This window comes from Actinomadura luteofluorescens, from assembly GCF_013409365.1.
GTDB classification, from domain to species: Bacteria; Actinomycetota; Actinomycetes; order Streptosporangiales; family Streptosporangiaceae; genus Spirillospora; species Spirillospora luteofluorescens.
Genome location: NZ_JACCBA010000001.1, coordinates 113671 through 575043 on the forward strand (window position 1 = coordinate 113671; position 461373 = coordinate 575043).

Annotated in this window: 391 protein-coding genes, 1 tRNA gene, 3 rRNA genes, 4 pseudogenes and 1 riboswitch (2 of these 400 cut by a window edge); of the genes and pseudogenes, 156 read left to right on the forward strand and 243 right to left on the reverse strand. The window is 73.5% G+C overall.

The features are described from left to right. Window positions 1-69, reverse strand: the beginning of a protein-coding gene (gene fabI, locus BJY14_RS00520) for an enoyl-ACP reductase FabI (protein ID WP_179841752.1). The gene continues 720 nt to the left of window position 1, outside the view; the window shows 69 of its 789 coding nt (coding positions 1-69); its start codon is at window positions 67-69; the stop codon falls past the left edge of the window. A gap of 5 nt (window positions 70-74) precedes the next feature. Then, window positions 75-779: a beta-ketoacyl-ACP reductase gene (locus BJY14_RS00525; RefSeq protein WP_179841753.1), complete on the reverse strand. Its 705-nt coding sequence runs from the start codon at window positions 777-779 to the stop codon at window positions 75-77. Window positions 780-938: 159 nt separating this feature from the next. Between BJY14_RS00525 and BJY14_RS00530 the strand changes: the two genes are divergently transcribed. Together BJY14_RS00530 and BJY14_RS00535 are read left to right on the forward strand one after the other, a co-directional pair. After that, window positions 939-2438 (forward strand): TldD/PmbA family protein, encoded by a 1500-nt coding sequence (locus BJY14_RS00530; RefSeq protein ID WP_179841754.1) that lies wholly within the window; start codon window positions 939-941, stop codon window positions 2436-2438. Between the two features lie 5 nt (window positions 2439-2443). After that, window positions 2444-3826 (forward strand): metallopeptidase TldD-related protein, encoded by a 1383-nt coding sequence (locus tag BJY14_RS00535; RefSeq protein ID WP_179849083.1) that lies wholly within the window; start codon window positions 2444-2446, stop codon window positions 3824-3826. Window positions 3827-3914: 88 nt separating this feature from the next. Here the strand turns inward: BJY14_RS00535 and BJY14_RS00540 are convergent, their stop codons facing one another. After that, a complete protein-coding gene (locus tag BJY14_RS00540; protein WP_179849084.1) occupies window positions 3915-4127 on the reverse strand; it encodes a dodecin in 213 nt (70 codons plus the stop codon). A 65-nt stretch (window positions 4128-4192) separates the two neighbouring features. Here BJY14_RS00540 and BJY14_RS00545 point away from each other — a divergent pair, with 65 nt between their 5' ends. Then, window positions 4193-4531: a DUF3099 domain-containing protein gene (locus tag BJY14_RS00545; protein WP_218904981.1), complete on the forward strand. Its 339-nt coding sequence runs from the start codon at window positions 4193-4195 to the stop codon at window positions 4529-4531. A gap of 369 nt (window positions 4532-4900) precedes the next feature. Here the strand turns inward: BJY14_RS00545 and BJY14_RS00550 are convergent, their stop codons facing one another. Beyond that, on the reverse strand, window positions 4901-5137 hold the full coding sequence (locus BJY14_RS00550; RefSeq protein WP_179841756.1) for a hypothetical protein: 237 nt from the start codon (window positions 5135-5137) through the stop codon (window positions 4901-4903). A gap of 106 nt (window positions 5138-5243) precedes the next feature. Between BJY14_RS00550 and BJY14_RS00555 the strand changes: the two genes are divergently transcribed. The 4 genes from BJY14_RS00555 (at window position 5244) to BJY14_RS00570 (ending at window position 9856) form a co-directional block, all read left to right on the forward strand. Further along, window positions 5244-7262, forward strand: coding sequence for a VWA domain-containing protein (locus BJY14_RS00555; protein ID WP_179841757.1), 2019 nt, complete (start codon window positions 5244-5246; stop codon window positions 7260-7262). 96 nt (window positions 7263-7358) lie between these two features. Further along, window positions 7359-8510: an acyl-CoA dehydrogenase family protein gene (locus tag BJY14_RS00560; protein ID WP_179841758.1), complete on the forward strand. Its 1152-nt coding sequence runs from the start codon at window positions 7359-7361 to the stop codon at window positions 8508-8510. A 16-nt stretch (window positions 8511-8526) separates the two neighbouring features. Then, entirely contained in the window at window positions 8527-9282 is a 756-nt protein-coding gene (fabG, locus tag BJY14_RS00565; RefSeq protein WP_179841759.1) for a 3-oxoacyl-ACP reductase FabG, read from the forward strand. Beyond that, a complete protein-coding gene (locus BJY14_RS00570) occupies window positions 9266-9856 on the forward strand; it encodes a TetR/AcrR family transcriptional regulator (protein ID WP_179841760.1) in 591 nt (196 codons plus the stop codon). The genes fabG and BJY14_RS00570 overlap by 17 nt, the downstream gene beginning before the upstream one ends. Here the strand turns inward: BJY14_RS00570 and BJY14_RS00575 are convergent. Continuing rightward, entirely contained in the window at window positions 9853-10623 is a 771-nt protein-coding gene (locus BJY14_RS00575) for a helical backbone metal receptor (protein ID WP_179841761.1), read from the reverse strand. The two genes, BJY14_RS00570 and BJY14_RS00575, sit on opposite strands and share 4 nt — an antisense overlap. 12 nt (window positions 10624-10635) lie before the next feature. Beyond that, window positions 10636-13854 carry a fused isobutyryl-CoA mutase/GTPase IcmF gene (gene icmF / locus BJY14_RS00580; protein WP_179849085.1) on the reverse strand — a complete coding sequence of 1073 codons (3219 nt, stop codon included), beginning with the start codon at window positions 13852-13854 and terminating at the stop codon, window positions 10636-10638. Window positions 13855-13952: 98 nt separating this feature from the next. Here icmF and BJY14_RS00585 point away from each other — a divergent pair, with 98 nt between their 5' ends. Further along, on the forward strand, window positions 13953-14441 hold the full coding sequence (locus BJY14_RS00585) for a MarR family winged helix-turn-helix transcriptional regulator (protein ID WP_179849086.1): 489 nt from the start codon (window positions 13953-13955) through the stop codon (window positions 14439-14441). A 48-nt stretch (window positions 14442-14489) separates the two neighbouring features. On the opposite strand, the gene BJY14_RS00590 is transcribed toward BJY14_RS00585, so the two are convergent. After that, window positions 14490-15593, reverse strand: a complete 1104-nt coding sequence (locus BJY14_RS00590) for an alpha/beta hydrolase (protein WP_179841762.1) — start codon at window positions 15591-15593, stop codon at window positions 14490-14492. 137 nt (window positions 15594-15730) lie between these two features. Here BJY14_RS00590 and BJY14_RS00595 point away from each other — a divergent pair, with 137 nt between their 5' ends. Together BJY14_RS00595 and BJY14_RS00600 are read left to right on the forward strand one after the other, a co-directional pair. Continuing rightward, a complete protein-coding gene (locus BJY14_RS00595; RefSeq protein ID WP_179841763.1) occupies window positions 15731-16531 on the forward strand; it encodes a tryptophan 2,3-dioxygenase in 801 nt (266 codons plus the stop codon). Next, complete coding sequence (locus BJY14_RS00600) at window positions 16521-17831, forward strand: FAD-dependent oxidoreductase (RefSeq protein WP_179841764.1); 1311 nt, start codon at window positions 16521-16523, stop codon at window positions 17829-17831. Before BJY14_RS00595 ends, BJY14_RS00600 begins: the two co-directional genes overlap by 11 nt. On the opposite strand, the gene BJY14_RS00605 is transcribed toward BJY14_RS00600, so the two are convergent. Further along, on the reverse strand, window positions 17760-19208 hold the full coding sequence (locus BJY14_RS00605; protein WP_179841765.1) for a DHA2 family efflux MFS transporter permease subunit: 1449 nt from the start codon (window positions 19206-19208) through the stop codon (window positions 17760-17762). The two genes, BJY14_RS00600 and BJY14_RS00605, sit on opposite strands and share 72 nt — an antisense overlap. A 237-nt stretch (window positions 19209-19445) precedes the next feature. Here BJY14_RS00605 and BJY14_RS00610 point away from each other — a divergent pair, with 237 nt between their 5' ends. Next, window positions 19446-19685 (forward strand): hypothetical protein, encoded by a 240-nt coding sequence (locus BJY14_RS00610; protein ID WP_179841766.1) that lies wholly within the window; start codon window positions 19446-19448, stop codon window positions 19683-19685. Window positions 19686-19894: 209 nt separating this feature from the next. Here the strand turns inward: BJY14_RS00610 and BJY14_RS00615 are convergent, their stop codons facing one another. The 3 genes from BJY14_RS00615 to moaA are packed head-to-tail and all read right to left on the reverse strand — an operon-like array spanning window position 19895 to window position 21778. Continuing rightward, window positions 19895-20167: a DUF6457 domain-containing protein gene (locus tag BJY14_RS00615; RefSeq protein WP_179841767.1), complete on the reverse strand. Its 273-nt coding sequence runs from the start codon at window positions 20165-20167 to the stop codon at window positions 19895-19897. Window positions 20168-20216: 49 nt separating this feature from the next. Then, window positions 20217-20783 (reverse strand): molybdenum cofactor guanylyltransferase, encoded by a 567-nt coding sequence (gene mobA, locus BJY14_RS00620; RefSeq protein ID WP_179841768.1) that lies wholly within the window; start codon window positions 20781-20783, stop codon window positions 20217-20219. Between the two features lie 5 nt (window positions 20784-20788). Further along, window positions 20789-21778, reverse strand: coding sequence for a GTP 3',8-cyclase MoaA (gene moaA, locus BJY14_RS00625; RefSeq protein ID WP_312878888.1), 990 nt, complete (start codon window positions 21776-21778; stop codon window positions 20789-20791). 107 nt (window positions 21779-21885) lie between these two features. On the opposite strand from moaA, the gene BJY14_RS00630 reads away from it, so the two are divergent. Next, the gene (locus BJY14_RS00630; RefSeq protein ID WP_179841770.1) at window positions 21886-22713 is read left to right on the forward strand and encodes an alpha/beta hydrolase; all 828 of its coding nucleotides are present in this window, start codon (window positions 21886-21888) and stop codon (window positions 22711-22713) included. Between the two features lie 22 nt (window positions 22714-22735). Here BJY14_RS00630 and BJY14_RS00635 read toward each other — a convergent pair whose 3' ends face one another. Both BJY14_RS00635 and BJY14_RS00640 read right to left on the reverse strand, forming a co-directional pair. After that, window positions 22736-23929: an RtcB family protein gene (locus tag BJY14_RS00635; RefSeq protein ID WP_179841771.1), complete on the reverse strand. Its 1194-nt coding sequence runs from the start codon at window positions 23927-23929 to the stop codon at window positions 22736-22738. A 48-nt stretch (window positions 23930-23977) separates the two neighbouring features. After that, window positions 23978-25741 (reverse strand): selenocysteine-specific translation elongation factor, encoded by a 1764-nt coding sequence (locus tag BJY14_RS00640; RefSeq protein WP_179841772.1) that lies wholly within the window; start codon window positions 25739-25741, stop codon window positions 23978-23980. A 275-nt stretch (window positions 25742-26016) separates the two neighbouring features. Between BJY14_RS00640 and BJY14_RS00645 the strand changes: the two genes are divergently transcribed. After that, the gene (locus BJY14_RS00645) at window positions 26017-27480 is read left to right on the forward strand and encodes an MFS transporter (RefSeq protein ID WP_179841773.1); all 1464 of its coding nucleotides are present in this window, start codon (window positions 26017-26019) and stop codon (window positions 27478-27480) included. A gap of 44 nt (window positions 27481-27524) precedes the next feature. Next, window positions 27525-29495: a propionyl-CoA synthetase gene (locus BJY14_RS00650; protein ID WP_179849087.1), complete on the forward strand. Its 1971-nt coding sequence runs from the start codon at window positions 27525-27527 to the stop codon at window positions 29493-29495. A 29-nt stretch (window positions 29496-29524) separates the two neighbouring features. On the opposite strand, the gene BJY14_RS00655 is transcribed toward BJY14_RS00650, so the two are convergent. Both BJY14_RS00655 and selD read right to left on the reverse strand, forming a co-directional pair. Next, complete coding sequence (locus BJY14_RS00655; protein WP_179841774.1) at window positions 29525-29800, reverse strand: GlsB/YeaQ/YmgE family stress response membrane protein; 276 nt, start codon at window positions 29798-29800, stop codon at window positions 29525-29527. 78 nt (window positions 29801-29878) lie between these two features. Continuing rightward, window positions 29879-30868, reverse strand: coding sequence for a selenide, water dikinase SelD (gene selD, locus BJY14_RS00660; protein ID WP_312878889.1), 990 nt, complete (start codon window positions 30866-30868; stop codon window positions 29879-29881). A 189-nt stretch (window positions 30869-31057) separates the two neighbouring features. On the opposite strand from selD, the gene BJY14_RS00665 reads away from it, so the two are divergent. The 9 genes from BJY14_RS00665 to BJY14_RS00705 all read left to right on the forward strand — a co-directional run bounded on the left by BJY14_RS00665 (window position 31058) and on the right by BJY14_RS00705 (window position 40474). Next, a complete protein-coding gene (locus BJY14_RS00665; RefSeq protein ID WP_179841775.1) occupies window positions 31058-32899 on the forward strand; it encodes an AMP-dependent synthetase/ligase in 1842 nt (613 codons plus the stop codon). A gap of 10 nt (window positions 32900-32909) precedes the next feature. Continuing rightward, a tRNA-Sec gene (locus BJY14_RS00670) sits at window positions 32910-33005 on the forward strand. 47 nt (window positions 33006-33052) lie between these two features. Beyond that, entirely contained in the window at window positions 33053-33244 is a 192-nt protein-coding gene (locus BJY14_RS00675; protein ID WP_179841776.1) for a DUF3099 domain-containing protein, read from the forward strand. After that, window positions 33241-33867: a trimeric intracellular cation channel family protein gene (locus BJY14_RS00680; protein WP_179841777.1), complete on the forward strand. Its 627-nt coding sequence runs from the start codon at window positions 33241-33243 to the stop codon at window positions 33865-33867. The genes BJY14_RS00675 and BJY14_RS00680 overlap by 4 nt, the downstream gene beginning before the upstream one ends. A 320-nt stretch (window positions 33868-34187) precedes the next feature. Next, complete coding sequence (gene fdhD, locus BJY14_RS00685; RefSeq protein ID WP_179841778.1) at window positions 34188-35000, forward strand: formate dehydrogenase accessory sulfurtransferase FdhD; 813 nt, start codon at window positions 34188-34190, stop codon at window positions 34998-35000. A gap of 160 nt (window positions 35001-35160) precedes the next feature. Then, window positions 35161-36093 (forward strand): metal-dependent hydrolase, encoded by a 933-nt coding sequence (locus tag BJY14_RS00690; protein WP_179841779.1) that lies wholly within the window; start codon window positions 35161-35163, stop codon window positions 36091-36093. Between the two features lie 104 nt (window positions 36094-36197). Further along, window positions 36198-37043: a M24 family metallopeptidase gene (locus BJY14_RS00695; RefSeq protein WP_376769989.1), complete on the forward strand. Its 846-nt coding sequence runs from the start codon at window positions 36198-36200 to the stop codon at window positions 37041-37043. Continuing rightward, window positions 37040-38809, forward strand: a complete 1770-nt coding sequence (locus BJY14_RS00700) for an SDR family oxidoreductase (RefSeq protein WP_179841780.1) — start codon at window positions 37040-37042, stop codon at window positions 38807-38809. The genes BJY14_RS00695 and BJY14_RS00700 overlap by 4 nt, the downstream gene beginning before the upstream one ends. 51 nt (window positions 38810-38860) lie before the next feature. After that, on the forward strand, window positions 38861-40474 hold the full coding sequence (locus BJY14_RS00705; protein ID WP_179841781.1) for a phytoene desaturase family protein: 1614 nt from the start codon (window positions 38861-38863) through the stop codon (window positions 40472-40474). Here BJY14_RS00705 and BJY14_RS00710 read toward each other — a convergent pair. Next, a complete protein-coding gene (locus BJY14_RS00710; protein ID WP_179841782.1) occupies window positions 40459-41964 on the reverse strand; it encodes an MFS transporter in 1506 nt (501 codons plus the stop codon). The two genes, BJY14_RS00705 and BJY14_RS00710, sit on opposite strands and share 16 nt — an antisense overlap. 193 nt (window positions 41965-42157) lie before the next feature. Here BJY14_RS00710 and BJY14_RS00715 point away from each other — a divergent pair, with 193 nt between their 5' ends. After that, window positions 42158-42592, forward strand: a complete 435-nt coding sequence (locus tag BJY14_RS00715; RefSeq protein WP_179841783.1) for a CBS domain-containing protein — start codon at window positions 42158-42160, stop codon at window positions 42590-42592. Window positions 42593-42656: 64 nt separating this feature from the next. Here the strand turns inward: BJY14_RS00715 and yczR are convergent, their stop codons facing one another. Then, window positions 42657-44150, reverse strand: coding sequence for a MocR-like transcription factor YczR (gene yczR, locus BJY14_RS00720; RefSeq protein WP_179841784.1), 1494 nt, complete (start codon window positions 44148-44150; stop codon window positions 42657-42659). A gap of 93 nt (window positions 44151-44243) precedes the next feature. Between yczR and yczE the strand changes: the two genes are divergently transcribed. Then, window positions 44244-44870: a membrane protein YczE gene (yczE, locus tag BJY14_RS00725; protein WP_179841785.1), complete on the forward strand. Its 627-nt coding sequence runs from the start codon at window positions 44244-44246 to the stop codon at window positions 44868-44870. On the opposite strand, the gene BJY14_RS00730 is transcribed toward yczE, so the two are convergent. The 4 genes from BJY14_RS00730 to BJY14_RS00745 form a co-directional block, all read right to left on the reverse strand. Further along, window positions 44867-45994 (reverse strand): glycerate kinase, encoded by a 1128-nt coding sequence (locus tag BJY14_RS00730; protein WP_179841786.1) that lies wholly within the window; start codon window positions 45992-45994, stop codon window positions 44867-44869. The two genes, yczE and BJY14_RS00730, sit on opposite strands and share 4 nt — an antisense overlap. Beyond that, the gene (locus BJY14_RS00735; RefSeq protein ID WP_179841787.1) at window positions 45994-46884 is read right to left on the reverse strand and encodes a hypothetical protein; all 891 of its coding nucleotides are present in this window, start codon (window positions 46882-46884) and stop codon (window positions 45994-45996) included. The genes BJY14_RS00730 and BJY14_RS00735 overlap by 1 nt, the downstream gene beginning before the upstream one ends. Beyond that, window positions 46881-48011: a S66 peptidase family protein gene (locus tag BJY14_RS00740; RefSeq protein ID WP_246395744.1), complete on the reverse strand. Its 1131-nt coding sequence runs from the start codon at window positions 48009-48011 to the stop codon at window positions 46881-46883. The genes BJY14_RS00735 and BJY14_RS00740 overlap by 4 nt, the downstream gene beginning before the upstream one ends. An 88-nt stretch (window positions 48012-48099) precedes the next feature. Beyond that, window positions 48100-48867 (reverse strand): SIR2 family NAD-dependent protein deacylase, encoded by a 768-nt coding sequence (locus tag BJY14_RS00745; protein ID WP_179841788.1) that lies wholly within the window; start codon window positions 48865-48867, stop codon window positions 48100-48102. 142 nt (window positions 48868-49009) lie between these two features. Here BJY14_RS00745 and BJY14_RS00750 point away from each other — a divergent pair, with 142 nt between their 5' ends. Beyond that, window positions 49010-49975, forward strand: coding sequence for a sulfotransferase (locus BJY14_RS00750; RefSeq protein ID WP_179841789.1), 966 nt, complete (start codon window positions 49010-49012; stop codon window positions 49973-49975). Window positions 49976-49982: 7 nt separating this feature from the next. On the opposite strand, the gene BJY14_RS00755 is transcribed toward BJY14_RS00750, so the two are convergent. Next, window positions 49983-51956, reverse strand: a complete 1974-nt coding sequence (locus BJY14_RS00755) for an ABC transporter ATP-binding protein (RefSeq protein ID WP_376770034.1) — start codon at window positions 51954-51956, stop codon at window positions 49983-49985. Between the two features lie 198 nt (window positions 51957-52154). Here BJY14_RS00755 and BJY14_RS00760 point away from each other — a divergent pair, with 198 nt between their 5' ends. Continuing rightward, entirely contained in the window at window positions 52155-54083 is a 1929-nt protein-coding gene (locus tag BJY14_RS00760; protein WP_179841790.1) for a Xaa-Pro dipeptidyl-peptidase, read from the forward strand. A gap of 51 nt (window positions 54084-54134) precedes the next feature. Here the strand turns inward: BJY14_RS00760 and BJY14_RS00765 are convergent, their stop codons facing one another. The 3 genes from BJY14_RS00765 to BJY14_RS00775 form a co-directional block, all read right to left on the reverse strand. Beyond that, on the reverse strand, window positions 54135-54962 hold the full coding sequence (locus BJY14_RS00765) for an enoyl-CoA hydratase/isomerase family protein (protein WP_179841791.1): 828 nt from the start codon (window positions 54960-54962) through the stop codon (window positions 54135-54137). A gap of 146 nt (window positions 54963-55108) precedes the next feature. Beyond that, window positions 55109-55321 carry a helix-turn-helix domain-containing protein gene (locus BJY14_RS00770; protein ID WP_021596738.1) on the reverse strand — a complete coding sequence of 71 codons (213 nt, stop codon included), beginning with the start codon at window positions 55319-55321 and terminating at the stop codon, window positions 55109-55111. Between the two features lie 116 nt (window positions 55322-55437). Further along, on the reverse strand, window positions 55438-57036 hold the full coding sequence (locus BJY14_RS00775; protein WP_179841792.1) for an ABC-F family ATP-binding cassette domain-containing protein: 1599 nt from the start codon (window positions 57034-57036) through the stop codon (window positions 55438-55440). Between the two features lie 271 nt (window positions 57037-57307). On the opposite strand from BJY14_RS00775, the gene BJY14_RS00780 reads away from it, so the two are divergent. Beyond that, window positions 57308-58105 carry a VOC family protein gene (locus BJY14_RS00780; RefSeq protein WP_179841793.1) on the forward strand — a complete coding sequence of 266 codons (798 nt, stop codon included), beginning with the start codon at window positions 57308-57310 and terminating at the stop codon, window positions 58103-58105. A 45-nt stretch (window positions 58106-58150) separates the two neighbouring features. On the opposite strand, the gene BJY14_RS00785 is transcribed toward BJY14_RS00780, so the two are convergent. Genes BJY14_RS00785 through BJY14_RS00795 form a run of 3 tightly spaced genes read right to left on the reverse strand, consistent with a single transcriptional unit; the run spans window position 58151 to window position 60206 of the window. Further along, window positions 58151-58912: an AIM24 family protein gene (locus tag BJY14_RS00785; RefSeq protein ID WP_179841794.1), complete on the reverse strand. Its 762-nt coding sequence runs from the start codon at window positions 58910-58912 to the stop codon at window positions 58151-58153. Between the two features lie 2 nt (window positions 58913-58914). After that, a complete protein-coding gene (locus BJY14_RS00790; RefSeq protein ID WP_179841795.1) occupies window positions 58915-59568 on the reverse strand; it encodes an AIM24 family protein in 654 nt (217 codons plus the stop codon). Next, complete coding sequence (locus BJY14_RS00795) at window positions 59568-60206, reverse strand: AIM24 family protein (protein ID WP_312878891.1); 639 nt, start codon at window positions 60204-60206, stop codon at window positions 59568-59570. Before BJY14_RS00795 ends, BJY14_RS00790 begins: the two co-directional genes overlap by 1 nt. A 67-nt stretch (window positions 60207-60273) precedes the next feature. On the opposite strand from BJY14_RS00795, the gene BJY14_RS00800 reads away from it, so the two are divergent. Together BJY14_RS00800 and BJY14_RS00805 are read left to right on the forward strand one after the other, a co-directional pair. Further along, the gene (locus BJY14_RS00800) at window positions 60274-60669 is read left to right on the forward strand and encodes an ABC transporter permease (RefSeq protein ID WP_179841796.1); all 396 of its coding nucleotides are present in this window, start codon (window positions 60274-60276) and stop codon (window positions 60667-60669) included. A gap of 95 nt (window positions 60670-60764) precedes the next feature. Further along, window positions 60765-61913, forward strand: a complete 1149-nt coding sequence (locus BJY14_RS00805; RefSeq protein ID WP_312878892.1) for an EAL domain-containing protein — start codon at window positions 60765-60767, stop codon at window positions 61911-61913. A 16-nt stretch (window positions 61914-61929) separates the two neighbouring features. Here BJY14_RS00805 and BJY14_RS00810 read toward each other — a convergent pair whose 3' ends face one another. Further along, window positions 61930-62607 (reverse strand): response regulator, encoded by a 678-nt coding sequence (locus tag BJY14_RS00810; protein WP_179849094.1) that lies wholly within the window; start codon window positions 62605-62607, stop codon window positions 61930-61932. Window positions 62608-62624: 17 nt separating this feature from the next. Continuing rightward, window positions 62625-63821 (reverse strand): sensor histidine kinase, encoded by a 1197-nt coding sequence (locus tag BJY14_RS00815; protein WP_179841797.1) that lies wholly within the window; start codon window positions 63819-63821, stop codon window positions 62625-62627. A 155-nt stretch (window positions 63822-63976) separates the two neighbouring features. On the opposite strand from BJY14_RS00815, the gene BJY14_RS00820 reads away from it, so the two are divergent. Together BJY14_RS00820 and BJY14_RS00825 are read left to right on the forward strand one after the other, a co-directional pair. Continuing rightward, window positions 63977-64552: a hypothetical protein gene (locus BJY14_RS00820; RefSeq protein WP_179841798.1), complete on the forward strand. Its 576-nt coding sequence runs from the start codon at window positions 63977-63979 to the stop codon at window positions 64550-64552. Between the two features lie 110 nt (window positions 64553-64662). After that, window positions 64663-65076, forward strand: a complete 414-nt coding sequence (locus BJY14_RS00825; RefSeq protein ID WP_179841799.1) for a hypothetical protein — start codon at window positions 64663-64665, stop codon at window positions 65074-65076. 72 nt (window positions 65077-65148) lie between these two features. On the opposite strand, the gene BJY14_RS00830 is transcribed toward BJY14_RS00825, so the two are convergent. From BJY14_RS00830 to BJY14_RS00890, 13 genes are all read right to left on the reverse strand, one after another. Beyond that, window positions 65149-65529: a metal-sulfur cluster assembly factor gene (locus BJY14_RS00830; RefSeq protein ID WP_179841800.1), complete on the reverse strand. Its 381-nt coding sequence runs from the start codon at window positions 65527-65529 to the stop codon at window positions 65149-65151. Next, window positions 65526-65984 carry a Fe-S cluster assembly sulfur transfer protein SufU gene (gene sufU / locus BJY14_RS00835; protein WP_179841801.1) on the reverse strand — a complete coding sequence of 153 codons (459 nt, stop codon included), beginning with the start codon at window positions 65982-65984 and terminating at the stop codon, window positions 65526-65528. Before sufU ends, BJY14_RS00830 begins: the two co-directional genes overlap by 4 nt. A 54-nt stretch (window positions 65985-66038) precedes the next feature. Then, the gene (locus BJY14_RS00840; protein WP_179841802.1) at window positions 66039-67313 is read right to left on the reverse strand and encodes a cysteine desulfurase; all 1275 of its coding nucleotides are present in this window, start codon (window positions 67311-67313) and stop codon (window positions 66039-66041) included. Beyond that, on the reverse strand, window positions 67310-68074 hold the full coding sequence (gene sufC, locus BJY14_RS00845) for a Fe-S cluster assembly ATPase SufC (RefSeq protein ID WP_179841803.1): 765 nt from the start codon (window positions 68072-68074) through the stop codon (window positions 67310-67312). The genes BJY14_RS00840 and sufC overlap by 4 nt, the downstream gene beginning before the upstream one ends. Before the next feature lie 24 nt (window positions 68075-68098). Next, window positions 68099-68416 carry a non-heme iron oxygenase ferredoxin subunit gene (locus BJY14_RS00850; RefSeq protein ID WP_179841804.1) on the reverse strand — a complete coding sequence of 106 codons (318 nt, stop codon included), beginning with the start codon at window positions 68414-68416 and terminating at the stop codon, window positions 68099-68101. After that, window positions 68413-69549: a Fe-S cluster assembly protein SufD gene (gene sufD, locus BJY14_RS00855; RefSeq protein ID WP_179841805.1), complete on the reverse strand. Its 1137-nt coding sequence runs from the start codon at window positions 69547-69549 to the stop codon at window positions 68413-68415. The genes BJY14_RS00850 and sufD overlap by 4 nt, the downstream gene beginning before the upstream one ends. After that, entirely contained in the window at window positions 69549-70961 is a 1413-nt protein-coding gene (gene sufB / locus BJY14_RS00860) for a Fe-S cluster assembly protein SufB (RefSeq protein WP_179841806.1), read from the reverse strand. Before sufB ends, sufD begins: the two co-directional genes overlap by 1 nt. Further along, complete coding sequence (locus BJY14_RS00865; protein ID WP_376769990.1) at window positions 70958-71800, reverse strand: helix-turn-helix transcriptional regulator; 843 nt, start codon at window positions 71798-71800, stop codon at window positions 70958-70960. Before BJY14_RS00865 ends, sufB begins: the two co-directional genes overlap by 4 nt. 80 nt (window positions 71801-71880) lie before the next feature. Further along, a complete protein-coding gene (locus tag BJY14_RS00870) occupies window positions 71881-72933 on the reverse strand; it encodes a universal stress protein (protein ID WP_179841808.1) in 1053 nt (350 codons plus the stop codon). Next, a complete protein-coding gene (locus BJY14_RS00875; protein ID WP_312878893.1) occupies window positions 72926-74392 on the reverse strand; it encodes an amino acid permease in 1467 nt (488 codons plus the stop codon). Before BJY14_RS00875 ends, BJY14_RS00870 begins: the two co-directional genes overlap by 8 nt. After that, complete coding sequence (gene arcC, locus BJY14_RS00880; protein ID WP_179841809.1) at window positions 74389-75324, reverse strand: carbamate kinase; 936 nt, start codon at window positions 75322-75324, stop codon at window positions 74389-74391. Before arcC ends, BJY14_RS00875 begins: the two co-directional genes overlap by 4 nt. A gap of 29 nt (window positions 75325-75353) precedes the next feature. Next, window positions 75354-76355 carry an ornithine carbamoyltransferase gene (argF, locus tag BJY14_RS00885; protein WP_179841810.1) on the reverse strand — a complete coding sequence of 334 codons (1002 nt, stop codon included), beginning with the start codon at window positions 76353-76355 and terminating at the stop codon, window positions 75354-75356. Continuing rightward, a complete protein-coding gene (locus BJY14_RS00890; RefSeq protein ID WP_179841811.1) occupies window positions 76355-77596 on the reverse strand; it encodes an arginine deiminase in 1242 nt (413 codons plus the stop codon). Before BJY14_RS00890 ends, argF begins: the two co-directional genes overlap by 1 nt. 175 nt (window positions 77597-77771) lie before the next feature. On the opposite strand from BJY14_RS00890, the gene BJY14_RS00895 reads away from it, so the two are divergent. From BJY14_RS00895 to polX, 5 genes are all read left to right on the forward strand, one after another. After that, window positions 77772-78698, forward strand: coding sequence for an ABC transporter ATP-binding protein (locus tag BJY14_RS00895; RefSeq protein ID WP_179841812.1), 927 nt, complete (start codon window positions 77772-77774; stop codon window positions 78696-78698). 50 nt (window positions 78699-78748) lie between these two features. Then, the gene (locus BJY14_RS00900; protein ID WP_179849096.1) at window positions 78749-79465 is read left to right on the forward strand and encodes an ABC transporter permease; all 717 of its coding nucleotides are present in this window, start codon (window positions 78749-78751) and stop codon (window positions 79463-79465) included. A 3-nt stretch (window positions 79466-79468) separates the two neighbouring features. Further along, entirely contained in the window at window positions 79469-80419 is a 951-nt protein-coding gene (locus BJY14_RS00905; protein ID WP_179841813.1) for an EamA family transporter, read from the forward strand. Window positions 80420-80490: 71 nt separating this feature from the next. Next, window positions 80491-81327 (forward strand): proteasome subunit beta, encoded by an 837-nt coding sequence (prcB, locus tag BJY14_RS00910; protein ID WP_179841814.1) that lies wholly within the window; start codon window positions 80491-80493, stop codon window positions 81325-81327. A 38-nt stretch (window positions 81328-81365) separates the two neighbouring features. After that, window positions 81366-83084 carry a DNA polymerase/3'-5' exonuclease PolX gene (gene polX, locus BJY14_RS00915; RefSeq protein ID WP_179841815.1) on the forward strand — a complete coding sequence of 573 codons (1719 nt, stop codon included), beginning with the start codon at window positions 81366-81368 and terminating at the stop codon, window positions 83082-83084. Window positions 83085-83091: 7 nt separating this feature from the next. On the opposite strand, the gene BJY14_RS00920 is transcribed toward polX, so the two are convergent. From BJY14_RS00920 to BJY14_RS00930, 3 genes are all read right to left on the reverse strand, one after another. Next, entirely contained in the window at window positions 83092-84090 is a 999-nt protein-coding gene (locus BJY14_RS00920) for a COX15/CtaA family protein (RefSeq protein WP_179841816.1), read from the reverse strand. A gap of 81 nt (window positions 84091-84171) precedes the next feature. Next, window positions 84172-85395: a PrsW family intramembrane metalloprotease gene (locus BJY14_RS00925; protein WP_179841817.1), complete on the reverse strand. Its 1224-nt coding sequence runs from the start codon at window positions 85393-85395 to the stop codon at window positions 84172-84174. A gap of 88 nt (window positions 85396-85483) precedes the next feature. Then, complete coding sequence (locus BJY14_RS00930) at window positions 85484-86473, reverse strand: heme o synthase (RefSeq protein WP_179841818.1); 990 nt, start codon at window positions 86471-86473, stop codon at window positions 85484-85486. Between the two features lie 552 nt (window positions 86474-87025). Between BJY14_RS00930 and tkt the strand changes: the two genes are divergently transcribed. The 10 genes from tkt to BJY14_RS00980 all read left to right on the forward strand — a co-directional run bounded on the left by tkt (window position 87026) and on the right by BJY14_RS00980 (window position 100649). Beyond that, a complete protein-coding gene (gene tkt / locus BJY14_RS00935) occupies window positions 87026-89152 on the forward strand; it encodes a transketolase (protein WP_179841819.1) in 2127 nt (708 codons plus the stop codon). A gap of 88 nt (window positions 89153-89240) precedes the next feature. Then, the gene (gene tal / locus BJY14_RS00940) at window positions 89241-90356 is read left to right on the forward strand and encodes a transaldolase (RefSeq protein WP_179841820.1); all 1116 of its coding nucleotides are present in this window, start codon (window positions 89241-89243) and stop codon (window positions 90354-90356) included. Continuing rightward, window positions 90353-92008: a glucose-6-phosphate isomerase gene (locus tag BJY14_RS00945; protein WP_179841821.1), complete on the forward strand. Its 1656-nt coding sequence runs from the start codon at window positions 90353-90355 to the stop codon at window positions 92006-92008. Before tal ends, BJY14_RS00945 begins: the two co-directional genes overlap by 4 nt. A gap of 125 nt (window positions 92009-92133) precedes the next feature. After that, window positions 92134-93816, forward strand: a complete 1683-nt coding sequence (locus BJY14_RS00950; RefSeq protein ID WP_179841822.1) for a phosphoheptose isomerase — start codon at window positions 92134-92136, stop codon at window positions 93814-93816. Next, window positions 93813-95423: a hypothetical protein gene (locus BJY14_RS00955; RefSeq protein WP_179841823.1), complete on the forward strand. Its 1611-nt coding sequence runs from the start codon at window positions 93813-93815 to the stop codon at window positions 95421-95423. The genes BJY14_RS00950 and BJY14_RS00955 overlap by 4 nt, the downstream gene beginning before the upstream one ends. 135 nt (window positions 95424-95558) lie before the next feature. Next, window positions 95559-97085: a glucose-6-phosphate dehydrogenase gene (zwf, locus tag BJY14_RS00960; protein ID WP_179841824.1), complete on the forward strand. Its 1527-nt coding sequence runs from the start codon at window positions 95559-95561 to the stop codon at window positions 97083-97085. After that, complete coding sequence (opcA, locus tag BJY14_RS00965; protein ID WP_179841825.1) at window positions 97086-98162, forward strand: glucose-6-phosphate dehydrogenase assembly protein OpcA; 1077 nt, start codon at window positions 97086-97088, stop codon at window positions 98160-98162. Beyond that, window positions 98159-98938 carry a 6-phosphogluconolactonase gene (pgl, locus tag BJY14_RS00970; protein ID WP_179841826.1) on the forward strand — a complete coding sequence of 260 codons (780 nt, stop codon included), beginning with the start codon at window positions 98159-98161 and terminating at the stop codon, window positions 98936-98938. Before opcA ends, pgl begins: the two co-directional genes overlap by 4 nt. 129 nt (window positions 98939-99067) lie before the next feature. Further along, window positions 99068-100273: a L,D-transpeptidase gene (locus tag BJY14_RS00975; RefSeq protein WP_312878895.1), complete on the forward strand. Its 1206-nt coding sequence runs from the start codon at window positions 99068-99070 to the stop codon at window positions 100271-100273. Between the two features lie 43 nt (window positions 100274-100316). After that, window positions 100317-100649 carry a cupin domain-containing protein gene (locus BJY14_RS00980; protein WP_179841827.1) on the forward strand — a complete coding sequence of 111 codons (333 nt, stop codon included), beginning with the start codon at window positions 100317-100319 and terminating at the stop codon, window positions 100647-100649. 68 nt (window positions 100650-100717) lie between these two features. Here BJY14_RS00980 and BJY14_RS00985 read toward each other — a convergent pair whose 3' ends face one another. Next, window positions 100718-103384: an alpha/beta fold hydrolase gene (locus BJY14_RS00985; protein ID WP_179841828.1), complete on the reverse strand. Its 2667-nt coding sequence runs from the start codon at window positions 103382-103384 to the stop codon at window positions 100718-100720. A 157-nt stretch (window positions 103385-103541) separates the two neighbouring features. Between BJY14_RS00985 and BJY14_RS00990 the strand changes: the two genes are divergently transcribed. Genes BJY14_RS00990 through BJY14_RS01000 form a run of 3 tightly spaced genes read left to right on the forward strand, consistent with a single transcriptional unit; the run spans window position 103542 to window position 105839 of the window. Further along, entirely contained in the window at window positions 103542-104744 is a 1203-nt protein-coding gene (locus BJY14_RS00990; RefSeq protein WP_312878896.1) for a sensor histidine kinase, read from the forward strand. Next, window positions 104725-105153, forward strand: coding sequence for a pyridoxamine 5'-phosphate oxidase family protein (locus tag BJY14_RS00995; RefSeq protein WP_179841830.1), 429 nt, complete (start codon window positions 104725-104727; stop codon window positions 105151-105153). The genes BJY14_RS00990 and BJY14_RS00995 overlap by 20 nt, the downstream gene beginning before the upstream one ends. A 20-nt stretch (window positions 105154-105173) precedes the next feature. After that, window positions 105174-105839 carry a response regulator transcription factor gene (locus BJY14_RS01000; RefSeq protein WP_179841831.1) on the forward strand — a complete coding sequence of 222 codons (666 nt, stop codon included), beginning with the start codon at window positions 105174-105176 and terminating at the stop codon, window positions 105837-105839. 174 nt (window positions 105840-106013) lie between these two features. On the opposite strand, the gene BJY14_RS01005 is transcribed toward BJY14_RS01000, so the two are convergent. Continuing rightward, entirely contained in the window at window positions 106014-107519 is a 1506-nt protein-coding gene (locus tag BJY14_RS01005) for an MDR family MFS transporter (RefSeq protein ID WP_179841832.1), read from the reverse strand. 82 nt (window positions 107520-107601) lie between these two features. Between BJY14_RS01005 and BJY14_RS01010 the strand changes: the two genes are divergently transcribed. The 4 genes from BJY14_RS01010 (at window position 107602) to BJY14_RS01025 (ending at window position 110312) form a co-directional block, all read left to right on the forward strand. Further along, a complete protein-coding gene (locus BJY14_RS01010; RefSeq protein WP_179841833.1) occupies window positions 107602-108057 on the forward strand; it encodes a MarR family winged helix-turn-helix transcriptional regulator in 456 nt (151 codons plus the stop codon). 147 nt (window positions 108058-108204) lie between these two features. Next, complete coding sequence (locus BJY14_RS01015) at window positions 108205-109338, forward strand: sensor histidine kinase (protein ID WP_179841834.1); 1134 nt, start codon at window positions 108205-108207, stop codon at window positions 109336-109338. Beyond that, window positions 109335-110009: a response regulator transcription factor gene (locus BJY14_RS01020; protein ID WP_179841835.1), complete on the forward strand. Its 675-nt coding sequence runs from the start codon at window positions 109335-109337 to the stop codon at window positions 110007-110009. The genes BJY14_RS01015 and BJY14_RS01020 overlap by 4 nt, the downstream gene beginning before the upstream one ends. Window positions 110010-110099: 90 nt before the next feature. Then, complete coding sequence (locus BJY14_RS01025; RefSeq protein WP_179841836.1) at window positions 110100-110312, forward strand: hypothetical protein; 213 nt, start codon at window positions 110100-110102, stop codon at window positions 110310-110312. Window positions 110313-110327: 15 nt separating this feature from the next. Here BJY14_RS01025 and BJY14_RS01030 read toward each other — a convergent pair whose 3' ends face one another. Together BJY14_RS01030 and BJY14_RS01035 are read right to left on the reverse strand one after the other, a co-directional pair. After that, window positions 110328-110699 carry a VOC family protein gene (locus BJY14_RS01030; protein WP_179841837.1) on the reverse strand — a complete coding sequence of 124 codons (372 nt, stop codon included), beginning with the start codon at window positions 110697-110699 and terminating at the stop codon, window positions 110328-110330. Between the two features lie 111 nt (window positions 110700-110810). Then, window positions 110811-111356: an AAA family ATPase gene (locus BJY14_RS01035; RefSeq protein WP_179841838.1), complete on the reverse strand. Its 546-nt coding sequence runs from the start codon at window positions 111354-111356 to the stop codon at window positions 110811-110813. Between the two features lie 161 nt (window positions 111357-111517). Here BJY14_RS01035 and BJY14_RS01040 point away from each other — a divergent pair, with 161 nt between their 5' ends. After that, on the forward strand, window positions 111518-112129 hold the full coding sequence (locus BJY14_RS01040; protein ID WP_179841839.1) for a hypothetical protein: 612 nt from the start codon (window positions 111518-111520) through the stop codon (window positions 112127-112129). A 10-nt stretch (window positions 112130-112139) separates the two neighbouring features. Here the strand turns inward: BJY14_RS01040 and pdxR are convergent, their stop codons facing one another. Then, window positions 112140-113528, reverse strand: coding sequence for a MocR-like pyridoxine biosynthesis transcription factor PdxR (gene pdxR, locus BJY14_RS01045; protein ID WP_179841840.1), 1389 nt, complete (start codon window positions 113526-113528; stop codon window positions 112140-112142). Window positions 113529-113574: 46 nt separating this feature from the next. On the opposite strand from pdxR, the gene BJY14_RS01050 reads away from it, so the two are divergent. Beyond that, complete coding sequence (locus BJY14_RS01050; RefSeq protein ID WP_179841841.1) at window positions 113575-114303, forward strand: phosphodiesterase; 729 nt, start codon at window positions 113575-113577, stop codon at window positions 114301-114303. Here the strand turns inward: BJY14_RS01050 and BJY14_RS47055 are convergent. From BJY14_RS47055 to BJY14_RS01100, 10 genes are read right to left on the reverse strand one after another with little or no spacing between them, the layout of a single operon-like run. Then, window positions 114300-115076 (reverse strand): IclR family transcriptional regulator, encoded by a 777-nt coding sequence (locus BJY14_RS47055; RefSeq protein ID WP_179841842.1) that lies wholly within the window; start codon window positions 115074-115076, stop codon window positions 114300-114302. The two genes, BJY14_RS01050 and BJY14_RS47055, sit on opposite strands and share 4 nt — an antisense overlap. Window positions 115077-115098: 22 nt before the next feature. Beyond that, window positions 115099-116568: a dihydroorotase gene (locus BJY14_RS01060; protein WP_179841843.1), complete on the reverse strand. Its 1470-nt coding sequence runs from the start codon at window positions 116566-116568 to the stop codon at window positions 115099-115101. Window positions 116569-116578: 10 nt separating this feature from the next. After that, entirely contained in the window at window positions 116579-117970 is a 1392-nt protein-coding gene (locus BJY14_RS01065; RefSeq protein ID WP_179841844.1) for an FAD-dependent oxidoreductase, read from the reverse strand. Then, window positions 117967-118605 (reverse strand): aspartate/glutamate racemase family protein, encoded by a 639-nt coding sequence (locus BJY14_RS01070; protein WP_179841845.1) that lies wholly within the window; start codon window positions 118603-118605, stop codon window positions 117967-117969. Before BJY14_RS01070 ends, BJY14_RS01065 begins: the two co-directional genes overlap by 4 nt. Then, window positions 118605-119951: an MmgE/PrpD family protein gene (locus BJY14_RS01075; protein ID WP_218904988.1), complete on the reverse strand. Its 1347-nt coding sequence runs from the start codon at window positions 119949-119951 to the stop codon at window positions 118605-118607. Before BJY14_RS01075 ends, BJY14_RS01070 begins: the two co-directional genes overlap by 1 nt. Further along, complete coding sequence (locus tag BJY14_RS01080) at window positions 119948-120649, reverse strand: ABC transporter ATP-binding protein (protein ID WP_179841846.1); 702 nt, start codon at window positions 120647-120649, stop codon at window positions 119948-119950. Before BJY14_RS01080 ends, BJY14_RS01075 begins: the two co-directional genes overlap by 4 nt. Beyond that, window positions 120636-121385 carry an ABC transporter ATP-binding protein gene (locus tag BJY14_RS01085; RefSeq protein ID WP_179841847.1) on the reverse strand — a complete coding sequence of 250 codons (750 nt, stop codon included), beginning with the start codon at window positions 121383-121385 and terminating at the stop codon, window positions 120636-120638. The genes BJY14_RS01080 and BJY14_RS01085 overlap by 14 nt, the downstream gene beginning before the upstream one ends. Continuing rightward, window positions 121382-122443, reverse strand: a complete 1062-nt coding sequence (locus BJY14_RS01090) for a branched-chain amino acid ABC transporter permease (RefSeq protein WP_179841848.1) — start codon at window positions 122441-122443, stop codon at window positions 121382-121384. The genes BJY14_RS01085 and BJY14_RS01090 overlap by 4 nt, the downstream gene beginning before the upstream one ends. Continuing rightward, complete coding sequence (locus BJY14_RS01095) at window positions 122440-123456, reverse strand: branched-chain amino acid ABC transporter permease (RefSeq protein WP_179841849.1); 1017 nt, start codon at window positions 123454-123456, stop codon at window positions 122440-122442. The genes BJY14_RS01090 and BJY14_RS01095 overlap by 4 nt, the downstream gene beginning before the upstream one ends. Continuing rightward, complete coding sequence (locus BJY14_RS01100; RefSeq protein ID WP_179841850.1) at window positions 123453-124703, reverse strand: ABC transporter substrate-binding protein; 1251 nt, start codon at window positions 124701-124703, stop codon at window positions 123453-123455. Before BJY14_RS01100 ends, BJY14_RS01095 begins: the two co-directional genes overlap by 4 nt. A gap of 233 nt (window positions 124704-124936) precedes the next feature. On the opposite strand from BJY14_RS01100, the gene BJY14_RS01105 reads away from it, so the two are divergent. Genes BJY14_RS01105 through BJY14_RS47060 form a run of 4 tightly spaced genes read left to right on the forward strand, consistent with a single transcriptional unit; the run spans window position 124937 to window position 129169 of the window. Next, window positions 124937-126124, forward strand: coding sequence for a CaiB/BaiF CoA transferase family protein (locus BJY14_RS01105; RefSeq protein WP_179841851.1), 1188 nt, complete (start codon window positions 124937-124939; stop codon window positions 126122-126124). Then, window positions 126121-126963: an HpcH/HpaI aldolase/citrate lyase family protein gene (locus tag BJY14_RS01110; RefSeq protein WP_179841852.1), complete on the forward strand. Its 843-nt coding sequence runs from the start codon at window positions 126121-126123 to the stop codon at window positions 126961-126963. Before BJY14_RS01105 ends, BJY14_RS01110 begins: the two co-directional genes overlap by 4 nt. Continuing rightward, window positions 126960-127778 carry a cyclase family protein gene (locus BJY14_RS01115; protein WP_179841853.1) on the forward strand — a complete coding sequence of 273 codons (819 nt, stop codon included), beginning with the start codon at window positions 126960-126962 and terminating at the stop codon, window positions 127776-127778. Before BJY14_RS01110 ends, BJY14_RS01115 begins: the two co-directional genes overlap by 4 nt. After that, window positions 127775-129169: an MmgE/PrpD family protein gene (locus tag BJY14_RS47060; RefSeq protein ID WP_179841854.1), complete on the forward strand. Its 1395-nt coding sequence runs from the start codon at window positions 127775-127777 to the stop codon at window positions 129167-129169. Before BJY14_RS01115 ends, BJY14_RS47060 begins: the two co-directional genes overlap by 4 nt. Before the next feature lie 2 nt (window positions 129170-129171). On the opposite strand, the gene relB is transcribed toward BJY14_RS47060, so the two are convergent. Next, window positions 129172-129717 carry a type II toxin-antitoxin system RelB family anti-toxin gene (gene relB, locus BJY14_RS01125; protein ID WP_179841855.1) on the reverse strand — a complete coding sequence of 182 codons (546 nt, stop codon included), beginning with the start codon at window positions 129715-129717 and terminating at the stop codon, window positions 129172-129174. Window positions 129718-129792: 75 nt separating this feature from the next. On the opposite strand from relB, the gene BJY14_RS01130 reads away from it, so the two are divergent. Then, window positions 129793-130524, forward strand: a complete 732-nt coding sequence (locus BJY14_RS01130) for an aspartate/glutamate racemase family protein (protein WP_179841856.1) — start codon at window positions 129793-129795, stop codon at window positions 130522-130524. A 26-nt stretch (window positions 130525-130550) separates the two neighbouring features. Next, window positions 130551-131345: an isocitrate lyase/PEP mutase family protein gene (locus BJY14_RS01135; RefSeq protein WP_179841857.1), complete on the forward strand. Its 795-nt coding sequence runs from the start codon at window positions 130551-130553 to the stop codon at window positions 131343-131345. On the opposite strand, the gene BJY14_RS01140 is transcribed toward BJY14_RS01135, so the two are convergent. Genes BJY14_RS01140 through BJY14_RS01150 form a run of 3 tightly spaced genes read right to left on the reverse strand, consistent with a single transcriptional unit; the run spans window position 131332 to window position 134070 of the window. Further along, complete coding sequence (locus BJY14_RS01140; RefSeq protein ID WP_179841858.1) at window positions 131332-132768, reverse strand: NAD(P)/FAD-dependent oxidoreductase; 1437 nt, start codon at window positions 132766-132768, stop codon at window positions 131332-131334. The genes BJY14_RS01135 and BJY14_RS01140 overlap by 14 nt on opposite strands. Before the next feature lie 50 nt (window positions 132769-132818). Beyond that, on the reverse strand, window positions 132819-133406 hold the full coding sequence (locus BJY14_RS01145) for a GNAT family N-acetyltransferase (RefSeq protein ID WP_179841859.1): 588 nt from the start codon (window positions 133404-133406) through the stop codon (window positions 132819-132821). Continuing rightward, complete coding sequence (locus tag BJY14_RS01150) at window positions 133399-134070, reverse strand: carboxymuconolactone decarboxylase family protein (protein ID WP_179841860.1); 672 nt, start codon at window positions 134068-134070, stop codon at window positions 133399-133401. The genes BJY14_RS01145 and BJY14_RS01150 overlap by 8 nt, the downstream gene beginning before the upstream one ends. A gap of 162 nt (window positions 134071-134232) precedes the next feature. Here BJY14_RS01150 and BJY14_RS01155 point away from each other — a divergent pair, with 162 nt between their 5' ends. Further along, window positions 134233-135297, forward strand: coding sequence for a GNAT family N-acetyltransferase (locus BJY14_RS01155; RefSeq protein WP_179841861.1), 1065 nt, complete (start codon window positions 134233-134235; stop codon window positions 135295-135297). Beyond that, the gene (locus BJY14_RS01160) at window positions 135281-136066 is read left to right on the forward strand and encodes a class I SAM-dependent methyltransferase (RefSeq protein ID WP_179841862.1); all 786 of its coding nucleotides are present in this window, start codon (window positions 135281-135283) and stop codon (window positions 136064-136066) included. The genes BJY14_RS01155 and BJY14_RS01160 overlap by 17 nt, the downstream gene beginning before the upstream one ends. Before the next feature lie 31 nt (window positions 136067-136097). Here the strand turns inward: BJY14_RS01160 and glyA are convergent, their stop codons facing one another. The 10 genes and pseudogenes from glyA to gap all read right to left on the reverse strand — a co-directional run bounded on the left by glyA (window position 136098) and on the right by gap (window position 145423). After that, complete coding sequence (glyA, locus tag BJY14_RS01165) at window positions 136098-137369, reverse strand: serine hydroxymethyltransferase (RefSeq protein WP_179849099.1); 1272 nt, start codon at window positions 137367-137369, stop codon at window positions 136098-136100. A gap of 53 nt (window positions 137370-137422) precedes the next feature. Beyond that, a riboswitch (ZMP/ZTP riboswitch) is annotated at window positions 137423-137509 on the reverse strand. Window positions 137510-137565: 56 nt separating this feature from the next. Beyond that, window positions 137566-138429 (reverse strand): annotated as a pseudogene (locus BJY14_RS47610) (DMT family transporter); the annotation flags it as partial. A gap of 110 nt (window positions 138430-138539) precedes the next feature. Further along, window positions 138540-139031, reverse strand: coding sequence for an Lrp/AsnC family transcriptional regulator (locus tag BJY14_RS01175; protein WP_179841864.1), 492 nt, complete (start codon window positions 139029-139031; stop codon window positions 138540-138542). A 77-nt stretch (window positions 139032-139108) separates the two neighbouring features. After that, on the reverse strand, window positions 139109-140350 hold the full coding sequence (locus BJY14_RS01180) for an MFS transporter (RefSeq protein WP_179841865.1): 1242 nt from the start codon (window positions 140348-140350) through the stop codon (window positions 139109-139111). Then, complete coding sequence (gene bla / locus BJY14_RS01185; protein ID WP_179841866.1) at window positions 140347-141279, reverse strand: class A beta-lactamase; 933 nt, start codon at window positions 141277-141279, stop codon at window positions 140347-140349. Before bla ends, BJY14_RS01180 begins: the two co-directional genes overlap by 4 nt. A 227-nt stretch (window positions 141280-141506) precedes the next feature. Next, window positions 141507-141878, reverse strand: coding sequence for an RNA polymerase-binding protein RbpA (locus tag BJY14_RS01190; protein WP_149258133.1), 372 nt, complete (start codon window positions 141876-141878; stop codon window positions 141507-141509). Window positions 141879-141960: 82 nt separating this feature from the next. After that, a complete protein-coding gene (secG, locus tag BJY14_RS01195) occupies window positions 141961-142203 on the reverse strand; it encodes a preprotein translocase subunit SecG (RefSeq protein ID WP_089313386.1) in 243 nt (80 codons plus the stop codon). Between the two features lie 139 nt (window positions 142204-142342). After that, window positions 142343-143152 carry a triose-phosphate isomerase gene (gene tpiA / locus BJY14_RS01200; protein ID WP_179841867.1) on the reverse strand — a complete coding sequence of 270 codons (810 nt, stop codon included), beginning with the start codon at window positions 143150-143152 and terminating at the stop codon, window positions 142343-142345. 3 nt (window positions 143153-143155) lie between these two features. After that, a complete protein-coding gene (locus BJY14_RS01205) occupies window positions 143156-144343 on the reverse strand; it encodes a phosphoglycerate kinase (RefSeq protein WP_179841868.1) in 1188 nt (395 codons plus the stop codon). A gap of 75 nt (window positions 144344-144418) precedes the next feature. Beyond that, window positions 144419-145423 (reverse strand): type I glyceraldehyde-3-phosphate dehydrogenase, encoded by a 1005-nt coding sequence (gap, locus tag BJY14_RS01210; protein WP_179841869.1) that lies wholly within the window; start codon window positions 145421-145423, stop codon window positions 144419-144421. A gap of 246 nt (window positions 145424-145669) precedes the next feature. Here gap and BJY14_RS01215 point away from each other — a divergent pair, with 246 nt between their 5' ends. From BJY14_RS01215 to BJY14_RS47065, 4 genes are all read left to right on the forward strand, one after another. Next, window positions 145670-146389, forward strand: coding sequence for a hypothetical protein (locus BJY14_RS01215; protein WP_179841870.1), 720 nt, complete (start codon window positions 145670-145672; stop codon window positions 146387-146389). Then, entirely contained in the window at window positions 146386-147702 is a 1317-nt protein-coding gene (locus BJY14_RS01220; RefSeq protein ID WP_179841871.1) for a hypothetical protein, read from the forward strand. Before BJY14_RS01215 ends, BJY14_RS01220 begins: the two co-directional genes overlap by 4 nt. Beyond that, complete coding sequence (locus BJY14_RS01225) at window positions 147692-148903, forward strand: hypothetical protein (RefSeq protein ID WP_179841872.1); 1212 nt, start codon at window positions 147692-147694, stop codon at window positions 148901-148903. Before BJY14_RS01220 ends, BJY14_RS01225 begins: the two co-directional genes overlap by 11 nt. Before the next feature lie 78 nt (window positions 148904-148981). Further along, entirely contained in the window at window positions 148982-150832 is a 1851-nt protein-coding gene (locus BJY14_RS47065; RefSeq protein ID WP_179841873.1) for a heparinase II/III domain-containing protein, read from the forward strand. A gap of 416 nt (window positions 150833-151248) precedes the next feature. On the opposite strand, the gene whiA is transcribed toward BJY14_RS47065, so the two are convergent. The 4 genes from whiA to uvrC form a co-directional block, all read right to left on the reverse strand. After that, window positions 151249-152229, reverse strand: a complete 981-nt coding sequence (gene whiA / locus BJY14_RS01235; protein ID WP_179841874.1) for a DNA-binding protein WhiA — start codon at window positions 152227-152229, stop codon at window positions 151249-151251. Between the two features lie 61 nt (window positions 152230-152290). Then, window positions 152291-153259: a gluconeogenesis factor YvcK family protein gene (locus BJY14_RS01240; RefSeq protein WP_179849100.1), complete on the reverse strand. Its 969-nt coding sequence runs from the start codon at window positions 153257-153259 to the stop codon at window positions 152291-152293. A 52-nt stretch (window positions 153260-153311) separates the two neighbouring features. Next, a complete protein-coding gene (rapZ, locus tag BJY14_RS01245) occupies window positions 153312-154190 on the reverse strand; it encodes an RNase adapter RapZ (protein WP_179841875.1) in 879 nt (292 codons plus the stop codon). Continuing rightward, a complete protein-coding gene (uvrC, locus tag BJY14_RS01250; RefSeq protein WP_179841876.1) occupies window positions 154187-156175 on the reverse strand; it encodes an excinuclease ABC subunit UvrC in 1989 nt (662 codons plus the stop codon). Before uvrC ends, rapZ begins: the two co-directional genes overlap by 4 nt. A gap of 168 nt (window positions 156176-156343) precedes the next feature. On the opposite strand from uvrC, the gene BJY14_RS01255 reads away from it, so the two are divergent. Then, entirely contained in the window at window positions 156344-157513 is a 1170-nt protein-coding gene (locus tag BJY14_RS01255) for a mechanosensitive ion channel family protein (protein ID WP_179841877.1), read from the forward strand. Here BJY14_RS01255 and BJY14_RS01260 read toward each other — a convergent pair. The 3 genes from BJY14_RS01260 to uvrA all read right to left on the reverse strand — a co-directional run bounded on the left by BJY14_RS01260 (window position 157500) and on the right by uvrA (window position 161417). After that, on the reverse strand, window positions 157500-157994 hold the full coding sequence (locus BJY14_RS01260; protein ID WP_179841878.1) for a Rieske (2Fe-2S) protein: 495 nt from the start codon (window positions 157992-157994) through the stop codon (window positions 157500-157502). The two genes, BJY14_RS01255 and BJY14_RS01260, sit on opposite strands and share 14 nt — an antisense overlap. Before the next feature lie 93 nt (window positions 157995-158087). Next, complete coding sequence (locus tag BJY14_RS01265) at window positions 158088-158528, reverse strand: Rieske (2Fe-2S) protein (RefSeq protein ID WP_179841879.1); 441 nt, start codon at window positions 158526-158528, stop codon at window positions 158088-158090. A gap of 51 nt (window positions 158529-158579) precedes the next feature. Next, complete coding sequence (gene uvrA, locus BJY14_RS01270; RefSeq protein ID WP_179841880.1) at window positions 158580-161417, reverse strand: excinuclease ABC subunit UvrA; 2838 nt, start codon at window positions 161415-161417, stop codon at window positions 158580-158582. 375 nt (window positions 161418-161792) lie between these two features. On the opposite strand from uvrA, the gene BJY14_RS01275 reads away from it, so the two are divergent. After that, window positions 161793-162554, forward strand: a complete 762-nt coding sequence (locus BJY14_RS01275; protein ID WP_179841881.1) for a maleylpyruvate isomerase family mycothiol-dependent enzyme — start codon at window positions 161793-161795, stop codon at window positions 162552-162554. A 247-nt stretch (window positions 162555-162801) separates the two neighbouring features. Here the strand turns inward: BJY14_RS01275 and BJY14_RS01280 are convergent, their stop codons facing one another. Continuing rightward, window positions 162802-163500: a Crp/Fnr family transcriptional regulator gene (locus BJY14_RS01280; protein ID WP_179841882.1), complete on the reverse strand. Its 699-nt coding sequence runs from the start codon at window positions 163498-163500 to the stop codon at window positions 162802-162804. A 108-nt stretch (window positions 163501-163608) separates the two neighbouring features. Then, window positions 163609-167421 carry a tetratricopeptide repeat protein gene (locus BJY14_RS01285; RefSeq protein ID WP_179841883.1) on the reverse strand — a complete coding sequence of 1271 codons (3813 nt, stop codon included), beginning with the start codon at window positions 167419-167421 and terminating at the stop codon, window positions 163609-163611. A 209-nt stretch (window positions 167422-167630) separates the two neighbouring features. Here BJY14_RS01285 and BJY14_RS01290 point away from each other — a divergent pair, with 209 nt between their 5' ends. Then, window positions 167631-168296 (forward strand): MBL fold metallo-hydrolase, encoded by a 666-nt coding sequence (locus BJY14_RS01290; RefSeq protein WP_179841884.1) that lies wholly within the window; start codon window positions 167631-167633, stop codon window positions 168294-168296. Between the two features lie 146 nt (window positions 168297-168442). Next, entirely contained in the window at window positions 168443-168970 is a 528-nt protein-coding gene (locus BJY14_RS01295) for an ATP-binding protein (protein WP_312878897.1), read from the forward strand. Here BJY14_RS01295 and BJY14_RS01300 read toward each other — a convergent pair. Further along, window positions 168963-170234, reverse strand: a complete 1272-nt coding sequence (locus BJY14_RS01300) for a hypothetical protein (RefSeq protein ID WP_218904989.1) — start codon at window positions 170232-170234, stop codon at window positions 168963-168965. The two genes, BJY14_RS01295 and BJY14_RS01300, sit on opposite strands and share 8 nt — an antisense overlap. Before the next feature lie 156 nt (window positions 170235-170390). On the opposite strand from BJY14_RS01300, the gene BJY14_RS01305 reads away from it, so the two are divergent. From BJY14_RS01305 to BJY14_RS01315, 3 genes are read left to right on the forward strand one after another with little or no spacing between them, the layout of a single operon-like run. After that, window positions 170391-171476: an S-(hydroxymethyl)mycothiol dehydrogenase gene (locus tag BJY14_RS01305; RefSeq protein ID WP_179841885.1), complete on the forward strand. Its 1086-nt coding sequence runs from the start codon at window positions 170391-170393 to the stop codon at window positions 171474-171476. Beyond that, window positions 171473-172105 (forward strand): MBL fold metallo-hydrolase, encoded by a 633-nt coding sequence (locus BJY14_RS01310; protein ID WP_218905924.1) that lies wholly within the window; start codon window positions 171473-171475, stop codon window positions 172103-172105. Before BJY14_RS01305 ends, BJY14_RS01310 begins: the two co-directional genes overlap by 4 nt. A 51-nt stretch (window positions 172106-172156) precedes the next feature. Beyond that, window positions 172157-172897, forward strand: a complete 741-nt coding sequence (locus tag BJY14_RS01315) for a hypothetical protein (RefSeq protein WP_246395746.1) — start codon at window positions 172157-172159, stop codon at window positions 172895-172897. Window positions 172898-173114: 217 nt separating this feature from the next. On the opposite strand, the gene BJY14_RS01320 is transcribed toward BJY14_RS01315, so the two are convergent. Together BJY14_RS01320 and BJY14_RS01325 are read right to left on the reverse strand one after the other, a co-directional pair. Then, window positions 173115-174716, reverse strand: coding sequence for an adenylate/guanylate cyclase domain-containing protein (locus BJY14_RS01320; protein WP_179841887.1), 1602 nt, complete (start codon window positions 174714-174716; stop codon window positions 173115-173117). Between the two features lie 74 nt (window positions 174717-174790). Continuing rightward, complete coding sequence (locus BJY14_RS01325) at window positions 174791-175285, reverse strand: winged helix-turn-helix transcriptional regulator (RefSeq protein WP_179841888.1); 495 nt, start codon at window positions 175283-175285, stop codon at window positions 174791-174793. Window positions 175286-175376: 91 nt separating this feature from the next. Here BJY14_RS01325 and BJY14_RS01330 point away from each other — a divergent pair, with 91 nt between their 5' ends. Beyond that, window positions 175377-176771 (forward strand): MFS transporter, encoded by a 1395-nt coding sequence (locus BJY14_RS01330; protein WP_179841889.1) that lies wholly within the window; start codon window positions 175377-175379, stop codon window positions 176769-176771. 6 nt (window positions 176772-176777) lie between these two features. Here BJY14_RS01330 and BJY14_RS01335 read toward each other — a convergent pair whose 3' ends face one another. Genes BJY14_RS01335 through BJY14_RS01345 form a run of 3 tightly spaced genes read right to left on the reverse strand, consistent with a single transcriptional unit; the run spans window position 176778 to window position 179477 of the window. Continuing rightward, window positions 176778-178175, reverse strand: a complete 1398-nt coding sequence (locus BJY14_RS01335; protein WP_179841890.1) for a VWA domain-containing protein — start codon at window positions 178173-178175, stop codon at window positions 176778-176780. Between the two features lies 1 nt (window position 178176). Further along, complete coding sequence (locus BJY14_RS01340) at window positions 178177-179046, reverse strand: AAA family ATPase (protein ID WP_179841891.1); 870 nt, start codon at window positions 179044-179046, stop codon at window positions 178177-178179. After that, a complete protein-coding gene (locus BJY14_RS01345; protein WP_312878898.1) occupies window positions 179043-179477 on the reverse strand; it encodes a hypothetical protein in 435 nt (144 codons plus the stop codon). The genes BJY14_RS01340 and BJY14_RS01345 overlap by 4 nt, the downstream gene beginning before the upstream one ends. A 128-nt stretch (window positions 179478-179605) precedes the next feature. On the opposite strand from BJY14_RS01345, the gene BJY14_RS01350 reads away from it, so the two are divergent. Beyond that, window positions 179606-179944, forward strand: coding sequence for a hypothetical protein (locus BJY14_RS01350; protein WP_179841892.1), 339 nt, complete (start codon window positions 179606-179608; stop codon window positions 179942-179944). Between the two features lie 318 nt (window positions 179945-180262). Here the strand turns inward: BJY14_RS01350 and BJY14_RS01355 are convergent, their stop codons facing one another. The 11 genes and pseudogenes from BJY14_RS01355 to BJY14_RS01405 form a co-directional block, all read right to left on the reverse strand. Beyond that, window positions 180263-182458: an acyl-CoA dehydrogenase family protein gene (locus BJY14_RS01355; RefSeq protein WP_179841893.1), complete on the reverse strand. Its 2196-nt coding sequence runs from the start codon at window positions 182456-182458 to the stop codon at window positions 180263-180265. A gap of 76 nt (window positions 182459-182534) precedes the next feature. Next, a complete protein-coding gene (locus BJY14_RS01360; RefSeq protein ID WP_179841894.1) occupies window positions 182535-183539 on the reverse strand; it encodes a TerC family protein in 1005 nt (334 codons plus the stop codon). Window positions 183540-183766: 227 nt separating this feature from the next. After that, window positions 183767-184960: a glycosyltransferase family 4 protein gene (locus BJY14_RS01365; protein WP_179841895.1), complete on the reverse strand. Its 1194-nt coding sequence runs from the start codon at window positions 184958-184960 to the stop codon at window positions 183767-183769. Further along, window positions 184953-186614 carry a murein biosynthesis integral membrane protein MurJ gene (gene murJ / locus BJY14_RS01370; RefSeq protein ID WP_312878899.1) on the reverse strand — a complete coding sequence of 554 codons (1662 nt, stop codon included), beginning with the start codon at window positions 186612-186614 and terminating at the stop codon, window positions 184953-184955. Before murJ ends, BJY14_RS01365 begins: the two co-directional genes overlap by 8 nt. A gap of 48 nt (window positions 186615-186662) precedes the next feature. Beyond that, a complete protein-coding gene (locus BJY14_RS01375; RefSeq protein ID WP_246395748.1) occupies window positions 186663-187655 on the reverse strand; it encodes a hypothetical protein in 993 nt (330 codons plus the stop codon). Window positions 187656-187659: 4 nt separating this feature from the next. After that, entirely contained in the window at window positions 187660-188613 is a 954-nt protein-coding gene (locus tag BJY14_RS01380) for a copper transporter (protein ID WP_179841896.1), read from the reverse strand. Beyond that, window positions 188610-189848 (reverse strand): putative cytokinetic ring protein SteA, encoded by a 1239-nt coding sequence (gene steA / locus BJY14_RS01385; protein ID WP_179841897.1) that lies wholly within the window; start codon window positions 189846-189848, stop codon window positions 188610-188612. The genes BJY14_RS01380 and steA overlap by 4 nt, the downstream gene beginning before the upstream one ends. A gap of 141 nt (window positions 189849-189989) precedes the next feature. Next, window positions 189990-191696 carry a DNA repair protein RecN gene (gene recN / locus BJY14_RS01390; RefSeq protein WP_179841898.1) on the reverse strand — a complete coding sequence of 569 codons (1707 nt, stop codon included), beginning with the start codon at window positions 191694-191696 and terminating at the stop codon, window positions 189990-189992. Window positions 191697-191904: 208 nt separating this feature from the next. Continuing rightward, a pseudogene (locus BJY14_RS01395) lies at window positions 191905-192795 on the reverse strand (NAD kinase); the annotation flags it as partial. A 112-nt stretch (window positions 192796-192907) separates the two neighbouring features. Continuing rightward, window positions 192908-193711 carry a TlyA family RNA methyltransferase gene (locus BJY14_RS01400; protein WP_179841900.1) on the reverse strand — a complete coding sequence of 268 codons (804 nt, stop codon included), beginning with the start codon at window positions 193709-193711 and terminating at the stop codon, window positions 192908-192910. After that, window positions 193704-193955, reverse strand: coding sequence for a hypothetical protein (locus tag BJY14_RS01405; protein WP_179841901.1), 252 nt, complete (start codon window positions 193953-193955; stop codon window positions 193704-193706). The genes BJY14_RS01400 and BJY14_RS01405 overlap by 8 nt, the downstream gene beginning before the upstream one ends. 111 nt (window positions 193956-194066) lie before the next feature. Between BJY14_RS01405 and BJY14_RS01410 the strand changes: the two genes are divergently transcribed. Continuing rightward, window positions 194067-194408: an SCP2 sterol-binding domain-containing protein gene (locus BJY14_RS01410; protein WP_179841902.1), complete on the forward strand. Its 342-nt coding sequence runs from the start codon at window positions 194067-194069 to the stop codon at window positions 194406-194408. Between the two features lie 8 nt (window positions 194409-194416). Here the strand turns inward: BJY14_RS01410 and BJY14_RS01415 are convergent, their stop codons facing one another. Together BJY14_RS01415 and BJY14_RS01420 are read right to left on the reverse strand one after the other, a co-directional pair. Then, window positions 194417-195418 carry an HAD-IIA family hydrolase gene (locus BJY14_RS01415; protein ID WP_179849106.1) on the reverse strand — a complete coding sequence of 334 codons (1002 nt, stop codon included), beginning with the start codon at window positions 195416-195418 and terminating at the stop codon, window positions 194417-194419. Between the two features lie 56 nt (window positions 195419-195474). Continuing rightward, window positions 195475-195918 carry a tetratricopeptide repeat protein gene (locus BJY14_RS01420; protein WP_179841903.1) on the reverse strand — a complete coding sequence of 148 codons (444 nt, stop codon included), beginning with the start codon at window positions 195916-195918 and terminating at the stop codon, window positions 195475-195477. Between the two features lie 72 nt (window positions 195919-195990). On the opposite strand from BJY14_RS01420, the gene BJY14_RS01425 reads away from it, so the two are divergent. Then, window positions 195991-197340, forward strand: coding sequence for a DUF1015 family protein (locus BJY14_RS01425; RefSeq protein ID WP_179841904.1), 1350 nt, complete (start codon window positions 195991-195993; stop codon window positions 197338-197340). 18 nt (window positions 197341-197358) lie between these two features. Next, window positions 197359-198297 carry an MBL fold metallo-hydrolase gene (locus BJY14_RS01430; protein WP_179841905.1) on the forward strand — a complete coding sequence of 313 codons (939 nt, stop codon included), beginning with the start codon at window positions 197359-197361 and terminating at the stop codon, window positions 198295-198297. A gap of 7 nt (window positions 198298-198304) precedes the next feature. On the opposite strand, the gene BJY14_RS01435 is transcribed toward BJY14_RS01430, so the two are convergent. Both BJY14_RS01435 and BJY14_RS01440 read right to left on the reverse strand, forming a co-directional pair. Then, window positions 198305-199471: an alkaline phosphatase PhoX gene (locus tag BJY14_RS01435; protein WP_179841906.1), complete on the reverse strand. Its 1167-nt coding sequence runs from the start codon at window positions 199469-199471 to the stop codon at window positions 198305-198307. A gap of 105 nt (window positions 199472-199576) precedes the next feature. Then, complete coding sequence (locus BJY14_RS01440; protein WP_312878900.1) at window positions 199577-200473, reverse strand: hypothetical protein; 897 nt, start codon at window positions 200471-200473, stop codon at window positions 199577-199579. Between BJY14_RS01440 and BJY14_RS01445 the strand changes: the two genes are divergently transcribed. Further along, complete coding sequence (locus BJY14_RS01445; RefSeq protein ID WP_179841648.1) at window positions 200411-201703, forward strand: hypothetical protein; 1293 nt, start codon at window positions 200411-200413, stop codon at window positions 201701-201703. The genes BJY14_RS01440 and BJY14_RS01445 overlap by 63 nt on opposite strands. 96 nt (window positions 201704-201799) lie before the next feature. On the opposite strand, the gene rrf is transcribed toward BJY14_RS01445, so the two are convergent. The 3 genes from rrf to BJY14_RS01460 all read right to left on the reverse strand — a co-directional run bounded on the left by rrf (window position 201800) and on the right by BJY14_RS01460 (window position 207150). After that, a 5S ribosomal RNA gene (rrf, locus tag BJY14_RS01450) occupies window positions 201800-201916 on the reverse strand. A 157-nt stretch (window positions 201917-202073) separates the two neighbouring features. Further along, a 23S ribosomal RNA gene (locus BJY14_RS01455) occupies window positions 202074-205186 on the reverse strand. Window positions 205187-205630: 444 nt separating this feature from the next. Continuing rightward, window positions 205631-207150 (reverse strand): 16S ribosomal RNA (locus tag BJY14_RS01460). Together the 16S, 23S and 5S rRNA genes form the textbook arrangement of a ribosomal RNA operon. A 660-nt stretch (window positions 207151-207810) precedes the next feature. Between BJY14_RS01460 and BJY14_RS01465 the strand changes: the two genes are divergently transcribed. The 4 genes from BJY14_RS01465 to BJY14_RS01480 all read left to right on the forward strand — a co-directional run bounded on the left by BJY14_RS01465 (window position 207811) and on the right by BJY14_RS01480 (window position 210115). Beyond that, complete coding sequence (locus BJY14_RS01465) at window positions 207811-208098, forward strand: CD225/dispanin family protein (protein ID WP_179841907.1); 288 nt, start codon at window positions 207811-207813, stop codon at window positions 208096-208098. A gap of 2 nt (window positions 208099-208100) precedes the next feature. Further along, a complete protein-coding gene (locus BJY14_RS01470; RefSeq protein WP_246395750.1) occupies window positions 208101-208574 on the forward strand; it encodes a DUF2752 domain-containing protein in 474 nt (157 codons plus the stop codon). Window positions 208575-208739: 165 nt separating this feature from the next. Next, window positions 208740-209195 (forward strand): GNAT family N-acetyltransferase, encoded by a 456-nt coding sequence (locus BJY14_RS01475; RefSeq protein WP_218904991.1) that lies wholly within the window; start codon window positions 208740-208742, stop codon window positions 209193-209195. A 605-nt stretch (window positions 209196-209800) separates the two neighbouring features. Beyond that, the gene (locus BJY14_RS01480; protein ID WP_179841908.1) at window positions 209801-210115 is read left to right on the forward strand and encodes a hypothetical protein; all 315 of its coding nucleotides are present in this window, start codon (window positions 209801-209803) and stop codon (window positions 210113-210115) included. A gap of 96 nt (window positions 210116-210211) precedes the next feature. On the opposite strand, the gene BJY14_RS01485 is transcribed toward BJY14_RS01480, so the two are convergent. Continuing rightward, complete coding sequence (locus BJY14_RS01485) at window positions 210212-210910, reverse strand: crotonase/enoyl-CoA hydratase family protein (RefSeq protein WP_179849109.1); 699 nt, start codon at window positions 210908-210910, stop codon at window positions 210212-210214. Beyond that, the gene (locus BJY14_RS01490; protein ID WP_179841909.1) at window positions 210907-211398 is read right to left on the reverse strand and encodes a metallophosphoesterase family protein; all 492 of its coding nucleotides are present in this window, start codon (window positions 211396-211398) and stop codon (window positions 210907-210909) included. Before BJY14_RS01490 ends, BJY14_RS01485 begins: the two co-directional genes overlap by 4 nt. 36 nt (window positions 211399-211434) lie before the next feature. Between BJY14_RS01490 and BJY14_RS01495 the strand changes: the two genes are divergently transcribed. Further along, window positions 211435-212301, forward strand: coding sequence for an alpha/beta fold hydrolase (locus tag BJY14_RS01495; protein WP_179841910.1), 867 nt, complete (start codon window positions 211435-211437; stop codon window positions 212299-212301). A 255-nt stretch (window positions 212302-212556) separates the two neighbouring features. Here the strand turns inward: BJY14_RS01495 and BJY14_RS01500 are convergent, their stop codons facing one another. The 18 genes from BJY14_RS01500 to BJY14_RS01585 form a co-directional block, all read right to left on the reverse strand. Next, window positions 212557-213264: a hypothetical protein gene (locus BJY14_RS01500; RefSeq protein ID WP_179841911.1), complete on the reverse strand. Its 708-nt coding sequence runs from the start codon at window positions 213262-213264 to the stop codon at window positions 212557-212559. A gap of 234 nt (window positions 213265-213498) precedes the next feature. Further along, window positions 213499-214305, reverse strand: a complete 807-nt coding sequence (locus tag BJY14_RS01505; RefSeq protein ID WP_179841912.1) for a hypothetical protein — start codon at window positions 214303-214305, stop codon at window positions 213499-213501. Between the two features lie 36 nt (window positions 214306-214341). Beyond that, window positions 214342-215400 carry a 2-hydroxyacid dehydrogenase gene (locus tag BJY14_RS01510; RefSeq protein WP_179841913.1) on the reverse strand — a complete coding sequence of 353 codons (1059 nt, stop codon included), beginning with the start codon at window positions 215398-215400 and terminating at the stop codon, window positions 214342-214344. Next, complete coding sequence (locus BJY14_RS01515; RefSeq protein ID WP_179841914.1) at window positions 215401-216009, reverse strand: histidine phosphatase family protein; 609 nt, start codon at window positions 216007-216009, stop codon at window positions 215401-215403. Next, entirely contained in the window at window positions 216006-217481 is a 1476-nt protein-coding gene (locus BJY14_RS01520) for an FGGY-family carbohydrate kinase (protein WP_179841915.1), read from the reverse strand. Before BJY14_RS01520 ends, BJY14_RS01515 begins: the two co-directional genes overlap by 4 nt. Next, window positions 217478-218989, reverse strand: coding sequence for an FGGY-family carbohydrate kinase (locus BJY14_RS01525; protein WP_179841916.1), 1512 nt, complete (start codon window positions 218987-218989; stop codon window positions 217478-217480). Before BJY14_RS01525 ends, BJY14_RS01520 begins: the two co-directional genes overlap by 4 nt. Before the next feature lie 46 nt (window positions 218990-219035). After that, a complete protein-coding gene (locus BJY14_RS01530; protein WP_218904994.1) occupies window positions 219036-220280 on the reverse strand; it encodes a sugar ABC transporter permease in 1245 nt (414 codons plus the stop codon). After that, a complete protein-coding gene (locus BJY14_RS01535; protein ID WP_179841917.1) occupies window positions 220273-221211 on the reverse strand; it encodes an ATP-binding cassette domain-containing protein in 939 nt (312 codons plus the stop codon). The genes BJY14_RS01530 and BJY14_RS01535 overlap by 8 nt, the downstream gene beginning before the upstream one ends. Before the next feature lie 19 nt (window positions 221212-221230). Then, window positions 221231-222307: a substrate-binding domain-containing protein gene (locus BJY14_RS01540; RefSeq protein WP_179841918.1), complete on the reverse strand. Its 1077-nt coding sequence runs from the start codon at window positions 222305-222307 to the stop codon at window positions 221231-221233. Between the two features lie 267 nt (window positions 222308-222574). Beyond that, window positions 222575-223366: a DeoR/GlpR family DNA-binding transcription regulator gene (locus tag BJY14_RS01545; protein ID WP_179841919.1), complete on the reverse strand. Its 792-nt coding sequence runs from the start codon at window positions 223364-223366 to the stop codon at window positions 222575-222577. Window positions 223367-223436: 70 nt separating this feature from the next. Next, a complete protein-coding gene (locus BJY14_RS01550; protein WP_179841920.1) occupies window positions 223437-223829 on the reverse strand; it encodes a rhodanese-like domain-containing protein in 393 nt (130 codons plus the stop codon). A gap of 21 nt (window positions 223830-223850) precedes the next feature. Next, entirely contained in the window at window positions 223851-224723 is an 873-nt protein-coding gene (locus BJY14_RS01555) for a Gfo/Idh/MocA family protein (RefSeq protein WP_179841921.1), read from the reverse strand. Between the two features lie 58 nt (window positions 224724-224781). Beyond that, window positions 224782-225171, reverse strand: coding sequence for a hypothetical protein (locus BJY14_RS01560; RefSeq protein WP_179841922.1), 390 nt, complete (start codon window positions 225169-225171; stop codon window positions 224782-224784). A 105-nt stretch (window positions 225172-225276) separates the two neighbouring features. After that, complete coding sequence (gene narI / locus BJY14_RS01565) at window positions 225277-226050, reverse strand: respiratory nitrate reductase subunit gamma (RefSeq protein WP_179841923.1); 774 nt, start codon at window positions 226048-226050, stop codon at window positions 225277-225279. Next, on the reverse strand, window positions 226047-226733 hold the full coding sequence (gene narJ, locus BJY14_RS01570; RefSeq protein ID WP_312878901.1) for a nitrate reductase molybdenum cofactor assembly chaperone: 687 nt from the start codon (window positions 226731-226733) through the stop codon (window positions 226047-226049). Before narJ ends, narI begins: the two co-directional genes overlap by 4 nt. Continuing rightward, window positions 226730-228460: a nitrate reductase subunit beta gene (gene narH, locus BJY14_RS01575; protein ID WP_218905930.1), complete on the reverse strand. Its 1731-nt coding sequence runs from the start codon at window positions 228458-228460 to the stop codon at window positions 226730-226732. The genes narJ and narH overlap by 4 nt, the downstream gene beginning before the upstream one ends. 8 nt (window positions 228461-228468) lie before the next feature. Then, a complete protein-coding gene (locus tag BJY14_RS01580) occupies window positions 228469-232161 on the reverse strand; it encodes a nitrate reductase subunit alpha (RefSeq protein WP_179841925.1) in 3693 nt (1230 codons plus the stop codon). A 15-nt stretch (window positions 232162-232176) separates the two neighbouring features. Further along, entirely contained in the window at window positions 232177-233415 is a 1239-nt protein-coding gene (locus BJY14_RS01585; protein WP_312878902.1) for a nitrate/nitrite transporter, read from the reverse strand. 174 nt (window positions 233416-233589) lie between these two features. Here BJY14_RS01585 and BJY14_RS01590 point away from each other — a divergent pair, with 174 nt between their 5' ends. After that, window positions 233590-236442 (forward strand): FAD-binding and (Fe-S)-binding domain-containing protein, encoded by a 2853-nt coding sequence (locus tag BJY14_RS01590; protein ID WP_179841926.1) that lies wholly within the window; start codon window positions 233590-233592, stop codon window positions 236440-236442. A 13-nt stretch (window positions 236443-236455) separates the two neighbouring features. On the opposite strand, the gene BJY14_RS01595 is transcribed toward BJY14_RS01590, so the two are convergent. Further along, the gene (locus tag BJY14_RS01595) at window positions 236456-237202 is read right to left on the reverse strand and encodes an IclR family transcriptional regulator (protein WP_179841927.1); all 747 of its coding nucleotides are present in this window, start codon (window positions 237200-237202) and stop codon (window positions 236456-236458) included. Between the two features lie 95 nt (window positions 237203-237297). Here BJY14_RS01595 and BJY14_RS01600 point away from each other — a divergent pair, with 95 nt between their 5' ends. Genes BJY14_RS01600 through dmpG form a run of 3 tightly spaced genes read left to right on the forward strand, consistent with a single transcriptional unit; the run spans window position 237298 to window position 240016 of the window. Further along, a complete protein-coding gene (locus tag BJY14_RS01600) occupies window positions 237298-238095 on the forward strand; it encodes a 2-keto-4-pentenoate hydratase (protein ID WP_179841928.1) in 798 nt (265 codons plus the stop codon). Then, the gene (locus tag BJY14_RS01605; RefSeq protein WP_179841929.1) at window positions 238092-238988 is read left to right on the forward strand and encodes an acetaldehyde dehydrogenase (acetylating); all 897 of its coding nucleotides are present in this window, start codon (window positions 238092-238094) and stop codon (window positions 238986-238988) included. Before BJY14_RS01600 ends, BJY14_RS01605 begins: the two co-directional genes overlap by 4 nt. Further along, window positions 238985-240016 (forward strand): 4-hydroxy-2-oxovalerate aldolase, encoded by a 1032-nt coding sequence (gene dmpG, locus BJY14_RS01610; RefSeq protein WP_179841930.1) that lies wholly within the window; start codon window positions 238985-238987, stop codon window positions 240014-240016. The genes BJY14_RS01605 and dmpG overlap by 4 nt, the downstream gene beginning before the upstream one ends. On the opposite strand, the gene BJY14_RS01615 is transcribed toward dmpG, so the two are convergent. After that, window positions 240011-240670, reverse strand: a complete 660-nt coding sequence (locus BJY14_RS01615; RefSeq protein WP_179841931.1) for an HAD family hydrolase — start codon at window positions 240668-240670, stop codon at window positions 240011-240013. The genes dmpG and BJY14_RS01615 overlap by 6 nt on opposite strands. 92 nt (window positions 240671-240762) lie before the next feature. Between BJY14_RS01615 and BJY14_RS01620 the strand changes: the two genes are divergently transcribed. After that, complete coding sequence (locus tag BJY14_RS01620; protein ID WP_218904995.1) at window positions 240763-241353, forward strand: TetR/AcrR family transcriptional regulator; 591 nt, start codon at window positions 240763-240765, stop codon at window positions 241351-241353. Between the two features lie 7 nt (window positions 241354-241360). Here BJY14_RS01620 and BJY14_RS01625 read toward each other — a convergent pair whose 3' ends face one another. After that, entirely contained in the window at window positions 241361-242218 is an 858-nt protein-coding gene (locus BJY14_RS01625) for a universal stress protein (protein WP_246395752.1), read from the reverse strand. 110 nt (window positions 242219-242328) lie between these two features. On the opposite strand from BJY14_RS01625, the gene BJY14_RS01630 reads away from it, so the two are divergent. Both BJY14_RS01630 and BJY14_RS01635 read left to right on the forward strand, forming a co-directional pair. After that, a complete protein-coding gene (locus BJY14_RS01630; protein WP_179841932.1) occupies window positions 242329-242883 on the forward strand; it encodes an Rv1733c family protein in 555 nt (184 codons plus the stop codon). Window positions 242884-242994: 111 nt separating this feature from the next. Then, window positions 242995-243741 carry an aquaporin gene (locus tag BJY14_RS01635; RefSeq protein ID WP_179841933.1) on the forward strand — a complete coding sequence of 249 codons (747 nt, stop codon included), beginning with the start codon at window positions 242995-242997 and terminating at the stop codon, window positions 243739-243741. Between the two features lie 189 nt (window positions 243742-243930). On the opposite strand, the gene argG is transcribed toward BJY14_RS01635, so the two are convergent. Next, window positions 243931-245379 carry an argininosuccinate synthase gene (gene argG, locus BJY14_RS01640; protein WP_179841934.1) on the reverse strand — a complete coding sequence of 483 codons (1449 nt, stop codon included), beginning with the start codon at window positions 245377-245379 and terminating at the stop codon, window positions 243931-243933. A gap of 1276 nt (window positions 245380-246655) precedes the next feature. Here argG and BJY14_RS01645 point away from each other — a divergent pair. Then, window positions 246656-247222 carry a hypothetical protein gene (locus BJY14_RS01645; RefSeq protein WP_179841935.1) on the forward strand — a complete coding sequence of 189 codons (567 nt, stop codon included), beginning with the start codon at window positions 246656-246658 and terminating at the stop codon, window positions 247220-247222. A gap of 38 nt (window positions 247223-247260) precedes the next feature. On the opposite strand, the gene BJY14_RS01650 is transcribed toward BJY14_RS01645, so the two are convergent. Together BJY14_RS01650 and BJY14_RS01655 are read right to left on the reverse strand one after the other, a co-directional pair. Beyond that, the gene (locus BJY14_RS01650) at window positions 247261-248787 is read right to left on the reverse strand and encodes a class I adenylate-forming enzyme family protein (RefSeq protein ID WP_179841936.1); all 1527 of its coding nucleotides are present in this window, start codon (window positions 248785-248787) and stop codon (window positions 247261-247263) included. A gap of 55 nt (window positions 248788-248842) precedes the next feature. Continuing rightward, on the reverse strand, window positions 248843-249679 hold the full coding sequence (locus tag BJY14_RS01655) for an SAM-dependent methyltransferase (protein WP_307809873.1): 837 nt from the start codon (window positions 249677-249679) through the stop codon (window positions 248843-248845). A 310-nt stretch (window positions 249680-249989) separates the two neighbouring features. Between BJY14_RS01655 and BJY14_RS01660 the strand changes: the two genes are divergently transcribed. Further along, window positions 249990-250811 (forward strand): SAM-dependent methyltransferase, encoded by an 822-nt coding sequence (locus BJY14_RS01660; RefSeq protein WP_179841937.1) that lies wholly within the window; start codon window positions 249990-249992, stop codon window positions 250809-250811. 8 nt (window positions 250812-250819) lie between these two features. Here the strand turns inward: BJY14_RS01660 and BJY14_RS01665 are convergent, their stop codons facing one another. Further along, a complete protein-coding gene (locus BJY14_RS01665) occupies window positions 250820-254311 on the reverse strand; it encodes an alpha-N-acetylglucosaminidase TIM-barrel domain-containing protein (protein WP_179841938.1) in 3492 nt (1163 codons plus the stop codon). A gap of 150 nt (window positions 254312-254461) precedes the next feature. On the opposite strand from BJY14_RS01665, the gene BJY14_RS01670 reads away from it, so the two are divergent. Then, a complete protein-coding gene (locus BJY14_RS01670) occupies window positions 254462-255640 on the forward strand; it encodes an ROK family transcriptional regulator (protein WP_179841939.1) in 1179 nt (392 codons plus the stop codon). On the opposite strand, the gene BJY14_RS01675 is transcribed toward BJY14_RS01670, so the two are convergent. Next, window positions 255637-256326: an NAD(P)/FAD-dependent oxidoreductase gene (locus BJY14_RS01675; protein WP_179841940.1), complete on the reverse strand. Its 690-nt coding sequence runs from the start codon at window positions 256324-256326 to the stop codon at window positions 255637-255639. The two genes, BJY14_RS01670 and BJY14_RS01675, sit on opposite strands and share 4 nt — an antisense overlap. A gap of 578 nt (window positions 256327-256904) precedes the next feature. Between BJY14_RS01675 and BJY14_RS01680 the strand changes: the two genes are divergently transcribed. From BJY14_RS01680 to BJY14_RS01690, 3 genes are all read left to right on the forward strand, one after another. After that, window positions 256905-257567 carry a TetR/AcrR family transcriptional regulator gene (locus BJY14_RS01680; RefSeq protein ID WP_179841941.1) on the forward strand — a complete coding sequence of 221 codons (663 nt, stop codon included), beginning with the start codon at window positions 256905-256907 and terminating at the stop codon, window positions 257565-257567. A gap of 317 nt (window positions 257568-257884) precedes the next feature. After that, on the forward strand, window positions 257885-259747 hold the full coding sequence (locus BJY14_RS01685; RefSeq protein WP_312879772.1) for an FAD/NAD(P)-binding protein: 1863 nt from the start codon (window positions 257885-257887) through the stop codon (window positions 259745-259747). Between the two features lie 158 nt (window positions 259748-259905). Beyond that, a complete protein-coding gene (locus BJY14_RS01690) occupies window positions 259906-261123 on the forward strand; it encodes a putative PEP-binding protein (protein WP_179841942.1) in 1218 nt (405 codons plus the stop codon). A 4-nt stretch (window positions 261124-261127) separates the two neighbouring features. Here the strand turns inward: BJY14_RS01690 and BJY14_RS01695 are convergent, their stop codons facing one another. Further along, complete coding sequence (locus BJY14_RS01695) at window positions 261128-261469, reverse strand: VOC family protein (protein ID WP_179841943.1); 342 nt, start codon at window positions 261467-261469, stop codon at window positions 261128-261130. 181 nt (window positions 261470-261650) lie between these two features. On the opposite strand from BJY14_RS01695, the gene BJY14_RS01700 reads away from it, so the two are divergent. Then, window positions 261651-262883: an acetyl-CoA hydrolase/transferase family protein gene (locus tag BJY14_RS01700; protein WP_179841944.1), complete on the forward strand. Its 1233-nt coding sequence runs from the start codon at window positions 261651-261653 to the stop codon at window positions 262881-262883. A 345-nt stretch (window positions 262884-263228) separates the two neighbouring features. Further along, on the forward strand, window positions 263229-264470 hold the full coding sequence (locus BJY14_RS01705; RefSeq protein WP_179841945.1) for an oxygenase MpaB family protein: 1242 nt from the start codon (window positions 263229-263231) through the stop codon (window positions 264468-264470). 52 nt (window positions 264471-264522) lie between these two features. Here the strand turns inward: BJY14_RS01705 and BJY14_RS47070 are convergent, their stop codons facing one another. The 3 genes from BJY14_RS47070 to BJY14_RS01720 form a co-directional block, all read right to left on the reverse strand. Next, the gene (locus BJY14_RS47070) at window positions 264523-267078 is read right to left on the reverse strand and encodes a DUF4132 domain-containing protein (protein WP_512771081.1); all 2556 of its coding nucleotides are present in this window, start codon (window positions 267076-267078) and stop codon (window positions 264523-264525) included. 128 nt (window positions 267079-267206) lie between these two features. Beyond that, window positions 267207-268145: a DUF5996 family protein gene (locus BJY14_RS01715; RefSeq protein WP_312878903.1), complete on the reverse strand. Its 939-nt coding sequence runs from the start codon at window positions 268143-268145 to the stop codon at window positions 267207-267209. A gap of 30 nt (window positions 268146-268175) precedes the next feature. Further along, window positions 268176-270671, reverse strand: a complete 2496-nt coding sequence (locus BJY14_RS01720; protein ID WP_312878904.1) for a helix-turn-helix domain-containing protein — start codon at window positions 270669-270671, stop codon at window positions 268176-268178. A gap of 182 nt (window positions 270672-270853) precedes the next feature. On the opposite strand from BJY14_RS01720, the gene BJY14_RS01725 reads away from it, so the two are divergent. The 4 genes from BJY14_RS01725 (at window position 270854) to BJY14_RS01740 (ending at window position 273148) form a co-directional block, all read left to right on the forward strand. Continuing rightward, on the forward strand, window positions 270854-271309 hold the full coding sequence (locus BJY14_RS01725) for a carboxymuconolactone decarboxylase family protein (protein ID WP_179841948.1): 456 nt from the start codon (window positions 270854-270856) through the stop codon (window positions 271307-271309). A 48-nt stretch (window positions 271310-271357) separates the two neighbouring features. After that, entirely contained in the window at window positions 271358-271834 is a 477-nt protein-coding gene (locus tag BJY14_RS01730; RefSeq protein ID WP_179841949.1) for an iron chaperone, read from the forward strand. Window positions 271835-271905: 71 nt separating this feature from the next. Then, window positions 271906-272628 (forward strand): SDR family NAD(P)-dependent oxidoreductase, encoded by a 723-nt coding sequence (locus BJY14_RS01735; protein WP_179841950.1) that lies wholly within the window; start codon window positions 271906-271908, stop codon window positions 272626-272628. Further along, complete coding sequence (locus tag BJY14_RS01740) at window positions 272618-273148, forward strand: MarR family winged helix-turn-helix transcriptional regulator (RefSeq protein WP_179841951.1); 531 nt, start codon at window positions 272618-272620, stop codon at window positions 273146-273148. Before BJY14_RS01735 ends, BJY14_RS01740 begins: the two co-directional genes overlap by 11 nt. Window positions 273149-273166: 18 nt before the next feature. Here the strand turns inward: BJY14_RS01740 and helR are convergent, their stop codons facing one another. From helR to BJY14_RS01755, 3 genes are all read right to left on the reverse strand, one after another. After that, window positions 273167-275320 carry an RNA polymerase recycling motor ATPase HelR gene (helR, locus tag BJY14_RS01745; protein WP_179841952.1) on the reverse strand — a complete coding sequence of 718 codons (2154 nt, stop codon included), beginning with the start codon at window positions 275318-275320 and terminating at the stop codon, window positions 273167-273169. A 164-nt stretch (window positions 275321-275484) separates the two neighbouring features. After that, window positions 275485-275871 (reverse strand): cupin domain-containing protein, encoded by a 387-nt coding sequence (locus BJY14_RS01750; RefSeq protein WP_312878905.1) that lies wholly within the window; start codon window positions 275869-275871, stop codon window positions 275485-275487. 257 nt (window positions 275872-276128) lie between these two features. Further along, on the reverse strand, window positions 276129-276614 hold the full coding sequence (locus tag BJY14_RS01755) for a carboxymuconolactone decarboxylase family protein (protein WP_179841953.1): 486 nt from the start codon (window positions 276612-276614) through the stop codon (window positions 276129-276131). A gap of 242 nt (window positions 276615-276856) precedes the next feature. On the opposite strand from BJY14_RS01755, the gene BJY14_RS01760 reads away from it, so the two are divergent. Together BJY14_RS01760 and BJY14_RS01765 are read left to right on the forward strand one after the other, a co-directional pair. Continuing rightward, entirely contained in the window at window positions 276857-277021 is a 165-nt protein-coding gene (locus tag BJY14_RS01760; RefSeq protein WP_179841954.1) for a hypothetical protein, read from the forward strand. 40 nt (window positions 277022-277061) lie between these two features. After that, entirely contained in the window at window positions 277062-277460 is a 399-nt protein-coding gene (locus BJY14_RS01765) for an ester cyclase (protein ID WP_312878906.1), read from the forward strand. A gap of 16 nt (window positions 277461-277476) precedes the next feature. Here BJY14_RS01765 and BJY14_RS01770 read toward each other — a convergent pair whose 3' ends face one another. Together BJY14_RS01770 and BJY14_RS01775 are read right to left on the reverse strand one after the other, a co-directional pair. Further along, entirely contained in the window at window positions 277477-277626 is a 150-nt protein-coding gene (locus tag BJY14_RS01770; protein WP_179841956.1) for a hypothetical protein, read from the reverse strand. 6 nt (window positions 277627-277632) lie between these two features. Next, window positions 277633-279756, reverse strand: a complete 2124-nt coding sequence (locus BJY14_RS01775; RefSeq protein ID WP_179841957.1) for an MMPL family transporter — start codon at window positions 279754-279756, stop codon at window positions 277633-277635. A gap of 96 nt (window positions 279757-279852) precedes the next feature. Between BJY14_RS01775 and BJY14_RS01780 the strand changes: the two genes are divergently transcribed. Continuing rightward, window positions 279853-280347: a MarR family winged helix-turn-helix transcriptional regulator gene (locus BJY14_RS01780; protein WP_179841958.1), complete on the forward strand. Its 495-nt coding sequence runs from the start codon at window positions 279853-279855 to the stop codon at window positions 280345-280347. A gap of 12 nt (window positions 280348-280359) precedes the next feature. Here BJY14_RS01780 and BJY14_RS01785 read toward each other — a convergent pair whose 3' ends face one another. Next, window positions 280360-280758 (reverse strand): VOC family protein, encoded by a 399-nt coding sequence (locus BJY14_RS01785; RefSeq protein ID WP_218904997.1) that lies wholly within the window; start codon window positions 280756-280758, stop codon window positions 280360-280362. A gap of 52 nt (window positions 280759-280810) precedes the next feature. Between BJY14_RS01785 and BJY14_RS01790 the strand changes: the two genes are divergently transcribed. Further along, a complete protein-coding gene (locus tag BJY14_RS01790; protein WP_179841959.1) occupies window positions 280811-281692 on the forward strand; it encodes a class I SAM-dependent methyltransferase in 882 nt (293 codons plus the stop codon). Between the two features lie 114 nt (window positions 281693-281806). On the opposite strand, the gene BJY14_RS01795 is transcribed toward BJY14_RS01790, so the two are convergent. Then, window positions 281807-282556 (reverse strand): ZIP family metal transporter, encoded by a 750-nt coding sequence (locus BJY14_RS01795; protein WP_179841960.1) that lies wholly within the window; start codon window positions 282554-282556, stop codon window positions 281807-281809. A gap of 235 nt (window positions 282557-282791) precedes the next feature. Here BJY14_RS01795 and BJY14_RS01800 point away from each other — a divergent pair, with 235 nt between their 5' ends. Beyond that, entirely contained in the window at window positions 282792-283466 is a 675-nt protein-coding gene (locus BJY14_RS01800) for a pentapeptide repeat-containing protein (protein WP_179841961.1), read from the forward strand. Between the two features lie 36 nt (window positions 283467-283502). On the opposite strand, the gene BJY14_RS01805 is transcribed toward BJY14_RS01800, so the two are convergent. Then, complete coding sequence (locus tag BJY14_RS01805) at window positions 283503-283775, reverse strand: metal-sensitive transcriptional regulator (protein WP_179841962.1); 273 nt, start codon at window positions 283773-283775, stop codon at window positions 283503-283505. A gap of 11 nt (window positions 283776-283786) precedes the next feature. Beyond that, window positions 283787-284155, reverse strand: coding sequence for a thioredoxin family protein (locus tag BJY14_RS01810; protein ID WP_179841963.1), 369 nt, complete (start codon window positions 284153-284155; stop codon window positions 283787-283789). Window positions 284156-284323: 168 nt separating this feature from the next. Here BJY14_RS01810 and BJY14_RS01815 point away from each other — a divergent pair, with 168 nt between their 5' ends. Beyond that, window positions 284324-284713, forward strand: a complete 390-nt coding sequence (locus tag BJY14_RS01815) for a DUF302 domain-containing protein (RefSeq protein ID WP_179841964.1) — start codon at window positions 284324-284326, stop codon at window positions 284711-284713. Between the two features lie 14 nt (window positions 284714-284727). Here BJY14_RS01815 and BJY14_RS01820 read toward each other — a convergent pair whose 3' ends face one another. From BJY14_RS01820 to BJY14_RS01830, 3 genes are all read right to left on the reverse strand, one after another. Next, entirely contained in the window at window positions 284728-285471 is a 744-nt protein-coding gene (locus BJY14_RS01820; protein ID WP_179841965.1) for a cupin domain-containing protein, read from the reverse strand. Window positions 285472-285487: 16 nt separating this feature from the next. Continuing rightward, window positions 285488-286054 carry a TetR/AcrR family transcriptional regulator gene (locus tag BJY14_RS01825; protein WP_179841966.1) on the reverse strand — a complete coding sequence of 189 codons (567 nt, stop codon included), beginning with the start codon at window positions 286052-286054 and terminating at the stop codon, window positions 285488-285490. A gap of 81 nt (window positions 286055-286135) precedes the next feature. Beyond that, complete coding sequence (locus BJY14_RS01830) at window positions 286136-286378, reverse strand: globin domain-containing protein (protein ID WP_179841967.1); 243 nt, start codon at window positions 286376-286378, stop codon at window positions 286136-286138. A gap of 135 nt (window positions 286379-286513) precedes the next feature. On the opposite strand from BJY14_RS01830, the gene BJY14_RS01835 reads away from it, so the two are divergent. Next, entirely contained in the window at window positions 286514-287764 is a 1251-nt protein-coding gene (locus BJY14_RS01835) for an MFS transporter (protein WP_179841968.1), read from the forward strand. A gap of 3 nt (window positions 287765-287767) precedes the next feature. Here BJY14_RS01835 and BJY14_RS01840 read toward each other — a convergent pair whose 3' ends face one another. From BJY14_RS01840 to BJY14_RS44795, 19 genes are all read right to left on the reverse strand, one after another. Next, a complete protein-coding gene (locus BJY14_RS01840) occupies window positions 287768-287977 on the reverse strand; it encodes a hypothetical protein (RefSeq protein ID WP_179841969.1) in 210 nt (69 codons plus the stop codon). 143 nt (window positions 287978-288120) lie between these two features. Continuing rightward, window positions 288121-290832, reverse strand: a complete 2712-nt coding sequence (locus BJY14_RS01845) for a sensor histidine kinase (RefSeq protein ID WP_179841970.1) — start codon at window positions 290830-290832, stop codon at window positions 288121-288123. A 19-nt stretch (window positions 290833-290851) separates the two neighbouring features. Next, entirely contained in the window at window positions 290852-291760 is a 909-nt protein-coding gene (locus tag BJY14_RS01850; protein ID WP_179841971.1) for a potassium-transporting ATPase subunit C, read from the reverse strand. A 1-nt stretch (window position 291761) separates the two neighbouring features. Continuing rightward, window positions 291762-293876, reverse strand: a complete 2115-nt coding sequence (gene kdpB, locus BJY14_RS01855) for a potassium-transporting ATPase subunit KdpB (RefSeq protein WP_179841972.1) — start codon at window positions 293874-293876, stop codon at window positions 291762-291764. Then, window positions 293873-295543 (reverse strand): potassium-transporting ATPase subunit KdpA, encoded by a 1671-nt coding sequence (kdpA, locus tag BJY14_RS01860; protein ID WP_179841973.1) that lies wholly within the window; start codon window positions 295541-295543, stop codon window positions 293873-293875. The genes kdpB (BJY14_RS01855) and kdpA (BJY14_RS01860) overlap by 4 nt, the downstream gene beginning before the upstream one ends. Beyond that, window positions 295544-295633 (reverse strand): K(+)-transporting ATPase subunit F, encoded by a 90-nt coding sequence (gene kdpF, locus BJY14_RS44785; protein WP_246395755.1) that lies wholly within the window; start codon window positions 295631-295633, stop codon window positions 295544-295546. A gap of 170 nt (window positions 295634-295803) precedes the next feature. After that, window positions 295804-296409 (reverse strand): V-type ATP synthase subunit D, encoded by a 606-nt coding sequence (locus tag BJY14_RS01870; protein ID WP_179841975.1) that lies wholly within the window; start codon window positions 296407-296409, stop codon window positions 295804-295806. Then, on the reverse strand, window positions 296406-297833 hold the full coding sequence (locus tag BJY14_RS01875) for a V-type ATP synthase subunit B (protein ID WP_179841976.1): 1428 nt from the start codon (window positions 297831-297833) through the stop codon (window positions 296406-296408). Before BJY14_RS01875 ends, BJY14_RS01870 begins: the two co-directional genes overlap by 4 nt. Further along, window positions 297830-299338 (reverse strand): V-type ATP synthase subunit A, encoded by a 1509-nt coding sequence (locus BJY14_RS01880; RefSeq protein ID WP_218904998.1) that lies wholly within the window; start codon window positions 299336-299338, stop codon window positions 297830-297832. The genes BJY14_RS01875 and BJY14_RS01880 overlap by 4 nt, the downstream gene beginning before the upstream one ends. Next, window positions 299323-299841 carry a V-type ATP synthase subunit E family protein gene (locus BJY14_RS01885; RefSeq protein ID WP_179841977.1) on the reverse strand — a complete coding sequence of 173 codons (519 nt, stop codon included), beginning with the start codon at window positions 299839-299841 and terminating at the stop codon, window positions 299323-299325. The genes BJY14_RS01880 and BJY14_RS01885 overlap by 16 nt, the downstream gene beginning before the upstream one ends. Continuing rightward, entirely contained in the window at window positions 299838-300068 is a 231-nt protein-coding gene (locus tag BJY14_RS01890) for a hypothetical protein (protein WP_179841978.1), read from the reverse strand. Before BJY14_RS01890 ends, BJY14_RS01885 begins: the two co-directional genes overlap by 4 nt. Further along, entirely contained in the window at window positions 300065-300331 is a 267-nt protein-coding gene (locus BJY14_RS01895; protein ID WP_179841979.1) for an ATP synthase subunit C, read from the reverse strand. Before BJY14_RS01895 ends, BJY14_RS01890 begins: the two co-directional genes overlap by 4 nt. Beyond that, window positions 300316-301716: a V-type ATPase 116kDa subunit family protein gene (locus tag BJY14_RS01900; protein ID WP_179841980.1), complete on the reverse strand. Its 1401-nt coding sequence runs from the start codon at window positions 301714-301716 to the stop codon at window positions 300316-300318. The genes BJY14_RS01895 and BJY14_RS01900 overlap by 16 nt, the downstream gene beginning before the upstream one ends. After that, on the reverse strand, window positions 301703-302626 hold the full coding sequence (locus BJY14_RS01905; protein ID WP_179841981.1) for a hypothetical protein: 924 nt from the start codon (window positions 302624-302626) through the stop codon (window positions 301703-301705). The genes BJY14_RS01900 and BJY14_RS01905 overlap by 14 nt, the downstream gene beginning before the upstream one ends. Next, window positions 302623-303057 (reverse strand): hypothetical protein, encoded by a 435-nt coding sequence (locus BJY14_RS01910; protein WP_179841982.1) that lies wholly within the window; start codon window positions 303055-303057, stop codon window positions 302623-302625. Before BJY14_RS01910 ends, BJY14_RS01905 begins: the two co-directional genes overlap by 4 nt. Window positions 303058-303277: 220 nt before the next feature. Next, window positions 303278-303589, reverse strand: a complete 312-nt coding sequence (locus BJY14_RS01915) for a hypothetical protein (RefSeq protein ID WP_179841983.1) — start codon at window positions 303587-303589, stop codon at window positions 303278-303280. 301 nt (window positions 303590-303890) lie between these two features. After that, a complete protein-coding gene (locus BJY14_RS01920; protein ID WP_179841984.1) occupies window positions 303891-304412 on the reverse strand; it encodes a DoxX family membrane protein in 522 nt (173 codons plus the stop codon). A gap of 139 nt (window positions 304413-304551) precedes the next feature. Beyond that, window positions 304552-305058, reverse strand: a complete 507-nt coding sequence (locus BJY14_RS44790; protein WP_179841649.1) for a hypothetical protein — start codon at window positions 305056-305058, stop codon at window positions 304552-304554. Between the two features lie 109 nt (window positions 305059-305167). Next, window positions 305168-305632: an RrF2 family transcriptional regulator gene (locus BJY14_RS44795; RefSeq protein ID WP_179841985.1), complete on the reverse strand. Its 465-nt coding sequence runs from the start codon at window positions 305630-305632 to the stop codon at window positions 305168-305170. 231 nt (window positions 305633-305863) lie between these two features. Here BJY14_RS44795 and BJY14_RS01935 point away from each other — a divergent pair, with 231 nt between their 5' ends. Then, complete coding sequence (locus tag BJY14_RS01935; protein ID WP_179841986.1) at window positions 305864-306751, forward strand: DMT family transporter; 888 nt, start codon at window positions 305864-305866, stop codon at window positions 306749-306751. Next, window positions 306748-307617 (forward strand): DMT family transporter, encoded by an 870-nt coding sequence (locus BJY14_RS01940; RefSeq protein WP_179841987.1) that lies wholly within the window; start codon window positions 306748-306750, stop codon window positions 307615-307617. Before BJY14_RS01935 ends, BJY14_RS01940 begins: the two co-directional genes overlap by 4 nt. Here the strand turns inward: BJY14_RS01940 and BJY14_RS01945 are convergent. Further along, window positions 307595-308668 (reverse strand): MGDG synthase family glycosyltransferase, encoded by a 1074-nt coding sequence (locus tag BJY14_RS01945; protein WP_179841988.1) that lies wholly within the window; start codon window positions 308666-308668, stop codon window positions 307595-307597. The two genes, BJY14_RS01940 and BJY14_RS01945, sit on opposite strands and share 23 nt — an antisense overlap. Before the next feature lie 29 nt (window positions 308669-308697). Here BJY14_RS01945 and BJY14_RS01950 point away from each other — a divergent pair, with 29 nt between their 5' ends. Further along, complete coding sequence (locus tag BJY14_RS01950; protein WP_179841989.1) at window positions 308698-309429, forward strand: polysaccharide deacetylase family protein; 732 nt, start codon at window positions 308698-308700, stop codon at window positions 309427-309429. Here BJY14_RS01950 and BJY14_RS01955 read toward each other — a convergent pair. Both BJY14_RS01955 and BJY14_RS47615 read right to left on the reverse strand, forming a co-directional pair. Beyond that, window positions 309420-310541: an MFS transporter gene (locus BJY14_RS01955; RefSeq protein ID WP_218905941.1), complete on the reverse strand. Its 1122-nt coding sequence runs from the start codon at window positions 310539-310541 to the stop codon at window positions 309420-309422. The two genes, BJY14_RS01950 and BJY14_RS01955, sit on opposite strands and share 10 nt — an antisense overlap. Window positions 310542-310566: 25 nt before the next feature. Further along, window positions 310567-310929: pseudogene (locus BJY14_RS47615) on the reverse strand (MFS transporter); the annotation flags it as partial. A 150-nt stretch (window positions 310930-311079) separates the two neighbouring features. Here BJY14_RS47615 and sigJ point away from each other — a divergent pair. The 4 genes from sigJ to BJY14_RS01975 all read left to right on the forward strand — a co-directional run bounded on the left by sigJ (window position 311080) and on the right by BJY14_RS01975 (window position 314510). Next, a complete protein-coding gene (gene sigJ / locus BJY14_RS01960; RefSeq protein WP_179841990.1) occupies window positions 311080-312015 on the forward strand; it encodes an RNA polymerase sigma factor SigJ in 936 nt (311 codons plus the stop codon). A gap of 132 nt (window positions 312016-312147) precedes the next feature. Further along, a complete protein-coding gene (locus tag BJY14_RS01965) occupies window positions 312148-312387 on the forward strand; it encodes a hypothetical protein (RefSeq protein ID WP_179841991.1) in 240 nt (79 codons plus the stop codon). Then, window positions 312380-313363 carry a polyprenyl synthetase family protein gene (locus tag BJY14_RS01970; RefSeq protein ID WP_179841992.1) on the forward strand — a complete coding sequence of 328 codons (984 nt, stop codon included), beginning with the start codon at window positions 312380-312382 and terminating at the stop codon, window positions 313361-313363. Before BJY14_RS01965 ends, BJY14_RS01970 begins: the two co-directional genes overlap by 8 nt. Further along, entirely contained in the window at window positions 313356-314510 is a 1155-nt protein-coding gene (locus BJY14_RS01975) for an oxygenase MpaB family protein (RefSeq protein ID WP_179841993.1), read from the forward strand. The genes BJY14_RS01970 and BJY14_RS01975 overlap by 8 nt, the downstream gene beginning before the upstream one ends. Before the next feature lie 25 nt (window positions 314511-314535). On the opposite strand, the gene BJY14_RS01980 is transcribed toward BJY14_RS01975, so the two are convergent. From BJY14_RS01980 to BJY14_RS47085, 10 genes are all read right to left on the reverse strand, one after another. Then, window positions 314536-315213, reverse strand: a complete 678-nt coding sequence (locus BJY14_RS01980; protein WP_179841994.1) for a response regulator — start codon at window positions 315211-315213, stop codon at window positions 314536-314538. Further along, the gene (locus BJY14_RS01985) at window positions 315210-317783 is read right to left on the reverse strand and encodes a sensor histidine kinase (protein WP_179841995.1); all 2574 of its coding nucleotides are present in this window, start codon (window positions 317781-317783) and stop codon (window positions 315210-315212) included. The genes BJY14_RS01980 and BJY14_RS01985 overlap by 4 nt, the downstream gene beginning before the upstream one ends. Window positions 317784-317901: 118 nt before the next feature. Continuing rightward, on the reverse strand, window positions 317902-320493 hold the full coding sequence (locus BJY14_RS01990) for an ATP-binding protein (protein ID WP_179841996.1): 2592 nt from the start codon (window positions 320491-320493) through the stop codon (window positions 317902-317904). After that, window positions 320490-321395 carry a potassium-transporting ATPase subunit C gene (locus tag BJY14_RS01995; protein ID WP_218905943.1) on the reverse strand — a complete coding sequence of 302 codons (906 nt, stop codon included), beginning with the start codon at window positions 321393-321395 and terminating at the stop codon, window positions 320490-320492. Before BJY14_RS01995 ends, BJY14_RS01990 begins: the two co-directional genes overlap by 4 nt. 7 nt (window positions 321396-321402) lie before the next feature. After that, window positions 321403-323562: a potassium-transporting ATPase subunit KdpB gene (kdpB, locus tag BJY14_RS02000; protein WP_179841998.1), complete on the reverse strand. Its 2160-nt coding sequence runs from the start codon at window positions 323560-323562 to the stop codon at window positions 321403-321405. Continuing rightward, window positions 323562-325229, reverse strand: a complete 1668-nt coding sequence (gene kdpA / locus BJY14_RS02005; protein ID WP_179841999.1) for a potassium-transporting ATPase subunit KdpA — start codon at window positions 325227-325229, stop codon at window positions 323562-323564. The genes kdpB (BJY14_RS02000) and kdpA (BJY14_RS02005) overlap by 1 nt, the downstream gene beginning before the upstream one ends. Further along, entirely contained in the window at window positions 325229-325318 is a 90-nt protein-coding gene (gene kdpF, locus BJY14_RS47075) for a K(+)-transporting ATPase subunit F (RefSeq protein ID WP_258945708.1), read from the reverse strand. The genes kdpA (BJY14_RS02005) and kdpF (BJY14_RS47075) overlap by 1 nt, the downstream gene beginning before the upstream one ends. Further along, on the reverse strand, window positions 325315-325455 hold the full coding sequence (locus tag BJY14_RS47080; RefSeq protein ID WP_312878910.1) for a hypothetical protein: 141 nt from the start codon (window positions 325453-325455) through the stop codon (window positions 325315-325317). Before BJY14_RS47080 ends, kdpF (BJY14_RS47075) begins: the two co-directional genes overlap by 4 nt. A 164-nt stretch (window positions 325456-325619) precedes the next feature. Beyond that, complete coding sequence (locus BJY14_RS02015) at window positions 325620-325910, reverse strand: hypothetical protein (RefSeq protein ID WP_179842001.1); 291 nt, start codon at window positions 325908-325910, stop codon at window positions 325620-325622. Beyond that, the gene (locus BJY14_RS47085; protein WP_179842002.1) at window positions 325889-326293 is read right to left on the reverse strand and encodes a hypothetical protein; all 405 of its coding nucleotides are present in this window, start codon (window positions 326291-326293) and stop codon (window positions 325889-325891) included. The genes BJY14_RS02015 and BJY14_RS47085 overlap by 22 nt, the downstream gene beginning before the upstream one ends. Window positions 326294-326325: 32 nt before the next feature. On the opposite strand from BJY14_RS47085, the gene BJY14_RS47620 reads away from it, so the two are divergent. Further along, window positions 326326-327126: an ABC transporter permease subunit gene (locus BJY14_RS47620; RefSeq protein WP_376769991.1), complete on the forward strand. Its 801-nt coding sequence runs from the start codon at window positions 326326-326328 to the stop codon at window positions 327124-327126. A gap of 862 nt (window positions 327127-327988) precedes the next feature. Here BJY14_RS47620 and BJY14_RS47625 read toward each other — a convergent pair. The 3 genes and pseudogenes from BJY14_RS47625 to BJY14_RS46295 form a co-directional block, all read right to left on the reverse strand. Beyond that, window positions 327989-329710, reverse strand: a pseudogene (locus BJY14_RS47625) (protein-arginine deiminase family protein); the annotation flags it as partial. Next, complete coding sequence (locus BJY14_RS02030; protein ID WP_179842004.1) at window positions 329707-332595, reverse strand: hypothetical protein; 2889 nt, start codon at window positions 332593-332595, stop codon at window positions 329707-329709. The pseudogene BJY14_RS47625 and the gene BJY14_RS02030, both read right to left, overlap by 4 nt. A 206-nt stretch (window positions 332596-332801) precedes the next feature. Beyond that, window positions 332802-335657: an ATP-binding protein gene (locus BJY14_RS46295; protein WP_179842005.1), complete on the reverse strand. Its 2856-nt coding sequence runs from the start codon at window positions 335655-335657 to the stop codon at window positions 332802-332804. A gap of 125 nt (window positions 335658-335782) precedes the next feature. On the opposite strand from BJY14_RS46295, the gene BJY14_RS02040 reads away from it, so the two are divergent. Both BJY14_RS02040 and BJY14_RS02045 read left to right on the forward strand, forming a co-directional pair. Beyond that, on the forward strand, window positions 335783-336322 hold the full coding sequence (locus BJY14_RS02040; RefSeq protein WP_179842006.1) for a dihydrofolate reductase family protein: 540 nt from the start codon (window positions 335783-335785) through the stop codon (window positions 336320-336322). 159 nt (window positions 336323-336481) lie between these two features. Further along, window positions 336482-338116, forward strand: a complete 1635-nt coding sequence (locus tag BJY14_RS02045) for an AMP-binding protein (RefSeq protein ID WP_179842007.1) — start codon at window positions 336482-336484, stop codon at window positions 338114-338116. 33 nt (window positions 338117-338149) lie between these two features. Here the strand turns inward: BJY14_RS02045 and asnB are convergent, their stop codons facing one another. The 4 genes from asnB to BJY14_RS02065 are packed head-to-tail and all read right to left on the reverse strand — an operon-like array spanning window position 338150 to window position 343542. After that, window positions 338150-339973 (reverse strand): asparagine synthase (glutamine-hydrolyzing), encoded by a 1824-nt coding sequence (gene asnB, locus BJY14_RS02050; RefSeq protein ID WP_179842008.1) that lies wholly within the window; start codon window positions 339971-339973, stop codon window positions 338150-338152. 37 nt (window positions 339974-340010) lie between these two features. Then, window positions 340011-340808, reverse strand: coding sequence for an alpha/beta hydrolase (locus BJY14_RS02055; protein WP_179842009.1), 798 nt, complete (start codon window positions 340806-340808; stop codon window positions 340011-340013). Next, the gene (locus BJY14_RS02060; RefSeq protein ID WP_179842010.1) at window positions 340805-342367 is read right to left on the reverse strand and encodes an amino acid adenylation domain-containing protein; all 1563 of its coding nucleotides are present in this window, start codon (window positions 342365-342367) and stop codon (window positions 340805-340807) included. Before BJY14_RS02060 ends, BJY14_RS02055 begins: the two co-directional genes overlap by 4 nt. After that, window positions 342364-343542 carry an acyl-CoA dehydrogenase family protein gene (locus BJY14_RS02065; protein ID WP_179842011.1) on the reverse strand — a complete coding sequence of 393 codons (1179 nt, stop codon included), beginning with the start codon at window positions 343540-343542 and terminating at the stop codon, window positions 342364-342366. Before BJY14_RS02065 ends, BJY14_RS02060 begins: the two co-directional genes overlap by 4 nt. A gap of 468 nt (window positions 343543-344010) precedes the next feature. On the opposite strand from BJY14_RS02065, the gene BJY14_RS02070 reads away from it, so the two are divergent. Next, the gene (locus BJY14_RS02070) at window positions 344011-344295 is read left to right on the forward strand and encodes an acyl carrier protein (protein WP_179842012.1); all 285 of its coding nucleotides are present in this window, start codon (window positions 344011-344013) and stop codon (window positions 344293-344295) included. 1 nt (window position 344296) lies between these two features. Then, on the forward strand, window positions 344297-345646 hold the full coding sequence (locus BJY14_RS02075) for a TrpB-like pyridoxal phosphate-dependent enzyme (protein ID WP_179842013.1): 1350 nt from the start codon (window positions 344297-344299) through the stop codon (window positions 345644-345646). 58 nt (window positions 345647-345704) lie between these two features. Here the strand turns inward: BJY14_RS02075 and BJY14_RS02080 are convergent, their stop codons facing one another. The 14 genes from BJY14_RS02080 to BJY14_RS02145 form a co-directional block, all read right to left on the reverse strand. Beyond that, complete coding sequence (locus BJY14_RS02080) at window positions 345705-347297, reverse strand: sialidase family protein (RefSeq protein WP_179842014.1); 1593 nt, start codon at window positions 347295-347297, stop codon at window positions 345705-345707. Between the two features lie 57 nt (window positions 347298-347354). After that, complete coding sequence (locus tag BJY14_RS02085) at window positions 347355-348479, reverse strand: alanine racemase (RefSeq protein WP_179842015.1); 1125 nt, start codon at window positions 348477-348479, stop codon at window positions 347355-347357. Then, window positions 348476-349303, reverse strand: a complete 828-nt coding sequence (locus BJY14_RS02090; protein WP_179842016.1) for an amidohydrolase family protein — start codon at window positions 349301-349303, stop codon at window positions 348476-348478. The genes BJY14_RS02085 and BJY14_RS02090 overlap by 4 nt, the downstream gene beginning before the upstream one ends. Continuing rightward, window positions 349300-350202 (reverse strand): IclR family transcriptional regulator, encoded by a 903-nt coding sequence (locus BJY14_RS02095; RefSeq protein ID WP_179842017.1) that lies wholly within the window; start codon window positions 350200-350202, stop codon window positions 349300-349302. Before BJY14_RS02095 ends, BJY14_RS02090 begins: the two co-directional genes overlap by 4 nt. A 33-nt stretch (window positions 350203-350235) precedes the next feature. Then, window positions 350236-351783: an N-acyl-D-amino-acid deacylase family protein gene (locus BJY14_RS02100; protein WP_179842018.1), complete on the reverse strand. Its 1548-nt coding sequence runs from the start codon at window positions 351781-351783 to the stop codon at window positions 350236-350238. Then, window positions 351780-352268 (reverse strand): RidA family protein, encoded by a 489-nt coding sequence (locus BJY14_RS02105; protein WP_179842019.1) that lies wholly within the window; start codon window positions 352266-352268, stop codon window positions 351780-351782. Before BJY14_RS02105 ends, BJY14_RS02100 begins: the two co-directional genes overlap by 4 nt. A 22-nt stretch (window positions 352269-352290) precedes the next feature. Continuing rightward, window positions 352291-353292, reverse strand: a complete 1002-nt coding sequence (locus BJY14_RS02110) for an ABC transporter ATP-binding protein (protein ID WP_179842020.1) — start codon at window positions 353290-353292, stop codon at window positions 352291-352293. After that, a complete protein-coding gene (locus tag BJY14_RS02115) occupies window positions 353289-354317 on the reverse strand; it encodes an ABC transporter ATP-binding protein (RefSeq protein ID WP_179842021.1) in 1029 nt (342 codons plus the stop codon). Before BJY14_RS02115 ends, BJY14_RS02110 begins: the two co-directional genes overlap by 4 nt. Beyond that, window positions 354314-355261, reverse strand: coding sequence for an ABC transporter permease (locus BJY14_RS02120; protein WP_179842022.1), 948 nt, complete (start codon window positions 355259-355261; stop codon window positions 354314-354316). The genes BJY14_RS02115 and BJY14_RS02120 overlap by 4 nt, the downstream gene beginning before the upstream one ends. Continuing rightward, window positions 355258-356217 (reverse strand): ABC transporter permease, encoded by a 960-nt coding sequence (locus BJY14_RS02125; RefSeq protein ID WP_179842023.1) that lies wholly within the window; start codon window positions 356215-356217, stop codon window positions 355258-355260. Before BJY14_RS02125 ends, BJY14_RS02120 begins: the two co-directional genes overlap by 4 nt. 68 nt (window positions 356218-356285) lie before the next feature. Further along, window positions 356286-357923 carry an ABC transporter substrate-binding protein gene (locus tag BJY14_RS02130; protein WP_179842024.1) on the reverse strand — a complete coding sequence of 546 codons (1638 nt, stop codon included), beginning with the start codon at window positions 357921-357923 and terminating at the stop codon, window positions 356286-356288. A gap of 52 nt (window positions 357924-357975) precedes the next feature. Next, a complete protein-coding gene (locus tag BJY14_RS02135; RefSeq protein ID WP_179842025.1) occupies window positions 357976-358842 on the reverse strand; it encodes a fumarylacetoacetate hydrolase family protein in 867 nt (288 codons plus the stop codon). 3 nt (window positions 358843-358845) lie between these two features. Next, window positions 358846-359769, reverse strand: coding sequence for a Gfo/Idh/MocA family protein (locus BJY14_RS02140; RefSeq protein WP_179842026.1), 924 nt, complete (start codon window positions 359767-359769; stop codon window positions 358846-358848). After that, on the reverse strand, window positions 359769-360791 hold the full coding sequence (locus tag BJY14_RS02145) for a Gfo/Idh/MocA family protein (RefSeq protein ID WP_179842027.1): 1023 nt from the start codon (window positions 360789-360791) through the stop codon (window positions 359769-359771). Before BJY14_RS02145 ends, BJY14_RS02140 begins: the two co-directional genes overlap by 1 nt. Window positions 360792-360969: 178 nt before the next feature. Between BJY14_RS02145 and BJY14_RS02150 the strand changes: the two genes are divergently transcribed. Then, entirely contained in the window at window positions 360970-362307 is a 1338-nt protein-coding gene (locus tag BJY14_RS02150; RefSeq protein WP_179842028.1) for an aspartate aminotransferase family protein, read from the forward strand. 90 nt (window positions 362308-362397) lie between these two features. Here BJY14_RS02150 and BJY14_RS02155 read toward each other — a convergent pair whose 3' ends face one another. Then, on the reverse strand, window positions 362398-363294 hold the full coding sequence (locus tag BJY14_RS02155; protein WP_179842029.1) for a hydroxymethylglutaryl-CoA lyase: 897 nt from the start codon (window positions 363292-363294) through the stop codon (window positions 362398-362400). 106 nt (window positions 363295-363400) lie between these two features. Between BJY14_RS02155 and BJY14_RS02160 the strand changes: the two genes are divergently transcribed. From BJY14_RS02160 to BJY14_RS02180, 5 genes are read left to right on the forward strand one after another with little or no spacing between them, the layout of a single operon-like run. Next, window positions 363401-364093 (forward strand): GntR family transcriptional regulator, encoded by a 693-nt coding sequence (locus BJY14_RS02160; RefSeq protein ID WP_179842030.1) that lies wholly within the window; start codon window positions 363401-363403, stop codon window positions 364091-364093. After that, window positions 364094-365317 carry a CaiB/BaiF CoA transferase family protein gene (locus BJY14_RS02165; protein WP_179842031.1) on the forward strand — a complete coding sequence of 408 codons (1224 nt, stop codon included), beginning with the start codon at window positions 364094-364096 and terminating at the stop codon, window positions 365315-365317. A 20-nt stretch (window positions 365318-365337) separates the two neighbouring features. Then, window positions 365338-367401 (forward strand): hydantoinase/oxoprolinase family protein, encoded by a 2064-nt coding sequence (locus BJY14_RS02170; RefSeq protein ID WP_179842032.1) that lies wholly within the window; start codon window positions 365338-365340, stop codon window positions 367399-367401. Further along, the gene (locus BJY14_RS02175; protein WP_179842033.1) at window positions 367401-369302 is read left to right on the forward strand and encodes a hydantoinase B/oxoprolinase family protein; all 1902 of its coding nucleotides are present in this window, start codon (window positions 367401-367403) and stop codon (window positions 369300-369302) included. Before BJY14_RS02170 ends, BJY14_RS02175 begins: the two co-directional genes overlap by 1 nt. Next, window positions 369299-369949: an isochorismatase family protein gene (locus tag BJY14_RS02180; protein WP_179842034.1), complete on the forward strand. Its 651-nt coding sequence runs from the start codon at window positions 369299-369301 to the stop codon at window positions 369947-369949. Before BJY14_RS02175 ends, BJY14_RS02180 begins: the two co-directional genes overlap by 4 nt. Here the strand turns inward: BJY14_RS02180 and BJY14_RS02185 are convergent. From BJY14_RS02185 to BJY14_RS02205, 5 genes are all read right to left on the reverse strand, one after another. Beyond that, window positions 369923-371419 (reverse strand): CoA-acylating methylmalonate-semialdehyde dehydrogenase, encoded by a 1497-nt coding sequence (locus BJY14_RS02185; RefSeq protein WP_179842035.1) that lies wholly within the window; start codon window positions 371417-371419, stop codon window positions 369923-369925. The genes BJY14_RS02180 and BJY14_RS02185 overlap by 27 nt on opposite strands. Window positions 371420-371429: 10 nt before the next feature. Beyond that, window positions 371430-373280: a 3D-(3,5/4)-trihydroxycyclohexane-1,2-dione acylhydrolase (decyclizing) gene (iolD, locus tag BJY14_RS02190; protein WP_179842036.1), complete on the reverse strand. Its 1851-nt coding sequence runs from the start codon at window positions 373278-373280 to the stop codon at window positions 371430-371432. A 142-nt stretch (window positions 373281-373422) separates the two neighbouring features. Continuing rightward, window positions 373423-374331 (reverse strand): Cgl0159 family (beta/alpha)8-fold protein, encoded by a 909-nt coding sequence (locus BJY14_RS02195; RefSeq protein WP_312878912.1) that lies wholly within the window; start codon window positions 374329-374331, stop codon window positions 373423-373425. After that, a complete protein-coding gene (gene iolC / locus BJY14_RS02200; protein ID WP_179842037.1) occupies window positions 374328-375287 on the reverse strand; it encodes a 5-dehydro-2-deoxygluconokinase in 960 nt (319 codons plus the stop codon). Before iolC ends, BJY14_RS02195 begins: the two co-directional genes overlap by 4 nt. Next, window positions 375284-376165: a TIM barrel protein gene (locus BJY14_RS02205; RefSeq protein ID WP_179842038.1), complete on the reverse strand. Its 882-nt coding sequence runs from the start codon at window positions 376163-376165 to the stop codon at window positions 375284-375286. Before BJY14_RS02205 ends, iolC begins: the two co-directional genes overlap by 4 nt. Before the next feature lie 164 nt (window positions 376166-376329). Between BJY14_RS02205 and BJY14_RS02210 the strand changes: the two genes are divergently transcribed. The 13 genes from BJY14_RS02210 to BJY14_RS02270 all read left to right on the forward strand — a co-directional run bounded on the left by BJY14_RS02210 (window position 376330) and on the right by BJY14_RS02270 (window position 389993). Beyond that, window positions 376330-377067, forward strand: a complete 738-nt coding sequence (locus tag BJY14_RS02210) for a GntR family transcriptional regulator (protein ID WP_312878913.1) — start codon at window positions 376330-376332, stop codon at window positions 377065-377067. A gap of 125 nt (window positions 377068-377192) precedes the next feature. Then, window positions 377193-378545, forward strand: a complete 1353-nt coding sequence (locus tag BJY14_RS02215) for a phytase (protein WP_179842039.1) — start codon at window positions 377193-377195, stop codon at window positions 378543-378545. A 73-nt stretch (window positions 378546-378618) separates the two neighbouring features. After that, on the forward strand, window positions 378619-379533 hold the full coding sequence (locus tag BJY14_RS02220) for a LacI family DNA-binding transcriptional regulator (protein ID WP_179842040.1): 915 nt from the start codon (window positions 378619-378621) through the stop codon (window positions 379531-379533). Between the two features lie 397 nt (window positions 379534-379930). Further along, window positions 379931-380926, forward strand: coding sequence for a Gfo/Idh/MocA family protein (locus BJY14_RS02225; RefSeq protein ID WP_179842041.1), 996 nt, complete (start codon window positions 379931-379933; stop codon window positions 380924-380926). Next, window positions 380923-381903, forward strand: coding sequence for an inorganic phosphate transporter (locus tag BJY14_RS02230; RefSeq protein WP_179842042.1), 981 nt, complete (start codon window positions 380923-380925; stop codon window positions 381901-381903). The genes BJY14_RS02225 and BJY14_RS02230 overlap by 4 nt, the downstream gene beginning before the upstream one ends. Continuing rightward, the gene (locus tag BJY14_RS02235) at window positions 381900-382559 is read left to right on the forward strand and encodes a DUF47 domain-containing protein (protein WP_218905003.1); all 660 of its coding nucleotides are present in this window, start codon (window positions 381900-381902) and stop codon (window positions 382557-382559) included. The genes BJY14_RS02230 and BJY14_RS02235 overlap by 4 nt, the downstream gene beginning before the upstream one ends. A 66-nt stretch (window positions 382560-382625) precedes the next feature. After that, window positions 382626-383813 (forward strand): ABC transporter substrate-binding protein, encoded by a 1188-nt coding sequence (locus BJY14_RS02240; protein WP_179842043.1) that lies wholly within the window; start codon window positions 382626-382628, stop codon window positions 383811-383813. Window positions 383814-383878: 65 nt separating this feature from the next. Further along, a complete protein-coding gene (locus BJY14_RS02245) occupies window positions 383879-385702 on the forward strand; it encodes an ABC transporter permease (RefSeq protein WP_179842044.1) in 1824 nt (607 codons plus the stop codon). A 2-nt stretch (window positions 385703-385704) separates the two neighbouring features. Beyond that, window positions 385705-386838, forward strand: a complete 1134-nt coding sequence (locus BJY14_RS02250) for an ABC transporter ATP-binding protein (protein ID WP_179842045.1) — start codon at window positions 385705-385707, stop codon at window positions 386836-386838. Continuing rightward, entirely contained in the window at window positions 386835-387620 is a 786-nt protein-coding gene (locus tag BJY14_RS02255) for an HAD family hydrolase (RefSeq protein WP_312878914.1), read from the forward strand. The genes BJY14_RS02250 and BJY14_RS02255 overlap by 4 nt, the downstream gene beginning before the upstream one ends. After that, window positions 387617-388459 carry an inositol monophosphatase family protein gene (locus BJY14_RS02260; protein WP_179842046.1) on the forward strand — a complete coding sequence of 281 codons (843 nt, stop codon included), beginning with the start codon at window positions 387617-387619 and terminating at the stop codon, window positions 388457-388459. The genes BJY14_RS02255 and BJY14_RS02260 overlap by 4 nt, the downstream gene beginning before the upstream one ends. Next, window positions 388456-389274, forward strand: coding sequence for a Cof-type HAD-IIB family hydrolase (locus BJY14_RS02265; protein ID WP_179842047.1), 819 nt, complete (start codon window positions 388456-388458; stop codon window positions 389272-389274). Before BJY14_RS02260 ends, BJY14_RS02265 begins: the two co-directional genes overlap by 4 nt. Next, on the forward strand, window positions 389271-389993 hold the full coding sequence (locus BJY14_RS02270; protein WP_179842048.1) for an MBL fold metallo-hydrolase: 723 nt from the start codon (window positions 389271-389273) through the stop codon (window positions 389991-389993). Before BJY14_RS02265 ends, BJY14_RS02270 begins: the two co-directional genes overlap by 4 nt. Before the next feature lie 59 nt (window positions 389994-390052). Here the strand turns inward: BJY14_RS02270 and BJY14_RS02275 are convergent, their stop codons facing one another. Further along, window positions 390053-391693, reverse strand: a complete 1641-nt coding sequence (locus tag BJY14_RS02275) for a carboxylesterase/lipase family protein (protein ID WP_179842049.1) — start codon at window positions 391691-391693, stop codon at window positions 390053-390055. A gap of 186 nt (window positions 391694-391879) precedes the next feature. On the opposite strand from BJY14_RS02275, the gene BJY14_RS44820 reads away from it, so the two are divergent. After that, complete coding sequence (locus tag BJY14_RS44820; protein WP_246395759.1) at window positions 391880-393955, forward strand: sensor histidine kinase; 2076 nt, start codon at window positions 391880-391882, stop codon at window positions 393953-393955. Window positions 393956-394001: 46 nt separating this feature from the next. Next, on the forward strand, window positions 394002-394661 hold the full coding sequence (locus tag BJY14_RS02285; protein WP_258940824.1) for a response regulator: 660 nt from the start codon (window positions 394002-394004) through the stop codon (window positions 394659-394661). 31 nt (window positions 394662-394692) lie between these two features. On the opposite strand, the gene BJY14_RS02290 is transcribed toward BJY14_RS02285, so the two are convergent. Then, window positions 394693-395658, reverse strand: coding sequence for a TetR/AcrR family transcriptional regulator C-terminal domain-containing protein (locus BJY14_RS02290; protein ID WP_179842051.1), 966 nt, complete (start codon window positions 395656-395658; stop codon window positions 394693-394695). Window positions 395659-395867: 209 nt separating this feature from the next. Continuing rightward, a complete protein-coding gene (locus BJY14_RS02295; RefSeq protein ID WP_281382050.1) occupies window positions 395868-397412 on the reverse strand; it encodes a serine/threonine-protein kinase in 1545 nt (514 codons plus the stop codon). A 285-nt stretch (window positions 397413-397697) separates the two neighbouring features. Between BJY14_RS02295 and BJY14_RS02300 the strand changes: the two genes are divergently transcribed. The 5 genes from BJY14_RS02300 to BJY14_RS02320 all read left to right on the forward strand — a co-directional run bounded on the left by BJY14_RS02300 (window position 397698) and on the right by BJY14_RS02320 (window position 406097). Further along, window positions 397698-398627, forward strand: coding sequence for a helix-turn-helix domain-containing protein (locus tag BJY14_RS02300; RefSeq protein WP_179849124.1), 930 nt, complete (start codon window positions 397698-397700; stop codon window positions 398625-398627). A gap of 67 nt (window positions 398628-398694) precedes the next feature. Next, on the forward strand, window positions 398695-403116 hold the full coding sequence (locus BJY14_RS02305) for a cation-translocating P-type ATPase (protein ID WP_179842053.1): 4422 nt from the start codon (window positions 398695-398697) through the stop codon (window positions 403114-403116). 167 nt (window positions 403117-403283) lie between these two features. After that, window positions 403284-404183 (forward strand): alpha/beta fold hydrolase, encoded by a 900-nt coding sequence (locus tag BJY14_RS02310; RefSeq protein ID WP_179842054.1) that lies wholly within the window; start codon window positions 403284-403286, stop codon window positions 404181-404183. A gap of 94 nt (window positions 404184-404277) precedes the next feature. Next, window positions 404278-405441, forward strand: coding sequence for a sensor histidine kinase (locus tag BJY14_RS02315; RefSeq protein WP_179849125.1), 1164 nt, complete (start codon window positions 404278-404280; stop codon window positions 405439-405441). Continuing rightward, on the forward strand, window positions 405438-406097 hold the full coding sequence (locus BJY14_RS02320) for a response regulator (RefSeq protein WP_179842055.1): 660 nt from the start codon (window positions 405438-405440) through the stop codon (window positions 406095-406097). Before BJY14_RS02315 ends, BJY14_RS02320 begins: the two co-directional genes overlap by 4 nt. 85 nt (window positions 406098-406182) lie before the next feature. Here BJY14_RS02320 and BJY14_RS02325 read toward each other — a convergent pair whose 3' ends face one another. Then, on the reverse strand, window positions 406183-407274 hold the full coding sequence (locus tag BJY14_RS02325; RefSeq protein WP_179842056.1) for a hypothetical protein: 1092 nt from the start codon (window positions 407272-407274) through the stop codon (window positions 406183-406185). A 117-nt stretch (window positions 407275-407391) separates the two neighbouring features. Beyond that, entirely contained in the window at window positions 407392-408087 is a 696-nt protein-coding gene (locus tag BJY14_RS02330) for a cysteine hydrolase family protein (RefSeq protein WP_179842057.1), read from the reverse strand. Window positions 408088-408233: 146 nt separating this feature from the next. Between BJY14_RS02330 and BJY14_RS02335 the strand changes: the two genes are divergently transcribed. Continuing rightward, entirely contained in the window at window positions 408234-408695 is a 462-nt protein-coding gene (locus BJY14_RS02335) for a hypothetical protein (protein WP_179842058.1), read from the forward strand. On the opposite strand, the gene BJY14_RS02340 is transcribed toward BJY14_RS02335, so the two are convergent. Beyond that, a complete protein-coding gene (locus BJY14_RS02340; protein WP_258940833.1) occupies window positions 408692-409102 on the reverse strand; it encodes a VOC family protein in 411 nt (136 codons plus the stop codon). The two genes, BJY14_RS02335 and BJY14_RS02340, sit on opposite strands and share 4 nt — an antisense overlap. 326 nt (window positions 409103-409428) lie before the next feature. Between BJY14_RS02340 and BJY14_RS02345 the strand changes: the two genes are divergently transcribed. Then, the gene (locus BJY14_RS02345; RefSeq protein ID WP_218905011.1) at window positions 409429-410283 is read left to right on the forward strand and encodes a DUF3592 domain-containing protein; all 855 of its coding nucleotides are present in this window, start codon (window positions 409429-409431) and stop codon (window positions 410281-410283) included. A gap of 34 nt (window positions 410284-410317) precedes the next feature. Here the strand turns inward: BJY14_RS02345 and BJY14_RS02350 are convergent, their stop codons facing one another. After that, complete coding sequence (locus BJY14_RS02350; RefSeq protein ID WP_179842061.1) at window positions 410318-410764, reverse strand: hypothetical protein; 447 nt, start codon at window positions 410762-410764, stop codon at window positions 410318-410320. After that, on the reverse strand, window positions 410761-411141 hold the full coding sequence (locus tag BJY14_RS02355) for a hypothetical protein (protein WP_179842062.1): 381 nt from the start codon (window positions 411139-411141) through the stop codon (window positions 410761-410763). Before BJY14_RS02355 ends, BJY14_RS02350 begins: the two co-directional genes overlap by 4 nt. Between BJY14_RS02355 and BJY14_RS02360 the strand changes: the two genes are divergently transcribed. Then, window positions 411103-411933, forward strand: coding sequence for a hypothetical protein (locus tag BJY14_RS02360; protein ID WP_179842063.1), 831 nt, complete (start codon window positions 411103-411105; stop codon window positions 411931-411933). The two genes, BJY14_RS02355 and BJY14_RS02360, sit on opposite strands and share 39 nt — an antisense overlap. A gap of 19 nt (window positions 411934-411952) precedes the next feature. Here the strand turns inward: BJY14_RS02360 and BJY14_RS02365 are convergent, their stop codons facing one another. Beyond that, complete coding sequence (locus tag BJY14_RS02365; protein ID WP_179842064.1) at window positions 411953-412330, reverse strand: COG4315 family predicted lipoprotein; 378 nt, start codon at window positions 412328-412330, stop codon at window positions 411953-411955. Between the two features lie 494 nt (window positions 412331-412824). Here BJY14_RS02365 and BJY14_RS02370 point away from each other — a divergent pair, with 494 nt between their 5' ends. Together BJY14_RS02370 and BJY14_RS02375 are read left to right on the forward strand one after the other, a co-directional pair. After that, window positions 412825-414699 carry a glycoside hydrolase family 15 protein gene (locus BJY14_RS02370; RefSeq protein WP_179842065.1) on the forward strand — a complete coding sequence of 625 codons (1875 nt, stop codon included), beginning with the start codon at window positions 412825-412827 and terminating at the stop codon, window positions 414697-414699. Then, complete coding sequence (locus BJY14_RS02375) at window positions 414696-415181, forward strand: hypothetical protein (RefSeq protein WP_179842066.1); 486 nt, start codon at window positions 414696-414698, stop codon at window positions 415179-415181. The genes BJY14_RS02370 and BJY14_RS02375 overlap by 4 nt, the downstream gene beginning before the upstream one ends. A gap of 16 nt (window positions 415182-415197) precedes the next feature. Here the strand turns inward: BJY14_RS02375 and BJY14_RS02380 are convergent, their stop codons facing one another. From BJY14_RS02380 to BJY14_RS02390, 3 genes are all read right to left on the reverse strand, one after another. Beyond that, entirely contained in the window at window positions 415198-415680 is a 483-nt protein-coding gene (locus BJY14_RS02380) for a hypothetical protein (protein ID WP_179842067.1), read from the reverse strand. Beyond that, window positions 415661-416173 carry a COG4315 family predicted lipoprotein gene (locus BJY14_RS02385; RefSeq protein WP_179842068.1) on the reverse strand — a complete coding sequence of 171 codons (513 nt, stop codon included), beginning with the start codon at window positions 416171-416173 and terminating at the stop codon, window positions 415661-415663. The genes BJY14_RS02380 and BJY14_RS02385 overlap by 20 nt, the downstream gene beginning before the upstream one ends. 81 nt (window positions 416174-416254) lie before the next feature. Next, window positions 416255-417469: a CapA family protein gene (locus BJY14_RS02390; RefSeq protein ID WP_312878918.1), complete on the reverse strand. Its 1215-nt coding sequence runs from the start codon at window positions 417467-417469 to the stop codon at window positions 416255-416257. A gap of 305 nt (window positions 417470-417774) precedes the next feature. Here BJY14_RS02390 and BJY14_RS02395 point away from each other — a divergent pair, with 305 nt between their 5' ends. Continuing rightward, window positions 417775-418164 carry a YkvA family protein gene (locus BJY14_RS02395; protein ID WP_179842070.1) on the forward strand — a complete coding sequence of 130 codons (390 nt, stop codon included), beginning with the start codon at window positions 417775-417777 and terminating at the stop codon, window positions 418162-418164. Window positions 418165-418223: 59 nt separating this feature from the next. Here the strand turns inward: BJY14_RS02395 and BJY14_RS02400 are convergent, their stop codons facing one another. The 20 genes from BJY14_RS02400 to BJY14_RS02495 all read right to left on the reverse strand — a co-directional run. Then, entirely contained in the window at window positions 418224-418850 is a 627-nt protein-coding gene (locus BJY14_RS02400) for a response regulator transcription factor (RefSeq protein ID WP_179842071.1), read from the reverse strand. 300 nt (window positions 418851-419150) lie between these two features. Beyond that, on the reverse strand, window positions 419151-420503 hold the full coding sequence (locus BJY14_RS02405) for an acyltransferase domain-containing protein (protein ID WP_179842072.1): 1353 nt from the start codon (window positions 420501-420503) through the stop codon (window positions 419151-419153). A 78-nt stretch (window positions 420504-420581) separates the two neighbouring features. Beyond that, window positions 420582-420806, reverse strand: a complete 225-nt coding sequence (locus BJY14_RS02410; RefSeq protein ID WP_179842073.1) for an MbtH family protein — start codon at window positions 420804-420806, stop codon at window positions 420582-420584. Window positions 420807-420844: 38 nt separating this feature from the next. Next, window positions 420845-422695, reverse strand: a complete 1851-nt coding sequence (locus tag BJY14_RS02415) for an ABC transporter ATP-binding protein (protein WP_179842074.1) — start codon at window positions 422693-422695, stop codon at window positions 420845-420847. Then, entirely contained in the window at window positions 422692-424470 is a 1779-nt protein-coding gene (locus tag BJY14_RS02420) for an ABC transporter ATP-binding protein (RefSeq protein ID WP_179842075.1), read from the reverse strand. The genes BJY14_RS02415 and BJY14_RS02420 overlap by 4 nt, the downstream gene beginning before the upstream one ends. 92 nt (window positions 424471-424562) lie before the next feature. Continuing rightward, window positions 424563-429242 (reverse strand): non-ribosomal peptide synthetase, encoded by a 4680-nt coding sequence (locus tag BJY14_RS02425; protein WP_179842076.1) that lies wholly within the window; start codon window positions 429240-429242, stop codon window positions 424563-424565. After that, window positions 429239-435100 (reverse strand): non-ribosomal peptide synthetase, encoded by a 5862-nt coding sequence (locus BJY14_RS02430; RefSeq protein ID WP_179842077.1) that lies wholly within the window; start codon window positions 435098-435100, stop codon window positions 429239-429241. Before BJY14_RS02430 ends, BJY14_RS02425 begins: the two co-directional genes overlap by 4 nt. A 59-nt stretch (window positions 435101-435159) precedes the next feature. Beyond that, entirely contained in the window at window positions 435160-436140 is a 981-nt protein-coding gene (gene sbnA / locus BJY14_RS02435; protein ID WP_312878920.1) for a 2,3-diaminopropionate biosynthesis protein SbnA, read from the reverse strand. Beyond that, window positions 436137-438758 (reverse strand): condensation domain-containing protein, encoded by a 2622-nt coding sequence (locus BJY14_RS02440; protein ID WP_179842079.1) that lies wholly within the window; start codon window positions 438756-438758, stop codon window positions 436137-436139. Before BJY14_RS02440 ends, sbnA begins: the two co-directional genes overlap by 4 nt. Next, window positions 438751-442083, reverse strand: coding sequence for a non-ribosomal peptide synthetase (locus BJY14_RS02445; protein ID WP_179842080.1), 3333 nt, complete (start codon window positions 442081-442083; stop codon window positions 438751-438753). The genes BJY14_RS02440 and BJY14_RS02445 overlap by 8 nt, the downstream gene beginning before the upstream one ends. Further along, a complete protein-coding gene (locus BJY14_RS02450) occupies window positions 442076-446770 on the reverse strand; it encodes a non-ribosomal peptide synthetase (protein WP_179842081.1) in 4695 nt (1564 codons plus the stop codon). Before BJY14_RS02450 ends, BJY14_RS02445 begins: the two co-directional genes overlap by 8 nt. A 143-nt stretch (window positions 446771-446913) precedes the next feature. Further along, window positions 446914-448245 (reverse strand): threonine synthase, encoded by a 1332-nt coding sequence (gene thrC / locus BJY14_RS02455; protein ID WP_179842082.1) that lies wholly within the window; start codon window positions 448243-448245, stop codon window positions 446914-446916. 10 nt (window positions 448246-448255) lie between these two features. Continuing rightward, entirely contained in the window at window positions 448256-449509 is a 1254-nt protein-coding gene (locus BJY14_RS02460) for a pyridoxal phosphate-dependent aminotransferase (protein ID WP_179842083.1), read from the reverse strand. A 40-nt stretch (window positions 449510-449549) separates the two neighbouring features. Further along, a complete protein-coding gene (locus BJY14_RS02465; RefSeq protein WP_179842084.1) occupies window positions 449550-452720 on the reverse strand; it encodes a non-ribosomal peptide synthetase in 3171 nt (1056 codons plus the stop codon). 28 nt (window positions 452721-452748) lie between these two features. Next, complete coding sequence (locus tag BJY14_RS02470; protein WP_179842085.1) at window positions 452749-457167, reverse strand: condensation domain-containing protein; 4419 nt, start codon at window positions 457165-457167, stop codon at window positions 452749-452751. Window positions 457168-457239: 72 nt separating this feature from the next. Further along, window positions 457240-458274, reverse strand: a complete 1035-nt coding sequence (locus tag BJY14_RS02475; RefSeq protein WP_246395763.1) for a TauD/TfdA family dioxygenase — start codon at window positions 458272-458274, stop codon at window positions 457240-457242. Further along, window positions 458274-459317, reverse strand: coding sequence for a TauD/TfdA family dioxygenase (locus BJY14_RS02480; RefSeq protein ID WP_179842086.1), 1044 nt, complete (start codon window positions 459315-459317; stop codon window positions 458274-458276). The genes BJY14_RS02475 and BJY14_RS02480 overlap by 1 nt, the downstream gene beginning before the upstream one ends. Before the next feature lie 3 nt (window positions 459318-459320). Beyond that, complete coding sequence (locus tag BJY14_RS02485; protein WP_179842087.1) at window positions 459321-459623, reverse strand: phosphopantetheine-binding protein; 303 nt, start codon at window positions 459621-459623, stop codon at window positions 459321-459323. 37 nt (window positions 459624-459660) lie between these two features. Beyond that, window positions 459661-460518, reverse strand: coding sequence for a 3-hydroxyacyl-CoA dehydrogenase family protein (locus BJY14_RS02490; protein ID WP_179842088.1), 858 nt, complete (start codon window positions 460516-460518; stop codon window positions 459661-459663). Then, window positions 460515-461373 carry the 3' portion of a class-II aminoacyl-tRNA synthetase family protein gene (locus BJY14_RS02495; protein WP_179842089.1) on the reverse strand. It continues 401 nt past the right edge of the window, so 859 of the gene's 1260 nt are visible here — the last part of the coding sequence; its start codon lies beyond the right edge, outside the window — the gene reads right to left on this strand; its stop codon occupies window positions 460515-460517. The genes BJY14_RS02490 and BJY14_RS02495 overlap by 4 nt, the downstream gene beginning before the upstream one ends.

Genomic DNA, 461373 nt, shown 5'->3' on the forward strand with positions numbered 1-461373 from the left:
GTGGAAGCCGATGGAGGCGTCGGTGAGGACGCCGGTGACCAGGATGCGCTTGCCTTCGAGGATTCCCATGTCCGTCAGTGCCCCATTCCCAGGCCGCCGTCGACCGGGATCACGGCCCCGGTGATGTAGGCGGCGTCCTCACTGGCCACGAACCGCACGGCCTTGGCGACCTCCTCCGGCTTCGCGATGCGCCCGAGCGGCACCGCGGCGGTGATGGCCTTCTGCTGGTCCTCGGTCAGGACCGACGTCATGTCGGTGTCGACGAACCCGGGCGCCACGACGTTGACGGTGATGCCCCGGGACCCGAGCTCGCGGGCGAGCGAGCGCGCGAACCCGACCATGCCGGCCTTGGACGCGGCGTAGTTGGACTGCCCCGGCGAGCCCAGCAGCCCCACGACCGAGGAGACCAGCACGATCCGTCCCGCGCGCTTGCGCATCATGCCCTTCACCGCGCGCTTGGCCACCCGGAACGACCCGGTCAGGTTGGTGTCCAGGACCGAGGTGAACGACTCCTCGCTCATGATCGCCAGGAGCGTGTCCTTGGTGATCCCCGCGTTGGCGACGACCACCTCGACGGGCCCCTGCTCCGCCTCCACCTTGCCGAAGGCCGCGTCGACGTCCTCGGCGCTCGTCACGTCGCACCGGACGCCGAACAGCCCCTCGGGCGGCTCTCCGGACCGGTAGGTGACCGCGACCGCGTCGCCCGCCGCGGCCAGCTCGCGGGCGATGGCGAGGCCGATGCCCCGGTTACCGCCGGTCACGAGGACAGAGCGACTCATCAGGACCCTCTCGTTGTGCTGCTCGTTGGCTGGTGCCCGACACTAGCGGCCCGCGCGCCCGCTGCGGATGTGCCGAACCGACAAGATCCGCTCACCTCCCTTTGTTCGGGCGGCGCGCGGGCCCCCGGCGGGACGGGCGCGGACGGTAGGTTGCGGAGGGTGCATGACATCGATCCCGCCTTCACCGCGCTGCCGCTCCGCGCGCTGGCCGACGCGGCCCTGTCCCGCGCCAGGGAGCTGGGCGCGGAGCACGCCGACTTCCGCCTGGAACGCATCCGCAGCCAGACGCTCCGCCTCCACGACGCCGCCCTGGAGACCGCCCTGGACGCCGACGACGTCGGGCTGTCCGTCCGGGTCGTCAAGGACGGCACCTGGGGCTTCGCCGCCGGCATCGACCTGACCCCCGAGGGCGCCGCCCGCGTCGCCGCGCAGGCGGTCGAGGTCGCCGCCGTCGCCAGGGCCGTCAACCGCGAGCCCATCGAGCTGGCGCCCGAGCCCGTCCACGGGGAGCGCACCTGGGTCTCGGCCTACGAGACCGACCCGTTCGAGGTGCCGACCGCCGACAAGGTCGCGCTGCTGGCGGGCTGGAGCCGCCGGCTGCTCGGCGACGACCGCGTCGACCACGTCGACGCGACCCTGCTGCAGGTCAAGGAGAACAAGTTCTTCGCCGACCTCGCCGGCACGGTCACCACCCAGCAGCGCGTCCGGCTGCACCCCGTCGTCAACGCCGTGGGCATCGCCGGCGGCCTGTTCGACACCATGCGCACCCTGGCGCCGCCCGCCGGGTACGGGTGGGAGTGGCTGTCGGGCGAGCACTGGGACTGGGACGCCGAGCTGGCCCGCGTCCCCGAACTGCTCGCCGAGAAGCTCGCCGCGCCGTCGGTGGAGCCGGGCGTGTACGACGTCGTCGTCGACCCGTCCAACCTGTGGCTGACGATCCACGAGTCGATCGGGCACGCCACCGAGCTGGACCGGGCGCTCGGCTACGAGGCCGCCTACGCGGGCACCTCGTTCGCCACGCCCGACAAGCTCGGGACGCTGCAGTACGGCTCCAAGGTCATGAACATCACCGGGGACCGGACGGCCGAGCACGGCCTCGCCACCATCGGCTACGACGACGAGGGCGTGCAGGCCCAGGCGTTCGACATCGTCACCGAGGGCCTGTTCACCGGGTACCAGACCGACCGGCGCATCGCCCGCCTCACCGGCGCCGGGCGCTCCAACGGCTGCGCGTTCGCCGACGCCGCGTCCAGCATGCCGATCCAGCGGATGGCGAACGTCTCGCTCAAGCCCGCCGAGGGCGGCCCGTCCACCGACGAGCTGATCTCGGGGGTCGAGCGCGGCATCTACATCGTCGGCGACAAGAGCTGGTCGATCGACATGCAGCGCCACAACTTCCAGTTCACCGGGCAGCGGTTCTTCCGCATCGAGAACGGGCGCCTGGCCGGGCAGCTCCGCGACGTCGCCTACCAGGCGACCACCACCGACTTCTGGAACTCGATGGAGGCCGTCGGCGGGCCGCAGACCTACGTGCTCGGCGGCGCGTTCAACTGCGGCAAGGGCCAGCCGGGGCAGGTCGCGCCGGTCAGCCACGGCTGCCCCTCGGCGCTGTTCCGCGGCGTCAACATCCTCAACGCGCTGAAGGAGGCCGGCCAGTGAGCACGATCAGGCCGCAGGAGGCCGTCGAGCGGGCCCTGTCGCTGTCGCGCGCCGACGACTGCGTCGTCATCGCCGACGAGGCGAGCACCGCCAACCTGCGGTGGGCGGGCAACACCCTCACCACCAACGGCGTGACCCGCTCCAGCCGCCTCACCGTCATCGCGCTGCGCGACACGGCGGACGGCGTGGCGGCGGGCGTGGTGTCGCGGTCGGCCGTCGACGCCGACGGCATCGAGGAGCTGGTGCGCGCCGCCGAGGCCGACGCCGCGGGCAACGAGGCCGCCGAGGACGCCCGGCCGCTGGTCGCCGAGGGGCCGCCCGCCGGTGCCGCCGGTTGGGACGACGAACCCGCCGAGACCGGGATCGGGGTGTTCGAGGGCTTCGCTCCCGCGCTGGGCGAGGCGTTCGCCGCCGCGCAGGCCGGCGACCGGCGCCTGTACGGGTTCGCCAACCACGTCCTCACCTCGACGTTCCTCGGCTCCTCGGCGGGGCTGCGGCTGCGGCACGACCAGCCCACCGGGCTGCTGGAGCTGAACGCCAAGGGCGCGGGCGGCTCGGCGTGGGCGGGCGTCGGCACCCGCGACTTCACCGACGTCGACGTCCCCGCCCTCACCGGCGACCTCGCCCGGCGGCTGGAGTGGGGCGAGCGGCGCGTGGACCTGCCGGCCGGCCGGTACGAGACGATCCTGCCGCCGTCCGCCGTCGCCGACCTGATGATCTACCTGTACTGGTCGGCGGGCGCCCAGGACGCGCAGGACGGCCGTACGGTGTTCAGCGCCCCCGGCGGCGGCACCCGCGTCGGGGAGCGGCTCGCGGACCTGCCGATCACCCTGTCCAGCGACCCGGCCGCCCCGGGCATGCAGTGCGCCCCGTTCGTCGTCGCGCACGCCTCCAGCCGCGAGGCGTCGGTGTTCGACAACGGCCTCGCGCTCGGCGCCACCGACTGGATCAGCGACGGGACCCTCACGTCCCTGGCCCAGACCCGGCACTCCGCCGAGCGCACCGGGCTGCCGCTCACCCCCGCCGTCGACAACCTGGCGATGCGGGGGCCGGACGGCGGCGCGACCCTGGAGGAGATGGTCGCCCGCACCGAGCGCGGTCTGCTGCTGACGTGCCTGTGGTACATCCGGGAGGTCGACCCGCAGAGCCTGCTGCTGACCGGCCTCACCCGCGACGGCGTCTACCTCGTCGAGGACGGCGAGGTCGTCGGGGCGGTGAACAACTTCCGGTTCAACGAGAGCCCCGTCGACCTGCTGTCGCGGATCTCCGAGGTCGGCGAGACCGGGCCGACACTGCCGCGCGAGTGGTCGGACTACTTCACCCGCACCGCCATGCCGGCGGTCCGGGTGCCCGACTTCCACATGTCGACGGTGAGCCAGGCCACCTGAGCCGTCACGGGCCGGGGACGGCGGGAGGGCGCCGGGGGCCCGGGACCGGGCCCGCCCGCGCGGACCCGCCGTCCCCGGCCCCGCGCGGTCAGGCGTCCTCCAGGCGGAAGCCGACCTTCATGGTGACCTGGAAGTGGCCCACCTCGCCGTCCTCGATGTGGCCGCGGACCTCGGTCACCTCGAACCAGTCCAGGTGCCGCAGGGTCTGCGAGGCCCGCCGGACGCCGTTGCGTATCGCGGCGTCGACGGACTCCGGCGACGTCCCCACGATCTCGGTCACGCGGTACGTGCGATCGGTCATCGACTCCTCCAGATGTTTTGCCCAGTGCCGCCGGTGCAGGTCGGACTCCATGGGCTTACCGTGGAATGGTGAAGGTCAATCCCCGCCACCACCGCGAGCCGGCGGTCTACACGGTCACCGACGCTCCCCGCCCCATGTCGGAGGACATCGGGCACCGCCAGCGGCGTTACCTGATCTCCATGGGCGTCCGCACGATCTGCTTCGTGGGGGCGGTGGTGGCCGCCGTGGCGGGCGCGCCGTGGTGGCTCGCGCTGCTCATGGTGGTCGGCGCCGCGCTGCTCCCCTACGTCGCGGTGATCTTCGCCAACGGGGGGCGCGAACCGACCGCCCCGGCGGCCTTCGACGACCGCCTCCGCAAGGAACAGAAGCCGGTTTCCGGACAGCGTCCGGAAATCCGGTCGTGACATTCTCTTGACTAACCGCGGGGGGTTTCGGTGTACGATTTGTACCGGCGCTCTGGTCCCCCGTCGGGGCGCCCGTGCCGGTGTTCCGGGCCCCCGTCGGAACACCGATGATGCGGCGCCGGGTGGATTGCCCCCGTATCCACCCGGCGCCGCTTTTCTCTCTCCGGGGTTCCCGCTGAAACTTCGCGGGCGCGCAGATGACCTTCTTCGCACCTTCACTTGACCGCCCGCTCGGGCCGACGCACATTTGCGCGATTACGCAAGCCTTCCGCGCTGTCCTGCTCCGGCCATGAACCGGAACCCCGTCCTCGCGAACCCCGCGCACCGGTATCCGCAGGGAGCGGGGCGTTCCCGCGCGGGCACCCTCCGTCAGGAGGGGCCGGCGGCGGACCGATCCTTCCCGGCGCCCGCCGCGTACTGCTGAGCGGCACCACCGTCCCCGCGCCCCAGGGGAGGTCCCGTGGACCCGGACTCCGGCCGGACGACCGCCGCGGCGCGGAAGGCCGCGCTCCGCAGGGCGAGGCGCCCGGCCAGCCGTCCTGACCGGCGCGCCCCCGTCCCGGGCCTCCCGCCCCCCTTGACGGCGACGGCCGATGAGACGAACATCACAGCTGCTTCACCTGAGACATATCGACCATGTGTCTCAGAACGCGGGCCGTCCACCCACGGCGCGACGCGGCCCGCGGCCCCGCCCGGGAAACGGAGATCGGCCATGAGCGCATTCGACGACGTGCCCGAGTGGGCGCCCCGGAACCCGCCGGAGCCGGGCGGCCCCGAGTCCCCCTACACCTTCCTCGGCGCCTCGCACCCGGCCGGGCTCCCGCCCCGCGGCGCGGCGGGCGGGCCCGAGAGCGAGCCCTTCGACGCCTTCAGCAGACCCGGCCGCACGCCCCGTCCCCCGGGCCCGGCGCACGCCGCCGCCAAGCAGCCGCGGGGGCCGTGGGCCCTCGGCGGAGGCCGCCCGCCGCGGCGGGTCGGCGGCGTCCTGCTCGGGCCGCTGGCGGGCGCGGTCGGCCTGGTGCTGCTCACCGGGTTCGGCGCGTACGCGATCGCCTCGGCGGGCGAGGGCTGCGCCGGCGGCGGCGCGGTGACGCTCGACGTGGCCGCGGCGCCGGACGTCGCGCCCGCGGTCGCGCGGGCGGCGGGGCGCTTCAACGACGCGGGGCACGAGGTGGACGGGCGGTGCGCCCGCGCGCGGGTGCGCGCCGCCGACCCCGCCGCGGTGGCGACGCTGCTGTCCGGCAAGGGCGTGGCCGGCGTCGCCCGCAGGCCGGACGTCTGGATCCCCGACTCCTCGCTGTGGACCAAGCTCGCCGGCGGCTCCGGGGCGGCCCCGGCCGCGGACGCCTCGGGGCGGCCCGACGGGATCGCCTCGACCCCGATCGTCCCCGCGGTCCCGCGCGGGCTTGCGACGCAGCTGCGCAACCTCGGCGCCCCGGAGCGGCCGTCCTGGAAGGACCTGCTCGCCGCGGCCGGGACGGCCTCCGGCGCCGAGCCTGACCCCGCCGGGGGCCGCACCGGGGTGCTACCGCCGCGGCTGTTCCGACTCCAGGTCCCCGATCCGTCCCGGAGCGCGACCGGCATGGGCTCGCTGATCCTGGCCGGTGCGCTGCTGGGGGACGCCCCCGGCGGCGAGGCGTCGTTCACCGGTGTGGTCCGCACGATCCGGGAGGGCGTCGCCGTCTCCGTGGACGCCGAGTTCGCCGCGTTCGCCTCGTCCGCCTCGTCCGGCCAGGGCGAGGCCGACCGTTACCCGGTCGCGATGGCGCCCGAGCAGGCGGTGTTCGCCTACAACGCGCGGCGTCCGGCCGAGCCGGCGGTCGCGCTGTATCCGGCGGAGGGGACGATCTACCTCGACTACCCGGTCACCGTCCTGGCGGAGGACCGGGCCAGGGCGGGCGCGGCGCGGTTACTGCGGACGGCGCTCGCGGACAGGGCGACCCGGGACGACCTCCGGCGGCTGGGCTTCCGGGCGCCCGGCGGAGCCGCGCCCGCGTCGTTCTCGCCGCGGACCGGCCTGGACCCGCGCCCCCCGCGGGCGCTCCCCGAGACGCCCGCCGCGGACGTGCGGCGCACCATGCAGTCGTGGGCGCAGCTGTCGCTGAGCATCCGGATGCTCAGCATCATCGACGTGTCGGGGTCCATGGACGAGCGGGTCGCGCCGGGCGTGACGCGGCTGCAGTCCACGGTGCGCACGGCCCAGGGCGGACTCGCGCTGCTGCCGGACGACAGCGAGCTCGGCCAGTGGATCTTCTCCACGGACCTGCGGGGCGACCGGGACTGGCGGGAGCTGGTCGGCGTGGGACCGCTCAACGAGCGGCTGGGGTCGGCGACCCGGCGGCAGCTCGTGCTGAGCGCGTTCGCGCGGATCCGGGTGAAGCCGCACGGCGACACCGGCCTGTACGACACGGTCATGGCGGCGTTCGACTACATGAAGCGGACCTACAAGCCGGAGTACGTGAACTCGGTCCTGCTGTGGACGGACGGGAGGAACGAGGACCCGCACGGCCCGTCCCTGGAGGAGACCCTCGACCACATGCGGCGCGAGTACGACCCGGAGCGCCCCGTCCAGGTCAACATGCTGGGCTACGGGTCGGACGTGGACGTCAACGAGCTGCGGCGGATCGCGCAGGTGACGCACGGCGACGCCTACGTGGCCGAGACGCCCGGGCAGATCCAGGCGATCTTCCTCGAGGCCGTCTCGCGCCGGGTCTGCGAACCCGGCTGCTGACCCGCCCCGGCGGCCGACCCCTCTCGTATTTGATTCTAGAACTGGATTCGAGATAACTTAGCGTTCTGTTAGTAACGCTGGCGAGAGGGGCACGGCGTGCGCCGCACCGTTTTCAACGAGGACCACGAGGCCTTCCGGGACACGATCCGGGCGTTCATCGAGGCCGAGGTGGTCCCGGTCTACGAGGAGTGGGAGAACGCCGGCCACCCGCCGCGCGACTTCTACACCAAGCTCGGCGAGCTGGGCGTGTTCGGCATCCAGGTGCCCGAGGAGTACGGCGGCGCGGGCGAGACGAGCTTCAAGTACCAGGCCGTGGTGTCCGAGGAGTGCGCCCGCGCCGGGGTGAGCTTCGGCGGCTACGGCGTGCACGTCAACCTCGTCCTGCCGTACCTGCTGAAGTACGGGTCGCAGGAGCAGAAGAAGCGCTGGCTGCCGCCGTTCGTGTCCGGCGAGATGATGACGGCGATCGCGATGACCGAGCCCGGCACCGGCTCCGACCTCGCGGGCATGCAGACCACGGCGAAGCTGGACGGCGACCACTACGTCCTGAACGGCGCCAAGACGTTCATCACCGGCGGCGTCCTCGCCGACCGGGTGCTCGTCGTCGCGCGGACGTCCCCGGCGACGCCGGAGAACCGCCGGGCGGGCCTGTCGATCCTCGCCGTGGACACCCGGAGCGAGGGCTACGCGGTCGGCCGCAAGCTGGAGAAGATCGGGCTGCGCAGCTCCGACACCGCCGAACTGTCGTTCACCGACGTCCGGGTGCCCGTGGAGGACCTGCTCGGCGAGGAGGGCCGCGGGTTCGAGTACCTGACGCACAACCTCGCCGAGGAGCGCCTCGGCATCGCGACCAGTTCCTACGCGTCGGCGGCCGCCGCCGTGGAGTTCGCCCGCAGGTACGTCCAGGAGCGCACCGTCTTCGGCAAGACCGTGTCGTCGTTCCAGAACACCAAGTTCGTGCTGGCCGAGTGCGCCACCGAGGTCGAGGCGGCCCGCTCGCTCGTCGACCGCTGCATCGAGGCGCTGGACGCCGGAGAGCTCACCCCCGCCGACGCCGCCGTCTGCAAGCTGTTCTGCACCGAGGTGCAGGCCCGCGTCGTCGACAAGTGCCTCCAGCTGCACGGCGGCTACGGCTACATCCTGGAGTACCCGATCGCGCGCCTGTACGCCGACGCCCGGGTCGCCCGGATCTACGGCGGCACCAGCGAGGTGCTCAAGACCATCATCGCCAAGGACATCCAGGTCTGACGGAAGGGCTGCGCACATGACCGACACCCGGGTGGCCATCGTCACCGGCGCCGCGCGCGGCATCGGCGCCGCCACCGCCGTCCGCCTCGCCAGGGAGGGCTTCGCCGTCGCGGTCTGCGACCTCGACGAGGCCGCCTGCGCCGGCACGGTCGAGACGATCACCAAGGACGGCGGCACCGCGCTCGCCGTCGGCGTGGACGTCGCCGACACCGCGCGGGCGAACGCCGCCGTCGCGCGCGTCGCCGCCGAGCTCGGCCCGCCCGTCGTCCTGGTGAACAACGCCGGCATCACCCGCGACAACCTCCTGTTCAAGATGTCCGACGACGACTGGGACTCGGTCCTGTCGGTGCACCTGCGCGGCTCGTTCGTGATGACCCGCGCGGCGCAGGAGCACATGACGAAGGCCGGATGGGGCCGGATCGTGAACCTGTCGTCGGTGTCGGCCCTCGGCAACCGCGGCCAGGTCAACTACTCGGCGGCCAAGGCGGGCCTGCAGGGGTTCACCAAGACGCTGGCGATCGAGCTGGGCAGGTTCGGGGTGACGGCCAACGCGATCGCGCCGGGGTTCATCGCCACCGAGATGACCGCCGCGACCGCCGCCCGCGTCGGCGTCGACTTCGAGGACTTCAAGGCCGCCGCCGCCAAGGAGATCCCGGTCCGGCGCGTCGGCGTCCCCGAGGACATCGCCGGGACCGTCGCGTTCCTGGTCGGCGACGACGCGTCGTTCGTGTCCGGGCAGGTCATCTATGTGGCCGGTGGTCCCCGCGCGTGACGGGGCGGCCCGGGTGCGCGACCGGGACGGGACGGAGGAGTCGCTGCGCGCGGCGGCGGTCGCGCTGCTGCGGCGCGGCGGCGTCCTCGCCGGGCTGAACCTGCGCCAGGTCGCCGACGAGGCGGGGGTCAACCGCGGGCTGGTCTACCAGTACTTCGGGTCGCGGCGGGCGCTGCTGCGCTCGGCGCTGTTCCACCGGTCGCGCCCGAACGCCGAGGACGCCGTGGACGCGGCCGGGCTGCCGCTGCGCGAGCGGCTGGCGCGGCTGTTCTGGACGAGCCTGCGCGACCCCGAGCCGGTCCGGCTGGCGACGCTGCTGGTGCTGGACGGCGACGACCGGCCCCGGGTCCTGCTCAACCGGGGCGCGGGCCGGGAGGACCTCGCGGCGGAGGCGGAGCGCGGCGACCTGCCGGTCGAGGACGTGGCCGCCGTGCAGGCCGCCATCGCCTCCACCGTCTACGGGTACACGCTGCTGCGCGAGCACCTGGCACGGGAGATCGGCGTGCCCGCCGAGGAACTCGACGAGCGCATGGCCCGCTGCGTGGAGGCCATGTTCGTGCGCCGCCCCGGCTAGCGGGGGCGGGCCTCGGCGAGCCGTTCCGCGAGGACGGCCGGGGCCTCGACCAGGGACGGGCCGTACCAGGTGAGGAGCCGGCCGCTGACGAGCGCGGCGTCGAGCCCGGGGAAGGACTCCGGGCCGTCGTCCTCGGTGAAGCGGTACGGCTCGTCCGGCAGGACCACCAGGTCCGCGCCGGCCGCGTTCAGCTCGTCCAGCGGGATCTTCGGGTAGCGCTCGGGATGCCCGGCGTAGACGTTGGACACGCCGAGGCGGGCCAGGACGTCGCCGGTGAAGGTGTCGCGCCCGACGACCATCCACGGCCGCCGCCAGATCGGGATCACCGCCGCCCGGGGCTCGCCGGGCGCGACGCCGGCCCAGACGCGGGACGCCTCCTCCAGCCAGCCGGGCGCCGGCACCCGGCACGCCTCGGTGAGCATGCGCCGCAGCGACGCCAGCGCCTCCTCGACCGTGCGGATCCGCGTCATCCACACCGGCACGCCGGCCGCGCGCAGCGCCTCGACGTCGGCGGGCCGGTTCTCCTCGGTGTTGCCGACGACGACGTCGGGCCGCAGCCCGATGATCCGCTCCAGGTCGGGGTTCTTGGTGCCCCGCACGCGCGGCACGTCCAGGCCCTCGGGGTGGGTGCACCAGTCGGTGGCGCCGGCGAGCAGCCCCGGCGCGGTCGCCGCGACCGTCTCGGTCAGGGACGGGACGATCGACACGACTCGGCGCACCCGGTCCGGGACACCGGCCGGGGCGCCGGTGTCGTCGTGGACGGCCATCGGCGGGGCGCCTCAGACGTTGCGGCGGTACTGGCCGCCGACCTCGAAGAACGCGTCGGTGATCTGCTGGAGGCTGCACACGCGCGCCGCGTCCATCAGCACCGCGAACACGTTCTCGCCGGACCGGGCCGCGTCCTTGAGCGCGGCGAGGGCGGCCCGCGCCCCGTCCCGGTGCGCCTCCTGGTAGCCGTGGACGCGGTCGAGCTGGGAGCGCTTCTCGCCCTCGGTGGCGCGGGCGAGCTCGATCGTCTTCGGGGTCCCGTCGCCGGCCTCGGGGCCGCGGAACGTGTTGACGCCGATGATCGGCAGCGAGCCGTCGTGCTTGCGCTGCTCGTACAGCATCGACTCGTCCTGGATGCGGCCGCGCTGGTAGCCGGTCTCCATCGCGCCGAGGACGCCGCCGCGCTCGCTGATGCGGTCGAACTCGGCCAGCACCGCCTCCTCGACCAGATCGGTCAGCTCGTCGATGACGAACGACCCCTGCAGCGGGTTCTCGTTCATCGCCAGCCCCCACTCGCGGTTGATGATGAGCTGGATCGCCAGGGCCCGCCGCACCGACTCGGCCGTCGGCGTGGTGACCGCCTCGTCGTAGGCGTTGGTGTGCAGGCTGTTGCAGTTGTCGTAGATCGCGATGAGCGCCTGCAGCGTCGTGCGGATGTCGTTGAAGTGCATCTCCTGCGCGTGCAGGGAGCGCCCGGACGTCTGCACGTGGTACTTGAGCTTCTGGCTGCGCTCGTTCGCGCCGTACCGGTCGCGCATGGCCACGGCCCAGATGCGGCGGGCCACCCGTCCGAGCACGTTGTACTCGGGGTCCATGCCGTTGGAGAAGAAGAACGACAGGTTGGGCGCGAAGTCGTCGATGTCCATGCCCCGCGCCAGGTAGGACTCGACGTAGGTGAAGCCGTTGGCGAGGGTGAACGCGAGCTGGCTGATGGGGTTCGCCCCGGCCTCGGCGATGTGGTAGCCGGAGATCGACACCGAGTAGAAGTTGCGGACCTTGTTGGCGATGAACCACTCCTGGATGTCGCCCATCATCCGCAGGGAGAACTCGGTGGAGAAGATGCAGGTGTTCTGCCCCTGGTCCTCCTTGAGGATGTCGGCCTGCACGGTGCCGCGCACGGTGGACAGCACGCGCGCGCGGATCTGCGCGGCCTCCTCCTCGGACGGCTCGCGGCCGTTCTCCTCGTAGAAGGCGTCCAGCCCCTGGTCGATGGCCGTGTTGAGGAAGAACGCCAGGATCGTCGGCGCGGGACCGTTGATGGTCATCGACACCGACGTGGTCGGGGACGACAGGTCGAACCCGTCGTAGAGCGCCTTCATGTCGTCCAGCGTGGCGATCGAGACACCGGACGTGCCGACCTTGCCGTACACGTCGGGGCGCTCGTCGGGGTCGCGCCCGTACAGGGTGACCGAGTCGAAAGCGGTGGACAGGCGCGTCGCGGGCTGGCCCTCCGACAGCAGCTTGAACCGGCGGTTGGTGCGGAAGGGGTCGCCCTCCCCCGCGAACATGCGGGCGGGGTCCTCGTTGTCGCGCTTGAAGGGGAACACCCCGGCGGTGAACGGGAACCGGCCGGGCAGGTTCTCGTTGCGCAGGAAGCGCAGCAGCTCGCCGTGGTCGGTGTAGCGCGGCAGCGCGACGCGGGGGATCCTGCTGCCCGACAGGGACTCGCGCGTGAGCGTGGTGCGCAGCTCCCTGTCGCGGATCTTCACGACCTGCTCGTCGCCGGAGTAGGACTCCACGACGGCGGGCCAGCCCTCGACGAGTTCGGCGTTCCCGGGCTCCACGTCCCGGCGCGCGCCCTCCAGCAGGCTCTCCACCTCGGAGGCGTCCGTCAGCTCGGCGCGCACCTCGTCCAGCCGCTGGACGCGCCGCACCGCCTCCATCTGCCGCAACGTGTCGGCGTGGTAGCCGCGGACGGTCTCGGCGATGTCGGACAGGTACCGCACGCGGTTCGGCGGGATGACGTTCGCGGCGCCGGTCGACACCTTGGTCGCGACCTCGGGCAGGGCACCGTCCTCCAGGCGCAGGCCGTGCTCGCCCAGCAGCCCGCCCAGGTGCTGGTAGAGCGCCGTGACGCCGTCGTCGTCGAACGTGGCGGCGCTCGTGCCGAACACCGGCATGTCCTCCGGCCGCTGTCCGAACGCCTCCCGGTTGCGCACGAGCTGGCGGCCGACGTCCCGCAGCGCGTCGACCGCGCCGCGCCGCTCGAACTTGTTGATCGCGACCACGTCCGCGAAGTCGAGCATGTCGATCTTCTCCAGCTGGGACGCGGCGCCGAACTCCGGCGTCATCACGTAGAGCGACACGTCCACCAGCGGCACGATCGCGGCGTCGCCCTGCCCGATGCCGGGCGTCTCCAGGATCACCAGGTCGTAGCCGGCGGCCTTGCAGGCGGTGACGATGTCCTCGGCGTTCTCCGGCAGCTCCCGCGCGCCCCGGGTGGCCAGCGAGCGGAAGAACACCCGGTCGCCGTCGAGGGAGTTCATCCTGATCCGGTCGCCGAGCAGCGCGCCGCCGCCGCGCCGCCGCGTCGGGTCCACCGCGAGCACCGCGACGCGCAGCCGGTCGCCCTGATCGACGCGCAGGCGCCGCACCAGCTCGTCGGTGAGGGAGGACTTCCCGGACCCGCCCGTCCCGGTGATGCCCAGCACCGGGACCCGCCGCCCGGCCGCGGCCTCGGCGAGCCGCGCGCGGGCGTCCGCGGGCAGGGCGCCGGCCTGGAGGCAGGTGATCGTCCGGGCGAGCGCGCGCCGGTCGCCGGCCAGCACGTCGCCGGCCGGCACGGGCTCGGCGGCCAGGTCGACGTCGCAGTCGCGGACCAGCTCGTTGATCATCCCGGGCAGGCCGAGGCGCTGCCCGTCCTCCGGGGAGAAGATCCGCACCCCCGCCCCCGACAGCCGCGCGATCTCCTCGTGCACGATGACGCCGCCGCCCCCGCCGAACACCTTCACGTGCTCGGCGCCGGCCTCCTTCAGGCTGCGCGACAGGTACTCGAAGTACTCGACATGGCCGCCCTGGTAGGAGCTGATCGCCACGCCCTGAGCGTCCTCCTCCAGGACGGCGTCGACGACCTCGCGGACGGAGCGGTCGTGGCCGAGGTGCACCACCTCGGCGCCCTGGGACTGCAGGATGCGCCGCATGATGTTGATGGCCGCGTCGTGGCCGTCGAACAGCGCCGCGGCCGTCACGAAGCGCACCGGGTGCACCGGCGAGTGCAGCTCCCCCGTCACCGTCCCCACCCCAAACCTTGGACATCCAATATTTGGAAGTTAAAGTAGTTTCCGTGCGCGACGCAGTCAAGACCGCATACGGTGGGCCGGTGCCCGACATGCCCGATCCCATCGCCGAGGCCCACCGCCAGTGGAGCGGCCGCTGGCCCGAGCACGCCGACCGCATGGCGGCCGTCACCTCCGTGATGCGGGCCCAGCAGCTCCTGCTGAGCCGGATCGAGGCCGTCCTCAAGCCCCACGGGCTGACGTTCGCCGCCTACGAGGCCCTGCGCCTGCTCGCCTTCGCCCGCACCGGGACCCTTCCCATGGGCAAGATGGGCAACCGCCTCATGGTGCACCCCGCGTCCGTGACCAACGTGATCGGCCGCCTGGAGCGGCGGGGCCTGGTCGGCCGCCGCCCCTCCCCCGACGACCGCCGCGTCGTCCTCGCCACCATCACCCCCGCGGGCCGCGACCTCGCCGAGGAGGCCACGCTCGCCCTCAACGAGTCCGGCTTCGGCATCGCCGGCCTCCCTGCCGCCGAGGCCGCCGACGTCACCACGGCCCTGCGGCGCGTCCGCCTCGCCACCGGCGATCTGGAGCGGTGACGGATCGGCCGGGCCCCCGGCCGATCCGCACATGGTCGCCGCGGCGGCTCAGCGGTCGCGGACCCAGGCGTCGACCAGGTCGGCGACCTCGGGCCGGGAGCGCGGCAGGTAGTGGGTGTCCCTGATGCGGTGGAGGGTCCGGTCGGACGCGGCGAGGGCACCGAGGATCGCGCGGGCGTCGCCGTCGTAGACGCACTCGTCCGCCGTGGCGTGCACCACCAGGGACGGGACGGTGACGCGCGCCAGGTGCGGGGCGGCGGTGCACTGCGAGGTGCGCAGGCTCCACATCGACAGCCAGGACCGCAGCGTGCACAGCGAGCCGATGCCGAACACGCCGTAGTTGGCCCTGGCGGGGTCGCCGAGGTAACAGCGGTTGGGCTCCCGGTCGGACGGTTCGATGGCGGGGTCGATCATGCGCAGGTCGGCCCAGGTCCGGTGCACGGTGAACAGGGCGTCGCGGGCGCGCGTTCCCTTCAGGGCGTCCAGGCGGGCGAGGACCCGGTCGGTGATTCGCTCGTTGCGGGCGCGCTGGGCGGCGCGGTAGCGGGACTGGAACTCCGCGCTGAACGGGGGCCCGTTGCCGGGGTCGAAGGGGTCGAGGGACGGGTCGGCCGAGAGCGGGTCGGTCTCGTCGGCGACCGAGGGGTCCATCCAGGCGGTGAGGACCTCGGGGCGGCCGGAGTGGGCGGCGAGCGCGACGAACAGGTCCCCGGCGGGCAGGTCCTCGATGGCGGCGACCGGGCGCATCCCGGCGACCGGCGTGACATTGGGGTCGACGGCCTGCGACTGGTAGGCGGCCATCAGCGAGCCGCCGCCGGAGTTGCCGAGCAGGACGATCCGCTCGGCGCCCGCCCGCTCGCGGAGCCAGCGCACGCCCACGCCGATCTCGGCGAGGGCGTGGTCGAGCAGGAAGTACGCCTCGTTGCCGCGGAAGCGGGTGTTCCAGCCGAGGAAGCCGTACCCGCGGGCCGCTAGGTGCTCGGCGAGGTAGTGCTCGGAGAAGTCGACGTTGTAGTGGGTCGCGATGAACGCGGTCCTCGGGGCGGCCCCGGCCGGGCGGTGGTAGATCCCCTGGCACGGGTGGCCGCCCGCGCCGGCCCGGCCGGCCAGGGGCGACGGCAGCCCCACGAACTCCCTGACGATCTCGCCCATCCGGCGCCTCCCGGCTCGATACCGAATCGAGTTCTGATCGTAGGGGGATATGGACGCGGCACGGCCACCCACCGCCTGGACGTGCCCGTCCATCCCATATGCTGCGGATCACATCCGTTGTGTCGCAAGGAGGCGTGATGGCGGATTCGCCGACGATGACGTACGGCGGCTATCTGAGGCTCGACGACCTGCTGTCGTGCCAGGAGCCGAAGACGCGTGCGCACGACGAGCTGCTCTTCGTGATCATCCATCAGGTCTACGAGCTGTGGTTCAAGCAGATCCTGCACGAGGCCGCGCTGCTGCAGAGCCGGATGGAGGAGGGCAACAGCGGCGGGTCGCTGCACACCGCCCGCCGCATCGCCAAGATCCTCAAGACCGTCGTCGGGCAGCTGGACGTGCTGGAGACGATGACGCCCCGGCAGTTCGCCTCGTTCCGCGACGCGCTCGGCAACTCCAGCGGCTTCCAGAGCGAGCAGTTCCGCGAGATCGAGGCCGTCCTCGGGCGGCGCTCCTTCCCCGCCTCCGACCTGCGCGGCGACGAGCGCCTCCGGGCGGCCGTGTCCCGCCCGTCGGTGTTCGACTCGCTGCTGCGCTACCTCGCCGGGCGCGGCCACCCCGTCCCGCGCGAGGCGCTGGAGCGTGACTTCTCCCTGCCGTGGGAGCCCGACCCCGGGGTGCAGAAGGTCCTGCTCGCCGTCTACGCGGACGAGTCCGGGCCCGCCGCCGAGGTCTGCGAGGCGCTCGTCGACGTGGACGAGGGCATCCAGGAGTGGCGCTACCGGCATCTGAAGATGGTCGAGCGCACGATCGGCGCGAAGATCGGCACGGGCGGCTCGGCCGGCGCCGACTACCTGCGCAGCACCCTGTTCGCCCCCGCCTTCCCCGACCTGTGGGAGGTCCGCTCCCAGACCGAGGAGGTCCCCGTCCATGGCGGCTGAGGGCGGCGAGCGGGTCGCGATCGTCGGCGCGGGCCTGGCGGGCTGCCTGCTCGCGGTGCTGCTCGGACGCCGCGGCATCGCGGTGACGGTGTACGAGCGGCGGCCCGACCCGCGCGTCGCGGGCGCCGAGCGGGGCCGCTCGATCAACCTGGCGGTCTCGGCTCGCGGCCTGGCCGCGCTGGAGCAGGTCGGCCTGCGCGACCAGTCGCTCAAGCAGGCGCTGCCCATGCACGGGCGGATGGTGCATCCCCTGGCGGGCGCGCAGAACTTCCAGCCCTACAGCGCCGGCGGCGAGCGCGCCATCAACTCCATCAGCCGCGCCGAGCTGAACCGGTCGCTGCTCGACACCGCCGAGAGCACGCCGGGGGTCACGCTGCGGTTCTCCCAGCGCGTCACCGGCGTGGACGTCGAGGCCGGCGCCCTCCTGCTGGAGGACGCGGACCCCGAACCCGCCGACGTCGTCCTGGCCGGGGACGGCGCCTACAGCGCGGTCCGCCGGTCGCTGCGCCTGGACGAGGACGCCGACTTCCTGGAGCACGGCTACAAGGAGCTGACCGTCCCGCCGAGGGACGGCGGTTTCGCGCTCGACCCGGACGCGCTGCACATCTGGCCGCGCGGCACCTCGATGATGATCGCGCTGCCGAACCTGGACCGCTCGTTCACCTGCACGCTGTTCTGGCCGAAGCAGGACTTCGCCGCCCTCGACACCCCGGAGAAGGTCACCGCCTACTTCGAGCGGCACTATCCCGACGTGGCGGGCCTCATGCCGGACCTCACCGGCGACTACGAGCGCAACCCGGTCGGGTCGCTGGTGACCGTCCGGTGCTGGCCGTGGACGCGGTACGGCCGCGGCGCCCTGGTGGCGCTGCTGGGCGACGCCGCGCACGCGATCGTGCCCTTCTTCGGGCAGGGCGCGAACTGCGCCTTCGAGGACTGCATCGAGATCGACCGGTGCCTGACCGAGACGGGCGGCGACTGGCCCCGCGCGCTGTCGCTCTACCAGGAGCGGCGCAAGGCCAACACCGACGCGATCGCCGAGATGGCGCTGGACAACTTCGTCGAGATGCGCGACCGGGTGTCCTCCCCGGTGTACCGGGCGAAGCAGGCCGCGACGCACGCGCTGGAGCGCCGCCTGGCCGGACGGTACGTCTCCCGCTACGAACTGGTGTCGTTCTCGACGATCCCCTACGCGCGGATCCCGGCGCGGATCAGACGGCAGAACCGGGTGCTAGCCGCGGCCGCCCTCGGTTCCGCGGCGGCCCTCGGCCTCGGACTGCGCGCCCTCGTCCGGCGCCGCTGACACCGGGCGGCGGCCGGCGGCCAGGTCGGCGACCGCCGCCACCAGCGCCGCCAGCACGAACCCCAGCACGACGATCAGCCCGCGCCGGAACGCGGCCGCCCACTCCCCCCCGGTGCCGGCCAGCGTGGCGAAGAACACCGCCCCGACGGCGGCGATCCCCATCGCGGTGCCGACCCGCTGGCCGGTCTGCAGGACGCCCGCCGCGCTGCCGCCCTCGGTGTAGTCCACCTCCGACAGCGTGATCGTCTGGTTCGGCGAGATGACCAGGCCGGTGCCAAGCCCGGCCAGCAGCAGCGGCGCCGCGGTCGCCCAGGCCACGCCGGCGCCGGGCCTCAGCTCGACGGCGAGCCACGCCGCGCCGAGCCCCACGAGCACCAGGCACAGGCCGGCGGCGACGAGGTGGCGGCCGAACCGGGAGACGACCCGGCCGCCGAGCGCGGACGCCACACCGGAGCCGACCGCGAAGGGGGTGATGGCGAGGCCAGCGCCGAGCGCGCTGTAGCCGAGGCCGTTCTGCAGGTAGAGGGTGAAGATGAAGAACACCGCGGTGAACCCGGCGAAGTACAGCAGCGCGATCGCCGTGCCCAGCGTGTAGGAGCGGAGGCGAAACAGCGCGAGGACGACCATCGGCGTCCGCGCCCGGCGCTCCCAGGCCGCGAAGGCCACCAGCAGCGCGGCGCCCGCGGGGATCAGCAGCCACTTCAGGGCGCCCCGCCACTGCTGCTCCTGGACGAGCGGCAGGAGCACGCACAGGACCCCCGCGCCCAGCAGCAGCACCCCGAGCGGGTCCAGGCCCTGCCGCTGCCCGTAGACGGGGGCGGGCAGCAGCCGCCACGCCAGGAACAGCGCCGCGATCCCGACCGGGATGTTGACGTAGAACACCCACCGCCAGCCCTCCGCCGACCCGGCGATCGCGATCAGCCCGCCGCCGAGCAGCGGGCCGACGGCGGTCGCGATCCCGATGACGGCCCCGAGCGCCCCGAACGCCCGCCCCCGCTCGGCCCCCCGGAACAGCTGCTGGATGAGCCCCGCGACCTGCGGGTTGAGGATGCCGCCCGCGACGCCCTGCACGAGCCGGGCGAGGACGAGCAGCAGAATCGTCGGGGCGAGGCCCGCCGCCGCGCTCGCCACCGTGAACAGGGCCAGCCCGGACATGAACACCGCCCGGCGACTGCGGGCGTCGCCGAGCCGCCCGGCCGGGACCAGCACGAGCCCGAAGGTCAGGGCGTACCCCGACAGGATCCACTGGAGCTGCGCGTCGGACGCGTGCAGCCCCGCCCGGATCGACGGCAGCGCCACGTTGACGATGCTGACGTCCAGCAGCGTCATGAACGCCGCCACAAGGCACACAGAGAGCGCCTGCCAGCGCTTGTTCATTGCCTTTTCTCCTCCTTCGGGCCGTGTTTATTGCAGTGCTCTCCTCCTTCGGGCCTGGCGGCCCTCCATCGTCGGGCACCGCGGCGATCGCTGGCATCGCTCCGGCTCGCCTTGCGGCTCGCTTCGCGATCAGATTCTTGCTTCGCTCGAATCTGCCTTCGGACGCGATCGCGGCTGTTGCGGTTGTTGCGTGGTCGCGGTGGTGGCTGAGGGCGCTGTGATGGCTAAGGTCGGCTCATGACCGACATTGAACCGGAGGACGGGGCCGAGGAGTTGCAGTGCTCCGCCAAGGGGTGCCGCGCGGACGCCGTGTGGGCGCTGCGATGGAACAACCCGAAGATCCACACGCCGGAGCGGCGGAAGATCTGGCTCGCCTGCGACGAGCACCGCCAGAGCCTGTCGGCGTTCCTTGATCGCCGCGACTTCCTGAAGGACGTGGTGCCGGTCGCCGAACGCGACGAGCCGGCCGACGGCTAGGGCCTGTCTCGAAGTGCCCGGCCACGCGCGCGAACGCGTGACCTGGCCGGTGGAGCGAGGCCGGAGGCGAGCGGAGCCGGGCAGATCGCGAAGCGATGCCGCGGTCGCCCAGGCCAGGTCACGCAGCGAGCCGCCAGGCGAGCGAAGTGGGCCGGGACTGAGAAACACAGCCGCAAGGCGAGCGAAGTGGGCCGGGACTGAGAAGCAGCCTATGCGTCGTCGAGGACCGGCTCGCCGGCCTGCTCGGGCACCTCGGCCCGCCAGCCCTCGGCCATCTCGGTCAGCCGCGCGGCGCCGTCCCGCGCGGGCACGCCGCGGCCGACCGCGAGGCCGAGCAGGTAGGCCGTCAGCGGCGCGCCGGGCCGTGCGACGTTGTGGGCGACGTCGCGGGCGAGGTCCAGGACCAGGCCCTGGTCGACGTCCCCGCGCTCCAGGCCCAGTTCGAGGCACGCCGCGTTGATCCAGTCCTCAAGGACAGCCATGGGTTCCCCCTTCGAGCATGGTCCTGGTGGTGTGCCCACTCTCCCACGATCAAAGCAGGCGCTCGGCGGCGGCCAGCTGTTCGGGAGTGTCGCAGTCGAACCACGCGGGGCGGCCGCCGGGCGGCGGCGCGACCGGGACGGGGGCCAGCGGGCCGAGCAGGCCGCGCAGGGACGCGCCGTCGTAGGCGGCCAGCGACTCCCGCAGGGCGGCCGCGCGCCAGCAGCCCGCGAGCCACTGCTCGCGGCCGTCCCCGTCCACCAGGACGGCCCCGTCCCGCTCCCCCGCCGCCTCCAGCAGCGCGGCGACGTGGGCGGGCCGCAGGAACGGCAGGTCCGCCGCCAGCAGCACCAGCCTGGCCGCGCGGACCTCGGCGAGCCCGGCGCGCAGCGCGGGCACCGGCCCGCCGCCCGGCGGGTCCTCGCGGACGACGACGGCGCCCGGCAGGACGTCGCGGCGCGGCCCCACCACGATCAGCCGGGACGCGCCGGACGCGGCCGCCGCCGACCATTCGATCAGCCGGCGTCCCCCCACGGAGGCCGCGGGCTTGTCGGCGCCGAACCGCCGGGCGCGCCCGCCCGCGAGCAGCACGGCGTCGAAGGGCGCGCCGGCGTCCACGCGGCTCAGCCGCCGATCGCCGACATGGGCCGGGCGGGCTGGAGGAACGACGGGTCGTCGATGCCGTGCCCGGCGCGCTTGGTCCGTACGGCCGCGCGCCAGCGGTCGGCCAGTTCGGCGTCGGCGGCGCCGGCGCGCATCGCGTCCCGCAGGTTGGACTCCTCGGTGGCGAACAGGCAGTTGCGGACCTGCCCGTCGGCGGTGAGCCGCACCCGGTCGCAGGCGCCGCAGAACGGCCGGGTCACCGAGCCGATCACGCCGACCGTCTCGGGGCCGCCGTCGACCAGGAACGACTCGGCGGGAGCGCTGCCCCGCTCGTGCCCGTGATCGGGCACGAGGTCGAACTCGGCGGACAGCCGGTCCAGGATCTCGTCCGCGGTGATCATGTTCTCGCGGGTCCAGCCGTGCTGGGCGTCCAGCGGCATCTGCTCGATGAACCGCAGCCGGTAGCCGTGCTCCAGGCAGTAGCGCAGCAGCGGGACGGCCTCGTGGTCGTTGACCCCGCGCATCAGCACCGTGTTGATCTTGACCGGGGCCAGCCCGGCCCGCCGCGCCGCCGCCAGCCCCTCCAGTACGTCGGCGAGCCGGTCGCGGTGCGCGAGGCGCCGGAAGGTCTCGCGGTCGAGGGTGTCGAGGGAGACGTTCACCCGGTCGAGCCCGGCCTCGGCCAGCGGCGCGGCCAGCCGGTCGAGCCCGATCCCGTTGGTGGTCAGCGAGATCTGGGGACGCGGCGCCTGCTCCGCCGTCCGCCGCACGATGCCGGCGAGCCCGCGCCGCAGCAGCGGCTCGCCGCCGGTGTAGCGGACCTCGGTGACGCCGAGGTCGCGCACGGCGAGTCCGACCAGCCGGACGACCTCGTCGTCGGTGAGCAGTTCCGGCTTCGGCAGCCAGTCCAGCCCCTCGGGCGGCATGCAGTACGAGCAGCGCAGGTTGCACCGGTCGGTGAGGGAGACCCGCAGGTCCGTCGCGGTACGGCCGAAGGTGTCGACCAGCACGGGCACCCCTTCCTGTCGCGGTCTGGATCTCCAGCCTATTGCGGCGGTTGACGATCCGATCCCCCGCGGGAGACGGTGATCTTCAGCCGAGGAGCAGGGAGGCCGGAGTGGCGACGTCGCGGGAGTGGGAGTTCGCGGGCACGCGGGGAGCCGTCAACGCCCGGATCTGGGCGGACGGCGAGCCGCGCTACGTCGCGGTGCTCGTGCACGGCTACGGCGAGCACCTCGGCCGCTACGACCACGTCGCGGACGTCCTGGTCCGGCACGGCGCCGTCGTCTGCGGTCCGGACCACGCGGGCCACGGCCGCTCGGCCGGCGACCGCGTGCTGGTCGAGGACTTCGCGGACGTCGTCGCCGACCTGCACACGGTCGTGGAGGCGGCCCGCGGCGACCACCCGGACCTGCCCGTCGTCATGATCGGCCATTCCATGGGCGGTCTGATCGCCGCCCGGTACGCCCAGCTCCACGGCGCCGGCCTCGCCGCCCTCGTGCTGTCCGGCCCGGTCCTCGGCCGCTGGCACGTCGTCGAGGAGCTGCTGCCCCTCGACGCGATGCCGGACGAGCCGATCGACACCTCCACGCTCTCGCGCGACCCGGCCGTCGGCAGGGCCTACACCGAGGACCCCCTGATCTGGCACGGCCCGTTCAAGAAGCCCACCGTCCGGGCGCTGGACGACGCCCTGCGCCGCGTCGGCGAGCACGGGTCCCTGGGCGCGCTGCCGACCTTCTACGTCCACGGCGAGGCCGACGAGCTCGTCCGCCCGCGCGACACCCGCGTCGGCATCGAGGCGATCCGCGGGGACGACCTCACCGAGCGCCTCTACCCGGGCGCCCGGCACGAGGTCTTCAACGAGACCAACCGCGACGAGGTCCTCGCCGACGTCACCGCGTTCATCGACCGCGTGCTGCCGGAGGCGCCGAAGCCCGGCTCGTGAGGCGGCGGCGCCCCGGCGGGGGTCAGCCCTTCACGCAGATGAGCTGGCGGAGGTGCGCCACGACCTCGACGAGGTCGGACTGGGCCTCGATCACCGCGTCCAGGTCCTTGTAGGCGCCGGGGATCTCGTCCACGACACCGCTGTCCTTGCGGCACTCGACGCCCCTGGTCTGCTCGACCAGGTCCTCGACGGTGAAGTGCTTGCGGGCCTTGTTGCGGCTCATCCTGCGGCCCGCCCCGTGGGAGGCGGAGTTGTAGGCGGTCTCGTTGCCGAGGCCGCGGACGATGTAGGTGCCGGTCGCCATGGAGCCCGGGATGATCCCGAGGTCGCCGCGCCCGGCGCGGATCGCGCCCTTGCGGGTGACGAGCAGCTCGACGCCGCCGTACTCCTCCTCCGCCACGTAGTTGTGGTGGCAGGAGATGACCTCGCCCCACCTGCAGCGCTTCTCGCCGAACCGCTTGGTGACGACGTTCTGCGCGAGCGCGGTCATGACGGCGCGGTTGCGGCGCGCGTACTCCTGCGCCCAGAACAGGTCGTGGCGGTAGGCGTCCATCTTCGCGGTGCCCTTGAGGAACACCGCGAGGTCGCCGTCCGGCAGGTCCTGGTTGTGGGGCAGCTTGCGGGCGGCCTCGATGTGGTGCTCGGCCAGCTCGTTGCCGATGTTGCGCGACCCCGAGTGCAGGACGAGCCAGATCGCGCCGTCGTCGTCGGCGCACAGCTCCAGGAAGTGATTGCCGCCGCCGAGCGTGCCCATCTGCGAGCGGGCGCGGCCGTGGCGGGACCGGACCGCCGGGTGCAGGTCGTCGAAGCCCTGCCAGAAGTCGTACCAGCCGCGTTCCTTGAGGCCCGGGAGCGCGGACGGGTCGACGGCGTTCTTGTGCGAGCCGCGGCCCACCGGGATCGCCTTCTCCAGGCGGCTGCGCAGCCCGGCCAGGTCGTCCGGCATGTCCTCGACGGTGAGGGACGACTTGACGGCGGTCATGCCGCAGCCGATGTCGACGCCCACGGCCGCCGGGGACACCGCGTCCCTCATCGCGATCACCGAGCCGACGGTGGCGCCCTTGCCGTAGTGGACGTCGGGCATCACCGCGAGGCCCTCCACCCACGGCAGGGCGGAGACGTTGCGCAGCTGGTCGAGGGCGAGGTCCTCGACGCTCTGCGGGTCGGTCCACATCCGGATCGGGACGCGTCCGCCCTTCAGGGTCTGGTACGGCATTCCCACTCCTTGATCGACGGAACCGGACCGCGATCTATGACGCCAGAGTCACCCCTCCCGGTTCAACCGGTTTTCGCCCTGCCGGCGCTCGGTGAGGCCGAGCCTGTCGAGGTGGCGCAGCAGGGCGACGGCGACGTCGCGGCCGGTCCCGAGGGCGTCGCCGGCCTGCGCGGGCGTGAACGGCTGCGGCAGCCCCGACAGGACGCGCAGCGCCTCCCGGTCGGCGCCCGGGAGCAGCACGAGACCGTCGTCGATCCGCAGGACGGCGCCCGCGCGTTCGGCGCCGGCGAGGGTGTCGCCGGTGAGGCCCAGCTCTTCGAGGCGCCCGGCGCTGGGCGGCACGAACGGGGCGTCGGCGAGGTCGGCGCGGAGCCGCTCCACGGCCGCGGCCCAGGGCGGAGGCGGCGTCGCGGCGACCGCCGTCGGCGCGGGCTCGGCGGCCGGTGCCGGGGCGGGGCCGGCGGCCGGGCCGTAGACGCGTCCCGCGTCCAGGCGCAGCGGCGGCCGGACGAGCGCGGCGACGAGCTCCCGGGACGGCAGGCCGAGGCGGAGCCGGACCGCCTCCAAAGGGATCCCGGGGGCGCTCGGGCTCGCGGCGGCGTGCCGGGACGTCTCCTCGGCGAGCCGCTCGAACAGCGACCGCCAGTGCGCCGGGTCGGCGACCCACTCGCCGTTCAGGGCGACGGCGCCGGCCGGGGGCGCGCAGCCCATGAGCGACAGCTCAGAACGGCGGAGCACGCCATGCCGCCGGAGCACCACGGCGCCGTCCGGGCGGTCCGGCCAGGTCGCCAGCTCCCGGGCTCGGGCGGCACCCGCGCCACGTCGCACGAGGGTCGGCGGCCGGACGTCCAGGACGCTCACCCCGGCGATCGAGCGGCGCTCGGGGTCGCGCAGGAGCCCGATGTCGCCGAGGTGGAGGGCGAGCCGGGTGTTGAGGGTCAGGCGGGCCGTGTCGGGGCCGAGGGGCCGCAGCCCGACCGCGACGGCGGCCGACCCGATGTGCAGCGTCATCCGCCGCGCGAGCCTGCCGGACGCTTCGCCGAAGCGGGTCCGGACGTCGACGGAGGTGGTGTGCGTCCAGGCGCCCGGGGTGACCAGGGCCATGCCGGCCTCCACGCGGCCCGCGTCGCGCAGCGTCAGCACGACGCGGGAGACCCCGCCGACCGAGTCGCGGGGCTCGTCGGCGCAGCCGATCGTCCGGACGCGGACCCGCTCGCCCGCTGGCATGAGGAGCAGCTCGTCCCCGACGGCGACCGTCCCGGCGGCGAGGGTGCCGGCGATGACGGTCTGCCGCCCGGCGGTGAACGCCCGGTCGGCCCACAGCCGCACCGGCGCTGCCGGGTCGGGCACGGGCAGCCGGCCGGCGAGGCGGTCGAGCGCGGCGGCCAGCTCGGCCGTCCCGGCGCCGGTCTCGGCGCTCACCGCGACGGCCTCCGCGCCGCGCAGCGCGGTCCCGGCCAGCCGCTCGCGGATCTGGCGGAGCGCGGGCTTGGGATCGGCGGCGTCGGCCTTGGTGACGGCGAGGACGCCGAAGCGGACGCCGAGCGCACCAAGGGCGTCCAGATGCTCGCGCGTCTGCGGCATCCAGCCCTCGTCGGCGGCGACGGCGAGCAGGACCGCGGACGCGGGCGCCGCGACGGCGAGCATGTCCGGGACGGACCGCTCGTTCCCCGGGGCGTCGACGAACGCGACGCGCCGGCCCGAGGGCAGCTCCGTCCAGGCGCCCGTCTCACCGGGCCGCCTGCCCGTGAGGGCGCGCACGAGCGCCGACTTGCCGTGCCCACCGTGACCGGCGGTGGTGACGACGTGCATCAGCGTCCTTTCCGGGCCTGAACGCCGATGGCCGCGCGAGGGCGGGCCGTGCGGGGAGGGGCGGTGCGGGAGGTGATGCGGGGGTTGCGCAGACGAAGGTCCACGAAAGGTAACCCTAGGGACGTGCGGGCCCCGCGCAAAACGCCGACGCGCTGGCGCGTCGCGCCGCACCCTCGGGCATCGAGGGGTAAATCCTCCGCTCTACACTTATTTAGGTTAAGTAACTACATGCCGCGCGCCGGAGATCCGGCGACCGGCCGATGCGGGAGGTTCGCATGACCGGCGCCCCGGCGGCTCGCAGGACAGGCGCCCCGGCGGCGGGCGGGGCCGGTGCCCCGGCGGCGCCCGGAGCCGGCGCCCCGGCCGGCCGGCCCACCGGCCCCACCCTGCTCGCGCTCGCCGTCGCCGGGATGGTCGTGTCGGTGCAGCAGACGCTCGTGCTGCCGCTGCTGCCGCAGCTCATGGTCCGGTTCGACGCCCCCATCACGGACGTGACGTGGGTGTTCACCGCGTCCCTGCTGGCCGGCGCCGTCGCCACCCCGCTGCTGACGCGGTTCGGCGACATGTACGGCAAGAAGCGGATGATCCTGCTCGCCCTCGCGCTGCTGCTGGCCGGCTCGGTGGTGTGCGCGGTGTCCGGCACGCTGCCGGTGCTCATCGCCGGGCGCGCCCTGCAGGGCGTGTCCGCGGCGATGATCCCGCTCGCCATCGGCATGATCCGCGACACGTTCCCGGCCGAACGGGTCACCACGGCGATCGGCATCGTCAGCGCGACCATGGGCGTCGGCGGCAGCGCCGGCATGATCGTGACCGGGCTGATCGCCGCCCGCACCGGCAGCCACCACCCGGTGTTCTGGATCGCCGCCGCGCTGGCGGCGGCCGGGCTGGTGCTGGTCGCCGCGACGGCGCGCGACGTCGGCGTCCGCGCCGGCGGGCGGCCGGACCTGCCGGGCGCCGCCCTGCTCGCCGGCTGGCTGGTCTGCCTGCTGCTCGGCATCAGCCAGGGCAACGCGTGGGGCTGGACGTCCGGCGGGGTCCTCGCCCTGTTCGGCGCCGCGGCCGCGCTGTGCGCGGTCTGGGTGGCGGTCGAGCTGCGGGTCCGCGCGCCGCTGGTGCGGCTGGGCCTGCTGGTCGGCCCCCGGTCGCTGTCGGCCAACGTCGTCTCGGCGCTGCTCGGCTTCTCGATGTTCGCCGCGTTCACGCTCATCGCCGGCTTCGTCCAGGCGCGGCCGGAGGAGGTCGGCTACGGACTCGGCGGCTCGGTGCTGGACGTCGGCCTCTACATGCTGCCGAGCACCGTGACGATGCTGCTGTTCTCGGCGATGGCCGGGCGCCTCGCGGCCCGGCTCGGCCCGGCCTACACGCTCGCGATCGGGTCGGCGTTCGCCGGGCTGTGCTACGCGTGGCTCGCGGTGTCGAACTCGCACGTGTACGACATGCTCGCGTTCAGCGCCATCCAGGGGATCGGGTTCGGGATAGCCTACGCCGCGCTCGGCACCCTCGCCGTCCGGCACGTCCCGATGGACCAGAGCGGGATCGCCAGCGGCATCAACTCGCTCGTCCGCACCACGGGCGGCAGCGTCGCGGGCGCCGTCACGGCGTCGATCCTGGCCGGACGGGCCGCGGGCGCCGGCGTCCCCTCCCTCGGCGCCTACGAGCTGTGCTTCTGGGTCGTCTCCGCGGGGGCGGCGCTGGCCGCCCTCATCGCCGTCGCGCACGCCCTGCGCCACCCCGGGTAGACCCCGTCCGGCGGCGCGGGCCCTTGACGAACCGGCCCCGCGCCATGCCCTATAGGTGTGCGGCCCGAATCGCGGCGACGCCGGTCCGGGCCTCCGCGCAGATCCGGGCCAGGACCCGTCACCGGGAGGACGACATGGGCGCCTACGCGGCCGCGTACGAACGCAGCATCGCCGATCCGACCCGCTTCTGGGGGCTGGCGGCACGGGACGTGCGGTGGCTCGTACCGCCGGACCGGGTGCTGGACGACGGGGCGCCGCCCTTCTACCGGTGGTTCACCGGCGGCGAGCTCAACACCTGCGACAACGCGCTGGACCGGCACGTCGAGGAGGGCCGCGGCGAGCAGGCCGCGCTGATCTACGACAGCCCCGTCACCGGGACCGTGCGGACCTACACCTTCCGGGAGCTGACCGGCCTCGTCGCGCGGTTCGCCGGGGCGCTGCGCGCGCAGGGCGTCGACCGCGGCGACCGCGTGGTCATCTACCTGCCGATGGTGCCCGAGGCGGTCATCGCGATGCTGGCGTGCGCGCGGCTCGGCGCCGTGCACTCGGTGGTCTTCGGCGGGTTCGCGGCGCGGGAGCTGGCCGTGCGCATCGACGACGCCCGCCCGAAGGCGGTCGTGTCGGCGTCCTGCGGCATCGAGGCGGGCCGGGTCGTCCCCTACAAGCCGCTGCTGGACCGGGCGCTGGAACTGGCCCGGCACAAGGTCGAGCGGTGCGTGATCCGGCAGCGCGAGCAGCTGCACGCCGACCTCGTTCGGCCGCGGGACGTGGAGTGGGACGAGGCGGTCGCGGCCGCCGAGCCCGCCGGGTGCGTGCCCGTCGCCGCCACCGACCCGCTCTACATCCTCTACACCTCCGGCACGACCGGGCGGCCGAAGGGCGTCGTGCGCGACAACGGCGGGCACGCGGTGGCGCTGCGCTGGTCGATGGAGAACGTGTTCGGCGTGGGGCAGGGCGACGTCTTCTGGGCGGCCTCCGACGTCGGCTGGGTCGTCGGCCACTCCTACATCGTGTACGCGCCGCTGCTCACCGGCTGCACCACCGTGCTGTACGAGGGCAAGCCGGTCGGGACGCCGGACGCGGGCGCGTTCTGGCGCGTCGCCGCGCAGCACCGGGTGAAGGCGCTGTTCACCGCGCCGACCGCGATCCGGGCGATCAAGAAGGAGGACCCCGAGGGCGCGCTGCTCGCCGGGCACGACCTGTCCGCCCTGGACACGCTGTTCCTCGCCGGGGAGCGCCTCGACCCCGACACCTACCGGTGGGCCTCGCGCGTCCTGGACCGCCCGGTGATCGACCACTGGTGGCAGACCGAGACCGGCTGGCCGATCGTGGCGAACCTGCGCGGGCTGGAGCCGATGCCGGTCAAGGCGGGGTCGCCGTCGGTGCCGGTGCCGGGGTACGACGTGCGGGTCCTCGGCCCGGACGGCTCCCCCGTCCCGCCGGGCGCCGACGGCGACATCGCGATCCGGCTGCCGCTGCCGCCGGGCACGCTGCCCACGCTCTGGCAGGACGACGAGCGCTTCGTCGAGTCGTACCTGACGAGGTTCCCCGGCCACTACCTGACCGGCGACGGCGGGCACGTCGACGAGGACGGCTACGTCTGGGTGATGGGCCGCACCGACGACGTGATCAACGTGGCCGGGCACCGGCTGTCCACGGGGACGATGGAGGAGGTCGTCTCGTCCCATCCGGCCGTGGCCGAATGCGCCGTGATCGGCGTCCACGACCCGCTCAAGGGGCAGGTGCCGCGGGGGCTGGTCGTGCTCAAGAGCGGGATCCTGGCCGAGCCCGGCGAGGTGTGCGCCGAGCTGGTCGCGATGGTGCGCGAGCAGATCGGGCCCGTCGCCGCGCTCAAGGAGATCTCCGTCGTGCCCGCGCTGCCGAAGACGCGGTCGGGCAAGATCCTGCGGGGCGTGATGCGGGGCATCGCCGACGGGCAGGAGGTGTCCGTCCCGTCCACGATCGAGGACCCGGACGTGCTGGACGGCCTGCGCCCCGTCCTGCGCCGGGAATGAGGGCCGTTCCGGAGGGGGCGGGCCCCGCGTCACAGGTGGCGGCCGGTCCGTTTGGGCCAGAACGCCTCCACCAGGAGGACCGCGGCCACCGCGAGGAGGACCTGGAAGAGCGCCTCCCACAGGTTCCAGCCGCCCTCGCCGAGGCCGCACAGGTGGACCAGCCCGGTTCCGCCGAACGCCGCGACGACGCCGACCGCCACCAGCAGCCACGCCGGAATGTTCTCGCGGCCCGGCACGACGAACCTGCCCAGGACGCCGATGACGGCGCCCAGGATCACGGCGGCCACGAGCCCGCCGATGGTCATGCCTCGCCTCCCCCGTCCCGATGGGGCCGTGCCGGGAACCTACCCCCGTCCCCGATCGGCGACACGGGGGCCGGGCGGCTAGCGGACGACGAGGGTGCGCCGCCCTCGGCCGACGAGCTCGCCGACGACGGGCGCGCCCGGGATCTCCCCGGCGACCAGCAGCCCGCCGGAGATCTGCGCGTCGGCGAGCAGCAGCCGCTCCTCCTCGGCGATCCGGCGGAAGTCGGCGTGCGGCGACACCCACGCCAGGTTGCGGCGGGTGCCGCCCGGCACGAACCCGTCCCGCACCGCGGCGCGCGCGCCGTCGAGGTAGGGGACGGCGGAGGCGTCCACGACGGCGGTGACGCCGCTCGCCCGCGCGAGCTTGTACAGGTGGCCGAGCAGCCCGAAGCCGGAGACGTCGGTGGCGCACGCGGCGCCGTGTTCGAGCGCGGCCAGGCCCGCCGCCGCGTTCAGCTCCGTCATGGCCGCGACCGCGTGCGGGAACACCTCCCCGGTCGCCCTGTGCCGGGCGTTGAGCGCGCCGACGCCGAGCGGCTTGGTCAGCGTGAGCGGCACGCCGGCACGGCCCGCGTCCAGCCGCAGCAGCCGGTCCGGGTCGGCGGTGCCGGTGACCGCGAGGCCGTACTTCGGCTCGGGGTCCTCGATGCTGTGCCCGCCGGCGATCGCGACGCCGGCCAGGGCCGCCGTGTCCCGCCCGCCGCGCAGCACCTCGCGGGCCAGCTCGGCGGGCAGCGCGTCGGCGGGCCAGCCGAGCAGGTTCAGGGCCATCAGCGGCACGCCCCCGACCGCGTAGACGTCCGACAGCGCGTCGGCGGCGGCGATGCGGCCCCAGTCGTAGGCGTCGTCGACGACGGGGGTGAAGAAGTCGGCGGTCGAGACGACGGCCCGGCCGCCCTCGAGGCGCAGCACGGCGGCGTCGTCTCCGTCGGGGCCGCCGACGAGGAGCGCGTCGTCTCCGCCGGTGAGGCCGGCCACGACCCGCTCCAGCTCCCCTGGCGGAATCTTGCTCGAGCCGCCGCCGCGCGCGTACTGCGTCAGGCGGGCCACGGGGGCGAGTCGGGTCACCGCTGAATTTAACGCACAACTACCTCAAATGATCAACAAACGGACGGTACCCACCCGGTCACCGATCGCCGACCGGTCCCCGCGACCGGCCCGGAAAACCAGCGAACCCCTTGTCCGAACCCGGTTCGGCGTGATGCGATTTCCCCCCTGCAAGTCATCACTTACTCACCACCGACCATGAGGGGCGACATGGGGATCCAGGAACAGCGGGCCGACCTCGACCGGGCCGTGGCGGGGCGGACGATCTGCACCGCCCTCGCCGCGACCGCCGCGCGGCACGGCGCCAGGCCCGCCTACTCCGACCGGACCGGCGGCGAGTGGAGCACCCTCACCTGGGCGGACACCCGGACCCGCGCGCTGGAGACGGCCGCCGGGTTCGCCGCCCTCGGCCTGGAGCCCGGCGACGTCGTCGCGCTGATGATGCCGAACCGCTCCGAGCACGTGCTGGCCGACCTCGGCGCGGTGCACGCCGGCGGCGTCCCCACCACCGTGTACGCGACGCTCGCGCCCGATCAGGTCGCGTTCGTCGCCGGCCACTGCTCGGCCAGGTACGCCGTGCTGGACGGCGCGGACCAGCTCGGCCGCTGGCTGCCCGTCCTGGACCGCCTCCCCGGCCTCCGCAAGATCATCGTGGTGGACGCCGGCGCCTGCCCGCCCGGCGACCGCTTCCTCACCTGGGACGCCTTCACCGAGCTCGGCCGCCGGGAGCTGGCCGCCGACCCGCTCGCGATCGACCGGCGCTGGCAGGCGGTCGGGCCCGGGGACACCGTCACCCTCCTGTACACCTCCGGCACCACCGGCGACCCCAAGGGCGTCCTGATCACGCATTCGATGGTGCTGCACGAGGCGGAGATGGTCGAGCGCAGCTCCGTCCTGCCCGAGCACCCGGCCGGCGTCTCCTACCTGCCGTTCGCGCACATCGCCGACCGCGTGCTCAGCTACTACCTGCCGGTCCGGCTCGCCTCCCACGTCCACTTCTGCCCCGACCCGGCCCAGCTGACGACGATCCTCGGCGAGGTGCGGCCGCACTCCTTCTTCGGCGTCCCGCGCGTCTGGGAGAAGATCATGGCCGGCATCCAGGCGGTGCTGTCCGCCGAGCAGGACGAGGCGAAGAAGCGGGCGGTCTCCGCCGCCCTGGACGCCGGCCGCGCCTACGTGGCGGCGCAGGAGCACGGCGGCACCCTCACCCCGCAGATCACCGAGGCCTTCGAGCGGGCCGACCAGGCGGTCCTCACCCCCATGCGCGCCCTGCTCGGCCTGGACCGCGTCCGCCAGGCCTCCAGCGCCGCCGCGCCGCTGCCCGTCGAGGTGGCCCGGTTCTTCGCCGGGCTCGGCCTGAAGATCTTCGACGCCTACGGGATGACGGAGACGACCGGCGCCATCACCGCCAACCTCGCCGACTCCTTCAAGCTCGGCACCGTCGGCCGCCCCTTCCCCGGCGTCGAGCTGAAGCTCGCCGACGACGGCGAGATCCTCGTCCGCGGCGCCACCTGCACCCCCGGCTACCTGGACCGCCCCGACGCCACCGCCGACCTCATCGACGCCGACGGCTGGGTGCACACCGGCGACGTCGGCCGCCTGGACGGGGACGGCTTCCTCACCGTCGTCGACCGCAAGAAGGAACTGATCATCACCGCGGGCGGCGAGAACATCGCCCCCTCCCTGGTCGAGAACCGGCTCAAGGAGCACCCGCTCATCGGCCAGGCCCTGGCCTTCGGCGACCGCCGCCCCTACGTCGTCGCGCTCATCACCCTCGACGGCGAGGTCGCGCCCGTCTGGGCGGCCGCCCACGGGGTCGACACCACCGACCTCGCCGCCCTCGCCGACCACCCGCTCGTCCTGGAGGAGGTCGCCCGGGCCGTCGAGGACGCCAACGCCCGGCTCGCGCGCGTCCAGCAGGTCAAGCGGTGGCGCCTGCTCACCGCCGAGTGGACCGCCGAGAGCGAGGAGCTCACCCCGACCCTCAAGCTGAAGCGCCGCGTCGTGCACACCAAGTACGCCGCCGACATCGACGCCCTCTACACCGGCTAAGATCACCGCCGGAGGCGTGTGAGCGCCTGGTGGCCTCCCCGGCCTTCAAAGCCGACGGTCCCGAGGATCTCGGGACGGCGGGTTCGATTCCCGTACGCCTCCGCCATCTCGCCCCCCGCGGGATGGGGGCCGGGCGCGACGTAACGTGAGGGCATGAGGCGTCGCAAGCTGGCCTACGGGATCATGATGGGGACGTGCCTCACCCTGTTCGTGCTGGCCTGGGCGGTCGTCCGGTTCTACTCGCACCCCGCGGCGATCGCGATGACGGTGGTCGCGCTGGTCATCCCGCCGTTCGCGGCGGTGGTGGCGAACTGGAACATCGACCGGACGGACCGCCGTAGGTGAGCGGCCACGGGGTCGCGTGGGTGCTGGACCTCGCCGGGATCTTCGTGTTCGCCGTGTCGGGGGCGCTCGCGGCCGTCCGGCAGCGGCTGGACGTCGTCGGGATGGTGGTGCTGGCGGAGATCACCGCGCTCGGCGGCGGGATCCTGCGCGACCTGATCATCGGGGCCGTGCCCCCGGCGGCGTTCACCGACCTCGGGTACGTGCTGGTGCCGATGGCGGCGTCGGCGCTGGTGTTCTTCTGGCATCCGCAGGTGACGCGGCTGCTGCCGGCGGTGCTGCTGTTCGACGCGGCCGGGCTCGGGCTGTTCTGCGCGACCGGGACGGTCAAGGCGCTCGAGTACGGGCTCTCGCCGGTGCACGCGGTGCTGCTCGGCATCGTGACGGCGGTGGGCGGCGGCATCCTGCGCGACGTGCTGGCGGGCCGGATCCCGGCGGTGCTGTACGACCGGCAGCTGTACGCGGTGCCCGCGCTGCTCGGCGCGGCCGTGACGGCCGGCGCCGAGAGCGCGGGCCTGCACGGCGGCGCCGTCACCGCGGGCGCCGCCGCGCTGGCGTTCGGGCTGCGCGTCCTCGCGATGCGGCAGGGGTGGCGGGCGCCCCGCCCCCGCGGCGTGCCCGACTAGCTGTGTTTCGAAGTCCCGGCCCACTTCGCTCGCCTTGCGGCTGTGTTTCAACAGTCCCGGCCCACTTCGCTCGCCTGGCGGCTGTGTTTTCACAGTCCCGGCCCACTTCGCTCGCCTGGCGGCTCGCTGCGTGACCTGGCCTGGGCGAACGCGGCATCGCTTCGCGATCTGGCCGGTGCCGCTCGCCTCCGGCTTCGCGGCACCGGCCAGGTCACGCGTTCGCGCGCGTGGCCGGGGCCACTTCGGGACGGGCCCTGGCCCCTCGGTGGCCGGGGCCTGGGCTTCGTTTGGGGCGGGTTTCCGGGGTACCGTCAACGGTCATGGGGCGGATCACCGTGCGCAGGCCCGTGCTGCGGCTGAGCGCGTCCGGGCCGCCGGTGCGCCGGCCCGACACGCTCGCGGCCGAGGAGCCGCTGGAGATCCGCGTCGCCGGCAAACCGCTCACGATCACGATGCGCACGCCCGGGCACGACTTCGACCTGGTCGCCGGGTTCCTGGCGGCCGAGGGCGTGGTCGGCGGGGCCGGCGAGATCGCGGCGATGCGGTACTGCGCCGACACCGAGGAGCAGAACACCCTCGACGTGCTCCTGTCCCCCGGCGTGCCGCCGCCGGACGACTCCATGACGCGGGCGTTCACCACCACCAGCGCCTGCGGGGTGTGCGGCAAATCGAGCATCGAGGCGCTGCGCGCCGACCGGCCCTACGAGGTGGCGGCCGACCCGGTGCGGCTCACCCCGGCCGTGCTGGCGGCCATGCCGGAGCGGCTGCGCGAGGCGCAGCGCGTGTTCGACCGGACGGGCGGCCTGCACGCCGCCGGGCTGTTCGACGCCGAAGGCGAACTCCTGGCCGTGCGCGAGGACGTCGGCCGCCACAACGCCGTCGACAAGGTGATCGGGTGGGCCCTGCGGGAAGAGCGGCTGCCGCTGGCCGGAACGGTCCTCATGGTGAGCGGGCGCGCGTCGTTCGAGCTGACGCAGAAGGCGATGACGGCCGGCGTCCCGGTCCTGGCGGCGGTGTCGGCGCCGTCCTCCCTGGCGGTGGACCTCGCCGAGGACGCGGGGATGACGCTCGTCGGCTTCCTGCGCGGCGAGACCATGAACGTCTACGCCGGGGCGGAGCGTATCGCCCTGTGAGCGGCGCCACTTGTCACGCCGGGTCGAAAACCGAGCGGTAACTTGTTGGGTTCCCCTCAAGAAACCGCGGCCCCGGCAGGAGTTGACTGCACTGCCAATGGCAAAGCGCGGCGCGGGGGCACGCCGCGGCCGGCCCGGACGCGTGGAAGGCGAGGACCGCATGACGAGGCCCCAGGCGAGCGGCGGTACGGCGCCCGTCGACGAGCGCCATCCGCCGATCAAGCCGCGGCGCGTCTCCTTCGACTGGTCGCGGACCCCGCTGCACTGGGTCCCGGGCGACCCGGTCGCCACCCACATCATCAACTCCTTCCACATCGTCCTGCCCGAGGGCGAGAAGTGGTTCATCCAGTGCGTCAAGGACGCCCGCCCGCACATCCGGGACGAGCGGCTGCTGGAGGAGATCAAGGGCTTCATCGGGCAGGAGATGGTGCACGCCCGGTCCCACCAGGGCGTCCTGGACCAGATCCTGGGACGCGCCGGCATCGACGTCTCCAAGATCACCGACGCGGCAGGCCGGGGCAACGCCGAGCGCCCCTCGCAGATGGCGGCGCTGAAGGAGCGCAACCCGCGGGCATGGCGGCGCCGGTTGCGCTTCGAGCTGGCGGCGGTCGCCTCGATCGAGCACTACACCGCCGTGCTCGGACAGTGGATCATGGACAACGACCGGCTCGACAAGGCCGGCGTGGACCCGACGATGCTGGACCTGCTGCGCTGGCACGGCGCCGAGGAGGTCGAGCACCGCTCGGTGGTGTTCGACGTCTACAAGGCCATGGGCGGCCGGTACCCGACCCGCGTCGCCGCGTGGGTCGTGTCGCTGTTCTTCCTGTACTGGGCGCTGATCGGCGGCTCGCTCTACCTGCTCAAGCAGGACCCGACGATCAAGCGGCGGGTGACCCCGCTGCGCGTCTACCGCTCCTACCGGCGGTCCGTCCGGCTCGGCCACGTGCCCGGCATCTTCCGGCTCCTGCTCGGTGAGGCGCCCGTCTACCTGAGGCCGGACCACCACCCGTCCAAGGTGTGCTCCACTCCCCGGGCGCTCGACTACCTCACGCATTCGCCCGCCGCGAAGGCCGCGGGTTACGACCCCTACTAGACCCGCACGCCCTACTGGACCCGCACGCCCACTGGACCCGCACGGTGGCGGGCGTCACGCCGCGAGGCCTTGACCCGGGCGCGGATCGGCGATTTATTAACGGCGTGTCCAATAACGTGTCGCTCGCCCGCGTCCACGACGCGGCGGAGCTGGAGCGGTTCCGTGCCGTCCAGCGGCTGTCCTACCGGTGCGCCGAAGAGGTCGCCGGCACGCTCGAACCGGGCGTGACCGAGCGCGAGGCGTGCCGCCGCATGCGCCGGTGGCTGCGCGAGCGCGGGGTCGACGACTGGCTGCACACCCCGTTCGCCTGGTTCGGCGACCGGTCGGCGTTCCGCGGCTTCCGGCTGCCGACGCAGTTCCTGCCCGGCGGGACGCGCCTGGAGGAGGGCATGCCCTACATCCTCGACATGGCCCCGGTGCGGGACGGCCACTCCGCCGACATCGGGTACGGCGGCGTCCTCGGCGAGAACAGGATCTGGGAGCGGCTCGACGCCGACCTCGCCGGCTACCGGACGTTGATCCTCGGCCTCGTCCGCGAGCGGCGCACGTTCGCCGACATCTACGCCGAGGTCGACGCGCTCATCGAGCGCCAGGGCTACGACAGCCGCCACCGCGCGTATCCGGGGCGCGTCATCGGCCATCAGATCGGCGTCATAGGCGGGATCCTCCCGAAGCGCGTGGGATTCCCATTCGGTGTACGGTTCCTCCAGACCATCGGCCGCGAACTGGTCAAGGAGCGCCTGGAAGGGCGATCCCCGCTCTGGAACGGGGCCGCGCAGTCCCAGCACCCCCCGACGCCCGGGCTGTGGGCGGTCGAGCCCCACATCGGGTTCCGCGGCGTCGGCGTGAAGTTCGAGGAGATCCTCGTGGTCACCGAGGACGACGCGTACTGGCTCGACGACGACCTTCCCCACGTGCACCGGTGGGCCCGACGGGAGACGACCGCATGACACACCCCGCCCCACCCGCGGCCCGGCGGCGCGTCCGCGGCGACGGCGTCGACCTCGCCGTCTACGAGCAGGGCGACCGGTCGCGCCCCACCGTCCTGCTGGTGCACGGCTACCCCGACACCCACGCCGTCTGGGACGAGGTGGCCGCGCGGCTCGCCCGGCGGTTCCACGTCGTCCGCTACGACGTGCGCGGCGCGGGCGCCTCGTCCCGCCCGTTCGGACGCCGGCGCTACACGTTCGAGTACCTGATGGCCGACATGGAGGCCGTCCTGGACGCGACCGCGCCCGAGCGCAAGGTGCACCTGGTGGGGCACGACTGGGGCTCGATCCAGTCGTGGGAAGCGGTCTGCACCATGCCGGGCCGCTTCGCCTCCTTCACCTCGATCTCGGGTCCGTGCCTGGACCACGTCGCCCACTGGACGCGGCGGAACCTGGCGCGCCCCACCCCGGCCAACCTGCGGCGGGCGGCGGGCCAGGCCGTCCGCTCCTGGTACATCTACTTCTTCCAGACTCCGGGGCTGCCGGAGCTGCTCTGGCGGGCCGGCATGGCGAAGCCGTTCGCCAAGGCCCTGGAGCTCGGCGAGGGCGTCCCGCCCCGGCCGGGCCACCCGGCCAGGACGATGGCGCGCGACGCCGCGGCCGGGGTCGGGCTGTACCGGGCGAACATGCTCCAGCGGCTGCGCCGCCCGCGCGACCGGCACACGGACGTCCCGACGCAGGTCATCGTCCCGACCAAGGACCTGTTCGTCTCGCCCCACCTCGTCGGCGGGCTGGCCAAGCGCGTCCCGAACCTGTCGCTGCGCACGCTCAAGGCCGGGCACTGGGTGCCGCGCAGCCACCCGGACGTCGTCGCCCGCTGGATCACCGAGCACATCGCCGGCGTCCAGGGCGGCCCGCTCGCCGCCGCCGAGGCGCGCGCGCTCAAGCGGGCCCGGGTGACCCGGAGCCGGCGCCCCTTCGACGGCTCCCTCGTCGTCGTCACGGGCGCGGGAAGCGGGATCGGCCGCGCGACCGCGCTGGCCTTCGCCGAACGCGGCGCCGAGGTGGTCGCCGCCGACCTCGACGCGGCCGCCGCCGAGCGCACCGCCGACCTCGCCGGCCTCCTCGGCCCCGCGGGACACGCCTTCCAGGTGGACGTGTCCGACCGCGGCGCGATGGAGGACTTCGCCAAGGCGGTCATGCACGAGCACGGCGTACCGGACGTCGTGGTCAACAACGCCGGGATCGGCATGGCCGGCCCCTTCCTGGAGCACGACGCCGACGACTGGCGCAAGGTCCTGGACGTCAACCTGTGGGGCGTCCTGCACGGCTCACGGCTCTTCGCCCAGCAGATGGTGGAGCGGGGGCAGGGCGGCCACATCGTCAACACCGCCTCGGCCGCCGCGTTCACGCCGACGCGCGCGCTGCCCGCCTACGCGACGAGCAAGGCGGCCGTGCTGATGCTGTCGGAGTGCCTGCGCGCCGAGCTCAAGGGCCAGGGCATCGGGGTCAGCGCCGTCTGCCCGGGGATCGTCAACACCAACATCACCCGCACGTCCCGGTTCGTCGGCCAGGGCAAGCGGGAGGAGGCGCGCAGCCGGGAACGCGTCGCGCGCGCCTACGCGCGCCGCGGTTACGGGCCGGACCGCGTGGCGGAGCAGATCGTCGCGGCCGTCCGCGACGACCGCGCGGTCGTCCCGGTGACGCCGGAGGCGCGCCTGGGCTACCTCGGGTCGCGCGTGGCGCCGGGCGTCATGCGGCTGCTGGCCCGTCTCGACGTGGGCTGACCGCGCCCCTCCCGGGCGCGCCCGTAGGGTGATCGAGGGGAGGGATGCCGCATGGCCGACGCCGTCGTCGTCGGCGCGGGCCACAACGGGCTCGTCGCCGCCAACATGCTGGCCGACGCCGGGTGGGACGTCGAGGTGCTCGAAGCGCAGCCCGAACCGGGCGGCGCGGTGCGCAGCGACCGGGGCGTCCACCCCGATCACGTGAGCGACCTGTGCAGCGCGTTCTACCCGCTCGGCGTCGCGTCGCCCGCGATGAGGGCGCTGGAGCTCGAGCGGCACGGGCTGCGCTGGCGGCACGCGCCCGCCGTCCTCGCCCACCCGCTCCCGGACGGGCGCTGCGCCGTCCTCGACCGCGACCGCGACGTGACCGCCGCGGGCCTCGACGCGCTCGGCGCGGGCGACGGCGAGGCGTGGCTGCGGCTCTGCCGGCTGTGGGACGAGATGGGAGAGGACGTCCTGCGCGCCCTGTTCAGCCCGTTCCCGCCGGTGCGGGCCGCACTCCCGCTGCTGGCGTCGGCGCGCCGGGCGGGCGGGCTCCGCGTCCTGCGCACCCTGCTGGCCCCCGTCCGCACGCTCGGGGAGCAGGAGTTCGCCGGGCCCGGCGGTCCGCTGCTGCTCGCCGGATCGGCGCTGCACACCGACCTGTTCCCCGAGTCGAGCACCGGGTCGCTGTTCGGCTGGCTGCTCGCCATGACCGGGCAGCGGTACGGGTGGCCGGTCCCCGAGGGCGGCGCGGGCGAGCTGACGGCGGCGCTCGTGCGGCGGCTGGAGTCGCGCGGCGGGCGCCTGCGCTGCGACACCCCGGTCGCCTCCGTCGTCGTCCGGAACGGGCGCGCGCTCGGCGTCCGCACCGCGTCCGGCGAACCGGTGCGCGCCGCGAAGGCCGTCCTCGCCGACGTGTCGGCCCCCGCCCTCTACGGAGGGCTCGTCGCCTGGGCGGACCTGCCCGCCTCGCTGCGCGCCGACATGCGCCGCTTCGTCTGGGACCACGCCACCTTCAAGGTCGACTGGGCGCTGTCCGGGCCGATCCCCTGGGCGGCGGGCGGCGCCGGGCGCGCCGGGACCGTCCACCTGTCCCCCGGCCTGGACGCGATGACCGACTACAGCGCGCAGCTCGCCACCGGGCGCGTCCCGTCCGAGCCGTTCGCGCTCCTCGGCCAGATGACGACCGCCGACCCCACCCGCTCTCCCGCCGGCACCGAGTCGGTCTGGGCCTACACCCACGTCCCGCACCGGGTGAAGGCCGACGCGGGACCGGACGGGATCACCGGCGTCTGGGACGGGCGCGAGCGCGACGCCATGGCGAGGCGGATCGAGGACGTCGTGGAGCGCTACGCCCCCGGCTTCCGCTCCCGCGTCCTCGATCGCCGCGTCACCGCGCCGCCCGCCTTCCAGGAGCACGACGCCAACCTGCGCAACGGCGCGCTCAACGGCGGCACGGCGATGCTCCACCAGCAGCTCGTCTTCCGTCCCGCCCCCGGCCTCGGGCGCGCCGAGACACCGGTCGCGGGCCTGTACCTGGCGTCGGCCTCCGCGCACCCGGGCGGCGGCGTGCACGGCGCGTGCGGCGCCAACGCCGCCCGCGCCGCACTCGCCCACGCCGGCCCGGCGGGACGCCTGCTCACCCCGGCGATCGGCGCGGTGTCCCGCTACCTCGCCCCCTGACCGGGGCGGAAAGCGCGACGGGGCGGGAGACGGGTCAGGGCCGCCGTGGCCTGCTCCGCCGACAGCGGCTTCGCCACGTCCTCCAGGGACCGCTGCGCGGCCTCGACGCCGATGGCCAGCTCCACCAGCCCGGCGGCGATCATCAGCCCGGCGCCCAGGTAGTAGCCGTTCACGACGTTCGCCACCTTCTCGGTCTCCACCAGGCGGCCGAACAGCGCGGGCCCGATCACGCCGCCGAGGCCCGTCCCGACGGCGTAGAACGCGGCGATCGCCATCGCCCGGGTCTCCATAGGGAAGATCTCGCTGACCGTGAGGTAGGCCGACGACGCGCCGGCGGAGGCGAAGAAGAACACCGCGCACCAGCAGGCCGTCAGCGTCCAGGCGTCGAGCAGGTCCGCGCGGAACAGCAGCCCGGTCCCGATCAGCAGCACGCCGGAGACCACGTAGGACGCCGTGACCATCGTCCTCCGGCCGACCGTGTCGAACAGTCCGCCGAGCAAGAGCGCGCCGAGGAAGTTCCCGATGCCGATCGGGATCAGGTAGTAGCCGACCTTGGCGTCGGGGACGTCGAAGAACGTGCTGAGCACGAGCGCGTAGGTGAAGTAGACGGCGTTGTAGAGGAACGCCTGCCCGATGAACAGCGAGAGGCCGAGGACCGTCCGGCGCGGGTAGCGGCGCACCGCCGTCGAAGCGATCTCCCCGAACGACAAGACGCGGCGCTGCCGGACCCGGATGCTCTCGCGGGGCTCCTCCAGGGGCTCGCCGGTCTCCTCGGTGATCTCCCGCTCGATGCCGCCCACCACGCGCTCGGCCTGGTCCTCGTGCCCGTGGATGAACAGCCAGCGCGGGCTCTCGGGCACCATCCGGCGGACGAACAGCACGCCGAGGCCGAGAAGGGCGCCGAGCGCGAACAGGGCCCGCCAGCCGAGGTCCTCGGGAACGAGGTCGCCGTTCAGCACCGGGATCGACAGCGCAGCCGCGATGGACGTGCCGATCCAGAACGAGCCGTTCACCACCACGTCGACCCGGCCCCGCACCCGCGCCGGGATCAGCTCGTCGATCGCCGAGTTGATCGCGGCGTACTCGCCGCCGATGCCGGCCCCGGTGAAGAACCGGCACGCGTAGAACCACAGGGGGTTGAACGAGAACGCGGTCGCCACGGTCGCCGCCAGGTACAGCGCGAGCGTGGCGATGAAGAGCTTCTTGCGCCCGAACCGGTCGGTCAGATGCCCGAAGAACAGGGCGCCCAGGCAGGCGCCGACCACGTAGATGGACGCGGCCAGCCCGACCTGCCCGTCGGTCAGCCCGAGCCCCCCGGAGGCGTCGGTGAGCCGCGGGCCGATGACGCCGACGACGGTCACCTCCAGGCCGTCCAGGATCCAGACCGCGCCGAGGCCGATCAGGACCGTCCAGTGCCAGCGTGACCACGGCAACCGGTCGAGCCGTGCCGGGACATCCGTTTCGATGGTGCGCTCCGCCGTCATCGCCATGCGTCCCTTGGTTCCCGATCTACGGCATTTATGCCGCCTTTATGCCGTCGCCTGACCGGGAGGGTTCACGGACCGGGGGTTTCGCTGGAGGCCGGAACATGCGATTTTGGCAGGAACAAGAGCCCGGCCAGCGGCCCCCGCCCCCGGACGGCCGCCGTCCCCCGGGTCCGAATCCGGCACCGGAGCGTGAGGCATGCGGATACGCGACATCCTGCGGAGGAAGGGAGACGCGGTGGCCACGGTGCGGCCCGACGCCACCGTCCGGCAGCTCCTCTCCGTCCTGGCGGAGCACAACATCGGGGCGACGGTGGTCTCGCCCGACGGCGCCTCGATCGCCGGCATCGTGTCCGAGCGGGACGTGGTGCGGCGGCTGCACGAGCACGGCGCGGCGCTGCTCGACCGCCCCGTCTCGGAGATCATGACCGCCGAGGTCCGCACCTGCGGGCCGGGCGACCAGGTCGAGGATCTCCGCCGCGCCATGACCGAGCACCGGTTCCGGCACGTGCCCGTCGTCGAGGACGGCCGGCTCGCCGGGATCGTCAGCATCGGCGACGTGGTCAAGAGCGCCATCGACGAGCTGGAGAGCGAGCGCGAGCACCTGGTCGACTACATCCAGCGCGCGCCCTGACGCCCGCCGGACCCGGCGCCCGCGGGTGAGGCGGACCGTCAGAGGTCCACGTCAGAGGTCCACGTCAGACGTAGGCGGGCAGAGGCCGGGCGGCAGGCGCCGCCTCGGCCTCACGCTGGGCGACGGCCAGCCGCCGCACGGCCAGGCGCAGCGTGTCCGGCGGCAGCACGTACGGGAGCCGCACGTAGTCCTCCAGCACGCCGTCCGCCCCGAACACCGGGCCGGCGACCACGCGGACGCCGAGCCGCTCGGACGCCTCGGCCAGCCGGGAGGCGATCGGCGCGCCGATCCTCGCCCACAGCGACATCCCCCCGGCCGGGAGCCGGAACTCCCAGCCCGGCAGCTCCTCGCGCAGCGCCGCGGCGAGCGCGTCGCGGCCGCGCAGCAGACTCGCGGCGCGTTCGGCGCGGACCTCCTCGACCCGCAGCAGCAGCTCCCGGACGATCAGCTGGTCCAGCACCGGGCTCGCCATGTCGAACGGCTCGCGGGCCAGCACGAGGCGGCGGGCCAGCGGGGCGGTGGCGCGGATCCACCCGATCCGCAGCCCGCCCCACAGCAGCTTGGAGGCCGACCCGATCGTGACGACCCGGCCGCCGGTGTCGAAGGAGGCCAGCGGCGGCTCGCGCGGAGCCTCGGGGTCGTGGGCGAGCTCGGCGAAGGTCTCGTCGGCGACGAAAAACGCGTCCGCGCGCCGTCCGGCGTCGACGATCCCGGCCCGGTCGCCCGCGTCCATGAGGTACCCGGTCGGGTTCTGGAAGTCGGGGATCAGGTAGGCCGTCCGGACGGCGGCCTGCCGCATGGCGCCCGCGGCGAGCTCGATGTCCCAGCCCTCGTTGACGCCGACGGGGACGAGCCGGGCGCCGCGGCGGCGCAGCGCGCCGAGCGCGTGCGGGTAGGTGGGGCGCTCGACCATCACGGCGTCGCCCGGCTCCACCAGCAGCTGGGTGAGCAGCGTGAACGCGTGCTGCGCGCCGGTGGTGACGACGATCTGGTCGGCGCGGGTCGCGACGCCGCGCGCGGTGTAGCCGTCCGCGATGACCTGCCGCAGGCTCGCCAGCCCCGCGGGCTCGTAGCCGGGGCCCGAGCTGTGGCGGGGCAGCTCGTCGACGGCCGCGGCGACGGCCTCCTCGAAGATCGCGGGGGCGCCGGGGGCGGCGCAGCCGAGGTCGACGAACGTCGGGTCGTCCGGCGCGGGGTGGGCCATGCCGTACCGGTGGCCGGCGGGGACGGCGTCGCCCCGCGGGCCGTGGAGCGCGCCGGGCGGCTCGGCCGACGACATGCGGACCGGGGGCAGCGCCGTCCAGCTCCCCGCGCCCTGCCTGCTCTGGACGTAGCCCTCGTCGCGGAGCCGGTCGTAGGCGGTCGTCACGGTGGTGCGGCTGACGCCGAGGGCGGCGGCCAGGTCGCGTTCGGCGGGCAGCCGCGTGCGCAGCGCGAGCCGGCCGTCCAGGACCAGGGCGCGCAGCGACCGGGCCACCGCCGCGTAGACCGGGCGCTCCCCCGACACGTCCCCGAGAAGCCGGGCCAGGTTCGGACCGCTCACGTAGCGCGTACTCATACGAGCCACTTTCGCACATTGGCCCTATCAGTACCAGTCCACTAACGACAGAGTGGTTCGAGACACTGGCCGGCAGTGGAAGGAAAGCTCGAAATGGCCTTGATGGTGCGCCGCCTGGTGCAGCTCTACGTTGGATTGGCCTTGTACGGGCTCGGCATCGCCCTCCAGGTGTCGTCCGGCCTCGGCAACGACCCCTGGGACGTCTTCCACCAGGGGCTCTCGCGGCGCTTCGGCCTGTCGATGGGCGCCTGGATCATCATCACGGGCGCGGTCGTGATGCTCGCCTGGATCCCGATGCGGCAGCGGCCCGGCATCGGGACCGTCAGCAACGTCGTCCTCGTCGGCGTCTTCGCCGACCTGTTCCTGTGGCTGCTGCCCGCCCCGGACGCGCTCGCCGGACGGTGGGCGTTCCTGATCGCCGCCGTCCTGGTGGGCGGCTTCGCCACCGGCTGCTACATCGGCGCCGGCCTCGGCCCGGGTCCCCGGGACGGGCTGATGACCGGGCTCGCGGCGCGCGGGCACTCGATCCGTGTGGTCCGGACGGCGATCGAGCTGTCGGTGCTGGCCGTCGGATGGCTGCTCGGCGGCACCGTCGGGATTGGAACGGTCCTGTACGCCGTGGCGATCGGGCCGCTGACCCACGTCCTGCTGCCCCGGCTGACCGTCCGGACCCCCACGCCCGCGCCCGCTCCGGAACCCGAGCCCGCCGGCGCCCGCTAGCGGCGGAACAGGCGGACCGCCTGCTCGGCGACGGCCGCGAGCAGGGGCGCGGCGCCGGCCTTCAGCTCCGCCAGGGTGCGGGGGCCGTCGGCGAGGCTGAACGCGGCGGTCAGGCCGAGCGCGTGCAGCTCCTCCAGCGGACCGGCGACGCCGCCCGCCAGGGCGACGCACGGGACGCCGCGGTCACGGGCGAGCGCCGCGACCGCGGACACCACCTTGCCGCCGGCGCTCTGCCCGTCGACCCGGCCCTCCCCCGTGACGACGAGGTCGGCGCCGTCGAGCGCGGCGGGCAGGCCGACGGCCTCGGCGACCAGGAGGGCTCCGCCGGACGGCTCGGCGCCGAGCAGGCCGACGAGCCCGCCGCAGGTGCCGCCCGCCGCGCCCGCCCCGGGCAGGTCGTGCACGCGGGGGCCGCCGCGCGCGGCGACCGCGTCGGCGAAGACGGCGAGGGCGGCGTCCAGCTCGGCCACCTGGCCGGAGGACGCGCCCTTCTGCGGGCCGAACACGGCGGCGGCGCCGTCCGGCCCGACGAGCGGGTTGGTCACGTCGCAGGCCACCCGGAACCGGGTCGCGCGGACCTCCGCCGGCACCCCGGAGTCGTCGATCGACGCCAGGCGGGCGAGCGCGGCGCCGCCCGGCGGCAACTCCACACCGGCGGCGTCCAGGAAGCGCACGCCGAGGGCGCGCAGCAGCCCCGCGCCGCCGTCGGTGCTGGCGCTGCCGCCGATGCAGACCAGCACGTCGCGGGCGCCGCGCCGCACCGCGTCGGCGATCAGCTCGCCGGTGCCGGTGGTGGCGGCGTTCATCGGGTCGGGCGGGACGTCCTCGACGAGCGGCAGCCCGGAGGCCGCGGCCAGCTCCACCACCGCCGAGCGGCCGTCACCGGACAGCGCGTAGCGCGCCTTGACCGGGCGTCCCACCGGGTCGGTCGCGGCCACCTCGACCGCGTCGCCGCCGCGGGCGCTGAGGAAGCAGTCGAGGGTGCCCTCGCCGCCGTCGGCCATCGGCACGGCGGCCACGTCCGCGCCGGGCGCGGCACGCCGGACGCCCTCCGCGACGGCGGCGCACACCTGCGCGGCCGACAGGCTCCCCTTGAACGAGTCGGGTGCGACGACGACCCTCATCAGCGCTCCGCCGCCAGCGTCGCGAGCACGGAGGCGAACTCCTCCGGCAGGACCAGCGTGTCGCCCTCGTAGCGGGTCTCCAGGCAGGTCAGCTCGCCGGCGCGCCACCAGTACAGGTGCGGGCTGAGCGAGCCGGGGCCCTCCTCGTAGGCGCGGTGCGCCTGCGCCTGCAGCTCGGTCGCCGCCGCCACGGCCTCGCGGTAGCGCGCCCTCGGATGGCGGTCGGCGATCCGGAGCGGGTGGGCGACGATGAGGCTGCGGTTGGGCGCGATGACCAGCGCGCCGTACGGGCCGATCGGCAGGTACTCCTCAAGCCACGCCAGGTGCGTGACGGCGTAGAACGTCCACCCGTGCAGGACGGAGACCCGGACGCCGCCGAGGTCCTGCTCGTCCATCTGGAGCGGGCCGTCTGCGCGGACGTTGGCGCGGCCGAGCATGAACAGCGCGTCGCCCGACACCGGCCAGCCGCCCATCTCCTCGGTGGTGACCGTCCGGACGGTGGTGGGCGTGTCGACCACCACCACCTCGATCAGGCCGGGCGCGAACGGCCGGGCCGCGAGCACCCCGTTGTCGGCCTCCGCCGGGTAGATGCGGGTGCGCAGCAGGTGCTGGGCGAGGTCGAAGTCGCTGAGGTCCAGCGGCTCCTCGATCGCCGTGACGATCGTGGTGACGTGGTCGGAGACCAGCGCGGGCCAGTCGTCGCGCGGCACGAGCCGCGCGAGCTGCCGCAGGTCGCGCAGGCTGACGTGCAGCCTGTTGGCGCCCTCCAGCAGCATGACCTCGCCGGGCACCCGGCTGCAACGGTAGCCGAGGCTCTCGGCCACGAGGACGAGCAGGGAGTCGAGGGTCCCGTCGTCCCATGGATCGGGACGGGCGTGGCGGCCGCTCATCGCGCACCTCCCGGGGGCGCTTCGAGGGTGAGCGCGCCGGTGTCCGGCACGGCGGGGTGCGGATGTGCGGGGTCGTGGCCCGGCGGGGCCGGGGCGTGCAGCGCGGCGGGGGCGCCGAGTTCCAGGGTGTGCTGGCGCGGCCCGTGCCCGGCGGGGAGGCCGGCGAGGACCGGGACGCCGAGCGGGCCGAGCCGCGCGGCGAACACCGCGTCGAGCTCGGCGGGGTCGCCGCAGTCCTTCCAGGAGCCGAGCGCGAACCCGGCGGCGCCGTCGAACCAGCCGGCCTGGAGCAGCTGGACGAGCATCCGGTCGATCCGGTAGGGCGCCTCGGTCACGTCCTCCAGGAAGACGATGCGGCCCGCGGCGGGCGGCGGGGCGTACGGGGTGCCGAGCACGGCCGTCAGGAGCGAGAGGGTGCCGCCGGTCAGCGGGCCCTCCGCGCGCCCGGGCCGCAGCGTGCGCGTGCCTGGCAGGACGGCGGGCGCGACGGCGGGGCCGCCGAGAAGGGCGGCGCGCAGGGCGTCGAGAGAGGCGTCCGGCGCCGCCGGGTCGAGGTCGGCGACCACTCCCGCGGGCATGGGACCGAAGGACGTCGTGATCCGCAGGCGCGTTCCAAAAGCGCCGTGCAGCGCGGTGATGTCGCTGGAGCCGTGCAGGATCTTCGGCCCGCCGCCGGAGGCGAGGGACGCCTCCGTCGCGGCGCGCAGGGCGTCCCAGTCGAGGTGGTCCAGGACGCGGGTGGCGCCGTAGCCGCCCCGCGCGCAGACCACCGCGCGGACCCGCGGGTCGCACCAGGCGGCCTGGAGGTCGGCGGCGCGGTCGGCGTCGGTTCCGGCCAGCCGGTGCCAGTCGCCGCGCACCGGCCCCGCGGGGCCCAGGTTGACACGGTCGAGGGCGTGCTTGCCGACCACGACGTCAAGGCCGAGGTCGCGCAGCACGGCGCAGCCCGCCTCCAGCCGGGAGGGCTCGGCGGGGCCGCTGGGCGCGACCACCGCGACACGGTCGCCGGGCCGCAGCCGCGCGTACCTGCGGGCCTTCCGCGCGCGCTCCGCACCGCCGGGCGTGCCGGCGGAGGGCGCGTCCGGCGACCCGCCGGCCGCCACCGCGCGGGCGCCCCCGCTGTTCAACCCGATCCCTCCTCGCACCGCGACGGATAGAGCTTGTCAGGATCCGGACGCCAGTGGAAGGGGCGACCGGTCACGACCCGCCAACAGATCATCGCCCCGTGCCGAGCGCGAGGCCGGCGAGGCGCGGCAGCGTCTCGCCGATCGGCCGGCGCAGCACCGCGTCGGCCAGCCCATCGTACGGTGTCTCCTCCGCGTTGATGATCACTAGGCGGGCGCCGTGGTCGACCGCCTCCAGGCACAGCCCGGCGGCGGGCTGCACGGTGAGCGAGGTGCCGACGGCCAGGAACAGGTCGCAGGACCGCGCGGCGGCGATCGCCGCGTCCAGGACGTCCTGGTCGAGGGCCTGGCCGAAGGAGATCGTCGCGGACTTCTGGATGCCGCCGCACTCGGCGCACAGCGGGTCCGCCTCCCCCGCCTCCACCCGGGCGATGATCTCCGGCATCGGGGTGCGCAGCCCGCAGGACAGGCACGCGGCCTCGCGCGCGGTCCCGTGGATCTCGATGACGACGCCGTCGGAGGATCCGGCGCGCTGGTGCAGGCCGTCGATGTTCTGGGTGATCAGGGCGCGCAGCCGCCCCGCCCGCTCCAGCTCGACCAGCGCGGCGTGCGCGGGGTTGGGCTCGGCCTCCCAGACGGGGGCGTCGCGCCGGGCCCGCCAGGCGCGGCGCCGCACCTCGGGGTCGGCGAGGTAGGCGCCGATCGTGGACATCGCCTCCGCCGACGGGTCGCGCGTCCAGACGCCGTTCGGGCCGCGGAAGTCGGGGATCCCGCTGTCGGTGGAGATGCCGGCGCCGGTGAGCACCGTGATCGCCTCGGCCTCCGGCAGGAGGCGGGCCAGCGTGATGGGAGCGTCCACCGCACCATGGTAGGTCCAGCGCCGCGCGGCGCGTCCCGGTGACGGGACGGTCCGCGCCGAGTTAACGGATGGGTATCGGGCGGGCCCTTACGGAGGGTCACGGACCGACCGGCCCTCAAAAGGTGACAAACTTGGCCCGGTTATGAGGTCGACGCCGCACATCCTGGTGATCAACGGTACCAAGGTCCGCCGCCCGGTGTTCTTCCTGGGCGCGCCGCACTCGGGTGCGGAGCTGCTGGCGCGCGCGGTCAAGCGCTCCCCCGGCTTCCACCTGACCGCCGGCCGGCCCGACGTGCTGCGCGTCACCTACGCCTTCGCCCGGCAGCCCTCGATCGCCGAGCGCGGGGAGGGCGCCGCCCGCGTGCTGCGGGACGCCTACGCGCAGGCGTGGCAGGTGTCGGCGCGGGCCTGCGGGGAGTGTCCGGACGAGTGCCGCGAGATGGGCGGGCTGCCGCCGCGCCCGCCCGGCCGGCCGGAGGGGCCCGCCTCCGCCGCCGAGCTGCCCGGCCCGTGCGTGCGGGCGCAAGGGCTCGCGCGGTACGCCGACGCCTCCCCCGACCTGATCTACAGCGCCGACGTGCTGCTGGACGCCTTCCCCGACGCCCAGCTCGTCCAGGTGATCCGGGACGGGCGGGACGTGGTCGCCGACATGCTGGCCGACGAGCGCTGCCTGGCCTGGTTCAAGCCGGGCCTGGCCAACCTCGACACGGTGTTCCCCAACCCGTTCTTCGGCGTCGAGGACCACACCGACCGGAGCCGGTGGCCGCGCGCGGCCGCCGCCGTCAAGTGCGCCCTGCGGTGGCGGGGGTCGGTGCGGCTGAGCGCGAAGCTGCGCCTCCAGGTCCCCGAGGAGCAGTTGGCCACCGTCCGGTACGAGGAGCTGGTGGACCGGCCACGCCGCGTCGGCGCCGAGCTGTCGGAGTACCTGGACGCGCCGCTGTCGAAGTCGGCGCTGTCGGGACTGGTGCGGGCCGGGACGCGGGACGCCGCCGAACCGGGCGTCGGGGTGTGGCGCGAGCGCCTCACCCCGCGGCAGGCCGCCCAGGTCGAGAAGGTCGCGGGCACCGAGCTGAGGCGCCTCGGCTACCCGCTCGGCTCCGCGGACTGAGCGGCCGCTACTCGGCGCCCAGCGGCTCGGCGTCCAGCGGCTCGGCCCGGCGCCGCTCGGGGCCCTGGTCGCGCTGGTGCGAGAACTGCGTGCGGTAGAGCTCGGCGTACAGGCCGCCCTCCAGCAGCAGCTCCTCGTGCCGGCCGCGCTCGGCGACCCGGCCGCCGTCGATCACCAGGATCTGGTCGGCCTCCCGAATCGTGGACAGCCGGTGCGCGATCACCAGCGACGTCCGGCCCGCGAGGGCGGTGCGCAGGGCCCGCTGGACGGCCGCCTCGGACTCGGAGTCCAGGTGCGCGGTCGCCTCGTCCAGCACGACCACCGACGGGGCCTTGAGCAGCAGCCGGGCGATCGCGAGCCGCTGCTTCTCCCCGCCCGACAGCCGGTAGCCGCGGTCGCCGACGACGGTGTCCAGGCCCTCGGCCATCTCCTCGACGAGGCCGCCGATGTGCGCCGCCTCCAGCGCGGCGAGGATCTCCTCGTCGGAGGCGTCCGGGCGGGCGTAGCGCATGTTCTCGCGGATCGAGTCGTGGAACAGGTGCGCGTCCTGGCTGACGACGCCGATCTCGGCGCGCAGCGATTCGAGCGTGACGTCGCGGACGTCGACGCCGCCGATCCGGACCGCACCGGACGACACGTCGTACAGCCGCGACACCAGGTGCGTGATCGTCGACTTGCCCGCACCGGACGGCCCGACCAGCGCGACGAGCTGCCCCGGCGCGGCGGTGAAGTCGACGTCGTGCAGCACCTCCCGGCCGGGCGCGGTGTCGGTGCGCGCGATCGACTCCAGCGAGGCGAGCGACACCTCGTCCGCCGACGGGTAGGCGAACCGGACGTGGTCGAACTCGACCGACGGCGCCTTCGAGAGCGCCGGACCCGCGCCGTCGCCGTCCGGGGCGCGGGCCTCGTCCAGCTCCCGGGCGTCCTCGCGGTCGCGGACCAGCGGCTTCAGGTCGAGCACCTCGAACACGCGGTCGAAGCTGACGAGCGCGGTCATCACGTCCACGTGCACGTTGGACAGCGCGGTCAGCGGCCCGTACATCCGGGTCAGCAGGGTGGCGAGCGCGACGAGCGTGCCGAGCTCGAAGGTGCCGTCCACCACCAGGTAGCCGCCGACGCCGTAGACCATGGCGGTGGCCAGCGCGGCGACCAGGGTCAGCGCGGTGAAGAAGACCCGCCCGTACATGGCGGCGACGACGCCGACGTCGCGGACACGGGCGGCGCGGCCGGAGAAGTTGCCCTCCTCCTCGGCGGGACGCCCGTAGAGCTTGGCGAGCATGGCCCCGGCGACGTTGAACCGCTCGGTCATCAGCGAGCCCATCTCGGCGTCCAGGACCATCTGCTCCCGGCTGACCCGCTGCAGCCGCTTGCCGACCCACTTGGCCGGCAGGATGAAGATCGGGAGCAGCAGCAGCGCGATCACCGTGACCTGCCAGGACAGGATGAGCATCGTCACCAGCACCAGGACCAGGCTGATCACGTTGGACACCACCGACGACAGGGTGGTGGTGAGGGCGCGCTGCGCGCCGATCACGTCGTTGTTGAGGCGGCTGACGAGCGAGCCGGTCTGCGCCCGCATGAAGAACGCGACGGGCTGCCGCTGGACGTGCGCGAACACCTGGCTGCGCAGGTCGTAGATGAGCCCCTCGCCGATGCGCGCCGAGTACCAGCGCTGCGCGAGGCCGAGCACGGCCTCCACCAGGGCGAGCCCGGCGACCGCGCCGGCGAGCCAGAGCACGACGCTCGACCGGCCCGGCACGATGCCGCGGTCGATGATCCCCTTGAGCAGCAGCGGGTTGGCGACGACGATCAGCGCGGCCAGCGAGTTCAGCGTCAGGAAGATCGTCAGCTCGCGGACGTAGGGCCGGGCGTAGCCCGCGATCCGCCCCACGGTGCCGGGCGCCAGCTTCTGCCGGGTGACGGAGCTGTCCTTGCGGAAGGACGCCATCACCTGCCAGCCACTGCCCGGCATTCCAGGCATTCCCACGAGCGCCTCCGGTAGAGCCTCGACGTCATCAAGTACGTAATCAAGTAAGCATCTCAGTATCCGGCGTGGACAACGCGCCCGCGCCCGCCCCTCTTCCCGGCTCCGCTCACGGCGTAACACGCCTCTGGACAAGCCGCTCCCGGGGTGTAACCGTGATCACCACTTCCAGGCTCACACCCCCCAGGAGCCCCCATGAGACGACGCCTCACCGGCGGCGCCGGCGTGATCACCCTCACCGCCGCGCTCGCCGTCGCCCTCGTGCCGCCCGCGGCGGCGGCCGGACCCACGAGGTCCGCGCCGCGGCCGCCGGGCGGCCACCAGATCACGGTGCGGAACGGGGAGACGCAGCCGGTGTTCTCCCGCGCCGACGCCGTCACCCAGACCGTGAACATCGAGACCACGGCCGACAGCGACCGCGACGGCGTGCGGGACCGCGTGCAGCTGCGGATCATGCGCCCCCGGGAGACCGACACCGCCGGGCTCAGGGTCCCGACGATCCTGGAGCCGAGCCCGTACTGGGCCGGGATCAAGGACGTCCCGAACCACCCGGTCGACATCGGCGACGCCGGGGCCCGCGCGCTCACCGGCACGCGCCGCGACCTCGCCGAGATCTTCCCCGGCTACTACGACAACTACTTCCTGCCCCGCGGCTACGCGGTCGCCGACCTGGACAGCATCGGGACGGGCGGCTCGACCGGCTGCCCGACCTCCGGCGACCGCAGCGAGCAGGCGGGCGCGAAGGCCGCCGTGGACTGGCTGAACGGGCGGGCCCGGGGCTGGACGCCGGACGGCGCGCCGGTGAAGGCGACCTGGTCCACCGGGAACGTCGGCATGATCGGCCAGTCCTACGACGGGACGCTGCCGAACATGGCCGCCGCCACCGGCGTCGAGGGCCTGAAGGCCATCGTCCCGATCGCGGGGATCTCCAGCTGGTACGACTACTACCGCGCGGGCGGCGGCGTGGTCGCGCCCGGCGGGTACCAGGGCGAGGACCTGGACGTGCTGGCCAAGGCCGTGCTGACCCGCGAGCACCCCGAGGTCTGCGCGAAGGTCATCGACGGCATCGAGGCGGCGCAGGACCGCGAGACCGGCGACTACTCCGAGGTGTGGGCCGAGCGCGACTACGTCGGGCAGGCGCGGAAGGTGCGCGCCGCCGTCATGGTGGTGCACGGGCTCAACGACTGGAACGTCAAGATCAAGAACTCCGTGCAGTGGTGGAACGCGCTGAAGGAGGCGGGCGTGCCGCGCAAGCTGTGGCTCCACCAGGGCAACCACTCCACCCCGTTCCGCTGGCGGGCCGAGGAGTGGCTGCGCCAGACGCTGCACTGGTTCGACCGCTACCTGTACGGCATCCGCAACGGGATCGAGCGCGAGCCGCGAGTGGACGTCCAGCACGCGGATGGAACGTGGGAGACGGCGAAGGACTGGCCCGTCCCCGGCACCCGCACCGTCCCGGTCAGCCTCAACGCCGGCGCGTCCGGGCAGCCGGGCATCCTCGGCCTCCGGCCCCGGCCCGGCGGGGAGCAGTCGTTCACGGACGCGGGCAAGACCCGCACGGCCGAGCAGCTCCTCGCGGACGAGGACCAGGCCGACCCGAACCGGCTCGCCTACCTGACCGGGCCGCTGGCCGGGCCCGTCCGGGTGGACGGCATCCCGTCGGTGTCCCTGCGGGCGTCCCTCGACGGCCGGTCGCCGTACCTGACGGCGCTGCTGGTCGACTACGGCACCGACACCCGTCCGACGGGCGCGCGGATCACCACCGGTGAGGAGTTCTGCTACGGCCAGAGCGTGCCGGGCGACTCCGGCTGCACGATCCGGCAGGCGCTGCACACCGAGACCGCTCCCTACAAGATCATCACGCGGGGGTGGCTGGACGCGCGGAACCGGCACGACATCGCCCGGACCGAGCCGATCGAGGCGGGGCGGGCCTACACCTTCCGGTGGGACCTCGAACCCACCGACTACACGGTGAAGGCCGGCCACCGGCTCGGCGTGATCCTGCTGTCCACCGACCACGACTACACGCTCCGCTACCCGGCGGGGACGAAGGTCGCCGTGCGGCCGGGCGTCAGCAGGGTGCTGCTGCCGCTGGCGCGGGGCGGACGGGAGTCGCTCGGATAACGCGGCGCGGCGGGCCGGGGGCGAGGGGCTTCCCTCCCCCGGCCCGCCCGCTCACGAGCCGAACACCTCGCGGAGGCGGCCGATCTGCTCGCGGCGCTCGGCGGCGCACTGCTCGTCGAGGGTGTTCTCCGCGGCCTGCCACAGCAGCCGCTTGGTGGCGGCGGCCGCGCCCGGGTTGACCGCCAGCAGGGCCTCCGCGAGGTCGCGGACAGCGCCGTCCAGGCCGTCGCGCGGGACGACGGTCTCGGCGAGCCCGATCCGGGCCGCCTCGTCGGCGAGCACCGTCCGGGCGGTCAGGCACAGCTCCAGGGCGCGCCCGACCCCCACGAGCTCGACCAGCGGCTTGGTGCCGGTCAGGTCCGGGACGAGCCCGAGCGCGGGCTCCTTCATGCAGAACTTGGCGTCCTCGGCGATCACGCGGATGTCGCAGGCCAGCGCGAGCTGGAAGCCGGCGCCGATGGCGTGGCCGTGCACCGCCGCGACCGAGACGATGTCGGGGCGCCGCAGCCAGGTGTAGCCCTCCTGCAGCCCGGCGATGAAGCGGTCGGTGCCCTCGGCGTCGGAGCCGTCGGTGAACCCCTCGCCGCCTCCGCCGCCGGAGAACATGCCGAGGTCGATGCCGGCCGAGAACGAGGGGCCCTCGCCCCGCAGGACGACGACGCGCACGCCCGCGGGCAGGGAGCGCCCGATCGCGGCGAGTCCGCGCCACGTCGCGAACGTCATGGCGTTGCGCCGCTCGGGCCGGTTCAGGGTGACGGTCGCCACCGCGCCGTCCACGTCCAGCCGCAGGCCCGCCTCGTCGAGACCGGGCGGGACCGGCTCCGTGCTTTCCGGCGCCGTGGCCGTTTCCGGCCTGCCGGCCGTGGTCGCGTCCCCCATGGGTCTTCCTTCCGATGAGCGTTCGGGTCCCGTCCCGCCGTCCACGGGACGGGACCCGCAATCCTGTCCGCCGCCGCGACCGAACCTTACTCGGTCGGTCGCGGCGCCGGGTCAGGCGGTGCGCTCATCCGGGGGCCGGTGTCCGGTCAGGACTTCTTGCCCCGGGTCGCGCCACCGCGACCGCGCAGGTTGACGCCGGACTCGGTCAGAATCCGGTGGATGAAACCGTACGAGCGGCCGGTGGCGGCTGCCAGGGCGCGGATGCTCTCGCCGGAGTCGTACCTCTTCTTCAGGTCCGCCGCCAGCTTGTCGCGCTCGGCACCGGTCACGCGGGTGCCCTTCTTCAGGGTCTCGGCCACGAGTACCTCCCGTAGTGATGTGGTGACCGCTGCGTTATCCCCCGCCATGATCAGTCATTCCCGCCGGTTCGGCTACCCACTCGGCCAGAAAAGATCTGCGGAAGTCACTCCGCAGGTCACGCGAGGGCCACCAGATCGGCAAACTCGTCACTCCAGATGTCTTCCACACCATCGGGGAGCAAAATCACTCTTTCCGGTGCGAGCGCCTCCACCGCGCCCTCGTCGTGGGTCACCATGACGATCGCTCCGGCGAACGTCCGCAGCGCCGCGAGGATCTCCTCGCGGCTCGCCGGGTCGAGGTTGTTCGTGGGCTCGTCCAGCAGCAGCACGTTGGCGCTGGAGACCACGAGCATCGCCAGTGCCAGCCTGGTCTTCTCGCCGCCGGACAGCACCCCGGCGGGCTTGTCGACGTCGTCGCCGGAGAACAGGAACGAGCCGAGGATCTTGCGGACCTCGACCGGCGCCATGCCGGGGGCGGCGGACTGCATGTTCTCCAGGACGGACCGCTCGACCTCCAGCAACTCGTGCTCCTGGGCGTAGTAGCCGAGACGCAGCCCGTGCCCGGCCACGACCGTTCCGGTGTCGGCCTTGTCGACCCCCGCCAGCAGCCGCAGAAGCGTCGTTTTCCCGGCGCCGTTCAGGCCCAGAATGACGACCCGGCTGCCGCGGTCGATGGCCAGGTCGACGTCGGTGAATATCTCCAAAGATCCGTACGATTTCGACAAACCCTCCGCGGTGAGGGGAGTTTTGCCACACGGAGCCGGGTCCGGGAAACGAATTTTGGCCACCTTGTCGGCCTGCCGCTCGCCCTCGACGCCCGCCAGCAGCTGCCGGGCCCGCCGGTCCATCTGCTGGGCCGCCTTGGCCTTGGTGGCCTTGGCGCGCATCTTGTCGGCCTGCGACAGCAGCGCCGACGCCTGCCGCTGCGCGTTCGCCGACTCGCGCTTGCGGCGCCGCTCGTCGGTCTCCCGCTGGTCGAGGTACTTCTTCCAGCCGACGTTGTAGATGTCGATCACGCTGCGGTTGGCGTCCAGGTGGAACACCCGGTTGACCACCGCGTCCAGCAGCTCCACGTCGTGGCTGATCACGACGAGGCCGCCCTGGTGGCCCTTGAGGAAGTCGCGCAGCCAGACGATCGAGTCGGCGTCCAGGTGGTTGGTGGGCTCGTCCAGCAGCAGGGTGTCGGCGCCGGAGAACAGGATGCGCGCCAGCTCGACGCGCCGCCGCTGGCCGCCCGACAGCGTGCCGAGCGGCTGGGTCAGGACGCGGTCCGGCAGGCCGAGGCTGGAGGCGATCGAGGCGGCCTCGGCCTCCGCGCTGTAGCCGCCGAGGACGTGCAGCCGCTCCTCCAGCCGCCCGTACCGGCGGACGGCCTTGTCGCGCCCGGCGCCGGTCGCGGTCGCCATCGCCTCCTCGGCGGCGCGCAGCTCGCGGATCACCTCGTCCAGCCCGCGGGCCGACAGGATCCGGTCGCGCGCCAGCTCGTCCAGGTCGACGCCGCGGGGGTCCTGCGGGAGGTAGCCGATGGTCCCGGAGGACGTCACGGCGCCCTGCGCGGGCGGCGCCTCGCCCGCCAGGACCTTGGTGAGGGTGGTCTTGCCGGCGCCGTTGCGGCCGACGAAGCCGACCCGGTCGCCGGGGTTGACCCGGAAGCTGGCGGCCTCGATCAGCAGCCGGGGTCCGGCGCGCAGCTCGATGTCTTTCGCGATGATCACAGTGACAGGGCTCCCCTGACGGACGGCTCGGAGGACAGGCACGAAGAAGCGCGCCGCGCGGTCCTGTGACCGGGGCGCGCTGTGCGGCCTGTCAGTTCGGGAGCGGAACCATTCGCCCAGTGTACGTGAAGCCGGGCCGGTCCCGGCCATCGCGGAGCCCGCCCGGTTCCGATGTGTAGACGCCGGGGGCGGGGCCAGGATGGGAAGTGGCGGCGCGTGCGGCGGGACGACACCGGGGCCACGGTCCCCGGCACGGAGGAGTGTGAGGCAGATGACGCACGTCACGAGCAACGCGCCGGACGGAACGCCCGCCTGGCTGGACATCGGCGTCCCCGACCTCGACCGCGCCAAGACGTTCTACGGGACCCTCTTGGGCTGGCAGTTCGAGGACGCGGGGCCGGAGGCGGGGCACTACAACCTGTGCACCCTGCGCGGCGAGCCCGTCGCCGGGATGATGCGCAACCCGGAGGGCGAGGCGGAGGTCTACTGGTGGGCGGTCTACTTCGCCGCCGGCGACTGCGACGGGTTCGTGAAGCGCGCCGTCGACGCCGGCGGTGAGATCGTCGTCCCGGCCATGGACGTCATGGACCGCGGGCGCATGGCGATCGTCCGCGACCCGCAGGGGGCGCAGTTCGGGCTGTGGGAGGGCCGCGCCCACCCGGGCTCGCGGATCGTCAACGAGCCCGGCTCGTTCGTGTGGAACGAGCTCGTCACGCGCGACTCGGCGGCGGCCGGGGAGTTCTACAGGGCGGTGTTCGGCTACGAGCTGGAGCCGATGCCGGGCGACATGGACTACACCCTCCTGAAGCGGCCGGGCGACGGCCGCTACATCGGCGGCATCTTCGGCGGATCCGAGATCCGCCTCGGCGGCGGCGAGCACCCCGCCTCGTCCTGGGCGACGTACTTCGCGGTCGACGACGCCGACGAGGCGGTCCGCAAGGTCCGCGCGGGCGGCGGCGCCGCCGACTCCGAGCCGGAGAACACCCCGTACGGGCGGACGGCCGCCGTCCGCGATCCCTTCGGGGTCCCGTTCAACGTGATGAGGCCCGCGCAGGAGCCGCAGTCCTGAGCCGGCGCCGCCCGGGGCCGGACGCGCTCCGTCCGGCCCCGGGGGTCAGCTCTGGCGTTCGGCAGCGAGCCGCTGTGTGATCGTGTGCTGGAGGCGCTGGAGGCCGGACGTGCCGACCAGCCCGATCTGGCCCTCGAGGTCGCGCAGCAGGACGTCCTCGTTCATCACGACCTCCGACGACTGCATCATCACGGTGCCCTGGCCGGTGAAGTCGAACTGGTGCTCCTCGCCGGACGAGCCGCCGATCCCGAAGATCATCCGGGCGGCGCCGAACGCGCCGCGCATGTAGGAGTGGTCGTAGTGGTGGCACGGCGACGGGCAGTCGGCCCAGCCGAGCAGCGCCTGCGGGTCGACGCGGATCGGCGGTTCGACGAAGTGCACGGGCCCGTTGGAGGCGGCGACGAACCGCCCCGTGCCGATCAGGGTCAGGAACCCGGGGATGATCGACTGCTTCAGCTCCAGGCCCGGCTCGAAGGCGAGCAGGTTCCCCGCCCGGACGGTGAGGTTGCCCTCCTCCAGATCGAAGGAGTTGACGTCGAACCCGCGGTCGGCGAGGACGAGCTTGCCCTGCCCCTGCGCGACGATCCAGTCCTGCGCGTACAGCGGGGAGTTGAAGGTGTGCGCGACGAGGGAGTCCAGCGGGCCGGCCGACAGCGCCTCGAACCTGATCTGCCCGTAGTAGGCGATCATCTTGCCCTTCTGCGCGAACCACTGCCCGTTGAGGTCGACGCTGAAGGCGTAGGGGTTGACGTTGTCGTTGGACGGCAGCGTCGTGGGGTTCCAGGTCTGCGTCCCGAACGTGCTCACGGTCAGATCTTCCTCTCGCTGGCCTGGACGTAGACGACGCCGGAGCCGCTCAGCTCCAGCTGGAAGCCCTCGCCGGAGCCGCGCCCGATGAGGTCGCGCAGCCCCACCGCCGTGGTGAGCTTGTTCTGCACCTGGCCGCGGTGGGCCACGTACGCCTGCGGGTCGACGTGGACGGGGCGCTGCGGGGTGATCGGCAGCTCCATCACGCCGCCGTGCGACAGCAGCGCGCACGCGCCGTGCCCGGTGAGCGTCGTGGTGAACAGGCCCTGCCCGGTGACCGCGCCGCGCACGATGCCGCGCACGCCGCCCTGCTCGCCCATGAACATGGTCCCGACCTGCAGGGTCGCGTCGTGCACCAGCAGCCGGTCGGCCTCGGCGTACAGGGTGTCGGCGCCGTTCAGCTCGACGACGGACACATGCAGCCCGCCGTGGCCGAACATGACGCTGCCCTGGCCGGTGACGTGCATCATCGCGCTGTGCTCGCCGGCGACGGCCCGTCCGAGGGCGCCGCCGACGCCCTGACCCGCCGTGGTGCTCGGGGCGAACGACACCGGGCCGGTGTAGGCCAGCATCGCGCCGCGCTTGCTGTAGACCTCCTGCCCCGGCCCGATCGCCACCTGGAGCATCTTGGAATTGATCGACTGGTAGCCGGGCATCAGATCTCCAGAATCCCGCCGCGCTCGGCCGGCTGGACGTAGACCAGCCCGTGCCCCTGGTACCGGAACTGCACGCTCTCCCCCGATCCCTGGCCGATCACCGTCCGCCAGTTGACGTCGGTGACCACGTCCTGCTGAAGCCGCCCGTGGTGGCAGACGTAGGCGTGCGGGTCGACGCACAGCGGCGTCTGCGGCGTCACCTCCAGGGCGATGGCCGGGCCCTGCGACAGGACCGCCACCGTCCCGTGGCCCTCGACCTTGGTGGTGGCGAGGCCCTGGCCGGTGCCCATCCCCCGCAGGCCGACGAACTGCACGCCCGTCTGCAGGTTCCCGTCGAGCGCGAGGAGGCTCTCCGACTCCACGAACAGGGTGTCGCCCGTGAGCTGGACGAGCGTCACCTCCGTCGCCTCGCTCGCCAGGTAGACCGTCCCCTGTCCCGTGATCTCCATGAGGGTCATGCCCTCGCCGGCGATCCTGCGCTTGAGGGCACCGCGCAGGCCCTCGCCGCCCGTCATGCCCTGCCGCTTGAACGCCATCTGGCCCTCGTAGGCCACCATCGAGCCGTTCAGCGCCCGGATCGTCTCGCCGCCCAGGTCGACGGCGAGCATCTTCGAGCCGTTCATTCGAAATTGCGCCACGAAGCGAGAAGATACAGCCCGGCGCGTTGCCGGTCCGCCCGGTGCGCCGATCGGCAAGGATGAGCACATGTGGATCGCTCCCGAACGCCGCAGTCTCAGCCGGTGGGCCGTCCCAGGGCTCGTCCTGGGCGCCGGTGTGGTGGTCGGGGCCGTGCTGGCCGCCGACGGGCGGTCCGGGACGGCCCTCATCACGCTGGCCGCGCTGGCCGGATACGCGGCCTACCTCGCCTACCGCCGCAACGAGCCCGCGCTGCCGCTCAGTGAGGGGTTCGGGTCGGGCACCCGGGCCCGCGCGCACCTGCGGGCCGCCGCCATGACGGGCGACGTGCTGACCGTCGCGGTCGTCGGCGGCCTCGTGGTGCAGGCGCTGCGCGGTGCCGACATCACCGCCTACGTGTGGCTGGCGGCCGTCGCCGGCGTGACGTACCTGCTGTCGGCGGTCGCCGGGGGCCGCGGCCTGTGACCGGGCACCGACCGGCCGTGTGAGCTGCGGGAACAGTCGGTTAACTTCTCCTGACAAATGCGGTTTCGCGGGTTCGGACGCGGCATGATGCGCCTGTGTCCGCCACCGACACCCTCGACGCGCTCGTCCCGGCCCGGGCCGTGTTCCACCCCGTGGTCGACCTCGGCACGGGCGCCGTCGTCGCCGTCGAGGCGCACGCCGGCCCGGCCGAGGGGCCCGGCCCGTCCGGCGGCCCTGCGCGGCCCGACCCGGCGTCCGGGGACGTGCGGCGCGCGGTCGAGGCGGCACGCGCGGCTGCCGAGCTGCGAACGCCGCTGCCGCTGCAGATCGGGCTGCGCGCCGAGACCCTCGCGAGCGGCGGGCACCTGCTGGACGGCCTGCACCGCGGCCTCGGCGAGACCGGACGGCGCCCCCAAGAGATCATCATTTGCGTCGGCGGGGGCTTCCCGCCCGCGCGGCGCCCGGCCCTCGCCGCCGCGCTGTCGGCGCTGCGCCGCGCCGGGTACCTCGTCGGGCTCTCCGGCCTCGGCTCCGCGCACACCCCGCTCGACCTGCTGGTCGACGGCGCCTCCTACCTGCTCAAGCTCGATCCCGGGCTCGCCCGGTCGGCGGCCGCCGACCCGCGCCGCGCGGCGCTCGTCGCGAGCCTGGTCGAGCTGGCGCACCGGCTGGAGACGCACGTCCTCGCTCCGGGCATGACGACGCGCGACCAGGTGCTGCACCTGCGCGAGGCCGGCGTCCGGCTCGTCCAGGGCCCGGCCCTCGCGCCGCCGGACTGGCGGCCCGGCATGCCGGTGCACATCCCGGTCACGGGCGAGCGCGAGCCGCCCGCCCGTCCCGGCGCCGGGCTCGGGCCGCGGGTGTCGGAGTTCACCCTCCCCGCGGTGACGCTGCCGCGGACGGCGACGGCCGGCGAGGTGCTCACCGTGCTCAACGCCGAAACCGGCGCCACCAGCGTCGTCCTGGTGGACGAGCGGCAGCGCCCGAGCTTCACCGTGGACCGGACGCGCTTCCTGCTCCAGCTGTCGGGCGCGTACGGGCACGCCCTGCACGCGCGCCGCCCCGCCGCGCGGCTCGCCGACCCGCCGCGGCCGGTGCCGCGCACCGTCCCGGCGATCGCCGCGCTGCGGGCGGCGGGCGCCGAGGACGAGCGCGTCTACGACGACCTGGTGGTGGTGGACGAGGTCGGCCGCTGCCTCGGCATCGTCCGGGTGGCCGACCTCATCCGGGCCATGTCGCGCTGAGATCGCCGCTGGGGACCTAGCCCGTCCCGGGTGATCCGTTATGTGGATCAAGGCCGGAAAGTTCCGTCACGGCCGTCTCCTGGGCGAGGATGGCCGCCTGGACGCGGCTGCCGAGCCCCAGTTTGGCGAGGATCCTGCTCACGTGCGTCTTGGTGGTCGTCTCGGCCATGGCGAGCCGGGCCGCGATCTGCCCGTTCGACAGCCCCTCCCCGAGGCAGGCGAACACCTCGCGCTCGCGCGGCGTCAGCTCCGCCAGCCCCGGCACCTCCGCCGCGGCCGCCGGACGCGCCGCGAAGGCGCCGATCAGCCGGCGGGTGACCCGGGGGGCGATGATCCCCTCGCCCGCGGCGACCGTCCGCACGGCCTCCACCAGCCTGTCGGCGTCGACGTCCTTGAGCAGGAACCCGGCGGCCCCCGCCCGCAGCGCCCCGAACACGTACTCGTCCATGTCGAACGTCGTCAGCACCAGGACGTCGGTGAACGCGGAGATCAGCCGGGTGGCGGCGATGCCGTCCAGGCGGGGCATGCGGACGTCCATGAGCACCACGTCGGGCCGCAGCTCGCCGGCCAGCTCCACCGCCCGCGCCCCGTCGGCGGCCTCGCCGACCACCCGCACGCCCGCCGCGGCGCCGAGGATCAGCACCAGCCCCGCCCGCACCGCCGCCTGGTCGTCGGCGACCAGCACGTCGATCACGCCGTCCCCCGCCGCGCTCACGCCGCCCCGCCCAGCGAGTCGACGGGCAGCTCGGCGTGCACCCGCCACCGGCCGCCGTCCGGCCCGGCGGCGAACCTCCCGGCGAGCATCGCGGCCCGCTCGCGCATCCCGACCAGGCCGCTGCCGGTGCCGGGCAGCCGGGAGCCGTCCCGGCCGAGCGGGCTCAGCACGTCGATCACCACGTTCCCGCCCGCGTACTCCACCCGCACGTCGGCGCGCCCCGGCCCGGCGTGCTTCAGCGCGTTCGTCAGCGACTCCTGGACGATCCGGTAGGCGGCCAGCTCGACCGCCGCCGGCAGCTCCGGCTGCTCCCCGGCGACCTCCAGCCGCGCCGACAGGTCGGACCGCGCGGTGTGCCGGACGAGCCGGTCCAGCTCGGCCAGCCGCGGCCGCGCCGCCGGGTCCGCGCCGTCGCCCTCGCGCAGCAGCCCGATCATCCGCCGCATCTCGGCGAGCCCCTGCACGCTGTTCTCCCGGATGACCTCCATCGCCCGGTCCACCGCCTCGCGGTCCAGGCTCCGCACCTTCAGCACGGCCGAGGAGTGCAGCGCGACCGCGCTCAGGTGGTTGGCGATCACGTCGTGCAGCTCGCGGGCCATCCGGGCGCGCTCGGCGGTCACGGCGGCCCGCCGGTCCATCTCGGCCAGCCGCGCCACCTGCTCGGCGCGCTCCCGCTCGGCCTCGGCTCGTGCCCGCTCGGCCTCGGCGCGGGACCGGTGCTCCCGGACCGCCATCGCGGTCAGCACCGGCGTCACCCACACCACCCCGGCGACCGAGGCGGCGAGCACGCCGACCGCCACACCGCGCAGCGCCGCCGCCGTCGCGAGCGCCACCGCCGCGCTCGCCGCGAGCGTCGCCCCGAGCAGCCACTCCGCCGTCCGTCGCCGCCCGTACAGGCTCGCCGCGTACAGCACGTCCCCGTAGATCATCGCGGTGGCGAGGCTCGGCCCGAACGCGACGTCGGCGAAGTTGAACGGCGTCGCCAGCAGCAGCCCGGCTAGCGGGGCCGTCCGCCGCAGCGGTATCGCCGCGCACAGCCCGAGCAGGGGGATCAGGCGCAGCCAGAACGAGGGATTCCAGCCGTGGGACCACACCGTGTGCCCGTGCGCCGCGAGCACCACCAGGCCGCCCGCGAGCGCGGCGGCGGCGATCAGCGCGTCCTGGCGTGTGGTGAGACGTCGGAGCCTGTGCACGGGTCCATCTCAGCATCCCGCCCGCGATGCCTCGTCCGCCCCGGTGAGGAGCCCGCGTACATCCTTCGGACGACCCGCGGAACCTCACCGCAGACGACGATCCGCCCCGTTCCGGGGCCGACGATGGGATCCCGGCCGTCGAAAGGGGATGCCACGTGCTGCTTGCGGTGATCGCCGGATGCGAGATCGGCTTCTGGGTCCTGCTGGCCGCGGGCCTCCTCGCCCGCTACCCGCTGCGCCTGCGCCGCACCGGCGCGGCGCTCCTGCTGTGCGTCCCGCTGGTCGACCTGGTCCTGCTGGCCGCGACGGCGATCGACCTGCGCGGCGGCGCGACCGCCGGCACGGCCCACGGGCTGGCGGCGGCCTACCTCGGCTACTCGGTCGCCTTCGGCCACAGCATGACGCGCTGGGCGGACGAGCGCTTCGCCCACCGCTTCGCCGGCGGCCCGCCGCCCACCCGCGCTCCGAAGTACGGAGCGGCGCGCGTCCGCCACGAGTGGCGCGAGTTCGGCAAGGCCGCCCTCGCCACGGCCATCGCCTGCGCCCTGCTCCTGGCGATGATCGCCCTGGTCGGCGACGCCGACCGCACGCGGGCCCTCGACGCCTGGCTGGGGCGCCTCGGATTCGTCCTGGCGATCTGGTTCCTGTGGCCGGTCACGACCACCCTCTGGCCGCCCAGGCCGCGGGACGGGGCCGCCCGCGACTCCGCCGGGCGGGCACGGCCAGAGTGACGACCCGCCCGCCCTGGAAGCGGCCGACGGCGGCCACGTTCGCGGCCTCGCTTGCCCGAGCGCACGGGCGCGGTGTCCCATGGGCGGTGATCGAGCGGAAAGGGGCCGGGATGGACCCACTGGTGCTGGCCGCGGCGACCGCCGTGGTCGGGGCGATGGCGACGGACGGGTGGCAGCAGGGCCGGGCCGCGGTGGTCGCGCTGTGGCGCCGGGCCAGGCCCGCCGACGCGCCGGCCGTCGAGGGCGAGCTGGAGGCCGTGCGCGAGGAGGTCCTCGCGGCGCGGGAGTCCGGCGACCGGGCGGCCGAGGACGGCCTGGTGGCCGACTGGGAGCGCCGGCTGCGCAGGCTGCTGGCCGCCGACCCGCGGATCGGCGCCGAACTGCGGCGGCTCGTGGACGAGGAGCTCGGCCCCCTGCTGCCCGAGGAGGAGCGCGACCGGGCCCGGACGATCACCCAGAACGCGACCGCGTCCGGGAACGGCCGGATCTACCAGGCGGGCCGCGACCTGCACAACCGGTCCTGACCGGTGGCCGCGCCGTCCACGCACGCGTGAGGCCGCGCCCGGGCGGGGCGCGGCCTCACGGCGTGGTGCGGGTCAGACGTTGAAGCCGAGGGCGCGGAGCTGGTCGCGGCCCTCGTCGGTGATCTTGTCGGGGCCCCACGGCGGCAGCCAGACCCAGTTGATCTTGACGTCCTTGGCGAGGCCCTCCAGCGCGCTGTGGGCCTGGTCCTCGATCACGTCGGTGAGCGGGCAGGCCGCGCTGGTGAGCGTCATGTCCAGGGTGGCGACCTCGTCCGTCAGGTCGACGCCGTACACCAGGCCGAGATCGACGACGTTGATGCCGAGCTCGGGGTCGACGACGTCCTTGAGGGCCTCCAGGATCTCCGCCTCCTCCTCGGAGGGGGCGGCGGCCGCGGGCGCCTCGGCGTCGGGCGTCTCCTGGGCGGGCGTGTCGGTCGCGGGCGTGTCGGTCATGGTGCCTCTCCGAGTGCGCGGGCGGTCGCGTCCTTCCACGCCATCCAGGCGAGCAGGGCGCATTTGATCCGGGCGGGGTACTTCGAGACCCCGGCGAAGGCGACGGCGTCCTCCAGGACGTCCTCGTCGGGCGCGACGTCCTGGCCGCGGGACTGCATCAGCGCCAGGAACTCCTCGCCGACCGCCATCCCCTCCTTGACGGACTTGCCGATCAGCAGGTCGGACATCACCGAGGCGCTGGCCTGGCTGATCGAGCAGCCCATGGCGTCATAGGACACGTCGGCGACCGTGGCGTCCTGGCCCTCGCCCTCCAGGTGGACGCGCAGCGTCACCTCGTCGCCGCACGTGGGGTTGACGTGGTGCGCCTCACCCTCGTACGGCTCCCGCAGCCCCTTGTGCAGGGGGTTGCGGTAGTGGTCCAGGATGACCTCCTGGTACATCGCCTCCAGCTGCATGGCGTCCCTTCCAAACCTTTCTCGCTACAACCTGGGCGCGGCACGTCGTGTTCCTCAGGCGGTGCCGAAGAACTTCTGCGCCTGCCTCACCCCGTCGGCGAGCGCGTCCACGTCGCCGAGGGTGTTGTAGAGGTAGAACGTCGCGCGGGTGGTCGCCGGGATGCCGAAGCGGCGGCAGATCGGCCACGCGCAGTGGTGGCCGACGCGGACCTCGACGCCCAGCTCGTCCAGGACCTGCCCGACGTCGTGCGGGTGGATGCCGTCGACGGTGAACGACACGGCGCCGCCGCGGGCCTCGGTGGTGCCGGGGCCGATGACGCGGACGCCGGGGATCTCGCCGAGCCGCTCCAGCGAGTAGCCGACCAGGGCCTCCTCGTGGGCCTGCACGCGGTCCATGCCGATCTCGGCGAGGTAGTCGCAGGCCACGCCCAGCCCGACCGCCTGCGCGGTCATCGGGACGCCCGCCTCGAACCGCTGCGGCGGCGGCATGAACGTGGTCTCCTCCATGCGGACGACCTCGATCATGGAGCCGCCGGTGATGAACGGCGGCATGGCCTCCAGCAGCTCACCGCGTCCCCACAGCACGCCGATGCCGGTCGGGCCGAGCATCTTGTGGCCGGAGAACACCAGGAAGTCGGCGCCGAGCCGGGCCACGTCCACGGGCTGGTGCGGCACCGACTGCGCGGCGTCCAGCAGGACGAGCGCTCCGACGGCGTGGGCACGCTCCACGATCCGTTCGACGGGCGGGACGGTGCCGAGCACGTTCGACTGGTGCGTCAGCGCGACGATCTTCGTGCGCTCGTTGACGATGCCGTCGAGGTCGTCCAGGTCGAGGCGGCCCTCGTCGGTGATGCCGAACCAGCGCAGGGTGGCGCCCGTCCGCCGGCAGAGCTGCTGCCACGGGACGAGGTTGGCGTGGTGCTCCATCTCCGACACCACGATCTCGTCGCCTGGCCCGACGGCGAACCGCTCGGCCTCGGGGCCGGCGGTGGCCGCGTTGCTCATCGCGTAGGCGACCAGGTTGATGCCCTCGGTGGCGTTCTTGGTGAACACGATCTCGCCGGGCGTCGCGCCCACGAACCGGGCGATGGAGGCGCGGGCGTTCTCGTAGGCCTCCGTCGCCTCCTCGGCGAGCAGGTGCGCCCCGCGGTGCGGCGCCGCGTTGTGCCGCTCGTAGAACTCCCGCTCGGCGTCCAGCACCCGGACGGGCTTCTGCGAGGTCGCCCCCGAGTCGAGGTACACCAGCGGTCGCCCGCCGCGGACCGTGCGCCGCAGCAGCGGGAAGTCCTTCTTCAGCTCCTCGGGCAGAAGGCTCCCTGATCCGCTCATAGGGAAGCGCCCGCCTTCACGTACTTCTCGTAGCCCTCGTTCTCCAGCTCGTCGGCCAGCTCGGGCCCGCCCTCGGCCACGACGCGGCCGCCGGCGAACACGTGCACGAAGTCGGGCTTCACGTAGCGCAGGATGCGCGTGTAGTGGGTGATGAGCAGGACGCCGGTGTCGCCGGAGGCGAACCGGTTGACGCCCTCGGAGACGACCTTGAGCGCGTCGACGTCGAGGCCGGAGTCGGTCTCGTCCAGCACGGCGACCTTCGGCTTCAGCATCTCCAGCTGCAGGATCTCGTGCCGCTTCTTCTCACCGCCGGAGAAGCCCTCGTTCAGGCTGCGCTGCGCGAACGCCGGGTCGATGGACAGGGCGTCCATCGCGGCCTTCATCTCCTTGGAGAACTCGCGCAGCTTCGGGGCCTCGCCGCGCACGGCGGTCACGGCCGAGCGCAGGAAGTTGGACACCGAGACGCCGGGCACCTCGACCGGGTACTGCATCGCCAGGAACAGCCCGGCGCGGGCGCGCTCGTCGACCGACATGGCCAGGACGTCCTCGCCGTCCAGCGTGACGGAGCCGGACGTCACCGCGTACTTCGGGTGGCCGGCGACCGCGTAGGCGAGGGTGGACTTGCCGGAGCCGTTCGGCCCCATGATCGCGTGGGTCTCGCCGGCCTTCACGGTCAGGTCGACCCCGCGCAGGATCTCCTTCGCTCCGTCGGAGCCGTCGCCGACGGAGACGTGGAGGTCGCGGATCTCAAGCGTGGCCATTGCGTGTAGTCCTTCGTCGTGCGGTCAGTCGTCGCCGGCGAGCGAGACGTAGACCTCGCCGTCCTCGACCCTGACCTTGTAGGTGGCGACCGGCTGCGTGGCCGGCGGGTTGGTGGGCTTGCCGCTGCGCAGGTCGAAGCAGGACCCGTGCAGCCAGCACTCGATGGTGCCGTTGTAGACCTCGCCCTCGGAGAGCGAGACCTCGGCGTGCGAGCAGATGTCGTTCAGCGCGAACACGTCGCCGCCGCTCCGCGCGATGACGACGGGCGTGTCGTCGACCTCGACGCCGAGCGCCCCGTCGGCGGGGACCTCGTCCAGGGCGCAGACCTTCACGTAGGTCACTTGGCCGCTCCCTGGTCCAGTTCCGCCTCGATCGCCTCGCGCACCTTCTCGCGCACCTCGGCGACCTCGATGCGCTCGATGAGCTGGCCGAGGAAGCCCCGGACCACCATGCGGCGCGCCTGGTCGAAGGTGATGCCGCGCGCCTGGAGGTAGAACAGGTGCTCGTCGTCGAGCCGCCCGGACGCCGAGGCGTGCCCGGCGCCGGCGACCTCGCCGGTGAGGATCTCCAGGTTCGGCACCGAGTCGACCCGCGTCCCGTCGGTGAGCACGAGGTTGCGGTTCAGCTCGTAGGTGTCGGTGCCCTCGGCCTCCGCGCGGATGATCACGTCGCCGATCCAGACGGCGTGCGCGTCCCGGTCCTGCAGGGCGCCGCGGTAGTCGACGCGGCTGCGGCAGTGCGGGACGGCGTGGTCGACCAGGAGGCGGTGCTCCAGGTGCTGGCCGCCGTCGACGAAGTACACCCCGTACAGCTCGGCGTCGCCGCCGGGCCCCTCGTAGGCGACGGACGGGGAGATCCGCACGACGTCGCCGCCGAGCGAGACGTTGTGCGAGACGAACCGGGCGTCGCGGCCGAGCCGGGCGTGCTGGTGGGAGACGTGGACGCCGTCGTCCGCCCAGTCCTGCAGGCTGATCACCGAGAGGCGGGCGCCGTCGCCGACGACGAACTCGACGTTGTCGGCGTAGGTCGCCGACCCGTGGTGCGCCAGCACGACGGTGGCCTCGGCGAAGGGCTCCAGGACGACGGTGGTGTGCCCGTAGGCGGCGGCCGAGGCGTCCTCGCCGCGCAGCCGCAGCACCGTCGGCGCCGAGGCGGCGGTCTCCTTCGGGACGGTCACGACCGTGGCCTGGGTGAAGGAGGTCCACGCCTGGGCGCTGACCCGGTCGGCGGGGACGTAGGCCCTGCCGAGGCGCTCGTCGTCGCGGCCGACGGTCTCGACGGTCACCTCGGGCGCCGCCTCGACCTCCAGCAGGACCTTGCCGCCGTCCTCCGCCGTGCCGTTGTGCAGGCCGCGCAGGCGCCGCAGCGGGGTGAACCGCCACTCCTCCTCGCGGCCCGTGGGCACGTCGAAGTCGGCGACCTCGTAGGACGCCTTCTCGTGCAGCGTCGAGAGAGGCTTCTGCTCCAGCCCCATCAGCCGACGGCTCCTTCCATCTGCAGCTCGATGAGCCGGTTCAGCTCCAGGGCGTACTCCATCGGCAGCTCGCGCGCGATCGGCTCGACGAACCCGCGCACGATCATCGCCATCGCCTCGTCCTCGGTGAGGCCGCGGCTCATCAGGTAGAACAGCTGCTGCTCGGACACCTTGGAGACGGTGGCCTCGTGGCCCATCTCCACGTCGTCCTCGCGGACGTCGACGTAGGGGTAGGTGTCGGAACGGCTGATCTGGTCGACCAGCAGCGCGTCGCACTTGACCGTGGACTTGCTGTGCTCGGCCCCCTCCTGGATCTGCACCAGGCCGCGGTAGGACGTGCGGCCTCCGCCGCGCGCCACCGACTTGGAGATGATGCTGCTGGAGGTGTTCGGCGCGGCGTGCACCATCTTCGCGCCGGCGTCCTGGTGCTGGTCCTCGCCCGCGAACGCGATCGACAGGGTCTCGCCCTTGGCGTGCTCGCCGAGCAGGTAGATCGCCGGGTACTTCATGGTGACCTTGGAGCCGATGTTGCCGTCGACCCACTCCATGGTGGCGCCCTCGTAGGCGACGGCGCGCTTGGTCACCAGGTTGTAGACGTTGTTGGACCAGTTCTGGATCGTCGTGTAGCGGACGCGGGCGTCCTTCTTCACGACGATCTCCACGACGGCCGAGTGCAGCGAGTCGGACTTGTAGATCGGGGCGGTGCAGCCCTCGACGTAGTGGACGTAGGAGCCCTCGTCGGCGATGATCAGCGTCCGCTCGAACTGGCCCATGTTCTCGGTGTTGATCCGGAAGTAGGCCTGGAGCGGGATCTCCACGTGCACGCCCGGCGGGACGTAGATGAACGAGCCGCCCGACCACACGGCGGTGTTGAGCGCGGCGAACTTGTTGTCGCCGACCGGGATCACCGAGCCGAAGTACTCCTGGAAGATCTCCGGGTGCTCGCGCAGGCCGGTGTCGGTGTCGACGAAGATGACGCCCTTCTCCTCAAGGTCCTCGCGGATCTTGTGGTAGACGACCTCCGACTCGTACTGGGCGGCGACGCCGGCGATGAGGCGCTGCTTCTCCGCCTCGGGGATGCCGAGCTTGTCGTAGGTGTTCTTGATGTCCTCGGGGAGCTCCTCCCAGGACGTGGCCTGCTGCTCCGTGGAGCGCACGAAGTACTTGATGTTCTCGAAGTCGATGCCCGTCAGGTCCGAGCCCCAGGTGGGCATCGGCTTCTTGCTGAACAGCCGCAGCCCCTTGAGGCGCAGGTCGAGCATCCACTCGGGCTCGTTCTTCTTGCCCGAGATGTCGCGGACGACGTCCTCGTTCAGGCCTCGGCGCGCCGAGGCGCCGGCCGCGTCCGAGTCGGCCCAGCCGAACTTGTACCTGTCGAGCCCTTCGAGCTCCGGGTGGGCTGCCGTAGTCATAGGGAGGTCCCTCCGGACTCCTCGTCACTGGTCAGATGCGTTCCGGCGGACGCCCCCGCGTCCGCCGTGTCCCCGCCAGGGGCGGCGTGCGCGGCGCGGGCGCCGCCCTCGCCGGTGTCGCCGGCCCCGCACAGCGAGCGGGAGCTGACGTGGGTGGTGCAGATGCCGTCGCCGTGCGCGATCGTGGCGAGCCGCTGAACGGGAGTGCCCAGCAGGCGGCTGAACGCCTCGGTCTCGGCCTCGCACAGCTGGGGGAACTCCGCCGCGACGTGCGCGACAGGGCAGTGGTGCTGGCACAGCTGCTCGCCGCCGCCCGGCTGGGGCGCCTTGGCGGCGGCGGCCGCGTAGCCGTCCCCCGACAGGGCCTCGGCGAGCGTGCGGACCCGCTGGTGGGGCGGTGCGTCCTGCACGACGGGCCGGTACCGGCGCTCCAGGTCGGCGATCTGCCGCCGGGCGAACTCGGCGACCGCGTGGTCGCCGGCCGTCTCGGCGAGGAACCGCAGGGCGCTGGTCGCCAGATCGTCGTAGGCGTGCACGAAGGCGCTGCGCCCGGCGTCGGTGATGGCGAACCACTTGGCGGGACGGCCCCGGCCGCGCCGGGACTGCGGCACCCGCGCCTTGCGGACCTCGATCATGCCCTCGGCCAGCAGCGCGTCCAGGTGCCGCCGGATCGCCGCCGGCGTGAGGCCGACGCGCTCCCCGAGCGTGGACGCGGTGACGGGGCCGTGCTCGAGGATCAGCCTGGCCACCCGGGCGCGGGTGTCGCGCTCGGGCTGGCCGGACGGCACGCCGGCGGAGCGCACGGCGGCGCCCCCGGTGCTCGTCTGATCCTCGCCCACGTTTTTCACAACATCAGTGTGCCGTAATTACTTCCCGCGAAACACCGGTTCGCCGATGTCGTAGCTCACGCAGGTAAGCCTTACCTAAGCTGGGCGTCCTCGCCGGCGGGGGACTCGCCCTGCCCCGCACCGGTCCCGCGCGGCAGCACCAGCACCGGGCACGGCGCGGCCCGGACGATCTTGCCGGACCCCTCCCCGAGGAACACCTTGCGCAGCGGCCCGTGACGGCCGGGCAGGCAGGCGACGATCTCGCCCGGCAGCATATCGACGGCGTCCAGGGTCCCCGCGACCCCGGTCCCGACCTCCGCGAGCCGCTCCACCGGCATCCCGTCCCCCAGGCGCGCCCCGAGCAGGCCCGCGGCTTCCCGCAGGTCCTCGTCGGCCTGGGCGACCTGGCGTTCCAGCGCGCCGGCGACCCCGCCGAGCCTGGCCGCGAGGGCCGCCGGGCGCACCACCAGCGTCAGCAGCCGCATCGGAAGCCCCAGCGTCTGCGCGAGCGCGGCGGCGGCCAGCAGCGGACCCTCGACGTCGCGGCGCGGCCAGAACGCCACCGTCATCCGCTCCAGCCGCCGCGCCGAGCGGTCGGGCCCCAGCATCCGGTGGTGGTGCAGCGACTCCTCGGCGTACCCGCGCGGCGCCAGCATGACCGGGACGGGCGAGTCGTGCAGGAGCTGGTCGGCGGTGCTGCCGATGGCGATCCGGCCGCGGCGGCCTCCCGGCGCCGAGCCGATGACGACGAGGTCGGCGCCCACCTCCCGCGCGGCCTCGATGAGGCCGCGCCCGCTGCCCCGGTGGGCGCGCACCCGCAGGTCCAGCTCCGAGCGCGGCACCTGGAGCTCGCCGAGCCGCGCGGCGGCCCCGGCCAGTGCCTCCTCCGCCTGCCCCCTGAGGTAGGCGACCCATTCGGCGTCGACCGAGGCGGGGCTGCGCGCGGGCCAGGGGGGCGGATGGACGTTGACGACCGTCAGCGGCGCGAGCCGGCTCGACCGGTCCGCCGACCGGATCAGCGCGGCCAGGGCCAGGGCGTCGTCGCCGCGATCGTCGGGCGAGTACCCGACGACCACGCGCAGCCCGTTCGGTCCCCCGCCCCCCGGCTCGCCGCCGCGCGGTTCGGTGCCGTTCGGTTCACTCATGCGGGCTCCCTCCGATGGGCCCTGCGTTGCGGACGGCCAGGCGCGAATGGCGGCGGCCGTAAAGGAAGTAGGCGGCCAGGCCGACCGCGGTCCAGATCGCGAAGACGGTCCAGGTGACACCGCCGAGCCCGACCATCAGGTACACGCACAGTGCGATGCCGAGCAGCGGCGTCACCGGGTACAGCGGCGCCCGGAAGCTGCGCGGAAGCTCCGGCCGGGTGCGGCGCAGGATGATCACGCCGACGCTGACCAGGGCGAACGCGAACAGCGTCCCGATGCTGGTGGCGTCGACCAGCCGGCCGAGCGGGATCACCGCGGCGAGGAGCGCGATGAACGCCGCCACGATGACGGTGTTGGCGACCGGCACGCGGCGCCGCGGGCTCACCTTCTGGAAGACGTGCGGGACGAGCCCGTCCCGCGACATCGCGAACAGGATGCGCGTCTGCCCGTACATGACGGTGAGCACGACGCTGGCGATGGCGATCACGGCGCCCAGCGACAGGACCACCGACGGCCACGCCCGCCCGCTCACCGAGTCCAGCACCTGCGCCAGGGAGGCCTCGGAGCCGCTGAGCGAGAACCGCGTCCAGTGCATGGCGCCGACCGCGGCGAGCCCGACCAGGACGTAGAGGGCGGTCACGATGGCCAGCGAGAAGATGATCGCCAGGGGCAGGTCCCGGCGCGGGTTCCGGGCCTCCTCGCCGGCGGTGGAGGCGGCGTCGAAGCCGATGTAGGAGAAGAACACCTTGGAGCCCGCCGCGCTGATGCCCGCCCACCCCATCGGCGCGAACGGGGCCATGTTCCCCGCCCGGAAGGCCGTGAAGGCGATCGCGCAGAAGAACAGCAGCACGCCGATCTTGAGGAACACCATGACCGTGTTCGCGGCGGCGCTCTCGGACGTGCCGCGCAGCAGCAGCACCGTGGCGAACAGCACCACGATCACCGCGGGAACGTTGACCAGGCCGCCCTCCCCCGGCGGGTTGCTGATCTGCGCCGGGATCGTGAAGCCCGCCGCGCCGTCGAGGAAGGCGTTGAGGTAGGAGCCCCAGCCGACCGCGACGGCCGACACCGACACGGCGTACTCCAGCAGCAGGCACCAGCCGCAGACCCACGCGACCAGCTCGCCCAGCGTCGCGTAGGCATAGGAGTAGGACGAGCCGGACACGGGGATGGTGCCGGCCAGCTCGGCGTACGACAGCGCCGAGAACAGGGCGGTGACGGCGGCGAGGACGAACGACAGCACCACGGCGGGCCCGGCCAGCGGGACCGCCTCGCCGAGGACGACGAAGATGCCGGTGCCGAGGGTCGCGCCGACGCTGAACAGGGTGAGCTGGAGCAGGCTCATCGTGCGCCTCAGCTCACCGCCCTCGCCGTGCCCGCCCTCGGCGACGATGAGGTCGACGGGCTTGGTCCGCAGCAGGCTGCGCGCGAAGCCCTCCGGCGCGCTCCCCGCGGTCACAGGGTGCTCGCCAGCGGCCAGGTGGCGTTCGGGGTGACGATCGTCCCCGCGGTCCCCTCCAGGATGCGCTCGCACTGGTCGAGCATCCCGATCGCGGCCATGTCGCCCGTCCGCTCGACGAAGCCCACCGCCGCCTCGACCTTCGGGCCCATCGACCCGGCGGGGAAGTCCTCGCCGCGCAGCTCGTACGGCGTCGTGTGGGTGATCTCCTCCTGCCGCGGCGTGCCGAAGCCGCGCATCACGCGGGGCACGTCGGTGAGGATGAGCAGTGCGTCGGCGTCCATGCTCTCGGCGAGGACGGCCGCGGTGAGGTCCTTGTCGACCACCGCCTCGACGCCCTCCAGCCGCCCCACGTCGTTGCGGAAGACCGGGACGCCTCCGCCGCCCGCGCACACCACCACCGTGCCGAGCCGGACCAGCTCCCTGATCAGCCGCGTCTCGATCACCCGCTGCGGCCGCGGGGACGGCACCACGCGGCGCCAGCGGTCGCCGTCGGGCCGGACCGTCCAGCCGTACTCGGCGGCGAGCTTCTCCGCCTCCTCCCGCTCGTAGACCTGGCCGACGAACTTGGTGGGGTTCTGGAACGCCGGGTCCACCGCCGACACCAGCGTCTGGTTGATCATCGCCATCACCTGGCGGCCGGGCAGCGCGTTCTGCAGCGCCTGGAGCATCCAGTAGCCGATCATGCCCTGGGTCTCGGCGCCGATCGTGTCCAGCGGGTAGGGCCGGGTCAGGTTCGGGTCGTTGACGCTCTCCAGCGCCAGCACCCCGACCTGCGGGCCGTTCCCGTGCGTGATGATCAGCTCGTGCCGCTCGGCGAGCGGCGCCAGCGACCGCACGGCCCGGTCGACGTTCGCGCGCTGGAGCTCGGCGTCGGGCGTCTGCCCCCGCTTGACCAGCGCGTTCCCTCCGAGCGCGACGACCACGCGCATGCGTTCTCCCCCTCCCCGGCGGCCCCCGCTCAGCCGAGCGTCGCCACCATGACCGCCTTGATCGTGTGCATCCGGTTCTCGGCCTCGTCGAAGACGATCGACGCCTCGGACTCGAACACCTCGTCGGTGACCTCCAGGGCGTCCAGGCCGGTCCTGCGGTAGATCTCCTCCCCCACGGCCGTCCCCCGGTCGTGGAACGCCGGCAGGCAGTGCATGAACCTGGCGGCCGGGTTGCCCGTCGCCCGCATGACCTCGGCGTTGACCTGGTAGGGCCTGAGCAGCGCGATCCGCTCGTCCCACACCTCGGCCGGCTCGCCCATCGACACCCACACGTCGGTGATGACGAAGTCGGCTCCGCGCACGCCGTCCGCGACGTCCTCGGTGACGGTGACGCTCGCGCCCGTCCCGGCCGCGACCGCGCGGGACGGCCCGAGGACCGTCTCCTCGTCGGGCCAGAGGCCGCGCGGGGCGACGATGCGGACGTCCATCCCGAGCAGCGCCCCGGCCGCCACGTAGGAATGCCCCATGTTGTTGCGCGCGTCGCCCAGGTAGGCGTACGTGACCTCACGCAGCGGCCTGCCGCCGTGCTCGCGCATGGTGAGCATGTCGGCGAGCATCTGCGTCGGGTGCCACTCGTCGGTCAGGCCGTTCCACACGGGGACGCCCGCGTGCTCGGCCAGTTCCTCGATGCGCCTCTGGCTGGACCCCCGGTACTCGATGCCGTCGTACATCCGCCCGAGGACGCGCGCCGTGTCCTTCATCGACTCCTTGTGGCCGATCTGCGTCCCGGTGGGGTCGAGGTAGGTGACGTGGGCGCCCTGATCGTGCGCGGCGACCTCGAACGCGCAGCGGGTGCGGGTGGAGGTCTTCTCGAAGATGAGCGCGATGTTCTTGCCCGTCAGCGCCTGCGTCTCCGTCCCGCCGCGCTTGGCGGCCTTCAGGTCGGCCGCCAGGTCGAGGAGGTGCCCGAACTCGCCGGGCGTGAGGTCGAGCTCCTTCAGCAGGCTGCGCCCGCGCAGGCCGGCCGCCATCAGGCGTCCCGGACGAGCGGGCAGCTCATGCAGCGCGGGCCGCCGCGGCCCCGGCCGAGCTCGCTGCCGCGGATCGTGATCACCTCGACGCCGGCGCGGTCCAGGTGGTGGTTGCTCGTGGCGTTGCGCTCGTAGGCGATGACCACGCCGGGCGAGACGGCCAGCACGTTCGCGCCGTCGTCCCACTGCTCGCGCTCCGCGGCGAACACGTCCTGGGTGGGGGTGAGGACCCTGATGTCGTCCAGCCCGAGCGCCGCGGCGACCGCCCGGTGCATGTCCTCCGCCGGATGGTCGGTGATCTTGAGTTCCTTCTCGGTGTCGCCGGGCTCCACGGTGTGGGACGGCAGCATGCCCATCCCCGCGTACTTGGTGAACACCCCGTGGTCGACCATCGTCATGACCGTGTCCAGGTGCATGAACGCCCGCTTGCGCGGCATCCGCAGGGCGACGATCCGGTCGCAGGAGCCCGCGGCGAACAGCGACTGCGCCAGCATCTCCACGGCCTGCGGCTGCGTGCGCTCGCTCATCCCGACCAGCACGGCGCCGTTCCCGAGGACCAGCACGTCGCCGCCCTCCAGCGTCGCCGGCGCCATCGCGGTGCCGCGGTTCCACACGTGGTACCCGCCCTCGGCGGGCCGGTCGTAGCCGGTCGCGAACAGCGGGTGCCAGCGGTACACCGCCTCCATGTTCACCGTCTCGCGCATCCGGGCCTTCATGCGCATCGTGTTGATCGACACGCCGCCGTAGATCCAGCAGGACGTGTCGCGGGTGAACAGGTGGTTGGGCAGCGGCGGCAGGACGAACCCGTCCATGCCGATGGAGTGGAACGCGATGGACGCCGGCTCGGGCATCCGCTCCAGCATCTCCCGCTTGGTGATGCCGCCGATCAGGAACGCGGCCAGCTCCGCCACGTCCATGGCGTCGAAGCAGTTGCGGATCGCGTCGGTGGCCAGCGGGCCGAACCAGTGCGGGTCGACCACCCTGTCGAGGATGTGCCGCCGCGCCTCGGGGATGCTCACGGTCTCGCCCAGCAGGTCGATCAGCAGGTGCGTCCGCACGCCCTGGGCGCGCAGTACGTCCTCGAACTCCTCGTGCTCCTCCACCGCCCGCCTGACCCACAGCACGTCGTCGAACAGCAGCCCCGCGGCGTTGGAGGGGGTGAGCCGCTTCAGCGACAGCTCGGGCCGGTGCAGCAGCACCTCCCGGAGCCGGCCGACCTCCGAATCGACGCGGAAAGCCATCCCCACCTCCCCGGAGCCCGGCCACGGCGCCGCGGCTCCCCCAGATCGCGGATTCCCCCGGGCGCGGCGGCGAAACTAGATCGACTTCCACCGGGAGGGCTCGACCGCGGGCCTCGCGCGGAGACCGCCGGGACCGGGCGCGGAGCTGTCCTGCCCCGGACCTAAACTCGACACCATGACACCCCCCGGAGACGGCGCGGTCGAACTGCACTCGCTCGCCAAGCGCTACGGCGCGGTGACGGCCGTGGACGGCCTGTCGCTCAGTGCCGCCCGGGGCGAGGTCACCGCGCTGCTCGGCCCGAACGGCGCCGGCAAGACCACCACGATCGAGATCTGCGAGGGGTTCCGGCGGGCCGACGCGGGCACCGTCCGCGTCCTCGGCCTCGACCCCGCCGCCGACGGGCGCGCCCTGCGCCCGCGGGTCGGGGTCATGCCGCAGTCCGGCGGCGTGCCGGGCACCGCCCGGGCCGGCGAGTTCCTGCGGCTCGTCGCCTCGTTCCACAGCGCGCCGCTCGACGCCTCCGCCCTGCTGGAGCGGCTCGGCCTCAGCGGGCACGCCCGCACCCCGTTCCGGCGGATGTCGGGCGGGCAGCAGCAGCGGCTCTCCCTCGCCGTCGCCGTGGTCGGGCGGCCCGAGCTGGTCTTCCTCGACGAGCCCACCACCGGGCTCGACCCCCAGGCCAGGCACGCCACCTGGGAGCTGATCGGCGAGCTGCGCGCCGCGGGGGTGTCGGTCGTGCTCACCACGCACAACATGGAGGAGGCCGAGCGCCTCTCCGACCACGTCGTGATCGTCGACGGCGGCGGGGTCGTCGCCCAGGGCACCCCCGAGGAGCTGACCGGCGCCGAGCGGCAGCTGCGGTTCCGCGCCCGCCCCGGCCTCGGCCTGGAGGAGCTGCTCGCGGCGCTGCCCGCCGGGAGCGCCGCCAAGGAGTCGCCCGCCGGGCACTACCTGATCGAGGCCGACGTCCGGCCCGAGCTGCTGGCCACGGTCACCGCCTGGTGCGCCTCGCACGGCGTCATGACCGAGGACCTGCGGATCGAGCGGCGCACGCTGGAGGACGTCTTCCTGGAACTCACCGGACGGGAGCTGCGCTCGTGACGACCCCGCTGGACCTCGCCCCCGCGCCGGGCGCCGCGCCGCTGCCGCGGATGATCCTCTCCCAGGCCGGCTACGAGTTCCGCGCCGTGCTGCGCAACGGCGAGCAGCTGCTGCTCACGCTGATCATCCCGGTGGTGCTGCTCGCGCTGTTCAGCGCCACGTCCCTGGTCGACCTCGGCGCGGGCCGCCGCGTCGACTTCCTCGCGCCCGGCATCCTCGCCCTCGCGGTGATGTCCACCGCCTTCACCGGCCAGGCCATCGGCACGGGTTTCGAGCGGCGCTACGGCGTCCTCAAGCGGCTCGGCGCGACCCCGCTGCCGCGCGGCGGGCTCATCGCCGCCAAGACGCTCAGCGTGGTCGCGGTCGAGGCCGTGCAGGCCGCCGTGGTCTGCGCGGTGGCGCTGGCGCTCGGCTGGCACCCGCACGGCGACCCCGCCTCGGTGGTCGTCCTGCTGCTGCTCGGCACCGCCGCGTTCAGCGGGTTCGGGCTGCTCATGGCCGGGACGCTGCGCGCCGAGGCCACCCTCGCCGCCGCCAACCTCGTCTACGTCCTGCTGCTCGCCCTCGGCGGCGTCGTCTTCCCTCTGGACCGGTTCCCCGGCGGGGTGCGGTCCGCCCTGGAGCTGCTGCCGATCTCGGCGCTCTCCGACGGGCTGCGCCAGGTCCTCCAGCACGGCTCCGCCTTCCCGGGCAAGCCGCTGGCGGTCCTCGCCGTGTGGGCCGTCGCGGGCCTCGTCCTGGCCGCCCGCTTCTTCAGGTGGGAGTAGCACATGGCCCTGTCTGAGGCACCCGGCTCGTTCGGCGGCGCTTCACGCGCCTCCCGGGCGCGGGCGCTGCCGTCGCGGCAGCTGTCGCTCGGGTCGGTTCCGCCGCCCGCGCTGATCCTGATGGGCATCATCTCCCTCCAGGTCGGGGCGGGCCTCGCCAAGCACCTGTTCGACCGGCTGCCGCCGAGCGCCGTCGTGACGATGCGGCTGCTGACCTCGGCGATCGTGCTGGGGTTCCTCACCCGCAAGGCGCTGCGGACCGTCCTGCGCGACCACTCGCGCTCCAGCCTCGCGATCGCCGCCGTCTTCGGCCTGGCGCTGGCGCTGATGAACTTCTCGATCTACCAGTCGTTCTCGCGGATCCCGCTGGGCGTCGCGGTCACGATCGAGTTCCTCGGGCCGCTCCTGGTCTCGATCGTCGCCTCCCGGCGCCCCCGCGACGCGCTGTGGGTCGTGCTGGCGGGGGCCGGCGTCGTCCTGCTGGCCCGGGGCGGCGCCGGCGCGCTCGACCCGGTCGGCATCGCGTTCGCGCTGCTGGCGGGGGCGTGCTGGGCGGGCTACATCGTGCTCACCGCCGCGACCGGCCGGCGCTTCCCCGGCTCCACCGGCCTGGCGCTCGCCAGCGTCGTCGGGACCGTCGCCATCCTCCCGCTCGGGGTGGCGTCCGCGGGCTCCGCCCTGCTGGACCCGCGGCTGGTGCTGATCGGCCTCGGCGTCGGTCTGCTGTCGTCGGTGATCCCGTACTCGCTCGAACTGGAGGCGCTGCGGCGGATGCCCGCCCGCGTCTTCGGGATCCTCATGAGCCTGGAGCCCGCCGTGGCGGCGCTCGTCGGCGTGGCGCTGCTCGGCGAGATCCTCACGGGCCGCCAGTGGGTCGCGATCTGCTGCGTCATCGTCGCCTGCGCTGGCGCGACCCGGAGCCAGAAGGAGCCTCCCGGGGCGCCCGAGGCCTGAGCGGTGGCGGCCCCGTGTGGCAGCGTGGAAGGATCGAGACGTCGCGATCATCAAGCCGGAGAGGAGCCGCCGTGATCGGCCGGAGCGAGGACCAGGGAATTCCGCCCGAGTTCTTCGAGGCGGGGTCGGCGTCGTTCGTCGACTTCCTGCGCCTGCACTCCCCTGAGCTGCTGCCCGTCAACCGGGTGCCCGAGGGGGACGCGCCCGAGCTGCCGCACGGGACGACGGTCCTGGCGCTGACGTTCCCGGGCGGCGTCATGATGGCCGGCGACAGGCGCGCCACGCAGGGCCACCGCATCGCCTACCGCGAGCTCGACAAGGTGCAGCGCGCCGACGAGTACTCCGCCGTCGCCTTCGCGGGGACCGTCGGGCTTGCGCTGGAGATGGTCCGGCTGTTCCAGGTGGAGCTGGAGCACTACGAGAAGATGGAGACCGTCCCGCTGTCGCTGCCGGGCAAGGCCCGCCGCCTCGGCGCCGTGATCCAGGCCAACCTCGCGCAGGCCCTGCAGGGGCTCGCGGTCGTCCCGCTGTTCGCCGGCCTCGACCCCGGCTCCGGCGACGCGCGGATCTACACCTACGACATCACCGGCGCCCCGCAGGAGGCGCGCGGCTTCCACGCGGACGGCTCCGGCTCCCCGTACGCGACCGGTGCGCTGAAGAAGCTCTACCGCGACGACCTGTCCCTGGAGGACGCCGCCACCGTGTGCGTCCAGGCCCTCTACGACGCGGCCGACGACGACACCGCCACCGGCGGCCCCGACCCGGCCCGGCGCATCTACCCGACGATCGCGGTCGTCACCGCCGACGGCTACCGGCGGCTGCCCGGCGAGCAGGTGGCGGCGATCAGCGAGGACGTCGTGCGCGGCCGGACCGAGCGGCCCGGCGGCCCCGTCGCGCCCCTGCGCTGAGCGCCGGAACCGTCGTACCCGGCTTCTAGACTCGGCCCATGGCACGGGCGAACGACGAGGCTGCGGCCCTCATCCAGGAACTGGCCGATCTGCTGTCCATCACGGGCGGCGACGCGTTCAAGATCAGGGCGTACGAGAAGGCGGCGCGGGCGGTCGCGGGGCACCCGGGCGACATCGCCGGCCTCGACCTGGCCGGGCTGCGCGAGATCTCGGGGGTGGGCGACGCGATCGCCAAGAAGCTCCTCGACTACAACACCACCGGCACGATCCGGCAGGTGGAGGAGCTGCGCGCGCAGATCCCCGCCGGGGTCCGCACCCTCACCGCCATCCCCACGCTCGGCCCGAAGAAGGCCCTCGCCGTCTACGAGGCGCTGGGCGTCTCCTCGGTGGACGAGCTGGCCGCCGCCGTCGAGGAGGGCCGGCTCCGCGGGCTCAAGGGCTTCGGCGCCAAGACCGAGGAGAACATCCTCCACGGCATCGAGCTGATGCGCGGCTCCGGCGAGCGCGTCCTGGTCGACGCCGCGGCGGGCGTCGCCGACGAGATCGTCGCCGTCCTCTCCGCGCTGCCCCAGGTGGAGCGCTGCGCGCACGCCGGCTCGCTGCGCCGGATGCGCGAGACGATCGGCGACGTGGACGTGCTGGCCGCCTCGCTCGACCCGCGCCCGGTCATGGAGGCGTTCACCGCGCTCCCGTTCGTCGCGGAGGTGATCGCGGGCGGCGACAAGAAGACCTCGATCCGCACCTCCCGGGGCCTGCAGGTCGACCTCAGGGTCGTCCCGCCCGAGTCGTGGGGCGCCGCGCTCCAGTACTTCACCGGCTCGCAGGCCCACAACATCCGCACCCGCGAGATCGCCGTGAAGGCGGGGCTCAGGCTGTCGGAGTACGGGCTGTTCCACGCCGGGACCGACGAGCTGATCGTGTCCAGGACCGAGGAGGAGGTCTACGAGCGCCTCGGCCTGCCCTGGATCCACCCCACCCTCCGCGAGGACGCCGGGGAGATCGAGGCGGCGCTCGAGGACGAGCTGCCCCGCCTGGTGACCGTCGACGACCTGCGCGGCGACCTGCACAGCCACACCGACCTGACCGACGGCGTCGCCTCCCTGGAGGACATGGCCGCCGCCGCGCTGGACCGCGGCCTGGAGTACTACGCGATCACCGACCACGCGCCGAACCTGGTCATGCAGCGCATGACCGACGAGAAGATGCTCGCCCAGCGCGCGCGGATCGCCGAACTGCGGGACCGGTTCCCCGGCCTCACGCTCCTGCACGGCACCGAGCTCAACATCGACCCCGACGGCGGCGTCGACTGGGACGCCGACTTCCTGTCCGGCTTCGACGTGTGCGTCGCCTCCGTCCACTCCCACTTCACGCAGGACGAGGCGAGCATGACCCGGCGGCTCGTCCGCGCGTGCGAGAACCCCCACGTCCACGTGATCGGCCACCCGACCGCCCGCAGCATCGGCCGCCGGGCGCCGGTGAACGCCGACTGGGACGAGGTGTTCCGCGCCGCGGCCCGCACCGGCACCGCGATGGAGGTCGACTCCTTCCCCGACCGCCTCGACCTGCCCGCCGACCTGGTCCGCCGCGCGAAGCGGTTCGGCGTGAAGTTCTCCATCGACACCGACGCCCACTCGGTCGGCCACCACCGCAACATCCGCTACGGCGTCGGCACCGCCCAGCGGGGCTGGCTGACCCCCGACGACGTCATCAACACCTGGCCGCTGGAGCGCCTGCGCGCGTTCCTGCGCAAGGCCTGAGCGCGGCTCAGGCGGGCTGGGGGGCCTCGGCGGGCCTCGGGGCCACCGGGGCGGGGCCCGCGGCGGCGGGGACGGGGCCCCGGTCGCGCAGGGCGAAGAACAGGCGGAACGCCGCGATCCACATCAGCACCGCGCCGAGCATGTGCAGCAGCACCAGGCCGGCGGGGACGCCGAGGAAGTACTGGACGTAGCCGACGGCGCCCTGCGCGACGATCAGCCCGGCCAGCTCGTGGGCGCGGCGGCGCGCGGCGGCGGGCGCTCCCGTGCGGTGCAGGACGACGATGGCGAGCACCGTCAGCGCGATGGCGAGCCACGCCAGTTCGCCGTGGATGCGGGCGACGTCGGTGATGTCGAAGCCGTACCGGCGCGACTCTGCGTCGCCCGCGTGCGGGCCGGTGCCGGTGACGACGGTGCCCGCGACGAGCACCGCCGCGCAGGAGACCAGCAGTGCGGCGGCGAGGCGGCGCGTCCAGGGCCCGGCGAGCGGCCGGGGCGGCTCGTCGCCCTCCCCCGCGCGGATCCACAGCGCGACGCAGAACACCAGCAGGGCCGGTGAGACCAGGAAGTGCAGCGAGACGGCCGCCGGGTGCAGCTTGGTCAGCACGACGATGCCGCCGATCACCGCCTGGGCGACCACGCTCATCGGCTGGGCCAGCGCCCACCGCACCAGGCTCCGGCGGCGCGGGCGCAGCCGCAGCGCGGCGACGAACACCAGCACGCCGACGCCCAGCACCACGAAGGTGATCAGGCGGTTGCCGAACTCGATCGACATGTTGAGCACGTGGTGCTCGGGATTGTGGGTCGGCACCAGGCTGTCGCCGGAGCAGCGCGGCCAGTCGGGGCAGCCGAGGCCGGACTTGGTGACGCGGACGGCGCCGCCGCTGACGACGATCACCACGTTGCCGATGACGCCGATCAGCGCGAGCAGCCGCAGGGACCCGGGCGTCGGGCGCCACACGGCGTTCCAGGTCCGGATCAGGAGGTTGGACGACTCTCGCTCTGCCACGGCACCAATCGTATGGCCGGGTCCCCGTGACCGTGACCCGGCCCCCGCCCTCCCCCGCGCCGCTCCGCGCGCGGCGTCATGTCAGGCGCCGTACGGGCCGGGCGGCCGCGGCGGCAGGAACCCCGACGGCCCCTGCCGCGCCCACGGCGGCCCGGCCTGATGGCCCGCTCCCGGGCGCGGCGGGGTGCGCAGGAACGCCTGCCTGGCCATCGACATCAGTGCGAGCAGCGAGTCGCGGCGGGCCACGAACCAGCGCTGGTCCGCGACGCCGCGGTCGGCGCGCTTGTGCAGCAGCGCCAGCTCCGTCGCGGCGAGCTGGTAGTCGACCATGGCGCGCCCGGCGGGCGCGCCGCCGACCGAGCGGGCCCAGCGGCGGGCGGCGCGGCGGGAGGGGATGGAGCCCAGCATCCGCACGTCCTGCGGCGTCACCAGGCCCGTCCCCGCGTACATCGGCAGGTAGGCCTCGATCCGGCGCACGGTGCCGCGCCGCTCGACGAACACGATGACGATCAGCGCGACCAGGACGCAGAAGTCCAGCACGTAGACGATGCCGAGGCCGCCGAGCCCGAACGCGGCCGCACCGTTCCACAGCCCGTGCAGCACCATCGCGCCGAGCAGCCCGGCGAGCGGCGCGAGGATCTGGCCGCGCCGGTGCGTGGCGGCGTAGGCGACGCCGAGGCCCGTCATCGAGGTGAACAGCGGGTGGCTGAGCGGCGCGATCAGGCCGCGCAGGACGAACACCGCCTGGAGCTGCTGCGCGCCGCCGTCCTCGAACGCCCGCATGTAGTAGGTGACGTTCTCCAGCATGGCGAAGCCGAGCCCGACCATGGCGGCGTAGATGATCCCGTCGGCGAACCCGTCGATCTCGTTGCGGCGGAACCACAGCATGCCGAACAGGACGGCGCCCTTCAGCGTCTCCTCGATGATGGGCGCGCCGATCGCGGCGCTGACGAAGTGGCCCTCCGTCTCGCCGAAGATGGGCACGGTCACGTACAGCATCCCGGCGGTGTTGAGCACGAGGGCGCCCAGCACGGCGACGCCCGCCCCCCACATGAAGGCGAAGGCCAGGGCGCGCGGCGGCTCGGGCTCCAGCCGGTCGAGGGTGAGGGCGAGGGCGATCAGCACCGGGATCGGCAGGATGGCGAGGAGCACCCCGACCCAGAAGCCGGCCCCGCCGAGCGCGGCCTCCGTGCCGAGCGCGACGACGGCGCACAGCCCGGACACGGTCATGCCGAGGATCAGGCCGACCGGAGGCCGCCCGGGGACACGGCCTTCGAGCACCGCCTTGGGATCCATGCTCGCCATAACGTCGAAGCGTAACGGCAGGTCGCACCGATCGCGCAAGCGCCGGCGGCCGCCTCCCGCGCCGGCCCGGGGCGCGGGAGCGCGCCGGTCAGTGCAGGAGCGGGTCGACCGCCACGGCGGTGAACAGCAGCGCCAGGTAGACGTTCGACAGGTGGAAGAAGCGCATCGGCCGCAGGTGGACGCCGGTGACCCCGGCGCGCACGGCCTTCAGCAGCCGGTGGCCCTCGGCCAGGAAGACCAGGCCGAGCACGACGGCGACGGCCCCGTAGACCGGGCCCATCCCGGCGACGGGCCACAGCAGCAGCGAGCACGCGACGGTCGCGTAGGTGTAGACGAGGCTCTCGACCACGACGCGCCGCTCGGACGCGACGACCGGCAGCATCGGGACCTTGGCGACGGCGTAGTCCTCGCGGTAGCGCATCGCGAGCGTCCAGGTGTGCGGCGGCGTCCAGAAGAACACCACGCCGAACAGGACGAGCGGCGTCCAGGCGACGCTCCCGGTGACGGCGGCCCAGCCGATGAGGACGGGCATGCACCCGGCGATGCCGCCCCAGACGACGTTCTGCGAGGTGCGCCGCTTGAGCAGCAGCGAGTAGACGAAGACGTAGAACAGGATCGCGAACAGCGACCCGGCGGCGGCGACCGGGTTGACCGCGAGCAGGAACCCGGCGGTGGACAGCACGGCCAGCGTCACCCCGAAGATCAGGGCGCGGGCCGGGGTGACCTGGTGGCGGGCCAGCGGGCGGCGCCGGGTGCGGCGCATCTTGGCGTCGATGTCGCGGTCGATGTAGCAGTTGACCGCGTTGGCGGCGCCGGCGGACATGGTGCCGAACGCCAGTGTCAGCAGCACGGTGGACAGCGGCGGCACGCCCCGGTCCGCCAGGAACATCACCGGGATGGTCGTGATCAAGAGCAGCTCGATCACGCGCGGCTTGGTCAGCGCCACGTAGGCGCGCACGCTCGCGAGGGGCGCGCGCCGGGCGGCCCGCTCGGCGGGGGGCGGCGCGAGCCTGGACGCGGGCGCCTCCGGCACCTGCTCGTCCAGGTCGATCCCGCGCTTGTTACTGAGCACCGTCACAATCGGGTCCACGTCTGACTAGGGATGGGAAATCGATACCACCCTGGCGGTGCCCCGCGATCGGGCCGGCCTCGGCTGGGTGCGACTTCGGCTTGGTCGTCTTACCGCGGCCGCTGGCGTCAGCCGCGCAATCACTGTAGTCCGCCCCCTCCGGGGGGCGCGCACCGGGTCGCCGGACGCGCCGGGCGCGACGCCGGCCGGCCCGCCCGGACCACGGATCACCCGCCGGATCACCCGTGCGGGGGGTTAGTCCGCGAGGCGTTCGGGCAAGGGTGCATGAGCGTCGCGGCCCGATGCCCGGCGCGCGGCGCAGCGGTCCCCCGACCCGCCTGTGGCGGCCCTCCCGCGCGATAGGCTCGCGGCTGGGCGCGGGCATGATCTTCGTGGCCGCGCCCGTGCGGCCGTGCGGGGCGGGGGGAAGAGGCGCCGCACCGCCGGGCGTTGTCCTGTGTGGGGGTCGTCCGCGGGGCACAGCCCGCGCACGGCGGCTCCCGCGTACAACATTACAGAGTGGTTATTTTGACACCGGTTCGAGAGGAGCCTGGCGTTTCCGTGAGCAGGGACAACAGCACGTTTGAGTGGTCCGACCAGGACCGGCGCGCGGTGGACGTGATCCGCGCCCTCGCCATGGACGCGGTCGAGGAGGCGGGCTCCGGTCACCCAGGGACGGCGATGAGCCTCGCGCCGGCCGCCTACCTTCTCTTCCAGAGGTTCCTGCGGCACGACCCGACGGACCCGGACTGGGCCGGGCGGGACAGGTTCGTGTTGTCCTGCGGACACTCCAGCCTGACCCTCTACATCCAGCTGTACCTGTCGGGCTACCCGATGACGCTGGACGACCTGAAGTCGCTGCGCAAGTGGGGCAGCCTCACCCCCGGCCACCCCGAGTACGGGCACACCGCGGGCGTGGAGACCACCACCGGGCCCCTCGGGCAGGGCGTCGCCAACGCCGTGGGCATGGCGATGGCGGCCCGCCGCGAGCGCGGCCTGTTCGACCCGGACGCGCCAGAGGGCGAGTCCCCCTTCGACCACACCATCTGGGCGTTCGCGTCCGACGGCGACATCGAGGAGGGCATCAGCCACGAGGCGAGCGCCCTGGCGGCGCACCAGCGGCTGGGCAACCTGGTCCTGCTCTACGACGACAACCACATCTCGATCGAGGACGACACGGCGATCGCGCTGTCGGAGGACGTGCGCGCCCGGTACGCGGCCTACGGCTGGGACGTCCACCACGTCGACTGGACGCAGGACGGCGACTACGCGGAGAACGTCGCGGCGCTGGCCAAGGCGTTCGCGGCGGCCAAGGCCGACACGTCCCGCCCGTCCTTCATCGCGCTGCGCACGATCATCGGCTGGCCGGCGCCGAACAAGAAGAACACCGGCAAGATCCACGGTTCGGCGCTCGGCGCCGACGAGGTCGCCGCGACCAAGCAGGTCCTCGGCATGGACCCGGCCGAGAGCTTCCACGTCCCCGAGGACGTGCTGGCCCACGCCCGCGCCGTGTCCGACCGGGGCCGCGCCGACCACGCCGAGTGGACCAAGGCGTTCGAGACGTGGCGCTCCGCGAACCCCGAGCGGGCCGCGGAGTTCGAGCGGATCTCGTCCCGGACGCTTCCGGCCGGCTGGGAGGACGCGCTCCCGCGGTTCGAGGCGGGCAAGTCCATCGCGACCCGCGCGGCGTCCGGGGAGGTGCTGGCGTCGCTGGCGCCGGCGCTGCCGGAGCTGTGGGGCGGCTCGGCCGACCTCGCGGAGAGCAACAACACGACGATGAAGGGCGAGCCGTCCTTCATCCCGGAGGAGTTCCAGACCAAGGAGTTCCCCGGGCACCGCTACGGCCGCACGCTGCACTTCGGCGTCCGCGAGCACGCGATGGCCGCGATCTGCAACGGCATCGCGCTGCACGGCGGCACCCGCCCCTACGGCGGCACGTTCCTGATCTTCAGTGACTACATGCGCCCGGCGGTCCGGCTGGCGGCGCTGATGAAGCTGCCGGTCACCTTCGTGTGGACGCACGACTCGATCGGCCTCGGCGAGGACGGGCCGACCCACCAGCCCGTCGAGCACCTGTGGGCGCTGCGGGCGATCCCCGGCCTGGACGTCGTCCGACCTGCCGACGCCAACGAGACGGCGGTGGCGTGGCGGACCGTCCTGCGGCACACCGACCGCCCGGCGGGGCTGGCGCTGACCCGGCAGAAGCTGGCGACGCTGGAGCGCGGCGGCGAGATCGCGTCCGCTGAGGGCGCCGCCAAGGGCGGCTACGTGCTGGCCGACGCCGAGGGCGGGCGGCCCGAGGTGATCATCATCGCGACCGGCAGCGAGGTGGAGCTGGCGCTGCAGGCGCGCGCGACGCTGCAGTCCGAGGGCACCCCGACCCGCGTGGTGTCGATGCCGTGCGTGGAGTGGTTCGAGGAGCAGACCGACGCCTACCGGCAGGAGGTCCTGCCGCCGGGCGTGCGCGCCCGGGTCTCGGTCGAGGCCGGCGTGGCGCTCGGCTGGCGCGGCTACGTCGGCGACGCCGGCGAGTCGGTGAGCCTGGAGCACTTCGGCGCCTCGGCCGACTACAAGACCCTGTTCCTCCAGTTCGGCATCACGCCCGAGCGCGTGGTGGCTGCGGCCAAGGCCAGTCTCATCAAGGCCGGCGTGCGGAACGCCGGGCAGGGCGAGACGACCGGCAACTGAGCGGGAGCCCGCGAGGCGGGCGGCGCCCGCGCACCCCGGGCGCCGCCGCCCTCCCCCGGCGGACGACGAAGACGACGAGGAGAAAACGATGAGCGACAATCTGAAAGAGCTCTCCGGCGAGGGCGTGTCGATCTGGCTGGACGACATCAGCCGGGAGCGGCTGCGTTCGGGCAACCTGGCGGAGCTGGTCAAGGACAGGCACGTCGTCGGCGTCACGTCCAACCCGACGATCTTCGCGAAGGCGCTGAGCAAGGGCGACGCCTACGACGAGCAGGTCCGCGACCTCGCGGTGCGCGGCGTGGACGTCGAGGAGGCGTCCCGCGCGATCACCACCTACGACATCCGGTGGGGCTGCGACGTGCTGCGCCCGGTCTACGACCGGACGGAGGGCCTGGACGGCCGCGTGTCGATCGAGGTCGACCCGCGGGTGGCCCGCGACACCCGCCGCACGATCGCCGAGGCGCGGGCGCTGTGGTGGATGGTGGACCGGCCCAACCTGCTCATCAAGATCCCGGCGACGGAGCAGGGCCTGCCGGCGATCACCGCGGCGCTGGCCGAGGGCATCAGCGTGAACGTGACGCTGATCTTCTCGCTGGAGCGCTACGGCAAGGTCATCGACGCGTTCTACGCCGGCCTGGAGAAGGCCCGGGAGAACGGCCACGACCTGTCGAAGATCGCCTCGGTGGCCTCGTTCTTCGTCAGCCGGGTGGACACCGAGATCGACAAGCGCCTCGACAAGATCGGCTCGGACGAGGCGAAGGCGCTGCGCTCGAAGGCGGGCCTCGCCAACGCCCGGCTCGCCTACGCCCTGTACGAGGAGAAGTCGGGCACCGACCGGTGGAAGGCGCTCAAGGACGCCGGGGCCCGTCCCCAGCGGCCGCTGTGGGCCTCGACCGGCGTGAAGGACCCCGACCTCAGCGACACGCTGTACGTGGACGAGCTGGTCGCGCCGGGCACGGTCAACACGATGCCGGAGGCGACGCTGGAGGCGGAGGCCGACCACGGCCAGGTCCGCGGCGACACCGTCCGGGGCGCCTACGACGACGCCCGCGCGCACATGGCCGCGCTGAAGGACGCCGGCGTCGACTACGACGACGTCGTGCGCGTGCTGGAGGAGGAGGGCGTCGAGAAGTTCGAGGCGTCCTGGAAGGAGCTCCTCGACACCATCACCGGCGAGCTGGAGTCCAAGAAGGCCGGCGCGTGACCTCGGTGGTGACCGCCGGGGGGATCTCGGTCACCATCCGCGGCGCCGTCGTCGACGAGAGCGAGACGGTCCTGGATCGTCTCGTCTCCGACGGCGTGCCGGGCTCGCTGGTGTCCCGCAACGCCAAGCTGTGGGGGCCGGACGCGGCTCCGCTCGCCGCCCGCCGGCTCGGCTGGCTGGGCCTGCCGGAGACCTCGCGGTACCTGAGCGACCGGCTGTCGGGCCTGGTGGGCGAGGTCCGCTCCGCCGGGCTCGACCGGGTCGTGCTGGCCGCGTCCGGGGGCGCGGCGCTGGCCGCGGACGCGATCTGCCGGACGGCGGGCGCCGACCTGACGGTCCTCGACACCACCGATCCGCACGAGGTGTCCGCGGTCCTGGCCGGCGGCCTGGACCGGACGCTCGTCGTCGTGGCGGACGAGAGCGTCGAGGCCGAGTCGCTCCGGCGCGTCTTCGGGCGCGCCTTCTCCGAGGCCGGGCTGAAGGGCGCCGAGCTGGCGCGCCGGTTCGTCGTCGTGGCCGAGGAGGGCTCCGGCCTCCAGCGGGCGGCGGGCGACGTCGGGCACCATCTCGTCCTGACCGAGCCCGATGTCGACGGCCGCTTCGGCGCGCTCGGCGCGAGGGCACTGGTCCCCGCGGCGCTCGCGGGCGCGGACGTCGAAACCCTGCTGGACGAGGCGGCCCGGCTCGCGGCGGTGCTGCGGCAGCCCTACGACAATCCGGCGCTGGCGCTCGGCGCGGCGCTCGGCTCCTCGGCGCTCGGCGCCCGCGACAAGCTGGTGATCGCCGACCTCGGCTCCGGCCTGGAGGGCTTCGCCGCGTGGGCGGAGCAGCTGGTCGCCGGAGCGATGGGCAAGGACGGCAAGGGCCTGCTCCCGGTCGTGGTGGAGGGCGTTGACGCGCCCGGCTTCGAGCTGACCGGGGAGCTGCGGCGCGTCATCCTCGGCCGCCGCCCGGACGAGCCGGGCCCCGGGCGCGAGGCGGGCGTCAGCGTCGCCGGGCCGCTCGGCGCGCAGTTCCTGCTGTGGGAGTACGCGGTCGCGGTGGCGTGCCGGGTGACCGGGGTCGACCCGTTCGCCGAGCCCGACGTCGCCGAGTCGCGGGAGAGCACGGCGGCGCTGCTGCGCTCGGAGGAGGGCGCCGCGCCGACGGTGGTGCACCGGCCCCCCGAGCTGGTCGAGGGCGCCGTCGAGGTGCACGCCCCCGAGGACGCGCTGCGTGGCGCGCAGACCCTCAGCGAGGCGCTGGACGTCCTCCTGGAGGACGTCCCGGAGGGCGGCTACCTGGCGCTCCTGGCCTACCTGGACCGGTCCGGGGACGCCGCGGCGGCGGAGCTGCGGCCCCTGCTGGCCGCGCGGGCCGCCAAGGTCCGCAGGAATCCGGCCCCCGTCACGTTCGGGTGGGGACCCCGCTGCCTGCACACGGCCGGGCAGTACCACAAGGGCGGTCCGGCGAACGGCGCGTTCCTGCAGGTCACCGGCGCGGTCACCGATGACGTCGCGGTGCCGGGCAAGCCCTACAGCCTGGGCGAGCTGCAGCTCGCGCAGGCGTTCGGCGACCTGCGGGTGCTGCGCTCGCTCGGCCGCCCCGCCTTCCGGATCCACCTGCGCGACCGCGCGGAGGGCCTCGGCGGCCTCGCCGCGGCCCTCGGCTGACCCACCGGGTCCGGCCGCGTCGACGCGAGGCGACCGGCCGGATCCGGGAAGCGGCCAAGAAGATCAATGGAGATGGTCGCGGATGCCCTTTCTCTCCTGAAACGATGGGGGCCGGGAGGAAAACGGTGTCAGGATTCGACGTACTCACGCGCGGCGACGTGCTGGACTCGGCGCTGCAGGCGCGGGACTACCTCGTGAGCTGCGGCGTCCCCGGCGCGCTGGCCGCCAAGGACCCCCAGCTGTGGGGGCGGCGGGCGGTCGACCACAGCCGGCTGGGCTGGCTCGACCTGCCGTTCGCCTCCCGCGGCCTGCTGAACCAGGTGGGCGGCCTGGTGTCGGAGGCGCGGTACTCGGGCCTCGACCACATCGTGCTGATCGGCGTCGGCGCGGAGAGCCTCGCCGCGCAGGCCGTGATGGAGGCGCACGCGCCCGCGCTGGCGGGCGCCGGCGGCGCCGCCGACCGGCCGTCCGGGAAGCTGACCGTCCTGGACGGCGGCGACACCGCCGCGCTCGCGTTCGCGATGGAGCGGCTCGACCGCACGCTGGTCGTGCTCGCCAGCAAGGCGGGCGTGTCCCTGGAGGGCGACGCCTACCGCCGGATCTTCGCGGCCGCGTTCCGGGAGCGGGGCCTGTCGGAGCGGGAGATCGCCGGCCGGTTCCTCGTCATCACCGACCACGGCAGCCCGCTGCACGACTTCGCCCGCCAGTGCGGCTACCGGATCGGGCTGACCGACCCCTACCTCCCCGGGCACTACGGCGCCCTGTCCGCCTACGGGCTGGTCCCCGCCGTGCTCGCGGGCGCGGACGCCGACCGGCTGCTGGAGGAGGCGGCGTCGCTGGTGCCGTCGCTGTCCAAGGACGAGGACAACCCGGGCCTGCTGCTCGGCGCCGTCATCGGCGGCTGCGCCCAGCAGGGGCCGGGCGGCCTCGCCCGCGACAAGGTGCTGCTGCGCGAGCCGGGCGGGCCGGGCGCGCTGAGCGCGTGGATCTCCCAGCTGCTCGCGGTCGGCACCGGCAAGCGGGGGCGCGGCGTGCTGGCCTTCGAGCCGCCGGGCGGGCGGGGCGACTTCCCCGACGTGCACGGCGTGTCGATCAATCCGCGCTCCGCGGCGCAGGACGAGTCCGACACCTCGGTGTGGGCGCCGCTCGGCGCGCAGTTCCTGCTGTGGGAGTACGCGACGGCGGTCGCCGGGTGGCTGCTCGGCGTCAACCCCTTCGAGGCGGGCAGCACGGTCGTCCAGGAGGCCGAGGACGACGCCGCCACGCTGCTGCGCACGGTCGCGGGCGGGTCGCTCACGGCGGAGCGGCCCGTGTACGTCGAGGACGACATCGAGGTGCACGCCGACTTCCCGTGGCCGCCCGGCGCCGAGCTGCAGACCGTCCTCGGCGGGCTGGTCGCCTCGGTGCCGTCCGACGGCTACCTGGCGGTCATGACGTACCTGTCGGGCGACTTCTCCGGGCGCTACCTCGCTCCGTCGCTGGCCCGCGCGTCCGGCCGCCCGGTCGCCTACGGGCCGGGGCCCGGCTACCCGCACGCGACAGGTCCGGTGCACAAGGACGGTCCGGGCAACGGCGCGTTCCTGATCATCACCGGCGACCCCGCGCCGGGGGACGCGCTGGCCGCGCACCCCGTCCCCGGGCGCCCCTACAGCCTGGCGCAGCTGCAGACCGCGCGCGCCCTCGGCGAGCTGCGGGCGCTGCGCGCCCGGCGGCTGCCGGTCATCCGGCTGCACCTGCGCAACCCGGTGGACGGCGCGGGACGGCTGATCGAGGCGGTCCGCGCGGTGGCGGGGGCGCGCAGACCGTGAGCTTCACCGCCGTCGTCTCGGGGGAGACGGCCATCACCGCGCGCGGCCCGCTGAAGGAGGCCGCCGAGCGGGTCATGGGCCGGTTGTGGATCGACCAGGTGCCGGTCCGGCTCGCCTCGGAGGACGCGTCGCTGTGGCCGTCGGCCGCCACCGCCGTGGTGGAGGGCCGCCCGCTGTGCTGGCCGGGGCAGCCCGGTCCCGGCCGCGCGGTTTTGGACCGTGCCGAACGGCTGCGCGCGCGGGCCCGCGAGGACGGGCTGACCGACGTGGTGCTGCTCGGCGCCGGCGCCCCCGCCCGCGCCGCCGAGCTGATCGTCCGCGCCGGCGCCGCCGCGGACGGCGGCCGCGGTTCGCTGACGGTGCTGGACGGCCCGGACCCGGGGGCGCCCCTGCGCATCCGGCAGGACCCGGAGCGGCTGAACCGGACCGCGTTCGTGGTGACCGGCGACGACCCGGCGACCGAGGCGCTGCGCGAGGTGTTCGCGGAGGCGCTGCGGGAGGAGGGCCTGTCCCCCGACGGTATCGCGCGTCGGTTCGTCACGGTCGCCGAACCGGGCGCGGCCGCGGCCAAGCACGCGGCGGAGACCGGCCTCCCGCTGGTGGAGGCTCCGGCGCCCACCGCGTTCGGCGCGCTGTCCCCCTACGCGCTGGTTCCCGCCGCGCTCGCGGGCGCCGACATCGCCACGCTGCTGGAAGAGGCCACCGCCGTCCTGCCGTCGCTGACGCGGCCGGAGAACAACCCGGGGCTCGTGCTCGGCGCCATCCTCGGCGGCGCGGCCCGGGCCGGGCGGCGGACGGCCGTGCTCGGCGGCTACCCGGCGGCGCTGCCGGGCGTCGCCGGATGGGCGGCGCGGCTCCTGCGGGAGGCGGCCCGCGGCCGGCTGGCGCCGGTCGTCCAGGACGGGGGCATGCCGCTGCAGCCCGACGACGACCTGTTCCTGCTGACGTTCGACGGCCGCCCGCACCAGGACGACGCCACGATCGCCGGGCCGCTCGCCGCGCAGCTCGTCGTGTGGGAGTACGCCGCCGCCGTGGCGTCCTACCTGCTGGAGGCCGATCCCCTGGCGGCGGCGGAGCGGCCCGGCCCGATGACGCTGGACGACGGGACCGGCGAGCCGCTGTTCGCCGACGGCGACCCCGGGCGCGCGGTCGAGGCCCACACGACCGTCCCCGCGCTGGCCGGAGCGTCCGGGCTCGCCGCGCTGCTGGACGCGCTGGCCGGCCGGGTCGGGCCGGGCGAGCACCTCGCGCTCGTCGCCTACCTCGACCCGGACGAGGCCCGCGGGCAGGGCGCGCAGGTGCGGCGGCTCGCCGCGCTGCTCGCCGCCCGCTGCGGGCGGCCGGTGCGGGTGGACTGGGGCGCGCGGCCGCCCGCGAGCGGAAATGATCACCCGGACGGATGCGTTTACCTTCTGGTGACCGGGAACGTCGTCCGCGACGTCCCGGTCCCCGGCCGGCACCACAGGCTCGGCATGCTGCAGCTCGCGCGGGCGCTCGGAGACGCCCGCGACGCGCGCGCGGCGGGGCGCCCGGTGGTCCGGCTCCATTTGCAGAACCGCTGGGCGGGGCTGACCCGGCTGCTCGACGCCGCCAGAGGGGACATATGAGCGCTCACACACCGGGGACCGCCGGAGACTCTGGCCGGTCAGGGGGCGATTCCGAGTTGGGGCCCGCGATACGAGTTGGGGCAGGATGCTTGCAGCAGTAGTCGAAGAAGGCGCAGTGCGATCAGAGGGGGCCACGTGACCAACACAGCCAATCCGCTCCGCGACCCGCGGGACAAGCGCCTGCCGCGGGTGGCCGGGCCGTGCGTGCTCGTGCTGTTCGGGGTCACCGGGGACCTGTCGCGCAAGAAGCTCCTCCCGGCGATCTACGACCTGGCGAACCGAGGGCTGCTGCCGCCGGGCTTCTCCCTGGTGGGATTCGCGCGGCGCGACTGGGAGAACGAGGACTTCCGCCAGATCGCGTACGAGTCGGTGAAGGCCCACGCGCGGACCCCGTTCCGCGAGGACGTGTGGACGCACCTGATGGAGGGCATGCACTTCGTCCCCGGCGAGTTCAGCGACCCGGGCGCGTTCGACGCGCTGGCGATGGCGGTCAAGGAGCTGGACGAGAGCCGCGGCACGGGCGGCAACTACGCCTTCTACCTGTCGATCCCCCCGAAGTTCTTCCCGCAGGTGGTCGAGCAGCTGCAGCGCAGCGGCCTGGCCGACCGCGAGGAGGGCTCGTGGCGCCGGGTCGTCATCGAGAAGCCCTTCGGCCGCGACCTGAAGACCGCGGTGGAGCTGAACGACACCGTGCACCGCGTGTTCCCCGAGGAGGCGATCTTCCGGATCGACCACTACCTCGGCAAGGAGACGGTGCAGAACATCCTGGCGCTGCGGTTCGCCAACACGATGTTCGAGCCGATCTGGAACCGCTCGTTCGTCGACCACGTGCAGATCACGATGGCCGAGGACATCGGGATCGGCGGCCGGGCCGGATACTACGACGGCATCGGCGCCGCCCGCGACGTCATCCAGAACCACCTGCTGCAGCTGCTGGCGCTCACGGCGATGGAGGAGCCGACGTCGTTCAGCGCCGACGCCGTCCGCGCCGAGAAGGCCAAGATCCTTTCCGCGGTGCGGGTGCGGGGCGACCTGGCCCAGTCGACCGCCCGCGGGCAGTACGCGGCGGGCTGGCAGGGCGGCGTGAGCGTCCAGGGGTACCTGGAGGAGGAGGGCATCCCCGCCGACTCGCGCACCGAGACCTACGCGGCGGTCAAGCTGGAGATCGACAACCGCCGCTGGGCGGGTGTCCCGTTCTACCTGCGCACCGGCAAGCGGCTGAGCCGCCGGGTGACGGAGGTGGCGATGGTGTTCCAGCAGGCGCCGCACCTGCCGTTCTCGCACACCGACACCGAGGAGCTCGGGCAGAACGCCCTGGTGATGCGGGTGCAGCCGGACGAGGGCATCACGGTCCGGTTCGGCTCGAAGGTGCCCGGCACCTCGATGGAGATCCGCGACGTCAACATGGACTTCGCCTACGGCGAGTCGTTCACCGAGGCCTCGCCCGAGGCGTACGAGCGGCTGCTGCTGGACGTGCTGATCGGCGACCCCCCGCTGTTCCCCCGGCAGGAGGAGGTCGAGCTGTCCTGGAAGATCCTCGACCCGATCGAGGAGTACTGGGCGAGCCGCGGCGGCCTCGACCAGTACAAGTCCGGCGGCTACGGGCCCGACAGCGCCGACGAGCTGATGGCGCGGGACGGCCGAACCTGGAGGCGGCTCTAGATGAACATCGATCTGACCGGTACGACGACCCGCAAGATCCAGGACGCGCTGACGCAGTCCCGGCATCTGATGGGCGGCCCGGCCGTCGGCATGGTGCTCACACTGATCATCGTGACGGACGAGTCGGCGCAGTACGACGCGGTGCGCGCCGCGACCGAGGCGGCGCGCGAGCACCCCTGCCGGGTGCTGACCGTCATCTCGCGCGACCCGCGGGGCAGCTCCTCGCGGCTCGACGCCGAGATCCGGATGGGCGAGACGGGACCCGGTGAGACGGTGCTGCTGCGCATGTACGGGCCGCTCGCCGAGCACGCCGACTCCGTCGTCGTGCCGCTGCTGATGCCCGACACCCCGGTGGTGACGTGGTGGCCCGGCGGCAAGGTGCCGAAGGTGCCCGCCAAGGATCCGCTCGGCCGGCTGGCGCAGCGCCGGGTGACCGACGCGTACGCGGCGCGCGACCGGCTCGGCACCCTCGCCCAGCTCGCCGAGGGCTACCGGCCGGGCGACACCGACTTCACCTGGACCCGGCTGACCTCCTGGCGCTCGCTGCTGGCCGCGGCGCTCGACCAGGAGCACGACGAGATCACGGCCGGCGAGGTGATGGCCGAGCCGGACTCCCCGAGCGCGGAGCTGCTGGCCGCGTGGCTGTCGGTCCGGCTCGGCGTCCCGGTGGACCGGACGGTCTCCGAGGGCCCGGGCATCACCGGCGTCCGGCTGGCGACGACGAGCGGCGACCTCGTGATCGACCGCCCGGACGGGCGGGTCGCGACACTGAGCCGACCCGGCCAGCCCGACCGGCAGGTGTCGCTGATGCGGCGGCCGATGGCGGAGCTGCTGGCCGAGGAGCTGCGGCGCCTCGACCCCGACGAGGTCTACCGCGACGCCGCCGCCCGGTTCGCCAAGGACCTGGCGGGCGGGTCGCAGAAGCCCGGCGTGGCGAGCGAGCCGGTGTCGGCGACGTCCGACGCGGCCCAGACGGGCCCCGCCAAGAAGCAGGCCGGCTCCAGGCAGCCCGCGTCCGGGCGGGCGGAGTCGAAGCAGCCGTCCCGCAAGGGGCGCGGCAGGTCGGGGGACGCATGAGCTCCCCGACCGTCCTGGTCCACGACGACCAGGCCCTGCTCGCCGAGGCCGCCGCGGCCCGGCTGGTGACGCGGATCGCCGACGCCCAGGCGGCGCGCGGCACGGCGTCGGTCGTGCTGACCGGCGGCGGCGTCGGCACGGCGGTGCTCGCCGCGCTGGCCGCCACGGGCGTCCGCGACGCGGTCGACTGGGGCCGGCTGGACATGTGGTGGGGCGACGAGCGCTTCCTGCCCTCCGGCGACCCCGAGCGCAACGAGACCGGGGCGCGGCAGGCGCTGCTCGACCACGTCCCGCTCGACCCGGCGCGGGTGCACGCGATGCCGGCGGCGGACGGCCCGGACGGCGACGATCCGGAGGCCGCGGCCGAGCGGTACGCGGCGGAGCTGCGGGCCGCCGCCGGGCCCGGCGACGGCCCGGTTCCGGCCTTCGACGTGCTGATGCTGGGCGTCGGCCCCGACGCGCACGTGGCGTCGCTGTTCCCGGAGCTGCCGGCGCTGCGCGACGAGGGCGCGGTGGCGGCGGTGCGGGGCGCCCCGAAGCCGCCCCCGACCCGGATCTCGCTGACGTTCCCCTCCCTGCGCGCCGCGGACGAGGTGTGGCTGCTGGCGGCGGGCGAGTCCAAGGCGAAGGCCATCGGGCTCGGGCTGGCGCCGGACGCGGACCCGTTCCACGTCCCGTGCGCCGGGGCCCGCGGGCGGAGCCGGACCCTGTTCCTGCTCGACCGCGCCGCGGCATCCGAGCTCCCGCCGGGCACGGGGCGCGTCACGCCCTCTTGAACCGCGCATGAAGAAAGGTCCGTACACCTGGGAGAAGACTGAACAGTAGCGGCGGTTCCGCATGCCTCGCTCGAAAGCGTGCATACCCTGACCGAGGGAAAACCCGCGTCGAGCGTGAGGAGTTCTCAGGTGCTCAGGGGTCGGACCGGGACGGTGGGCGCGGCGGTCGCCGGGGCGGTGGTGATCGCCGCGGCGGGCTGCTCCTCCGGGGGTGACGGCGGAGGTGGGGGCGGCGACGGCGGCAGGTCCGAGGACGCGGTGAAGCTCGCCGTCACGCCCGCCACCGGGACGCGGCAGGCCGCCCCGGACAGGCCGGTCACCGTCAAGGCCGACAACGGCAGGCTCACGAGCGTGACCCTCACCTACGGCAAGAAGGGCGCGAAGGCCGGCGGGAAGCTCGCCTCCGACGGAAGGTCGTGGACGTCGTCGTGGACGCTGCGGCCGTCCACGACGTACACGGTCACGGCCAAGGCGACCGGGGACGGCGGCAAGCAGGCCACCGCGACGTCCACGTTCACGACGCTGACGCCGCGCAAGAAGCTGGAGAGCGGCATGTCGCCGCTGGACGGCGAGACCGTCGGCGTCGGCATGCCCGTCCAGCTGCTGCTGTCCAGGCCGGTGAGCACCAAGGCCGGCAAGGTGGCGGTGGAGAAGGCCCTTGAGGTCCGCATGTCCAAGCCGGTCGAGGGCGCCTGGTCCTGGATCGGCGACAAGGAGGTCGACTTCCGGCCCCGCGACTACTGGCCGTCCGGGCAGAAGGTGGAGGTCGTCGCGCACCTGGCGGGGCTGAAGGCCGGCGAGGGCATGTACGGGACGAAGGACCGCAGCGTCGGCTTCACCGTCGGGCCGCGGCACATCACCACCGTCGACGCCAAGAAACACCGCGCGACGGTGACCGACGGCGGCAGGACGGTGCGGACCATGAAGGTGAGCCTCGGCAAGCCGGGCCACGACAGCTACAGCGGCACGATGATCGCGCAGGAGAAGGCGGCGCACATCGTGATGGACTCGGCCACCACCGGCGACCCCGGCGAGTACCGGATCCCGACGAAGTGGAACGTCCGCCTCACCTACAGCGGGACGTTCGTCCACTCGGCGCCGTGGTCGACCGACGCGCAGGGCAACGACAACGTCAGCCACGGGTGCGTGAACGCCTCCCCGGGCGACGCCAAGTGGTTCTTCGACTTCACCAACCGGGGCGACGTGGTGAAGGTGACGGGCACGTCGCGGCGGCTCCGGTTCGGGAACGGGCCGACGCCGTGGGCCAAGTCGTGGGACGCCTGGCTGGAGGGCGGCGCCGTCGGCAAGCCGGTCATGGGCACGCCCCTCACCTGAGGTCACCGGCGCCGCCCGTGGCCCCACTGGCACACTTGGTGCCATGCAGAAGCTCTCGTTGGACGCACAGGTACGGGACCTGATGAAGCGCGCCGCCGCGGCCTCGACCGGGCGCGGCGCCGACACCGTGTACGGCGGGCACGAGCACGTCCTGCGCCAGACGCTGATCGCCATGACGGCGGGCACGGCGCTGGCGGAGCACGAGAGCCCCGGCGAGGCGACGGTCCTGGTCATGCGGGGCCGCGTCCGGCTGGTGGCGGGCCAGGACTCCTGGGACGGCATCGCCGGCGACCTGCTGATCATTCCGGACGCGCGGCACAGCCTGGAGGCGCTGGAGGACGCCGCGGTGCTGCTCACCGTGGCCAAGTCCGGCTGACGGTGCGGGGAAGCGCCGGGCCGGGCCGCCCGATGTCGGGTCGGCCCGGCCCTGCGGGCGCCGGCGCCTCAGGCGCAGGTGAAGTCCCGCTTGGGGAGGCGGCCGGTCAGCAGGTAGCCGTTGACCGTCTCGCTGACACAGGTGTTCGGGTAGCCGCGCTGGTAGGGCGCGTGGACGTCGGCGTCCAGCGTGACCATCCGCGATCCGCGCAGCAGCCCGTGCAGTGCCTGGTTGGCCGGGTAGGTCGTGCGGGTGTCGCCGGTCGCGGCCACCATCAGCGCGGGCAGCCGCCCGCCGACCTCGGTCGGCCGCTCGGCGGGTCGCACCGGCCAGAACGCGCACGGGTTGACGTTGCGGGTCAGCGGTGCGAACAGCGGGCTGGCGGCCCGGTTCCGCTCGATGTCGCTCCAGTAGGACTCCGGGTCGCGCGGGGTGTCCGCGTCCCCGCAGATGATGGCGGTCTGCCCGCTCCCGTACACCGACTCCGCGCCGGTGAGCAGGAACGTCAGCTCCTCGTCCAGTTCCTTGGTCGGCTGGACGCCCTCCCCCGCCGCGGCCTTGGCGAAGACGCGCACCGACTCCGCCAGCACGGCCCTGGCCTGGTCCTCGTCGGTGTCGAGGTGGTCGAACAGCACGAGGGGCAGCGTCGTGTCGTCCACCCGCCACCGGCCGACGGCGAGCGGCGTCCTCGCGGCCGCCGCGACGAGGCCGCGGACGGTGCCGAGGACCTCGGCGCGTGTGCCGCCGAGACCGTAGGTCGCGTCGCGCTCGGCCGCCCACTCAGCCCACGCTCCGAGCGCGCGGTCGTTGGCTCCTTCGGTGCCGGCCAGCAGGCGCGGGCCGAAGCGGGTCGGGTCGACCGAGCTGTCGAGCACGACGCGGTCGAGCCGGCCGGGGAACATCGTCGCGTACACCGACCCGAGGTAGGTGCCGTAGGACGCGCCGTTGTAGGAGACCTTCCGCTCGCCGAGGGCGCCCCGGACGATGTCCATGTCGCGGGCGATGTTGCGCGTGCTGATGTGCGGGAGGACGCCGGCGTTCGTCCGCGCGCACCGGTCGGCGAGGTCCTTGGCGAACGCGGCGGACCGGTCGAAGGACCGGCGGCTCTCCCCCGCCGACTTGATCCAGGTCCCGGAGGGCCCCCGGCAGTCGACCGCGGCGCTGCGGCCGAGCGACCGCGGGTCCATGCCCACCAGGTCGTAGCGCGGGCCCGCCTTGCCCATGACGGAGCGCATGTAGGGCGGCATGTCGAGGGCCGGTCCCGGGCCGCCGCCGTTCAGGATCATCGTTCCGATGCGGTGGGCGCGGTCGGACGCCTTCAGGCGGGAGATCGCGACGGTGATCGTGCGGCCTTCCGGGCGGCGGTAGTCGAGCGGGACGGTGACGTCCGCGCACGCGGCGCCCGCCTCGTCGAGTTCCCTTCCGACCTCGTCGCCGTCGTTGAGCGTGCACTCCTTCCACTTCAGCCGCTGGTCGTAGAAGCGGGCGAGACCGCCCGTGCCGAAGGTGGCGGACGCCGGCGCGGCGGCGAGCGCGGCGGTCGGCGCCGTGCCCGGTGCGGCGGCCCCGTCGCAGAACGCCGTCTCGACGAGCTTCATCTGGTCGTTGAACGCCTCCTCGGCGGACGGGTTCTCGTTGAAGTCGATCGTCACGCGGCGCCCGGACGGCCCGACGCCCGAGACGGTGATGTAGCTTTCGAGGCCGCCGGCGTGCCCCCACCAGGTCCCGCCGCAGCGCAGCGGGGTCCCGATCAGGCCGAGGCCGTAGGCGGCGCCGTCCCAGACGCGGTCGGGGTCGGCGGGGACCGTCTGCTTCATCTGCGCGAGCATCGCCGGGGGCAGGAGCCGGCCGCCCATCAGCGCGCCGAAGAAGGCGTTCAGGTCACGCGGGCTGGAGACCAGTGCGCCCCCGGCCCACGCCACCGTCGTGTTCATCTCGGTGAAGTCGTCCCACCGGACGGTCCCGTCGCGCTCCTCGCGCAGGTAGCCGCGCGCGTGCGGTCCCCTGATCCGCGTCCGGTCGCCCGGCCAGTAGGTGTCGCGGAGCCGCAGCGGCCGGATGATCCTGCGCCGGACCTCGTCCTCCAGGCTGTGCCCGCTCGCCTTCTCCGCGATGAGCCCCGCGATGATGTAGTTGGTGGTCGCGTAGTGCCAGCCGGGATCGGGGTGCGGGAGCGCCAGCGCCCGATCGATCAGTTCTCCGGGCTCGAAGTGCCGGAAGCGGTACCCGTCCGAGTTCGGGAAGGTGTCCATGTAGTCGGGCAGGCCGCTGGTGTGCCGGAGCAGGCTGCGGACGGTGATCTTCCGGCCGTCGTAGCCGCCCCGGTCGAGCAGGCCGGGCAGGTAGCGCTCGACGGGGGCGTCCAGCGAGATCCGGCCCTCCCGCGCCAGCTGGAGCACGGTGACGGCGGTGAACGTCTTGGTGACGCTGGCGATCCGTACCCGCAGGTCCGCGCTCATCGGCCTCCCCGTGCGGCGGTCGGCCACCCCGCTGGCGGCCTTCCACGTCCCGCACGCGGGATCGTCGACGCGCACGGCGGCGCCGGTGAGCCCGTGCGTTCCGGTCATCCGCTCCAGTGCCCGCAGGGTCGCCGCGCGGTCGGCGCAGCCGGCCGGCGCCGGCTCGGCTCGCGCGGGGGCCGGGACGGCGGCGGCCGCGGCGATCGCGGCCCCCGCCGCCAGCACCGCGACCGCCCGCCTGGCGGCCTCGCGCCGCCTCGGTTGTGTGGTCGTCATGGTCTCCGACGCTAGGCAGCCGCGCACGCGGGCGCACTGCGGGCAGCGGGCGACCGCGGGGTGGGGACAGCCCCAGTGGCGCCCGGCGACCAAAGTCGATGGCCCCGCCGACCTGCGGCCGCTGTCCGGGGCGGGCGGCATGGCTACCGTTGGGCGGGTGGACCTCCTGCGGCGCCCGTGGCGCGACTGGCTCGGCGACGTCGGCGCCGCCGGCGCCGCGATGGTGCTCGGCTGGGTGCTGCTCCAGGCCACGGTGGACGACCTGCCCCCCGGGGAGTCGATCGCGGTCGGGCGGGACGTGCTGATCGGCGCCGTCGCCTGCGTGTTCCTCATGCTCTTCCGGCGCCGCCACCCGGTGGCCCTCGCGGTCGTGATGGTGTTCGCGCAGTGGACGGCGACGACGACGCTCGGCACGGCGGCGATCGCGATGTACTCGCTGGCGATGCTGCGCCCGTGGCGGACCGCGCTGCCGGTCGCCGGCGCCAGCCTGGCGCTGATCATCGGCCTGTTCCGGCTCACGGCCCCCCAGGAGGATTTCCTCCAGGGCAGCGTCATCTTCGCGCTGATCTACGCGGTCCTCGTCACGACGGGCATGCTGGTGCGGTCCCGGCGGCAGCTCATCGCCTCGCTGGAGGAGCGGGCCCGCGCCGCCGAGACCGAGCAGCGGCTGCGGGTCGAGGAGGCCCGGCTGCTGGAGCGCGAGCGCCTCGCCCGCGAGATGCACGACGTCCTCGCGCACCGCATCTCGCTGCTGGCCGTGCACGCGGGGGCGCTGGAGTTCGGCCCGGGCACGCCGGACGGGCAGCGCGAGGCCGCCGGGATCATCCGGCGCAGCGCCCACGAGGCGATGGAGGACCTGCGCGAGGTGATCGGCGTGCTGCGGGACGACGCCCCCGGCGCCGACCCCGAACGCCCGCAGCCGACGCTCGCGGACGTCCCCGGGCTCGTGGAGGAGTCCCGGCGGGCCGGGGGCCGCGTCGCCCTGGAGCAGAACGTCCCCGATCCCGGGCTCGTCCCGTCCCGCGTCGGGCGGCACGCCTACCGGATCGTCCAGGAGGGGCTGACGAACGCCCGCAAGCACGCGCCGGGCGCGGAGGTCCGGGTGTCCCTGGACGCCGGGGCCGAGCTGGACGTGGAGATCGTCAACGCGCTGCCCCCCGGCCCGCCCGCCCTGCCCTTCCCCGGTTCCGGCACGGGGCTCGTCGGCCTCGCCGAGCGGGTGGCGCTGCTCGGCGGGACCCTGGAGCACGGACGCACCGGCGACGGCCGGTTCCGGTTGCGCGCCCGCCTTCCGTTGCGGGCCGCGCATGGCGCCGGGACCGGTGGGAAAGGTGATACGCATGGCAGCGAACTCCTCTGACGAGCCCGTCCTCGAAGAACTCGACCGCGCCGAGTGCATGAAGCTCCTCTCCGGCGGCAGCATCGGCCGGGTGGCGTTCGACGACGGCGAGGGACCGACGGTCGTCCCGGTGAACTACGCCGTCGAGGGGGACTCGGTGATCTTCCGCACGTCGGCGTCGGGCCGGCTGAACCGCAACCTGCTGTCGGCGGTGACCGGCGGGGAGGTCCGGGCGGCCTTCGAGGTCGACCGGTTCGAGGAGGCCCGCCACGAGGGCTGGAGCGTGCTGCTGCGCGGCGGCGCGCACCCCCTGTCCGAGGCCGAGAAGGCCGAGGTCGCGCAGGTCCGGCCGTGGCCGGGCGGCGACCGGGAGGCGTGGTTCCGGCTGGCGGCCTCCAGCGTCACCGGACGCCGACTGCGCCGCCCCTGAACCGCCCGTAGGGTGGCGGGATGGACTCCCCTCCCGTCCGCGTCCTGATCGTGGACGACGACGCGCTCGTCCGGGCCGGCCTGTCGATGATGCTGGCGAGCGCCGACGACCTGGAGGTGGTCGCGGACGTCGCCGACGGCGCCGAGGTCGTCGCCGCCGTGAACCAGCACCGGCCCGACGTGGTGCTGATGGACATCCGGATGCCGCGGCTGGACGGGCTCGCGGCGACCGCGCTGCTGCGCGGCCGCCGCGAGCCGCCCGAGATCATCATCCTGACCACGTTCGACAGCGACGACCACATCCTGCGGGCGATGCGCGCGGGCGCGAGCGGCTTCCTGCTGAAGCACACGCCGCCGCCGGAGATCGTCCGGGCGATCCGCCAGGTCGCGTCCGGCGAGCCGATGATGTCGCCCGCGGTGCTGCGCAGGATGATGGCGTACGTGGCCGAGAGCGGCGCCGACCCGCGCCGGGCCCGCGCCCGCGACCTGCTGGCCCGGCTGAGCGACGGCGAGCGGGCCGTGGCAGCGCTCGTCGGGCGCGGCCGGACCAACAGCGAGATCGGCAAGGAGCTGTCGCTCAGCGTCGCCACCGTGAAGGCGTACGTGTCGCGGCTGCTGACCAAGCTGGAGCTGAACAACCGCGTGCAGATCGCGCTCCTCGTCCACGACGCCGCTCTCGACGACTAACCTGTGTTTTCACAGTCCCGGCCCACTGCGCTCGCCTGGCGGCTCGCTACGTGACCGGGCCTGGACGAACGCGGCATCGCTTCGCGATCCGCCCGGCTCCGCTCGCCTCCGGCCTCGCTCCACCGGCCAGGTCACGCGTTCGCGCGCTTGATCGCGGCGACTTCGAGACAGGCCCTAGTTCTCCGGGCCGCGCTGCGCCAGGGGGACGTGGCGGAGCAGCAGTGCCGCGGCCAGGCCCAGCACGGCGACGGGCAGCGCGGCGACGAACAGGGTGGAGAACGCGTCCGCGAAGGCCTCGGCGACGCCGTCGCGCACCGGCACCGGGAGGGTCTCCAGCACCTCCGGGCGGACGGCGTCGCCGAACTCCGGGACCCGCCCGTCCGGGACCCGCGAGGCGATCTCCTCGGCGAACCGGTTCGACACGACGGCGCCGAAGACCGCCATCCCGGCGGCGGTGCCGAGCATCCGGCTCGCGAAGACGCCCGAGCTCGCCGCGCCGAGATCGCGGCGCGGCGCGGCCTGCTGAGCGATCAGCATGACGACCTGCTGGGACAGCCCGGCTCCGAAGCCGAGCACCGCCATGTAGCAGCCCGCGGCGACCAGGCCGGTGCCGGTGTCCATGGTCGCCAGCAGCGCGATCCCGGCCGCGCTGAGCGCCATGCTCGCCGCCGGCAGCCGGTGGTAGCGGCCGGTGCGGTGGATGTACCTCCCGGCCGCCATGGAGGAGGCCGGGAGGGCGAGCATCATCGGCAGCAGGAGCAGACCCGACCTGGTCGCGCCCACTCCCCCGACGACCTGGAAGAACATGGGAAGGTAGGTGGCGAGCCCGAACCCGGTCGCGCCGCCGGCGGCCGCGACGGCGCAGGCCACGCCGAACGACCGGTCGCGGAACAGCCGCGGCGGGATGATCGGCTCGGCGGCCGTCCGCTCGGCGAGCACCCACGCGGTGAACAGCACGGCCGCGGCCGCCGCCAGCGCCAGGACGACGGGCGAGCCCCACGCGTACCGCGTTCCGGCCCAGCTGGTGAACAGGGTGAAGCAGGTGACCGCCGCACCGAGCAGGACGATCCCGGCGTAGTCGACCCGCGGCCTGCCCTGCGGCTTCGGCAGCCGCAGGAACAGCACGACCGCGGCGGTGGCGGCGACGCCGAGCGGCAGGTTGAGGTAGAACACCCACCGCCAGGACGCGTGGTCGGTGAGGACGCCCCCGGCCAGCGGCCCCGCGATGGTGGAGACGGCGAAGACCAGCGCCGAGTAGCCCTGGTACCGGGCGCGCTCGCGCGGCTCGAACAGCTCGCCGGTGACCGCGAACATCGAGCTCATGAGGCACCCGGCCGCGGCGCCCTGGACGGCGCGGAACACGATCAGCCAGGTCATGGTGGGCGCCGCCCCGCACGCCGCCGATCCGGCGAGGAACCCGAGCAGGCCGGTCAGCAGGACGCGGCGGCGCCCGAACAGGTCCCCGAGCCGCCCCGACAGGGGGACGGTGACGCTGGTGGCCAGCACGTACGCCGTCGACACCCAGGCGAGCCGGTCGAGCCCGCCGAGGTCCCCCACGATCGTCGGCAGCGCGGTGCCGAGCACCGTCGCGTCCAGCGAGGACATGAGCCCGGCGAGCATGAGCCCGCCGAACACCAGGAGCCGGTGCCGGCCGGTCATCGGCGCGGTCGTATCGATCACACGCATCTCCTATTCTGTGCTTAAGACATATGAATGCTAAACACAGATAGATGTTTCGCGCAATCCATCTAGACTGGGCGCCATGAGCGACGAGGCGCTGGACGCCGTCGAACGGAGCATGGTCAGGCTGCGCCGGGGCATGTCGCGGCAGCGGCTGGGCAGGGCGGCGATCCGGGACCACAACCTCCCCGTGGACGTGCAGGTCCTGCACGTCGTGGACATCGTGGACGAGGGTCCCGACCGGCCCGGCGAGGAGATGAGCGTCGGCCTGGTGGCCGCCCGCCTCGGCGTCGACGCCTCGCGCGGCAGCCGCATCGTCGCCGAGGCGGTCAAGTCGGGGTACGTCCGGCGGGTCGCCTCGCAGGAGGACGGCCGCCGCATCCATCTGGAGCTCACCGACGCGGGCGGCGCCGTCGTCGAGGCCACCCGCCGCACCCGGCAGGAGCACTTCGCCAAGGCCATGAGCGGCTGGACGGACGAGGAGCGCTCCGCCTTCGCCCGCCTCCTGTCGCGCTTCGTCCACACCTACGAGGACTGACGCCCGGGCGGCCGTCGCGGGCGCCTCGCGTCCTCCCCCGGTCGCGGCCGGACGGCGGCCGCCTACACCCCCGGTTGCGGGTCCTGCGCGGAAGGCTCGGCCCAGCGGAGGACGGCGCCGGGCCGGGCCGCCGCCTAGGCTGGCGGGATGGGTGCTCGCCTGATCCCGCTGCCGCCGGCGGGGCGCGCGCGGGACGCGGCCCTGGCGGGCGGAGTGCTCGCCGTGGTGGCCGTCAGCAGTCTGGAGTCGCTCGTCGGCCCGCGCGAGGAGCCGTGGGCCGCGACCGCGTTCGACTGGGCGCTGATCGTCCTGGCCTGCGGTTCGCTGCTGTTCGCCCGCCGGCGTCCGGTGGCCGTCGCCGCCCTCGTCCTGGTGACCACCGGCGTCTACTACGTCGCCAGCCTGCACGACGGCGGGCTGATGATCGCGGTCATCGCGGCGCTGTACGCGGTCGCGGCCGGGGGCCGGCTCCAGGCCGCGGTCGTCCTCGCGGCGCTGACCGTGATCGCCACCGGCACGGGCACCCTGCTCGGCAACCGCGACGTCAACGGCGTCGCGCTGTTCATGCTGACCGGATGGCTGGTGGCCGTGGTCGCGCTCGGATGGGTGCGGCACAGCCGGCTCGCCTACCTGCGCGAGGCCGAGCAGCGCGCCGCCGGCGAGGAGCGGCTGCGCATCGCCCGCGAGCTGCACGACGTCGTGGGGCACCACCTCTCGCTGATCAACGTCCAGGCCGGGACCTCCCTGCACCGCTTCCACCGGGACCCGGCGCAGGGCGAGGCGGCCCTCGCCGCCATCAAGTCGTCGAGCCGCGAGGCGCTGCGCGACCTGCGCGCGACCCTCGGGGTGCTGCGGCAGGCCGACGAGGAGGCGCCGACCGCGCCCGCGCCCACACTGGACGGGATCGGCGCCCTGATCGGATCGGCCCGGTCGGCGGGGCTCACCGTGCACGGCCGCGTCACCGGCGACGCGGAACCGCCCACCGAGGTCGGGCTGGCCGCCTACCGCATCGTGCAGGAGTCCCTCACCAACGTCTCGCGGCACGCCGCCGCCGCGCGGGTCACCGTCAGCGTCGAGCGCGGGCCGGGCGCGCTGCTCGTCGAGGTCGCCGACGACGGCCGGGGCGCCGCCGCGCACCCGGCGGGCCCGGGCAGCGGCGTCGACGGGATGCGCGAGCGGGCCCGCGCCCTCGGCGGGGAGCTGACGGCGGGGCCGCGGCAGGGCGGCGGGTTCCTCGTCCGCGCCCGCCTGCCCTACGAGAACGGGACGGGCACGCGATGATCGAGGTTCTGCTGGCCGACGACCAGGGCCTGGTCCGGGCCGGGTTCCGATCCATCCTCGACGACGAGGCCGACATCACGGTCGTGGGCGAGGCCGCGGACGGCGCGCGGGCAGTCAGCGCGTGCCGGGAACTGCGCCCGGACGTGGCGCTGCTGGACGTGCGGATGCCCGGCATGGACGGCCTGGAGGCCGCCCGCCGGATCACCGCCGACCCGCGGCTCGACCGCGTGCGGGTGGTGATCCTGACGACCTTCGACCTGGACGAGTACGTGTACGGGGCGCTGCGCGCCGGGGCCACCGGCTTCCTGCTCAAGGACACCGAGCCGGCGGAGCTGATCCACGCGGTGCGGGTCGCGGCGCGCGGGGACGCGCTGATCACCCCGTCCGTCACCCGCCGCCTCATCGGCGAGTTCGCCGGAAGGGCGCAGGCGCCGGCCCCGGGCCCGCGGCTCGGCTCCCTCACCGTCCGGGAGCGGGAGGTGATGCTGCTCGTCGCGGCCGGGCTCAGCAACGACGAGGTCGCCGCCCGCCTCGTGCTCAGCCCCGCCACCGCCAAGACCCATGTCAGCCGCATCATGTCGAAGCTGGACGTGCGGGACCGCTCGCAGCTGGTCATCCTGGCCTACGAGTCCGGCATGGTCAGCCCGCGCTGGATGCGACCCGGGTCGTAGCCGCGCCCCCGGGCCGCAACCGGCGGGGTAGCGCGGATGCCCGCCGCGGGCCGACGCGGCGGGGGCGGCCGCGTCCCGATCCTGGGGACCATGAACCACACCGGAGCAATGATCGGGTTCGTGGTCGGCGGGGCCGCGGGCTTCCTGCTGACCGAGACCGTGGGCGCGTTCTTCACCTTCGTCCTGGACCGCGCGCTCGACGTCGACGGCACCCCCGTCCTGCTGGCCGCCTTCATCCTCGTGCCGGTCCTGTCCGCCCTCGTCGGCGCCGCCGCCGGCTCGCGCTTTCGAGCCGGCCGGTGAGCCCGGCCCCGGCGGTCAGGTCACGCGGGCCCTGAGCAGGCAGAACTCGTTGCCCTCCGGGTCCGCCAGCGGGACCCAGCTCTCCTCGCCCGTCTGCCCGACGTCCACAGGACGCGCCCCCGCGGCAAGGAGCCGCTCCAGTTCGGCGTCCTGGTCCCGGTCCGTGGCGTTCACGTCGAAGTGCAGGCGCAGCTTGCCGTTCTTCGGGTCGTCGCTGCGGCTGAGGATCATCGTCGGCTGGAGCCCGCCGAACCCCTCCGGAGGGCCGATCTCGATGTCGTCGCCCTCCTTGTCCAGCACCACGAACCCGAGCACCTCGCACCAGAACTCCGCGAGTCTGTCCGGGTCGCGGCAGTCGAGCACCAGCTCGGTGATCCGGCACGCCACGGTCGGCCCCCCAACCAAGAAGGATCGGTATCGGGTCCCACGCTCTCAGAGACCCGTGCCGGGCGTCGAGAGAGAATGCCGACGCCGGCCGGAACGATTTCGGAGGCCGCCCTAGAAGCGCAGCCGCAGGCGGCCGGAGGCGAAGGCCTCGGCGACCCGGGCCTCGGTCTCCGCGACGTCCTCGTCGGAGGTGTCGAGCACGTGGCGCTCCAACTCGCCGAGGTCGGCGAACTGGTCCCACATCGCCAGGACCGGACGGCCGTCCACCAGCGCGCCGGGCGCCGTCCGGGCCTGCGCACGCGCGAGCGTGACGTCACGAAGCGGACGAAGAGCCGCGTAGTGGAAGGGCACCGAGGGGTGCAGACTCGCCTGCCGGCGGAAGTGGCCGAGCATCCACGGGCCGACGATCCCGTCGACGACCGTGACGAAGCCCCCGCTCGCGTAGGTGAACGCCGCACCGGCGATGACGTCCATCACCGTCTCGTTCTGGGACCGCGATGCCGGCTCGTACGGCGGGATCGCTCCGGCCACGATGCAGTGCCAGAAGTCGTCGGTGTGCAGGTGGACGGCCTTCTCATGGCGGCGGGCGAGCCGGGCCGCGACCGTCGACTTCCCCGCTCCGGGAGGGCCGGTCAGGACGAGGACGCTGCTGGGCACATGATCAGCCTAGTGGCGGACCGCCGGGGCACGGAGGGTGACGGCGCCGGGACAGAAGTGGGTCGCGGGGACGCCAGGGAGGCGAACCCTCACGGTGAGTGGTCGAACCGTCGCGCCCGGGAATGGTGATCGTGATGTCCATCCCCCGAGAGGAACCGCATATGCCGGCTCAGCGCCTGGTCCAAGGGCAGCCCCCGACTCGCGAGCCGATCCTGCTCGTGCACCAAGTGTCGGGAACGTTCCTGCAGAGCGAGAACCAGTCGACGACGACGCTCAACGACGAGGTGCAGAACGAGAACCACTGGCCGCTGCCGTCCGACAAGACCGTGCAGTGGCGGCTGTACGAGATCAGGTTGCGCGGGGGCCGCTCGGTGTACCTGATGGAGCACCAGGTCAACGAGCACGTCCTGACGTTCCGGCCGGGTTCCGGCCCCGGGAGCGTCCCGGGCCTGTCGCCGATCCTGACCACCCGGGAGGGGCGGACGGGCAGCCCGCTCCAGCACTGGAGGTTCGTCCCGGTGCCGGGCACGGGCGCCAACTACTGGGGGATCGTGCCGGACCAGTACCCCGGCTACGCCCTCGGCCTCTACAACAACCACGTCGCCGACGACCAGTGGGTGGTGCCGACCCCGACCTGGGGCGGGCCTCCGACGCTCTTCCACGCGTGGTCGGCCGTCCCCACCACCATCCCGGCAGGGGACCTCGACGAGGAGGACGCGTGGCTCGTCGGTGAGGACGAGGGAGCGACACCCGAGCCGCGCACGAACATGTGAGCGGCCCGGGTCAGGCCTGGGCGAGCACCGCGCAGAGAGCGTCCAGGGCGGCCGGGTAGGCGGCGCCCACCGGGGTGCTGTAACCGACGACGAGGCCCTGCGGGCGTTCGCCGGGGTCCTGCCAGTGGTCGTGCAGAGGCATGAGGGCGAGGTCATGGAACGCGGCGCGGCGCATGGCCTCGCCCTCACCCTGCCCGCCGTCCGGGAGCAGGGCCAGGGCGTGCAGCCCGGCGGCGACGCCCAGGACCCGGACCCGCGGAGCGCGGTCGCGCAGCGTCTCGACCAGCAGGTCGCGGCGGCGCCGGTAGCGCAGGCGGGCGGCGCGGACGTGCCGGTCGAAGGCGTGCGTGCCGATGAGGTCGGCGAGGACGAGCTGGGCGAGCGACGGGGTGTGGGCGTCGGCGAGGCGCTTGGCCTCGGCGAAGGGCTCGACCAGGTGGGCGGGCAGGACCAGCCAGGCCAGGCGCAGCGCCGGGGCCAGGGTCTTGGACGTGGTGCCGCCGTAGACGACGTGGTCGGGCGCCGTCCCCTGCAGGGCCCCGACCGGCTGGCGGTCGTAGCGGAACTCGCCGTCGTAGTCGTCCTCGACGATCGTCGCGCCGGTGTCGCGGGCCCAGGCGGCGAAGGCCCGGCGGCGGTCCGGGCGGAGGGTCGCGCCGGTCGGGTACTGGTGCGCCGGGGTGAGCACGGCCGCGCCCGCCCGCCCGAGCCGGTCCGGGCGGGCGCCCCGCTCGTCCACCGGCAGCGGGACGACGGCGAGCCCGGCGCGCCGGACGATCGCGCGGTGGAAGGGGTGCCCCGGCTCCTCCATCGCGATCGACTCCGTCCCGAGGTCCCGCAGGACGGCGGCCAGGAGGCCGAGGGACTGCGCGTAGCCGGACGTGACCACGATCCTGGCGGGGTCTGCGTGCACGCCCCGGGCCCGGCCGAGGTATCCGGCCAGCGCCTCGCGCAGCTCCCGGCGCCCGCGCGGGTCGCCGAGCGCGTGCACGTCGGGCGGGGCGGACGCGAGCACGCGGCGCGTCGAGCGCAGCCACGCCGTGGAGGGGAACGTGCTCAGGTCGGGCCGCCCGGGCAGCAGGTCGTGCGCGGGCGCCTCGGCGGCCGCCGGTTCCGCGGGCGCGGGCTCCGGCGCGGGGGCGGCCGCGACCCGCGTCCGCCCGCCGGGGACGGCCGTGAGGTAGCCCTCCGCCGCCAGCTGGTCGTAGGCGGCGCTGACCGTCCCGCGGGCCAGGCCGAGCTCGGCGGCGAGCGCGCGGGTCGAGGGGACGGCGTCGCCGGGGGCCAGCCGCCGGGACCTGACGGCCTCGCGAAGGGCGCGTTCGAGTCCGGCGCGGCGGCCGCGGGAAGGGTCGACGTCCAGATGCAGGTCGACGGAACCGGACCACTCTCTGCGCATGGAACTGGATCTTAATACTGGTCCGGTGGGCGCCTAGATTCACCGCATGATTGTTTTCGCGCAGCTCAGCGACACCCATCTGGACGGCGGCGAGGACCGGGCCGAACGCGCGGCCCGCGTCATGGACCATCTGAACGGCGTGCCGGTCGACGCCGTCCTCGTCACCGGCGACATCGCCGACCACGGCGAGCCCGCCGAGTACGAGCAGGCCCGCAAGGTCCTCGCGTCGCCGCATCCGGTGCTGGCCTGCCCCGGCAACCACGACAGGCGCGGCCCGTACCGGGAGGTCCTGCTGGAGGAGCCGCCGGGCGGCGGCCCGGTCAACCGCGCCCACGAGATCGCCGGGGCCACGTTCCTGATGTGCGACTCGACCGTCCCCGGCGAGGACCACGGGCGGCTCGACGACGAGACGATCGGCTGGCTCGACCGGCGTCTGGCCGCGGCCCCGGACGCGCCAGCGTTCGTCTGCTTCCACCACCCGCCCGTGAGGCTCCAGATCCCGTACGTGGACGGGATCCGGCAGTTCGGCGAGCGGCGCCTGGCCGAGGTGGTCCTGCGCCACCCGCAGGTCGTGGCGGTGCTGTGCGGGCACGCCCACACGGCGGCGGCCACGACCTTCGCCGGACGGCCCCTGCTCGTCGCGCCCGGCGTCGTGTCCACGCTCCGGCTGCCGTGGCAGGAGGGCGGCATCGCCGACATGGGCGCTCCTCCAGGCGTCGCCTTCCACGTCCTGGACGACGAGGGACGCTTGAGCACGCACTACCGCACCTTCTAGCGGTGCGCGGTCCAGTTCCGGGTGATCTCCTCGGCGGCGTCGCGGACCAGCGTGCGGTACCGCTCGACGGCCTCGGGGGTGAAGCGGTGCCGGGGCCCGCACACGCTGATGGAGCCGTGGACCTCGCCGTCCGGGCCGAACAGCGGCGCGGCGACCGACCCGGCGTCGGCCTGCCGCTCGCCGAAGGAGACGCCGACGCCCTCCCGGGCCGTCTCGGCGAGCCCGGCGCGCAGCGCCGCCCCGCCGGTGACGGTCCGGTCGGTCAGCGCCGCCAGCGGGCGGGCCAGCACGGCCTCGCGCCGCTCCTCGGGCAGGAACGCGAGGATCACCCGGCCCGAGGAGCCCGCGTGCAGCGGGAACCGCCGCCCGACCTCGACGGTCATCTTGACCTCGCGGGGGCTCTCGAACTGGTCGAGGTAGACACGCTCGTCGCCGACGAGCCCCGACAGCGTGGTCGTCTCGCCGGTCTCGTCCCGCAGCCGGCGCAGCACCGGCGCGGCGGCGTTGCGGACGTTGAAGCGCCGCAGCGCGCTCACGCCGAGGGCGACGGCGGCGGGCCCGAGCCGGTAGCCGGACGTGCCCGCCTCCAGCATCTCGCGCGACACGAGCGACTGCAGGATGCGGTACACGACGGCCTTGGAGATGCCGAGCTCGCGGCCGATGGCGGTGACGCCGAGGTACTCGGGCCCGCCGGCGAACAGCAGCAGCACGTCGGCGACGCGCCCGGCGACCTCGGTTCCCCCCGGGGCCGGAGCGGCGGTCTGGTTGGTCACTGGACGATCCTAGGGAACGCGGTCACCGGCCGCGGTGCAGGTAGCGCCCGGCGGGTGCGCCGGTGATCTCGCCGTCGGCGTAGACGCGGCGGCCCCGCACGAAGGTGTCGGTGACCCGGGCGGTCATGGCGAAGCCCTCGAAGGGCGTGTACTCCTGCGCCGACGCGGAGTCGGCGGCGCGGACCGTCCAGGAGACGTCCGGGTCGACCAGGGCGATGTCGGCGTCGTACCCCTCGGCGATGGCGCCCTTGTTGAGCAGCCCGTAGCGCCGGGCCGGGTTCCAGGACGTCAGCCGGGCGACGCGCTGGAGGGACAGGCCGCGCTTGAGGCCCTCGCCGACGAGGCCGGGCAGCAGGTACTCGGCGCCGCCGAAGCCGGACTTGGCGAGGAAGACGTCGTCGCGGTCGGCGCCGAACTTCATCTCGTCCCGGCAGCAGGCGTGGTCGCTGACGACCCAGTCGACCTCGCCGGCCAGGACGTGCCGCCACAGCGCCTCGACGTCGGAGCGCTCGCGCAGCGGCGGGTTGACCTTGCCGCCCAGGCCGTGCGCGGTGTCGACGTCGGCGAGCAGGTGCCCGATGGTGACCTCGCGGCGGAAGTCGATGTGCGGGAAGGCGCCCGCCATGGTCAGCGCGGCCGACAGCGCCTTCTCCGACGACAGGTGCAGCAGGTTGATGTTGGGCAGGCCCGTCTCGTGCGCGAGGTAGGACGCGATGGTGACGGCGAGGCCCTCCGAGTGCGGGGGGCGGGACGCGCTGTAGGCGCGCAGGCCGGTCAGCGACCCGTCGCGCTCCACCATCCTGGTGTACGCGGTCATGATCTCGGCGGTCTCGCAGTGCAGCGAGAGGGAGATGTGCGGCGCGTACTCGGCGAGTCGCTCGCGGGCCTTCTGGACGCCGCGCATGACGAACTCGAAGTGCGCCACGTCGTAGCGCTCCTCCGGCGGCGTCATGAGGAAGTCGCTCTGGCTGGAGGAGCGCCCGTGCAGGCCGTGGCTGCCGTAGAACATGAAGACCTTGAACGAGGTGACGCCGTGCTCCTCGACCAGGTACGGGATCTCCTCGATGTGCCGGGCCATCATCGGCGCGAGGTGGAAGGCGTAGTCGACGTAGGCGTTGCCCTGCGCGGCGGCGAGCACCTCGGGGAAGAACTCGCGGTACGGGCCGCCCTTGTTCAGGTAGTACTGGCCGGTGCGCATGTAGGTCAGGGCCGTGGTGACGCCGCCCTGCGCGGCGGCGCGGCTCTCGGTGCGCGTGTCGGTCGCCAGCTCGTTGTAGATGCCCCAGTGCTGGTGGGCGTCCACGACCCCGGGGAAGGCGAGCCGCCCGCGGCCGTCGACCACGGTGGCGGCGTCGTCGTCGGGCAGTCCGGGCGCGACCCGGGCGATGACGCCGTCGTCGACGGCGATGTCCAGGGGCTCGGGCTCGGTGCCCTCGGGGGCGTCGGGACGGACCACCCGCACGTTCTTCAGCAGCAGCTCGGTCGTCGCCATGGCGGTCTCCTCAGTTCTCGCGGGTGGTCGTGCGGCGGGCGATGGCGCCCGCCGCCAGGTAGGCCAGCCCGAAGGCGGGCAGCAGGCCGTTGCCGGGCAGGTAGCCGCCGGCTCCGTGGCCGGAGATCCCGGCGGCGGCGCCGCCCGCCGCGTACAGGCCGGGGATCGGGCGGTCGCCGGGATCGACGACGGCGGCGTCCCCGTCGACGAGCAGCCCGCCCTGGGTGTGGAAGAGGGCGGGGACGACGCGGACGGCGGCGTAGGGGGCGGCGAGCGGGCGCTCCCAGTGGGTGCGGCCGTGCTCGTCGGGGCGCTCCCCGCGCGCCGCGGCGCCACCGGCCTCCAGTTCACGGGCGAGGGCCTCGGCGGGCAGGCCGGTGGCCTCGGCGAGGCCCTCGGCGTCGTCGGCCCAGACCAGGACGCCCGACTCGACGGTGTCGCGGAAGTCCTGGAACGGGCGGCACTGCTCGAAGATCGTCTCGTCCAGGACGATCCAGCCGGTGGAGCCGGGGCGGGCGGCCAGTTCGGCGGCGTACTCGGAGTAGCCGCGGGTCTCGTCGCCGAACCGGCGCCCGGTGAGGTCCACCATGATCCCGCCGTGGATGATCGTGGCCCAGCCGACGAGGGTGCCCGCGCCGGCGGCGACGGCGCCGTGCCCCTGGTAGGCGTCCAGGTAGCCGGTGGCGGCGCCGAGCGCGCCGCCGATGCGCAGCGCGTCCCCGCGGGAGCGCTCGCCGCCCTGGTAGAGGGCGCCGGCGATCTCGGGCAGGTGCCGCCCCACCAGGTCGCGGTCGGCACCGAAGCCGTTGGTGGCGAGGAGCACGGCCCCGGTGGGGATCTCCTCCTCGGTCCCGTCCGGGTAGCGGACGACGGCGCCGCGCACGGCAGCGGCCCCGGTGCCGTCCGGCCCGGTCGTCACGTCCACGAGCTCGGCCGGGACGAGCAGGTCGATGCCGGGATGCTCGCGGACGCGGCGGGCGAGATGGTCGATCACGCCGGAGCCGTGCCGGCCGGGGACGGAGTGGCAGCGGTGCACCGAGTGCCCGGGGTAGTTGAAGTCGGTGACCAGGGACAGCGGCAGCCCGGCCGAGTCGGCGAGCCATTCCACGAGGGGGCCGCTGACCTCGGCGAGCGTGCGGGCCAGGCGGGCGTCGGCGCGCCCGCCGGTCTTGGCCTCGATGTCGGCGACGAAGCGGTCCGGGGAGTCCTCGACGCCCGCGTCCCGCTGCCAGCGCGAGCCCGCGCCGGGGAACATCGCGGTCGACATCGAGGTGTTGTTGCCGCGCCGGAAGTGCTCGCTGGCCTCGACGACGAGCACGCTGAGGCCGAGTTCGGCGGCGCGCAGCGCCCCGGCGAGGCCGCCGCCGGCGCCCGCGACGACGAGGTCGGGTCCGCCGGTCACGCGCTCCTCCCGATCGCCATGAGCCGCAGGGCCAGGGCCGTCGGGTCGACGATGCGGGCCGCGAAGCGGTGCTCCGCGACGTCGACGGCCGAGCAGCCGTTGATCACGGCGGTGGCGCCGGCGGCGGCGAGGGCCCCGGCGGCCGCGCCGAGGGCGGCGTTCCAGGCGCCCGCGTCGGCGACGGCGTCGAAGGGCAGGTCCAGCACCTCGATCCCGGCGGTGCGGGCGTCCAGGCCGTAGGCCGTGAGGCGGCGGCGCAGCTCGGCGCCGATCGCCTCGTTCCGCACCACCGCACCGAAACGTACATTCATCGCAGAGAGATACAGACTACTCAGCCTGAGCAGGCCGTTCACCGGAACCCCCTGGTCAGGGGCGGGGAGGGTGGGCACGGCCGGGTCCAGCACGCAGTCGGGGAAGGCGAGGTCCCAGCCGTCCCCGGCCCTCGCCAGCGCGGCGGCGACCTCGTGCTCGGACGCGCGGATCGACGCCTCGTCGTCCAGCGCACCGGGCGCCGCGGGCCCGACGTCGCGCAGCTCGACCGACAGCCCCGGCGGGGCGAGCCGGTCGTAGCGGGCCTGCCTCCGCCGGATCTCCTCCGGCAGCAGATGGATCGGCGTCACCGCCAGGGCGCGCATCACTTCGGCTCCTTCGTCTCGTCTCCGCCGGCGAGTTCGCGCAGGCGATCACCGGCGTGGTCCAGGGCGGGCAGCTCGCGGGCGAAGGCCGCGGCCCTGCCGATCAGGTCCCCGCGTCCGGGCAGCCATCGCCTCAGCAGGGCCAGGAGCTCCCACTCGTCCAGGGGGTGGTGGTCGGCGTCGCCCACCGGGTTCGGCACCTCGCGGATCCGGGTCGTCCCGTCGGCCAGCGCGACGGTGACGCGCGCGGCGCGCTCGTCCGGGAGCCGGGCCGTCAGGTCGTCCGCCTCGACCAGCCGGACTCGCCGGGCGAGGGCCCGCAGGCGCGGGTCCTCCAGGCTCGTGCGCGGGCCGACCTCTCCGTGCAGGAGGGCCGCGGCCACGGCGAACGGCGTGGAGAACATCGCCGACAGCCGGTTGTCCCAGCGCGGCGAGGCCAGCCCGGCGGCGAGCGCGTGCGTCTCGACCAGGACCGCGGTGATCCGGGACGGGTCGAGCCCGGGCCGCAGGTCCAGGACGGCGTCGGCGGCCGGATGGGTGAACGAGCAGGACGCGTGCCGCTTGAAGTAGCCGCGCGCGATGTCCCAGCGGTCGCCGAGCCCCTCGGTCAGCTCGGACGGGTCGAACTCGCCCAGCAGGGTCCCGAGCGAGAGCGCGGCCGTCCCGGTGTTGCGGGCGGACCCGGCCGAGGCCATCCGGGCCGCCACCAGGCCGGAGATGTTGGAGGCGCCCATCCAGGCGTCGCGCACCGGGTTGCCGTCGGTCGCGGACGCGAAGTGCCCCGCGACCGGCAGCCCCGCCCCGGTGTCGATCGCGGCGGCGACGGCCTCCGGGCCGAGGCCGAGCAGCCGGGCGCATCCGGCGGCGGCGCCCGCGACGCCCCAGCTGCCGTGCGGGTGCGCGCCCGGCCGCAGCCGCGACGCCCGCCCGAACCGGGACGCGACCTCGTAGGCGGCGAGCAGCGCGGCGGCCGTGTCCGCGCCGGAGGCGTCCACCTCCGCCGCCAGCGCCAGCACGGCCGGGAACCCGTGCGCCGCCGGGTGCCCCTTGGCGTACTTGTTGCCCTCGTCCAGTTCGAGGGAGACGAGGGCCGTCGCGTTCAGCCAGGCGGCGGCGTCGACCGAGACGCGGCGCCCGGCTCCGATCAGCGGCGCGGGCCCGTCCGGAGCGTTCCAGGCCGAGCGCATCGCGCGCGCGTCCTCCAGCCCGGCGCCGAGCGCCGTCACGCCGATGACGTCGAGCAGGACGAGCGACAACCGGTCGAGCACCGGTCCCGGCGCCCGCGCCGCGTCCAGCCGCGCGACCCACTCCCCCAGCCGCGCCGTGGCCTCCACCGCATCCGTCACAGTCCCAGGTACGCCTTCCTGACCTCGGCGGATCCGGCCAGCTCGCGACCCGTCCCGTGCAGGACGGTCGACCCGCTCTCCATGACGTAGGCGCGGTCGGCGATGCCGAGGGCCTGCTTGGCGTTCTGCTCGACCAGCAGGACGGCCACGCCGGTGTCGCGGATCCGCTTGACCGCGTCGAGCATCGCCCAGGTGAGCTTGGGCGACAGGCCCGTGGACGGCTCGTCCAGCATGAGCAGCTTCGGCCGCGCCATCAGCGCGCGGCCGATCGCGAGCATCTGCTGCTGCCCGCCGCTGAACGTCTGCGCGACCTGCGCGCGGCGCTCGGCGAGGACGGGGAACAGCTCGAACACCTCGCGCATCCGGGCGCCGGCCTCGGCGGGCGGGCGGGTCCAGGCGCCCATCCGCAGGTTCTCCTCGACCGTGAGCGTGCCGAACAGCGCCCGGTCCTCGGGGACGTGCACGAGGCCGTCCCGGACGAGCTGGTCCGGGCGCCGCCCGGCCGTGGACGCGCCCGCGAAGGTGACCGTCCCGGACATCGGGCGCAGCTGCCCGCACACCGCCCGCAGCGTGGTCGTCTTGCCCGCGCCGTTCGCGCCGACGAGCGCGACGATCTCGCCCTCGCCGAGCCGCAGGTCGACCTCGTGCAGGATCCGCATGCGGCCGTAGCCGGCGCAGAGCCCGTCAATCGCCAGCATCGTCCGGCTCCTCTCCGAGGTACGCCTCGATCACGCGGGGGTCGGAGGTGACCTCCGCGGCCGTCCCGGCGGCCAGCACCCGGCCCTGGTCCAGGACGAGGACGCGGTCCGACAGCCGCATCACGGCCGCCATGATGTGCTCGATGAACAGCAGCGTCGTGCCGTCCTCCTCGCGCAGCGCGGCGAGCAGGTCCAGGACGGGTTCGCGCTCGGCCGGGACCAGCCCGGCGAGGACCTCGTCCAGCAGCAGCACCCTGGGCCGCATCGCGAGCGCGCGGGCGAGTTCGAGCCGCTTGAGCCCGGCGGTCGGCAGTTCGGTCGCGCCCCGGTGCGCCCACTCCCCGAGCCCGACCCGCTCCACGACGTCCATCGACCGCGCCCGCAGCCGGTGCGGCGGCTGGCGGCGGTGCTGGGCGGCCAGGGCGACGTTCTCCAGGACGGTCATGCTCCCGAACGGCCGCATCAGCTGGAACGTCCGGACCATCCCGGCGCGGGCGATGCGGTCGGGCGAGGCGCCGGTGACGTCCCGGCCGCCGAACTCGACGCGGCCCTCGTCGGGGGCGAGGGCGCCGCAGACGACGTTGAACAGCGTCGTCTTGCCCGCGCCGTTCGGGCCGATGACGCCGAGGATCTCGCCCTCGGCGACCCGCAGGTCGACGCCGTCCAGCGCCCGCAGGCCCCGGAAGTGCTTGCCGACGCCGGACACGGTCAGCACGGTCTCGCCCGACGGGCTCATCGGCGCCTCCTCTGCGCGAGCGTGCCGACGATGCCCTTGGGGAGCAGCCGGACGATCAGGATCAGCAGGACCGCGTAGACCGCGACGTCCAGGCCGCTGCGCCCCTGCAGGAAGTCCAGGAAGCCGGGCGGGGTCCGCAGCAGCGTCGCGGTGACGTCCGACAGCGAGCCCAGGATGACCGCGCCGGCGACCGGGCCCCAGACCGTGCCGATGCCGCCGATGACCACGGCGGCGATCGCCTGGATCGACACCGACGACCCGAACGCCAGGTCCGGGTTCACGAACAGGTAGTACTGCGTGTAGAGGGTGCCCGCGACGGCGGTGATCGCGGCCGACAGCGCGACCGTGACCAGCTTGTACCGCAGGACCGGGGTGCCGAGGGAGGCCGCCGCGAGCTCGTCGTCGCGGATCGCGGTGACGTAGCGTCCGGTCCGCGAGTACAGGAACAGGATGCTGACCAGGGCGGCGAGCCCCGCGAGGGCGAGCGCGATCCAGAAGTAGGCGGGCGAGTCCGCCGCGAACTGGATCTTCCAGAGCGAGGAGCCCTGGATCAGCGGGACGGTGAACCCGACCGCCTTGCCGGTGAACTCCGTCGTGGTGACCACCAGCCGGAGCATCTCGGCGAACGCGAACGTCGCCAGCGCGAAGTAGGCGCCCTTGAGCCGGTAGCGGAACGCGAAGAACCCGACGACCACGGCGACGGCGGCCGCCACCGCCATCCCGGCGAGCATCCCGATCCAGGGCGACACCCCGTGCTCGACCAGCAGGTAGGCGCTGGTGTAGGCGCCGAGGCCGAAGAACGCGGCGTGCCCGAAGCTGAACATGCCGCCGAACCCGCTCATCACGTTCCAGCCGATCGCCATGAGCGCGAAGATCAGGATGCGGACGGCGACGGCGCCCTGCGCGGGCGGCAGCACCAGCGGCAGCGGGACGGCCAGGAGCAGCAGCACCGCCAGGACGGCGAGCTGCCGGTTCTGCGGCCGCAGCGGCGGCGCCTTCGCCGGGCGGGCCGCGCCGGCGCCGGGGCCGGGGCGGCCGGTGAGGGTGATGCCGGTCATGCCCGCCTCCCGAACAGTCCCTGCGGGCGGAGGAAGAGCACGACGAGGAAGACCGCGAACACGCCGAGCAGCGAGCTCTGGCCGCCCATGTAGATCGTGGTGAGCTGCTCGACCAGCCCGATGAGCAGCCCGCCCGCGAGCGCTCCCGCGACGTTGCCCATCCCGCCCAGCACCACCACGACGAAGGCGGTGATGTTGAACTGCTCGCCGAGGGTGGGCGTCACCGTGACCAGCGGCGCGGCCAGCACCGCCGCCGCGCCGGCGCAGGCGGTGCCGATCGCGAACGTCAGCGTGTGGACGCGGCGGACGTTCACGCCGACCAGTTCCGCGCCGGGCCGGTTCGCGGCGACCGCGCGGATCGCCGTGCCGAACCGGGTGCGGCGCAGCATCCAGTACAGGGCCGCGCCGATCAGGACGGCGCCGAGGAAGGCGTACAGCCGCGCGCCCGGCACGACCGCGCCGAACAGCGAGAACTGGAAGTCGCCGGGAAGCGCGACGTTCTTCGGCTCGGCGCCGAAGAACATCAGCAGCCCGTTCTCCAGCAGCAGCGACAGGCCGAGCGTGATGAGCAGCTGGTTCTCCAGCGACGCGCCGCCCGTCCCGCCGAGCAGGCCGCGGTGCACGGCCGCGCCGATCAGGAACAGGGCGGGGACGGCGACCAGCAGCGTCAGGTAGGGGTGCAGGCCGGTGCCCTGCACGACGCCGAACGCGATGAACATCGCGATGGCCAGCAGCGCGCCGTGCGCGAAGTTCACGATGTCGAGCACGCCGAAGATGAGCGTGAGGCCCATCGCGATGAGCCCGTACAGCCCGCCCATCAGCAGGCCGGTGACCACCGACTGCCAGACGACGAGACCGCTGCCGGACTTGATCAGGGCGACCGCGATCGCGGCCGCCACCAGGCCGCCGGTGACGGCGGCGCGCTTGAGGACGGAGGCCGTCGCGCCGCCGGGGAGGCGGCGCCGGACGGCGGGGGTGGGAGGGGACTGGGCCTTGGTTCCGATGTCGCTCATGACCGCCACGTCACCGAGTAGTTGGGCTGGGATTCGGCCTTCTCCGGCGGGTAGACCTGCTTGACCCCGCCGCCCTGCACCTGCATGAGGACGGGCAGTGCGTCGCGGTTGTCCCCGTTCGGGGCGAAGGAGATCGGGCCGGTGCCGACCGTGAGGGGCTCGACCTTCGAGGACGCGATCGCGTCGCGCACCTTCTCCGCGTCGGTGGTGCCCGCGCGTTCCACGCCCCGCGCGATCACCTGGACCGCGTCGTAGGCGAGGACCGCGCCCGTGCGCATGGGGGCGCCGTAGCGCCGCTGGTAGTCGGCCCGCAGCGCGCGCGTCTGCGGGCTCTGGGCGTCGAAGTGGTAGTTGGTGCTGAAGATCCGCTCGGCGGCGGCGCCGCCGTCGGTGACGAACTTGGGCTGGTCGTAGGCGCCGTTGGACACGCCCCAGATCGCGTTCAGGGCGGGTTTGACCGCGGCCACGGCCTTGGCGGCCAGCAGGCTGTCGCGGTAGTAGCCGGCGACGGCGAGGACGTCCGCGCCCGACGCCTTGACCTGGGTGATCTGCGCGGTGAGGTCCGACACGGTGAGCGCGTCGTAGCTGATGTCCGGGCCGACCTCGATGCCGAGCCGCTCGGCCGCCGCGGTGAACGCCTCCGCGGCGCCGCTGCCGAAGTCGGTCTGCTCGTGCAGGAACGCGACCTTGCGCACGGGCTTGCCCGCCCGCTCGGAGACCTCCTTGAGGTAGCGGGCGGCGGCGCCCGCGATGGCGGCGCTGCCCGGCTGGACGCGGAACGCGTACCGGTAGCCGTGGGAGAAGATCGCGTCCGAGGCGGTGACGTCCATGACGAAGGGGACCCGGTTGCGCTCGGCGACGACCGCGACGTTGGTGCTGACGGCGCTCTGGTAGGTGCCGACGAGCCCGACGGCGCCCGCGGAGATGAGGCGCTGGGCCTCGCTCTGTCCGACCTCCGCCTTGCCCTGCGTGTCGCCCGTCTCCAGTTCGACCTTGCGTCCGCCGAGGGACCGGATGCCGCCGGCGGCGTTGATCGCCTCCACCGCCATCCGCGCGCCGCGCCGCATCTGCTGGCCGTCGACGGCGTTGGCGCCGCTGACCGGGTGCAGCGCGCCGATCTTGACCGGGCCCTCGTCGCGTCCGGCCGCCACCCCGGCCGCGCCGGACGGCGCCGAGCCGCCGCAGCCGGCCGCGGCCAGCAGGACCGCGCACGCGCCGAGCCCGGCGGCGAGCTTGCGAGCCGACATTCATCTCTCCTGCCCGTCTGCCCTGCCCCCCGATGAGCGTTCCGCCTAGAGGAACAGCAGGTCACTGTTGCGTCATGGTGGCATCCGTCACGCCATCGGGTCAATATCTAGGTGAAACTTGACGAAACTCGACGAGCAGTGCCAACGTGAACGCTCCGGGTCGCCGCGCGAACCGGGCATGACATCCACAAGCGTTTCTCTAAGAGAAACATCCAGCGAAGGCGGTGCCGTCCATGACCGACGCCCTGTCCGGAGTCCGGGTCCTCGACGCGGCCACGCTGTTCGCCGGCCCGCTCGCCGCGACGCTGCTGGGCGACTTCGGGGCCGAGGTCATCAAGATCGAGCATCCGGCGGGCGACCCGGTGCGCAGCCACGGCGCGCAGCGCGACGGCGTCGGCCTGTGGTGGAAGATGCTCGGCCGCAACAAGAAGGCGATGACGCTCTACCTCGGCTCGCCCGAGGGCCAGGAGCTGTTCCGGCGGCTGGCCGCCGACGCCGACGTGGTGATCGAGAACTTCCGCCCCGGGACCCTGGAGCGCTGGGGCCTCGGCCCGGACGAGCTGCGCGCGATCAACCCGCGGCTCGTGCTGGCCCGGGTCACCGGATTCGGGCAGACCGGCCCCTACGCCCGGCGGCCCGGGTTCGGCACGCTCGCCGAGGCCATGAGCGGGTTCGCCGCCATCACCGGCGAGCCGGACGGCCCGCCGACCCTGCCGCCCTTCGGCCTCGCCGACGGGATCGCCGCGCTGACCACCGCGTTCGCGGTGATGACGGCGCTGCGGGCACGGGAGGCGAGCGGCGAGGGCCAGGTGGTCGACCTCGCCATCATCGAGCCGATCCTCACCCTGCTCGGCCCGCAGATCATCACCTACGACCAGCTGGGCGAGCTGCAGGCCCGCACCGGGAACCGCTCGCACAACAACGCGCCGCGCAACACCTACCGGACCCGCGACGGCGGCTGGGTCGCGATCTCCACCAGCGCCCAGTCGATCGCCGAGCGGGTGATGCGGCTGGTCGGCCGCCCCGAGCTGATCGACGAGCCGTGGTTCGCGACGGGGGCGCAGCGCGCCCGGCACGCCGACGTGCTGGACGAGGCGGTCGGGTCGTGGATCGCCGGGCGCGACCGCGACGAGGTCGTCAGGGCCTTCGAGGAGGCGCAGGCCGCCGTCGCCCCCGTCTACACCGCCGCCGACGTGATGAGCGACCCGCAGTTCGAGGCGCTCGGCACCATCGCCTCCGTCCCCGACGACGAGCTCGGCCCGGTGCGGATGCAGAACGTGCTGTTCCGGCTGTCGGGGACGCCGGGCCGGATCACTTCGGCCGGACCGCCGCTCGGCGCCCACACCGCCGAGATCCTCGCCCGCTACGGCGTGGACGGGGCCGGGCTGGAGGACCTGCGGGCCAAGGGCGTGATCAGGTGACGCCGCGGACCTGGCTCTACGTCCCGGGCGACCGCCCGGACCGGATCGCCAAGGCACTCGCCTCCGGCGCCGACACGGTGATCCTCGACCTGGAGGACGCGGTCGCACCCCCGGCCAAGCGGGCCGCCCGGCGCGGCGTCCTGGACGTCCTGGGCTCCCTGGCGGACGGCCGCACCGCCCACGTGCGGATCAACGCGCCCGCCACCCCGGACGGCGCGGAGGACATCGCGCTCCTGGCGGCCGATCCCGGCGGCCTCGCCGGGGTACGGATCCCCAAGTGCGAGGACCCCGCCGAACTGCGCCGGGCCGCCGACGCCCTCGGCGTCCCGGTGTTCCCCGTCCTGGAGTCGGCCCTCGGCGTGGAGAACGCCTTCGCGCTCGCCACCGCGCACCCGCTCGTCGCCGGGATCTCGCTGGGCGAGGCCGACCTGTCCGCCGACCTGCGGGTGGCGGGCGGCGACGCGCTGGCGTGGCCGCGCTCCCGCGTCGTCGTGGCCGCCCGCGCGGCCGGGCTCCCGTCCCCGCCGCAGAGCGTCTGGACGGCCGTCCGCGACCTGGACGGCCTGCGCGCCGACACGCTCGCGGGACGCCGGGCCGGGTTCTTCGGGCGCTCGGTGATCCACCCCGCGCAGATCCCCGTCGTGCACGAGGCGTCCGCGCCCGACCCGGACGAGGTCGCGTGGGCGCGGGACCTGATGAGCCGGCTCGCCGAACACCGCGAGGCCGCATGGATCGACTCCGCCGGCCGGTTCGTGGACCAGGCGGTCGTCGAGCGCGCCGCCTGGCTGCTCGACGCCGCCGCGTCCGCCGCCCGGCCCGTCAAGGAAGGCCACCGATGAACTCGCAGGATCCGCTGCTCGCGGCCGTCGCCGGAGGGGTCCGGCTGATCGAGCTGGGGCACCCCTTCTTCACCGGGATGCCCTGCTCGCCCAACCATCCCGGGTTCCGCATGACGCTGATCCGCCGGCACGGCGACATGGAGCGCCCCGACGGCGGCTCGGCCGCCAACGAGATCATCGTGACGGGCGGCCACGTCGGCACCCATGTCGACGCGCTCTCCCACGTCAGCCACGACGGGGAACTGCACGGCGGGATCCGCGCCGCCGACGCCCAGCGCGGGGGCGCCTTCACCAGCCACGGCGCCGAGAACCTGCCGGGCCTGCTGCGCCGGGGCGTGCTGCTGGACGTGGCCGCCTTGCACGGCGTGGCGACGCTGCCGCCCGGCTACGGCGTGACCGCCGAGGACCTGGACCTGGCCGCCGCGCGCGCCGGGACCGAGCCGGGCGCGGGCGACGTGGCACTGATCCGCACCGGGTGGTCGCGCAACTTCGCCGACGCGACCGCCTACCTCGGCCGGGAGACCGGCGTCCCGGGCGCGGCGCCCTCCGCCGCCCGCTGGCTGGCGGACCGCGGCGTCGCCGCGACGGGCGCCGACACGACCGCCTACGAGCAGATCCCGGCGGGCGCGGGGCACGCCGTCCTGCCCGTGCACCGCATCCTGCTGGTCGAGTCGGGGATCTTCATCCTGGAGCACCTCGCCCTGGAGGCGCTCGCCGAGGCCGGGCTGCACGAGTTCGTGTTCGTGCTGGCGCCGCTGCGGATCACCGGCGGCACCGGGTCCCCCGTCCGCCCCCTCGCGGCGGTGGCGGCGTGACCCCCGTCCAGCGGCTCGCCCACCTGGCGGCCACCGTCGCCTCCCGCGGGCTGCCCCCGGAACTGCGCGCGGACGCGGCGCGCCGCGTCCTGGACGCCCTCGGCAACAGCCTGGCGGCGACCGGGGAACGTCCCGCGCGGGCCGTCGGAGACCTCGTCGCCGAATGGGGCGGGCAGGGCCGGGCCACCGCGATCGGCACCGGCACGCGCCTGCCCGAGCCGAGCGCCGCCCTGCTCAACGGGACGCTCGCCCACTCCCTGGACTTCGACGACACGCACCTGCCGTCCGTCCTGCACCCGTCGGCGTCGGTCGTGCCCGCCGCGCTGGCCGTGGCCGAGGCGCGCGGCGCGAGCGGCGCCCGGCTGCTGGACGCGGTGGGCGTCGGCATCGAGATCACCGTCCGGCTCGGCATGGCCGGGTACGACCGCGAGCTCGGCAACTCGGTGTTCTTCGAGCGCGGCCAGCACGCCACCGCCATCTGCGGCGCCGTCGGCGCCGCGGCGTCCGCCGCGATGCTGTCCGGCCTGGACGCCGCCGGAATCGCCGACGCCATGGGCATCGCCGCGAGCATGGGCTCGGGGATCCTGGAGGCCAACCGCACCGGCGGCACCGTCAAGCGGATCCACTGCGGCTGGGCCGCGCACGCCGCCGTCACCGCCGCCGGGCTCGCCCGCACCGGAATCACCGGCCCGCCGACCGTCCTCGAAGGCCGCTTCGGGATGCTCCAGGCGTTCTGCGGCGACCAGGTCGACCTCGACGCCCTCACCTCGGGCCTCGGCGAGCACTGGGAGCTGCCCGGCATCTTCTTCAAGCCGTACCCGTGCAACCACTTCACGCACGCCGGCATCGACGCCGCCCTCCGGCTGCGCTCCCGCGGGCTGGACCCCGCCGCGATCGAGTCGGTCGAGCTGGGCGCGCCGTCCCCCGTCCTGCGGACGATCGCCGAGCCGCGCGAGGACAAGATCCGTCCTCGGTCGGGGTACCACGCCGCGTTCTCCGGCCCCTACACCGTCGCGGCGGCCCTGCTCGGCGGCGGCGGCCTCGGCGTCTTCCACGAGGACTTCACCGACGAGGCGGCCGCCGACCCCGCCCGGCTGGCGCTGGCCGCCCGGGTCCGCTGCGTCCCGGACGCCCGCTGCGACGAGATCTTCCCCTACCAGTTCCCGGCGGTCCTGCGCGTCCGCACCCGCGACGGTGCGCTCCTGGAGGAGCGCGTGGACGCCAACCGGGGCGGTCCGGGCAACCCCCTCTCGGCCGAGGAGCTGGCGGCGAAGTTCCGCCTCAACGCCGCCCGCCGCGTCCCGGAGACCCGGGCCGACCAGATCACCGAGCTCGCCTACGGCCTCGCCGGCCTGGCGGACCTCGGCCGGCTCACCTCGCTGCTCGCCTGACGCTAGAGGTGCTCCATCAGGAAGACCGCGGCCGTGCCGGGCACCAGGGCCTCGAAGACGTGCGGGGCGTCCCCGGGATAGCCGATGTAGTCGCCCGGGCCCAGCTCCACCGGTGCGGACGCGGGCCCGGCCAGGGCGCGGCCGGCGCCGAGGACGACGTGCTCGGTGGTGCCCGGCGGGTGGGGGTCGGAGACCTTCGGCTCGCCGGGCTCCGCCGCGACGCGGTAGAGGTCGCGGCGCGCGTGCGGCGGTGACGACGCCAGCAGCGTCGCCGTGTAGTCGGCCCGGTCGGAGTGCGCGGCCGGCCCCTCCCCCGCCCGGATCACCCGGACGGCCGGGCGCGGCGGGTCGACCAGGCGGCTGAAGGGGACGCCCAGGGCCGTCCCCAGCGCCCACAGCGTCTCCACGCTCGGGTTCCCGGCGCCCGACTCCAGCTGGGAGAGCGTCGACTTGGCCAGGCCCGCGCGCCTGGCCAGCTCCGTCTGGGACAGGCCGGCGCGCTCGCGCTCCCGCCGGATCGACGCCGCGACCACCGCGATCACATCCATTCGCCCGCTCCCGCCCTCCGAGGGTAGTGTTCACTGTACTGGACGATCGTTCGCCACAACGAACAGGGACTGAGCATGAGGCACCTCGGCATCCTCGCCCACAGCGCGGAAGGCGCCGCGCTGTGCTTCCGGACCTTCTGCCAGGAGGGCTTCCGCGAGCTGGGCCCCGACGACCACCCGGACGTGACCCTCGACCTCATCGCGCTCGCGCGCAGCATGCCCGCGTGGGACGCCGGGGACCACGCCGCCGTCAGGGAGATCCTGGCCGACAGCGTCCGGCGGCTCGCCGCCGCGGGCGCGGACTTCTTCGCCTGCCCCGACAACACCGCGCACCTGGCCCTGGAGCACCCCGGAGACGAGCTGGCGCTGCCCGGCCTGCACATCGTCCAGGTCGTCGCCGACCAGGCCGCCCGCGACGGCCGGACGCGGGTCGGCGTGCTCGGCACCCGCTTCACCATGGACGGACCGCTCTACCCGCGCGAGCTGGCCGCGCGCGGCATCGCGGCCGAGGTCCCGGACCCGGCCGACCGGGAGACCGTCGACCGGATCATCTTCGGCGAGCTGGTCAACGGGGTCTTCACCGAGGACGCGCGCCGCGAGTACGTCCGGATCATCGAGCGCCTCGCCGCGCGCGGGTGCGACGCGGTCGCGCTGGTGTGCACCGAGATCCCGCTCCTGATCACGCCCGAGGCCTCGCCGCTTCCCACGCTCGACTCCACCCGCCTGCTGGCCCGTGCCGCCTTCGACGTGGCCGCGGACCGCAGCCCCCTCCCCGCCTGGCGCGGCGGACGCTTCGACGGGCGGTGAAACGATCCGCCCCTAGATTGGCGGGCATGGACTTCGGGGGCGCGGAGAAGGCGAGCCTGTTCAGGCGGCTCCACCACGGCGACCGTCCGCTGGTGCTGCCGAACGCGTGGGACTTCGCGAGCGCGGCGGCGCTGGCCGAGGCGGGGTTCCCGGCGGTCGGCACGACGAGCCTCGGCGTCGCCGCGGCGGCCGGGAAGGCCGACGCGGCCGGCGGAACGCGCGCCGAGACGGTCGCGCTCGCCCGGGCGCTGGCGCGGCTGCCCGTCCCGGTGACCGTCGACGTCGAGGGCGGGTTCTCCGGCCGGCCCGGCGACGTGGCCGCGCTCGCCGCCGGACTCGCCTCGTCCGGGATCGCCGGGATCAACCTGGAGGACGGCCGCGCCGACGGGACCCTCACGCCCGCCGGCGACCAGGCGGCCGTCATCGCGGCCGTCAAGCAGGCCGCGCCGCTCATGTTCCTCAACGCGCGCACCGACACGTTCTGGCTGGGCGCGCCGGACCTGGACGAGACGCTGCGGCGGGCGCGCGCGTACGCGGAGGCGGGAGCGGACGGGATCTTCGTCCCCGGGATCGCCGCCGACGCCGACATCCGGGCGCTCCTGGAGGCCGTCGACCTGCCGCTGAACGTGCTCCATCTGCCGGGCACGACCGGGTACCCGCGGCTCGCCCGGCTCGGCGTGCACCGGGTGAGCACCGGGTCGCTGCTGTTCCGCACGGCGCTGCGCGCGACGGTCGCCGCGGCCCTCGACGTGACCGGAGAGGGCGACGCCCCTTCCGTGCCGTCGTACGCGGACGTCCAGCGGCTCGTCAGTGACCGGTGATCCGGTCGGCGAGACGGGCCAGGCCCGACGTGCGCCCCGACGGCGCGGACGACTCGCGGGCGTCGGCCGCGCGGTAGAGGGCGTACATCGCGTGGACGCCGAGCCAGCGCAGGGGTTCGGGCTCCCATCGGCGGACCCGGCGGTCCACCCACGGCAGCGCGGTCAGGTCGGTCTCGTCGCCCAGGACGAGGTCGCGGAGGGTGCGCCCGGCGAGGTTCGCGGTGGCGACGCCGTGGCCGGTGTAGCCGCCGGCGTGGCCGAGCCCGGTCGCGCGGTCGAGGACGACCGTCGCGCACCAGTCGCGGGGGACGCCGAGGACGCCCGACCAGGCGTGCTCCACCGCGCCTTCGTCGGCGACGGCGGGCAGCATCCCGGTGAGCATCGTCCAGAGCGCGTCGATCGTGGCCGGCTCCGTCCGCCCGCCGTCGTCGACGCGCGAGCCGTACCGGTAGGGGCGGCCCCGGCCGCCGAAGGCGATGCGGTCGTCGGCGGTGCGCTGCGCGTACATGTAGTAGTGCGCCATGTCGCCGAGCAGCTCGCGGCGCTCCCACCCGATCGCCTTCCAGGTGCGGGTGGGCAGCGGCGTCGTGACGATCATGGAGCTGTTCATCGGGAGCCAGTCGCGGCGGTGGCCGGGCAGCGCGGCGGTGAAGCCCTCGGTGGCCCGCAGCACGTACTCGGCGGTGACGGTCCCGAACGGGGTGACGGCGGCGGCCGCCCCGTCCGGCCCGCGCGGGTCGATCCGCACGACCGGCGTACGCTCGTGGATCCGCACGCCGAGCCGCCGGACCGCCGCGGCGAGGCCCCGGACCAGCGCGGCGGGCTGCGCCCGCGCAGCGTGCGGGCTCCAGGCGGCGCCGGTCGCGCCCTCGATGCGCAGCCGCTCGTCGCGTTCGACGGCGGGCAGCGGGACCAGGTCGTCGTCGCTCCAGCCCCACGCGCGGGCCTCGTCGACCATGGCGGCGAGGCGGGCGCGCTGGGCGGCGTTCCGGGCCACGTGCAGGACGCCGCCCTTGACCAGGCCCGCGTCGATGCCCTCGGCGGCCGCGACCCGGACGACCTCGTCCACCGCCCGGAACATGGCGTGCTGCAGCGCGATCGCGGCGGGGCGGCCGTGCCGGGCGGCGTAGCGCTCCCGGGACCCCGCGATCTCCCCCAGCACCCAGCCGCCGTTGCGGCCGGACGCGCCGAACCCCGCGAACTCGCGCTCCAGCACGACGATCCGCAGGTCGGGGCGGGCGCGCTTGAGGTAGTAGGCGGTCCAGAGCCCGGTGTAGCCGGCGCCGACGACGCACACGTCGGCGGCGCAGGGGCCCGGCAGGCGGGGGCCGGGGGCGGGGCGCCCGGCCGCCCGGTACCAGTGGGAGACACCGCCGTTGGCGAAGCCGGGCGCCAGAGGCGCGCGGCCCGGGGAGGAGCTCATGCGCTCATCCTGCTGCATTCCGCAGCAAAATCAACAGGCGGCAACGGATTCTAGGGCACGACGTCGACTATTCGACGGGATCCGATCCAGCGGGAGCGTTCGGCGGCGTAGTACGCGGCGCCGTCGGGCCCGGCGGGCCCCTCCCGCCAGCGGCGCATCCCGAGCTGCAGCGCGATCTCCGACGACGCGGGGTTCGCCATGTCGATCTCGGCGGTGATCCGGTGCACGCCGACCACCCCGAACGCGTAGTCGAGGACGGCGCGGGACGCCTCGGCGGCCAGCCCCCGCCCCCAGTGGTCGGGCTCCAGGCTGTAGAGGATCTCGACGTCCACGCCGTGGCCGAGCGGCCCCTCGTGGTGGCTGAGCCCGGCCACACCGGCCAGCGGGCCGCCGGGCGCCGCCGCGCCGCCGCCCGGGGACGGGGAGACGGGGCGCAGCGCCCACAGTCCGTAGCCCTCGGTGGCGAAGTCCCGCTCGCTGGCCTCGATGATCTCGCTGACCTGCACGGGCGTGACCACCCGGTCGTCGAACAGGTGGCGCCGGACGAGGGGCCCCGTCCAGTGCGTCAGCAGGGCGCCGTGGTCGCGCATCGACACCGGGTGCAGCACGAGCCGCACCGTGCGCAGCACCTCACTCATACCCGTCCCCCGCGGCGGGCCACTCGGGCGCGGCCTCCCCGTCGGGGACGCCGACGCGGAACACGCGCAACTGCAGCGCGAGCGCCCGGTAGTAGCCGACCAGCGCGACCAGCTCGACGAGGGCGGTGCGGCCGAGCGTGGCCACCGCCTCGGTGTACACGGCGTCGGCGAGGTCGCCCTCGGCCACGAGCTGGCGCGCCGCCTCGTACACCACGCGCTCGCGGACGTCGGCGAGCATCGGCGCGCGGCCCTCGCGCAGCGCCTCCGTCTCCTCGTCGGCGAGCCCCTGCCGGCGCCCGATCCGCTCGTGGGCGTACCACTCGAAGTCGGAGCGCAGGTGCGCGGCCACGACGAGCGTCGCGATCTCCCGCTCGCGCTTGGTGAACCCGGTGCGGAAGCGCAGCGCGGCGCCGAGGTCCTGCAGCGCGAGCCCGACGGGAGGGCTGTAGAGCATCGCGTTGAACGGGCCCTGGAGGCGCCCGATGTCATCGGCCAGGGCGAAGGGAGGGTTGCGGTCGCCGGCGCGGGGCCCGCCCGTCACCGCCTCGTAGACGGCTCGCTGCTCTTCGCTGAGCGAACCGGGGAGGAGCAGCGGGAGCCTCGTCGGGGACGGGCCGCGCCGCGGTCGGTCGTTGACGCGCTCACCGGTCACGGGGTCGATCACTCACCGCACGCTAGGCGCTCGAAGCGGGCGGCTCAACCCCCGTCCGGAATGTGAAACCCCTGGCACACGATGACGTAGCGGCCGCGTAACACGCGTCGGCGAACCTTGTCGGCGACCGCACCGGACACGAACGGGGCACCCCGCCCCCGGAGGGAACGTCCCATGCCGCTGCTGCGCATCCGCACCGAGATCGAAGACCGGCCCGGCCGCCTCGCCTCCCTCACGGCCGCGCTGGCCCGGCGCGGCGCCAACATCCTCGGACTGTCGGTCCAGCTCGACGCCGACGGGGTGGTGGACGAGTTCATCGTCGACGTCCCGCGCGGCGGCCCGGACGCCCGCGCCCTCGCCGAGGCGCTGGGCGCGGCGGGCGGCACCCGGACCGCCGTGCTCCCCGCCCGCCCCCGCGACCTGGTGGACGAGCCGACCCGCGCCCTCGCCCTGGCCGCCAGGCTCCGGGCCGAGCCGGACGCGGTGCCCGAGATCCTCGGGGAGCTGCTGCGCGCCGACGATGCCCGGTGGGACGCCCCCGGCGGCGAGGAGCCCGACCCCCGCGACCTCCTCGTCCCGGTGCGCGGGCGCCCGGTCCGGCTCCGGCGCGCCGGGCTGCCCTTCACGGCGACGGAGGCGGCGCGGGCGGACGCGCTGGTGCGGGCCGCGCTCCCGGCGGTGCCGCGCCCGTCGGCGTCCCGGCGGATCGCGCTGCGCGACGGCACGCAGGTGGTCGTCCGGCCGGTCGAGCCGGGCGACGGGGACGCCGTGCGGGCGCTGCACGAGCGCTGCTCGCTGGACAGCCGCCGGATGCGCTACTTCAGCCCCAAGCCGTACCCGCCGCGCCGGTCGTTCGAGGGGTTCTGCGATCCCTCGCGGGGCCTGACGCTGGTCGCCGAGGGCCCGGACGGGTCGCTGCTGGCCCTGGCGCACCTGGTCCTCGTCCGCGATCCGGGCGCCGCGGAGGTCGCGTTCCTGGTCGAGGACGCCTGGCAGGGCCGAGGGCTCGGCCGCGGCCTCGCCGAGCTGCTGCTCGCGCTGGCCCGGGACCGCGGCCTGGTGGAGGTGCGCGCGACCGCCCTGAGCGAGAACGCCCGGATGCGGCGGCTGCTGACCTCGCTCGGCGGCCGGACGCGGCGCACCGACGACACCGCGATCGTGGAGATCAGGCTGCGGCTGGACGGCCGTCCCGCCGAGCCGGGGGCGCTGGCAGGATGGGCGGGTGAGCGGCGTATATGACGACCCCTGGGCCTACGAGCTGGCGTGCTCGTTCCGCGACGTGCCGGCCGAGGTGGACGTGCTGCTCGCGTGGTGCGCCGAGCAGGGCCTCGCCCCCGGCACGGTGCTGGAGCTGGCCGCCGGGCCCGCCGAGCACGCCCGCGAGTTCGCCCGCCGCGGGCGAGCGGCGACGGCCCTCGACCTGAACCCGCGCATGTGCGCCTACGCGGCCCGCGAGGCCGGACGCGCCGGCGTCGCCCTGGAGGTCGTCGAGGGCGACATGACGCGGTTCGCGCTGGGCCGCCGGTTCGACCTCGTCGCGACCATGCTGGACTCCACGTCCCACCTCATGACGCTGGACGCGTTCGTCGCGCACCTGCGGTGCGCCGCCGCGCACCTGTCCCCCGGCGGCCTCTACGTCATCGAGATGTCGCATCCGCGGGACCGGCTGGGCGACGATCCGAGCGTCAGCACCGGCTGGACGGTCGAGCGGGACGGCGTCCGCGCGAGCGTGCGCTGGGGCGAGCCGTCCGACCGGCTCGACCCGGTCACCCAGATCGCCGACGACCGCGTCACGATGACCATCACCGGTGAGGGCGGGGAGCCGCGCGTCGTCCGCGACGTCGTGCCCTACCGGTTCTGGACGGCCACCGAACTGGACGCCGCGGTCCGCCTCGCGGGCGGGCTGGAGGCGGTCGCGCAGTACGGCGACTTCGGGGCCGGCGAGGACGCGGTGTCCCTCGCCGACCCCGGGGCCTGGCGCATGATCACGCTGCTGCGCCCGTGCTGAGCGCCCGGCCGCCGAGCATCCGGGACGGGCCTCAGGGCTCGGAACGCCAGCCGGGCATCGGGTAGGAGGCGAGCAGGTCGCGGACCTCCCCGGCGACCCGGTCCAGGACCGCCTCGTCCTGCTTGGCGGCGGCCTGCACCACCTCGTCGATCCACGCCGCGAGCCGCGGCATGTGCTCCTCGCCGATCCCCCGGGTGGTGATCGCGGCGGTGCCGAGCCGCAGCCCGGACGGGTCGAACGGCTTGCGCGGGTCGAACGGGACGGCGTTGTAGTTCAGCTCGATGCCGGCGCGGTCGAGGGCCTGCGCGGCGGGCTTGCCCGCGACCCCCTTGGCGGTCAGGTCGATGAGGATGAGGTGGTTGTCGGTGCCGCCGGAGATCAGGTCGTAGCCGCGGTCCAGCAGCGCGGCGGCCAGCACCTTGGCGTTCGCGACGACCTGCCGCGCGTACCCGGCGAAGTCCGGCCCCGCCGCCTCCTTCAGCGCGACGGCGATCGCGGCCGTCGTGTGGTTGTGCGGCCCGCCCTGGAGGCCGGGGAAGACGGCCTTGTCGACCGCCTTCGCGTGCTCGGCCGTCGACAGGATCATCGCGCCGCGGGGGCCGCGCAGCGTCTTGTGCGTGGTGGTGGTGACGACGTCGGCGTGCCCCACCGGGGACGGGTGCGCGCCGCCGGCGACCAGGCCCGCGATGTGCGCGATGTCGGCGGCCAGGACGGCGCCGGTCTCCCGCGCGATCTCGGCGAAGGCCGGGAAGTCGATCGTCCGGGGGACCGCGGTGCCGCCGCACCAGATCAGCTTCGGCCGCTCCTTGAGGGCGAGGTCGCGGACCTGGTCCATGTCGACCCGGCCGGTGTCGGCGCGCACGTCGTAGCGGACGGGCCGGAACCACTTGCCGGTGGCCGACACCGACCAGCCGTGCGTCAGGTGGCCGCCCATCGGCAGCGACAGGCCCATGACCGGGTCGCCGGGCTCCAGGAAGGCCATGTAGACGGCGAGGTTGGCGGGCGAGCCGGAGTAGGGCTGGACGTTGGCGTGCTCGGCGCCGAACACGCCCTTCGCCCGCTCGATCGCGAGCAGCTCGATGGGGTCGACGTTCTGCTGGCCCTCGTAGTAGCGCCTGCCCGCGTAGCCCTCGGAGTACTTGTTGGTCAGGACCGTGCCGGCGGCCTCCAGCACCGCCTCCGAGACGTAGTTCTCCGAGGCGATCAACCGGATCTTCTCGTACTGGCGGCGGGCCTCGGCCTCCACCAGCGCGGCGATCTCGGGGTCCCGGCCCCGCAGATGGGGTACGGCCGGTTCGTGCATCATGAGCCTCCGCGCTGCTCGCGCCAGGGCTTCGGGCGCCCCGGCGAAGGGGACCCGTACACCCAGGCGCGCGGTGTGCGGACTACTTTCGCTCCCCGGTGGTCGTCTCCACCTTGACTGCGCCAGTCGCGTGGGCGCCATCATACCGGGCCGCACCGCGCCGTCGCGGCGCGGGCGCCGGGACCGAGACCAGGAAGAGCCCGCCCATCAGCAGCAGCGACCCCGCCGCGACCGGCGCCGACATCCGCTCGCCGAGGACGGCCACGGCCAGGCCGGTGGCGACGAGCGGCTCGGCGAGGCTGAGCGTCCCGGCGGTCGCGGCCGCCACCCGGCCGAGGCCGGTGACGAAGAACATGTAGGCGGCGGCGGTCGCGGCGATCCCCAGCCAGGCGACCAGGGCCGCCGAGCGCGGCGCGGCCAGGGCCGGCAGTTCTGGCAGCGTCCAGGGCAGCAGGGCCGCTCCCCCGGCCAGCAGCGTCACCGCCACCGCCCCGGCCATCCCGGCCCCGCTCGTCCCGGAGCCGAGGCCCGTCAGGACCTTGGCCGACACCGTGTAGACGCCGAAACACGTGCCGCCGACCAGGCTCAGCGCGATCCCGGCCGGATCGGCCTGGACGGCCTCGCCCGGCACCATCAGCAGCGCCACGCCGCCGACCGCGCAGGCCGTCCCGGCCCACCAGCGGCGGCCGAGCCGGGCGCCCAGGACGAGCCGCTCGCAGAGGCCGGTCGAGACGGGCGCGAGGCCGAACACGACGGCGGTCGCGACGGCCGCGCCCGTCCGGTCGACCGCGCTGAAGAACGAAGCCTGGAAGGTGCCGGTCGCGGCCGACGCCGCCACGAGCGGCGGCCAGGTCCGCCGGGTCAGCGCCAGGAACGCGCGGCGGTCCGCCATGAGCACGACGACGGCGAGGACGAGCCCGCCCGAGAGGATCCGGGCGCCGCCGACCGCGACCGGGCTCGCGGACGGCCCGGCCAGCACCTGCGCCGGCCCGACCGTCCCCCAGAGCACACCGGCGGCGAGCACCAGCAGCGCACCGGACGAGTTGTTCCATCGGTCCATGCCGCCGAAGCTAGGCGAACATACGGCTCATGACGGCCTGGGCCGTCATTTGTTCGCCCTGGTCAGTCAGTGCCGTCATTCCTTCGAAACAGGCAGGGAACTCCAGCCCGTCAGCTGTAGGGCGTTCGGCCTCCGGACCGGTGAGCCGACGGAAGTTCGGACTGCTCCACCGGCTGCACGTAGTCGTACACGACGATGGTGCGGACGTCCACGTACTCCTTGCGGCGCGCCAGCCGGTCGAGCACGAAGTCGCGGAGGTAGGCGGTGCTCGGCACGGCCACGTGGACGAGGAGGTCCTCGTTCCCGGTCACCACGAAGACCCCGATCGTCTCGGGCATCGAGGCCATGCTGTCGCGGGCGGACTCGATCGCCTCGCGCGACTGCGGCCGGATCCTGATCGAGATCAGCGCCTGCACGCCGCGGCCCAGCCGCTCCAGGTCGGCCGCCGCGTGGAACCCGGTGATGACGCCCCGCGAGCGCAGCGCCCGCGTCCGCTCCAGGGCCGTGGACGGCGCGATCCCGACCGCCTCCGCCAGTTCGCGGTTGGTCTGCCGCCCGTCCCGCTGCAGGCGCCGCAGGATCGCCTGGTCGACCGCGTCCATGTGGTTCCTCCCGAACTGCCCGGCGGACGCCGAACTCCCGCGCGGGAAGCGCGCCCGGACGTCCCGTTCCCCGAAGATTATTCGCCCCGGGCCGTGCCCGCCACCGAGCCCGCCATCATGCCCGGACCCCTGCCGGCCGTGCCCGCGGCGGCCAGGAGCGCGCAGGCGCCGACCCCGGTGAGGGCCCACGCCGCGCCCGCCGGGCCGAGGTCGAAGAGGCGGCCGATCACCAGGTCGCCCGCGAAGGAGAACATGCCGGCGCAGAACGCCAGGACGCCGTAGTACGACCCGAAGCGCTCCGGCGGGGCGCGCCGCGCGGTGCGCTGGAAGACCGACGGCTGCACGAGGCCGTTGGCGGCCCCGTTGAGGACGGCCGCGACCATCAGCGGGCCCTGCTGCGTTCCGTCCAGCGCCGCCAGGACGAAGAACCCCGCCGCGGCGCACAGCAGCCCCGCCCGCAGCACCCACGGCCGCTCGCCGCGGCACCGGACGGCGACGAACGGCTGGACCGCCGCCGCGACCATGGCCAGCAGCGAGAAGCACAGCGTCGCCACCGCGGGCCTGAAGCCGAGGAGGGGCACCGCCGTCATGATGTGGGTGGCGAGGAGCGTCGTGGGCGCGGTCAGCAGCGCGAAGTACAGGAACACCCGGTCGCCGAGGACCGCGCGCACGCCCGCGAGGACGTCGCGCGGGCGCGCGGGCGCCTTCTTCTCGCCGGACCGGGGCACGAACAGGAACAGGAAGCCGGCGACCACCCACAGAGCCGCGGCCGTCCCCGTCAGGAGCGCGAACCCGGACCCCGTGCCCAGTAGGAGAAGCCCCATCGGCGGGCCCGCGACCGTCGCCAGGTGCTGGGCGGCGACGTAGGCGGCGAATCCCCCGGACCTGGCGGCGGGGCCGACGGACGCCAGCAGGCTGTGGCCCGCGGGATTGTAGAGCGCGCCGCCGACCGCGAGGGCGACGGCGGCGCCGAGCAGCGCCCCCACGCTCCCGGCGGACCCGAGCATGACGAACCCCACCGCGCGGACGGCGCAGGAGATCACGCCGGTCCGCCGCGCGCCGAGCAGGTCGGTGACCGCCCCCACCGGCAGGAGCAGCGCGAACTGCAGGCCCACCCGCACGCCGAGGACCAGCCCGACCGTGCCGGCCAGCAGCCCGAGGTCGTGCCGGAGGTGGGCGACGAGGTGCGCCATCACCGCGAAGAAGCCGAGGCTGGCGGCGAGCTGGATCGCCACCACCGGCACGATCACCCGGCGGCCGGACGGGTCCGCGGGAGGCGCGGGCGGCGAGACGGCGGGCGCGCGAACGGAGACGGTCACAGCCCTGCCCGGGACAGGCCGGAGACGACCAGCGCCGTGGCCTCCGCGATCAGGACGTTCTTGGGCGGGGTGTCGTATCCCGGGCGGTCGGTCATGACGGCGACCATGAGCGGAGCCCCGCGGGGAGGCCACACGACGGCGATGTCGTTGGCCCTGCCGTAGTCGCCGGTCCCCGTCTTGCTCGCCGTCCTCCACCCCCGGGGAAGCCCCGCCCTGATGCGTTCGGCTCCGACGGCGGTGGCGCCGCGTTCGAGCCAGCCGCGGACCAGGGCGCGCTTGCCGGGCTCCAGCGCGTCGCCGAGAACGATCGCGCGGTAGTCGGCGGCGATCGCCCGGGGGGTGGTGGTGTCCCGCGGGTCGCCCGGGCGGACCCGGTTCAGCTCGGGCTCGTAGTCGTCCAGGCGGCTGACGGTGTCGCCGAGCCCCCGCAGGTAGGCGGTCAGCCGCGCCGGGCCGCCGACGTCGCGCACCAGCAGGTTGCCCGCCGTGCCGTCGCTGTGGCGGATGGCGGCGTCGCACAGCTCCCGGATGGTCATCCCGGTGGCGATCCTGTCCTTGGTGATCGGGGAGATGGAGTTCACGTCGGCCCGGGTGAAGGTGACGCGGTCGTCGAGGTGGCCGAGCGGACCGCCGTGCAGCACCGCGGCCGCGGCGAGCGCCTTGAAGGTGGAGCAGAAAGCGAAGCGCTCGTCGGCGCGGTAGGCAACCTCGGCTCCGGTCCGGGTCGCCAGCGCGTACACGCCGAGCCGGGCCCCGTGCCTGCGTTCGAGCGCCGCGAACCGCGACACGTCCGGCGACGCGGCCGAGGGCCGGGCGGACGGCGACGCCGCGGGGGACGGGCGCTCCTTATCGCCGCATCCCGCCAGCGGCAGGAGGGCCGCGGCGGCCAGCAGTGCCCGCCGGGAGGAGCCGGACTGCTCAGACGGCATGCGCGAAGAACCTGCTTTCCCGGGGCGGAGGGACGGACCCCGCCCAGCAGACCAGAGCCGCACTCGTGACGTCCAATATGGATATCGTGCGCGCCGCCATACCCATGTGCATATCGGAGCAGTTCAGACGGGCCGCCGAGGCATCTGCGGCGGCCGGCGGCTCCGAGAAATGCGTGTGGCCCGCCCCCTGGTCGGGGACGGGCCACACGGTGAGGCTTCGGCGGGCGTCAGCGGGCCGCGGCCTCCATGGCCTGCTTGACGGCGGCGCGCTTCTGCCGGAGCTTGGCGAGCGCCTCCTCCAGGATGGCCTCGCCGTCCTCGTCGCTGCGCCGCTCCTTCACGTACGCGAGGTGGGTCTTGTAGGGCTCCGTCTTCGGCGGGGCCGGGGGGTTCTCGGAGTCCTGGCCGGCGGGGAACCCGCAGCGCGGGCAGTCCCACGTCTCGGGGACCGCGACGTCCGTCGCGAAGCTGGGGCGGGTCTCGTGCCGGTTGGCGCAGTAGAAGGTCACCCAGACGCGGGGGGCGGCGTCGCCGCGCTCCGCCTCTCCCATCGGACCGGCCCCGACACGGCTGCCCCGGATCGCGTTGCCACTACCCACGGAATACTCCTCGCTTGGTGTGCCGCCGCCGCCCGTGACCTTCGAGGACGGCGCGGCGCTCGCATGTGTTGGACGGGACGGCTCAGCCGACGCCCTTGTGCTTGAACAGCAGCCCGAGCACGACGATCGAGGCGAACCAGACCACCCCGACGCCGATGGTCAGCCGGTCGAGGTTGCGCTCGACCACCGACGACCCTCCGAGGGACGAAGAGACGCCGCCGCCGAACATGTCGGACAGGCCGCCGCCCTTGCCCTTGTGCATCAGGACGAGGACCACCATCAGCAGGCTCGTGACGATGAGCACGATGGACGTTGCGATGATCACGTTTCTTCAGCGCCTTGTCTGTAGTTCAGGACGGAGGTCGAGCCGGACCGGGCGTTTACCCGTCAGCTACGAAGGGTACGACGAAGTCTTCGCTGGTTCGGCAAGAACCCCCGGTTCACGCGGAATTGATCAGATGTGATCAGACCGGCAGATCCCGGTACCGGCAGATTTTGACGAACTCGCCCGGGTCCAGGCTGGCACCTCCGACCAAGGCGCCGTCCACGTCGGCCTTCGCCATGATCCCGGCGACGTTGCCGCCCTTCACCGAACCGCCGTACAGGATACGCGTCTCGTCGGCCGTTCCGCCGTCGTACAGCTCGGCGAGCCGCGTGCGGATGGCCGAGCAGACCTCCTGCGCGTCCTCCGGGGTGGCGACCTCGCCGGTGCCGATCGCCCAGACCGGCTCGTAGGCGATCACGGTGCGCCGCACCTGTTCGGCGGAGATCTTCTCCAGCCCGCCGTCGACCTGCGCGAGCACGTGCGGGACGTGCCCGCCGGCCTTGCGGACCTCCAGCCCCTCGCCGACGCACAGGATCGGGGTGAGGTCGGCGGCGAGCGCGGCCTTGGCCTTGGCGTTGACGACCGCGTCGTCCTCAGCGTGGTACTGGCGCCGCTCGGAGTGCCCGACGACGGCGTAGGTGCACCCGAGCTTGGCCAGCATCGCGGCGGAGATCTCGCCCGTGTAGGCGCCGGACGCGTGCTGGGACACGTCCTGCGCGCCGTACTGGAGGCCGTACTTGTCGGCCTCGATCAGGGTCTGCACCGAGCGGAGCGCGGTGAACGGCGGGATCACCGCGACGTCGACGGCCGCGTAGTCGGCGTCCTTGAGGGCGAACGCCATCTTCTGGACGAGCGCGATCGCCTCGAGGTGGTTGTTGTTCATCTTCCAGTTGCCGGCCATGAGCGGCTTGCGGCCGCTCGGGGCGCCGGAAGAGGTCGCGCGGGCCATCGGTCAGTCCTCCAGTGCTTGCAGGCCGGGCAGCGTCTTGCCCTCGAGGTATTCGAGGCTCGCGCCGCCGCCGGTCGAGATGTGGGAGAAGGCCGCCTCGTCGAAGCCGAGCAGCCGGACGGCCGCGGCCGAGTCGCCGCCGCCGACCACGGTGAACGCGCCGGAGTCGATGAGGCCCTGGGCGACGGCACGGGTGCCGTGCGAGTAGGGCTCCATCTCGAACACGCCCATGGGGCCGTTCCAGAAGACCGTTCTGGCGTCGGCGAGGCGCGAGGCGAACAGCTTGCCGGACTCGGGCCCGATGTCCAGGCCCAGGCGGTCGGCCGGAATCGCGTCGGCGGCGACCACGTCGTGGTCGGCGTCCGCGGCGAAGGCGGTGGCCGCGACGATGTCGACCGGCAGCACGAACTCGACGCCGGTCTCCTCGGCGCGTCGCAGGTACTCGCGGACGGTGCCGAGCTGGTCCTCCTCCAGCAGGCTCTTACCGACCTCGTGCCCCTGCGCCTTGAGGAAGGTGAACACCATGCCGCCGCCGATGAGGATGCGGTCGGCCTTGCCGAGCAGGTTGTCGATGACCCCGAGCTTGTCGGACACCTTGGACCCGCCGAGCGCGACCGCGTAGGGGCGCTCGACGTCCTCGGTGAGCTTCCTGAGCACCTCGACCTCGGCGGCGATCAGCCCGCCCGCGGCGTGCGGCAGCCGCTTCGGCACGTCGTAGACCGACGCGTGCCTGCGGTGCACGGCGCCGAACCCGTCGCCGACGTAGACCTCGGCGAGGGCGGCCAGCCGGTCGGCGAAGGCGCCGCGCTCGGCGTCGTCCTTGCTGGTCTCGCCCGGCTCGAAGCGCAGGTTCTCCAGCAGCGCGACGCCGCCGTCGGCGAGGCCGCCGGCCGCGGCGCGGGCGGAGTCGTCCACGACGTCGGTCGCGAACGCCACCGGCGCGCCCAGCAGCTCGCCCAGGCGGGCGGCGACCGGCGCGAGGGAGAGCTCGGGCTTGACCTGCCCCTTGGGACGGCCGAGGTGGGCGCAGACGATGACCTTGGCGCCGCGGGCCCGCAGCGCCTCGATGGTCGGCAGGCTGGCCCGGATCCGCCCGTCGTCGGTGATCCGCCCCTCCTGCAGCGGGACGTTGAGGTCGGCGCGCAGCAGGACGCGCCGTCCGGCGACGTCGAGATCGTCAATGGTGCGCATCGGGATGCGGTGTCCTTCCGTACACGGCCCCGCCGTGGCCGCGCGTCGCGCGGCCACGGCGGTGACGGGCTTCGGTTACAGCTGCGAGCCGACGAGCTTGACGAGGTCGACGAGGCGGTTGGAGTAGCCCCACTCGTTGTCGTACCAGCCGACGACCTTCACCTGGTCGCCGATGACCTTGGTCAGCCCGGAGTCGAAGATGCAGGACGACGGGTCGGTGACGATGTCGCTGGAGACGATCGGGTCCTCGGTGTAGGTGAGGTAGCCCTTCAGCGGGCCGTCGGCGGCGGCCCGGAACGCCTCGTTGACCTCCTCGACCGTCACGTCGCGGGACAGTTCGACGGTGAGGTCGGTGGCCGACCCGGTCGGCACCGGGACGCGCAGGGCGTAGCCGTCCAGCTTGCCCTTCAGCTCGGGCAGCACCAGGCCGATCGCCTTGGCGGCGCCGGTGGAGGTGGGGACCACGTTCAGCGCGGCGGCGCGGGCGCGGCGCAGGTCCTTGTGCGGCGCGTCCTGGAGGTTCTGGTCCTGCGTGTAGGCGTGGATCGTCGTCATCAGGCCCTTCTCGATGACGAAGTTGTCGTGCAGCACCTTGGCCAGCGGGGCCAGGCAGTTGGTGGTGCAGGACGCGTTGGAGATCACCGTGTGGTTCGCCGGGTCGTACTTGTCCTCGTTGACCCCGAGGACGACCGTGAGGTCCTCGTTCTTGGCCGGCGCGGAGATGATGACCTTCTTGGCTCCGTTGTCGGCGTGCACCCGGGCCTTGGTGGCGTCGGTGAAGAAGCCGGTCGACTCCACGACGACGTCGGCGCCGACCTCGCTCCACTTGAGGTTCGCGGGGTCGCGCTCCTCGAAGGCCTTGATGGACGTGCCGCCCACGACGATCTCGTCGGCGGTGGCGTGGACGTCCTCGGGGAAGCGGCCGAGGATGCTGTCGTACTTGAGCAACTGGGCGAGCGTCGCGTTGTCCGTCAGGTCGTTGACGGCCACGACCTCGATGTCGGCCCCGGACGCCTTCACCGCGCGGTAGAAGTTGCGGCCGATCCGGCCGAACCCGTTGATGCCTACTCGGATGGTCACGGAACCGCTCTCCTCGTACGTCGTATCGCCCGGTGCCAGCCGGGCTCTTACCTACGGTCGATCCGGGGTTCTCCCCCACCTCAGACCCTATCCAATGACCCACGAGTAGCCGGACACCGGTTTCGTGGGATTCACGGGTGAGGCCGCCTTCCCCCACCTGGGGGAGCCGCCTCGCCCGCCCCCTTTCACGACATAGCACGATCATCACTACACTGCCGGGCCATGTGGCGCGGGTGGTCTGTTCTGTTGGCGGGGCTGGTGGGAGCCGTGCTGCTCGGCGGTCCGGCCGCGGCCGCACCCGTTTTGGAGCGCGCCAAACCGGCGAGCCGCGCGGACGCCATCGCCGCCGCGCTCCGCCGCGACCCCGTGTACGTCACCGACCACGCGCCCCGGGCCCTGCCGCCTGACGCCGCCGCGCGGATCCGCGCCTCCGTCGCCCGCCTAAGGGTCCCCGTGTACGTGGCGGTGACGCCGACTTCGGGCCTCGGGCCGCAGAACCCCTCCGAGTCCTTCGCTTCGCTGCTGCGCGACCGGCTGCGCGAGGACGGCGTCTACATCGTGGTCCCCCCGTCCGGAGGCGGCGGCGAGATCCGCCAGTTCGGCGACGTCCGCGGCCTCCCGCTGGACGACGCCTGGTCGGCCGCGGAGTCCGAGACCCCCTACGACGCGGGCGCACCGGAGGTGATCGCGCTGTTCGTGGACATCGCCCTGTCGGGGCACGCCCGGGAGCGCCGCGACCATCCCCGCCCGAGGCCGAAGTCGAAGGTCCGCGAGGCCCTGGACGCCGACGACGCGGCCGACCGGAGGGCGTCCCGCATCGAATGGGGCCTGTTCGCCCTCGGCACCACGCTCAGCGGGGGCTCGATCCTCGGCCTGCTGGTCGGGCGCCGCGTCCTGCTGGCGAGGCGGGCGCGCCGGCCGAGGAGACCACCAGCGAAGAAGAACACCAGGAAGGCGCGCAGATGAGGCGGTTCCCGGTGGTGCTGCGGTTCCCGGTGGTGCTCGCCGCCCTCGTCCTCGCCGCGCTCGCGGCGATCCCCGGCGCCGCCGCGGCCGGCGAGCCCCCGCACGCCTACCACCGGCTCGACCGGGTGGGCGCCGCGCTGGCCAAGGATCCGCTGTTCGTCGACCCGGACGTCGCGCAGGCGCTCGGCGCGTCCGACCGCGCCCGCCTGCGCGCGGCCATCGCCGGGACGGCGAGGCGGCTCGGCACGCCGGCGTACGTCGTGGTGATCCCGAACCCGGGCCAGTCGGAGTCGCAGGGCCGCGACGACGCGTTCCTGTTCATGCTGCACGACCGCACGCGCCGCGACGGCCTCTACGTGATGGCCGACGCGCACGGCGATCTGGAGTCCGAGGCGTTCAACGTGCCGCGCCGGGGCCGGTCCCCCCTGGACGATCTGGACGAGGAGGACGAGCCGGGCGCCGCGACCCCCGCCGACTCCGAGCACCCGTTCGCCGGGCTCGCCGACCGGATCGCCCGGCGGCTGGACGGCTACGCGGCGGCGCCCTCGGCGTCCCCCACCCTGCCGCGGCTGTACTCCAGCCCCGACCCGTTCGGGCAGGAGAACACGCTGCGGCCCGACGAACCGGAGATCACGGCGCCGCTGCTTACCGGCCTCCTGCTCGCCGGGCCGGCAGGGGCCGCGGTCCTGTACGGGCTGGGCATCGGCGTCCTTGCGCTGCGCCGGGGAGGGCCGCGGTCCTCCCCGGACCGGCCGAAGGCCGGACGGCACGCCCGGGCGCGCACCAAGCCGAGCATGCGCTGGCTGCGCCGGAACGGCGCCAAGGATCTGGAGAGGCTCCGCCGCCTGCTCGCCACGGCCGACACCCGGCGGGGACGCGCCTACGCCGTGTCCGCCTACGACGCCGCGCAGATCCTCTATGACGACGCCAAGGACGACGAGAGCAAGGCGATCGACCTCGTCGGCGCGATCGTGCTGGCCCGCCAGGGATGCGTCGCCCTGGCCCGCGACATCGAGGCCCCGCCGTCACCGTGCCTGGTGAACCCGCTGCACGGCAGGTCGGTCGTGCGCAAGCGCGTCCGGAAGCTGGAGAAGGACCACGGCGGAGCGCTGCCGAGGCAGTGCCCGCTCTGCGCGAACTGCCGTGATCTCGACAAGAGGCAGGCGCTGGACGAGCGGCGCCTCCTGCGGATCCCGGGGCCCGGCGGCCACCGACCGCACACCCTCGTCCCGGGCGTGTGGCGCGAGACGGCATGGGGCGCCCACGGCAAGACCTTCCTCCCGCGTGTGATGAGGTACCTCGGTGTTGACTGAACCGTCCCCCGGCGAACGGCTGGCCGCCGCCCTGCGCCGCTCCCCCGTCCACGTCGATCCGTCCCTGGCGTCCGCGCTCCCCGCAGCGGCCCGCCGCACGCTCATCGCCAAGCTGCGCAAGGCGCCCGCGCCGGTCTTCGTCGTGCTGGTCCCCATCGTCAAGGGCGGCACGTGGACGGACGCCGAGCAGCTCGCGACCGTCGTCCACGACCGCCTGGGCCGCGATGGGATCTTCATCACCTTCGACGACGACTCCCAGGACCTGAGGGCGCGCGAGTGGGGCGGCGACCACCGCGCCGACCGCGCCGCCTGGGCGGTCACCCTGGACCGCGCCATGGACGACGCGCCGCTCGCCGCCCGGCTGTCCCGCGTCGCCGACCTGATCGTCTCCGGCACCGGCCAGCAGGAGTACGACCGGGTCTCCGCCGAGATCGACAAGCGCTACAAGGCCCGGCACGGCACCTCGCCGCCCGGCCGCGGGGACGGGGACGGCGGGGGCGGGCTCGCGGTGCCCCTCGGCGCGGGCGCGGCGGTCGCCGTCGCGGCCGGCGCCGGGTTCCTGCTGTGGCGGCGGCGCCGGATGGCCTCGGTCCGCCGCGAGGGCGAGGGGCTGCTGATGCCCCGCACGGTGTTCGCCACGGCGAACCGCGCCACCGAGGACCAGCTCCGCGCGCAGGCGTCCCGCGAGGTCATCGCGTTCGGCGAGCTGCTGGACGACAGCGCCGTCCCGACCTCCGAGGAGCGCGCCCGCACCCTGGTGGCCCGCGCCCTGGACGCCTACCAGGCCGCGGGGAAGACCCTGGACGCGGCGCAGGGCGTCCCCGACCTGGCGGGCGTCCTGGTCCTGCTCGACCAGGGCCGCGACGCCCTCGCCTCCGCGCAGGCCGTCGCGAAGGGCCGGCCCGAGATCCCGCCCGTCCCGCTGTGCTTCTTCAACCCGCTCCACGGCGACGCGGCCGCCGAGCTCGACTGGCGGCCCCTCGGCTCCCGCAGGCGGCTGAGCGTCCGCACCTGCCGCCCGTGCGCCCGCGCCGCCCGCGACAAGCGCGCCCCCGAGGTCCTCACCGACCGCCGCGACGGCCGCGAGGTCCCCTACTACGAGGCCGACCCGTCCCGCAGCGTGTGGGCCGAGACCGGCTACGGCCAGCTCCGCGACGACCTCATCGAGCGCGTGCTGCGCGGTGACAACACCCCCCGCTGACCGCACGCCCCCGAATGTTTACCGTCCCTTCACCGGCGGCGGTCCGACGGCAGGGCGCGCCGGGTGTGTGGTGGGAACGTGGCCCATCGATCTTGGCGAGGCGCCCGCGGCGCGGGGTGCGCCGCGCTCCTGCTCGCGCTGTCGTGCGGCTGCCACGGCGCCGCCCCGCACGCCGTCCCGGTGACGGCGCGCGGCACGGCGCGGGCCGTCTGCCTCGGCTACAACGGCCTGGACAGGGTGAACCCGGCGGCGCGGGTCCGCGCGGGCCGGTTCGCCACACCGAGCGCCGCCCCCGTCCGCGTCGCCGACGGGACGGACGTGGACTGGAGCCGCGACCCGTACGGCGACCGGTCGTGGCAGCTCTGGTTGCACTCCCTCGAATGGCTCGGCGGCCTCATCAGGGAGTACGAGCGGGCGGGCGACCGCGCCGCGCTGCGGACGGCCGCGGGCATCGCCCGGGACTGGCTCGCCGACAACGCCCGCCCCGGACGGCTCCCCGAACACCGGCGCGAGGCGATCAGGGAGGCCGCCAAGTTCCGCCTCGCCACCCTCGTCTGCCTCAGGCGGCACCTGACCGGACGGTGGCTGGACGAGGCCATCGCCTCCCACGCGCGGTGGCTGGCCCGCCCCGAGCACTACTCGGGGCCCTGGAACCACGGCACCGACGAGGCGATGACGCTCATGACGGCGGGCTGCGGCATCGGCCGGCAGGACCTCGCCGACCTCGGCCACCGGCGCCTGCTCGACGCGATCCTCGCCCCGCCCGGCGGCGCGCGGCCGGCCGTCGACGACGAGGGCGCCGGCAACGAGCAGTCCGCGCACTACGCCGTCTACAACCGGAGCAGGTGGCGGCTCGCCTTCCACGTGATGCGCGAGTGCGGCCGTCCCGTCCCCGCCGAGCTCGTCCGCCGGCTCGGCCTGCTGGACGAGTTCATCGCCTTCCAGACCACGCCCGCCGGGGACCTGCTCCAGATCGGTGAGTCGTACGCGGGCAGAGCCTCCGCCATCGACAGCCCTGGAACGGGACCGCTCAGGTACGTCGCGACGCAGGGCGCGCAAGGCGTCCCGCCCAAGGAGCGAGCGCGCGTCTACGGCGCCGGGTACGTGATGGGCAGGTCCGGCTGGGGACGGGAGGGCCGCCCGTTCGCCGACGAGATGTCCTACACGGCGCGCTTCGGCCCGGCCCGGTACGCGCACGGGCAGAACGACCACATGGCGCTCACCTTCCATGCGCTCGGCCGCGACATCCTCGTCCCGAGCGGCAACATCGGCTACAGCGACACGACCTGGCGGAGGTGGCTGGCCTCGCCGGAGGCGCACAACACGCTCGTCGTGCGCGGCGTCCCGTTCCGCGAGAACGCGGCGACGGCCCTGGTCGCGCACGAGTTACGGCGTGGCGCCGACACGTTCCGGTTCTCCGACACCGCCTTCGCGGGCACGACCCGCTCCCGCTCGGTGCTCGCCGCGTCCGATCCCGACGCCGTCGCCGTGCTGGACGAGGTGCGCTCCGCCGCCCCCCGCCCCGTCGAGCAGCTCTGGCACCTGCCCGCGGCGTTCACCGCCGTCCCGGACGAATCCGGCGCCATCGCCACCGCGGGCCCCGTCCGCGTCTACTTCCTCCGGTTACCGCTCCCCGGCACGACGAGCGGCCCCACCAGGATCGTCCGGGGCTCCCTCACCCCGAGGCAGGGCTGGATCGCCCCCTCCGCCCGCACGAGGCTCCCCGCCCCGGTGGTCTCCTTCACCGCACGGGGCGGAACCCCACCGGCCCGCATGCTGACCCTGATCGCGCCCGTCCGCGGCGAAGCGCGTCCAAGCGTCCGAACCCGCGTGCTCGATGACGGAACACTCCGCGTGGAGGCGGCCTTCTCCGGTCACCACCTGACCTTCGAGGCCGCCCCCGACGGCACCCTCCACCGCCTCCCCTGACCGGCATCCACATTCAGCGCTCTCGGACGCGCCACGCCCGGACGCTCTTGGAGTCGACCTGAGCGAGGCCGCGGGCCGGGCGGCCGGAAGGCGCTCCAAGCGCCTGGAGGTCGCCCGGCCCGCCGAGCCGGGCGACCGCAGCGACACGACAAGAGCCCGCACGGGCACAACACGCCAGCACCGTGGCGTGAGGATCGCCCGGCTCGCAACGGGGGTTCCAGGGGGTCGCCCCCCTGGGCGAACACAGCGCGGGCCGGGCGGCCGGAAGGCGCTCCAAGCGCCTGGAGGTCGCCCGACCCGCCGAGCCGGGCGACCGCAGCGACACGTCACGAACCCGCACGGGCACAACACGCCAGCACCGTGGCGTGAGGATCGCCCGGCTCGCAACGGGGGATTGGGGGTCGCCCCCCAGAAAACTACTGCGCGAGCATGTCGGCGGTGAGGTTGGCCTCGGTGCCGGGGATGCCCTGGTCGCCGGCGCGCTTGTCGGCCATGGCCAGGAGGCGGCGGATGCGGCCGGCGATGGCGTCCTTGGTGAGGGGCGGGTCGGCGAGCTGGCCGAGCTCCTCCAGGGACGCCTGCTTGTGCTCCAGGCGGAGGCGGCCGGCGTTGACGAGGTGCTCGGGGGCGTCGTCGCCGAGGATCTCCAGCGCGCGGGCGACGCGGGCCCCGGCGGCGACGGCGGCGCGGGCGGAGCGGCGCAGGTTGGCGTCGTCGAAGTTGGCGAGGCGGTTGGCGGTGGCGCGGACCTCGCGGCGCATCCGCCGCTCCTCCCAGGCCAGGTAGCTGTCGTGGGCGCCGAGCCGGGTGAGCAGGGCGCCGATCGCGTCGCCGTCGCGGACGACGACGCGGTCGACGCCGCGGACCTCGCGGGCCTTTGCGTGGATCTTCAGGCGGCGGGCGGCGCCGACGAGGGCGAGCGCTGCCTCGGGGCCGGGGCAGGTCACCTCCAGCGACATGGAGCGGCCGGGTTCGGTGAGGGAGCCGTGCGCCAGGAACGCGCCGCGCCAGGCCGACTCGGCGTCGCAGGCGGCGCCCGCGACGACGTGCCGGGGCAGGCCGCGGACGGGCCGGCCGTTGTTGTCGATGAGGCCGGTCTGCCGGGCGAGCGACTCGCCGTCCCGGAAGACGCGCACGACGTAGCGGTTGCCCTTGCGCAGGCCGCTCGGCGCGAGCACGACGACCTCGGAGGTGTGCCCGAACACCTCCGAGATGTCCTTGATCAGCCGCCGCGCCGCCACCCCGGTGTCGATCTCGGCCTCGATCACGATGCGGCCGCTGACCAGGTGCAGGCCGCCGGCGAACCGCAGCAGCGTCGAGACCTCGGCCTTGCGGCAGCACGGCTTCAGCACCGTGAGCCTGCTCAGCTCGTCCTTGACCACACCGGTCATCGCCATCTGATGAACCCTCCCCCTATCGGACTTCCAGCAGTCTGGCCGATCCCGGCCGCGCCGGTCGTCACTCGGTGAATATCTGTACGAAGGCTTGGGCCAGACGGGCGGGTTCATGACGCGGCGATCCGTCGTCGGCGGCGACGTCGGCGAGCACGAGGCGTCCGCCGAGGTCCTGCACGGCCTTGTCGAGGGCGTCCGGGTCGTCCACCACCGCGCGGTCGGCGAGGACGACGTCCACGCGAAGGTCGGGCGCGTGCGCCTGGAGCACCTCCAGGTGGGTCTGCGGCGAGAAGTCGTCGGTCTCGCCGGGCTGCTGCGCGAGGTTCAGCGCGACGACGCGGCGGGCGCGGGAGGTGGTGAGGGCACGGGCCAGCGCGGGCACCTTCAGGTGCGGCAGGACGCTGGTGAACCACGAGCCGGGCCCGAACACGATCCAGTCGGCGTCGTCGACGGCGGCGAGGGCCTCCGGGCAGGCGGGCGGATCGGCCGGCACCAGCGAGACGCCGAGCACGCTGCCGGGCGTCCTCGCGCACGCCACCTGCCCCTTGACATGGGCGATCTCGTCGGGCCTGGCGGGATCGGCGCCGCGCACCTCGGCGACGATGTCCATCGGGACGGCGGCCATCGGCAGCACGCGGCCGTGCGCCCCGAGCAGCCGGCCGACCCAGTCGAGGCCGGCGACGGTGGAGCCGGGCGAGGCGCCGTCGCCGCCGAGCAGCTCCCACAGCGCGACGATGAGCAGGTTGCCGACGGCGTGGCCGCGCAGGTCGCCCTCGCTGCGGAAGCGGTGCTGGACGACGTCGCGCCAGGTCTGCCCCCATTCGTCGTCGCCGCAGAGGGCGGCGAGCGCCATCCGCAGGTCGCCGGGCGGCAGCACGCCGAGCTCGCGGCGCAGCCGGCCGCTGGAGCCGCCGTCGTCGGCGACGGTGACGATCGCGGTCAGCCGGTCGGTGACGCGGCGCAGCGCCGACAGCGACGCGTAGAGGCCGTGGCCCCCGCCGAGCGCGACGACCTTCGGGCCGAGGGGCTTCACCGTGCCGTTTCTCTCCTCGTCCGGGACCCCCGCCGGGTCCCGGCGCGGGCCGTCATTCGCGGCCGAGGTCACGATGGGCGACCTGCACCTCGATGCCCTCGTCCCGCAGCCGGGCGGCGATCTGTTCCGCCATGGCAACACTACGGTGTTTTCCACCGGTGCATCCCACGGCGAGGGTCACGTAGTGCTTGCCCTCACGCTCATACCCGCCGGCGAGGAGCCGCAGCACCTCGGAGTAGGCGTCCAGGAACTCCTTGGCGCCGTGCTGCCCGAGGACGTAGTCGCGGACGGCGGCGTCGCGGCCCGTCATCGGGCGCAGCTCCGGCACCCAGTGCGGGTTCGGCAGGAACCGGCAGTCGACGACGAGGTCGGCGTCGACCGGCAGGCCGTACTTGTAGCCGAACGACACGACGGTGGCGCGCAGGCTGGACTCGCCGCTGTCGTTGCCGAAGAAACCGATGATCTTGTTGCGCAGCTCGTGCACGTTGAGGCCGCTGGTGTCGATCACCAGGTCGGCCTCGGCGCGGACCTCCCGGACCAGCTCGCGCTCGCGGGCGATGCCGTCCACCAGGCGCCCGTCGCCCTGCAGCGGGTGGGGGCGGCGGACGCTCTCGAACCGGCGCACGAGGTCGGCGTCGCCGGCCTCCAGGAACACCACGCGCGGGTGAACGCCGCGGGCCTCCAGCTCGGCGATCGAGGAGTGCAGGTCGTCGGTGAACGCGCGGCTGCGGACGTCCACGACGACGGCGATGCGCGGCACCGCGTCCTTCACCCGGCCGCCGAGGTCGGCCATCGTGGCCAGCAGCCCCGGCGGCAGGTTGTCGACCACGAACCAGTCGAGGTCCTCCAGCGACTTGGCCGCCGTGCTGCGGCCCGCCCCGGACATGCCGGTGACGATCACGATGTCCGGAATCTTGGTATCGCTGGTCATGCGCTTCTCCCCCTGTGCTCCCCGTCGTCCCCGCCGGGATTCTCGCCCCCGCCGCCCGCCGCCGCGGCGCCGCCGTGCAGCGCCGCGACGATGCTCTCGGCGCTGCGCATGCCGATTCCCGGAACCTCGGCGACCTGCGCGGGCGTCGCGTCCTTCAGCCGCTTCAGCGACCCGAAGTGTTTCAGCAGCGCCGCGCGGCGCGCCGGGCCCAGACCCGGAACGTTATCGAGTTCGCTGACCGTCATGGACCTGGAACGCCGCTGCCGGTGGAAGGTGATGGCGAACCGGTGCGCCTCGTCGCGGACCCGCTGGACGAGGAACATGCCCTCGCTGTTGCGCGGCAGGATGACCGGGTCGCCCTCGCCGGGCAGCCAGAGCTCCTCCAGCCGCTTGGCGATCCCGCACACCGCGATGTCGTCGACGCCGAGCTCGTCGAGGGCCCGCTGCGCGGCCGCGACCTGCGGGGGGCCGCCGTCGACGAGGACCAGGTTGGGCGGGTAGGCGAACTTGCGCGGCCTCCCGGTCTCCGGGTCGATCGGCTGGTGCGCGCCCTCCTCCGGGTCGCCGAGGGCGTCGAGCTCGCCGGTCTTCTCGCTCTCGGCCAGGTAGCGCCTGAACCGGCGGGTGATGACCTCGTGGATGGAGCGGACGTCGTCCTGCCCCTCCACGGCCTTGATCGTGAACCGGCGGTACTCGCTCTTGCGGGCCAGGCCGTCCTCGAACACGACCATGGACGCGACCACGTCGGTGCCCTGGAGGTTGGACACGTCGTAGCACTCGATCCGCAGGGGCGCGTCGTCGAGCTCCAGGGCCTCCTGGAGCTCCTGCAGCGCGCGGCTGCGGGTGGTGAGGTCGGACGCGCGGCGCGTCTTGTGCTGCTTGAGCGCCTCGTGGGCGTTGCGCGCGACCGTCTCCAGCAGGGTCCGCTTGTCGCCGCGCTGCGGGACGCGCAGCCGGACGGGCCCGCCGCGCTGCTCCGACAGCAGCTCGGTCATGGCCTCCTCCTCCGGCGGCAGGGCCGGGACGAAGACCTCGCGGGGCACCGACTCGCTCTCGCCGTAGATCTGGATGAGGAAGTGCTCGACCAGGTCGGCGGTGGTGACGTCCTCGACCTTGTCGACGACCCAGCCGCGCTGCCCGCGGATGCGGCCGCCGCGCACGTAGAACACCTGGACGGCGGCCTCCAGCTCGTCCTCGGCGAAGGCGATCATGTCGCAGTCGGTGCGGTCGGGCAGCACGACCGCCTGCTTCTCCAGGGCGCGCTCCAGGGCGCGGATGTCGTCGCGGAGCCGGGCCGCGCGCTCATACTCCTGGGACGCGGCCGCCTCGCGCATGTCGCGTTCGAGGCGCTTGATGAACCGGCTGGTGTTGCCGGCCATGAAGTCGCAGAAGTCCTCGGCGAGCAGGCGGTGCTCGTCGGGCGAGACGCGGCCGACGCACGGGGCCGAGCACTTGCCGATGTAGCCGAGCAGGCAGGGCCGGTCGAGCTGGTGCTGCCGCTTGAACACCCCGGCGCTGCACGTCCGGACGGGGAAGACGCGCAGCAGCTGGTCGACCGTCTCCCGGATCGCCCACGCGTGGGAGTACGGCCCGAAGTAGCGCACGCCCTTGCGTTTGGCGCCCCGCATCACCATCACCCTCGGGAAGTCCTCGTTCAGGGTGACGGCGAGGTAGGGATAGGACTTGTCGTCGCGGTAACGGACGTTGAACCTGGGGTCGAACTCCTTGATCCAGGAGTACTCCAGCTGGAGGGCCTCGACCTCGGTGCCGACGACCGTCCAGTCGACGCGCGCGGCGGTCCGCACCATCGTCTGGGTGCGGGGGTGCAGGGCGGAGAAGTCGGCGAAGTAGGACCCGAGCCGCGAGCGCAGGTTCTTCGCCTTGCCCACGTAGATGACCCGGCCGTGCTCGTCGCGGAACCGGTACACCCCCGGGGATTCCGGGATGGAGCCGGGTGCGGGTCGGTAGGTCGCCGGATCTGCCACGCTCGAAAGCCTAATGGGCGGCACCGACACGCCGGGTCCCGCGGCCCGCGCCGCAGGGCGGCTCCCCGCGGAGTGACGTAGATCTCTCCCTCTCGCTCGGATGTTCGCAAATCCTCCGGAAAGGGAGGGTCAAACGGTTGGCGGATCCGGAAGGGGGTCGTCGCAGACATGTCCGCGCTCTGGGCATGGATCATCCTGGGCGCCGTCGTCGGCACGTCCGTGATCGCCGTGGAGGGGGGCCGCCGGCTCGTCGCGGGCCGGCTGTCGCACCGCTGGCCCGGCGCGGGCCGGGTCGCCCGGCGCTGCACGGCGCCCGCGTTCGCGTTCGCGGTGGTGGTCAGCTCCAGCACCGCGATGCCGTACCAGTTCATCGGCGGGCACGCCGAGGGCGTGGTCCGGCACGCCATGCGGATCGCGGCGATCGGCGCCTCCACCTGGCTGGTGATGCGGATCGGGTACGCGCTGAGCGACCCGCCGCTGGCGCGGCTGATGCGGATCGAGGGCGAGCGCAACCGGCGGGCCAGGCGGGCCCGCACGCAGATGCTGCTGCTGCGCCGCATCGCCGCCGTCATCATCGTGGTGCTCGCCGTCGGCGCGGCGCTGTTCACCTTCCCCGCCGTGCGGGCGGTCGGGGCCGGGGTGCTGGCCTCGGCGGGCGTCGCCGGCCTGGTGGTCGGCATCGCGGCGCGGCCGACCCTCGGCAACCTGCTGGCCGGGCTGCAGCTGGCGTTCAGCGACGCGCTGCGCCTGGACGACGTCATCGTCACGCAGGGCATCTGGGGCCGGGTCGAGGAGCTGACGCTGTCGTATGTCGTCCTGCAGCTCTGGGACGACCGGCGCATGATCTTCCCGGTGTCGCACTTCACCGAGCAGCCGTTCGAGAACTGGACCCGGCACTCCAGCCGCCTGCTCGGCTCGGTCGAGCTGCACGTGGACTGGGCGGTCCCGGTCGAGGACCTGCGCGCCGAGCTGTACTCGGCGCTGAAGGAGAACCCGCTGTGGGACCGGCGGGAGTGGATGCTGCAGGTGGTGGACGTCCAGCAGACCGGCCTCGTGACGGTGCGCGCGCTGATGAGCGCCGCCGACTCGGCGAGCACCTGGGACCTGCGCTGCGACGTGCGCGAGCACCTGGTCTCCTACATCCGCGACCGCCACCCCGAGGCCCTCCCCCGGCTCCGCGTCGGCCCCGAACCGGTCGTGGACGGCGCCGGGGCCGAGGCGGGCGGCCCGGCGCCGGCCACCGAGGGCGAGGTGGCGGAGGGACGGCACGCCGACGGCGCGCGGGCCGTCCCGCGCGAGGACGGCCCGGCGCGCGCGAAGTCGCTCAGGCGAGCATGATCTTCCCGCCCTGGACGGTGACCTCCCTGCCCGCCAGGGGCTCGTCGGCCGGCGGACTCGCCACCGACCCATCGGTGATCTTGAACTTGCTGCCGTGGCAGGGGCAGTTGATCGTGCCTCCGGACACCGATCCGACGCTGCATCCCCGATGGGTGCAGGTCGCGGAGAACGCGGTGAACTCGCCCTGGCGGGGCTGGCAGACGACGACCTTGGCGTCCTCGAACACCTTGCCGCCGCCGACGGGGATCTCGCTCACCGAGGCCAGGGCCGCCCCAGCGCCGCCGTCACCGCTCCCGTCCCCGGAGCCGCCGGAGCCGCCCGAACCGCCCCCGCCGTCGCCCGACTCGCCGCACGCCGCCGCCAGCCCGGCCGCGCCCGCGAGCCCCGCGCCGAGGAGGAGGGCCCTGCGGCTGCCGCCGGCGGGTCCCTCCCCCGGCGTGCGCTCCGTTCCGTCCGCCTGCGTCTCGGACCTGTGTGGCATTCTCGCCCCTCCGGTGACCTGTCTCGGTTCCTGTCCGTCACCGGGAAGCACGGATGCGCGAGCGGGCCGGTTCAACGCGCGGCCGGACGATGATCAGGTGACGACGATGCCGCCGCCCTCGACCCGCACCGGGTACTCCTTGAGCGGCGCCTTCGCGGGGCCGTGCTGCACCGACCCGTCAGTGATCTTGAACTCGCTGCCGTGGCAGTGGCACTTGATCAGCCCGTTCGCGACCCCGCCGACCGTGCAACCCTGGTGGGTGCACACCGCCGTGAACGCCTTGTAGGCGCCCTGGCTGGGCTGGGTCACCACGACCTTCGCGTCGCCGTACACCTTGCCGCCGCCGACCGGGATGTCGGCGGTCTTCGCGATCTGCTTGCCCTTGAGGTCCTCGGCGGGCTTCGCTCCGCCCCCGGACGCGCACCCCGCCAGCGCGGCGGCGCCGAGCGCCCCCGCCCCGCACAGCACCGCGCGCCGGCCGACTCCCCCGCACCCCGCGGCCTCGGCGGCCCCGGGCGTCACTTCGTCTCCCATGGCTCCATCCTGGTGGACGGCCTCACCCGCCGCGCACCGGCCCGCCCTCCGCTAGGCGAGGACCTTCTTGAGGAACTGGCCGGTGTGGCTGGCCTCGACCTCGGCGACCTCCTCGGGGGTGCCGGTGGCGACGACCGTGCCGCCGCGCGAGCCGCCCTCGGGGCCCATGTCGATGATCCAGTCGGCGGTCTTGATGACGTCGAGGTTGTGCTCGATGACCAGGACCGTGTTGCCCTTGTCGACCAGGCCGTTCAGCACGCCGAGGAGCTTGCGGATGTCCTCGAAGTGCAGGCCGGTGGTCGGTTCGTCCAGCACGTAGATGGTGCGGCCGGTGGAGCGCTTCTGCAGCTCGGACGCCAGCTTGACGCGCTGCGCCTCGCCGCCGGACAGGGTCGGGGCGGGCTGGCCGAGCCGGACGTAGCCGAGGCCGACGTCGTTCAGCGTCTTCAGGTGCCGGTGGATCGCCGTGATCGGCTCGAAGAACTCGGTGGCCTGCTCGATCGGCATGTCGAGCACCTCGGAGATCGTCTTGCCCTTGTAGTGGACCTCCAGGGTCTCCCGGTTGTAGCGGGCGCCGTGGCAGACCTCGCACGGGACGTAGACGTCCGGCAGGAAGTTCATCTCGATCTTGATGGTGCCGTCGCCGGAGCAGTTCTCGCAGCGGCCGCCCTTGACGTTGAAGGAGAACCGGCCGGGCTGGTAGCCGCGCACCTTCGCCTCGGTGGTCTGCGCGAACAGCTTGCGGATGTGGTCGAACACGCCGGTGTAGGTCGCCGGGTTGGACCGCGGGGTGCGGCCGATCGGCGACTGGTCGACGTGCACGACCTTGTCGAGCTGGTCGACGCCGTTGACGCGCTTGTGCTTGCCGGGGACGGTCTTCGCCCCGTTCAGCTTCTTCGCCAGCGCGTTGTAGAGGATGTCGTTGACCAGCGTCGACTTGCCGGACCCCGACACGCCGGTGACGGCGGTGAGGACGCCGAGCGGGAACGCCACGTCGACGTCGCGCAGGTTGTTCTGCTGCGCGCCCTTGACGGTGACCTCGCGGCCCCTGGTGCGGGGCCGCCGGATCTGCGGGACCGCGATCTCGCGGCGGCCGTCGAGGTAGGCGCCGGTCAGGGAGCGCTCGGACTTCTTCAGGTCCTCGACCGTGCCGGAGACGACGATCTCACCGCCGTGCTCGCCCGCGCGCGGGCCGATGTCGACGATCCAGTCGGCGGCGGCGATGGTGTCCTCGTCGTGCTCGACGACGATCAGGGTGTTGCCCATGTCGCGCAGCCGGAGCAGCGTCTCCAGCAGCCGGTGGTTGTCGCGCTGGTGCAGGCCGATGGACGGCTCGTCCAGCACGTACAGGACGCCGACCAGGCCGGAGCCGATCTGCGTGGCCAGCCGGATGCGCTGCGCCTCCCCGCCGGCGAGCGTGGCGGACGCCCGGTCGAGGGTGAGGTAGTCGAGACCGACGTCCAGCAGGAAGCCGAGCCGGGCGTTGATCTCCTTGAGGACGCGTTCGGCGATGTGCGTCTCGCGCTCGTTCAGCTCGAGCGCCAGCAGGAACTTCGCGGCCTCGCCGATCGGCTTCGCGGCGACCTCGGCGATCGACATCCCGCCCATGGTGACGGCGAGCACGACCGGCTTGAGCCGGGCGCCCTCGCACGTCGGGCACGGGATCTCCCGCATGTAGCCCTCGAACCGCTCCCGGCTGGAGTCGCTCTCGGACTCCGCGTGGCGCCGCTGGATGTAGGGGACGACGCCCTCGTAGGCCGTGTAGTACGAACGCGTCCGGCCGTAGCGGTTCTTGTAGCGGACGTGGACCTGCGTCTCGTGCCCGTTCAGGATCGCCTTGCGGGCCTTGGCGGGCAGCCTGTCCCAGGGCGTGTTCAGGTCGAAGCCCATCGCGTCGCCCAGCGCCGACAGCAGCCGCAGGAAGTAGTCGCTGACGTGCCCGCCCGACCACGGCTGGATCGCGCCCTCGCCGAGCGAGAGCTCGCCGTCGGGGACGACGAGCTCGGCGTCGACCTCCATGCGCGTCCCGAGGCCGGTGCAGTCGGGGCAGGCGCCGTACGGCGAGTTGAACGAGAACGAGCGCGGCTCCAGCTCCTCGAACGACAGGTCGTCGTAGGGGCAGTAGAGGTGCTCGGAGTACATCCGGGTGCGGTGCTCGTCGTCTTCGGGAAGGTCGACGAAGTCGAGGACGATCGTGCCGCCCGCGAGGCCGAGCGCCGTCTCGACCGAGTCGGCGAGCCGCTGCCGGGCGGAGTCCTTCACCGAGAGCCGGTCGACCACGACGGAGATGTCGTGCTTCTCCTGCTTCTTCAGCCGGGGCGGCTCGTCCAGGCGGATCATCTGCCCGTCGACCAGCGCCCGCGAGTACCCCTTGGACTGGAGCTCGCGGAACAGCTCCAGGTACTCGCCCTTGCGCCCGCGGATCACCGGCGCCAGCACCTGGAAGCGGGCGCCCTGCTCCAGCTCCAGCACCCGGTCGACGATCTGCTGCGGCGCCTGCCGGCTGATCGGCCGGCCGCACTCGGGGCAGTGCGGGTGCCCGATCCGGGCGTAGAGCAGCCGCAGGTAGTCGTACACCTCGGTGATCGTCCCGACCGTGGACCGGGGGTTCTTGCTGGTCGACTTCTGGTCGATCGAGACCGCCGGGGACAGCCCCTCGATGAAGTCGACGTCGGGCTTGTCCATCTGCCCGAGGAACTGCCGGGCGTAGGCCGACAGCGACTCCACGTACCGGCGCTGCCCCTCGGCGAAGATCGTGTCGAAGGCCAGGCTGGACTTCCCGGAGCCCGACAGACCGGTGAACACGATCATGGAGTCCCGCGGGAGGTCGAGCGAGACGTCCTTCAGGTTGTGCTCGCGTGCTCCACGCACGATGAGTCGGTCATGCACGTTCTTCCGGTTCCTCTTCTGGGCGCGGCGATCTGCGGATACGGCGGCTCGGTATCAAGGCTAGCCACGGGGTGCGACAGGATCCCCCGGACTTCTCAACAGCGGCGCTCGCCGCTGCATTTCATGACGCTACCCGGCCGATCCGAGCGGTCGGGACGGCACCATCGCACCGTACACGTGTTCGAACGATGCCCGCCACCGGAACACGGCCGCAAGCGCGGCACCCCTTCCGACCACCCGGAACGCGCTCGGGCCGGGGACGCGCCCGGCCCGCCTCACTCGTCGTCGGAGCTCCATGAACACCTGCGTCGCGGCGGCCTGGCGCCGGCCGGTCCGGTGCGACAGGATGGAGCGTCCTTTCCGCCGAGGAGGGTCATGGACTGGCGCGACGTGATCGACGAGCTGGACGCGGGCGTGGAGCGGATCGCCGCGACGCTGGAGGGGCTGACCGGCGACGCCCTGCAGGGCGCGTCGGCGCTGCCGGGGTGGAGCCGCGGGCACGTGGCGACGCACATCGCGCGCAACGCCGACTCCCTGTGGAACCTGCTCGAAGGGGCGCGCACGGGGACGGAGATCCCGCAGTACCCGAGCCTGGAGCGGCGCGACGCCGACATCGCCGCGGGCGCGGACCGCGCCGTCGGCGAGCTGGTCGCGGACGTCCGGGCGACGCAGGCGCGGTTCTCCGAGCAGGCCCGGTCGCTGCCCGAGAGCGCCTGGAGCGCTCCGGTGCGGGCGATGGCGGGCTGGCCCCATCCGGCCTGGTACACGGTGTTCCGCCGCTGGAACGAGGTGGAGGCCCACCACGTGGACCTCGCCGCCGGGTACGGCCCCGCCGACTGGCCGGAGGCCTACGTCCGGTGGTCCGCGGCGGCCACGCTGGCGGACATGGCGGTGCTGCCCGACCGGCTCCTCGGGGAGCTGGCCGGGCTGCGGATCACCGCGACCGACTCCGGCGAGACCGCCGAGCTCGGCCGGGCCCCGGGCGGCCCGGAGGCGTCCGGCTCCGCGCGGGCGCTGCTGGGCTGGCTGAGCGGACGATCGGACGGCGCGGGCGTGCACCTGCGCCCGGACGGCCCGCTGCCCGCCCCGCCGCCCTGGCCGCACGAGCCTTCGCGCTTCCAGGAGCCGCGCCCCTGAAAGGCCCGGGCGCCGGGATAGGCCGCAGGCCTAGGGCCTGTCTCGAAGTGGCTCCGGTCAAGCGCGCGAACGCGTGACCTGCCCGGTGCCGCAAAGCCGGAGGCGAGCGGCACCGGGCAGATCGCGAAGCGATGCCGCGTTCGCCCAGTACCGGTCACGCAGCGAGCCGCCAGGCGAGCGAAGTGGGCCGGGACTGAGAAACACAGCCGCCAGGCGAGCGCACTGGGCCGGGACGTGGAAACACAGCCTAGGGAGGGTCGTCGCCGGCCAGCCGGTGCAGGGCGTCCGCGGAGTGGACGGCGATCGCGCTCCGGGCGACGGTCACGCGGCCGCGCACGGGCTCGGCCGCGAGGATCTGCGCGACCTTGCGGCGGCCCATGCCGGCCCAGCGGCCGAGATCCTGCTGGGTGACCGGGACCTGGACGAGGACGCCCTCCTCCGTCACGCCGTCCGGGCGCTCCCGCTTGACCGGTGCGCCGAACCGCGCCGCCAGGCGCAGCAGGCGGCCGGCGAGGCGGCGCTCGGGGTCGTCGGGGAAGTGGGCGACGCGCAGTCCGTTGGCGTCGCGGAGCCGCTCGGCGAGGACGGCGGCGACGGCCCACACCGAACCGGGCTGGTCGTCCAGGACGCCGCGGAAGCGCGCGGCGGGCAGCACCAGGGCCTCGACCCGCGTCAGCGCCTCGGCGTTGGCGTGCCGGGTCCCGCCGTCCACCGCCTCCAGCTCCCCCACCAGGTCGCCGGGGCCGAGGACGTCGAGGATGGCGGTCTCGCCGTCCCGGTCCACCCAGACCTTCACCGCCCCGGACCGCAGGACGAAGACCTGGGCCGCGCGGGTGTGCTCGCGCGTCAGGAACGCGCCGGGCCTGATCACCACCGGGGCGCCCGCCCGCCGCAGGGCCTCCTGGGCGCGGGGGGTCAGCGCGTCCCAGAACCGGGTGGTCTGCATGTCGCCTCCTCACCGGACCCGGACCCGGATCCGGCCGGGCCCGGCTTCATGATCGCGTGCGTCGCGGTCCAGTGAACGCCCCCCGGGACCCGCCGACCAGGTCATCGGTCACACGTCGAGCGGTCGTTCCGGGGCGAGCAGGCCGTCCAGGGCGCGGACGCGGCGGACGCAGTCCGCGGCGGCGGCCTGGTCGCCGAGCGCCAGGTGGGAGTCGCGCAGCAGCTCCAGCGCCCGCCGCAGCCCCCGCTGGTCGTCGGTCTCGCGGCGGATGGCGATCTCGGCGGTGACGTGCTCCACCGCGCGGGCGTGCTCGCCGGTCAGTTGGGACGCGCGGGCCATGCTGTGCAGGGCGTGGGCCTGCTCGCGGGTGGCGCCGAGCTCGGCGGCGAGGTCGAGGGCGCGCCCCCCGGTCGCGAGGGCCTCGCCGGCGCGGCCGAGGTCGAGGTGGATCGCGGCGAGGTGGACCAGGCCGACGGCCTCGCTGTGCCGGTCGCCGACCTCGCCGAGGATGCGCAGCGCCTCCAGCTCCCGCTCCAGCGCCTCCTCGGGACGGCCGGCGCGGCGCAGCACGGCGGCGAGGGTGTCCATGCCGACGCCGAGGCCGTACCAGTCGCCGCCGGACTCGCGGATGCCCAGCGCCTGCCGGGCGGCGCGCTCGGCCTCCTCGGGCAGGCCGAGCCGCGAGTACGTGCGGGCCAGGCTGCCGAGCGTGCCGGCCATCCCGCTGCGCGCGCCGAGCCGGTGCCACAGGTCCAGGGCCTCCAGCCCGAGGATGAACGCCTCCTGGTGGCGGTCGAGGCGCCGCATCACCACCGACAGGTGCTCCAGGTCGTGGGCCTCGCCGTGCTGGTCCCCGATCTCGCGGCGGATCTCCAGGGCGCGCAGGAGGTGCTCGCGCGCCTCGCGGTACCGCCCGAGGCGCCAGTGGACGATCCCGATCTGCGCGAGCGCCTCGGCCTCGCCGTGCCGGTCGCTGGTCTCGCGGTGCAGCCGCAGCGACTGCCCGCAGTAGGTGAACGCCTCGGCGAACCGCGTCGCCTCGCACATGAGCATGCCGAGCGTGGTCAGCGCGCGCGCCTCCCCGTGGCGGGCGCCCAGGGCGCGGTAGGTGCGCAGCGCCTGCTCGGCGTCCTGCTGCGCCAGGTCGCGCAGGCCGAGCGCGGCGTTCATCCGCGCGAGCTCGGTCAGCGCCTGGGCGGCGCCGTGCATGTCGGCGAGTTCCTGCCGGATGGCGAGCGCTTCCAGAGCATGCGAGACCGCGCCGTGGACGTTCCCCTGGCGGCGGTGCACCTGGGCGACGGTGAGCAGGGTCTCGGCCACGCCCGGTTGGTCGTGCGTCCGGCGGCGGATATCGAGCGCCTTCGCGGCGTTGTCCAGAGCCGCCTCGTAGTGGCCGAGGCCCAGGTAGGCCCGGGCCAGGATGTCGTGGCCCTCGGCCGTTCCAGCGTCGTCCCGCAGCTCGCCGTGGATGGCGAGGGAGCGCCGCGCGTGGTCGATCGCCGTCAGGTAGCGCCCCAGCGCCACGTGGACGTCGGCCAGGGTGGCCAGCGTGGCGGCCTCCCCGTAGCGGTCGGGCGGGTCGACGGCCCGGAACCCGCGCCGCGCGTCCTCCCCGTACCCGATGGCCTGGACGGAGTCGCCCAGCTCGAAGTGCGCCATCGCCAGGTTGTGGAGCATGACGGCCGCGGCCGCCCAGTCCTCCTCGGTGCGGGCGGCGTGCAGGCCCACCTGGTGGACGGCGATGCTGTCCTCGCCGTAGCGGCGGAACTCCTGGAAGTCGAACAGCGCGTCGGCGAGCTCCCAGCACGTCCGGTGCAGGCCGAGCCGGGCGGCCTGGTGCACCGCGGCTACCAGGTTGCGCCGCTCGGCCTCGAACCAGGCGAGCCCGGCGGCGCGCTCGGCGGCGGACGGACGCCCCCGCGCCTCCCCCGGGTGCGCCCTGGGGCGGGACCGCGCGGCCATCGCGTCCCCCGCGTGGCGCGCTTCGGCGAGGTAGCCGGCCAGCAGCCGCCGTTGCGCCGCCTGGAGCTCGCCGTCGGAATCCTCGCGCAGGCCCCGTTCGCGGGCGAAGTCGCGCAGCAGGTCGTGCATCCGGTAGCGGTCCGGTCCCACGTCCTGCACCAGGTACGCCTGGCGCAGACCCTCCAGGCATCCGCGCGCCTCGCCGACCGTGCAGTCCTGCAAGGCGGCGAGGGCGGTCGGCGTGAAGTCGGGTCCCGCGACCAGGCCGAGCCTGCGGAACGCCTCCCGCTGGCCGCGGCGCAGGCTCCGGTAGGCGACGTCGAACGTCGGGCTGAGGACGGCCAGCAGCGCCGTCCCGGACGTGCCGGGAGCCGCGCCGTCGCCCAGGCCCGCCCCCGCGAGGCCCGGCCCGTACGGCGCGGCGTCCCGGACGTCCCGGGCCGCCAGTTCCCGGACGGTCCCGGCGATCGACTCGCCGGGGTTCTCGGCCAGCCGTCCGGCCATGACGCCGAGCGCGAGCGGCAGGTGGCCGCATTCGCGGGCGAGCCGCTCGACCGCCTTGTCCTCGTCCCGGAGGCGGGGGTCGCCCGCCCCGAGGACGCTGGAGATGAGGTCCACGGCCTCCTGCGTCGCCATCTCCCGCAGTTCCAGGGTCCGGACGTCGGCGCCTTCGAGCAGGGCCGGCAGCCGCCGCCGGCTCGTCACGACCACCAGCCCGGAGGCCATCGCCGCCAGCAGCGGCCTGATCTGCTCGGGCCGGGCGGCGTTGTCGAGGATCAGCAGCATCCGCCGGTCGCCGAGCAGGGACCGGCACTGCGCCGCCAGCTCCGCCTGCGTCCGCGGGACCTGGTCACCGGGCACGCCCGCCGCGCGCAGCACCTGCCCCATCGCCTCCGCCGGGGTGACGGGGCTGCGGGAGGTGCCGCGCAGGTCGGCGAACAGGACGCCGTCGGGGAAGCGGTCGACGACCCGGTGCGCCCAGTGCAGCGCCAGCGTGGTCTTGCCGACGCCCGCCATCCCCTGGACCACGACGGCGCGCGGCCACACCGACTGGCCGACCAGCAGATCGAGCTTGCCGAGGCTGACCACGCGCCCGGCGAAGTAGGGGTTGTCGGCGGGCAGGCGCACGGCGGGCGGCCCGGCGGGCGCCCCGAGCCGCACCGGTTCGCGCGCGGCGATCCCGGCGCCGCCGGCCCCGTCCCGCACGTCCTCTGGCGGCCGCTCGGGCTCGGCCGCCGGCCAGTCGTCGCCCCAGGGGCTCGCGGCGCGGCGGAGCCGTTCGACGTCGAGGACGGTCAGCGGGCGGGCCCGCCGGTCGAGGATGCCCTTGGCCCGCCACGCCCGGAACCAGCGCACCAGCGTCTCGCGGGAGATCCCCGCCCAGTTCGCCAGCTCCGCCTGGCTGAGCCGCAGCGGGATCCGCGTGCCCTGCCCGGAGGCGGGCTCGCCGAACCGGTACACCAGCTCCAGCAGGTGGTAGGCGAGCCGCTGGGGGTGGTCGGCGGCCCGCACCGCGTGCCGCCGACCGCCGTAGGTGACGCTCTCGGAGACGGCGTGCATCATCGCCTCGGCGACCTGCGGGCTCGCCGCCAGCAGGCTGCGGAACTTGCGGCGGTCCACGCGCAGCGCCGTGACGTGGTCCAGGGCGGCGACCGTGGCGCGCTGCGGATGCCCCCACGGGCCGAGCGCCCCGACCAGGTCCCCCGCCCCGAACAGGTCGATGATCGACTCGTCGCCGTCGCTGGAGTCCACGAACTCCTTGGCCACCGCGTTGCTCGCGGCCCGCGGCGACGCCTTGAACACGACGTAGACGGCCGGCGCGACCGTCCCCTGGTGGCAGAGCATGCCGCCGGGCGGGATGTCGGTGCGCCGGCCCATGGCGCGCAGGGCCTGCCGGTCGGTGGGGGCCAGCCGCTCCCAGAAGCTTCCCGGCCGGAGGCCCGGGCCGTCGCCGATCATCCGGTCACCCTCCCGCCATCGCCGCCGCCGGCGTCCGTCGAACCTGATCTTCCAGTTCCCATGGTGCGGTGGAAAGAGGGAAAAGTCCGTCCGGCAGCGCACGGTTCGGCTGCGTCTGGTGACGCATTCCCCGCGCGTGCCCCGGGGCGCGGGTGATCGTGTGCGCCGATGATGGAAGATGGTCTTCGAACGATCGACGGGGAGGACGCATGACCTACACCGGTAACGTCGAGGCCGGGGGGCGTCCGGACGTCCGCGAGCTGCCCGGGCTGCGGGTGACGAAGGTGGCGGTCGGCCCCTACGACAACAACGCCTACCTGCTGCGGTGCACCGCGACCGGCGAGCAGTTGCTGATCGACGCGGCGAACGAGGCGCCCCGGCTGCTGGAGCTGATCGGCGACGGCCCCCTCGCGCGGATCGTCACCACGCACCGCCACGAGGACCACTGGATGGCGCTGAGCGAGGTGGCGCGGGCCACGGGCGCGCCGGTCGTCGCCCACCCGCGCGACGCCGTCCCGCTCCCCGAGCCGGTCGCCGCACCCGTGGAGCACGGCGACACCGTCACGGTCGGGCAGGCGTCCCTCGACGTCATCCACCTGCGCGGGCACACGCCCGGCTCGATCGCGCTGCTCTACGACGCCGGCGGCGAACTGGCCGACCGCCCGCACCTGTTCACCGGCGACAGCCTGTTCCCCGGCGGCGTCGGCAACACCTGGGGCGACCCGACGCGCTTCCGGCAGCTGCTCGCGGACGTGGAGGAACGCGTCTTCGACCGCCTCCCCGACGCCACCTGGTTCTACCCGGGCCACGGAAAGGACTCGACGCTCGGCCGCGAGCGCCCCTCGCTCCCGGAGTGGCGCGCCCGCGGCTGGTGACCTCCGGGCCGGCCCGGAACAAGTGGTGCGGGACGTTCGTTGGCCCCAACACACTTCCGGCCCGAGACCAGGAGTCGACCATCCCCCACCCCCACGATGCGGATCCAGGACCCGCCCTGCGCTACCCGGCGGGTTCGCTGGTGCTGGTGGCCGGCCTGCCCGGCGCCGGCAAGAGCACCCTGCTCAACCGCCTGTACGGGTTGCGCGGCGACGAGACGGCGCCGGTGCGCGCCGGGGACGTCCGGGTGATCGACTCCCGCCAGTCCCGCAACTGGTGGGCGCGCTTCCTCGGCCCGCTGCCCGTCCGGCTGCGGACCCCGGTCGTCCAGGCCACCCATGTCTGGCGCATCGGCCGCGCGGTCGTCGCCGGGCACGGCGTCGTCGCCCACACCCGCGGCACCTGGCCGCACATCCTGCACTGCTTCGCCTGGCTGGCGCGCCGCCGCGGCGGGCGGCTGCACCTGATCCTCATCGACGTCGCGCCGGAGACCGCCCGCGCCGGCCAGTACGCGCGCGGCCGCGTCGTCACCTCCATCGCCTTCGCCCGTCACTGCCGCCGCTGGCGCCCCCTGATCGCACGGGCCCGCAGCGGCGGCCCGCTGCCGCCCGCGGCCGGCGTCACCGTCCTCGACCGCGACGCCGCCGACAAGCTGCGGGCCATCCACTTCACCTGAGCTCGCCGAACCAGCGGACGATCCGGGCGGTGCCCTCGAGGTTGGAGCCGAGGTGGCGGGAGCCGCCGTAGAGCCGGTCGCCCACCTCGACGACGGGCACGGTCACGCCGCGCTCCCGGAACCCCGCGGCGCAGTGGTCGGTGTTGGCGGTGCCGGCCTGCTCGTCACCGGCCATCTTGTAGAGGCGGACCGGGATGCGCGGCGTCCAGGCCGTGCAGACCTCCGCGTCCACGCGCAGGGCTTCGGCGAACGTGCCGGACGGATGCTCCAGCAGCGCGAAGCCGCGTGGAGTGAGGAGCGCGTCGAGGGTGTCAGGCAGTCCGTCGAGCATGACGTGCCCCGGCGTCGTGCCGTCGAAGTACTTTTCGACGCGCTCGGCGTAGGGCTCGCGGAACAGTTCTGAAGGAGACCCGTAGATGCCTCCGTGAACGCGGTTCCATGAGGTGAGCAGGTACGACGTGTAGGCGACCGCCATCTTCGGAGCGATGTCCCCGGCCAGCAGGGCGGGCAGTTCCGCGCCCCGGAAGTCGTAGGCGCCGCTGATCGGGGCCAGCGCGCGGACCCGGAAGTGCGGATCGGCGCCGCCCTGAAGCGTCCGCGCCAGGCCGAGAGCGGACGAGGCGCCCTGCGAGAAGCCGGTGACGAAGACCCGGCCGTCCAGGACGCGGCCCGTGCGCGGTGCGAAGTGGCGCGCGGCGCGGAGCATGTCGAGAGACGCGCTCGTCTCGGACGGCACGTCCTTCCACGGATGGATCCCTGGCCCAAGGCCCAGGCCGAGGTAGTCGGGCGCGACCGCCGCGAACCCCGCCGCGGCATAGGTGACGGCGGGGCCGGGGCCCCAGACGTCGTCCGCCGTCGAGGGCGCGTCCGGCTTGTAGCTGGTCGTGCCGTGCGTGTAGGAGACGGTGGCGAGCCGGCGGTCCCGGTTGCGGGGCAGGACGACCAGACCGCTGGCGGTCGTCGCGCGGCCGCGGGCGTCGACCGTCCGGTAGACGAGCCGGTAGGTGTCCACGCCGTAGCGGACGGACGCCGTGTCGAAGTCCTCCGACGCCAGCCAGGCGCGCACCTGCTCGGCGGACATGGTGGCGAGGTGGCTGACCGAGACCAGGTGTCCGCGTGCGGCGTTCTGGCCGGCGGCGGCCCCGTCCTGCGGCCCGGCGGTCGGGCGTTCGAAGGGACCGGCGGACGCGGGGGCGACGCCGGCGGCCGTGATCGCGGCTGCGGCCAGCACCCCTGCGGTGAAACGGGTCACGATGCGTGTCATGGGCAAAGCCTCGTGTCCGGCGGGCCGGACCCGCGTCACGCCCGCAGGTGATCTCGCGTCCGCTACCTGAGAGGGTCCCGCGGCCGGAAGTGCACAGGAGGGCGGGCGGGGCGTGGGTAGGGTCGGGGGGAGATCGAGACGACGAGAGGCGGCAGCATGGCGCAGCAGGTACGCGGGGTCGTCGCACCCGGCAAAGGACGGCCGGTGCGGATCGAGACGATCGTCGTCCCGGACCCGGGGCCCGGCGAGGCGGTCGTCGACGTCCAGGCGTGCGGGGTGTGCCACACCGACCTGCACTACCGCGAGGGCGGGATCAACGACGAGTTCCCGTTCCTGCTCGGGCACGAGGCCGCCGGGGTCGTCGAGTCGGTGGGCGAGGGTGTCACCGAGGTGGCGCCCGGCGACTTCGTGGTCCTCAACTGGCGCGCGGTGTGCGGGCAATGCCGCGCCTGCCTGCGCGGGCGGCCCTGGTACTGCTTCAACACCCACAACGCCTCCCAGAAGATGACCCTCGAGGACGGGACGGAGCTGTCGCCCGCGCTCGGCATCGGCGCGTTCGCCGACAAGACCCTCGTCGCGGCCGGGCAGTGCACCAGGGTCGACCCCGCGGCGCGGCCCGAGGTCGCCGGGCTGCTCGGATGCGGGGTGATGGCGGGGCTCGGCGCGGCGATCAACACCGGCGGGGTCGGGCGCGGCGACTCGGTCGCGGTCATCGGCTGCGGCGGCGTCGGCGCCGCCGCCGTGCTCGGCGCCCGACTGGCCGGGGCCGCCCGGATCATCGCCGTGGACCTGGACGAGCGCAAGCTCGCCACCGCGTCCTCCCTCGGCGCCACGCACACCGTGAACGGCGCCGAGAAGGACGTCGTCGCGACGGTGCGGGAGCTGACCGGCGGGTTCGGCGCGGACGTCGTCATCGACGCGGTCGGCCGCCCCGAGACCTACGAGCAGGCCTTCTACGCCCGCGACCTCGCCGGGACGGTGGTGCTGGTCGGGGTGCCGACACCGGAGATGAGGCTGGAGCTGCCGCTGCTGGACGTGTTCGGGCGCGGCGGATCGCTGAAGTCCTCCTGGTACGGCGACTGCCTGCCGTCCCGCGACTTCCCCATGCTCATCGACCTCTACCTCCAGGGACGCCTGGACCTGGACGCGTTCGTCTCCGAGACCATCCAGCTGGACGGAGTCGAGGCCGCGTTCGAGAAGATGCACCGCGGCGACGTGCTGCGCTCGGTGGTGATGCTCTGATGGCCGCGCGCGTCGACCACGTCGTCACGTCCGGGACGTTCTCGCTGGACGGCGGGACCTGGGACGTCGACAACAACGTCTGGATCGTCGGAGACGACCGCGAGGCGATCGTCATCGACGCCGCGCACGACGCCGAGGCGATCGCGGCGGCGCTCGGCGACCGCCGGCTGGTGGCGATCGTGTCCACGCACGGGCACGACGACCACATCGACGCGGCGCCCGCCCTGAGGGCCCGCACGGGCGCGCCCGTCCTGCTGCACCCGGACGACCTGATGCTGTGGAAGCGGCGCCACCCGGACACCTCGCCCGACGGCGAACTGTCCGACGGGCAGGTCATCACGGTCGCGGGCACCGACCTCACCGTCCTGCACACGCCCGGCCACAGCCCCGGCGCGGTGTGCCTCCACGCGCCCGCCCTGGCGACGGTCTTCTCCGGCGACACCCTGTTCAGCGGCGGGCCGGGCGCGACCGGCCGGTCGTTCTCCGACTTCCCGACGATCATCGCCTCGATCCGGGAGCGCCTGCTGACGCTCCCGCCGGAGACGACCGTCCGCACCGGGCACGGGGAGTCGACCACCGTCGGCGCGGAGGCCCCGCATCTCGAGGAATGGATAGCCCGCGGCCACTGACCGGGATAGTGTCCCCGGTGGCGGACAGGCGTCCAGGGCCGGGAGGGTGCGATGCGGCGCAGGGCACCGCTGGCCCTCCTGCTGTGCGGGGCCGTCGCGGGCTGCGGCCAGAGCGCGCGCGGCGCGGACGTGCCGGGCGTGCCACCGCCGACCGCGCCGCCCGCCTCGGCCACCGCGCCAGCCGCGAGCCCGCCTCACGCCACCGGCGTACCCGCGCCCGCGACCAGCGGGCCCGCGCTGCTCGGACGGGTCGCGGGGTGGCGCATCACCACGTACTACACGGCGCTGGAGAGCCTCTACCGAGGCGAGCGCAAGGCGGTGCGCGGCTGCGCCCGCTTCCACTGCTCGCACGGGAAGGCACGGCTCGGCTCCTACCCGAAGGACTTCCTCAAGGTCGTCCAGACCGAGGGCAGCGGGCGCATCACCGAGGGGCCCGAGCGGGGCCGGTACCTGAACTGGTCGCACAGCGTCGGCTTCTGGCTGGACGACACCACCCGCGACTCGCGGGGACGCCCGCTGCGGGCGTGGGCGTCGGCGGCGGCCGACAGGTCCGTCCTGGCGCGGGGCCAGCGGTTCGCGGTCGTCGACTGCGGCAGGGAGGGCGGCCGCGCCGTCGATGACGAGGTGTGCGCGGCGTTCCGGAAGGCCCGCTGGACGGTCACCGACCTGTTCCGCCCCGGATATGGCGGCGAGAACCACGCCGACGTCTACATCGGCGAGGAGAAGGGCTCGCGGCTGGCCGGGTCGCCCTTCTACACGACGCTGACCGGCGCCACCCTCGGCCCGTCCTGAGACGCCCTGTCTCGAAGCCGCCTGCGCCACGCGCGCGAACGCGTGACCTGCCCGGTGGAGCGAAGCCGGAGGCGAGCGGAGCCGGCCAGATCGCGAAGCGATGCCGCGTTCGCCCAGGCCAGGTCACGTAGCGAGCCGCCAGGCGAGCGAAGTGGGCCGGGCCTGTTGAAACACAGCCGCCAGGCGAGCGAAGTGGGCCGGGACTGTGGAACACGGCTCAGGTCGGGACGCGCTCGGCCGGGAACGGGGAGGCGAGGCGGGTCGGCTGTGTCCGGCCCCGCAGGGTGACCTCGTCGCCGAGCGACCAGTGCGCCGCCTCGTCCGGCCCCGCCTCGGCGAGGAGGGAGCCCGCCGCCAGCACGCGCTCGGAGGTGGTCTTGGCCATGTCGGTGAGGCGGGCCGCCTCGTTCACCGGGTCGCCGATCACGGTGTACTCGAACCGCTCCTCGGCGCCGATGTGCCCGGCGACGGCCTCGCCCGCCGAGACGCCGACGGCGGCGCTCAGCGCCGGGACGTCCTCGCGCAGCCGGCGGGCCAGCTCGCGGGACGCGGCGAGCGCGCGGGCGGGCGCGCCGTCCAGCGCCAGCGGCGCCCCGAAGATCGCCAGCGCGGCGTCGCCCTCGAACTTGTTGATCCAGCCGCCGTGCGCGCCGATCACCTCGACGACCACGGCGAAGAAGTCGTTCAGCAGCCGGACGACCTCGGCGGGCGGCCGGTCGGCCGCGAGCCGGGTGGAGCCGATGATGTCCACGAAGATCACCGCGACCTCGCGCAGCTCGCCGCCGAGGTCGATGCCGCGCTCGACCGCGACGCGGGCGGCGTCCGCGCCGACCTGGCGGCCGAACAGGTCGCGCAGCCGCTCGTGCTCGCGCAGCCCGGCGGCCATGTGGTTGAACCCGGCCTGCAGCAGCCCGACCTCGCTGGCGTCGTAGACGGGGACCTCGACGTCCAGGTCGCCGCGCTCGATCCGGGCGAGGCCGAGCCGCACCGACTCGACGGGGTCGGCGATGGCGCGGGCGGCGCCGTAGGTGACGCCGAGCCCGACGACCAGCGCGATGCCGCCGAGCGCGAGGACGGCGACGGCGAACTCCCGCACGGTGATCCTGGCGATGACGAACGAGCCGACCGCGAGGGTGATGAGCCCGAGGATCGGGACGGCGGTGCCGAGCCCCCAGGCCAGCACGGAGCGGGCGACGACGCCGGGCAGCCCGGTGCGGCGCGGCATCTCGCTGCGCAGCGCGGTGGTCACCGCGCGCCGCAGCAGCCGCTCGGTCAGCAGGTAGACGACGGTGCAGGTGGTGAGTCCGCCGAGCAGGCTCGTCAGGCCCAGCTTGACGGCGAGGAGTCCGGAGAAGGGGGCGTTGATGACGACCCAGCCGACCGTCCCGATCCCCCACAGCGTCAGGTGCAGGGCCATCAGCCGCAGCGGGCCGTACAGCAGCAGGGAACGTTCGTGCCGGTCGGGCTCGTCGTGCCGCTCGACCATGCGCCGGACGCGGCGGAAGAACCGCTCGCCGAGGACGAGGCCGACCGGAACCGCGGCGGTGACGTAGAGGGTGAAGACGATCAGGTTGATGAGCCGGAGCCGCTCGGACACCTCGCCGACGGGGTCGGGGACGATGACGGCGAACGCGAGCACGACCAGGGCGCCGCCGAGGTTCGCCAGCGCGGTGGAGATCCGCACCAGGACCCTGGCGCGGCGGGCGATCTCGGCCCGGGTGTCGTCGGGGCCGCCGTCGATCAGCCGCCAGAGGGGGCCGAGAACGCTGCCCGGCCGGCGCCGGGCGCGGGGGGCGGTCTCGGCCCTTTCGGTCTTCATGAGCGAGGAGATTATCCGGTCAGGTCCCCCCGGACCTCTCCGCGGGCGCGCGACCTCACCGAGGGATTGCTCACTCAGGTGCGGATCGGGTCCAGCAGCCTGTGCGGGTGGCGCAGGACCATGCTGACGGGGTCGGTGCGGCGGCGGACGCCGGGCCCGGCGTGGATCTCCAGCTCTTCCGGGGCGACGTGCCGCCCGCACGCCGCGCACCGCCCGTCCGGGCCGATCTCGGTCCCGCAGGCGAGGTGGACGAAGACGCGGCACGGCTCGGCGGACAGGTGGTCCTCCGCCCAGCGGGCGAGGGTGTGGACGACGGGCCACAGCTCCTTGCCCATCTCGGTCAGCACGTAGTCGTGGCCGTCCTTGACGAGGACCCCGGCGTCGACCAGCGACTGGAGCCGCGCCGACAGCACCGCGCGGGGGATGTCCAGGTGGACGTGGAAGTCGCTGAACCGGCGGACGCCGTAGAAGGCGTCCCGGACGATCAGCAGCGTCCAGCGCTCCCCCACGACCTCCAGCGCGCGGGCCAGCGAGCAGTCCTGCGCCGCGTAGTCCTTGCCGAGTGCCATGGCACCACAGTACCCGCCGGGGGGTTCATTGATTGAACCCAAGCGTGCTACGGTCACTCCGATCAGTTCGTTCAATGAACTTGGAGACCGCATGACGACTCTGGCGACCCCCCGCACCGCGCGCAGCTCGCCGGGAACCACCGCCGCGCTGACGCTGCCGGCCGCCGCCACTCTGCTGGCCCTGATGAACTACTGCGCCCCCGCGGCGACGCTCGCCGACACCGCGCGCGGGCTGCACGCCGGGGCCAGCGCCCAGATCTGGCTGATGAGCTCGATCAGCCTCGGTCTGGCGGCGGCGCTGCTGGCCGCCGGCAGCCTCGCCGACGACCACGGGCGCAGGCGCGTCTTCGTGGTCGGCGCGGTGGCGCTCGCCGTCTCCAGCGTCGCATGCGCGCTCGCGCCCAACGCGGCGGTGTTCATCGCGGGCCGCGTCGCGCAGGGCGCGGCCAGCGCGGCACTGCTGGTGACCGGGCTCGGCATCATCGGCGCCTCGTTCGCGGCGGGGCCGCGGCGGGCGCGGGCCACCGGCATGTGGGGCGCGATGGTCGGGCTCGGCATCGCGCTCGGCCCCGTCGCGGCGGCCGGGCTGACCGCCGCCGGGGGTTGTCGGCTCTGGTATTGGGCCACGGTCGCCGCGTCCGCGGTGCTCGCCGCGGCGGCGTCCCGCGCGCTCACCGAGTCGCGGGCCGAGCGCCCGCGCGGCGTGGACGTGCCGGGCCTGGCCACCATGAGCCTCGGCGTGGCGGCGCTGGTGGCCGCGATCACCTGGGGCCGCGCCGGCTGGACCGCGCCGGGCGTCCTCGCGCTGTTCGCCGCCGCGGCGGTCCTGCTGTCCGGGTTCGTCCTCGTCGAGTCGCGGCGGCGCGAGCCGATGGTCGACCTGGCGCTGTTCCGGCGGCCCGCGTTCCTGCTGTCGGTGACCGGGGCGCTCGTCACCGGGCTCGCCGTGATCGGCGTCATGACCTACCTCGCGACGATGATGAGCCTGGTGATGGGCCTGTCACCGATCGCGGCGGCGCTGGTGCTGGCGATCTGGTCCGGGCTGTCGTTCCTCGTCGCCCTTCAGGCCCACCGCCTCCCGGCGCGGCTGCCCGTCCGCCGCCTGCTCGCCGCCGGGTTCGCGCTCGCCGGCGTCAGCGAGCTCGCGCTGGCGGGCCTGGCCCCGGACGCGCACTGGTGGCGGCTCGTCCCGGGGCTCGCCGCCGCCGGCGTCGCGAGCGGCCTGACCAACGCCATGCTCGCCCGGCTGGCCGTGGAGAGCGTCCCCGCCGACCGCGCGAGCATGGGGGCGGGGGCCAACAACACCGCCCGCTACATCGGCGCGTCGCTCGGCGTGGCGATCGTCGGGGCCATCGCCACGGGCTCCGGGCACGACGCGGCCTCGCTGGCGCACGGCACGAACGTCGCGATGGTCGTCTCGGCCGTGACCGCCCTCGGCTACGCCGTCCTCGCCCTGGTGATCCGGGATCGGGCCCGGGCCTCCTGAACCCCGCTAGGCGAGCTCCTCGATGAAGGCGGTCAGCTGGGTCAGGTTCCGGCACTCGTACATGGGGAGCAGCTCGCCGTAGCGGGACGCGGCGGAGTCGCCGGTGTCCCACTGGGCGCGGGGCTCGGGATTGAGCCAGTAGGCGTGCCGGGCGCGGTCCACCATCGACCGCACGATCGGCAGGGACAGCTCCCCGTAGTTGGACCGGGCGTCGCCGAGGATCAGCAGGGACGTCCTCGGGGTGACGGCGTCGCGGTACCGGTCGTCGAACACCTTGAAGGCGTGGCCGTAGTTGGACCGCCCCGTGATCCACACGAGGTCGGCCTCGGCCGCGAGGCGGGTCATCGCGCCGGTGACGTCCGCGCCCGGCGCGAAGTACTTGGTGATCTCGTCGGTGGCGTCGATGAACGCGAACGCGCGGACCTTGCTGAACTGCTCCCGCAGCGCGAACGTCAGCAGCAGCGTGAAGTGCGCGAACGCCGACACCGAGTCGCTGGCGTCGCACAGCACCACCAGCTCGGGCCGGTGCGGGCGCCGCGGCCGGTGGTGGGTGGTGAGCGGCACTCCCCCGCTGGCCAGGGACGCGCGCACCGTCCGGCGGAAGTCGAGCCGGCCCCGCCGCCCGTGCCGCTGCCTCTGCACGAGCCGGGACGCCAGCTTGCGCGCCAGCGGATACACCTCGCGGCGCAGCGCCTCCATCTCGGCGCGGGTCGCGCCGGCGAAGTCGAGCCGTTCCAGCGGGGGGCGCACGGCGATGCGGGCGGTCCGCTCGACGCCGGTGTCCTCGGCGATGCGGCGCCGCACCTCGCCCGCGACGAGGCCGGAGAACCGGGCGATGCGGTCGCGGAACGTGCGGCGCGCGACGCGCTCGGCCATGCCGCCCCGCTCCCGCCCGGTCAGGACCGCCTCCAGCAGCCGCGCCATCAGGGTCTCCGGCGACAGCGCGCTCAGCACGCCGGAGGAGAACCAGGACTCCTGGCCCGGCGTCCGGCCGTACTCGGCCACGGCCAGCCGGGCGAACCGCCGCAGCCCGGCGTCGTCGCCGGACAGGAGCAGGTCGGCGAGCTCCTCGCGGCGCCGCTGCACCCGCGGGTCGAGCGCCGCCGGGACGGGGCGCCCGTCGTCGTCCACCGTCCTCGCCGGGCGCTCGGGGTCGCGCGCCGCGCCCGCGCCGTCCCCGACGGCCGCCGGGAACCACAGGTCGAAGAGCGTGTCGAACGTCGCGCGGTGCTGGGGCCGCTTGACGACCGTCGCGGCGTAGGCGGCCCGCAGCGACTCGCGGTCGAGCAGGTCGACGGCCCGCACGGCGCGCACCGCGTCCAGCCCCTCGGCCACCGACACCGGCAGCCCGGCGCGCCGCAGCTCCGCGACGAACCCGGTGTGCCGGTCGACGAGTGAGGCCATGTCAGCCGCTCAGCCCGAGTTCCTTGGCGGCCCGCTCCTGGTCGGAGACGTGCTTGAGGACGACGCCGAGCGTGCGCCCCACGGCGGCCTCGTCCAGGTCGTCCAGGCCGAGGGCCAGCAGCGTGCGCGCCCAGTCGACGGTCTCCGCGATCGACGGCGCCTTCTTGATCTCCAGGTCGCGCAGCGTGCCGACGGTGCGGACGAGCTGCTCGGCCAGCGCCGCCTCGATGCCCGGCACCTGCGCGAGGACGATGTCGCGCTCCCTGTCGGGCGCCGGGTAGCCCAGGTGCAGGTAGAGGCAGCGGCGCTTGAGCGCCTCCGACAGCTCCCGCGCCGCGTTCGAGGTGATCAGCACGAAGGGGCGGCGGACCGCCGCGACCGTCCCGAGCTCGGGGATCGTCACCTGGAAGTCCGACAGGACCTCCAGCAGCATGCCCTCGACCTCCACGTCGGCCTTGTCCGCCTCGTCGATGAGCAGGACGGTCGGGTCGCTGCGGCGGATCGCCGCCAGCAGCGGCCGCTCCAGCAGGAACTCCTCGGAGAAGATGTCGTCGTGGGTCTCCTGCCAGGCGCGGTCGGCGGGCGCGGCCTGGATCGCGAGGAGCTGCTTCTTGTAGTTGAACTCGTAGAGCGCGCGGGCCTCGTCCAGCCCCTCGTAGCACTGCAGCCGGATCAGCTCCGCGCCGGTCGCCGCCGCCACGGCCTTCGCCAGCTCCGTCTTCCCGACACCCGCCGGGCCCTCCACCAGCAGCGGCTTGCCGAGCGCCTGGGCCAGGAACACCGTCGTGGCGATGGCGTCGTCCGCGAGGTAGCGGACGCCGGCGAGCCTGCGCCCGGCGTCGGCCGGTGAGGCGAAGATCGCGTCGGTCATCCCTTGCCCTTTCGCGCGGCGGCCTTCTTGTAGGTCTGGTTGGTGCCGGCGAAGACCAGCGACGCCTTGTCCTCGCTGAGCGCGACGCCCCAGTACGACGCCGACCTGGGGTCGCCGCCGTTCCACGAGAAGCGGTACTTGCCGCCGCCCTCGGGGATGGCCGAACCGCTCCACAGCTTCTGCCGCCCCCGCACCCAGACGCCGCTTCCGTCGGCCGTGAACTGGAAGTAGTCCTTGGCGGTGCCGACCCAGCGTCCCACCAGCGGCTTGACGTCGGCGGGCTTCACCGCCGGCAGCGGCGCCAGCGTGGTCGGCGGTGCGGACGGCGCCGCGTCCGCTGCCTGCTTGTCGCCGCCGCCGCAGCCCGCGAGGGCCAGCCCGGCCGCGATGGCGCAGGCCGCGAGGGCGGTCGAACGGGCCCGCACTGTCACGGGGACCTCCGGATTTCCTGGGACAAGAGCGGAATCCTACCCGCGCGTTCGCTCACACCTGAGGGGTAGCCGCCACATGGCACCGGGGGGTGACGCGGGCGCCCGTCCCGCCCGCCTATAACGGTGTCATGACGACCCCACGACTGCCTCGCGACGACCTCACGGCGGCCATGGCGGCCCGGCGCGAGCTGGGGCCCGACTATGACGACGCCTTCATCGAGACGGTCGTCGACCGCATCGAGGAGACCCTCGACGCCCGCGCCGCCGCACCGCGCACCCGGCGCCGCCCCCCGGCGCCCGAACCCCGGCACGGCGAGCGCGACCACAGCCTGGCCATGGCGCTGCTGTCGCTGCTCGCCGCGATCCCGCTGAGCGCGATCGGCGTCGTCAACGCCGGCCTTCCCGGCCTCCTCATCGCCCTGACCGGCGTCGTCCTCGTCAACTTCACCTACACCTTCCGGAGGTAGTTCCCAGGGGTAGCGACCCCCCTGGAACCCCCCGTTACGAGCCGGGCGATCCTCACGCCACGGAGCGGGTTTCCGTGCCCGTGCGGGTTCTCGTCGTGTCGCTGCGGTCGCCCGGCTCGACGGGCAGGCGCGTTGCGCTCGCTGCGCTCGCTCCACGCGCCTGCCCGTGGCCGGGGCTGGGGTTCCTGTCCGTGGCCGGCGGCTGAGGTTCGTACCCGGTCGGGGCTGGGGCTCCAACTCCGGCCGGGACTGAGGTTCGTGCCCCGGCCGGAGTTGGAGTTCCTGTCCGGCCGGGGTTGGGGGTCGTGGTCGGTGGGGTTACTTGCCGGGTTCGGGGTCTCGGGGGAGGCCGAGGATGCGTTCGCCGATGATGTTGAGCTGCACCTCGGTGGTGCCGCCGTAGATGGTCATCGCGCGGCTGAACAGCATGGCGCGGCCCACGATGCCGCTCTCGGCCATCGGGACCTCGGTGGCCGCGGCCGCACCCTGCGCCGCCCAGCAGTGGTCGGCGACGTCCTGGTTGAACTGGACGCCGAGCAGCTTGCGGACGCTGGCCTCCGCGCCCGGCTCCACGCCGTTCAGCTGCTTGAGCGTGGTGCGCAGGCCGAGCAGGTCGATCGACTGGCCCTGGGCGACGAGCCTGCCGGCCTCGGCGGCCGCGACCGCGTCCAGGTCCCGGTCGGCGAAGAACCGCAGCAGCTCGGGGACGCCCATGCCGAGGCCGCCGCCGGTCGACAGCGACACCCGCTCGTTGGACAGGGTGTTGCGCGCGACCTGCCAGCCCTGGTTCACCTCGCCCACCACGCGGTCGTCGGGGACGAACACGCCGTCCAGGAAGACCTCGTTGAACAGGGCGTCGCCGGTCAGCTCCCGCAGCGGCCGGACGTCCACGCCCTCGGACGCCATGTCCACGAGGAAGTACGTGATGCCGTCGTGCTTGGCGGCCGCGGGGTCGGTGCGGGCGATGCAGAACCCCCACTGGGCGTGCTGGGCGAGCGACGTCCAGATCTTCTGCCCGGTGAGCTTCCAGCCGCCCTCGACCCGCTCGGCCTTCATCGACAGGGACGCCAGGTCCGAGCCGGCGCCCGGCTCGGAGAACAGCTGGCACCAGACGATCTTTCCGCGCAGCGTCGGCCGCAGGAACCGCTCCTTCTGCTCGTCGGTCCCGTAGCGGACGAGCGAGGGCACCAGCCAGGCGCCGATCCCGAGGTTGGGCGTCCTGACCTTGGCGGCCCTCAGCTCCTGCTGGATGAGGATCTGCTCGACCGGCCCGGCCTCGCGCCCCCAGGGGCGCGGGAAGTGCGGGACGGTCCAGCCCCCGTCGCCGAGGCGCTCGGCCAGCGCGTCCTTGTCCTCGACCGCCGACAGTTCGGCGATCTCGGCGCGGATCCGCTCGCGCAGCGGCTGGGCGTCCTCGTCCAGCTCCAGCACGACCTCGCGGCGCCCGCCGTCCAGCGCGAGCGCGGCGACCTTGGCGGCCCAGCCCTTGGACGGGCCGAGCAGCGCCCGCAGCGTCAGGGCGCGGCGCAGGTAGACGTGGGCGTCGTGCTCCCAGGTGAAGCCGATGCCGCCGAGGATCTGGATGGCGTCGCGGGCGGTCTGCACGCCGGCGTCCACCGCGATGACGGCCGCGACGGCGGCGGCGAACCCCGCTTCCTCGGTGCCCTCGTCCAGGGCGCGGGCCGCGTCCCAGGCAGCGGCGCGGGCCTGCTCCAGGGCGATCAGGCTGCGGGCGGCCTTGTGCTTGACGCCCTGGAACTGCCCGATCGGGCGGCCGAACTGCTCACGGACCTTGGCGTACTCGGCGGCCGTCTCCACCAGCCAGCCCGCCAGGCCCGCGGCCTCGGCGCCGAACAGCGCGGCGGCCAGGTCCCGGACCCGGCCGGTGGTGAGGCCGTCCAGGACGCGGTCCGGGGCGACGGCGGTGCCGGAGACCTCGACGGAGGCGACGCGCCGGACCCGGTCCAGGCTCGCCACCGCGGTGACCGCGAGATCGGCCGCGTCCACCGCGACCCACTGCTCGCCGTCGTCGACGGCGACCGGGAGGACGAGCACGTCGGCGGGGGCGGCGCCGAGCACCGTGCCCGACGTGCCCGACACCACGAGCGAGTCGCCCTCGCGGCGGCCGGTCAGCTCACCCTCCAGCGCGACGGCGGCCGTGCGGGACCCGTCGGCGAGGCCCGGGAGCAGCTCGGCGCGCAGCTTGGCGTTGCTGGAGGCGTCGATGACCGTGCTGGCGAGCACGGTCGGCAGGAACGGTCCGGGCGCGGCGGCGCGGCCCAGTTCCTCCAGCACGACCGACAGTTCCAGCAGGCCGAAGCCCTGCCCGCCGTGCTCCTCGTCCAGGTGCAGGCCCAGCAGGCCCTGTTCGGCGAGGGCCGGCCAGAACCCGGGCCTGGTCTCCTCTTCCGCGTCCAGCGCGGCCCGGACGGCCGTCGCCGGAATGTTGCGCTCGGCGAAGCCGCGCACCGATTCGGCGAGCGCCTCATGCTCCTCGGTCAGCCCGATGGCCATGCGTCAACCCTCTCTCGACCCTTTTGACCGAGATTCTAGAACAGCATTCGGATGGTGTGGGGACGCGGACCCCGACTCAGCCCTCGCGTGTCGCCGGACTCTCCGCCTCGGCGGCGGGCTCGGCCTTCGGGAGCGGCTCCTTGGACGGCCTGCGGCCGGCGGTGAGGCTCGCGACCGCGGTGGCGGTGAGCGTCCCGGCGATCACGGCGAGGGACAGCCAGATCGGGATGTCGGGCGCCCACCCGGCGCCGTACTCGTGCAGCGCGTGCAGGATCAGCTTGACGCCGATGAACCCGAGGATGAACGCCAGCCCGTGCCCGAGGTAGACGAGGCGGTCGGCGAGCCCGCCGAGCAAGAAGTACAGCTGGACGAGGCCCATCAGCGCGAACGCGTTGGCCGTGAAGACCAGGTACGGCTCGGTCGTCAGACCGAAGATCGCGGGGATGGAGTCCAGCGCGAACAGCACGTCGGTGGAACCGATCGCGATCATGACGATGGCCATCGGGGTGACCAGCCGGCGCCCGCCCCGCCGGGTGAGGAACCGGCTGCCGTCGTACTCGTCCGACGTCGGGATGACGCGCTTGGCCCAGCGCAGGAGCGCGTTCTCCTTGAACTCGTCCTCGTCGCCGCCGCGGACCAGGCCGATCGCCGTCCAGATGAGGAACGCGCCGAAGAGGAAGAACACCCAGGTGAAGGTCGCGATGGCGGCCGCGCCGACCGCGATGAAGGCGCCGCGCAGCACCAGCGCGATCACGATGCCCGCCATCAGCACCGTGTGCTGCGCGTGCTTCGGCACGGCGAAGCGGGCGAGGATCACCATGAACACGAAGAGGTTGTCGACGCTGAGGCTCTTCTCCATGACGAAGCCGCCGAAGTACTGCGCGGCGTACTCGCCGCCGGAGAACGCCCAGACGCCGAGCCCGAACAGCGCCGCCAGGCCGATGTAGACCACCGACCAGAACGCGGCGCGGCGGGTGGTGAACTCCCGCGTGTCGTTGCGATGGATCAGGAACAGGTCGGCGGCGATGATCGCAAGGATCGCCGCGATGGTGAGGCCCCAGACGAGGGGGGAGACCGACAACGTGAACACCTCCGGCGGACATGAGACGAGCGCCGGAGGTCTCTCCCGCCCTGTGATCGGGTACGGGCCGCGGAACCCGGGCCGGCATGGGCCGACCGTACTGACGAGAACCGCGCGCGGGGATACTCCCCTCCGTTACCTGCTTCAACGCGGGCCGAACCGGGCCGGTTCCCCTCCCCCGCGACTTTTCCGGTCCCGTCCGCGAACCGGAGCGCGCAAGGCCGCGTCTAAGGCCCGGAAAGCTCCAGGTACAGCTCCGCCAGCTGCTCGACGGCGTCGTCCTCGCCGGGAAGCCGCGCCGCCCGCTGGGCGGCGGCCGAACCCAGCCGCGCCGCCAGCGCCGGGTCGTCCAGGACGCGGCTCACCGCGCGGCCGAGCGCCTCGGCGTCGTTCGGCGGCACCAGCAGCGCCGCGTCGGACTCGGGCCCCTGCAGCAGCGAGGCCCCCTCGGCGCGCACCCCGGCGCCCACCATGCCGGGGATCCCGCCCACGCGGGTCGCGACCAGCGGCCGTCCCGCCCGCAGGATCTCCTGGACGACCAGCGGCTGCCCCTCCCACACGCTCGGCACGACCGCCACGTCGCAGGCGGCCAGCAGCCCGGCGACGTCGGAGCGGCGGCCGAGCAGCCGGACCGGCAGGTCCTCGGCCTCGATCCGGGCGCGCAGCTCGTCCTCCAGCGGCCCGTCGCCGGCGATCGCCACGAGCGGCGGCGGGGTGCGTCCCGCCCACGCCGCGGCGGCGTCCAGCAGCGTCGGCAGGCCCTTCTGCGCGGCGAGCCGGGCGACGGTGACGACCAGCGGCCGCTCCCCCACGCCGAGCTCGGCCCGCAGGTCCGCGCGGACGGCGGGCCCGGGCGGCGCCTGCGGCGCGGGCGCCGGGACGATCGCGTGCCCGACCGACCGGGCGCCGAGGGCCCGCATCCGCTCCTCCAGGTCGGGCGAGACGCCGAGGACCCGGGTGGCGCCGCGCGCCACGACGCGTTCCAGCACCCCGTAGACCGCGGCCGTCCGGCCGCCGGTGATGACGGCGTTGTGGAGCGTGACGAGCAGCGGCGGGCCTCCGCGCGCGAACCGCAGCGGGCCCGGCACGACGCGCGCGCACGCCGCCGCGGCGAGCGCCCCGGCGCGCAGGCCGTGGGCGTGGACCACGTCGGCGCCGCGCAGCAGCCGCCGCAGCCGGGCCACGGCCCTGGCATCGCTCGCCGGGCGGGGCCGGTCGGCGAGGTCGACCTCGGCGAACCGGGCGCCGCCCGCGGCGAATCCGAACAGCTCCTCGGTGGCGGCGGGCCCGCACACCACGACGCGGGCACCGCGCTCGACCAGGCCGTCGGCGACGGACCGGACGTGCCGGCCGACGCCGCCGGCGGCGGTGCCGAGGACGAGCGCGACGCGCAGCCCGTCCAGATCCTGCCTGTCAGACATTGCGGGTGACCTTCCGGCTGAGGACGGCCCGCAGGTCCCGGCCGTCGATCACGAATGCGATGATCAGGAAGACGGCGCCGGCGGCCAGCGCGGCGAGCGCCCCGGTCCCGACGTTGCGCAGTTCCCCGGCCGGGCCCGTCCCGCCGAGGCCGAGCAGCGCGGCCGTCGCGTACCCGGCGGCGCCTCCGGCCGCGCCGCCGAGCAGCCCGGCGGCCAGGGCCCGCGGGACGCCGCGCACGGCCGCGGCCCCCCTCGCGCGCACCAGCGTCACGAGCAGCAGCGCCCCGGCGACCGTCATCCCGACGGCGTTGCCGACGCCGAGCGCCGCGACGACCCACTGCCGGTCGACCGACAGCACCAGCGCGACCTCGGCGACCATGACGACGACCCAGCCCGTGACCACGGCGGCCGCGCCCATCCGCCCCCGGTGGCACGCGTACAGGACGCGGCCGAGATGCGCGACGAGCCCGTAGCCGAGCAGGCCGGGCGCGAACGCCAGCACCGCGCGCGACAGCACCTCCTGCTGGTCGGGGTGGCCGGGGTTGAACACCGCCGCGACGGGGACGGCGACCGCGGCCAGCGCTGCGGCCCCCGCGCACGACACCAGGATCACCGCGCGGGTCGTGGACGCGGTGACCCGGTCGAACCGTTCGTGGTCGGCCGCGCTCATCCGCGCCGACAGCAGCGGGAACGCGCTGGTCGCGATCGGCACCGCGAGGATCGCCCACGGCAGCAGGTAGATCGCCCACGCGTACTGGTAGTTGGCGAGCGCGCCGCGGGTGCCCTGCGAGCTGAGCCGGACGACGAGCAGCGTCGCCAGCTGCTGGGCCGCGACCGTCGCGATGCCTGCCGCCGCGAGCCGCCGCACCCGCCGCGCCACCCCGTCGGGGAAGCGCAGCGTGGGCCGCAGCCGCAGGCGCAGCCGCCACGCGGCGAGCGCGGCCGTGGCGGCCATCGCGACGCCGCCGAGCGCCGTCCCGATCGCCAGCGTCAGCTCGGCCCCCAGCGGGAGGCCGGCCAGGTCGTTCTCGAAGCCCCTGCCGAGCGGCGCGTAGACGAGATAGGCGCCGATCACCACGAGGCTCGACACCAGCGGCGCGAGGGCGGGCGCGACGAACCGGCGGTGCGACTGGAGCAGCCCGTACAGCACGACCGCGATCCCGTACATCACCATCTGCACCGACTGGATCGCCAGCATGTCACCGCCGACCCGCACGACCTCCCCGCGCGAGCAGCCCTGCGGGTCCTCTGCCACCGCCAGCTCCATGAGGGGGTGGGAGAGCAGCGCCATCAGCACCGACAGCGGCACCATCAGCACGACGATCCAGGTGAGCAGCGCCGACCCGATCCGGCGGACCTCCTCCCGGTCGCCGCGCTCGGCGGGCCCCGCCAGCACCGGCACCACCATGCTGGCGAGCGCCCCGCCCGCGACGATCTCGTAGACGCTGCTGGGGAGCTGCGTGGCGCTGAAGTACGCCTGGCTCAGGCACGAGGTGGTGACGGTCTGGGAGAAGGCGTAGGTGCGCCCGAACCCGGCGAGCCGCGCCAGCACGGTGATGACCGCGATGACGACGGCGGCGCCGGCGAGCCCGCCGGTCAGCCGGCGCGCGCCGGACCGCCGCCGGGGCGGCGGTGGCAGTTCGGATGGGGGCACGGTAGGCGAAGGCACGCTCGTCGAGGTCTGCGGGGGGCGTCCGGCGGGCTAGGCGGGGTCGGCGACGCCGTCGCCCGCCGGGTCGGCCTGCGGCGGGACGGCCGGGCGGTACGCGTCCTCGGTGTCGGGCTTGCCGGTCTCCTGCGGCGCCGCCTCGGCGGCGGACGGGGCGGGGGCGGCGGCCGGGCGGCGGCCGAGCATGTCGACGCGGTTCAGCACCGGATTGCCCGCGATGACCTTGGTGAAGCTGACGAACTCGCTGGCGGCGTTCAGCCCGGCGATCCCGGCGAGGACGGCGAGCCGCGGCCCCCGGCCGAGGCGGGTCGCGGCGAGGCCGAGCAGCGCGCCGAGCGCGTTGGCGCCGGTGTCGCCGAGCATCGCGCGCTCGCCGAGGTCCTCGGGCAGCAGCGCGGCGGCGGCGCCGAGCGGAGCGGCGACCACGGCGGAGCCGGAGCGGGTCAGCGCCAGCGGCGTCCCCGCGACCAGGCCGACCTTCACGGCCCGCCCGGGGCGCAGGTCGAACAGGTTCATCAGGTTCGCCGCCCCGGCGACGACGGCGCCGTTGACGAGGGTGTCGAACGCGCGGCCCGTCCGGGTCGGGGCGGGCGAGCCGGCGACGGCGGCGGCGGCCAGCCCGGTCGCGCCGATGCCGAGGATCTTCACCGCGCCGCTGGTCACCTCGCCGCGCGCGAGCGCGGTCAGGTGGCCCTTGAAGCCGCGGGAGGACGCCGAGCCGGCGAGGTCGTCGTAGCCCCCGAGGGCGCCGCACCCCGCGCCGGCCAGCAGCGCGGCGGCGCGCATCCGGGCGGTGGCGCCGGGGGCCAGCAGCCCGGCCGCGGCGGCGCCCGCGACGAACGCGGGGCCCTCCAGCAGCGTGACCGGCTCGCCGCGGTGGTTGGTGCGGCCCCAGACCTGCTCGCCGGGCAGCCCGTTCAGGCCGGGCGGGCGCCGCGTCAGCGCGGTGTAGGCGGCGCGCGCCGCCACCGCGCCGAGCCCGACGCCGGCCGCCAGCCGCGTGCTCCTGGCGATGCCTCGTCTCATCAGGTCACCCGTTCTTCGCCGTGGGCGCGGGCGAGGGCAGGTAGCCGCTCGCGCCGGCGCCCGTGCCGTACTGGCCGGACTTGCCGCCGATCTCGTTCTGCAGCGCCAGGATCGCGACGACCTGGCCGGCCGCGGTGTCCACCACGTCGACGGTGGAGACCGAGTCGGCGGCGTCGGAGTCGCGCAGCGCCGCGATCAGCCCGCCCTCCTGCGCGGAGGTCGGCGGGCCACCGACGACGGTACCGCGCCCGGCGCCGTCGAGTGCGGAGGCCAGCGAGATCAGTGCCTTGTTGTCGTCGCCCCCGCCCGCGTAGGCGTAGGCGGCGGCGGGAGCGACCATGACGGCGAGGGTGGCGTGCTGGCCCGGCTTGCCGCTGGTGGTGACGTATCCGGCCTGCTTGAAGCCGTTGAGGACGGCGCCTCCGGCGGCGTCCTCGCGGCCGGACTTGGCGGGGTCCTTGGTGACGAGCGCGCCCGCGAGGACGGCGCCGGCCTTGCCGTAGGCGCCCGCGTTCTCCGGGAACTTCACGTCCTCGGCCTTGAGCTGCGTGGCGAGCTCGTCGACCGTGGTCTGCTGGTCGTCGTCCAGGAGCTTCTTCTGGATCGTGACGCGCCCGGTGACGGCGGCGCCGGAGTCCTTCGCCAGCTGGCTGATCTGCTCGATGCTGTCGTTGCCGGCGCCGGGCGTCTCGATCAGCACGACGGACTGGCCCTTGAGCCGCTCGGCGACGATCTGCGGCGAGAGCACCTTGGTGAACTGCTCCTCGCCGTCCAGCTGGTGGCGCAGGTCGCGCTGCGCCAGCCGGGCCTGCTGGGCCGTCTTGGCGGCCGAGTTGGCCTGCTGGCGCAGGGTGTCGCTCACCGAGTTGGACAGCGTGGTGGAGCCCAGCACGATGCCGAGCGCCAGCGCGAGGAAGATCGCGACGATGGAGACGAGGTGATAGCGGAAATCGATCACGTGAAGAGTCCGGTCAGCCAGAAGAGGAAGGCGTGCCAGCGGTCGGCGAGCAGGGGACTGATGACGTCCCCCGCCGGTGACATGGCGACGGCGGTGACGATGGCGATGAACGCGCCGAGGACGAGGAACAGCAGCGACCAGGTGGAGATCCGGCTGCGGTAGAGCCGGCTGACGCCCTTGGCGTCGACGAGCTTGCTGCCGACGCGCAGGCGGGTGAGGAACGTGCTGGCCATGCCGGCGCGCCCCTTGTCGAAGAACTCCTCCATGTTCGCGTGCGTGCCGACCGCGACGATCAGGGTGGCGCCCTTGTCGTCGGCGAGGAGCATCGCGATGTCCTCGCTGGTGGCGGCGGCGGGGAACACCACGGCGTCCTTGCCGAGCTCGTGCACGCGCTTGAGGCCCGGCGCGCGGCCGTCCCGGTAGGCGTGCACGACGAGTTCGGCGCCGCAGGTGAGCGCGTCGTCGGAGACCGAGTCCATGTCCCCGACGATCATGTCGGGGCGGTAGCCGGCCTCCAGCAGCGCGTCGGCGCCGCCGTCCACCCCGATCAGCACGGGGCGGTACTCGCGGATGTAGGGGCGCAGGGTCGCGATGTCCTCGCGGTAGTGGTAGCCGCGTACGACGATCAGGGCGTGCCGCCCGGAGATCCTCGTGGCCACCTCGGGGACGCCGACGCCGTCGATGAGCAGGTCGCGCTCGCGCTTGACGTACTCCATCGTGTTGGCGACGAACGCCTCCAGCTGGGAGGCGAGCCCGGCCTTGGCCTCGGTCAGCGCCTCCTCGATGGACGCGGCGGTCTGCTCGGTGCCCTTGGCGACGACCTCCTCGCCCCGGTGCACGGCGGGCCCCTCGACGCGGACCTGGTCGCCCTCCTGCAGCTTGCTGAAGATCTCCGGGCCGACGTCGTCGACCAGCGGGATGCCGGCCTCGATCAGGATCTGCGGCCCGAGGTTCGGGTAGCGGCCCGAGATGCTGGGCGCGACGTTGACGACGGCGCCGACCTCGCGCGACACCAGCGCCTCGGCGCTGACGCGGTCGAGGTCGACGTGGTCGATGACCGCGACCTCGCCGGGCTGCAGCCGCTTGGTCAGGTCCTTGGTGCGGCGGTCGAGCCGGACCGTGGCGCTGACCCCGGGCCGCCCGTCGTCGCGGCTCCGGCCCAGCGTGAGGACGCGCCGGGGCAGCCTCTGGGCCAGCCGGACGCGTCGCTCTGCGGTGGGTGACGACTCGTTCATCAACTGCCATCCTGCCAGAGCACGGGAGCGAACGCCGGAAAGGCCGACTGTCCAGGCGTGTCCGTTCGCGCACTCTCTGTAATCTTTGCCGGAGCGGGCGGCGGCCCGTTCCGGCGCTGACATGGGGGTCCTCGTCCGCCGCTACCGCTCCTCGGCGGCCATGGCGAGCAGCTCCTCGGCGTGGGCGCGGCCGAGCTCGGAGTCCTCCAGGCCGGCCAGCATCCGTGACAGCTCCCGGACGCGGCCCTCCCGGTCCAGGGCGGTGACGCCGCTGCTGGTGACGGTCCCGTCGTCGGACTTCTCCACCAGCAGGTGCTGGTCGGCGAACGCGGCGACCTGCGGCAGGTGCGTGACGACGATCACCTGGGCGTTGCGGGCCAGCCGCGCCAGGCGCCGCCCGATCTCCACCGCGGCCTTGCCGCCGACGCCGGCGTCGACCTCGTCGAACACGAACGTCGGGACGGGGTCGGCGCCCGCGAACACGACCTCGATCGCCAGCATCACGCGCGACAGCTCGCCGCCCGAGGCGCCCTTGTGCAGCGGCAGCGGCGGTGACCCGGGGTGCGGGGCGAGCCGCACCTCGACCTCGTCGACGCCGTGCGGGCCGTAGTCGCCGGCCTGGGTGACGGTGACGGCGACGCGGGCGTGCGGCATCGCCAGCGCGGTCAGCTCCTCGGTGACGGCCTCGGAGAACCGCTCGGCGGCCCGGGTGCGGACCGCGGTCAGCTCCGCGGCCTCGGCGGCAAGCCGCTCGGTCAGCTCGGCGTGCTCGGAGCGCAGCTCGTCGATGCGGTCGTCGTCGCCCTCCAGCTCCGCGAGGCGGGCCGCGGACCGGCGCGCCCACTCCAGGACCTCGGTGACCGTCCCGTCCGTCCCGCCGTACTTGCGGGTCAGGCCGGTCAGCTCGGCGCGGCGCTCCTGGACGGCCGCGAGCCGCGCCGGGTCGGCGTCCACGGACTCGGCGTAGGACGCCAGGTCGGTGCCGACGTCGGAGACCAGGTAGCCGGCCTCGGCGAGCCGGTCGGCCAGCCCCGCGAGCTCGGGGTCGTGGTCGCGGACGGCGTCCAGGGCGTTGCGGGCCTGGCCGAGCAGGCCGGTCACGTTCGCGGCCTCGAACGCGGCGGCGGGGTCGCCGAGCAGGGCCTCGTGGGCGGTGTCGGCGGCGCCGCGCAGCGCGTCGGCGTGCCCGAGGCGCTCCTCCTCGGCGGCGAGGTCGGTGTCCTCGCCGTCCTTGGGGTCGACCTTCTCGATCTCCTCCAGGCCGAAGCGCAGCAGCTCGGCCTCCTGGGCCCGCTCGCGCGCCCGCGTGGTCAGCTCCTCCAGCAGCGCGCTCACCTGGCGGTGCCGCTGGTAGTCCTTGGTGTAGGCGCGCATCGGCTTGGTCAGCGCGCCGCCCGCGTACCGGTCGAGCGCGCCGCGCTGCCGCGCCGACTGCAGCAGCCGCTGCTGGTCGGACTGCCCGTGCACGGCGACCAGCTCGTCCGCCAGGGTGATCAGCACGCTGACGGGGACGGACCGGCCGCCGAGGAACGCGCGGGAGCGGCCCTCCGCCGACACCGAGCGCGTGACGATCAGAGCGCCGTCGTCGAGCTCGCCGCCGGCGTCCTCGACCCGCTCGACCACGCGGCCGCCCGGATCGACGACGATCCGGCCCTCCACCGTGGCGCGCCCCGCGCCCGGCCTGACCCGCTGCGGGTCGGCGCGGCCGCCGAACATCAGCCCGAGGCTGGTGACCACCATGGTCTTGCCCGCCCCGGTCTCCCCCGTCACCACGTTGAAGCCCGGCGACAGATCGAGCACGGCCTCGTCGATCACGCCGAGGCCCTGGATCCGCACCTCATCGACCATCGGACGCACCAGCGTCACAACCCTCCGCAACCAGATCCCCGATCAGCGCCTGTGGAGATTATCCCCTCTGACCGCCCGCCGCCTCCCCGTCCTGCCCCGGGGGCGCGCCCTGCGGCGGAAAGCCGGGGCCCGGGTAGCCGGCGATGCCGCCGGCCGCCGGGGCGTCCCCGACCTGGGAGTCTCCGAGCGGCGGGGACGGCCGGGACGGCTGCCGGACCCGCCCGCGCCAGCCCGTCACGGGCAGCCCGAACTTGGTGACCAGCCGGTCGGTGAACGGGGTGAGGTGCAGCCGCGCGAGCCGCACCGGCTCGGCGCCGCGGCGGACCTCCACCCGCGCGCCCGGCGGCAGGTCGAGCGTGCGGCGCCCGTCGCACCACAGCACCGCGCGGGGCGTGTCGGGCAGCACCTCCACCGCGACCGACGAGCGCGGCGAGACCACCAGCGGGCGCGCGAACAGCGAGTGCGCGCTGAGCGGCACGACGAGCATCGCCTCCACCTCCGGCCACACGACCGGGCCGCCGGCGGAGAACGCGTACGCGGTGGAGCCGGTCGGGGTGGCGCACACCACACCGTCGCAGCCCCAGTTGGACAGCGGCCGGCCGTCGATCTCGGCGACGACCTCCAGCATCCGCTCCCGCTCGGCCTTCTCGATGCTGGCCTCGTTCAGCGCCCACGTCGTGCCGAGGACGGTGCCGTTGCGGCGGGCGGTGACGTCGATGGTCATGCGCTCCTCGACGTCGTAGCGGCGGGTCACGACCCGGTCGACGGTGGCGGCGAGGTCCTCGCGCTCGGCCTCGGCGAGGAACCCGACGTGGCCGAGGTTGACGCCGAGCAGCGGCGTCCCGGAGCTGCGGGTGAGGTCGGCGGCGCGCAGCAGCGTCCCGTCGCCGCCGAGGACCATGACGACCTCGGCCTCGTCGGCGGCCGCCGCGGTGCTGGGCATGACCTCCACGCCCGTGCAGCCGATGTCGTCGGCCTCGCCGTCCAGGACCCGCACGCAGATCCCGGCCTCGCTGAGGCGTTCGATGACCAGCTGCGCGCTGCGGACCGCCTCGGGCCGCCCGGTGTGCGCCACGACCAGCACCGACCTTGTGCTCATGCTCCCGCCCCACTCCCCGACGCGCTCCGCCGTACAGACGTCTGGACGAACGCCCCCGCGCGGGGCGTTCCCGGTTTCGACGCCCTCTGTACGCGCGGTGCGCCGCCGCCGCTCACTGCGGGCCCTCCGCGATGGCCTTCGCCAGGGCCTCCTCGTCCAGCGGCGGGGCCCCCGCGCGCAGCCACAGGAAGTACTCCACGTTGCCGGACGGCCCCGGCAGCGGGCTCGCCGCCACCCCGAGGACGCCGAGGCCGAGCGTCGCCGCGTGCCCGGCCACCCCGCGCACCGCGTCGGCGCGCAGTTGCGGGTCGCGGACGACGCCGCCCGCGCCGACCCGGTCCTTGCCGACCTCGAACTGCGGTTTCACCATCACCGCGTAGTCGGCTTCGGGGGCCGCGCACCGCTGGACCGGACCGAGGACGAGCTTGAGCGAGATGAACGACAGGTCGCCGACGACGAGGCTCGGCGGCGGGCCGTCGAGCATCCCCGGCTCCAGGTCGCGGATGTTGACCCGCTCCAGGACGGTGACCCGGTCGTCGGTCCGCAGCGACCAGGCGATCTGCCCGTACCCGACGTCGACCGCGTACACGTGCGCCGCGCCCGCGCGCAGCAGGACGTCGGTGAACCCGCCGGTCGAGGCGCCCGCGTCCAGGCAGACCCGGCCCCCGGTCTCCAGGCCCGCGAACGCCTCCAGCGCGCCGGCGAGCTTGTGGCCGCCGCGCGAGACGTACTCGGGGCCGCCGCCGGCGTCGGCCACGACGATCGCGGCCCCGGCCTCGACCTGCGTGGCCGCCTTCGCCGCGGTCTGCCCGCCGACACGGACCCGGCCGTCGCCGATCAGCTGCCCGGCCTGCTCCCGCGAGCGGGCCAGCCCGCGGCGCACCAGTTCGGCGTCCAGGCGGCGCCGGCTACTCACGGGGGCGCAGGGCGTCGGGGAAGGCGGGCCGGGGCGGCGCGGGACGCTCGTCCTGGCCGGCGGCCGCGAGGAGCTCCTGGAGCCGCTGGTGGACGTCCTCGAAGACCTCCACGTGCGCGGCGACGGGCCGCCCGCCGAGCTCGCCGAGGAGGGCGAGGGCGGCGTCCACGCGCGGGTGGCCGGTCGGGTCGGGCGGCGGCGCCGCCGGGAACTCCGGCCCCTCGGCGGCCTCGTCGGACATCACGTTTACCTCCCAGTGCTCCCGGAGCGCACGCGACGAGTCGCCTCCGGCTCACCATGAACGCTACCGTCCCTGAACGACATCGATGCCGGACGAACGGGGAACGGCCTGACCATGGCGAACGAGGAGGAGTGCCGTGCGGCGCTGGAGCGCGTCGCGGCGCGCCTGGCGGAGGTGGACGCCGACCGGCTCGCCGAGCACGTCGTCGAGCGGACGATCAGCTGCCGGGTCGCCGACCTCGGGCTGGCCTTCCGCAGCCGGCTCCACGGGGCCGGCCTCGACCCGTTCGAGCGCGACGAGGACCCGGGGGCCGCCCAGGTGCGCCTCACCGTGGACAGCGACGACCTCGTCGCGATGGCCTTCGACGAGCTGAACCCGGCCAAGGCGTGGACCGCCGGCCGCCTGAAGATCGAGGCGAGCATCTTCGACCTCCTCCGGCTGCGCAAGCTCCTCTGACCCGGCGCTCAGAGCGAGAGGGTCTCCAGGGCCTCGGTGAGCGCCTCCGGGGGCGGCGGCCGCTCGGTCTCCCAGGCGGCGGACGCGAGGGCGCGGAGGCCGTCGTAGGGGTCGCCCGATCCGCTGAGCGCGAACGCGTCCCCGTCACGGCTCGCCGTCCAGCCGCCGCACCGGTGGGCGCCGCCCTCCCGGACGGTCTCCGGGTGCGGGACGAGAAGGCCGGACAGGTCGGGCGCGAGATAGGTGGGGCGCCGGTGGGGCGGGGCGGTGAGCGCCTGGAGGTGGCCGGTGACCCCGGTGAAGACGAGGAGGCTGTCGGCGCCGCCGTTGCCGGCGCCCTCGATGTCGGTGTCGAGGCGGTCGCCGACCACCAGCGGGCGCTCGGCGCCGGTGCGCAGGATCGACTCCTGGTGCAGCGGCCGCTCGGGCTTGCCGGTGACGATCGGCTCCACGCCGGTGGCACCGCTGATCACGCGGAGCAGGGCGCCGTTGCCGGGATGGGGAGGCCCCTCGCCGCCGGGGATGGTCAGATCGCCGTTGGAGCCGACGAACAGGGCGCCCATGGCGACCGCCTGGGCACCCTCGGACAGCAGCCCGTACCCGAGGTCGGGATGGTAGCCCTGCACGACGGCGGGGGGACGCCCGGACGCCGTCGACACCGGCCGCAGGCCCCGCTGGTAGAGGGCGTGGCGCAGCCCCATGCCGCCCACCACGAGCACCTCCGACCCGGCGGGCAGGCGTTCGGCCAGCAGGCGGGCGGCGGCCTGCGCGGAGGTCACCACGTCCGACGCCCCGGCGGGGACGCCGACCTCGGTGAGCAGCGCCGCGACCGCCGACGGCGTCCGCGACGCGTTGTTGGTCACGAACGCCAGCCGCTGCCCCGCCGCGCGCGCCTTGGCGAGCGAGTCCGCCGCCGCGGGGACGGGCCTGCGGCCGACGTAGACGACCCCGTCCAGGTCGAGCAGGGCGACGTCGTACGCCTCGCTCAGGGGACGGTCGCTGCCTTTCATCGCGCTCCTCATGCCTGCGATCGTACGGGGGTGGTTACCAGCGGGTAAGGGGTGGGTCAGCGCCGGGCGGCGAGGGTGGCCCTGGCGTGCCGCAACGCCCGCGCGTAGTCCTTGTTGTCGGGGCGCATGGCCGCGGCGAGCGCGAGATGCTCGACGGCGGCCTCGAAGTCGCCCATCCGGCTGAGCGCCAGCCCGAGCCCGAACCGGGCGTAGTCCTCGGCGGGCTCCTGCTCCACGATCCCGCGGAAGCTCTCGGCCGCCGCGCCGAACTGCCGCGCCCCGAACTGGGCGCGGGCGAGCGCCTCGCGGATGCTGTGCGACTGCGGCTCGGCCTCGGCCGCCCTGGCCAGCAGCTGCAGGGCCGCCGCCGCGCTGCCCGCCCGCAGCAGTTCGAGGCCCCGCGTGTACCACTCGTAGACCCCGCCCCGCGGCGGGTCCGCATGCCCGCCCGGGTCCGCGCCTGGGGAATCCTCCGGCCGTCCGGGTCCTTGAGTACTCATGTGGACCTCCCCTCGGACATCGATCACCACGACCGTACCCGCCGCGGCACCGGACGCCCTCCGGTGAATAGCATGCCCAGCGTGGACGACGACCTCTCCTCCGGTCTCGACCCGGAGGAGTTCAGCGCACGCGTCTTCGGGACGGCGGCCCCGCGCACGGGCGGCGGCCTGGAGCTGGCCCCGTTCCGCGGCGTCCGCTTCGTCCCCGAGGTCGCCGGCGACCCGGCGTCGGTGACCATGCCGCCGTACGACCTGATCGACGAGGCGGCGGCGCTGCGGCTGCTCGCCGAGGGCGGCCACAACATCATCCGGCTCAACCTGCCGCGCGCCGCCGGGGAGACCTACGACGCCGCCGGACGCCGGCTGCGCCGCTGGCTGGACCGCGGCGCGCTCACCGTCGACCCCGAACCGGCCCTGTACGTCTACGAGGCGGCCCGCGGCGCGACCGTCCTGCAGCGCGGCCTGATCGGCGGCCTCGGCCTGCGCGCGGAGTCCGACGGCGTCGTGCTGCCGCACGAGAACGTCTTCCCCGGCCCCGTCCGCGACCGGCTCGCGCTGATGGCGGCGGCGAACGCCAACCTGGAACCGATCTTCCTGGTGTACGAGGGCGGCGGGGACGCGGCCGGCGTCGTCGACGGCGCCGCGGCCGGGACGCCGCTGATGGAGTTCGACGCCGACGACGGGCTGACGCACCGGCTGTGGCGCGTCACCGATCCCGCCCTGCACGCGCGGGTGGCCGCCGACCTGCGCGGCAAGCAGGCCCTCATCGCGGACGGCCACCACCGCTACGCCACCTACCGCGCCCTCCAGGCGCGCCGCCACGCGGCCGGCGACGGCCCCGGTCCCTGGGACGCCGGGCTGGCCCTGCTGGTCGACTCGACGCGCTACCCGCCGCACCTGGGCGCCATCCACCGCGTGCTCCCGGGGCTCAGGCCCGACATCGCGCTGGACAAGGCCGGCCAGGTCTTCACCGTGACCGGCTTCCAGGACGAGGACGAGGCCCTGGACGCGCTCGCCCGCGCCGAAGGGCCCGCGTTCCTCCTCGGCGGCGGCGACTCCCTGCACCTGCTCACCGGTCCCGACGCGGACGCCCTGCGCGAGGCCATGCCGCCCGAGCATTCCCCGCGCTGGCGCGCCCTCGACACCGCCGTCCTCGACCATCTGCTGATCGGCGGCGTCTGGGGCGTCCCCGAGAACGAGAACGCCATCGAGGTGGTGCACGACGATCCGTCGGCGGCCGTCGCCCGCGCCCGCCGCAGCGGCGGGACCGCCGTGATCCTCAACCCGCTCAAGGTCGAGGACGTGCTGGCGGTCGCCGGCGGGGGCGAGCGCGTGCCGCGCAAGTCCACCTCGTTCGGTCCCAAGCCCCGCACCGGCCTCGTCCTGCGCCTCCTCGACCCGGACGCCCCGCGGCCGCCGTGACCGGGGCATGATCGGGGCATGGAGACCACGACCACGATCACGCCGCTCGGCGGGGACGTCTACGAGATCGACACGCGGATGGCCGGCTACACCGGCATCACCGCCGGATACCTGATCCTCTCGGACCGGCCGTGCCTGGTGGAGCCCGGCACGTCCGGCTCGGCGCCCGTCGTCCAGGCCGCGCTGCGCGAGATGGGCGTGGGGCCGGACGACCTGGCGAGCGTGGTCGTGACGCACATCCACCTCGACCACGCGGGCGGCGTCGGCGACATCGCCGGCATGTACCCGCGTGCGGAGATCGTCGTCCACGAGAAGGGCGCCCGGCACCTGGCCGACCCGTCCCGCCTCATGCGCAGCGCCCGCATGATCTACGGGGACGCCCTCGACACCCTGTTCGGCGAGTTGAAGCCCACGGACGCGGCGCGGATCCGCGCCGTCGAGGACACCGGCGTGATCGACCTCGGCGGCGGGCGGCGGCTGGAGTCGCACTATTCCCCCGGCCACGCCAAGCACCACGTCGGGCTGGTCGACTCGCAGACCGGCGATCTCTACGTGGGCGACGCCGCCGGCATCTACGTCCCGGAGACGGCGGACGTGCTGCCCGCCACGCCGCCCCCGGACTTCGACCTCGGCACGGCGCTGGAGTCGCTCGGCAAGTTCCGGTCGCTGGGCCCGCAGCGGCTGCTGTTCGCGCACTACGGGCCCGTGCAGGAGGTCGAGGACACCCTGGAGCGCTCGGCGGAGGAACTGCGGATCTGGGTGGACGCCGTCAAGGACGCCCGCGACCAGGGCCTGGACCTCGACCACGCCGTCGCGATGGTCGTCGACCGCACCAGGGGCCGCTACTCGGCCGTCGGCGACGACATCGATCCGGAACTGGCCGCCAAGTACGAGATCCTCAGCAGCGCCGAGAGCAACGTCGCCGGCATCATGCACTCCCTCGGCCGGCAGGCCTAGCGACGCGTCAGCGGCGGAACGGGCCGGTCACCTCGAAGGTGTAGCCGTCCGTTCCCGCGATGAATCCGCTCTTGCCGCGCTGGGACGAGAAGTACAGGCGCGACCCGTCCGGGCTGAACGCCGTCCCGGTCACCTCCGACTCGTCGTGGCCGAGCACGCGCAGGAACGGCGTCACGACCCCCTCGGCGGTGATGAGGTTGACCTCCATGTTGTCGCCGTCCTCGGCGACGTAGAGGTCGCCGGACGCCGTGGCGGTCACCGCGTCGACCCCGTGCAGGGGCGCCTCCCCGCCTGTGACGAGGTCGTCGTCGTAGGCGATGTCCAGCCGCGCGGCGGCCGCGTCGTACGCCCACACGCGGTTGTCGCCCTTGGTGGTGAAGTAGCAGACGCCCCGCGAGTAGTAGCAGCCCTCACCGCCGTGGAAGCGCATGGCGCCGTCCACCTGGTTTCTGGTCGGCGTGAGCCACACCTGGGGGTTCGGCACCTTCGCCCACTGGACGGGGCCCGTTCCGGAGCCGACCAGCACTTCGAGCGTCCCGGACGACAGGTCGCCCCAGGTCTGCGGCCGGAACCTGTAGAAGCAGCCGTCCGACTGGTCCTCGGTGAGGTAGACGACCTTGCGCTCAGGGTCGGAGGCCGCCGCCTCGTGCTTGAACCGGCCCAGCGCCGGGCGGGACACGGCGCCCTTCTGCCCGCGCGGGTCCGTCTCGTGGACGAGGCCGAGGTCGTGCTCCTCGCACGACAGCCACGTCCCCCACGGCGTCGCCCCTCCGGAGCAGTTCAGCGAGGTGCCGTTCAGGATCCGGTACGCCGACGTGACCTTCCCGGACGCGTCGAACCGCATGGCCGACACCCCGCCGACCGCGGGCACCTCCGAGTTGCTGACGTAGATCCAGCCGTCCCCGTCGCGGAAGCACGCACCCCCGTCGGGTGCGGGATGCCACGTGTACCTCGTTCCCTCGACGCGCTGCAGCGAGCGTGCCACGACCCGGCTGGTGAACCCCTGCGGCAACTGCACCCCGTTGCCGTCAGCGGCCAGCAGCGGCCCGTACGGGCCCGGGCCGGGCTGCGCGGGCCCCGAGGCGAAGGCCCGCTGCCACAGGGCGCCCGAGAAGGCGGTCGTCCCGCCGGCCACGGCGGCGGCGCGCAGGAACGTGCGTCGGTCCAAGGGCATGGCAACTCCAAAGAGTCGGTCTCCGCCGGACGCATCCGGCGGCCCCCCGAACGGCGCGGTCCCGTGAATATCCGGGAAAGCTACCCGCCAGTCAAGTACCGGAGGTCAGTCCGCCGGAGGCCGCTCCTCGTCGCTCTGCTTCGGCTCCAGGAAGACCGCCGGGGCCTCCGGCGCGCCCTCGTCGGGCGCGTCCAGCACCTCGGGCTCGGCGGGCCGGAACGCGATGTCGGTCGCCGACGCCTCGACGGGATCCGGCTCCCGCTCCTCGGCGGACTCCTCCGCCGGGGCTTCGGCGGGTTCCTCCACGTGGACGTCGGCGGCTTCCTCCGCGCGGACCTCGCCGGAGGCCTCTTCCTCGTCCTCTTCGGTGTCGAGGATCTCGAGGCCTTCGAGTTCGGCGTACCGCTCGGCCGCGTCGGTCTCCCCGTCGCGGTCCGCCGCGGAGGCCCGCGCGAACCAGTCGGACGCCTCGCTCTCGCGCCCCGCCTCGGCGAGCGCGTCCGCGTAGGCGTAGAACAGCCGCACCGACCACGGCCGGAGCCGCCGGTCGCGCAGCTCCGGGATCTGCAGCGTCACCACGGCCGCGTCGGTCTGGCCCATGTCGCGCCGCACACCCGACTCCACGATGCGCAGCTCCACGCGCCCCGCCGGGTCCAGCTTCTCCGCCTCCGGCGACTTGACCAGGTCGAGGGCGCGCTCGGGCCGCCCGAGACCGCGCTCGCAGTCGGCCATGACGGGCAGGTAGGAGTAGTCGCCGGCGCCGAGCCGCCGCGCGGCCCGCAGCTCGGCGAGCGCCTCCGCCCACTCGCCCGCGTGGTAGGCCGCGATCCCCGCGGCCTCCCGCACGATCCCGACGCGGGACGCGAGCCGCCGTGCCGCCTTTGCGTGCCGGAAGGACTGCTCGGGCTCGTCCTCGGCGAGACGGCCCGCCATCACCAGGTGCCGGGCGACCTTCACCGCCAGGTCCTTCGGCAGCGTGCGGAGCTCCTCGCGGGCCTCCACGTCCAGCTCGTCGCCGGTGACGTCCTCGGGCAGCAGCGGATCGTCGTGCTTCGGCGCCGGACGCTCACGCTCCTCGTACCGCGCCGGCCGCTCGCGGCGATCGCGGGGCGGTCCGTAGGAGCGTTCGCCGTCCTGGGGGCGCCTCGGTCCACCGCGGCCCTTGAACGGCTTGTCGCGCTCTCCCGGACGTCCTTCACGCTTGCCTTCGAACTTCCGCCCACCTGGACGGCGCTCGTCGCGCTCATCACGACGGCCCTTGAACGGGCGCTCCTGCGGGCGCCCCTGGGAGCTTCGCTCACCCTGACCGCCACAGCCCTGGAACCCGCCCGGGCGCCCTTCCCTGCGCGGCCCGCCGCCGCCCTGGCCGGCACGAGGCGCACGGTTGTCGGAGGGACGCCCCTCCCGACGCTCGCCCCCCTGCCCGGAGAAGCGCCCGTCTCTACGTTCACCGCCCTGGCCAGAGAAGCGCCCGTCCCTACGTTCACCGCCCTGGCCGGAGTAGCGTCCTTCTTTACGCTCACCGCCGGGACCGAAGGATCGGCCTTCCTTGCGCTCACCACGCGGACCAGAGAACCGGCTGTCCCGACGCTCGCCGCCCTGCCCGGAGAACCTGCCCTCTTTACGCTCACCGCGCGGACCAGAGAACCGGCCTTCCTTGCGTTCGCCGCCCTGCCCGGAGAAGCGCCCCTCTTTACGCTCACCGCCAGGTCCGAAGGATCGGCCTTCCTTACGCTCGCCGCGCTGGCCGGAGAACCGGGAGTCCCGACGCTCAGCGCCAGGTCCGAAGGATCGGCCCTCTTTACGCTCGCCGCGCTGGCCCGAGAACCGGGAGTCCCGACGCTCGTCGCGCTGGCCGGAAAACCGGCTGTCCTTGCGCTCGGTGCCAGGCCGGCCTTCCGGGCGGCCCTCACGGGATTCAGGACGCCGATCATCACGTCGCTCGTCGGAGCGCTTGAACGGGCGGCCGGGCTTGCGGTCGTCGCGCTTGCCGCGCGCGTCCCGCTCCTGCCCGCCGCCAGGACGGCCGCGCCCGCTCTGCGGGCCGCCGGCACGGAACCCTCCGCCGCGGGGGCCGCCGCTCTTGCGGGCCCCGGGCCCTCCCTGGCCGCCGCGGGCATCGCCCCCACGACGCGCCGGCGTGTCCCGCCGTCCGTTGCCGCCCCGCCGCTCGCGGCTGTCGTCGCCGCGGCCGTCCTCTTCCGCGCTCATCACGTCCGTCACTGTTCTTGATGCTGGTTCGGTGGACTCTTCAGCCTACTTCGGCAGGGCCACGACATGCGTCGAGGGCCGCCCCGCGAATTCCGGGGCGACCCTCGACCAATTCAAGTCCGGCGGTGTCCTACTCTCCCACACGGTCTCCCATGCAGTACCATCGGCGCTGAAGGGCTTAACTTCCGGGTTCGGGATGGGACCGGGTGTTTCCCCCTCGCCAAAACCACCGAACGTCTCAACGCACCACCCGCAGGTGGGCAAATCCACGTCCGAACCATTCGGCTCGAAAAAATTCAGTTATCAACAACACACGGGAACCCAGTTGTTTCCTGGGAACCACACAGGGACGCGAACAATTTCTCGCAGCAATTCACTCTGAACGTTCAGTGTGTTCAAGCCACTCGGCCTATTAGTACCGGTCGACTCCACACGTTACCGCGCTTCCATCTCCGGCCTATCAACCCGGTCGTCTACCGGGGGCCTTACACCCCTGACGGGGTGGGAGAACTCATCTCGAGGAAGGCTTCCCGCTTAGATGCTTTCAGCGGTTATCCCGACCGAACGTAGCCAACCAGCCGTGCCCCTGGCGGGACAACTGGCACACCAGAGGTTCGTCCGTCCCGGTCCTCTCGTACTAGGGACAGACCCTCACAATTCTCCTACGCGCACAGCGGATAGGGACCGAACTGTCTCGCGACGTTCTAAACCCAGCTCGCGTGCCGCTTTAATGGGCGAACAGCCCAACCCTTGGGACCTACTCCAGCCCCAGGATGCGACGAGCCGACATCGAGGTGCCAAACCATCCCGTCGATATGGACTCTTGGGGAAGATCAGCCTGTTATCCCCGGGGTACCTTTTAGCCGTTGAGCGACACCACTTCCACACGTAGGTGCCGGATCACTAGGCCCTGCTTTCGCACCTGCTCGACACGTCCGTCTCACAGTCAAGCTCCCTTGTGCCCTTGCACTCGCCACCTGATTGCCAACCAGGCTGAGGGAACCTTTGGGCGCCTCCGTTACATTTTGGGAGGCAACCGCCCCAGTTAAACTACCCACCAGGCACTGTCCCCCACCCGGATACACGGGTGCGGGTTAGACGCTCAAAACGACCAGAGTGGTATTTCACCAATGACTCCACCCAAACTGGCGTCTGGGCTTCGCAGTCTCCCACCTATCCTACACAAGACGCTCCAAGCGCCAATGCCAAGCTATAGTGAAGGTCCCGGGGTCTTTCCGTCCTGCTGCGCGAAACGAGCATCTTTACTCGTACTGCAATTTCGCCGGGCCTGTGGTTGAGACAGCGGGGAAGTCGTTACGCCATTCGTGCAGGTCGGAACTTACCCGACAAGGAATTTCGCTACCTTAGGATGGTTATAGTTACCACCGCCGTTTACCGGCGCTTAGATTCTCAGCTTCGAAGGAACAAGTCCCCCTAACCGGTCCTCTTAACGTTCCGGCACCGGGCAGGCGTCAGTCCGTATACAGCGTCTTACGACTTCGCACGGACCTGTGTTTTTAGTAAACAGTCGCTTCCCCCTGGCCTCTGCGACCCCACCCAGCTCAGACAGCAAATGCCATCACCGGGCGAGGTCCCCCTTCTCCCAAAGTTACGGGGGCAATTTGCCGAGTTCCTTAACCACAGTTCACCCGATCGCCTTGGTATTCTCTACCTGACCACCTGAGTCGGTTTGGGGTACGGGCCGCCGGTACACTCGCTAGAGGCTTTTCTCGGCAGCATGGGATCACTCACTTCACCTAAAACGGCTCGGCATCAGCTCTCAGGATACGTGAGAGACGGATTTACCTATCTCTCTCCCTACAGCCTTACCCCGGGACAACCATCGCCCGGGCTGAGCTACCCTCCTGCGTCACCCCATCACTCACCTACTACCCCCTCGGGCCCCACGCTCCCCACACAACAAGCCCGAAGGCCCGAAGCATGGTTCGGGTGGTTAGCATCAGAGGATTCAGCGTTGGCGCATACCAGCGGGTACGGGAATATCAACCCGTTGTCCATCGACTACGCCTGTCGGCCTCGCCTTAGGTCCCGACTTACCCTGGGCGGATTAGCCTGCCCCAGGAACCCTTGGTCATCCGGCGCACACGTTTCTCACGTGTGATTCGCTACTCATGCCTGCATTCTCACTCCCGCACCCTCCACCCCTGGGTCACCCCGAGGCTTCACCGGATACAGGACGCTCCCCTACCCATCAACACTTACGTGTCAATGCCACGGCTTCGGCGGTGTGCTTGAGCCCCGCTACATTGTCGGCGCGGAATCACTTGACCAGTGAGCTATTACGCACTCTTTCAAGGGTGGCTGCTTCTAAGCCAACCTCCTGGTTGTCACAGCAACTCCACATCCTTTCCCACTTAGCACACGCTTAGGGGCCTTAGCCGATGATCTGGGCTGTTTCCCTCTCGACTACGAAGCTTATCCCCCGCAGTCTCACTGCCGCGCTCTCACTTACCGGCATTCGGAGTTTGGCTGACGTCAGTAACCTGGTAGGGCCCATCAGCCATCCAGTAGCTCTACCTCCGGCAAGAAACACGCGACGCTGCACCTAAATGCATTTCGGGGAGAACCAGCTATCACGGAGTTTGATTGGCCTTTCACCCCTAACCACAGGTCATCCCCCAGGTTTTCAACCCTGGTGGGTTCGGGCCTCCACACCGTCTTACCGGCGCTTCACCCTGCCCATGGCTAGATCACTCCGCTTCGGGTCTACAGCATGCGACTAAAAACGCCCTATTCAGACTCGCTTTCGCTACGGCTACCCGCCACCGGTTAACCTCGCCACACACCATAACTCGCAGGCTCATTCTTCAAAAGGCACGCCATCACCAACAACAAGGAACAAGTCCCTGCTGAGGAGGCTCTGACGGCTTGTAGGCACACGGTTTCAGGTACTATTTCACGACCCCTCACCGGGGCACTTTTCACCTTTCCCTCACGGTACTGGTCCGCTATCGGTCATCAGGAAGTATTCAGCCTTACCACGTGGTCGTGGCAGATTCACACGGGATTTCACGGGCCCCGTGCTACTCGGGAACACACCCAGAAGCCACTCGAATTTCGTCTACCGGACTCTCACCGTCTACGGTCGGCCATCCCAAGCCATTCGACTATCCCAGCGGTTTATAACTCCTCGATTCAGCGGCAGCTGAACCAGGGTGGTCCCACAACCCCGCACACGCAACGCCTGCCGGCTATCACACGCGCACGGTTTAGGCTCCTCCGCTTTCGCTCACCACTACTCACGGAATCACTATTGTTTTCTCTTCCTGCGGGTACTGAGATGTTTCACTTCCCCGCGTTCCCACCAACCTGCCTATACATTCAGCAGGCGGCGACACCCCATGACGGGTGCCAGGTTTCCCCATTCGGAAATCCCCGGATCAAAGTCTGGTTGCCGACTCCCCGAGGCATATCGCAGGCTCCCACGTCCTTCATCGGCTCCTGATGCCAAGGCATCCACCGTATGCCCTTAAAAACTTGAACACACAAAACGATCAGAACAAATCGCAGATAAACAACAAAAACAAACCCGAAAACACCCTCCCCAAAAGGAGGAATCTCTTCGAACGTGCTCTCATCATCTACCAGAGATGCTCGCGTCCACTGTGCAGTTCTCAAAAAACAACCGGGCCCACCAAAACCACACCCCAATCAAGGAATGTGGTCCTGGTCCCGTAGTCCGAGGTCGAGCTCGCGCCCGTTCCCTCAGGACCCAACAGCGTGTCCAACCCACCACCCGCCTGAAACCGCCGTTCCCCTTCCCCCAGCCGAAACCGAAGGACGGTACTTGCCGGCTCACACACGCGGTGAGCTGAGTAGCCAGTGCTCCACATCTATGAGCAGCCACCTGACAGACATTCGCTGTCAACGGCGGCCACCGACCAAGATCCCTCTGACGAGGCGACCTGGCCAGTTGGTGCTCCTTAGAAAGGAGGTGATCCAGCCGCACCTTCCGGTACGGCTACCTTGTTACGACTTCGTCCCAATCGCCGGCCCCACCTTCGACCGCTCCCCCCACACAAGGTGGTTGGGCCACGGGCTTCGGGTGTTGCCGACTTTCGTGACGTGACGGGCGGTGTGTACAAGGCCCGGGAACGTATTCACCGCAGCGTTGCTGATCTGCGATTACTAGCGACTCCGACTTCACGAAGTCGAGTTGCAGACTTCGATCCGAACTGAGACCGGCTTTAAGGGATTCGCTCCACCTCACGGTATCGCAGCCCTCTGTACCGGCCATTGTAGCATGTTTGCAGCCCAAGACATAAGGGGCATGATGACTTGACGTCATCCCCACCTTCCTCCGAGTTGACCCCGGCGGTCTCCCATGAGTCCCCACCCGAAGTGCTGGCAACATGGAACGAGGGTTGCGCTCGTTGCGGGACTTAACCCAACATCTCACGACACGAGCTGACGACAGCCATGCACCACCTGTCACCGGCCCAAAAGGACCCACCATCTCTGATGGTTTTCCGGCGATGTCAAGCCTTGGTAAGGTTCTTCGCGTTGCGTCGAATTAAGCAACATGCTCCGCCGCTTGTGCGGGCCCCCGTCAATTCCTTTGAGTTTTAGCCTTGCGGCCGTACTCCCCAGGCGGGGCGCTTAATGCGTTAGCTGCGGCGCGGAATCCGTGGAAGGACCCCACACCTAGCGCCCAACGTTTACGGCGTGGACTACCAGGGTATCTAATCCTGTTCGCTCCCCACGCTTTCGCTCCTCAGCGTCAGTACAGGCCCAGAGAACCGCCTTCGCCACCGGTGTTCCTCCCGATATCTGCGCATTTCACCGCTACACCGGGAATTCCATTCTCCCCTACCTGCCTCTAGTCTGCCCGTATCCACCGCAGACCCACGGTTAAGCCGTGGGCTTTCACGACAGACGCGACAAACCGCCTACGAGCTCTTTACGCCCAATAATTCCGGACAACGCTTGCGCCCTACGTATTACCGCGGCTGCTGGCACGTAGTTAGCCGGCGCTTCTTCTGCAGGTACCGTCACGTTAGCTTCGTCCCTGCTGAAAGAGGTTTACAACCCGAAGGCCGTCATCCCTCACGCGGCGTCGCTGCGTCAGGCTTCCGCCCATTGCGCAATATTCCCCACTGCTGCCTCCCGTAGGAGTCTGGGCCGTGTCTCAGTCCCAGTGTGACCGGTCGCCCTCTCAGGCCGGTTACCCGTCGTCGCCTTGGTAGGCCATCACCCCACCAACAAGCTGATAGGCCGCGAGCCCATCCCCAACCGAAAAACTTTCCACCACCCGATCATGAGACCAGTGGTTATATCCGGTATTAGACCCAGTTTCCCGGGCTTATCCCAGAGTCAGGGGCAGGTTGCTCACGTGTTACTCACCCGTTCGCCGCTCGAGTACCCCCGAAGGGGCCTTTCCGCTCGACTTGCATGTGTTAAGCACGCCGCCAGCGTTCGTCCTGAGCCAGGATCAAACTCTCCATCAAGGTCCAACGACCAGCCAGGGGGCGAACCCCGACCAGCCAAACCTCAGGAAACAATCCCAGCATCACCATCCCCACAAAGGGGACGGCATTGCCTCAAAGAAATCCCCACCACCCCACAAAGCAGGGCGGCACGGGGCGACCCGGCCAAACAATGACCGAGCCGATAAAGGCACTGGCTTTTAACACGCTGTTGAGTTCTCAAGAAACGGACACCCACCGCGCCGGATCCGCTTTCGCGTTTCCCGCTCCGGGGCGACTCGACTTACTTTATCAGATCCGCCCGGACTGTCAATTCCGGGCTTTTCCGATACGCCATTCCGGTTCCGCTTGCGCGGTCCCTTTCCGGCGATGGTGCTATTTCATCAGATCCGGCCCGATTGTCAAAATCGAGCTTTTCCGACCCACCACGGCACGGCAGGCACGGCGAAACCGTGTCGGCTGGTACGCAGGTGATTTCCCCGTGCTTCGGCCGGCCGCCATGCGGGCGTCCTGCATCCGTGAGGGGACGAGGGGTTAACTTACGCGGCCTGAGCCCCCTCGTCAAATCGGCGCCCCGGCAGGACGGTCCCCTGCCAGGTTGCGGCGTATTGGGGGAACCCGGCGTGGCCTGTCACCATCTACGTAAGTAGATCACCCAGCCCAAGCAGGAGAGGTACCGACATGGCCTACCCACCCGCACCCCCGCCGCCCCCCACCTCCGGGGCCGGCTCCCCGCCCCCGAACCACCTCCCGTGGGCGATCGCGACCACGATCCTCTGCTGCCTGCCCGCGGGCGTCGTGTCCATCGTGTACGCCGCCCAGGTCAACTCCAAGTGGCAGGCCGGCGACCAGGCCGGTGCGCTGAAGTCGTCCAACAACGCCAAGACCTGGGCGATCGTGTCCGCGGTCCTCGGCGTGGTCGTCGGCGCCATCTACTTCGTCATCGCCCTGCTGGGGAACAGCAGCTGACGATGACGAACGAGTCCCGGCCCGCCCCGCTCTCGCGGGGCGGGCTGGTCCCCGAGGTACCGGACGGTGCCGGACAGCCGCTCGCCGTCCGGTTGCTGCGGCCGGGCGGGGTGCTGATCCTCAGCGTCACGGCCGTCCTGTACGTCGCAGCCGTCGATCCCAATGAGGCGGGGCACTACCCGACCTGCCCGTTCCTCGCGCTCACCGGGTTCCAGTGCCCGGGCTGCGGATCGATGCGCACCGTCCACGCGCTCGCCCACGGTCATCTCCACGAGGCTTTCAGCCTGAACGTGCTGACCGTCGCGATGCTCCCCGTCCTGGCGTTCTTCTGGCTCCGCTGGGCCAGAGCCCGCGCCCTGGATCGTCCGGTGAGGACGAAGGTGGCGCACCCCGCGCTGATCTGGGTCCTGTTCGGCGCCATCCTTCTCTTCTGGCTGATCAGGAACCTGCCGGTCGGATCGGCTCTGGCCGCCTGACCACGAACGGCCAACGGCCGGGCGATCCGCGACCGGGACCGCCCCGCACGACCTGAGTCGCCTCCTCGCCCATGCCGGGCGCCGGACGAGCTCGGCGAAATTCGTTCGCGCAGGTCCACTCCCTCCTACCAGACTCCGTATGTGAGCGAAATAGCCTTGACTCCTTTGGACGAGCCCGCACTGGCGCGGCTGCTCGATGCGGCCGTGGCCGGCGCGGACCCTCTGGAAGTGATGCCGCCGGTCGGCGGCCCGCCCGGCTGGACCCCTGAGCGCCGGGCGGCGTTCCTGGAGTTCCACCGCGCGAGGTGCCTGAATTCGGCGACGGCGGTGGAGCGTACGTGGGTGGTCGACGTCGACGGCGAAGCGGCCGGGGCGGCACGCTTGCAGCCTGATGGGGACGCGGTGGAGGCGGGGATCTGGTTGAGCCGCTCTTCCCGGGGCCGTGGGATCGGCGCGAGGGTGACGGCTCTGCTGCTGGCCGAGGCCCGGTCGAGCGGAGCGGCGAGGCTCCTCGCCTCGACGACGGCGGGCAACCGCGGCGCCCGCGGGTTGCTGGAGGGCGCGGGCGCCACGCTCATCGTCGAGGGGGACGAGGTGACCGTGGAGCTTCCGCTGAGCTGAGGCCCCGAGTCGTCAAGGAGCGTCGCTGCCTCTGGGCGGCGTCCGGTGCTGCACGAAGTCTCCTCTGGGCGGCGTCCGGTGCTGCACGAAGTCTCCTCTGGGCGGGCACGTCAACCGGCGTGCCCGCCGCAGCTCTCCCGGATCGCCGCGCGTCCTCCACTGCCCACGTCGCGGTCGCCACCGCACGCTGAGCGCCGGCGTCGCGCCGCTCGGCGGGCTCCTCCCCGCGGGAGGTGATCCATCATGGCGGTGTCCGGTGCTTCACGATGCCATCGCCGGGGCGGCACACGAACCTGACGGCCCGGCAGGCGCGCGTCCTCACGGCGCACGGGGCTTGTGGCACGGCGACCGAATGGCGTGGTCTTCCATGGCACTTGAGCAGTCGGCGGGCCTGGAGGAGTTCTCTGGCTCTCAGTGCGTGGTGGGACGCGGGACTAATGCCCAGACAGCGGTCAGGCGGTTATGACCAGGGCTTTCCCGCAGGGCATAGCCGAAGGGTGCGGCCCAAACGACGCTCGGTGACGAGTGACTCCATGTAGCGCCATGTACGCAAGAAGTGATCCGCGCGCAGAGTGGTGCCACCCCAGTGAAAAGGAGTGATCACCATGAAAGCGTTCTCCTCCCGGATCGCCGCCGTCGCGGCGGCCGGCACCCTGGCCGTCACCGCTCTGGTCGGCGTCTCGGCGCCGGCGCAGGCCGACGCGGCGGCCTGCACGGCCTATCTCGCGGCACAGAACCAGTCCTCCGCCGCGCGGACCCAGGTCTGCCAGGTGACCGAGACGCTGGCCAAGTCGGTCCCGCCCGCGCTCGCCAAGGCGGTGTGCCAGTTCGTGATGGCGCTGACCGGGCTGCCGGCGGCGACCGCGACGGAGGCGTGCACACGGGCCGTCGCCGCGGCGACGCCCACGCGGACGCATTGATCGCCGAACTCTCCCGGTGGCGTTCGCGGTGCGTGAGATGGCCCCTGCCCCTGGCAGGGGCACCGTCCTAGAGGGCCACCGGGCCGGCGGCGTGCGTCAGGCCGGGTCGGTGAAGGCGGGCGGGCGCTTGTCGAAATAGGCGCGGACGGCCTCGACCTGGTTCGGGCTTCCGCGCAGGGCATCGAGCGTCCGGGACTCCTCCAGGAACTGGCCGGCCAGGTCGGTGTCGGCGGCGCGGTTGAGGAGGCGCTTGGCTCCGCGGACCGCGCCGGGGCTGTTGCCGGCGATCTCGCGGGCGAGTTCCGTCGCGGCGGCGTGCGGGTCGTCGGCGGTGCGGGTGGCCAGGCCGAGGCGGACGGCGTCCGCGCCGGAGAGCGTGCGGCCGGTGAAGGTGAGCTCCTTCGCGACGTCCTCGCCGACGAGGCGGATCAGCGCGGCGGTGCCGGTCATGTCGGGCGCCAGGCCCCAGCGGATCTCCAGGTCCGACAGGCGGGCGTCCGGGGCGACGATCCGGATGTCGGCGCCGAGCGCGATCTGCAGGCCGCCACCGAGGGTGTGGCCGTGGACGGCGGCGACGACGGGCTGCGGCAGCTCCCGCCACACGTGCACGGCCTGCTGCCCGAGGTTGGTGATGCGGCCCGGCTCGCGCGCGGTGATGTCGCCTGCGCGCCGCCCGGCGCCGTCGCCGGCCATGGCGGCGAAGTTCGCGAAGTCCAGGCCGGCGCAGAACGCGCGGCCTTCCCCCGACAGGACCACGGCCCGCACGGACGCGTCCGCGGCGAGGGCGAGGGTCAGGTCACGGGGACGATCAGCGCCCCGGTGAGCCGGCCGTCGTGGATGTCCAGGAGGCCGAGGGTGCCGTGGGGCTGGCGGCGCCGGTCGGTCGGCGACCCCGGGTTGAAGATGCGGACGCCGTCGCCCGTCTCGTCGAGCGGGATGTGCGAGTGGCCGAACACGACGAGGTCGGCGCCGGGGAACCATCGCCGCATCCGGGCGGTGCGGCCCTTGGCCTGGCCGCTGTCGTGGACCATCGCCACGGCGAGGCCGTCCAGGTCGAGTTCGAGGCGTTCGGGCGCGCCCCATTCGGCGACGTCCGGCCCGTCGTTGTTGCCGAGGACCGCGTGGACGGGCGCGTACGCGGCCATCTCGTCCAGAACGGAAGCGACGCACACGTCGCCGGCGTGCAGGATCACGTCGGCGCCCCGCAGGTGCTCGGCCACCCGCGGCGGGCACGACTTCCAGCGCCGGGGCGCGTGGGTGTCGGAGATGGCCACCGCTCTCATGCCTCCCATCCTCCCCCAGGGAGCAGAATGGATCGGGTGCGGATCGACATCGGCGGTGTGCGCCTCTACTTCGACGTCGAGGGCGCCGGCCTGGTGCCGGACGGGACGGCGATGGCCGAGCGTCCCGTGATCGTGGCGCTGCACGGCGGGCCGGGCGCCGACCACTCCATGTTCAAGCCGGTGCTGGGACGCGCCACCGAGTTCGCGCAGGTCGTCTACCTGGACCAGCGCGGCAGCGGCCGGTCGGACGTGAGCGGTCCCGCGCTGTGGACGTGGGAGCGCTGGGCCGACGACGTGGTCGACTTCTGCGACGCGCTGGAGATCGACGCCCCGGTCGTCCTCGGGACGTCGAGCGGCGGGTGGGTCGCGCTGACGATCGCCCATCGCCACCCGGAGCGCGTCGCCGCGGTCGTGCTCGACAGCGTGATGCCCGGTCCCGCCGGGGAGCGGCTTGAGGTCTTCGAGCGGCTCGGCGGGGCCGAGGCCCGCGACATCGCGCGCCGCTACTGGGACGGCGAGGACGTCCAGGACGAGTGGGAGCGCGTCTGCCTGCCCCTGTACTCGCGGCGCCCGGGCGGCGACCCGGAGGCGAGGGACAGGCTCGCGCGCATCCGCTGGAACCGCGACGTCATCGAGCATTTCCGGCGTTCGCTCGCCGCCGCGTTCGACCCGTGGCCGCATCTGGATCGGATCGTCCGGCCCGTTCTGGTCCTCAACGGCGAGGACGACCCCGTCGCGACGGTCTCGGCCGCGCGGGGCCTCGTCGAGGCGCTGCCGGAGGGCGCGTCCGAGTTGCACGTGCTCCCCGGTGCGGGCCACGGCGTGTTCAGGGAGGATCCCGAACGCGCGGTCGCCCTGCTCCGCGAGTTCGTCGCGCGGACGGCCGCGGGGAAAGGTGAGTGATTTTGCCACGGCGGGTTCCGGACACGTGTGGGAAACAACTGTAAACACGCAGTCATTACCCAGGGCTGAACTGCGGAGTTACGCTCGAATTCCTCGCGATCGTCCAGAAGGATTCGGCCGTACGCCCCCGGTCGTTCTTCCCGACACGGCGACCCAGCACCGCGAGGGCACAGTGAGGGCGGCCGGGCCCGAGGAGGATGACACTCCCTTGCACCGGCCCCGGGCCCGGCCGCCTCTCCGCACGCCGCGCGGGGGCTACGAGGTCAGGTAGAGCTTGCGGTCGAACACCCCGGAGCCCGGCGTGCTCTCACCGCGGGCGGTGGCGGAGCCGCTGCCGGTGCCGTTGGACGGGCACAGGCCGCTGCTTCCCGACTGCCGGACCAGCGTGATGTCGTCGGACCTGCCCTGCGCGTCGTCCTGCCCCGGCAGCGGGCGGTTCGGGTTGTCGCGGTTGTAGACGTCGAAGCGCAGTCCGTCGGTGCCTCCCGTCCGGAAGCCGTAGTAGCAGGTGACGGTGAAGCCGAGGATCTTGCCCTCCATCTTGAAGCGCAGGCCGCCGCTGATGGACAGGACGCCGTCCCGGCCGCCGGGGACCGGGGCGTAGGCGACGCTCCCGCTCCGGTCGGGCATCTGGCCGAGGTCGAGGTCGGTGGGCGGGGAGCTGAGGCCGTTGGAGGTCCGGCACGCGCCGATCGACGCGGCGGTCAGCTCGCCCGCGCCGGTGGACTGCACGGTGCCCTGCAGTTCGGCGCCGTCGCAGGAGCCGGTCACCTTCGCACCCAGGTAGTCGACGGAGAACGTGAGCGCCCCGACGGTGGCGACCTGCCAGTTGCCGGAGTAGGGCGCTCCGGTGGCGGTCTCCTGGCGGATCGTGGTGGTGGCGGCGGACGCCGCGGGCGCCGTCAGGGCGAGCGCGGCGGTTGCGGCCGCCAGGGGCGCGGCCAGTCTGATGGGAGCCTTCACGGGGTTTCCTCCTCGGGGAGAGGGATTTGATTTTTTCTACCCGAGTGGCCGTGGAAAGCAAGGCCCTTTCAAACGCTTATTCATAGTCTAGAGAATTTTGCTAAACCAGAGCGGCCGAACACTAAGCTGACCGTGAAATAGACGGCGGAGTCAATCACTTTGTGCGCGGAAACAGGGGATGGCGCGCGGCCGGGACGGGAGGTTCGGACGGAACCCGGCCGCGCGCCTGGCCTGTCAGTGGAACACGGGCTTCATCGCGTACACGCGGTTCGGCTTGTTGTAGCCGAAGAAGACGCGGGTGCCGCGGCCGGCGGGCGCGACCGCCAGCCCCTCGCTCTCCCCGGTCAGCGGGATGTCGATCGCTTCGAGGATCGTCCCGGCCCGGTCCAGCACGGTGATGGTGTCGTTGGTGTAGTAGAGGACCTTGTCGCCGGCCATCTCCAGGCCCTGCGGGACGCCCTGGTAGCCGAGGTCGAAGGTCGAGCGGACGGTGCCGTCGAGGTCGGTGAACGCGAACACGAAGGGGCCCTGGTCGCCCGGTCCGGCGTGCACGAGCAGCCCGTCGCGCCGGTTGTCGACCGCGACGAGGCCGGAGTTGCCGAGGGAGCCGAAGTCGATGGTGCGCACGACCTCCGGCTCGCCGCTCCAGTCCACGACGTTGACCTTGGTCGGGTTGGTGCCGCCGCCGGTGGCGACGTAGAGGAGCCCGTCACGGTCGCGGACGCTGATCTCGGCGGCGTGCCCCACGGCGAGCGGCGCGCTCTCCTTGAGGGTGGCGCCCTCGCGGTCGTACTCGCGGATGACGCCGTGGCCGCCGCCCACGTCGAAGCCGACGTAGAAGCTGCCGCGGCGGTAGGCGAGGCCCTGCATGTTGTCGGAGTGGGGGACGTCGAACAGCAGGTCGAAGGTGTAGGAGCGTTCGGCGGCCGCGGCGGGGCGGGCTCCGGCGAGGGCTGCGGCTCCGGCGAGCGTGGCGGCGCCCGCGAAGCCGAGGACTCTGCGGCGGGTGAGAGCGACCTCGCCGGGTCCGGGTCCGTGCATCGTGCCTCCTTGTGACGGGGGTGACGGGGAGGAAGGTCAGGGGCGGGCCGGGCGGCGGGCCTCCAACACCTCGGGGTTGGCGCAGTGCAGGAGGGCCTCGCCGCGCAGGTGGCGGCCGACGTCGGCGGCGAGGATGCGGGCCGCGTTGGCGGCGGTCTGCTTGCTGGCGCCGGCCAGGTGGGGCGTGACGATGATGTTCGGGGTGGTCAGCAGTCGCGACCCGGCCGGGATCGGCTCCTCGGGGAAGACGTCGAACGCGGCGGCGAACAGGTGGCCGGACTCGGCGGCGTCGCAGACGGCCTCGTAGTCCAGTAGCGACCCGCGCGCGCAGTTGACGATGATGGAGCCGGGCGGCATCGCGGCGATCCGCCCGGCGTCGATCATCCCGGTGGTCTGCGGCGTCGCGCGGGCGTGCAGGGAGACGATCTGCGCCTGCGCCAGCAGCTCGTCGAGCGGGACGAGTTCGGCGATGCCGGCCAGGTCGCCGAGGTCGTCCAGGTACGGGTCGTGGACGAGCACGCGGGCGCCGAGCGCGGCGAGCATCTTGGCGACGCGGCGGCCGACTGCGCCGCAGCCGACCAGCCCGGCGGTGCTGCCGTTGATCTCGATGCCGACGTCGTCGTAGCGGTAGTAGTCGCCGCGCCACTGCCCCGCCATCAGGTCGACGTGCGTCTGCGGGATGCGCCGTACCGCCGCCAGGATCAGCCCGAGGGTGTGCTCGGCGGTGGCGCCGGCGTTGCGTCCGGGCGCGAAGCAGACGGCCACGCCGTGCTCGGTCGCCGCCTCCAGGTTGGCGTTGACGGGCCCGCCGCGGCTGATCCCGAACAGCCGCAGGTCCGGCGAGGCCTCCAGGATCCGCCGGGTCAGCGGGGCCATCTGGGTGACGCAGACCTCGGCGCCGCGCAGCGCCTCGATGAGCTGCTCCTCGGTCCCGGACGCCTCGTCCACCTCGGCGACGCGCCCGAACGGCTCCACCGGCCACGGCAGGGTGACCTCCGAGAACGCCAGGTCGCCGGGCGCCTCGGCGCGCAGGGCGCCGATGAGCAGCTCGTTGCGGACGAAAAGGTCACCGGCCGCGAGCACGCGGGTAGTCATTCAACGCTCCAGTGGGGTGTTGAACTCCAGGAGAGCGGCATCGCCGTCCCGGAGCCGGATCTCGGTCAGTGCGCAGTTGCCCAGCGACGGGAACCGCCGCCGGTAGTCCTTGAGCGGAATCCCCAGCAGCCGGCACAGCGCGAGCCGGATCGCCGTGGAGTGCGCGACGACCAGGACGCGGCCGCCCTCGTGCAGGCGGGCGATGTCGTCCAGGCACGCGGTGAAGCGCCGGGCGGCGGCGGCCGGGTCCTCGCCGCCGGGCAGGTGGGAGGCGGCAGGGTCGGCCAGGAACGCGCGCAGCTCCGCGGGGAACTTGCGTTCCATCTCCGCGCGGGTGAGGCCCTCACCGTGCCCGAAGTCCAGCTCCCGGAGCCGCTCGTCGACGTGCAGCCGCGCGCCGATCGCCGCGGCGGACGGCGCCGCGGTCAGCCGGGACCGCGACAGGTCCGAGCACCACACCGCGTCGGGCCGGGCCGTGCCCGCCCACGCGGCCAGCGCGCGGGCCTGGTCCAGGCCGCGCGGGGTGAGCGCGACGTCGCTGATCCCCGCGTAGCGGTTCTCGGCGTGCCATTCGGTCTCCCCGTGGCGGACGAGGATGAGGCGCGTCATCGGGATGTCCTCTCGCGTGCGTGCGCGGCGGTCTCGGCGGGCAGCCACCCGCGCCGTTCCAGCTCGCCGACGAGGCGCAGGTAGGGCGCGTCGAACACGGCGGTCTTCTCCGGCCGCGGGTCGATCACCGCCTTGACGGCGACCATCCGCCCGGCGGTCTCGGCGACGTCGCGGCCCGGCGCGGCGGCGAGGACGGCGGCGCCGAGCGCGGGCTCGGCCTGCCGGGGCAGCACGACGGGGCGGCCGAGGATGTCGGCGCGCAGCTGGCACCAGTACCGGCTGCGCGCGGCCCCGCCGGTCAGCGTGAGGTCACCGCCGGTGGGCGCGCCGAGCAGGTCGAGGTGGTCGAAGCAGAGCCGCTCCAGGTAGCCGACGCCCTGCAGGACGGCGGCGAAGTCGTCGGCCTCGTCGCTCGTCCCGTCCAGCCGGAACCCGCGGGCGTCGGGCGCGAGGAATGGGAACCGCTCCCCCGCCGGGACGAGCGGGTAGGCCAGCGCCGCCGCCGGTTCGTGCCGGGCGGCGCGGCGGTCCAGGTCGGCGAGGTCGCGGCCGGGGAAGTCGCGGGAGATCGCGCCGGCGCCGGTGCTGGACGCGCCGCCGGGCAGCCACCGCCCGTCCGGGGCCTTGTGGGAGTAGACGACGCCGAACGGGTCCTGGACGAGGTCGTCGCTGACGCCCTTGAGGACGAGGGTCGTCCCGAGGACGGAGTTCCACGACCCGACGGTGAGGCGTCCCGTCCCGAGCTGGGCGGCGCAGCCGTCGGTGGCGCCCGCGACGACCGGGGTCCCCTCGGGGAGGCCGGTCGCTTCGGCGGCCGCCGCGCAGACCGCGCCGAGCGGTGTGCCGGACCGTTCCAGGGGCGGGAGCAGATCGGCGGGGACGCCCAGCGCGTCGAGGACGTCCGCGGGCCAGGCCTCGGCGATGAGGTCCGCCCCGGTCTTGAGCGCGTTGCTGAGGTCCGCGGCAACCGGGTGCCCGGTCAGCCGCCGGTTGACGAAGTCGGACTGGTGGGCGAGGCGGGCGCCCCCGTGCGGGTGGTGCTCCAGGAGCCACAGCAGTTTCGGCAGGGCCCAGGCGGGCTGCATGCGCTGGTAGCCGAGGGTGCGCCACACCTCGCCGCCGGCCTCGTTGACCCGCTGGACGTGGCCGGCCGCGCGGGTGTCGTCGTACATGAGCGCCGGGGTCAGCGGCCGCCCGCCGTCGTCGGTGAGCAGGATCGTCCCGGACGTGGCGTCGACGGCGACGGCCTGCACGGCCTGCGCCGGGACGTCGCGCAGCGCCTCCCGGCAGGCGGCCCCCACCGCCGTCCACCAGTCCTCGGGGTCCTGCTCGTGGCGGGGGCCGTCCCGCCGGCCGGTCAGCGCCCGGCTGCCGGCCCCGGCGACGTCCCCCGACGCGGTGACGGCGAGCGCGCGCACGCTCTGCGTCCCCAGGTCGACTCCGACCCACACCGCCTCGTTCTGCTCGGTCACCGGGCGCCGCCGTCCAGCCCGGTGCGGGCGCGGGCCGCGGCGAGGGTCGGCCAGGCGGGCGCCGTGGCGGAGCGGATCGTCAAGAAGTCCTCATAGGTCTCGGAGTAGCGGGCGGCCCGGTCCGGGTCGGGCGCGTAGGTGTCGCCAGGACGGACATGGGCGTCGGCGGCCGCGCGTGCGCCGGCGGCCCGCCCGGTGGCCAGGAGGCCGACGAGGAACGCGCCGCGCGCCCCGGCCTCGCTGTCGGCGGACCGGACGACCGGGACGCCCGTGACGTCGGCCAGCATGCCCAGCCAGACGGGGCTGGCCGAGCCGCCGCCGCTGACGCGCAGTTCGGTCGGACGGGTCTCGGCCGCCGCCAGGCAGTCGCGGACGACCAGGCTCAGCCCTTCCAGGACGGCGCGGGCGAGGTGCTCGCGCTCGTGGTGGACGGTGAGGCCGTGGAACGCGCCGCGCGCCTGCGGGTCCAGGAACGGCGCGCGTTCCCCGGCGGGAGACAGGTACGGCAGGAACACCAGACCGTCGGCGCCCGGCGCCGCTCGCGCCGCCAGCTCGGCGAGCGCCGCGGGCGCGGCGAGGCCGAGGACGCGGCACGCCCAGTCGACGACCTGGCCGCCCGCGAGCGTCGGGAAGGCCCGCAGGTAGCGGCCCGGCAGACCCATCGCGACCGTGAGGCCGGACGGGTCGCCGTCCAGGCGGGGGCCGTCCACGACCGTCTCCGTGCACAGCGTCGTGCCGAGGATCGTGCAGGCCTGGCCGGTGTCGACCGCGCCGACGCCGATCGCGGTGGACGCGATGTCGTAGGGGGCGAGGACGACGGGCAGGCCCTCCGGCAGCCCCAGCTCGGCCGCCGCGTCCCGGGTCAGGGGGGCGGCGCGCCGGTCGTCGCCGCGCAGGTCGGGCAGGAGCCGCCGCGCCCACTCCATGTCGTAGGCGCGCAGCAGGTCGTCCGAGAAGCGGAGCGCGGCGATGTCCAGGAACGGCGCGGACGCGTCCGAGCCGTCCACCGCGAGCTGCCCGGTGAGGCGGGAGAAGATCCAGCCGCCGCAGGTGAGGGACGCCGCCGACCGGGCGAGCCGGTCGGGGTCGTGCTCGCGCAGCCAGGTGAGGATCGCGTTCGGCAGGCCCGCGAAGTGCAGCGACCCGTTGACGCGGAACGCCCGCTCCAGCACGCCGGAGGCCGCCCAGCGCTCGACGGCCGGGGCGGCGCGGCCGTCGTTCCACAGGATCGCCGGGCCGGTGGGGGCGCCGTCGCCGTCCACCAGCCAGCAGCCGTCGCCCTGCGCGGTGAGCGCGAGGAAGTCGACGTCGCCGCCGACCTGGGCGAGCACCTCCCGGACGGCGTCGGCGACGGCCCGCCACACCGCGCCCATGTCCTGCTCGGCGTGCCCCGGCGCGGGCCTGGTGACCTCGGTGGGCCGCCGGGCGACGGCCAGTTCGGCGCCGTCCCCGGCGTAGCCCACCGCTTTGATCATCGTGGTGCCCGCGTCGACGCAGACGACCGTCATCGGCTCCCCCGTCCGTTGCGTAGTGGTCCCATCCAACCCGCGCCGGTCAGGCGCGGCCGTGCGAGGCGCGCGAGCGGCGGGCGACCGAGTCCAGCGCCACGGCGAGCAGCAGCACGGCGCCGGTGACCATGAAGCGGTAGGACGAGTCGAGGTTCAGCAGCGTCAGCCCGCTGGAGATCGACTGGATGACCAGGATGCCGAGCAGCGCCGCGAACGCGTTGCCGCGCCCGCCGAACAGGCTCGTCCCGCCGATGACGGCGGCCGCGATCGCGTTCAGGTTGACGTCGCCGCCGCCGCTGCTCTGGTTGGACGCCGCGAGGCGCGCCGCGGCGAGGATGCCGCCGATCGCGGCGAGCGTGGTGCACATGACGAAAGCCGAGGCGTAGACGGTCTTGACGTTGATGCCCGCCCGCCGTGCCGCCTCGACGTTGCCGCCGACCGCGTACACGGACTTGCCGTACTTCGTCCGGGACAGGACGTAGTGCGTCATCAGCACGAGCGCCAGGAACAGGACGAACATCCAGCCGACGCCGCGGTCCCGGTTCAGGTACCAGACCGCCACGACGAGGCCGGCCAGCAGGGCGGCGCTGCGCAGGACGAGCGTGCGCTCCGTCGTCGCGGGCAGGCCCGCCCTGCGGCGCTGGACCGCCCGGTTGTGGCCCGTCAGGTACAGCCCGGCGGCGCCCGCGACGGCCAGCGCGTACGCCAGCCAGGGCGGGAGGAAGTCGAGCTGGGCGAACGTCACCAGCCGCGAGTCGAACGGCAGGTTGATCGAGCCCTTGGGCCCGAGGACCCACAGCTGCACGCCGAGCCAGCCGAGCAGCCCGGCCAGGGTGATCACGAAGCTGGGCACGCCAAGCCGGTTGAACACCTTGGAGTAGAACCAGCCGAGCGCGACGGCCAGCGCCACCGCCGCGACGATGGCCAGCCAGGACGGCCAGCCGTGGTCGACGAACAGCACCGCGACCACGGCGGCGCTGAGCCCGCTGACCGATCCCACCGACAGGTCGATCTGCCCGACCAGCAGCATGAACACCACGCCGAGCGCGATCACGCCGACCGGCACGCACTCCAGGGCCAGGTTGACCAGGTTCGCGCTGGACAGGAAGACCGGGTTGAGGATCTGCATCACGGTCCAGATCACGATCAGCCCGCCGACCACCGGCGCGACGCCGAGGTCGCCGCCGCGGACCCGGTCGGCGGCCGCCGCCAGCGCGGCGCGCACGCCCCGGTCCCCGGGCTCGCCCGGCAGACCGGTCGTGGTCTCCGGGGGCGCCATGAGGTCACTCATCGCCCGCTCCCTTCCTCATCCCGCCCGGTGCGACCCGCTCGGGCCGGTCACCGTCCGGCTCGTCCGCGCCGCCGGGTGCGTCCTCCGCCTGCGCGGTCCCGCTCGTCTCGTCCCCCTCCGCGGGGGCGTCCTCCGCTTCGGGACGGAGCTTGCCGGCGCGGCGGCTCACCACGTTGTCGGTCGCGCCGGTGATGGCGGCGACCAGTTCCTCGGCGGAGGTCGTCCGCGCGTCGAACACGCCGTTGTTGCGGCCGAGGCGCAGCACCGCGACGGTGTCGGCGACGGCCTGCACGTCGGCCATGTTGTGGCTGATCATCAGGACGCCGTGGCCGCGCTCGCGGAGCCGCTCGATCAGGTTGAGCACCTCGGCGGTCTGCGCCACGCCGAGCGCGGCGGTCGGCTCGTCCAGGATGATGACCTTCGGGTCGCCGAGCAGCGACCGGGCGATCGCCACGGTCTGCCGCTGGCCGCCCGACAGCGCCGCGACCGGGACCCCCACCGAGGGGATCTTCGCCGAGAGCTGGGTGAGCAGCTCGCGGGAGCGGACCTCCATCGCGACGTCGTCCAGGCGCAGCGCCCGCATCTCGCGGCCGAGGAACAGGTTCTCGATCACGTTGAGGTTCTCGCAGAGGGCGAGGTCCTGGAAGACGGTCGCGATGCCGAGCTGCTGCGCCGCGGCCGGGGTGGGGATGCTCACCTCCCGCGACTCGAAGGTGATGGTCCCCGCGTCCGGGGCGTGCACGCCGGACAGGACCTTCACCAGGGTGGACTTGCCGGCGCCGTTGTCGCCGACGAGGGCGACGACCTCGCCGGCGGCGACGTCCAGGTCGACGCCGGTGAGCGCGGCGACCGCGCCGAAGGACTTGCTGACGCCGCGCAGCGACAGCAGCGAGCCCGCCGCGCCGGCGGCCGGGGTGGGCGTTGGTGACATGACGAACCTCGGGAGATCGCTACTTGAGGCCGAGCTTGGCGCAGGCGGCGGCGTACTCCCCGGTGCAGACCTTGTCGGCCTTGAGGGCGCCGTCCGGGCCGAGCAGGACCTTGCCGATGTTGTCCTGGGTGACGACGGTCGGGGTGAACAGCTCCGACGGCGTGTTGAACAGCGTCGTGTTGCCCCTCGGGGTCTCGCCCTGGACGAACTTGTGGGCCGCGATGGCGGCGGCCTCCGCGACGATCTTGATCGGCTTGGAGATCGTGTTGTACTGGTCGCCGGCGATGATCCGCTGCGCGGCGGCGAGCTCGGCGTCGTTGCCGGTCACCGGCGGGACGTCGGTGCCGGCGGCCTTGAAGGCGGCGACGGCGGCGCCGCCGGTGCCGTCGTTCGCGGCGACGACGCCCGCGATCTGGCCGCGGTACTTGCTGATCTGGCCGCTGACCCACTGCTGGGCCTTCGCGGGCTCCCAGCCGGGCGTGTCGTACTCGGCGAGCAGCTTGAAGCCGCTCGGGTCGACGGAGCTGTGGATGCCCTTCTTGATCAGGTTCGCGGCGGCGTCGGTCGGCGAGCCGTTGACCTCCAGGATGCCGCCCTTCGCCTTCTCCTGCTTGAGGTGGTCGACCAGCGACTGGCCGATCATCGCGCCGATCTTCTCGTTGTCGAAGGAGACGTAGTAGTCGGCCTTGGCCGCCGGGATGGGGCGGTCGTAGGCGATCACCTTCACCTGCCGGGACTGCGCCATCCGGACGATCGAGGCCGCGGCGGCCGAGTCGACCGGGTCGATCACGATGGCCTTGACGCCCTGGGCGAGCACCGAGCTGGCCTGCTGCTGCTGCTTGGAGGCGTCGGCGCCGGCGTTCTGGTAGAGCACCGTGCAGCCACCGCACAGCTGCTTCATCTTGGCCTTGAACAGCGGGGCGTCGTACAGCTCGTAGCGGGTCGAGGCGATGTCGGGCATGAGGAACGCGATCTTGGCGTTCTTCGCGTCGCCGCCGCCGGACCCCGCGCTCTTGGAGGAGCACGCCGCGGCGGGGGCGAGCGCGGCGAGGGCCGCGGCGGCCGCTGCGACCGTCCTGAGAGAGGGCTTCTTCACAGAGTTCTCCTCGGGGTACGCCCGTGAAGGGGGCGATGGAGCCGGTGCGGCGTCCGCGCGACCGGGGGTCGGCGGCCACCGCGGGGAGAACGTAACATCAAGAACGTTAGAAGTGTCAATACATCGGCGTTAACTAACACCCACGATCGTGACGATGATCGTTCGGGGAGCCGGAAAGGCCTGGTCACAGCTCAGCATCGATCCCGTGAGCACTCTAGGCGCGCACGGGTCAGGCGATGTTAGTTATAACGTCCGCTCTCACAGGGGTCAGCGGCGCCGGCACACGGCGACGTCGTACTCGACCTTGTGCTTCGCCAGCTCGGCGAGCGCCTCTGGCGCCGCCCCGTCGTCCACGACGACGCGCTCGAAGTCGCTGAGCGGCGCGACCCGGTGCAGCGCGGTGCGGCCCAGCTTCGTGTGATCCACCAGCAGGACGTTGCGGACGGCGCTGCGCAGCATGGCCCGCTTGACGACCACGACCCGCTGCTCCTGGTGGCCGGCGTTGCCCGCCGACACCGCCGAGGTCGACACGAAGCACAGGTCGACCTGCAGGGACTCGATCATCTCGACGCACGAGACGCCCATGAACGAGTTGTGCAGCGGATCGTAGTCGCCGCCGAGGGCGATGAGCCGGATGCCCTGGACCGGGGCCAGCAGGTTCAGACCGTCCAGGAAGTTGGTGACGATCGTCAGCGGGCCGAGGCCCGGGAGCCGCCGGGCGAGGGCGAGCGCCGTGGTCGAGTCGTCGAGCATGATCGCCATGCCGGGCTCGACCAGCTCCACCGCCCGGGCGGCGACCGCCTCCTTCTCCTCGCGCATCGTCTTGGCGCGATAGGCGACGCTGCTCTCGAAGACCCCGGACCGCTGCGCGGTGACCCCGCCGCGGTACTTGCGCACGATCCCCTGGCGCTCCAGCTCGTCCAGGTCGCGGTGGATCGTCATGAGGCTGACCCCGAACCGCTCGGCGAGCTCGGCGGCCGTCCCCGATCCCGCGGCGAGCACCGCCTCGGCGATCGCGTCCTGTCGCTGCGCGGGCCCCCGCCGCTGCCGGTCGCTCATGCCCCGCTCCTCCGTCCGGACGCCAGGCCAGAAGTTAACACCAGGAATGTTAAGAGCTCAACTCACCGGGTCACCGGGCGCCGCCCCCGGTCGTCGGCAGGCCCGCCGCGCGCCACGCCTTGAAGCCGCCCACGACGTCGGTCGCGCGGGTCAGGCCGAGGTCGTGCAGGGACGCGGCGGCGAGGCTGGAGGTGTAGCCCTCCGAGCAGAACACGATCACGCGGAGGTCGTGCCCGGTGGCCTGGGGCAGCCGGGCGCCCGAGGACGGATCGAAGCGCCACTCCAGGACGTTGCGCTCCACGATCAGCGCCTCCGGGATCTCGCCCTCCGCCGCGCGCTGGGCGGCGGGGCGGATGTCGACCAGCACCGCCCCGTCGCTCAGCTCGGCGTGGGCCTGGTCGGGGTGGACGCGCGCGAGCCGGTCGCGCGCGGCGGCGAGGATCTCATCGATGGTGCGTGCCATGGACCAAGCATGGCAGGCGGTTCAGGCCAGCTGCGCCTCGGCCGAGGCCAGCACCTCCTGGATCCGCAGGCCGTGGGCGGCGTCCAGAGCGGGGCTCGTCCCGTTCCGGACGGCGGCGGCGAACTCGGCCACCATCGTGGCGAACGCGTCGTCGCCGAGCTGCGACCAGTCGAGCCGCGCGTGGCCGCCCCGCCCGTACACCTCGACGTGGGCGGGCGGGAGCTCCCCCATGCCCGCCATCGACACCGACGCCTGGCTGATCGCGCCGCCCTCGTGCTCCAGCGTCAGCCCCAGCCAGCCGAGGGGGTCGCCGTGCGCGCACACGGCGGCGACCCGGCCGAGCGCGGCGTCCAGCAGGTCGACGATGTGGGGGCCGAGGTCGAGCAGCGCCCCCTTCTCCAGCCGCCACGGGGTGGCGAAGGGGCCCCCGCTCAGCACGGACGAGACGAACGAGCCGTAGCCGCCGAACGGCTCCAGCCCCCGCGCCAGGTCGAGGAAGTCGCGGGCGGCGCGCGAGTAGCGCAGGGTGAGGACCATCTGCGAGACGACGCCCGCCTCGGCGACGGCGCCCGCGAGGCGGCGGGCCCCGTCCAGGTCCATGGCGAGGGGCTTCTCCAGCAGGACGGCCTTGCCCGCGCGGGCGGCCCGGGCGGCGAGGTCGGCCTGCACGTCCGGCGGGACGGAGAACGCCACGGCCTCGCAGGCGTCGAACAGCTCCTCGATCCGCTCGAACGAGGGCGCGCCGTGCTCGCCGGCCAGCGCGGCGGACGCCTCGGGGCGCCGCGCCCACACTCCCGCGAGCCGGGTGGACGGGCCCGCCGCCAGCGCCGGCGCGTGCACCATTCCCGCCCAGGGACCGGCCCCGACCAGCCCCACCGCCACGGAATCACTCATGGGACAAACCTAGACGATCTACCAACTTCCCGGCGCAGGGTGCGGGCGGGGGCGGTCGTCAGCCGAGCTGGACGCCGAAGAACAGCGCGAGGAGCGCGCCCAGGGCCCCGAGCGCGCCCCAGACGGCGAGCCCGGCCTTGGACGTGGCGCGGGTGTGCAGGAACGCCGCCGCCCCGGAGAGCAGGACGAACACCAGCTTCACCTCCAGGGTGCGCTGGGCTGCGCCTTCCAGGTCGCCCGCGACGATGTTCCAGACGCCGGTGAGGACGAGGACGGCGAACGCGGGCCAGGCGATCGTGTTGAAGCGGCGGGCGGCGGCCCTGGTGACGCCCTCGTGGCCGCGCAGGGCGGGCACGAGCGCGCCGAGGGTGATCTGCCCGCCGACCCAGATCGTCGCGGCGAGCACGTGCAGGAAGATCCGCACGTCGGCGGTGGTGACGGCGAGCACGAGGGGCCTCCGAGAGCGTACCGGGCGGGTGGTGGGACGGTGGCGGAAGGGATCGCCCCCGGACGTTACCGCCCGTCCGGGCGGTGCCCGGCACCGCCCGGGGCCTCAGGTGGGACGCTCCCAGCCCCGCCGCGGCGGGTGCGTGCCCAGCCGCTCGTCGCGACTGCGGTAGACGATGTAGGGGCGGGTCAGGTATCCGATCGGCGCGGTGAGCATGTGCACCAGCCGCGTGAACGGCCAGATGCCGAACAGGACGAGCGCGCTGATCGCGTGCAGCTGGAACAGGATCGGCACCCCGGTCATCAGGCCGGGGTCGGGCCGCAGGTAGAAGATCGACCGGAACCACGGGGACACCGTCTCCCGGTAGTCGTAGCCGCCCCCGATGATGTTCGCGACGACGGTCGCGGAAAGGCCGAGGACGATGGTCAGCGCCAGGACGGCGTACATGAGCTTGTCGTTGCGGGTGGTGGCGGAGAACACCGGCCCGACCGTGCGGCGCCGGTAGATCAGGATCGCCAGTCCGGCCAGGGTGCAGAAGCCGGCGACGGTCCCGAGCACCACGGCGAGGACGTGGTACACGCCCTCGGACACGCCGACGGCCTCCGTCCAGGTGTCGGGGATGAGCAGCCCGCCGACGTGACCGAGCGCCACGAGGATGATGCCGAAGTGGAACAGCGGGCTGCCGATGCGCAGCAGGCGCCGTTCGTAGAGCTGGGACGAGCGGGTAGTCCAGCCGAACTTGTCGTAGCGGTAGCGCCAGATGTGCCCGAGGACGAACACCACCACGGCGACGTAGGGCAGGGCCACCCAGAGGAGGATGCCGGAGACGCCGGGATCGCCGCCGTTCTCAGCGGCGAGAACGGGCAGGTCACTGGTCATGAGCGGGCTCCAACGACGGGATCGGGCAGGAAGACCGGCCCCATGGCGGTCGCGTCGGCGCCGTAGGGGGCCAGGCCGACCTCCTCTTCGGGCGGGCCTTCGGCGATGAGGCGGGCGATGGCCTCCTCGGTCCGCCCGGTCAGCGGCGGCAGCGTGGCCGTGACGGCGTCCAGGACGGCCGTCCACGGCGATCCGGACTCGGTGAGGGACAGGCGCAGGAGTTCCAGGCCGGCACGGTGCTCCAGGAGCAGCCGGCGTCCCTGCGCGAGGTCGCCGGCGGCGGCGAACTCCAGCACGACGGCCAGGTGGTCGGGCAGCTCACCTTCGTCCAGGTCGAGCCCGGCCGCCTGGTACGCCTGCTTGAACCGCACCAGGGCCATGCCGCGTTTGCGGGTGTCCCCGTAGGCGTAGTACGTGAGGTACAGGCAGCAGCGTCTGCGGTGGTCGAACGTGGCGACGTAGTCGGCCGCCAGTTCGCGCGGCGGGGTCGCGTCCAGGTGGTCGAGGACGCGACTCAGCGGCTCCGCCACGGGCGGGGGCAGGCTCGCCACGGCCCGGCGCAGCAGCGGCCGCCGCCCGAGCAGCTCCTCGTCGGGGTAGCCGAGCAGCAGCGAGGCGACCTGCCAGGCGGTGGCCAGCTCCCTGTCGGTGAGCCCGGCCTTGCGCGTGGGTCTGATCTTCACGGCCTGGGCTCCGTTTCCGCGTCGCCCGACTCCGCGAGCGGGTCGGTGCCGTGCGGTCCCGCGCCCTCGTCCTCGCGGGCGGGGAACAGTCCGGCGGGGGCGCCCTTGCCGTCCCAGTTGAGCAGGTTGACGCGCCTGTGCTTGTCGGCCGGATCGACCGGGTTGTCGGAGGTCTGCCGCTCCCTGAGCATGTGGAAGTTCTCCACCGCGATGGGGCTGGCACCGCCGGAGGCCTCTCCGAACGGCCCCGAGCCGCCGCCCGGCCCGGCTCCGCCCATCCCCGGCCCGCCCTCGTAGTCGAGCGCGCACTCGGTCGCCAGTTCCTCCAGGCCGTGGGCCTGCTCGGCGTGCGCGGGCGGGATCACGTACCGCTCGTCATACTTGGCCAGCGCCAGCAGCCGGTACATGTCGTACATCGCCTCCCCCGACATCCCGACCCCCTGGGGGATCGTGTCGTCGGGTTCGCGGCCGAGGTTGATGTCGCGCATGTAGGACCGCATCGCGGCCAGCCGCCGCAGGACCGCTTCCACCGGGGCGGTGTCCCCCGCGGTGAACAGTTCGGCAAGGTACTCGACCGGAATGCGCAGCGCGTCGATCGCGGCGAACAGGTTCCCCTTGTTCTCGGCGTCGTGGCCGGTGTCGCGGACGACGTCCACGACCGGCGACAGCGGCGGGATGTACCAGACCATCGGCATCGTCCGGTACTCCGGGTGCAGCGGCAGCGCCACCTTGTAGGTGTTGATCAGGGCGTGGATCGGGGAGCGCTGCGCGGCCTCGATCCAGTCGGCCGGGATGCCGTCGCGCTCGGCCGCCGCCACGACCTCGGGGTCGGCCGGGTCCAGGAACACCCGCCGCTGCGCCTCGTAGAGGCCGGTGTCGTCGGGGGTCGACGCGGCCTCCAGCACCCGGTCGGCGTCGTAGAGGACCAGCCCGATGTAGCGGAGCCGTCCCACGCAGGTCTCCGAGCAGACGGTGGGGATGCCGACCTCGATGCGCGGGAAGCAGAACGTGCACTTCTCGGCCTTGCCGGTGCGGTGGTTGAAGTACACCTTCTTGTACGGGCAGCCCGACACGCACATCCGCCAGCCGCGGCAGCGGTCCTGGTCGACCAGGACGATGCCGTCCTCGGAGCGCTTGTAGATCGCACCGGACGGGCAGGACGCCGCGCAGCTGGGGTTGAGGCAGTGCTCGCAGATCCGCGGCAGGTAGAACATGAAGGTCTTGTCGAACTCCATCTTCACCCTGTCGGAGATGTCCTTGAGCAGGACGTCCTTGTCGCCGTGCTCGATCGAGCCGCCGAGGTCGTCGTCCCAGTTCGCCGACCAGGAGACCTTCATGTCCTTGCCCGACAGCAGCGACTTCGGCCGCGCGACCGGCGTGTGCTCCTGCAGCGGCGCGTTGGTGAGGGTCTCGTAGTCGTAGGTCCAGGGCTCGTAGTAGTCGTCGATCCCGGGCAGCTTGGGGTTGGAGAAGATCGTCAGGAGCTTGCGGAGCCGCCCGCCGCCCCTGAGCGCGAGCCGGCCGCGCCGGTTCAGCGCCCAGCCGCCGCGCCAGCGCTCCTGGTCCTCGTACCGCCGGGGGTAGCCCTGCCCGGGACGGGTCTCGACGTTGTTGAACCACACGTACTCGACGCCGCTGCGGTTCGTCCACGCCTGCTTGCAGGTGACCGAGCAGGTGTGGCAGCCGATGCACTTGTCGAGGTTCATCACCATCGACATCTGCGCCATGACGCGCACTAGTACTGCACCTCCTGTGAGCGGCGGCGGATGACGGTGACCTCGTCGCGCTGGTTTCCGGTGGGGCCGAGGTAGTTGAACGCGAACGACAGCTGCGCGTACCCGCCGATGAGGTGGCTCGGCTTGATCAGCAGCCGGGTCAGCGAGTTGTGGATGCCGCCGCGGCGGCCGGAGATCTCCGAGCGCGGGACGTCGATCAGCTTGTCCTGCGCGTGGTACATGTACACGGTGCCCTCCGGCATCCGGTGCGACACGATCGCCCGGGCGACGACGACGCCGTTGCGGTTCACCGCCTCGATCCAGTCGTTGTCGCGCACGCCGATCTTCGCGGCGTCCACCCCGCTCATCCAGATCACCGGCCCGCCGCGCGACAGCGACAGCATGAACAGGTTGTCCTGGTACTCCGAGTGGATCGACCACTTGTTGTGCGGGGTGAGGTACCGGACGGTCAGCCCCAGCTCGCCCGTCTCGCCGAGCTCGGGCTCGCCGAACAGGGCGGACATGTCGAGCGGCGGCCGGAACGTCGGCAGCTGCTCGCCCAGCTCGGCCATCCAGTCGTGGTCGAGGTAGAAGTGCTGCCGGCCGGTCAGGGTGTGCCACGGCTTGAGCCGCTCCACATTGATCGTGAACGGCGAGTACCGGCGCCCGCCGGCCTCCGACCCCGACCACTCCGGGGAGGTGATGACGGGGACGGGACGCGCCTGGGTGTCGGCGAACGTGATCTGCTCGCCCTCGTGCTCGGCGGCCAGATCGGCGAGGCGCCGGCCGGTGCGCCGCTCCACCGCCCGGAACCCCTGGGTGGCCAGATGACCGTTCGTGGTCCCGGACATCGCCAGGATCGCCTCGCAGGCGTGCACGTCCCGCCGCAGCGACGGGCGCCCGTCCGCAGGGCCGCCCCGCACCACGCCGTTCTTGTGCCCCAGGTACTCGACCGGGCCTTCGAGGTCGAACGTGACGCCCTTGGTGGTCGCGCCGAGGCGCTCGGCGAGCGGGCCGAGCGCGGCCATCTTCGCGGCGACGGCCGGATAGTCGCGCTCCACCGTCACCAGCTTCGGCATCGTCACGCCGGGGACGGGCTCGCATTCGCCCTCGGCCCAGTCGGCGACGCGTCCATGGGGGGTCGCCATCTCGTCGGGGGTGTCGTGCAGCAGCGGCACGGCGACGACGTCCTTGCGGACGCCCAGATGCCGCTCGGCCAGCCGGCTGAACTGGGCGGCGATGTCCTGGAAGGCGCGCCAGTCGCTCCGGGTCTGCCACGGCGGCGCTATCGCCGGGTTGAACGAGTGCACGTACGGGTGCATGTCGGTGGTGTTGAGGTCGTGCTTCTCGTACCAGGTCGCGGCCGGCAGCACGATGTCGGAGTAGACCGTGGTGCTGGTCATGCGGAAGTCCAGCGACAGCAGCAGGTCCAGCTTCCCGGCCGGGGCCTCGTCCCGCCAGACGACCTCCCTGGGGCGTTCGCCGGGCGGTGACTCCTCCGCCCGCACGGCGTCTTCGGCGCCCAGCAGGTGCTTGAGGAAGTACTCGTTGCCCTTGGCGGACGAGCCCAGCAGGTTGGACCGCCACACCGTCAGGACGCGGGGGAAGTTCTCCGGGGCGTCGGGGTCCTGGCAGGCGAACTTCAGCCGGCCGGCCTTCAGCTCGTCCACGATGTGCTCGCCGGCCGGCCTCCCGGCGGCCTCGGCCTCGTCGGCGAGGGTGAGCGGGTTGCGGTCGAAGGTCGGGTAGGACGGCATCCAGCCCAGCCGGGCCGCCTGCGCGATCACGTCGGCGGTGGTCCGCCCGGCGAGCCGCCCGCCGCCCGTCGCCGCCGACAGGGTGCCCGCGTCGAACCGGTCGTAGCGGAACTGGTCGGAGTGCAGGTACCAGAAGGCGGTGCCGATCATCTGGCGGGGCGGGCGGGACCAGTCCAGCCCGAACGCCAGCTGCGCCCACCCGGTCACCGGGCGGCACTTCTCCTGCCCGACGTAGTGGGCCCAGCCGCCGCCGTTCACGCCCTGCCCGCCGGTCAGCGTGGTCAGGGCGAGGAACGTCCGGTAGATGGTGTCGGAGTGGAACCAGTGGTTGGTGCCCGCGCCCATGATGATCATCGACCGGCCGCGGGACTCCTCGGCGTTCGCCGCGAACTCGCGCCCGATCCGCTCGGCGGCCTGCGCGGGGACGCCGGTGATGGTCTCCTGCCAGGCAGGCGTGCCCGGCTCCGACGCGTCGTCGTACCCGGACGGCCACGAACCGGGCAGCCCGTCCCGTCCCACCCCGTACTGGGCGAGCAGCAGGTCGAACACGGTCGTGACCAGGTGGCCGCCGACGTTCCGGACCGGCACGCCCCTGCGGAGCGTTCCCGGCGCGCCGTCGACGCCGTCGAACCGGGCCAGCTCGATCTCGGCCGTCTCGCCGCCCTCGACCGACAGCAGCGGGTCGGCGTCGCCCAGGTCCAGGTTCCACCTGCCCATGCCGGCGTCGCCGTACCGGAATCCGAGCGACCCGTTCGGCACCAGCGGATGCCCGGTGGCCGCGTCCAGGATCACGGTCTTGAACGCCGCGTGCTCGGACTCGGCCTCGGCGCCCGGCAGATCGGCCGCGGTGAGGAACTTGCCCGGGACGCAGGTGCCGTCGCGCTCCTCCAGCCGCACGAGGAACGGCAGGTCGCTGTAGCGCTTGACGTAGTCGGTGAAGTACGGCACCCGCCGGTCGACGAAGAACTCCCTGAGGATGACGTGCCCCATGGCCATGGCCAGGGCGCCGTCGGTGCCGGGCTGGGCGGCCAGCCACTCGTCGGCGAACTTGACGTTGTCGGCGTAGTCCGGGGAGACCGCCACGACCTTCTGGCCCCGGTAGCGGGCCTCGGTCATCCAGTGCGCGTCCGGCGTCCGCGTCACCGGCACGTTCGACCCCCACATGATCAGGTAGCCGGCGTCCCACCAGTCGCCCGACTCGGGGACGTCGGTCTGGTCGCCGAACACCTGCGGGGACGCCACCGGCAGGTCGGCGTACCAGTCGTAGAACGACAGCATCGTCCCGCCGATCAGCGACACGAACCGGGCGCCGGACGCGTGCGAGACCATCGACATCGCCGGGATCGGGGAGAACCCGGCGACCCGGTCCGGGCCGTGCTCGGCGATCGTGTGGACGTGCGCGGCTGCGATCATCTCGGTCGCCTCGTCCCACGACGCCCGCACCAGCCCGCCGCGCCCCCGCGCGCCCTTGTAGGCGCGGGCCCTCTCCGGGTCGGAGACGATGTCGCGCCACGCGGCCACCGGGTCGCCGGTGCGGGCCTTGGCCTCCCGGTACATCTCCAGCAGGACGCCCCGCACGTACGGGTACCGCACGCGGGTCGGCGAGTAGGTGTACCAGGAGAACGACGCGCCCCGGGGGCAGCCGCGCGGCTCGTACTCGGGACGGTCCGGGCCCACCGACGGGTAGTCGGTCTGCTGCGCCTCCCAGGTGATGATGCCGTCCTTGACGTACACCTTCCACGAGCACGACCCGGTGCAGTTCACCCCGTGCGTGGAGCGCACGACCTTGTCGTGCGACCAGCGGTCCCGATAGAACGCGTCCGCCTGCCGCCCGCCCTTCTTGGTCATGGTCCGCAGATCGGGCGAGACCTGCGCGCGGGTGAAGTACCTCCGCGTGCTCACCAGTGCGTCTTCCAGCGGGCCGTCCAGTCCGGGCCTGCCCTCGGTCGAGCTCAACTCCGCTTCCCTTCCCTATGCGTCCCGGCGGGCCGGCACGGCGCGCCGGACGACCGTGGCGGTGAACAGCGCGGCGGCCGCGGCCACGAGCGCGAGCAGCACGAGTCCGGCGGCGTAGGAGCCGTAGGCGCCGTAGACGAACCCCATGACCAGCGGCGGGACGAACCCGCCGAGGCCGCCCGCGGCGCCGACGACGCCGGTGACCGCGCCGACCTTGCTCACCGGGGTGAGCTGCGCGACCAGCGCGAACGTCGCGCCGCTGCCGGCGCCGAGCGCGGCGGCCATGGCGAGGAACGCGATCGTCCCGAGCGGCATCAGCGGCGGCGCGAACGACTGCGCCGCCGCGCCCGCCACCGTCACCGCCAGGGCCGCCGCCATCACCCGGGCGGCGCCGACCCGGTCCGACAGCCACCCGCCGATCGGGCGCATCACCACCGCCAGCAGGACGAACCCCGCCATCCGGTTGGCGGCGTCCGACTGCGACAGCCCGTACTGCGTCTTCAGATACGTGGGCAGGTACACCGAGAACGCGACGTAGCCGCCGAACGCCACGGCGTACAGGGCCGACATCTGCCAGGTCACGCCCATCCGGGCCGTCGCGACCAGCCGTTTCGCGAGCGGCTCGGTCGGCGCGGTGCGCCCGGGGGCCTCCCGCAGGACGAGCCACGCGACCGCCGCGTACACGGCGAGCAGCACGGCCATGACCACGAACGGGAACTCCGTCCCGTACCTGTCGACCTCCTTGACGGTCGTCAGCGCGCTGATCGCGGTGCCGCCCATTCCGGCGCCGAAGATCCCGACCGCCAGCCCGCGCCGCTGGGGCGGGAACCAGGCGTTGACGAAGGGGACCCCGACCGCGAACGTCGTGCCGGCGATGCCGAGGAAGAACCCGCCGGCGAGCAGCGACGCCAGCGAGGAGTGCCCGGCCAGGCCCAGGTAGAGGACGGGCACGATGGTGAACAGCGAGACCGCGGGGAACATCACCCGGCCGCCGAACCGGTCGGTCAGGGCGCCGACCGGGATGCGCCCCAGCGAGCCCACGACCACGGGCACGGCCACGAGCAGGGACTGCTCGAACGACGAGAGATCCAGCGAGTCCTTGAACCGCGGCCCCAGCGGGCTCAGCAGCGCCCACGCCCAGAAGTTCACCGCGAACCCGATCGTGGCCACCGCCAGCATGACCATCGACCGGCGGCCGCCGCCCACCCCGGTTTCCGCGGGCCCCGCTTCCGCCGTCCGACGTGTCCCAGTCACCGTGACCTGCCTCCGTCAGCCCGATTTCGGTGGGCCTTCCCTGTGCGCCGAGCGGATAACCATGATCAGTTCCGCCGCACCACCCTCGTGGAGCGCGGTGACGCGCGGTAGGGACCTTGGTCCCGGCGAAGGCCCCGCGAGGGCGCGGGGCCGCGATGACCTACCGTGGTCACCGTGACCGACCATCGTGAGCACGGCGAGCTGGTGGAGGCGCTGCGGGCGGCCGGGGTCAGCGGGGTGGACGACTCGGCGCTCGCGCGGTCCCTGTACTCGTCGGACGCCTCCCTGTACCGGGTGCCGCCGCGGGTCGTGGTGACGCCCCGCGAGGCGGGCGAGCTGCCGGCCGTCCTCGCGGTGTGCCGGGACGCCGGGGTGCCGCTCACGATGCGGGGCGCCGGGACGTCCATCGCGGGGAACGCGGTCGGGCCCGGGGTCGTCGCCGACGTGAGCCGGCACCTGAACCGCGTGCTGGAGATCGACCCGGAGGCGGGGACGGCGCTGGTGGAGCCCGGCATCGTGCAGGCGGACCTGCACCGGGCGGCGGCGGGGCACGGGCTGCGTTTCGGGCCCGATCCGTCCACCCGGACGCGCGCCACGCTCGGCGGGATGATCGGCAACAACGCGTGCGGCTCGCGGGCGCTCGGCTACGGGCGCACGAGCGACAACGTGCTCGGCCTCGACGTCGTCACCGGCTCCGGGGAGCGGCTGCGGCTCGGCGACGTGCCGGGGGCGCGGCCCGGCAGCGTCCTGCTGGAGCGGCTGCGGGGGCTGGTCGGCGAGAACCTGGCCCTCGTGCGGACCGAGTTCGGGCGGTTCGGCCGGCAGGTCTCCGGATACTCGCTGGAGCACCTGCTGCCGGAGCAGGGCTTCGACGTCGCCCGCACGCTGGTGGGCAGCGAGGGGACGCTCGCGCTGACGCTCGCGGCACGGGTGCGGATGGTCCGGGAGCCCGCGCACCGGGCGCTGGTGGTGCTCGGGTACGGGTCGATGGCCGAGGCCGCCGACGCCGTCCCGGCGATCCTGCCGCACGGCCCGGTCGCGTGCGAGGGACTGGACTCGCGGATCGTCGACGTCGTGCGGGAGCGGCGGGGCGCCGCCGCGGTGCCGCCGCTGCCGTCCGGGTCCGGGTGGCTGCTGGTGGAGCTGGCCGGCCCCGAGGCCGGGGCGCTGCGTTCCGCGGCGCGCGAGATCGTCGGCGATTCCGGTTGCGCCGACTCGGCGCTCGTGGAGGACATGGCGCTCGCCGACGCGCTGTGGCGGATCCGCGAGGACGGCTCCGGGCTCGTCGCGCGCACGCCCTCCGGCGAGCAGGCGCACGCCGGGTGGGAGGACGCGGCGGTCCCGCCCGAGCGGCTCGGCGCCTACCTGCGGGAGTTCGAGGCGCTGCTGGCCGGATACGACCTGTTCGGCGTCCCGTACGGCCATTTCGGCGACGGGTGCATCCACGTCCGGATCGACTTCCCGTTCGGGCGGACCGGCGGGACGCGCGTCTTCCGGGACTTCCTGAACGAGGCGGCGGCGCTGGCGGCGCGGCACGGCGGCACCATGTCCGGCGAGCACGGCGACGGGCGGGCCCGCAGCGAGCTGCTGCCGCACATGTACTCGCCCGAGGCGCTGGCGCTGTGCTCGGCCGTCAAGGACGTCTTCGACCCGGACGACGTGCTCAACCCCGGCATCATCGTCCGCCCGGCGGCCGTGGACGCCGACCTGCGCGCCGTGCAGACGATCCCGCTGGACCGGGGCCTCGGTCTCGCCTACCGGGACGACCGGGGCGACCTGTCCCGTGCCGTGCACCGCTGCACCGGCGTGGGCAAGTGCCGCGCCGACAACACGGGGTCGGGCGGCGTGATGTGCCCGTCCTACCTGGCGACCCGGGAGGAGAAGGACTCCACGCGCGGACGGGCCCGGGTGCTCCAGGAGGTCGTCAGCGGGAAGCTCGGCCCGGACGGCTGGAAGTCCGACGCCCTGCACGACGTCCTCGATCTGTGCCTCGCGTGCAAGGGCTGCGCGTCCGACTGCCCGACCGGCGTCGACATGGCCTCCTACAAGGCGGAGGCGCTGCACCGGCGGTACCGGGGGCGGATCCGGCCGCGCTCCCACTACGCGCTCGGCCGGCTCCCGCGCTGGACCCGGCTCGCCGCCCGGGCGCCCGCGGCGATCAAGGCGGTGAACGCGGCGATGCGGTCGCGCGCGCTGAAGCCGCTGCTCGCGTGGGGCGCGGGCATCGACGGGCGGCGCACGCTCCCCGCGCTCGCGCCCGTGACGTTCCGGCGCTGGTTCGCCTCGCACCGCAGCCCGCGGGGCCGCAACGGCGACGTCGTGCTGTTCGTGGACAGCTTCACCGACGCGTTCTCCCCGGAGGTGGGCCGGGCGACCGTGCGGGTGCTGGAGCACGCCGGCTACCGCGTCACGGTGACCGAGCGCCCCGTGTGCTGCGGGATCACGTGGATCTCCACCGGTCAGCTGGACGGCGCGCGGGCGCAGGCGCGCCGCACCGTCCGCGCGCTGCTCCCCCACGTGCGGCGCGGCGCCAGGGTCGTCGGCATGGAGCCGTCCTGCACCGGGGTGCTGCGGTCCGACGCCGAGGAGCTGCTGAGGGGCGTGGACGCGGCGGCCGCCCGCGAGGTCGCCGCCGCGACCCGCACCCTGGCCGAGCTGCTCGCCGAGACGCCGGACTGGACGCCGCCCGACCTGTCCGGCGTCACCGGGATCGCGCAGCCGCACTGCCACCACCACGCCGTCATGGGCTGGGCGAAGGACGCCGACCTGCTGCGCAAGGCGGGCGCGGACGTCGAGCGGCTCGGCGACTGCTGCGGGCTGGCCGGCAACTTCGGCGTCGAGAAGGGCCACCACGAGGTGTCGGTCGCCGTCGCCGAGCAGCGGCTGCTCCCGGCCGTCCGCGCGGCCGGGGAGGACGCGGTGGTCCTGGCCGACGGGTTCAGCTGCCGCACGCAGCTGCGCGAGCTGGCGCGGCGCGACGGCGAGCACCTCGCCGAGCTCCTGGCCCGCCGCCTGCCGGAGGGCTGACCGTCGGGCGCGCCTAGCCGCCCAGCGTGCGCGACAGGGTGAGCGCGGCGGTGTGGACGGCCGGCGCGACCGCGGCGAGCCGCATCCGCGTCGCCCAGCCCGACACCGACAGCGCGCCGAGGACCAGGCCGTCCGGGCCGAGGACGGGGCTGGCGGCGCAGACGATGCCGCTGCCGGACTCCTCCCGGTCGTAGGCGACGCCCTCCCGCCTGATCGTCTCCAGTTCCCGGGCGAGCAGCCCCGGCGCGGTCACGCTGCGCTCGCCGACCTTGACCAGCCCCGACTCCAGCACGCCCTTGACCACCTCCGGCGGGGAGAACGCGAGGATCGCCTTGCCCACCCCCGTCACGTGCGCGGGCAGCCGCCCGCCCACCTGCGACGGCAGCCGCGGGCCGCCGGAGGAGCCGAGGATCTCCACGTAGACGACCTCGCCGCCCTCCAGCACCGCGAGATGGACGGTCTGCCGGGTCGCCTCCCGCAGGTCCGACATGTAGGGGACGGCGGCGTCGCGCAGCACCCGCTGGCGCGGCACCCGCTGCCCGATCTCGAACAGCCGCAGGCCGAGCCGCACCCGCGGGCCCCGGCGCTCCAGCAGCCCGGCGTCCACCAGGTCGAGGGCGATGCGGTGCGCGGTCGACTTCGGCAGGCCGCTGCGGCGGGCCAGCTCGGCGGCGCCCAGGCCGTCGTCCTCCGGGCGGAACGCCGACAGCACCGCGACGACGCGGCGCAGGAAGCTCTCCTCGGACGGGACGGGCGGCATGAAACCAGTGTCCCACCACGCGGGACGTCCGCGTTGCCCGCGGGGCCCCGGGCGGGAGAGGCTCGGCCTGCCCATACGAACGAAAGGACGGCCCCATGGACCCGGGTTCAGTGGAGAAGGCCGCGGCCGCGCTGCTCGACGCGTACGCCACCGGCACTCCCATCGCGCCGCTGACGAAGGACCATCCGGACATGTCGGTGGCCGACGCCTACGCGGTCCAGCTCGCCCAGGTCACGGCGTGGACCGGCGCCGGAGCGCGCGTCAAGGGCCACAAGGTCGGCCTGACCTCGGCGGCGATGCAGCGCCAGATGGGCGTGGACCAGCCGGACTTCGGCGTGCTGCTGGACACGATGTTCCTGCCGGAGAGCGCCCCGATCGACACCGGCCGGTTCCTGCAGCCCCGGATCGAACCGGAGATCGCGTTCGTGCTGGGTCGCCCGCTGGCCGGGCCCGGCGCCACGGCGGCGGACGCCGTCGCGGCCGTCGACTACGTGCTGCCCGCGCTGGAGGTGATCGACTCCCGCATCGCGGACTGGAAGATCACCCTGCCGGACACGATCGCGGACAACGCCTCCAGCGGCGGCGTCGTGCTCGGCACCCGCCCGGTCCGCCTGGACGACCAGGACCTGTCGCTGATGGGCTGCCTGCTGCGCCGCGACGGCGACCTGATCGACACCGGCGCGGGCGGCGCGGTCCTCGGATCGCCGATCAACGCGCTGGTCTGGCTGGCCAACGTCCTCGGCGAGCGCGGCGTGAGCCTGGAGGCCGGGCACGTGGTGCTGCCCGGCTCCATCACCGCGGCCGTGCCGGTCGCGCCCGGACAGACGCTGACGGCGACGTTCGCCGGAATCGGTTCCGTGACCGCTCGGTTCGGAAGGAGGGAACAGGCATGAGCAAGTTGACGGCGGCGATCGTCGGGCCGGGGAACATCGGCACCGACCTGCTGGTCAAGCTCCAGCGCAGCGAGCTGATCGACGTCCACTCGATGGTCGGGGTGGTGCCGGAGTCCGACGGCCTGGAGCGCGCCCGCAGGATGGGCGTCGAGGCGTCGGCGGAGGGCGTGGACTGGCTGCTGAAGCAGCCCGTGCTGCCCGACCTGGTGTTCGAGGCGACGTCGGCGAAGGCCCATCTGGCCAACGCGCCCCGCTACGAGGAGGCGGGGATCACGGCGATCGACCTGACGCCGGCCGCGGCGGGCCCCCTGGTGTGCCCGCCGGTGAACCTGGACTCGCTCTCGGACGCCCCCAACCTCAACATGATCACCTGCGGCGGGCAGGCGACGATCCCGATCGTGCACGCGGTGTCCTCCGTGGTGCCGGTGCCGTACGCCGAGATCGTCGCGTCGATCGCGTCCCGCTCGGCCGGGCCCGGCACCCGCGCGAACATCGACGAGTTCACCGAGACCACGGCCCGCGCGATCGAGCAGGTCGGCGGCGCGGGCCGGGGCAAGGCGATCATCATCCTCAACCCGGTGGACCCACCGATGATCATGCGGGACACGGTGTTCTGCGCGATCCCGTCCGACGCCGACACCAGGGCCGTCTCCGAGTCGATCGAGAAGATGGTCGCGGAGGTCGCCGCGTACGTGCCCGGCTACACGCTGCGCGTCGAGCCGCAGTTCGACGAGCCCCGCGACATCTGGAACGGGATGGCCCGCGTCGCGGTGTTCCTGGAGGTGCGCGGCAACGGCGACTACCTGCCCGCGTGGGCCGGCAACCTCGACATCATGACCGCGGCCGCCGCCAGGGTCGGCGAGCAGCTCGCGCGTAGGAAGGCCTCCTCATGAGCGACGTCACCGAGAAGATCCGGATCACCGACTCGACGCTGCGGGACGGCAGCCACGCGATGGCGCACCGCTTCACCGAGGAGCAGGTCCGCGGCGTCGTGCACGCCCTGGACGCCGCGGGGGTCGAGGTCATCGAGGTCACCCACGGCGACGGTCTCGGCGGATCGTCCTTCAACTACGGCTTCTCGCTGGAGGACGACGTCAAGCTCGTCGCCGCCGCCGTGGACGAGGCGACCCGGGCCAAGATCGCCGTCCTGCTGCTGCCGGGCCTCGGCACGGTCCACGACCTGAAGATGGCGCACGACGCGGGCGCGTCCGTCGCCCGCGTCGCCACGCACTGCACCGAGGCGGACGTGTCGCTGCAGCACTTCGCCGCCGCCCGCGACCTCGGCATGGAGACCGTCGGGTTCCTCATGCTGTCGCACCGGGTGGGCCCGGAGGAGCTGGCGCGGCAGGCCCGGATCATGGTGGACGGCGGCGCGCAGTGCGTCTACGTCGTCGACTCCGCGGGCGCCCTCGTGCTCGGCGAGGCGCAGGAACGGATCAGCGCGCTGGTCAAGGAGATCGGGCACGAGGCGCAGGTCGGCTTCCACGGCCACCAGAACCTCTCCCTCGGCGTCGCCAACTCCGTCCTGGCGCAGCAGAACGGCGCCCGGCAGATCGACGGCGCGCTGTGCGCGCTCGGCGCGGGGGCGGGCAACTCCCCCACCGAGGTGCTGGTCGCGACGTTCGAGCGGCTCGGCGTCCCGACGGGCGTGGACGTGCAGGGCGCGCTGGCGGCGGCCGACGACGTGGTGAAGCCGTTCCTGCACCGGCTGCCGTTCGCCGACCGCGGCGCGATCACGCAGGGGTACGCGGGCGTGTACTCCAGCTTCCTGCTGCACGCCGAGCGGGCCGCCGAGCGCTACGGCGTCCCGGCGCACGAGATCCTGCAGAAGGTCGGCGAGGCCGGCTACGTCGGCGGCCAGGAGGACATGATCATCGACGTGGCGCTCCAGCTCGCCGCCGAGCGCGACCGCGCGTCATAGCGCGAGCGGGCCGCGGTCCAGATCGTCCAGGAGGGCGCGGGGGTCGTCGTAGACGGCCGCCGCGCCCGCCTCCTCCAGTTCGGCGCGGCTCCAGCCGCCGGTGAGCACGCACACGCACGGCATCCCCGCCCGCCGGGCCGCCTCGACGTCCCAGCGCGTGTCGCCCACGAACACGGCCCGGTCGGCGGGCACCGCGGCCCGTTCCAGGGCCAGCTGGACGAGGTCGGGCGCCGGCTTGGTCGCCTCCACCTCCGACCCGGAGGTGGCCTCGTCGATCGCGTCGTCGGCGTCCAGCGCGGCGCGCAGCGCCTTCAGCTCGGGCGCGGCGGCCGAACTGGCGAGCACGACGCGGTTCCCGCGGCCGGAGCAGGCCCGCAGCAGGTCGGCGGCGCCGTCGAAGGCCTGGAGCCGCGACCAGTACTGCGCGTACAGGGCCGTGTGCGCCGTGCGGATCCCGTCGTCGGCGTCCCGGTCCCGGTCGCCGGGGAGCAGCTGGTCCAGCAGCTTGTCCGAACCCATGCCGACCGCCCGGTGCACGTCCGCCATGGGGACGGTGTGCCCGTGCTGGAGGAACGCCTGCCACCAGGTGGCGGCGTGCAGGTAGTTGGTGTCGACCAGCGTGCCGTCGACGTCGAAGAGCACCGCATCGATCATGCGGCGGCCCTACCCCGTCCGGCCCCGGGGAACCGGGGACGCGCGATGATCTCGACGGTTGCAGGGTGCAAGCGTTGGGATAGCGTGGCGTGATGACCCACGAGGAGCCCCGCGCGTCGACGCCCCGCGGCCTGGCACGCCGGGAGCAGCTCGTGGGCATCGGTCTCGACCTGCTCGCCGAGGGCGGCTGGGCCGCGCTCACGGCCCGGGCCGTCGCGGACCGGGCCCGGATCCGGCCGGGGCTGCTGCACCACTACTTCAACGGGCTGCCCGGGCTGCACGTCGCCGTCGCGCAGCGGGTCAGCGAGACGATCGTCGACCCGGTGGTGGACGCGCTGGTCGCCGCGCCGGACACCGAGGCCGCGCTGCGGGCGCTGCGCGAGCGCGTCCTCGACATGCTCGCCGGGGAGCGCAACCTCAGGCTCGCCGCCGAGCTGCTGGTCCGGGCGCTGCGCGACCCGCGGATGGGCGCCGAGCGGCGGGACTGGGCGCGGGACGTGCGGGCCCGCATCGCCGCGCGGCTGGAGCACCTGCGCCCCGGCTGGCCCGCCGAGCGCCGCGAGGGCACCGCCATGCTCTTCACCGCGGTGCTGGACGGCCTGATGCTCCAGCTGATCCTCGACCCCGACCTGCCGGCCGACCCCGCCCTGCACGCGACCGAGGCCCTGGCCGGCGATCCCTGACCGGCGCTCAGTCCGGGCGCGCGGGGACGATCGCGACGGCCCGGCGGGCCCGCCGGAGCACCGCCGTGCTGGTCGAGCCCAGCGGGGCGATCCCGGCGCCCCGGTCGCCGAGCACCAGCAGCCCAGCGTCGTCCGCGGCGCCGAACAGCGCCTCCAGGGGGCGTTCCAGCAGCAGCGAGACCCGGATGTCGAGCTCCGGGTACCGCGCGCGCCAGGGCGCCACGGCCGCCTCCAGCTCCGCCGCCCGCGTCTTCTCCAGCAGCTCCCTGTCGTGGAACAGCGCCAGCTCGTCCGCGTCGACCGCGGCGGGCTCCCAGCACGCGTACAGCACGCGCAGCTCCCACCGGCGCAGCGCCGCCTCGGCGGCGGCGAAGCCCAGCGCCGGGTCGCACCAGCTCGTCCCGTCCGCGCCCGCGACGACCCGGCGGGGGCCCGCCCCGTCCTTGACCACGACCATCGGGCGGGAGGAGCGCGCCGCGAGTTCCAGCACCCCGGCGCCCTCGTCCAGCCGCTCGGGGGCCCCGACCACCGTCAGCTCCGCGTCGCGGGACTCGCGCAGCAGCGCGCCGCGGGCAGGGCCGCGGACGAGGCGGCCGCGCACCGCGCCGGTCGCCCCCAGTTCGCGGGCGCGCCGCGTGCCGCGCTCCAGCAGGTTCTTCCCCGCCCGCCTCATGACCGCCTCGCCGTGCGGGTCCTCGTGCCCCTCCGGGTAGGGCCAGTGCCAGCAGTGGCACACCACCAGGTCGAGGCCGCGCAGCCGGGCCTCCTCGATCGCCCAGCGCAGCGCCGTGTCGTTCTCCGACGTCCCGTCGTAGCCGAACAGGACGTGCTTCTGGTCGTCGCTCTCCACGCCCGTCATGTCCATGTCCTCCTCCTGCCAGTCTGCGCGTTCCGCCGCGGCACCAGAAGAGGCGCGTGCCCGACCGCTTCCCGGAGCCATTAATGTCACGGACGAAGGAGGAAGAGGAGGAGGCAATGAGAAGGCTAGGACGGGTCCGCCGCCGTTTCGGCTTCGACCGCAACGACCTGCGGCGCGCCGTCGACCGCCGCCAGTGGGCGGTCGGCGTCGCCGCCGCGGTGCTGTTCACGGTGCTCGCCCCGCCCGCGTCCGTGCTCCTGGCCGTCGACGCCTATCGCAGCGGCGTCCGGGCCGAGCACCGCAACGTCCACCGCGTCACGGCGCAGGTCGTCCACACCGACTCCCAGGGCGGCGCGGGCGTGCGGCACACCTACGCCGAGCTGGCCTGGACGTCCCCCGACGGCCGGACGCGGACCACCGTCGTCCCCGCCGACAAGTCCGTCAGGCCGGGCATGGAGCAGCGCGTCTGGGTGGACGCGGCGGGCGATCCGGTCCAGCACCCCCAGACCCGCACCGCCACCCTGGCCACCACCGCCGTCGCCGCGGCCACGGCCGCCCTCGCGGTGGGGGTCCCCCTGCTGGCCGCCTACCTCCTCGCCCGCCGCCGCTGCAACCGCCGCCGTGACGCCCTCTGGGACGAGAGCTGGACCAGCCTGGCGCAGCACGCCTGACCGGTTCCCCAAGCCGTCCCCATTTCTGGGTCACGGCGATCACCCTGAGACGATCTTCCTCGCCCGCGGGGGTAGGCCGACGGCATCGGATCCTCGGGGGAAGGGGAGAACGTGTTCAGGAGGATCGCGGCGGAGCTCGTGGGCACGCTGCTCCTGGTGTACTTCGCGGTGGGAGTGGCGACCCTGTCGTTCGGCTTCGGGGTCGCCGGGCGCAGCCTCTCGGCGGGCGTCGTCGCGACGGCGCTGGCCTTCGGCCTGGTGCTCCTCGTCCTGGTCTACGCGATCGGGCCGATCTCGGGCTGCCACATCAACCCGGCCGTCACGCTGGGCGTGCTGCTCGCCCGCCGGATCCCGCCGATCGACGCCGTCGGCTACTGGCTCGCCCAGTTCGCCGGCGGCATCCTGGGCGCGCTCCTGCTCTGGGCGACCTTCTCCGGCTCGCCGCTCTACTCCCGCTCCGTGACCGGCCTCGGCGCGGACGGGTGGGGCGACGCCAGCCTCATCCGCGTCGACATGGGCGGGGCGTTCCTCACCGAGGTCGTCCTGACCGCCCTGTTCGTGTTCATCGTGCTGTCCATGACGAGCACGGCGGCCATCCCGTCGGTCGCCGGGGTCGGCATCGGCCTCGCCCTCACGACCGTCCACCTCATCGGCATCCCGATCACGGGGACCTCGGTCAACCCGGCCCGCAGCCTCGGCCCGGCCGTCGTCCTCGGCGGGACGGCGCTGTCGCAGGTGTGGCTGTTCATCGTCGCGCCCCTGGTGGGAGCCGTGGTGGCCGCGGCGCTGCACAGCTTCGTCGGGCCACCGGAGAAGGAGACCCCGCTTCCCCCCGTAGAGGACGACGAGACCCCCTAGCTGTGTTTCAGAGTCCCAGCCCACTCCGCTCGACTGGCGGCTCGCTACGTGACCGGGCCTGGGCGGACGCGGCATCGCTTCGCGATCTGCCCGGTGCAGATCGCCTCCGGCTCCGCCGCACCGGGCAGTTCACGCGTTCGCGCGCGACCGAGACCAGGCCCTGGCTCCCGATGGTTGCCGGGGCGCGGGTCAGTCGGTGCCGAACTCCATGGCGGCGCGGTCGAGGACCTCGGCGTCACGGGAGTCCTTGCCGCGGGAGGCGATCGCCTCGGCGCCGCCCGCAGGCATCGCGCCGATCAGCCCGGTGGAGGCCGCCTGCGCGGCACCGATCAGGGCCGGGTGCGAGCTGCCGACCATGCCGAGCCCGGCGTACTGCTCCAGCTTGGCGCGCGAGTCGGCGATGTCGAGGTTGCGCATCGTCAGCTGCCCGATCCGGTCCACGGGGCCGAAGGCGGAGTCCTCGGTGCGCTCCATGGACAGCTTGTCGGGGTGGTAGCTGAACGCGGGCCCGGTGGTGTCGAGGACGGAGTAGTCCTCGCCGCGCCGCAGCCGCAGGGTGACCTCGCCGGTGACGGCCGTCCCCACCCAGCGCTGCAGCGACTCGCGCAGCATCAGCGCCTGCGGGTCGAGCCAGCGCCCCTCGTACATGAGCCGGCCGAGCCGCCGCCCCTCGCTGTGGTAGGTGGCGAGGGTGTCCTCGTTGTGGATCGCGTTGACGAGCCGCTCGTAGGCCGCGTGCAGCAGCGCCATGCCGGGCGCCTCGTAGATGCCGCGGCTCTTGGCCTCGATGACGCGGTTCTCGATCTGGTCGGACATGCCGAGGCCGTGCCGCCCGCCGATGGCGTTGGCCTCCAGCACCAGGTCGACGGCCGACCCGAACTCCTTGCCGTTGATCGTCACCGGGCGGCCCTGCTCGAAGCCGATCACGACGTCCTCGGCGGGGATCTCCACGGCGGGGTCCCAGAACCGGACGCCCATGATCGGGTCGACGGTCTCGATCCCGGCGTCGAGGTGCTCCAGCGCCTTGGCCTCGTGGGTCGCGCCCCAGATGTTGGCGTCGGTGGAGTAGGCCTTCTCCGTGCTGTCCCGGTAGGGCAGGCCGCGGGCGAGCAGCCACTGCGACATCTCCGTGCGGCCGCCGAGCTCGGTCACGAAGTCGGCGTCGAGCCAGGGCTTGTAGACCAGCAGGGACGGGTTGGCCAGCAGCCCGTACCGGTAGAACCGCTCGATGTCGTTGCCCTTGAACGTCGAGCCGTCGCCCCAGATCTGGACGTCGTCCTCCAGCATGGCGCGGACCAGGAGGGTCCCCGTCACGGCGCGTCCGAGCGGGGTGGTGTTGAAGTAGCTGCGGCCGCCGGAGCGGATGTGGAACGCGCCACAGGCCAGGGCGGCGAGCCCCTCCTCCACGAGGGCGGCCCGGCAGTCGACCAGGCGCGCGACCTCCGCCCCGTACTTGGCGGCGCGGCCGGGCACGGAGGCGATGTCGGGCTCGTCGTACTGCCCGATGTCGGCGGTGTAGGCGCACGGCACCGCGCCCTTGTCGCGCATCCACGCGACCGCCACCGAAGTGTCGAGGCCACCGGAGAAGGCGATCCCGACGCGCTCACCGACGGGCAGGGAGGTCAGCACTTTGGACATGAGCACAAGTATGCACACTCCTGCATGAACATGCAACGTGGGGGCGGCGACCGTCCGTGCCCCCGGCCGGCCCGGCCGGACGGAGACGCCCTCCCCCCGGCCCGGCGTGCGGTCCATACGACGAAGGGAATCAGCGTGCCGGCCGGCGCCGCGCCGACCGCGATGCCGCACGGCGAAAGACGTGCCGCACATCCACTGACTGGACTTGACCGGATGCCGTCCCGTTTCTTACCCGGCGAGTCGTCCCGCCCCCGTGCGGGCGGCGGTATCACCACGGTCCCGAAGACTCCGCTCAATCACCTACCTCTGAGTTCGCACCGGTTTCGCACCCGCGGATCATTCGTCTTTCACGGTTCGCCGCCTACCAGGCGGGCGGTCGCGAACGCAAGTACGCGAAGCGGCGCGGGCGCATGCCTCAATGCGCGACGCTTCATTCGTCGCGCATTCATTCCACCGGGATGCCCATCCTCCCGCGGCCGGTTAATACTCATCGACCCTGGCACCAATACTTGCCGCGCAAGTTTCACAACCGAAATGGGAATGACCGTAATGCGCCATTCCGAAACCTGAGAATGGCCGCTTGTGGCCGATCGCTTTACATTCCGCACGGCCTCGCGTTCCCTGGTTCTTGGCGCTGCCGGAAGCCGGTCGCACGAGCGGAGGAGGCGTTCCATTGTGGATCTGCCCGAGCCCCGGTCCGACTCCAGTGATCCTCAACGCGCCGCCACCCGACGGAGAATTGTCCGGTTGCACCGGATTGCACGGAACGGAGGGAAACGAGATGGAATCGGTTCGGCAAACAGGCGTTCACCGCCAAAGCAGTCGGAGGTACGCGGAACCCCGCGGTTGCGGGGCGGCGGAGACGGGAAACTCGGGCGACCCGAAAGCGAAGTGTTTTCTAACGGCGCCGAGAGCTTTCCATCTGTTGGGCTCCCCGCTCTTCCAAAAGTCGACCCGGTCACGGGAAGATTGGGGACGGTAACGGAGAGCAACCACACCAACGGAAGCTTGAACTGATCATGGACACGCCCGTCAACCCCGCTGACCAGGCGTTAGCCCGACTCCGCGAGGACTTCCAAGGCCACCGAATCTGGCGCGCCACGCGCTACGACGGAAGGCTCGGCGACTGGGTCGCCACCCTGCACGACCCAAAGGCCGGCATTGACCCGACCGTTATATGCAGCACGGCAGAAGAGCTCCGCAAGGCGCTCACCAACGAGCTCAGCCGCGCGGCCTGCCGTCCGAGACCCGACCCCCGTAAGTGGGTGCGCCGGTAATGGGGTGGATCGAACCGAAGAATCTGCACGCCGAAGTCTCGACTTCCTCCATTACAAGCCATCTTGACCGGCTTGCACAGGAAGTCGTCCGGGAGGGCTGGAAGGCCGAACCGCGCTACGACGGGCCCCTCCCGCTCGTGCGCGTCTTCGACCCGGTCGTCCCGGGGTTCGGGGAGAGCGTCACGCTCGCCCCCGGATCGACGTCCGACACCTGGTGGTACCGGTCGAGCACCGGGGAGGATCTGGCTCCGCACACCGACCCGGCCCGCGCCGCCGGGCGGATCACCCGGATCCTCACCCCCTACGTGGCGGCCGCGCTCGCCGCCCGGGCACGCCGTCCGGTGGGGGACGGCGTCGCGCTTCCGGTCCCGCCGCCCGACCCCGGCACGCACCACACCGAGACGATCGCCTACCTCCATGCCCGCTTCGGTGTCCTGTGCTGGTGGGGCACCCACACCAAGGAATGGTGGGCCCTCATCCCCTGCGCCGCGCAGTGGAGGCTCGTCAACGCGCCCGCTTCGGAGACCCTCGCCCAGGCCATCCTCGACGTCCACGCGCACAGCTAGCCCGGCGCCGGGGAGGCCGCTCCTCCCCGGCGCCGGGCTCAGTTCGGGGCGGCGGCGTCGCGGTCCCTGAGGACGGCCTTGTGGATCTTGCCGACGGGGGTCAGCGGGACGTCCGGGGTGATGACGAACTGGCGCGGGACCTTGTAGTCGGCCAGGCGGTCGCGGCAGTAGGCGGTCAGTTCGCCGGCGGTGGGCGGCTCGGCGCCCGGGCGCGGGACGACGTAGAAGCGGCCGACCTCGCCGAGAACCGCGTCGGGGACGCCGATCCCGGCGGCCATCGCGACCTTCGGATGGGCGGTCAGGACGTTCTCGATCTCGACCGGGTAGACGTTGAAGCCGCCCTGGATGTACATCTCCTTCTTCCGCCCGCGCAGGACCAGGTGCCCGTCGGGTTCCAGGGCGACCATGTCCCCGGTGGCGAGCCAGCCGTCCGGCAGGAAGACCTCGGCGGTCTCGTCCGGCATGTCCCAGTAGCCGGCGGCGACGCAGGCGCCGCGGATCTGGAGCTCACCGGTCTCGCCCGGCGGCAGCACGGCGCCGTCGGGCGCGGTCACGCGCGCCTCGAAGTCGCCGATGATCGCGCCGAGGGTCCGGGAGACCGTCTCGGGGTCGTCGTCCGTCGGGGACAGGACGCAGGCGCCCGAGGATTCGGACAGGCCGTAGAGGCCGTAGAGGGGAGCCTCGGGGAAGCCGCGGCGGATCGCGGCGGCGAGCGCGGGTTCCACGTTGGACCCGCCCGCCATGCACAGCCGGACGGACGAGACGTCGCGCTCGGCGAAGTCGGGGCGGCCCAGCATCAGCACGTACATCGTGGGGACGGCGCCGAGGAACGTCACCCGGTGGCGTTCGACGGCGCGCAGCGCTGCGTCCGGGGAGAACGCGGGCAGCAGCGCGACCGAGCCGCCGCTGACCAGGGCGGCCATGATGGTGCAGGTGATGCCGCCGACGTGGTTGAACGGCAGGTGGCCGAGCAGGACGTCCTCGCCGGACATCCCGAAGTGGTCGGCCTGGGCCCGGGCCGAGGCCAGGATGCCGCGGTGCGTGATGACGGCGCCCTTGGGACGTCCCGTGGTGCCGGACGTGTAGAGGATCATCAGCGGGTCGTCCGCGTCCACCGCGTCGCGGACCTCGGCGAGGGACGGCGGCGCCGGAGCGGAGGCGAGGGCGTCGAAGCCCGCGCCGAAGTGCACGGCGGGGATGCCGGACGCCGCGAAGTACGCGGCGAAGTCGAACTCGGGCACGGCGTCGACGCTGACCACGAGCCGGGCGCCGCTCTGCCCCAGCATGTACGACAGCTCCCGCTCCCGGTAGCGGACGTTGAGCGGGACGACCACGGCGCCGATCCGGGCGGCGCCGAAGAACACCGCGAGCCACTGCGAGGTGTTGGGGCCGAGCAGGCCGATGCGGTCGCCCGGCCCGACGCCGCGGGCCAGCAGGCCCGCCGCGACCCGGTCGGCCAGCTCGTCGAACGCGCTGTACGTGATGGTGTCGTCGCCGTCGAACAGGAACGCCTCGTCCCGCGTCGCCGCGGCCTTGAGCGCCCCTCCGACCGTCACTGCCCGCATGTCGCCTTCCCTCGTCCCGGTGGCATTCGTCAGGGAGCGGTCGTGCACGCACACCTCAGAGCTTGCGGCCGACTCCGGCGTAGAACCAGATCGGCAGGGCCTCCTCGAGGGCGACCGGGCGCTCGGGCCGCCACAGCGGCGCCCACACCAGGCCCGGGTCGACCAGTGCGAAGTCGCCGAACAGGCCCGTCACCTGGTCCAGGCTGCGCGGCGTGCCGGGCGCGTTGGTCCTCTTGTAGACCTCCACGACCTTCGCCACGATGTCGGGCACGCCGTCGGCGGAGGCGTGGGTGATCGCCATGTGGCTGCCGGGGGCGAGCGCGTCGCGCAGCTCGGCCATGATGCCGGGCGGGTCGTCGGCGTCCGGGATGAAGTGCAGGGTGGCGATCGTCAGCAGCGCGACCGGCTTCGCGAAGTCCAGCAGCCGGGTGATCTCAGGGTGCTCCAGGATCTCGCGGGGGCGGCGGATGTCGGCCTGGACCATCCGGGTGCCGGGCGAGTCCGCGAGGATCGCCCGTCCGTGCGCGACGACCTGGCCGTCGTAGTCGACGTAGGCGACGCGGGCGGCGGGGTTCACCGACTGGGCGATCTGGTGGACGTTCTGCTGGGTGGGCAGCCCGGTGCCGATGTCGAGGAACTGGTCGATGCCCTGCTCGGCCATGTACCGGACGGCGCGGCCCATGAAGGCCCGGTTCTCCTTGATCAGGGTGATCAGGGTGGGGTCGGCGGACTTGGCCTCCTCGGCGCGGAGGCGGTCGGCCTCGTAGTGGTCCTTGCCGCCGAGGTAGTAGTCGTACATGCGAGCGATGTTCGGCACGCTCGGGTCGAATCCGCCTGGCCGAAGCCGCTCGCCTGCCACCGTGCCTCCCTGCCGGCCGCCCATGCTGATCATCTTCACATCACACTGTACGGTCTGCGCCGGCGCGGCAGGACCGGTCCACGAGAACGACCGATCACGATTCGGTCCGGCGGGCGCGCCCCGCCCGCCAGGGGGCGAGGGGCCGGACGAGCAGCGAGATGCGGCCGCCGATCGCGCGGGGCCTGGAGGCGCTCCGCGCGGCGGCGCGGTGCTGACGATCGGCTCGCCCGGGCGGGCGCCTGCCCCGGGTATGTCGGGCGTACCGGAAAGTAGCGTGTCATACTGGGCGATTCCTAGCGGGGGCCGCGCGTCACCGCTCGGATGTCAGCTGAAGGGAGAAGCCATGCCCTCCCCCGCGGGGCACGAGCCGCAGACCTTCGATCCGTCGGCGCCCAACGAGAGCCGGATGCACGACTACCTGCTCGGGGGCAAGGACAACTACGCCGCGGATCGGCAGGCGGCGCTCCAGGCGATCGAGCTGGCGCCGGAACTGCCGGTCCTGGCGCGCGAGGGGCGCAAGTTCCTGGACCGCGTCGTCCGGTTCCTCGCCGCGGCCGGGATCCGCCAGTTCCTCGACATCGGGACCGGCCTGCCCACCCAGGGAAGCGTGCACCAGATCGCTCAGGCAGTCGCGCCGGACTGCCGGGTCGTCTACGTCGACAACGATCCGGTGGTGCGCGTCCACGCGCAGGCGCTGCTGGGAGGGGACGCCCGCACCACGGTCGTCGAGGCCGACATGCGGGACGCCGAAGGGATCGCGCACCATCCCAACCTGCGCCGCCTGATCGACCTCGACCAGCCGACGGCGCTGCTGTTCTTCCACGTGCTCTACACCATTCCCGACGACGAGGAAGCGGCGCGGAGCGTCCGGCGGCTGGGCGAGCTGATGGCGCCGGGCAGCCACATCGCGATCTCGCATCCGGTCAGCGACCTGTGCCCGGAGGTCACCGCCAGGCTCGCCTTCCTCTACCAGCAGGAGACCCACGCGATCCGCGGCACGCCGCGCTCGAACGTCCGGACCAGGGCCGAGGTGGAGAAGCTCTTCTCCGGCTGGGACCTGATCGAGCCCGGCGTCGTCTACCTCCCCCTGTGGCGTCCCGAGCACGAGACCATCGAGTCGTCCAGGCCGATCTGGAGCGTCGGGGGCGTCGGGCGCAAGCCCTGAGAGCCCCCTCACCCGGCCGGAGTGCCGTACGCGCTCACCTCCGTGAGGTGGAAGGTGAGGTTGGCGGTGTTGCCGGACCCGACCACCCGGATGTAGCGGGCCCTGGCCTCGGTCGTCATGGTGTCGCCCGCGTCGGCGGCGGGGCGGGGCCCGTTGCGCCCGCCGAGGGTGAACCAGTGCTCGCCGTCGAGGCTGCCCTCCAGCCGGTAGGTGTAGTAGCGGGTCCCGTCGACGTAGTTGCGGACGTTGACGCGCGAGACGTCGTTGACGGCGCCGAGGTCGACCCGCCACCAGTTCTCGCCGTAGGTCATCTGGCCGCCCCAGTAGGGCGAGTTGGCGCGGCTGCCGTCGTTGGCGGCCTCCGGCGGCCGTCCGGGCTCGGAGGACATCGCCGTCACCGGCTTGCGGAGGCTCTGCAGCGGGTCGCCCGACCCGTCCCGGGACGTGCCGGGCGAGGCCGCGATGCCGCCGTCGAATCGCGCGATCGCCTCCTGCGCGGTGTGGGCGTTCACCGCGCTGACGAACATGCCGACGTCCTGGGCGCCCGCCGCGCCGGGAACGGTGCCGGAGCCGACCACGGCCCAGTTCTCGCCGTCGGAGCCGCACGCCCCCGTCATCCGGTCGCCGTCCCTGCTCAGCCGCACGCGGACCTCGCCGGCGGTGAATCCGCCGACCTCGGTGTAGTGGTCGAGGCGGCCGTCGCCGTCGGCGTCGTAAGAGAAGACGCACCCGTGCGCGGGCGTCACGGCGATGGAGGCGTACCCGGCGGACCCGGTGCGGGAGAGGTCGTCGCTCGCGACCAGTCCGGCCCGCGTCCAGTCGGACGACCCGTCCAGCATGCTCACCTTCGTGGAGACCGCGTGCCCCGGGGTCAGCCCGTCGTCCCTGTAGACGGTCGCGAACTCGTTCGTGTCGCCCCACATGTCCTTGCCGCCTGCGGCGATGCCGACCGTGTCGCCTGACCGCGCGAACTCGGCGGCGGTCGAGGCGAAGTTCTTGTAGGGCGCCCCCACCGTGCCGCCGCCGACCATGAGGAGGGAGTGCGCGCTCGCCTGCTCGGAGTCGCCTCCGGCGGTGCGCCAGGAGACCGTGGCGTCCAGGCTCGGCAGGGCGCCGGGTTCCGCGTCGGTGGGCGCGGTCACCGTCCAGGTCGCGGTGGCGGTCCTGCCGGGGGCGACGTCGCCCGCGGGGCCGGACTCCGCCGCGACCTTGTAGCCCGCGGGCGCGTCCAGCCTGACGCGCACCTGCCGGGCCTCGCTGAGCGCCGACTCGTTGGTGAACGTCGCGGTGACGCGGACGGCGCCGCCCGGCTCGACGCCCTTGCGGCCGGTGGCGAGGGCCAGTGCGCCCGCCGGCTCCTCGGCCACCCGCCGCGCCAGCCGGTGGGCGTCGCCGTGCGGCTCGGCCGCGTAGCGGGTGCCGGCGCGCGCCCAGCGCTCGGCGAAGGCGCGCCAGTCGATCCGCTTCGGCTCCGCGCCGGTCCTCATGGCGCTGCCGAGCTCGTCGAAGAACAGCTTCCAGCGCTCGGCGTAGTAGCCGCCGACCAGCCCGTTGAACTCGCGGCGCGCGTAGTCCTGGAGGCCGGGGCTGCCGCTCTCCCACAGCGTGACCAGCGACTTGAGGTTGTAGTCGAGGGTCGCCGCCTCCCTGGAGTCCGCCGCCTGCCGGGACGCCTCGCGCTGCCAGGTGCCGAGGAGGAAGTGCGGGTCGGTACCGAGGACGTCGTCCATGAGGCGGATCTCGCTCGTCCACCGGCCGGTGAGCCGCGCGAAGGCGGCGCGGTCGCCGTCCCGGTAGGCGGCGCGGATCTTCGGCAGGAGCAGCCTGCCGCGGTTCGCCAGGACCTGCCTGGCGACGTCCACGAGGTCGTAGCGGTACGCGCCGGAGCGCCGCAGCCGCGGATCGACGTCGAGCAGTTCGCGCAGGGCCTTCTCGAACTCGCCCGGGTCGTACTGCAGCGGCGTCCCGGTGGTGGTGAGGCTCGGCTGGTCGTCGAACAGGCCGGTCACGTGCCGGGTGTCCTTGCCCGCGGGCCACGCGTAGGCGGTCCGGCCGATGATCCGCCAGGCCGCGCGGGCGTGCGGGTCGGCGGCCCCGTAGCGGGCGGTGGCGTACTCGTCGAACCAGGCCTCCATGTCGACCGGGCCGTCCCGCCACGGCATGTCGGCGAAGAACGCCACCGCCGCGGGGTTGTTGTCGATGGCCTCGGGCATCAGCGCGATGCCGTTCATGGCCGTGCCCTGCCTGGCGCGCCAGGCGTGGAACTTCTCGTTCCACACGGTGAGGCCGGCGCCGAAGTTCTGGTGGCCGCCGAAGTTCCAGATCGTGCCGAACGCGTACTGCGTGCCGAGGAAGTCCTTGTCGCGGTCGGTGACGTCGGGCTGCTCGGTGATGCCGTCCACGATGAACATGCGCGAGCGGTCGACCGCCTGGAGGGTCTCCTTGCGGGGGTTGTTCTGCCAGCCGAGGATCACCCAGGTCGCACCGGGATGCGCCGCTTCGAGGGCGTCCTGCACGGCCCGGGAGGCCTCGGGCACCGGCACGGACCCGGCCCGCCCGCCCTCGTGGAGCAGGTCCATCTTGTACATCGTGCTCGCCCCGTACAGCTGGGTCTGCGCCTTGTAGAACGCCGCCGCGACCTTGCCGAACTCGGGCCCGGTCGGGTCGAGCCAGTCGGGGCGCTCCAGGCCGTTCCAGGTGCCTTGCGGGACGGTGTTCGCCCCCGGGTTACGGGACTCGAAGTCGGTCGGGACCGTGCCGTAGTAGCCGGGAAGCACAGGCGTCATGCCCAGCTCGCGCAGCCGGTCGACCATGCGCCGGGCGAGCGCCGCGCGCCGGTCGAGGAGCTGCTGGGAGATCGGCGAGTCGGTGCAGCACATGTTCTGCAGCAGCCACCACGCCTGGTGGCCCGGCTGCGGGATCCAGGCGCGCATGTCCGCGGCGCTGTAGCCGAACTGCTGGAACGTCCGCTGGTAGACCGCGTCCTGCCCCTCGTACACCAGGACCTCGTTGATGCCGAGCAGCGCGAGCGCGTCGATGCGGCGCTCCCATTCCTCCCAGCTCAGATACGCGCCGGCGTATCCCTCGTTGGTGTCGTTGAGCGCGAACCGGTGCACGACCGAGGAGTCCGCCTCGATCGGCGCGGACGGCAGCGGCAGCCGCGCGGGCAGGTCGAGCTGCGTCCCGCCGATCGCGACGTTCGCGTGCGCGACCTCCCGCAGGTAGCGGCCGAACCCGGTGAGCTGGACGGCCGGGGACGTGCCGGCGACGACCAGGCGCCCGCGCTCGGCGGAGACCCGGAAGCGGTCGGGGCCGGTGCCCTTGGGGATCGTCCGCAGCTCGACCTGGCCGGCCCCGCCCCGGCCGAGGAGCCGCTCCAGCGCGCGGGCGGCGGGTCCGGTGGCGCGGGCCGCCGGTTCCGCGTCGCGCGCCGCGGCGGGGGCCACCGCGGTCAGCGAGACCGCCAGCAGCGCGACCAGCAGGACGGCGGCCGACCGCAAGCGGCCACCGGTTTCGGTTCGTCGGCCCGGGACCATGGCGGACACCTCCACCGCGAGGTTTGTTAAGCTCGTTGAAAAACTGGAGCGGCCTTCATCATGAGGGCGCCGGGTCCCGCGGTCAAGGGGCCGTCCGCGATCTTCTGGAGGGGCATGGGAGAGGATCGCGCGGTCGGCACCCCGGTGCTGCGCCGCCTCAACACCGCCGCCGTCCTGCGGGCGGTGCGCGAGCGCGCGCCCGATCCGCTGCGCCTGGCCGAACTCGTCGAGCTGACCGGGCTCACCCGCCCCACCGTGGGGCAGGCGGTCGACGACCTGGTCGAGGCCGGCTGGCTCCAGCAGCACGACCCCGCCACCGCCTCGCGGCACGGCGGCCGCCCCGCCGTGCGCGTCTCGCTGCGGGGCCGCGCCGCGCCCGTGCTGGGGCTCGACGTCGGCCCCCACACGGTCAGCGCGGGGGTCGGCGACCTCGCCGCCCGGCGGCTGGCGTCCGTGCGGCGCCCGGTCGGGCGCAGCGAGGCCGGTCACCTCCTGCGCGCGGTCGACGAGGTGGTCGCGCGCGCCCTCCAGGAGGCGGATCTCGGCGCGGACGAGATCGCCGGCGTGGTGGTCGCCACGCCGGGCATCGTCGACCCCGGCGCAGGGCGCGTCCTGCTGGCGCCGAGCGTCCCGGGCTGGACGTCGGTGGACCTCTCCGGCCACCTGCGCGACCGCTTCCACTGCCCCGTCCAGGTCGAGAACGACGCCAACCTCGCCGCCCTGGCCGTCGCCGGGGAGCGCGGGACCCTGCTGGCCGTGCAGTGGGGCGAGCGCCTGGGCGCGGGCGTCGTGATCGACGGCCGGCTCCACCGGGGCTCGGGCGCCGCCGGGGAGATCGGCTTCATCCGCCCGCCCGGCCGCGTCCCGGAGACCGGCGACGGGCGGGGCCCGCTGGAGCGCACCATCGGGGCCGAGGCCATCGCCGCGCGGGCCCGCCGCGCGGCCCGCCGCCACCCCGAGTCCGCCCTGCGGGACGGCGAGCCCGACGCCGCCGCCGTCTTCGCCGCGGCCGCCGCGGGCGACGCCGTCGCCCGGCGGATCGTGGACGCCGTGGCCGCGACCTTCGCGCAGGCGATCGCCCCCGCCGTGCTGGTCCTCGACCCCGGCACCGTCGTGATCGGCGGCGGCGTCGCCCGCGCCGGGCCCGTCCTGCTCGGCGCCATCACCCGGCACCTGGCCGAGCTGACCCTCACCCCTCCGGCCGTGGAGTTCTCCGGTCTCGCCGAGGACACCGTCCTCACCGGCGCCCTGCACCTGGCCCTCGACGAGGTCTGGCGCCGCCTCACCGTCTAGGACGGCCGGAGGTCATCAGGGAACCGTGTCGAAGAGATTGGGCAGGCCGGAGCGGTAGCGCTGGGCGTCGAGCCTCTTGAGGCCGTCCAGCTCGGGCGGCTGATCTGCGCCCGCGTGCACTTCTTGGCGGGCTTGCCGTAGAGGATCCCGGGGGTGTCCCAGTCGGAGACGTCGAGGGACAGGCAGTCGGCGACCTGGCCGTCACCGTAGTCGCGGGAGAAGTCGCGGTCCCAGAGCCTGCTCTGCAGGACCGCCGTGATCTGCCACGGCGAGTCCATGAAGTTGACCTCCTGGTCGAGTCCGCGCGGGCTGCGGCGCAGGAAGAACTGCAGCCCGTTCATCCACTCGGTGCGCAGGTTCCGCATCGTCGCGAGGCCGGGGTCGAGCGCGAGGACGTCAGGGGACAGCAGCGTCCGGGCGCGGTCCACCGGCACCGCACAGACGAACCAGTCGGCGGAGCGGCGGCGGCCCGCCGCGTCCACGACCCGGACCGAGCGGACGCGCCCGCCGCCCGTCTCCAGCGCCTCGACGGCCTGGCCGACCTCGAAGCGGACGCCGCGGTCACGCAGGTGGCGGACCCACGGGTCGATCCACGCCTCGTTGGTGGGGGCGTCGAGCATGCGGGCGAGGCCGCCGTCGGCGCCGAGCCCGAGCCCGAGCCCCGCCAGCAGGAACGCCTCCCCCATCGCGCCGACCGTCCGGGTGCTGGCGACCCCTCCTCCTTCACCGCCACGAGCCCGCGCGTCAGGAACCGCGCCACGATCGCCCGGTAGTCGCCGGACCTGCCCTCGGCGCGCACGAACTCCCACCACGGCGCGACAGGCTGATCGTGGTCATGCACCCGTAGGTCTCGCAGCCGGTGACGCGGCCGACCACGCCCTGCCAGGTCCCGTCGCCCTTTCACCACGCCGCCGAGCAGGGTGGCCGTCCCGTCGGGCTCGTGGGAGACGCCCCACTCCCAGCCGGAGTAGCGCTGGTCGACGACGCTGAACCGGCCCCAGTTGTGGTCGTGGTAATCGCGCCACCCGTCCACGCTGATGCGCGAGGACGCGCCGGGCGGGCGGAGCCAGCCGCGGACCCGGCTCGTCGCGACGGGCGCGCTCCAGTACATCGTCTGGTCGCCGCCTCCTCGGCTGAGCCCCCGTGACGTCCGGCCCCCGGCTGGTCGTGCGATGGAAACCGAGACTGATTCGGTCCCCGGATCGTGTCAAGCATTGTGTCGACACACTGTCCGATCCGGGCCTCGGGGCGGTACGCTGCGCCCATGGCGACCACCACCCAGCCGCGCAGGAAGATCCGGGAGCGGCGCGACGACGTCCGGCGGCGGGTGCTGCGGACGGCGGCGGAGATGATGGCCGACGGCACGCCCTACACCGAGCTGCCCGTGCAACGCATCGCCGAGCGCGCGCAGGTGGCGCGCTCCACCCTCTACCTGCACTTCCCCGACAAGAGCCGCCTGCTCCTCGCGCTGGCCGACGAGGCGGTCGACGCGCTGTTCGGCGAGGCGGTCATCTGGTGGCGGGCCGACCACTCCGACGGGGTCGACGGCGTCGCCCGCGCCATGCGGCAGATGATCGCCGCGTACCGCGAGCACCGCCGCGTCCTGCACGCCCTGGCCGAGGTCGCCGGGTACGACCCGGAGGTCGCGGAGTTCTGGCGCGAGCGGATACGGCGGTTCGCCGCCGTCGTGCAGAACCGGCTGGAGCGGGAGCGGCGGGCGGGCACCGTCGACCCGGAGATGGACGTGCGGCCGACGGCCCAGGTGCTGATCTGGACCGTGGAGCGGACGATCTCGGCGCACTGCCACCACGACGAGGGCGCGGGAGACGAGGGAATCGCGCGCACCCTCGCCCGGACGATCTGGCTCACGGTCTACGGCACGACGCCCGCGCCACCGCACGGCGACCGGCGCCCGGCAAACCGATAGCGCCCGGGACGCCGGGCGGTCGCCGCTCCGGCGCGTCCCCGCCCACGTGACGCGGCTCCCGCACGCGTGGATCACCTTCGCCCGCGCGAGCCATTCACTAATATTTCATATAGCGAATGGCGGTCGAGGCGGGCCTTTCCTCGGAGGCCGACTTTCCGGCGGGAACGCCGATGGATTGGCCTCGGTGCCGGGCGGCCGTCATGCGAATATGCGCCGCTCGCTCGTCTGGTGAACCGTTGAGCCCGGGCGATTATGCGCGCTACTCTCGATGGGAAGAGAATTCTCTGTGGCCGTTCGGTGCGGGCGGGGGTAGTGACGTGGGCTTTTCCAGGCCCCGAAGGGTCGTCATCGTCGGAGCGGGTTTAGCCGGAACCGCCACCGCCATCCGTCTCATGCAGTTCGCCCGCGAACCTTTACAGGTGGTCCTGATAGAGCGGCGGCCCGAATACCGCGCTGCGGGCGTGGCCTATCACCGCGCGGGCAACCACTGGCACCATGTCTTCAATATCCAGGCCGGCCGCATGTCGATGTTCCGGGAGGACGTCGACGATTTCGTGGACTGGGCCAACACCGAGGCCGACCGGACCGGCTGGCCCCCGCGATGGAGCGGCGTCACCTTCACCGAGTCCGGACCGGCGCCCCGCCGGCTCTACGCCGACTACCTCCGCACCCGCCTCGCCGACGCCGCCCGCGAGGCGTCGGACGGCGTCGAGCTACTCGAGACCGACGGCGAGGCGGTCGACATCGCGGTCGGCGACGGGCGCGTGGACGTCGCCGTGGAGAGGCGCTCGCCGCCGCGTTCCGGCGCCGAACCGGGTCCGTCGACGATCGAGGCCGACCACGTCGTCCTCGCCACGGGCCTGGAGGAACGCGAGCTGCCGTTCGCGGCCGGCGTCGCGGACCACCCCTGCTTCGTCCGGCACCCCTATTCCGAACAGGGGATGAAGCGGATCCTCGGCCTGCGCCCGGACGCCGAGGTCGCCATCATCGGCACCCTGCTGAGCGCGTACGACTCCGCCTCGCTCCTGCTGCGGCACGGCCACACCGGAAAGATCCACATGATCTCGCGGTCCGGGCTGACGCTGCGCACCTACCCCGCCGACCACCGCCACCACGTCCTCGACCTGCCGGCTCCGCGGCTGAGCGCGGACGGGTACGAGGGATGCGACGAGCTCGTCCGGCTCCTCAGGGACGAGTGGGAGCGGGCCCGCGACCTCGTCGCCCGGCGGCATCCCGGCGTGGCGCCCGCGGTCGTGAGCGAGCGCATCGCCAAGTCCTGGGAGCCCCACCTGCCCGAGGTCCTCGCCCGGATCCCCTCGGCCGACCTCCGCGCGCTCCTCGACAGGTACGGCAGCCTGCTGGCCACGCTGCGCGTGAGCGCCGTCCCCGCCATCACCGAACTCGTCGACGCGGCGATGGCCGAGGGCGGGCAGGTCGTCCTCACCACTGGCGCGGTCGGCGGGATCACCGCCACCGAGTCCGGAACCCTGCGGGTCGCGGTGTCCGGGCCGGCGCCGGGACGGACGGTCGAGGCCGACCTCGTGATCTCCAACTTCGGGCGGGAGACCGACTACGGGCGGGTCGGCTCGGCGCTCTGGCGCAACCTGCTGCGCGGGGGGCTCGCCGCGCGGCACCGGCGGACCGGGCGCGGCGTCGAGGTGGACGGCGACGGCTTCCTCCTCGGACCGGCCGGCGCGCGGACCGGCCCGATCACCGTGGTCGGCTGCCCCCGGGAGGGCGACGAGATCACCCGGTACGGCCGGATGGGCGCGTTCACGTTCAACCTCGCCGCGATCAAGAACCACTCGGTCGGGGTCGCCGCGACGGTGCTGCGCCACCTCGAATCCCGCTACGACGAACCGACCGAAACCGCGTCCAAGGCCATGAACCACGGCGGGGACGACGCGGTGCGCGCGGCGTTCGCCCGCGCGGTCCGGCTCGACGTCCGCCGGATGGCCGCCCGGCGGCGCCGCGACCGCGAGGACCTGGCGGCGCGCCTCGCGAACGGCCTCGACGTCCTGCGCGACGCCGTGACCGCCGGTGGCGAGGCCCCCGTGCCGGACGGCGCGCTGCGCTCCGTCGTGAACGCCGCCGCCGCGGCGAGGCTCAACGACCTGTCGGTGACGCCGCGGGATCTCCGCTCGCTGCTCGAACTCGACAGGCCTCCGGAATCGGGTTAACCGAAAAGGCGCATCGGCATTCGAGGGGTGCGTTCCCTTATCGACGGCTGCCACTCTCTAACCATGCTCCGCCCCGGGACGGGCCTGACCGCGAATCGCCCTTCGCGTGCGGTCGGGCCCTCATCGCCAACCGGGGACCGGCGAGAGAGAGGACGTCCGTGAGCCCTCGCGAAGTACCAGGGGTCGTGCTCGTCGACTCACACCAGCGATCCGTCCGGGGAATCTGCAATCGCAGTGGAAGACCGGTCGGCGACGCCATTCTGGTCGTCGACGAACTCGGCCCCGAACTCTACGACGCCATCATCACCAGTTCCGCCGTGATCTGCGCGAAAGGCGGCCGGACCGGCCACATGCAGTCCCTCTGCCGCTCGCGCGGAATTCCCGTGCTGCGGGTCGCCCCGTCCGAACTGGACGCGCTCGCCGGCGAGGCCACGGTCCTGCTCGACCGCGCGGCGGTCGTCCTCGGCGAGGCCGCACCGGCGGAACCCGCCCCGCGCTGCCCGGCCGCCGTGCTCGGCGACATCGAGTCGATCTGCGTGGTCGTCACCGACACCGCCGACATCCGGGCGACCAACGCCCTCGCGCCCCGCGTCGAGCACGCCGACTCCTTCTTCATCCGCGAGGAGTTCGTCTGCTTCTCCGCCGGCCTGAGCCCCATCGACGCGCTCCGGGCGGGAGCCCGCGAGGCCGAGCGCTACGGCGCCGCCGTGGCGTCGGAGCTGTGCCCGATGGTGCGCGAGCTCCTGCCCGGCCAGCGCCTGATCATGAGACTCCTCGACCTGCGCTCCGACGACGCCGCCAAGATCACCTCAGGGGACCACGTGCACGACGAGCCGAACCCCGAACTCGGCCGGCACGGCGCCCGGTGGCTGCTGCGGGAGCACCGCTACCCGCACGCCTTCCGGGCGCTGCGCAGCCGGCTGCGGGACCGGCTGGGCGCGGACGCGGACCGGGTGCGCTTCGCCGTTCCGTTCATCAACGACCGGGACGAGTACGTGCGGCTGCGGCGGTTCCTCGGCCTCGGGCGGGAGACGCCGCTCGCCGTCTTCGTCGAGACGCCGGCCGCCGTGCACTCGGCGGCCGACTTCTGCGCCTCCGGGGCCGGCGAGCTGTTCGTCGGCACCAAGGACCTGATCCAGTTCTACCTCGCGGCCGACCGCGGCAACCACCTGGTCTCCTCGGTCTACCAGACGCGGCATCCGGCGGTCCTGGCCGCGCTGCGCCAGGCCGTCGGCTCCGGCCGCGCCGCCGGGACCCCGGTGCACGTGTTCGCGCTGGGCGCCGACCTGGACCACTACGTGCGGCACCTTCCGGTGCGCAGGCTCATGATGTGCGCCGCCGAGCTGCGGCACCTCGCCGGGCGGCAGGCGGCCTAGCGCGTCAGCCGGCGCCGCCGCCGAAGGCGATCTCGTTGCCCTCCGGGTCGCGGAAGACCACCTTGGTCACGCCGTTGCCGTAGTCCTCGCGTCCCGCCGGCGGGATCCCCCGCCGGGCGGCCCCCGCGACCCGGTCATCGAGATCGTCGACGAACGCGAGCACCAGGGCGTTCCCCGCCCGCTCCGGGTCCTGCACGATGTAGACGTACCGGTGCTCGGCCACCTCCCACACGGCCTCGATGTCGTTCGGCAGGAACGACGGCTCCGCGCCGAAGAACCGCTCGTACCAGGGCAGCGCCTCCGCGTAGTCGGAGACGGGGATGCCGGCGAAGAGATCGAGTGACATGTCGTTTCCCCAAGCGTCGTGGACGGGTCACCGGTGATGACCGCGGCGGCGCCGCGAAGTCATCGGTGCCCGGCGGGTGCCCCCTTCCGACCCCCTTATCCGCCGTCCGGGCCGGTCGGGCAGACTGGCCACGCGGACCGCCCCGGCGTCCTGGCCGGAAGTCTCTCGGAAAGGGATCTCGATGCGCGTCGTCTCCCAGGAGGATCTGGCACGGGTGCTGGGCGGGCTGCCGGGACGGCCCCGGATGGTGGCCGGAGGCAACTTCGCCGCTCCCCGGCGGGCCCTGCGGATCCTGGACGCCGCGGTCGCCGAGTACCGCCTGTTCATGCTCAACGCCCAGACGGAGATGCCCGAACGCGAGGGCGTCGACCTGGAGACGCCCTTCGTCGGCGCCGGGATGCGCGGCCGCGCGAACCTGCGCTACTTCCCGTCACGGCTGTCGCTCGTGCCGAACCTGCTGAAGGACTCGCTGCCGCCGGACGTGGTGATCGTGCAGACCTCCCCGCCGGTCGGCGGGACGGTCTCGCTCGGCATCGAGGTCAACATCCTGCCCGCGGCCATCGAGGCGGTCCGCGCGCGCGGCGGCCTGGTCGTCGCCCAGATCAACCCCCGGATGCCCTACACGTTCGGCGACGCCGTCCTGGCGACCGACGAGGTCGACCTGGCGATCGAGGACGACGAACCGCTCGCCACGCCGGTCCCCCGGCCGCCCGGCGAGGTCGCCCACGAGATCGGCGAGCGGGTGGCCCGGCTCGTCCCGCGGGACGCCACCCTGCAGCTCGGCATCGGCGCCATACCGGACGCCGTGCTCTCCTCGCTCCTCGACCGGCGGGGGCTGCGCGTCTGGTCGGAGATGTTCAGCGACGGGGTGCTGGCGCTGGAGAAGGCGGGCGCGCTCGACACCGGGACCCCGATCACCGCGTCCTTCGCCTTCGGGAGCCCGGAGCTGTACGCCTGGGCCGACCGCAACGACCGGATCCGGATGCTGCGCACCGAGAAGACCAACGACCCGAGCCTCATCGCCCGCCGGCCCCGGATGGTCTCGGTGAACTCCGCGCTCCAGGTCGACCTGTTCGCCCAGGCCAACGCCAGCCGCGTCCGCGGGGCGATCTACTCCGGCTTCGGGGGGCAGACCGACTTCGTCGTCGGCGCGCTGCACTCCCCCGGCGGGCACGCCGTCATCGCCCTGCCGTCCTGGCATCCGCGCGCGGACGTCTCGACCGTCATCGCGCGCCTCACCGGCCCGGTCACCTCGTTCCAGCACAGCTACATCGTCAGCGAGCGGGGCGCCGCCACCGTCTGGGGCAACGACGCCGCCTCCCAGGCCCAGCAGATCATCGACAACGTCGCCCACCCGTCCGCCCGCGACGAGCTTCGCGAGCAGGGCCGGGAGCTCGGCTTCCCGCTGCGCTGACCCGCCCCGCCCGGCCGGGCATGCCCGAGGCCCCGGGCGGTCTCCTCGGGGCCCTACGGCCCAGACCTTCGGAACGGCGCCGAACATACCGGCAGCGGCCGCGAACGCGCCGGCCGCCGCTTCACGGACGTCCCGGTTCGGCCTCGCGTGCCGGTCCGAAAGGCGCCCGCTCCCCGTCGGGCCCGGTCCAGCCCGCTCTTCCCCGTTAACGGGGCGTCGCGAGCGCGTGGACGGCTATTGGCACAACGCCAATAAGGGTCTAGTGTTCCGGTCAGCTCAGGAAACCCGGGGGTGTCCGGCACCGCGATCGGCGGGGCGCCTCCGGCCCCCAGGAGGAGCGAGGGCATGGACAGACCCAGCAGACGCAACGTGTTGATGACCGGTGGGGCGCTCGGAGCGCTCGGCGCCCTCGGCGTCGCCTCGCCCGCGCAGGCGTCCTCGCGGTGGACGTGGTCGCCGGAGGGCTCGGTGGCGGGCGCGGGCAGGGGCGCCGACCCGCGGTGGGTGTGGGACCCGGAGGTCGACGCGCTGGTCGCCTCGCTGCTCGACCGGGGCGACGTGCCCAGGGTCAACGAGCTGCTGCGCACCTGGACCAAGAACGGCCAGCCGCTGCCGGACGGGCTGCCGGCGGATCTGCGCGACTTCATGGAACGCGCCCGCCGGCTGCCGGCGTGGGCCGACCGGAGCAAGCTGGCCACCGCGTTCGAGTTCAACGAGAAGCGGGGCCTCTACCTCGGCGTCACCTACGGCTTCGCCAGCGGGATGATGAGCACGGCCATCCCCAAGGAGGCGCGCGCGGTCTACTACTCCAAGGGCGGCGCGGACATGAGGGACCGCATCACCAAGACCGCCAAGCTCGGCTACGACATCGGCTCCGAGACGGCGTTCGAGCCCGACGGCGAGATGATCGTGACCTGCGTCAAGACGCGGCTGGTGCACGCCGCGGTGCGGCACCTGCTCCCGAAGTCCCCGTACTGGACCAAGGCGGCCGACGAGAAGATCCCGATCAGCCAGGCGGACATGATGGTCACCTGGCACAGCCTGCCCACGACCGTCATGCGGAACCTGGTCGGCTGGAAGGTCCCCATCCCGGCCGCCGAGTCCGAGGCGTTCCTGCTGTCCTGGCAGCTCGCCGGGCACATGCTCGGCATCCAGGACGAGTACCTCCCGAAGTCGTGGGACGAGGCGAACTCCCAGGCCGACCAGGTGCTGACGCCGGTGCTCGCGCCGACCCCCGAGGGCGTCAAGCTGGCCGACATCCTGCTCAACCTCGGCTCCACGATCGACGGCGGGATCCTCACCAAGCCCATCCTCGGCTCGCTCACGCGCTTCATGCTCGGCGACGAGATCGCCGGATGGCTGAAGATCCCCCGGGACCCGCTGTGGGACCCGCTCATCCAGACCCTCTGGCCGCCCTTCGTCGCCGTCCGCGAGGGCCTCCTCGACCTCACGAAGGCGCCGAAGGAACTGCGGCAGCTCTACTGGGCCTTCGACGAGATCCTCCGCCAGGGCGCCCTGCTCTACCTGTCCGGGTTCAAGACGCCGATCAGCATCGAGATCCCGCAGGCCAACAACCCGCACTACTGATCCGGCGGCCCCGGCCCCGCGACCTGCGGCACGGCGGTCACGCACCGGACGGTCACGTCGCGCTTCTGACGAGGTCGTGGACGGCCTCGCTCATCGTGACCGGGTCGACCCGGCCGAGCGGCACCGTGTCCCTCGGCTCGCGGGCCGGGGCCGGGCCCGCCCACAACGCTTTGATCTCCTGGTCCTCGCCCTCCCCGTACATGTAGTGGGCCAGGCCGGGGCTCAGTTCCGCCACGACGTACAGGCCGGCCGGGTCGCGGCGGGCGAGCCACCCGCCCGCGAACCCGCCGTCCGCGTCCACGGACTCCCAGCGCCCCTGCGAGTGGCCCTTGGCCTTGCCGTAGGGCAGGACGAGCCCCTCCACCCGGTCGAGCCGGTGCGCGGCGCGCTCGTCCTCGGTGAGCCGGTGGACGGGCCGTCCGAGCTGCTCGAACGGCTGGAGGATCTCGTAGTCGGCGAAGATCTCAGCCCAGGCGCGAAGGTCGTCGCCCAGCAGGACCGGATGGGCGATGCCGATGCGGGCGCCGGGCGCGGGGGTGAACGGGTCGTCGGCGACGTCGGCGTAGTCGCGGCCCTCGTCGACGCGGAACGCCGTGCCCGCATCGGTCGTCCACACCAGCCGGCGGACGATGTGCCCGAGCAGCGGGTGGTCGACGAACAGGGTCTGGAAGTCGTCCCGCGTCCAGGTCCGGCGGGTGGTCATGGCCAGCTCCAGGCGCCTGATCTCCTGGTCGGCGATCGTCCGCAGGTCCTTCCTGAGGCCGGTGAACAGGGCGTGCGCGGCCGGGGCGAGGGCCGGGTCGTCCTTCGGGCCGGGTTTGGGCGCGCTCTTGCGCACCTTGCCGTTCGCCTCCACGACCAGCGGGACGAGTTGCTCGTCGAAGGTCACCGTGAACCGCCGCGGGCCGTAGTCCAGGACGAGCGTGCCCCGCTCGTCCAGCCCGAAGTCGGGGACGGCCCGGTCGGCGAGGGCGGCGCGCGTCATGCCGCGCGCCGCGGCGATCTCGTCGATCGTGCGGGCGGCCCTGGCCTTGAGCCCCTTGTACCTGCCGCGGCGGGTCAGTTCGAACAGGTGGGTGAGGGCCACGTCGGAGCCGACCGCGGCCAGGACGTCCAGCGCGGCCGCGGCCCGGGCGGTGAGGCCCTGGCCCGGCCAGAGCCTGATCAGCGGGCTGAGCCGCCGCACCGTCGTGTCGTCGCCGATCAGGCCGAGCTGGGCCAGCGCCCAGTTGTGCCGCGTCGGCGCGCCGAGCGCCTGCCAGCGCTCGAACACCGCCCAGGAGAACTCGGCCAGCGAGTGCCGGTCGCAGAACGCGCGGACCTCCGCGGCCTCCGGCGCCTTCCGCGCGAGCAGCCCGAGCAGGCGCCGGGTCGCGCTCGCGGGCAGCGCCCGGTCGCGGCCGCGCGTGAGGACCCGCGGAAGCAGCGCCGGGTCGGCCCAGTCGGTCTTCGCGCCGCGGGCAGGCTTTCCGGCGAGCACGTCGGGCAGGTCGGCGCTGTCCGGGACGGCCGGACGCGGCAGCAGCGCCTCGACGCTCTCCTGAGGTACCGCCTCGGCCAGGTCGGGCCGGGCGTACAGCAGCCCGCGCACCGTTCCGGCCGCTTGCAGGCCCCGGGTCGTGTCGCCGCCGACCAGCGGGGCCAGCGCCCGGAGCGCGTGTTCGGGGTGCCGGTCGGCCGCCTCCTGCAGGGCTGCGGGCACCCCCTGCTCGCCCATGTGGTCGAGCAGGAGCGGGAAGACCGCCTCGTCGGCGATCCTCACGAGCGCCCGCAACACGATCGGGCGCGCCTCATCGCGGTCGCGGACGTTCCGGAGCGCGATGTCGAGCAGTGGCAGCGCGTCCGTGCCCAGGCCGTCGAGCAGCGTTCCCATCACGGCGGGAGTGACCGGTATCCAGCTCAGCCCTCCGATCTGCGCCGCGCTGGACAGGGAGCAGACCAGGAACTCGAAGTTCGTGGATCCGGAGGATCTGTCGGGAGAACCGTCCAGCCAGGCCGTCTCGGTCGGGACGAGGTAGGCCGCCACGCGCTGCCTCCAAGCGTCGCCGCGATGCCGTGAGAGGCATGCGACGGCGTCGTTGTACTCGTCGGCGGGCGCCGCGGCCAGCAGCGTGCGGAGCTTCTTCACCACCGCGTCCTGGGCGACCCACTCGCCGACCGGGAAGTGGTCGCGGTGGGTGGAGCGCCGGATCTCGCCGCGCCATCCCCGGGACCGTTCGCCGCCGATGTACGCGACGAGCCGGACGACGCCGCCGGACATCGGCGTCGGGGGTGGCGGCACGGGGCCGGCCTCGATCGAGAACGCCTCGGTCACCGCGCAGGCGGCGAAGGCGAGCCCGTGGTCCAGCGCCCACGCGTCCAGGAAGGCCGGGCCGTCGACGCCGTCGAGGTACTTCACGGCGACGGCGGCCGCGGCGGCCCGCGCCCGCCGGGTCGGGCTCCCCGTCCAGCCACGCCCGCAGGGCCCGGCCGAGCTCCGGGTCGGTGCGCTCGTGCTCCCCCATCTCCTCGGCGATCGGGCGGGCCGCGAGGCCCCATGCGCGAGCCCTCTCCGCCGCCCCCTCGTCGAGGGAGACCGGCGGACCGGGGATGCCGCCGCGCCTCGGATGGATGTGCTCGTGCCACTCGACCGGGATCTCCACCGTCTCGCTCATGGCACCGCAAACTAGCGGCGGCGTCCGACACCGGGGACGGCGCTCGGCCACGGCCGGCGCGGGCTCCGGCGGCGCCCCGGGCTCAGGTGCTCTCGCGGGACTTGTGGTCCCATCGCGCCGGGTCGGCCTCCAGCGCGGCGCGGTCCCATCCTCCGAGGTCGGCCGCCGCCTCGTAGGTGCCCTGGAGGAACTCCAGAAGGGCCCGGTCGGGGTCGGGGGCCTCCCGCACCACCTCGTACGGAAGCAGGAACTGGCCGTTCTCCCTGCTGTAGAACGCGCCGGACGGGCCCACCGGACGGTCGGCGAACCCGGCGGGCTCGGGGTAGGCGTAGGCGTAGAAGGCCCCCTCCTCGCCGCCGCCCGGCCAGAACCCGCAGCTGCTGAGCTCCCGCGAGTAGCCCTCGACCATCACCCAGTCCCCGCAGTTAGGTGCGCCGCCCGGGTGCTCGGGCGCGTCCCGCCCGGAGAAGCGCGTGCAGGCGAGATCCATGGCGCCCCAGAAGAAGTGCACGGGGCTGACCTTGCCGATGTAGCGGGACCGGAACTCCCCCAGCACGCGCGAGGCCTGGAGCAGCTGGTGCCAGAACAGGTGGGCCGCCTCGGGATCGTACGAGGCGTGCTGGTGATCCTCCTCGAACGGGATCGCCGGGTCGACCTCGTTGGGGCGCGCCTGGATGTGCGTCTCGATCCCCAGTTCGTGCAGGGCCTCCATCGTCCGGGCGTAGAACCGCGACACCGGCATGGGCGCGAGCTCGAACTCCCGGAGGCTGCCGTCCGAGGTGCGCAACCGCAGGCGGTGGTCGACGAAGTCGAACTCGATGTCGAACGCGCCCCCGTCGTACGGGATCGCGGACGTGGTCAGCCCGCGCGGGCTGACGTACAGCGTCACGTTCCACCAGTGGTTCACCAGCGGCGCGTGAGCCAGCCGCACCTTGCCGACGATCTGCGTCCACATGTGCAGCGTGTCGCGCGTCGGCGTCCAGTCGGCGACGCGCAGCCGCGGCCATGCCTGTCGTTCCACCAGAGCCCCCTTCGAACCGGAACACCCGGGTCATGCCCCGGATCCGGCCTCCGCAACAGTGAGGTCCCGCCGGATGGCCTGCCCGGCCGCGCGGTGCTCGGCGGCCGCGGCCGGGTCCGTCGCGTCGAGGACGGCGGCGATCCCCTCGCGGGCCAGCGCCTCGGCGTACCGGTACCCCAGCCTCGGAGCCAGTTCCAGCGCCTGTGTGTGCAGCCGCAGCGCCTCCTCCGGCAGGCCCGCCAGCCGGCACGTCTCGGCGTGGCCGTAGAGGAAGTGGATCTTCCAGTGCTCCTCGAACAGCTCGTCCAGCAGGGCGAAGGCGCGGCGGTGCGCGGCCAGCGCCTCCTCGTACCGGCCCGCCTGCCGCAGGGCGACGCCCAGGCAGTTCAGGCACCAGGCCTCGTTGTGCCGGTGCCCGTCCTCGCGGGCCAGCGCGAGCGCCCGCTCCAGGTGCCCCGTCGCCTCGCCGGGCTCGTCGGCGGCGATGGCGACGCCGAGGGTGATCCGGGCCGTCAGCGCGGGAGGCCAGGCGGGGTCGCCGTGCGGGATCTCCAGCACGGCGCGGGCGAGCCGCGCCGCCTCCTCGCGGTGCCCGAGCTGCAGCATCGCCCACGCCTCGTAGGCGGTCGCGTGGGCCGTGCCCGCCGGGCAGCCGGCGTCCTCGTAGAGCCTGCCCGCCCGCCGGAAGAGGTCGAGCGGCTCCTCGACGCGGCCCTCGTCCCACTTCAGGTAGCCCCGGCGCATGGTCAGCTCGGCCTCGGTCCTGGCGTTCCCGGCCCGGGCGACCAGCGGCCCCGCCGCCTCGTACGCGGCGTCCGCCTCGGCCATCCGTCCCGCGTTGTAGCGGGCGAAGCCGAGGTCGCTGTGCGCCTCGGCCAGCTGCAGCGGGTCGTCCAGCCTCCGTGCTGCTGCCAGCGAGCGCTCGAAGAGGACGTTGAGGTGCGTCGTGCCGCAACGCCGCGCGAAGAAGGCCCGCATGTGGCGGGGCAGCTCGCACACGTGCGCGTCGGCTCCGGCGGCGACCGCCGCCTCGAAGACGGCCATCAGGTTGGTGTACTCGGTGGCGAACCAGAGCAGCGCCGCGTGCTTGCCGGCGAACTCGGGCAGGTCGGCCGGCGGCGGGCCCGCCGCGACCTCCGGGCCGGGGGCCAGATACGACACCGCGGCGTCCGCGGCGGCCGCCGCGTGCACGTAGTAGTCGAGGACCCGGCCGAGCGCCTGCTCCCGCTCGGCGGCCGGGTCGTGCTCGGCGGCGGCGCGGCGCGCGTGCTGGCGCACCAGGTCGTGCAGCCGGTAGCGGCCGGCCGCCGGCTGCTGGACGAGGTGCGCGTCGAGGAGGTCCTCCAGCATCGCCCGGGCGTCGCGCACCGGCACGCCAGCCAGCGCCGCCGCCACGTGCTCGTCGAAGGTCGAGCCGGGGACCAGCCCCAGCAGCCGGAAGAAGCGGCGCCGGGCGCGGTCCAGCTGCCGCACGGACATCGCGAACGCCGTGTCGAACTCCGTGGCGCCCTCGGCCATCCGCTCGACGAGGATCCCCACGGTCCAGCCCGGCCGGTGCCGCAGCCGCGCCGCCGCCAGCCGCAGCGCCAGCGGCAGGTGGCCGCAGCGCCGCAGCACCTCCGCGGCGGCCTCCGGCTCGCGGGCCAGCCGGCCGCCGGACCCGCCCGGGTCGCCGCTGGCACGAGCCAGCAGTTCGGCGCCCTCCCGCGGCGTCAGCACGTCCAGCGACACCGGGGGCACCTCCTCCAGGCCCAGCAGCCGGTTGCGGCTGGTGATCAGCGCGACGGACGGGCCGGCGCCGGGCAGCAGCGGGCGGACCTGGTCGGCGTCCACGGCGTTGTCGAGGACCACGACGGCACGCCGGTGCGCCAGCTCCGACCGCCAGCAGGCGGCCAGCGGCTCGATGCCGCCCTCCTGCGGGATCCTCTCCGACGGCACGTCGAGGGCGGCGAGGAGGGTCCGCAGCGCCGGGTCGGGGTCGAGCGGTTCCCGCCCGGCGGTGAAGCCGTGCAGATCGACGTAGAGCTGGGCGTCGGGGAAGTCGGCGGCGAGCCGGTGCGCGGCGTGCACCGCAAGGCACGTCTTGCCGACGCCCGCCATGCCGTCCACGGCGACCACACGGCCGGCGTCCACCGCGGCGAGCACGGCCCTGAGCTCGGCCTCGCGTCCGGTGAAGTCGGGGACGTCGCGCGGCAGGTCGTTGCGGGGCGGGCGCGGCGCCCCGGCGGGCGGCGCCGGGGGGTGGACCTGGCGGCTGGTCTTCGGCGGCGCGGGCAGCGGGCTGGAGGCCCGCTCCCAGAGGGGGCGCAGCGGGCGGGGGTCGCGCTTGAGCAGGCGGCAGAGCGCGATCACCGCCGTCCAGGGCGGCACCGTCTGGCCGCTGAGGTAGCGCGACAGCGACGACGAGCTGAGCCCGGCGTCCCGCGCGAGGGCCCGGACGCCGCGTCCGGACACCTCCTGAAGCATGCGCAGCCGGGCCGCGAGCTCGCCCTGCGGGTCGGCCTTCTCCGCCCGATGCTGTTGCACGACCACCGTTCCCCCGCCTTCCGTCCCACCGCGGCGGCACAACTGCGGGGGGCGTCTTCGCTGCTCAAGGCCGTTGCGACTGTCCCACGGTGTCCCACCGGCGTCGTCATCGTAGGCCGCGGAGGCTGTGATTGGGTCATGCCCCCGAGGGAACGGGGCGCGACCGCAGAGGAGAAACGCAGATGCAGTCCCGTATGAAGAACCCCGCCATGGTCCTGTCCGGCGCGATGCAGCCCATCCAGGAGCTGTTCAAGGCCGTGCACTCCGGCGGCGTCTCGGAGGAGACCCTGGAGCTGGTGCACCTGCGGGTCAGCCAGATCAACGGTTGCAGCGCCTGCGTGGACGCCGGCGCCAAGACGGCCCGCAAGGCCGGGGTGACCGACGAGCGGCTGGCCACCGTCGCCGCCTGGCGGGAGGCCCCGTACTTCACCGAGGAGGAGCGGGCGGCGCTGGCGCTGGCCGAGGCCGCGACGCGGCTGGCCGACCGCGCCGACGCCGTGAGCGACGAGGTCTGGGACACCGCCGCCACCTACTTCGACGAGAAGGAGCTGGCCGCGATCGTCCTGATGATCGGCGTCACCAACCTGTTCAACCGGCTCAACGCCACGACCCGGCAGATCGCCGGCGCGTGGGGCTGAGCGCGCCCCGTCCGGGAACGACCACTCACCGACCAGGAGGATCCCACCATGAGCGACACGAAGAAGACCGGCAAGAGCACCGCCGCGGCCGGCGAGAAGTTCGACGGCTTCACCGCCGAGGAGCGGGCCGCGATGAAGGACCACGCCCAGGAGCTGAAGAAGGCCGCGCGCCGTGCCCCGGGCAGGGCCAAGGCCGACGGCGAGAGCGACGTCCGCTCCAAGATCGCCGAGATGGACGAGGCGGACCGCGCCATCGCCGAGCGGGTGCACGAGATCGTCCGGGCCGCCGCGCCGGACCTCGTGCCGAGGCTCTGGTACGGCCAGCCCGCCTACTCCAAGGACGGCAAGGTGCTCTGCTTCTTCCAGGCCAAGGCGAAGTTCAAGACGAGGTACGCGACCCTCGGGTTCAGCGACGTCGCGGCCCTCGACGACGGCGCCATGTGGCCGACCTCCTTCGCCCTGCCGGAGCTGGACGCCGCGGGCGAGGCCCGGATCGCCGAGCTGGTGAGGCGGGCCGCGGGCTGAGGGCGCGCCGGGCGGCGCCCCGGGCCCTCCTGCTAGGCTGAATTTAGACCTAAACTCAAGGAGGGCCCGACATGGCGCGCACGATCGTGGTGAGCGGCGGCGGCACCGGCATCGGCAGGGCGGTGGCGGCGCGCTTCGCGGCCGATGGTGACCGGGTGGTCGTCATCGGCCGCCGCGCGGAGGTGCTGGAGAAGGCGGCCGGGGAGATCGGGGGCACGGCGCTGCCGGCGGATCTGGGAGACCCGGCGGAGGTCGAGCGCGTCCGCACCGAACTGGCCGAGCGCTTCGGCTCCGTCGACGTGCTGGTCAACAACGCGGGCGGCAACGCCGACAACCACGGCCGCCCCGCCGGCGTCGCGGAGCGGTGGACGAGCAACTTCCGCATCAACGTCCTGACGTCGGTCCTGCCGACCGAGGCGCTTCGCGACCTGCTGAACCCGTCCGGGGCGGTCGTGTTCGTCTCGTCGATCGCGGCCCTGCGCGGCTCGGGCGGCTCGTCCTACGGCCCGATGAAGGCGGCCCTGCACCCCTACGCCTGCGATCTCGCCGCCGCCCTCGGGCCCCGCGGCGTCACCGTCAACGTCGTCGCCCCGGGCTACATCGAGGACACCGAGTTCTTCGGCGACGTGATGACCGGCGAGCGGCGAGCGGCGCAGATCGCGCAGACCCACACCGGGCGGGCCGGGACGCCGGGGGACGTCGCCGAGACCGTGCACTGGCTCGCCTCGCCCGGCGCCCGACACGTCACCGCGCAGATCATCCAGGTCAACGGCGGGGCCGAGCGTGGCCGCTGAGCCGCCCCGCGACGGCGCCGACGCCATCCAGGACGCCTGGCGGCGCGAGCTGCCGGGCGTCCCGGTGGAGTCGATCGGGGTCGTCACCCGGATCTGGTGGGCCGCCAAGTTCTTCGGCGACGAGCGCCGCCGCCTCCTGGCGGGGCAGGGGGTGGACGTCGCGACGCTGGACCTGCTGTCCACGCTGCGCCGCTCCGGCCCGCCGTACCGGATGAGCCCGGGCGAGCTGGCCGAGGCCTGCATGGTGACGCGCGGGGCGATCACCCAGCGCGTGGAGCGGGCCGCCGGGGCCGGGCTGGTCGAGCGGACCACCGTCGGCTCCGGCTACCACGCGCGCGCGGTCACCCTCACCGGGGAGGGCCGCGCCCTGCTCGACCGCGTCGTCGCCGACCTGCTCGCGGCCGAGGACCGCCTCATCGGCCACCTCGCCGCCGACCGCCGCGAGCAGCTCGCCGGCCTCCTGCGCGAACTGCTCGCCGGCCTCGACGCCCCGAGCTGGATGGGCCAGGTCGGGGACTGACCCTCGGGCCCGGCGGGCTCAGGCGCTCGTGAGGACGACGAGCTCCTGGGTCGCCCGGGTCATCGCGACATAGCGGTCGACCGCTCCTTCGACGCCATCGCCGAACCGGTCCGGGTCGATGAGCACGACGAGGTCGAACTCCATCCCCTTGGCCAGCTCCGGGGTCAGGGACCGGACGCGGGGCCGCCCCGGGAACGCGGGATCGCCGATGACGCAGGCGACCCCGTCGTCGTGCGCGGCGAGCCAGGCGGCGAGGATCCGGTCCAGGTCCGCGACCGGTCCGTGGACGACGGGGACGCCGGTGGACCGGACCGACGCCGGCACGTTGGCGTCCGGGAGCGCGGCCCGGATGACCGGCTCGGCCTCCGCCATGATCTCCTCCGGCGTCCGGTAGTTGACGCTGAGCGAGGCCAGGTCGATCCGGTCGAGCCCGACCCGTTCGAGCCGTTCCCGCCACGACTCGGTGAAGCCGTGCCGGGCCTGCGCGCGGTCCCCGACGATCGTGAAGCTCCGGGACGGGCACCGCAGCAGCAGCATCTGCCACTCCGCGTCGGTCAGCTCCTGCGCCTCGTCCACGACGACGTGCGCGAACGGGCCGGCGAGCAGGTCGGGGTCGGCGGCGCTCAGCGCGCTCTCGTCGACGAGGGCGTCGTGGAAGTCCTCGCCGCGCAGCATCGTCACCAGCCCCGTCCCGTACTCGTCGTCGGCCACCTCGATGAGGTCGTCCACGACCTGTCCCATGCGCTCGCGCTCGGCGGCGACGGCGGCCTCGTGGCGCCGCCTGCGCAGCGACGCCTCCGGGTCGCCGAGACGCTGCCGCGCCGCGTCCAGGAGCGGCAGGTCCGACACCGTCCAGGCCTGGGCGTCCTCGCGCCGCAGCCGGCGGATCTCGTCCGCGCCGAGCCAGGGGGCGCACAGCCGCAGGTAGGCGGGCACCGACCACAGGTCCCCGACGAGGTCGGCCGCCTCGATCAGCGGCCACGCCCGGTTGAAGGCGGTGCGCAGCTCCCGGTCCTGCCGGAGCGACCGGCGCAGCAGGTCGGGCGACGCCTCGCCCTCGTTCTTGTCCGCCAGGATCGTGACCAGCTCCTCCCAGATCCGGTCGCGCGCCTCGTTGTGCGGCGTGCCGGGTTCCGGCACCTGGAACGCCTCGGCCCAGTCGGCGGGGCTCAGCCAGACGTCGCCCCAGTGCGAGGTGACCTCCATACCCTCGGTGGGCGGGTTCTCGTAGAAGGCGACGGCCTTCTCGATCGCCTTCACCATGTCGGCGGACGACTTCAGCCGGGCCACCTCCGGGTCGGTCTCGACCTCCGCCCCGGCCCCTTCGGCGACGAGGTCGCGCAGGGTGCATATCTGCACGCCCTCCTCCCCGAGGCTGGGGAGCACGTCGGACACGTAGGCCAGGTAGGGCTGGTGCGGGCCGACGAACAGCACGCCGCCCCGGTGGTGGCCCAGGCGGGGGTCGGAGTAGAGGAGGTAAGCGGAGCGGTGCAGGGCGACGACCGTCTTGCCCGTCCCCGGGCCGCCGTCGACGACGAGGGCGCCGCGCGATCCCGCGCGGATGATCGCGTCCTGGTCGGCCTGGATGGTGCCGAGCACGTCGCGCATCCGGTCCGACCGGTCGCTCCCCAGGCTCGCGATGAACGCGGACTGGTCGTCCAGCGCCGCGTGCCCGGCGAACCCGTCCGCGGTGAACACCTCGTCCCAGTAGTCGCCGATCCGTCCGCGGGTCCAGCGGTACCTGCGGCGGCTCGCCAGCCCCATCGGGTCGGCGTGGGTCGCCCCGAAGAACGGTTCGGCGGCGGGCGAGCGCCAGTCGAGCAGCAGCCGGCGGCCCGTGCCGTCGGTGAGGCCGAGGCGTCCGATGTACACGGGCTCGGAGCCGTCCGCGCCGACCATGCGCCCGAGGCAGAGGTCCAGGCCGAAGCGGCGCAGCGTGCGCAGGCGCGCGGCCAGCCGGTGGATCTCCATGTCCCGGTCCATGGCCCCCTGCCCGATCCCCCCCGGCGCCCGGCGCTCGGCCTCGAGGCGTTCGGACAGGTCGGCGATCGTCTGGTCCAGGCTCTCCGCGATGGCCGCGAAATGCCGCTCGTCGCGCTCGATCAGCGCCGGGTCGGCCTTGGAGGACAGGCGCCCGGGGAGGTCGAACACGCTGGCGGTCAAAGGATTCACGTATCGGCTCCGGCTCGTGGTCGATGGCTGTGGTTCCGGTTCGGCCGCCGATTCTGCGGCACGACCGGGGTCTTGCCGCAAGCCCCCCGGTGCGCTATACGTTGAGAGTGGCGGGGAGAGTCCTCGTGCCCTCGCCCGCCTCCCCCAGGCTCACGGCCGCCCGCTCACACCATGTACTGGTCGTGGCGGTGGTAGAGGTCGGTCCACTCCTGCTCGCTGAGCCGCCGCCCGCTCTCCACGATCTCGGCCAGTTCCTCGAAGTAGGCCTCGCGGGGAGCGCCGGGGGCGAACAGGACCAGCATCGAAGCCGCCCCTCGCGGGTTGTCGAACGCGTGGATCCCGCCCGGCGGGACGAAGAGGAAGTCTCCCGGCGAGGCGTCGACCCAGCGGTCCCCGTCGTAGAGGGCGACGGTGCCGGACAGGACGAAGAACGACTCCGACATCGTCCTGTGGAAGTGGGCGCCCGCGCCGCGGCCGGGTTCGGCTCCCATGTCCCACCGGTACAGCCCGTACTGCCCGCCCGTGGACTCGCCCGTGGCCAGGTAGTGCACCCTTCGAGCGCGTACCGATCAGCAGGTCGGGTGCGGCGTCGCCCTCCCGCAACGTGCCGCTGACCTCGCCCGTGTCCCCGTGGAAGAGCTCTTTCGGGTATGACATTCCGGCCTCCTCGTCGATGGTTCCGCCCATCGTGGCGTCCGGCCATGACATTCGTCCGGGAACCCCTCGGCGCCGGCCGCTCGCTCGTGGCCCCACGCCGGACGTGCCCGGGAACGGAGTGTTCCCGGGCACGTCCGGCGCGATCCGCCGCTCAGTTCTCCAGGGCGGCGAACAAGCCGGGCTCGTAGGAGCCGCCCTGGTTGCGCGGGATCACTCCCAGCCGGTTGGCCGCGTTGATCATGGCCACCAGGTAGACCAGCGCGGCGATCTGGTCGTCGTCGAAGTGCTCGCGCACCCGGGCCCACGTGGCGTCCGAGACGCCCTGGTGGGCGTCGGCGAGCCGGGTGCCCTCCTCGGCCAGCGCCAGCGCGGCCCGCTCGGGCTCGGTGAAGACGGTCGACTCGCGCCAGGCGGCGACCAGGTGCAGCCGGACCGCGGTCTCCCCGGCGGCCGCGGCGTCCTTGGTGTGGAGGTCCACGCACCAGCCGCAGCCGTTGATCTGGCTGGCGCGCAGCATCACCAGCTCCTGGAGGTCGCGGGGCAGCGACGACTGCTGGATCGCCACGCTGACGGCGGCGAAGCGCTTGCCCACCTTGGCGGCGAACTCGTTGGTCATCAGGTTCAGACGGGGTTCCATGCCTTGCTCCTAGCCTGCCGGGGTGCGCGCCGCGCGGACCGTCCCGCGCGGCGTCCTGACGACCATGGAGATGCCGGTGCCCCGTCCCGCGTGACAGCGCGGGCACTGTGACGTACGCCACCGGCCGGGCCCGGCCCGGGCTCGGGGCTCGCCCGTGGTGGTCGTTAGAGCCGGGTGTGGCCGGGTAGCCGTATGCGGTGGCCGGAGGATCCGGCGACTGATCCGACACCGAGGGGGCGGAGTTGACCACGCCGGAGGAGAACGCTCCGAAGACCGAGAACACCGACCGGGCGGAGCCCGGCGAGGACCGGGAGCCGCGACCGGACGTGCGCACCGAACTGGGCGCCGAGCTCGAGGACAAGATGGCGGAGAAGGGCCTGTCGCGCGACGACTTCTCCGAGTCCTGAGGCGCGCGGGCGACCGGCACGGATGCGACGGGAGGACCTTGTGATCGGCGCGTTGTACGAGCGGTGGCTGCTGGAGATGTGGGCCGGGGACTTCGGGCTCGCCCGCGACCTGGTCACGCCGGACTTCGTCGGGCACTGGCCGGGGCATGACGTGCACGGCGCCGACGAGCTGATCGACGTCCTGCGGCAGGGCCACGCGCCTTTCGAGGGCGTCACGGTGACGCTGGACGTGGGCCCGATCGTGGACGGGGACCAGGTCGCCGCCCGTTGGACGTTCGGCGGACGGTACAAGGGCGGCGTGCCGGGAGCGACCGCCCCGGAGGGCACGGACGTCTCCTTCGAAGGCCACGACGTCCTGCGCGCCGAAGGCGGCCGGTTCGCGGAGTACTGGGTGATCTCCGACGTCCGGGCCCTCGACCGCGCGCTCGGGACCGAGTGAGTCTCCCCCGAACTCGTTACTCGGGCAGGGGCTGGAGGGTCGGGTCGCAGAGGCGGCAGCCCAGCATGCCCTGGTAGATGCCGTGCTCCGGGCAGCGCTCCAGGTGGCCATTGGACAGGTACAGGTCACCCTCGGACGTCCCCAGGGCTTCGAAGGTGTTGCCCATGCCTCGTCACCTGTCCCCCGGGGTGGAGGGGACGGCCTCGGCGTTTCCGGCGTCCTGCGGGTCGTGGGAGAAGCGGGCGGGCCACCATACCTTGGGGCCGATCATCCGGACGAGCGCCGGGACCAGCAGGGACCGCACGACGAGCGTGTCCAGCAGCACGCCGAACGCGACGATGAACGCGATCTGCGCCAGGAACGACAGCGGGATGACGACCAGGGCGGCGAACGTGGCGGCCAGGACGACCCCCGCCGAGGTGATGACGCCGCCGGTCGCCGTCAGGCCGCGGAGCACGCCCTCCCGCACGCCCCAGCGCCGCGTCTCCTCCCGCACCCGTGACATGAGGAAGATGTTGTAGTCGACGCCGAGCGCGACCAGGAACACGAACCCGTAGAGCGGAACGGAGGCGTCCAGGCCGGTGAAGCCGAACAGATGGCGGAACACCAGGGCCGCGACGCCGAGCGTGGCGACGTAGTTCAGCGCGACGGTCGCGATGAGCAGGACGGGCAGCGGCAGCGAGCGCAGCAGCACCACCAGGATGACCAGGATGATCGCCAGGACGACCGGGATGATGACGGTCCGGTCGTGGGCGGCGGTGTCCTGGGTGTCGACCTGCTGGGCGGTGTAGCCCCCGACCTTCGCGTCCGCCCCGGGGACGCCGTGCACCGCGGTGCGCAGGCGCTTGAGGGCGGCCTTCGCGGCGTCGCTGTCGGCGGCCGCCTTCAGCGTCGCGTCGATCCGGACCCGCCCGTCCACGACCTTCGGCGGGCCGCCCGGGCGGCCGGACGCGCCGGCGGGCGCGGCGCCCGCGACGCCGTCGGTGCGTGCCGCGGCATCGGTCACGGCCTTGACCTGCGCCGCGTTGGCGATGATGACCGCCGGCTGGCCGGAGCCGCCGGGGAAGTGCTCGGAGAGCGTCCGCTGCGCGGCGACCGAGGGCGCGTCGTTGATGAACGTCTCGTCCAGCGGGACGCCGTGGGCGCGCAGCCCCGGGGCGAACGCGGCGCAGGCGATGAGGGCGATGCCCGTCGCGGCGACGACGCGGCGCGGGTGCAGGTCGACCAGGCGGGCGACGCGGGCCCACAGGCCCCTTCCCCCGTGGGCGCCCTCGGCCGGGGGCCTCGGCCTCGCGGGCCAGAACGCGGCCCGTCCGAGCACGACGAGGACCGCCGGGAGGAACGTCAGCGCGCTGAGGACGGCGCAGGCGATGCCGATCGCGCCGACCGGCCCGAGGGCGCGGTTGTTGGTGAGGTTGCTGAGCAGCAGCGCGAGCAGGCCGAGCGCGACGGTGGCGCCGCTGGCGACGATCGCGCCGAACGATCCGCGCACCGCCGCCCACCCGGCGGCGAAGCGGTCCCGGCCCGCGGCCGTCTCCTCCCGGAAGCGGGCCGCCAGCAGCAGCGCGTAGTCCGTGGCGGCGCCGATGACCAGGATCGACAGGATGCCCTGGACCTGGCCGTCGACCCGGACGACGTCGGCTTTGGCCAGCGCGTAGACCACCGCGCACGCCAGGCCCAGCGCGAACACCGCCCCGAGGATGATCACGAGCGGGAGCAGGAAGCCGCGGTAGACCAGCAGCAGGATGACCAGGACGGTGACGAGCGCGACGCCAAGCAGCAGCCCGTCGATGCCGGCGAAGGCGTCCGACAGGTCCGCCTGGGTGGCGGCCGGCCCGCTGATCTGCGCCTTCGTCCCGGGAACGGTCTCGGCGGACGCACGGACCCGGTCCAGCACGGCCGGCAGTTCGTCTCCGAGGTCGGGCCTGAGCGGGACGACGCCCTCGAGCGCCCGGCCGTCGTCCGAGCGGAGGGCCGGGGACGGCGTCCCGAGGGTGCCGGGCGCGCCGCGCAGGCCGGCGAGCGCACGGGTCGCCGCGTCGCGCTGGGCGTCGGAGACCCGGCCGTTCACCGTCCACACGACGATGGCGGGCACGGTCTCCTTCTCGGCGAAGGCCTGCTGCTCCCGCAGGACCTGGGTGGACTCGGCGCTGCGCGGCAGGAAGGCCGCCTGGTCGTTGGTGGAGACCTCGCCGAGCTTCCCGGCATAGGGGCCGAAGGCACCGCCGATCGCCAGCCATATCAGGAGCAGAACTGCTGGTATCGCCCAGCGGACGGGGCGTGAGGGTGTCGGCATCGGTTCCTCCCAGCGAGTTCGACCTGCCGCGGCCATACCCACAAATACCTCACTCATTAACTATCTCAATGATTGAGTTAATGTAATCTGATCGGCATGGCCGAGGGAGCGGAGGAGACGGAGGGCCCCGCCGGCCTCCGGTCGTTCGCCGTCGAGCTGCGCCGGATGAACGCCGAGTTCAACCGGATCGCGCACGAGTTCGCCCATGCGAGCGGCCTGCATCCCACCGACGTCCAGGCCCTGGTCACGATCATGGACGCGCCGCTGCGCACCCCCGGCCGGCCGATGACCCCGGGGCGGCTGCGCGAGGAGCTGAACGTCACCTCCGGCGCGGTCACCGCCTGCCTCGACCGCCTCGAACGGCTCGGCCACATCACCCGGACGCGCGACCCCGCCGACCGGCGGGTCGTCCATCTGCGCTACGAGCCGTCCGCGATGACCATGGGCCGCGCGTACTTCCGCCCGCTGGCGGAGAGCACCGAGGCGGCGCGGGCCGGCTTCACCGAGGAGGAACTGCGCCTCGTCCTGCGCTTCCTGCGCGCGATGAACGAGGAACTGTCGGCCCTGCGCACCCGCGATTCCGGCCGTTAGGGCGGCGACGCGCTAGGCGGGGCCGAGCAGGTCCCAGCGGTTGCCGGCCAGATCGAGGAAGACGGCGAGGCGTCCGTAGGGTTCGGTGCGGGGCGGGGAGACGAACTCGACGCCCGCGGCCGTCATGCGTGCGTGAGCGGCGTCGAAGTCCTCCACCCGCAGGAAGAACCCCACGCGCCCGGCGGCCTGGTTCCCGACCACGGCGGCCTGGCGCGGGCCGTCCGCGCGGGCGAGCAGGACGCCCGTCTCGGCGCCCGGCGGCCGGACGACCACCCACCGCTTGGGACGGCCGTCGTTGGTGAGCGAAGGCGAGTCCTCCACCAGGTCGAACCCGAGGGCGCCGGTGAAGAACGCGATGGCGTCGTCGTAGTCGTCCACGACGATCGTGATGAGATCGAGCCGCACCATCATGAGGGTACGGTGCGCCGCGGTCGCGCGGCCGAGCAACGGAGGGACGTCCGGCATGGACAAGACGGAGGGCAGCCGCACCGCCGTGCTCGTGTGCCAGGCCCGGGCCGTGGCCCACGGCCGCCTGGCCCCCGACCGGTTCGCCGATCCCACCGCGTCGGCGCTTCTGCGACCCGACGAGCTGGCCGCCGTCGAGCGGGTCCGCTCGGGAAGGCCCCCCGAAGGCTGGGGGCCCCGGATGGAGTACGAGTTCCTGCGGGCGACGGCCGAAGGCCTGGTGCCGCGCACGGTCGCCATCGACGATGCCGTCAGGGAGCGCACCAGCCCGCAGGTCGTGATCCTGGGCGCCGGCCTGGACGGACGGGCCTGGCGGATGCCCGAGCTGGCCGGGGCCGCCGTGTTCGAGGTCGACCACCCCCGTTCCCAGGAGGACAAGCGGCAGCGCGCCGCGGGCCTCTCGTCGCCCGCCGGGAAGGTCGCCTTCGTACCCGTCGACTTCACGGCCGACAGGCTCGACGACTCCCTGAAGGCGGCCGGCCATCGGGCCGACCTGCCGACCACCTGGATCTGGGAGGGTGTGGTCCCCTACCTGACCCGCGCCGAGGTGGCGGCCACGGTGCGGGACCTCGCGGGGGCCTCCGCGCCGGGGAGCCGCCTCGTGGTCAACTACCAGTCACCGTCGCCGGCCGCCTCGCTCGGCCGGCTGCTGGCCCGCGCGATGAGGCGGCTGTCCCGGCGGCCCGACCCGATGGCGCACGAACCCTGGAGGTCCGCCTGGACGCCGGCGGCGATGCGCGAGCTGCTGACCGGGCAGGGCTTCGCGGTGGTCGGCGACACCGACCTGCTCTCCCTGGCCGGGGCGCTCGCGCTGCCCGTCCGCAGCCGGCGGTCTCTCGGATCCGGCCGCGTCCTGGTGGCCGACCGCCGGGCCGGGTGACGCGAGGACCGCCCGTGGCGCTGAAGGAGGTGTCGGCGGGCCGGTCGCGTGGCCCGCCGGCATGGGCCCCGCCTCCCGACACCGCCGGTCAACGAGGCGGGGCCCGCCCGCCGGTCAGGCGTGGGACAGGGCGAACGCCGCCAGGAACCCCACGACCATGATCAGACCGGTGAGCAGGTGGGTGTCCTCGTAGGCCTCGGGGATCATCGTGTCGGCGATCATGGTGAGGATGGCCCCGCCGGCCAGCGCGGTGATGCCGGCCAGGACGTCGTCCGGGGCGTCGCCGAGCACCGTGTGGCCCGTGATCGCCGCCAGGGCGCTGATCAGCGCGATCCCGCTCCACAGCCCGAAGACGTAGCCGCGGCCGCGCCCCGCGCGGCGCATCCCCGAGGCGCTGGAGAGTCCCTCGGGGACGTTGCTGATGAACACCGCGACCACGGTGACGAGGCTGACCGCGCCGCCGCCCAGCAGGCTCGTGCCGATCACGATGGACTCGGGCACGCCGTCCAGCAGCGCGCCCAGCGCGATGGCGCTCCCCGATCCGGGCCGCTGCTCCTCCGACGGCTGCTGCCCGCCCGAGCGCTTGCGGTGCCGGGCGCCCCTCCAGGCCAGGAGGGCGTTGGCGCCGGCGTAGAGCACCGCGCCGGTCACCGCCCCGATCGCCGTCGGGGTCAGCCCGCCCCGCTCGTTCGCCTCGGCGATCAGGTCGAACGACACCGCCGACACCAGGACACCGCTGCCGAACGCCATCACGCTCGCCACGATCCGGGCCGGGACGGGCACGAGGAATCCGGCCAGGGCCCCCATCACCAGCGCCGACCCGGCCAGCAGGCCCCATCCTCCGGCCTGCAACGCTCCCTGCACGGCACTCCCTTCCGGCCACGGCCCTCACGCCGACGGCCGATGGGCCGCCGCGGCGACTACCCGTGGGCGTACTCGTCGACGTCCAGTTCGGCTGGCGACATCTGCGTCGATTTCACGGTGAAGTACGCGTACTGGGAGATCCGCACGCGGGCACCCTATACCGGCGCCCGGCGCCTCCCCCGTCCCGCTTCATGACGATGCGGGCCGCGGGCCGCCTGCTAGTAGGGTCGGCCGCATGCCCGCCTCTTCCCCGGTGAGAGAGCCCAAGCCTCCCCAGATCCCCTGCGGGCTCACGCCCGCCGGGAAGGTCGAGCGGCACGTCCGGCACGACGGCAAGTACCTTTCGCTGGACTACGGCGCGGACACCCTGTCCATGGACGACCCGGACGGCGTCGAGGACGTCGAGTTCGAGCGCTGCCGCTTCACCCGGACCGTCTTCTCCGAGCTGGTCCTGCATCGGGCCGGGTTCGCCGACTGCGCGTTCGGCGACGCCGACCTGGCGAACCTGCGGGCGTTCAACTCGCGGATGTTCAACGTGCGGATCATGAACGCGCGGATGACGGGGATGCGGCTCGCCGAGAGCGGTCTGCGGGACGTGCTGGTCGAGGGGTGCCGCGCCGACCTCACCGGCTTCAGGTACGCACGCCTGCGGGACGTCGTCTTCCGCGACTGCAACCTGGCCGAGGCCACGTTCCAGTCCGCCGAGATGACCGACGTCCGGTTCGAGAACTGCCGGCTCGGCGGCGCCCAGTTCTCCGGGGCGAAGATGAGATCCGTCCGGTTCCGCGGCTGCGACCTGCGCGGCGTCGCCGGCCTGAGCTCCTTCCAGGGGGCGATCGTCGCGAGCGGCGACGCGATGAGCCTGCTGGACGCGTTCGCCGCGGAGCTCGGCATCACCATCGAGGACTGACCGGCCGCCGGGAGGGCCCCGACCGGCGGGCCGGTCTCATGCGAGCGTGAGGAACAGCTTCTCCAGCAGCGCGCGGTCCGCGGCGGCCTGCGCGGTGCCCGCCCTCTCCGGGACGGCGCACCGCTCCAGCCCGGTCGCGATGATCTTGAAGCCGGCCCGGTCCAGGGCCCGGGAGACGGCGGCCAGCTGGGTGACCAGCTCGGCGCAGTCCCGTCCCTCCTCGATCATCCTGATGACGCCGCCGATCTGGCCCTGCGCCCGCCTCAGCCGCAGCGCGACGTCGTCGAGCGCGTCCCTGTCCAGCTCCATCCCGCTCCCCCTCACGCGCTGCGCTCGCGCTCGGCGGCCTGGCGCCGCACGTCGTCCAGGTCGACCGCGCGGGCGCCGTCGATCAGCTTCTCCAGCTCCTGCTCGGGGAGCGCGCCCGGCTGGGCGTACAGCACCACGTTCTCCCGAATGATCATCAGGGTGGGGATCGAGGTGATGCCGAACGCGCCCGCCAGCTCCGGCTGGGCCTCGGTGTCGACCTTGCCGAACATGATGCCGTCGTGGCGCCCGGACACCCGCTCGTACACCGGGCCGAAGAAGCGGCACGGCCCGCACCAGCTCGCCCAGAAGTCGATGAGGATCATGTCGTTGCCGTCGAGGACCTCGTCGAAGTTCTCGCGCGTCAGCTCTGTCGTCGCCATCACGGCCTCCCATCCTGCGGCGGATACCCCTACGGGTATGAGAACCCGCACCTGAGAAGGCGTATTCCAGGGTCAATACCACTCCGTTGTATACGGGTAGGGGTATGGCTTGGCCCCCGATGCGTCAGCTGAGGTCCGTCGGGGAAGGCACCTCTGAGGGGGAGCATCATGGGTTACGCGATCAGCGTCCGGCTGCACCGGCCGTTCGGCGAGACCGTCGAGCAGGTGCGCGCGGTCCTGAAGGACCAGGGCTTCGGCGTGCTGACCGAGATCGACGTGCGGGCCACCCTGCGCGAGAAGCTCGGCGAGACGATGGAGGACTACCTCATCCTGGGAGCCTGCAACCCGCGGCTCGCGCACCGGGCACTCGGCGTCGACCGGCGGATCGGCCTGCTGCTGCCCTGCAACGTCGTCGTGCGCGCCGACGGTGAGGAGACCGTCGTGGAGGCGCTGGACCCGCAGGTCATGGTGTCGGTCAGCGACCGCCGCGACCTCGGACCCGTCGCCGACGAGGCGGCGGAGCGGCTCGCCGCCGCGTTGCGGCGGCTGGACGCCTGACCCCGCCACCGCGCTCAGCGGCCGGGGAACTCGATCTCGGCGGCCTCACCGGCGCCGAGCAGGAAGTAGCCGAGGAACGTCACACCGTCCGCCTCGGCGTCGAAGCGTGCGACGCGGGCGCCCTCGGGCTCGTGGAACACGTCGCCGGGGCCGAGGACGACCGCCGGTTCGCCCTCGATCTGGTAGACGGCCGACCCGGTCTCGATGCTGCCGAAGACCGGTCCGTTGTGCACGTGCAGCCCGGCCGCCTGGCGGGGCGCGATGGCGATGCGGCGGACCTCGACCCGGTGCGTGCCGCGGGGTGGCGACAGCGGCTGGTCGAGCAGCACCGTGCGGGTGATCGGCGGGACGTCCTCCGGTCGGCCCCCGTGGTACTCCTCGTCGCCGACCGGCCCCCCGGCCTCGGCGGAAGTCCCGTCGTCCGGCACCGGCTCGATGGCCAGATGCGTCATGGGACGGTCGGGAGTGGCGCCGTGCCAGTGCCATTCACCGGGCGCGATGTGCACGGTGTCTCCGGCGCGGATGGTCTCGACCGGCCCGCCGCGACGCTGGACGCGCCCGGTGCCTTCGGTGACGACCAGCACCTGCCCGAGCGGATGCCGGTGCCACACGGTGCGGCTTCCAGGCGCGAAGCGGACGCTGTCGACCTGTGCGCCCGCCCCTCCCCCGGCTTCGGCCACCGGCGCGATCCAGGCGTCACCGGTGAACCACGCGGACGGGGCGGCGGCGCCACCGAGGGGTCCGTGGGATATCTGCATGCCGTTTCTCCGATGGTCAGCTGACGGTGCGCGCGTTCAGCAGCGCGAGGATTCCTGCGATCGCCTGGTCGAAGGGTTCCGGGGCGCCGGCCGCGCGAGCGAGGACGTAACCGCCCTGAAGCGTGGCGACGATCGCGGCCGCGGTGGAGGCGGGGTCCACCGAAGGCTCCAGCTCTCCGCGCTCCACCCCCTCTTGGACCACCGCCGCGAGCCGGGCGCGCAGCCAGGCGAAGGTCTCTTCGACGGGCTCGCGCAGCGCGGGCGTGCCGATGACGTCGGGGTCCTGCGTGAGCCTTCCGACGGGGCAGCCCCGCAGGACGTCCCGCTCCCTGCGCAGGTAGGCGGCGATGCGTTCGACGGCCGCCCCCGGCCCGGACAACTGCGCGTCGACGGCGGCGCGCATCTCCTCGGCGGTGCGGTCGATGGCGGCGCGGGCGAGTTCCTCCTTGCCCGCGAAATGGTGGTACATGCTGCCCTGGCCGGCCTCGGCCCGCTGCTGGATCGTCTTGGGGCTGGTCCCCACGTACCCGCGCTCCCAGAGAAGCTCCCGCGCACTCTCCACCAGCCGTTCCCGCGCACTCATGCCACGAGTGTACATACCAATAGGTACAGACCCGGTGTTCCGCGCGGGCGGCCAGGCGTCGCCGACGTCCAGGAGGGCCCCTCAGTCCGCCCCGACCGCCTTGCGCGTGGATCGGCCGGAGACGATGTCGTCGGCCAGCGGCATCACCACGGCGGCGATCTCGGCGATGGTCGCCTCCGGCACGCCGGCGGCGGCGAGCGAGGCCGTCAGGTGCCCGGCGACCCGATCGAAGTGGAAGCGCTCGATCCCGGGGCCGAGGTGGACGTCCTTCATCGCGCCGCCCCGGTAGACGGCCGGTCCGCCGATCGACTCGTAGATGCTCATGGCGCCGGCCCCGGACATTTATTGGCGATTCGCCAATAAACTTGCGGACCATGACGTCGTGAACCCGCCAGACCTGGGCCGGCGCCCCCTGTTGAGTGGGCGGACGCGACCACTCCCCTCACAGGACGGAACCCGATGCCAACCGTGACCGCTTCGGCCGACGGCCCTCCCACCTCGGCCCGGCCGGGCCCGCACCACTGGCCGGCGGTGCTCTCGGTGATGATGGGGATCTTCGTGATCGTCACCACCGAGATCCTCCCGATCGGGCTGCTGACGTCCATCGGCTCCGGCTTCACCGTCTCCGACGGGACGGCCGGGCTGATGATGACCATGCCCGGCTACCTGGCGGCGGCCGCCGCGCCCGCGGTCACCGTCGCGACGGCGCGGATCGACCGGCGGCTCATGCTGTGCGCCTGCATGTTCCTGCTGGCGGCGGCGAACTTCATCGCCGCGGCCGCCCCGGCGTACTGGGCGGTGCTCGTCTCACGCGTCCTCGTCGGAGTGGTCATCGGCGGCTTCTGGTCGATCGGCGCGGGCCTCGCCGGCCGGCTCGTCCCCGCACGGTCGGCGCGCCGGGCGACGGCGGTCGTCTTCTCGGCCGTCCCGCTGGGATCGGTCCTCGGCGTGCCGCTGGGGACGCTGATCGGCGACCTCGCGGGCTGGCGGACCAGCTTCGCGGTCATGGGCCTGCTGTCCGTGGCGGTGCTCATCGCGCTCGCCGTGCTCGTCCCCCCGCTGCCCGCGGAGGGGACCGCCCGCCTCACAGCGCTGCGCGGCATGATGCGGAGCCGCGGCACCCGGCACGCGCTCCTGGTGACCGTCCTGGTCGTCCTCGCGCACTTCGGCGCCTACACCTACGTCACGCCCTTCCTGGAACGGGTGACGCATGTGCCCCCAGGGCTGATCACGGTGTTCCTGCTGACCTACGGTGCCGCGGGCATCCTGGGGAACTTCCTGGCAGGCACGGCTCTGGCCCGCCATCCGCACGCCACCTTCGGCGCGGCCGGAGGTCTGATCGCCTTCGCCACCCTGGCGCTCCCTCTTCTGGGGCGATGGGACGTGGGCGCCATCGCACTGCTCGTTCTGTGGGGCGTCGGCTACGGCGCCGTCCCGGTCTGTTCGCAGGCCTGGTTCGCCAGAGCGGCCCCGCACGCCCCGGAGGCGGCGTCCGTGCTGTTCACGGCCTCGTTCCAGGCGACGCTGTCGACCGGCGCCCTGGTCGGCGGAGCCGTCATGGACCGCACCTCCCCATCGACGATCATGACGCTGGGCGGAGCCACCGCGGTCGTCATGGTGGTGGCCGTGGTCAGCGGGCGGCCTCGCCGGTCAGCCAGCGCCGCAGGGCCGGGAGGGGGACGTCGGCCCGGACGACCTCCAGCGCGGTGACCTTCAGGCCCACTCGGCGACGGCGGCGTCCAGGTCGGCGGCCAGGGTTTTCGTCCGGCCCGGGAGCAGGTCGCCCAGCTCGTTCAGGTGCCGCTCCGCCACGTGGCGGCGCAGGCGGCCCTCCGCGAGGACGCTGATCGCCGCCGCCTCCGGCGCCGGCCGCAGCGCGTGGCGGGCGGGATCGGACACCGAGATCAGGGCCACGGCCCTCAACCATGAGTCCTCCCCTGCCGGCCGGCACGCGGGCCGGCACCTCGACGGCGACCTGTTCCTCCACCATGACCGCTGCGCGGCCGCCTGGCCATCCGGTACGACCACCAATTCGGCGGGGCCCCGCCCTGTAGTGGCGGCGCCGGTCAGTCCCGCCGGGGGCGCTCCGGTGGGGGCGGGCGGTCCTTGCCGTGGCCGATGCGGTCGCGCCAGGCGGCGACCCGGTCGATGATCAGCGGGTCGGCGAGGTCGGACTCCGGGACGTCCCCCGCCGCGGCCGCGGGCGCCGCCGCGGACGGCCGCGGCGGGCGGGTCGGCATGGTGAGGACCATGGTCAGGCCGCCGCCCGGCGTCTCCTCGGCGGTGAGATCGCCGTCCATGGCCTCGGCCAGGCCGCGGGCGAGGGCCAGGTCGACGCCGGCCTCGTCGTCCCGGCCGCCGAGGCGCTGGAGCGGCGGGAAGAGTCGGTCGCGGGCGGCGGGCCGGATGCCGGGCCCGCGGTCGATGACGCGGATCTCCAGGCGGTCGCCGAGAGCGCTGGCGGTGACGAGGACGGGAGCGCCCGGCGGGTTGAAGCGGACGGCGTTGGCGATGACGTTGGCCAGGACGCGTCTCAGCAGGGCGGGGTCGGCGACCATCGCGGGCAGGCCCTCGGGGATGCGGAGCTCGACGGCCTCCCGGTCGTTCTCGCCGACGGCGCGGGGGACGGCGTCCTCGGCCGCGACCCGGCGCGGGGACATGCCGAGCGAGCCCGACTGCAGGCGGCTCATGTCCAGCAGGTCGGCCACCAGGTGGTCGAGCCGGGCCAGGGAGTCGGCGGCCGTGGCGGCCAGCGCGTCGTGGCGCTCGCCGGTCCGGGCCGCGCCGGGGCCGCGCAGGCTCTCGACGGCGGCCCTGGCGGAGGCGAGCGGGGCGCGCAGGTCGCGGCTGACGGTGGTGAGAAGCGCGGTGCGCATCTCCTCGGCGGCCTCCAGCGGCCGGACCTGGCGCGCCGTCTCGGCGAGCCGCCGGTGGTGCAGCGCGACGGCGGCCTGGGCGGCGAACGCCTCCAGGACGCGGCGGTCCGAGGCGGGCAGGGTCCGTCCCCGCAGGACGAGGGACAGCGCGCCGTCCTCGACGAGGATGCCGGACTCCCCCGCGTCCGGGCTGGTGCAGGGCTCGCCGCCGGTGCTGGCGACGACGTCCCAGCAGTCCGGGTCGCGGAGGCTGTCGGGGGTCACCGGTGCGTCGGGGTCGCGCTCCAGCAGCGTGACGGTGGTGAGCGCGTAGGTCTCGCGGAGCCGTTCGAGGATGCCGCCGAGCGCGTCGTAGGGACGCCCTCGCGCGGTCACCGCGCCGTGCTCGCCGCGCAGGATGTCGCCCGCGAGGGTGGACAGCACCTCCGCGTCGGCGCGGGCCCCGGCCGCCTCTCTGCCGCGGCGGGCGGTGACGTCCACGATCGTGCTGACCGTCACGCCGACCACCACGAAGACGGCGAGCTGGAGCAGCCCCTCGGGCCGGGCGACGGTGAACTCCCCGGTCGGCGGGGTGAAGAAGTAGTTCAGCAGCAGGGAACCGCCGATCGCGGCGAACAGCGCGGGATACAGCCCGCCCAGCAGCGCCACCCCGACCACCGCGGCCTGGAAGAGCAGGATGTCGCTGGCCAGCGGCACCTGCCGGCGCATCTGCACCAGCAGGACGGTCAGCAGCGGCAGCCCGGCCGCGGCGAGCGCGAACCCGGCGCCGCGGCGGACGGCCGGGAGCCCCGCCGCCCGCAGCGCCCTCCAGCGGCGCCCCTGCCCGATCTCCTCGTGCGTGACGAGGTGCACGTCGATGGTGCCGGACCGCGCCGTCGTCAGGACGCCGACGCCCGGCGAGAACAGCTGCGCGATCTTTCCGCGCCGGGACGCGCCGAGGACGAGCTGCGTGGCGTTGACGCCCCTGGCGAAGTCCAGCAGCGCGTCCGGCACGTTCGCGCCGACGACCTGGTGGTAGCTGCCGCCGAGGCTCTCCACCAGGGCGCGCTGCCGGGTCAGGTTCGCCGGGCTCACGCCGGCCAGCCCGTCGCTGCGGGCGACGTGGACGGCCAGCAGGTCGGCGCCCTTGGTGCGGTCGGCGATACGGGCGGCGCGGCGGACCAGGGTGTCGCCCTCCGGTCCGCCTGTGAGCGCGACGACGACGCGTTCGCGCGCCTCCCACGTCCCGGCGATGCCGTGGTCGGCGCGGTAGCGGTCGAGCTGGTCGTCGACCTTGTCGGCCAGCCACAGCAGCGCCAGCTCGCGCAGGGCGATGAGGTTGCCGGCCCGGAAGTAGTTGCCGAGCGCGGCGTCGATCCTCTCGGGCGGGTAGATGTTGCCGTGGGCCATCCTGCGGCGCAGCGCCTCGGGCGTCATGTCGACGAGTTCGACCTGGTCGGCGCGGCGGACGACCTCGTCCGGGACGGTCTCGCGCTGCGGCACGCCGGTGATCTGCTCGACGACGTCGTTCACCGACTCCAGGTGCTGGATGTTGACGTTGGTGACGACGTCGATGCCGGCGTCCAGGATCCGCTCGATGTCCTGCCAGCGCTTGGCGTGGCGGGATCCGGGCACGTTGGTGTGGGCCAGCTCGTCGATGAGCGCGACCTGCGGGCGCCGGGCGATGACGGCGTCGGTGTCCATCTCGGTGAAGTCGGCGCCGCGGTAGGAGACGGTCGCGCGCGGGACGATCTCCAGCCCCTCCAGCAGCGCGGCGGTGCGGGGCCGGCCGTGGGTCTCCACGAAGCCGGCCACCACGTCGGTTCCGCGCCCGGCGCGGCGGCCGCCTTCGGCGAGCATCGCGTAGGTCTTGCCCACGCCGGGCGCCGAGCCCAGGTAGACGCGCAGCCTGCCACGCCCCATCGCACCTCCAGTCACCGGGTCAGCCGCGGACCGGGTACCTCCGGTCCAGGGCGATGTTCACCTTCAGGACGTTGACCCGCGGCTCGCCCATGAAGCCGAGGTCGCGGCCGTCGGTGCCGTCCTCGACCAGTCGCCTCACCTGGCCGGGGGCGACGCCGCGGGCCCTGGCGACCCGGCCGGTCTGGAGGGCGGCGTAGGCGGGCGAGATGTGCGGGTCCAGGCCGCTGCCGCCGGCGGTGACCGCGTCGGCCGGGACGACAGGATCGGCGGGAGCGCCGCCCCTGACGGGGACCACCAGGCCGGCGGAGTAGTCCTCACCGGGCCGGGCCAGGCGCACGGGAACGCCCTTGTAGGTGGCGATGAACGGTGCCTGCACCACGCCCTGCTCCTCGTTCAGGCTGACCACCCCGGTGGGGTGCGGGACCGTGCCGTCGGCGGCGCGGCGCCCGAACACCGCCAGCACCGCTCCGACCCCGCCCGGGGTGCAGAACGGGCGCGCCCCGCTGACGCCTTCGAGGTCGCCGACGGCCTTGCTGCGCGAGCAGACCCGGGTGAGCAGGCTCTGCCCGCCGCTCTCCCCCGCCGTGGCCGCCTTCGGGCCGGGCAGGGTGTCCACGATGTCCTCCGGACCCAGGTTACTCGCGGCCGTCGAGGTCGGGTCGTAGCCGTTCCCGGCCTCGGAGGGACGGCTCTGGAAGTACTGCCTCAGCGGGGCGCCGTTCTTGCCGGTGAACGACTGGCCGATCAGTGCGCTGCCGACCGTCCGGCCGTGCAGGGAGACGGTCGAGCCGTCGGCGCGGCTTCTGAGGCCGGGCACCTGCGCGACCGCGAACACGGCGAGCGGGTAGGCGACGCCGCACACGACCGTCAGCACGAGGAGGGCGCGCAGCGCGGCCAGGTGCTGACGGACCCAGGTCGGATATGACATGTCACGACATCCCTGGAAGTAGACGGATGACGAGGTCGATGAGCTTGATGCCGGCGAACGGCGCGGCGATGCCGCCGAGGCCGTAGACGCCGAGGTTGCGCGACAGCAGCCGGGAGGCGCTGCTCGGCCGGTACCGGACTCCGCGCAGCGCCAGCGGGATCAGCGCGACGATGACCAGCGCGTTGAACACCACGGCCGACAGGATCGCCGACTGCGGGCTGGGCAGCCGCATGACGTTGAGCGCCTCCAGCCCCGGGTACAGGCCGGCGAACATCGCGGGGATGATCGCGAAGTACTTGGCGATGTCGTTGGCGATGGAGAAGGTCGTCAGCGCGCCGCGCGTGATCAGCAGTTGCTTGCCGATCTTCACTATCTCGATCAGCTTCGTGGGGTCGGAGTCCAGATCGACCATGTTCCCCGCCTCCTTGGCGGCGGAGGTACCGGTGTTCATCGCCACCCCGACATCGGCCTGAGCCAGCGCCGGAGCGTCGTTGGTGCCGTCCCCGGTCATGGCCACCAGCCGGCCGCCCTCCTGCTCCTTCTTGATCAGGGCCAGCTTGTCCTCGGGCCTGGCCTCGGCCAGGAACCCGTCCACACCCGCCTCATCGGCGATCGCCTTGGCGGTCAGCGGATTGTCACCGGTGATCATCACGGTGCGGATGCCCATCCGGCGCATCTCCTCGAACCGCTCCCGCATACCCTGCTTGACCACGTCCTTGAGGTGGATGACGCCCAAGACCTTCGCCGTGCCGTGCGCGACCTCGCCCACCACGAGCGGCGTCCCGCCGGACGCGGAGATGCCGTCCACGATCTGACCGAGCGCCGGCGGCACCGCACCACCCTGCCGCCGCACCCACTCGGCGACCGCTCCGGCCGCGCCCTTGCGCAGCATCCGATCCGGCCCGCCGTTCCCGTGCTCGCCCAGGTCGACGCCGCTCATCCGGGTCTGTGCCGAGAACGGCACCCACCTCGCCTGCGACAACTCCCCCGGCGAGCGTTCCCGCAGGCCGTAGCGCCGCTTGGCGAGGACGACCACCGAACGGCCCTCGGGGGTCTGGTCGGCGAGGCTGGACAGCTGCGCCGCGTCGGCCAGTTCGTCCTCACCTACGCCCTGGACTGGCAGGAACGCCGCCGCCTCCCGGTTCCCGAGGGTGATGGTGCCGGTCTTGTCCAGCAGAAGGGTGTTGACGTCGCCCGCGGCCTCGACCGCGCGCCCCGACATCGCCAGCACGTTGCGCTGCACGAGACGATCCATCCCGGCGATGCCGATCGCCGACAGCAGTGCCCCGATCGTCGTCGGGATCAGGCACACCAGCAGCGACACCAGCACGATCGCGGTGACCCCGTCCGCGTCCAGGGCGAGGGTGTCGCCGACCCCGGGGTTGATGGCCTTGGAGAAGATCGCCAGGGGTTGCAGGCTCGCCACCGCCAGCAGGAAGATGATCGTCAGTGCGGCCAGCAGGATGTGCAGCGCGATCTCGTTCGGCGTCTTCTGCCGGCTCGACCCCTCCACCAGCGCGATCATCCGGTCGATGAACGACTCCCCCGGCCGCTGGGTGATCTTCACGACCACGCGGTCCGACAGCACCTTCGTCCCGCCCGTCACCGCCGAGCGGTCCCCGCCCGACTCCCGGATCACCGGGGCCGACTCCCCCGTGATCGCCGACTCGTCCACGCTCGCGATGCCCTCGACCACGTCCCCGTCGCCGGGGATCACGTCCCCGGCCTCGACGACGACGTGGTCGCCCTCACGGAGCCGCGAGGCGGCGACCGCCTCCTCGCGGACCCGCTCCTGCCCGGCCGTCCAGTCGAGCAGGCGGCGGGCCACGGCGTCGGTCTTCGCCCTGCGCAGCGAGTCGGCCTGCGCCTTGCCGCGGCCCTCGGCGACCGCCTCCGCGAGGTTGGCGAAGAGCACGGTCAGCCAGAGCCACACCGCGATCAGCCAGGCGAAGGCGGACGGGCGCAGGGCGGCCAGGACCGTCGTCCACACCGCGCCGACCTCGACGATCAGCATCACGGGGTTGCGCCACAGCGTGCGCGGGTCGAGCTTGGCCAGCGCGTCCGGGAGGGACCTCAGCAGCTGCGCCGGATCGAGCAGGGGGCCCCGCGCGGTCATGTGCGGAGGCCTTCGGCGAGCGGTCCCAGCGCCAGCGCGGGCAGGAACGTCAGCGCGACGAGGACGACGGTGACCCCGACGACCAGCCCGACGAACTGCGGCCGGTGCGTGGGCAGCGTCCCCTCCGACGCGGGGGCGCGGCCCTGCCGCGCCAGCGACCCCGCCAGCGCCAGCACGAACACCATGGGCAGGAACCGTCCGAAGGCCATGCAGAGCCCGAGCGCGGCGTTGTACCAGAGGGTGCCGGAGGTCAGGCCGGCGAACGCCGACCCGTTGTTGTTGGACGCCGAGGTGAACGCGTAGAGCACCTCCGACAGGCCGTGCGGGCCGGGGTTGAGGATCCCGGCCCTGCCGTCCCCGGTCGCCATCGCCAGGCCCGTGCCGGCCAGCACCAGGATCGGTGTCGTCAGGAAGTACAGCGCGGCGAACTTGATCTCCCGGGACCCGATCTTCTTGCCCAGGTACTCGGGGGTGCGGCCCACCATCAGCCCCGCCACGAACACGGTGACGACCGCCAGGACCAGGATGCCGTACAGGCCCGCGCCGGCGCCGCCGGGCGCGACCTCGCCCAGCATCATCCCGATCAGCGCCATCATGCCGCCGAGGCCGGTGTAGGAGTCGTGGGACGAGTCGGTCGCGCCCGTCGAGGTCAGCGTCGTGCCGGTGGCGAACATCCCGGAGTCCGGCACCCCGAACCGGGTCTCCACGCCCTCCGTCGCCGCGCCGACCGCGGTCGGCACCGTGCCGTGGTGCGTGAGCTGGAAGACCTGCATGAGCACGGCGCAGACGATCGCCAGCGTCGCCATCACCGAGACGATGGCGTAGCCCTGCGCGTCGGCGCCGACCATCCGGCCGAAGGTGCGCGGCAGTGAGAACGCGATGGCCAGGAACAGGAGGATCTCCAGCCAGTTCGTCCAGGCGGTGGCGTTCTCGAACGGGTGGGCGGAGTTGACGTTGTAGAAGCCGCCGCCGTTCGTCCCGAGCAGCTTGATCGCCTCCTGGCTCGCCACCGGCCCGCCCGTCAGCGTCTGGGCGCCGCCCGCGATCGTGTCCACCACGTGGTGGGCCGGATCCCAGAAGTTCTGCACCACCCCGCCCGCGACCAGCACGAGGGCCGCGGCGAACGCGATGGGGAGCAGGATCCGGAAGGTGCCGCGGACCAGATCGACCCAGAAGTTGCCGAGATGGTCGGTCCGCATGCGGGCGAACCCCCGCACCAGCGCGACGGCGACCGCCATGCCGACGGCGGCGGACACGAAGTTCTGCACCGCGAGCCCGGCCATCTGCACCAGGTCGCCCATCGTGGATTCGCCCGCGTACGACTGCCAGTTGGTGTTGGTCACGAAGCTGACCGCCGTGTTCCAGGCCTGGTCGGGCTCAACCGGTGGGAACCCCAGGCTCAGCACCAGATGGTTCTGCAGCCGCTGGAAGCCGTACAGGAACAGGACGCTGACGGCCGAGAACGCCAGGACGCTGCGCGCGTAGACGGGCCAGGTCTGCTCGGCGTCCGGGGCGGCCCCGATCAGCCGGTAGACCACCCGTTCCGCGCGTGCGTGCCGCGTCCCCGTGTAGACGCGGTACATGTACTCGCCCAGCGGCCGGTACACCACCGCCAGAGCGAGGGCGAGGGAGACGATGAAGATGGTTCCGGCGACGGTCGGACTCATCTAGAAACGCTCCGGGAACAGCAGGGCGATGATCAGGAAGACGGTCAGGAGCGCGGCCAGCACGAGACCGATCGTGTTCTCGACCGTCACAGCCTCTCCAGCCCCTTCACCACGAGGGCGAGCAGGACGAAGACCGCCACCGTCAGCAGAACGAACACGACGTCGCCCATGGTCGTCTTCCTTCCAGGAGCGCATGAAGTAAAGCGCCCGCTTGGGGAGTCTTGGCGGAACTTGACGGCCTCTTGGCGGCTCCGGCGGGGTCAGGGGCGGTCGTCGTGGCCTGCGAGCAGGCGCAGGCGGGCGCCGTCCTCGCGTTCGCGCTCCTCCAGGGCGACCTCGATCTCGTTCAGGGCGGCGCGCAGCCGGGGCAGGCGGCGGCGTTCGATGGCGCGGACGCGCTGCCGCGTGGCGGTCACCTCCGCGTCGACGGCGGCCGCCGCGGCGGCCGCGGCGGCGTGGGCGCAGGCGGCTTCGAGCGCCGCCCGGCAGGCCCGCCGCGCGGGCGCCAGGGCGATGCCGGACGGAAAGGGCGCGGGCCGGTCCGGGAGGTCGAAGACGACGCGCCGAGGGTAGGTAACGCCCATGAGCGTGGTCTGCTCCACGGTCAGGCCGGCCCGCTCTCCGGTCGAGGACAGGGGCAGCACCCGGCGTCCGCCCAGCAGCGTGGCGCGCGTCAGCAGCCTGTCGGCCTCCCTGCAGCGGCGTTCCCATTCCTCGCCGGTGGCGCCGGCGAGCCGGTGGAGTTCGTCCTGCTGGTCCCGCAGGATGCCGAGCTTGCGTTCCAGCAGGTCGAGGGCGGCCTCGGCGGCCGTGACGCGCTGCCGGAGCCAGAGCCGTCCCGCGCGTCCCTGCGGTCGCGCGCTCACCCCTCCCGCCCGAGACGCTCGTCGATCATCTCGCGGGGCAGCATGGTGAGCTCGCGGCGCGGCAGTTCCGCGAGCGCCCGCCAGGCCCTGTCCAGGGTCTGCTCCAGCGGGCGGGACTCCGTCCTGCCCTGGGAGATGAGCGTCCGCCGGCAGGCCTCCTCGAAGTCGAGGTAGTGACGGTCGGTGTCGCTGAGGGCGCCCGCCCCGATGAGCTCGCCGAGTTCGCGGGCGCGGCGTGCCCCGGCGAGGGCGGCCGTCGTCTGCGCGGCGACGTCGAGGTGGTCGGCGCGCGTGCGGCCGGGCCCGGCGGCCTTGCGCATGAGCCGCGACAGCGACTCCAGCGCGTCCACCGGCGGGTACACGCCGAGCGCGTGCAGGTCGGCGGACAGGACGATCTGGCCCTCGGTGATGTAGCCCGTGAGGTCGGGCACGGGGTGGGTGATGTCGCCGCCGGGCATGGTCAGCACGGGGACGAGCGTGACCGATCCGGGGCGCCCGCGGACGCGCCCGCAGCGCTCGTAGAGGGAGGCCAGGTCGCTGTAGAGGTAGCCGGGGTAGGCGCGCCGCGCCGGGATCTCCCCGCGGGCGGCCGACACCTCGCGCAGCGCCTCGCAGTAGGACGTCATGTCGCCCATCACGACCAGGACGTGCCGTCCCTCCTGGAAGGCCAGGTGCTCGGCCACGGTCAGCGCGATGCGGGGAGTGACGGTCCGTTCGATCACGGGGGCGTCGGCGAGGTTGAGCAGCAGCACCAGCTCGCCGGACGCGGACCGTCCCTCCAGGGTCTCCCGGACGGCGGCGGCGTCCGCGTGGGTGAGGCCCATCGCGGCGAAGACGACGCAGAAGGGCTCGTCGCCCGCCGACGCCTGCGCCGCGATCTGGGCGGCCAGTTCCAGATGCGGGAGGCCCGCGCGGGAGAAGATCGGCAGCTTCTGGCCCCTGGCGAGCGTGGTGAGCGCGTCGACGGCGGAGATGCCGGTCAGCACCGGCTCGGCGGGCGGTTCGCGGTGCACGGGGTTGAGGGGGACTCCGGCGACGGGCGCACCCGCGCCGCCCAGCACCGGCGGGCCGCCGTCGAGCGGCTGCCCCATCCCGTCGCAGACCCGCCCGAGCCAGGCCGTCCCGACCGGGACGCGCAGCGGCGCGCCGCTGAAGGTGACGCGCATGCCCTCGGTGCGCATGCCGCCGGTCCCCTCCAGCACCTGCACCAGGACGCGGTCGCGCGCGGTGTCCAGCACGAGCCCGTGGCGGTCGTCCTCCACCGCCTCGTTCCCGACCGCCTCGTTCCCTGCCGCGGCGCCTTGCGGCCCGACGCGGATGTCGGCGAACTCGTCCCACCCCACGTCCTCGGCGCCCGTCACGACCACGAGCGGTCCGCGCACCCGCGCTATCCCGGTGTAGGACGGCCTCGGCCAGTCGGTCACCGCAGGCCGTCCAGCCTGGTCAGGACCGTGTCCCGGCGGTCATGGACGTCCGCCGGGGTGGGGGCGTCCTCGCGGGCCCGCACGAGGGGCGCGTAGTCGAGGTCCTCGATGACCGACACGGCGACGCCGTCGCCGACCAGGTCCCGGCACCGGTCCACCACGTCGAGGACGGCATCGGTCAGCGCGGCCGTGCGCTCGGGGGTGCAGGACGCGTCGCTGGAGCTGAGGGCGCTCTGCTGCAGGACGCCTTCCCGCAGCAGGCGCCCGGCCAGGAGCGTCACCCGTTCGGCCGGGGGCAGGGTACCGGCGCCGACGAGCTCGGAGAGGGCGGTGAGGCGGTCGGCCTCGGCGAGCAGGCCCGCGGTGCGCGCGCGGCGGCGCGCCCACTCGGGGTCCCCGGCGGCGGCGTGGGCGCGGGCCACGGCCGGGACGTCCCGCGCGAACGACCCCGACCACGAGACCGCCGGATAGTGCCGCGAGTACGCCAGATCCTTGTCCAGGCTCCAGCGCGCCCGCACGAACCGCTCGGTGTAGGCGGTGACCGGCTCGGTCATGTCGCCGCCCGGCGGGGACACCGCGCCGATGACGGTGACCGACCCCTCGGCGCCGTCCCGCGTCCGGACCCGCCCGGCGCGCTCGTAGAAGGCGGCGAGCGCGGACGGCAGCGCGGCCGGATACCCCTCCTCGCCGGGCAGCTCACCGGCGCGGGAGGCGAACTCGCGCAGGGCCTCGGCCCAGCGTGAGGTGGAGTCGGCGATGACGACGGCGTCCCTGCCCTGGTCGCGGAAGTACTCGGCCACGGTGACGCCGCTGTGCACGCCCGCCTCGCGGGCCATCATCGGCATGTTGGAGGTGTTGGCGATGACGACGGTGCGGTCGGCGAGCCGGCCGCCCGTGCGCGGGTCGTCCAGTTCCGCGAGTTCTTCGAGGACGTCGGCCATCTCGTTCCCGCGCTCGCCGCAACCGACGTAGACGATCACGTCGGCGTCGCACCACTTGGCGACCTGCTGGAGCAGCATCGTCTTGCCCGTGCCGAAGCCGCCGGGGACGGCGACCGTCCCGCCGAGGGGCACGGGGAAGAGCAGGTCGATGACGCGCTGGCCGGTGTGCAGGGGGGCGCCGGCGTCCAGCCGCTCGGAGTAGGGGCGCGGCCGCCGGACGGGCCAGTACTCGGCCCGGTCCGCGTCCGCCCGCGGGGCGCGGGCCGAGGGGTCGAGCCAGACCCCCGCGCCGCTCAGCGGGCGCAGCAGTCCGTCGAAGACGCCGCCGAGCAGGTGCGCGCCCAGCGGCGCGGACAGGGCGCGGCCGGTCGTGGCGGCGGCCGCGCCGGGAGCGAGTCCGCCGGTGTACTCGTAGGCCTGGACGGTGGCCGCGTCGCCCTCCAGCGCGACGATCTCCCCGGGGAGGCGGGCCGGGCCGAGCTCGACGACGTCGTTCATCGCGGTGCCGCGCATGCCGGTCGTCTCCACGAGGGGGCCGTTGACGCGGGTCACCTCGGCGCCCACAGGTCCGCCACCTCCGTCCCGAGGGCCGCCATCGCCCGGTCGGTGAGCGCGTCCGCGGACAGGTCCACCTCCGCATCGCGGACGCGCCCCACCAGACCGCCGCCGCCCGCGCGCTCGACCCGCGCTCCGGCTCCGAGCAGCGTGCGGGCTCGCGCCGCCAGCGCCTCCTCGTTCGCGGGGGCGTCCGGGCCGTCGAACAGGGCCCGCACCTCGCCGCGGACCCGGCGGCGCAGTTCCTCGTAGGCCCGCCTGCGCGCGCCGAGGACGATCGCCCGGGACGCCGCGCGCGCCCGGGAGCGCGCCGCCGCCGCGGCCAGTGCCCCGTCGGCGCGTCCTTCCGCCCGTGCGCCGTCCAGGACGCGGGACGCTTCGGCGCGGGCCTCGCCCACGAGCGCGGCGGCGTCGCGCTCCGCGTCGGCGACCAGGCGGGCGGCCTCGGAGCGGGCGCCGTCCGCCAGCGCCTCGCGCACCGGGGCGAGCGCGCTCCCGATGCGCCCGTTCACGGCGGCATCACGACGGTCATGACCCCGGGGCGCCGGCGGCGCGCGTCCGCCAGGACCGCGGCGGCGGCGGGCGTCAGCACGACCACGGCCGCCCGGTCGCCGAGCGCCTCCCAGGCGGCGCGGACCTCGCCGGGGCCGTCCGCCGGGCTGACCAGCGCGCCGGCGAGGCCGTAGCCCTCCACGCGGGCCCGCTCCCCCAGCACGGCGACGCGACCGGCGGCGGTCATGCCTTCCCGATCAGGATGATGCCGATGATCAGACCGTAGATGGCGATGCCCTCGGCGAGCCCGACGATGACCATCGCCCGGCCGAACAGCTCGGGGCGCTCGCTCAGCGCGGCGAGCGCCGCGGCGCCGGTGTAGGCGACCGCGACGCCGGCGGCGATCGAGGCCCCGGCGACCGCGATCCCGGCGCCCACGAACGGGGCCCAGTTCGCGGCCGCCGCCTGTCCGGCCGCCGTCACGCCCGCCGCCGTCACACCTGGGGACATGGGGCGTCCACCTCCTCTGCCGTCATGCGGATGTGCCAGGGCCGGAACGGCCGGCCCTGCGTCGTGAAGAGCCGGGAGAACAGCTCGTAGTACTCCAGCCGGAGGGCCTGGACCCCCGCGACGAGCGCCTCCAGCGCGAACGTCAGCGCCGTCCCGAAGACGAAGACCAGCGCGGCGACGGCGCGCGCGATGCCGCCGTGGTGCCACAGGGCCGCGGTCCCCGTCCAGACGACCGCGGCCAGCGCCGCGTGCGTCAGGCCGAACGCCGCCAAGCGCGCGAACGACACCACGTTGGCGCCCAGCCGCATGACCAGGTCGAACAGTTCCACGACCGTCTCGACCGCACCCGTGCCGCCGCCCCCCGCCCTGGCGAAGAAGCCGATGGAGGCCGCCACCAGTCCGAGGACGGCGACGGCCGCACCGGCGAGCGCGACGCCGGGCCGCTGGAAGTAGGCGCCCGCGGCCAGGGCGCCCGCGCCGAGGAAGACCGAAGCGCCGGAGATGCCCGAGGGCTCGTACAGTGCGGCGGACCAGCCCCCCTCCCTCCACCGGTTGACGATGCCCAGCGCGTAGGCGCCGGCCAGCAGCACCGCCCCGAGGCCCACCGCGAACACCAGCAGCCGGACCGGGCTGTCGAGCGGCGACAGCCACAACCGCGGGACGACACGGGTCGGGCCGAAGAACTCCCCGTACAGCACGCCGAAGGCCGTGCTGGTGATCCCGGCGCCCAGCACGAACGGCCACGCCCGCCGCAGGGGCGCCGCCCGGCGCGGGCGACCGGCGAGCAGGGCCGCGGCGGCCGCCAGCAGCAGCAGCCCGTGGCCCGCGTCGCCGAACATGATCCCGAACATCAGGACGTAGGCGGCCCACGCGAGCGGAGTCGGATCGAGGTCGGCGTACGGGACCGGACCGTAGGTCGCCACCAGCGGGACGAGGGAGCCGCGCAGGCTCTCCCGCCGGTCCTCCCCCTGGAGCAGGGACGGCGCCTCCACACCGCGCGGGTGCGGCAGCCGCACCAGGGCGGCGCCGACCTCGGCGAGCCGGGCGGCGAGCGCGGCATGGGCCGCGCGGGGCATCCAGCCGACGACCGCGGCCACGTGGCCCTTCCGGACCGCGCCGGCGGCGCGCTCTCGCACCTGCGCTTCGCCTTCGGCCAGGTCAGGGCGGTTCCACTCGGCCGGCCGCCCCGGATCGGGGGCCGACGCGAGGACCGCGGGTTCGAGGTCGGCCGCGGCGTTCCGTCCGGCGCGGGGGCGGCGTCCGGGATCGAGCTCGACCACCCCGGCGTCCGCGACCCGCACCAGGGCGTCGCGCAGGGCGCCGGCGGGGGCCACGACCGCGACGCGCGCCATCCGCACCGGCCACAGGCCCTCAGGCCACCTCATCGTAGGCCTCCGCCGGTCCGCCGCCGAGCGCCGCCGTCTCCAGCGCGGCGCGGACCCGCCGGACGTCGGCGGCCATCACCGCCGCCGCCCCGACGACCGGGCCGAGGCCGAACGCGGAGCCGCGCAGCAGCGCGGCGCCGTCCCGCTCCAGCCGCCGCCAGCAGCGGGTCTCGGCCTGCCAGAGGCCGGCGGCGTCATCGATGCCCTCCAGGGACCAGCGGACGCCCCGGGCGAGCCGGCCGGCCATGGCGGGCACGGTGGGCGCCTCCGCCGCCGCCCGTCCGATCAGCCTCTGAGCCCGCCCGAGGGCGGCTTCGGGGAGTTCCCTGCCGTCGCCGAACCGCTCGCCCGCGACCAGGACGGCCGCCGCCCCCGCCGCCCAGCCGCCGGTGCGCGCGTCGAGCCCGGAGACGCGCGACGCCCACGACAGCCGGAGGAACAGCCTGATGTCGTACGGGTCGGCCGACCCGGGGTCGCCCCACGGCGAGGCGGCGAGGCGGTCGCGCACCGTTCCCGTGTCCGGGGCGTCCTCCAGCGCCCGCCATGCCGTCGCGAGCGCGCCTAGCGCGTACGGTTCCTCGGCGGGCCGCCCTCCCAGGCGCTGGAGCAGACCGTCGATGTTGGCGATCTCGAAGGCTCCCGCCAGAGACCGCAGGGCGACCACGCCTTGGGGCGGCAGCCAGCCGGCCAGCACGCGCAGGTGCCAGAGCAGCGACTCCGCGACCGCGTGCTGAGCCGCGTCCAAGTCCGGCACGGCGGGAAGCCGCTTGCCATAGGGGGTCGCGGCCAGGCTCGCGAGCGCCTCGGTCAGGGACCCCGCCTGCGCGATCGCTCTGACCCGCCCGGGGCCGAGCGCGTTCCGGGCGAGCGCCCTGGCCCTGACCTGGCCGGCGACGAAGCTCGCGCTCACGGTGACGCCCTCGTCTCGTCCAGGAAACCGGCGACGATCCCCGTGGCGCGGGTCACCAGGCCGTCCATCCGGGTGGAGGCGGCCTCGCGGATCCGTCCCGCTTCGTCCTCCGCGGCGACCCGCATGGCCCGTTCCTCGTCCTCAGCGGCCCGCAGCATCTCGGCCGCGACCGCAGTCCGTTCCGCGGGCGCCTCGGCCCGCGCCCGCTCCACCAGACCGGCCGCCTGCTCTCGGGCCGACCCCGTGATGCGTCGCGCCTGGTCGTGCGCCGCCGCCACGGTGCGCAGCCTCTCCTGCTCCGCCCCTTCCAACCGGGCGAAGACCGGTTCCAGTTCGTCCTCCACGGCCCGGCGCTCCGAGGGGACGGCCGCCGCGGGGCCCGGCGCTCCGGCAGCGCGGAACCGCTGCAGAAGGTCGTGGAGTGCCGGCACCGTGCCTCCCCTGGACTGGCGGTCCCCTCAACGCCGGTGAGGATCCCCTCCACGCGGGAGCACAAACAGCGATCGGCCGATCACGGTGAGAGACCGTCCGGGCCGCGCCGCCCGGAGGTCGCCCCCGAGACGAGGAGAAGGGGTTCCGACCGCGGCCGAAACCCCTTCCAGTGAACGCGCGTCAGCGCCGTGACCCGCAGAGACCTGACGCGGAGGCGGGTCAGGTCTCCCAGATGTAGCTGACCCGGACGCGCAGGTTGGAGTTCCATTCGATGTTCGCCCAGACCTGCACGCCTCCCTGGTACGGCCGGACGTTGTGAATGGTCATCCGGGCCGCTCCGATGAGCGGGATGCCGGCGTTGTCGATCTCGACGATGGAGGCGACGACGCGCGTGCCGGGGGTGAACGCGTTCGAAGTGGCGTTGAGTATCACCTGGCCGTGCGCGACGAAGACGGCGGTGCCGGTGAAGACGAGGTCGGCGGAGCGCTCGGAGGGTGTCTCGACGCTCGACTGGATGGTCTGCAGGTCCATAGGTTCCCTTCCTTTCGGAATTCAGGAACAGTATGCTCCCGCTCCGTTACCCACAGTCATCTCCTCCAGGTCACAATGCACTCCCGGCATCGCCGGAACTGCTGGCGCGGTCAATCGAATTGTGACCCGTGATTTGACTGGGAAGGGATTTGTTCAACGGACTTTCGGTGCCTCAGCGGCCCAGGTTCCAGGTGGGGCGGCCGTTCCTGCCATTTACTGGATCAATGGATCAGAGAAGGGAGCGCCTCCCGGGGGCCGGGACGGGCCGTCCCCTCGGAAGGCGCTTCTCACGTCCTCGCCGTCAGCGGAGGAGAGGGTGGCGGCGGATCACCGGGAGCCGTTCCCAGAACCGCCCGAGCCCGAGCGTCTTTCCGGCGTCGGCGAGCGCGGCGGCGATCAGCGTGGCGGCGTAGATCCAGTGCATGTCCATGAACGGGTTGGCCTCCGGCCACAGGGACGCCGCCCACAGCATGACGAGGAGAACGGTGCCGCCGATCGCGGCGAGGCGCAGGCAGATCCCGAGGAGCAGCGCGACGCCGAGACCGCCGAGCCCGAACATGAAGAGGGCGTCGGCCCAGACCTTTCCCGCCATCGCGTGGAAGATCTCTTTGAACGGGCCCTCGGCGTGGCTGAGGAAACCCTCGGACGGCGAGACGCCGGACAGCCAGCCCTTCTCCGTGGGCTTGCCGAGGCCGAAGAGCTTGTCGACGAAGGCCCAGAGAAAGATCCAGCCCAGGAAGAGCCGTGCCGCCGCGAGGGCGTAACGGGCCGGCTGCTCGGTCGCCACGGCCGGGGAGGGCCGCAAAGGTGTCTGTACGGGCATAAGGGAGTCCTTGGGGCGGGGGGGACATTGATAGTTAAGTTTCCTATTCGATTCCCCGCAAGGCAAGGGATCTTTCAGACTTTCATCCCCTAGAACCACGTACTGGTCAGTTCACGCCCATTAAGACATCCGATTCGCTTTAACGAACAATTCCAGTGCCGTTCGATAGGCGGTCGCCCGCGGTCCACAGGTCCGGGCCGAAGACCTCGTAGTGAACGCGTTCGTCCGAGACTCCGGCCTCGGCCAGCCCGCGCCGGATCTCGCGCATGAACGGGATCGGGCCGCACATGAAGACTCGAGCCTTGCGCGGCAGGGGGAGCCGGGTGACGTCGATCCGGCCGGGCAGGACGTCCCCGCCCTCGGTCCCGTCCGGGTCCTCGTACCAGGTCAGCTGCCAGAAGTCGGTCATCCTGGCGCCCGCGTCGGCGATCTGCCGCCGCAGCGCGTGGGTGCGGGGCCCGCGGTCGGCGTGCACGGCCAGGACGCGGCGCCCCGGCTCCGCGCCGGCCAGGTGGTCGATCATCGCGGCGACCGGGGTGTGCTCGGCGAACGCGGCCACCGAGCCGGCGAGGGCCCGGCGCTGCTCGCCGTTGGCCTGGTTGCCCTGGTTGAACAGGTTCCGCAGCTCGGGGTGCGCGGCGAACATCGCGGCGTAGAACTCGCCGGTGATCGCGGTGCCGTTGGCGGCGACGTGCCGTTGGCGGCGACGGCGGGCAGCGTGGCCCGCACGATCCCGGCGTGGTCGGACGAGAGCATCAGAGACCTTCCTCCGCGAGGGACGGCGCGCCGGCGGACGCCGGCGGCGCCAGGGACAGCAGGACCGGTCCGGTCGGATCGGCCACGAGGTCGCGCAGTCGCACCTGGTCCAGCGACGCCAGGAAGGCCGCCTGCGCCGCCCGCAGCGCTCCGCGCAGGTGGCAGCCGTCGCGCAGCGGGCAGGGCGGGCTGTCGCACTCGACCGCCTCGCCGGGCCCTTCCAGCGCACGGACGATCTCACCGACCGGGGTTTCGGTCACCCCGCCGGCGAGGACGACGCCGCCCCCGCGACCGCGGGTCGTGCTGACGAAACCGTCCCGGCGGAGCCGCTGGACGATCTTCGCCATGTGCTGCGGCGGGACCTTCAGGCGCTCGGCCAGCTCGGCGGCGGACCGCCGCTCGTTCCGCGCGCCCAGCAGCATCAGCACGCGCAGGGCCAGGTCGGTCGACTGTGTCAGGTGCACGGCTTGATCATAGGTGAATCGGAATCTGAGAGTCGGATTCAATCCTGTGGGGATCGCCACAGGCCCCGCCGCGAGCGCCGTGACGTGCGGCGGCGCCGCGGGCCACGTCGCCGTCCTGCCGGGAAAAGCCATTCCCATCGGTTTCGGACAGTTCTCAGAGACGGATTCGGATATCCGGACCCGGGTAGGAGATCGACGCGAGAGTCACGGCGGGGGAAATCGTGGATCAGGATGAGCCTTCTCGGGATGGCCGTCGCGGTGGTGGCGGCCTGCCTCATCGGTCTGGGCTTCGTGGCGCAGCAGCACGCGGCCTTCCAGGAGCCGCTCGGACGGATCCTGCATCCGAGGCTGCTGCTGGACCTGCTGCACAGCCGGCTGTGGCTGAGCGGGATCGCCCTGATGATCGCCGGTCAGCTCGTGTTCGCGTTCGCGCTGGACCTCGTCGGCGTCGCCCAGGCCACGCCGGTACTCACCGTCAACCTCGTGTTCGCCCTGGCCGCCGCGCATGTGATCTACCGGGAGCCGTTCGGCGCCAGGGCCCTGCTGGGGTCGCTGACGCTGACCGGCGGAGTCGCGCTGTTCCTCGGCATCGGGCAGCCGCACGGAGGGGCGCCGCCCGGCGCGCTGTCCCCCCGCTGGATGAGCGGAGCGGTCGTGCTGGGGCTCGCCGTGCTGGTCGCGGTGGGAGGAGGCCACCGGGACCTGCGCGTCCGCGCGATGCTGCTCGCCACGGCCGCCGGGCTCCTCTACGGCCTCCAGGACACGCTGACCCGCAGCGTCGTGCTGCTGTTCGACGCGGGCGTCTCCACCGCCTTCCGGACGTGGCAGCCCTACGGCCTGTTGTTCATCGGGGCGCTCGCGCTGCTGTTCGCCCAGAGCGCCTTCGACGCGGCGCCGCTGCGCATCTCGCTGCCCGCCAGCACCGCGGCCGAGCCGCTGACCGGGATCGCGCTGGGTGTCACGATCTTCGGCGAGAAGATCCGGCTGTCCCCCCGTGACCTGGCCCTGGAGGCGCTGGGGCTGGCGGGCATGGTGGCGGGCATCGTCGTCCTCGGCCGGTCGCCCTACCTCGGCAAGCCGGGCGAGCTGGCAGCGCGGGACGGGGACGGGGACCGGTGACCGCCGTCATCCTGGGCCTGCTGGCCGGCGCGGCCAACGCCCTGGCGTCGGTGCTCCAGCGCCGGGCCGCCGCGACCGCGCCCGAGGCCGACGCCTTCAAACCGTCCCTCATCCTCGACCTGCTGCGGCAGCCGCTCTGGCTCGGCGGGGTGGGCGCGCTCATCGCCGCGTTCGTCCTGCAGGCCGCCGCGCTGTCGATGGCGGGGCTGGCGCTGGTCCAGCCGTTGATGGCCTCCGAACTGCCGTTCACCATGATCCTCATCGCCTGGCTGCCGCCGCGCGGGCTGCGCCTGGTGCCGTGGGCCGGGGTCGCCGTCCTCACCGCGGGCCTGGCCGGGCTGCTCATCGCCGCCGCCCCCAGCGAGGGCCTGGGCGTGCCGGGGCCCGGCGAGTGGATCATCGCGACGGCCGCCACGGCGGGCTGCGCGGCCGCCCTGGTGGCGGCGGCGTGGAGGATCCGCGGACCGGTCCGCGGCGTGCTGCTCGGCGTGACGACGTCCCTGGGGTTCGCGCTGACGGCCGCGTTCATGAGGACGGCCACGCGCGCCTTCTCCGACGGCATCGTCGCCGTCCTGACGTCCTGGGAGCTCTACGCGATGGCCGCGGCGGGGGTCGCGAGCCTGTTCATGCTCCAGAACGCGCTGCAGAGTGGCAGCCTGGTGGCCGTGCAGCCCGCCCTGACGGTCGCCGACCCCGTCGCCAGCATCGCGCTGGGCGTCGGCCTCTTCGACGAGAGCATCCGGACCGGCCCGTGGCTCGCCGCGGAGGTCGTGAGCGTCGCGGCCATCCTGCTCGGCAGCGCCGTCATCGCCCGGTCCCCCCTGCTGCACGACGAGCGCGCCGTCACCCCAGCGCGGCGCGGATGACCTGCTCGGCCCGGACGGCGTCGAACAGCAGGTCCACCCGCCGGGCCCGGGCCGCGCGCACCCGCTCGTCCGCGAGCCCGTCCAGCGTCTCGAGGAGCTCGGCGGGCGACCGCGCGAACGCGCTCAGGCCCGCCCGCGCCATCGCCTCGGCGCCGTCCCGTCCATGACCGGGGATGGGCCGGTGGGTGACCACCGGCAGCCCGCACGCGAACGCTTCCCGGCACGTCTGCCCCGCCGCGTTGTCGACCAGCGCGTACGCACCCGCCATCAGCCCGGGCATGTCGTCCCGCCAGCCGAGGGCGTGCCCGATCCCGTCCTCCCGGATCCGGGCGAGCAGCCGCCGGTTCCGCCCGCACAGCACCACCGGCAGGTACCGGCCGGACGCGGCGAGCCCGCGGGCAGTCTCGACCACCCCGCCGACGCCCCAGGCCCCCGCGGACACCAGCACGATCCGCTCATCGGGGCGCGCCCCGGCGAGCGCCCGCAGCCGGCCGCCGTCGTCCGCGCGCCGGAACCCGGGCCGCACCACGGGCGCGACCCGGCCGGCCGGACGTCCCGTCCGCTCCGCCACCGCGCGCGCCGAGGCCTCGTCCGGGCACAGGTAGCGGTCGTTGCCCGGGTGCGACCACATCCGGTGCACGGCGAAGTCGGTCACCAGCACGAGCGAGGGCGCCCCCAGCCGCCCCCGCAGGCGCATCCGACCCGCGACCTGCGCCGCGAGATGGAAGGTCGACACCACCGCGTCCGGCGGCGGCTCCGGGGTCCGCCGCTCCAGCCGCCTGGCGATCAGCGCCGTGAGCGGCGAGGGCGGCGGCGGGCTCGCCGACACGAAGAACGCCTGGTAGATCCACTCGTAGAGCCACGGCGCGCCGCGGAGCATCCCCCCGTACATCCGCCTGAGCCCGTGCCCGAGGCGCAGCGGCACCAGGTCCAGCACGTCGACGACGCTCACCTCCACGCCCCGCGGCGCGATCCGTCGCGCCAGCTCCCCGGCGACGGCGTCGTGACCGGCCCCCATGGCCGCCGTGAGGATGAGGAGCCGTTTGCCCATGCGATCGATCCCCCTGTGAGACTGGTCCCATGTCGCATCTGACGCGGGGCCTCGCCGGGGTGCTCCTGGCGCACGCCCTGCCCGCCGCGACCTGGCTTCCGCCCGTCCGCCGCCTGACTCCCCGTCTCGCCGGCCGCGGCGGGGCCCGCCATGTCGCGCTCACCCTGGACGACGGACCCGATGCCCGCTCCACGCCCCTCTTCCTGGACGAGCTGGCCCGTCTCGGCTGTCACGCGACCTTCTTCGTCCTCGGCGCGATGCTCCAGCGCAACCCGGGCATCGGCCGGCGCATCGTCGCCGACGGCCATGAGATCGCCGTCCACGGATGGCACCACGACAACGCCCTGAAGACCCGGCCCGGTCGTGTCGCCGCCGAGATGCGCCGCACCGTCCGGCTCATCGAGGACGTGTGCGGCGCCACCCCGGCCTGGTACCGGCCCCCGTACGGCGTCCTCAGCGCCGAGGCCCTCCTCGCGGCCCGCCGCGACAACCTCCGGCCCGTCCTGTGGACGGCCTGGGGCAAGGACTGGACGGCCTCCGCGACGCCCCGTTCCGTGCTGGCCGAGCTCGCGCCCGGCCTGGACGGCGGCGCGACGCTCCTCCTGCACGACAGCGACGCCACCTCGGCGCCGGGCGCGTGGAGAGCGTCCCTCGGCGCCCTCCCCGGCGTGGTGGCGACCTGTCGCGCCACCGGCCTGACCGTCGGCCCGCTCCGCGACCACGAGGTCCATTCCCCAAGGACGTCACCTGGTCATTCATAACCAGCCGGTGCCCGTCCATGCTGGCGCGCCGTCAGCGGGCCGCAGGGCAGGAGCGCGCCGCAGACGACGGCACCGGCCGCGAAGATGCCGGCGCACCACCAGAACACCGTGCTGTAGCCGTGGACGGCCGCGAGCTGGAGCATCTCCGGCGTCGGCCGTCCGCGCACGTGGCCGGCCAGGTAGCCGGAGGTGGCGCCGGCCGCGATCGTGTTGAGCAGAGCGGTGCCGATCGAGCCGCCGAGCTGCTGGCCGGTGTTGATGCTCGCCGAGGCCACCCCCGCGTCCCGCGGCGCCACGCCGAAGGTGCCGGTGGCGGCCGCCATGCCGAAGACGAGGCCCATGCCGGCGCCGATCACCATGAGCGGGCCGAGCAGCGCCGCCCCGTAGCCCGAATGCGCGCCGATCCTCGTCAGCCACACCATGGCGGCCGCGTTGAGCAGCATGCCGGCGATGACCATCGGCCCGGGTCCGAACCGCGGCATCAGCCTGGTGTTGCCCAGGACGGCCATGGCGCCGCTGAACACCACCATCGGCAGCATGGCCACCCCCGACCGGACGGCCGAGTACCCCAGCGTCACCTGCATGTAGTAGACGAGGAACAGGAAGACGCCGAACGTGCCGGCCCCGCTGACCAGGATGGTGAGGTAGGCGCCGGCGCGGACGCGGTCGAGGACGATGCGGGGCGGCAGCAGGGGGTGCGCGGTGCGCGCCTGCCAGGCCGCGAAAACGATCAGCAGCGCGACCCCGGCCGCGAGGAGGCCCCAGGTCAGGGGCGTGCCCCAGCTGTGGGACGCGGCGTTGGAGAAGCCGTAGACGAGGCAGAGCATCCCCCCGGACACCGCCACCACGCCCGGAACGTCCAGGCGGCCGCCCGGCGTCCGCCGCTGCCGCCCGACCAGCAGCGCCCCACCGATGATCGCGAACGCGGCGAAGACCAGGTTGACGTACATGCACCACCGCCAGGACAGGTAGGAGGTCAGCGCACCGCCGAGCAGCAGCCCGAGGCCGCCGCCCGCGGCCGCGACCGCGCCGTAGACGCCGAAAGCCCTGGCCCGCTCCCTGGGTTCCTGGAACGTCGTGGTCAGCAGCGACAGGGCGGACGGCGCCAGCAGGGCGCCAAAGGTCCCCCTGGCAGGCCCGCGCCGTCACCAGCATCGGGAAGTCGACCGAGGCGCCGCCGACGGCGGAGGCCGCCGCGAAGCCGACGAGCCCGGTCAGGAAGGTCGCCTTGCGGCCGGCCAGGTCGGCCAGGCGCCCGCAGAACAGCAGCAGGCTCCCGAACGACAGCGCGTACGCGGTCACGACCCACTGCCTGTCGGCGGCGGAGAACCCCAGCGCGCGCTGCGCCGACGGCAGCGCGAGGTTCATCACGGTCAGGTCGAGGACGACCATCAGCTGGGCGGCGGCGATGACGGCGAGGACGAGCCAGCGTCTCGGATCCGGGCGCGTCGTCACCTCCGCCGCCGGTCCCGCCACCGGGGCCGAACTGCGTGCAGACATGATCGTCTCCTTGTCGCATCGAACGAAGCCGTGTCGGGAGTCCGACGACGCGGCGCCCCGGAATGTCAGGTCGCCGCCCGCCTGACATTCCGGTGCGCCGTCTCGTCGTAGTGAGATGAGGGCACATGCGATCCAGGGAGCCACCAGGACATGACCGACCAATCGCCACCAGGAGCCGACCGGTCCGACGCGGGCCTGAGCGCGATCGTCAGCGAGCGGCGCCGCCTGATCGGCCTCGCCTACCGGCTCCTGGGCTCCCTGGCCGAGGCCGAGGACGTCGTGCAGGAGACCTACGCCCGCTGGTACGCCATGTCCCCGCGGCAGCGGGAGGCCGTCGCCTCCCCCGGCGCCTGGCTGTCGAAGGTCGCCGGCCGCATCTGCCTGGACGTGCTCGGCTCGGCGCGCGCGAGGCGGGAGCGCTACGTGGGCGAGTGGATCCCCGAGCCGCTGCCCGGACCCGAGCGGTGGATCGGCGGCCGCCCGGGCGCCGCGGCGGCCGACCCGGCCGACCGGATCACCCTGGACGAGTCGGTCGGCATGGCCTTCCTCGTCGTGCTGGAATCGATGACCCCGGCCGAACGCGTGGCGCTCATCCTGCACGACGTCTTCCGGTACCCCTTCGCCGAGATCGCCGAGATCACCGGCCGCACCCCGGCGGCCTGCCGCGAGCTGGCCTCCTCGGGCAGGCGCCGCATCCGCGCCGGCACGCCGCCCGCGGCCCCGGCCGCCGGCCGCGCCGATGTCGTCAGGAACTTCAGGCGGGCGCTGGAGACCGGTGACGTCGACGCCCTCATCGGCCTTCTCGATCCGGGCGCCGTCCTCACCGCCGACGGCGGCGGCGTGGTCAAGACCGTGCTCCGTCCGATCGAGGGCGGTGAGCGGATCGCGCACGCGATCGCCGACCTCCTCCGCCGGGTGTCCGGCGTGACGCTGCTGGAGCGCACCGTCAACGGCCAGCCCGGTCTGATCGCCCAGCAGGACGGCGCCATCGTGACGGTGTACGCGTTCGAGATCACAGACGGGCGGATCAGGCGCATCTGGGCCGTGCGCAACCCCGAGAAGCTCCGCTCCTGGACCGGCGTCTGAGACGCGTCCCCCCACCGCACGAGTGACTATTCCGTCATGCGGCGGCGAGGCAGTCCTGCCAGACCGTTTCGGTGGTGACCCACCGCTTTCCTGATATCACTTGCTGTGACTACAAGGGAGTGGAAGGTGACGATGGCGCAGTCTGACGGAAGAGCCGGTCCGGGCAACGACATGCTCTGCCTGGCGGCCGGGGTCGCCGACCTGGTGGCGGAGGGACTGCGGGTCATGGCCCGGCGCATGCCCGGCCCGGCCGAGGTGCGTCAGGAGCTCCGCGCCCGGGGGGAGCTGGCGCTGCGGCGCAACGGCGCGGCTCCGGAGGCGCATCTGGAGGTCCTGGCCCGCCGGGCCGCCGCACGGCTCGGGGATGGCTGACCTCCGGGCCCGGGTCGACCGGGCGCTGGAGGAGTTCGTCGAGGCGGAGATCGCCGAGCTGCTGGCCCTGGACGGCGAGCTGGCGCCCGTGGCCGACCAGCTGAGGATCTCGGTCGACGGCGGCAAGCGGATCCGCCCGGCGTTCTGCTACTGGGGGTGGCGCGCCGCGGGGCAGCCGGACACCGACGCCGCCGTCCGCGCGGCGGCGGCGCTGGAACTGGTGCACGCCGCGGCGATCGTCCACGACGACGTCATCGACCGCAGCCCGATGCGGCGCGGGCGGCCGAGCGCGCACGAGAGGCTCGGCGACGCCCTCGCCATCATGGTCGGCGACCTGCTGGTGGCGTGGGCCGCGCAGCTGTTCCACTCCTCGGGCCTGCCGCGGGCCTTCCTGGGCCGGGCGGTGCCGCAGTGGACGGCGATGGGCCGCGAGCTGGTGGCGGGCGAGTGCCTGGAGATCCTGCGCACCGGGGCGGCGCCGGACGTGGCCCGGTCACTGGCGATCGTTCGGTTCAAGACCGGCTCCTACACCGTCGAGGGGCCGCTGCGGATCGGCGCGGTGCTGGGCGGGGCGGCCGCGCCGACGCTGGACGCGCTGGCCGCCTACGCCCGTCCGCTCGGGGAGGCCTTCCAGCTGCGGGACGACTTGTGGGGCGTGTTCGGCGACCCGGGACGCACCGGCAAGTCGCTCCTGGACGACCTCGCGGGCCGCAAACCCACCGCCCTGCTCGCGCTGACCCTGACCGAGGCCGGCGAGCCCGACCGGCGGCGGCTGCGGGACCTGCTGGACGGACCGCTCACCCCGGCCGGCGCCGCCGAGATCCGGGAGATCATGATCCGCTCCCGGGCGCCGGACCGCGTCCGGCAGATGATCGACGAACGCGCGCACGCCGCGCACGCGGCCCTCGCCGGCACCCGGCCGGACGCCGCCGACGCACTGGCCCGACTGATCCGCGAGGTGACCTCCGATGACTGACTACACCGACCAGTACATGGACGCTCTGCGGCTGAAGGGCGACCCGCTGGCCGACGCGACCGTCGAAGCCCTTTTCAGCACCGGGCAGGTCGGCAGGTACAACACCCTCATGCGCTGGTTCACGACCTCCGGCCAGGCGCTTCCCGACGGCCTGCCCGACGCGGCGCGCGACTACCTCCGGGCGACCGCGACGCCGCCGGACTGGATCGACTGGGGCGTCATGGAGCAGGCGCGGCGGTTCTTCGTCGACAACGACGTGCACGTCTCCACCGCCCTGTCGTTCGCGGCGATGCCGGCCTGCTACGTCGTCCCGCACGTGGCGAAGCTGCTGTCCGCCACGCATTCGCTGGCCTACCCCTCGCGCCGGATGGCAGAGACCGGGCAGTTCACCGTCTACCTCATGCAGCCCGACGCGTTCCAGGCCGGAGGGCGGTTCCTCCCAGCGGCGCAGAAGGTCCGCCTGCTGCACGCCTCCATCCGCCGGCACCTCAAGGAGGAGGGCCGCTGGCCCGAGCCCGTCGCGATCTGCCAGGAGGACATGCTCGGCGGGCTGATGATGTTCAGCATCCAGGTCCTGGACGCCCTGCACCGCATGGGCATCCACATCACCGCCGAGGGCGCGGACGCCTACTACTACGCCTGGCGCGTCGTCGGCGCCATCCTCGGCATCGAGCCCGACACCATTCCCCCGGACCTGGAGGCGGCCAGGGAGTTCTCCGACCGGTACATGGTGCGCCACATGGGCCCCTCCCCCGAGGGGGCGCACCTGACCCGGCAGCTGATCGACCTGTACGAGGAGGTCGTGCCCGGGACGCTGCTCGACCCGATCGTGCCCGCGCTCATCCGCTACCTCATCGGCGACACGTCCGCGGACTGGCTCGAGGTCCCCCGCACGCGGTTCGACTCGCTCATCAGGATCGCCCCGGCCCTGCTGGGCGCGCTGGAATGGGTCGAGGACCGCGGGCCGTGGGCCGAGCAGATCTCCGACCGGCTCGGCCGCCTGGTCACCATGCTGGAGCTGTCCTCGCTGACGCGGGGCCGCGTCATGCACTACGCCATCCCCCAGGAACTCAAGCCCGACTTCGGAGTCCCCTCGAAGACCGCCCGCTGGACCCCGCCCCCGCCCACCGCCGTCTCGCGGAGTTGAGGCTCCCGCGCGGGGAGGTCCCGGGTCAGGGTTCGAAGCGGTAGCCCATGCCCGGCTCGGTGATCAGGTGGCGGGGGCGGGCCGGGTCGGGTTCCAGCTTGCGGCGCAGGTGGGCGAGGTAGACGCGCAGGTAGTTCGTCTCCTTGTCGTAGGCGGGGCCCCACACCTCGTGGAGGAGCCGCCGCTGGCCGACGAGGGCGCCGGGACTGCGGACCAGCACCTCCAGGATGTTCCACTCGGTGGGCGTCAGGCGGATCTCCCGGCCCGCCCGGGTCACCCGCTTGGCCCCGAGGTCGATCGTGAAGGCCTCGGTCTCCACCACGGCGGCGGCCTGCTCGGCCGGGGCGGCCCGCCGGACCGCCGCGCGCAACCGGGCCAGGAGCTCGTCCATGCCGAACGGCTTGGTGACGTAGTCGTCGGCTCCCGTGTCCAGGGCCCGGACCTTCTCCTCGGAGGCGTGCCTCGCGGAGAGCACGATGATGGGGACGTTCAGCCGGCCGCGCAGCGCCTGGATCACCTCGACGCCGTCCATGTCCGGCAGCCCGAGGTCGAGCACCACCACGTCCGGCCTGCGCTGGGCGGCCAGGTCCAGGGCGGTGCGGCCGTCGGGCGCGGTGTCCACCTCGTAGCCGCGCGTCCTCAGGTTGATGCGCAGCGCCCGGACGAGCTGCCGCTCGTCCTCGACGAGAAGTATCCGCGTCACCGTGCTCCCCCGCTCTCGCCGCCGGATGCGGGCCCGTCCCCGCGCGCGCCGGCGGCCGGCAGCGCGAAGAGCATGGTGAGGCCGCCCCCCGGGGTGTCCTCGGCCCGCAGGGTGCCGCCCATCGCCTCGGTGAAGCCCCGGGCCACGGCCAGGCCCAGCCCCACCCCGGTGCCGCGGGGAGAGTCCCCGAGGCGCTGGAACGGCGCGAAGATCTGCTCCTTGGCGGCCTCCGGCACTCCGGGGCCCCGGTCCGCGACCCTGATCTCGACCCGTTCGAGCCGCCGGTCCGCGCGCAGCTCGCCGGCCGACAGGGTGACGGGGCCGGTGCTGTGCCGGACGGCGTTCTCGACCACGTTGGCCAGCGCGCGTTCCAGCAGCCCGGGGTCGGCCAGCACCGGCGGGAGCGTCTCGGGGACGTCCACCTCGACGCGGTCGCGCGGCACGCCCCGCAGGACGGGCGGCACCACCTGTTCCAGCGAGACGGGCTGGGTCAGCGGGGAGACGACGCCCGTCTGCAGCCGGCTCATGTCGAGCAGGTTGCCGATGAGGCCGTCGAGCCTGTCGGCCGACTCCTCGACGGTGGCCAGCAGTTCGGCCTCGTCCTCGGGATCCCAGTCGACGTCGGTCTGGCGCAGGCTGCTCACGCCGGCCTTGATCGAGGCGAGCGGGGTGCGCAGGTCGTGGGACACCGCGGCGAGCAGGGCGGTACGGATCTTGTTGCCCTCGGCGAGCCGCCGCGCCCGCCCCGCCTCCTCGGCCAGCCGCCGCCACTCCAGCGCGGCGGCGGCCTGGGACGCGAACGCCGACAGCACCCGGCGGTCGGCGGCGGGCAGGACGCGTCCGCGCAGGGCCAGCACCGTCTCGCCGCCCCGGTCCGCGCCCTCGCCCGCGCCGACCCTGGCCTGCGCGTCGGCACGGTCGGGGTCGAGGCACGGATCGGAGCCGGTCGCCCCCAGCACCGTCCAGCCGTCGCCCGTCCTCTCCAGCAGCGCGACCGAGGCCACGCCGAAGGTCTCGCGGATCCGTTCCAGCAGGGCGGGCAGCGCCTTCTCGCCGCGCAGCACGCTGGTCGCCAGCATGCTCAGGGTCTCGGCCTCCGCGCTGCTCTGCGCCGCCTGCCGGGAGCGGCGCGCGGCCAGGTCGACCACCGAGGCGACCGCCACCGCCACCCCGACGAAGATCACCAGCGCGAGGGCGTTGTCGCGGTCGCCGATGGTCAGCGTGCGGAAGGGCGGCGTGAAGAACCAGTTGGCCAGCAGGCTGCCCAGCACCGCGGCGGCCACGGCCGGCCACAGCCCGCCCGCGAGGGCGACCCCGACGGTCAGCACCAGGTAGAACAGGATGTCGGTGACCAGGCCGAACTCCAGGCCCGTCCCGGCCAGCAGGCCGGTCAGTGCCGGGGGCCCGGCGACGGCGAGCGCCCATCCCGTCCCTCTGCGCCGGCGGCTCAGCGCCGGGCCGCCCGCGCGGGTGATGCCGGGGCGCCTCCCGGCGCGCTCGTGGCCGACGATGTGGACGTCGAAGTCACCGGACTCCCTGACCAGGGCGGTCCCGATGCCGGTCGCGAACATCCGCCGCCGGCCGGGGCGGCGCCCGGCCCCCACGACGAGCTGCGTGGCGTCGACGCCGCGGGCGAACTCCAGCAGGGCCGTCGCCACGTCGTCGCCCACCACCTGGTGGAACGTCCCGTTCAGGCTCTCCACCAGGGCGCGCTGGCCCGCGAGTGCGGCCGCGGAGCCCTCGTCGAGGCCGCCGCTGCGCACCACCCGGACGGCGAGGAGGTCCGCGCGCCCGGCCCGGGCGCCCATGCGGGCCGCGCGGCGGATCAGCGCGTCGCCCTCCGGGCCGCCGCCGAGCGCCACCACGATGCGCTCGCGCGCCTCCCAGGGCTCGGTGATGCCGTGCCGGCCGCGGTAACGGGCCAGGCCCTCGTCGACGCGGTCGGCCACCCACAGCAGCGCCAGCTCGCGGAGGGCGCTGAGGGTGCCCGTCCTGAAGTAGCCGGCCGGCGCGGCGCCGGTCTCGTCCGGCGCGTGGACGTTCCCGTGCGCGAGCCTCCGCCGCAGCGCCTCGGCGGTCATGTCGACCAGCTCGATCTGGTCGGCCCGCCGGACGACCGCGTCCGGGACGGTCTCGCTCTGCCGGACCCCGGTGATGCCCTCCACCACGTCGCTGAGCGACTCCAGGTGCTGGATGTTGAGGGTGGAGATCACGTCGATGCCCGCCCGCAGGAGTTCCTCGATGTCCTGCCACCGCCGGGCGTTGCGGCTTCCCGGGGCGTTGGCGTGGGCGGGCTCGTCGACCAGCGCGACCTCGGGACGGCGGGCCAGCAGGGCGTCCACGTCCATCTCGGTGAACCGCGATCCCCGGTGGAGCGTCCGGCGGGCCGGGACGACCTCCAGGTCGCCGATCTGCTCGGCCGTCCGGGAGCGGCCGTGGGTCTCCACGAGCCCGACGACCACGTCCGTGCCGCGCCCGGCGCGCCGCCGCCCCTCGTTCAGCATGGCGTAGGTCTTGCCGACCCCGGGCGCCGCGCCCAGATAGATCCGCCATGTGCCCCGCCTGCCCATGCCGAGCGCCGCCTCCCCCTCGCCTGAATCGTCCCTTTATGGGGCGTGGCGAAATCTAGCAAAGCCTGGTGAGCGCCCCTGTGCGGTCCGCGTCCGCGGATCAGGAATTGACGTTTTCTTAACGGCCGCCGGGCTCTTCGTATTCTCCGAGGCCGCTGCGATGCGGTCCCGGCACGAGCGACCGGGCGGTCCGCAGGGTGACCACCATGGTCAGCCCGCCGCCCGGGGTCTCCTCGGGCAGGAGGGTGCCGCCCATCGCCTCGGTCAGCCCCCGTGACAGCGCCAGCCCCAGCCCGACGCCGGTGCTGTTGTCGCGGTCGCCCAGCCGCTGGAAGGGCGTGAAGACCGCGTCCCTCTCGGACACGGGGATGCCGGGCCCGCGGTCGATCACGCGCAGCTCGACCCGGTCCGCATGAGCGCTCGCGGTGACCGTGACGGGCTCCCCGGGCGGGTTGTGGCGGACGGCGTTGGCGACGAGGTTCGCCAGCACCCGTTCGAGCAGGGCCGGATCCGCCGACACGACGGGCAGCCCCCCGGAGATCCGGACGCGCACGCCGCTCGCGTCGAGGTGTTCGAGTGAGGACACGGCGCGCGGCACGACGTCCTCGACCGCCAGGAGGCGCGGGAGGACGCCGAGCACGCCGGCCTGCAGGCGGCTCATGTCGAGAAGGTTGGCCACCAGCCGGTCGAGCCGGGCCAGGGACTCGGCGGCGGTGTCGACCAGTTCGTCCCGGTCCTCCTCGATCCAGGTGACGTCGGGGCTGCGCAGGCTGTCCACCGCCGCCTTCGCCGAGGACAGCGGCGTCCGCAGGTCGTGGCTGACGGCGTTCAGCAGGGCGGTGCGGATCCGGTCGGCCTCGGCCAGCGGGCGCGCCTGCTCGGCCTCGGCGGCGAGCCTCTGCTGCCGCAGCGCGACCGCGGCGTGCGCGGCGAAGGCCTCCAGCACCCGGCGGTCCTCGGCCCGCAGCGTCCGGCCGCGCAGCACCAGGACGAGGCCGTCGTCGATCGGGATCTCGGTCTCGCCCGCCTTCGGGGCGGTGCAGGGCGGGCCCCCGGCCGTCGACGCGACGCGCCAGCGGTCCGGGTCGCTGTGCATTCCCAGCGCCCCGGCGTCCCCCGGCCCGCGCTCCAGCAGGGTCACCGCCGTGAGGCCGAAGGTCCGCCGCAGGTCCTCCAGGATGTCGCGCGGCGTGCTCTGGCCGCGCAGCACCCCGCCCGCGAGCGCGGACAGGACCTCGGCCTCGGTCCGGGTCCGGGACGCCTCCCTGCTGCGCCGGTAGTTCAGGTCGACCACGGCGCTGACGGCCGCGGCCACGACGACGTACACCACCAGGGCCAGCAGGTTCTCCTGCTCGGAGATCGTGAACCGGTCGAGCGGCGGCGTGAAGTAGTAGTTCAGCAGGAGGGACCCGGACACCGCCGTGAAGAGCGCGGGGTACAGGCCGCCGACCAGCGCGACCCCGATGACCGCGACGAGGAACAGCAGGATGTCGCTGGGCAGGGAGAACTCCCCCCGCAGGTGGTGGAGCACCAGGGTGAGCAGCGGGAGGAGCACGGCGGCGAGCACGAAGCCCGCCGTGCGCCGCCGCCGGGTGAGGCCGCCGCGCGACGGCCGGGCCCGGCGCCCCTTGCTGACCTCCTCGTGCGTGACGAGATGGACGTCGATGGGGCCGGAGTGGGCGGTCGTCGTCACGCCGACGCCCCGGGAGAACAGCTGCGCGATCCGGCCCCGGCGGGAGGCGCCCAGCACCAGCTGGGTCGCGTTGACTCCCCGGGCGAAGTCCAGCAGGCCGGTCGGGATGTCGTCGCCGACGACCTGGTGGTAGGTGCCGCCCAGGTTCTCCACGAGGGCCCTCTGCCGCACGAGGTGCGCGGGGTCGGTGCCGGTGAGGCCGTCGCCGGGGAGGACGTGGACGGCCAGCAGGTCGGCGCCCTTGGTGCGGTCGGCGATGCGGGCGGCCCTGCGGACGAGCGTGTCGCCTTCGGGGCCGCCGGTGAGCGCGACCACGACGCGTTCCCGCGCCTCCCAGGTGCCGTGGATCTCGTGGTCGGCGCGGTAGCGGTCGAGCTGGTCGTCGACCTTGCCGGCCAGCCACAGCAGCGCCAGCTCCCGCAGCGCGGTCAGGTTGCCGACGCGGAAGTAGTTGCCGAGCGCGGCGTCGACCTTCTCGGGGGCGTACACGTTGCCGTGCGCCATCCTGCGCCGCAGCGCCTCGGGCGTCATGTCGACGAGTTCGACCTGGTCGGCGCGGCGGACGACCTCGTCCGGGACGGTCTCGCGCTGAGGCACGCCGGTGATCTGCTCGACGACGTCGTTCACCGACTCCAGATGCTGGACGTTGACGGTGGAGATGACGTCGATCCCCGCCTCCAGGATCTCCTCGACGTCCTGCCAGCGCTTGGCGTGGCGGGATCCGGGCACGTTGGTGTGGGCCAGCTCGTCGACCAGCACGACCCGCGGGCGGCGGGCGATCACCGCCCCGGTGTCGAGCTCGGTGAACGCCGTCCCGCGATACTCCATCGTCCTGCGGGGCAGCGACTCCAGCCCGGCGAGCCGCTCCACGGTCAGCGGCCGGCCGTGCGTCTCCACGTACCCCACGACGACGTCGGTGCCGCGGGCCCGCCGCCGGTGCGCCTCGGCGAGCATCGCGTACGTCTTGCCCACGCCCGGGGCGGCCCCCAGGTAGACGCGGAGCCGCCCGCGCGTCATGGTCGGCCCCTCCCGGCGCCGGACGGGTGGTCGCGGTCCAGTTCGAGGTTGAGGCGGACGACGTTGACCACCGGCTCCCCCATGAACCCGAGCGCGCGGCCGGTCTCGTTGTGCCGGACGGCCGCCAGCACGCGCGCCTCGGAGACGCCGCGCGCCCGCGCGACCCGCGGCGCCTGGAGCCTCGCGTACGCGGGCGTGATGTGCGGGTCCAGGCCGCTGCCGCTCGCGGTGACGGCGTCGGCCGGCACCTCCGGTTTCGCGGGCGCGTTCCCCCTGACCGGGACGGTCAGGCCCGCGGCGAGGTCCTCGCCCGGCCTGGCGCACTCGACCCGGACCCCCTCGTAGACGGTGACGAAGGGTGCGGCGGGGCAGGCCTGGTTGGCGCTGACCACCCTGGAGGGCTTCGGGACGGTGCCGTCGGGCGCCCGCGTCCCGAACACCTTGAGCACCGCTCCCACCCCGTCGGGGGTGCAGTAGGGCCGCGCGCCGTCCACGCCTTCCAGGTCGCCGACGGCCTTGCTCCGGGAGCAGACCCGGGTGAGGAGGCTCTGCTCGGCCTCGGCTCCGGCCGCCGGGTCGGCGAGGGTGTCGAGGACGTCCTCGGGCCCGAGGTTGCTCGCGGCCGTCGAGGTCGGGTCGTAGCCGTTCCCGGCTTCGGAGGGACGGCTCTGGAAGTACTGCCTGAGCGGGTTCCCGTCCTTGCCGGTGAAGGACTGGCCGATGAGGGCGCTGCCCGCCGCCCTGCCGTCGGCGGTCTTCACGATGCTCCCGTCGGCCCGGCCCTTCAGCCCTGGGAGCTGGGCGACCCCGAAGACGGCGAGCGGGTAGGCGACGCCGAGCACGACGGTGAGAACCAGCAGGGCTCGGACCGCGGCCACGTGCTGGCGGATCCAGGTGGGCATACGCATGTCAGGACATCCCCGGAAGGAACTGGACGATGAGGTCGATGAGCTTGATGCCGGCGAACGGCGCGACGATGCCGCCGAGGCCGTAGACGCCGAGGTTGCGCGACAGCAGCCGGGACGCGTTGCTCGGCCGGTACTTGACACCGCGCAGCGCCAGCGGGATCAGCGCGACGATGACCAGCGCGTTGAACACCACGGCCGACAGGATCGCCGACTGCGGGCTGGCCAGGCGCATGATGTTGAGCGCGTCCAGACCGGGGAAGAGCGTCACGAACAGCGCCGGGATGATCGCGAAGTACTTGGCGAGGTCGTTGGCGATGGAGAACGTGGTCAGCGCACCGCGCGTGATCAGCAACTGCTTGCCGATCTGGACGATCTCGATGAGCTTGGTGGGATCGGAGTCCAGGTCGACCATGTTCCCGGCCTCCTTGGCGGCGGAGGTGCCGGTGTTCATGGCGACGCCGACGTCGGCCTGGGCCAGCGCAGGGGCATCGTTGGTGCCGTCCCCGGTCATGGCGACGAGGCGCCCGCCCTCCTGCTCCTTCTTGATCAGGGCGAGTTTGTCCTCGGGCCTGGCCTCGGCGAGGAAGTCGTCCACGCCCGCCTCGTCGGCGATCGCCTTGGCGGTCAGCGGGTTGTCACCGGTGATCATGACGGTGCGGATGCCCATCGCCCGCATCGCGGCGAACCGCTCCCGCATGCCCTGCTTGACCACGTCCTTGAGGTGGATCACGCCCAGGACGCGCGCCCCTCCGCCAGAGGACTCGCCGACCACGAGCGGTGTCCCGCCGGAAGCGGAGATGCCGTCCACGATCTGGCCGAGCATGGGCGGCACGGCGCCGCCCTGCTTGCGGACCCAGTCGGTGACCGCTCCGGCCGCGCCCTTGCGCAGCGACCGCTTCGTCCCCTCGTCCAGGTCGACGCCCGACATGCGGGTCTGGGCGGTGAACGGCACCCACTCGGCGTGGGAGAGCTCCCCGGGCGTGCGCTCGCGGAGTCCGTACCGCTGCTTGGCCAGGACGACCACCGAACGGCCCTCGGGCGTCTCGTCGGCGAGGCTGGACAGCTGCGCAGCGTCGGCCAGTTCCGCCTCCGGCACCCCGGCGAGCGGAAGGAACTCGGCCGCCTGCCGGTTCCCGAGGGTGATGGTGCCGGTCTTGTCCAGCAACAGGGTGTTGACATCGCCCGCGGCCTCCACCGCGCGCCCCGACATCGCCAGCACGTTGCGCTGCACGAGACGGTCCATCCCGGCGATGCCGATGGCGCTGAGCAGCGCCCCGATCGTCGTCGGGATCAGGCACACCAGCAGCGACACCAGCACGATCCCGGTGACCCCGTCCGCGCCCAGGGCCGGCGAGTCCGGCACTCCGGGACTGGTGTCCTTGGAGTAGATCGCCAGGGGCTGGAGCGTCGCGGTGGCGAGCAGGAAGATCAGCGTCAGCGCGGCGAGCAGGATGTTCAGCGCGATCTCGTTCGGCGTCTTCTGCCGGCTCGATCCCTCCACCAGCGCGATCATCCGGTCGATGAAGCTCTCGCCGGGCCGCTGGGTCACCCGCACCACGATGCGGTCCGACAGCACCTTCGTCCCGCCCGTCACCGCCGAGCGGTCCCCGCCCGACTCCCGGATCACCGGGGCCGACTCCCCCGTGATCGCCGACTCGTCCACGCTCGCGATGCCGTCCACGACGTCGCCGTCCGCCGGGATGATCTCCCCGGCCTCGACGACCACGATGTCGCCCCGCACGAGTCGGGGCGCGGGAACCGGCTCCTCCCGCACGTCCACCGCCGCGGGCCGCCAGCCGACCAGGCGCCGGGCCGTCATGTCCCGCTTGGCCCGCCGGAGCGTGTCCGCCTGGGCCTTGCCGCGGCCCTCGGCCACCGCCTCCGCCAGGTTGGCGAAGACCACCGTGAGCCACAGCCAGCCGACGACGAGCCAGGCGAACCACGTCGGAGCGGTGACCGCCAGCACCGTGGACCACACGGCGCCGACCTCGACGATCAGCATCACCGGGTTCCGCCACAGCGTCCGGGGGTCCAGTTTCCGGAGCGCGTCCGGCAGGGACCGCAGCATCTGCCGCGGGTCGAGCAGGCCGCCCTGGACGCGGCCCGAGGGTTCGGGGGCGGGTGACTGCGCGGGGACCCGCGCGGTCTGCGTCGTGGTCATCAGTGGATTCCTTCTGCCAGCGGCCCGAGCGCGAGCGCGGGCAGGAACGTCAGCGCGACGAGGACGACGGTGACGCCCGCGACCAGCCCGACGAACTGGGGCCGGTGCGTGGGCAGGGTGCCGTCCGATTCGGGGGTGCGCCCCTGGCGGGCCAGCGAGCCGGCCAGGGCGAGCACGAAGATGATCGGCAGGAACCGGCCGAAGGCCATGCACAGGCCGAGCGCCGTGTCGTACCAGACCGTGCTGACCGTGAGGCCGGCGAACGCCGAGCCGTTGTTGTTGGAGGCGGAGGTGAACGCGTACAGGACCTCCGACAGTCCATGCGGCCCGGAGTTCAGCAGACCCGCGCGGCCGCTCCCGGTCGCCATCGCCGCGGCGCTCCCGGTCAGCACGAGCGCGGGCGTGACCAGGAAGTACAGCGCGGCGAACTTGATCTCCCGGGACCCGATCCGCTTGCCCAGGTACTCGGGCGTGCGGCCCACCATCAGCCCCGCCACGAACACCGTGATCACGGCGAGGACCAGCATCCCGTACAGGCCCGCGCCCACGCCGCCGGGCGCCACCTCGCCGAGCATCATGTTGAACAGCGTCATCATGCCGCCGAGGCTGGTGTAGGAGTCGTGGAAGGAGTCCACGGCGCCGGTCGAGGTCAGCGTGGTCGCCGCGGCGAACACCGCCGAGTTCAGCACCCCGAAACGCGCTTCGGTGCCCTCCGTCGCCGCGCCGGCCGCGGTCGGCACCGTGCCGTGGTGCAGGCCCTGGAAGATCATCGTGAGCGAGACGCTCACCAGGGCGAGGAGGGCCATGACCGCCGCGATCGCATACCCCTGCCGCGGCTGGCCGACCATGCGGCCGAAGGTCCGGGTCAGCGCGAACGGGATGACCAGGATCAGAAAGATCTCCAGCCAGTTCGTCCACGCCGCGGCGTTCTCGAAGGGGTGCGAGGAGTTGGCGTTGTAGAAGCCTCCGCCGTTCGTCCCGAGTTCCTTGATCGCCTCCTGGGACGCCACCGGGCCGCCCGTCAGCGTCTGGGCGCCCCCGGCGATCGTGTCCACGGTGTGGTGCGCGGGATCCCAGAAGTTCTGCACCAGGCCGCCGGACACCAGCACGACGGCGCCGACGAAGGCGATGGGCAGCAGGACCCGCAGCGATCCCCTGGTCAGGTCGACCCAGAAGTTGCCGAGATGGTCGCTCCTGCGGCGCGCGAATCCGCGCACCAGAGCGACGGCCACGGCCATGCCGACGGCGGCGGAGACGAAGTTCTGCACCGCGAGCCCGGCCATCTGCACTAGGTGGCCCATCGTCGACTCGCCCGAGTACGACTGCCAGTTGGTGTTGGTCACGAAGCTGACGGCGGTGTTCCAGGCCTGGTCGGGCTTGACCGGGTCGAATCCCAGGCTGAGGAGCAGGTGGTTCTGCAGGCGCTGGAAGCCGTAGAGGAACAGCACGCTGACGGCGGAGAAGGCCAGGACGCTGCGCGCGTAGACGCTCCACCTCTGCTCGGCCTCGGGATCGACCCCGACCAGCCGGTAGAGCACGCGCTCCACGCGCGAATGCCGCGTCCCGGAATAGACCCTGTACATGTAGTCGCCCAATGGCCTGTGCGACAGAGCGAGGGCGAGCAGGAGAGAGCCGAGGAAAAGGACCCCGGCGACCGTGGGGCTCACTAGAAACGCTCCGGGAAAAGAAGGGCCGCGACCAGGAAGGCGACCAGCAGGACGGCCAGCGCCAGTCCGATTCCGTTCTCTACGGTCACAGTCGCTCGACCGCCTTCACGACCAGTGCGAACACGGCGAAGACCGCCACCGTGAGCAGGATGAACGCCAGATCTGACATCTCTCGGTTCCTTGGAGGGCGGCGCGCGGCCGCCATGGAGCGCCGGGTGCTCGTCACACCCGCACCCGCTTCGGGGGTGCATCAGGCAGTTAACGGCACTTTCCCGGCATCTCCCCAGGTCGTTGACGCGTTCTTAGCGCAACGACGCGGTGCTTAACGCTTCTTTAACGCCGAACGGATTCGCGCGTCCGTCGAAGGCGCCCGTTCCCCCGTCCCGGGGTTTACCGGCCCTGCGCCCGCCGGGGAGCCCGCTCGGCCCGCCAGCGGTCGACCAGGGCGGGCAGCTCGCGGAACATGAAGCCGTAGAAGTCGCGCATCTCCTCGAGGCGGCGCGCGGCGAGGCTGTCGTGACCGGCGGCGGCGATGCCCTGCTCGTCGGCCTCGAACATGGCCTGGATCAGCCCGTTCTGCGTGGACATCAGCGTGGCCCAGGCGCCCTCGCGGAGCCGGTAGTGCTCCCGGCGGCTGCCCGGCGCGGGAACGCGTTCGATCAGCCCGACCGTGGACAGCATCTTGATCGCCCCGGACACTGCAGAAGGTCGGCCTGGTCCAGGCGTTCATGCACGACCCCGAACTGCTGATCCTGGACGAGCCCACCTCCGGCCTGGACCCCCTGATGCAGCAGATGTTCCTGGAGATGGTGGCCGAGGCCCGCGACGCCGGGCAGACCATGTTCATGTCCAGCCACATCATGAGCGAGGTGGAGGCCGTCGCCGACCGGGTCGCCATCATCCGCCAGGGCAGGCTCGTCGCCACCGGCGACCGTCGCCGGCCTGCGCGCCCGCTCCTCACTGCGGGTGCGGATCGGCTTCGCCGCCCCGGTGCGGGACGCCGAGTTCGCCGCACTGCCCGGAGCCTCCGGCCCCGCCCGCGCGTTCAGCCGTTCGATGTTCACCAGGACGCTCTTCGACAACCGGCCTGCTCGCCATGGCGTACGCCGGCTTCTACCCGCAGGTCAGCACGGACGCGGCCGGTGACGTGCCCGAGGCCATGAGCGGGTTCGGCTTCGACGACCCGACCTCGGCCGCCGGCTACCTCCAGGGCGCGGTGTTCGGGCTGCTCGTCCCGCTGCTGGCCACCTTCTACGGCGCGGCCACCGGCGCCCGCATGATCTCCGCCGACGAGGAGTCCGGCTACCTGGACCTGCTGCTGGCCCATCCGATCGGACGCACCCGCCTGCTGCTGCACCGCTTCGCCGCCCTCGCGGCCGGAGCCGTCGCGATCGCCGGCGCGGTGCTGCCAGCGATGCTCGCCGTCCGCACCGGCGCCGGACCGGACTCCGTCGCCTTCTCCGGCTTCGCCGCCCAGACCCTCAACCTGGCACTGCTGGCCCTCGTCTTCGGCGCCCTATCCACCGCTCTCGGCGCGGCCACCGGGAGAGGTCGCGCGTTCGTCTTCGGCGTGACCGCCGGGGCGGGCGTGCTGGCCTACGCCCTGAACGGCTTCCGGCTCGCCGACGCGGCCGTGATGGGCCTGGCGGTTCGGCCGCCGCGACCTCGGCCGCTGATCGCGCCTCCCACCGGCCTCAGCGCCACCATTGGAGCCCGGTGGGGGCGCTGCGCAGCACGTTGGTCCCGCAGTGGATGGACCCCAGGCGGACGTGGTAGTACCAGGCCTCCACCCAGCTCACCCGGTAGCCGATCCGGTCGGCGACGGCCTCGGTCCAGGCTTCGAAGAGGTCGACCTTGCGCTCGGGGATCTGCAGCTTCCGCCAGGCACTTCCCCTGAGGAAGCCCCGCGAGTCGAACGCGCCGGGGTTGGCCCGGACGATCTCCTGCCGGATCTCCCCGCGATCGCTGTCCTTGGGCCAGCCGTCGCGGAACGCGGAGGTCAGCTTCTCGGCGTCGTCCCCGGCGAGCTCGCCCGCTATCGAGCCGGGACGCGCCCAGTGGACCGTGCGGTCGAGTCCGCGGGAGCGCAGCCACTGCGGGGTGAACCGCGCCGCCTTCACGTCCCCGACCTGCTCGGCCACCGCGCGCAGCACCCGGACGGCCGCCTCGACGTCCATCCGCGGGCCGTGCGGCCGCGGGACCAGCAGCCAGGGGGCGGCGACCTGGAGGTTCGCCAGGTTCGGGGTGAAGGCGGCGGTCTGCTCGGCGAGGGCCGACCGGTCGTCGAAGACGACCGGGAGCTTGAGGATGGGGATCGCGCCGTACTCGGTGGTGAGCTTCTCCTCGGTCTCGGTGAGCTGCCCCTTCGCCGGGATGGACGCGCCGTCCGGGCCCGTCCGGGGGCCGGCCGGTTCGGGGTCCTCCAGGTCCTCGTTGGTGCCGTCGCGGAAGTGGTCCAGCTCGAAGATCGAGATGCCGGCCGGCAGCGAGGGGGTGGAGGGCCGCCAGGGCGAGTCGGGCAGCGGGAGCGGGGAGTTCTGGATCGGGCCGATGAGGACCCGGTACAGCGCCGCCATCGACAGGTAGATCTCCGGCGGCTCGATCGGCAGGAGCTGCCCCTTCTCGTGCTGGTGCAGCCACTGCATGCCGCGGAGCAGATGGGTGACCGGGTTCGCGCCCTCGTAGGTGAGGCGGGTGCGGGGCGTGGGCAGCCAGTTCTTGTACCGCGTCAGCTCGCCGGGCGACAGGCCCGCCATGAACTCCTGCCGCGCGGCCTCGATCAGGCGGAGCGCGACGAACGGCGAGGATCGCAGCACGGCGCCCTTCTGGCTCTGCGGGTCGCGAAGGTCGGGGACGAACGCGAGCACCTCGTCGACGTGGCCGACGTCGAGCCAGCTGGTGTCGACCTCCAGCGTCCGCTGGCGGCCCTGCGCCTGCCCGCGCAGGAAGGCCAGCAGCTCGGGGTCCATGTCGGTGGCGGTGGACCCGTCCGGCTGCGGTGTGGTCTGGTTGCCGACGACCACCACACCGGCCGGGGCCTTGGCGTGCGGCGGCCCGACCTCGATGTTGCCGCCGAAGTTGTGGCTGGAGTGCCACTGCTGGAGGCGCTTCTCCAGCCGCCCCACCTCCGCCTCGGACATCAGGAACTCCTGCTGCGGCAACCTGCCCACGGCGGGCAGCCGCAGCCGGAGCTGGGGCGCGCCCTGCGGGACCGGGATCTCCCGCCTGACGTCCTCGACCTGCTTCTCGGCGTTCTGGACGAGCCGGCCGAGCCTGTCGTGCTGCTTGAACCAGGGCGAGTCCGGACGTTCGGCCGCCGACCTGGCGACCTGCTTCAACCGGCCGGCCAGCGCGGACAGCTCGTTGCGGGCGCGGAAGAACTCGACTGTCGCGTCCCCGAACAGCGCCACGGTCGTGTTCAGCTCGACGTCGGTGCCGATCCGCGCGATGGACTCCATCAGCTGCCGGCGCAGCATCTTCACCCGGATCATGATCACCAGGGCGCGGTCGCTGCCGGCGAAGCCGAGCCGCCCGGTCGTGCCGTCCGGGGAGGTGATGGTCAGCTCCCTGTCCCAGAACGACTGGCAGACCCCGAGGTTCCGGCTCGGGAAATGGCCGGTGACCACCGAGCCCAGATTGGGCGCGACGACTCCCCGGGCGGCGTCGGAACGGGTGCGCGGCGTGTGGAGGAGCACGCGCAGCGGGCCGTCCGGCGTCTCGGTGAAGGCGAGCTGGTACTGGTCCTGGATCCAGCTGTCGCCGCCGTGCGCCTCCATCGGGATGAGGGTCGGCGCCACGCCGAGCGGCTGGAGCGCGGCCCGCACCTCGGCGACGGCGGGACCGTTGTCGTCCAGCGGCCTGGCCGGATCGTCCGCGGTGACCTGGCACATGTAGAGCCGTTCCAGCGCGCCCGCGTTCCCGATCAGGACGAGCGGGGACAGGGTGAACAGCACCTCGTCCTCGACCACGGTGCCGGCGGGGTCGTCGCGCTCCAGCCAGACCGTGACCCGGCCGCCCGGGAGCGCCGGGGCCGGTCCGCTGAGCACCGTGGCGGCCGACGGCGCGGCCGGCAGGTCCACCGCCTCCAGCGCGAGCCTGCGGGGGAACGGGGCGACGGGCAGGCGGAAGCGGACCCGGTCGCCCGTCCCGGCCCCGGCGAGCCGCCGGCCGGTGGCGTCGACCACCGCGCACCGCAGGGCGTCGGCGCCCCGCAGCACGACGAAAAGCGGTCCCGGGGCCGCGGTGACCTCCTCGACGAGGAGGCCGGCCGGTTCGTCGTCCCCGGCCGTCTTCACCGGAAGCTCGCGGTCCAGCCGGACGGGCTCGCCGGGGGTGACCGCCGTGGGCAGCCGCCGGGCGTCGCTGTCCAGGTTGGCGCGGACCAGCGCCCCCGGCGGCGCCTGCCGCCGCGCCCACTCGCCCGGCCGCGCGGTGAGCCTGCCGTCGCGGTCGAAGTCGGCGTGCAGCCGGTAGGCGGTCATCGGCCGCTCGCGGCCTCGTGCCCGGAGACGGGGGAAGCGTCCCCGGGTACTTCGGTCCCGGCGGCGGCCGGCCCGGCCGCCGGCGCCACCGGAGCGCCGGGCTTCAGCGCGTCCCGCAGCGGGGGCACGTCCGAGACGTCCTGGACCAGCACCAGGTCGGTGGGGACGACCACCTCCCAGGGCTTGGATCCCGCCGGGTACGGGACGCCGTTGTCGAGCTTGCCGAGGTTGGTGGTGATCTCGTCGATGATCGGCACGTACAGGTCGTCGTCGATCCGCGGCACGTCGTTGCCGTCCCAGATGTTGCCGGTGTAGACGAAGTAGGCGACGGCGCTCTCGAAGCCGGGCCGGACCGGGACCTGGACGCGCGCGGCGCCGGCGCGCAGGAAGGCGGCGAAGTCGGCGTCCGGGTCGGTGACGTTGAGCGCGGAGATCCACCGGGCCCGCCGGCCCCACATGTGGGGGTAGCAGACGTAGAGCATGTTCTGCCACTCGAAGGCGTTCTCCAGGAACCGGATGAACTTGCCGTTGGCGTTGGCCTTGTCGAGGTCCAGGATCGGCTCGGGCGGGGTCTTGGGCACCGGCGGCTGGAAGGAGTCGAGGTTCAGGTCGGGCTTCTTGGCCAGCATCATGATGACCCACTTCTTCAGCTCGTCGCGCTCCACCCGCCGGTTGACCAGCGGGTTGCGTCCGAACTGCTGGTTGGTGCTGCGCTGGAGCTCGCGCTGCGCGGCCCGCTCGTTGTACTCCGCGAGCTGCTGCTGGTAGGCGGCGATGACGGCGTCGTAGACCGACTGTTGCCACCGGGCCTCGGCCTCCGGCGTGACGACGCACTCCACGTCCACGCCGACCGACCAGCACAGCGCCGTCACCGCGATCGAGATCGACAGCTCCTTCTCCGCGGCGGCGGTCCCGCTCTTGGCGCCGAAGATGTCGGTGTAGACGTACAGCTGGCCGCCGATCACGATGTGGAAGTTGTGCACGCTGCCGGCCTCGAACAGGTGGGTCGCCTGCACGGTCACGCTCTTGGCCGCGTACCCCTCCGGGATCTCGATCTTGCCGGAGCGGCCGAAGTTGGTCGTGGTGGTGCCGTCCTGCTTGTCGGAGAACGTGACGGTGCGGGTCGACGGCGGCGGAGCGGGCGCGTTGACGACGCGGTACCGGGCGACGAACTCGGTGTAGTTCCAGCGGGTCAGGTAGGACGGTCGCAGCGGCTGCCCGTCGGGGGTGGCCGGGGCCTGCGGCTTCACCAGCTCGCTGTCCTGCGGCGGGTTCTCCACCAGCCCGTAGAGGTAGTAGGCCGCCGGCTCGGGCACGACGAAGTCGAACATGAACCGCTGGCCGTAGTTGAAGACCTGCGCGTCGTAGACCTTGTTCAGCCACCGGTAGATGCCGCGGACGTGCTTGGTGAAGTTGTTGCTGAAGGCGTGCCGGTTGGTCTCCTCGAACTCCTCCAGCGTCCGCCGCCGGACAAGGCTGCGGACGCGCTCGCGCACCTTCTCCGCCGTGCGCTGCGTGACCTCCTGGCTGAACGAGGAGGCCTTGCGCTGGGACTCCTCGGTCGAGGTGGAGCTGCCGGCCTTGACGCTGGAGGAGAACGACGCGGCCGGGCCGTAGCTGCCGCTCACCTGGAGCCCGGCCTCGATGTCGAGCTGGCTCTTGACGTGCTTCTCCGCCTCGTTCTGCAGCTCGTCCCGCTCGGTGGACTGCAGGTCCCGCTCCTTCTCGGTCTCGGTCTCCGTCTCGTCCTCCGTGGTCACCTCCACCTGGGTGAGCCGGCGGGTCGAACGCTCCCGGGTCTCCCCCGCCATGATGTTCTCGACGTGGGCGAACTCCCCCAGCTCGTAGGCCTTGATCTTCTGCCGCACCACCAGCAGGTCGGCCAGGCCGGCGGCGGAGTGCTGGGGCGCGGGCGGCGGGTCGGCGGCGAGCCCCTCGCCCCCGGCGCCCATGGCCCGGTGGAACCGGTGCAGGTCGATCTCGCCCCCGTCGAAGGCCAGGGTCCCGCCCGGCCGGACGTCCGCCGCGACCTGCCCGGCCGCGTGGTGCAGCTCGGCCTCGATCGCGGGGATCGCGCGGAACGGCCGCAGGTCGCCGGCGAGGAGGCCCAGCCGGTCCAGCACTCCCCGCGTCCGCTCGCCGAGCCCCGCCACGGCGTCGGCGGAGAGCTGCGGCTCGGCACTCGCCGCCTCCGGGGCTTCGGCGGCGGCGCCCGGAACCGCCGCCGCGGTCACCGACGAGAAGACCAGGTGCCTGCCGTCATGGACCAGCCGGAGCAGCTCCCGGTGCGCGCGTCCCAGGTCGTCAAGCCACGTCCGCGCCTCGTCATCGCTTTCCGGCGGGACGGGCGGCGCCGGTACGGACGCCCGAGCCGTGGGGAGCCGCGCGAAGAACGCCGGCAGCGTCGCCGGGGCGCCGATGACGTCTCCGAGTGACCGCTCCGGCCCGAACGCCGCGGCCGTGGCGGCCAGCCCGAGCAGCTTGGCGTCGAGGAGGTCCCGCTCCGCGGTCCCCGCGGCGTCGCCGCGCAGCGCCGCCACCAGCAGCCGGTCGCTCAGCTCCGCCCGGACCGCGGCGAACTCCGGGGCCTCGACGAGCTCGTCCAGGGACAGTCCGTAGGCACGCGAGACGCAGCCGCCCAGGTCGGCCTCCTCCAGCGTGCTCTTCTCGTTCGCGTAGAACCAGGCCCGCAGCGGGGCGAGGTCCAGCTCGGCGGCGCGCGCGGCCTCGTCCGGCGGCTGCCGGTCGCCGGCGATCTCGCGGAGCCCCTCCCTGCCGGCGCCCGCCGCCGCGGCCTCGGCGAGGCGCCGGTACAGCCCGGACGACTCGACCATGACCGGCAGCCCCGCGTGGGTCGCCTGCTTGCGCGCAGGGCGCACGGTCATGAACCGGAATATGCCTTCACTCGCCATCGAGGTTCCTCCACGGTCTTCCCGGCCGCCGTTCTGGTGGACGGCTGCGAGCGGCTCACCGAAGAGTGCGCTGAGTAGCCGCCTTGCTACATCGTGGAAACCACTACCTTCGGTGGCCGGACCGCGCCACTCGGTTGCGGGAAACCCCGAGCACGCCCCTCATCTGCGTGTGGAGGAGGTCATCCCTGGTCGAAAAGGCGGGTTCGGTGGGCCCACGCGGCGGCTTCCAGACGGGTCGTCACACCCAGCTTGGCCAGGATGTTCGACACATGGACGCCGGCGGTCTTGGCGGAGATGAACAGCCGCTCGCCGATCTGGCGGTTGCTCAGACCGGCCGTCAGGAGCTCCAGCACTTCGAGCTCCCGGCCTGTGAGCCCGGCCGGGGCCTCCTGCCGGGCGGGCGAGGCGGTCGCGCCGAAGGGCAGGCGGGACCGCTTGGCCAGCTTCTCGACCTCGGCGCGCAGGGGCGCGGCGCCCAGGCCGGCCGCGATCGACGCCGCTTCGGCCAGGAGGACGGCGGCCTGCTTCCTGTCCTGGGCGGACAGGGCGGCGCGGGTGGCGCGGACCAGGGTCTCGGCCAGGGCATGGGGCTGCTCCAGGTCGCGCCACGCCGCTATCGCCTCGTGCCACGCGTCGAGGCCGTCCTGCCTCGTCTCGGCGTCGAACGTCGCCCGGTACGCCCGCTGGAGCCGCCCGGTGACCGTCAGCTTGCCGCTCCAGGTGATCAGCCGCTCCCTCGGGCCCCCGGCGCGCGGGTGGTCGTTCAGGCCCTGCGTGGCGGCGAGCAGCAGGGGCCAGCCGTACCGGGGGCTGACCAGCAGATCGTGGTCGTCGAGGACGTGGCCGATCATCGCGGCCACCGCGCCCGCGTCCTGCCTGGCCCGGGCCAGCCTGCACTCCAGCAGGTCGGGTTCCAGGCACGACTCCTCCCCGCGGCTGTTGCCGCGCATGACGGCCCTGGCCTGCCCGGCCGCCGCCTCGGCCCGGTCGAACTCCCCCCGCCTGAGGTCGACGGTGGCCTGGATGATCCGCAGGTACGCCTGGTAGAGCGGCGGCGGCGCCAGACTCAGCGCGTTCCGGTTGACCTCGCTCGCCTCGTCCCAGCGGCCGAGTGAGAGCAGCGACTCCGACAGGTTCGGCGCCAGGAGCGTGCCGCGGGTACGGGCCAGTCCGAGACCGTCCGCGAGGGCCATGCCCTCCTGCGCGACCTGCGCCGCCCGGGCGTGCTCGCCGGCGGCCTCCAGCGCGTCCGACTCGGTGACCGCCACGAGGAGCCGGGTGTCATGCGCCCCGGCGTCGGAGGCGGCCGCGCCGGCCTGGCCGAACAGCTCGCTCGCGGCCGCCAGGTCCGCGTTCGCCGCGGCCAGGGCGGCGAGCGTGACGAGCGCCTTCGCCTGGACGACGAGGTCGCGGGTCCCCCGCCCGATCTCCAGCGCCTCCTCGGCCGACGCCCTGGCCGGCGCGAGCCGTCGGTGGTTGCGCTCGGCGGTGGCCAGCTCGGCCAGCACCCGGCCGCGCACCGCGGAGGGCGGGGCCGACGGGAGCGAGCGGGCGGCCCTCATCAGGTCGGGCAGCGGATCCTCGCCGTTGCGGTCGCGCATCGCCGCCCGCGTCTCCAGCAGCGCCGCGGTGCGCTCGGGGCCGGGCGACTCGTCCAGCGCGGCGGTCGCGACCGCGATCCCGGCGTCCAGTTCGCCCGCGTTCAGGCAGGCTTCGGCGGCCATCTCCATGACCGTGGCCCGGTCGGCGCCGATCCGCTCCGGCAGATCCGGCAACCGGTCCCACAGCCGCAGGACGCGGTCCAGCATGCGGTGGCGCTCCGCGTACGCGTACGCGCGGCGGGCCGACTCGGCGGCCTGCCAGGCGGCCTCGGCGGCGCGGGCGTCCTCGCCGGCCGCGTTCCAGTGCACGGCGATCTCGACGGGCGCGCGGTCCGCGGGGACCAGCCGCCGGTCGGCGCTGATCGCCTCGGCGCAGCGCCGGTGGAGCCGGACGCGCTCGCCCGGCAGCAGCCCCTCGTAGACCGCCTCGCGGATCAGGTCGCGGCGGAAGGCGTACCCGCCCTCGACCACGTCCAGGAGCCTGCGGCGCACGAGCGGCCGCAGCGCGTCCTCGAACTCCAGGTCGCCCATCCCGGTGAGCGCGGCCAGCAGGGCGTGGTCCACGGGCCCGGCGGCCACCGCGGCCGCGTGCACGACCCGCCGGCTCGGCTCGGGCAGGCGCTCGACGTCCGTCCGCAGCAGTTCGCGCAACGACCGGGCCGGGGCGTCTCCGGCGTCCACCAGGGCCTCGACGAACAGCGGGTTCCCTCCGCTGCGGCGGAAGATCCGGTCCACCCTCGGCGCGTCGGGCTCGTGGCCGAGCAGCGCGGCGACCTGCCGCTCCACCGCGTCCCTGGCCAGCCCGGCCAGCGCGACGCGGTGGACGTTCTCCCCGCGCGTGACCAGCGGCCGCAGCGGGTGCGCGGCGATGATCTCGTCGGGCCGGTACGTCCCGACCAGCAGCAGGCCGGGCCCGCTGACGTTCTGCGCGAGGAAGGCCAGGAGTTCGCCGGTCGACCGGTCGGCCCAGTGCAGATCCTCCAGCACCACGACCAGCGGCCGGTCGGCCGCGCCGCCCTCCAGCAGCAGGAGGACCTCCTCGAAGAGCCGGGCACGGCCGAGGGTCCGGTCCGGGTCGCCGTCGTCCTCGCCCAGCTCCGGCAGCAGCCGGGCCAGCCCGCGACGGCCGCCGCCCGGAAGCAGGCTCGTCGCCGCGGGGACTCCCATCGCGCGGACCAGCCGGCGCAGGGCCGTCACGAAGGCGCCGAAGGGCGGCCCGTCGACGCCCAGTTCGGTGCACCCGCCCGTCACCGTCCGCGCGGAGGACCCCAGCCCGGACGTGAACTCCCGGACCAGCCTGGTCTTGCCCATCCCGGCCTCACCGCCGACGAGCACCAGGGTCGCCGCGTGCCGGGCCTCGCCGTGCGCGGCGAGCAGCGCCGCTCGCTCCGGCCCCCTGCCCACCAGCACCGGGCTCACCAAACGGCTCGCCATGGCCACAGAATAGCCCGCGCCCGAAATCTAAAGAGCCGATGCCGGTTCGCCTGGGGCATCAGCCCAATGTGCCGGGTCCCCGCGCCCGAGATGCTGGACGGACACCGAACCGAAAGGCACACCTCATGCGCATCCGCACGCACATCGCCGTCAGCGTCGACGGTTTCATCGCGTCACGGGAGGGGCTGCCGACGATCCTGACCGCACCGGACTTCGAGTCCGGCGTCTCGCACGGCCATCCCGAGTTCATCGCCGGCTGCGGCGCGGTGGTCATGGGCCGCAACACCTTCGCCCCGGCGGTCGGGTCGTCGCACTGGCCGTGGCCGAACCTGCGGGTCTTCGTGCTGACCGGCGGCCCGCTCCCGGAAGGGACCCCGGCCGACGTCGTGTCCGCCTCGGACCCCGCCGAACTGCACCGGCTCATGCGCGAGGCGGACTTCGCCGGCGACGTGCACCTGGTCGGCGGCCAGCAGACGATACAGGCCTTCCGCGACATCGACGCGCTCGACGAACTCGGCGTGGTCGTCATGCCCGTCCTGCTCGGCGACGGCCTCAGGCTCACCATGGACAAGAGCGGCACCACCCCCCTTCAGCTCACCGGCTCCCGCACCTTCCCCGACGGGTCCGTCGAGCACCGGTACACCGTGGTCCGCGACCGCGACTGACCGGGCGCACCGGCGGCAGGCCGCGGTGGTCCGGTGAACGGGCCACCGCGCCGCACGCGGCTTCCGAGGGGTGTGACGGAGAACGAATCCGGGTTATGTTGATCTCCAATTCCGCGCGGACCGGTCCACCCTTTCCGAAGATGTGAAGGTGGTGCAGGCATGACCCCGAACCCTGCGAACTTCCGTGACCGCGGCTGGTGGCGGGACGAGACCTTTCTCGACGACCTCCGGCGGCATGTGCGCGAAAGGCCGGAGAAGACGGCGGTGGTCACCCGGCGCCAGTCCGACGGGCGGACGCACCGGCTCGACTACGTGCGGCTCGCCGCCGCCGCCGACAGGTTCGCCGGCGCCCTGGTCGAGCTCGGGCTGCGGCCCGGGGACGTGTTCGCGGCGCAGCTCACCGACCGGTGGGAGCTCGCCGCGATCACGCTCGGCTGCATCCGGGCCGGGGTCGTGTACTGCCCGCTGATGAAGACCTACCGGCGCCGCGAGCTCGACGTCATGCTGCGCGTCACCGAGGCAAAGGTCCTCGTCACCATGGCCGAGGACAACGGGGACCGGCTGGGTGAACTGGGGGCCGAGCTCGCCGCCGAGCTGCCGTCCCTGGGGCGCGTGTTCGTCGCGGACGGCCAAGGACAGGACGGCACCGAGGACTTCGAGTCGTTCTTCTTCGGGACCGCCTGGGAGGAGCGGCACGGCCACCTGCTCGACGAGCGGGAACTCGGCCCCGACGACCCGTACCTCGTCCTGTTCACCTCGGGCACCACGAGCGATCCCAAAGGGGTCCTGCACAGCCAGAACACGCTGTACGCCGCCGTTCGCGGCGAGGCGGAGACCTTCGGTCTCGACGAGACGCTCGTCATGTACACCACCGCGCTCTACACGCACTACACCGGTGTCGTGCAGGGCATGCTGATGCCGCTGTCGCTGGGCGGCACCATGGCGTTCCAGGACGCCAAGGAACCGGGTGCCGCCCTCGACCTCATGGCCGAGCACGGGGTCACGTTCTTCTACTGCGCGCCCTTCTACCTGCTGAGCCTGATCAAGGAGCAGCGGTCCGCGCCGCGCCCGCTGCCCGCGCTGGCGTGGCTGGTCAGCGGTTCGGCGCCGATCCCCCCGTACTTCATCGGCGAGACCGCGAGCGTCTTCGGGCTCCGGTTGTACTCGCTGTGGGGGATGACCGAGAACGGACCGGTGACGATCACCCGTCCGGACGACCCGGAGGACTGGGCCGCCCACAGCGACGGCAGTCCCATCTCGGACATGGAGCTGCGGATCGACCCCGTCTCGGACCGGACCGGGGGCGAGGGCGTGCTGTGGGTGCGGGGGCCGACGCAGTGCCTCGGCTACTACCGGCGGGACGAGCTGTACGCGGCCGACCTCGACGAGGACGGGTGGTTCAACACCGGCGACCTGGCCCGCGACGACGGCCGCGGCGGAATCCGGATCACCGGCCGGGCCAAGGACATGATCCTGCGCAACGCGAACATCGCGCCGGTCACCGATCTGGAGTCGATCATCGGCCGGCACCCCGGCGTGCGCGACGTCGCGGTCATCGGCCTTCCCGACGAGCACGAGGACGAGACGATCTGCGCGGTGGTGGCACCGGTCTCCGCGGCCTCCCCGGTCACCCTCGAGGAATTGCAGAGTTCGCTGGACGAGGCGGGGATGACCAGGGCGTACTGGCCGCGGCGGCTGGAGGTGCTGGAGGTCCTGCCCACGACCGCGACCGGGAAGATCCGCAAAGAGGAGCTGCGGCGGCGCTACGCGCGGGCGGAGCCGGCCCCCCGGTGACGGCGGCGGCGCGGTGACGGCGGCCGCGCCGGGTCACGCCACGACGCGGACCCGGGTGAGCCACCGGTTCAGTTCGAGGAGGTAGGACAGGCCGATCGCGGAGGTCCGGGCGGTGATCGGGCCGGGCAGCTCGTCCAGTTCGGAGGTGACCGCCCGGCGGACCCTCGCCCGGTCCATGAGGTCGAAGAGCGGGGCCCCCGGCTCGTCGAGCATCTCGATCACCAGGTTCTTCAGCGTCTCGACGTAGCCGGGGTCCCGGCTGGCCGGGTACGCGCTCTTGGGCCTGTTGACGATCTCCTCCGGGAGCAGGTCGGCGCAGGCCCGGCGCAGCAGCGCCTTCTCCGTCCCCCCGTCGGCCTTCAGGTCCGCGGGCACGTTGAACAGGTACTCGGCGAGCCTGTGGTCGGCGAAGGGGACCCGGACCTCGAGGCCGACGGCCATGCTCATCCGGTCCTTGCGGTCCAGCAGCGCGCCCAGCCAGCGGGTCAGGCCGAGGTGGAAGACCTCCCGCTGCCGGCGTCCGGTGCGGTCCTCGCCGTCCACGTGCGGGACCTCCGCCAGCGCCTCCCGGTAGCGGTCGGCCTCGTAGTCGTCCGGCCGGATCGCGCGCCTCACCTCCTCGCGGAGCAGGAACTGCGGCTGGCGCCGCGCGTACATCCAGGGGAACGACGCATGCCGGACGTACCGGTCGTCGACCTGCCAGGTGTAGCCGCCGAACATCTCGTCGGCGGACTCTCCCGACAGGGCGACCGTGCAGTCCGCCCGGACCCCGCGGAACAGGTGGTACATCGAGATGTCGAGGTCGCCCCAGCCGGGGAGGTCGCGCGCCCGCAGGCCGCGGTCGATCCCCTCGACGAGGCTGTCGGTGCCGACCTGGACGACGGAGTGCTTGAGGCCGAGCCGTTCGGCGACCAGTCGCGCGTACGGCTCGTCGGGGCTGGGCCGCCAGAGGTCGCTCCCCGGCCGGGCGGGCGCCGGGACGCTCACCGAGTAGCTGGTCAGCTCCCCCGCGAACTCACGCGCGGCGAGGGCCGTGATGGCGCTGGAGTCGATTCCCCCCGACAGCAGCGTCCCGACCGGGACGTCCGCCACGATCTGGCGGTTGACGATGTCGGTGAGCAGGGAGCGGACCTCCTCCGTCGTCGTGCGGAAGTCCTCGGTGTGGGGACGGGCCTCCAACCGCCAGTACCGGCGCTCGCGGATACCGGAGGCGTCGGCGACAACGAGGCACCCCGGTTTGAGTTCCCGCATCCCCCGGTAGACGGCGTGGCCGGGCGTTCTCGCGCGCGGGACGGCCATCAGCTCGGCGAGGCCCTCCAGGTCCACCTCGGCCGTCATGCCGGGATGGGCCAGCAGCGCCTTGGGCTCCGATCCGAAGATGATTCCGTCGCCCAGCCTCGCGTAGTAGAGCGGCTTTATGCCGAGCCGGTCCCTTACCAGAAGCAGTTGTCGCGCGTGCTCATCCCAGATGGCGAACGCGTACATTCCGTTGAGGCGCGTGACGAGATCCGCGCCCCACTGGAGATAGGCCGTCAGCAGCACTTCGGTGTCCGAGCGGGTGGTGAACGACCAGCCGGCCGAGCGCAACTGCGCACGCAGTTCGCGGAAGTTGTAGATCTCGCCGCTGAACGTGATGACGACCGGCTCGCCGGCGCGCCCGCTCCGCGGCATCGGCTGGCGCCCGCCCTCGATGTCGATCACGGCGAGGCGCCGGTGGCCCAGGGCGGCGTGGCGCGAGAGCCACGTCCCCTCGTCGTCCGGGCCCCGCGGGGCCTGCGTCCGCGTCATGGCGGTGACCACGGAGCCCTCCCGGGAGAGGTCCCGCGTCCAGTCGGCCCATCCGGTTATGCCGCACACGTGCGCTCCTTCCGTCGTCTTCTTGGTGGGGCGCGGATCAGGCGGAAAGGAGGCGGCTCCGCGCGAACGCGAAGAGATCGGGCAGGCCCGCGTTGACGAATTCCCAGTCGTGCCCGCCGGGCCGTTCCCGGTACCGGTGGGGAATGGAACCGCCCGCGAGCGCCTCGCGCATCCTGCGGTTCATGTCGATCATCCGGGGGTAGTCGTCCAGGCCGATGTCGAGATGCACCTCGATCGGGTACCTCGCGTCCCGGTCCCGGACCGCGCGGTACGGGTCGTACTCGCGCCGGACCCCGCTGCCGACCGGCCCCCAGACGCGCTCGTGGTCCCTCGCGGTCGGCATGGCCAGCCGCCGCCCCTCCCGCAGGTGGCCGTAGGGATCGCCCTCGCGTAAGGGGGCTTCGAAGGCACCGGCGCTGCTGCACACGACCGAGAACACCTCACCGTGCCGCAACGCCTGGTAGAGGGCCGCGGCCCCGCCCATGGAGAATCCGCCGATGCCCCGCCCGTCCCGGGACGCCGCGGTGTTGAACGTGGCGTCGACATGGCCGACGACCTCCCCCACCAGGTAGTCCTCGTAGCGACGTCCCCGTGCGTCGTTGATGAACCATGAGCGCCCGGATTCGGGCAGCACCACGACCAGCCCCGCCGAATCCACCGCGGGCGCGAGGTCGCCGCACTGGAGCCACGTGTTCCGGTTGCCGCCGAAGCCGTGCAGGAGGTACAGCACGGGAAAGGCCCGCCCGGCCGACGAGTAGCTGGACGGCAGGAGGACGTTCACCGACTTGTCCCGGCCGATCGCCGCGCTCCGCCAGGTCTCCGTCAGGACCTTCATCGCGGTTCCGCCCGGGTCTCCCCCAGCCGCCTCCGGTCGATCTTCCCGGTACCGGTGACCGGGAGCGAGGCTCTGACGTGGAACCGCTCCGGGACCATGTAGCGCGGGATCTCGGTCAGGCAGTGCCGGCGCAGCGCGGAGACGTCGAGCGGGTGCGCCTCGGGCACCACGAACGCCTCGATCACCCGTTCCCCGGTGCCGTCGTCGACGGCGACGCACGCGGCCTCCCGGACGTTCTCCGCGGCCGACAGGACCGCCTCGATCTCACCGATCTCGACGCGGTGGCCGCGTATCTTCACCATGTCGTCCTCGCGTCCGCAGAACACGTAGTTCAGCTCGTCGTCGAGCCGGACCAGGTCCCCGGTCCGGTAGGCGTCCAGCGGCTCCGCGCCGTCCCGGGGGATCGGCATCGTCCTCTCCGCCGTGAACTCGTCGTCCCGCCAGTAGCCGAGCATCACCGAGTCCCCCGCGACGCAGAGCTCCCCGGACGCTCCCGGCTCGTGCTCCACCGGGCGCCCGGCGCCGTCGACGATGAACGTCGCCGCGTACGGGCAGGCCCGTCCGATCGGCACGGGGTGCCGGCGGCCGGCCTCGACGTCCGACTCGCGGACGCGGTGGAAGACGCAGACGTTGGTCTCCGTCGGACCGTAGAGGTTGTAGAAGTCCGCTCCAGGAATGAGCGCGTGCAACTCCCGGAGCCGGGCGATCGGGAACGTCTCACCGGCGAAGAGGACGACGCGCAGCCGCGACTCGGCCAGCAGCCCGCCGTTCTTCGCGGCGAGCATCCGTGTCAGCGCGCCCGGGACGGAGTACCAGACGGTGATGCGCTGCTCGACGACGAACCTGTTGAGGGCGCCTCCGAGCCCGACGTGGCTCTCCGGCACCAGCACCACGCAGCCGCCCGCCATGCAGGTCGCGAACAGGTCCAGGACGGACAGGTCGAAATGGAAGGGCGCGTGGCTGGAGACCCGGTCGGCCGGGCCCAGACCGAATTCGTCGACCGCCCATTCCACGAACGCGCGGGCATTTCCGTGGGAGAGCACAACGCCCTTAGGGACGCCCTTCGACCCCGACGTATGGAGGATGAAGGCCGGGCTGTCGGGATCGGGAAGCGGTTCGGGTGCGTCCTCCGCCGGGGCGGCGAGCGCCTCCTCCCAGGCGGTCACGGACGCGTCCGCAGAGGGGCCGACGGACACGATCCGGCAGGAGACGTTCTTCCGCAGCCATTCCACCCGGTCGTCCTGAGCGATCACACAGGCGGCCTCGCAGTGGGCGATGATGTGGCCGGCCCTCTTGTAGGGCGCGCTCGGGTCGATGGGCACGTACGCCGCGCCCGCCTTCAGCACTCCGTGGACGGCGACGACCGACTCGATCGACTTGTGCAGCCACAGGGCGACCCTGTCGCCGGGGACGACTCCGCCGTCGAGCAGCGTGCGGGCCAGGGCCGAACTGCGCCGATCCAGCTCGGCGTAGGTCAACGCCTCGCCCCGGAACTCGACCGCCGGGGCGTCCGGCCGCTCTCCGGCCCAGTGGCGCAGGCGGTCGCCGAGACCGTTCACCTTCCCTCCCCGTCGCCCTCGGTGTCCGGCCAGGCGAGGCCGAGCTTCCCGGAGATGATCACTCGCTGCATGTCCGAGGTGCCCGACGAGATCGTCATGCCGAGGGCGTCCCGGAGGTTGCGTTCGGCGCGCCCGTCGGAGGAATAGCCGAGCGCCCCGTACACCTGCATCGCGCTGGTGAAGGTCTCCGCCGCCGCTTCGCTCACGTACAGCTTGCCGACCTCGGGAAAGATGGACGCCTCCGGGCTGTCGAGCTCCGCCGCGGCGCGGTGCAGCAGCATGCGGGAGATCTCCCAGCGGATCCGCATGTCGACGATCCGGTTGGAGACCGATTGGTACCGTCCGATGTGCTTGCCGAACTGGCGCCGGCGGCGGCAGAAGCGCGTGCACTCGTCGATCTCCCGCCGCATGACGCCGAGCCACGGCGCCAGGAGGAGAGCACGCTCCCACGCCATCGTCCGCGCGAACACGGCGGATCCCTGCCTTTCGGCTCCGAGCCGCCGGGAGGCGGGAATGCGGCACCCGTCCAGCTCGACCTCACCCCAGCGGGCGGTGCGGAGTCCCATCTTCTCCGCGTGCTCCTTCACCGACACGCCTGGATCGTTCCGCTCCACGATGAAGGCGGTGACGCCGGTGAATCCGAGTTCCGGGTCGACGGTCGCGTAAACGATGAAGACATCGGCGACGGGCGCGTTCGTGACGTAGCACTTGCGTCCGGTCAGGAGATAGGAGTCACCGTCCCGCTCGGCGGTGGTGGTAAGCGACAGCGCGTCCGAGCCGCTTCCCGGCTCGGTCATCGCGTTGGCCCCGATGAGACGGCCCGCGGCGAGTCCGGGCAGGTACCCGCGCCGCTGGTCCTCGTCGCCGAACTTCCAGAGCGGCACCTCGACGGCCAGGACGTGGGCGCCGATCGCCATCATGAGACCGTTGTCGAGGCACCCGTGGCCGAGCCCCTCCATCGCGTGGACATAGTCGACGGGACCGCATCCGGATCCCCCGTATTCGGACGGCAGGAGCAGGCCGAGCACACCCTGCCCGGCGCAGCGCGACCAATCGTCGCGGCTGAACGCCCCGGCCCTGTCCCGCTCGGTCACGTCCTTGCTCAGCGCCTCTTCGCCGAACGCGCGGAAAGCGCGGTACAGCCCGTCCTGGTCGCCGTCCCATTCGAACCGCATGGCTCTCCAATCCCCCGAGCGGGATGTCATGCCATATCGAGAATCGCCGGCGGCGGGACGGTCGCCTCCACCGCGCGGAATCGCAAGCGTCGCCCCTCCGGTCCGCCAGGCGGCCGCGGGAAACCCGGCCGCGCCGCACCGATCGCTGTCATTGTGCATCCGTGAAGCGATCTTGAGAAGCCCAACTTCTGCCAAATGGCCGCCGGCGGCGGGCTCCGTACGGCCTCTTGCGCCCCCCGGACGCCTGTCGTACGGTACGGACCGTCAGCCAATCGAAGCGGAAAACGTTCCGGCCATGGACGGCCCGCCACCGGTTCGTCGGCAAGAACCGGGCCTCGGACGGCCAGGCCGCCGGTAAGCGATGCGCCGTTCCCTTCAACGGGCGCCCTCCATCCGCGGGTATCGATTCCCGTCCTGCCGACTCACTCCCGCCATTCCCGGGCCGACGCCGCAGACGAGGTGCATGCCATGGATCGTGCCAGCAACGTGGATCCGTCGGCGCAGATCAAAAGCATCATGATCCGCGTTCTCGATCTGGACATCGCCCCCGAGCGACTGGACGACACGGTCTCGCTCTACTCGCCGGTCGTGGGCATGGACTCCCTGAGCCTGCTGCACACCCTCGTGGAGATCGAGAAAGAGTTCGGCATCGAGATCGACGACGAGGACGTGATGCTCGCCGAACTGCGGAACGTGGGAAGCCTTGTCGACATGATCAGCGGAATCATCGGCGCGGAGGGCGGAAAAGCGTAACATGCGCGATGTTTTCGAGCTGGACCGGGACCTGGTTCCCACGCACTGGTACAACATCCTCGCGGACCTTCCTATCGAGGTCCCCCCGGCACGGCCGGCGCCGCCGAGGAACGGCGGTTCGGCGCCGCTGCAGCCGCAACTGCCGCTGTCGATGTACCGCCAGAGCATCGGCCGTGAGCGCTACGTCGAGATTCCCGGCCCCGTTCGATCGGAGTACCAGCGCTGGCGCCCGACGCCCCTTTTCCGGGCGTCCAGGCTGGAGAACGCCCTCGACACCCCGGCGCACATCTATTTCAAGTACGAAGGCACCAGTCCGTCCGGCAGCCACAAGATAAACACCGCGCTGGCACAGGCCTATTACTACGCCAGATCCGGCGTCAGGGAGATGGTGACGGGAACCGGCGCGGGCCAGTGGGGCACCGCGCTCGCGATGGCCTGCCACCCGTACGGGATGGCGTGCACCGTCTTCATGGTGCGGTCCAGCTACGAGCAGAAGCCGTACCGGGGCACGCTGATGCGGTTGAACGGCGCCGAGGTCGTCCCGAGCCCCAGCACGAGGACGGAGGTGGGCAGGGCCGCCCTGCGCGCCGACCCGGATTCGCCGGGCACCCTAGGGATCGCGAACGCCGAGGCGATCGAGTACGCCAACAGCCGGAAGGAGGCGCGGTTCTCGATCGGCAGCGGAGAGAACCACGTCCTCATGCACCAGACGGTCATCGGCGAGGAGGCCTTGCTGCAGATGGAGCTGGCCGGCGAGTTCCCCGACGTCGTGATCGGCGCGATGGGAGCGGGCAGCAACTTCGCCGGCCTGACCTTCCCCTTCTACCGGGCCGCGCGGGCGGAGAACGCCGGCACCCGGTTCCTGGCGGTCGAGCCCGACGCGTGCCCCAAGATGACCAGGGGCAGCTACATGCTGGACTACACCGACTACTCCGGAGTGACCCCCGCGGTCAAGATGTACACCCTGGGGCACACGTTCACGGCCTACCACATCCACGCCGGGGGCCTGCGCTACCACGGTGCCGCTCCGATCGTCAGCGCCATGTACGACAACGAGTTGGTGGAGGCGACCTCCTACTCCCAGACCCGCGTCTTCGAGAGCGGTGCCGCGTTCGCCAAGGCCGAGGGCCTCGTTCCCGCCCCCGAGTCGGCTCACGCCGTCGCCGCCGCGATCGACGAGGCGGTACGAGCGCGCGAGGAGAACAGGAAGCGGGTCGTCCTGGTCGGTCTCAGCGGGCATGGGCTGCTGGACCTCGGCGCCTACGAGAGCCACCTCTCCGGAGAGACCGTCGACGTCGCTCCCACCGACGAGGAGATCAAGGCGTCCCTGCGCCTCATCGAATCGCTGTGACGGGGGTCGGCACGCCACCGGCGGTGACGTGCCGAACTCTCCTGTCGGGACGTGCGGGTCAGGGAGCGGCGGGGGCGCGGACGCCCAGCTCGGCCAGGACGGCCGCACCGTTGGACCGGGTGATCTCGACCCGGATCTTGTCGATCGGGGTGCCGGCGTCGACGCGGAACCAGGCGAGGTCGTCTCCCCAGCGCACGGTGTAGTCGAGGTCCCCGACCGCGTGCCACGCGCCGTCCGAGGCGGTCCGGACCTTGATCTGCGCCGCTTCGGCGTAACCCGGCTTGAGCGCCATGCCGGCCTCGGCCACCCGGGTCGGCTCGTCGAACGTGATCGTGTACTGGGCGGGGGCCGCCGTGGCCTTCCAGGCGGCGTCGTAGTAGCCGACCACGCCGTCGATCGGGCCGGTGCGCCCCACGTTCGGCTGGCTCGGAGTCGTGTATAGCAGGTCGGTGTCGATGCCGAGCCGTCCCGCGGCGTTCAGCGCGGCCAGGTCCACGCGGCGCGGGTCCGCCGGCTCGGACCGGATGCTCGCGACGTCGACGAAGTCGCCGACCAGCTGGCTCCGGGCGGAGTCGAAGCCGAGCACGAGGACCCGGCCCGGGGAGACCTCCGCGACGGCGGGGTTGGCCTGGTCGCCCGTCCCCGAGTCGTACACCAATTCGCGCGGCGCGCCCGTCCACGGCCGGTCAGGGTGCCGCAGCACGGCGCCGACGGTTCCGCGGCGGTTGGTGAAGTGCCCCGACAGGTCGCCGTAGGCGAGGAAGACGTCGCCGTTCCGCAGGACCTCGGTGTGGGCCGAGGAGGTCACCAGGTCGATCTCCGCCGGGGGCGTCCAGGTGCGGCCGCCGTCGCGTGACCAGGACTCCTGGGAGTGGACCGCGCCCATCGTGGAGGCTCCCGTGCCGATGCGCAGCAGGGCGTGGACGGTCCCGTCGCGCAGGACGGTGAGCACGGGCTCCTGGTAGTGGGTGCCCTGCGCGGACGCGATCAGCGACTCGGTGCTCGCGTGCCAGGACGCGCCGCCGTCCAGGCTGCGCACGACGGTGGCGCGCTGCCAGCGGTCGTCGGGGACGGTGCCGTAGAGCGGGATGATCAGTTCACCGGAGGGCAGTTCCTTGATCTGGCCGTGGCTCGCCGCCCATCCCAGCTCGTAGGTGTCGACGATGTCGGACTCGCCGCTCATCGAGGTCTGCACCGCCGCGGGCTCGGACCAGCTGGCCCCGCCGTCGTCGCTGTGCCGGACGAACTCGCCCATCGGCTCGGGCGGCGCGACCGAGTAGTCGATCTGGAACCAGCTCAGCAGGAGCCTGCCCGAGCGGAGCTGAGTGATCATCGGGTCGCGGTCGTCGTACGGGGAGTCGTGGACGGCCTCGGGCGGCGACCAGGTGCGGCCGCCGTCCCGGCTGTCGAGGATCACCAGCCGGCCGTCCTGGCCGGTGTGCCCGGCCCCCTCCCGCGCCACCGCGACGAGGGACCCGTCATCGAGCCGTTCCATGTTCGGGAAATGCAGTTTCTTGCCCGGGGCGGCCTGCGCCACGATCACGTCGGGACGGTCCGGGGCCGATGGAGTGGGCGGGTTCGCGTGCGCCACGGCGCCCGGAAACCCCAGCGTGAGCAGCGCGCCTACGGCGATGGCAATACCTCGATGCATTCGCATGGTTCCCGGATACAACACGGAATACCATTCCATGTCAATGTTCGAATTCGGTCAGTAGCGGGCCCGGATCGGGTGGCGTTCCACGGCGCGGCCGCCGTCCGCGAAGTACAGCTCGCTCCACATGTTGGTCGTGCCGCAGGCGTGGTTCGGAACGACGCGCAGCAGGTCGCCCACGCGCAGGCCGGCGGTGCCGGGCCCGGTGAGGTAGCCGTGCTCCTCGTTGCCGCCGGCGAACTCCACTCCGTCCAGCGGGCCGCCCTCCGCGTCGCACACGACGCCCAGGGATCCGGCGGTCGCGACGGAGTCGGAGCTCATGGCCTTGATCCCCGCGTCGATGATGACGGTCCCGGGGCGCTGGGCGCTGGTGACGCGGGTCAGGACGGTCTGCGCGCACTGGTCGATCCCGGCACTGCCCAGGCCGACCTGGTTCGCGTCGAAGTAGACGTAGGTACCGGGACGCGCCTCGGTGACCCCCGCGGCGAACGGCGCGGACGTGGCGCCGGGCGTCGAGCCGACCGAGACCAGGGAGCACTCGTGCCCGGCGGCGCGCAGCGCCTCGGCGACCTGCGCCAGAGTGCGCCCGGCGAGGTCGCCCGCCGCCTCCAGCCCCGGGCGGTCGGGACCGTGTGCGGCGAGGTGCCCTTCATGGGTGAGGACGCCCCGCATCTCCAGCGCGGGCAGCGCGCAGAGCGCGCCTGCGGTCTCGACGGCCCTGTCGGGGTCGACGCCCGCCCGGTGCAGGCCCGTGTCCACCTCAAGGACGAAGGGGACGGTGACGCCGCTGGAGGCGGCCGCGTCCGAGAGCGGCACCGCGACCTCCAGCGAGTCCAGCGCGATGGTCAGGCCGCCCCGGGCCAGAGCTCGGACGGCGAAGGCCACCTTGGCGGGCCCGACCGGCTGGTGCGCCCACAGGACGTCCTCGACGCCCGCGTCCTGCAGCAGCCGCACCTCGGCGGGCGTGGCGCAGGTGAACCCGATCGCGCCGTGGGCGAGCTGGCGCCGCGCGACCGCGAGGCACTTGGAGGTCTTGAAGTGGGGCCGCAGCGCGACCCCGGCGGCGCCGATCGAACCCGCCATGGCGGCCAGGTTGGCCTCCATGCGGGCCCGGTCGACGAGCAGCGCCGGTGTCGGCAGGGCGTCCAGTGGCAGCCCTCCGGGCGGGAAGCCGGCGCTCATGCCAGTCCCATCTGGGGCCGCGGGTCCCCGTCCAGCAGCCACTCGACGGTCTCCTTCTTGATCTCGGGGAACCCGGAGGGGCGCTGCCCGGCCATCTCGCGCAGCCCGGCCACGGCCTCGGCGGGCGTCCAGAGCGGGAAGTCGGAGCCGAAGACGAGCCTGTCGACCACGTCCCACTCCTGGGCGCGGGCCAGCGCCAGGTAGCCGTCCATGGGACGGGCCCAGCACGCCGACACGTCGGAGTACACCCGCCGGTTCTTGCGGAGCGTCACGATCGTCTCGCGCTGCCAGGGATGCCCGAGGTGCGCGATGATCTGGACGAGGTCCGGGTGGCGGCGCGCGACGTCGTCCACGACCAGGGGGTTGCTGACCGACAGGTCGCCGGCCGGGCTCGGCGTGGCGCCCATGTGCCACAGGACGGCCAGCCCCGCGTCGGCCGCGGCCCGGTAGAACGGGTCGTGGGCGGTGTCGCGCGGATCGAACAGCGCCAGCACCGGGTACAGCTTGATGCCGCGCAGCCCGCGCGCGACGCCGTCGGCGAGCTGGTCGAGCACGTCGGGATCGGCGGGGTCGAGCGCCATGAACCCGATCGTCTCGGTGGCGGTCTGCGCGCAGAACCGCTCGGTGTACTCGTTCGGCGTGAGGATTCCGGCGGCCGTGGCGCGAATGCCGAACACGCACGCCGCGGTCACGTCCGCCATCGCGCGGTCGTAGTCGGCGGGAGTGAACTCGTGGGCCCCCCGTCCGTAGACGGGCTTCCAGTGGCGGTCCCACTCGTGGCCCCAGTGCTCGGGCCGCTGGCAGTGGGTGTGGAAGTCGATCAAGCATCCTCCCGGGTGCGGGGCGCGCCGGAGCGCAGGGACGAGCGCAGGTACTCCAGGGCGGCGACGACGTCGGCGTCGGCGGCGAGGCCGGCCGCCGCGGCGCGCAGCCCGTCCAGGTAGCGGGCGCGGCGGTCGCCGTCGAACTCGGCGGACGGCCCGGACACGCTGAGGGCGGCGACGCAGCCGCCGTCCACCTCGACGGGCACGGCGACGCAGCGCAGGCCGATGCTGCCCTCGTTGTCGTCGAGGGCGTGGCCGCGCTCGGCCGTGGCCCGCAGGTCCTCGGCCAGGGCGCGGGCGGTCGTGAGGGTGTGCTCGGTGCGGGCCGGGAAGGGCTCGGGCGGCAGATGCGCGGCGACCTTCGACGGGTCGAGCCGGGCGAGCAGCATCTTGCCGAGTCCGGTGCAGTGGGCGGCGTCGCGGGTGCCGGGCACGGTGTGGAAGCGGATCGGCCGGTCCGGCTCGCGGACGCACACGTGCAGCACCTCCCGGCCGTCGAGCACGCCGAGGTTCGCGGTCTGCCCGGTGGCCTCGGCGACCTTCGCCAGGTGGCCGCCCGCCACCTGGGACAGGTCCAGCCCGGTCAGGTACGCGGTGGACAGCGTCAGCGTCTTGTGGCCGAGCCGGTAGGCGGGCCGCTCGTCGGCGCGGACCACGTAGCCCATCTCCTCCAGCACGCCGAGGAGCCGCACCAGCGTGCTCTTCGGCAGGCCGGTGCCGGCCGAGAAGTCGTTCAGGGTGAGGGTGCCGCCCTGCGCGGCGAGGCGTTCGAGCAGCGCCAGGCCCCGTGCCAGGGCGTTGGCGTGGTAGTTGGCCGCCGCCGGGCGGTCGTCGTCCACGTTGGCGCGGCGGGCCGCGGGCCGCGTGCCGGCGGCTCTCGTCCCTCGGGCTCTGTCCATGGGTGCCTCGTCTCTGTTCTGGGGATGCGCGGTTCAGGGGACGCGCAGGATCTCGCCGGGCCGCGCATCGCCATGCGCGCCGTCCTCGACGACGGCGCGGCCCCCGACGATGACCGCGCGGATCCCGTCCGGATACCGCTGGGGTGCTGCGAACGTAGCCCGATCGACGATGCGCGCGGGGTCGAAAACGACGATGTCCGCGTGCGCCCCCGGCTTCAGGACGCCGCGCCCCGCGAGCCCCGCGCGTTCGGCCGGCGCGGACGTGCACTTGCGGACCGCCTCGGCGAGCCCGAGCCGGCCCGGCCGGACGTACTCGGCGAACAGCCGCGGGAAGCAGCCGTAGGAGCGGGGGTGCGGCGTGCCGCGGCCGGTCGGCCCGGCGGGGTCGAGGGCCTGGCCGTCCGAGCCGATGACGCCGGCGGGATGGGCCAGCGCGTCGGCGAGGTCCCGTTCGCTGCGGCCTCCCGCCACCATCTGGACGGCGTTGCCGTGCTCGGCGACGAGGTCGAGCGCGAGGTCCGGCGGGTCGGTCCCGGCGTCGGCGGCGAGGGCGGTGACGGCGCGTCCCCCGACGACGATGTCGTCCCACGAGTTCGGCATGTCCCGCCACCCGTCGCGGACGCGGGCGCGGACGGCGCGGTCGGTGAGCCGGGCCCGCATCGCCCTCTCGCCTCCCTCCTGTGCCCATGCGGGCAGCAATTGCGACAGCGGCGCGTTCCCCGCGAGATAGGGGTAGATGTCGAAGCCGACGTCCAGCCCGGCGGCGCGCGCGGCGTCGATGAGCTCCAGTGCCCGCGCGACCGAGCCGTGGTTGCGCCGCCCGACCGCGACCAGATGCGAGATCTGGGTGCGGCAGCCGGTCGCGGCCGCGACCCGCAGCGCCTGCCGCACGGAGTCGAGCAGCCCGTCGGCGTAGTCGCGGACGTGCCAGGCGAACAGCCGGCCGTGCGCGGCGGCCGTGCGGCCGAGCGCCTCCAGTTCGTCCTCGCGGGCGTAGCAGGCCGGTGCGTAGACCAGCCCCGTGGAGACGCCGGCGGCGCCCGCCGCGAGCGCGTCGCCGAGCAGACCCCGCATGCGGTCGAGCGCGGCGGCGCCGGCCGGGCGGTCGCCGAAACCGACGGCGGCGGCGCGCAGCGGCGTGTGCGCGACGAGCGCGGCCACGTTCACGGCGGGGCGCGCGGCGTCGAGCGCCGCCAGGTAGCCAGGCATATCGGTCCAGTCCCAGCGGACGGCCGGATCCAGGTCGAGGTAGCCGGCGGCGGCGCGCAGCGCTTCCCCGTCGTCGCCGGCGGCGGGCGTCACGCCGAGCCCGCAGTTGCCGACCACGACGGTCGTGATCCCCTGCCGGACGGCGCTGCGCGCCTCGGGGGCCGACAGGAGGGTCAGGTCGGAATGGGTGTGGACGTCCACGAACCCCGGCGCGACGACGTGCCCGGACGCGTCCATGGTCCGGGCCGCGGGGCACCCGGCCAGGTCGCCGATCCGCGCGACCCGCCCACCGGTGACGGCGACGTCGGCGCGGCGCGGCGCCGCCCCGGTGCCGTCGGCGAGCGTCCCGCCCGCGATGAGCAGATCGATCACGGCGCCGCGGCCTCCGGGCGCAACCGGAACGTGGCCCCCACCTCGACCGGGCTGCCCGTGGGCAGGGCGGCCACGCCGAGCGCCACCCGCGCATGCCGCCCGGCGCCGTCGCCGAGCACCTCGGTGAACAGGGCCGTCGCCGCGTCGGCCACCAGGTGCTGGTCGGTGAACCCCGGCGCGGAGGCGACCCACACCGACACCGCCTCGACGTGCTCGACCGCGCCGAGCCCGCCGGCACCGGACAGCTCGTCCCGGACGGCGGTGAGGACGTTGCGGGCGCACTGCCGCGCGCAGGCGCGGGCGGTGTCGAGCGTGACCTCGTCCCCGACGCGGCCCTCGGCGAGCAGCCGGCCGTCGCGGACGGCGACCTGGCCGGAGGCGATCAGAACCGCGCCCGAGCGGCGCGCCGGGGCCACCGGCGGGCGCTCCCCCGCGGGCCCCGGGTCCGGGGAGGCGGCGGCCAGGCGCTGGTCGGCGTCGTGCATGGTGACTCCTTCGATGGCGAGGTCAGGCGGTGGCCGGCGCGCCGGCCGGCTCGGCGAAGTGGCAGGCGGCCGGATGGCCGGTGCCGGGGCGGGCGACGAGCGGCGGCGCCTCGGTCGCGCAGATGTCCCGGGCCTTCCAGCACCGGGTGCGGAACCGGCAGCCGGAGGGCGGGTCGATCGGGCTCGGCACGTCCCCCGTCAGCATGATCCGCGTCCCGCCGCGGGCGCCCGGACGCGGCCGCGGGACGGCCGACAGGAGCGCCTGCGTGTACGGGTGCAGGGGGCTGCCGAAGATCTCGTCCCGGGTGCCGTGCTCCACGATCGTCCCGAGGTACATCACGGCGATCTCGTGCGAGACGTGCCGCACCACCGAGAGGTCGTGCGAGATGAACAGGTACGCCACGCCCAGCTCCCGCTGCAGTTCCCGCAGCGTGTTGACGACCTGCGCCTGGATCGAGACGTCCAGGGCGCTGACCGGCTCGTCCAGCACGAGGACCTTCGGGCCGAGGGCGAGCGCGCGGGCGATCCCGATGCGCTGGCGCTGCCCGCCGGAGAACTCGTGCGCGTACCTGCGGGCGTGCGAGGGCGCGAGCCGCACCATGTCGAGCAGCTCGGCGACCCGCTCGGGGCCCGCGTCCTCGTAGCGGCCCTGGACGCGCAGCGGTTCGGCGATGATGTCGTGGACGGTCATCCGCGGCGACAGCGACGCGTACGGGTCCTGGAACACCAGTTGCAGGTCGCGGCGCAGCGCCCGGAGCTCGGCGCCGCGCGCGCGGGTGACGTCCCGCCCCGCCACGACGATCCGCCCGGCGGTGGGCTCCAGCAGCCGCACCGCCATCCGTCCCGTGGTCGTCTTGCCGCAGCCCGACTCGCCGACCAGGCCGAGCGTCCGCCCGGCGCGCAGGGAGAAGTCGACGCCGTCGACCGCGTGGACGCTGCCGGTCCGCCTGCGCAGCGGCCCCGACCGCACCGGGAAGTGCCGGGTGAGGCCGGTGACGCCGAGAACCTCGTCCGGTCCGGTCATCGGTCGCCTCCCTTCTCCCCGCCGGGCGGGGCCATCTCGGAGTGGAAATGGCAGGCGCTCGCGCGCCCCGGGCCGGACTGGACCGGTTCGGGGCGCTCCGCCCGGCAGCGGTCCCGCGCCATCGGGCAGCGCGGCGCGAACGCGCACCCCCGCCCGATCTCGCCCGGCACCGGCGGCGCGCCGGGGATCGGGGTCAGCTCGCCGGCGTCGCCGTCCAGCGAGGGCAGGCTGTCCAGCAGCCCCCGCGTGTAGGGGTGCCGGGGCGAGTCGAAGATCGCCTCGACTGGGCCGTGCTCGACGACCCGCCCGGCGTACATCACCACGACGCGGTCGGCGAGCTCGGCGACCACGCCGAGGTCATGGGTGATCAGCACGGTGGCGGCGCCCGTCTCCCGCCGGGTCAGCCGGAGCAGGTCGAGCACCTGGGCCTGGACGGTCACGTCCAGTGCGGTCGTCGGCTCGTCGGCGATCAGCAGGTCGGGGTCGTTGGCGATGGCCATCGCGATCATCGCGCGCTGCCGCATCCCGCCGGAGAACTCGTGCGGGTACTGCTTCAGGCGGCGCTCGGCGCCCGGCACCCCGACCAGGGTCAGCAGCTCGGCGGCCCGCTCGCGCGCCTGCGAGCGGGACATGCCCGGCCGGTGCAGGCGCAGCGCCTCGCGGATCTGCGCGCCGACCGACAGGACGGGGTTCAGCGCGGTCATCGGATCCTGGAAGATCATCGCGATCCGGCCGCCGCGCAGCCGGCGCAGCTCGCGAGGGGCCATCGCGCGCAGGTCGGCCCCGTCGAACACGACGCGTCCCGAGACGACCCGGCCCGGCGGCCTGATCAGCCCGAGCGCGGACATCGCCGTGACGCTCTTGCCCGACCCCGACTCGCCGACGACGCCGAGCGTCTCGCCCGGCGCGACGGTGTACCCGGCGCCGTCCACGGCCCGGACGGCCCCCTCGTCGCCGGTGAACTCGACGACCAGGTCCTCGATCTCCAGCAGCGGGCGGTCCGCGTTCCCGGCGGGCGCGCTCATGTGCGTCCTCCCGGCGTGACGGCGTCGCGGAGCCCGTCCCCGACGAAGTTGACGGCGAGCACCGTCACGGCGATCGCGACGCCCGGCGGTATCCACAACCACGGCATCGTCTGGATCAGCGTCAGGTTCTGCGCGTCGTTCAGCATGTTCCCCCAGCTCGCCTGGGGCGGCCGCACGCCGAGCCCGAGGAAGGACGCGGTGGTCTCCAGCATGATCGCCTGCGCGACGGCCAGGGTGCCGGTCACCGTGACCGGGGCCAGCGCCGCGGGGACGACGTGCTTGCGGATCAGCCACCACGCGTTCGCCCCGCTCGCCTCGGCCGCCTGGATGTACTCGCGGTCGCGCAGCGACAGCGTCACGCCCCGCACCACCCGCCCCGCGACCGGCCACTGCGTCAGCCCGATGGCGACGATCAGCACGGTCACGCTCGGCCCGACGATCCCGGCGAGCACCAGGATCACCACGACGGTCGGGAACGACATGACGATGTCGGCGATCCGCATGATCACGTTGTCCACCACGCCGCCCAGCAGCCCGGACACCGAGCCGAACAGCGTGCCGACCACGACGGCGCCGAGCGCGGCGGCCAGCCCCACCAGCAGCGACACCCGCCCCGCGTGCAGGGTGCGGGCGAACACGTCGCGGCCGGAGGTGTCGGTGCCGAACCAGTGCGCGCCGGACGGGCCCTCGCGGACCGCGTCCAGGTCCACCGCGTTCGGATGCCCGGCGATCAGCGGCGCCAGCAGCGACGCGAGGATCACCGCGCCGAGCACGGCGGTCCCGGCGACGGCGAGCCGGTTGCGGCGGAACCGCCGCACGGCCCGCGCCCGGGGTGACGCGGACCCGGCCCGGGCCCCGCCGCCCTTGCGCGGCGGCGGGCCGTCCCCTCCCCCGCCGGGCGTTCCCGGCTTCTCGGTCGGCGCGCCGGCGGGCGTCACGGTCATCGCAGGCTCACTCTCGGGTCGACGACGGCGTACAGCACGTCCGCGATCAGGTTGCACAGCAGCACGAGCACCGCCACGTACAGCGCGAACCCGACGATGACCGGGTAGTCGTGCTGGCCGATCGAGCTGACCGCGAGCTGCCCCATGCCGGGCCAGGCGAAGACCTGCTCGATCACCACCGCGCCCGCCAGCATCTGCGGGATCTGGTACATCACCACGGTGATCAGCGGGATCAGCGCGTTGCGCAGCGCGTGCCGCAGGACGACGCGGGCCCGGGACGCGCCCTTGGCCTCGGCCGTGCGGACGTAGTCGGCGCCCAGCTCGTCCACCAGGCCGCCGCGCACGTAGCGGGTGAACGGCCCGGCGGTGACGAACGCCAGGATCAGCCCCGGCAGGACCAGGTGCCGGAGCTGGTCGGCGGGGCCGCCGCCGCCCGGCGTGGTCATCCCGGCCGACGGCAGCACGCCCCACTTCAGGGAGAACAGGTAGATCCCGACGATGCCGAGGAAGAACGGCGGCACCGACACCGCGGCCAGGCCGAGCACGGTGGCGCCGTAGTCGACCGCGGTGTTGCGGCGCACCGCGGCGGCGACGCCGAGCGCGATCGACACCGCGAGCGCGACCGCCAGGGCGGCGCTCATGAGCTGCAGCGTCGGTCCGACCCGCTCGCCGAGCACCGCCGAGACCGGACGGTGCCCGACGTAGGAGTAGCCGAAGTCGCCGTGCAGCGCGCCCGACAGCCAGTGGCCGTACTGGACGACGACGGACCGGTCCAGGCCGAGCTCGTGCCGTTTGGCCTCGATGAAGGCGGCGCCGCCGCCGCGCATCTGCTCGGGGTCGACCATCATGCGGACCGGGTCGCCGGGCGCGACCCGCACCAGCACGAAGATCCCGATGCTGATCAGCACGAACACGAGCGCGTTCACCAGCAGGCGCCGGATGACGTAGGCCGCCACGCCTCACCCCCTCTCGTCGTTGCCGGCCGGGCGCGGGGCCGGGGCGAGCGGCCCCGGCCCCGGACCGGTCAGCTCAGCTTCCAGTTCGCGAAGTCCCAGGTCCCGACCTCGTTGGTCGGCAGGCCGGACGGTTCGAAGCCCGACAGGCGCGTCCGGAAGGCCCAGACCGCGTCGGGGTTGTAGAGCCACAGGTACGGGACCTGCGCGTTCTCGACCTCGGCGGCCTGCTGGAACAGGCCCTTGCGGCGCGCCGGGTCGGCGACCGCGTCGGCCCTGGACAGCAGGCCGTCGAGCTTCGGGTCGCAGAAGCGGCCGATGTTGCCGCCCGCGGGGTAGCCCTGGTCGCAGGCGTCGATGGTCGCGACGGTGGACGGCTCGGTCGCGTAGTTGCCGCCGCCGAACAGGGCCATGTCGAACGACTTCTTCTCGTACGAGGAGAGCAGCTCGTCGGCCTGCACCTGCTTGAGCTCCACGTTGACGCCGACGGCCTTCAGCTGGCTCTGGATCACCGTCACGGCGGTGTCGCGGTCGCGCTGCCCGGGGATCCACGACAGCGTGACGGGCTTGGAGCCGTCCCAGCCGGCGGCGGCGAGCAGGCTCTTCGCCTTCCCGGGGTCGTAGGCGTAGCCCTCCTTCGCCGACGCGCCGGCGTCCCCGTAGAAGCTGGAGTTCACGACCGTGCCGGCGCCGCCGAGCACCTTGTCGACGAGGCCCTTGCGGTCGATCGCGGTGAGGAGCGCCTGCCGGACGCGCGCGTCCTTGAACCGGCCCTGGGTCTGGTTGAGGGCGATCCGGGTGTAGCCGGGGCTCTTGGCCGAGACCACCCTGACACCGTCCATCTTCTTGACGGTGGGCAGGTCGGTCGGCGAGACCTGGGTGAGGTCCATCTCGCCGGTGCGCAGCTGCGCGGTGGCCACGTCCGAGGTCACCGGCTTCAGGTACACCTTCTTGATCGAAACTGGTTCCCGGAAGTGGGGGTTGGCCTTCAGCTCGACGTACTGGTCGGTCTTGTAGTCGACGAAGGCGAACGCCCCCGAGCCCACGGTCGGCTTGGTGAAGAACCCGTTGTCGCCGAGCCCCTTCGCCGGGACGCCGCCGAGGACGTGCTCCGGCAGGATCGGGGTGTTGCCGATCAGTCCGGGCAGGCCCGCCGCCGGGCGCGTCGTGGTGATCTTCACGGTGGCGGCGTCGGGCGCGGTCAGCCCCGCCAGCGAGTCGGCCTTGCCGTCCGCGAGGGCCTTGGCGCCGGTCACCGCGGCGAACTTGCCCGCCTGCGCGCTCCCGGTCGCCGGGTTCGCGAGGGCGGTGTAGGTGAACACCACGTCCTTGGAGGTGAGCGGCTTGCCGTCGCTCCACTTCAGGCCCGGCCTCAGCTTGAGGGTGATGGTCCTGGCGTCGCCGGACACCTCCGGCGCGGCGGCGGCCAGGTGCGGCTTCAGCCCGTAGGACGCGTCCGCGCCGTACAGCGAGTCGAACACGAACGACATGACCAGCTGGTCGGGGCCGTTGTTCGGCGCGAGCGGGCTGAACGTCTTCGGCTTCTGGTACAGGTACATGTTCAGTACGCCGGCGTCGCCGCCGGAGGACTTCTGCGTCGGGTCGGAACTGCAGGCGGCGAGCGCGGCGGCCGCGAGGGCGCCGCCCAGCACGGCCGCGGCGGCCCGCCGGGCTGCGCCGGCCGCCGGTCTGCCGGAACGAATGGTCATTGACTTGCCTCTTCTCGGCGGTGGCCGGGCGCGCGCCCGGCCACTGGTCCGCTCAGCGGACGCGGTTCACCAGGCTTCCGAGCCCGCTCACGCGGACGGTCATCTCATCGCCTGCGGACAGGAACTCCCCCGATGCCAGTCCCACCCCGGACGGCGTGCCGGTGTAGAGCACGTCGCCGGGCTCCAGCGTCATCAGCCGGGACGCGAACGCCACCAGCTCCGCGACGTTGAAGATCATCTGACCGGTGTCGCCGTGCTGCCGGACCCGCCCGTTGACCTCCAGGGTCACCTCGAGCCTCTGCGGGTCGGGCACCTCGTCGGCGGAGACGAGGTAGGGGCCCAGCGCGGCGAACCCGTCGAGCCACTTGCCGTTCAGCCAGTCGAAGAACGCGACCGCGGGATCGCCGGTGTCGCGCTCGTGGCCGTAGTCCATCTTCCGCGCCGACACGTCGTTGCCGATGGTGTAGCCGGCGACGTGGGCGAGGGCGTCCTCGACCGGGATGTCCTTGCCGCCGCGCCCCACCACCGCGACCAGCTCGGCCTCCCAGTCGATGCTGGGGCTGACCGACGGCAGCGCGATCTCCTCCCCTGGGCCGCTGACGGAGGTGGCGGGCTTGATGAACAGCCGCGGCGAGATCCGCTCCTTGTCGATCGGATCCCCTCCCGTCTCGGTCACGTGCTCCTGGTAGTTGGCGGCGACCGCGAGGACCTTGCCCGGGCGCAGCAGCGGCGCGAGCAGGGTCACCTCGTCCAGGGCGCGGGCCGGTCCACCGGACGGCGCCGCACCGGGTCCGCCGTCCGCGAGCGCGGCGACCACGGGCGTGAGGTCGCCGGGGCCGAGGTCGGTGACGCGACCGCCGTCGACGACCTCGCCGTGGCGGACTGCGCCGTCCGGCAGGCGGTACGTCGCGAACTTCATGGATCAGACCTCCGGGGAGTCGATCGGCACGGGCGTGCCGAGGGCGAGCGAGCGGGCCGCGGCGTCGGTGACGCGCAGCGCGGCGAGGGCGTCGGCCGGGCCGGCCTCCGGCGGGCGCCCGGTGACGACGGCGGTGTGCAGGGCGGTGAGCATCCGGCCGACAGTGCCGGGGCCGTGCCAGGCGGCGCGGTTCCCCGTCACCGTCCGGACGGACGCGCCCGGCCGGGCGGCGTCGACGTCCATGACCCCGCCGGACCCGCTGACGCGGTAGCGGTGCAGCGCCATGCCAGGGGCGTCGGCGGTGCCGCGCAGCCGGCCGACGGTGATCGTGCTGGTCAGGCCGTGCTCGTGGCCGAGCAGCAGGACGGTGATCGCGCCGCGTCCACCGGCCCGCAGGGCGTGCACGCGGCGGACGGCCTGACCGGTGAGGGCCCGTACGACGTCCACGGGGTAGAGGCCGAAGTTGGCGAGTTCGCCTTCCGGGCACGGGTCGCCGCCGTCGACGAGGAAGTCGGCCTGCACGTTCCAGGGCAGCCCGACGCGTCCCGCGGCGAGCGCGCCCGCGGCGGCCTGGACGGCGGCGCCGAAGCGGTGGTGGTGCGCGGGCATGCAGACCCGGCCCGCCTCCGCCGCGGCCGCGGCGATCGCCTCGATCTCCGCGACGTCCAGGGCGAGCGGCTTGTCGGCGAGGACGTGGCAGCCGGCGCGCAGGGCCTCGATGACGCGGGCGGCGCGCTCGGCGGGCGGCGCGCACACGCTCACGACCTCGGCGCCCGTCTCCCGGACGGCGCGCGTGAGGTCGGGCAGCCCGCTCTCCACGACCGTGAACCCGGCGTGCTCGCGGAACGCGGGAAGGTACATGTCGTGCTGGTGGTCCTGGGTCCCGAAACCGCCGGACCCCCAGGGCAGCACCCTCAGCGCGCGCATCAGGGCGCCTCCTTCAGGACGTCGGCGATCCGGACGGGCACGCCGGTCGCGATCGATCGTTCGGCGGCGACGCCCATCGCCACGGCCAGCAGCCCGTCGGCGCCCGTCACGGCCGGCGGGCCTCCGGTGACGGCGTCGGCCCAGGCGCCGATCTGGGCGGCGAACCCGTCGGCGCCGCCGGGCGGGAGCAGCGCGGTGCCCGCCTCGTCGGTCACGGTCCCCGCCTCGCCGTCCCAGGGCAGGGTGAGGATCCCGCCGGTGCCGGCGACCATGACGTCTCGGCGGGCGAGCGAGGCCGGGCGGTGCCCGCGGCTCATCTCGCACACGGCGGTCGCACCGCCGCCGAACGAGACCGTCATCTCCAGGTAGTCGTGGACGCCGAGTTCGGCGGCGGTCTGGCGGCGGCCGCGCGCGTACACGCTCTCCGGGGTGTCGCCCGTCCACCAGGTGACGAGATCCAGCAGGTGGACGCCGTTGTGCAGGGCGTGCCCGCCGGAGCGGACGGGGTCGAGCATCCAGCCGCGCCAGTCCGGCCAGATCCAGCCGCCGAGGATGGACAGCCGGACGAGGTCGACCGTGCCGAGCTCGCCGGAGCGCAGGACGTCTCGGACCGTCCGCGCGTAGTCGTAGTAGCGGTGGCTGTGCGCGGGCATCAGCACCCGCCCGGCCGCCGCGAACGCCTCCACGGCGCGCCGGGCCCCCGCCACCCCGGTGGCGAGCGGCTTCTCGATCAGCAGATGGGCGCCCGCCTCGGCGACCTGGACGGCGATGTCCGCGTGGGTGTCGTTCGGGGTGCACACGACGCAGCCGCCGGCGCCGGTCCCGGCCAGCGCCGCGGCGAGGTCGGCGAAGGCCGGGACGCCCCCGTTGGCGCGGGACGCGGCGGCGGCCCGCTCCGGGTCGACGTCGACCACGCCGGCGAGCTCCAGCCGGGGCTCGGCATGGATCGCGGCGGCGTGCTGCGCGGCGATGAAACCGGTGCCGACGAGCAGCACCGGAACCGGCACGGAATGGGATTCCATGCCGACGGATCCTGATCGTCAAACCATTCACATGTCAAGGGTCGGCCGGAAAAAACCTTGAGCCAACGCTGGTCAGAGCATGACTGCCATCCAACCCGTTGACATGGAACACCTTTCCATGAACTATTCGACCGAACGGCTCCGATCCATCTTCGTCAACCACTTGGGGGCTCCCAGAATGACCACCGCCGAGCTGGCCGGGCAGAGATCGCGCGGCGCGGAACTGCTCGCCGCCGCGCGGACCGTGATCCCCGGCGGCGTCAACTCCGCGACCCGTCTGGTCGGCGCGCCGCACGCGCTCACCGCGGCGTCCGGGGCCCATGTCACCGACGCCGACGGCCGCCGCTACCTCGACTACCACGCGGCGTTCGGCGCGATCCTGCTGGGCCACGCCGCGCCCGAGGTGGACGACGCGGTGCGCGCCGCCGTCGGCGGGCTCGACCTGGTCGGCTGGGGCGTCACCGAGACCGAGATCGAACTCGCCCGGCTGGTCGTCGAGACGATCCCGTCCGCGGAGCAGATGATCTCGGCGATGTCGGGCAGCGAGGCCACCGCGCAGGCGATCCGGCTGTCCCGGGCGGTCACCGGCCGCCCGCTGATCGTCAAGTTCCAGGGCGGCTTCCACGGCTGGCACGACGCCGTCGCCCGCAACGTCATCTCCGCGCCGGAGCGCGCCTACGGCGACGATCCCCTGTCGCGCGGCATCCTGCCCGAGGCGCTGGACTCCACGCTCATCGCCGAGTTCAACGACCTGGAGTCCGTGCGCGCCCTCTACGAGCGGCACCCCGGCCTGATCGCCGCCGTGATCGTGGAGCCGATCCCGCACAACGTCGGCGCCCTGGTGCCCGAGCGGGAGTTCGTGGAGGGGCTGCGCGCCCTGACCGCCGAGCGCGGCTCACTGCTGATCTTCGACGAGGTGATCACCGGATTCCGCCACGCGCCGGGCGGCTACCAGGAGGTCTGCGGCGTGCTGCCGGACCTGACCACCTTCGGCAAGGCGATGGGCAACGGCTACCCGATCGCCGGCCTCGCCGGCCCCCGGCGGCTGATGGAGCACTTCAGCTCCGCGGGCGGCGACGTGCTGCTGGCCGGCACCTTCAACGGCAACCCGGTCTCGTCCGCCGCGGCCATCGCCACCATCACCTACCTGCGCGACCATCCTGACTTCTACGAGCGCACCCACGCCCTCGGCGACCGCATGCGCGCCGGGCTCACCGGCATCTGCGAGGAACTCGGCGTCGCCGGGACCGCGGCGGGCTTCGGCGGGGTGTTCGCCCTCTACTTCACCGAGGCCCCCGTCCGCGGCTACCGCGACCTCATGCGCAACAACGACGCCGCCTACGTGGCCTTCCACCGCCGCATGACCGACCGCGGCTTCCTGATGCTCCCTCTCGCGCTCAAGCGCAACCACATCTCCGCCGCCCACACGGCGGAGGACATCGACCGCACGCTGGACGCGGCCCGCGACGTCCTCCGGTCGATCCGCGACGACGGCCTGCTCGCCCCCGCGCGGTAGGCACGTCCCCGGAACGCGGCGGGGCCTCCGAACCGGGTGCCCGGCGGGCCCTGCCGCTCCGGGGCGCGGCGGCCGTGAAGGCTCCGCCCATCAGGAGCCGGGGAAGGGACCCGCGCGGCCGAGCAGGGCGGGGACGGGCTTGCCGAGGCGTTCGCCGAGCCAGGCCGCGGTCTCGGCGACGGCGGACATCCGGACACCGGTGTCGACCCCCGAGCGGTCCAGGGCGTACAGCAGGTCCTCGGTCGCGATGTTGCCGGTGGCGGCGGGCGCGAACGGGCAGCCGCCGAAGCCGCCGGTGCTGGCGTCCAGGGCGCTCACCCCGCATTCGAGGGCGGTGAGGGCGTTGGCGTAGCCGGTGTTGCGGGTGTTGTGGAAATGGCAGCGCAGCGGGACGCCGGGGGCGATCTCGGCGGCGCCCGTGAGCAGCGTGCGGACCTGGGCGGGCACGCCGACGCCGATCGTGTCGGCCACGGCGATCTCGTCGGGTTCGCTTTCGGCGACCCGCCGCACCAGGTCGAGCACGTGGTCCGCGGAGACCTCCCCCTCGAAGGGGCAGCCGAAGGCGGCGGCGATCGTCACGGTCCGGCGGAGCCCGGCGGCGCGGGCGTCCGCGGCGACGGCCGCCCAGGCGGCGACGCCCTCCTCGACCGTGCAGCCCTGGTTGCGGCGGCTGAACTCGTCGGTGGCCACGACGACGACGTTGACCTCGTCCACCCCGGCGGCGAGCGCGCGGTCGAGCCCGCGCCGGTTGAGGACGAGCCCCGCGTAGCCGACGCCGTCCGGCCTGGGGAGCCGCTCCATCACCGCCTCGGCGTCGGCCATCTGCGGGACCCGCTTCGGGTTCACGAAGCTGACGGCCTCGATCCGCCGCAGGCCCGCCGCGACGCTGCGCTCGATGAGCCGCACCTTGTCGGCGGTCGCGAGGATCGCGGACTCGTTCTGCAGCCCGTCTCGGGGCGCCACCTCGATGAGTTCGACCATGGGCATCCTTTGTATGCAATCTTGAGCCATCTGCAGGATTGTCCTGGCAAGACTCTTGTGTCAAGGCTCACGTTCTGCCTATCTTGCATGCAATCGACCGAAGGAGGTTCGGATGGTCCGTGCCGTGGACCGTGTCTACGCACGGCTGCGCGCCGACATCCTGGACGGCGTCCACCCGCCCGGGGCGCGGATCGGCGAGGCCGAGCTGGCCGAGGCCACCGGCTCCAGCCGGACGCCCGTCCGGGAGGCGCTGCGGCGGCTGGAGGTCGAGGGCCTGGTGGAGGTGCTGCCGCACCGCGGCGCGCGGGTCCCGGACTGGACGCCCGAGGACCTGGAGGAGATCTACGACCTGCGGATGCTGCTGGAGGGCGCCGCCGCGCGGCGCGCCGCCGCCCGCGTCACCGACGCGGACGCGGACCGGATGGACGAGCTGTGCGCCCTGATGGAGGAGGCCGTCGAGCCGGGGGCCGGGCAGGACCTGGACCGGGTCGCGGAGCTCAACGCCGAGTTCCACGACATCGTCCGCTCCGCCGCCGCCAGCGGCCGGCTCGTGTCCATGCTCAACGCGGTGGTGCAGCTCCCGCTCGTGATGCGGACCTTCCACCGCTACTCCCCCGCCGACCTGGCCCGCAGCTCCGCGCACCACCGCGAGCTCGCCGCCGCGCTGCGCGCCCGCGACGGGACGTGGGCCGAGTCGGTGATGCGGGCGCACGTGCTCGCCGCGAAGGCGGTGCTGCTGCGCGCCGCCCGCACCCCGGGCGACCCGAAGGACCAGGACGACCACACGGAAACGAGGACCGGCTAGATGTCAACGCACGACGGCGCCGCGCCGGACGCCAGGGGCCCGCTCGCCGACCTGCGGGTCGTGGAGATGGGGCAGCTGCTCGCCGGACCGTTCTGCGGCCAGCTGCTCGGCGACTTCGGCGCCGAGGTGATCAAGCTGGAGTCGCCCGGCGCCGGCGACCCGATGCGCCAGTGGGGGCGCGAGAAGCCGCACGGCAAGTCCCTGTGGTGGCCGGTGGTCGCCCGCAACAAGAAGTCGGTGACCTGCGACCTGCGCACCCCCGAGGGGCAGGACCTCGCCCGGCGCGTCATCGACCGCGCCGACATCGTGGTCGAGAACTTCCGGCCCGGCACGCTGGAGCGCTGGGGGATGGACTTCGACCGGCTCCGCGAGACGAACCCCGGGCTGATCCTGGTGCGCGTGTCCGGGTTCGGGCAGACCGGCCCCTACTCGCCCCGTGCCGGCTACGGGTCGATCGGCGAGGCGATGGGCGGCATCCGCTACGTCACCGGCGACCCCGGCGGCGCGCCCGCCCGCGCCGGGATCTCGCTGGGCGACTCGCTGGCGGCCGTGTTCGCCACGATCGGCGCGCTCGTCGCCGTCCACCACCGCGGCGCCACCGGGCGCGGCCAGATCGTCGACTCGGCGATCTACGAGGCGGTGCTGGCGATGATGGAGTCGCTGCTGCCCGAATGGGCGGTCGCCGGTTACCAGCGCGAACGGACCGGCTCCGTGCTCCCGAACGTCTCGCCCAGCAACGTCTACCCGACCGCGTCCGGCGAGATGATCCTGATCGCCGCCAACCAGGACACGGTGTTCGGACGGCTCGCGAGGACGATGGGGCGGCCCGAGCTGAGCGCCGACCCCCGGTTCGCCGGGCACGCCGACCGGGGCCGGAACATGGCCGAGCTGGACGGGATCATCTCGGCCTGGTCGGCCGGGATCGAGACCGGGGACCTGCTGGAGCTGCTGCACGCCGGCGGCGTCCCGGCCGGCCGCATCTACACCGCCAAGGACATGTTCGACGATCCCCACTTCGCCGCCCGGGAGGCGATCGTGCGCCTCGTCCACCCGGACTTCGGCGAGCTCCCGATGCACAACGCGTTCCCCAGGCTCAGCGAGACCCCGGGGTCGGTCCGCCGGCCCGGCCCGGGGCTCGGCGAGCACAACCGGGAGGTCTACGGCGGCCTCCTGGACCTACCAGAAGACGAGATCGCCGCGCTGTCGGAGCGCGGCGTCATCTGAGCACAGCACCGGGAGAGCAGATGGGATATCGACTGGGCGTCGACGTGGGCGGCACGTTCACCGACGTGCTGCTGGTCGACGAGCGGACCGGCGTCAGCCACCGCGCCAAGACGGCGTCCACTCCGGCGGACCAGTCGGAGGGCGTGCTCAACGGCATCCGCAAGGTGTGCCGGGACGCCGGGATCGAGATGCACGAGGTGGCGCACGTCCTGCACGGCACCACCGTGGCGACCAACGCGATCCTCCAGGGCCGCGGGGCGCGCGTCGGGCTGGTGACCACCGAGGGGTTCAGGCAGGTCCTGCAGATCGGCCGGTCGTTCGTCCCCGGCGGCCTCGCCGGGTGGATCATCTGGCCGAAGCCCGAGCCGCTGGCCCGGCTGGAGCACACCGTGGAGATCCCGGGGCGGATCGCCGCGGACGGCACGGTCGTCGCCCCGCTGGACGAGGAGCGCGCGCGTGCGGAGCTGCGGCGGCTCGGCGGCGCCGGCATCGAGGCGCTGACGGTCTCGCTGATCAACTCCTACGCGAACGACGCGCACGAGCGGCGGGTGGCGGAGCTCGCCGCCGAGGAGCTGCCCGGCGTGCCGGTGTCGCTGTCCAGCCACGTCCTGCCGGAGATGCGGGAGTACGAGCGCACCGTCACCACCGTCGCGAACGGCTACGTCCAGCCCGAGGTGTCCCGCTACGTGGGCAACCTGGACCGGTCGCTGAGCGGCAGCGGGATCGACGCGCCGCTGTCGGTGCTGCGCAGCGACGGCGGGCTGACCAAGGCCGCCAAGGCCGCCGAGGACCCGGTGTCGCTGCTGCTGTCCGGCCCGGCCGGCGGGGTGACGGGGGCGGTCTGGTTCGCCGAGCAGGCCGGGTTCCCCGACTTCCTCACCTTCGACATGGGCGGCACGTCCACCGACGTTGCGCTGGTGCTCGACGGGCGCCCCCGGATCGGCCGGGAGACCACCGTCGGCGACCTCACCGTCCGCGCCACCAGCGTCGACGTCCGCACGGTCGGCGCGGGCGGCGGCTCGATCGCGCACGTCCCGGAGCTGACCAGGGCGCTGCGAGTCGGCCCGCAGTCGGCCGGCGCCGACCCGGGCCCGGCCGCCTACGGGTCGGGCGGCACCGAGCCGACCGTGACCGACGCCAACGTCGTGCTCGGCTACCTGCCGACGCGGCTCGCGGGCGGGGAGATCTCGCTGGACGCCGAGGCCGCCCGCAAGGCGATGCGCTCCATCGCCGACGCGATGGGCCTGCCGAGCGTCGAGGCGGCCGCCGCCGGCGTGATCGACATCGTCAACGAGAACATGCTCGGCGCGCTCCGCCTGATCAGCGTCCGGCAGGGCTACGACCCCCGCGACTTCGCGCTGATGTCGTTCGGCGGCGCGGGGCCGCTGCACGCCAACGCGCTCGGCCGGCTGACCGGCTCCTGGCCGGTGATCGTGCCGCCGTCGCCGGGCGTCCTGTGCGCCTACGGGGACGCGACCACCTGCCCGCGCGATGAGAGCGCCCGCACCATGGTGCGCCGCTTCTCCACCCTCGACGACGACGAGCTGCGCACCGCGCTCGCCGAACTGGCCGACGCCGCCGCCGGGCGGCTGGAGGCGGAGGGCGTGCCGCGCGCGAGCCAGACCGCGACCTACCAGATCGACCTGCGCTACCACGGGCAGGGCTTCGAGATCCCGGTCGAGGTGGACCGCGCCACCGTCGACGGCGACCTGCTGGCCGGGCTGGGCGCCGCGTTCGACGCCGAGCACGAGCGGCTGTTCTCCTTCCTGCTCGACAACGAGCGCGAGGTCATCAACCTGCGGGTCACGGTGAGCGGGCCGCGTCCGGAGGTCGCGTGGCGCGTCCTGCCGGAGGGGTCGGGCGACCCGTCCGCCGCGCTCGTCCGCGAGACCGAGGTGTGGATGGACGGCGCCACGACGTCCGCCCGCATCTACGACCGTTCCCGGCTGCTGTCCGGTGACGTCGTGGCCGGACCGGCCGTGGTGGTCGAGATGGACTCCACCACGCTCGTGCTGGCCGGGCACGCCGCGACCGTGCACCCGAGCGGCAGCCTGCTGATCCGTCCCATGAACGAGGAGGGCTGATGGCCGAGATCCTGCAGACCGAGACCGCGCCCGTCGGCCGCGTCGACGTCGACCCGGTGACCCTGGACATCATCGAGAACGCGCTGCGCAACGCCCGCCAGGAGATGGACGAGGTGCTGTTCCGCACCGCGCTGTCCCCGGGCATCCGCGAGCAGCACGACGAGTTCCCGCTGATCGCCGATCCGTCGGGCAAGATGGTCGTCGGCCAGTTCGGGCTCTCGGTCCCCGACTTCCTGGAGAACTTCGACGGCACGATCGGCGAGGGCGACATCCTGATGACGTCCGACCCGTACGCGTGCGGCGCGGCGATCAGCCACGCCAACGACTGGCTGCTGGTGGTGCCGATCTTCCACGAGGGCCGGCTGGTCGGCTGGTCCTCGATGTTCGGGCACATGTCGGACGTGGGCGGCAAGACGCCCTGCTCGATGCCCGCCGACGCCCGCACCATCTACGAGGAGGGCGTGGTCGTCCCGCCGTTCAAGCTGTACGAGGGCGGCGTGCTGAACGAGCCGGCGCTGCGCATCATCCTCAACCAGGTGCGCATGCCCGACTGGAACCGGGCCGACCTGAACGGCCTGACCGCCGCGTGCACCACGGCCGCCCGGCGGGTCTCCGAGCTGTGCGCCCGGTTCGGCGTCGAGACCTACCTGTCCGCGCTGGACGCCCTGCTCGACCGCAACTACCAGGCCATGAAGGTCCTGCTGGCCACCCTCTTCGAGGACGGCCGGACGCTGGAGTTCGCCGACTACATCTGCGACGACGGCTGCGGGTACGGCCCGTACGAACTGAAGATCTCCCTCACCCGGACCGGAGAGAAGATCCATCTGGACTTCTCGCACGCGGCGCCGCAGGCCGTCGGGCCGGTGAACTACTTCATCAACGAGAACCTCGTCCGGATGTTCTTCGGGATCTACGTGATCACCGTCGCGGATCCGCAGATCCTCTGGAACGACGGCTTCTACCCGCTGATCGACGTGACGATCCCCGAGGACTCGTTCTGGAAGCCGCGCCGCCCCGCGGCGCTGAACGCCCGCAACCACGGCATCGGCCGGGTGTTCGACCTGTTCGGCGGGCTGCTCGGCCAGACCAACCCGGAGATCCTCAACGCGGCCGGCTTCTCGTCCTCGCCGCACTTCATGTACTCGGGCCACTACGGCTCGGGGCCGCGCGAGGGCGAGTGGTTCCAGCTGTACTCGATCGGGTTCGGCGGCGTGCCGGGACGCCCCGTCGGGGACGGCCCGGACGGGCATTCGCTGTGGCCGTCGTTCGTGAACATCCCCTGCGAGTACCTGGAGTCGTACTACCCGCTGCGCGTCGAGCGGTGGGAGACGATCGCCGACTCCGGCGGCGCGGGCCTGCACCGGGGCGGCAACGGCGTCGACGTCGCGTACCGCTTCGAGGAGCCCGGCACGATCGCGATCCACGACGACCGCTGGCTCACCTACCCGTGGGGGGTGAACGGGGGGCGCCCGGGCGAGCGGGGCCGCAAGTGGATCGACCGGGCGGACGGCACCCGGGAGGTGCTGCCCAGCAAGATCCATGACGTCCCGGTCGGGCCCGGGGACGTCCTGCACTTCGTGACCTGGGGCGGCGGCGGGTGGGGCGATCCGCTCGCCCGTCCCGCCGGGCTGGTCGCGCTGGAGGTCCTGCGGGGCCTGGTCACCGCGGACGGCGCCCGCGACGGCTACGGCGTCGTCTGCACCGCGGAGGGCGCCGTCGACGAGGAGGCCACCGGGCTGCTGCGGGAGAGGATGGCCGCGGACCGCACGGAGATCCCGGTGTTCGACATGGGCCCGCCGCTGGAGGAGATCCTCGCCCGCTGCGAGGAGGAGACGGGCCTTCCCGCGCCGCGCCCGCCGGTCGACGTCCGGTCCGCCGCCGCGCTGAGGGACCGCCGGTGAGCGATGACCTCGCCGCCGGCTACCGGGCCTCGGGATTCGGCCGCGGCCTCGGCTGCGGCCGGTCGCCGGCGGTGCTGGCGGTGGACGTCGTCCGCGCCTACCTGGTGGACGGGTCGCCGCTGCGCGCCCCCGTCGAGGACGCGGTGGCCGCCGCCGCGGCGCTGGTCGGCGCGGGCCGGACGGCCGGGCTGCCCGTGCTGTTCACCCGCGTGGCGTACCGGCCGGGAGGCGCGGACGGCGGCCTGTTCCGCCTCAAGATCCCCGCGCTCCGCGTGTTCGAGGAAGGGAGCCCCCTCGGCGACTTCGCCGAGGGGGCCGCCCCCCGTCCCGGCGAGACCGTGGTCACCAAGCAGTACGCCAGCGCGTTCCACGGCACGTCGCTGGCGGCCACCCTGACCGCGTCCGGCATCGACACCGTGCTGATCTGCGGCCTCACCACCAGCGGCTGCATCCGCGCCACCGCCACCGACGCGCTGCAGCACGGGTTCCGGCCGCTGGTGGTGGACGAGGCCTGCGGCGACCGGGACCGCCGCCTGCACGAGGCGAACCTGCTGGACCTGGGCGCCAAGTACGCCGACGTCCTGTCCCTCGACGAGGCCCTCAGCACCGTGCGCGGGTTCTCACCGGGCCGTGGGGAAGGCCATTGAGGAGGGTGGCGAGGACGACGTCCCGTCGGCCACGGCGGGGGCGGGCCACCGGGAGGTGACGGCCTTGGCGCGCGTGTAGAAGCGCACCCCTTCGGCCCCGTGGACGTGGGTGTCACCGAACAGGGACGACTTCCATCCGCCGAAGGAGTAGAACGCCATCGGAACCGGGATGGGGACGTTCACTCCGATCATCCCGACGTGCACGGCGCGCTGGAAGCGCCGCGCCGCCTCCCCGGAGGAGGTGAAGAGCGCCGTCCCGTTGCCATAGGGGTTGGCGTTGATCAGCTCGATCGCCTCGTCGAGGGTCTCGGCGCGCAGCACCAGCAGGACCGGTCCGAAGATCTCCTCCTGGTAGGCCACCATGCCGGTGGCGACGCCGTCCAGCAGGCAGGGGCCGAGGAAGAATCCGGGGCCGGCCGCGCCGCGCCCGTCCACGACGAGCTTCGCGCCCGCCCGCTCGGCGTCCTCGACATGGCCGGTGACGCGCTCGAGCGCCGCCTCGCTGATCAGCGGCCCCATCTCGCTCGCCGGGTCGGTGCCCGGCCCGACCCTGATCGCGCGGGCCCGGTCGGCGAGCCGCTCGACCAGCGGGTCGGCGGCGGACCCCACCGCGACCGCGACCGAGACGGCCATGCAGCGCTGGCCCGCCGATCCGTACGCCGCCGCCGTGATCTGGTCCGCGGCCAGGTCGAGGTCGGCGTCGGGCAGGACCACGGCGTGGTTCTTCGCGCCGCCGAGGGCCTGCACCCGCTTTCCGGCCGTGCTCGCCGCCTCGTGGACGTGCCGCGCGACGGGCGTGGACCCGACGAACGACACCGCCGCCACTCCGGGATGCGTGATCAGGGCGTCGGCGGTCTCGCGGTCGCCGTGCAGCACGTTGAACACCCCGTCCGGCAGCCCGGCCTGCGCGTACAGCTCGGCGACCAGGTTGGACGCCGAGGGCACCCGCTCGCTCGGCTTCAGCACGAACGTGTTGCCGCACGCGATGGCGATCGGGTGCATCCACAGCGGGACCATCACCGGGAAGTTGAACGGGACGATCCCCGCGCACACGCCGAGCGGCTGCCGGAACGAGAACGCGTCCACCCCGGTCGACACCTGGTCGGAGTACTCGCCCTTGAGCACCTGCGCGATCCCGCAGGCGAACTCGACGACCTCCCGTCCCCGCACGACCTCTCCGCGCGCGTCGTCCAGGACCTTGCCGTGCTCGGCGGTGACGAGGCGGGCCAGCTCGTCCTCGTGCCGTGCCAGCAGGTCGCGCAGCGCGAACATGATCTGCGCCCGCCGGCTCAGCGACACCTCGGACCACGACTCGAACGCCCGGGCCGCGGTCCCCACCGCCAGGTCCGCCTCGGCGCGCCGACCGAGGACGACCTCGCCCGACTGCAGACCGGTCGCCGGGTCGTGGACGGCCGCCGAGGTGCTCCCACCCACCGGGACACCACCGATCCAGTGCTGGATAGAACGCATCGGTTTCCTTTCAGAGGTAACGGCGCTGGGTCTTCTTGCTGTCGTCGTAGTGGGCGCGTGCCTGCCGCGTGTCGTCCAGTTCGGAGACCTCGGCGACCGGGACGTCCCACCACGCCTCGCTGTCCGGGCCCGCGGCGAGGGGGTCGGTCTCCACGTGCACGACCGTCGTGCGGGGCGACGCGATCGCCTGGCGGAGCGCCTTCCTGAAGCCGTCGGCGCCTTCCGCGCGGATGACGTCGGCGCCGAGGCTGGCGGCGTTGGCGGCCAGGTCGACCGGGATGGGGTCGCCGTCCAGGCCGGTGGGGGTGCGCAGGCGGTGGCGGGTGCCGAACCGCTGCGCGCCGACCGATTCGGACAGGTTGCCGATGGAGGCGTAGCCGTGGTTCTGGACCAGCACGACGACGAGTTTGATCCCTTCGGCGACGGCGGTGGTGAGTTCCTGGGCCATCATCAGATAGGAGCCGTCGCCGACCAGGACGAACACCTCCCGGTCGGGCGCGGCCATCTTCACGCCCAGACCCCCGGCGATCTCATATCCCATGCACGAGTAGCCGTACTCGACGTGGTAGCCCTTGGGGTCGCGGGCCCGCCACAGCTTGTGCAGGTCCCCGGGCATCGACCCGGCCGCGCACACCACCACGTCCCGCGGACCGGCCTCGGCGTTGACGATCCCGATGATCTCCGACTGCGCCGGCGGCGTGCCGTGCCGCTCCCCGAACGCGGCGTCGACGACACCGTTCCACTGCTCCGTCCGCTCGCGCGCCTCGACGCGGTAGGAGTCCGGCACCGACCAACCGTCCAGCGCCTCGTCCAGTGCGCGGATCGCTTCCCGGGCGTCGGCCACCACCGACACTCCCCCGAGCTTGACCGCGTCAGCACGGGCGACATTGATGTTGACGAACCGCACCCCAGGATCGGCGAACAAGCTATGGGAGGCGGTGGTGAAATCGCTGTAGCGGGTACCGATCCCCACCACCACATCGGCCTGGCGCGCCAGCGCGTTGGCCGCCGTGGTCCCCGTAGCACCGACCGCACCCACCGACGATGGGTGATCCCACGCCAGCGCACCCTTGCCCGCCTGGGTCTCAGCGACCGGGATCCCCGTCCGCTCGGCCAGAGCGCGCAACTCCTCGGTGGCCCCCGAATAGATGACCCCGCCGCCCGCCACGATCAACGGACGCTCCGCCCCGCCCAACAGCGCCGACGCCTCCTCCAACGCCGCCGGCTCGGGCACCGGACGCCCGACCCGCCACACCCGCCGCGCGAACAACTCCTCCGGCCAATCGAACGCCTCGGCCTGCACATCCTGCGGCAACGCCAACGTCACCGCACCCGTCTCGGCCGGATCGGTCAGCACCCGCATCGCCGCCAGCAACGCCCCCGGCAACTGCTCGGCACGATTGATCCGATCCCAGTACCTCGACACCGGCCTGAAGCAGTCGTTCACCGACACGTCATACGAGCGGGCGTCCTCCAACTCCTGCAACACCGGATTGGCCGCACGCGTCGCGAAGACGTCACCCGGCAGCAGCAGCACCGGCAACCGGTTCACCGTCGCCAGCGCCGCACCCGTCACCATGTTCGTCGCACCCGGCCCGATCGACGTCGTACACGCCAACGCCGACAACCGATCACTCATCCGCGCGAACCCAGCAGCCGCATGCACCATCGCCTGCTCATTACGCGCCATCAAATACGGCAACTCACCGCCGTGCTCCAGCAGCGCCTGCCCCATCCCGGCCACATTGCCATGCCCGAAAATCCCGAAACACCCAGCGAAGAACCGCCGCTCCACACCATCCCGCTCGCTGTACTGCACCGACAGGAAACGCACCAGCGCCTGCGCCACCGTCAACCTCATGACCGCTCCTCCACACCGCGTGCCCAGGGCAGGGGCGGCCGCGAACCGACCGGCCGCCCTCCCCGGCTCTTCCGGGTCCAGGTGTGCTCCGGGTCGTCGCAGATGCGCCACGCGCGCTCCGGCGACGGCCCGGCCACCACGTTCACAGCAGTTCCACCGCGGCGTCGACGGCGCCGGCGACGTCGCCGTCCGGCGGATACAGCAGGGACCGGCCCACCACCAGACCCCGCACGGTCGGCGACCGCAACGCACGCCGCCACCCCTCACGCGCCGCACCCTGATCGGCCGCCACCTCACCGCCCAGCAGCAGCGCGGGCAGCGTGGACGCGGCCATCACCCGCTCCATGTCCGCCACCACCGGCACCTTCAACCACGTGTACGCCGACGTCGTCCCCAACCCCGAAGCGATCGCGACCGCACGCGTCATCGCCTCCGGCGACAGGTCATTGCGGACCCGCCCCTCCACCCGCCGGGAGATGAACGGCTCCACCATCGCCATCAGCCCATGCCCGGCCAGCTCCGACACCGCCCGAGCACACGCCTCCAACGTGCGCACGGTCGCCGGGTCGTCATCGTCCACCCGCACCAGCATCTTGCCACCGTCCAACCCCGACGCCGCGATCGCATCCGCGCCGTAGGCCGTGAAACGGTCATCGATCTCGAACGCCGAACCCGCCAGGCCACCCCGGTTCATCGAACCGATCACGACCTTGCCCTCCAGCACGCCCAGCAGCAGCAGATCCTCGATAATGTCCGCCGTGCCCATCACGCCGTCCACACCCGGCCGCTCCAAGGCGACGCACAACCGGTCCAGCAGCTCACCCCGATCGCCCATCGCCAGTGGATCGCCACCGGCCGCCAGGGCGCCACGCGCCGGATGATCGGCGGCCAGCAGCATCAACCGCCCTGACTCCCCGACCAGCGAGACCTGCCTGGTCCTGCGTTCCGCCGCCTCGGCGACCGCCTCCGGACGCATCACCCGCGTCTCGGTCAGCGCCGCGATCCTCTCCGCCCGCGCGTCGGCGGGCGACACCGGAATGCCGAGAGTCATGCGGCCACCTGCCCGGCCAGTGCCAGCACCTCGCCGGTGGAGGGCATCGCCGCCGAGCACGCCAGCCGGGACGCGACGATCGCGCCCGCCGCGTTGGCGAAGCCGAGGACGCGCGGCAGGTCCCAGCCCGACAGCAGCCCGTGGCAGAGGGCTCCGCCGAACGCGTCGCCCGCGCCGAGGCCGTTGACGACCTCGACCGGCACCGGCGGCGCCTCGGCGGTCCGGCCCTCGGCGTCGACGGCGAGGACGCCGTCCGGTCCGCGCTTGACGACGGCGAGCCGGACGCCCCGGTCGAGCAGCGCGCGGGCGGCCCGGTGGGGGTCGCCCTCCCCCACGGCCACCTCGCATTCGGCGACGTTCCCGACCGCGACGGTGGCGTGTTCGAGGGCCTCGCCCGCCCAGCGCCGCGCCTCGTCCCGCGACTCCCAGAACATGGGCCGGTGGTCGAGGTCGAGGACGGTGAGAGCGGCCCGGCGGCGCGCGCCCAGCGCGGCCAGCGTGGCCGTCCGGGACGGTTCGGCGCACAGGCCCGTCATCGTGGCCCACAGCACCCCGGCGCCCTCGATCGCCGACCGGTCCAGCTCGTCCGCCCGGATCTCCAGGTCGGGCGCCTTCGGGAAGCGGTAGAAGTACAGCGGGAAGTCGTCGGGCGGGAACAGCTCGCAGAAGGTGACCGGGGTCGGCAGGCCCGGGACGTCGGCGACGTACCGGTCGTCCACCCCGTATTCGGCGAGCGCCCGGCGGACGAAGCGGCCGAACGGGTCGGCGCCGGTCCGGGTGATCACGGCCGTGCGGCGGCCGTGCCGGGCGGCGGCGACCGCGACGTTGGTGGCGCTGCCGCCGAGGAACCGCGCGAACGTGTCGACCTCGTCCAGCGCGACACCGGAGGTGAGCGGGTAGAGGTCGACGCCGACGCGGCCCATGGTGATGACGTCGAAGGACGCGGGGCCGCTCATGCGCCGATCCCCGCGAGGTACTCGACGCAGGCGCGGACGTCGGCCAGCGGGCCGGCGCCGGGGGCGGGTTCGCGGTCGAGGACGGTGTCCTGTTCCAGCACGTACCAGCCGTCGTACCCGGCCCCTTCGAGGGAGCCGATGATGGCGGCGATGTCGACGTCCCCCGCGCCGAGCGGGCGGTAGAGGCCGGTGCGGACGGCCTCGGTGTAGGGCGTCCGGCCGTCCCTGACGCTCTCGGCGAGTGCGGCGTCGACGTCCTTGAGGTGGACGTGCGCGATCCGCCCGGCGGCGCCCGCCGCCAGCTCGACCGGGTCGGTGCCGCCGATCAGCAGGTGGCCGGTGTCCAGGCACAGCGGCACGTCCGACCCGTCGAGGACGCGCCGCACCTCGTTGGACCGTTCCACCATGGTTCCCACGTGCGGGTGGAGCACGGCCCGCGCGCCCACCTCCCCGGCCAGCGAGGCGATCCGTTCGAGGTTGGTGAGCAGCGCCGTCCAGCCGACGGTGTCGAGGGTGGGGCGCCGGTCGTAGCCCTCCAGCCCGTGCACGGCGGCCAGCACCAGCGTCGGCTCCGACTTGGAGCGTTCCATGTCGAAGCCGGCCAGGATCCGCCGGATCTCGGGCAGCGGATCGCGGTCCGGGTCGTGCAGCACGACGGGCGCGAAGCCGCCCACCGGGCGCAGCCCGTACTCGGCCAGCAGGGCGGCGCGCTCCGCGGCCCCGGCCGGCAGGAAGCCGTCCGGCCCGAACTCCGTGGCGGCCAGTCCGAGGTCGCGCATCTCCGCCAGCACCCGTCCGGGGTCCATCTGGTGCCCCCAGCCGGGCACCTCGCACACCCCCCACGAGATCGGGGCTCCCGCGACGCGGTCGTTGATCATCGGCTCACCATCTCCCTGGGACGCGCCCGGCTCCGTACTCGGCATCGGCCTCGCCGAGTCTGCTGAAGGGCGGGAAGCAATGTCAATAGTTTGTTATGACATTATGAGGTAATAAGCTAACCGACGGCGGCGGGTACGATCGTCCCGACGAGAGGAGGCGCCGGGTGTACCGACCGCGCGTGACCGTGGACCGCAGCAGCCCCGTCCCGCTGTACTACCAGCTCGCACAGCAGCTGGAGGCCGCGATACGGGAGGGCGAGCTGTCCCCCGGCACCCGCCTGGAGAACGAGGTCGAGCTGGCCGACCGGTGCGGGCTGTCGCGCCCGACCGTCCGGCAGGCGATCCAGCACCTGGTGGACCGGGGGCTGCTGGTGCGCAAGCGCGGCGTCGGCACGCAGGTGGTGCAGTCGGAGATCCGCCGCCCGATCGAGCTGACCAGCCTGCACGACGACCTGGCGGCCGCCGGGCGCGAGCCCCGCACCGAGGTCCTGGAGCTCGGCCCCGTCCCCGCCGAGGACCAGGTGGCCAAGGAGCTCGGCGTCACGCCCGGCGCCGAGGTCGTCCGGATGCGCCGCCTCCGGTTCACCGGCGACGAGCCCCTCGCCCTGCTCACCAACTACCTGCCGCTCGACCTGCTCGCGATCACCGAGGCCGACCTCGCCGAGCACGGCCTGTACGAGCTGCTGCGCGCGACCGGCATCAACCTGCGCATCGCGAACCAGACGATCGGCGCCCGCGGCGCGACGGCGGCCGAGGCCCGGCTGCTGGACGAGCGGCGCGGCGTCCCGCTGCTGACCATGACCCGCACCGCCTACGACGACAAGGGCGGCGCGATCGAGTACGGCTGCCACGTCTACCGCGCCGACCGGTACTCCTTCGCCCTCACCCTCGTCGAGCGCTAGCGGGCCCGCCGGGGCCCGGCCGGCCAACGCCCGGTGAAATCTCTTGATCAATTAGAGCGCTCTATTGAATTAGAGCGCTCTAATGCCTACCGTTCAGGCATCCCCCACGCATCAGGAGGAACCCGATGCAGTTGCGACCCACCCCCCAGGGCGCCCGCCTGGCGGCCGCGGCGACGACCGCCGCGCTCGCCGCGGCCTTCCTGTCGGCGGTCCCCGCGGCCGCCGACGGCGACGAGCTCGCCCAGGTCCGCGCCGCGCTGGAGACGCCCGCGAACCTCGACGACGACGCGGGCGGCAACGCCAACGCCGACGACCCGGCCATCTGGAGCCACCCGGACGACCGCGACGGCGACCTGATCGTCGCGACCCTGAAGCAGGGCGGCCTCGCGGTGTACGACGCCGCCGGCCGGCAGATCCAGCGGCTCGCCGCCCCCACCCCGCCCCGGCCCGGCGACGAGCCCGGACGGTTCAACAACGTCGACCTGATCTACGGCTTCCAGCTCGGCCGCCGCAAGGTCGACCTGGCCGTCGTGTCCGACCGCGGCCGCGACACCGTCCGCGCCTACGCGATCGACCCCGCGAAGGCCGAGGCCCACCGGGCCCCGCTCACCGACGTCACCGACCCCGCCGCCCCGCCCGTCTTCTCGTCCTCCCTCGACGAGATCAACGAGCAGGCGACGGCGTACGGGCTGGCGTCCTGGAAGGACTCCCGCGGCACCTCCTACGTCGCGCTGAGCCGCCGGCACACCTCACGGATCGGCACCGTCCGGCTGGAGGCCACCGCCGCGGGCACCATCACCTACCGGCACGTCCGCGACGTCGACCTGCCCACCTCGTTCGCGCTGCCGGGCGGCGGCACCTGGGCTCCGTGCGAGGACCCCGGCGAGGGACCGCAGGTCGAGGGCATGGTCGCCGATCCCGAGAACGGGGTGCTCTTCGCCGCCCAGGAGGACGTCGGCATCTGGCGCATCCCGCTGGGCGGCGGCTCGCCGCAGCTCGTCGACAAGGTCAGGGAGTACGGCGTCCCCGCCTCCTACGACCCCGAGACCGAGGAGTGCGCCCCGAGCGGACCCGACCCCGGCGCCGGAGGCACGCACCTCACCGCCGACGCCGAGGGCCTGTCCATCTACCGGCAGGACGACGGTGAGGGCTACCTGCTCGCCTCCAGCCAGGGCGACGACACCTTCGTGGTCTACGACCGCCAGGACCCGCGCCGGTACCTCGGCCACTTCCGCGTCGCCCCCGGCGCCACGGTCGACGGCTCGGAGGTCTGTGACGGGGCGATGGTGACCAGCGCCCCCGTCGGAGGGTTCGGCAAGGGCCTCCTCGTCGTCCACGACGGTGTCAACACCCCCGTGGTCACCGACGGGAACGGCGAGGTCAGGGAGAACACCAACTTCAAGCTGGTCGACTGGGAGGATGTGGCGGACCCGCTCGACCTGGACGTCACGCCCGGCGACTGGGATCCGCGCGACTAGCGACGAACCGCACCGACGCGAGTCGCCGCCATGCCCCATGGCGGCGACTCGCCGTACCCGGGGAGAACACCGCATGGCCCATCCGACCCTGGAGGACGTGGCGGCGCGCGCCGGAGTGTCGCGCGCGCTCGTGTCGCTGGTGATGCGCGGCTCCCCCAAGGTCGGCAAGGAGCGCCGCGAGGCGGTGCTCCGGGCGGCCCGGGAACTCGGCTACCGGCCCAACATGATGGCGCGGAGCCTCGCGGCCGGACGGACGGGCATGATCGGCGTGCTCCTCTCCGATCTCCACGACCCCTGGTCCTCCGCGGTCCACGACGGGCTGGCCGACGAGGCCGCCCGGCGCGGCGTCCGGCTGCTGCTGGCCACCGGGCGCGGCAGCCCGGCACGCGAGCGGGCCGCCCTGGACGACCTGCTCGACCTGCGCCCGGACGGTGTCGTCCTGGCCGGGCCGAAGCTGGCCGCCGCCGACATCGAGCGCGCCGCGGCCAGATGCGCCGTGACCGTGGTCGGGCGCTCCGTCCGCTCCGACCGCGTCGACTGCGTGACCGGCGACGGCGCCGCGGCCGTCGCGCGGGCGCTCGGGCACCTGGCGGACCTCGGGCACCACCGCGTCGCCTGCCTCGACCTCGGCCCGCGCCCCTCGCCGCTGCGCCGCGCGTGCCCGGACGTCGCCGCCGGCCCGGACGAGCTGTGGCGGGCGCCCGCGCCGCCGACGGCCGTCCTCGCACTCGGCGACACCACGGGCACCGGCGCGCTCATCGCGCTGCTGCGCGCGGGCAAGCGCGTGCCAGAAGACGTCTCGCTGATCGTCCACGGCGACCCGCCGGGAGCGCGGGCCGAGGCAGTCACGACGATCGCCTCACCGCCCGCGGAGCTGGGCCGCGAGGCCGCGGCGCTCCTGCTGGAACGGATCGGCGAGGGGGCGCGGTCGACGGCGCGGCGCGTCACCGTCCCGCCGCTCCTGAACGAGCGCGGCACCGTCCGGTAACCCGCTTCCCGGCGTCGGCGGCGGCCCTCCAGGCCCCGGAAGCGACGCCCGCAGGCGTGCCCTCCCGGCTCCGGCCGGGTGCGCCGCACGCCCTTCACGCATGCCCGCGGTACACGGATTCGCGTGCTCGCGCACCGGTTTTGGCCGCACGCGGCCGTCGGAGCCGAGCCGTGTGCCGGCGTTTCCCCAGCTCCGCCCAGTTGACGGGCCGGTACGGCAAGACGCCAGTCCAAGTAAGAACGTCAAGATGTAAGAACAAAGTCTTGACTGCCGTTCCGGCCCGGGCTACAAATGTGGCCCGAACCACACCAAGATGACGAGCAGATGAACAACCGGTGTCCGCCGCCGGTCCATCAGATGAACTCGCCATCCGATCGGACGGGACATGGGAGGCACCATGCGGGTCGGACTGCTGGGCGCGGGGCGGATCGGGGCGTCGCACGCCCGGTTCCTGGGCGGCCATCCCCAGGTCGACAGCCTGCTGATCGGAGACGCCGACGTCCGCCGCGCCGCGGCGCTCGCCGGGCCGATCGGCGCCCGGGCCGGGGACCCGGAGACCGTGCTCACCGCCGGGCTCGACGCGGTCGTCATCGCCACGCCGACGTCCACGCACGCCGAGCTGCTCGTCCGCGCCTGCGACGCCGGCGTCCCCGTGTTCTGCGAGAAACCGGTCGCGCCCGACCTGCGCTCGACGCTGGAGGTCCGCGACCGCGCCGCCAAGACGGGGGTGCCCGTGCACGTGGGCTTCCAGCGCCGCTTCGACGCCGGATACGCGGCGGCGCGGCAGGCCGTGCTCGACGGACGGCTGGGAGCGCTCCACCGCGTCCACCTGGTCACCGCCGACCCGGCGCCGCCGCCGGCCGAGTACGTCCGCTCGTCCGGGGGGATCTTCCGCGACTGCCACATCCACGACTTCGACATCCTGCGCTGGGTCACCGGGCGGGAGGTCGACTCGGTCACCGCCGTCGGCGCCAACCGCGGCGACGCCTACTTCTCGGCCGCCGGGGACGTGGACACCAGCGCCGCCGTCCTGGCCCTGGACGACGGGACGCTCGCCACGCTGCAGGGCTCGCGCTACAACGGCGCCGGCTACGACGTGCGCATGGAGCTGTCGGGCACCGCCGGCACCTGGGTGGTCGGGCTCGACGAGCGCGCCCCGCTCCGGTCGGCCGAGCCCGGCGTCGACTGGCCGCCCGGCGGCCCGTGGACCGACTTCCAGGAGCGCTTCGAACCCGCGTACGCGAACGAGATTGGAACGTTCCTGGAAATGGCCAGGGGCCGCGTGGACAGCCCCTGCACGGTCGACGACGCGCTGCAGGCGCTCCTCGTCGCCGAGGCCGCCACGCTCTCGCTGCGCGAGGGCCGCAGCGTCCCGCTCGCGGAGATCCGATGATCTGGGCGGTGGCGTTCGGCGCGGTCGCGCTCGCCTTCGTCTGGGTGACCGGCGTCAACGACGGCGCGGCCCTGCTCGGGCTCAGCGGGCGCTACCCCCGCTCGTCCGGGCCGCTGCTGACCGCGCTGGTGCTCGTGCCCCTCGTCCTCGTCCCGCAGCTGACGGTCGCCGTCGCGCGGACGTTCACCGAGGGCCTCACCGACCTCGGCGACCGGCGCGGCGCGCTCGCCTTCCTGCTCGGCGTGACCGTCGCCCTCGCCGTCGTCGCCGCCCTCACCGGGCGCGGCCTGCCGACCAGCCTGACCCTGGCGATCGTCGGCGGCATCGGCGGCGCCGGGCTCGGCATGGGCCTGGACGTGGCCTGGGGCGGGCTGGGCCTGGTCCTGCTCATCGGCGCCGCCGCCCCGCTGGTCGGCACGTCCGTCGGGTTCGGGCTCGGGCTCGCGTCGCGGCGCGTGCCGTCCTTCGCCGGGATGCCCGCGGCCGTCAGGACCGCCCACGTCCTGGCCTACACCGCCCAGTGCGCCGCCTACGCCGCCAACGACGGGCAGAAGATGCTCGCCGTCGTCAGCGTGGCGCGACACGTGGTGTCCACGCGGCGGCTCGGCGGGGTCGGCCCCGTCCAGCCGACCCCGGTGGTGCTCATCGCGATCGCCGTCGTCTTCTGCGCCGGCGCGCTGAGCGCCGTCCACCGGGTGGGCGAGCGGCTGGGGCGCGGGCTCGTGCTGGCCAGGCCGCTGCACGTGGTGTCCACGGAGGCGGCGGCCGCCGCGTCGGTCGCGGCCAGCTCGCTCGCGGGAGCCCCGGTCAGCATGACGCAGTCGGTCACCGCGGGGGTCGTCGGCGTCGCCGCCAGCGAGGGCGCCTCCCGGGTGCGCTGGCAGAACGTCGTCGGCATCGGCGCCGCGTGGCTGTTCACGCTGCCGCTCGCGTTCGCCGGGGGGACCCTCGGCGGCATCGCGGTGAGGGCGCTGTGAGCGCCGCCGTCCGGCCCGTCCGCCGCATCCGCCTGGTCTGGGACGACCTGCGCGGACGCTCCGGAGACCGGGTCGTCGGGCAGGTCGCCCGGCAGATCCGCGCCGTCCGCGACGGCGCCGAGCTGGCCCGGGAGATGGCCGCCGGGCGGGTGCCCTCCGGGGAGGCCCGCGCCCGGATGACCGAGATCGAGCACGCGGGGGACGCCGAGCGCGCCGCGCTCGCCGCGATGCTGCGCGGCGTCCTCGCCACCCCCATCGACCGGGAGGACCTGTACCGGCTCTCCCGCTCCGTCGACGACGTCCTGGACAACCTCCGCGACTTCGTCCGCGAGGCCGACCTGTTCGGGCCGCCCGGACTCGGCTTCGCCGTCCCGCCGCTGGACGCGGTGCTGGAGGGGCTGACCTCCCTCGACACCGCCGTCCGGATGGTCCTCGCCGAGCCCGCCGCGGTCACCGTCGCGGCGCTCGGCGCGCGCAAGGCCGGCAACCGGGTCCGGGAGACCCGGCAGGCGGCGCTGACCCGGCTGTTCGCCGGCCCGCTGGACATCGACGTCCTGCGCCGGCGCGAGCTGCTCGACCGCCTGGACGCGGTGGGGCGGCGGCTCGGCGAGGCGGCCGACGCGCTCTCGGACGCGATGCTCAAGCGCAGTCACTGATCGAACCATGAAGCCGCAGGTCGGGGCTGCGGGCCCGCAAGGAGAGGACCCACCATGATCCGCACCATGAGGAGAGGGCGCCGGGTACAGGCCGGAGCCGCCGTCGCCGTCGCCGCCGCCCTCGCCACGGCGGCACTGGGCGCGTGCGCGCCGTCCAGCGAGGGGCGGGCCGGAGCCGACCGGCCCCTGCCCACCGTGACCGTCGAGGACGCCGCGTCCTTCGACCTCAACGCGCTCATCGCCGCGGCGAAGAAGGAGGGCAGCGTCCTCGCCTACGACGGCAGCGGCGACGTCAAGGACATGGCCGCCGCGTTCGAGAAGAAGTACGGCATCAAGGCCGAGGGCGAGAAGTCCAAGGCCGCCGCGACCGCGGAGAAGATGACGCGCGAGGCCCAGGCCGGCAACGTCACCATCGACGTCAGCCTGTTCGAGGACGGCCCGATGCTCGTCGGCCAGCTCCTCCCCCAGAAGATCGTCACCACCTGGATCCCGCCGGACCTCGCCGGGACCATCGCCGAGAAGAACCGCAACCCGCTGATGATGATCTCGAAGGCGTACGTGTTCGCCTACAACCCCAGGCTCAACCCCGGCGGCTGCCCGGTGAAGAACGTCTGGGACCTGACCGACCCCCGGTGGAAGGGCAAGGTCATGTTGCAGGACCCGCTGGGCAAGGAGGTCTTCACCCAGTGGTTCACGCAGCTGTCGGAGCGGAGCTCCGACAAGCTCGCGGCGGCCTACGAGCAGCTGGGCAAGGGCAAGCTCAAGACCGGCGAGGACGACGCCGCCCACGAGTGGGTGAAGCGGTTCGCGAAGAACGACCCGGTGCTGACCACCGAGGACGAGGACGTCGCGACCGCCGTCGGCGCGCCCAACCAGACCCGGACGACGATCGGGCTGTTCTCGATCGCCAAGTTCCGCGACCTGGAGGGCAAGAACTTCGACATGAAGGTCTGCGAGGGCCTGAACCCCTGGGCGGGCTTCGCCTACCCCAAGTTCGCGACGATCGCGGCGAAGTCCGAGCACCCCAACGCCGCCAAGCTGTTCGTCCACTTCGCGATGTCGAAGGAGGGCTTCGACCTCGAGGCCCACTCCGGCGGCGTGTCCGGCAACGACGCGGTCGGGGTGAGCCCCCACAACCCGCCCGGCCTCACCGACTGGAACACCCAGCTGTACTGGTTCGCCTCCGACCAGCTGCTCGCCGACTTCCGCAACCGCCAGGACATCAAGGACTTCTGGCGCGTCAACCACTCCTGAGCACTGCCCGACCCCCGGCGGGCCGCACGAGCGGCCCGCCGGGCTCCACCCCGGAGGAAGAACCCATGGCGGTCGCCGCCTCCGCACGGCCCGTGTCACGCGGCCGGCGCGTGCTCTACCGGTCCCGCGTCCTGCTGCGCAACCCCACCGTGCTGCTCGGCCTCGTGCTGAGCGCCGCGCTGCTCTACCTCGTCATCGCCCCGCTCGTCTCGGTCGTCTCGGACGCGGGCCGCGTCCAGTACGGCGACGAGGCCCGCTCCGGCCAGGGGGCGGGCTCGTGGACGAGCTACTACCTGTGGCGGGTGTTCCGCTCCCCGGTCAGCCGGCTGCTGTTCTGGGAACCGCTCCTGCACACCCTCACGGTCGCGGTCGGCGTCATCGCGTTCGCGCTCGTCGTGGGCGGGTCGATGGCGTGGCTCGTGACCCGCACGAACGTCCCGGGGCGCACGTTCCTGGCCGGCGCGCTGGTCGTGCCGTACATGCTGCCGTCCTGGACGTTCGCGCTGGCGTGGCTGTCGCTGTTCAAGAACGAGCGGTCCGGCGGGCAGGTCGGCTACCTGCAGGGCGCCGGGATCCACACCCCCGGCTGGCTCGCCTACGGGCCCGTGCCGATCATCGTGACGCTCGGCCTGCACTACTACCCGTTCGTGCTGCTGCTGTTCGGCAACGCGCTGCGCCGGATCGACTCGCAGCTGGAGGACTCGGCGCGCATCCTCGGCGCCGGCGGCCGGACGGTCCTGCGCCGCATCACGCTGCCGCTGATGCTGCCCGCGCTGTCGTCGGCGGTGCTGCTCGTCCTCGGCCGGGTCCTCGGCACGTTCGGCACCCCCTACATCCTCGGGCTGCCGAGCGACTACAACGTCCTGTCCACGAGCCTGTACCACGCGATCCGCGACCGCAGCACCGGCGTCGCCTCGACGCTGGCCGGCGTGATCGTGCTGGTCGGGGTGCTCGTCGTCGTGGTCGACACCCGGCTGGTGCGCGAGCAGCGGCGGTTCGTCACGGTCGGAGGGAAGGGCGCCATGGACCGGCGCGGCGACCTGCGCCGCTGGCGCTGGCCCGCGTTCGGGCTGGCGATGGCGGTGTTCGCCGCGAGCGTCGTCGTCCCGGTGCTGACGCTGCTGCTGTCCACGATCACCAAGACGCCCGGCGTGTTCAGCCCCGGCAACTTCACGCTGAAGTACTGGTTCGGCTCCGACATCGAGGGTGCGGTCGGCTTCCCGCACGGCGTGCTGCGCGGAGGCGAGCTGTGGGAGGCGGCCTGGAACAGCGTGCGGATCGTCGGGCTGGCCTCGCTGGTCTGCGGCTTCGTCGGGCTCCTCGTCGGGTACGTGGTGGTGCGCGGCGCCGGGAGCCGCGTCTCGGCGTTCCTGCGGCAGGTGTCGTTCCTGCCGTACCTGGTGCCCGGCATCGCGTTCGCGGCCGCGTGCCTGTCGCTGTTCGCCGTCCGGCGCGGCCCCGTGCCCGCCCTCTACGGGACGATCACGCTGCTCGTCCTGGTGATGGTGGTGACGCACCTGCCGTACTCGTCCCGGTCGGGGATCTCGGCGATGATGCAGCTCGGCCGGGAGCCGGAGGAGGCCGCGCAGATCAGCGGGGCGCGCTGGCCGACCCGGATGGTCCGCATCATCATCCCGATCCAGCGGGGGGCGCTCGTCACCGGCGTGGTCCTGCCGTTCATCTCCGGGCTGAAGGAGCTCAGCATCGTCATCATGCTGACCACGTCCGGGACGCAGCTGCTCACCACCCTGTCCATCGGGCTCGTCGACTACGGCTACACCCAGCTCGCCAACGGCGTCGTGCTCGTCATCGCCCTGCTCTCGTTCACCATGACCTACCTGGCCCAGCGGCTCACCAAGAGCAGCCTGGCCTCGGGCATCGGAGGTTGACCATGCCGGCCATCACCCTCAGCGGAGTGGTCAAGAACTACACCGGCGGCGGCCGCGCCGCGGTGCGCGACCTCGACCTCGTCATCCCGGACGGGTCCTTCACCTGCCTGCTCGGACCGTCCGGCTGCGGCAAGACCACCACCCTGCGCATGATCGCCGGGCTGGAGCAGCCGACCCGGGGCGAGATCACCGTGGGCGACCGGGTCCTGGACTCGGTCGAGCGCGGCGTCTACGTCCCGCCGGAGAAGCGGGACATGGGCCTGGTGTTCCAGAACTACGCGCTCTGGCCGCACCTCACCGTCCGCGGCAACACCGAGTTCGGGCTCCGGATGCGCAGGGTGCCGGCGGAGCGCCGCAGGGCCCGCGCGCAGGAGGCCCTGGAGAAGGTGCGCGTCGCCGACTGCATGGACCGGTACCCGTCCCAGCTGTCCGGCGGCCAGCAGCAGCGCGTCGCGCTGGCGCGGATGCTCGCCGTGGACCCCGACGTCCTGCTGCTGGACGAGCCGCTGTCCAACCTCGACGCGCGGCTGCGCCTGGAGATGCGGACGGAGCTGAAGCGCATCCACGAGGAGACGGACGCGACGGTCGTGTTCGTCACCCACGACCAGATGGAGGCCATGACGATGGCGACGCACATCGCCGTCATGTCGGAGGGAGAGCTCCAGCAGGTGGCGCCGCCGATGGAGATGTACGAGCGCCCGGCCAACCGGTTCGTCGCCGAGTTCGTGGGAAGCCCGCCGATGAACATCGTCCCCTTCGGTGAGGAGCCCGAGGGGCTCGCCGGGTCGCTGCTGCGTTACGTGGAGAAACGCGCCGGACTGAGCGGGGCTGCGTGCGCGGGCGTCCGGCCCGAGGCGCTGAGGCTGGCCCGGTCGCGGGACGAGGTGCCCGGCACGGCCTGGGCGGACGAGGCCGTCGTCGAGACCGTCCTGCCGACCGGGTCGAGCTGGACCGTGCAGCTGCGCGTGATGGACACCGACCTGTTCGCCGTCACGCACGAGGATCCCGAGGCCGCGCCGGGCGACCGGCTCCACTGCTGGGCGCGCCCCGAGCGACTGCACGTGTTCGCCGGGGACGGATCCCGGATGGGCGCCTGGGACGACGCCGCCGCGCCCGTTCAGAAGGCGGCCTCGTGACCGCGTCCCTGCGCCCGCCGCGGGCGCTGCTGCTGGACTTCGGCGGCGTGCTGGTCGAGACGTCCAAGCGGGACGGCTGGCAGGCGGCCCTTTCCAAGGAGGTGCACGCGACCCTCGCCGGAGCGGGCTCCCGCGAGCTGGACGCCGCCGCGATCGAGACCGACATCAGGGCGGGCGCGGCCGCGGACAAGTGCTGGAAGGACGCCATGTCCCGCCCGTACGCCCCGCGCGAGACGACCCACGCCGCGTTCTGGGGCGACTACGTGGCGGCCGACTGGCCCGCGCCCGCGCGGCAGCTCGTCGTCGCGCACGCCACCCCGCTGTGCAAGCGGATGGGCGAGCTGCGGCAGGAGCGCCGCACCCGTCCCGGCATCCCCGAACTGCTCGACGCCGCCGCCGGGTTCGGCATCCCCTGCGCGGTCGTGAGCAACGCGCTGTCCGGCGCGGTGCACCGGGACTACACCGCCTCGACCGGGCTGGCGGGCAAGCTGGCTCTGGAGGTCTACAGCGACGAGGTCGGGATCCGCAAACCCAACCCGGAGATGATCTGGATCGCGACCCGCGCCCTCGGCGTCGAGCCCTCGGACGCGTGGTATGTCGGCGACAACTTCGACCGGGACGTCCTGTGCGGGCACCGCGCCGGCATCGGCGGGAACGTGCTGATGGTGGCCAAGGGCACCCATGACGTCCCGTACGAGGTCCGGTGCCGTCCCGACGCCGTCGTCGACGACGGGCACGGGCTGCTGGACCTGCTCACCGCCACGATCGAAGGAGAACAATGAGCGTCGACGTCCCCGCCTCGCGGGAGCTCGCCGGGATCGCCGAACTCGCCGCCCGCGCCACGGGGGACCGTCTGCGGACGGCGTTCCGGTCGCGTCCCGAGGTCGATCTCAAGCGCGACATCCACGACCCGGTCACCGTGCACGACCGGGCGGCGGAGGAGACGATCCGGGAGGTGCTGGCCGAGCACACCCCCGGCAGCGTCGTCGTCGGTGAGGAGGGCGGCGTGGGCGGCGGAGACGGCGGGGACGGCGACCTGCGCTGGTTCGTCGACCCCATCGACGGGACCGCCAACTTCGCCGTCGGCCTGCCGTTCTTCTGCGTGTCCATCGGCGCGGCCATGGGCGGCGAACTGGTGGCGGGCGTGGTGTACGACCCGGTGCGCGACGACATGTTCACCGCGTCCCTGGGCGGCGCCACCTGCAACGGCGAGCCGATCCACAGCCGCGGAGCGACCCGCGACGAGAACGCGGTGCTCGTCACCGGCTACCCGAACGCGCGGGAGATGCATCGCCGCGGTGAGGAGTCGCTGCGGAGTTTCGGCTCGCTGGTGAACGCGTTCGCCACCGTGCGACGTCCGGGCAGCGCCGCCCTCACCCTCGCCCACGTCGCCGCCGGATGGGCGGACGTGGCCTACGGAACGTCCGTCAACGCGTGGGACGTCGCGGCGGCCGTGCTGCTGGTCAGGCAGGCCGGCGGCACCTACCTGCCGCTGGACGGGGAGCCCGGCGGCAGCGACTGGGAGGCCCCCGGGTACCTGGCGTGCGTGGGCGGCTTCGACCTCGGCGGCTCCGCCATCGCCGAGGTCGCGGGACTCGTGAACGCCGGGGAGCCGGCATGAGCGCCACCGGGCTGCGGACGGTCGACTGGATCGTCACCGACCTGGACGGAACGCTCGTCGGGCGCGACCTGAAGATCGTCGAGTCGAGCCTGGCCGCGCTGCGCCGCTTCGTCGCCTCCGGCGGCACCGTCGTCATCGCCACCGGGCGCAGCGAGGAGGCCGCGCTGCCGTACTACCGAGCGCTCGACCTGACCACCCCCGCCATCCTGTACAACGGGGCCCGCGTGGTCGACCTCGGCACCGGCGCCGTCCTGCACCGGCGCTGCCTCGACGTCGCCGCCTGGGCGAAGCTCACGCCGCTGTTCGCCGAGCTGCCCTCGGGCGTCTGGCCGGTCGCGTTCGCCCAGGGCCGCGCCCACACCACGGGTTCCTCAGCGGCGCTGCGGGAGTACGCCCGCCGCGACGGGATCGACCTCGGGCACATCGCGTCGTGGGACGACCTGCCGCTCGACGACATCGTCAAGGTCATGCTCATCTGCGACCGTCCCGAGCTGATGGATCCCACGGAGGAGGCGGTGGCGGCGGTCGTGTCCGGCGTCACCCTGGTCAGGTCCGAGAGCACCTACCTGGAGGTGCTGCCCGCGGGCGCGACCAAGGGCACGGCGCTGCGCGAGCTGGCCGCGGCCCGGGGCGTGGCCCTGAGCGCCGTCGCGGCGATCGGCGACAACCCGAACGACCTGGACATGATCCAGGCCGCCGGTCTCGGCGCCGCCGTCGGGGACGGCGCCGAGATCGTCCGGTCCGCCGCCGACGTGGTGGTGGGCCCCTGCGACGAGGGCGCCGTCGCCGACCTCGTGGCCCGCGTCCTGCCGTGATCCTGACCGTCGTCGGCTGCGCCGGCTCCGTCCCGGGGCCGGAGGCCGCGTGCTCCTGCTACCTGCTGGAACACGACGGCTTCCGGCTCCTGCTGGACGCCGGGACGGGGGCGCTCGGCCCCCTGCAGCGCTTCGCCGACCCGTGCGCGATCGACGCCGTCGTCATCAGCCACCGGCACCGCGACCACTGCTCGGACCTGGTGCCGCTCGCCTACCTGCGGGACCGCAGGGGCGCCACCGCCCGGCTGCCCGTGATCGCCCCGGCGGGGACCGGGGCGCACGTCGCGGCCCCGCCCGGCTACGGGCGGATCCTCGACTGGCAGGCCCCGCCCGCGGGACCGTCCGGGCTCGGACCGCTGACGATCGAGACGGCTCCGGTGCGGCATTCCGTACCGGCGCAGGCCGTCCGGGTCACCGCCGGATCCGCGAGCCTCACCTACTCGGGCGACTCCGGTGAATGCGCCGAGCTGCTGGAGCTTGCGCGCGGAACGGACGTCCTCCTGTGCGAGGCGGCTGCGGCCGTCGAGACCCCTGGCTCGGCCGCCGCCCACCTCACCCCGGCGCAGGCGGCGCGCCTGGCCCGGGAAGCCGGCGCCGCCCACCTCGTCCTCACGCACCTGCGCCCCTGGGCCGACCCCATGGCGGCCCTACGGGAGGCCCGCGCGTCTTATCGCGGGCCCGTGACCCTGGCGACTCCCGGCCTGAGACTGATCGCCTGACCGCCGGGCGAGGCGCCCCTCAGTGAGGGGCGCCCCGGCTTCCGGTGAGGGAGCGCGCGTCAGCGGGCGAGGTCCGTCCAGAATCGGAGGTGGTGCTCGGCGGCCAGGTCGACGGGGCGGATGCCGCCGCTGCCGGGCGCGAGGGACTGGACGTGAGGGGTGCGGCCCCCGGTCGCCCTGAACAGCGGCCACCGCGGGCCGCCGGCCGTCGCGGGCCGTCCCGTCGCGGCGAAGCTCGTCCAGTAACCGAGCATCTGCCGGGCGAGGGTCCGCTGTTCGGCGTCCAGCTTGGGCGGAATGCCGCCCAGGTCGAACAGGTACCACAGCTCGGACGCGTGCTGGGCGCCCATCGGCATCTTCGGGGGCCCCGGGGCCAGCGCCGGCGCGTTCGGGTCGGCGAACTCGTACTCGTACACCGGCACGCGCCGGGCCAGGTCACGCGCCATGGCGTACTGCGCGTGCACCCACTTGCGGTCGGTGGCGATCGCCGACCAGGCCAGCGCCGCCGAGTCGTAGGACGAGCGGGGGTACTCGGCCCTGACCGCCTTCTCGTCCTCGCCGAACGTCTCGGTCATCACCGTGTCGAAGGTCTGCTCGGTCATGGGTCCGCGCTGGCCTCCGCCGGCGTCCTCGTAGACCGCCGTCGACTGGGTGGCCTCGTCGTGGGTGTTCCCCGACAGCACCGGCACGTGGTGGAACCGTCCGGCACGCAGCGCGTCGGCCGGCCGGGTCGGCAGCACGTCGGTGCCGTAGGCCGGGAACATGTACTGCCCCAGCACCGGCATCAGCTTGTCCACGGGAAGCGCGCGCAGGCAGGCGACGACCGCCTGGTCGTCGCCGGTGCAGCCGACCTCGGAGGCGGTCCGCCGGCCGCGCGCCTCGACGGCCGTGCGCGGCTGGAGGATCTCCGCGGCCTTCTGCCCGCGGTAGTCGAAGTTGTCGGGCCAGCCGACCGAGCAGGAGCCGGTCTGCAGGATGACCTTGCTGAACAGGCCCCTCGCGCCCGGCGAGGTGAGGTGGGCGCAGCCGCTGACCGCGCCCGCGGACTGGCCGGCCAAGGTGACGTTGCGGGGGTCGCCGCCGAACCTGGCGATGTTGCGGTTCACCCAGGACAGGGCGGTCTGCTGGTCCTTGAGGCCGTACGTTCCGGATCCCTCCAGGCCGGGGTGGCCGAAGAAGCCGAACACGCCGACCCGGTAGTTGACGGAGACGACGACGGCGTCGCCCTGGGCCGCCATGCGGTGGGCGTCGTAGTTGCTGCCGGCGCCCATGTAGAAGCCGCCGCCGTGCACCCACACGATCACCGGCCTGGGCTTGGCCGGGTCGCCTTTCGGCGTGGTCACGTTCAGGTAGAGGCAGTCCTCGTTCCTGCTCCCGGTGGGAACCTCGCCGGGTTCCTGCGGGCACGGCGAGCCCGGCCGGGTGGCGTCCCGCGCGCCCTTCCACCGTGCCGGCGGCCGCGGATCCCGCCAGCGCAGCGCGCCCACCGGCGGCGCTGCATAGGGGATGCCCTGGAAGGTCCGGACCTCCCCGTCGAGCCTGCCTCGGACCGCCCCGTACTCGGTGCGCACGACCTGACCGTCGTTCCCGCCCCCGCCGCTGAGCCTCGCGGTCTGGGCGCCGGCACACGACGTCGCGGCGCCCACCGCCCCGATCAGCGCGACCAGCGCCGGTAGCGGGCGCCGCCTCCCGACCTTCATCAGTGATGTCCTTCCATGCTGTCGATCGCCCGGACGATCACCAGTCCAGCGGACGGCGCGGGGGGCGCACCAGCGGCGAAGGCGGATGCGCGCTGCCTACGAAAGTGGATCCCGGCCTGCCATCCTTCGGTGATCGCGCGGTCGTGGGCGGACGCCGGGGCCGCGCCGGCCCCTACCGTGTGCGGCATGCGATTCGTCCCGGCACGTGCGACGCGGACCGTCCGGGCCCGGCTGCTCGACCCGGCGATCCTGGTGTGCGTCGCCGCCCTCACCTGGGTGCCGCCGATCCCGGACGGGCCCGCCGGAGAGGGCCCGTGGGCCGGGGTCGCGGGCATGCTCGCGGTCGGGGCCGTGATCGTCGCCGGGCGGCGGGCCGGCGCCGAGGCACCGGCGGCTGCCGCGGCCGCCGCCGGTGTGACGGTGTGGGCGCTGTCGACGTCCGGCCGCTTCGCCTCGGCGGGCGAGCCCACCAACCTGCTGATGTCGCTCGCCCCCGCCTTCCTGACCTACGCCGGGCACCTCTACGGGCGGGACCGCCGGCGCGCCTGGACCATGGTGGTCCTGCTCGGGCTCGCCGCCGTGCACCCGTGGGAGACCTCGCAGAAGGTCGCCGCCGACGGGCTGCTGTACGTGTGCGCGCCGATGCTGTTCGGGTTCTACCGCGAGGCCAGGCAGATGCTCGTGCGGACCCTGACCGACCGCGCCCGCGACGCCGAGCGCGAACGGGACCTGTGCGCCGAGCAGGCCAGAGTCCGGGAGCGCACCCGCATGGCCGTGGAGCTGCACGACGTCGTCACGCACCGGGTGAGCCTGATGGTGCTGCACGCCGGGGCGCTGAGGATGACCGCGGCCGACCGTGCCGTGCGGGAGACGGCCGAGAAACTCCGCGCGACGGGATGCGAGGCGCTGGTCGAGCTCCGCGAGCTGATCGGCGTGCTGCGCGGTTCCCAGGCGTCCGCCCCCGAGCGGAGCATCCCCCCTCCCCCGGCCCCGGTGGCCGCCGGAGCCCTTTCTCCGGAGGCGCCGCCGCGGATCGACCGGTCGGACCGGTGGTTCGCGGCCGCCGCGGGCGCCTGGACGCTGCTGATCAGCACTCTCGTGGCCTCGGTGCCTCCGACCGGAGCCGGCGAACCCGTCCTCCCCTGGCTGGAGATCGCCCTCCAGCTGCCCCTGGCGGCGGCCCTCGTCCTGCGCCGCCGCCATCCCCACGCGGCCGCCGCGCCGACGCTGGCCGGGACGGCGGTCCTGCTCGTCCTCGCCGTGACCGGCGCCATGGACCTGCCGGTGACGGGCGGCTCCACCAGGCTGGTCCTCCCGGCGACCGCGCCCCTGGCGGCCTACTGCGTGGCCGCGTACTCCAAGCGTCCCGGCCTGGGCGCGGCCATGGTGGCGGCACTGCTGCTCGTCGCCGTCCGGCCGTGGGCGCCCCACGCGGCCGTCGTCTCGGTCGGGGCGGTGTTCATCGGGCTGCCCGCGCTGCTGGGGCTGTACGCCGGAGCGTGGCGACGCCTCGTCGCGGCCCTGACCGAACGCGCCGAACGGGCGAGGCGCGAGCGGTGGCTGCTGGAGGGCCGGGCCCGGGCCGAGGAACGGGCCAGGCTCGCCCGCGAGATGCACGCCATCGTGTCCGGCCGGGTGAACGACATGCTCGGCTGCGCCGAGCGGCTGGGCGGCGCCTCCCCCTCCGCGGAGATCGCGCGGGCCCACGCCGATCTGGTCGCGAACGGCCGGCGGGCCCTCGACGAGCTGCACCACCTGGTCGGCGCGTTCCAGTCCGGCGACGCCGCCGCGGAGACCGCGGACGGGCCCGGCGGTCCGGCGGGGCTCGCGGGGCTCGCCGCCGAGTCCGCGTCCGTCGGCGTCCCGGTCGAGCTCGTCGAGGAGGGCGACCCGGCGGCGGCGTCCCCGGCGATCATCCGGACGGCGCACCGCATCGTCGGGGAGGCGCTCACCAACGTCCGCAAGCACGCGCACGGCGCGCACGTGCGCGTGGCGGTGCGCTACCTCCCCGACCAGGTGCGGGTCAGGGTGAGCAACGGAAGGCCGCCCGCCGGGCCCTACCGCGGGGAGCGGGAACTCGCGGCCGGGGGCTCCGGCACCGGGCTCCTCGGCGTTCGGCAGCGGGTCGACCTGGTCGACGGGACGCTGGTGGCGCGGCCCACCGAGGACGGCGGATTCGTGATCGATGCGATACTGCCCGCATACGTGCCCACGTCATCGCACCCACAGCACCCGACCCCACAGCACCAGGCGCCGCCGTGACGGCCCGCCGCACGCGACCGCGCCACGAACCGGGAGAGCCGAGCCCGTGAGCCCCGACCCGATCCGCGTCCTGATCGTCGACGACGAGCCGATGGTGTGCGCGCATCTGCGCACCATCCTCGGATCGGCCGGCGACATCGAGGTGGTCGAGCCGGCGCATGACGGGGAGGCCGCCCTGCGGGCCGTCGAACGGCACCGGCCCCACGTCGTCCTGATGGACCTCCGGATGCCGGGCATGGACGGGATCACCGCGACCGAACGTCTCACCGCGCGCCCGGCGCACCCGGTGATCGTGGTGCTGACCACCTTCGACGCCGACGAGTTCGTGCTGCGCGCCCTGCGCGCCGGCGCCGCCGGGTTCCTGGTCAAGTCGACGCCGCCGGAGGACCTGATCGGCCTCGTCCGGGTCGCCCGCGACGGGCACACCGTGCTGTCGCCGGAGGCGACCAGGCGGCTGCTCGCCGCGTCGTCGGCCGGAGAGCGCGACAGGGAGCGCGCCCGCCGCCTGGTCGCCGGGCTGACCGAACGCGAGGCCGAGGTCCTGGCCTGCCTCGGCGAGGGGTTGTCGAACGCCCAGATCGGCAGGCGGCTGTCGCTCACCGAGGCCACGGTGAAGAGCTACGTCTCGCGCATGCTGGTCAAGCTCGGCTGCGAGAACCGCACCCAGGCGGGGCTCGCCGCCCACAACGCGGGCCTGGTCGGCTGAACGGCCGACCGGCCGGCGAGCGACCGCGGCGTCATGACGGCGTTCGGGTACCTGACTCCACGAGGACGGCGAACCCGTCGAGATGGCGTGCGAGACCGTACTCGAACAGCCCTTCCAGGTCCGACGTCGTCTCCTCGTGAACGGCCGCGAGCAGGGGAAAGCGGCCGCTCCGCATGAGCTCGTCGGTCCGCTCGCGCCGGTCCAGCCGCCACCGCGTGAGCGTCACACCGGTCTCCTGCTCCGCCTCGGCCTCGTTCGCCAGGGGCAGCGCGATGTTGATCACCAGCGCGTGCAGGGTGAGCGCCTCCCTGGTCCGCGTCGTCATCGACAGCCCGAGCCCGTCGAGCGCGCGCATCGTCCACTCGGTGTGCTCCAGCATGTGGGGGACGAGCAGCGGGCGGGTCAGCGAGATGGCGCTCGGCAGCCAGAGATGCCGCCGGCACAGGTCCCACTGGAGCCGCGCGATCAGTTCGAGCTTGGCGCGCCACCCCTCCGGCCCCGGGCTGGGCAGCTCGGTCGAGCCGAAGGCGGCGTCGGCCATCTGCGCCACCAGCTCGTCCTTGTTCGCCACGTACCGGTACAGCGACATCGGGGCGATGTCGAGTTCGGAGGCGAGCCTCCGCATGGACAGGGCGTGGAGCCCCTCGACGTCGGCGATGGCGATCGCGGCGCGAAGGACGTGCTCCAGGCTCGGCGCCTGCCTGCCGGGGCGGGGCCGCGGCGCTCCCGCCGCCGCGCCCGGGCCGGCGGGCCGCCGTGGCACACCGCGCGCCCTCACCACCGATCCGGCGCCGACCTTCGCCTCGACCAGCCCCTCCTCGCGCAAGGTCGCGATCACTCTGGTCGCGGTCGCGATGGCGACGTCCCACCGCTGGGCGATCTGGCGGATGGAGGGCACCCGGTCGCCGGGCCGCAGCCGGCCGTCCTGGATCTGGGCCCGGATGTCCGCGGCGATCCGCCGGTAGGGCGGATCCGGCCGCGGGGCCGATGACGCCATAGGACACCCCACTCCACCGGCGGGGCCGGATCCCCGCGCGATCAGACTAGTGCACTCATCGCGACACTAGTGCACTTCCTCGATTCCACCTGCCTGATCGGCCCCCATATATCACGACTCTCGATACGTTGTCCCAAAGCGAGTAGACGGCGTACACCCCGTCCGGCGGGCCGACGCCGGGGACCGAATCGGTGTGAGCCCGCGCCGGGTCAGGCGTTGCCGCCCCATCGGGTGCCCGCGTACCGGGCGAGCGTCATCTCGATCTCCTTGCGGGAGCCCTTGAGCCGGTGGACGGGCACCACCATGATCCAACCGGTCTGCCTGTCCAGGTAGCACAGCGGATTCCGCGGTCCCCGGACCGCCGGCAGGGGCGCACCCGGCATCGGGGACACGCACACCGCCCACCCGGCCGGCTTGGCGCGGCGCACCGCGACCCGGCCGATCTCGTGCCATCCGTAGTGGACGCGGCGGCCGCTGTACTGGAGTTCGAGCCCATCGGCGCCGACCCGGAGTTCGCACGGTCTCCAGAGCGCGTCCAGATGCGGGATCACCCATTTCACCGGGACGCGCACGAGCCAGAAGGCGGTCACGGCCAGAATCGCGATGATCAGGGTGAGGAACGCCCCGGCCGAGTCCGCCGACCCCATCGCCGAGTCCACCGCCAGCAGGCCGACAGCGATCCCCGTGAGAAGTCGGAGAACGTGGCCGATGAGCCCGAGGACCACGGGCGCGACACTGGCCTCGAACCGCACCGACGGGGGAGGGCCGAGCTGCCGGGTCCGCCGATCCCGGTTCTCGAAGGACCCTGTCACATCGTGCGCCGACACGTCGGTGGTGGTGGAACCGGTGACGTGATACCGCGTCAGCATGTCCTGCACGGGACGGGGAAGCCACGCACCGCCGTCACCGCCCGAGGACAGCACTTCGACCAGTTCTGCCGGGCTCGGCCGTGCGGCGGGATCCTTGGCGAGGCAGTCCGCGACGACGCCTTTCAACGCGTCGGGCAGCGCGTCCAGGACCGGGGACTTGTGCACCACCCGATAGGTCAGCGCCTCCACCGGCCCCTCCCCGAACGGCCGGACGCCCAGGGCGTAGGCGAGGACGGCTCCGAGGGCGAACACGTCGCACGCCGGCGTGATCGAACCCTCGGAGATCAGCTCTGGCGCCATGAAACCGGGGGTTCCGGCCCGGGACGTGACCCCGGAGGCGTCGACCGCCCGGGCGATGCCGAAATCGATGACGCGCGGCCCGTCCGCGGCGAGCAGGACGTTCGATGGTTTGAGGTCACGGTGGACGACTCCGGCGCGGTGGACGGCCTCCAGCGCCTCCGCCAGCCCGGCCCCCAGCGCCAGAGCCGAGGCCGGCGGGAAGGGTCCGAGCTCGGCGACCGCGGTGGCGAGCGAAGGCCCCGGCACGTACGCCGTGACCAGCCATGGAACGTCGGCCTCGGGATCCGCGTCGACGACGGGGGCGGTGTGGAATCCGCCCACCTGGCGTGCGGCCTCCACCTCGCGTTTGAAACGGCGGCGGAATTCGGCGTCGGCGGCGAACCCGGGGTGGACCAGCTTCACGGCGACCGGCCGGCCGCCGGGGGACGTTCCGAGGAACACCTGCCCCATTCCGCCGGCACCGAGTCGGGCCGACAAGGTGTAACGACCGATCGCGCCAGGGTCGCCGGGCCGTAGAGCGTCCACCGCACTCCCAGGGTCGGTCCGCGGTCCTTGAGTCGGGAATACCGCGGAGCGCCCGCTCATGGTCTCCTCAGATTGCCCTGATCACGTCCGCGTGTCTTTGACCGTGCTTCCACGATCCTTTGACACCTTTTCCATCGACCTCTGCTGACACGGGCGCCTGCCGCACGTCGTCGCAGGGCGGTACCCCTGGACGGCCCGTCCGCGCGGGGAGGGAACGGTGTAGCGTTGATCGTCCAAGTGCCCTCATGGCCGTCACGAGTGGACCTGGGGAAGCCAGTGATCGAAACGGTGTACAGAACCGAGGACTTCCCCCCGGCGGAGAGATTCGACCACTGGCGGGAATGGATGGGGCGTACGCACGCTCCCGTGGATCTGAGCAGCGAATATGCCGCGGACTATCACGCTCACCAGCGCACCTTGCAGCTCGGCGCGATGACCGTGTGGCCGTCGACCCTCCAGCCGCTGCTGTCCCGCCGGACGGCGAAACTCGTCAGATTCTCCGATCCCGGAACGTACAACCTCACGCTCGTCCTCGAAGGAACGGCAAGGGCCAGATGGGACGATCGGGAAGCCGAATACCGTCCCTACGACCTGCACGGGCAGAATTCCTGGCGACCCTGCACGGTCCAGGTCGGGCGGAATGATCAGATCGTCAGGTGCGTGGGGGTCGAGATCCCCAGGGACCTCGTCGCGCTCCCGCGCGGGAGCGCCGACCGCGCGATCAGCCGGCCGCTGTCGGCGCGGGAGGGCGTCGGCGCGCTGCTGGCCGGTTTCCTCACCCGGCTCAGCGCCGACACCTCCGGCTACCGCGCCACCGACGGCCCCCGGCTCGGCGCCGTCCTGAGCGATCTCGTCTCGGCGCTGTTCGCCCACGCCCTCGACTCCGACCGGGAACTCTCCCCCGAGGCCCGCCGGCGGACCCTGATCCTGAGCGTCCGCTCCTTCATCGGCCGGAACCTGCACGACCCCGATCTGACCCCGTCGCTCGTCGCCGCCGCGCACAACATCTCCACCAGCCATCTGTACCGCCTCTTCCAGGACGAGAACGTGACCGTCGGAGCCCTGATCCGCCGGGAACGTCTGGAACGCGCCCGCCGGGATCTGGCCGATCCGGCCCAGCACGGGGTGCCCGTCCACGAGATCGCCGCCCGCTGGGGCTTCACTCACCATTCGGCCTTCACCCGGGCCTTCCGCGCCGCCCACGGCACCTCCCCCAGCGACTACCGGCAGGCACGGCGGCACCCGGCGCCGAGCACCGCTGACCAGGTCATGTGAGCGGTCGACTTCCGCAAACAGGGTTTGATGCGCGCTTAGGCCTCGCTTGAGGGGTTAGGGCAGCGTCATGGTCCTTGAACTCCTGCGGCGCGGCGTGTCAGCGGCCGGCGGTCTCCCAGGTGGTGGAACCGCCGTCCGCGCCGCGGACTACGCGGGGACTCTGGGCGTCCGGACGGCGGCCGTGCCGATCCGGCAGGCGAGACGTGCTCTCGGTGAGGTCGGAAGCATCGCTGGGCGGGCTCTCCGGCCGTCGCGGACCGTCCACCGGTACCCGGACCGGCTGCACATCGAGCTGCGTCATCTGCACAAGGCGGGCCGGTGGTCCGAGGCGCAGGCCCTGGAGCACGCCGTCGAAGAGCTTCCCGCCGTGCACTGGGCGCGCGTCAACGCGGCCTTGGGACGCTTGATCGTCCACGTGCCGGAGGAGGTCTCCCCGGAGGACGTCCTGGAAGTCGTCGAGGCACTGGACGCGGTCCTGGAGGGCGAGGAGCCCGGAGCGGGTCTCTTCGCGGCGCCGCCGACGGCGCTGGCCCTCGGCGCCGACCTGGTCGGGCTCACGATCACCGGGGCGCAGTGGGTGCTCGGGCGGGCGCCGCTGCCGTCCGAGGTCGCGGGGCTGGTGGCGTTCGCGGACACGGTGCCCGTGCTGCGCGGCGTTCTGGCCGCCGCGGTGCCGGGTGCGCCGGTGGAGCGGTGGCTGCCGCTGACCCAGGCCGCCGTGCAGGCGCTCGCGCCCGGCGGGACGGGGCTGGTCGTCGACACTGCGCAGCGGCTCTGGCAGCGCCGCGAGGCCGCCGCCACCCACCGGTTGTGGCGGATCGCCGAAGCGGACCTGACCGGCGCGCCCGAGCGGGCCGGATGCACGGGCGTGTCCGGCGGGCGTTCCCACGACCTGCGCGACGGGCCGCCGGAGCGGCACGCGGGCCGGATGCTCGCCGTCGGCCTCGGAGGGCTCGTCCTCGGCGGGCTCCTGACCGGCAGCGCGCGCCGCGCGCTGGACGTCGGGGTCGCCGCGGCGCCGAAGGCGCCCCACGCCGCCCGCGAGGTCTTCGCGGCCGAACTCGCCGCCCGGCTGGCCGGGCGGGGAGTGCTGGCCCTGCACCCGGCGGCGCTGCGCCACCTGGACCGGATCGACACGGTGCTGCTGGACGCCGACGCCCTGAAGGCCGGTGACCTGGTGGTGGACGAGGTCGCCGTGCTCGCGGGCACGTCGGAGGCCGAGGTGGCCGAGCACGTCCACGCGCTGCTGGACCCCGGGGCGCCGGACGAGGTCAGGGAGGGGGGCGGGTGGTCCCTCGGCCCCGCCGAACGCGTGCTGCCCGGCCGGAGGGTCGCGGCCGAGGGCCGGGGCCTGCGCGGTTCGGGCCCGCTGCTGGCCCTGGCCGAGGGCGGGCGGCCGCGCGCCCTGATCCGCATGCGCCGCTCGCTGCGGGAGGAGACGAACGCCCTGGTGACCGCCGCGCGGGAGGCGGGCGCGAAGATCGTGCTGGCCGGATCCGGCGTCGATCTGCCGCTCCCCCCGGACGCCACCGCCCCCGGCGGCCCGGACCTGGTCGCCTCCGTCCGCGCGCTGCAGGAGGACGGCGCGGGCGTCCTGCTGATCTCGCGCGATCCGGCGGCGCTCGCCGCGGCCGACGTCGGCGTGGCGGCCTGGGCGGACGGCGCGCCGCCGTGGGGCGCGCACCTGCTGGTCCTGCGGGATCCGGCGGCGGCCGCGCACGTCGTCGAGGCCGTCGCCGCCGCGCGCCGCGTCAGCGAGCGGGGCGTCACGCTCGCATGGTCGGGCACGGGGGTGGCCGCGCTGCTCGCGCTCACCGCGCCTCCGGGGAAGGCCGCGGACCGCGCCCTGTCCGCCGTCAACGGGGCGGCGGCCCTGGGGATGGCCTACGGCGCCTGGACGGCCCGCGATGTGATGCGGCACGTTCCCGCGCCGCCGCTGCCGTCCACGCCGTGGCATGCCATGCCCGTGGAGGCGGCGCTGGAGCGGCTCGGCAGCCGTGCCGAGGGCCTGTCCGATGCCGAGGCGCGTGACCGCGGCGGGCGCGGCGCGGACCGCGCCCGCCCCGGCGAGGACCGCCGGCCGCTGCTGCGGGCCGTGGTCCAGGAACTGGCCAACCCCCTGACGGCGGTGCTCGCCGCCGGCGCGGCCGGTGCGGCGGCGGTCGGCTCGCCGGTCGACGCCGCGCTCGTCGCCGCGACCATCGGCGTGTCCGGGCTCGCCGGCGGCCGGCAGCGGGTCTCCGCCAACGAGATCATCGCGAGGATCTCGGCCAGGTCCGGCGAGCCGGTCGCCGTTCTGCGGGACGGCGAGCAGACCCGGGTGCCCGCGGAGCTGCTCGTCCGCGGCGACGTCGTGGTGCTCGTCGCGGGGGACGCGGTCCCCGCCGACTGCCGGATCGTCACCGCGAACGGCCTGGAGGCCGACGAGTCGTCGCTCACCGGCGAGTCCCTCCCGGTGGCCAAGGACACCGCGCCGACCCTGGCCCGGCACGTCGCCGAACGCTCCTGCATGCTCTACGAGGGCACCTCGATCGCCGCCGGGGAATGCACCGCCGTGGTCGTCGCGGTCGGCGACGCCACCGAGAGCGGCCGGGCCATGGCCGCGGCGGTGGCCTCCGGCTCGGCCTCCAGCGGCGTCGAGGCCCGCCTCAAGCAGATCACCGAGGCCACGACGCCGATGGCGGTCGGCGCGGCCGTCGGCGTCGTCACCTCGGGCCTGCTGCGGGGCGGGCCGCTGCGCCGCGCGCTGTCCGAAGGCGTCAACCTCGCCGTCGCGTCCGTCCCCGAAGGGCTTCCACTGCTGGTCAGCGCCGCCCAGGTGGCCGCGATCCGGCGGCTCGCCGAACGGGGGATCTACGTCCGCGACCCGCGCACCATCGAGACGCTCGGACGGGTCGACGTGCTGTGCTTCGACAAGACCGGCACCCTGACCGAGGGCCGCATCACGCTCGCCCGCATCGCCGATCACCGCCGCGACGCGGAGGCCGCGCGACTCGACGCCGCGCTGCGCGGCGTCCTGGCCGCCGCCCTGCGCGCCACCCCGGTGCCCAGCAACGGGCGGCACAGCCACGTCACCGACGCCGCCGTGGAGGAAGGCGCCGCGCAGGCGGGCGTGGACCGCGACTCCGGCGGGCCGTGGAAGCAGATCGACAGCCTGCCGTTCGAGCCGTCGCGCGCCTTCCACGCGACCCTCGGCTCGTTCGGCGGCGAGCGCACGGTGTTCGTCAAGGGCGCCCCGGAGGTCGTGCTCCCGCTGTGCGCCCGTACCCCGGACGGCGCGCTGGACCGCACCACCCGGCGGCGGCTGCGGGGACGCGTCGAGCGGCTCGCGTCCAGCGGCCACCGCGTCCTCGCCGTCGCCGAGCACCGCATGCCGGACGGCGGCGACACGATCACCGAGGGCGAGGTGACCGGCATGACCTTTCTCGGGCTGCTGGGCCTCGCCGACCCCGTCCGCGCCACCGCCGCGCGCGCGGTCGCCGACCTCCGCGCCGCCGGCGTCCAGATCATCATGCTCACCGGCGACCATCCGGCGACCGCCGCCGCGATCGCCGACCAGGTCGCCGGCGGCGGCGCCGAGCACCGCGTCATCACCGCGGACGAGATCGACCGGCTCGACGACGACGACCTGTCGCAGGCCCTGATCGGCGTGGACGTCGTGGCCCGGTGCACTCCCGTCCACAAGGTCCGCGTCGTGCGCGCCCTGCGCGGACGCGGGCGCGTCGTCGCCATGACGGGCGACGGCGCCAACGACGCCGCCGGCATCCGCCTCGCCGACGTGGGCATCGCGCTCGGCGAGCGCGGCACGGCCGCGGCGCAGGCGTCGGCCGACCTGATCGTCGCCGACGACCGGCTGGAGACGATCGTCTCCGCGCTCGTGGAGGGGCGCGCCATGTGGGCGTCGGTCCGCGAGGCCCTCGCCATCCTGGTCGGCGGCAACCTCGGTGAGATCGCCTTCACCCTGCTCGGCTCGCTGATGACCGGCCGCGCCCCGCTGTCGGCCCGCCAGATGCTGCTGATGAACATGCTGACCGACCTGGCCCCCGCCCTCGCCATCGCCGTCCGCGTCCCGACCCGGGACGCCACCGAGGTGCTGCTGGCGGAAGGCCCGGAGACCTCGCTCGGCTCCGCCCTCACCCACGACATCGCGCACCGCGCGGCGGTGACCACGCTCGGCGCCCTCTCCGGCTGGCTGGCCGGGCGCTTCACCGGCCCGGCCGTCCGCGCCCGCACCATCGGCCTGGTCGCGCTCATCGGCACCCAGCTCGCCCAGACGCTCAAGGCGGGCCGCGACGACCGCGCCGTCCTCCTCAGCACGCTCGGCTCGGCGGCGCTCCTGGCCGTCATCGTCCAGACGCCAGGCGTCAGCGGCTTCTTCGGCTGCGTCCCCCTCGATCCGCTCGCCTGGGCCACCGCCGCGGCGGCCGTCGCCGCGGCGATGGCGGCCGGCCGCTTCCTCCCGGACGGCGACGGACGGTCCGCTCCGTAGCGGGGTCCGCTGTCCCCCATCCGAGCTACCGGCGAATGTCCACCGGATGGTGACGATTCGTGCGGTGCCGGTTCCCTAGCGTTGCGGTGCGGCCGCACCGTTCGGCCTCCCGTTCCGCCACACCGCCGGGTGATCCGCGGCGATGCCCCCCTCCCTGGAGAAGAATCATGATTCGCAAGATCAAGACGGCCGCCGTCGCCGCGGCGTGCTGCACCGTCGTCGGTGCGGGGCTCGCCGGCTGCGAGGGCGACTCACTGGCGGGCGGGAGTCCGTCCTCCTCCGGCACGCCGAAGGCCGAAGCCGACCCGATCAAGGGAACCGAGAGGATCGAGGTCGGCGGCACGTCGGTGAACGTGTCCTGTGCGGGCGACGCGGCGAAGGGCAGGCCGGTCATCGTCCTGATGCACGGAGGAGGTGACGGGCTCGACAAGTTGGCCGCCACCCAGAAGCAGCTGAGCAAGGACGACCGGGTCTGCTCCTACGACAGGCTCGGTGCGGGCAAGAGCGACCCGCCGGACGGTCCGCAGGACTTCTCCAGCAGCGGCAAGGTCCTGACCGGCGTGCTCGACCGGATCGCCGGTGACGGCCCGGTCGTCCTGGCCGGGCACTCGCTGGGCGGGCTGATCGCGGCCCGGTACGCGCCGGACCACCGGGACAGGGTGAAGGGGCTGGTCCTGATGGACGCCACACCGCCGACGATGATCGAGGACATCACCGAGGCGATCCCCGAGTCCGCCAAGGGGCCGGCGGGCCAGGTGCGCGCGCAGAACCTCGCGATCTTCCAGGGCCAGAACCCGGAGAAGCTCGTCATCACCGACGGGAAGGTCGGCTCCGCGGGCAGCATCCCGGTGGAGGTGATCAAGCATGGGAAGCCGTACCTCGCGGCCATTCCCACCTACGGGCCGCGGCTGGAGCAGGCCTGGTCCGCCGGGCAGCGCGCGTGGCTCGCCCTGTCCAGCCGCAGCACGCTGACCACCGCCCCCCGGAGCGGGCACTACATCTACCTCGAACAGCCCGAGGTCGCCATCAAGGCCATCCGGCGCGTCACCTCGCAGGCCGCCGGATAGGCGACGGGCGGTGACCGGCCGGCCGTCCTCGCACCAAGGAGTCGTCATGCGACGGTCGACCCGGCGCCCCCGCCGCGACCGCTACCCTCGCCGAGTGATCGATCTGCGGCGGCTCCCTGCCGCGTGGCGGCGTCAGGACGTGACGGTCCGCGATCTCCCGTTCGCCCTGCTGCTGGCCGTCATGTCGTTCCTGCCGGTCCTGCGCGGCCACGAGACGTACGTCGGCGAACTTCCGCCCCGTCCCTTCGACGCGCCGGCCATCCTGGCGCTCGCCCTGCTCTGCCTCCCGCTCGCCGTGCGCCGGCGGTGGCCGGCCGCGTGCCTGGCCCTGGTGTCACTCGGTTTCGCCGTCGCGCAACTCCGCGGCTACCAGATGGTCGCGGGGACCGCGCTGCCCGCCGCGCTGGTGAGCTCGGGCGCCCATCTGGAACGCCACCGGCGCCTCGCGTTGATCGTCCTGTCCGCCGCGTACGCGGCGCTGGCGATCGCGCTCCACCTGCTCGGCGGGGCCGAGCGGCCGGACGGATACGTGGTGGTCTACCTGGCGCTGGCCGCCGCGTGGGGCATCGGGTCGTGGCTGCGCTCCGGTCGCGCCGCCGAGGCCGAGCGCCGCGTCCGGGTCGCCGAGGCGACCCGCGCGGCCGAGCGCACCCGCATCGCCCGCGAGCTCCACGACGTCGTCGCCCACCACGTGACGGCGATGGTCGTGCAGGCCGAGGCGGCGCGCTACCTGACCGCCTCCCCCGACCGCCTCGACGCGACCCTGAACGCGGTCACCGGCACCGGGCGGCGCGCCATCACCGACCTGCGGCACCTGCTCGACCTGCTCAACCCCGAGCACGGCGCCCCGGGGAACGGCGTCAGGACGCCGTCCGCCGGCGACCTCGGCACGCTCGTGGAACACACGCGCCAGGCCGGGCAGCCGGTGGAGTTCACCGAGGAGGGCGAACCGTCGGAGTCCGCCGGAAGCGCCGAGTTCGTGGCCTACCGGGTCGTGCAGGAGGCCCTGACCAACGCTCTCAGGTACGCCCACGGCAACCGCACCGTCACCCGGGTCCGGTACGGCGAGAAGGAGATCACCGTGCAGGTCGGCACCGACGGCCCCGAGAGGCGGACCGCGTCGCCGGGCGGCGGCGGGCGAGGCCTGGCCGGGCTGCGCGAACGGGTCGACGCCCTCGGCGGCGAGTTCAGCGCGCGCCCGCAGGCCGGCGGCGGCTTCGTCGTGCGGGCGCGCATCCCCACCGGGAGCCCGTCGTGAGCGCCCCGGTCCGGGTGCTGGTGTGCGACGACCAGGCGCTGATCCGGACCGGGTTCGCGACGATCATCGACGCGCAGCCCGACCTGGAGGTGGTGGGCGAGTGCGGGGACGGGCGGACCGCGGTCGGCCTCGCCCGCAGCCTGAGCCCCGACATGGTGGTGATGGACGTGCGGATGCCGGTGCTCGACGGCATCGAGGCGACCCGCCTCCTGGCCGGCCCCGGGGTCGGGGACCCCGTCAAGGTGCTCGTGGTGACGACGTTCAACCTGGACGAGTACGTGTACGAGGCGCTGCGCGCGGGAGCGAGCGGGTTCCTGCTCAAGGACGCCCCACCGGCGCAGCTGCTGCACGGGATCCGCACCGTCGCGGGCGGTGCCGCGCTGCTGGCGCCCGAGGTGACCCGGCAGCTCGTCGGCCGGTACGCCGCGCGGATCCGTCCCGCCCCGGGCACGGCCGACGACGTCGCGCTGGCCCCGCGCGAGCTGGAGGTGCTGAACCTCATCGCCAACGGCCTGTCCAACAACGAGATCGCCGCGACGCTGGTGCTCAGCCCGGAGACCGTCAAGACCTACGTGTCGCGCATCCTCACCAAACTCGGCCTGCGCGACCGCGTGCAGGCCGTCGTCTACGCCTACCGCAACGGCCTGGTCACCTGAACTCCGCGGTCGAAGGACGCGGTCCCGGGGCATCAGCCCCGGGACCGGTTGGGTCGGGCAGGGGCCCGGCCATTGCCGACCGGCCCTACTCTCTCGACAGCCGCAGGTAGTGGATCGCCTGCTCAGGGGTGAGAGAGGTGGGCAGGCCCAGAAGCCGCCGCTGCCAGATGCCCAGGTTCTCGCGCCATGTGCGATAGAAGGACAGGCAGCTCATCGGAGAGATCTCCCCATGGCGTTTCTTCGCCTCGTCGAGGAGTCTCAGGATCCGGTCGCGATCGGGAACGGGCTCTCCCTTTCCGCGAGCGGATCCGTGCAGACGGTCCACCACCTCTTCGATGAAACGCGAGCGCTTCTTGATCGCGTCCATCCAGAAGTAGAGCGTGGACACATCTGCTTCGTAGTGGAGCGCCCGGAAAAGGCCTTCGGCGATGATCTCACCGAACTCCTCCGGCGCGGCGCTCCGTTCGAACGGTTCGTACGCCAGCTGCCACAGCCTGCCCGCGATGCACGCCGAGCCGGCGGTGACCGCGTCGTACATGAACAGCCAGTCCTCATTGTAGATCGCGGGGAAGTACGTGCCCACGCGACGTGTGTCGACGAGGAGCGCGTTACCCCCCATGAAGGTCGACTGCACTCCCCCGGAAACCCGGTTGGCATGACATACGACTGAATTATCAGGAAAATCGGTGATCTGAAATCCGACCACCGGATATCGCTCGGTCAGACCGGCGGCCCTCGCGATCAGGGAGGGCTCCATGCCCCGGATGTCGTCGTCGAGGAAGAAGACCGTCCGCCAGCCGCACAGCCGGGCCAGCAGCAGGCCGATGTTCCGCTTCACCGCGATGTCGGTGTGCTTCTCCATCGCTCGCCGCTCGAAGTCGAGCAACGGGTGACCGTACCCTGGCGGAACCACCAGGGTGAGCGTGTCGGCGTGCAGGGCACGGCCGATCTTTTCGATCTCCCGCCGCTGCGAATCCGTGCTGCACAACAGGACGATCTTGCACTCCAGTGCCTTCGCCAGGGCGATCGCCGGACCCACCCGATGCGGGTGGATCGTGGGAACGACAATGGCGTCCACCTTTCCAGGTTTCGCCCTGCTCATGACATTGGACATGTCTGCCAGCAGGTCGATGTGCGAACCTATGTGGGACGCCTGGTCGAAATTATTCTCAGTCATCTTTCCTCCGTTTTTTCTCGTCCGCGACCTGGTCGCGAAACGGCCCAAGATCAAGATCGATCTGGACACTGGGTACTGTCCGCAGAGGAGCCGTCAGGGCAACGCGGGACTACCGCATCAACGCGCCGAGGGCCCCGACGGCGTTCCGATCAACCCGAGCACCTCGGCCGTCGGACGGACGTCGCCGAAGGACCGGTAGACGGTGTGCAGGGTGGCGTTGTGCTCCCGGTCGCCGCGCGCCGCGTTCGCGTCGGCGACCAGGATGACCCGGAACCCGAGGGTGCTCGCGTCGCGCGCGGAGGACTCGCAGCACACGTTGGTGACGGTGCCGGTGACCAGGACGGTGTCGACCCCGCGCCGTTCCAGCAGGTCCGGAAGGGGGCAGCGCCCCGGGAAGAAGGCGCTGGCCGCCGACTTCTCCACCAGCAGGTCGTCGGCATGGACCACGAAGTCATGCCACAGGCGTTCGGCCAAGGGCCCGGTGCCGCCGGAGGTGCGGTACATCTCGGCCGCTTCGGGCCCGAAGAACTCGTCGGCCACCGCCGTACGTTCGCCCACCGCGGGCAGGACCCAGGCGACCGTGCCGCCTGCACCCCGCAGAGCGTCGGCGAGACGGGCGATGTGGGGCACGATCCCCCGGCAGTAGGGATTGCCGGACACGAAGAACGGGACCATGTCGATCACTACCAGCGCCGTGCGGGCGGGAACGAGCCGCGTGAACGCGAAGCGGCGCCCCCGGCGGCGCTCATGACGGGCGTACTCCCGGGCCTCGATCCGCCACCTGTGCCGCTGCGCCTCGGCCTCTGACGGCACGATTCCTCCACGGTCTCCAGCACCCGACCCGCGAGCGGGACGAAAGGACGACCCGGGCCAGGAAGGGCTCACGGTACCGATCGTGTGCCAGATGGGCGCGACGAACTCCGCATGCGCCGGCGGAGCAGGCCTCCTAGGCTGCGGGCGTGAACTACAGCGAGCTTGAGGCGGACGTCCTCCGACTGATCATCGAAGCCGGCGAGGACGACGTTCGCGCCTTCGGCGAGGAGACGGTCACCCGCCTGGTGCGACCGGAGCTGCTGCGCGGCGCGGCCGAGGACGAACTCAGCCAGGACGCCCGGGCGGCGCTCGCCAACGCCTGCGCCAACGTCCTGACGATCAGCGCCGACGGGCTGCGGGACGAACTCGCGACGATCTATGACGGCATCCTGGTCGACGACGATCTGGACGGCGGAGTCCTCACCGCCATCAGGGCGCTGTCGCACTGGCAGAGCTACCTGGAGCAGAACCGGCGCGGCGAGCTCTACGAACTCGCCATCCGCTCCATCGAGGACGTCGACCACGAGGTCTCCGCCGATCTCGACGACTTCCTCGCCGCACCGGAGATGGCCGCCGAGTACGAGCGGATCCGCCGGCTCCTGGCCTAGCCGGGCGCGGGGCGATCGGCGAAGACGCCGTGGAGCATGCCCGTGGCCTGCCCGACCTCGATGAGGTAGCCGTCCGGGTCGCGCATGTAGCAGCGGATCTCCGCCTTGCGGTCCAGAGGCTCGGTCAGGAACTCCGCGCCGTGAGCGGTCGCCGACGCGTAGAACGCCTCTATGTCGGCCACCCTGACGTTGAGGAACGTCGACACCGGATCGCCGGGCTCGGGCGGCCTGAGGACGACGCCGGGCTTGTCCGGCGTGGGGCCGCCACCGGGGTTCATGATGATCCAGGTGTTGGCCACCTGCACGATGGCCGGGTTCTCCGGGAGAACCACCTCGCCGCCGAGGACGTTCGCGTAGAAGTCCCTGGAGACGGCCACGTCCCGGACCGTCAGGAAGTGCGTGAGCACGAGTCCCTGACTCGGCGCAGGAAGGCTGCCCTGGTCCGGCATCTCAGATTCCCCCTCGTCGCGGTGTCACCGGGCGGACGTGGCGCTTGTTCCTCCAGGACACCCGGCCCGGTCAACGCCCGTGCGGTAGGGAAATTCTCCATTCCCACGATCACAGTACGCGCCGCCTCGCGCTATCGATTGGTCGCCGAACCCGTCAAGGTCTGGCCAAGCGAACCTCGACGCCCGCCGTCCCGAATGTGGTAGATCATGCAGCGCGGTCGACCGTCGGTCACCGTGGACGCCCGGTGCCGTCAAGAGCCGCTCGCGGAGGAAGCCATATGGGCTTGCACGGATTTCTGGCGCTGTGGTGCGCGGTGTGGGGGACGGTGGCGCTGCTCGGCTACGGGCGGTCGCTGGCCGGGATGACCCGGGCCCAGCGGACGGTCCGGGTCACCGGGCGGATCGAGCGGCTGGGAGAGCCCCGGCACGGCGGCTCCGGGAAGAGCGGAATCCCGGTGGACGTCTCCTACCGTCCCCCGTCCGGCGGGCAGGAGGTCGTCGTGGCGAACGACGGTGACCGGGATGAAACGATCACCGCCGCGTGGACGGGCCGGGAGGTCGCGGTCCTCTACCCGCGCGGCAGGCCGGACGCCTTCCGCCTGACCGGCGACTCCCAGGAGGGCGACCGCGGACCGGGCTGGCCGGCCTTCGCGCTCTTCCTCGTCTATGCCGGTGTGGTGGTGGTCGCCGCGATCGACCGGGGCTGGCCCTGGGCGCTGGTCGGCTTCTGCGGGCCGTGGGCCGTCTACGGCGCCTACCACCTGCCCGGGAACGTGCGCGACACGCGCCGCCGCCGCGAGACGCTGGCCTCCATGGTCGCCGTCCAGGGCCGGGTCATCGCGGTGCTCGAGGACGTCACCACCGACGGGGAGGGCAGCACCCTGACCGTCAGCACACCGGTCGTGGCGTTCACGACGCGGGAGGGAACGGACGTCACCGCCTACTGCCCTCCGGGGGTGCCGGACGCGGCCGGCGCCCGCGGCCGGGAGGTCACGGTCCACTACACGCCGGCCGACCCGGCCGTCTTCAGCCTGGACCGCGTGGCCGAACACCGCTCCCTGAGAACGGACATCCCGGTCAACGTCGTGGCCCTCCTCGTCATCGCGTCGGCGGCGGTCGCGGGAGCGGTCATGCTGTGACGTCCAGGTCTCCGGCGACGGTCGCCCGGGCCGCTCAGCAGGCCAGCGGCACCGGGATGCCACCGTTCGGCGGCGCCGTCAGCCCGAGCTGCGCGGCCAGCGCGTCCGCGTCGACGGTGTCGAGGGGCTTCAGGGCGGTGCCGCCGATGCGCGCCCACGCCGCGCCGCCGGGCGCGGCGGGCTGGTCGCGGACCGCGGCCAGCGCGACGTCGGGCCGCACCTCCAGTTCGCCGAGCAGGCTGCGCCAGTCGTGGCGCCGCGGGCAGCGGACGACGTCCCCGTCGGGGGCCGGAGGGTGGGGCGGACGGTCCCCGATCACCAGCAGGACGGTCCGCCCGGGCCCCGGGCCGGCGCCGATCCGCCTCAGCACCTCCGCCAGCACGTCCTCGACCTGGGCGGCGCGCGGATAGCGGAGGTCGGCGGCGCCGAACCGGCTGAGCGAGCGCAGCGCCTTCCCGGTGTCCGACCGCCAGTCGGTCACGACCACGCCGTCGGCGGCCCCGCGCCGGTGCGCACCGTAGCCGATGAGGCCGACCCGGAGCCGGTCGCCGAGGCCCCGGTCGGCGGCGAGCGCCACGCGCTCGGCGCAGCCGCCCGGACCCGGTGCGTCCCCGCGGGCAGCGCCGCGGAGGCGGCCGACAGCAGGCCCGGTTCCGCGTCCCGCGTCACGACCGCGAAGACCAGGCGGTTCTCCTCCTCGCTGCGCACGCTCAGCTCCGCGGAGGCGCCGCGCCGGGCGCCCTCCGGGAACAGCGGCTCGGACGACAGCCTGACCCGCCCGTCCGCCGGATCGGCGCGCGCGACGAGCAGCCCGTAGGCGTGCGGGATCGGCAGGGCGGCGACGACGTCCGCGATCAACGCGGCGGCGTCCTCCCCGTCGAGGACGTAGGAGCGCGCGTCCGGGCGGGTCGCGGTGATCCGCCGCACCAGCTCCGCGGCCGCCGGCTCCTCACCGGCCGGCACCGCGATCCGGACCGCCGCCCCGGACACATCGCCCCCGGCGGCGAACTCCGAGCGGCGCACACGGGCGGCGCCCCGCCCGTCCCGCTCGATCCGGAACGCGGCGGCTCCGGTTTCACCGACCCGTTCGTCCGGCTCGCCCTCGCGCTGTCGGGCGGCCTTCCCCGCGAGCTGCTCCGCGTCACGCGCCGCCTCGTCGAGCTCAACGCCGAGCACGAGTACGAGCTGCTGCTGCCCGGCCTCACCGACCGCCTCGTCCGCGAAGAGGCCCTGGAGGCCCTGGAGGCCACGCGCGGCCGGCTCGCCCAGACGCAGGCGGGCCCTGACTGGGCCCCGGTGCTGGACCGGCTGCGCCAGCTCAGCTGGTCGTTTCGGCCCGACGCCGACATCAGCGAGCTGCCCCGTGCCCTCAAGGAGCTCGCCGACCTCGCGCCCCCGTCTCCGTCCGGCACCGACGAGTCCGAGATCTGGACGGCGCTCAACGACCTCGCCGCGCTCGCCGCGCTCGGCATGGCCACCTGCGACGCGTTCGCCGATGCCTGCTTCGACGCGTTCGGCACGGACGCCCCGGCATCCGCTTCGCCCGGCCCCTACACGGAGCTGGCGGCGGCCCGGCGGGAACTGGCCCTCTCCGCGTCGAGCTGCCGGGCCGCAGTCGACCGCATCCGCTTCACCCTCGACCTCTCCTGACGAGGCCGGTCGGCGTTCGTCAGTAGCCGCCGCCGCCGCTCTTGCGGACCGCGCTGCCGGACGGCGACATCACGTACCAGACGGCCCCGAACTGGTTGAGGCCCTCCCCCTTGGCACTGCCGCTGGTCGTGCCGTCGGGCGCGTAGTAGTACAGCGGATGTCCGGCGTAGGTGACCTGGGTCGTGCCGTCGGTCCTCTTCGAGGTGCCCAGCAGCGACGCGTTCGCCCCCGAGCCCGCCTGGGGCTTCGCGCCGGCGGGGACCGGCGGCCACACCGCGGCGCACGCGCCGTAGCAGGAGGACTTGCCGCCGGTGTCCTTCTGGAAGTTGTAGACCGTGCGGCCCGCACCGTCGACGAGGATCTGCCCCAGTGAGCCCACACCCGCCGTCTTGATCATCGCACCGGTGGTGGCGCCGCCGGCGGGCGGCGGGGAGCTCGCCGGGGGCGGGGAACTCGTCGGGGGCGGGGAACTCGTCGGGGGCGGGGTGGTCGTCGGGGGCGAGGTGCTCGGCGACGCCGACTGGCCGCTCGATCCGCCCGATCCGCCGCATCCTGCGACCACCGCGGTCGCGAGACCGGCCACCGCCACCGCCGCCCATGCCCGCCGATGCCGCCGCGATGTGCGGGACGGGCGGGTCGGGCCAGTCGGAATCACCTGGTACATCCGCGATATTCCTTCCTGGAAAAGCGCCGTACCGGTCGGTCCGATACCGCCTCCTCGGGCACCGGATACCCCGCCGCGCCGGCATGCGAACGGTCTCTTCGCAGCCCTGAACTGCCCTTTTCCCTTCCATGAGGCCATCGGGCCGGAGCGCGGAGCGGGGGAATCCTTGGGGACGTATGGGAACGGACAGGACTGAACAGGCGGAAACCGGGTGAGACCATGGCCCCATGAGAGTCAGCGGTCCCCCCGTTGACGTCCCGTCCGATCCCGGGCGCGCCACGGCCTTCCGGATCGACGGCTACGCCCGGCTGCGCGACTACGCGGTGATCGGAGACGGGCGGAGTGCCGCGCTGGTCGCCGCCGACGGGTCCGTCGACTGGCTGGGGGCACCGGATCTTGACTCCCCCTCGGTGTTCGCCGCCGTCCTGGACCCCGTCCGAGGCGGCCGCTTCCTGCTGGAGCCAGAGGAGCCCTTTACGGTCGCGCGCCGGTACCTCCCTGGCACGAACGTACTGGAGACCACGTTCACCACCGCCCGCGGAAGTCTGCGGGTGACCGATGCACTGACCCTGGAGGCCGATGGGGCCCTCGGACCGATGCGGGAACTGCAGCGGCGCCTCGACTGCGTGGCCGGGACGGTGCCGCTGCGCTGGAGTGTTCAGCCGCGGTTCGGTTACGGCGCCCACCGCCCGCGTATCGGCAGGCGCGCCGGCATACCGGTCGCGGTGTCCGGCGCGGACGCGCTCGCCGTCTGCGCCTGGGACGCGGGGGAACCGGAATGCACCGACTGGGCTGTCAACGGCCGCGTCGAGCTGGGGCAAGGAGGGCGGGCACTGCTGGCGATTCCGTTCGCCCACCAGGAACCGCTCGTCCTACCGAGCCGTTCCGAGTGCGATGCCCGCGTGGAGCAGACCATCGCGGCTTGGCGCGGCTGGGCCGGGGAACGCTCCAGCGAGGGCCGGTGGCAGGACGCCGTGCTGCGCAGCGCGCTGGCGCTCAAGCTCCTGATCTACGCGCCGTCGGGGGCCATCGCCGCCGCGGTGACGACCTCGCTGCCGGAGCATGTCGGCGGCGAACGGAACTGGGACTACCGCTTCTCCTGGGTCCGCGACTCGGCGTTCACTCTCGACGCGCTCCTGAAGCTCGGATGCCCCGCCGAGGCGGATGCCTACTTCTGGTGGCTCATGCACGCCTCCCAGCTCACCCATCCGCGGCTGCGGGTGCTGTACCGGCTGAACGGCGGCGGCCACGCCCCGGAACGGTCGCTCCCCCTCGACGGATACCGCGGTTCCAGGCCGGTCCGGATCGGCAACGCGGCGGGCGCGCAGACCCAGCTGGACACCTATGGCGAGCTGGTGCAGACCGGCTGGCTGTACGCGGGCGCCGCCGGGCGGCTGGACGCGGACGTCGCCCGGCGCCTGGCGGAACTGGCCGACTTCGTCTGCGCCGCCTGGCGGGAGCCGGACTCGGGGATCTGGGAGGTGCGCAGCGCTCCCCTGCACTTCACGCAATCGAAGATGATGTGCTGGGTCGCGCTCGACCGGGCCATCGACCTCTGCGAGCGCGGCCTGATCCCGAGCCGCGGCTCGGCCCGCCGGCGGCCGGCCCGCTGGCGGTCGGCCCGCGCGCAGGTGCGCGACTTCGTCGAGACGCGCTGCTTCTCCTCAGTTCACCAGTGCTACACGCGGTCGGCCGACAGTTCGGAACTGGACGCCGCCGTGCTGCTCGGTCTTCTGCACGGCTACGCGCGTCCCGGCGATCCCCGCATGCGCGCCACGGTCGACGCGGTGGCACGGGAGCTGCGGCACGGCCCGTTCGTCGACAGGTACTCAGGTGAGGACGGACTGAGGGGCAGCGAAGGCGCGTTCCTGGCCTGTTCCTTCTGGCTGGCCGAGTGCCTCGCCCGCACCGGGCGCCTCGACGAGGCGACGGCGCTGATGGACGACCTGGTCGGGCTGGCCAACGACGTCGGCCTGTACGGCGAGGAGATCGACCCGGCCACCGGCGCCTTCCTGGGGAACCTGCCGCAGGGGCTGAGCCACCTGGCGCTGATCAGCGCCGCGCGCGCCATCGACTCGATCGCCGAGGCGGCGGACGGGTGAGCGCGTGGGGGACCGCTGCGGGCGCCTTCGTCGGCACGCTGGCGCTGACCACCGCCCTCCGCACCGCCAGCGAGCTCAGGCTCACCCGCATGGACCTGCCGTTCCTGCTCGGGACCGCCGTGACCGCCGACCGGGCCCGCGCCAAGGCGCTCGGCTACCTCGTGCACTTCGCCAACGGAGAGCTGTTCGCGTTCGTCTACTACGCCGTCTTCCTCGCCATCGGCCACGCCGGCTGGTGGCTCGGGGCGCTCTTCGGTCTGGTGCACGGGCTGTTCGCCGGCACCGCGCTGGTGAACGTCCTGCTGCCGTTGGTCCACCCCCGGATGGGAAGCCCGCTGACGAGCGCCCCTCGGGTGGCCCTCCTGGAACCGCCAGGCTTCCTGATGCTCAACTACGGGCCCAGCACACCGTTGGTCACCGTCCTCGCCCACGTCGGCTTCGGGGCCATAGTCGGAGGGTTCACCACGCTCGGTTCCGGGTGAGCAGCGGCCTACCGCCTCACCTGGCGGCCGGACGGGCCCGCCCCCGGCCCGCCTCACCGGCCAAGAAGCCCGCGAGGACGACGACCCCGGCCGCTTCGAGGGCCAGCGCGAGCCAGACGGTGGTCCGGTAGCCGTACTCGTGGAAGCCGAACAGCGACCACTGCTCGCTGATGATCAGGCCGATGATCGTGCCGAGGAGGAACACGATGCCGCCGAGCGCGACGAACGCGTGCGGGGCCCGCCCGACGAGCGGGAGGGACCGGATGAAGGGCAGGGCCTCGAGCGGCACCGCCAGCGCCAGTCCGAGCACGACCGCGCCGGCGAAGTTCGCGGCGAAGAGGTCGCCGATGATCGGTATGACGCTGTAGTGGTCGGCGGAGAACTCGTACAGGTGCACGGCGCCGACCCCGAACAGCAGAAGAGCGGCCAGGTAGCGCAGCAGAACCGAGGTGAGCGGCGCCGCGGCGCTCGCGCCGAGGTCAGAACTGGAAGCCGCCATGGGCACTCCCCGTGGTCTGGATCTGCCCCTGGGGGCTGACGGCGAACCACAGGGCCCCGAACTGGGTGATGCCCTGGCCGTAAGTGTCGCCGCGTCCGGTGTCGGCTTGGTAGTAGTACAGCGGGTGACCCGCGTAGACGATCTGGCTCGGCCCGTCGGGACGGGCGAGCGTGGTCACCATGCCCGCCTGGGCCCCGTCCGCCACCGTCGGCCGCCCCTGGGTGGTGACCGGCGGCCAGATGCTCGCGCACGCACCGAAACAGGTGGAGGCGTTCGGCGGGTCGGCGATGAACAGGTACAGCGTGCGCCCGTTGCCGTCCACCAGGACCCGGCCGAGGTTCGGCAGGTCGGCCGTGGAGAGTTGCAGGCGGCCGGGGTGCTGCGAGTTCGTCGCGAACGTGCAGCCCGCGGCCAGCAGGCCCGCCACCGCGATCGCGGCCCGCCACCGCAACGACGAGATCGTCCGCGATCGAAGCGTGTCAGGAGCCGTCACCCCGCTGCCTCCTTTCCAAGCCCGCCCTACCCCGGGAGAACAGCGGGCGAACGGACTTGCCCACCCGTTGACCCGGTCGCCTCAATTCCTTTCGGGGCTTTGAAGCCTCATCGAAGTGACCTGGTCCGAAGCGTCGGGAATGTCAAATCCGAGGCTGCGTACGACTCGTGTCGTGTCGTCGATGGCCGCCTGATCCGTCGCATCGCCCCGGACCAGGGTGCGGAGCCTGATCGGCGGGCCGGGCGAGACGAGGGTCGGGACGAAGGAGGGCTGTTCTCTCCACCGTTGTTCACGTGAGTCCCAGGTGAAGGTGAACAGGGCGACGAGCCCCCGATGGGTGGCCGGGGTGTTCGCGGTCGGATTGGCGACCTGATTTCCCATCCCGTACACGACCCACTTGCCGTTGATCCGCTCGAAAGGCTGGACGACGTGCACGTGGTCGCCGAGGATCAGGTCCACGTCGCTGGAACGCAGCAGCTTCGCGGCCAGGTGCCGCTGCTCGGGTGTGGCCTCGTGCTGGTATTCCTCGCCCCAGTGGAGGCTGACCATCACGGCGTCGGCACCCGATTTCTTGGCGTCGGCCGCGTCCGCGAGGATCCTGCCCGCGTCCAGCCCGTCGTTCACGAGCCAGGGTCTTCCCGCGGGCTTCGCTATGCCGTTGGTGCCGTATGTGTACGAAAGATGGGCGATTTTGAGGCCTTTGACGTCCAGAAGGTTGATCTTCTTCGCCTCCTCCGCGCTGCGGGCGGTGCCGGCATGCCTGATACCTGCGCCGTCCAGGGCGGCGAGCGTGCGGCGCACGCCCGGTTCCCCCTGGTCGATGGCGTGGTTGGAGGCGGTGGAGCAGGTGTCGTAGCCGAGCCCGCGGATCGCGTTCACGATCTGGGGCGGTGAGTTGAAGGACGGGTAGCCGAGGAAGGGCCCCGACCGCGAGGCCAGCGGCGTCTCGATGTGGCAGATTCCCAGATCCGCCCCGCTGACCACGGGATTGAGCCGCGCGAGCATCGGCGTGAAGTCGTACCCGTCCCGCCCTTCGGTGCGCGCATCCGAGGCCGCCTGATCCATCACGACTCGGTGCAGGAGGAAATCCCCGGTGGCCGCGACGGTAAATTGGACCGGTTTATGGCGAACTGCCTTGGTTGCCCGTTGCAGAGTCGCGGAACGGCGGTGGATCCCGTCGCAGGCCGACAGCGCACCGAGCCCCAACGCCGCGATCAGCAGGGTGCATGCCGCGAGGCGGCTCCCACCCGGCTGCCGTCCGTTCGATGACCTGAGCGTAGATGGCGACATTCGCATAGCCGCTATATCCACACCCCATGGCGCCCGAAACGGACATTTACCAAGGAGTAGATCATCGCTAGCAACACATTTATCGAGCTATGTCCAGCCAATGATCTGGAAGGCACGGGTTCGCGACAAGATCGTGCGCACCGTGACGGAACCCGTCACGGTGGGCGGGCCCTGTGCCAGTGGTGTCGTCGTCTCCAGGCACAGGAGCAGGGAGGCGTGCGACTCGGCCAGGGAGGGCATTCACGCCTCTGAAGCCGAGTGAAACCGCCCGGGACGGCAATACCGGAGGACACGTCCCCCCGGAGGTGCGCATGGTGTGGCTCGGACTTCTCCTCGTCGTCGCGGGTGCCGTCCCGGCACTCACCATGGACGGTGACCTGTGCGGTGTCGACCTCACCGTCGCGGGCGCCGCCCTCATGGCCGTCGGCGCGGTCCTGCTGGTGGCGGGCATCCTCCGGCTGCGCAGGCGCCGCCGCGCCGGGCCGCCCGGCGCGGCCGCGCAGGCCTACTACCGGACCTCCACCGGCAAGATCGTCGCGATGGTGATCGCGGTCGTCTACATCGTCTCTCCGGTCGATCTGATCCCCGACGTCTTCCTTCCGTTCGGGATCGTCGACGACGCCACCGCACTCACATGGCTGCTCTTCGCGCTCGGCCAGGAGTACACGCGGCGGTCCCGCGCGGAACGCCGCGCCCCCTGACGCTCATTGGCGGCCGCGTTCCTGAACGGCGTTCGAGAACGCGGCCGGGCCGAATTCGCTCACCGCGGTGATGTCTGCGGAACGTCGAGGCCAGAGATCAGCTGAACCGCGGCTCTGGTCAACTCCGCCTTGTTTCCGAGTTTGAGCTTTCCGCGGATGCGTTTCACATAGGTGTCCACGGTGTGCCGGCTGATTCCCAGATGCCGGGCGATCTGGCTGTGCGTGTATCCGCCGGCGATGCAGTCGAGGACCTGCTGTTCGCGGAGCGACAACTGATCGGTGGCCGCGGGAGCCTCCAGGAACGAGGACACCTCGGTCGGAATCACCATTCGTCCCGCCGCCGCCGTTCGGACGGCGTCCAGGAGGATGTTGACCGGAGCATCGGGATATAAGACACCGCGGGCTCCGGCGCGCAGGCATCTCACCGCCTCGTTCTTCCTCTCGGGCCCGCGGGCCCAGCTCAGGATGAGGACGGAGGTCTTGCGGGACAGTTCCGCGATCTGCCGTCCGCATGCGGCGCCCTCGGACGGGCAGAACCCCAGAAGGACGACGTCGAGTGCGCTCGACGGTATGCCCTGGGCATTCGCCTGGGAGATCTCAATGGTTATCTCTGGTGTTCTATTGAACACGTATTGCAGCCCATGCAGGACGACAGGTCGCGGATCGATGATGCCGAGACGGATCATTCCACCCCCAACAGATGCGGACTACATACACTTCACGCATGCCGGACGGGCCTTCGTCCGGACCACGCCAGAGAAAGGCAAGTTACCGTAAAGGAACATGTGCAGAAGGTGTTCCCTGCGGGGGTTTCAGTTTGTTCTGCCCTCAATGATCTATGAGGTCCGCCGGTAATTCAAGGCTCCTGATCAATAAATGAGGCGATTCTTCCTGGTCGCCAAATAACTGCAGGTAGATCAACATCTGGAACGAATCACGGCAGTCCGTAGCACGGATGCGGGGCCGGCCGTGCGGCGGCGGACGCGTTACGGAGCCTGCGGCAACCGCTCCCGCGGCCGGTCGGGGAGCAGGGCCCGCCAATTCACGTCCATGCCCTCCACCCACAGGCGGCCCACCGCCGTGAGCACGCCGGCCACATCCGAATCGCGGGCCTCGATGGTGGGAAGAGTGCTCAGAACCGTGCCGTCCGGTCGCCGGCCGGGGTGTTGCCGTACCAGGGTGCTGAGCGTCCGGCCCGCACCGACCTCCAGCAGTATCGGCGCCGGCAGGCGCCACAGCTCGGCCAGCTCGTCGTCGAAGCGGACGGTCCGCGACATATGCTGCGCCCAGTAATGGGGACTGGTCGCCTGCGCCTCGGTCAGCCACGTTCCGGTGACATTCGACAGCAGCGGAATGGCGGGCGGTGACAGCGAGGGCCCGGCGGCCAGTTCACACATCGCCTCCTCGAACGGCTCGAGCATCGCCGAGTGGAAGGCGTGCCGGGTCGGCAGGCGCAGGCTCGCCACGCCCGCGGCCGCGAGCCGCCGCTCGAGGCGCTCGACCGCCGCGATGCGGCCGCCGACCACCGAGAGCCGCGGCCCGTCGGCCGCCGACAGCGACAGCTCGTCGTCGAGGTGCTCGGCGAGCTGGTCGGCGCCGAGCAGCACCGCGACCATCGCGCCCTCGGGCGCGGTCTCGATCAGCTTCGCCCGGCGGGCGACCAGTTCCAGCGCGTCCTCCGGTGCCAGCACCCCCGCCGCGCACGCCGCGACGTACTCCCCCAGGCTGTAGCCGGCCAGCGCGGTGGGACGGATCCCCAGATCCGCCAGGTACTCGGCCAGCGCGTACTCCACCGCGAAGACCAGCGGCTGGGCTATCGCGGTCCGGTCCAGATCGGCGGACCGCTCGTGCCGGCCGAGCAGCCGGGCCAGGTCGAGCTTGCCGTCCGGTCCGCCCGACGGTGGCGCGGACTCGAAGTCCTCCGGGTAGAGGATCTCGCGCAGGTCCCGGCCCAGCCGGTCCATGAGGGCCTCGGCGCAGTAGTCGAGCGCACGGCGGAAAAGCGGCTCGCTCCGGTAGAGGCCGGCCGCCATCCCGGCGTAGTGGTCACCGACGCCGGGGAAGAGGAAGGCGACCGGACGCTCGGCAGCAGTCGCCCGCCCGATGAGCGTCTCGCGGGCGGCCGGGGCCTGGAGCCGCCGCGCGGCGTCGGCGCCGTCGCGCGCCACCAGCGCCAGGCGGTGCGGCAGCTGCGGGCGGTCATGGGCCAGAGAGCCGGCGACCGCGGCCAGCGGGAGGCTCGGTCTGTCGGTCAGGAATCGAGCCAGCCCGCGCGCGGCCGCGGCAAGTTCGTCGCTGGAGGAGGCGGACAGAACGACGAGCTCGTATGGCCTGGTCACACTGTTCCTCTCTGTGTGAGGGCCCCCGGGGACCGCCCCTCCGGGCGGCCCCCGGGGCCTACGGTGCTGCGAGCGGGGTCAGGAACCGCCGGCGACGGTCTCGGAGTCCATCTGCCTGCGCAGGCTCAGTGGCCGCATGTCCGTCCACGCCTGGTCGATGTGGGCCAGGCACTCCGGCTTGGTCCCCCGCGTGCCCTCGGCGCGCCATCCCTCCGGGATCTCGCGGTCCTCCGGCCAGATCGAGTACTGCTCCTCGTGGTTGATCACGACCCGGTAGATCCGTTCGTCGTCGTCCTCGAACATGTCTCTCCTCTCGCGTTCTTCCAGAGATTCCGTGCCGCTCAGTCGTGCTCCACCCGTCCGGCGTGCGCGTCCCCCGGAACGGATTCGTCGGCCGCCCACAGGTGCCGCATCTCCGCGCAGTCCTCCAGCAGCTCCTCCAAGGTGCCGACGGCGACCGTCTCGCCTTCGACGAGCACCACGATCTGGTCGGCTCGCCGGAGGATGGACCGTCGGTGCGAAACGGCCAGGATCGTGGCGCCGTCATCGTCCAGAAGCCGGTCCCACAACCGGAGCTCGGTGGTGACGTCCAGCGCGTTGGACAGGTCGTCGAAGACCATCAGGTCGGTGCGGCGCACCGCCATCCGGGCGGCGGCGATCCGCTGCATCTGGCCGCCGGACAGGCGCAGGCCCCGCGGCCCGATCACGGTGTCGAGGCCCTTGTCCAGACCGGCGATGTCGTCTTCGAGCACGGCGAGGCGCACCGCCTCGGCCACCTCCGCCGGAGAGGAGGAGGCGCCGAGCAGGATGTTCTCCCGGATCGTGCCGCTGAACAGCCGGGGGACCTGCGGCACGAAGCTCGACCGCGGCGGGATCAGGAACGTCCCGGGATCGTCGACGGGCGCGCCGTTCCACAGGACGGTGCCGCGCTCGGCGGGGAGCAGCCCGAGGAGCACCTGCAGAAGGGTGCTCTTGCCGGAGCCGATCCTGCCGGTCACGACCGTGACCGTGCCGGCGGGCAGGTGGAGGTCGATGTCGCGGATGCCACGCGAGGTCCCGGGATAGCGGGCGGTGAGGCCGTGCGCCTGCAGCAGGCGCAGCGGCGCGGGACGGTCCCCGGGCGGCGCCGGCCGCGGCGGCTCGCTCCGCAGGTAGGTCTCCGTGCGGGCGATCACCGCTGATTCGTCGTCGGCGAGTTCGGCCACCCGGCGCATGGAGAGTTCGGCCTTCTGGTACCGCGCGAAGAACATGCCCAGCGCGGTCACCGCCTCGGTGATGAACTGGATGTAGAAGACGAAGAGCGCCAGGTCGCCCACGGTGAAGTCGCCGCCGCGCATGCTCGCCGCGGCCAGCAGCAGCACGAACCCGGTGCCGAGCGCGGCCGTCCCGTTGAACAGGGACGTCTGCACGGTGGTCAGGAGCACCTCGCGGATCGCGAACCGCAGCCTGACGGCGTTGGCGTCCCGCAGCCGCGCGACGAACCGCTCCTCGGCGCGCCCGACCTTGATCGCCTGAACGCCGCCGACCGCCTCCCCGACGACGCTGCTCACCTCCGAGGCCGCCCGGCGGCCGGCGTGCTGGTACTCGCGCAGCGGCCTGGCCAGCGCCCGGCTCGCGAGCACCATGACCACCACGGGGACGACGAGCCCGAGGGTCACGACGGCGTCGATGCCGAGCATGATGATCAACGCGCCCACGGCGATGATCAACCGGGCGAGGTTGGACGCCGACCAGATCGCGAAGACGCCGACCTCGTCGGTGTCCTCGCCGAACCGGCTGACGGCGTCGCCGCCGGTGCGGTCCAGCGCCCGTCCCGCGGGCCTGCGCAGGATCGCGCCCAGCGCGTTGACCTGCAGCGCCGCGCGGATCCGGTAGGTGAAGTGCGGTTCGACCCGGCTGAGGATCACGCCGTACCAGACGGCCACCTTGGCGGCCTCCGCCGCCGCCACCAGGGCGATGAGCGACCATGCCGACATGCCGGCCCGCCCGGTGCCGCTGAGGGTGTCGAAGACGAGCTGGAGCAGCAGTCCGGTGGCCAGGAGCGCGCCCCGCAGCAGGACCCACAGTCCGATCAGGCAGAGGTAGGTGGGGGCCGATCGGGACAGCAGCGGTACCAGCCGCGACCGCCGGACGGGACGTCCTTGAGGCGCCGCGGCCAGCGGGTCCGACCGGCGTGTCCGCGGGGCCCTCATGCCAGCGCCTCGTTGGCGGCGAGCAGGCGGGAGAACTCCGAGGACGGGTCGGCGACCAGCCGGTCCCGGGGGCCGTGCTCGACGACGCGGCCCTCGCGGAGCAGGAGCACCTCGTCGACGGAGCCGAGGGTCTCGAGGCGGTGCGCCACGATGATCGCGGTGCGTTCGGCGAGCAGGCGCTCCATGGCCGTGTCGAAGGCCCGCCGGCTCGCCGGGTCCAGCCTGGACGCGGCCTCGTCCAGGAGCACCAGGCCCGGGTCCTGGATCAGGACGCGGGCGAAGGTCAGCAACTGCCCCTGCCCGGCCGACAGCCCGGTGTCGCCCGGGCCGAGGAGAGTGTCCAGGCCCGCGGGCAGGCTCTCCAGCCACTGGCGCAGTCCCACCTCCGCGAGCGCCTCGCGCACCCGGGCGTCATCGACCGTCGCGTCGAAGAGCGTGACGTTGTCGCGGACCGTGGCGGCGAACAACTGGACCTCCTGCGTGACCAGACCGACCTGGCCGCGCAGTGAGGACACCGAGATCTCCCGCAGGTCGCGGCCGTCGAGCCGGACCGCCCCCTCGGTGGGGTCGGCGAACCGGAACAGCAGGCGTATCAGGGTGCTCTTTCCGCTGCCCGTGCGGCCGATGACGGCCAGCCGGGCCTTCGGCCGAAGGCGGAAGGAGACGTCGCGGAGCGCGGCTTCTTCGGGCTGGTAGCTGAACGAGACCCGGTCGAGTTCCACGGCTGGCGCCCCGGCGGGCAGCGGGGCGCCGCCGGTGTCGACCGCGCTGCGCTCGCCGAGCAGGCCGTGGATGCGCCGCAGCGCCCCGAGCGCGGCTTCGAGATCATGGAACTGCGAGGTGATCACCAGCATCGGGGTCTGCACCATGACCGCGTAGACGACCAGGGTGTAGGCCGCGCCGAGCGTCATCTGGTCGGCCGTGTAGAGCCACGCACCGGCCGCGAGCGCCATGACGAACCCCGCCGACGCCAGCGACTGCGCGGCCGCCGGCCAGCGCACGCCCAGCAGCGCCGCGCGGCGGCTGGCCCGGAACAACGTCGCGGCGTGCGTCCAGAAGCCGTGCACGGTGTGTTCTTCGGCTCCGTTGGCCCGCAGGTCGGGAAGGCCGTTCAGGCGTTCTTCGAAGAATCCGAGCAATTTCGCGTTGGCCTCCCGCTGGGCCGCCATCGCGGGCACGGCGGTGCCGACCAGCCGCCGCAGCAGGACGAAGGAGACGGTGACGAAAGGGGCGTACACCAGGCCGATTCGCCAATCCTGGACGAACAGCGCGATGCCGATCCCGACCACCAGCAGCAGGTTGGAGAACACGAGCAGGAACATCTGCGAGAAATAGTTGGCCAGCTTGCTCACGTCTCCGTCGATCCGGTCGATCAACTCGCCGGGAGCGTGCCGCTCATAGAACGACATGTCCAGCCGGAGGCAGTGTGCGGTGAGATCGGCGCGCAGCTCGTTCGTCGCGCTCCAGGCCACCCGGGCGCCCCGGTACTCGGCGACGATCCAGATCACCTGCGCCACCACCGCGACCGCCAGGTAGGTCGCGCCGAGCCCCAGCAGGGCCGACAGCGGGGCACCGGAGCGGACGCCGTCGATGAACCTGCCCAGCAACTGCGGGTTGGCCACCTGGAGAGCCGTGGAGACCAGTGTCGTCACCGCGAGCACGGCGGCGACGGTGCGGTGCGGCCCCAGATAGGTGCGAAGTGTCCTCGCGGCGCTCGGTACCACGGTGTCCTCCGCGTTCCCGGTGCTCGAAGGCTCGACATTCGCATGCGCCATACCACATTCCTTCACGGTGGATTTTCCATCGTTCGGGGCGATCACCCCATGGCCATGATGTCGGTCAACGCCCTTCGCTCAACGTTCTTTGGTCAACGTTCTTCGGTCAATGCCGTCAACAGCGTGTCCAGTCCGCCTTGGTCGAGTCCCGATTCGGGGAAATCGGAGGGGGTGTAGCCGCCGGCTCCCGGCCCGGTGCAGTGCGCGATCAGTCCGCGGAGGCTCGCGAGGGTCTCCTCGGCGAGCCGCTCGATCGTCCGGGCGCCGTAATGCGCCGCGCTGTAGGAGAAGGTGATGTCCAGATGCCCGTCGATGGTGATCGCGTCGACGTCGAGCAGGTGCGGGCGCGCGTTCTCCGGGTGGAAGGCGGGCGGCAGCGGTTCCGGTGCCCGCCGCAGCCGCAGCGCCGGTCCGTCATGGCCGCCCGGTTCCGTGTTCTCGCCGGCGATGGCGGTGTCGAACTGCCCCAGGTAGTTGAAGCCGACGCGGGGCGCCGGCCGCGCCGCGAGGGTCGATGCGTGCACCGCGTGCAGGTAGCGCAGCAGACCGTAGCTCAACCCGTGATGCGGAACCGCGCGCAACTGCTCCTTGACCGCTTTGAGCGCCGCTTCGGGATCGTCGCCCGGGGGCAGGGTGAGCCTCACCGGTGCGATGGAGGTGAACCAGCCCAGCGTGCGGGACAGGTCCGCTCCGTCGACCAGGTGCTGTTCCCTGCCGTGTCCCTCCAGCCACAGCGACGCGTGATCCGACAGGGTCGACCGGGTCAGCGCCATCGTCAGCGCGGTGAGCAGCACGTCGTCGATGTGGGTCCGGTAGGCCCGCGGAACCTCGCGCAGCAGCAGCCGGGTGTCCTCCGCGTCCAGGCCGACCGTCGTCTGCTCGGTGTCCGCCTCGCGGGCGTGCTCCGGCGGATGCGGCAGGTCGGGCTCCGGACCGGCGGGGTCCACCGAGGTCTGGGAGAGCCAGAAATCCAGGTCGGCCTCTGTCTCGGGGCTGTGCGCCAGCTCGCCCAGGGCCCGTGACCAGGCGGAGATCGGCGTGGTCGCGGGTGCAAGGCGCACCGGCGCTCCGGTGGCGGCCTGCCGGAACCCCGCGTGGAGATCGTCCAGCAGGATGCGCCAGGACACCCCGTCGATGATCAGGTGGTGGGCCAGCAGCGCCAGCCGGCGCCGGTCCGGCCGGCCGCCGTCGATCACCAGCACGCGCAGCAGGGGCGGGCTGCCCAGGTCGAACTCGGAGGCCGCCGCCAGCGCCTCGTCCAGCGCCGCGTCCCAGTCGTCGCGGCCTGCCACGTCGACCAGGGTGACCGCCGCGTCGGTCGCGGCGCGGTCGACGGCCCGCACCTCGGCGCGCCATCGGCCGTCCGCGCCGCTTCGCCCGAAGCGCAGGCGAAGCGCCTCGTTCCGGTCGACGAGGGCGGCGACCACGTCCCGCAGGTGCTCGGCGGTCCGGGCGCAGTCGGCGTCGGCGTCCAGCGCGAACAGCCATCCCTGGTTCCAGTGGCCCGGGCGGGCGAGGTCCTGCTCGAAGAAGCGGTGCTGGACGGGCGTGAGCGGCAGGTCGCCGGTGTCGGCGGCCGATCCCTTCCGGGCGCGCCGCACGCCGACGGGGCGGGTCATGGACTCGGCCACGGCGGCGAGTTCGCGGACGGTCTGCTTGTCGAAGAACTGCCGCGGCGTGATCCGCAGCCCCTCCTGGGCGGCCCGGGAGACCACCATGATGCTGAGGATCGAGTCGCCGCCGAGTTCGAAGAAGTTGTCCAGCGCGCCGACCCGGTCCACGCCGAGCACGTCGGCCCAGATCGCACTGAGGGTCTTCTCGGCCGGGTCGCGCGGCGGGACGAACTCCTGCGCCAGCTCGGGACGGACGCCGTCGGGAGCCGGCAGAAGCGCCCGGTCCACCTTGCCGTTCGCGGTCACTGGGAGGGTGTCGAGCCAGACGAACACGGCCGGGACCATGTAGTCGGGCAACCGCGCGGCGAGGTGGTCGCGCAGCTCTGAGACGGGGACCCGTTCGGCGTCCCGTGCCGGGAGCACGTAGGCCACGAGCCGCCGTGAGGAGGTGTTCTCCTGCTCCTGGGCCGTCACCACCACGTCGCGCACCGCGGGATGGCCGGAGAGCACCGCCTCGATCTCCCCCAGCTCGATGCGGAACCCGCGGACCTTGACCTGGAAGTCGGCCCTGGCCACGAACTCCAGGGACCCGTCGGGCAGCCAGCGCACCAGGTCTCCCGTCCGGTACAGCCGGTCGCCGGTGCCGAACGGGTCCGGGACGAACCGTTCCGCGGTCATGCCGGGTCGCGCCAGGTACCCGCGTGCCACGCCCGAGCCTCCGACGTACAGCTCGCCCGGGACGCCCACGGGCACGGGGCGCAGTTCCCGGTCGAGCACGTAGCCCCGGGTTCCGGTCAGCGGCCGCCCGATGGGCACCCGGGCGACGTCGGAGCGGTCCGGCACCGGCCAGATCACGCACGACACCGACGTCTCGGTGGGGCCGTAGACGTTGGCGGCCTCGGCGTGGCAGACCTCGCGGAACGCGTTGACCAGGCCGGCCGGCAGCGCCTCGCCGGCGATCAGGACGAGCCTCAGGTGGTGGCCGAGCCGGCGTGCGGGGTCGACGAGCACGGTGTTGAGCAAGGACGGCACGTAGGACACGACGGTCACCTCGTGCTCGTCCATCACCTGGGCGAGGCGCTCGGGGTCCTTGGCGTCGGTGTCCGGCACCACCAGAGCGGCGCCGGTCAGGAACGGCCAGAAGACCTCCCAGACCGAGGCGTCGAATCCGACCGAGGTGCGCTGCGCGATCCGGTCGTCCGGTCCGATCGGGAACGTGCGCTGCATCCATCCCAGATGGTTGAGGACGCCGCGGTGGGTGGCCATCACGCCCTTCGGACGGCCGGTCGAGCCCGAGGTGCAGATGATGTACAGCAGGTTGTCCGAGGACACGGCCGAAGCCGGAGGGGTGGACGGCGCGCGGTCGATCTCCTCCGCCTCGGCGTCCAGGTTCAGCACCCGCGCCGCGCCGTCCGGCGGCAGCCGGTCGGCGGCGCCGCCCCCCGTCAGGACGAGCCGCACGCCGGTATCGGCGATCAGGGAGGCGATGCGGGCCTGCGGGTACTCCGGGTCCAGGGGCACGTAGCAGCCGCCCGCCTTCACCACGGCCAGCAGCGCGACCAGCAGCTCGACCGAGCGTTCCAGGCATACGGCGACCGGCACGTCCGGGCCCACGCCCGCGGCGCGGAGGTGATGCGCGAGCCTGTTGACGCGGGCGTCGAACTGCCGGTAAGTCAGCCGCTGCTCTCCGCAGATCACCGCGAGCGCGTCGGGCCGCGTGCGGGCCTGTTCGTCGAGGAGTTCGGGAACGGTGGCGCTGAGCAGTTCGGCCTCGCCTCCGTCCGCCCAGTCGCCCAGCAGCCGGTCTTCTTCCGCAGGGGTGAGCAGCCGCAGTCCCCCGACCGGCCGGTCCGGGTCGGCGGCGAGGCCGTCCGCGATCTCGGTGAGGAGCGTGCGGAGGTGCCCGAGCATGCGTTCCGCCGCCGGATCGGACAGGCGCCGCCGGTCGTGGTGGAGGCGCACTTCCAGGTCATCGGTCCCCGCCACGACGAGCGTCACAGGGTAATGGGGCCGTTCGTGAGCGCGGACGCCGGTGACGCTGAGGGGGTCGTCGGCGCCGAGCCACCCGGTGCGCACCGGGTAGTTCTCGAACGCGACGATGCTGTCGAACAGCGCGGTCCCCCCGGGGACGTCGCTCCAGCGCTGCACCTGGGCGAGCGGGCTGTAGTCGTACCGCCGCCCGGCGGCGAGGTCCTTCTGCAGGGTGGCCAGCCACTCCAGGAGCGGTGCCGACTCGTCGACGCGGACCCGGATCGGCAAGGTGGCGCTGAGCAGGCCCACCATCCGCTCGACGTCCGCCACCTGCGGCGGACGGGTGGACACCACCGAGCCGAACACCACGTCCCGCTGTCCGCTGTACCGGCTGAGCAGCAGCGCCCACGCGCCGTGGACGACCGTGCCGAGGGTGAGGTGCCGGCGCCTGGCCAGATCTTCCAGCCGTGACCGCAGCCCGTCCGGCATGACGTCGTCGATCTCGCCGAAGCCGGGCTCGCCCTGCGCCCCCGGATGGCCGACGGACAGCGGCGTGGGCTCGTGGAACCCGGCAAGATGATCCCGCCAGTGCCGCTCCGCCGCGGCGAGGTCCTGCCGGTGCAGCCACGCCACGTACTCCCAGTACGGCGGGGCCGGCGCGGCCTCCTCCGCGTCTTCGCCGTCCGCTCGCCGGTACCGGCCGAACGCGTCGTCGACGACCAGATGGACCGACCAGCCGTCGAGCAGCAGGTGGTGGAAGGTCAGGACGAGCCACCAGTCCTCGTCCGTGAGCCGCACGAGCACCAGGCGCATCAACGGGGCGCGGGCGAGTTCGAACGGCCGCGAGCGGTCGTCGTCCAGCAGCGTGCGCAGCCCTCGCTCCCGCTCCTCGGGATGCGTCGCGCGCCAGTCCAGCTCCGTCCAGGGCACGGCGACGGAGGTCCGTACGGCCTGCAGGGGCTCGTCGGTCCCCTCCCAGACGAAGGCCGTGCGCAGCGCCGGATACCGGTCGGCCACCCACTGCCAGGAGTCGCGCAGGCGGGACGCGTCCAGCGGGCCGCGCAGCGTGAGCACGATCTGGTTGACGTAGAACCCGGCGTCCGGGTCACCCACGCTGTGCAGCAGCATCCCCTGCTGCATCGCCGTGAGCGGGAAGACCTTTTCCACTGCACCGTTGTCGGTCATCATGATCCTTCGCTGAGCCGGTCCTGCTCGCGCATGACGGCGAGGATGTAGTCGAAGGTGTCCCCGTCGACCCGGGTGACGGGGAACCGGTCGTCGCCGGGGGCGCCGGGGCCGCCCGGACGGTCCGGCCCGGACCATCGGGCGAGCCGGGCCAGGTCGGCGATGGTCTGCTTCTCGAAGAACTGCTGCGGCGTGATGTGCAGCCCCTCGCGGGCGACGCGGGAGACGACCATGATGCTGAGGATCGAGTCGCCGCCCAGCTCGAAGAAGTTGTCGAACACGCCGACGCGGTCCACCGCCAGGACGCGGGTCCAGGCCTCGGCCAGGACCTTCTCGGCGCGGTCGCGAGGTGGCACGAAACGGCCGCCCACCTGCTCCCGCGTGACCCCGGCCTCCGGCAGTGCCGCGCGGTCCACTTTTCCGCTCGCCGTGAGCGGCAGGGACGCCAGCCACTTGAAGGCCGACGGGACCATGTACTCCGGCAGCCGGGCGGCCAGGAACTCCCGCAGGCCCGCGACGGGGACCGCGGGTCCGTCGCCCGCCGGTACCAGATGCGCGACGAGGCGCGTCGTGCCGGCGCCGTCCCGCCGGGTCGTGACGACCGCGTCGCGGACGGCGGGGTGCTCGGCCAGCGCGGCCTCGATCTCGCCGAGTTCGATGCGCAGGCCCCGCACCTTGACCTGGAAGTCGGCCCGGCCGAGGAACTCCAGTTCCCCGTCCGGCAGCCGGCGGACCCGGTCACCGGTGCGGTACAGGCGCTCGCCGTCGCCGGTGAAGGGGTCGGGGACGAACCGTTCGGCGGTCGTTCCCGGCCGGTTCAGGTAGCCGCGACCGACCTGGACGCCGCCGAGGCACAGCTCCCCTGGCACCCCCACCGGGACCCGCTGGCCGTCGCCGTCGAGCACCTCGGTTCGCGTGTTGCTGACCGGCCGGCCGATCGGGACCGTCCGGTCGGCGGGGCCGCAGGGATGCCAGGTGACGTCGATCGTCGCCTCGGTCGGCCCGTACAGGTTGTGCAGGTCGGTGCCGGGCAGGACTTCGGCGAAGCGCCGCGCCAGCTCGGCCGGGAGGGCCTCACCGGAACAGATCACCCGCCGCAGGCCGGCGGGGCGGCCGAGATCCCGCACCCGGTCCAGGAACGGGTTGAGCATGCTCGGCACGAAGTGCACGGTCTGTACACCCGCACCGGTGATGAGTTCGAGGAGGCGGTCCGGGTCGCGATGCCGTCCCGGCTCGGCGACGATCAGGCCCGCCCCGGCCGTGAGCGGCCAGAGAAGCTCCCACACCGACACGTCGAACGTGAACGGCGTCTTGTGCAGGACGCGGTCCCGCGGGCCGAGCGGGAAGGTCTCCTGCATCCAGTGCAGCCGGTTCACCAGGCTCCGGTGGCTGATACCGACGCCTTTCGGACGGCCCGTCGAGCCGGACGTGTAGATGACGTAGGCGAGCTCGTCCCCGGCCTCGATGCCGTCGTCCACGAACGCCGGCGAGCCGGCCTCCGGGGGCGTGTCGAGATCCGCCTCGTCCCAGCACAGCACCCTCGCGCCGGTGCCGGCGAGGTCGCCGGCGAGGGCGTCGGAGGTCAGGACGACGGCGGCGCCCGAGTCCGTGAGGACGAATCGCCGGCGGGACACCGGATGATCGGGATCCACGGGGAGGTACGCACCGCCGGCCGCGAGGACGGCGTGCACCGCGATCACCAGTTCCACGCCGCGGTGCAGGCACACTCCGACCACGCTCTCCGGGCCGACGCCGGTGCGGCGCAACCGCGCGGCCAGCCGCTCGACCGCGGAGGCGAACTCGCGATAGGTGATCCGGCGCTCGCCGAACCCGACCGCGAGCGCCTCCGGCGAACGCGCCGCCTGCTCGGCCACCAGGTTCGGCACGCGGACGCGCCGGTGAGCGCGGCCGGTGCGGTTCCATTCCGCGATCCGGGCGTGCTCCCCGGCGGTGAGCATGGGGAGCGTCGCCACCGGGCGGTCCGGCTCGGCCACCGCGGCGGCCAGCAGCGTCAGCAGGTGGCCGGTGAGCCGCTCGACGGTGTCCGCCGTGAACAGGTCCGCGTCGTACTCGAACACGCCGCGCAGCCGGTCGGCGTCCTCGACCAGGTAGAGCGCCAGGTCGAACTTCGACGTTCCGGTGTCCGGCGGGAAGAGCTCCTCGGCCCGCCCGGCGGCCCCCTCCAGCGGCGCCGCGTCCTGGAGGGTCAGCATCACCTGGAAGAGGGGGTTGTGCGCCATGCTCCGCCGCGGCGCCAGCTCCTCGACGAGCCGTTCGAACGGCATCTCCTGGTGGGCGTAGGCGCGCAGGCAGGTGCGGCGGACCCGGTCCAGCAGCCGGCGGAACGACGGCCGGCCGGCGACGTCGGTGCGCAGCACCAGGGTGTTGGCGAAGAACCCCGCCAGTTCCTCGACATCGGGGGACGGCCGGCCGGCGACCGGAGCGCCGACCACGACGTCCGACTGGCCGGACCAGCGGGACAGGACGGCGGTGAATCCGGCGAGCAGCGTCATGAACAGCGTCGCGCCCTCGGCCGCGCCCAGACTCCGCAACCCGGCGAGCACCGCCGGAGGGACGTCCACGTCGTGGCGGGCTCCGCGATGGGCCTGGACCCGCGGTCGCGGTCGATCGGTCGGCAGTTCCAGGAGTTGCGGCGCCCCGGCGAGTTCGCCCGTCCAGAAGCCCATCAGTTCCGCCTGCCGCTCGCCGGTCAGCGACTCGCGCTGCCAGGCGGCGAAGTCGGCGAACCGCACCGGCAGCGGCGCCGGGGTCTCGGAGGCGAGGAGGCGGAGCAGATCACGCAGCAGCACGCCGCCCGACCAGCCGTCGGTGATGAGGTGGTGCAGGGTGAGACCGAGCACGTGATCTGTCTCGGACAGGCGGATCAGGCAGGCCCGCCACAGCGGTGCCGTGTCCAGGTCGAACAGGCGCCGTGACTCGGCGTCCAGCAGGCGGCGCGCCCTGGCGAGCGGATCCTCCGGGCTCGCGGCCTGCGGTTCCGTTCCGTCGAGCTCGATCTCCTTGAGCTCGACGTCGACGGACTCGTGCACCGTCTGGAACGGCCTGCCGTCCACCGCCGTGATCGAGGTGCGCAGGACTTCGTGGCGCTCGGCCAGCTCGGTCAGCGCGGTGCGCAGCCCGGCCGTGTCCAGCGCGCCCCGCAGCCGCACGGCCACGGGGACGTTGTAGGTGGCCTGACCGGGTTGCAGCTGCTCAAGGACCCAGAGACGTTCCTGGGAGAAGGACGTCTGGAGCGGCCCGCCATCGCGCGGCCTCCGGCGCAGTTCGGGGAGGGCGGCGGTGGCCTCGTGGCGTCCGAGCGCCGCGCGAACGGCGCTCGCGGCCCCTGCGACGGTCGCCTCCTCGAACAGTTCGGCGATCCCCAGGTCGACGCCGAAGACGTCCCGTATCCGGGTGAGCAGCCGTACCGCGAGGATCGAGTTGCCGCTCAGCGCGAAGAAGTTGTCGAACACGCCGAAGCGGTCGGTCCGCAGTACCTCGGCCCAGAGCCCGGCCACCGCGCGCTCGATGTCGTCCCGAGGAGGGACGGAGTCCTCCGGCGGCTGCCCGTCCACCGTCTCGGGAACCGGTAGCGCCTGCCGGTCGATCTTCCCGTTGGGCGTCACGGGAAGCGCGTCCAGCAGCACGATCGCCGCCGGCACCATGTAGTCGGGCAACCGGGAGGCCGCGAACCGCCGCAATTCCGCCGGGCTGGGCCGCTCCGCCGCCGCGGGCACCAGATAGCCCACCAGCCGCCGCGAGTCGGGACCGTGGTCCTCCCGCACCGTCACGACCGCTTCGCGCACGCCGGGATGCCGGGTCAGCGCGGCCTCGATCTCGCCGGGTTCGACGCGGAACCCGCGTATCTTCACCTGGAAGTCGGCCCTGCCGACGAAGTCCAGGGTGCCGTTGCGCGCCCACCGCACGAGGTCTCCCGTCCGGTACAGCCGGCCGCCCCCGCGCTGGAACGGGTCCGGCACGAACCGCTCCGCGGTCAGTCCCGGCCGCCCGGCGTAGCCTCGGCCGACCCCGGTGCCGCCGAGGTAGAGCTCGCCGACGACCCCGGCGGGCACCGGCTGCATCTCGCCGTCGACGACGTGGGCCCGCATCCCCGGGACCGGCCGGCCGATGGTCGCGATCGGGCCGGCCGTGCCGTCCGGCGGCGCGTCGATCACGGCGTGGCACTGGTCGTCGCTGCATTCGGTGAGGCCATAGGTGTTGAGCAGGGGGACGCCGGGATGCAGGGCGAGCCACCTGTGGACGAGGTCGCCGGGCAGGGCGTCACCCGTGGGCACCAGCCAGCGCAGTCCCTCCAGCCGCGACGCGGCATCACCGGCGAGCATCATGCTGATCGCCGCGGGCACGGCCTGGAGCACGCTCACCCCGCCGGCGCTCACCTCTTCGGCGAGCCGTTCGGGGTCCTCCAGGGCCTCGTCGGGCACCACGTGCACCCGCCCGCCGATCGTCAGGGGCGCGAGGCACTGCCACACCACCACGTCGAAGGTGGCCGGCCCGTTCTGGGCGAGCACGTCCCCCGGTCCCATGCCCAGGTCGCGGATCTTGGCGGTCATGTGCGTGACCAGGCCGCGGTGGAGGACGCCCGCTCCCTTCGGCGCGCCGGTGGTGCCGGAGGTGAACATGACGTAGGCCAGGGCGTCGGGGAGGCAGCGGGCCGGAGGATCGTCGGCGGGCCGGTCGAGGTGGGCCTCCGGGCCGATGTCGACGCAGAAGGGGCGCCGGTCGTCCGGCACCTCGGCCGTCGCGCCGGTGAGGGCCGCGCGGCCCGCCGCGTCGCCCAGCACCACGCCGCAGCCGCTCTGGGCGATGATGTAGCGCAGCCGGTCGGCCGGCTGGTCCGGACTGAGCGGGACGAACGCTCCGCCTGCCTTGAGCGTGGCGAGCATCCCCGTGATGAAGTCGGGGCCTCGCCTGGCCATGAGACCGACGGTCATCTCGGCGCCGGTCCCCGGCTCGCGCGACCATTGCTCGCGCAGCCGATGCGCCAGCCGGTTGGCGCGCGCGTTGAGTTCCGCGTAGCTGAGCCGTTCGGAGCCGCTGCTGACGGCGACGGCCTCCGGGGTGCGGGCCGCCTGGGCTTCGAACAGCGCCGGCAGGCAGTCCTCCGGACGGTCGACGGTCACCGGGCCCGGTCCGCCGTCGGCCCAGCCGGCCAGCAGCCTCTGCTCGGACGCGGTCAGCAGCGGCAGGACGGTCACCGGCCGGTCCGGTTCGGCGGCGGCCCCCGCCAGCAAAGTGCTCAGGCTGCCGGCCAGCCGCTGGGCAGTGTCCCTGTCGAAGACGGCTGCGTTGTAGTCCAGTGCGCCGCTGAGCGCGTTCTCGTGCTCCGCGAATCGCAGAGCCAGATCCAGTGCCGTCCCCGCGGGGCCCCTGCCCGGCGTCGCCGGGGTGTCCGACTCGTCGTCCAGCGTCAGCGACACCTGGAACACCGGATGGTGGGCGGAGCCCGGCGGCAGCTCCAATGCCTCCACCAGGGAGTCGAAGGGGAGGTCGGCGTGCGCGTTCGCCCGTTCCCACGTCCGCCGCAGCCGCCCCACCACCTGGCGGAACGACGGGCGGCCCGAGAGGTCCGCGCGTATCGGCATCGGCGAACCCACCACGACGTCCGCGAGTCCGGACCATCGCGCCATGACGACGGAGAAGGCGGCCAGCAGCGGGACGAGGAGCGTCGTCTCCTCAGCGGTGGCCAGGTTCCTCAAGGAGGCCAGGGTCTCCCCCGGCACCTCGACGGGCAGCCGCCCGGTTCGATGGGACGCCGCGTCGCGGGGCCGGTCGGCCGGGAGCGTCAGGACCTCGGGCGCGCCGGAGAGCTCCTCGCGCCAGAAAGCGACGAGCGGGACCATCTCGACCTCCTTGCTGCGTTGGACCGGCGGGCGGCCGGGCGGCCGGCCGGGCACCGGCCTCACGAGCGGCTCAGCGGGCGCCGCGGGGGCGACCAGTCGAATCTCGGTTCGGCGGGGGCGTCCGCGGAGAGCAGGTCGAGATACCGCTCGCCGCGGTCCGGCAGGAGGGTCAGCACCCGCACCGGGCGAGGCAGCCGCGGCAGGATCTGCCGCAGCCCGGCCACGACGGCCCCGGACGAGCCCCCGGCGAGGATCCCCTCGGAGTGCAGCAGCTCGTGGCAGCCCTGGACGGCCTGCTCGTCGTCGACGAGGACCACGTCGTCGATCTCGTCCCGGCACAGGATCTCGGGGACGCGGCCCGCCCCGATGCCGGGCACCCGGCGCGGGGCCGGCGGATGACCGAAGATCACCGAGCCGACGGCGTCCACGGCGACGGCCCGCAGCCGCGGGTACTCGGCGCGCAGCGCCCGGGTGACGCCGTGGATCGTCCCCGTGGTGCTCACCGCCATGACCACGCAGTCCAGCGGCCCGTCGACGTCGGCGAGGATCTCCTGCCCGGTGGACTCCGCGTGCGCCTTCCAGTTCAGCCGGTTCGCGTACTGGTTGATCCACACGGACCCCGGCACGGTGCCGACGATCTCCCGGACCCTGCGCAGCCGCTGCTCCAGGTAGCCGCCGCTGCCGTCGCCCTCGCTCACCATGTCGACGCGCGCGCCGTACCGGTGCAGCAGGTGGAGGTTCGTGGCGGTGATGTGCGGGTCGACGACCACCGTCAGCGCCAGGCGGTGGATCCGGCACACCATCGCCAGCGCGATGCCGAAGTTGCCCGAGGTGCTCTCGACCAGGTGCGAGTCGGGGGCGATGGCGCCGCTCCGCAGGCCCTCCTCGATGATGTGCCGGGCCGGGCGGTCCTTGACGCTGCCGCCGGGGTTGAGCATCTCCAGCTTGGCGAGGACCTCGACGCCGGGCTCGTCGAACAGCCGGCGCAGCGCGACGATCGGCGTGCGCCCGATGCAGCCGAGCACTGATTCGTGGATCACCGGCCCGCTCCCGCGTCGCCGGGCGCGGCATCGTCCAGGCATGCCTCCAGCCGCCGGGCCACCTCGGGGACGGCCGGTCCGTAGACGAACTCCAGATGGGAGCCGGCGTCGACGTCCTCGACCTTCAGGCCGCCGATCGGGAAGCGGGCCCACTCCACCGCCAGGTCGCGGTCGGCGCGGTCCTTCTGCGTCAGCAGCGTCACCGTCCCCGGATAGGACGGGCGGTAGGCGGAGACGGCCCGCGCGTTCAGCTCCAGGCGGCGGCAGAACGACGCGAACTCGGCCGGCTCGACTTCGGGCGGCAGGTCCCCGGCACGTTTTCCGGCCTCCAGCACCCGGTGCAGCTGCGCCTGCCGGTCCAGACCGCGCAGGTCGTCCTCCGGCGGGGAGAACAGCAGCCAGCCCGCGAGGATGAACGCGAGGTCGGGGTCGGGCGGAGCGTCGGTGAGCGGTGCCGTGTCCAGCAGGACCACCGTGCCCACCCGGTCGCCCGCGGCGTGCAGGCTGTTGGCGACCGCCAGCGCGAACCTGCCCGCCCCCGAGAACCCGCACAGGTGGTACGGCCCCTCCGGGTGCACCCGGCGCACTTCCTCGGCGTAGCGGTCCGCCATCTGCTCCATGGTCAGCACGCCCGGGTCGGCGCCGCCGTGGAAGAAGCCGTCGTTCTGGACGCCGTAGAGCGCCCGGCCGGTGCCCAGCGCCCCGGCCAGCTCGAAGTAGTGGTACAGCTCTCCGAGCACCGCGTGCAGGAAGAACAGCGGTGGACGCGGCCCGCCGGGCTGCAACTCCACCACGAACTGGGGGTCGGCCGAGGTCGTCTCGCTGGACCGGATCCAGTCGGCCAGGGCCTCCACCGTGCGCGTCGCGTACAGGTCGTGCAGGGTTACCGACCGGCCGGTCAGCTTGCTCAGCCGGTCGACCACCAGCATCCCCGGCATGGAGCTGCCGCCGAGATCGAAGAACTCGTCGTGCGCGCCGATCGGCGTGACGCCGAGCACCTCCGACCAGACCTGTGCGACGTAACGCTCCCAGCGGTCGCGCGGCTCGACGAAGCCGGGGGAGGTCGACCAGCCGGACGGCGCGGACTCCGCGTCCGGGTCGCCGGCCTCCGGTGCGGACACCGGTGCGGTTCCCGGTCGCGGGTCCGGCAGCTGGGTGACGGGCAGATCGGGATCGGCGGTGACGGCGGCGAGGACCTCGACCAGGTATCCGGCGAGGCCCTCGATGGTTTCCGCGTCGAAGATGTCGGTGGCGTATTCGAAGGTCCCGGCCAGCCGTCCTCGGTGTTCGTTCAGGTAGAGCGACAGGTCGAACTTCGCGCCGGCGTCGCTGGGAACGGTCACCGGCTCGGCGAACGTCCCCGGGAGGTCGAGGTGGCCCTGCGGCACGTTCCCGAACCCGAAATTGACCTGGAAGAGGGGGTTGTAGGCGGTGTCGCGCGTCGGCGCCAGATGTTCGACGAGCTTCTCGAAGGGCAGGTCCTGGTGCTCGAACGCGCGCAGGGACCGCTGGCGCACACGGTGGAGGAGCTGCCGGAACGACGGCCGGTCGGACACGTCCGCGCGCACCACCACGCTGTTGACGAAGAAGCCGACCAGGCCCTCGAGGTCGGGGTGGCGGCGCCCGGCGACGGGCGTTCCCACGACGAGATCGGTCTGCCCCGACCATCGCGACAGCGCGGCGACGAACGCGGCCAGCAACGCCATGAACAGCGTGACGTCGGTGCTACCGCTCAGGTCCCGGGCCGCGCGCAGCAGGTCGCCGGGCACCTCGAACTCGTGACGGGCGCCGCGGCCCGTCCGCGCCCGCGGCCTCGGCCGGTCGGTGGGCAGAGCCAGCAGGTCCGGCGCGCCGGCGAGCTCCTCCTTCCAGAAGGCCGCCAGTTCGGAAACCAGGTCGTCGGTCAGGCGCTCGCGCTGCCAGACCGCGAAATCGCCGTACTGGAGGGGCAGCGGCGGCAGCACCGGGTCCGGCGGAGCCGGATCGTCTCGCGACGCGGTGTAGAGCCCCCCCAGTTCGGAGAGGAACACGCCGACCGACCACGCGTCGGTGATCGTGTGGTGCATGGCGACGCCGAACAGGTGGTCCCGCGGACCCATCCGCACCAGCCGCGCCCGCCAGAGCGGCGCGGCGGTGAGATCGAAGCCGCGCTCGACGTCGCCGGCCAGGATCCGTTCGGCCGCGGCGCGCGGGTCCGGCGCGTCCGACAGGTCGGTCACCTCCCAGGGCACGGCGACCGAGTCGTGGACGATCTGGACGGTCCGGTCACCGGTCCAGGCCAGCGACGTCCGGAGGATCTCGTGCCTGCCGGTCAGGTCGGCCAGTCCGGCGCGCAACCGGTCGGCGTCGAGGTCGCCGCGCAGCCGCCCGGCGGTCGAGACGACATAGGCCGCCGAGTCCGGCCGGAGCCGGTCCAGCAGCCACAGCCGCTCCTGGGCGAAGGACGCGGGCAGCGGGGCACCGGTGCGGGGCGCCGGTCGCGGATCCGCAGGGCTCGTCCCCGCGGTGCCGTCCCCCGCCGGGCCGCGCATCCGGCGCAGGACGAGTTCGCGTGCCTGCGGGCTGAGGGCGGCCAGGCGCTCGGCGAGGCCGGACGGACCGGAGGTTGCTTCATTCATGTGACTTCTCGCCTTCCGCGAGCCGGGCGGCGACCTCTTCGTCGGACAGGCCGGCCACCTCGTCCATCAGCGCGTCCAGGTCGGCCGCTTCGTTGAGCAGGCGCTCGACCGTGGCCGCGCATCCGGCGATGGTGGGGGCGGCGAACAGCTCGGGGAGGGTGTAGTCGGCCGGGAAGGCTTCGCGGATCCGCCCCACGGCGCGGACGGCCATGAGGGAGTCTCCGCCGAGGGTGAAGAAGTTGTCGTGGACTCCGATCCGGGAAACGCCCAGAACCTCGCCCCACACCTCCGCCAGCACCCGCTCGGCCGACGACCGCGGCTCCACGAACCGCTCCCCCAAACGCGGCCGCTCCCCCTCCGGAACCGGCAACGCCCCCCGATCCACCTTCCCGTTCACCGTCAACGGCAACGAACCCAGCCACACGAACACCGCCGGCACCATGTACTCCGGCAACCGCCCACCAACGAACCCCCGCAACTCCTCCACACCCACCTCACCCCCCACCCCCGAAGCCACCACATACGCCACCAGACGAACCACCCCACCCCCACCATCAGAACGCGCCACCACCACCGCATCCCGCACCCCCCGATGCCCCACCAAAACCGACTCCACCTCCCCCAACTCCACCCGAAAACCACGCACCTTCACCTGAAAATCAACCCGCCCCACAAACTCCAAACCACCACCATCAACCGACCACCGCACCAAATCCCCCGTCCGATACAAACAACCCCCCGAACCCCCGAACACATCAGGCACAAACCGCTCCGCCGTCAAACCCGGCCGCCCCAAATACCCACGCGCCAAACCAGCACCACCCACGAACAACTCACCCACCACACCCGGCGGGCATGGCTCCAGTTCTCGATTGAGCACGTGCACCCGCGTGTTGGCGATCGGAAGGCCGATGGGCACGGTGCCTCGCCGCTCGGCGAACCCCCGGGGAAGGGCCTGGTAGGTCGCGTAGATCGCCGATTCGGTCATCCCGTAGATGTTCGCGATCCTGCCGTTGCGGAACCGCCGGTCCCACTCGACGGCGAAGGAATGCGGCAATGGCTCGCCGCCATTGAAGACCCGCCGCAGCCGCGGCAGCGGATCATCGATGCCGCGCTTCGCCGCGGCGGCCATGAACAGATCGAGCTGGCGCGGCACGAACTGGCAGTAGGTGACGTCGTGCCGGTCCAGCGCGTCGTACAGCGCGTCCGGGTCGCGGACCGTCTCGTCGCCGACGACGGCCAGCGCGGCTCCGTTGCAGAGCGGCCACACCACCTCGCAGACCGAGTCGGTGAAGCTGACGGGGGTCTTGAAGGCGACCACGTCGCCGGGACCGCAGCCGAGTTCCTCCTCCAGCCACCGCATCGTGTTCAGCACCGCCCGGTGACTGACCATGACGCCCTTCGGCGTCCCGGTGGAGCCCGAGGTGTAGATCACGTAGGCGAGGTTGCCGGGGAGCGCCCGCGCCGGCAGCGGGCGCTCGGGCCCGCCCCCGCCCGCGCCGCCGTCCGCCGGAAGCGAGTCCAGGCAGACGGTCCGGACCGCCTCCCCGCGGTCGGCCGGGAGCCGGTCGAGGAGATCGCTGCGGGTGAGCACGGTGCGGCAGCCGCTGTCCCCGATCATCCAGGCGATGCGGGCCGCCGGATACCCGGGATCGATCGGGACGTAGGCGGCCCCGGACTTCAGCACCGCCAGGGCCGCCGTCACGAAGGACACGGACCGCTCCAGCAGGACCGCCACCCGTTCCTCGCCTCGGGCGCCCTGCTCCACGAGCGTGCGCGCCAGCCGGTCGGCCCGCCGGTCCAGCTCCCGGTAGCTCACCCGAGCGTCGCCGTCCACGACGGCAGTCGCGTCGGGCGTCCGCCTGACCTGCTCCTCGATGAGCTCCGCGACGGTGTGCGGGGGCGAGAACCGGCGTTCGGTGGCGTTGACCTGGTCGCGCCGGCGGTGGGCAGCCGTTTCCGTGGGAAAGACCGGGACGGTGCTGACGGGCCGGTCCGCGCCGGCGGACAGGCCCGTCAGTGCCGTGAGCACGGACTCGGCGAGGAGCGCGGCGGTCCCGCCGTCGACCAGCGCCAGGTCGTGCACGGCCCGTATCTCCAGCCGCTCGCCCGGCACCGCGAACATCGTGATCGGGTAATGGGTGGTCTCGAACCCACTCAGGCCGCTGTACCGGTATCCGGGATCGAGCTGCCCGGTCTCGTCCAGCCTCGGATAGTTCTGGACGACCAGCACGGACTGGAACAGCTCCTGCCCGGCGGACAACTCGCTGCACCGCTGCACCTGGGAGAGCGGGGTGTGCTCGTACTCCAGGGCGGCGGACTGCCGCGCGTGGAGCCCGCGCAGCCACGTCCCCACCCGGTCGCCGGGCCCCGACGCCACACGGACCGGGACGGTGTTGGTGAGGAGCCCCACCATGTCCTGCACTCCGGGAAGGTCGCCGCTTCGTCCGGAGACGACCTGGCCGAAGACGACGTCGCCGACCCCGGTGTACCGCATCAGCGTCAGCGCCCACGCCGCCTGCACCATGATGCCGATCGGCACCCGGTACGTCCGGGCGGCCGCACCGACGCGTTCCGTCGCCTCCGGCGAGAGCGCCGCGGTGTGCTCGGCCACCCCCGTCCGGCCGCCGGAGCCGCCGGGCCCCGCGACCGGCAAGGGCGTCGGCTTCGTGAAACCGCGCAGCGCTTCCCGCCAGTGGCGCCGGGCGTCGTCCTGGTCGCGCAGGCGCGTCCATTCGACGAAGTCCCGGTACGGGGCGCGGTCGGGTGGCGGCATCACCTCTCCGGCGCGGGACGCCGCACCGTGGCGCACCAGGTCCCGCATCACCATCGCCGTGCTCCAGCCGTCGAGCAGGATGGCGTGGTACGTCCAGACGAACTGGTAGTCGTCCTCGCCGAGCCGGAGGAGCGCGTAACGGGCCAGGGGCGCGTGGGACAGCTGGAACGGCTCGTTGCGGTCCCGGTCGAGGAAGGCGGTGAGGCGCTTCCGCATGGCGTCAGGTGGCAGGCCGCGCCAGTCCTGCGTGTCGAACCGGACCGGCACTCTTCTGTAGACCACCTGGACCGGCTCGTCCGCGCCTTCCCACAGGAAGGCCGACCGCAGTGCCGGATGCCAGGCCACCGTCTGCTCCCAGCTCTCCCGGAAGGCGACCGGATCGAGTCCGGACAGCAGAGCCGTGGTCTGGCTGAGATAGACCGCGGAGTCCGCCTCGCGCAGCGTGTGGAACAGCAGTCCCTGCTGGAGCGGGGACAGCGGATGGATGTCCTCGATGACCTCGGCCGCCGCCGGCCGTTGCCGCTGCGCCGGTCCCGCCGTGTCACTCATCTGGTCGCGCCTCCGTCACATCGGCCATGGTCTTCGGCGCCAGGGCCAGCGCCTTGTCGAGCAACGTGTGGAATCGCGTCCCGCCCGGGCGCCCGCAGTGGTCGATCAGTTCGCCCAGCCGGGCGACCACGGCGCCGGTCAGCCGGTCGATGGTCGCCCGGTCGTGGTGGGCACGGCTGTAGCCGACGCGTAGCCGGAGCCGGCCGCCGACCACGGCGGCGGTGACGTCCAGCAGGTGCGTACGCCGGTTGCCCGGATGCTGCGGCGGGGGCATCGGCTCGGGAGCGGCGGCCAGGTACAGCCGGTCGTCGGGCGTCCGTGTCTCCGGGCTCTCGGCGTTCGCATCGAACTGGCCGAGGTAGTTGAAGCTCACCTGGGGAGCCGGCGGTTCGGCCAGCGCCCGGCCGCGCACCGGATCGAGATGGCGCAGGATGCCGTGGCCGACACCGCCGTGCGGGACGGCGCGCAACTGCTCCTTCACGGCGGCGAGCGCGTCGCCCGGGTCGGCGCCGTCCGGCAGGCGCAGCAGCAGCGGGGCGATCGCCGTGAACCACCCGACCGTGCGGGACAGGTCCGCGCCTTCCACAAGGTGCTGCTCTCGGCCGTGCCCTTCCACGTCGACGTACAGCCGGGTGATGCCGAACGTCTCGGTCATCGCCAGAGCGAGCGCGGTGAGCAGGACCTCGTCGACGCGGCTGTGGTGGATCGCGGGCAGGTCCCGCAGCAGGGCCGTGGTCTCCCCGGCGCCGAGCAGCCCGTCGACGTGATCGGCGGCGCCGTAGGTCCCGGTGCCGCCCGCCTGGTGGTCGAGCGGCACCTCCCACCGTCCCGAGGGGCTCTGGCCGCGCCAGAAGTCCAGGTCGGCGGCCACCGCGCCGGGGAGCTCGGTGAGGGCACGGGCCCAGGCCGCGAACGATGTCGTGGCGTCGGGGGTCCCGGGTTCGCCGCCTCCGGCGAGCCGCCGGTAGGCGCCGCGCAGGTCGTCGAGGAGGATCCGCCAGGAGACCGCGTCGATGACGAGGTGATGGGCGATCAGCGCGAGGCGGTGCCGGTCGTCCCGGCCACCGTCGATCAGCAGCGCTCGCAGGGGCGGATCCCGTTCCAGGTCGAAGTCCTGCGCGTCGGCGAGGACGCGGGCGAGCGCCGGTTCCCACTGCGCCTCTTTGGAAAGGTCCACGCGGCGGAGGGCGGTGAGCTCCGGCGGCGCGCCCTGCCCGGTGTACTCCGCCCGGCGGCCTCCGGGCGCCCGGGAGTCTCGCGGGAACCGCAGCCGGAGCGCGTCGTGCCGCTCCAGCAGGCCCGTGAAAGCGGCGGCGAGCCGATCGGCGTCGACCGCCGCGGGGACGTGGAACAGCCATCCCTGGTTGTAGTGGCCAGGGTGGAAGAACTTCTGGTCGAAGAACCAGCGCTGGATGGGCGTCAGCGGCACGGGACCGGCGGCCTGCCCCGCCGGGTCGGCGCGGTCCTGGACGGCCACCACCGGCACCGCCGCTTCGGCCTGCCCGGCGACGGTCTGGTTCTCGAAGAACTGCCAGGGTGTGATGCGCAGACCGCGGCGGGCGGCTCTCGACATCACCACAATGCTCGTTATCGAGTCTCCGCCGAGGGTGAAGAAGTTGTCGTGGACTCCGATCCGGGAAACGCCCAGAACCTCGCCCCACACCTCCGCCAGCACCCGCTCGGCCGACGACCGCGGCTCCACGAACCGCTCCCCCAAACGCGGCCGCTCCCCCTCCGGAACCGGCAACGCCCCCCGATCCACCTTCCCGTTCACCGTCAACGGCAACGAACCCAGCCACACGAACACCGCCGGCACCATGTACTCCGGCAACCGCCCACCAACGAACCCCCGCAACTCCTCCACACCCACCTCACCCCCCACCCCCGAAGCCACCACATACGCCACCAGACGAACCACCCCACCCCCACCATCAGAACGCGCCACCACCACCGCATCCCGCACCCCCCGATGCCCCACCAAAACCGACTCCACCTCCCCCAACTCCACCCGAAAACCACGCACCTTCACCTGAAAATCAACCCGCCCCACAAACTCCAAACCACCACCATCAACCGACCACCGCACCAAATCCCCCGTCCGATACAAACAACCCCCCGAACCCCCGAACACATCAGGCACAAACCGCTCCGCCGTCAAACCCGGCCGCCCCAAATACCCACGCGCCAAACCAGCACCACCCACGAACAACTCACCCACCACACCCGGCGGCACGGGATGAAGTTCCTTGTCGAGTACGTAGGCGCTCAGGTCCGCCAGCGGAACCCCGATGGGAGAGCGCTCGGAGGACGGGGAATCCGCCGCCTCCGCGGAGTCGGTCGCGGCGCGGGGGACGTCGGCCGGTGAAAGGGGGTGGTAGGTCGCGTGCACCGTGGTCTCGGTGATCCCGTACATGTTGACCAGCCGCGGCCCCTGGTCGCCGTGGCGGGCGAACCAGCCGGCGAGCATGCCGGGCATCAGGGCTTCGCCGCCGAACACCACCACGCGCAGCGCCGGCCGCTCCCCGGCGGGGTCCGCCTCCTCGGCGGCCAGCAGGTTGCGGAAGGCCCCTGGCGTCTGGTTGAGCACGGTCACCCGCTCCCGCGCCAGCAGGGCGCGGAACCGCTCCGGCGAGCGCGTCAGAGCCGTCGGCACGACGACCAGGCGGCCGCCGTTCACCAGTGCTCCCCAGAGTTCCCAGGCGGCGAAGTCGAACGTGACGGTGTGGAAAAGGGTCCAGACGTCATCGGGACCGAAGGAGAACCAGGGTTGGGCGGTGGTCAGCAGCCGGACGAGATCGGCATGGGTGACCATCACCCCCTTGGGGCGCCCGGTCGAACCCGAGGTGTAGATGACGTAGAGCAGATTGGCGGGCACCGTGTTCGGCGGCGGCGCCTCGGCGGGCCACCGGCCGATCGCCGCCGCGTCCTCGTCCATCCGGACCGTCGGCAGGTCCGGTCCCGCGGAGGCCCGCTCGCTCGCCCGGCCGGAGGTGACGAGGATCCGCACGCCGGCGTCGCCGAGCACGTAGGAGATCCGCTCGGCGGGGTGATCCGGATCCACCGGGACATAGGCCCCGCCCGACTTGACGACCGCGAGCAGCGCGACGACCAGTTCGATCGAACGATCCAGGCAGACCCCCACCCGCACCTCCGGACCGGCCCCGAGTGCGCGCAGGTGATGAGCCAGCCGGTTGGCCCGCGTTTCCAGCTCGCCGTAGGTCAGCCGGTCCGTGCCGCACACCACCGCCACGTCCTCGGGCCGCCGCGCGGCCTGCTCCGCCACCAGCGCCCCAAGGCACGTGCGGGGCGGGCCGCTCTCCCGGTCCCCGCCCGATCGCAGCAGCAGCCGCCGCCCCCTCTCCCCCAGCAGGTCCAGGTCGCGGCAGGCGCTGTCGGGACGGGCCAGCGAGTCGGTCACCACCGCGAGGAAGGACTCCATCAGCTGCCCGGCGGCGGGATCCGCCAACGCGTCGCCGTCGTATCCGAGCGTGAACCGCATCCCGTCCCCGGTGGCCTGGCAGGACAGGCGGACCACGAACCTGTCGTGGTGGCCGTACGTCTCGGCCGGGGCGGCGCCGGCCTGGCCCGCGGGCCAATGCTCGGCGTCGAAGTCGAAGCCGATCGGGAACCATGACGGCCGGCCCGGTGCGGCGGGCGGAACGCAGCGCTCCCAGCTGTACCACTCGGCGTGGGCGTCGCCCGCCTCGATCTGGTCGGCCGCCTCGGAGGCGGCCGCCGAGACGGCGAGGTCGAGCGACCGGTCGAGCCGCGCGGGCAGGCTGACGGTCAACGGCCCGGAGCAGCCCCGCAGCTCCTCGTGCCGGCGCAGGTCCGTCCCCACGCCGACGACCAGGGCGCCGGCTCCGGTCGTCCTTCGTAGCAGCACCTGCCAGCAGGTCAGCAGCCAGCCGCGCGCCTTCTTCGGCGTGGGGCACCGGCGGCGCAGCCTCATGGTCTCTGCGGGAGAGAGGCGCCCGGTCAGGGTCTTGGGACGGAACGGACCGAGCCGGTGGTTACGCTGCCCCGGCAGCTCTATCGGCTGATCCCACCCGGCGCAGCGAGACCGCCAGAACTCCCGGGCCGTCGCCCCCTCCGGCAGTTCGGCCATCTCGTTCCACCAGGCGGCCACACCCTCGAACGGCAGGCCGCTTGAAGCGGCGCGGGTGGCGCGGCCCGCCGCGCGTTCGACGACCTCATGGGCCAGGCTTCGCAGCGTCGTGGCATCGGCGCAGATGGCGGGAAGCGAGAAGGTGACCGTGTGGCGGCCGTCGGCCAGCCGTTCGACGAGAACGTCGAGTTCGACGCCCTCGGTCAGCGGAGTCCGCTGTCCCTCCGCGGCCGCGCGTTCCGCCGGCTCGGCCGCGCGCTCGGCACGGTCACCGGACAGCGGGTCGCGGTGGCGGATCGTGACCCGGGGACGGCCGGCGACCGCCTGGACGGGATCCGAATCACCGTCGAGGGAGAACACCAGGCGCGGCTCGGTGCGGCGGGCGGCGACGGCCTCGGCCGCCTCGGCGAGCCGGTCGACGTCCAGGTCCCCGGTCGGGTGCACGGTGCACGACATCGTGTACGGGCCCACCCGGGGGCCTCCCTGCAGCCGCCAGAGCCGGCGCTGCGACGCGGTCAGCGGAATGGCGGCGGCGCGGTGGTCGCGTGGAAACCCGGCTTCGAATTCCCGGTCATCCATGTTTTGACGGCCCTCCTCGCTTCCGCGCATTGGATGCGCCGGTGCACGCGCCGAGCGGCTTGCACAGCCTCCATATTCTGTGGGTCACGTTTGTATTTCATGTCCCACAAACCGGTGACACGCGATACCGGGAAGCGACCGCATTACCATTGTGGTTCTGGCTCGTCAAGATCGGCTTCACCATCGGCGCCCGCCCCGCCGGCCATCACGGCTGCCGCGACGGCCCGCAGGTCGGCCGCCACGGGGATCGCGCCTCCGCCCGCCGCGGAAGGGGCGGTCTTGAGACCGCTTCCGGTGTTGAGCAGGACGACCCGGTCCGTGCTCCCGAGTTCCCCCCGCGCCACGAGGGCGGGCAGCGCGGCCGCCCCGGCCGCACTGGCCGGCTCGGCGTACACGCCGCTCTCCGCCGCGAGCCAGTCGATCGCGGCGAAGATCTCCTCGTCCTCCACCGCGACCATGACTCCCGCGGTGTCCCGCACCGCCGCCAGCGCCCGGAACCCGTCCTGCGGCTCCCCGACGTTGATGCTCTCGGCGCGCGTGCGGGCCGGAGCCGGGCCGGCGTCCGCGGCGCCCTCCGTCCAGGCGCGGTGCACCGCCGCCGCGGCCGCGGCCTGCACCCCGATCAGGCGCGGCATGCGATCGATCCAGCCCATCGCCCGGGCGTCGCACAGCCCCCGGTGGACGCCGGCCAGGATGTTCCCGTCCCCCACGGGCACCACCACCGCGTCCGGCGCGGACCAGCCGAGCTGCTCGACGATCTCCAGGGCGACGGTCTTCTTGCCCTCGGCGGTGCACGGGTTGTACGCGGTGTTGCGGCAGTACCAGCCCCATCGCCGGCACGCCGCCGTGCTCAGCCGGACGGCGGCGTCGTAGTCGCCGTCGACCACCAGCACGCGCGCCCCGTACCGGCTGATCTGGGTGAGCTTCGCCGGCGGCGTGCCGCGGGGGACGAAGACCACGCACCGCAGTCCGACCGCCGCGGCCGCGCCGGCGAGCGCCGCACCCGCGTTGCCCGAGGAGGCCGTGGCGATCACGTCCCGGCCGCGGTCGAGCGCGTCGGCGACCGCGAGGACGCTGGCCCGGTCCTTGAGGGCTCCCGACGGGTTGCCGGCCTCATCCTTGATCCACAGCCGGCCCAGCCCGAGCCGGCGGGCGAGCCGGTCGGCCCGGTGCAGCGGGGTCCAGCCGGCCACGTACCCGGACCTGACCCGGCGGGCCCCGCCCCCGCCCGCGGCGACGGGCAGCAGGCGGGCGTACCGCCAGAGGGAATGCTCGCCGGTGAGCAGCACCTCGCCGGGCGATCGGCCCGCGCCGACCCGCTCGTAGTCGATGGCCAGGGTCAGCCTGCCGGACCACCGGCACCGGGTGCAGGCGTAGCGCAGCTCGCCGACCGGCGAGAGGGCGGCACATCGCGAGCACTGCCAGCGCATGTGGTCCATGCCGACGGCGTCGGCCACCGGTACCGGCGGCGCCACGGCCGATTCCTCAGCCTTGTCGCACGATGTCGGCGTCGACGTCCGCATCGTCCGGAGGGGCACCGGTGAAGAAGCCGGCCAGCCGGTCGATGCCCTCCTCGTAGCGGGCGGAGGTGTAGGAGAGCCGCAGCGTGTCCGGCAACCCGAAGTCCGAGCCGGGCACGGTCGCCACCCGCGTCGCCCGCATGATGCGCTCGGCCAGGGCGAGCGAACCGGGGATGTCGTGCCGGCGCAGGTACTCGGCGCAGTCGAGCGTCAGGTAGAAGCTGCCCCGGGCAGGCACGGCCCGCACCGCGGAGACCTCGCCGAACCGTTCGAGCGTGTAGTCGCGCCGGGCGCCGTAGCGACCGGTCAGCTCCCGGACCCCCTCCTGGTGGTCGAGCGCCGCGATGGCGCCGAACTGCGGCACCGGATCGGTGGTGAGAAGGGTGTGGTGCTGGATGACGGTGAGCGGGTGCACCAGCTCGTCCGGGACGATGGCGTAGCCGACCCGCCGCGCGTACATCCGGTGGGCCTTGGAGAAGGCGTTCGTCACCACCAGCGGACTGGTCATCTCGCCGGCCAGGGTGACGGCCGAATACGGCTCGTCGTCGAAGTGAACGTTATTGTAGATTTCGTCGGCGATCACCACGGCGCGGCCGCCGACGATCTCGTCGATCCGCCGGAAAGTGGCGGGATCGATGACATTCCCCAGCGGGTTTCCGGGGGAATTGACCACGACGATACGGGTGCGTTCACTCATCGCTTCGGCCAGCGAGTCCAGGTCCACCTGGAGCGTGTCGAGGTCGATGCGGTAGTGCCGCACCCGAGCGCCGGCGAGGCGCGCGGTGAACGGATAGAGCGGGTAGTAGGGCAGGGGCACGACCACCTCGTCGCCCGGGCCGGCGAGAAGCTGGGTGAGGTTCCGGAAGGCCATGCTGGTGCCCACGCTGACGACGAACCGTTCGGCCGGCACCTCGACGCCGTAGCGGCTCCGGTACTCGGCGGACAGCCGGTGGCGCAGCTGCGGCAGGCCGCCCGGGAAGACCAGGCTCGCCTTCGCGTAGTCCTCCGCCGCGTCCAGCATGGCCGCGATGATGGGCTCCTCCGGCGGCAGTTCGGACTTGCCGAGCGTGAGCCGGACGACGTCGTCGTAGCGCTGCTCGTAGTCACCGGCCATCTCGTCGAGGACGAACATGAGGAACCGTTCGTCCTCGAAGGAGATCGCCGGACGCAGCCGGCCTCCCGCGAGCGTGTGCGGCCGGGCGTCCTGCTGAACGGTCATGATGCCTCCTGAGACCGGCTGATGGGGTGGTCCGGGCTGATCACGATGGGGCTCGGCGTCGCTCGGGTCGGGCGGCCTCCGCCAGCCGGGCGACCGTCGGCCGGCCCAGGACCTCGGCGGCCGAGACGGCGCCACCGGTCTCCCGGCCGGCCCGCCCGGCGAGCCGCAGGGCCTGCAGGGGGCGGGCTCCCAGCCAGGCCAGGTCGTCGGACCTTCCCACCGCGTCCACGCCGAGCACCTCGGCGAAGCCGGACGCGAGCCGTTCCTCGACGGGGCCGGCCGGCGGCCGGTACCTCTCGCCGGCGCCGGCGATGCCGACGCTCCGGAGCCGCCGCCGGTCGAGCTTTCCGTTGGGCAGCAGCGGGGGTTCCGCCAGCGCGATGAAGGTGGTGGGCACCATCGCCTCGGGAACCCGTCCGCGCAGGTGGTCCCGGAGGTCGGCGACCGCGTCCTCGTCCTGGGACGGTGGACCGCCGGCCCAGGACACGAACGCGGTCAGCGTCATGCCGTCCGACGCCTCCCCGGCCCCGTCCCGGTGGGGGACGACGGCGGCGTGCCGTACTCGCGGATGGTCGGCCAGCGCCGCCTCCACCTCGCCCGGCTCGGTCCGCACACCGCGGACCTTGACCTGGTCGTCGGTGCGGTGGAGGAACTCCAGCTCCCCACCGGGCAGTCGCCGGGCGCGGTCCCCGGTGCGGTACAGCCGATCACCGGGCCGGCCGGACAGGTGGTCCGGCACGAACCGTTCGGCGGTCTCGCCCGCGCGGCCGCGGTAGCCCCACGCCAGCTGGGCGCCGCCGATGAAGAGCTCGCCCGGGGTTCCGTCGGGGACCGGTTCGCCCAGCTCGTCCAGCAGGTACAGCCGCACGCCCGTGACCGGGCGCCCGATCGGCACGGTCGTCCCCGGCGCCCCGGCCTCCGCCCGCCACCAGGTGGCATCGACGCAGGTCTCCGTCGGGCCGTAGAGGTTCAGCAGCGCGGCCTCGGTACGGCCCAGCACCGCGTCGGCCAGGCGCTGCGGCAGCGCCTCACCGCCGCAGCACAACAGCCGCAGGTCCGGGCACCGGGTGAGCGCGGCACCCTCGGCCAGCACGGCGAGCAGGCTCGGCACCACTTGTAGGACGGTGACGGCATGCTCCGCGAGGACCGTTTCCAGGGCCGCGATGTCGCGGTCGGCCCCCAAGGGGACAGTGACGACGGCCGCCCCGCAGGTCAGCGGGGCGAAGAGCTCCCACAGCGCGGCGTCGAAGGCGACCGGCGTCCGCTGCGCCACCCGGTCTCCGGGCCGCAGCCCGAAGGCCTCCACCGCCCACCGCACCTGCTCCACCACGGCGCGGTGCGGCATCACCACGCCCTTGGGACGGCCGGTGGAGCCGGAGGTGTAGAGCACGTAGGCGGGGGACTCGGCCGGCGACCGGTCCAGCGGGGACCCCGGCCCCCCGGGGGCGCCGTCCCCACGGTCAAGGAGCTCCCACCGGTCAAGGAGCATCGCGGGCCCGGCGAAGTCGAGCCGGTCCGCCACGTCCGAGCGGGTCAGCAGCAGGTCGGCGCCGGCGTCGCCGAGCGCGAACTCGCAGCGGCGCCGCGGATACCGGACGTCCAGGGGGAGGAACGCGCAGCCCGCGGCCAGCACCGCGACCAGCGCGACGACCAGGTCGGCCCCGGGTGGCACGTGCACTCCGACCAGGCCCTGCGGCGCGACGCCGGCCGTTCGGATCCGGTCGGCCAGCACGGTGGCCCGTTCGTACAGCGCGGCGTAGCCGATCACGGTGTCGCCGTCGATGACCGCGGGCGCGTCCGGGGTCCGGGCCGCCTGCCGGGCGATGAGTCCGTGCAGCGTGACCGGGTCCTCGGCGGCCGCGGACGAGGGAGGCGCCGCCTCGGCGGGCCGGATGGACACCGGACCGGCGGGCACGGAACCGAGCAGCGGGGCACTGGACCGGGGATCGCGTTCCGCGTCGGCGGTGATCTCGGTCAGCGCCCGCAGGTAGTAGCCGAGGATCTCGCCGGGGTCGCCGCCGTGCCGGAACAGCCGCAGGGTCACGCCGCCGGCGTCGGCGGCGTCCTCCACGGTGAGGGTCAGGGGCGCGACGGGAGAGTCGGTGATGGTCCGCTCGACCGGGCCCAGCGACCCGGCGGACGGTCGAGCGGTGGGCGGCATCTCGCAGTACTCGAACAGGGCGCCCGGGACCGAGCCCGTCTCGACGAGTTCGGCCACCGGGAAGAGCCGGTAAGGCCGGTGGGCCGCCAATGCCGCGTCCGTCCGTTCCACGAGCGAGGCCCAGGTCGGGACGTCGCAGGACATCGAGATCGGGAGCAGGGAGCGGAAGTCCCCCAGAGCCTCTTCGCCGACGCCCGCGGGCCCGCGCACGTCATCGAGCAGCCATGCCCCGGCCGTGCCGGTGCCGGAGATCAGGGCGAGCACGCGCAGGTACGCGGCCAGCAGCACCGCGTCCTGGGTGGTGCCCAGCATCAGGGCGGTGTGCCGCAGACCCGAGACCAGATCGGAGGGCAGGGCCGCCACCACGGGAGCGCCGCGCGCGACCGTCACGTCAAGTGTTCGCCAGGCCAGGCCGTCCGGGGCCTGCTCCAGCGTTCGCTGCCAGTACTCGGTCGCCTCGCCGGTGACGGCGCCCCACTCCGCTGCGATCATGTCGCGCATCCCGGTCACCGGCGGCGCGTCCTCGGATCGCCGGCCGTGGAGCTCTTCCCCGTAACCGCGAAGCAGGTCGGTGGTGAGCAGCGCACCGCTGCGCCTGTCGAGCAGTGGCCCGGCGAGCCGGAGCGAGACCGCCACCCGGCCGCCGGACGATCGCCGGACGGTGCAGGACGAGGAAGCGGGCATGCCGAGCGGGTCGGTCGGCACTTCGGCGGCCTCGCCGCCTTCGGCGGGCGTCCAGAGCAGGTCGGTGAGGGCGAGCTCGTCCGAGGCGCTGGCCGGGGCTGGACGCACCAGGTGCACCGGTCCTCCGGACGGTGGCAGGTCGACCGTGCTGCGCAGCACGGGATGGCGCCTGACCAGGCCCGCGAGCGCGCGGACGAGCGCGGGCAGGTCGCACGGACCGTCGAACGCGACGCTCACTTCGCCGGCCCGGCCGGGATCGGCCAGCAGCGCCGCCTGCTGCCAGGCGGTGAGCGGAAAGACGTCCTCGACCCGGTTCGGTCCCGCGCCGGTCGCGTCGCGGTCGGTCAGCGGCCCCTGCGTCATCATCACGGTCCTCCTTCGGCTCGCCGCACCCTCAGCCCTGGCCCTGCAGGGCTCGCAGCCGGCTCAAGCTCGAGGTGTCCAAGGCCTGCCGCACCTGTGCGGGCACGTCCACCGCACCGTCCGCGGCGGCGAAGACCGGGCCGTCCGGCTCTGCCGCCAGGCGCCGCACCAGGTCCAGATACTCGTCGGCGAACTGGCGCACGTAGGCCGGTTCGAACAGATCGGCCGAGTAGTGGAACATGCAGTGGACGCCGTCCTGGTGTTCGTAGAGTTCGGCGACCATGTCGAAGCGGGCCACTTCGTGATCGGTCTCGAACAGGGTGGCCTCCACCTCCCCGAACCGCAGCGGCGCGAACGGCGCGTTCTGGAAGTTGAACGCCACCTGCACCAGCGGGAGGCGGTCCGTGGCGCGATCCGGACCGAGCTCCCCGACCAGCCGCTCGAACGGCAGGTCCTCATGGGCGAGAGCGCCGAGGTGCACCCGCCGGACATGGTGCACGAGCCCGCGGAACGTCGGTTCTCCGGAAAGGTCGAGACGTTCCGGGAGGGTGTTGACGAAGAACCCGACGAGGTTCTCCAGATCCGGATGCGAGCGGCCCGCCACCGGCACCCCGATGACGAAGTCGCGCCGGCCCGCGCGGCGGGCGACCAGGACGGCGAACGCCGCGAACAGGACCATGAACAGCGTGCCGCCCTCCTGGCGGGCCAGCTCGCGCACGGTCCGGAGGACGTCGGGCGTGAGGTCGACATCGAAGCGGCCGCCCTTGTAGGAGCGTTCCGCCGGACGCGGCCGGCCGGGCTGGAGTTCGAGCATCTCCGGCGCGTCCCTCAACGCCTCGGTCCAGTACCCCAGGAGTTCGTCGAGGGGCTCGCCGGTGAGCCGCCCGCGCTGCCACGTGGCGAAGTCGGCGTACTGCGCCGTCAGCGGCGGGAGCGCGGCCGCACGCCCGCTGGCGCATGCCTGGTAGAGCTCGCCCAGATCGCGGAAGAGCACGCCGGTCGACCAGCCGTCGATCGCCACGTGATGCAGGCAGATACCGATCACGTGGTCGTCCTCGGCCAGCCGGACGACCCGGACCTTGAACAGCGGGGCGGCCGACAGGTCGAAGCGCTGAGCGCTGTCCTCCTCCAGCATCGCGCGCGCTCCGCGCTCGGCCTCCGGCAGCGGAAACGACGAGAGGTCGCTGACGGCGAGCGGCGTCTCCACCGACCCGTGCACCACCTGGACCGGACGCCCGTCCATCTCGCCGAGACACGTCCGCAGCACCTCGTGCCGCTCCATGAGGGCGGTGAGCGCGGCCCGGAACGCCGGCACGTCCACCGGCCCGCGCAGCCGGCAGGGCAGCAGGATGTTGTCGTGGCGCGCCGCCCCGCCGAGCCGGTCCAGGATCCACAGGCGCTCCTGGGCGAAGGACGCGGGAACCGGTCCCGTCCGCTCGCGCTTCGGGATCGCCCGCTCCGGCTCCAGCGTGTCCCCGGAGCGCAGCGCCGCCATCACGGCGCGGGCCGTGCCGATCACCGTGGGGTCGCCGAACAGGTCGTTGAGGGTGAAGTCCACGCCCAGGGCCGAGCGGATCCGCGACACCAGCTTGATCGCGAGGAGCGAGTGACCGCCGAGGTCGAAGAAGTCCTCGTCCAGGGCGGGGGCGCGGTCGAAGACCTGTGCCCAGATGCCCGTCAGGACCTCGGCCGTCACGGCGGTCGGCGACGCCACGGGCACGGCCTCCGGCGCGGCGTCCGCTTCCGGCGCCGGCAGAGCGGCAAGGTCCGGTTGCCCGTCCCGGGCCGTCGGCATGGCGGTGAGCGGTACGAACGTCGCCGGCACCAGCCGGGCCGGCAGCCGGAGCGCGAGGAACGCCGCCAGCTCCGAGGCGTCCGGCATGCCGTGCGCGGAGTCGCCGGCCGGCACGACATACGCGGTGAGCCGTTGTTCGCCGGAGGGCCCTGCCGCAACGGTCACCGCCGCGTCCCGCACGCCCGGATGCCCGGCCAGCGCCGCCTCCACCGCCCAATGCCGGGCGCTCGACTTCGGCGCGGGCACGGGGGTGTCGGCGTCGGCCGCGGACGGCAGCACCCGCGGATGGCCGCGGCGGCGCGCCACGACCGGCGCCGCGACGAGTTCCCCCGTCCCGGCGTGCCAGAACGAACTCTGCGGCACCGGATGGGGGAACCGGTACTCCTCCACGAGATCCACGCCCGTCACTTGGGTGAGCTCAAGCCGCGACGCCGTCGGCAGCGGGCCCGGCACGAAGACGAGGCGCAGGGAACGGCACCGTCCGAGAACTGGTGCCACGGCGGGTGAGCCTGGGACGACGGCCACGGTGACCTCGTTCTCGACGAGGCTCTCTTCGAGCACGGCCGGGGACGCCCCGGCGGACGGCCGGGCCGCGGGCGGCGCGAGAACCAGCGCCGCGCCTGAGGCCATCGCCCAGAAGATGTCGCGCACCGACTCCGCCGAACCGGGCGGGCGCAGGTGCGCGACGCGATCGCCGGCGGACAGCGGGAAGTGTTCGCCCATCCAGTGCAGCAGCTCTGCCAGCGCGTCGTACCTGATCGAGGTGGTCGCCGACTCCTGCGCGTCATGCTCTGACACCGCCCAGCGCGTCCCGGAGGGGGCGTCCGAACCGTCCTCCGCAGGGGTGCTACGGGAATCGGACTCCGCGCCCGGCTGCCCGGCGCGAGGCTCGGCGCCCAGACGCAGGAGGTGCAGACCGTCGCCCACCGTCAGCCGGTCGGTCGCGGCCAGCCGGTCCGCGAGGGAGCCGTCGCAGAGCGCCACCGCGGCACCGGTCGCGGCCATCGCGGCACTGATCCGCTCGTCGCCGTCACCCGGGTCCAGCGGAAGGATCGTGCCGCCGGCCTTGACCACGGCCAGCAGACTCACCGGCAGCGCCGGGGACGGGCTCAGCGCGACGGCGACGGTGCCGGCCCCGGAGCGGCGCAGCTCACCGGCGACGCGTTCGGCTCGGCGCTCCAGTTCCCCGTACGTCAGCGTGAGATCGCCGTAGACGACCGCCGGCGCATCCGGAGTGCGCAGGCACTGGCCGGTCAGTCGGTCGGGAGACCAGCCAGACGCCGCGACGGTGCCCGCGTCGTCCGCCGCTGGCCGCCCGTCGGGTTCCGGCCATCCCGGCAGCTCGCCGACGCGGCGCTCTGGATCGGTGGCGGCGATGGTGAGGATCTCCACCACCAGGTCGCGGACGCGCTCGACCGTTCCCCGCCCGAAGCGCGCCGGATCGTAGCCGAGGACCATCCGCAGCCGCCGCTGGTCGGGCACGGCCGTCAGGTGCAGGGGGTAGTGCGGCTGCTGGATGACCCGCAGGTCGGCGACCTTGACCGTCCCCCCATCGGTCCAGCTCGGCCGCACCGGATAGTTGATGTAGACGACCAGGCTCTCGAACAGCGCGCTGCCGCGCGGTACCTCGCTCCACCGCTGGACGTGCGCCAGCGGGCTGTAGTCGTACTCGCGGCCGTCGGCCAGCTGCGCCTGGAGCCCGGTCAGCCAGTCGGCGAGCGAGACGTCTCCCGCGACCCGGGCCCGGACCGGAAGGACGTTGATGAACAACCCGACCATGTCGTCCACACCGGCGAACTCGGGTGGACGGCCGGAGACCACCGAGCCGAAGACGACGTCCTCCCGCCGGCTGTACCGGCTGAGCGTCAACGCCCACGCCGCCTGCACCACGGTGCCCAGCGTCAGCCGCCGGGTCCGGGCCAGAGCCTCCAGCCCCGCGAACACCTCCGTGGGCACGGTCGCGTGGACCTCGTCGAACTCCGGCCCGTTCCCGTCCGGGGGGTCGACGGCCCCTTCGCCGATCGGAGTGGGCGAGGTGATTCCGGCGAGGCGGTCGCGCCAGAAGCGCTCGGCCTTCCCGAGGTCCTGCCGCTGGGTCCATGCGACGTACTCCCAGAACGGTCGCGGGATCCGCCGGTCGGGCATCCGCCCGGCGGCGAGTTCCCGGTACCAGCCGAACACGTCGTCGAGGACGAGATAGGTCGACCATCCGTCGAGCAGGAGATGGTGATAGGACCAGATCAGCCACCACGCGTCATCGGCGACCCGGATCACGGCCAGGCGCATCAGCGGAGCCCGCCCGAGTTCGAACGGGCGGGTCCGGTCCTCGGCGAGCATGGCCTCCAGCCGCTGCTCGATCTCCTCGGCGGGCGTGCCCCGCCAGTCCGACTCCCGCCACTCGGGATCCGCGTCACGGCTCACCACCTGCACCGGCAGGTCCAGCCGCTCGTAGTGGAACGAGGTGCGCAGGATCGGGTGCCTGCGGAGGACGGCGCGCCAGGACTCCCGCAGAAGCGACGGGCTGAGGGCGCCCTCCAGCCGGAGGCAGAGCTGATAGATCGTCTCGCCGGAGTCCTGCTTGCGCAGCGCCTCGAAGAACATCCCGTCCTGCAACGGCGTCAGCCGGCAGATCCGTTCGATTTGGTCGGGGCGCATCTGTAACCACCTTCGAGGGACTGTGAAGCCAAGTGGCGATCGACCGGTACGTAGGCCCGCGGGCCGCCGGACTCAGCCGGCGACCGGTTCGGGCGCGGGTTCCACCGTGGGCCGGCAGTCGGCCAGGCTGACCTGCTCGCCCATCGCGACGAGGATCTTCCGGTCGCCGCGGAAGGCCTCACGGCCATGGCAGGACAGGATGTTGTCGACCAGCAGCAGATCGCCCGCCCGCCACGGCTCCCGGCGCTGGGCGCCGTCGTAGGCGGCGTTCAGCGCGGCGACGTCCTCGGCGTCGATGGGACTGCCGTCCCCGTAGAACGTGTCGAAGGGAAGCCCGTCCGGTCCGTAGCTGCTCAGGAGCACGTCCCGGACGTCGGGGTCGAGCGAGTGCCGGCTCCAGAAGGCGATGTGGTTGAACCACACCTCCTCGCCCGTCACCGGATGGTGGATCGTCGTCGCCCGCCGCTGCGTCGTCGCCAGACCGTCGTCGGGCAGCCATCTGATCCCGATGGAGCTGCGACGGCAGTAGTCCTCCACCGCGGCGCGGTCGGACGTTCCGAAGGCGGTCGGCCATGGCAGGGAGACGTGCTCGCGGTAGTTGCGCGCCAGAACCCACCCCAGCCGCCGGAAGCGGTCGGCCAGCTCCGCCGGGATCCTCGCGAGCACCTCCCGGGTGTCGGCCACGGTGGTGGCCCCGCCCTCCTCCGGTGCCACCAGGCAGCCGAAGAGCAGGACCCCGGGGAAGTCCAGGGTGTAGCTGTTCTCGTTGTGCAGCCGGATCACCTGCGCGCTGGGCAGGTCGGTGGACGACAGCACCCCCTCCCCGTAGTCGCTGCGCGGCGTCGCCTTCTCCCGGTAGCTCACCCTCTGGTCGAGCAGGACGTCGCGCGCCCCGGCGAAGTCGTGCACACTCGCGATGGGCAGGCCCCGGACCAGCAGGCATCCGTACCGGGCCAGCGCCGCACGGAACGCGCCGCGTCGCTCGGTCAGCCATGCGCGGGCGTCCTCCATGGACGCGGTCCCGTCCGCCCGCGCGATCGGCGGCCCGGACTCGCCGACCGACAGGCCCAGTTCGGCGATGGCCCGGTCGTTCACCGTCACGTCCATCAGTCCTCCCCCGGTCCGAACGCCGCCGGACCGATCGGCCCCGACGGCGAGCAGTCCGCCATCCGCCGCGGCTCCCCCATGGCGACCAGGACCCGGCGGTCCCCGGTGAACGGTTCACGCCCGTGGCTGCACAGGAGGTTGTCCACCAGCACCAGATCGCCCCGCCGCCAGCTCTCGCGGACCATCACCTCGTCGAAGGCCCGGTTGATGACGGCCACGTCCGCGGGGTCGATCGGCGAACCGTCGCCGTAGTAGGTGTTCTGCGGCAGCCCGTCCGCGCCGCACGCGGCCACCAGGATCTCCCTGGTCTCGGGATCGTGGGTCCACTCGTTGAACACCGCGACGTGGTTGAACCAGCTCTCCTCACCCGTCACCGGATGGCGGAGCGTGGCCGAGCGGACCCCGCTCGTGCGCAGCCGGTCGCCCGGCAGCCACTCATGGCTCAGCTCGTTCTGGTCGCAGTACGACTCGACGGCCGCGCGGTCCGTGGTGCCGAAGGCCTGCTGCCACGGCATTCCCACGTGCTCCTGAAAATTCCGGACGATCATCCAGCCGCGACGCCTGAATCGTTCGACCAGATCTTCGGGCAGTGCGGCCAGCAGCCGGCGGGTATCGCCCAGAGTGGTGGCACCGCCCTGCTCGGGCGGAACCAGGCAGCAGAACAGCACGATTCCCGGGAACACGACGCTGTAGCTGTCCTCGCAGTGCAACCGGATTCGCTGCACCGGCGGCAGATCGGTCGCCGAGAAGATCCCGTTCCCGTATCCGGTTCGCGGGGTCGTCTCCTCCCTGGGCACTTCCAGGTGGTCTTCGAGGAGCACATCCCGCGCCGCGGCGAAATCCTCAGGCGACTCGATCGGCAGCCCGCGGATCATCAGGCTTCCATGGCGGCGCAACTCGGCCAGGATCTCCGCCCGGTTGTCCGCCAACCAGGTCGCCGCCGAAGCCGCGTCGGCGACGCCGTCCACCGGCACCAGGCGCGGCTTCCCGCCGGCCGCCGCGTCCGCGCCGGTGGACGGCACCCGTCCGGCGTGACTGGCCATCGGTCACCCTCCGATCGTCCCGGTCGACGCGACGGCCCGCTTCTCCGCCACGAACCGGGTGATGGCCTCGACGCTCTGGAAGTTCGCGATGTCCAGATCGTCGCCGGCGACCGCGATATCGAAGGTGCGCTCGACCCAGGTGAGGATCTGCACCGCGAACAAAGAGCTGACGTAGCCGGTGGCGAAGATGTCGACATCGTCGGCGATCGACGCTCCCCCGGTGTGCCGGGACACGAATTCCCGCACCGTGGCGAGCACCCGCTCGTCGTCGGGTCCCCGCAGGTCCCCGCCGAGTTCACCGTCCATGTGTCCCTGTCCTCCTCCACGTTGGTACGAGCCGGCGTCAGTCGTGGTCATAGACGTGGAAACCCCGTCCGGTCTTCCGCCCGAGCAGACCGGCGTCCACATACCTGCGCAGCAGCGGGCACGGCCGGTACTTCGGGTCCTTGAACTCGTCCAGCAAGACCTCGAGCGAATAGAGGACGGTGTCGAGGCCGATGAGGTCGGCGGTCTCCATGGGCCCCATCCGGTGCCCGAAGCATTTCTTGAAGAGCCGGTCGATGTCCGTCGGCGAGGACACCTGCTCGTGCAGCAGGAAGATCGCCTCGTTGATCGTGAGCATGAGCACGCGGTTGGTCACGAAACCCGAGGAGTCGCCCACGAGGATGGTGTCCTTGCCGATGCCGGCCAGCAGCCGCCGGGACGACTCGAGGGTCGCGTCGCTCGTGTGGAAGCCCCGGATGATCTCCACGAGGGGCATGACCGGCACCGGGTTCATGAAATGGTTGCCGATCACCTTGTCCGGTCTGCTCGTGCGACCCGCGAGCCTGGTGATGGGAATCGCCGAGGTGTTGACCGCGAGGACGCACTCCGGCGCGCAGACGCGGTCCAGATCGCGGTAGAGGTCCTTCTTGACGTCCCACTTCTCGGTCACGTTCTCCACCACGTAGCCGACGTCGCGAAGGTCCCCCAGCTCGGTGGACGGCGTGATCAGGGCGAGGATCTCGTCGGCCGTGCGCGTCGGGGCGCGGCCTACCACCACGGGCAGCAGCCGGGCGTTCCCCGCGATCGTCTCCCTCGCGGTCTTCAGCGCCTCCTCGGAGGTGTCGACCAGGACGACGGGGTACCCCGCCTCGGCGAAGGCATGGGCGACCCCGGTGCCGATGGTGCCGGCTCCGACGACTCCGACCGCGTTGATCATCGATCGACTCCCCTGTCGCGCGGGCGGCCGCGTTCGCCGCCGAGGAACTCTTCCGGCCAGCCGCTCTCGTCGAGCCCGTGCTGGCAGACGAAGGCGTAGGCCAGCCGCTCCAGCCCGAACCCCACGCACCCGGTCCAGATCGGCCCGCGGTCGCCGCCGGTGATGTCGAACGCCGTTCCGAAGTGCTGCTCGTGGAAGTTGAACGAGCCGACGGCGACCGTGGCGTCCGGGGCGATGTCCAGCCGCAGCTCGTACTTCAGTTCGAGCAGCCGCTGCGCGGAGACTCGCTCCGCGCCGTCCGCGGCGCAGAAGAACGGGTCCGTGGCCACCTCGCAGCGTCCGGAGAGGCCGAACCGCTCCACCAGCTCGACGGCCCGTCGCAGGAAGCGTTGCCGGCCGTCCAGGACCCGGTCACGCTCCCCCATGAACACGATCTCCCGGATCGTGAAGTCCCACAGCCGCTCCAGCGAGGCGTGGTAGCGGCCCTCGTACCGGAACGACTTTCCGCGGGCGGTGACCACCGTGGACGGCGACGGCAGCCGCTTCCCCGCGTACTGGTGGAAGGTGTGGTAGCACATGGTCGGCGGCAGGCAGTAGTCGGCGTTGCGGCAGTGGGCGAGCATCGCCTCGCCGACGTCTCCATCGCCTTCGTCCCGCTCGGTGAACTTCCGGTAGACGTCCAGGTCGCCCCGCAGCCGGGTGGCGAGCATGACGTGCTGGGGGAACGCGGAGAAGTACCCGCTGCGCTGCAAGGCCCCGGTGGGAACGAGCGTGGGATAGCGGAACTCGGTGGCGCCGAGCTCGGCGACGGCGATCTCCCGCAGCATGCCGTCGAACCGGTCCATGATCGTCAGG

Bases quoted from the DNA above. Each gene is read 5' to 3' on its own strand.
- BJY14_RS00525 (WP_179841753.1), bottom strand. From the start codon at position 779: ATGAGTCGCTCTGTCCTCGTGACCGGCGGTAACCGGGGCATCGGCCTC.
- BJY14_RS00540 (WP_179849084.1), bottom strand. From the start codon at position 4,127: ATGACCGATCGCACGTACCGCGTGACCGAGATCGTGGGGACGTCGCCG.
- BJY14_RS00545 (WP_218904981.1), top strand. From the start codon at position 4,193: ATGGTGAAGGTCAATCCCCGCCACCACCGCGAGCCGGCGGTCTACACG.
- BJY14_RS00550 (WP_179841756.1), bottom strand. From the start codon at position 5,137: ATGTTCGTCTCATCGGCCGTCGCCGTCAAGGGGGGCGGGAGGCCCGGG.
- BJY14_RS00555 (WP_179841757.1), top strand. From the start codon at position 5,244: ATGAGCGCATTCGACGACGTGCCCGAGTGGGCGCCCCGGAACCCGCCG.
- fabG (WP_179841759.1), top strand. From the start codon at position 8,527: ATGACCGACACCCGGGTGGCCATCGTCACCGGCGCCGCGCGCGGCATC.
- BJY14_RS00575 (WP_179841761.1), bottom strand. From the start codon at position 10,623: ATGGCCGTCCACGACGACACCGGCGCCCCGGCCGGTGTCCCGGACCGG.
- BJY14_RS00585 (WP_179849086.1), top strand. From the start codon at position 13,953: ATGCCCGATCCCATCGCCGAGGCCCACCGCCAGTGGAGCGGCCGCTGG.
- BJY14_RS00590 (WP_179841762.1), bottom strand. From the start codon at position 15,593: ATGGGCGAGATCGTCAGGGAGTTCGTGGGGCTGCCGTCGCCCCTGGCC.
- BJY14_RS00595 (WP_179841763.1), top strand. From the start codon at position 15,731: ATGGCGGATTCGCCGACGATGACGTACGGCGGCTATCTGAGGCTCGAC.
- BJY14_RS00600 (WP_179841764.1), top strand. From the start codon at position 16,521: ATGGCGGCTGAGGGCGGCGAGCGGGTCGCGATCGTCGGCGCGGGCCTG.
- BJY14_RS00605 (WP_179841765.1), bottom strand. From the start codon at position 19,208: ATGAACAAGCGCTGGCAGGCGCTCTCTGTGTGCCTTGTGGCGGCGTTC.
- BJY14_RS00610 (WP_179841766.1), top strand. From the start codon at position 19,446: ATGACCGACATTGAACCGGAGGACGGGGCCGAGGAGTTGCAGTGCTCC.
- BJY14_RS00615 (WP_179841767.1), bottom strand. From the start codon at position 20,167: ATGGCTGTCCTTGAGGACTGGATCAACGCGGCGTGCCTCGAACTGGGC.
- BJY14_RS00635 (WP_179841771.1), bottom strand. From the start codon at position 23,929: ATGCCGTACCAGACCCTGAAGGGCGGACGCGTCCCGATCCGGATGTGG.
- BJY14_RS00640 (WP_179841772.1), bottom strand. From the start codon at position 25,741: ATGCACGTCGTCACCACCGCCGGTCACGGTGGGCACGGCAAGTCGGCG.
- BJY14_RS00645 (WP_179841773.1), top strand. From the start codon at position 26,017: ATGACCGGCGCCCCGGCGGCTCGCAGGACAGGCGCCCCGGCGGCGGGC.
- BJY14_RS00650 (WP_179849087.1), top strand. From the start codon at position 27,525: ATGCCCTATAGGTGTGCGGCCCGAATCGCGGCGACGCCGGTCCGGGCC.
- BJY14_RS00655 (WP_179841774.1), bottom strand. From the start codon at position 29,800: ATGACCATCGGCGGGCTCGTGGCCGCCGTGATCCTGGGCGCCGTCATC.
- BJY14_RS00665 (WP_179841775.1), top strand. From the start codon at position 31,058: ATGGGGATCCAGGAACAGCGGGCCGACCTCGACCGGGCCGTGGCGGGG.
- BJY14_RS00675 (WP_179841776.1), top strand. From the start codon at position 33,053: ATGAGGCGTCGCAAGCTGGCCTACGGGATCATGATGGGGACGTGCCTC.
- fdhD (WP_179841778.1), top strand. From the start codon at position 34,188: ATGGGGCGGATCACCGTGCGCAGGCCCGTGCTGCGGCTGAGCGCGTCC.
- BJY14_RS00690 (WP_179841779.1), top strand. From the start codon at position 35,161: ATGACGAGGCCCCAGGCGAGCGGCGGTACGGCGCCCGTCGACGAGCGC.
- BJY14_RS00700 (WP_179841780.1), top strand. From the start codon at position 37,040: ATGACACACCCCGCCCCACCCGCGGCCCGGCGGCGCGTCCGCGGCGAC.
- BJY14_RS00705 (WP_179841781.1), top strand. From the start codon at position 38,861: ATGGCCGACGCCGTCGTCGTCGGCGCGGGCCACAACGGGCTCGTCGCC.
- BJY14_RS00710 (WP_179841782.1), bottom strand. From the start codon at position 41,964: ATGGCGATGACGGCGGAGCGCACCATCGAAACGGATGTCCCGGCACGG.
- BJY14_RS00715 (WP_179841783.1), top strand. From the start codon at position 42,158: ATGCGGATACGCGACATCCTGCGGAGGAAGGGAGACGCGGTGGCCACG.
- yczR (WP_179841784.1), bottom strand. From the start codon at position 44,150: ATGAGTACGCGCTACGTGAGCGGTCCGAACCTGGCCCGGCTTCTCGGG.
- yczE (WP_179841785.1), top strand. From the start codon at position 44,244: ATGGCCTTGATGGTGCGCCGCCTGGTGCAGCTCTACGTTGGATTGGCC.
- BJY14_RS00730 (WP_179841786.1), bottom strand. From the start codon at position 45,994: ATGAGGGTCGTCGTCGCACCCGACTCGTTCAAGGGGAGCCTGTCGGCC.
- BJY14_RS00735 (WP_179841787.1), bottom strand. From the start codon at position 46,884: ATGAGCGGCCGCCACGCCCGTCCCGATCCATGGGACGACGGGACCCTC.
- BJY14_RS00750 (WP_179841789.1), top strand. From the start codon at position 49,010: ATGAGGTCGACGCCGCACATCCTGGTGATCAACGGTACCAAGGTCCGC.
- BJY14_RS00755 (WP_376770034.1), bottom strand. From the start codon at position 51,956: ATGCCTGGAATGCCGGGCAGTGGCTGGCAGGTGATGGCGTCCTTCCGC.
- BJY14_RS00760 (WP_179841790.1), top strand. From the start codon at position 52,155: ATGAGACGACGCCTCACCGGCGGCGCCGGCGTGATCACCCTCACCGCC.
- BJY14_RS00765 (WP_179841791.1), bottom strand. From the start codon at position 54,962: ATGGGGGACGCGACCACGGCCGGCAGGCCGGAAACGGCCACGGCGCCG.
- BJY14_RS00780 (WP_179841793.1), top strand. From the start codon at position 57,308: ATGACGCACGTCACGAGCAACGCGCCGGACGGAACGCCCGCCTGGCTG.
- BJY14_RS00790 (WP_179841795.1), bottom strand. From the start codon at position 59,568: ATGCCCGGCTACCAGTCGATCAATTCCAAGATGCTCCAGGTGGCGATC.
- BJY14_RS00800 (WP_179841796.1), top strand. From the start codon at position 60,274: ATGTGGATCGCTCCCGAACGCCGCAGTCTCAGCCGGTGGGCCGTCCCA.
- BJY14_RS00825 (WP_179841799.1), top strand. From the start codon at position 64,663: ATGGACCCACTGGTGCTGGCCGCGGCGACCGCCGTGGTCGGGGCGATG.
- BJY14_RS00830 (WP_179841800.1), bottom strand. From the start codon at position 65,529: ATGACCGACACGCCCGCGACCGACACGCCCGCCCAGGAGACGCCCGAC.
- sufU (WP_179841801.1), bottom strand. From the start codon at position 65,984: ATGCAGCTGGAGGCGATGTACCAGGAGGTCATCCTGGACCACTACCGC.
- BJY14_RS00840 (WP_179841802.1), bottom strand. From the start codon at position 67,313: ATGAGCGGATCAGGGAGCCTTCTGCCCGAGGAGCTGAAGAAGGACTTC.
- sufC (WP_179841803.1), bottom strand. From the start codon at position 68,074: ATGGCCACGCTTGAGATCCGCGACCTCCACGTCTCCGTCGGCGACGGC.
- sufD (WP_179841805.1), bottom strand. From the start codon at position 69,549: ATGGGGCTGGAGCAGAAGCCTCTCTCGACGCTGCACGAGAAGGCGTCC.
- sufB (WP_179841806.1), bottom strand. From the start codon at position 70,961: ATGACTACGGCAGCCCACCCGGAGCTCGAAGGGCTCGACAGGTACAAG.
- BJY14_RS00870 (WP_179841808.1), bottom strand. From the start codon at position 72,933: ATGAGTGAACCGAACGGCACCGAACCGCGCGGCGGCGAGCCGGGGGGC.
- arcC (WP_179841809.1), bottom strand. From the start codon at position 75,324: ATGCGCGTGGTCGTCGCGCTCGGAGGGAACGCGCTGGTCAAGCGGGGG.
- argF (WP_179841810.1), bottom strand. From the start codon at position 76,355: ATGGCGGCCGGCCTGCGCGGGCGCAGCCTGCTGAAGGAGCTCGACCTC.
- BJY14_RS00890 (WP_179841811.1), bottom strand. From the start codon at position 77,596: ATGGCTTTCCGCGTCGATTCGGAGGTCGGCCGGCTCCGGGAGGTGCTG.
- BJY14_RS00895 (WP_179841812.1), top strand. From the start codon at position 77,772: ATGACACCCCCCGGAGACGGCGCGGTCGAACTGCACTCGCTCGCCAAG.
- BJY14_RS00900 (WP_179849096.1), top strand. From the start codon at position 78,749: ATGATCCTCTCCCAGGCCGGCTACGAGTTCCGCGCCGTGCTGCGCAAC.
- BJY14_RS00905 (WP_179841813.1), top strand. From the start codon at position 79,469: ATGGCCCTGTCTGAGGCACCCGGCTCGTTCGGCGGCGCTTCACGCGCC.
- polX (WP_179841815.1), top strand. From the start codon at position 81,366: ATGGCACGGGCGAACGACGAGGCTGCGGCCCTCATCCAGGAACTGGCC.
- BJY14_RS00925 (WP_179841817.1), bottom strand. From the start codon at position 85,395: ATGGCGAGCATGGATCCCAAGGCGGTGCTCGAAGGCCGTGTCCCCGGG.
- tal (WP_179841820.1), top strand. From the start codon at position 89,241: ATGAGCGACAATCTGAAAGAGCTCTCCGGCGAGGGCGTGTCGATCTGG.
- opcA (WP_179841825.1), top strand. From the start codon at position 97,086: ATGAACATCGATCTGACCGGTACGACGACCCGCAAGATCCAGGACGCG.
- pgl (WP_179841826.1), top strand. From the start codon at position 98,159: ATGAGCTCCCCGACCGTCCTGGTCCACGACGACCAGGCCCTGCTCGCC.
- BJY14_RS00980 (WP_179841827.1), top strand. From the start codon at position 100,317: ATGCAGAAGCTCTCGTTGGACGCACAGGTACGGGACCTGATGAAGCGC.
- BJY14_RS00985 (WP_179841828.1), bottom strand. From the start codon at position 103,384: ATGACGACCACACAACCGAGGCGGCGCGAGGCCGCCAGGCGGGCGGTC.
- BJY14_RS00995 (WP_179841830.1), top strand. From the start codon at position 104,725: ATGGCAGCGAACTCCTCTGACGAGCCCGTCCTCGAAGAACTCGACCGC.
- BJY14_RS01000 (WP_179841831.1), top strand. From the start codon at position 105,174: ATGGACTCCCCTCCCGTCCGCGTCCTGATCGTGGACGACGACGCGCTC.
- BJY14_RS01010 (WP_179841833.1), top strand. From the start codon at position 107,602: ATGAGCGACGAGGCGCTGGACGCCGTCGAACGGAGCATGGTCAGGCTG.
- BJY14_RS01015 (WP_179841834.1), top strand. From the start codon at position 108,205: ATGGGTGCTCGCCTGATCCCGCTGCCGCCGGCGGGGCGCGCGCGGGAC.
- BJY14_RS01020 (WP_179841835.1), top strand. From the start codon at position 109,335: ATGATCGAGGTTCTGCTGGCCGACGACCAGGGCCTGGTCCGGGCCGGG.
- BJY14_RS01025 (WP_179841836.1), top strand. From the start codon at position 110,100: ATGAACCACACCGGAGCAATGATCGGGTTCGTGGTCGGCGGGGCCGCG.
- BJY14_RS01040 (WP_179841839.1), top strand. From the start codon at position 111,518: ATGCCGGCTCAGCGCCTGGTCCAAGGGCAGCCCCCGACTCGCGAGCCG.
- pdxR (WP_179841840.1), bottom strand. From the start codon at position 113,528: ATGCGCAGAGAGTGGTCCGGTTCCGTCGACCTGCATCTGGACGTCGAC.
- BJY14_RS01050 (WP_179841841.1), top strand. From the start codon at position 113,575: ATGATTGTTTTCGCGCAGCTCAGCGACACCCATCTGGACGGCGGCGAG.
- BJY14_RS01060 (WP_179841843.1), bottom strand. From the start codon at position 116,568: ATGGCGACGACCGAGCTGCTGCTGAAGAACGTGCGGGTGGTCCGTCCC.
- BJY14_RS01070 (WP_179841845.1), bottom strand. From the start codon at position 118,605: ATGCGCGCCCTGGCGGTGACGCCGATCCATCTGCTGCCGGAGGAGATC.
- BJY14_RS01080 (WP_179841846.1), bottom strand. From the start codon at position 120,649: ATGCTGGCGATTGACGGGCTCTGCGCCGGCTACGGCCGCATGCGGATC.
- BJY14_RS01085 (WP_179841847.1), bottom strand. From the start codon at position 121,385: ATGAGCCCGTCGGGCGAGACCGTGCTGACCGTGTCCGGCGTCGGCAAG.
- BJY14_RS01090 (WP_179841848.1), bottom strand. From the start codon at position 122,443: ATGACCGGCATCACCCTCACCGGCCGCCCCGGCCCCGGCGCCGGCGCG.
- BJY14_RS01095 (WP_179841849.1), bottom strand. From the start codon at position 123,456: ATGAGCGACATCGGAACCAAGGCCCAGTCCCCTCCCACCCCCGCCGTC.
- BJY14_RS01100 (WP_179841850.1), bottom strand. From the start codon at position 124,703: ATGTCGGCTCGCAAGCTCGCCGCCGGGCTCGGCGCGTGCGCGGTCCTG.
- BJY14_RS01105 (WP_179841851.1), top strand. From the start codon at position 124,937: ATGACCGACGCCCTGTCCGGAGTCCGGGTCCTCGACGCGGCCACGCTG.
- BJY14_RS01115 (WP_179841853.1), top strand. From the start codon at position 126,960: ATGAACTCGCAGGATCCGCTGCTCGCGGCCGTCGCCGGAGGGGTCCGG.
- relB (WP_179841855.1), bottom strand. From the start codon at position 129,717: ATGGATGTGATCGCGGTGGTCGCGGCGTCGATCCGGCGGGAGCGCGAG.
- BJY14_RS01130 (WP_179841856.1), top strand. From the start codon at position 129,793: ATGAGGCACCTCGGCATCCTCGCCCACAGCGCGGAAGGCGCCGCGCTG.
- BJY14_RS01135 (WP_179841857.1), top strand. From the start codon at position 130,551: ATGGACTTCGGGGGCGCGGAGAAGGCGAGCCTGTTCAGGCGGCTCCAC.
- BJY14_RS01140 (WP_179841858.1), bottom strand. From the start codon at position 132,768: ATGAGCTCCTCCCCGGGCCGCGCGCCTCTGGCGCCCGGCTTCGCCAAC.
- BJY14_RS01145 (WP_179841859.1), bottom strand. From the start codon at position 133,406: ATGAGTGAGGTGCTGCGCACGGTGCGGCTCGTGCTGCACCCGGTGTCG.
- BJY14_RS01155 (WP_179841861.1), top strand. From the start codon at position 134,233: ATGCCGCTGCTGCGCATCCGCACCGAGATCGAAGACCGGCCCGGCCGC.
- glyA (WP_179849099.1), bottom strand. From the start codon at position 137,369: ATGCACGAACCGGCCGTACCCCATCTGCGGGGCCGGGACCCCGAGATC.
- BJY14_RS01175 (WP_179841864.1), bottom strand. From the start codon at position 139,031: ATGGACGCGGTCGACCAGGCGATCCTGCGGCGCCTGCAGCGGGACGGG.
- bla (WP_179841866.1), bottom strand. From the start codon at position 141,279: ATGCCGTCTGAGCAGTCCGGCTCCTCCCGGCGGGCACTGCTGGCCGCC.
- tpiA (WP_179841867.1), bottom strand. From the start codon at position 143,152: ATGGCCCGCGCGACCTCTTCCGGCGCCCCGAGCGGCCGCAAGCCGCTC.
- BJY14_RS01205 (WP_179841868.1), bottom strand. From the start codon at position 144,343: ATGCGCACCATTGACGATCTCGACGTCGCCGGACGGCGCGTCCTGCTG.
- BJY14_RS01220 (WP_179841871.1), top strand. From the start codon at position 146,386: ATGAGGCGGTTCCCGGTGGTGCTGCGGTTCCCGGTGGTGCTCGCCGCC.
- whiA (WP_179841874.1), bottom strand. From the start codon at position 152,229: ATGGCGATGACCGGTGTGGTCAAGGACGAGCTGAGCAGGCTCACGGTG.
- rapZ (WP_179841875.1), bottom strand. From the start codon at position 154,190: ATGACCAGCGATACCAAGATTCCGGACATCGTGATCGTCACCGGCATG.
- BJY14_RS01255 (WP_179841877.1), top strand. From the start codon at position 156,344: ATGTCCGCGCTCTGGGCATGGATCATCCTGGGCGCCGTCGTCGGCACG.
- BJY14_RS01260 (WP_179841878.1), bottom strand. From the start codon at position 157,994: ATGCCACACAGGTCCGAGACGCAGGCGGACGGAACGGAGCGCACGCCG.
- BJY14_RS01265 (WP_179841879.1), bottom strand. From the start codon at position 158,528: ATGGGAGACGAAGTGACGCCCGGGGCCGCCGAGGCCGCGGGGTGCGGG.
- BJY14_RS01275 (WP_179841881.1), top strand. From the start codon at position 161,793: ATGGACTGGCGCGACGTGATCGACGAGCTGGACGCGGGCGTGGAGCGG.
- BJY14_RS01280 (WP_179841882.1), bottom strand. From the start codon at position 163,500: ATGCAGACCACCCGGTTCTGGGACGCGCTGACCCCCCGCGCCCAGGAG.
- BJY14_RS01285 (WP_179841883.1), bottom strand. From the start codon at position 167,421: ATGATCGGCGACGGCCCGGGCCTCCGGCCGGGAAGCTTCTGGGAGCGG.
- BJY14_RS01290 (WP_179841884.1), top strand. From the start codon at position 167,631: ATGACCTACACCGGTAACGTCGAGGCCGGGGGGCGTCCGGACGTCCGC.
- BJY14_RS01300 (WP_218904989.1), bottom strand. From the start codon at position 170,234: ATGACACGCATCGTGACCCGTTTCACCGCAGGGGTGCTGGCCGCAGCC.
- BJY14_RS01305 (WP_179841885.1), top strand. From the start codon at position 170,391: ATGGCGCAGCAGGTACGCGGGGTCGTCGCACCCGGCAAAGGACGGCCG.
- BJY14_RS01315 (WP_246395746.1), top strand. From the start codon at position 172,157: ATGCGGCGCAGGGCACCGCTGGCCCTCCTGCTGTGCGGGGCCGTCGCG.
- BJY14_RS01320 (WP_179841887.1), bottom strand. From the start codon at position 174,716: ATGAAGACCGAAAGGGCCGAGACCGCCCCCCGCGCCCGGCGCCGGCCG.
- BJY14_RS01325 (WP_179841888.1), bottom strand. From the start codon at position 175,285: ATGGCACTCGGCAAGGACTACGCGGCGCAGGACTGCTCGCTGGCCCGC.
- BJY14_RS01330 (WP_179841889.1), top strand. From the start codon at position 175,377: ATGACGACTCTGGCGACCCCCCGCACCGCGCGCAGCTCGCCGGGAACC.
- BJY14_RS01335 (WP_179841890.1), bottom strand. From the start codon at position 178,175: ATGGCCTCACTCGTCGACCGGCACACCGGGTTCGTCGCGGAGCTGCGG.
- BJY14_RS01340 (WP_179841891.1), bottom strand. From the start codon at position 179,046: ATGACCGACGCGATCTTCGCCTCACCGGCCGACGCCGGGCGCAGGCTC.
- BJY14_RS01350 (WP_179841892.1), top strand. From the start codon at position 179,606: ATGACGACCCCACGACTGCCTCGCGACGACCTCACGGCGGCCATGGCG.
- BJY14_RS01355 (WP_179841893.1), bottom strand. From the start codon at position 182,458: ATGGCCATCGGGCTGACCGAGGAGCATGAGGCGCTCGCCGAATCGGTG.
- BJY14_RS01365 (WP_179841895.1), bottom strand. From the start codon at position 184,960: ATGTCTGACAGGCAGGATCTGGACGGGCTGCGCGTCGCGCTCGTCCTC.
- BJY14_RS01375 (WP_246395748.1), bottom strand. From the start codon at position 187,655: ATGAGACGAGGCATCGCCAGGAGCACGCGGCTGGCGGCCGGCGTCGGG.
- steA (WP_179841897.1), bottom strand. From the start codon at position 189,848: ATGAACGAGTCGTCACCCACCGCAGAGCGACGCGTCCGGCTGGCCCAG.
- recN (WP_179841898.1), bottom strand. From the start codon at position 191,696: ATGGTCGATGAGGTGCGGATCCAGGGCCTCGGCGTGATCGACGAGGCC.
- BJY14_RS01410 (WP_179841902.1), top strand. From the start codon at position 194,067: ATGGCGAACGAGGAGGAGTGCCGTGCGGCGCTGGAGCGCGTCGCGGCG.
- BJY14_RS01415 (WP_179849106.1), bottom strand. From the start codon at position 195,418: ATGAAAGGCAGCGACCGTCCCCTGAGCGAGGCGTACGACGTCGCCCTG.
- BJY14_RS01420 (WP_179841903.1), bottom strand. From the start codon at position 195,918: ATGAGTACTCAAGGACCCGGACGGCCGGAGGATTCCCCAGGCGCGGAC.
- BJY14_RS01425 (WP_179841904.1), top strand. From the start codon at position 195,991: ATGCCCAGCGTGGACGACGACCTCTCCTCCGGTCTCGACCCGGAGGAG.
- BJY14_RS01430 (WP_179841905.1), top strand. From the start codon at position 197,359: ATGGAGACCACGACCACGATCACGCCGCTCGGCGGGGACGTCTACGAG.
- BJY14_RS01435 (WP_179841906.1), bottom strand. From the start codon at position 199,471: ATGCCCTTGGACCGACGCACGTTCCTGCGCGCCGCCGCCGTGGCCGGC.
- BJY14_RS01465 (WP_179841907.1), top strand. From the start codon at position 207,811: ATGGCCTACCCACCCGCACCCCCGCCGCCCCCCACCTCCGGGGCCGGC.
- BJY14_RS01470 (WP_246395750.1), top strand. From the start codon at position 208,101: ATGACGAACGAGTCCCGGCCCGCCCCGCTCTCGCGGGGCGGGCTGGTC.
- BJY14_RS01480 (WP_179841908.1), top strand. From the start codon at position 209,801: ATGAAAGCGTTCTCCTCCCGGATCGCCGCCGTCGCGGCGGCCGGCACC.
- BJY14_RS01490 (WP_179841909.1), bottom strand. From the start codon at position 211,398: ATGAGAGCGGTGGCCATCTCCGACACCCACGCGCCCCGGCGCTGGAAG.
- BJY14_RS01505 (WP_179841912.1), bottom strand. From the start codon at position 214,305: ATGCACGGACCCGGACCCGGCGAGGTCGCTCTCACCCGCCGCAGAGTC.
- BJY14_RS01510 (WP_179841913.1), bottom strand. From the start codon at position 215,400: ATGACTACCCGCGTGCTCGCGGCCGGTGACCTTTTCGTCCGCAACGAG.
- BJY14_RS01515 (WP_179841914.1), bottom strand. From the start codon at position 216,009: ATGACGCGCCTCATCCTCGTCCGCCACGGGGAGACCGAATGGCACGCC.
- BJY14_RS01525 (WP_179841916.1), bottom strand. From the start codon at position 218,989: ATGACGGTCGTCTGCGTCGACGCGGGCACCACGATGATCAAAGCGGTG.
- BJY14_RS01530 (WP_218904994.1), bottom strand. From the start codon at position 220,280: ATGAGTGACCTCATGGCGCCCCCGGAGACCACGACCGGTCTGCCGGGC.
- BJY14_RS01535 (WP_179841917.1), bottom strand. From the start codon at position 221,211: ATGTCACCAACGCCCACCCCGGCCGCCGGCGCGGCGGGCTCGCTGCTG.
- BJY14_RS01545 (WP_179841919.1), bottom strand. From the start codon at position 223,366: ATGAGCGACCGGCAGCGGCGGGGGCCCGCGCAGCGACAGGACGCGATC.
- BJY14_RS01550 (WP_179841920.1), bottom strand. From the start codon at position 223,829: ATGGCACGCACCATCGATGAGATCCTCGCCGCCGCGCGCGACCGGCTC.
- BJY14_RS01555 (WP_179841921.1), bottom strand. From the start codon at position 224,723: ATGAGTGATTCCGTGGCGGTGGGGCTGGTCGGGGCCGGTCCCTGGGCG.
- narI (WP_179841923.1), bottom strand. From the start codon at position 226,050: ATGACCAGTGACCTGCCCGTTCTCGCCGCTGAGAACGGCGGCGATCCC.
- narH (WP_218905930.1), bottom strand. From the start codon at position 228,460: ATGGCGCAGATGTCGATGGTGATGAACCTCGACAAGTGCATCGGCTGC.
- BJY14_RS01595 (WP_179841927.1), bottom strand. From the start codon at position 237,202: ATGCCGCCCGTCCCGTCCGAGGAGAGCTTCCTGCGCCGCGTCGTCGCG.
- BJY14_RS01600 (WP_179841928.1), top strand. From the start codon at position 237,298: ATGGACCCGGGTTCAGTGGAGAAGGCCGCGGCCGCGCTGCTCGACGCG.
- BJY14_RS01605 (WP_179841929.1), top strand. From the start codon at position 238,092: ATGAGCAAGTTGACGGCGGCGATCGTCGGGCCGGGGAACATCGGCACC.
- dmpG (WP_179841930.1), top strand. From the start codon at position 238,985: ATGAGCGACGTCACCGAGAAGATCCGGATCACCGACTCGACGCTGCGG.
- BJY14_RS01615 (WP_179841931.1), bottom strand. From the start codon at position 240,670: ATGATCGATGCGGTGCTCTTCGACGTCGACGGCACGCTGGTCGACACC.
- BJY14_RS01620 (WP_218904995.1), top strand. From the start codon at position 240,763: ATGACCCACGAGGAGCCCCGCGCGTCGACGCCCCGCGGCCTGGCACGC.
- BJY14_RS01625 (WP_246395752.1), bottom strand. From the start codon at position 242,218: ATGGACATGACGGGCGTGGAGAGCGACGACCAGAAGCACGTCCTGTTC.
- BJY14_RS01630 (WP_179841932.1), top strand. From the start codon at position 242,329: ATGAGAAGGCTAGGACGGGTCCGCCGCCGTTTCGGCTTCGACCGCAAC.
- argG (WP_179841934.1), bottom strand. From the start codon at position 245,379: ATGTCCAAAGTGCTGACCTCCCTGCCCGTCGGTGAGCGCGTCGGGATC.
- BJY14_RS01645 (WP_179841935.1), top strand. From the start codon at position 246,656: ATGGGGTGGATCGAACCGAAGAATCTGCACGCCGAAGTCTCGACTTCC.
- BJY14_RS01650 (WP_179841936.1), bottom strand. From the start codon at position 248,787: ATGCGGGCAGTGACGGTCGGAGGGGCGCTCAAGGCCGCGGCGACGCGG.
- BJY14_RS01655 (WP_307809873.1), bottom strand. From the start codon at position 249,679: ATGATCAGCATGGGCGGCCGGCAGGGAGGCACGGTGGCAGGCGAGCGG.
- BJY14_RS01660 (WP_179841937.1), top strand. From the start codon at position 249,990: ATGCCCTCCCCCGCGGGGCACGAGCCGCAGACCTTCGATCCGTCGGCG.
- BJY14_RS01670 (WP_179841939.1), top strand. From the start codon at position 254,462: ATGGGAGAGGATCGCGCGGTCGGCACCCCGGTGCTGCGCCGCCTCAAC.
- BJY14_RS01675 (WP_179841940.1), bottom strand. From the start codon at position 256,326: ATGGGGGAGGCGTTCCTGCTGGCGGGGCTCGGGCTCGGGCTCGGCGCC.
- BJY14_RS01680 (WP_179841941.1), top strand. From the start codon at position 256,905: ATGGCGACCACCACCCAGCCGCGCAGGAAGATCCGGGAGCGGCGCGAC.
- BJY14_RS01695 (WP_179841943.1), bottom strand. From the start codon at position 261,469: ATGTCACTCGATCTCTTCGCCGGCATCCCCGTCTCCGACTACGCGGAG.
- BJY14_RS01700 (WP_179841944.1), top strand. From the start codon at position 261,651: ATGCGCGTCGTCTCCCAGGAGGATCTGGCACGGGTGCTGGGCGGGCTG.
- BJY14_RS01705 (WP_179841945.1), top strand. From the start codon at position 263,229: ATGGACAGACCCAGCAGACGCAACGTGTTGATGACCGGTGGGGCGCTC.
- BJY14_RS01725 (WP_179841948.1), top strand. From the start codon at position 270,854: ATGCAGTCCCGTATGAAGAACCCCGCCATGGTCCTGTCCGGCGCGATG.
- BJY14_RS01730 (WP_179841949.1), top strand. From the start codon at position 271,358: ATGAGCGACACGAAGAAGACCGGCAAGAGCACCGCCGCGGCCGGCGAG.
- BJY14_RS01735 (WP_179841950.1), top strand. From the start codon at position 271,906: ATGGCGCGCACGATCGTGGTGAGCGGCGGCGGCACCGGCATCGGCAGG.
- BJY14_RS01755 (WP_179841953.1), bottom strand. From the start codon at position 276,614: ATGGAACCCCGTCTGAACCTGATGACCAACGAGTTCGCCGCCAAGGTG.
- BJY14_RS01770 (WP_179841956.1), bottom strand. From the start codon at position 277,626: ATGGGCAACACCTTCGAAGCCCTGGGGACGTCCGAGGGTGACCTGTAC.
- BJY14_RS01775 (WP_179841957.1), bottom strand. From the start codon at position 279,756: ATGCCGACACCCTCACGCCCCGTCCGCTGGGCGATACCAGCAGTTCTG.
- BJY14_RS01780 (WP_179841958.1), top strand. From the start codon at position 279,853: ATGGCCGAGGGAGCGGAGGAGACGGAGGGCCCCGCCGGCCTCCGGTCG.
- BJY14_RS01785 (WP_218904997.1), bottom strand. From the start codon at position 280,758: ATGATGGTGCGGCTCGATCTCATCACGATCGTCGTGGACGACTACGAC.
- BJY14_RS01790 (WP_179841959.1), top strand. From the start codon at position 280,811: ATGGACAAGACGGAGGGCAGCCGCACCGCCGTGCTCGTGTGCCAGGCC.
- BJY14_RS01800 (WP_179841961.1), top strand. From the start codon at position 282,792: ATGCCCGCCTCTTCCCCGGTGAGAGAGCCCAAGCCTCCCCAGATCCCC.
- BJY14_RS01805 (WP_179841962.1), bottom strand. From the start codon at position 283,775: ATGGAGCTGGACAGGGACGCGCTCGACGACGTCGCGCTGCGGCTGAGG.
- BJY14_RS01810 (WP_179841963.1), bottom strand. From the start codon at position 284,155: ATGGCGACGACAGAGCTGACGCGCGAGAACTTCGACGAGGTCCTCGAC.
- BJY14_RS01815 (WP_179841964.1), top strand. From the start codon at position 284,324: ATGGGTTACGCGATCAGCGTCCGGCTGCACCGGCCGTTCGGCGAGACC.
- BJY14_RS01820 (WP_179841965.1), bottom strand. From the start codon at position 285,471: ATGCAGATATCCCACGGACCCCTCGGTGGCGCCGCCGCCCCGTCCGCG.
- BJY14_RS01825 (WP_179841966.1), bottom strand. From the start codon at position 286,054: ATGAGTGCGCGGGAACGGCTGGTGGAGAGTGCGCGGGAGCTTCTCTGG.
- BJY14_RS01830 (WP_179841967.1), bottom strand. From the start codon at position 286,378: ATGAGCATCTACGAGTCGATCGGCGGACCGGCCGTCTACCGGGGCGGC.
- BJY14_RS01835 (WP_179841968.1), top strand. From the start codon at position 286,514: ATGCCAACCGTGACCGCTTCGGCCGACGGCCCTCCCACCTCGGCCCGG.
- BJY14_RS01845 (WP_179841970.1), bottom strand. From the start codon at position 290,832: ATGGGGCGTGGCAGGCTGCGCGTCTACCTGGGCTCGGCGCCCGGCGTG.
- BJY14_RS01850 (WP_179841971.1), bottom strand. From the start codon at position 291,760: ATGTCATATCCGACCTGGGTCCGTCAGCACCTGGCCGCGCTGCGCGCC.
- kdpB (WP_179841972.1), bottom strand. From the start codon at position 293,876: ATGACCGCGCGGGGCCCCCTGCTCGATCCGGCGCAGCTGCTGAGGTCC.
- kdpA (WP_179841973.1), bottom strand. From the start codon at position 295,543: ATGAGTCCGACCGTCGCCGGAACCATCTTCATCGTCTCCCTCGCCCTC.
- BJY14_RS01890 (WP_179841978.1), bottom strand. From the start codon at position 300,068: ATGACCGCCGCCGGTCGCGTCGCCGTGCTGGGGGAGCGGGCCCGCGTG.
- BJY14_RS01895 (WP_179841979.1), bottom strand. From the start codon at position 300,331: ATGTCCCCAGGTGTGACGGCGGCGGGCGTGACGGCGGCCGGACAGGCG.
- BJY14_RS01900 (WP_179841980.1), bottom strand. From the start codon at position 301,716: ATGAGGTGGCCTGAGGGCCTGTGGCCGGTGCGGATGGCGCGCGTCGCG.
- BJY14_RS01915 (WP_179841983.1), bottom strand. From the start codon at position 303,589: ATGGACCTGCAGACCATCCAGTCGAGCGTCGAGACACCCTCCGAGCGC.
- BJY14_RS01920 (WP_179841984.1), bottom strand. From the start codon at position 304,412: ATGCCCGTACAGACACCTTTGCGGCCCTCCCCGGCCGTGGCGACCGAG.
- BJY14_RS44790 (WP_179841649.1), bottom strand. From the start codon at position 305,058: ATGTTCGCCGCGCACCCCGAGCTGCGGAACCTGTTCAACCAGGGCAAC.
- BJY14_RS01935 (WP_179841986.1), top strand. From the start codon at position 305,864: ATGAGCCTTCTCGGGATGGCCGTCGCGGTGGTGGCGGCCTGCCTCATC.
- BJY14_RS01945 (WP_179841988.1), bottom strand. From the start codon at position 308,668: ATGGGCAAACGGCTCCTCATCCTCACGGCGGCCATGGGGGCCGGTCAC.
- BJY14_RS01950 (WP_179841989.1), top strand. From the start codon at position 308,698: ATGTCGCATCTGACGCGGGGCCTCGCCGGGGTGCTCCTGGCGCACGCC.
- sigJ (WP_179841990.1), top strand. From the start codon at position 311,080: ATGACCGACCAATCGCCACCAGGAGCCGACCGGTCCGACGCGGGCCTG.
- BJY14_RS01965 (WP_179841991.1), top strand. From the start codon at position 312,148: ATGGCGCAGTCTGACGGAAGAGCCGGTCCGGGCAACGACATGCTCTGC.
- BJY14_RS01970 (WP_179841992.1), top strand. From the start codon at position 312,380: ATGGCTGACCTCCGGGCCCGGGTCGACCGGGCGCTGGAGGAGTTCGTC.
- BJY14_RS01975 (WP_179841993.1), top strand. From the start codon at position 313,356: ATGACTGACTACACCGACCAGTACATGGACGCTCTGCGGCTGAAGGGC.
- BJY14_RS01985 (WP_179841995.1), bottom strand. From the start codon at position 317,783: ATGGGCAGGCGGGGCACATGGCGGATCTATCTGGGCGCGGCGCCCGGG.
- BJY14_RS01990 (WP_179841996.1), bottom strand. From the start codon at position 320,493: ATGACGCGCGGGCGGCTCCGCGTCTACCTGGGGGCCGCCCCGGGCGTG.
- BJY14_RS01995 (WP_218905943.1), bottom strand. From the start codon at position 321,395: ATGCCCACCTGGATCCGCCAGCACGTGGCCGCGGTCCGAGCCCTGCTG.
- kdpB (WP_179841998.1), bottom strand. From the start codon at position 323,562: ATGACCACGACGCAGACCGCGCGGGTCCCCGCGCAGTCACCCGCCCCC.
- BJY14_RS02015 (WP_179842001.1), bottom strand. From the start codon at position 325,910: ATGCTGTCCACGGTCGGGCTGATCGAACGCGTTCCCGCGCCGGGCAGC.
- BJY14_RS47620 (WP_376769991.1), top strand. From the start codon at position 326,326: ATGGCGTACGCCGGCTTCTACCCGCAGGTCAGCACGGACGCGGCCGGT.
- BJY14_RS02030 (WP_179842004.1), bottom strand. From the start codon at position 332,595: ATGACCGTGCGCCCTGCGCGCAAGCAGGCGACCCACGCGGGGCTGCCG.
- BJY14_RS46295 (WP_179842005.1), bottom strand. From the start codon at position 335,657: ATGGCGAGCCGTTTGGTGAGCCCGGTGCTGGTGGGCAGGGGGCCGGAG.
- BJY14_RS02040 (WP_179842006.1), top strand. From the start codon at position 335,783: ATGCGCATCCGCACGCACATCGCCGTCAGCGTCGACGGTTTCATCGCG.
- BJY14_RS02045 (WP_179842007.1), top strand. From the start codon at position 336,482: ATGACCCCGAACCCTGCGAACTTCCGTGACCGCGGCTGGTGGCGGGAC.
- BJY14_RS02055 (WP_179842009.1), bottom strand. From the start codon at position 340,808: ATGAAGGTCCTGACGGAGACCTGGCGGAGCGCGGCGATCGGCCGGGAC.
- BJY14_RS02065 (WP_179842011.1), bottom strand. From the start codon at position 343,542: ATGCGGTTCGAATGGGACGGCGACCAGGACGGGCTGTACCGCGCTTTC.
- BJY14_RS02070 (WP_179842012.1), top strand. From the start codon at position 344,011: ATGGATCGTGCCAGCAACGTGGATCCGTCGGCGCAGATCAAAAGCATC.
- BJY14_RS02075 (WP_179842013.1), top strand. From the start codon at position 344,297: ATGCGCGATGTTTTCGAGCTGGACCGGGACCTGGTTCCCACGCACTGG.
- BJY14_RS02080 (WP_179842014.1), bottom strand. From the start codon at position 347,297: ATGCATCGAGGTATTGCCATCGCCGTAGGCGCGCTGCTCACGCTGGGG.
- BJY14_RS02085 (WP_179842015.1), bottom strand. From the start codon at position 348,479: ATGAGCGCCGGCTTCCCGCCCGGAGGGCTGCCACTGGACGCCCTGCCG.
- BJY14_RS02095 (WP_179842017.1), bottom strand. From the start codon at position 350,202: ATGGACAGAGCCCGAGGGACGAGAGCCGCCGGCACGCGGCCCGCGGCC.
- BJY14_RS02105 (WP_179842019.1), bottom strand. From the start codon at position 352,268: ATGCACGACGCCGACCAGCGCCTGGCCGCCGCCTCCCCGGACCCGGGG.
- BJY14_RS02110 (WP_179842020.1), bottom strand. From the start codon at position 353,292: ATGACCGGACCGGACGAGGTTCTCGGCGTCACCGGCCTCACCCGGCAC.
- BJY14_RS02115 (WP_179842021.1), bottom strand. From the start codon at position 354,317: ATGAGCGCGCCCGCCGGGAACGCGGACCGCCCGCTGCTGGAGATCGAG.
- BJY14_RS02120 (WP_179842022.1), bottom strand. From the start codon at position 355,261: ATGACCGTGACGCCCGCCGGCGCGCCGACCGAGAAGCCGGGAACGCCC.
- BJY14_RS02130 (WP_179842024.1), bottom strand. From the start codon at position 357,923: ATGACCATTCGTTCCGGCAGACCGGCGGCCGGCGCAGCCCGGCGGGCC.
- BJY14_RS02135 (WP_179842025.1), bottom strand. From the start codon at position 358,842: ATGAAGTTCGCGACGTACCGCCTGCCGGACGGCGCAGTCCGCCACGGC.
- BJY14_RS02140 (WP_179842026.1), bottom strand. From the start codon at position 359,769: ATGCGCGCGCTGAGGGTGCTGCCCTGGGGGTCCGGCGGTTTCGGGACC.
- BJY14_RS02145 (WP_179842027.1), bottom strand. From the start codon at position 360,791: ATGGAATCCCATTCCGTGCCGGTTCCGGTGCTGCTCGTCGGCACCGGT.
- BJY14_RS02150 (WP_179842028.1), top strand. From the start codon at position 360,970: ATGACCACCGCCGAGCTGGCCGGGCAGAGATCGCGCGGCGCGGAACTG.
- BJY14_RS02155 (WP_179842029.1), bottom strand. From the start codon at position 363,294: ATGCCCATGGTCGAACTCATCGAGGTGGCGCCCCGAGACGGGCTGCAG.
- BJY14_RS02160 (WP_179842030.1), top strand. From the start codon at position 363,401: ATGGTCCGTGCCGTGGACCGTGTCTACGCACGGCTGCGCGCCGACATC.
- BJY14_RS02165 (WP_179842031.1), top strand. From the start codon at position 364,094: ATGTCAACGCACGACGGCGCCGCGCCGGACGCCAGGGGCCCGCTCGCC.
- BJY14_RS02170 (WP_179842032.1), top strand. From the start codon at position 365,338: ATGGGATATCGACTGGGCGTCGACGTGGGCGGCACGTTCACCGACGTG.
- BJY14_RS02175 (WP_179842033.1), top strand. From the start codon at position 367,401: ATGGCCGAGATCCTGCAGACCGAGACCGCGCCCGTCGGCCGCGTCGAC.
- BJY14_RS02185 (WP_179842035.1), bottom strand. From the start codon at position 371,419: ATGCGTTCTATCCAGCACTGGATCGGTGGTGTCCCGGTGGGTGGGAGC.
- iolD (WP_179842036.1), bottom strand. From the start codon at position 373,280: ATGAGGTTGACGGTGGCGCAGGCGCTGGTGCGTTTCCTGTCGGTGCAG.
- BJY14_RS02195 (WP_312878912.1), bottom strand. From the start codon at position 374,331: ATGACTCTCGGCATTCCGGTGTCGCCCGCCGACGCGCGGGCGGAGAGG.
- iolC (WP_179842037.1), bottom strand. From the start codon at position 375,287: ATGAGCGGCCCCGCGTCCTTCGACGTCATCACCATGGGCCGCGTCGGC.
- BJY14_RS02205 (WP_179842038.1), bottom strand. From the start codon at position 376,165: ATGATCAACGACCGCGTCGCGGGAGCCCCGATCTCGTGGGGGGTGTGC.
- BJY14_RS02215 (WP_179842039.1), top strand. From the start codon at position 377,193: ATGCAGTTGCGACCCACCCCCCAGGGCGCCCGCCTGGCGGCCGCGGCG.
- BJY14_RS02220 (WP_179842040.1), top strand. From the start codon at position 378,619: ATGGCCCATCCGACCCTGGAGGACGTGGCGGCGCGCGCCGGAGTGTCG.
- BJY14_RS02225 (WP_179842041.1), top strand. From the start codon at position 379,931: ATGCGGGTCGGACTGCTGGGCGCGGGGCGGATCGGGGCGTCGCACGCC.
- BJY14_RS02230 (WP_179842042.1), top strand. From the start codon at position 380,923: ATGATCTGGGCGGTGGCGTTCGGCGCGGTCGCGCTCGCCTTCGTCTGG.
- BJY14_RS02240 (WP_179842043.1), top strand. From the start codon at position 382,626: ATGAGGAGAGGGCGCCGGGTACAGGCCGGAGCCGCCGTCGCCGTCGCC.
- BJY14_RS02245 (WP_179842044.1), top strand. From the start codon at position 383,879: ATGGCGGTCGCCGCCTCCGCACGGCCCGTGTCACGCGGCCGGCGCGTG.
- BJY14_RS02250 (WP_179842045.1), top strand. From the start codon at position 385,705: ATGCCGGCCATCACCCTCAGCGGAGTGGTCAAGAACTACACCGGCGGC.
- BJY14_RS02260 (WP_179842046.1), top strand. From the start codon at position 387,617: ATGAGCGTCGACGTCCCCGCCTCGCGGGAGCTCGCCGGGATCGCCGAA.
- BJY14_RS02265 (WP_179842047.1), top strand. From the start codon at position 388,456: ATGAGCGCCACCGGGCTGCGGACGGTCGACTGGATCGTCACCGACCTG.
- BJY14_RS02275 (WP_179842049.1), bottom strand. From the start codon at position 391,693: ATGAAGGTCGGGAGGCGGCGCCCGCTACCGGCGCTGGTCGCGCTGATC.
- BJY14_RS44820 (WP_246395759.1), top strand. From the start codon at position 391,880: ATGCGATTCGTCCCGGCACGTGCGACGCGGACCGTCCGGGCCCGGCTG.
- BJY14_RS02290 (WP_179842051.1), bottom strand. From the start codon at position 395,658: ATGGCGTCATCGGCCCCGCGGCCGGATCCGCCCTACCGGCGGATCGCC.
- BJY14_RS02295 (WP_281382050.1), bottom strand. From the start codon at position 397,412: ATGAGCGGGCGCTCCGCGGTATTCCCGACTCAAGGACCGCGGACCGAC.
- BJY14_RS02300 (WP_179849124.1), top strand. From the start codon at position 397,698: ATGGGGCGTACGCACGCTCCCGTGGATCTGAGCAGCGAATATGCCGCG.
- BJY14_RS02305 (WP_179842053.1), top strand. From the start codon at position 398,695: ATGGTCCTTGAACTCCTGCGGCGCGGCGTGTCAGCGGCCGGCGGTCTC.
- BJY14_RS02310 (WP_179842054.1), top strand. From the start codon at position 403,284: ATGATTCGCAAGATCAAGACGGCCGCCGTCGCCGCGGCGTGCTGCACC.
- BJY14_RS02325 (WP_179842056.1), bottom strand. From the start codon at position 407,274: ATGACTGAGAATAATTTCGACCAGGCGTCCCACATAGGTTCGCACATC.
- BJY14_RS02365 (WP_179842064.1), bottom strand. From the start codon at position 412,330: ATGATCAAGACGGCGGGTGTGGGCTCACTGGGGCAGATCCTCGTCGAC.
- BJY14_RS02370 (WP_179842065.1), top strand. From the start codon at position 412,825: ATGAGAGTCAGCGGTCCCCCCGTTGACGTCCCGTCCGATCCCGGGCGC.
- BJY14_RS02380 (WP_179842067.1), bottom strand. From the start codon at position 415,680: ATGGCGGCTTCCAGTTCTGACCTCGGCGCGAGCGCCGCGGCGCCGCTC.
- BJY14_RS02390 (WP_312878918.1), bottom strand. From the start codon at position 417,469: ATGCGAATGTCGCCATCTACGCTCAGGTCATCGAACGGACGGCAGCCG.
- BJY14_RS02395 (WP_179842070.1), top strand. From the start codon at position 417,775: ATGGTGTGGCTCGGACTTCTCCTCGTCGTCGCGGGTGCCGTCCCGGCA.
- BJY14_RS02400 (WP_179842071.1), bottom strand. From the start codon at position 418,850: ATGATCCGTCTCGGCATCATCGATCCGCGACCTGTCGTCCTGCATGGG.
- BJY14_RS02410 (WP_179842073.1), bottom strand. From the start codon at position 420,806: ATGTTCGAGGACGACGACGAACGGATCTACCGGGTCGTGATCAACCAC.
- BJY14_RS02415 (WP_179842074.1), bottom strand. From the start codon at position 422,695: ATGAGGGCCCCGCGGACACGCCGGTCGGACCCGCTGGCCGCGGCGCCT.
- BJY14_RS02420 (WP_179842075.1), bottom strand. From the start codon at position 424,470: ATGGCGCATGCGAATGTCGAGCCTTCGAGCACCGGGAACGCGGAGGAC.
- BJY14_RS02425 (WP_179842076.1), bottom strand. From the start codon at position 429,242: ATGATGACCGACAACGGTGCAGTGGAAAAGGTCTTCCCGCTCACGGCG.
- BJY14_RS02430 (WP_179842077.1), bottom strand. From the start codon at position 435,100: ATGGTCCCGCTCGTCGCTTTCTGGCGCGAGGAGCTCTCCGGCGCGCCC.
- BJY14_RS02440 (WP_179842079.1), bottom strand. From the start codon at position 438,758: ATGAATGAAGCAACCTCCGGTCCGTCCGGCCTCGCCGAGCGCCTGGCC.
- BJY14_RS02445 (WP_179842080.1), bottom strand. From the start codon at position 442,083: ATGAGTGACACGGCGGGACCGGCGCAGCGGCAACGGCCGGCGGCGGCC.
- BJY14_RS02450 (WP_179842081.1), bottom strand. From the start codon at position 446,770: ATGGATGACCGGGAATTCGAAGCCGGGTTTCCACGCGACCACCGCGCC.
- BJY14_RS02460 (WP_179842083.1), bottom strand. From the start codon at position 449,509: ATGACCGTTCAGCAGGACGCCCGGCCGCACACGCTCGCGGGAGGCCGG.
- BJY14_RS02465 (WP_179842084.1), bottom strand. From the start codon at position 452,720: ATGATGACGCAGGGGCCGCTGACCGACCGCGACGCGACCGGCGCGGGA.
- BJY14_RS02470 (WP_179842085.1), bottom strand. From the start codon at position 457,167: ATGCGCCCCGACCAAATCGAACGGATCTGCCGGCTGACGCCGTTGCAG.
- BJY14_RS02475 (WP_246395763.1), bottom strand. From the start codon at position 458,274: ATGGACGTGACGGTGAACGACCGGGCCATCGCCGAACTGGGCCTGTCG.
- BJY14_RS02480 (WP_179842086.1), bottom strand. From the start codon at position 459,317: ATGGCCAGTCACGCCGGACGGGTGCCGTCCACCGGCGCGGACGCGGCG.
- BJY14_RS02485 (WP_179842087.1), bottom strand. From the start codon at position 459,623: ATGGACGGTGAACTCGGCGGGGACCTGCGGGGACCCGACGACGAGCGG.
- BJY14_RS02490 (WP_179842088.1), bottom strand. From the start codon at position 460,518: ATGATCAACGCGGTCGGAGTCGTCGGAGCCGGCACCATCGGCACCGGG.